The 461,373-nt window shown below is 69.7% G+C and carries 406 protein-coding genes, 1 tRNA gene and 2 pseudogenes (2 of these 409 cut by a window edge); 247 read left to right on the top strand and 162 right to left on the bottom strand.

Annotated features, from left to right (window positions below; translation table 11 throughout):
• On the top strand, positions 1-12,000 hold the 3' portion of the coding sequence (locus E7742_RS18220; protein WP_137800229.1) for a non-ribosomal peptide synthetase. Its footprint begins 864 nt before the window's first position; 12,000 of the gene's 12,864 nt are visible here — the last part of the coding sequence; its start codon lies beyond the left edge, outside the window; it ends in the stop codon at positions 11,998-12,000.
• 74 nt (positions 12,001-12,074) lie between these two features.
• Here E7742_RS18220 and E7742_RS18215 read toward each other — a convergent pair whose 3' ends face one another.
• From E7742_RS18215 to E7742_RS18195, 5 genes are all read right to left on the bottom strand, one after another.
• On the bottom strand, positions 12,075-12,995 hold the full coding sequence (locus E7742_RS18215; RefSeq protein WP_137800228.1) for an alpha/beta hydrolase: 921 nt from the start codon (positions 12,993-12,995) through the stop codon (positions 12,075-12,077).
• A gap of 113 nt (positions 12,996-13,108) precedes the next feature.
• On the bottom strand, positions 13,109-13,795 hold the full coding sequence (locus tag E7742_RS18210) for a DNA alkylation repair protein (protein ID WP_137800227.1): 687 nt from the start codon (positions 13,793-13,795) through the stop codon (positions 13,109-13,111).
• Between the two features lie 23 nt (positions 13,796-13,818).
• Entirely contained in the window at positions 13,819-16,185 is a 2,367-nt protein-coding gene (locus E7742_RS18205) for an ATP-binding cassette domain-containing protein (RefSeq protein ID WP_137800226.1), read from the bottom strand.
• Positions 16,186-16,241: 56 nt separating this feature from the next.
• On the bottom strand, positions 16,242-16,685 hold the full coding sequence (locus E7742_RS18200) for a helix-turn-helix transcriptional regulator (RefSeq protein ID WP_137800225.1): 444 nt from the start codon (positions 16,683-16,685) through the stop codon (positions 16,242-16,244).
• Between the two features lie 59 nt (positions 16,686-16,744).
• Entirely contained in the window at positions 16,745-17,089 is a 345-nt protein-coding gene (locus E7742_RS18195; RefSeq protein WP_137800224.1) for a TraR/DksA family transcriptional regulator, read from the bottom strand.
• 184 nt (positions 17,090-17,273) lie between these two features.
• On the opposite strand from E7742_RS18195, the gene E7742_RS18190 reads away from it, so the two are divergent.
• The 3 genes from E7742_RS18190 to E7742_RS18180 all read left to right on the top strand — a co-directional run bounded on the left by E7742_RS18190 (position 17,274) and on the right by E7742_RS18180 (position 20,856).
• A complete protein-coding gene (locus E7742_RS18190; protein WP_137800223.1) occupies positions 17,274-17,696 on the top strand; it encodes a YciI family protein in 423 nt (140 codons plus the stop codon).
• 4 nt (positions 17,697-17,700) lie between these two features.
• Positions 17,701-19,014: an RNA polymerase sigma factor gene (locus E7742_RS18185; protein WP_137800222.1), complete on the top strand. Its 1,314-nt coding sequence runs from the start codon at positions 17,701-17,703 to the stop codon at positions 19,012-19,014.
• A 96-nt stretch (positions 19,015-19,110) separates the two neighbouring features.
• A complete protein-coding gene (locus E7742_RS18180; RefSeq protein WP_137800221.1) occupies positions 19,111-20,856 on the top strand; it encodes a cutinase family protein in 1,746 nt (581 codons plus the stop codon).
• A gap of 33 nt (positions 20,857-20,889) precedes the next feature.
• Here the strand turns inward: E7742_RS18180 and E7742_RS18175 are convergent, their stop codons facing one another.
• Positions 20,890-23,238, bottom strand: a complete 2,349-nt coding sequence (locus tag E7742_RS18175) for a heavy metal translocating P-type ATPase (protein ID WP_137801292.1) — start codon at positions 23,236-23,238, stop codon at positions 20,890-20,892.
• Between the two features lie 17 nt (positions 23,239-23,255).
• Positions 23,256-24,728 (bottom strand): flavin-containing monooxygenase, encoded by a 1,473-nt coding sequence (locus tag E7742_RS18170; protein ID WP_137800220.1) that lies wholly within the window; start codon positions 24,726-24,728, stop codon positions 23,256-23,258.
• Positions 24,729-24,892: 164 nt separating this feature from the next.
• Here E7742_RS18170 and E7742_RS18165 point away from each other — a divergent pair, with 164 nt between their 5' ends.
• Positions 24,893-25,240 carry a UBP-type zinc finger domain-containing protein gene (locus E7742_RS18165; RefSeq protein ID WP_137800219.1) on the top strand — a complete coding sequence of 116 codons (348 nt, stop codon included), beginning with the start codon at positions 24,893-24,895 and terminating at the stop codon, positions 25,238-25,240.
• A 123-nt stretch (positions 25,241-25,363) separates the two neighbouring features.
• Here E7742_RS18165 and mihF read toward each other — a convergent pair whose 3' ends face one another.
• On the bottom strand, positions 25,364-25,675 hold the full coding sequence (mihF, locus tag E7742_RS18160) for an integration host factor, actinobacterial type (protein WP_137800218.1): 312 nt from the start codon (positions 25,673-25,675) through the stop codon (positions 25,364-25,366).
• Positions 25,676-25,784: 109 nt separating this feature from the next.
• The gene (locus E7742_RS18155) at positions 25,785-26,555 is read right to left on the bottom strand and encodes an enoyl-CoA hydratase (protein WP_441346928.1); all 771 of its coding nucleotides are present in this window, start codon (positions 26,553-26,555) and stop codon (positions 25,785-25,787) included.
• Positions 26,556-26,624: 69 nt separating this feature from the next.
• On the opposite strand from E7742_RS18155, the gene pepN reads away from it, so the two are divergent.
• A complete protein-coding gene (gene pepN / locus E7742_RS18150) occupies positions 26,625-29,114 on the top strand; it encodes an aminopeptidase N (RefSeq protein ID WP_137800216.1) in 2,490 nt (829 codons plus the stop codon).
• A gap of 175 nt (positions 29,115-29,289) precedes the next feature.
• Positions 29,290-29,421, top strand: coding sequence for a hypothetical protein (locus tag E7742_RS23670; RefSeq protein ID WP_302660081.1), 132 nt, complete (start codon positions 29,290-29,292; stop codon positions 29,419-29,421).
• A 74-nt stretch (positions 29,422-29,495) separates the two neighbouring features.
• Here E7742_RS23670 and E7742_RS18145 read toward each other — a convergent pair whose 3' ends face one another.
• Positions 29,496-29,903 carry a DNA-binding protein gene (locus E7742_RS18145; RefSeq protein ID WP_137800215.1) on the bottom strand — a complete coding sequence of 136 codons (408 nt, stop codon included), beginning with the start codon at positions 29,901-29,903 and terminating at the stop codon, positions 29,496-29,498.
• 272 nt (positions 29,904-30,175) lie between these two features.
• Here E7742_RS18145 and E7742_RS18140 point away from each other — a divergent pair, with 272 nt between their 5' ends.
• Both E7742_RS18140 and E7742_RS18135 read left to right on the top strand, forming a co-directional pair.
• Entirely contained in the window at positions 30,176-30,937 is a 762-nt protein-coding gene (locus E7742_RS18140; protein WP_137800214.1) for an ABC transporter permease, read from the top strand.
• A gap of 124 nt (positions 30,938-31,061) precedes the next feature.
• Positions 31,062-32,711 (top strand): alkaline phosphatase D family protein, encoded by a 1,650-nt coding sequence (locus E7742_RS18135; RefSeq protein WP_175420636.1) that lies wholly within the window; start codon positions 31,062-31,064, stop codon positions 32,709-32,711.
• A gap of 116 nt (positions 32,712-32,827) precedes the next feature.
• Here E7742_RS18135 and E7742_RS18130 read toward each other — a convergent pair whose 3' ends face one another.
• The 3 genes from E7742_RS18130 to E7742_RS18120 all read right to left on the bottom strand — a co-directional run bounded on the left by E7742_RS18130 (position 32,828) and on the right by E7742_RS18120 (position 36,198).
• Entirely contained in the window at positions 32,828-34,177 is a 1,350-nt protein-coding gene (locus E7742_RS18130; protein ID WP_137800212.1) for an HNH endonuclease signature motif containing protein, read from the bottom strand.
• A 192-nt stretch (positions 34,178-34,369) separates the two neighbouring features.
• On the bottom strand, positions 34,370-35,452 hold the full coding sequence (locus E7742_RS18125; protein WP_254699059.1) for an ISAs1 family transposase: 1,083 nt from the start codon (positions 35,450-35,452) through the stop codon (positions 34,370-34,372).
• A 236-nt stretch (positions 35,453-35,688) separates the two neighbouring features.
• On the bottom strand, positions 35,689-36,198 hold the full coding sequence (locus tag E7742_RS18120) for a DUF6301 family protein (RefSeq protein WP_137800211.1): 510 nt from the start codon (positions 36,196-36,198) through the stop codon (positions 35,689-35,691).
• A gap of 166 nt (positions 36,199-36,364) precedes the next feature.
• On the opposite strand from E7742_RS18120, the gene E7742_RS18115 reads away from it, so the two are divergent.
• Together E7742_RS18115 and helR are read left to right on the top strand one after the other, a co-directional pair.
• Positions 36,365-36,790, top strand: a complete 426-nt coding sequence (locus E7742_RS18115; RefSeq protein WP_254699058.1) for a DUF6301 family protein — start codon at positions 36,365-36,367, stop codon at positions 36,788-36,790.
• Positions 36,791-37,260: 470 nt separating this feature from the next.
• Positions 37,261-39,444 (top strand): RNA polymerase recycling motor ATPase HelR, encoded by a 2,184-nt coding sequence (gene helR / locus E7742_RS18110; RefSeq protein WP_175420524.1) that lies wholly within the window; start codon positions 37,261-37,263, stop codon positions 39,442-39,444.
• Positions 39,445-39,456: 12 nt separating this feature from the next.
• Here helR and E7742_RS18105 read toward each other — a convergent pair whose 3' ends face one another.
• Positions 39,457-40,077: a class I SAM-dependent methyltransferase gene (locus E7742_RS18105; RefSeq protein ID WP_137800210.1), complete on the bottom strand. Its 621-nt coding sequence runs from the start codon at positions 40,075-40,077 to the stop codon at positions 39,457-39,459.
• Between the two features lie 90 nt (positions 40,078-40,167).
• Between E7742_RS18105 and E7742_RS18100 the strand changes: the two genes are divergently transcribed.
• Positions 40,168-40,764, top strand: a complete 597-nt coding sequence (locus E7742_RS18100) for a CHAP domain-containing protein (RefSeq protein WP_137800209.1) — start codon at positions 40,168-40,170, stop codon at positions 40,762-40,764.
• A gap of 12 nt (positions 40,765-40,776) precedes the next feature.
• Here the strand turns inward: E7742_RS18100 and E7742_RS18095 are convergent, their stop codons facing one another.
• Positions 40,777-42,153, bottom strand: coding sequence for a glutamine synthetase family protein (locus E7742_RS18095; RefSeq protein ID WP_137800208.1), 1,377 nt, complete (start codon positions 42,151-42,153; stop codon positions 40,777-40,779).
• 102 nt (positions 42,154-42,255) lie between these two features.
• Between E7742_RS18095 and E7742_RS18090 the strand changes: the two genes are divergently transcribed.
• On the top strand, positions 42,256-43,392 hold the full coding sequence (locus E7742_RS18090; protein ID WP_175420523.1) for an amidohydrolase family protein: 1,137 nt from the start codon (positions 42,256-42,258) through the stop codon (positions 43,390-43,392).
• Positions 43,393-43,496: 104 nt separating this feature from the next.
• The gene (locus E7742_RS18085) at positions 43,497-45,119 is read left to right on the top strand and encodes a long-chain fatty acid--CoA ligase (RefSeq protein ID WP_137800206.1); all 1,623 of its coding nucleotides are present in this window, start codon (positions 43,497-43,499) and stop codon (positions 45,117-45,119) included.
• 48 nt (positions 45,120-45,167) lie between these two features.
• Here E7742_RS18085 and E7742_RS18080 read toward each other — a convergent pair whose 3' ends face one another.
• Entirely contained in the window at positions 45,168-45,767 is a 600-nt protein-coding gene (locus E7742_RS18080) for a TIGR00730 family Rossman fold protein (protein WP_137800205.1), read from the bottom strand.
• 60 nt (positions 45,768-45,827) lie between these two features.
• On the opposite strand from E7742_RS18080, the gene E7742_RS18075 reads away from it, so the two are divergent.
• Positions 45,828-46,421, top strand: coding sequence for a TetR/AcrR family transcriptional regulator (locus E7742_RS18075; protein ID WP_137800204.1), 594 nt, complete (start codon positions 45,828-45,830; stop codon positions 46,419-46,421).
• Here E7742_RS18075 and E7742_RS18070 read toward each other — a convergent pair.
• Positions 46,383-47,528, bottom strand: a complete 1,146-nt coding sequence (locus tag E7742_RS18070) for a YbfB/YjiJ family MFS transporter (RefSeq protein WP_368076926.1) — start codon at positions 47,526-47,528, stop codon at positions 46,383-46,385. The genes E7742_RS18075 and E7742_RS18070 overlap by 39 nt on opposite strands.
• 93 nt (positions 47,529-47,621) lie before the next feature.
• On the opposite strand from E7742_RS18070, the gene E7742_RS18065 reads away from it, so the two are divergent.
• A complete protein-coding gene (locus E7742_RS18065) occupies positions 47,622-48,488 on the top strand; it encodes a LysR family transcriptional regulator (protein WP_137800202.1) in 867 nt (288 codons plus the stop codon).
• Between the two features lie 10 nt (positions 48,489-48,498).
• Here the strand turns inward: E7742_RS18065 and E7742_RS18060 are convergent, their stop codons facing one another.
• From E7742_RS18060 to E7742_RS18045, 4 genes are all read right to left on the bottom strand, one after another.
• A complete protein-coding gene (locus E7742_RS18060; protein WP_137800201.1) occupies positions 48,499-49,233 on the bottom strand; it encodes a polyprenol monophosphomannose synthase in 735 nt (244 codons plus the stop codon).
• Positions 49,234-49,337: 104 nt separating this feature from the next.
• Entirely contained in the window at positions 49,338-49,736 is a 399-nt protein-coding gene (locus E7742_RS18055) for a VOC family protein (RefSeq protein ID WP_137800200.1), read from the bottom strand.
• Between the two features lie 202 nt (positions 49,737-49,938).
• Positions 49,939-51,099: a hypothetical protein gene (locus tag E7742_RS18050; protein ID WP_137800199.1), complete on the bottom strand. Its 1,161-nt coding sequence runs from the start codon at positions 51,097-51,099 to the stop codon at positions 49,939-49,941.
• Positions 51,099-52,286 carry a phosphotransferase family protein gene (locus E7742_RS18045; protein WP_137800198.1) on the bottom strand — a complete coding sequence of 396 codons (1,188 nt, stop codon included), beginning with the start codon at positions 52,284-52,286 and terminating at the stop codon, positions 51,099-51,101. The genes E7742_RS18050 and E7742_RS18045 overlap by 1 nt, the downstream gene beginning before the upstream one ends.
• Before the next feature lie 199 nt (positions 52,287-52,485).
• Between E7742_RS18045 and E7742_RS18040 the strand changes: the two genes are divergently transcribed.
• The 3 genes from E7742_RS18040 to E7742_RS18030 all read left to right on the top strand — a co-directional run bounded on the left by E7742_RS18040 (position 52,486) and on the right by E7742_RS18030 (position 55,147).
• Positions 52,486-53,139: a TetR/AcrR family transcriptional regulator gene (locus E7742_RS18040; RefSeq protein ID WP_137800197.1), complete on the top strand. Its 654-nt coding sequence runs from the start codon at positions 52,486-52,488 to the stop codon at positions 53,137-53,139.
• Positions 53,136-53,507, top strand: a complete 372-nt coding sequence (locus tag E7742_RS18035) for a limonene-1,2-epoxide hydrolase family protein (protein WP_137800196.1) — start codon at positions 53,136-53,138, stop codon at positions 53,505-53,507. Before E7742_RS18040 ends, E7742_RS18035 begins: the two co-directional genes overlap by 4 nt.
• 101 nt (positions 53,508-53,608) lie before the next feature.
• Positions 53,609-55,147 (top strand): acyl-CoA synthetase, encoded by a 1,539-nt coding sequence (locus E7742_RS18030; RefSeq protein WP_137800195.1) that lies wholly within the window; start codon positions 53,609-53,611, stop codon positions 55,145-55,147.
• 69 nt (positions 55,148-55,216) lie between these two features.
• Here the strand turns inward: E7742_RS18030 and E7742_RS23540 are convergent, their stop codons facing one another.
• Positions 55,217-56,080, bottom strand: coding sequence for a M23 family metallopeptidase (locus E7742_RS23540; protein WP_254699057.1), 864 nt, complete (start codon positions 56,078-56,080; stop codon positions 55,217-55,219).
• 423 nt (positions 56,081-56,503) lie between these two features.
• Positions 56,504-56,938 carry an Lrp/AsnC family transcriptional regulator gene (locus tag E7742_RS18020; protein WP_137800194.1) on the bottom strand — a complete coding sequence of 145 codons (435 nt, stop codon included), beginning with the start codon at positions 56,936-56,938 and terminating at the stop codon, positions 56,504-56,506.
• Positions 56,939-57,017: 79 nt separating this feature from the next.
• Here E7742_RS18020 and E7742_RS18015 point away from each other — a divergent pair, with 79 nt between their 5' ends.
• The 3 genes from E7742_RS18015 (at position 57,018) to E7742_RS18005 (ending at position 59,799) form a co-directional block, all read left to right on the top strand.
• Complete coding sequence (locus E7742_RS18015) at positions 57,018-57,752, top strand: AzlC family ABC transporter permease (protein ID WP_137800193.1); 735 nt, start codon at positions 57,018-57,020, stop codon at positions 57,750-57,752.
• Positions 57,745-58,071 (top strand): branched-chain amino acid transporter permease, encoded by a 327-nt coding sequence (locus E7742_RS18010; protein ID WP_137800192.1) that lies wholly within the window; start codon positions 57,745-57,747, stop codon positions 58,069-58,071. The genes E7742_RS18015 and E7742_RS18010 overlap by 8 nt, the downstream gene beginning before the upstream one ends.
• A gap of 165 nt (positions 58,072-58,236) precedes the next feature.
• Complete coding sequence (locus E7742_RS18005; protein WP_175420522.1) at positions 58,237-59,799, top strand: acetyl-CoA hydrolase/transferase family protein; 1,563 nt, start codon at positions 58,237-58,239, stop codon at positions 59,797-59,799.
• Positions 59,800-59,839: 40 nt separating this feature from the next.
• Here E7742_RS18005 and E7742_RS18000 read toward each other — a convergent pair whose 3' ends face one another.
• Positions 59,840-60,409 carry a TetR/AcrR family transcriptional regulator gene (locus E7742_RS18000; RefSeq protein WP_137800190.1) on the bottom strand — a complete coding sequence of 190 codons (570 nt, stop codon included), beginning with the start codon at positions 60,407-60,409 and terminating at the stop codon, positions 59,840-59,842.
• A 74-nt stretch (positions 60,410-60,483) separates the two neighbouring features.
• Between E7742_RS18000 and E7742_RS17995 the strand changes: the two genes are divergently transcribed.
• Positions 60,484-61,050, top strand: coding sequence for a dihydrofolate reductase family protein (locus tag E7742_RS17995; protein ID WP_137800189.1), 567 nt, complete (start codon positions 60,484-60,486; stop codon positions 61,048-61,050).
• Here the strand turns inward: E7742_RS17995 and E7742_RS17990 are convergent.
• The 5 genes from E7742_RS17990 to E7742_RS17970 form a co-directional block, all read right to left on the bottom strand.
• Positions 61,025-61,693, bottom strand: a complete 669-nt coding sequence (locus E7742_RS17990) for an ABC transporter ATP-binding protein (protein WP_137800188.1) — start codon at positions 61,691-61,693, stop codon at positions 61,025-61,027. The genes E7742_RS17995 and E7742_RS17990 overlap by 26 nt on opposite strands.
• Positions 61,690-62,619 carry an ABC transporter ATP-binding protein gene (locus E7742_RS17985; RefSeq protein ID WP_137800187.1) on the bottom strand — a complete coding sequence of 310 codons (930 nt, stop codon included), beginning with the start codon at positions 62,617-62,619 and terminating at the stop codon, positions 61,690-61,692. Before E7742_RS17985 ends, E7742_RS17990 begins: the two co-directional genes overlap by 4 nt.
• Positions 62,616-63,452: an ABC transporter permease gene (locus tag E7742_RS17980; protein WP_137800186.1), complete on the bottom strand. Its 837-nt coding sequence runs from the start codon at positions 63,450-63,452 to the stop codon at positions 62,616-62,618. Before E7742_RS17980 ends, E7742_RS17985 begins: the two co-directional genes overlap by 4 nt.
• Positions 63,445-64,398 carry an ABC transporter permease gene (locus E7742_RS17975; RefSeq protein WP_137801288.1) on the bottom strand — a complete coding sequence of 318 codons (954 nt, stop codon included), beginning with the start codon at positions 64,396-64,398 and terminating at the stop codon, positions 63,445-63,447. The genes E7742_RS17980 and E7742_RS17975 overlap by 8 nt, the downstream gene beginning before the upstream one ends.
• Positions 64,399-64,475: 77 nt before the next feature.
• The gene (locus E7742_RS17970) at positions 64,476-66,080 is read right to left on the bottom strand and encodes an ABC transporter substrate-binding protein (protein ID WP_137800185.1); all 1,605 of its coding nucleotides are present in this window, start codon (positions 66,078-66,080) and stop codon (positions 64,476-64,478) included.
• Positions 66,081-66,426: 346 nt separating this feature from the next.
• On the opposite strand from E7742_RS17970, the gene E7742_RS17965 reads away from it, so the two are divergent.
• The 6 genes from E7742_RS17965 (at position 66,427) to E7742_RS17940 (ending at position 72,027) form a co-directional block, all read left to right on the top strand.
• A complete protein-coding gene (locus E7742_RS17965; RefSeq protein ID WP_137800184.1) occupies positions 66,427-66,732 on the top strand; it encodes an urease subunit gamma in 306 nt (101 codons plus the stop codon).
• A 168-nt stretch (positions 66,733-66,900) separates the two neighbouring features.
• Positions 66,901-67,491 carry a sirohydrochlorin chelatase gene (locus E7742_RS17960; RefSeq protein ID WP_254699056.1) on the top strand — a complete coding sequence of 197 codons (591 nt, stop codon included), beginning with the start codon at positions 66,901-66,903 and terminating at the stop codon, positions 67,489-67,491.
• A gap of 114 nt (positions 67,492-67,605) precedes the next feature.
• Positions 67,606-69,777: an urease subunit alpha gene (ureC, locus tag E7742_RS17955; protein ID WP_137800182.1), complete on the top strand. Its 2,172-nt coding sequence runs from the start codon at positions 67,606-67,608 to the stop codon at positions 69,775-69,777.
• A 5-nt stretch (positions 69,778-69,782) separates the two neighbouring features.
• On the top strand, positions 69,783-70,472 hold the full coding sequence (locus tag E7742_RS17950; RefSeq protein WP_137801287.1) for an urease accessory protein UreF: 690 nt from the start codon (positions 69,783-69,785) through the stop codon (positions 70,470-70,472).
• Positions 70,473-70,492: 20 nt separating this feature from the next.
• Positions 70,493-71,107, top strand: coding sequence for an urease accessory protein UreG (gene ureG, locus E7742_RS17945; RefSeq protein WP_137800181.1), 615 nt, complete (start codon positions 70,493-70,495; stop codon positions 71,105-71,107).
• Positions 71,104-72,027: an urease accessory protein UreD gene (locus E7742_RS17940; RefSeq protein ID WP_137800180.1), complete on the top strand. Its 924-nt coding sequence runs from the start codon at positions 71,104-71,106 to the stop codon at positions 72,025-72,027. The genes ureG (E7742_RS17945) and E7742_RS17940 overlap by 4 nt, the downstream gene beginning before the upstream one ends.
• A 3-nt stretch (positions 72,028-72,030) precedes the next feature.
• Here E7742_RS17940 and E7742_RS17935 read toward each other — a convergent pair whose 3' ends face one another.
• A complete protein-coding gene (locus E7742_RS17935) occupies positions 72,031-73,683 on the bottom strand; it encodes an MFS transporter (protein ID WP_137800179.1) in 1,653 nt (550 codons plus the stop codon).
• A gap of 45 nt (positions 73,684-73,728) precedes the next feature.
• Positions 73,729-76,329: a helix-turn-helix transcriptional regulator gene (locus E7742_RS17930; protein WP_137800178.1), complete on the bottom strand. Its 2,601-nt coding sequence runs from the start codon at positions 76,327-76,329 to the stop codon at positions 73,729-73,731.
• Between the two features lie 183 nt (positions 76,330-76,512).
• On the opposite strand from E7742_RS17930, the gene E7742_RS17925 reads away from it, so the two are divergent.
• The 3 genes from E7742_RS17925 to E7742_RS17915 all read left to right on the top strand — a co-directional run bounded on the left by E7742_RS17925 (position 76,513) and on the right by E7742_RS17915 (position 79,633).
• The gene (locus E7742_RS17925) at positions 76,513-77,481 is read left to right on the top strand and encodes a DUF2889 domain-containing protein (protein WP_137800177.1); all 969 of its coding nucleotides are present in this window, start codon (positions 76,513-76,515) and stop codon (positions 77,479-77,481) included.
• Between the two features lie 201 nt (positions 77,482-77,682).
• The gene (locus E7742_RS17920; RefSeq protein ID WP_137800176.1) at positions 77,683-78,837 is read left to right on the top strand and encodes a Rieske 2Fe-2S domain-containing protein; all 1,155 of its coding nucleotides are present in this window, start codon (positions 77,683-77,685) and stop codon (positions 78,835-78,837) included.
• Positions 78,838-78,889: 52 nt separating this feature from the next.
• Entirely contained in the window at positions 78,890-79,633 is a 744-nt protein-coding gene (locus E7742_RS17915; protein WP_254699055.1) for an MgtC/SapB family protein, read from the top strand.
• A 7-nt stretch (positions 79,634-79,640) separates the two neighbouring features.
• Here the strand turns inward: E7742_RS17915 and E7742_RS17910 are convergent, their stop codons facing one another.
• The 5 genes from E7742_RS17910 to E7742_RS17890 all read right to left on the bottom strand — a co-directional run bounded on the left by E7742_RS17910 (position 79,641) and on the right by E7742_RS17890 (position 84,339).
• On the bottom strand, positions 79,641-80,978 hold the full coding sequence (locus E7742_RS17910) for an LCP family protein (RefSeq protein ID WP_137800174.1): 1,338 nt from the start codon (positions 80,976-80,978) through the stop codon (positions 79,641-79,643).
• A gap of 64 nt (positions 80,979-81,042) precedes the next feature.
• Positions 81,043-81,735: a type 1 glutamine amidotransferase domain-containing protein gene (locus E7742_RS17905; protein ID WP_137800173.1), complete on the bottom strand. Its 693-nt coding sequence runs from the start codon at positions 81,733-81,735 to the stop codon at positions 81,043-81,045.
• A gap of 116 nt (positions 81,736-81,851) precedes the next feature.
• On the bottom strand, positions 81,852-82,640 hold the full coding sequence (locus E7742_RS17900) for an SDR family NAD(P)-dependent oxidoreductase (protein WP_137800172.1): 789 nt from the start codon (positions 82,638-82,640) through the stop codon (positions 81,852-81,854).
• Between the two features lie 113 nt (positions 82,641-82,753).
• A complete protein-coding gene (locus E7742_RS17895) occupies positions 82,754-83,524 on the bottom strand; it encodes an SDR family NAD(P)-dependent oxidoreductase (RefSeq protein ID WP_137800171.1) in 771 nt (256 codons plus the stop codon).
• Positions 83,521-84,339: an enoyl-CoA hydratase/isomerase family protein gene (locus E7742_RS17890; protein ID WP_137800170.1), complete on the bottom strand. Its 819-nt coding sequence runs from the start codon at positions 84,337-84,339 to the stop codon at positions 83,521-83,523. Before E7742_RS17890 ends, E7742_RS17895 begins: the two co-directional genes overlap by 4 nt.
• A gap of 93 nt (positions 84,340-84,432) precedes the next feature.
• Between E7742_RS17890 and E7742_RS17885 the strand changes: the two genes are divergently transcribed.
• The 7 genes from E7742_RS17885 to E7742_RS17855 all read left to right on the top strand — a co-directional run bounded on the left by E7742_RS17885 (position 84,433) and on the right by E7742_RS17855 (position 89,835).
• Complete coding sequence (locus tag E7742_RS17885) at positions 84,433-85,032, top strand: TetR/AcrR family transcriptional regulator (RefSeq protein ID WP_254699054.1); 600 nt, start codon at positions 84,433-84,435, stop codon at positions 85,030-85,032.
• A 254-nt stretch (positions 85,033-85,286) separates the two neighbouring features.
• Positions 85,287-85,622: an RNHCP domain-containing protein gene (locus E7742_RS17880; RefSeq protein WP_137800169.1), complete on the top strand. Its 336-nt coding sequence runs from the start codon at positions 85,287-85,289 to the stop codon at positions 85,620-85,622.
• Positions 85,623-85,639: 17 nt separating this feature from the next.
• Positions 85,640-86,032 carry an RNHCP domain-containing protein gene (locus E7742_RS17875; RefSeq protein WP_137800168.1) on the top strand — a complete coding sequence of 131 codons (393 nt, stop codon included), beginning with the start codon at positions 85,640-85,642 and terminating at the stop codon, positions 86,030-86,032.
• A gap of 172 nt (positions 86,033-86,204) precedes the next feature.
• Positions 86,205-86,861 (top strand): ABC transporter permease, encoded by a 657-nt coding sequence (locus E7742_RS17870; RefSeq protein WP_137800167.1) that lies wholly within the window; start codon positions 86,205-86,207, stop codon positions 86,859-86,861.
• The gene (locus tag E7742_RS17865) at positions 86,854-88,089 is read left to right on the top strand and encodes an ABC transporter ATP-binding protein (RefSeq protein ID WP_137800166.1); all 1,236 of its coding nucleotides are present in this window, start codon (positions 86,854-86,856) and stop codon (positions 88,087-88,089) included. Before E7742_RS17870 ends, E7742_RS17865 begins: the two co-directional genes overlap by 8 nt.
• On the top strand, positions 88,086-88,847 hold the full coding sequence (locus E7742_RS17860) for an ABC transporter permease (RefSeq protein ID WP_137800165.1): 762 nt from the start codon (positions 88,086-88,088) through the stop codon (positions 88,845-88,847). The genes E7742_RS17865 and E7742_RS17860 overlap by 4 nt, the downstream gene beginning before the upstream one ends.
• Before the next feature lies 1 nt (position 88,848).
• Positions 88,849-89,835, top strand: coding sequence for a glycine betaine ABC transporter substrate-binding protein (locus E7742_RS17855; RefSeq protein WP_137800164.1), 987 nt, complete (start codon positions 88,849-88,851; stop codon positions 89,833-89,835).
• Between the two features lie 3 nt (positions 89,836-89,838).
• On the opposite strand, the gene E7742_RS17850 is transcribed toward E7742_RS17855, so the two are convergent.
• A complete protein-coding gene (locus tag E7742_RS17850; RefSeq protein WP_137800163.1) occupies positions 89,839-90,591 on the bottom strand; it encodes an IclR family transcriptional regulator in 753 nt (250 codons plus the stop codon).
• Positions 90,591-92,123, bottom strand: coding sequence for an APC family permease (locus tag E7742_RS17845; RefSeq protein ID WP_137800162.1), 1,533 nt, complete (start codon positions 92,121-92,123; stop codon positions 90,591-90,593). The genes E7742_RS17850 and E7742_RS17845 overlap by 1 nt, the downstream gene beginning before the upstream one ends.
• A gap of 217 nt (positions 92,124-92,340) precedes the next feature.
• Here E7742_RS17845 and E7742_RS17840 point away from each other — a divergent pair, with 217 nt between their 5' ends.
• The 8 genes from E7742_RS17840 (at position 92,341) to E7742_RS17805 (ending at position 98,839) form a co-directional block, all read left to right on the top strand.
• Positions 92,341-92,925, top strand: coding sequence for a MauE/DoxX family redox-associated membrane protein (locus tag E7742_RS17840; protein ID WP_137800161.1), 585 nt, complete (start codon positions 92,341-92,343; stop codon positions 92,923-92,925).
• A gap of 36 nt (positions 92,926-92,961) precedes the next feature.
• Positions 92,962-93,576, top strand: coding sequence for a redoxin domain-containing protein (locus tag E7742_RS17835; RefSeq protein WP_137800160.1), 615 nt, complete (start codon positions 92,962-92,964; stop codon positions 93,574-93,576).
• A 62-nt stretch (positions 93,577-93,638) separates the two neighbouring features.
• Positions 93,639-94,340 (top strand): methylamine dehydrogenase light chain, encoded by a 702-nt coding sequence (locus E7742_RS17830; RefSeq protein WP_137800159.1) that lies wholly within the window; start codon positions 93,639-93,641, stop codon positions 94,338-94,340.
• Positions 94,337-95,662: a hypothetical protein gene (locus E7742_RS17825; protein ID WP_137800158.1), complete on the top strand. Its 1,326-nt coding sequence runs from the start codon at positions 94,337-94,339 to the stop codon at positions 95,660-95,662. The genes E7742_RS17830 and E7742_RS17825 overlap by 4 nt, the downstream gene beginning before the upstream one ends.
• Positions 95,659-97,257, top strand: a complete 1,599-nt coding sequence (locus E7742_RS17820; RefSeq protein WP_137800157.1) for a multicopper oxidase family protein — start codon at positions 95,659-95,661, stop codon at positions 97,255-97,257. The genes E7742_RS17825 and E7742_RS17820 overlap by 4 nt, the downstream gene beginning before the upstream one ends.
• Before the next feature lie 11 nt (positions 97,258-97,268).
• The gene (locus E7742_RS17815; protein ID WP_137800156.1) at positions 97,269-97,625 is read left to right on the top strand and encodes a cupredoxin domain-containing protein; all 357 of its coding nucleotides are present in this window, start codon (positions 97,269-97,271) and stop codon (positions 97,623-97,625) included.
• Positions 97,622-97,948, top strand: coding sequence for a cupredoxin domain-containing protein (locus E7742_RS17810; protein ID WP_137800155.1), 327 nt, complete (start codon positions 97,622-97,624; stop codon positions 97,946-97,948). The genes E7742_RS17815 and E7742_RS17810 overlap by 4 nt, the downstream gene beginning before the upstream one ends.
• A gap of 39 nt (positions 97,949-97,987) precedes the next feature.
• Positions 97,988-98,839 carry a methylamine utilization protein gene (locus tag E7742_RS17805; protein ID WP_137800154.1) on the top strand — a complete coding sequence of 284 codons (852 nt, stop codon included), beginning with the start codon at positions 97,988-97,990 and terminating at the stop codon, positions 98,837-98,839.
• Between the two features lie 35 nt (positions 98,840-98,874).
• On the opposite strand, the gene E7742_RS17800 is transcribed toward E7742_RS17805, so the two are convergent.
• Entirely contained in the window at positions 98,875-99,729 is an 855-nt protein-coding gene (locus tag E7742_RS17800) for an LLM class flavin-dependent oxidoreductase (RefSeq protein WP_137800153.1), read from the bottom strand.
• A 201-nt stretch (positions 99,730-99,930) separates the two neighbouring features.
• On the opposite strand from E7742_RS17800, the gene E7742_RS17795 reads away from it, so the two are divergent.
• Positions 99,931-100,680 (top strand): Clp protease N-terminal domain-containing protein, encoded by a 750-nt coding sequence (locus E7742_RS17795; RefSeq protein ID WP_175420521.1) that lies wholly within the window; start codon positions 99,931-99,933, stop codon positions 100,678-100,680.
• Between the two features lie 22 nt (positions 100,681-100,702).
• Here the strand turns inward: E7742_RS17795 and E7742_RS17790 are convergent, their stop codons facing one another.
• Entirely contained in the window at positions 100,703-101,821 is a 1,119-nt protein-coding gene (locus tag E7742_RS17790) for a baeRF11 domain-containing protein (protein ID WP_137800152.1), read from the bottom strand.
• 294 nt (positions 101,822-102,115) lie between these two features.
• On the opposite strand from E7742_RS17790, the gene E7742_RS17785 reads away from it, so the two are divergent.
• Entirely contained in the window at positions 102,116-103,582 is a 1,467-nt protein-coding gene (locus tag E7742_RS17785) for a DUF4185 domain-containing protein (protein WP_137800151.1), read from the top strand.
• Here the strand turns inward: E7742_RS17785 and E7742_RS17780 are convergent.
• The gene (locus tag E7742_RS17780; protein ID WP_137800150.1) at positions 103,572-104,225 is read right to left on the bottom strand and encodes an alpha/beta hydrolase family protein; all 654 of its coding nucleotides are present in this window, start codon (positions 104,223-104,225) and stop codon (positions 103,572-103,574) included. The genes E7742_RS17785 and E7742_RS17780 overlap by 11 nt on opposite strands.
• Before the next feature lie 24 nt (positions 104,226-104,249).
• Between E7742_RS17780 and E7742_RS17775 the strand changes: the two genes are divergently transcribed.
• Positions 104,250-105,731 carry an SDR family oxidoreductase gene (locus tag E7742_RS17775; protein WP_137800149.1) on the top strand — a complete coding sequence of 494 codons (1,482 nt, stop codon included), beginning with the start codon at positions 104,250-104,252 and terminating at the stop codon, positions 105,729-105,731.
• Positions 105,732-105,734: 3 nt separating this feature from the next.
• Here E7742_RS17775 and E7742_RS17770 read toward each other — a convergent pair whose 3' ends face one another.
• The 5 genes from E7742_RS17770 to E7742_RS17750 form a co-directional block, all read right to left on the bottom strand.
• On the bottom strand, positions 105,735-106,355 hold the full coding sequence (locus E7742_RS17770; RefSeq protein ID WP_137800148.1) for a lipocalin family protein: 621 nt from the start codon (positions 106,353-106,355) through the stop codon (positions 105,735-105,737).
• Positions 106,356-106,442: 87 nt separating this feature from the next.
• Positions 106,443-106,916, bottom strand: coding sequence for an alpha-isopropylmalate synthase regulatory domain-containing protein (locus tag E7742_RS17765; RefSeq protein WP_137800147.1), 474 nt, complete (start codon positions 106,914-106,916; stop codon positions 106,443-106,445).
• Positions 106,917-107,081: 165 nt separating this feature from the next.
• Positions 107,082-108,332 (bottom strand): zinc metallochaperone AztD, encoded by a 1,251-nt coding sequence (aztD, locus tag E7742_RS17760; RefSeq protein WP_137800146.1) that lies wholly within the window; start codon positions 108,330-108,332, stop codon positions 107,082-107,084.
• A 62-nt stretch (positions 108,333-108,394) separates the two neighbouring features.
• Complete coding sequence (locus E7742_RS17755; protein ID WP_137800145.1) at positions 108,395-109,873, bottom strand: flavin-containing monooxygenase; 1,479 nt, start codon at positions 109,871-109,873, stop codon at positions 108,395-108,397.
• 88 nt (positions 109,874-109,961) lie between these two features.
• A complete protein-coding gene (locus E7742_RS17750) occupies positions 109,962-110,969 on the bottom strand; it encodes an NAD(P)H-dependent glycerol-3-phosphate dehydrogenase (protein ID WP_137800144.1) in 1,008 nt (335 codons plus the stop codon).
• A 173-nt stretch (positions 110,970-111,142) separates the two neighbouring features.
• On the opposite strand from E7742_RS17750, the gene E7742_RS17745 reads away from it, so the two are divergent.
• Both E7742_RS17745 and E7742_RS17740 read left to right on the top strand, forming a co-directional pair.
• Entirely contained in the window at positions 111,143-112,288 is a 1,146-nt protein-coding gene (locus tag E7742_RS17745) for an alkaline phosphatase family protein (protein ID WP_441346927.1), read from the top strand.
• 94 nt (positions 112,289-112,382) lie between these two features.
• On the top strand, positions 112,383-113,357 hold the full coding sequence (locus E7742_RS17740; RefSeq protein ID WP_137800142.1) for an alpha/beta hydrolase fold domain-containing protein: 975 nt from the start codon (positions 112,383-112,385) through the stop codon (positions 113,355-113,357).
• Between the two features lies 1 nt (position 113,358).
• Here the strand turns inward: E7742_RS17740 and E7742_RS17735 are convergent, their stop codons facing one another.
• The 4 genes from E7742_RS17735 to E7742_RS17720 all read right to left on the bottom strand — a co-directional run bounded on the left by E7742_RS17735 (position 113,359) and on the right by E7742_RS17720 (position 115,284).
• Entirely contained in the window at positions 113,359-113,805 is a 447-nt protein-coding gene (locus tag E7742_RS17735; RefSeq protein WP_137800141.1) for an SRPBCC family protein, read from the bottom strand.
• Positions 113,806-113,869: 64 nt separating this feature from the next.
• On the bottom strand, positions 113,870-114,514 hold the full coding sequence (locus E7742_RS17730; protein ID WP_137800140.1) for an LON peptidase substrate-binding domain-containing protein: 645 nt from the start codon (positions 114,512-114,514) through the stop codon (positions 113,870-113,872).
• Positions 114,515-114,531: 17 nt separating this feature from the next.
• Positions 114,532-115,005 carry a DUF309 domain-containing protein gene (locus E7742_RS17725; protein WP_137800139.1) on the bottom strand — a complete coding sequence of 158 codons (474 nt, stop codon included), beginning with the start codon at positions 115,003-115,005 and terminating at the stop codon, positions 114,532-114,534.
• A gap of 205 nt (positions 115,006-115,210) precedes the next feature.
• A tRNA-Met gene (locus E7742_RS17720) sits at positions 115,211-115,284 on the bottom strand.
• Between the two features lie 170 nt (positions 115,285-115,454).
• On the opposite strand from E7742_RS17720, the gene E7742_RS17715 reads away from it, so the two are divergent.
• Positions 115,455-116,267: a mycofactocin-coupled SDR family oxidoreductase gene (locus E7742_RS17715; RefSeq protein ID WP_137800138.1), complete on the top strand. Its 813-nt coding sequence runs from the start codon at positions 115,455-115,457 to the stop codon at positions 116,265-116,267.
• A gap of 67 nt (positions 116,268-116,334) precedes the next feature.
• Here E7742_RS17715 and hppD read toward each other — a convergent pair whose 3' ends face one another.
• Entirely contained in the window at positions 116,335-117,510 is a 1,176-nt protein-coding gene (gene hppD / locus E7742_RS17710; RefSeq protein ID WP_137800137.1) for a 4-hydroxyphenylpyruvate dioxygenase, read from the bottom strand.
• 339 nt (positions 117,511-117,849) lie between these two features.
• Between hppD and E7742_RS17705 the strand changes: the two genes are divergently transcribed.
• From E7742_RS17705 to E7742_RS17695, 3 genes are all read left to right on the top strand, one after another.
• Positions 117,850-119,313, top strand: coding sequence for a wax ester/triacylglycerol synthase domain-containing protein (locus tag E7742_RS17705; RefSeq protein WP_137800136.1), 1,464 nt, complete (start codon positions 117,850-117,852; stop codon positions 119,311-119,313).
• A gap of 99 nt (positions 119,314-119,412) precedes the next feature.
• Positions 119,413-120,264 (top strand): universal stress protein, encoded by an 852-nt coding sequence (locus E7742_RS17700; RefSeq protein WP_137800135.1) that lies wholly within the window; start codon positions 119,413-119,415, stop codon positions 120,262-120,264.
• 12 nt (positions 120,265-120,276) lie between these two features.
• Entirely contained in the window at positions 120,277-120,759 is a 483-nt protein-coding gene (locus tag E7742_RS17695; RefSeq protein WP_137800134.1) for an Lrp/AsnC family transcriptional regulator, read from the top strand.
• 13 nt (positions 120,760-120,772) lie between these two features.
• Here E7742_RS17695 and E7742_RS17690 read toward each other — a convergent pair whose 3' ends face one another.
• Positions 120,773-121,369: a ribulose 1,5-bisphosphate carboxylase large subunit gene (locus E7742_RS17690; protein ID WP_137800133.1), complete on the bottom strand. Its 597-nt coding sequence runs from the start codon at positions 121,367-121,369 to the stop codon at positions 120,773-120,775.
• A gap of 57 nt (positions 121,370-121,426) precedes the next feature.
• Here E7742_RS17690 and E7742_RS17685 point away from each other — a divergent pair, with 57 nt between their 5' ends.
• The 7 genes from E7742_RS17685 to E7742_RS17655 are packed head-to-tail and all read left to right on the top strand — an operon-like array spanning position 121,427 to position 125,616.
• Positions 121,427-121,930, top strand: a complete 504-nt coding sequence (locus E7742_RS17685) for a methylated-DNA--[protein]-cysteine S-methyltransferase (protein WP_137800132.1) — start codon at positions 121,427-121,429, stop codon at positions 121,928-121,930.
• Positions 121,931-121,976: 46 nt separating this feature from the next.
• Positions 121,977-122,483, top strand: a complete 507-nt coding sequence (locus E7742_RS17680) for an RNA polymerase sigma factor (RefSeq protein WP_254699052.1) — start codon at positions 121,977-121,979, stop codon at positions 122,481-122,483.
• Positions 122,480-123,067, top strand: coding sequence for a methylated-DNA--[protein]-cysteine S-methyltransferase (locus E7742_RS17675; protein ID WP_137800130.1), 588 nt, complete (start codon positions 122,480-122,482; stop codon positions 123,065-123,067). The genes E7742_RS17680 and E7742_RS17675 overlap by 4 nt, the downstream gene beginning before the upstream one ends.
• Positions 123,064-123,777 carry a 2OG-Fe(II) oxygenase gene (locus E7742_RS17670; protein ID WP_137800129.1) on the top strand — a complete coding sequence of 238 codons (714 nt, stop codon included), beginning with the start codon at positions 123,064-123,066 and terminating at the stop codon, positions 123,775-123,777. Before E7742_RS17675 ends, E7742_RS17670 begins: the two co-directional genes overlap by 4 nt.
• Positions 123,778-123,829: 52 nt before the next feature.
• Positions 123,830-124,087 (top strand): Ada metal-binding domain-containing protein, encoded by a 258-nt coding sequence (locus tag E7742_RS17665; protein WP_137801284.1) that lies wholly within the window; start codon positions 123,830-123,832, stop codon positions 124,085-124,087.
• Positions 124,088-124,753, top strand: a complete 666-nt coding sequence (locus tag E7742_RS17660; protein WP_137800128.1) for an alpha-ketoglutarate-dependent dioxygenase AlkB family protein — start codon at positions 124,088-124,090, stop codon at positions 124,751-124,753.
• A complete protein-coding gene (locus E7742_RS17655) occupies positions 124,750-125,616 on the top strand; it encodes a DNA-3-methyladenine glycosylase family protein (RefSeq protein ID WP_302660071.1) in 867 nt (288 codons plus the stop codon). Before E7742_RS17660 ends, E7742_RS17655 begins: the two co-directional genes overlap by 4 nt.
• A gap of 4 nt (positions 125,617-125,620) precedes the next feature.
• Here E7742_RS17655 and E7742_RS17650 read toward each other — a convergent pair whose 3' ends face one another.
• Complete coding sequence (locus tag E7742_RS17650; RefSeq protein ID WP_137800127.1) at positions 125,621-127,135, bottom strand: catalase; 1,515 nt, start codon at positions 127,133-127,135, stop codon at positions 125,621-125,623.
• A gap of 308 nt (positions 127,136-127,443) precedes the next feature.
• Here E7742_RS17650 and E7742_RS17645 point away from each other — a divergent pair, with 308 nt between their 5' ends.
• Positions 127,444-127,821 carry a hypothetical protein gene (locus E7742_RS17645; RefSeq protein ID WP_137800126.1) on the top strand — a complete coding sequence of 126 codons (378 nt, stop codon included), beginning with the start codon at positions 127,444-127,446 and terminating at the stop codon, positions 127,819-127,821.
• A 36-nt stretch (positions 127,822-127,857) separates the two neighbouring features.
• Here E7742_RS17645 and E7742_RS17640 read toward each other — a convergent pair whose 3' ends face one another.
• Both E7742_RS17640 and E7742_RS17635 read right to left on the bottom strand, forming a co-directional pair.
• Positions 127,858-130,131 (bottom strand): MMPL family transporter, encoded by a 2,274-nt coding sequence (locus E7742_RS17640; protein ID WP_137800125.1) that lies wholly within the window; start codon positions 130,129-130,131, stop codon positions 127,858-127,860.
• A 79-nt stretch (positions 130,132-130,210) separates the two neighbouring features.
• Positions 130,211-130,954, bottom strand: a complete 744-nt coding sequence (locus tag E7742_RS17635) for an SDR family NAD(P)-dependent oxidoreductase (RefSeq protein ID WP_137800124.1) — start codon at positions 130,952-130,954, stop codon at positions 130,211-130,213.
• Positions 130,955-131,108: 154 nt separating this feature from the next.
• Here E7742_RS17635 and E7742_RS17630 point away from each other — a divergent pair, with 154 nt between their 5' ends.
• From E7742_RS17630 to E7742_RS17595, 8 genes are all read left to right on the top strand, one after another.
• Positions 131,109-132,401: a hemolysin family protein gene (locus tag E7742_RS17630; protein WP_137801282.1), complete on the top strand. Its 1,293-nt coding sequence runs from the start codon at positions 131,109-131,111 to the stop codon at positions 132,399-132,401.
• Positions 132,402-132,521: 120 nt separating this feature from the next.
• Entirely contained in the window at positions 132,522-132,845 is a 324-nt protein-coding gene (locus E7742_RS17625; protein WP_137800123.1) for an urease subunit gamma, read from the top strand.
• A complete protein-coding gene (locus E7742_RS17620; RefSeq protein ID WP_137800122.1) occupies positions 132,845-133,390 on the top strand; it encodes an urease subunit beta in 546 nt (181 codons plus the stop codon). Before E7742_RS17625 ends, E7742_RS17620 begins: the two co-directional genes overlap by 1 nt.
• Before the next feature lie 46 nt (positions 133,391-133,436).
• Entirely contained in the window at positions 133,437-135,155 is a 1,719-nt protein-coding gene (locus tag E7742_RS17615) for an urease subunit alpha (RefSeq protein WP_137800121.1), read from the top strand.
• Positions 135,156-135,165: 10 nt separating this feature from the next.
• Complete coding sequence (ureE, locus tag E7742_RS17610; RefSeq protein WP_137800120.1) at positions 135,166-135,765, top strand: urease accessory protein UreE; 600 nt, start codon at positions 135,166-135,168, stop codon at positions 135,763-135,765.
• Positions 135,749-136,474, top strand: a complete 726-nt coding sequence (locus tag E7742_RS17605; protein WP_137800119.1) for an urease accessory protein UreF — start codon at positions 135,749-135,751, stop codon at positions 136,472-136,474. The genes ureE and E7742_RS17605 overlap by 17 nt, the downstream gene beginning before the upstream one ends.
• A gap of 10 nt (positions 136,475-136,484) precedes the next feature.
• Entirely contained in the window at positions 136,485-137,126 is a 642-nt protein-coding gene (ureG, locus tag E7742_RS17600) for an urease accessory protein UreG (RefSeq protein ID WP_137800118.1), read from the top strand.
• Entirely contained in the window at positions 137,123-138,037 is a 915-nt protein-coding gene (locus tag E7742_RS17595; protein ID WP_302660069.1) for an urease accessory protein UreD, read from the top strand. The genes ureG (E7742_RS17600) and E7742_RS17595 overlap by 4 nt, the downstream gene beginning before the upstream one ends.
• Before the next feature lie 9 nt (positions 138,038-138,046).
• Here E7742_RS17595 and E7742_RS17590 read toward each other — a convergent pair whose 3' ends face one another.
• A complete protein-coding gene (locus E7742_RS17590; RefSeq protein WP_175420520.1) occupies positions 138,047-139,582 on the bottom strand; it encodes a bifunctional 3'-5' exonuclease/DNA polymerase in 1,536 nt (511 codons plus the stop codon).
• 179 nt (positions 139,583-139,761) lie between these two features.
• Between E7742_RS17590 and E7742_RS17585 the strand changes: the two genes are divergently transcribed.
• Entirely contained in the window at positions 139,762-140,715 is a 954-nt protein-coding gene (locus E7742_RS17585; RefSeq protein WP_137800116.1) for a DUF808 domain-containing protein, read from the top strand.
• A 7-nt stretch (positions 140,716-140,722) separates the two neighbouring features.
• Here E7742_RS17585 and E7742_RS17580 read toward each other — a convergent pair whose 3' ends face one another.
• Both E7742_RS17580 and E7742_RS17575 read right to left on the bottom strand, forming a co-directional pair.
• Positions 140,723-141,568, bottom strand: coding sequence for an alpha/beta fold hydrolase (locus E7742_RS17580; RefSeq protein ID WP_137801280.1), 846 nt, complete (start codon positions 141,566-141,568; stop codon positions 140,723-140,725).
• A gap of 231 nt (positions 141,569-141,799) precedes the next feature.
• Positions 141,800-143,749: an acyl-CoA dehydrogenase family protein gene (locus E7742_RS17575; RefSeq protein ID WP_137800115.1), complete on the bottom strand. Its 1,950-nt coding sequence runs from the start codon at positions 143,747-143,749 to the stop codon at positions 141,800-141,802.
• Between the two features lie 113 nt (positions 143,750-143,862).
• Here E7742_RS17575 and E7742_RS17570 point away from each other — a divergent pair, with 113 nt between their 5' ends.
• The 3 genes from E7742_RS17570 to E7742_RS17560 all read left to right on the top strand — a co-directional run bounded on the left by E7742_RS17570 (position 143,863) and on the right by E7742_RS17560 (position 148,316).
• Positions 143,863-144,813, top strand: coding sequence for a LysR substrate-binding domain-containing protein (locus E7742_RS17570; RefSeq protein ID WP_137800114.1), 951 nt, complete (start codon positions 143,863-143,865; stop codon positions 144,811-144,813).
• A 254-nt stretch (positions 144,814-145,067) separates the two neighbouring features.
• Entirely contained in the window at positions 145,068-146,393 is a 1,326-nt protein-coding gene (locus E7742_RS17565; RefSeq protein WP_137800113.1) for an MFS transporter, read from the top strand.
• A gap of 3 nt (positions 146,394-146,396) precedes the next feature.
• Positions 146,397-148,316, top strand: coding sequence for an FAD-dependent monooxygenase (locus E7742_RS17560; protein ID WP_137800112.1), 1,920 nt, complete (start codon positions 146,397-146,399; stop codon positions 148,314-148,316).
• Positions 148,317-148,394: 78 nt separating this feature from the next.
• Here E7742_RS17560 and E7742_RS17555 read toward each other — a convergent pair whose 3' ends face one another.
• Both E7742_RS17555 and E7742_RS17550 read right to left on the bottom strand, forming a co-directional pair.
• Positions 148,395-148,874 (bottom strand): hypothetical protein, encoded by a 480-nt coding sequence (locus E7742_RS17555; protein ID WP_137800111.1) that lies wholly within the window; start codon positions 148,872-148,874, stop codon positions 148,395-148,397.
• 141 nt (positions 148,875-149,015) lie between these two features.
• Positions 149,016-149,681, bottom strand: coding sequence for an IclR family transcriptional regulator (locus E7742_RS17550; RefSeq protein WP_441346862.1), 666 nt, complete (start codon positions 149,679-149,681; stop codon positions 149,016-149,018).
• Positions 149,682-149,893: 212 nt separating this feature from the next.
• Here E7742_RS17550 and E7742_RS17545 point away from each other — a divergent pair, with 212 nt between their 5' ends.
• The 6 genes from E7742_RS17545 to E7742_RS17520 all read left to right on the top strand — a co-directional run bounded on the left by E7742_RS17545 (position 149,894) and on the right by E7742_RS17520 (position 155,450).
• On the top strand, positions 149,894-150,346 hold the full coding sequence (locus tag E7742_RS17545) for a nuclear transport factor 2 family protein (RefSeq protein WP_137800109.1): 453 nt from the start codon (positions 149,894-149,896) through the stop codon (positions 150,344-150,346).
• 70 nt (positions 150,347-150,416) lie between these two features.
• A complete protein-coding gene (locus E7742_RS17540) occupies positions 150,417-151,253 on the top strand; it encodes an SDR family NAD(P)-dependent oxidoreductase (RefSeq protein ID WP_137800108.1) in 837 nt (278 codons plus the stop codon).
• Positions 151,246-152,043 carry an SDR family NAD(P)-dependent oxidoreductase gene (locus E7742_RS17535; protein WP_137800107.1) on the top strand — a complete coding sequence of 266 codons (798 nt, stop codon included), beginning with the start codon at positions 151,246-151,248 and terminating at the stop codon, positions 152,041-152,043. Before E7742_RS17540 ends, E7742_RS17535 begins: the two co-directional genes overlap by 8 nt.
• The gene (locus E7742_RS17530; RefSeq protein WP_137800106.1) at positions 152,040-153,500 is read left to right on the top strand and encodes an FAD-dependent oxidoreductase; all 1,461 of its coding nucleotides are present in this window, start codon (positions 152,040-152,042) and stop codon (positions 153,498-153,500) included. The genes E7742_RS17535 and E7742_RS17530 overlap by 4 nt, the downstream gene beginning before the upstream one ends.
• Positions 153,501-153,537: 37 nt before the next feature.
• Positions 153,538-154,893 (top strand): MFS transporter, encoded by a 1,356-nt coding sequence (locus E7742_RS17525; RefSeq protein WP_175420519.1) that lies wholly within the window; start codon positions 153,538-153,540, stop codon positions 154,891-154,893.
• A 68-nt stretch (positions 154,894-154,961) separates the two neighbouring features.
• Entirely contained in the window at positions 154,962-155,450 is a 489-nt protein-coding gene (locus tag E7742_RS17520; protein WP_137800105.1) for a nuclear transport factor 2 family protein, read from the top strand.
• A gap of 73 nt (positions 155,451-155,523) precedes the next feature.
• Here the strand turns inward: E7742_RS17520 and E7742_RS17515 are convergent, their stop codons facing one another.
• From E7742_RS17515 to E7742_RS17500, 4 genes are all read right to left on the bottom strand, one after another.
• Positions 155,524-156,285: an alpha/beta fold hydrolase gene (locus E7742_RS17515; RefSeq protein WP_137800104.1), complete on the bottom strand. Its 762-nt coding sequence runs from the start codon at positions 156,283-156,285 to the stop codon at positions 155,524-155,526.
• Between the two features lie 71 nt (positions 156,286-156,356).
• Positions 156,357-157,706 (bottom strand): MFS transporter, encoded by a 1,350-nt coding sequence (locus tag E7742_RS17510; RefSeq protein WP_254699051.1) that lies wholly within the window; start codon positions 157,704-157,706, stop codon positions 156,357-156,359.
• 43 nt (positions 157,707-157,749) lie between these two features.
• Entirely contained in the window at positions 157,750-160,056 is a 2,307-nt protein-coding gene (locus tag E7742_RS17505) for a cytochrome P450/oxidoreductase (RefSeq protein WP_137800103.1), read from the bottom strand.
• Between the two features lie 246 nt (positions 160,057-160,302).
• Positions 160,303-160,986: an IclR family transcriptional regulator gene (locus E7742_RS17500; RefSeq protein WP_137800102.1), complete on the bottom strand. Its 684-nt coding sequence runs from the start codon at positions 160,984-160,986 to the stop codon at positions 160,303-160,305.
• A 206-nt stretch (positions 160,987-161,192) separates the two neighbouring features.
• On the opposite strand from E7742_RS17500, the gene E7742_RS17495 reads away from it, so the two are divergent.
• From E7742_RS17495 to E7742_RS17470, 6 genes are all read left to right on the top strand, one after another.
• On the top strand, positions 161,193-161,750 hold the full coding sequence (locus E7742_RS17495) for a MarR family winged helix-turn-helix transcriptional regulator (protein ID WP_137800101.1): 558 nt from the start codon (positions 161,193-161,195) through the stop codon (positions 161,748-161,750).
• 261 nt (positions 161,751-162,011) lie between these two features.
• Positions 162,012-163,238 carry a homogentisate 1,2-dioxygenase gene (locus E7742_RS17490; RefSeq protein WP_137800100.1) on the top strand — a complete coding sequence of 409 codons (1,227 nt, stop codon included), beginning with the start codon at positions 162,012-162,014 and terminating at the stop codon, positions 163,236-163,238.
• Positions 163,235-164,146 (top strand): hypothetical protein, encoded by a 912-nt coding sequence (locus E7742_RS17485; RefSeq protein WP_137800099.1) that lies wholly within the window; start codon positions 163,235-163,237, stop codon positions 164,144-164,146. Before E7742_RS17490 ends, E7742_RS17485 begins: the two co-directional genes overlap by 4 nt.
• The gene (gene fahA, locus E7742_RS17480; protein WP_137800098.1) at positions 164,143-165,327 is read left to right on the top strand and encodes a fumarylacetoacetase; all 1,185 of its coding nucleotides are present in this window, start codon (positions 164,143-164,145) and stop codon (positions 165,325-165,327) included. The genes E7742_RS17485 and fahA overlap by 4 nt, the downstream gene beginning before the upstream one ends.
• On the top strand, positions 165,324-166,070 hold the full coding sequence (locus E7742_RS17475; protein ID WP_137800097.1) for a CoA transferase subunit A: 747 nt from the start codon (positions 165,324-165,326) through the stop codon (positions 166,068-166,070). Before fahA ends, E7742_RS17475 begins: the two co-directional genes overlap by 4 nt.
• Entirely contained in the window at positions 166,067-166,717 is a 651-nt protein-coding gene (locus E7742_RS17470; protein ID WP_137800096.1) for a CoA transferase subunit B, read from the top strand. Before E7742_RS17475 ends, E7742_RS17470 begins: the two co-directional genes overlap by 4 nt.
• On the opposite strand, the gene E7742_RS17465 is transcribed toward E7742_RS17470, so the two are convergent.
• Both E7742_RS17465 and E7742_RS17460 read right to left on the bottom strand, forming a co-directional pair.
• Positions 166,714-167,388, bottom strand: coding sequence for a TetR/AcrR family transcriptional regulator (locus tag E7742_RS17465; RefSeq protein ID WP_137800095.1), 675 nt, complete (start codon positions 167,386-167,388; stop codon positions 166,714-166,716). The genes E7742_RS17470 and E7742_RS17465 overlap by 4 nt on opposite strands.
• 122 nt (positions 167,389-167,510) lie before the next feature.
• Complete coding sequence (locus E7742_RS17460; protein ID WP_137800094.1) at positions 167,511-168,122, bottom strand: TetR/AcrR family transcriptional regulator; 612 nt, start codon at positions 168,120-168,122, stop codon at positions 167,511-167,513.
• A gap of 275 nt (positions 168,123-168,397) precedes the next feature.
• Here E7742_RS17460 and E7742_RS17455 point away from each other — a divergent pair, with 275 nt between their 5' ends.
• The 6 genes from E7742_RS17455 to E7742_RS17430 all read left to right on the top strand — a co-directional run bounded on the left by E7742_RS17455 (position 168,398) and on the right by E7742_RS17430 (position 173,854).
• On the top strand, positions 168,398-168,913 hold the full coding sequence (locus tag E7742_RS17455) for a hypothetical protein (RefSeq protein WP_175420518.1): 516 nt from the start codon (positions 168,398-168,400) through the stop codon (positions 168,911-168,913).
• Entirely contained in the window at positions 168,910-169,659 is a 750-nt protein-coding gene (locus E7742_RS17450; RefSeq protein WP_137800093.1) for an enoyl-CoA hydratase-related protein, read from the top strand. The genes E7742_RS17455 and E7742_RS17450 overlap by 4 nt, the downstream gene beginning before the upstream one ends.
• 187 nt (positions 169,660-169,846) lie before the next feature.
• The gene (locus E7742_RS17445) at positions 169,847-171,196 is read left to right on the top strand and encodes a flavin-containing monooxygenase (RefSeq protein ID WP_137800092.1); all 1,350 of its coding nucleotides are present in this window, start codon (positions 169,847-169,849) and stop codon (positions 171,194-171,196) included.
• Positions 171,197-171,235: 39 nt separating this feature from the next.
• Positions 171,236-171,868 carry a TetR/AcrR family transcriptional regulator gene (locus E7742_RS17440; RefSeq protein ID WP_137800091.1) on the top strand — a complete coding sequence of 211 codons (633 nt, stop codon included), beginning with the start codon at positions 171,236-171,238 and terminating at the stop codon, positions 171,866-171,868.
• Positions 171,865-172,839 carry an alpha/beta hydrolase gene (locus tag E7742_RS17435; RefSeq protein ID WP_441346861.1) on the top strand — a complete coding sequence of 325 codons (975 nt, stop codon included), beginning with the start codon at positions 171,865-171,867 and terminating at the stop codon, positions 172,837-172,839. The genes E7742_RS17440 and E7742_RS17435 overlap by 4 nt, the downstream gene beginning before the upstream one ends.
• Positions 172,817-173,854: an NAD(P)-dependent alcohol dehydrogenase gene (locus E7742_RS17430; RefSeq protein ID WP_137800090.1), complete on the top strand. Its 1,038-nt coding sequence runs from the start codon at positions 172,817-172,819 to the stop codon at positions 173,852-173,854. Before E7742_RS17435 ends, E7742_RS17430 begins: the two co-directional genes overlap by 23 nt.
• 87 nt (positions 173,855-173,941) lie before the next feature.
• On the opposite strand, the gene E7742_RS17425 is transcribed toward E7742_RS17430, so the two are convergent.
• The 6 genes from E7742_RS17425 to E7742_RS17400 all read right to left on the bottom strand — a co-directional run bounded on the left by E7742_RS17425 (position 173,942) and on the right by E7742_RS17400 (position 179,069).
• Positions 173,942-175,090 (bottom strand): oxidoreductase, encoded by a 1,149-nt coding sequence (locus tag E7742_RS17425; protein ID WP_137800089.1) that lies wholly within the window; start codon positions 175,088-175,090, stop codon positions 173,942-173,944.
• Positions 175,087-175,611 (bottom strand): nuclear transport factor 2 family protein, encoded by a 525-nt coding sequence (locus E7742_RS17420; RefSeq protein WP_137800088.1) that lies wholly within the window; start codon positions 175,609-175,611, stop codon positions 175,087-175,089. Before E7742_RS17420 ends, E7742_RS17425 begins: the two co-directional genes overlap by 4 nt.
• A gap of 61 nt (positions 175,612-175,672) precedes the next feature.
• A complete protein-coding gene (locus E7742_RS17415) occupies positions 175,673-176,167 on the bottom strand; it encodes a nuclear transport factor 2 family protein (RefSeq protein WP_137800087.1) in 495 nt (164 codons plus the stop codon).
• Positions 176,168-176,405: 238 nt separating this feature from the next.
• On the bottom strand, positions 176,406-176,858 hold the full coding sequence (locus tag E7742_RS17410) for a nuclear transport factor 2 family protein (RefSeq protein WP_137800086.1): 453 nt from the start codon (positions 176,856-176,858) through the stop codon (positions 176,406-176,408).
• Between the two features lie 67 nt (positions 176,859-176,925).
• Entirely contained in the window at positions 176,926-178,362 is a 1,437-nt protein-coding gene (locus tag E7742_RS17405; RefSeq protein ID WP_137800085.1) for a coniferyl aldehyde dehydrogenase, read from the bottom strand.
• Between the two features lie 170 nt (positions 178,363-178,532).
• Entirely contained in the window at positions 178,533-179,069 is a 537-nt protein-coding gene (locus E7742_RS17400) for a hypothetical protein (protein ID WP_137800084.1), read from the bottom strand.
• Positions 179,070-179,163: 94 nt separating this feature from the next.
• Here E7742_RS17400 and E7742_RS17395 point away from each other — a divergent pair, with 94 nt between their 5' ends.
• Entirely contained in the window at positions 179,164-179,613 is a 450-nt protein-coding gene (locus E7742_RS17395; protein WP_137800083.1) for a hypothetical protein, read from the top strand.
• A gap of 58 nt (positions 179,614-179,671) precedes the next feature.
• Positions 179,672-180,433, top strand: coding sequence for a 3-oxoacyl-ACP reductase FabG (fabG, locus tag E7742_RS17390; protein WP_137800082.1), 762 nt, complete (start codon positions 179,672-179,674; stop codon positions 180,431-180,433).
• Here the strand turns inward: fabG and E7742_RS17385 are convergent.
• Positions 180,406-181,200, bottom strand: a complete 795-nt coding sequence (locus E7742_RS17385) for a helix-turn-helix transcriptional regulator (RefSeq protein WP_137800081.1) — start codon at positions 181,198-181,200, stop codon at positions 180,406-180,408. The genes fabG and E7742_RS17385 overlap by 28 nt on opposite strands.
• A 133-nt stretch (positions 181,201-181,333) precedes the next feature.
• Between E7742_RS17385 and E7742_RS17380 the strand changes: the two genes are divergently transcribed.
• From E7742_RS17380 to E7742_RS17370, 3 genes and pseudogenes are all read left to right on the top strand, one after another.
• On the top strand, positions 181,334-182,500 hold the full coding sequence (locus E7742_RS17380; RefSeq protein ID WP_137800080.1) for an LLM class flavin-dependent oxidoreductase: 1,167 nt from the start codon (positions 181,334-181,336) through the stop codon (positions 182,498-182,500).
• Positions 182,497-183,540 carry an alcohol dehydrogenase catalytic domain-containing protein gene (locus E7742_RS17375; protein WP_137800079.1) on the top strand — a complete coding sequence of 348 codons (1,044 nt, stop codon included), beginning with the start codon at positions 182,497-182,499 and terminating at the stop codon, positions 183,538-183,540. Before E7742_RS17380 ends, E7742_RS17375 begins: the two co-directional genes overlap by 4 nt.
• Positions 183,533-184,329 (top strand): annotated as a pseudogene (locus E7742_RS17370) (SDR family NAD(P)-dependent oxidoreductase). Before E7742_RS17375 ends, E7742_RS17370 begins: the two are co-directional and overlap by 8 nt.
• 10 nt (positions 184,330-184,339) lie before the next feature.
• Here E7742_RS17370 and E7742_RS17365 read toward each other — a convergent pair.
• On the bottom strand, positions 184,340-185,272 hold the full coding sequence (locus tag E7742_RS17365) for a DNA-3-methyladenine glycosylase family protein (protein ID WP_137800078.1): 933 nt from the start codon (positions 185,270-185,272) through the stop codon (positions 184,340-184,342).
• An 80-nt stretch (positions 185,273-185,352) separates the two neighbouring features.
• On the opposite strand from E7742_RS17365, the gene E7742_RS17360 reads away from it, so the two are divergent.
• Positions 185,353-185,892, top strand: a complete 540-nt coding sequence (locus E7742_RS17360; protein WP_137800077.1) for a ribonuclease H family protein — start codon at positions 185,353-185,355, stop codon at positions 185,890-185,892.
• A 15-nt stretch (positions 185,893-185,907) separates the two neighbouring features.
• On the opposite strand, the gene E7742_RS17355 is transcribed toward E7742_RS17360, so the two are convergent.
• Positions 185,908-187,047, bottom strand: coding sequence for an oxidoreductase (locus E7742_RS17355; RefSeq protein ID WP_137800076.1), 1,140 nt, complete (start codon positions 187,045-187,047; stop codon positions 185,908-185,910).
• Between the two features lie 211 nt (positions 187,048-187,258).
• On the opposite strand from E7742_RS17355, the gene E7742_RS17350 reads away from it, so the two are divergent.
• Complete coding sequence (locus tag E7742_RS17350) at positions 187,259-188,125, top strand: amidohydrolase family protein (protein ID WP_254699341.1); 867 nt, start codon at positions 187,259-187,261, stop codon at positions 188,123-188,125.
• A gap of 13 nt (positions 188,126-188,138) precedes the next feature.
• On the opposite strand, the gene E7742_RS17345 is transcribed toward E7742_RS17350, so the two are convergent.
• From E7742_RS17345 to E7742_RS17330, 4 genes are all read right to left on the bottom strand, one after another.
• Entirely contained in the window at positions 188,139-188,924 is a 786-nt protein-coding gene (locus E7742_RS17345; protein WP_137800074.1) for a VOC family protein, read from the bottom strand.
• A gap of 218 nt (positions 188,925-189,142) precedes the next feature.
• On the bottom strand, positions 189,143-190,798 hold the full coding sequence (locus tag E7742_RS17340) for a GMC oxidoreductase (protein ID WP_137800073.1): 1,656 nt from the start codon (positions 190,796-190,798) through the stop codon (positions 189,143-189,145).
• A 138-nt stretch (positions 190,799-190,936) separates the two neighbouring features.
• Entirely contained in the window at positions 190,937-191,689 is a 753-nt protein-coding gene (locus tag E7742_RS17335) for an SDR family NAD(P)-dependent oxidoreductase (RefSeq protein WP_137800072.1), read from the bottom strand.
• A 19-nt stretch (positions 191,690-191,708) separates the two neighbouring features.
• Entirely contained in the window at positions 191,709-192,647 is a 939-nt protein-coding gene (locus E7742_RS17330) for a 3-oxoacyl-ACP reductase (RefSeq protein ID WP_137800071.1), read from the bottom strand.
• Positions 192,648-192,931: 284 nt separating this feature from the next.
• Here E7742_RS17330 and E7742_RS17325 point away from each other — a divergent pair, with 284 nt between their 5' ends.
• A complete protein-coding gene (locus E7742_RS17325; protein WP_137800070.1) occupies positions 192,932-194,548 on the top strand; it encodes an acyl-CoA synthetase in 1,617 nt (538 codons plus the stop codon).
• Between the two features lie 63 nt (positions 194,549-194,611).
• On the opposite strand, the gene E7742_RS17320 is transcribed toward E7742_RS17325, so the two are convergent.
• Positions 194,612-195,097: a nuclear transport factor 2 family protein gene (locus E7742_RS17320; RefSeq protein ID WP_137800069.1), complete on the bottom strand. Its 486-nt coding sequence runs from the start codon at positions 195,095-195,097 to the stop codon at positions 194,612-194,614.
• A 69-nt stretch (positions 195,098-195,166) separates the two neighbouring features.
• A complete protein-coding gene (locus tag E7742_RS17315; protein ID WP_137800068.1) occupies positions 195,167-196,048 on the bottom strand; it encodes an LLM class F420-dependent oxidoreductase in 882 nt (293 codons plus the stop codon).
• Between the two features lie 285 nt (positions 196,049-196,333).
• On the opposite strand from E7742_RS17315, the gene E7742_RS17310 reads away from it, so the two are divergent.
• Positions 196,334-197,221 (top strand): IclR family transcriptional regulator, encoded by an 888-nt coding sequence (locus tag E7742_RS17310; RefSeq protein WP_137800067.1) that lies wholly within the window; start codon positions 196,334-196,336, stop codon positions 197,219-197,221.
• 98 nt (positions 197,222-197,319) lie between these two features.
• Here the strand turns inward: E7742_RS17310 and E7742_RS17305 are convergent, their stop codons facing one another.
• Positions 197,320-197,850, bottom strand: coding sequence for a flavin reductase family protein (locus E7742_RS17305; protein WP_137800066.1), 531 nt, complete (start codon positions 197,848-197,850; stop codon positions 197,320-197,322).
• 285 nt (positions 197,851-198,135) lie between these two features.
• Here E7742_RS17305 and E7742_RS17300 point away from each other — a divergent pair, with 285 nt between their 5' ends.
• The 4 genes from E7742_RS17300 to bphC all read left to right on the top strand — a co-directional run bounded on the left by E7742_RS17300 (position 198,136) and on the right by bphC (position 203,261).
• Complete coding sequence (locus E7742_RS17300; protein WP_137800065.1) at positions 198,136-199,005, top strand: alpha/beta fold hydrolase; 870 nt, start codon at positions 198,136-198,138, stop codon at positions 199,003-199,005.
• Between the two features lie 11 nt (positions 199,006-199,016).
• Positions 199,017-200,708, top strand: coding sequence for an FAD-binding protein (locus E7742_RS17295; RefSeq protein ID WP_137800064.1), 1,692 nt, complete (start codon positions 199,017-199,019; stop codon positions 200,706-200,708).
• Between the two features lie 434 nt (positions 200,709-201,142).
• Positions 201,143-202,315, top strand: coding sequence for a hydroxylase (locus E7742_RS17290; RefSeq protein ID WP_137800063.1), 1,173 nt, complete (start codon positions 201,143-201,145; stop codon positions 202,313-202,315).
• A 40-nt stretch (positions 202,316-202,355) separates the two neighbouring features.
• The gene (bphC, locus tag E7742_RS17285; protein ID WP_137800062.1) at positions 202,356-203,261 is read left to right on the top strand and encodes a biphenyl-2,3-diol 1,2-dioxygenase; all 906 of its coding nucleotides are present in this window, start codon (positions 202,356-202,358) and stop codon (positions 203,259-203,261) included.
• 71 nt (positions 203,262-203,332) lie between these two features.
• Here bphC and E7742_RS17280 read toward each other — a convergent pair whose 3' ends face one another.
• On the bottom strand, positions 203,333-204,508 hold the full coding sequence (locus E7742_RS17280) for an alpha/beta hydrolase (RefSeq protein ID WP_137800061.1): 1,176 nt from the start codon (positions 204,506-204,508) through the stop codon (positions 203,333-203,335).
• Between the two features lie 124 nt (positions 204,509-204,632).
• Between E7742_RS17280 and E7742_RS17275 the strand changes: the two genes are divergently transcribed.
• On the top strand, positions 204,633-205,460 hold the full coding sequence (locus E7742_RS17275; RefSeq protein WP_137800060.1) for a DUF72 domain-containing protein: 828 nt from the start codon (positions 204,633-204,635) through the stop codon (positions 205,458-205,460).
• Between the two features lie 63 nt (positions 205,461-205,523).
• On the opposite strand, the gene E7742_RS23785 is transcribed toward E7742_RS17275, so the two are convergent.
• The 4 genes from E7742_RS23785 to E7742_RS17255 all read right to left on the bottom strand — a co-directional run bounded on the left by E7742_RS23785 (position 205,524) and on the right by E7742_RS17255 (position 208,741).
• Positions 205,524-206,426, bottom strand: coding sequence for a nuclear transport factor 2 family protein (locus E7742_RS23785; RefSeq protein ID WP_137800059.1), 903 nt, complete (start codon positions 206,424-206,426; stop codon positions 205,524-205,526).
• 96 nt (positions 206,427-206,522) lie between these two features.
• Positions 206,523-207,314, bottom strand: a complete 792-nt coding sequence (locus E7742_RS17265) for an SDR family NAD(P)-dependent oxidoreductase (protein ID WP_137800058.1) — start codon at positions 207,312-207,314, stop codon at positions 206,523-206,525.
• 28 nt (positions 207,315-207,342) lie between these two features.
• Positions 207,343-207,606 carry a hypothetical protein gene (locus E7742_RS17260; RefSeq protein WP_137800057.1) on the bottom strand — a complete coding sequence of 88 codons (264 nt, stop codon included), beginning with the start codon at positions 207,604-207,606 and terminating at the stop codon, positions 207,343-207,345.
• On the bottom strand, positions 207,587-208,741 hold the full coding sequence (locus E7742_RS17255; RefSeq protein ID WP_137800056.1) for a Rieske 2Fe-2S domain-containing protein: 1,155 nt from the start codon (positions 208,739-208,741) through the stop codon (positions 207,587-207,589). The genes E7742_RS17260 and E7742_RS17255 overlap by 20 nt, the downstream gene beginning before the upstream one ends.
• A gap of 305 nt (positions 208,742-209,046) precedes the next feature.
• Between E7742_RS17255 and hsaA the strand changes: the two genes are divergently transcribed.
• The 10 genes from hsaA (at position 209,047) to E7742_RS17205 (ending at position 219,897) form a co-directional block, all read left to right on the top strand.
• Complete coding sequence (gene hsaA / locus E7742_RS17250) at positions 209,047-210,213, top strand: 3-hydroxy-9,10-secoandrosta-1,3,5(10)-triene-9,17-dione monooxygenase oxygenase subunit (RefSeq protein ID WP_137800055.1); 1,167 nt, start codon at positions 209,047-209,049, stop codon at positions 210,211-210,213.
• 253 nt (positions 210,214-210,466) lie between these two features.
• A complete protein-coding gene (locus tag E7742_RS17245; RefSeq protein WP_137800054.1) occupies positions 210,467-211,105 on the top strand; it encodes a TetR family transcriptional regulator in 639 nt (212 codons plus the stop codon).
• Between the two features lie 259 nt (positions 211,106-211,364).
• Positions 211,365-212,528 (top strand): steroid 3-ketoacyl-CoA thiolase, encoded by a 1,164-nt coding sequence (locus tag E7742_RS17240; protein WP_137800053.1) that lies wholly within the window; start codon positions 211,365-211,367, stop codon positions 212,526-212,528.
• Between the two features lie 106 nt (positions 212,529-212,634).
• A complete protein-coding gene (locus tag E7742_RS17235; protein WP_137800052.1) occupies positions 212,635-214,830 on the top strand; it encodes an acyl-CoA dehydrogenase in 2,196 nt (731 codons plus the stop codon).
• Positions 214,831-214,841: 11 nt separating this feature from the next.
• A complete protein-coding gene (locus E7742_RS17230; protein WP_137800051.1) occupies positions 214,842-216,059 on the top strand; it encodes a lipid-transfer protein in 1,218 nt (405 codons plus the stop codon).
• A complete protein-coding gene (locus E7742_RS17225) occupies positions 216,059-216,931 on the top strand; it encodes a MaoC/PaaZ C-terminal domain-containing protein (RefSeq protein ID WP_137800050.1) in 873 nt (290 codons plus the stop codon). The genes E7742_RS17230 and E7742_RS17225 overlap by 1 nt, the downstream gene beginning before the upstream one ends.
• Positions 216,928-217,578 carry a PaaI family thioesterase gene (locus E7742_RS17220; RefSeq protein ID WP_137800049.1) on the top strand — a complete coding sequence of 217 codons (651 nt, stop codon included), beginning with the start codon at positions 216,928-216,930 and terminating at the stop codon, positions 217,576-217,578. Before E7742_RS17225 ends, E7742_RS17220 begins: the two co-directional genes overlap by 4 nt.
• Positions 217,579-217,661: 83 nt before the next feature.
• A complete protein-coding gene (locus E7742_RS17215; RefSeq protein WP_137800048.1) occupies positions 217,662-218,450 on the top strand; it encodes an SDR family NAD(P)-dependent oxidoreductase in 789 nt (262 codons plus the stop codon).
• Positions 218,451-218,538: 88 nt separating this feature from the next.
• Positions 218,539-219,453: a mechanosensitive ion channel family protein gene (locus E7742_RS17210; protein ID WP_137800047.1), complete on the top strand. Its 915-nt coding sequence runs from the start codon at positions 218,539-218,541 to the stop codon at positions 219,451-219,453.
• Positions 219,454-219,507: 54 nt separating this feature from the next.
• Positions 219,508-219,897: a VOC family protein gene (locus E7742_RS17205; RefSeq protein WP_137800046.1), complete on the top strand. Its 390-nt coding sequence runs from the start codon at positions 219,508-219,510 to the stop codon at positions 219,895-219,897.
• Positions 219,898-219,920: 23 nt separating this feature from the next.
• Here E7742_RS17205 and E7742_RS17200 read toward each other — a convergent pair whose 3' ends face one another.
• From E7742_RS17200 to E7742_RS17190, 3 genes are all read right to left on the bottom strand, one after another.
• Entirely contained in the window at positions 219,921-220,844 is a 924-nt protein-coding gene (locus E7742_RS17200; RefSeq protein ID WP_137800045.1) for a TIGR03619 family F420-dependent LLM class oxidoreductase, read from the bottom strand.
• Positions 220,845-220,932: 88 nt separating this feature from the next.
• Complete coding sequence (locus E7742_RS17195) at positions 220,933-221,415, bottom strand: nuclear transport factor 2 family protein (protein ID WP_137800044.1); 483 nt, start codon at positions 221,413-221,415, stop codon at positions 220,933-220,935.
• A complete protein-coding gene (locus E7742_RS17190) occupies positions 221,415-223,079 on the bottom strand; it encodes a class I adenylate-forming enzyme family protein (protein WP_137800043.1) in 1,665 nt (554 codons plus the stop codon). Before E7742_RS17190 ends, E7742_RS17195 begins: the two co-directional genes overlap by 1 nt.
• A gap of 364 nt (positions 223,080-223,443) precedes the next feature.
• Between E7742_RS17190 and E7742_RS17185 the strand changes: the two genes are divergently transcribed.
• The 8 genes from E7742_RS17185 (at position 223,444) to E7742_RS17150 (ending at position 231,869) form a co-directional block, all read left to right on the top strand.
• Positions 223,444-225,084, top strand: coding sequence for an AMP-binding protein (locus E7742_RS17185; protein WP_217497559.1), 1,641 nt, complete (start codon positions 223,444-223,446; stop codon positions 225,082-225,084).
• Complete coding sequence (locus E7742_RS17180; RefSeq protein WP_137800041.1) at positions 225,085-225,930, top strand: SDR family NAD(P)-dependent oxidoreductase; 846 nt, start codon at positions 225,085-225,087, stop codon at positions 225,928-225,930.
• Between the two features lie 227 nt (positions 225,931-226,157).
• Entirely contained in the window at positions 226,158-227,324 is a 1,167-nt protein-coding gene (locus E7742_RS17175; protein WP_137800040.1) for an acyl-CoA dehydrogenase family protein, read from the top strand.
• Positions 227,321-228,295 (top strand): bifunctional MaoC family dehydratase N-terminal/OB-fold nucleic acid binding domain-containing protein, encoded by a 975-nt coding sequence (locus tag E7742_RS17170; RefSeq protein ID WP_137800039.1) that lies wholly within the window; start codon positions 227,321-227,323, stop codon positions 228,293-228,295. Before E7742_RS17175 ends, E7742_RS17170 begins: the two co-directional genes overlap by 4 nt.
• Positions 228,295-229,407, top strand: a complete 1,113-nt coding sequence (locus E7742_RS17165; RefSeq protein WP_137800038.1) for an acyl-CoA dehydrogenase family protein — start codon at positions 228,295-228,297, stop codon at positions 229,405-229,407. The genes E7742_RS17170 and E7742_RS17165 overlap by 1 nt, the downstream gene beginning before the upstream one ends.
• Entirely contained in the window at positions 229,404-229,850 is a 447-nt protein-coding gene (locus tag E7742_RS17160) for a MaoC family dehydratase (RefSeq protein ID WP_137800037.1), read from the top strand. The genes E7742_RS17165 and E7742_RS17160 overlap by 4 nt, the downstream gene beginning before the upstream one ends.
• Positions 229,850-231,028, top strand: coding sequence for a lipid-transfer protein (locus tag E7742_RS17155; RefSeq protein ID WP_137800036.1), 1,179 nt, complete (start codon positions 229,850-229,852; stop codon positions 231,026-231,028). Before E7742_RS17160 ends, E7742_RS17155 begins: the two co-directional genes overlap by 1 nt.
• A 25-nt stretch (positions 231,029-231,053) precedes the next feature.
• On the top strand, positions 231,054-231,869 hold the full coding sequence (locus E7742_RS17150) for a MaoC/PaaZ C-terminal domain-containing protein (RefSeq protein WP_137800035.1): 816 nt from the start codon (positions 231,054-231,056) through the stop codon (positions 231,867-231,869).
• Between the two features lie 70 nt (positions 231,870-231,939).
• On the opposite strand, the gene E7742_RS17145 is transcribed toward E7742_RS17150, so the two are convergent.
• A complete protein-coding gene (locus E7742_RS17145) occupies positions 231,940-232,716 on the bottom strand; it encodes an SDR family oxidoreductase (RefSeq protein WP_137800034.1) in 777 nt (258 codons plus the stop codon).
• Positions 232,717-232,898: 182 nt separating this feature from the next.
• On the opposite strand from E7742_RS17145, the gene E7742_RS17140 reads away from it, so the two are divergent.
• The 4 genes from E7742_RS17140 (at position 232,899) to E7742_RS17125 (ending at position 237,160) form a co-directional block, all read left to right on the top strand.
• Positions 232,899-233,660, top strand: coding sequence for an SDR family NAD(P)-dependent oxidoreductase (locus E7742_RS17140; RefSeq protein WP_137800033.1), 762 nt, complete (start codon positions 232,899-232,901; stop codon positions 233,658-233,660).
• A gap of 5 nt (positions 233,661-233,665) precedes the next feature.
• The gene (locus tag E7742_RS17135; protein WP_137800032.1) at positions 233,666-234,631 is read left to right on the top strand and encodes a 2-hydroxyacid dehydrogenase; all 966 of its coding nucleotides are present in this window, start codon (positions 233,666-233,668) and stop codon (positions 234,629-234,631) included.
• 112 nt (positions 234,632-234,743) lie between these two features.
• Positions 234,744-235,487, top strand: coding sequence for an IclR family transcriptional regulator (locus tag E7742_RS17130; RefSeq protein ID WP_137800031.1), 744 nt, complete (start codon positions 234,744-234,746; stop codon positions 235,485-235,487).
• Between the two features lie 185 nt (positions 235,488-235,672).
• Complete coding sequence (locus E7742_RS17125; protein WP_137800030.1) at positions 235,673-237,160, top strand: histidine-type phosphatase; 1,488 nt, start codon at positions 235,673-235,675, stop codon at positions 237,158-237,160.
• An 85-nt stretch (positions 237,161-237,245) separates the two neighbouring features.
• Here the strand turns inward: E7742_RS17125 and E7742_RS17120 are convergent, their stop codons facing one another.
• Positions 237,246-238,163 (bottom strand): AurF N-oxygenase family protein, encoded by a 918-nt coding sequence (locus E7742_RS17120; RefSeq protein WP_137800029.1) that lies wholly within the window; start codon positions 238,161-238,163, stop codon positions 237,246-237,248.
• Between the two features lie 129 nt (positions 238,164-238,292).
• Positions 238,293-239,027 carry an IclR family transcriptional regulator gene (locus E7742_RS17115; protein ID WP_137800028.1) on the bottom strand — a complete coding sequence of 245 codons (735 nt, stop codon included), beginning with the start codon at positions 239,025-239,027 and terminating at the stop codon, positions 238,293-238,295.
• Between the two features lie 96 nt (positions 239,028-239,123).
• Here E7742_RS17115 and E7742_RS17110 point away from each other — a divergent pair, with 96 nt between their 5' ends.
• The 13 genes from E7742_RS17110 (at position 239,124) to E7742_RS17050 (ending at position 253,528) form a co-directional block, all read left to right on the top strand.
• Positions 239,124-240,329, top strand: coding sequence for an amidohydrolase family protein (locus E7742_RS17110; protein WP_137800027.1), 1,206 nt, complete (start codon positions 239,124-239,126; stop codon positions 240,327-240,329).
• Between the two features lie 11 nt (positions 240,330-240,340).
• Positions 240,341-241,213, top strand: a complete 873-nt coding sequence (locus E7742_RS17105) for an alpha/beta fold hydrolase (protein WP_137800026.1) — start codon at positions 240,341-240,343, stop codon at positions 241,211-241,213.
• A gap of 48 nt (positions 241,214-241,261) precedes the next feature.
• Positions 241,262-242,017, top strand: coding sequence for a class II aldolase/adducin family protein (locus E7742_RS17100; protein WP_005517234.1), 756 nt, complete (start codon positions 241,262-241,264; stop codon positions 242,015-242,017).
• Complete coding sequence (locus E7742_RS17095) at positions 242,014-242,937, top strand: NAD(P)-dependent oxidoreductase (protein ID WP_254699050.1); 924 nt, start codon at positions 242,014-242,016, stop codon at positions 242,935-242,937. Before E7742_RS17100 ends, E7742_RS17095 begins: the two co-directional genes overlap by 4 nt.
• Positions 242,934-244,154 (top strand): alpha-hydroxy acid oxidase, encoded by a 1,221-nt coding sequence (locus tag E7742_RS17090; protein WP_137800025.1) that lies wholly within the window; start codon positions 242,934-242,936, stop codon positions 244,152-244,154. The genes E7742_RS17095 and E7742_RS17090 overlap by 4 nt, the downstream gene beginning before the upstream one ends.
• A gap of 78 nt (positions 244,155-244,232) precedes the next feature.
• The gene (locus tag E7742_RS17085; protein ID WP_137800024.1) at positions 244,233-245,381 is read left to right on the top strand and encodes a steroid 3-ketoacyl-CoA thiolase; all 1,149 of its coding nucleotides are present in this window, start codon (positions 244,233-244,235) and stop codon (positions 245,379-245,381) included.
• On the top strand, positions 245,381-246,205 hold the full coding sequence (locus E7742_RS17080; protein ID WP_137800023.1) for an SDR family NAD(P)-dependent oxidoreductase: 825 nt from the start codon (positions 245,381-245,383) through the stop codon (positions 246,203-246,205). Before E7742_RS17085 ends, E7742_RS17080 begins: the two co-directional genes overlap by 1 nt.
• Before the next feature lie 36 nt (positions 246,206-246,241).
• Positions 246,242-247,891, top strand: coding sequence for a class I adenylate-forming enzyme family protein (locus E7742_RS17075; protein ID WP_137800022.1), 1,650 nt, complete (start codon positions 246,242-246,244; stop codon positions 247,889-247,891).
• Positions 247,892-248,243: 352 nt separating this feature from the next.
• Positions 248,244-249,818, top strand: coding sequence for an ABC transporter substrate-binding protein (locus E7742_RS17070; protein ID WP_137800021.1), 1,575 nt, complete (start codon positions 248,244-248,246; stop codon positions 249,816-249,818).
• 39 nt (positions 249,819-249,857) lie between these two features.
• On the top strand, positions 249,858-250,799 hold the full coding sequence (locus tag E7742_RS17065; RefSeq protein WP_137800020.1) for an ABC transporter permease: 942 nt from the start codon (positions 249,858-249,860) through the stop codon (positions 250,797-250,799).
• The gene (locus E7742_RS17060) at positions 250,796-251,683 is read left to right on the top strand and encodes an ABC transporter permease (protein WP_254699049.1); all 888 of its coding nucleotides are present in this window, start codon (positions 250,796-250,798) and stop codon (positions 251,681-251,683) included. The genes E7742_RS17065 and E7742_RS17060 overlap by 4 nt, the downstream gene beginning before the upstream one ends.
• Complete coding sequence (locus E7742_RS17055) at positions 251,670-252,725, top strand: ABC transporter ATP-binding protein (RefSeq protein WP_137800019.1); 1,056 nt, start codon at positions 251,670-251,672, stop codon at positions 252,723-252,725. Before E7742_RS17060 ends, E7742_RS17055 begins: the two co-directional genes overlap by 14 nt.
• Positions 252,722-253,528: an ATP-binding cassette domain-containing protein gene (locus tag E7742_RS17050; RefSeq protein ID WP_137800018.1), complete on the top strand. Its 807-nt coding sequence runs from the start codon at positions 252,722-252,724 to the stop codon at positions 253,526-253,528. Before E7742_RS17055 ends, E7742_RS17050 begins: the two co-directional genes overlap by 4 nt.
• A gap of 5 nt (positions 253,529-253,533) precedes the next feature.
• On the opposite strand, the gene E7742_RS17045 is transcribed toward E7742_RS17050, so the two are convergent.
• Positions 253,534-255,099 carry an MFS transporter gene (locus tag E7742_RS17045; RefSeq protein WP_137800017.1) on the bottom strand — a complete coding sequence of 522 codons (1,566 nt, stop codon included), beginning with the start codon at positions 255,097-255,099 and terminating at the stop codon, positions 253,534-253,536.
• A gap of 71 nt (positions 255,100-255,170) precedes the next feature.
• On the opposite strand from E7742_RS17045, the gene E7742_RS17040 reads away from it, so the two are divergent.
• A complete protein-coding gene (locus tag E7742_RS17040) occupies positions 255,171-255,884 on the top strand; it encodes a TetR/AcrR family transcriptional regulator (protein WP_137800016.1) in 714 nt (237 codons plus the stop codon).
• A gap of 148 nt (positions 255,885-256,032) precedes the next feature.
• On the opposite strand, the gene E7742_RS17035 is transcribed toward E7742_RS17040, so the two are convergent.
• A complete protein-coding gene (locus E7742_RS17035; RefSeq protein WP_137800015.1) occupies positions 256,033-257,067 on the bottom strand; it encodes an adenylate/guanylate cyclase domain-containing protein in 1,035 nt (344 codons plus the stop codon).
• Between the two features lie 123 nt (positions 257,068-257,190).
• Here E7742_RS17035 and E7742_RS17030 point away from each other — a divergent pair, with 123 nt between their 5' ends.
• The 4 genes from E7742_RS17030 to E7742_RS17015 all read left to right on the top strand — a co-directional run bounded on the left by E7742_RS17030 (position 257,191) and on the right by E7742_RS17015 (position 262,055).
• On the top strand, positions 257,191-257,979 hold the full coding sequence (locus E7742_RS17030) for a DUF6319 family protein (RefSeq protein WP_137800014.1): 789 nt from the start codon (positions 257,191-257,193) through the stop codon (positions 257,977-257,979).
• Between the two features lie 186 nt (positions 257,980-258,165).
• Positions 258,166-258,822, top strand: a complete 657-nt coding sequence (locus tag E7742_RS17025) for a serine protease (protein ID WP_175420515.1) — start codon at positions 258,166-258,168, stop codon at positions 258,820-258,822.
• 238 nt (positions 258,823-259,060) lie between these two features.
• Positions 259,061-260,707, top strand: a complete 1,647-nt coding sequence (locus E7742_RS17020) for a class I adenylate-forming enzyme family protein (protein ID WP_137800013.1) — start codon at positions 259,061-259,063, stop codon at positions 260,705-260,707.
• Between the two features lie 100 nt (positions 260,708-260,807).
• Complete coding sequence (locus tag E7742_RS17015) at positions 260,808-262,055, top strand: MFS transporter (RefSeq protein WP_137801274.1); 1,248 nt, start codon at positions 260,808-260,810, stop codon at positions 262,053-262,055.
• 27 nt (positions 262,056-262,082) lie between these two features.
• Here the strand turns inward: E7742_RS17015 and ilvD are convergent, their stop codons facing one another.
• Both ilvD and E7742_RS17005 read right to left on the bottom strand, forming a co-directional pair.
• Positions 262,083-263,789, bottom strand: a complete 1,707-nt coding sequence (gene ilvD / locus E7742_RS17010; protein ID WP_254699048.1) for a dihydroxy-acid dehydratase — start codon at positions 263,787-263,789, stop codon at positions 262,083-262,085.
• Positions 263,790-263,899: 110 nt separating this feature from the next.
• A complete protein-coding gene (locus E7742_RS17005) occupies positions 263,900-265,522 on the bottom strand; it encodes a flavin-containing monooxygenase (protein ID WP_137800011.1) in 1,623 nt (540 codons plus the stop codon).
• 97 nt (positions 265,523-265,619) lie between these two features.
• Between E7742_RS17005 and E7742_RS17000 the strand changes: the two genes are divergently transcribed.
• The 3 genes from E7742_RS17000 to E7742_RS16990 all read left to right on the top strand — a co-directional run bounded on the left by E7742_RS17000 (position 265,620) and on the right by E7742_RS16990 (position 269,048).
• Complete coding sequence (locus E7742_RS17000) at positions 265,620-266,240, top strand: TetR/AcrR family transcriptional regulator (RefSeq protein ID WP_137800010.1); 621 nt, start codon at positions 265,620-265,622, stop codon at positions 266,238-266,240.
• A gap of 110 nt (positions 266,241-266,350) precedes the next feature.
• Entirely contained in the window at positions 266,351-267,328 is a 978-nt protein-coding gene (locus tag E7742_RS16995; RefSeq protein WP_137800009.1) for an alpha/beta hydrolase, read from the top strand.
• A complete protein-coding gene (locus tag E7742_RS16990) occupies positions 267,321-269,048 on the top strand; it encodes an N-acyl-D-amino-acid deacylase family protein (RefSeq protein ID WP_137800008.1) in 1,728 nt (575 codons plus the stop codon). Before E7742_RS16995 ends, E7742_RS16990 begins: the two co-directional genes overlap by 8 nt.
• A gap of 95 nt (positions 269,049-269,143) precedes the next feature.
• Here E7742_RS16990 and E7742_RS16985 read toward each other — a convergent pair whose 3' ends face one another.
• Positions 269,144-270,748 (bottom strand): ABC transporter substrate-binding protein, encoded by a 1,605-nt coding sequence (locus E7742_RS16985; protein ID WP_137800007.1) that lies wholly within the window; start codon positions 270,746-270,748, stop codon positions 269,144-269,146.
• A gap of 517 nt (positions 270,749-271,265) precedes the next feature.
• Between E7742_RS16985 and E7742_RS16980 the strand changes: the two genes are divergently transcribed.
• From E7742_RS16980 to E7742_RS16945, 8 genes are all read left to right on the top strand, one after another.
• Complete coding sequence (locus E7742_RS16980; protein ID WP_137800006.1) at positions 271,266-271,976, top strand: GntR family transcriptional regulator; 711 nt, start codon at positions 271,266-271,268, stop codon at positions 271,974-271,976.
• 147 nt (positions 271,977-272,123) lie between these two features.
• Positions 272,124-273,824 (top strand): amidohydrolase, encoded by a 1,701-nt coding sequence (locus E7742_RS16975; RefSeq protein WP_254699047.1) that lies wholly within the window; start codon positions 272,124-272,126, stop codon positions 273,822-273,824.
• Complete coding sequence (locus E7742_RS16970; protein WP_137800005.1) at positions 273,821-275,431, top strand: ABC transporter substrate-binding protein; 1,611 nt, start codon at positions 273,821-273,823, stop codon at positions 275,429-275,431. Before E7742_RS16975 ends, E7742_RS16970 begins: the two co-directional genes overlap by 4 nt.
• A 65-nt stretch (positions 275,432-275,496) precedes the next feature.
• A complete protein-coding gene (locus E7742_RS16965) occupies positions 275,497-276,450 on the top strand; it encodes an ABC transporter permease (RefSeq protein ID WP_137800004.1) in 954 nt (317 codons plus the stop codon).
• Complete coding sequence (locus E7742_RS16960) at positions 276,443-277,549, top strand: ABC transporter permease (RefSeq protein ID WP_137800003.1); 1,107 nt, start codon at positions 276,443-276,445, stop codon at positions 277,547-277,549. Before E7742_RS16965 ends, E7742_RS16960 begins: the two co-directional genes overlap by 8 nt.
• Positions 277,546-278,619: an ABC transporter ATP-binding protein gene (locus E7742_RS16955; protein ID WP_137800002.1), complete on the top strand. Its 1,074-nt coding sequence runs from the start codon at positions 277,546-277,548 to the stop codon at positions 278,617-278,619. Before E7742_RS16960 ends, E7742_RS16955 begins: the two co-directional genes overlap by 4 nt.
• On the top strand, positions 278,619-279,608 hold the full coding sequence (locus E7742_RS16950) for an ABC transporter ATP-binding protein (protein ID WP_137800001.1): 990 nt from the start codon (positions 278,619-278,621) through the stop codon (positions 279,606-279,608). The genes E7742_RS16955 and E7742_RS16950 overlap by 1 nt, the downstream gene beginning before the upstream one ends.
• Before the next feature lie 96 nt (positions 279,609-279,704).
• A complete protein-coding gene (locus E7742_RS16945; RefSeq protein ID WP_175420514.1) occupies positions 279,705-281,138 on the top strand; it encodes an amidase in 1,434 nt (477 codons plus the stop codon).
• A 9-nt stretch (positions 281,139-281,147) separates the two neighbouring features.
• On the opposite strand, the gene E7742_RS16940 is transcribed toward E7742_RS16945, so the two are convergent.
• Positions 281,148-282,611: an MFS transporter gene (locus E7742_RS16940; protein WP_137800000.1), complete on the bottom strand. Its 1,464-nt coding sequence runs from the start codon at positions 282,609-282,611 to the stop codon at positions 281,148-281,150.
• A 152-nt stretch (positions 282,612-282,763) separates the two neighbouring features.
• Here E7742_RS16940 and E7742_RS16935 point away from each other — a divergent pair, with 152 nt between their 5' ends.
• From E7742_RS16935 to E7742_RS23665, 4 genes are all read left to right on the top strand, one after another.
• The gene (locus E7742_RS16935) at positions 282,764-283,261 is read left to right on the top strand and encodes a hypothetical protein (protein WP_137799999.1); all 498 of its coding nucleotides are present in this window, start codon (positions 282,764-282,766) and stop codon (positions 283,259-283,261) included.
• A gap of 44 nt (positions 283,262-283,305) precedes the next feature.
• The gene (locus E7742_RS16930) at positions 283,306-284,115 is read left to right on the top strand and encodes an RsiV family protein (protein ID WP_137799998.1); all 810 of its coding nucleotides are present in this window, start codon (positions 283,306-283,308) and stop codon (positions 284,113-284,115) included.
• Positions 284,116-284,174: 59 nt separating this feature from the next.
• Positions 284,175-284,855, top strand: coding sequence for a hypothetical protein (locus E7742_RS16925; RefSeq protein ID WP_137799997.1), 681 nt, complete (start codon positions 284,175-284,177; stop codon positions 284,853-284,855).
• Between the two features lie 218 nt (positions 284,856-285,073).
• On the top strand, positions 285,074-285,202 hold the full coding sequence (locus E7742_RS23665) for a hypothetical protein (protein ID WP_302660024.1): 129 nt from the start codon (positions 285,074-285,076) through the stop codon (positions 285,200-285,202).
• Between the two features lie 63 nt (positions 285,203-285,265).
• Here the strand turns inward: E7742_RS23665 and E7742_RS16920 are convergent, their stop codons facing one another.
• The 4 genes from E7742_RS16920 to E7742_RS16910 form a co-directional block, all read right to left on the bottom strand.
• A complete protein-coding gene (locus tag E7742_RS16920) occupies positions 285,266-286,114 on the bottom strand; it encodes a 3-hydroxybutyryl-CoA dehydrogenase (protein ID WP_137799996.1) in 849 nt (282 codons plus the stop codon).
• 147 nt (positions 286,115-286,261) lie between these two features.
• Entirely contained in the window at positions 286,262-286,390 is a 129-nt protein-coding gene (locus E7742_RS23660; protein WP_302660023.1) for a hypothetical protein, read from the bottom strand.
• A gap of 172 nt (positions 286,391-286,562) precedes the next feature.
• Complete coding sequence (locus tag E7742_RS16915; protein ID WP_137799995.1) at positions 286,563-287,720, bottom strand: acyl-CoA dehydrogenase; 1,158 nt, start codon at positions 287,718-287,720, stop codon at positions 286,563-286,565.
• Between the two features lie 179 nt (positions 287,721-287,899).
• Complete coding sequence (locus tag E7742_RS16910; RefSeq protein ID WP_254699046.1) at positions 287,900-288,628, bottom strand: TetR family transcriptional regulator; 729 nt, start codon at positions 288,626-288,628, stop codon at positions 287,900-287,902.
• A 254-nt stretch (positions 288,629-288,882) separates the two neighbouring features.
• Between E7742_RS16910 and E7742_RS16905 the strand changes: the two genes are divergently transcribed.
• On the top strand, positions 288,883-313,329 hold the full coding sequence (locus E7742_RS16905) for a non-ribosomal peptide synthase/polyketide synthase (protein ID WP_137801271.1): 24,447 nt from the start codon (positions 288,883-288,885) through the stop codon (positions 313,327-313,329).
• An 18-nt stretch (positions 313,330-313,347) separates the two neighbouring features.
• Here the strand turns inward: E7742_RS16905 and E7742_RS16900 are convergent, their stop codons facing one another.
• Entirely contained in the window at positions 313,348-314,007 is a 660-nt protein-coding gene (locus tag E7742_RS16900; protein ID WP_137799993.1) for a TetR/AcrR family transcriptional regulator, read from the bottom strand.
• Positions 314,008-314,109: 102 nt separating this feature from the next.
• On the opposite strand from E7742_RS16900, the gene E7742_RS16895 reads away from it, so the two are divergent.
• From E7742_RS16895 to E7742_RS16875, 5 genes are read left to right on the top strand one after another with little or no spacing between them, the layout of a single operon-like run.
• Positions 314,110-315,300 (top strand): lipid-transfer protein, encoded by a 1,191-nt coding sequence (locus E7742_RS16895; protein ID WP_137799992.1) that lies wholly within the window; start codon positions 314,110-314,112, stop codon positions 315,298-315,300.
• Positions 315,301-315,331: 31 nt separating this feature from the next.
• The gene (locus E7742_RS16890; protein ID WP_137799991.1) at positions 315,332-315,763 is read left to right on the top strand and encodes a type II toxin-antitoxin system Rv0910 family toxin; all 432 of its coding nucleotides are present in this window, start codon (positions 315,332-315,334) and stop codon (positions 315,761-315,763) included.
• 3 nt (positions 315,764-315,766) lie between these two features.
• Positions 315,767-316,639, top strand: a complete 873-nt coding sequence (locus E7742_RS16885; protein WP_137799990.1) for a MaoC/PaaZ C-terminal domain-containing protein — start codon at positions 315,767-315,769, stop codon at positions 316,637-316,639.
• Between the two features lie 35 nt (positions 316,640-316,674).
• Positions 316,675-317,544, top strand: coding sequence for an SDR family oxidoreductase (locus tag E7742_RS16880; protein WP_137799989.1), 870 nt, complete (start codon positions 316,675-316,677; stop codon positions 317,542-317,544).
• Positions 317,545-317,556: 12 nt separating this feature from the next.
• A complete protein-coding gene (locus tag E7742_RS16875) occupies positions 317,557-319,758 on the top strand; it encodes an acyl-CoA dehydrogenase (RefSeq protein WP_137799988.1) in 2,202 nt (733 codons plus the stop codon).
• Positions 319,759-319,795: 37 nt separating this feature from the next.
• On the opposite strand, the gene E7742_RS16870 is transcribed toward E7742_RS16875, so the two are convergent.
• Positions 319,796-320,083 carry a helix-turn-helix domain-containing protein gene (locus tag E7742_RS16870; RefSeq protein WP_137799987.1) on the bottom strand — a complete coding sequence of 96 codons (288 nt, stop codon included), beginning with the start codon at positions 320,081-320,083 and terminating at the stop codon, positions 319,796-319,798.
• A 637-nt stretch (positions 320,084-320,720) separates the two neighbouring features.
• On the bottom strand, positions 320,721-322,325 hold the full coding sequence (locus tag E7742_RS16865; RefSeq protein ID WP_137799986.1) for an AMP-binding protein: 1,605 nt from the start codon (positions 322,323-322,325) through the stop codon (positions 320,721-320,723).
• Between the two features lie 151 nt (positions 322,326-322,476).
• Between E7742_RS16865 and E7742_RS16860 the strand changes: the two genes are divergently transcribed.
• The gene (locus E7742_RS16860; protein WP_137799985.1) at positions 322,477-323,328 is read left to right on the top strand and encodes a helix-turn-helix transcriptional regulator; all 852 of its coding nucleotides are present in this window, start codon (positions 322,477-322,479) and stop codon (positions 323,326-323,328) included.
• Positions 323,329-323,338: 10 nt separating this feature from the next.
• Here the strand turns inward: E7742_RS16860 and E7742_RS16855 are convergent, their stop codons facing one another.
• Positions 323,339-324,301, bottom strand: coding sequence for a LysR substrate-binding domain-containing protein (locus tag E7742_RS16855; RefSeq protein ID WP_137799984.1), 963 nt, complete (start codon positions 324,299-324,301; stop codon positions 323,339-323,341).
• Between the two features lie 93 nt (positions 324,302-324,394).
• On the opposite strand from E7742_RS16855, the gene pcaH reads away from it, so the two are divergent.
• Both pcaH and pcaG read left to right on the top strand, forming a co-directional pair.
• Positions 324,395-325,123 carry a protocatechuate 3,4-dioxygenase subunit beta gene (pcaH, locus tag E7742_RS16850; protein ID WP_137799983.1) on the top strand — a complete coding sequence of 243 codons (729 nt, stop codon included), beginning with the start codon at positions 324,395-324,397 and terminating at the stop codon, positions 325,121-325,123.
• Entirely contained in the window at positions 325,120-325,794 is a 675-nt protein-coding gene (pcaG, locus tag E7742_RS16845) for a protocatechuate 3,4-dioxygenase subunit alpha (protein ID WP_254699044.1), read from the top strand. The genes pcaH and pcaG overlap by 4 nt, the downstream gene beginning before the upstream one ends.
• 118 nt (positions 325,795-325,912) lie before the next feature.
• Here the strand turns inward: pcaG and E7742_RS16840 are convergent, their stop codons facing one another.
• Both E7742_RS16840 and E7742_RS16835 read right to left on the bottom strand, forming a co-directional pair.
• Entirely contained in the window at positions 325,913-327,271 is a 1,359-nt protein-coding gene (locus E7742_RS16840) for an HNH endonuclease signature motif containing protein (protein ID WP_137799982.1), read from the bottom strand.
• Between the two features lie 31 nt (positions 327,272-327,302).
• Complete coding sequence (locus tag E7742_RS16835) at positions 327,303-327,782, bottom strand: hypothetical protein (RefSeq protein WP_254699043.1); 480 nt, start codon at positions 327,780-327,782, stop codon at positions 327,303-327,305.
• 492 nt (positions 327,783-328,274) lie between these two features.
• Here E7742_RS16835 and E7742_RS16830 point away from each other — a divergent pair, with 492 nt between their 5' ends.
• From E7742_RS16830 to E7742_RS16790, 9 genes are all read left to right on the top strand, one after another.
• Positions 328,275-329,345, top strand: a complete 1,071-nt coding sequence (locus tag E7742_RS16830; protein WP_441346926.1) for a magnesium and cobalt transport protein CorA — start codon at positions 328,275-328,277, stop codon at positions 329,343-329,345.
• A 198-nt stretch (positions 329,346-329,543) separates the two neighbouring features.
• A complete protein-coding gene (locus tag E7742_RS16825) occupies positions 329,544-330,083 on the top strand; it encodes an OsmC family protein (protein ID WP_137799980.1) in 540 nt (179 codons plus the stop codon).
• A 48-nt stretch (positions 330,084-330,131) separates the two neighbouring features.
• Positions 330,132-331,205, top strand: a complete 1,074-nt coding sequence (locus E7742_RS16820; protein ID WP_137801269.1) for an ATP-dependent DNA ligase — start codon at positions 330,132-330,134, stop codon at positions 331,203-331,205.
• A 3-nt stretch (positions 331,206-331,208) separates the two neighbouring features.
• Positions 331,209-332,255 carry a DNA polymerase domain-containing protein gene (locus E7742_RS16815; RefSeq protein WP_137799979.1) on the top strand — a complete coding sequence of 349 codons (1,047 nt, stop codon included), beginning with the start codon at positions 331,209-331,211 and terminating at the stop codon, positions 332,253-332,255.
• Between the two features lie 229 nt (positions 332,256-332,484).
• Entirely contained in the window at positions 332,485-333,633 is a 1,149-nt protein-coding gene (locus tag E7742_RS16810; RefSeq protein ID WP_254699339.1) for a serine hydrolase domain-containing protein, read from the top strand.
• 13 nt (positions 333,634-333,646) lie between these two features.
• Positions 333,647-333,853 carry a dodecin gene (locus E7742_RS16805; RefSeq protein WP_137799977.1) on the top strand — a complete coding sequence of 69 codons (207 nt, stop codon included), beginning with the start codon at positions 333,647-333,649 and terminating at the stop codon, positions 333,851-333,853.
• A gap of 116 nt (positions 333,854-333,969) precedes the next feature.
• Positions 333,970-335,655 (top strand): FAD-dependent oxidoreductase, encoded by a 1,686-nt coding sequence (locus E7742_RS16800; protein WP_175420513.1) that lies wholly within the window; start codon positions 333,970-333,972, stop codon positions 335,653-335,655.
• A gap of 96 nt (positions 335,656-335,751) precedes the next feature.
• Positions 335,752-336,762, top strand: a complete 1,011-nt coding sequence (locus E7742_RS16795; RefSeq protein ID WP_137799976.1) for a L,D-transpeptidase — start codon at positions 335,752-335,754, stop codon at positions 336,760-336,762.
• Positions 336,763-336,833: 71 nt separating this feature from the next.
• Positions 336,834-337,160, top strand: a complete 327-nt coding sequence (locus E7742_RS16790; RefSeq protein WP_137799975.1) for a YnfA family protein — start codon at positions 336,834-336,836, stop codon at positions 337,158-337,160.
• 51 nt (positions 337,161-337,211) lie between these two features.
• On the opposite strand, the gene E7742_RS16785 is transcribed toward E7742_RS16790, so the two are convergent.
• The 8 genes from E7742_RS16785 to E7742_RS16750 form a co-directional block, all read right to left on the bottom strand.
• Positions 337,212-339,170: a M13 family metallopeptidase gene (locus E7742_RS16785; protein WP_137799974.1), complete on the bottom strand. Its 1,959-nt coding sequence runs from the start codon at positions 339,168-339,170 to the stop codon at positions 337,212-337,214.
• A gap of 89 nt (positions 339,171-339,259) precedes the next feature.
• A complete protein-coding gene (locus tag E7742_RS16780) occupies positions 339,260-340,306 on the bottom strand; it encodes a protocatechuate dioxygenase (RefSeq protein WP_137799973.1) in 1,047 nt (348 codons plus the stop codon).
• Positions 340,307-340,407: 101 nt separating this feature from the next.
• Entirely contained in the window at positions 340,408-341,286 is an 879-nt protein-coding gene (locus E7742_RS16775) for a protocatechuate dioxygenase (RefSeq protein ID WP_137799972.1), read from the bottom strand.
• A 12-nt stretch (positions 341,287-341,298) separates the two neighbouring features.
• Complete coding sequence (locus tag E7742_RS16770; RefSeq protein ID WP_137799971.1) at positions 341,299-342,231, bottom strand: PaaI family thioesterase; 933 nt, start codon at positions 342,229-342,231, stop codon at positions 341,299-341,301.
• Between the two features lie 39 nt (positions 342,232-342,270).
• The gene (locus E7742_RS16765) at positions 342,271-343,182 is read right to left on the bottom strand and encodes a PaaI family thioesterase (protein WP_254699042.1); all 912 of its coding nucleotides are present in this window, start codon (positions 343,180-343,182) and stop codon (positions 342,271-342,273) included.
• A 45-nt stretch (positions 343,183-343,227) separates the two neighbouring features.
• Positions 343,228-343,992, bottom strand: coding sequence for a pirin family protein (locus E7742_RS16760; protein WP_137799970.1), 765 nt, complete (start codon positions 343,990-343,992; stop codon positions 343,228-343,230).
• Positions 343,993-344,197: 205 nt separating this feature from the next.
• Complete coding sequence (locus tag E7742_RS16755; protein WP_137799969.1) at positions 344,198-345,163, bottom strand: pirin family protein; 966 nt, start codon at positions 345,161-345,163, stop codon at positions 344,198-344,200.
• Between the two features lie 96 nt (positions 345,164-345,259).
• A complete protein-coding gene (locus E7742_RS16750; protein ID WP_254699041.1) occupies positions 345,260-347,815 on the bottom strand; it encodes a LuxR C-terminal-related transcriptional regulator in 2,556 nt (851 codons plus the stop codon).
• Positions 347,816-348,157: 342 nt separating this feature from the next.
• On the opposite strand from E7742_RS16750, the gene E7742_RS16745 reads away from it, so the two are divergent.
• Genes E7742_RS16745 through E7742_RS16735 form a run of 3 tightly spaced genes read left to right on the top strand, consistent with a single transcriptional unit; the run spans position 348,158 to position 351,113 of the window.
• The gene (locus tag E7742_RS16745; protein ID WP_254699040.1) at positions 348,158-349,015 is read left to right on the top strand and encodes an alpha/beta fold hydrolase; all 858 of its coding nucleotides are present in this window, start codon (positions 348,158-348,160) and stop codon (positions 349,013-349,015) included.
• A gap of 37 nt (positions 349,016-349,052) precedes the next feature.
• Complete coding sequence (locus tag E7742_RS16740; protein WP_137799968.1) at positions 349,053-350,216, top strand: acyl-CoA dehydrogenase family protein; 1,164 nt, start codon at positions 349,053-349,055, stop codon at positions 350,214-350,216.
• A 15-nt stretch (positions 350,217-350,231) separates the two neighbouring features.
• On the top strand, positions 350,232-351,113 hold the full coding sequence (locus E7742_RS16735) for a VOC family protein (protein WP_137799967.1): 882 nt from the start codon (positions 350,232-350,234) through the stop codon (positions 351,111-351,113).
• A gap of 115 nt (positions 351,114-351,228) precedes the next feature.
• Here the strand turns inward: E7742_RS16735 and E7742_RS16730 are convergent, their stop codons facing one another.
• The gene (locus E7742_RS16730) at positions 351,229-352,611 is read right to left on the bottom strand and encodes an MFS transporter (protein WP_254699039.1); all 1,383 of its coding nucleotides are present in this window, start codon (positions 352,609-352,611) and stop codon (positions 351,229-351,231) included.
• A 243-nt stretch (positions 352,612-352,854) separates the two neighbouring features.
• Between E7742_RS16730 and E7742_RS16725 the strand changes: the two genes are divergently transcribed.
• The 4 genes from E7742_RS16725 to E7742_RS16710 all read left to right on the top strand — a co-directional run bounded on the left by E7742_RS16725 (position 352,855) and on the right by E7742_RS16710 (position 356,508).
• Positions 352,855-353,451 (top strand): HD domain-containing protein, encoded by a 597-nt coding sequence (locus tag E7742_RS16725; RefSeq protein ID WP_254699038.1) that lies wholly within the window; start codon positions 352,855-352,857, stop codon positions 353,449-353,451.
• Positions 353,452-353,603: 152 nt separating this feature from the next.
• Positions 353,604-354,194 (top strand): HD domain-containing protein, encoded by a 591-nt coding sequence (locus E7742_RS16720; RefSeq protein WP_254699037.1) that lies wholly within the window; start codon positions 353,604-353,606, stop codon positions 354,192-354,194.
• Positions 354,195-354,382: 188 nt separating this feature from the next.
• Entirely contained in the window at positions 354,383-355,177 is a 795-nt protein-coding gene (locus E7742_RS16715) for a class II aldolase/adducin family protein (RefSeq protein WP_137799966.1), read from the top strand.
• Between the two features lie 80 nt (positions 355,178-355,257).
• Positions 355,258-356,508, top strand: a complete 1,251-nt coding sequence (locus E7742_RS16710; RefSeq protein WP_137799965.1) for an amidohydrolase family protein — start codon at positions 355,258-355,260, stop codon at positions 356,506-356,508.
• A gap of 29 nt (positions 356,509-356,537) precedes the next feature.
• On the opposite strand, the gene E7742_RS16705 is transcribed toward E7742_RS16710, so the two are convergent.
• Complete coding sequence (locus E7742_RS16705) at positions 356,538-357,356, bottom strand: FadR/GntR family transcriptional regulator (RefSeq protein WP_137799964.1); 819 nt, start codon at positions 357,354-357,356, stop codon at positions 356,538-356,540.
• 137 nt (positions 357,357-357,493) lie between these two features.
• On the opposite strand from E7742_RS16705, the gene E7742_RS16700 reads away from it, so the two are divergent.
• On the top strand, positions 357,494-359,131 hold the full coding sequence (locus E7742_RS16700; protein WP_137799963.1) for a class I adenylate-forming enzyme family protein: 1,638 nt from the start codon (positions 357,494-357,496) through the stop codon (positions 359,129-359,131).
• A 13-nt stretch (positions 359,132-359,144) separates the two neighbouring features.
• On the opposite strand, the gene E7742_RS16695 is transcribed toward E7742_RS16700, so the two are convergent.
• Positions 359,145-359,390 (bottom strand): hypothetical protein, encoded by a 246-nt coding sequence (locus tag E7742_RS16695; protein WP_137799962.1) that lies wholly within the window; start codon positions 359,388-359,390, stop codon positions 359,145-359,147.
• A gap of 118 nt (positions 359,391-359,508) precedes the next feature.
• Here E7742_RS16695 and E7742_RS16690 point away from each other — a divergent pair, with 118 nt between their 5' ends.
• Both E7742_RS16690 and E7742_RS16685 read left to right on the top strand, forming a co-directional pair.
• Positions 359,509-360,234: an SDR family NAD(P)-dependent oxidoreductase gene (locus E7742_RS16690; protein ID WP_137799961.1), complete on the top strand. Its 726-nt coding sequence runs from the start codon at positions 359,509-359,511 to the stop codon at positions 360,232-360,234.
• 90 nt (positions 360,235-360,324) lie between these two features.
• The gene (locus E7742_RS16685) at positions 360,325-360,735 is read left to right on the top strand and encodes a VOC family protein (protein WP_137799960.1); all 411 of its coding nucleotides are present in this window, start codon (positions 360,325-360,327) and stop codon (positions 360,733-360,735) included.
• A 12-nt stretch (positions 360,736-360,747) separates the two neighbouring features.
• Here the strand turns inward: E7742_RS16685 and E7742_RS16680 are convergent, their stop codons facing one another.
• Positions 360,748-361,737, bottom strand: a complete 990-nt coding sequence (locus E7742_RS16680; RefSeq protein WP_137799959.1) for a sigma-70 family RNA polymerase sigma factor — start codon at positions 361,735-361,737, stop codon at positions 360,748-360,750.
• A 106-nt stretch (positions 361,738-361,843) separates the two neighbouring features.
• On the opposite strand from E7742_RS16680, the gene E7742_RS16675 reads away from it, so the two are divergent.
• From E7742_RS16675 to E7742_RS16655, 5 genes are all read left to right on the top strand, one after another.
• Positions 361,844-362,680: an alpha/beta hydrolase gene (locus tag E7742_RS16675; RefSeq protein ID WP_137799958.1), complete on the top strand. Its 837-nt coding sequence runs from the start codon at positions 361,844-361,846 to the stop codon at positions 362,678-362,680.
• 14 nt (positions 362,681-362,694) lie between these two features.
• Positions 362,695-363,672 carry an alpha/beta fold hydrolase gene (locus E7742_RS16670; protein ID WP_137799957.1) on the top strand — a complete coding sequence of 326 codons (978 nt, stop codon included), beginning with the start codon at positions 362,695-362,697 and terminating at the stop codon, positions 363,670-363,672.
• Between the two features lie 97 nt (positions 363,673-363,769).
• Positions 363,770-364,114, top strand: a complete 345-nt coding sequence (locus tag E7742_RS16665; RefSeq protein WP_137799956.1) for a YciI family protein — start codon at positions 363,770-363,772, stop codon at positions 364,112-364,114.
• A gap of 5 nt (positions 364,115-364,119) precedes the next feature.
• On the top strand, positions 364,120-365,379 hold the full coding sequence (locus tag E7742_RS16660; protein WP_137799955.1) for an RNA polymerase sigma factor: 1,260 nt from the start codon (positions 364,120-364,122) through the stop codon (positions 365,377-365,379).
• An 84-nt stretch (positions 365,380-365,463) separates the two neighbouring features.
• On the top strand, positions 365,464-366,684 hold the full coding sequence (locus E7742_RS16655) for a PucR family transcriptional regulator (RefSeq protein WP_137799954.1): 1,221 nt from the start codon (positions 365,464-365,466) through the stop codon (positions 366,682-366,684).
• Positions 366,685-366,701: 17 nt separating this feature from the next.
• Here E7742_RS16655 and E7742_RS16650 read toward each other — a convergent pair whose 3' ends face one another.
• Together E7742_RS16650 and E7742_RS16645 are read right to left on the bottom strand one after the other, a co-directional pair.
• Positions 366,702-367,097 carry a DUF5313 family protein gene (locus E7742_RS16650; protein ID WP_137799953.1) on the bottom strand — a complete coding sequence of 132 codons (396 nt, stop codon included), beginning with the start codon at positions 367,095-367,097 and terminating at the stop codon, positions 366,702-366,704.
• Between the two features lie 35 nt (positions 367,098-367,132).
• Positions 367,133-367,615 (bottom strand): MarR family winged helix-turn-helix transcriptional regulator, encoded by a 483-nt coding sequence (locus tag E7742_RS16645; RefSeq protein ID WP_137799952.1) that lies wholly within the window; start codon positions 367,613-367,615, stop codon positions 367,133-367,135.
• A 164-nt stretch (positions 367,616-367,779) separates the two neighbouring features.
• On the opposite strand from E7742_RS16645, the gene E7742_RS16640 reads away from it, so the two are divergent.
• Positions 367,780-369,027, top strand: a complete 1,248-nt coding sequence (locus E7742_RS16640; protein ID WP_137799951.1) for an acyl-CoA dehydrogenase family protein — start codon at positions 367,780-367,782, stop codon at positions 369,025-369,027.
• A gap of 43 nt (positions 369,028-369,070) precedes the next feature.
• Here the strand turns inward: E7742_RS16640 and E7742_RS16635 are convergent, their stop codons facing one another.
• The gene (locus tag E7742_RS16635) at positions 369,071-370,276 is read right to left on the bottom strand and encodes a M20 metallopeptidase family protein (protein ID WP_137799950.1); all 1,206 of its coding nucleotides are present in this window, start codon (positions 370,274-370,276) and stop codon (positions 369,071-369,073) included.
• Positions 370,277-370,370: 94 nt separating this feature from the next.
• Between E7742_RS16635 and E7742_RS16630 the strand changes: the two genes are divergently transcribed.
• A complete protein-coding gene (locus E7742_RS16630) occupies positions 370,371-371,450 on the top strand; it encodes an Lrp/AsnC family transcriptional regulator (protein WP_137799949.1) in 1,080 nt (359 codons plus the stop codon).
• 55 nt (positions 371,451-371,505) lie between these two features.
• Positions 371,506-372,222, top strand: a complete 717-nt coding sequence (locus E7742_RS16620; RefSeq protein ID WP_137799948.1) for a maleylpyruvate isomerase family mycothiol-dependent enzyme — start codon at positions 371,506-371,508, stop codon at positions 372,220-372,222.
• A gap of 113 nt (positions 372,223-372,335) precedes the next feature.
• Here the strand turns inward: E7742_RS16620 and E7742_RS16615 are convergent, their stop codons facing one another.
• From E7742_RS16615 to E7742_RS16600, 4 genes are all read right to left on the bottom strand, one after another.
• A complete protein-coding gene (locus E7742_RS16615; RefSeq protein ID WP_137799947.1) occupies positions 372,336-373,262 on the bottom strand; it encodes a patatin-like phospholipase family protein in 927 nt (308 codons plus the stop codon).
• A gap of 151 nt (positions 373,263-373,413) precedes the next feature.
• Positions 373,414-373,689, bottom strand: a complete 276-nt coding sequence (locus tag E7742_RS16610) for an Atu4866 domain-containing protein (RefSeq protein ID WP_137799946.1) — start codon at positions 373,687-373,689, stop codon at positions 373,414-373,416.
• 50 nt (positions 373,690-373,739) lie between these two features.
• Positions 373,740-375,140: an amidohydrolase family protein gene (locus E7742_RS16605; protein WP_137799945.1), complete on the bottom strand. Its 1,401-nt coding sequence runs from the start codon at positions 375,138-375,140 to the stop codon at positions 373,740-373,742.
• 25 nt (positions 375,141-375,165) lie between these two features.
• Positions 375,166-375,900 (bottom strand): Atu4866 domain-containing protein, encoded by a 735-nt coding sequence (locus tag E7742_RS16600; protein ID WP_137799944.1) that lies wholly within the window; start codon positions 375,898-375,900, stop codon positions 375,166-375,168.
• 145 nt (positions 375,901-376,045) lie between these two features.
• Between E7742_RS16600 and E7742_RS16595 the strand changes: the two genes are divergently transcribed.
• Complete coding sequence (locus E7742_RS16595) at positions 376,046-376,876, top strand: helix-turn-helix transcriptional regulator (RefSeq protein ID WP_137799943.1); 831 nt, start codon at positions 376,046-376,048, stop codon at positions 376,874-376,876.
• Between the two features lie 116 nt (positions 376,877-376,992).
• A pseudogene (locus tag E7742_RS16590) lies at positions 376,993-378,427 on the top strand (DUF222 domain-containing protein).
• A gap of 144 nt (positions 378,428-378,571) precedes the next feature.
• Here E7742_RS16590 and hutG read toward each other — a convergent pair.
• The 11 genes from hutG to hutU all read right to left on the bottom strand — a co-directional run bounded on the left by hutG (position 378,572) and on the right by hutU (position 392,615).
• Positions 378,572-379,537, bottom strand: coding sequence for a formimidoylglutamase (gene hutG / locus E7742_RS16585; protein WP_137799941.1), 966 nt, complete (start codon positions 379,535-379,537; stop codon positions 378,572-378,574).
• A 17-nt stretch (positions 379,538-379,554) separates the two neighbouring features.
• Positions 379,555-380,748 carry an imidazolonepropionase gene (gene hutI / locus E7742_RS16580; protein ID WP_137799940.1) on the bottom strand — a complete coding sequence of 398 codons (1,194 nt, stop codon included), beginning with the start codon at positions 380,746-380,748 and terminating at the stop codon, positions 379,555-379,557.
• Between the two features lie 53 nt (positions 380,749-380,801).
• Entirely contained in the window at positions 380,802-382,241 is a 1,440-nt protein-coding gene (locus E7742_RS16575; RefSeq protein ID WP_137799939.1) for a purine-cytosine permease family protein, read from the bottom strand.
• Positions 382,242-382,420: 179 nt separating this feature from the next.
• Complete coding sequence (locus E7742_RS16570; protein ID WP_137799938.1) at positions 382,421-383,785, bottom strand: FAD-binding oxidoreductase; 1,365 nt, start codon at positions 383,783-383,785, stop codon at positions 382,421-382,423.
• Between the two features lie 49 nt (positions 383,786-383,834).
• Positions 383,835-384,911, bottom strand: a complete 1,077-nt coding sequence (locus tag E7742_RS16565) for a histidinol-phosphate transaminase (RefSeq protein WP_137799937.1) — start codon at positions 384,909-384,911, stop codon at positions 383,835-383,837.
• On the bottom strand, positions 384,908-386,467 hold the full coding sequence (hutH, locus tag E7742_RS16560; RefSeq protein ID WP_137799936.1) for a histidine ammonia-lyase: 1,560 nt from the start codon (positions 386,465-386,467) through the stop codon (positions 384,908-384,910). Before hutH ends, E7742_RS16565 begins: the two co-directional genes overlap by 4 nt.
• A gap of 143 nt (positions 386,468-386,610) precedes the next feature.
• Entirely contained in the window at positions 386,611-387,399 is a 789-nt protein-coding gene (locus E7742_RS16555) for an IclR family transcriptional regulator (protein ID WP_137799935.1), read from the bottom strand.
• A 162-nt stretch (positions 387,400-387,561) separates the two neighbouring features.
• Complete coding sequence (locus tag E7742_RS16550; protein ID WP_137799934.1) at positions 387,562-388,227, bottom strand: IclR family transcriptional regulator; 666 nt, start codon at positions 388,225-388,227, stop codon at positions 387,562-387,564.
• Positions 388,228-388,277: 50 nt separating this feature from the next.
• On the bottom strand, positions 388,278-389,426 hold the full coding sequence (locus E7742_RS16545; protein WP_137801261.1) for a CaiB/BaiF CoA transferase family protein: 1,149 nt from the start codon (positions 389,424-389,426) through the stop codon (positions 388,278-388,280).
• A gap of 20 nt (positions 389,427-389,446) precedes the next feature.
• Positions 389,447-390,610, bottom strand: a complete 1,164-nt coding sequence (locus E7742_RS16540; RefSeq protein WP_137799933.1) for an acyl-CoA dehydrogenase family protein — start codon at positions 390,608-390,610, stop codon at positions 389,447-389,449.
• A 328-nt stretch (positions 390,611-390,938) separates the two neighbouring features.
• Positions 390,939-392,615 (bottom strand): urocanate hydratase, encoded by a 1,677-nt coding sequence (hutU, locus tag E7742_RS16535; RefSeq protein WP_137799932.1) that lies wholly within the window; start codon positions 392,613-392,615, stop codon positions 390,939-390,941.
• 295 nt (positions 392,616-392,910) lie between these two features.
• Here hutU and E7742_RS16530 point away from each other — a divergent pair, with 295 nt between their 5' ends.
• From E7742_RS16530 to hutC, 3 genes are all read left to right on the top strand, one after another.
• Complete coding sequence (locus tag E7742_RS16530) at positions 392,911-396,288, top strand: NAD-glutamate dehydrogenase domain-containing protein (protein ID WP_441346925.1); 3,378 nt, start codon at positions 392,911-392,913, stop codon at positions 396,286-396,288.
• Positions 396,289-396,329: 41 nt separating this feature from the next.
• Entirely contained in the window at positions 396,330-397,220 is an 891-nt protein-coding gene (locus tag E7742_RS16525; protein ID WP_137799930.1) for an HpcH/HpaI aldolase/citrate lyase family protein, read from the top strand.
• A 61-nt stretch (positions 397,221-397,281) separates the two neighbouring features.
• On the top strand, positions 397,282-398,037 hold the full coding sequence (gene hutC, locus E7742_RS16520) for a histidine utilization repressor (RefSeq protein WP_137799929.1): 756 nt from the start codon (positions 397,282-397,284) through the stop codon (positions 398,035-398,037).
• 14 nt (positions 398,038-398,051) lie between these two features.
• Here hutC and E7742_RS16515 read toward each other — a convergent pair whose 3' ends face one another.
• A complete protein-coding gene (locus E7742_RS16515) occupies positions 398,052-398,846 on the bottom strand; it encodes an alpha/beta fold hydrolase (RefSeq protein WP_137799928.1) in 795 nt (264 codons plus the stop codon).
• A gap of 80 nt (positions 398,847-398,926) precedes the next feature.
• On the opposite strand from E7742_RS16515, the gene E7742_RS16510 reads away from it, so the two are divergent.
• From E7742_RS16510 to E7742_RS16425, 19 genes are all read left to right on the top strand, one after another.
• Positions 398,927-399,280: an ArsR/SmtB family transcription factor gene (locus E7742_RS16510; protein ID WP_137799927.1), complete on the top strand. Its 354-nt coding sequence runs from the start codon at positions 398,927-398,929 to the stop codon at positions 399,278-399,280.
• 104 nt (positions 399,281-399,384) lie between these two features.
• Positions 399,385-399,714: a hydrogenase maturation nickel metallochaperone HypA/HybF gene (locus E7742_RS16505; RefSeq protein WP_137799926.1), complete on the top strand. Its 330-nt coding sequence runs from the start codon at positions 399,385-399,387 to the stop codon at positions 399,712-399,714.
• A 3-nt stretch (positions 399,715-399,717) separates the two neighbouring features.
• Positions 399,718-400,527 (top strand): hydrogenase nickel incorporation protein HypB, encoded by an 810-nt coding sequence (gene hypB, locus E7742_RS16500; RefSeq protein ID WP_137799925.1) that lies wholly within the window; start codon positions 399,718-399,720, stop codon positions 400,525-400,527.
• Between the two features lie 103 nt (positions 400,528-400,630).
• Positions 400,631-401,707, top strand: a complete 1,077-nt coding sequence (locus tag E7742_RS16495) for a hydrogenase expression protein HypE (RefSeq protein ID WP_137799924.1) — start codon at positions 400,631-400,633, stop codon at positions 401,705-401,707.
• 40 nt (positions 401,708-401,747) lie between these two features.
• Positions 401,748-403,541: a nickel-dependent hydrogenase large subunit gene (locus E7742_RS16490; protein ID WP_137799923.1), complete on the top strand. Its 1,794-nt coding sequence runs from the start codon at positions 401,748-401,750 to the stop codon at positions 403,539-403,541.
• Positions 403,542-403,697: 156 nt separating this feature from the next.
• Positions 403,698-404,522 carry a NifU family protein gene (locus E7742_RS16485; protein ID WP_254699338.1) on the top strand — a complete coding sequence of 275 codons (825 nt, stop codon included), beginning with the start codon at positions 403,698-403,700 and terminating at the stop codon, positions 404,520-404,522.
• Positions 404,519-405,220 (top strand): DUF5947 family protein, encoded by a 702-nt coding sequence (locus tag E7742_RS16480; RefSeq protein ID WP_254699035.1) that lies wholly within the window; start codon positions 404,519-404,521, stop codon positions 405,218-405,220. Before E7742_RS16485 ends, E7742_RS16480 begins: the two co-directional genes overlap by 4 nt.
• Positions 405,217-405,867 (top strand): DUF6084 family protein, encoded by a 651-nt coding sequence (locus E7742_RS16475; RefSeq protein WP_137799921.1) that lies wholly within the window; start codon positions 405,217-405,219, stop codon positions 405,865-405,867. The genes E7742_RS16480 and E7742_RS16475 overlap by 4 nt, the downstream gene beginning before the upstream one ends.
• Positions 405,864-407,279, top strand: coding sequence for a hypothetical protein (locus E7742_RS16470; protein WP_137799920.1), 1,416 nt, complete (start codon positions 405,864-405,866; stop codon positions 407,277-407,279). Before E7742_RS16475 ends, E7742_RS16470 begins: the two co-directional genes overlap by 4 nt.
• The gene (locus tag E7742_RS23890) at positions 407,276-407,395 is read left to right on the top strand and encodes a DUF6893 family small protein (protein ID WP_441346860.1); all 120 of its coding nucleotides are present in this window, start codon (positions 407,276-407,278) and stop codon (positions 407,393-407,395) included. The genes E7742_RS16470 and E7742_RS23890 overlap by 4 nt, the downstream gene beginning before the upstream one ends.
• A gap of 4 nt (positions 407,396-407,399) precedes the next feature.
• Positions 407,400-407,954, top strand: a complete 555-nt coding sequence (locus tag E7742_RS16465) for a hydrogenase maturation protease (RefSeq protein ID WP_137799919.1) — start codon at positions 407,400-407,402, stop codon at positions 407,952-407,954.
• A gap of 3 nt (positions 407,955-407,957) precedes the next feature.
• Complete coding sequence (locus E7742_RS16460) at positions 407,958-408,239, top strand: HypC/HybG/HupF family hydrogenase formation chaperone (RefSeq protein WP_137799918.1); 282 nt, start codon at positions 407,958-407,960, stop codon at positions 408,237-408,239.
• Positions 408,236-410,599 (top strand): carbamoyltransferase HypF, encoded by a 2,364-nt coding sequence (gene hypF, locus E7742_RS16455; protein WP_137799917.1) that lies wholly within the window; start codon positions 408,236-408,238, stop codon positions 410,597-410,599. Before E7742_RS16460 ends, hypF begins: the two co-directional genes overlap by 4 nt.
• Positions 410,596-411,333 (top strand): HypC/HybG/HupF family hydrogenase formation chaperone, encoded by a 738-nt coding sequence (locus E7742_RS16450; protein WP_137799916.1) that lies wholly within the window; start codon positions 410,596-410,598, stop codon positions 411,331-411,333. The genes hypF and E7742_RS16450 overlap by 4 nt, the downstream gene beginning before the upstream one ends.
• Positions 411,333-412,031, top strand: a complete 699-nt coding sequence (locus E7742_RS16445) for a D-sedoheptulose-7-phosphate isomerase (protein ID WP_137799915.1) — start codon at positions 411,333-411,335, stop codon at positions 412,029-412,031. The genes E7742_RS16450 and E7742_RS16445 overlap by 1 nt, the downstream gene beginning before the upstream one ends.
• Positions 412,032-412,034: 3 nt before the next feature.
• On the top strand, positions 412,035-413,126 hold the full coding sequence (gene hypE / locus E7742_RS16440) for a hydrogenase expression/formation protein HypE (protein ID WP_137799914.1): 1,092 nt from the start codon (positions 412,035-412,037) through the stop codon (positions 413,124-413,126).
• An 18-nt stretch (positions 413,127-413,144) separates the two neighbouring features.
• A complete protein-coding gene (locus E7742_RS16435; protein WP_137799913.1) occupies positions 413,145-413,417 on the top strand; it encodes a HypC/HybG/HupF family hydrogenase formation chaperone in 273 nt (90 codons plus the stop codon).
• A 25-nt stretch (positions 413,418-413,442) separates the two neighbouring features.
• Positions 413,443-414,573: a hydrogenase formation protein HypD gene (gene hypD / locus E7742_RS16430; protein ID WP_137799912.1), complete on the top strand. Its 1,131-nt coding sequence runs from the start codon at positions 413,443-413,445 to the stop codon at positions 414,571-414,573.
• Positions 414,570-415,370, top strand: coding sequence for a DUF6390 family protein (locus E7742_RS16425; protein WP_137799911.1), 801 nt, complete (start codon positions 414,570-414,572; stop codon positions 415,368-415,370). Before hypD ends, E7742_RS16425 begins: the two co-directional genes overlap by 4 nt.
• Here E7742_RS16425 and E7742_RS16420 read toward each other — a convergent pair.
• The 5 genes from E7742_RS16420 to E7742_RS16400 form a co-directional block, all read right to left on the bottom strand.
• The gene (locus E7742_RS16420) at positions 415,324-416,091 is read right to left on the bottom strand and encodes an energy-coupling factor ABC transporter ATP-binding protein (protein ID WP_137801260.1); all 768 of its coding nucleotides are present in this window, start codon (positions 416,089-416,091) and stop codon (positions 415,324-415,326) included. The genes E7742_RS16425 and E7742_RS16420 overlap by 47 nt on opposite strands.
• Positions 416,092-416,096: 5 nt before the next feature.
• A complete protein-coding gene (cbiQ, locus tag E7742_RS16415) occupies positions 416,097-416,855 on the bottom strand; it encodes a cobalt ECF transporter T component CbiQ (RefSeq protein ID WP_137799910.1) in 759 nt (252 codons plus the stop codon).
• 1 nt (position 416,856) lies between these two features.
• The gene (locus E7742_RS16410) at positions 416,857-417,204 is read right to left on the bottom strand and encodes a PDGLE domain-containing protein (RefSeq protein WP_137799909.1); all 348 of its coding nucleotides are present in this window, start codon (positions 417,202-417,204) and stop codon (positions 416,857-416,859) included.
• Positions 417,201-417,887, bottom strand: coding sequence for an energy-coupling factor ABC transporter permease (locus E7742_RS16405; RefSeq protein WP_175420632.1), 687 nt, complete (start codon positions 417,885-417,887; stop codon positions 417,201-417,203). Before E7742_RS16405 ends, E7742_RS16410 begins: the two co-directional genes overlap by 4 nt.
• 128 nt (positions 417,888-418,015) lie before the next feature.
• Complete coding sequence (locus tag E7742_RS16400) at positions 418,016-419,614, bottom strand: ABC-F family ATP-binding cassette domain-containing protein (protein WP_137799907.1); 1,599 nt, start codon at positions 419,612-419,614, stop codon at positions 418,016-418,018.
• Positions 419,615-419,873: 259 nt separating this feature from the next.
• On the opposite strand from E7742_RS16400, the gene E7742_RS16395 reads away from it, so the two are divergent.
• Positions 419,874-420,368: a beta-class carbonic anhydrase gene (locus E7742_RS16395; RefSeq protein WP_137799906.1), complete on the top strand. Its 495-nt coding sequence runs from the start codon at positions 419,874-419,876 to the stop codon at positions 420,366-420,368.
• Between the two features lie 56 nt (positions 420,369-420,424).
• Here the strand turns inward: E7742_RS16395 and E7742_RS16390 are convergent, their stop codons facing one another.
• Both E7742_RS16390 and E7742_RS16385 read right to left on the bottom strand, forming a co-directional pair.
• Complete coding sequence (locus tag E7742_RS16390) at positions 420,425-420,979, bottom strand: hypothetical protein (protein WP_137799905.1); 555 nt, start codon at positions 420,977-420,979, stop codon at positions 420,425-420,427.
• 126 nt (positions 420,980-421,105) lie between these two features.
• Positions 421,106-421,690, bottom strand: a complete 585-nt coding sequence (locus E7742_RS16385; protein ID WP_137799904.1) for a TetR/AcrR family transcriptional regulator — start codon at positions 421,688-421,690, stop codon at positions 421,106-421,108.
• A gap of 86 nt (positions 421,691-421,776) precedes the next feature.
• Here E7742_RS16385 and E7742_RS16380 point away from each other — a divergent pair, with 86 nt between their 5' ends.
• The 8 genes from E7742_RS16380 (at position 421,777) to E7742_RS16345 (ending at position 430,782) form a co-directional block, all read left to right on the top strand.
• Complete coding sequence (locus E7742_RS16380) at positions 421,777-422,805, top strand: beta-ketoacyl-ACP synthase III (RefSeq protein WP_137799903.1); 1,029 nt, start codon at positions 421,777-421,779, stop codon at positions 422,803-422,805.
• Between the two features lie 53 nt (positions 422,806-422,858).
• On the top strand, positions 422,859-424,607 hold the full coding sequence (locus E7742_RS16375; protein ID WP_137799902.1) for a penicillin-binding transpeptidase domain-containing protein: 1,749 nt from the start codon (positions 422,859-422,861) through the stop codon (positions 424,605-424,607).
• A 174-nt stretch (positions 424,608-424,781) separates the two neighbouring features.
• Complete coding sequence (locus E7742_RS16370) at positions 424,782-426,422, top strand: NTF2-like N-terminal transpeptidase domain-containing protein (protein ID WP_254699337.1); 1,641 nt, start codon at positions 424,782-424,784, stop codon at positions 426,420-426,422.
• 60 nt (positions 426,423-426,482) lie between these two features.
• A complete protein-coding gene (locus E7742_RS16365; RefSeq protein ID WP_137799900.1) occupies positions 426,483-427,094 on the top strand; it encodes a TetR/AcrR family transcriptional regulator in 612 nt (203 codons plus the stop codon).
• Between the two features lie 112 nt (positions 427,095-427,206).
• Complete coding sequence (locus E7742_RS16360) at positions 427,207-428,421, top strand: acyl-CoA dehydrogenase family protein (RefSeq protein WP_137799899.1); 1,215 nt, start codon at positions 427,207-427,209, stop codon at positions 428,419-428,421.
• On the top strand, positions 428,418-429,446 hold the full coding sequence (locus tag E7742_RS16355) for a phosphotransferase family protein (RefSeq protein WP_137799898.1): 1,029 nt from the start codon (positions 428,418-428,420) through the stop codon (positions 429,444-429,446). The genes E7742_RS16360 and E7742_RS16355 overlap by 4 nt, the downstream gene beginning before the upstream one ends.
• On the top strand, positions 429,443-430,180 hold the full coding sequence (locus E7742_RS16350) for an SDR family NAD(P)-dependent oxidoreductase (RefSeq protein WP_137799897.1): 738 nt from the start codon (positions 429,443-429,445) through the stop codon (positions 430,178-430,180). The genes E7742_RS16355 and E7742_RS16350 overlap by 4 nt, the downstream gene beginning before the upstream one ends.
• Positions 430,181-430,182: 2 nt before the next feature.
• Positions 430,183-430,782 carry a histidine phosphatase family protein gene (locus E7742_RS16345; protein WP_137799896.1) on the top strand — a complete coding sequence of 200 codons (600 nt, stop codon included), beginning with the start codon at positions 430,183-430,185 and terminating at the stop codon, positions 430,780-430,782.
• A gap of 43 nt (positions 430,783-430,825) precedes the next feature.
• Here the strand turns inward: E7742_RS16345 and E7742_RS16340 are convergent, their stop codons facing one another.
• The 5 genes from E7742_RS16340 to E7742_RS16320 all read right to left on the bottom strand — a co-directional run bounded on the left by E7742_RS16340 (position 430,826) and on the right by E7742_RS16320 (position 434,966).
• Complete coding sequence (locus E7742_RS16340; RefSeq protein ID WP_137799895.1) at positions 430,826-432,298, bottom strand: peptide MFS transporter; 1,473 nt, start codon at positions 432,296-432,298, stop codon at positions 430,826-430,828.
• Positions 432,299-432,340: 42 nt separating this feature from the next.
• Entirely contained in the window at positions 432,341-432,724 is a 384-nt protein-coding gene (locus E7742_RS16335) for a DUF3054 domain-containing protein (RefSeq protein ID WP_137799894.1), read from the bottom strand.
• A gap of 107 nt (positions 432,725-432,831) precedes the next feature.
• The gene (locus E7742_RS16330; protein WP_137799893.1) at positions 432,832-433,263 is read right to left on the bottom strand and encodes a DoxX family protein; all 432 of its coding nucleotides are present in this window, start codon (positions 433,261-433,263) and stop codon (positions 432,832-432,834) included.
• A gap of 105 nt (positions 433,264-433,368) precedes the next feature.
• Entirely contained in the window at positions 433,369-434,541 is a 1,173-nt protein-coding gene (locus tag E7742_RS16325) for an MFS transporter (RefSeq protein ID WP_137799892.1), read from the bottom strand.
• A 113-nt stretch (positions 434,542-434,654) separates the two neighbouring features.
• Positions 434,655-434,966 (bottom strand): ArsR/SmtB family transcription factor, encoded by a 312-nt coding sequence (locus E7742_RS16320; protein WP_137799891.1) that lies wholly within the window; start codon positions 434,964-434,966, stop codon positions 434,655-434,657.
• A 212-nt stretch (positions 434,967-435,178) separates the two neighbouring features.
• Between E7742_RS16320 and rox the strand changes: the two genes are divergently transcribed.
• On the top strand, positions 435,179-436,657 hold the full coding sequence (gene rox, locus E7742_RS16315) for a rifampin monooxygenase (RefSeq protein ID WP_137799890.1): 1,479 nt from the start codon (positions 435,179-435,181) through the stop codon (positions 436,655-436,657).
• Here rox and E7742_RS16310 read toward each other — a convergent pair.
• From E7742_RS16310 to E7742_RS16305, 3 genes are read right to left on the bottom strand one after another with little or no spacing between them, the layout of a single operon-like run.
• Positions 436,623-437,369 carry an alpha/beta fold hydrolase gene (locus E7742_RS16310; RefSeq protein WP_441346859.1) on the bottom strand — a complete coding sequence of 249 codons (747 nt, stop codon included), beginning with the start codon at positions 437,367-437,369 and terminating at the stop codon, positions 436,623-436,625. The genes rox and E7742_RS16310 overlap by 35 nt on opposite strands.
• Positions 437,336-437,512, bottom strand: a complete 177-nt coding sequence (locus tag E7742_RS23885; protein ID WP_441346858.1) for a hypothetical protein — start codon at positions 437,510-437,512, stop codon at positions 437,336-437,338. Before E7742_RS23885 ends, E7742_RS16310 begins: the two co-directional genes overlap by 34 nt.
• Positions 437,513-437,561: 49 nt before the next feature.
• On the bottom strand, positions 437,562-438,221 hold the full coding sequence (locus tag E7742_RS16305) for a TetR/AcrR family transcriptional regulator (RefSeq protein WP_254699034.1): 660 nt from the start codon (positions 438,219-438,221) through the stop codon (positions 437,562-437,564).
• A gap of 244 nt (positions 438,222-438,465) precedes the next feature.
• On the opposite strand from E7742_RS16305, the gene E7742_RS16300 reads away from it, so the two are divergent.
• Positions 438,466-439,383, top strand: a complete 918-nt coding sequence (locus tag E7742_RS16300) for an SGNH/GDSL hydrolase family protein (protein WP_175420512.1) — start codon at positions 438,466-438,468, stop codon at positions 439,381-439,383.
• Between the two features lie 72 nt (positions 439,384-439,455).
• On the opposite strand, the gene E7742_RS16295 is transcribed toward E7742_RS16300, so the two are convergent.
• Positions 439,456-440,013 carry a YceI family protein gene (locus tag E7742_RS16295; RefSeq protein WP_137799887.1) on the bottom strand — a complete coding sequence of 186 codons (558 nt, stop codon included), beginning with the start codon at positions 440,011-440,013 and terminating at the stop codon, positions 439,456-439,458.
• Between the two features lie 297 nt (positions 440,014-440,310).
• Between E7742_RS16295 and E7742_RS16290 the strand changes: the two genes are divergently transcribed.
• Entirely contained in the window at positions 440,311-440,916 is a 606-nt protein-coding gene (locus E7742_RS16290) for a hypothetical protein (protein WP_137799886.1), read from the top strand.
• A 78-nt stretch (positions 440,917-440,994) separates the two neighbouring features.
• On the opposite strand, the gene E7742_RS16285 is transcribed toward E7742_RS16290, so the two are convergent.
• Positions 440,995-442,692 (bottom strand): 2-isopropylmalate synthase, encoded by a 1,698-nt coding sequence (locus E7742_RS16285; RefSeq protein ID WP_137799885.1) that lies wholly within the window; start codon positions 442,690-442,692, stop codon positions 440,995-440,997.
• Between the two features lie 166 nt (positions 442,693-442,858).
• Here E7742_RS16285 and E7742_RS16280 point away from each other — a divergent pair, with 166 nt between their 5' ends.
• Both E7742_RS16280 and E7742_RS16275 read left to right on the top strand, forming a co-directional pair.
• Entirely contained in the window at positions 442,859-443,542 is a 684-nt protein-coding gene (locus E7742_RS16280) for a FadR/GntR family transcriptional regulator (protein WP_137799884.1), read from the top strand.
• 82 nt (positions 443,543-443,624) lie between these two features.
• Positions 443,625-444,437 carry an SGNH/GDSL hydrolase family protein gene (locus tag E7742_RS16275; protein ID WP_254699033.1) on the top strand — a complete coding sequence of 271 codons (813 nt, stop codon included), beginning with the start codon at positions 443,625-443,627 and terminating at the stop codon, positions 444,435-444,437.
• A gap of 60 nt (positions 444,438-444,497) precedes the next feature.
• Here E7742_RS16275 and E7742_RS16270 read toward each other — a convergent pair whose 3' ends face one another.
• Both E7742_RS16270 and E7742_RS16265 read right to left on the bottom strand, forming a co-directional pair.
• Positions 444,498-445,673, bottom strand: a complete 1,176-nt coding sequence (locus E7742_RS16270; protein WP_137799882.1) for a lysylphosphatidylglycerol synthase transmembrane domain-containing protein — start codon at positions 445,671-445,673, stop codon at positions 444,498-444,500.
• 28 nt (positions 445,674-445,701) lie between these two features.
• Positions 445,702-447,159: an adenylate/guanylate cyclase domain-containing protein gene (locus tag E7742_RS16265; RefSeq protein WP_137801259.1), complete on the bottom strand. Its 1,458-nt coding sequence runs from the start codon at positions 447,157-447,159 to the stop codon at positions 445,702-445,704.
• Positions 447,160-447,421: 262 nt separating this feature from the next.
• On the opposite strand from E7742_RS16265, the gene E7742_RS16260 reads away from it, so the two are divergent.
• Both E7742_RS16260 and E7742_RS16255 read left to right on the top strand, forming a co-directional pair.
• Positions 447,422-448,573 (top strand): AI-2E family transporter, encoded by a 1,152-nt coding sequence (locus tag E7742_RS16260; protein WP_137801258.1) that lies wholly within the window; start codon positions 447,422-447,424, stop codon positions 448,571-448,573.
• A gap of 17 nt (positions 448,574-448,590) precedes the next feature.
• Entirely contained in the window at positions 448,591-449,265 is a 675-nt protein-coding gene (locus tag E7742_RS16255; protein WP_137799881.1) for a DUF1707 SHOCT-like domain-containing protein, read from the top strand.
• 64 nt (positions 449,266-449,329) lie between these two features.
• Here the strand turns inward: E7742_RS16255 and E7742_RS16250 are convergent, their stop codons facing one another.
• The 3 genes from E7742_RS16250 to trmB are packed head-to-tail and all read right to left on the bottom strand — an operon-like array spanning position 449,330 to position 453,644.
• Entirely contained in the window at positions 449,330-452,149 is a 2,820-nt protein-coding gene (locus tag E7742_RS16250) for an MMPL family transporter (RefSeq protein WP_137799880.1), read from the bottom strand.
• Between the two features lie 11 nt (positions 452,150-452,160).
• Positions 452,161-452,850, bottom strand: coding sequence for an NYN domain-containing protein (locus E7742_RS16245; protein ID WP_137799879.1), 690 nt, complete (start codon positions 452,848-452,850; stop codon positions 452,161-452,163).
• Positions 452,847-453,644: a tRNA (guanosine(46)-N7)-methyltransferase TrmB gene (trmB, locus tag E7742_RS16240; RefSeq protein WP_137799878.1), complete on the bottom strand. Its 798-nt coding sequence runs from the start codon at positions 453,642-453,644 to the stop codon at positions 452,847-452,849. The genes E7742_RS16245 and trmB overlap by 4 nt, the downstream gene beginning before the upstream one ends.
• Before the next feature lie 169 nt (positions 453,645-453,813).
• Here trmB and E7742_RS16235 point away from each other — a divergent pair, with 169 nt between their 5' ends.
• From E7742_RS16235 to E7742_RS16200, 8 genes are all read left to right on the top strand, one after another.
• Positions 453,814-454,518, top strand: a complete 705-nt coding sequence (locus E7742_RS16235) for a hypothetical protein (RefSeq protein ID WP_137799877.1) — start codon at positions 453,814-453,816, stop codon at positions 454,516-454,518.
• Positions 454,512-455,924: a hypothetical protein gene (locus tag E7742_RS16230; RefSeq protein ID WP_137799876.1), complete on the top strand. Its 1,413-nt coding sequence runs from the start codon at positions 454,512-454,514 to the stop codon at positions 455,922-455,924. The genes E7742_RS16235 and E7742_RS16230 overlap by 7 nt, the downstream gene beginning before the upstream one ends.
• Before the next feature lie 28 nt (positions 455,925-455,952).
• On the top strand, positions 455,953-456,249 hold the full coding sequence (locus E7742_RS16225; RefSeq protein ID WP_137799875.1) for a DUF6802 family protein: 297 nt from the start codon (positions 455,953-455,955) through the stop codon (positions 456,247-456,249).
• A gap of 276 nt (positions 456,250-456,525) precedes the next feature.
• Positions 456,526-458,355 (top strand): phosphoenolpyruvate carboxykinase (GTP), encoded by a 1,830-nt coding sequence (locus tag E7742_RS16220; protein WP_137799874.1) that lies wholly within the window; start codon positions 456,526-456,528, stop codon positions 458,353-458,355.
• A gap of 248 nt (positions 458,356-458,603) precedes the next feature.
• Positions 458,604-459,536, top strand: a complete 933-nt coding sequence (cysK, locus tag E7742_RS16215; protein ID WP_137799873.1) for a cysteine synthase A — start codon at positions 458,604-458,606, stop codon at positions 459,534-459,536.
• A gap of 4 nt (positions 459,537-459,540) precedes the next feature.
• Entirely contained in the window at positions 459,541-460,119 is a 579-nt protein-coding gene (gene epsC / locus E7742_RS16210; protein WP_137799872.1) for a serine O-acetyltransferase EpsC, read from the top strand.
• Between the two features lie 153 nt (positions 460,120-460,272).
• Positions 460,273-461,127: an SDR family oxidoreductase gene (locus E7742_RS16205; RefSeq protein ID WP_137799871.1), complete on the top strand. Its 855-nt coding sequence runs from the start codon at positions 460,273-460,275 to the stop codon at positions 461,125-461,127.
• A gap of 133 nt (positions 461,128-461,260) precedes the next feature.
• A protein-coding gene (locus E7742_RS16200) for a hypothetical protein (RefSeq protein WP_137799870.1) crosses the window boundary here: on the top strand, positions 461,261-461,373 show its beginning. 499 nt of this gene lie beyond the right edge of the window; 113 of the gene's 612 nt are visible here — the first part of the coding sequence; it begins with the start codon at positions 461,261-461,263; the stop codon falls past the right edge of the window.

Here is a 461,373-nt window from a genome sequence, read left to right as displayed (position 1 = left end):
CTCGCGGAGCCGGTGAGTCTGTCCGACCGGGACGGCGGGGCCGTCGCCCGCGATCTGCTCGTGACCACGTCGCTCGACGAACGGACGGCCGGACGGCTCGAGGACTCCGAGGGCAGGGCGAGCAGCACGTCCGCTGCGATGATCATCGCTGCGTTCGCCTGCTACCTCTCGCGCATGACGGGCCGGCGAGACGTTCGTGTGGATGTCCCGGTGTCGGGGCGGACGACTGCGGTGCTGCGGCGGTCGGGTGGGATGTTCGTCAACGTCGTCCCGCTCGGGATCCGCGTCGGTCCCGACGACACCGTGGGCGATCTGGTCGAGCGGGTGGCTGTGGAGCTGATGGGCGCGTTGCGTCACCAGCGCGGCAATCTCGCCGAGATCGCACGCGAGGCGAGTGCGGGCGCCGAGGGGAGCGGGGCCGCCGCGCCGATCGTCAACGTGATGCTCTTCCGGCAGGAGCTCGACTTCGGTTCGGTGACCGGAGAATTCCATGTACTCACGTCGGGACCGATCGAAGACCTTCTCGTCAACGTTTACCAAAGGGGAACCCCGGCTGAAACATTCGTTGAATTTCGCGGAAATCCGCGCCGCTACCGCACCGACGAGCTGCGGCTTCATCAGCAGCGGTTCCTCGGGGTGATCGAGGGCTTTCTCGCAGCCCACCCCGAGACGTCGACAGCGACCATCCATCCTGAGAGCGCGAGAGAGGGGGAGCGTCGACGGGCGGCGGTGCGGTGCCTGGACTACTGGAAGCGCACCCTCGCGGAACTACCGGTGGGCGGCGGGCTGCCGACGGAGGCCCGGCGCCCGGTGCAGCGGTCCACGACGCCCGGCAGTCTGCAGATCGCTCTCGGCGCGGATCTGCACCGCGAGCTACGGCGGTGTGCTCGCGCGCACGCGTCGACGATGTTCATGGTGATGCACGCGGGCCTGGCGGCACTGCTGGCCCGGGTGAGCGGCTCCGACGACATCGCCGTGGCGGCGGCCGTTGCGCGAGGTGCCGGTGCCGAACCGGACGCGGCCCCCGACGCCGTGGTGTTGCGGACCCGGGTGGACCCCGGGTGCTCGTTCGCGGATCTGTTGGTGCAAGTTGCGCGGTGCCAGCTCGGCGCCTTCGCGCACACCGCGGTGCCGGTCGAACAGGTGCTCGAGGCTGTTGCCCCGGACCGCCCGCCGGACTGCCCGCTGCTGGCGCGGGTGATCCTCGGCCCCGATCGTTCCGAGGAGACCGCCGTCCCCGGCGTATCGGTCGAGCCACCCGAGTCGCGTTGCCCCGAGTTCTGTGATCTACAGGTGACCGTGGGGGAGCGCTTCGTCGACGGGCACCCGGCCGGCCTGTCGGTCCACCTCGTGTACGCCGCCGATCTGTTCGACGCGGTGACGATGCAGGCCTTCACGGATCGGCTGGTACGCATCCTCGAGTATGCGGCGGCCGATCCGTCGGCCCCGCTCGGCGACGTCGACGTGCTCACCCCGGAGGAGCGCGAGCAGCTGGCCCCGGTGTCGGGGGCCGCGTCGGTGTCTGCGGTGACGCTGCCGGTGTTGTTGGGGGCGTCGGTGGGTGTGGATCCGGGTGCGGTGGCGGTGGTGTGTGGTGATCGGTGTTGGACGTATGGGGAGTTGGATGCGCGTTCGAATCGGTTGGCGCGGTTGTTGATCGGTCGGGGTGTGGGGCCGGAGTCGTGTGTGGCGGTGGGGTTGCGGCGGTCGTTGGAGTCGGTTCTGGCGGTGTGGGCTGTGGCCAAGTCGGGTGCGGCGTTCGTGCCGTTGGATCCGGGGTATCCGTCTGCTCGGCTCGAGCACATGTTGGTGGATTCGGGTGCGGTGTTGGGGTTGTCGGTGGGGGTGTCGTCGGGGGAGTTGCCGCAGGCGGTGCCGTGGGTGGTGCTCGACGAGGTGTCGGTGGTGGCGGAGGTGGCGGGGTTGTCGGCCGGTCCGGTGACCGATGGTGAGCGGACGGCGGTGTTGCGGCCGGATCATCCGGTGTATGTGATCTACACGTCGGGGTCGACGGGGGTTCCGAAGGGTGTGGTGGTGACACATCGGGGACTGGCGAACATCGTGGCCGAACAACGCGACCGGTACGCGGCGGGGCCCGGCACCCGTGTCCTGCACTTCGCGTCCCCGAGTTTCGACGCGTCGGTGTTCGAGATGATGTGGGCGCTCGCGTCGGGCGGGAAACTGGTGGTCGCGCCACCGACGGTGTACGGCGGCGACGACCTGGCGGCGCTGCTCGATCACGGCCGCGTCACGCATGCCTGCCTCACACCGTCGACGTTGTCGTCGGTCGATCCCGCCGGACACCACTGCCTGCAGTACCTCGAGGTGGCCGGTGAGGCGTGTTCCCCGGAACTCGCGGAGCGGTGGGCGCCTGCGCGCTCGATGTTCGACGCCTACGGCCCGACCGAGACGACGATCTGGTCGAATGTCAGTGCGCCCCTGGTGCCGGGCGAGCGGGTGACGGTCGGTGGGCCGATCCGTGGGGTGGCGGAGTGTGTGCTGGACGGGCGGCTGCAGCCGGTGCCGGTCGGCGTGGCGGGGGAGCTGTATCTGACGGGTGCCGGCCTGGCACGTGGCTACCGAAACCTGTCCGGTCAGACGGCCACTCGGTTCGTCGCCGATCCGTTCGGGGCAGGCGGGCAGCGCCTCTACCGCACCGGAGACGTGGTGAGGTGGCTACGCGACGGGGAGGGAGACCTGAAGCTCGAGTACGTGGGCCGGGCGGACTTCCAGGTCAAGATCCGCGGGGTCCGCACGGAGCCCGGCGAGGTGGATGCCGCCCTGACCGCCCACCCGCACGTGAGATTCGCGGTGACACTGAGCCGTCCGGGACCGGCCGGCGACCCGGCGCTGGTGTCCTACGTGCTCCCCGCCGACGGGCACGTCCCCGACGCCGACGAGCTGACCGCCCAGGTCCGGGCGGCGGTGCCGAGCCACATGGTGCCGGCGGCCATCACGTTGCTCGACGAGATTCCGCTGACCCCGGTGGGCAAGCTCGACCGCGCCGCACTGCCGGCACCGGACTTCGGGTTGCGGCACAACGTGTCCCGTTCTCCGCGAACACCGATCGAGGAGGCCGTCGCCGTCGTCTTCGCCGGGGTGCTCGGTGTCGACCACCTCGGTGTCGACGCGAACTTCTTCGATCTCGGCGGCAACTCCCTCGTCGCCACCCGGGTGGTCGCACGGATCAACTCGGTGCTCGATCGAAGCATCGACATCCGCGACCTGTTCGCCGCCCCCACCGTCGCCGAGCTCGCGGCCCGGATCGTCGGCGTCGACGTGCGCTCGCCGGCCCGTCCGGCACTGACCCCCGGTACTCGGCCGGACGAGGTTCCGATCTCCCTCGCCCAGCAGCGGATGTGGGTGGTCAACCAATTGGACACGTCGTCGCCCGCCTACAACATTCCGATCGCGCTCCGCCTGTCCGGTGACCTGGACACCGACGCTCTGCGATCGGCGCTCGCGGACATCGCGGACCGGCATGCCACGCTCCGGACCGTCTACCCCGACTCCGCGGACGGTCCCCGCCAGGTGGTGGTGCCCACCGATCAGGTACGTCCCGACCTCACACCGGTGCCGGTGTTCGGCGACGCCGAACTGCAGGCGCATCTCGTCCGGTTCGCCGCCACCGGCTTCGACGTCACCGCAGAGGTACCCGTACGGATGGCACTGTTCCGCAGCGCACCGGATCAGCACGTGCTGGCGGTGGTGGTGCACCACATCGCGGCGGACGGCACGTCGATGGCGCCGCTGGCCAGGGACGTGACGGTCGCGTACACGGCACGCCGACACGGCCGGGCTCCGGACTGGGCACCGCCGGTGGTGCGCTACGCCGACTACAGCGTGTGGCAGCGGCGCCTGCTGGGCAGTGAATCCGAACCGGAGTCGGCCTTCGCGCGCGAGTTGGCCTATTGGCGATCCAGGCTCTCGGGTTTGCCGCCGTGCATCGAGTTGCCGACGGATCGACCACGTCCGGTGTGGCGCTCACCGAAAGGCGGCCGCGTTCACTTCCAGATCGGTGCACGCCTACATCGCCGACTGCAGGTCCTCGCGCGTGAACAGCATTCGACCATGTTCATGGTCGTGCACGCGATGCTCGCCCTGCTCCTGAGCAGGTTGAGCGGGAGCGCGGACGTGGCGGTCGGAACGCCGACCGCGGGGCGCGGCGAGGCCGCCCTCGACGATGTGGTGGGCATGTTCGTCAACACCGTCGTACTGCGGACGCAGGTCCAGCCCGGGCAGTCCTTCACCGACCTTCTCGAGGAGGTGGGCGCGCACGATCTCGACGCCCTCGTCCACGCCGAGGCGCCGTTCGAACGGGTGGTGGAAACCGTCGATCCCGAGAGGTCGACGTCCTATTCGCCGCTGTTCCAGGTGATGCTCGAGTTCCGGAACTTCGAGACGCCGGATCCGGCCCTGCCGGGGCTGGACGTCGAACCCGTCGACGTCGATCTCGACATCGCCCGCTACGACCTGCATCTGGGCCTCGCCGAGCAGTTCGATCCGGTCGACGACGCTCCTCTCGGGATGTCGGCCTCCTTCGGCTTCGCCACCGACATCTTCGATGCCGACACCGTGCGGCGCTTCGCCGATCGCTTCCTCCGCATCGCCGAGGCCGTCGTATCCACACCCGCGACGCCGATCGGGGAGATCGATCTGCTCTCCGCGGCCGAGCGGCGGGAGCTGGTACCGGTGTCGGCCGGGCCGGGAGCGGAGGGCCGGGTGTTGCCGGAGTTGCTGTCGGCCTGGGCATCACGAGATCCCGACGCCGTGGCGGTGGTGTGCGGTGCGCGACGGTGGACGTATCGGCAGCTCGACGAGGAGTCGAATCGTCTGGCGCGCCGGCTGATCGGTGCGGGGCTGGGGCCCGAGTCCGATGTCGCGGTGGCGATGCCGCGGTCTCCGGATGCCGTGTCGGCGATGTGGGCGGTCACGAAGTCGGGAGCCGCGATCGTTCCGGTGGACCCGCTGTACCCGGCCGACCGGATCGACCACATGGTGTCCGATTCGGCCGTGACGGTGGGTCTCACGACCGCGGAGTGGCGACATCGAATGCCGGATTCGGTGGAGTGGTTGGTGCTCGACGATCCGGCGGTGGAGGTGGAGCTCGGGGAGTTCTCGGCCGGACCGGTGCTCGACGCGGAGCGGGCGGGACGGCTGGAGGTCGACCACCCGGCGTACGTGATCTACACGTCGGGGTCGACGGGGACGCCGAAGGGTGTGTTGGTGACGCACCGGGGTTTGGCCAATCTGGTTTCGGAACAACGGAATCGGCTCGGTGTCGATCCGGATGCGCGGGTGTTGCACGTTGCCTCGCCGAGCTTCGACGCGGCGGTGTTCGAGCAGGTGATGGCCTTCGGGGCGGGTGCGCGGTCGGTGATCGCTCCGCCCACCCTGTACGGCGGCGCCGAGCTGGCGGAACTGCTCGCTGCCGAGAGGGTGACCCACGCGGTGCTCACACCGACGATGCTGGCCTCCATGGATCCACCTGTGCCGGACGACACCGACACGGAGACAACCGGATTGGCGTCGCTACGGAACTTGATGGTGGCCGGCGAGGCCTGCCCGCCGGATCTCGTGACGTGCTGGGCACGGCATCGGTCGATGTTCAACCTCTACGGACCGACCGAGACGACCATCTGGCTGAACGTCAGTGCGCGTTTGGTGCCGGGGGATCGGGTCACGGTGGGTGGTCCGGTTCGTGGGGTGGGGGAGTTGGTGCTCGATGGTTGGTTGCGGCCGGTTCCGGTGGGGGTGGCGGGGGAGTTGTATGTGGTGGGTGGGGGTGTGGCGCGAGGTTATCGGAATCGGGCGGGGTTGACGGCCACTCGGTTTGTGGCGGATCCGTTCGGTGGGCTCGGTGGGCGGATGTATCGGACGGGGGATGTGGTGCGGTGGGTGCGGGTGCGTGGTGGGGGGTTGGCGCTCGAGTATGTGGGTCGTTCGGATCTGCAGGTGAAGGTTCGTGGGTTTCGGGTGGAGTTGGGGGAGGTGGAGTCGGTGTTGTCGGCGTGTGCGGGGGTGGCGCGTGCGGTGGCGGCGGTGTGTGGGGACGGCGGTGGTCGGTTGGTGGGGTATGTGGTGCCGGAGCGTGGGGTGGAGGTGGATGTGCGGGGGGTGTTGGCGTTCGCGGGGGAGCGGTTGGCTCCGCATATGGTGCCGGCGGCGGTGGTGGTGGTGGACGGGGTGCCGGTGTCGCCGAATGGGAAGGTCGATCGTGGGGCGTTGCCGGCGCCGGATTTCTCGGCGGGCCGGAACGAATTCCGCGCGCCCGGTACCGAGACCGAGAAGGTGCTCGCCCGGCTGTTCGGGGAGGTGCTCGGTGTCGACCGGGTGGGTGTGGAGGATTCCTTCTTCGCGCTCGGTGGCGACAGCATCATGTCGATCCAGTTGGCGGCACGGGCGAAGGCATCGGGAGTGGTGTTCTCCCCGCGCGACGTGTTCGAGTGCAGGTCGGTGGCGAGGTTGGCGGCTGTTGCCGCTCTCGGGAACGGTGACTCGCACCGAGTGCTCGACGAACTCGCCGGTGGCGGTATCGGCGAGGTGCAGTTGACGCCGATCATGCGGTGGTTGCTCGAGCGGGCAGAGTCCGGGTTCGGCCGGTTCTCGCAGGCGCTGATGCTCACTCTTCCGACGGAAGCCGACGGGAAAACGTTGACGGCCACGGTACAGGCGGTGCTGGACAGGCACGACATGCTGCGGGCGCGGTTGCGGCCGGCCGCCGACGGGACCTGGACGTGGGAGGTATTGCCGCCCGGCACCATCCGAGCCGAGGACGTCATCCACCGCGTCACGACGACGCCGAGCGCGGCATCCCCTCGTCCGGCCGCGTTCCACGAACTGGCGGCGGCGGAACTGAACTCCGCCGCGGACCGGCTGGATCCGGCGGCCGGGGTCGTCGTTCGAATGGTGTGGTTCGATCCCGAGAACGAGGCGGAGCAGGGTCGGCTACTGGCCGTCGTTCACCATTCGGCGGTTGACGGCGTGTCCTGGCGGGTCCTGGTGGCCGATCTCGCCGCCGCGTGGTCCCGGATCTCGACCGGCGCACCGCCGGAACTGCCACCCGTGGGGACGTCGATGCGCAGGTGGGCGCACGGGCTCGTCGAGGCGGCGCACCGGCCGGAGCGGGTCGCGGAACTCGCGATGTGGCGGGCGATGTCCGCCGGGGACGACCCGGTCATCGGATCCCGTCCTCTCGACGCCGCGATCGACGTGCAGTCGACGGTCGAGAGCGTACGCGTCGAACTGCCCGGTGACGTCACCACTGCGCTGCTGACCACGGTGCCACGGGTTTTCCACGGCGCGGTGGGCGACGGACTGGTGGCCGCGTTGGCGATCGCGGTGGCGAGGTGGCGGCGGGGACGCGCCACTGCGCGCAAGTCCCCGGCCCGGGAAGTGTCGTTGGCGCTGGAAGGCCACGGCCGGGAGGAGAGCGTCGTCCCGGGAGCAGACCTGACGCGCACCGTCGGGTGGTTCACGACGAGCTATCCACTGCGCCTGCGGTTTCCCGACATCGACCTCGACGACGCGTACCCGGGCGGGCCGATCACGGGGGCGGTGGTGAAGTCCGTCAAGGAGCAACTACTCGCGGTACCCGATCACGGGATCGGCTACGGGCTGCTGCGCTATCTCAACGCGGACACCGGGCACGTGCTGCGGAACCTGCCGACACCGCAAATAGCGTTCAACTATCTCGGCCGGGTGGCCGCGGGCGGAGGCGAGGCCGGCTGGATGCCCGTCGCGGATGCCGGCGACCTCCCGGGTGCGCAGAACGCGGAGATGCCGGTAGCGGCGGTGCTCGATATCAATGCCCTGACGGTCGACGCCGCCGGTGAACCGCGGCTGCGCGCGACATGGGCGTTCCCGCGTGGCGTACTGACCGCGACCGAGGTCGCCGAGTTGGCGGAGATGTGGTGCGCGACGCTGACGGCGTTGACCGCCCACGCCCACGCCCCGGGAGCCGGTGGGCGGACCCCCTCGGACTTCGATCTGGTGACTCTCGGCCAGTCCGAGATCGAACGGTTGGAACACCGATATCCGGACATGACGGACGTGTGGCCACTTTCCCCGCTGCAGAAGGGGTTGCTGTTCCACGCCTCGATGTCCGAGCAGTCCGCGGACGCCTATGTGGTGCGAATGGTGCTCGAGCTGCACGGTGATGTCGACCCGGCGCGGTTGCGCCGCGCGGGACGGATACTGCTGGATCGCCATCCGAACCTGCGGACCGCCTTCGTCGCCGACACCGCCGCCGGGGCGGTACAGGTGGTCCGGCAGCACGTCGCGGCGCCCTGGACCGAGCACGACCTCTCCCGGCAGGACGAGAGTGTCCACCGGGCCGAGCTGGATCGAATACTCGATGACGACAGAGCGACCCGGTTCGATCCTGCTCGCGCTCCGCTGTTGCGCTGGATGCTGGTCACCACCGGCCCCGGCCGGCACCGGCTGGTCCTGACCAGCCATCACCTGCTGCTCGACGGTTGGTCGACACCGCTGTTGTTGCGTGAGCTGTTCGTGCTCTACGCCGCCGACGGGGACGCTGCGGTGTTGCCCGAGGCTTCCCCGTACCGCGACTACCTCGCCTGGATCGGGGAACAGGACGTCGACAGGTCACTCGAGGTGTGGGCTCGTGTCTTCGACGGCACCGACGAGCCGACGTTGGTGGCACCGACCGACCCCCGTCGCCGGTATTCCGATTCCCGGGAGGTGGGCGGCGCGCTGAGCGAGGACCGCACGGCCGCGCTCACCTCGCTCGCCCGTGCACGCGGGATCACCGTCAACACCGTGGTGCAGGCGGCGTGGGCGATGGTGCTGGGCGCGTGGACCTCCCGTGACGACGTCACGTTCGGTACGACCGTGTCCGGGCGCCCGCCGCAGATCGAGGGCGTCGAGTCGATGGTCGGTCTGTTCGTCAACACGCTGCCGGTGCGGGTCCGGCTCGACGGCGCGGAGAGCGTGGGACAGCTGCTCGACCGGATCCAGGTCGAGCAGGCCGCACTGCTCGACCACCACTACGTGAGCCTGACCGACATCCAGCGGGTTGCCGGCCCGGGAGCGGTGTTCGACACGATGTCGGTGTTCGAGTCGTATCCGGTCGATCGGAGCGCGATCGGCACGGACTCGGACGTGGCCGGGCTGCGGGTGGCCGGGGTGAGCGGAGCCGATGCCTCGCACTTCCCGGTCAGCCTCGTCGCGGACGTGGACAGCCGCCTGCGGCTGCGAGTCTCCTACCTGCCCGAGCTTCTCGACCACGACACCGCGGCCGGGGTCGTCGACCGGGTCCTGCGGGTGATCGATGCCGTCATCGACGATCCGGACGTGCCGCTGGCGCAGCTGCAACTGCTCTCCCCGGCCGAGTACCGGGAGTCGGTGCCGGTGTCGGGGGCCGCGTCGGTGTCTGCGGTGACGCTGCCGGTGTTGTTGGGGGCGTCGGTGGGTGTGGATCCGGGTGCGGTGGCGGTGGTGTGTGGTGATCGGTGTTGGACGTATGGGGAGTTGGATGCGCGTTCGAATCGGTTGGCGCGGTTGTTGATCGGTCGGGGTGTGGGGCCGGAGTCGTGTGTGGCGGTGGGGTTGCGGCGGTCGTTGGAGTCGGTTCTGGCGGTGTGGGCTGTGGCCAAGTCGGGTGCGGCGTTCGTGCCGTTGGATCCGGGGTATCCGTCTGCTCGGCTCGAGCACATGTTGGTGGATTCGGGTGCGGTGTTGGGGTTGTCGGTGGGGGTGTCGTCGGGGGAGTTGCCGCAGGCGGTGCCGTGGGTGGTGCTCGACGAGGTGTCGGTGGTGGCGGAGGTGGCGGGGTTGTCGGCCGGTCCGGTGACCGATGGTGAGCGGACGGCGGTGTTGCGGCCGGATCATCCGGTGTATGTGATCTACACGTCGGGGTCGACGGGGGTTCCGAAGGGTGTGGTGGTGACACATCGGGGACTGGCGAATCTTCTGGTGGAGCAAGGTGTTCGATTCCGGCTGGGCCAGGATGCGCGGGTGCTGCACGTGTCGTCGCCGAGCTTCGACGCCGCGGTGCTCGAACAGTTGTGGGCGTTCGGGTTCGGTGGGCGGCTGGTCGTGGTGCCGCCCACGGTGTTCGGCGGCGCGGAGATGGGGCGGATCCTGCGGCGGGAGCGGGTAACTCACCTTGTGTTGACGCCGGCACTGTTGGCAACCGTGGACCCGACGGGGCTCGACGATCTCCGGACCATCGTGGTCGGTGGCGAGCCGTGTCCTCCGGAGTTGGTGACTCGGTGGGCGTTCGGCAGACGGATGTTCAACACGTACGGTTCGGCGGAAGCGACGATCCAGACGAACGTCAGTGCGCGTTTGGTGCCGGGGGATCGGGTCACGGTGGGTGGTCCGGTTCGTGGGGTGGGGGAGTTGGTGCTCGATGGTTGGTTGCGGCCGGTTCCGGTGGGGGTGGCGGGGGAGTTGTATGTGGTGGGTGGGGGTGTGGCGCGAGGTTATCGGAATCGGGCGGGGTTGACGGCCACTCGGTTTGTGGCGGATCCGTTCGGTGGGCTCGGTGGGCGGATGTATCGGACGGGGGATGTGGTGCGGTGGGTGCGGGTGCGTGGTGGGGGGTTGGCGCTCGAGTATGTGGGTCGTTCGGATCTGCAGGTGAAGGTTCGTGGGTTTCGGGTGGAGTTGGGGGAGGTGGAGTCGGTGTTGTCGGCGTGTGCGGGGGTGGCGCGTGCGGTGGCGGCGGTGTGTGGGGACGGCGGTGGTCGGTTGGTGGGGTACGTGGTGCCGGAGCGTGGGGTGGAGGTGGATGTGCGGGGGGTGTTGGCGTTCGCGGGGGAGCGGTTGGCTCCGCATATGGTGCCGGCGGCGGTGGTGGTGGTGGACGGGGTGCCGGTGTCGCCGAATGGGAAGGTCGATCGTGGGGCGTTGCCGGCGCCGGATTTCTCGGCGGGCCGGAACGAGTTCCGAGCGCCGAAGGACGGCTGCGAATCCGTGGTGGCGGCGGCCTTCGCGGCCCAACTCGGTCTCGAGCGGGTCGGTGCGGACGACAACTTCTTCTCCCTCGGCGGTAATTCGTTGACGGCCACCGGTGTTGCCGCGCGGCTACGAGAATCGACCTCCACGGAGGTGCCGGTCGAATGGATCTTCGCGCACTCGACTCCCGCGGCGCTGGCACACCGGATCGAGATGCACGAGGCCGACGCCGTCGACGACGACGTCACCGGCTCTGCGGTCGCGGTGCTGCTGCCGCTGCGTGCCACGGGCAGCCGAGTTCCGTTGTTCTGCATACATCCTGCCATCGGCCTCGCGTGGTGCTTCAGTGGCTTGGTGCAGTTCGTCGACGACGACCGGCCGATCTACGGAATCAACTCGCCCGCCCTGACCGATCCGGACGTCCGGGTCGGATCGCTCGACGAGATCGCGCATCGCTACGTGCACGAGATTCGCTCGGTGCAGCCCCGTGGGCCCTATCACCTGCTCGGCTATTCGGTCGGCGGCCAGATCGCGCATGCGATGGCGGTCCAGCTCCGTCGAGAGGGTGACGACGTACGCACCCTCTCCCTGATGGACACCCGTCTGCCGTCCGATTCCGATGTCGATGACGAGATGCCCTCGGTCGCCGAGCTGCTCGGGGAGTTCGGTGGGGTGGAGGTGGTCGGAGACGGGAACTCGGACATCACGGCCGAGCAGGCGGCAGCGCTGCTGCGTGCGAAGGGCGGCCTCTTCGCATCCCTCACTCCTGATCACCTCGAGACCCTCTACCGGGAGTACCGCGATCTCGCGCATGCTGCTCGCGCACATCGGCCGTCGCTCCTCGAGGGCCCGGTGGTCACCTACTTCAGTGCGGCGGCGGATCCGGCCGGTGACGGCGGTGCGGACCGCGAGGCCGGGGTGGCGGGATGGAGAAGATACAACTCCGGTGACGTGCACGAGTACCCGGTCCCCGTCCGGCACGAGCACATGACCGGTCCCGAGGGACTCTCGGTGGTGGGGCCCCTGCTCGACAGACAACTGAATCTGGTCGACCGAGAACGTGAGGCGCCGCAGTAGTGCGCGGCGGACACGGGTGCACCACGAACCCCACGCGGCGAGAGTGTCGGGGACTGCTGCGGTGCCGCTGCGCCCTACGGTTGCTGCACGAGCCGACGTCGCAGCCACGAACCGATCCCGTCGCGGGCGGTCCGCGCGATGGCCGTGGGGTGCCCGGTGAAGCCGTGGGGCGACGCGGGGTAGATCCGGAGCTCGACGTCGTTGCCCGCCGCCGAGAGCCGCGCGGCCATCGCCAGGTTGTCCTCCAGCAGCACGTCCTCGCTCCCGACGACCAGCAGCGCCGGCGGCAGGCCGTGGAGGTCGGCGTAGATCGGGGAGATGTCCGGGTCGGTGCGGTCCTCCACGTGGCCGACGTACGCCTGGATGAAGTACTCGTCGGCGATCCGCCGTCCGGGTGGAGTCTGCGCACTCACGTCGTACGTGCCGAACTGCAGGACGGCACAGACGAAACCGTGCCCCATGTCGCGGTCTCGCAGCCGGAGCAGTGTGGCCGCCGCGAGCGTGGCTCCCGCCGACCGTCCCCCGATGGCCAGTCGGGACGTGCCGAAGCGGGTCTCGGCGTGGTCGAGCAACCAACGCGCGGCCGCCTCGCAGTCGTCGGGTGCGGCCGGCCACGGGTGCTCGGGTGCCAGCCGGTAGTCCGGGCTGACCACAACCAGCTCGAGATCCTCTGCGAGCGCACGATTGCGGACGTCGTCCGCCGCCGCGGTGCCCATGTAGAAGCCGCCACCGTGGATGTCCAGGTACACGCCTCGCACCCGGCCGCTGCTGGGCGTGAAGATCCGTAGCGGCACCGCGCTTCCCGTGCCGTCGGCCACCTCCTCGGTGGCTGGTGGCTCGGCGGGTGCGGGAGGGGGCGTCGCCGCCCGTGCCTCCATCAGCTCCTCGCGGCCGGCGGGACCGCGGCCCGACGGCCGCGACCGGTAGAACTGCCGGGTCTCGTCGATCTGCTCGGTAGGCACGGTGGCCGTCACATCCTCCAACGCGAACCGCACGCGTCCCCCTCCCCGTCGGAACTGTCGAGATCATCGGCGCTCCCGGACGCTACCCGTCGACCGGGCAGTCGCCCGTCCGCCGCTCCGAGGACGTCGGAGGGAGCCGAGACGGGCTACCGACTGGTTTGCCGCCGCACGATCTCGTCGATCCAGATGGGCGCGTAGGGCGAGGTGCAGTTGGGTGGGGTCGGGTAGTCCTTCAGAACCTCCAGGCGTTCCCCGATCTCGATCGCCCGGCTCCGGTACCGGGGATGGTGGATGCCGATGGTGGCGAGGCACGCGTTCATCGCCCACTGCAGCCGGTCCGGTGCGTCCTTCATGTCGGTCTCGATGACATCGAGGAGGCCGGACGGATCGAGCCCGTCGGGCGACTTCGCCACGCGGTCGCTGGTGAGCGCCCAGCCGGCGCTCGCGACGACGGGGTCGGGATCGTCGAACCACGCGGTGCGCAGGGCCTCGACGTGCGGGCTCTTCTTGACGACGTAACCGAGCAGCCAGTCGTGCACCTTCGGCACTCGCGCCTCGCGGAGCATGGTGTCCAACTCGGACTCGCTGTACGCCTTGGGTCGGCTGACGAGGATCGCGACGAGGCGGGATGCGGTGTCACCGGTCGCCCACAGCTGGCGGGCGAGCTCGGGCTGGGTCCGGAGCCGCTTGGCCAGCGCCCGCAGCTTGGTGAGGTTCACACCGTGGTCGTCGCCGTGCCGCTCGTTCACGGCGCGGATCTTGGGATCCTCGAGGGCCGTGAGTTCGGCCTGCACCTCACCGACGGTCGCCTCGGGTGTCGAACCAGTGGCCACGACGATCTCCTCTACGGGTTCGCTCAGGCGCCGACGTACTCGGCCAGGTGCTTGGCGGTGAGCGTGGAGCGTGCCTCGACGAGAGCCCGCGGTGTGCCCTCGAAGACGATCCGCCCGCCGTCGTGTCCGGCGCCCGGACCGAGGTCGATGATCCAGTCCGCGTGTGCCATCACGGCCTGGTGGTGTTCGATGACGATCACGGACTTGCCGGAGTCGACCAGTCGGTCGAGCAAACCGAGAAGGTTCTCGACGTCGGCCAGGTGTAGGCCGGTGGTGGGCTCGTCGAGGATGTAGACATCGCCCTTCTCGCCCATGTGCGTGGCCAGCTTGAGGCGTTGACGCTCACCGCCGGACAGCGTGGTGAGCGGCTGACCGATCTTCACGTAGCCCAGTCCGACGTCGGCGAGGCGGGTGAGGATCTTGTGTGCCGCGGGCAGTTTCGCGTCACCGGAGCCGAAGAACTCCTCGGCCTGAGCCACCGACATCGTCAGCACTTCGCTGATGTCCTTGCCGCCGAACGTGTAGTCGAGGACCTCGGCCTGGAAGCGCTTGCCCTCGCACACCTCGCAGGGCGCGGAGACGCCCGCCATCATCGCCAGGTCGGAGTACACGACGCCGGCGCCGTTGCAGTTGGGGCACGCCCCTTCCGAGTTGGCGCTGAACAGCCCGGGCTTGACGCCGTTGGCCTTTGCGAACGCCTTCCGGATCGGCTCGAGCAGCCCGGTGTAGGTGGCCGGGTTGCTGCGCCGCGAACCCTTGATCGCGCCCTGGTCGATCGACACCACACCGTCCCGACGGGCCACCGACCCGGCGATCAGCGAACTCTTGCCGGACCCGGCGACACCGGTCACCACGACCAGGACGCCCAGCGGGATGTCGACGTCGACATCGCGCAGGTTGTGGGTGGCGGCGCCGCGGATCTCCAAGGCGTTCGACGACTCTCGCACCGACGACTTGAGCGCGGCACGGTCGTCGAGGTGCTTGCCGGTGAGCGTCCCACTCGCACGCAATTCGTCCACGCTGCCCTCGAAGACGATCTCGCCGCCCTCGGTACCGGCGCGCGGCCCGAGGTCGACGACGTGGTCGGCGATCGCGATGGCCTCCGGCTTGTGCTCGACCACCAGCACGGTGTTGCCCTTGTCCCGCAGCTGCAACAGGAGATCGTTCATGCGCGCGATGTCGTGCGGGTGAAGGCCGATCGTCGGCTCGTCGAACACGTACGTGACATCCGTGAGCGACGACCCGAGGTGCCGGATCAGCTTGGTGCGCTGCGCCTCTCCGCCGGAGAGGGTACCTGCCGGGCGGTCGAGGCTGAGGTAGCCCAGGCCGATCTCGACGAACGAGTCGAGAGTCTCGCCCAGCGATTTCAGCAACGGGGCGGCGGACGGTTCGTCCAGTGCGCGTACCCAATCGGCGAGATCGCTGATCTGCATGGCGCAGACGTCGGCGATGCTGACGCCGTCGATCTTCGACGACCGTGCCTCGGCGCTCAGGCGTGTGCCCTCGCACTCGGGGCAGGTCTGGAACGTGATCGCGCGGTCGACGAACGCCCGGATGTGCGGCTGCATGGCCTCACGATCCTTGGACAGGAACGACTTCTGGATCTTCGGGATCAGGCCCTCGTAGGTGACGTTGACGCCGTCGACCTTGACCTTGGTGGGCTCCTTGTAGAGCAGATCGTTCAGCTGCTTCTTGGTGAACTCGGCGATCGGCTTGTCCGGGTCGAAGAACCCGCAGCCGCGGAAGATGCGGCCGTACCAGCCGTCCATGCTGTAGCCCGGGATCGTCAGTGCACCCTCGTTGAGGGACTTGCTGTCGTCGTAGAGCGCGGTCAGGTCGAAGTCGGAGACCTTGCCCATGCCCTCGCAGCGGGGACACATGCCACCGGTGACACTGAAACTGCGCCGTTCCTTGACCGTGCGGCCCGCCTTCTCGACGGTGACGCCGCCGGCACCGCTGATGGACGCGACGTTGAACGAGAACGCCTGCGGCGAACCGATGTGCGGCCTGCCGAGGCGACTGAACAGGATGCGCAGCATCGCGTTGGCGTCGGTCGCGGTACCCACCGTCGACCGCGGGTTGGCACCCATCCGCTCCTGGTCGACGATGATGGCCGTCGTCAGGCCTTCGAGGACGTCGACGTCCGGGCGTGCCAGCGTCGGCATGAAGCCCTGCACGAAGGCGCTGTAGGTCTCGTTGATCATCCGCTGTGATTCGGCGGCGATCGTGCTGAACACCAGCGAGCTCTTGCCCGACCCGGAGACACCCGTGAACACCGTGAGCCGCCGCTTGGGAATCTCGACGCTGACGTCCTTGAGATTGTTCTCGCGGGCGCCGTGCACGCGGATGAGGTCGTGGCTGTCGGCGGCGTGCAGGGTGTTCGAGCTCATGGTGTCTCCATCTGTCGAGCGGGGGCGTGTGTGCAGGTGAGCGCTGTGACCCCACGCTAGATGCGGCTCGAAGCCGACGCTTCTCTATTTCTGATCGGTCGGGTCACCTGCTTCGCCACGCACGACGGCATCCCGGCGGTCGCCCCCGTGGCCTCCTGCCGGTAGACGCTGGGCGGCACACCGACCAGTTCGGTGAACCTGGTGCTGAACGTGCCGAGGGACGAGCAGCCCACCTCGAAGCAGACCTCGGTGACACTCAGGTCGCCACGACGGAGCAGCGCCATCGCACGCTCGATCCGCCGGGTCATCAGATACGAATAGGGGGCCTCGCCGTACGCGAGCCGGAACTGGCGGCTGAGGTGCCCGGCCGACATGTGCACCCCGCGCGCGAGCGCCTCGACGTCCAGCGGCTGCGCGTACTCTCGGTCGATCCGGTCGCGGACGCGACGCAGGCGCGCGAGGTCGGCCAGGTTGGGCGTTGCCGCGGGTCTGCTGGTCACGGACGTGATCGTGCCACGTCACTCCGACGATGCCCAGTACCGAACGAGATCGTGATCGGTCAGCGGGACGAGCAGTCGATGCACGTGCGGGTCGCGGGCAGCGCGTCCAGTCGGGGCCCGGCGATGGCGCGTCCGCAGTGGATGCAGACGCCGTACGAGCCGGTCTCGAGTCGGCCCAGCGCAGCGTCCAGCTCCTCGATCTCGTGCCGCGCGGAGGCCAGCAGCGCCGAGACCTGTGCCCGTTCGAACGCGATGGTCGACCCTTCCGGATCGTGCTCGTCGTCGTCGGTGGTGAATTCCGACCCCTCGACGATCTCGCCGAACCGGCGGGTCAGGGCCGCGGCGCGACGCTCGGCGTCCGCGCGTTCCTCGGTGATCCGGGCTCGATGATCAACGTCGTCCATGCCTGGGACAACAGGGCGGGCGGCGCGGATCTTCCCCGCGGTGGCGCGGACCGAACCGATGTACCTCACCCCGGTCCGATCGAGTTCCGGAAAGAATTTTCTCCGACGTGTCGATCCGCCGTCTTCCCGTTCGACGTCGTCGATGAGAGGGTCGGTTGGCGACCCGGACGAAGGAGCGGAACCGATGAAGTACATGCTGATCATGCGCGTCACCGACGAGGCGATCGAGGCATCGAAGGACATCCCGTTCGAGCAGATCATCGAGGACATGGGCAAGTACAACGAGGCCATGATGAAGGCCGGCGTACTGCTCGCGGGTGAGGGGCTCTCGGATGCCGACGAGGGCTTCGTCGTCGACTTCTCCAGCGAGACACCGCTCGTCACCGACGGTCCTTACGGGGAGACCAAGGAACTGTTCAACGGCTTCTGGATCCTCGAGGTCGCGTCCAAGGAGGAGGCCGCCGAATGGGCCAAGCGCGCGCCGCTCGGGCCCGGCACGAAGCTCGAGGTGCGCCGGGTGACCGGCGTCGAGGACTTCCCGCAGGACAACGAGTGGATCCAGAAGGAAGAGGGCTGGCGCGACGAGCTCGAGGGTCGCAAGGCCTGAGCCGATGGCACGGACCCCGACGGAGCGCGGCCCGGACCGGTCGGAGTCGGTGCGGCGCTCCGTCGCGGCGGTGTGGCGGATCGAGTCGGCCCGCATCGTCGCGACCCTCACCCGGACGGTCGGCGATTTCGGTCGTGCCGAGGACCTCGCCCAGGAGGCCCTGGCGGACGCGTTGGCCCAGTGGCCGGAGACCGGGGTCCCGGCCAACCCGGGTGCGTGGCTGACGACGGTCGCCAAGCGCAAGGCGATCGACGGGTGGCGGCGGCAGGAGCGCTACGACGCCCGCCTCGCCGCGATCGCCCACGATCTCGGGACCGAGGCCGCCGACAGTGACGATGTGCCCTGGGATCCGGACCGCATCGACGACGACGTGCTCCGGCTGGTGTTCGTGTCGTGTCATCCGGTGCTGTCCCGGGAGGCGCGGGTGGCGTTGACGCTCAAGGTGGTCGGTGGCCTGTCCAGCGACGAGATCGCCCGCGCCTTCCTCGTGCCGACGTCGACGGTGCAGCAGCGCATAGTGCGCGCGAAGAAGACGCTGGCGGCGGCGAAGGTCCCGTTCGTGGTGCCCGAGCGTGCAGAGTTCGGCGAACGTCTCGCCGCCGTGCTCGGGGTGCTCTACCTCGTGTTCAACGAGGGGCATTCGGCCAGCGCCGGCGACGACTGGATGCGCCCGGAACTGAGCCGCGAGGCTCTGCGGCTGGCTCGTGTGCTGGCCGAGCTGGTTCCCCGCGAGCCGGAGGTGCACGGACTGGTGGCTCTGATGGAGCTCACCGCGGCCCGGTTCCCGGCTCGGCTCGATGCGAACGGCGACCCCGTGCTGCTCGCCGACCAGGACCGACGCCGCTGGGATCGAGGAGCGATCACCCGCGGACGGACCGCGCTGACGCGGGCGGACGCACTCGGCCGCGGCCGGGGCGCCTACGCGTTACAGGCGGCCATCGCGGAATGCCATGCCGTCGCGGCCTCGGTCGGCGACACCGACTGGGAGCGAATCGTGTTGCTGTACGAGGCGCTCGGCCGGCTGGCCCCGTCACCCGTCGTCGAGCTCAACCGTGCCGCGGCGGTGTCGATGGCGGTCGGGCCCGCGGCGGCCCTCGAGATCGTCGATTCGATCGTGGCCGACGGACGGTTGGCCGGCTACCGGTTCCTGCCGGCCACACGGGCCGAACTCCTCACCCGACTCGGCCGGACGGCGGAGGCGCGCGTGGAGTTCGCGGCCGCCGCACGCCTGACGGCCAACGAACGGGAGCGGCGCCTCCTGCTGGACCGCGTCGCGGCGATGTCCCCACCGGACGACGGCCGGGATCCCGCTCTGTAACGCCGCCCTCCCCGTTCCCGACGTCTCCCATGACGTGACGCGAGGTAGGGGGGGTCTGCCCACGCGTGTTCGGTGAGTCGGGTGTGGGGAGTGGACATGACAATTCGCGACGTTCTCGGGCGGCATCCGCTCGCGACCAGGGTGCTGACCCCGGTTGCGCTCGGCATGGCGCTGTTGGTGGTACTGACGTGGGCACTGTGGTCCGCCCCGCCCCGCACGGTCGACACCGAGCTGACGGCCTCGACCACCGACTGCCACGACATGGTGACGTTGTCGATCGCCGGGCGCGGTGACACCCCGCGACCGGGCACGACGAAGATGCTCGTGGACGCCGACGGCCGCGAGTTGCCCGCCGCGTCGGCCGACGACTACGTGAGCACGTGGATCGATCAGGCCTCCAGTGCGCCACTGAAGGCCGTCGCGCCGGGTTCGTATGCGGCGATGTACATCTCCTACCCGGCCGACATGTCGAGTTACGAGACGTCGGTGAGCACCGGCGTCGCGAACACCGAATCGGTGATCAAGGCGATCCGCGCGTCGTGCCCGGACACCAAGTTCGCGATCGTCGGGTACAGCGAGGGCGCCGACGTCGCCCGCCGGGTCGCCATGAACGTCGGTCATCAGGACGCGGACACGAACGGTGAGTACGGCATCGTGGATCCGGCGAACGTCGTCGGGGTCGTCATCCTCGCCGATGCCGGACGCGACGCGGGACAGGGCCCGTTCCCGGGGGCGAAGAATCCCTTCACCAACCCGGACGGGTTCGACGTGAAGTACCAGAACGGCAAGAACCCCGTCCCCGGTCAGGGCGCACTGCCCGACACGGGCGGCTCCGACTTCGGCGCGCTGGCCGGCCGGATCGCGTCGTTCTGTTCCGACGGCGATCTCACCTGCGCTGCGCCACAGAATATTTCGCTGCTACAACTGGTGGTGAACGTGGGCCGGCAGCTGAACGTCGACGCGCTCGAGCGGGAGCAGTTGACGGTCGCGACGGGTATCGACGTCGCCACGGTGCTCTCGCGCATCGCGCTCGACGCGTTCGCGGACATCCGGTCGCAGCCCGACTGGATGCAGAGCGACGAGACGTTCCTCGACGTGCTGCTGAAGGTGTCGGATCCGTCGTACACGCGTCCGACGACCACCCCGACGACGAGCCCGGTGGCCGCCGACCCGTCCGCTCCGTCCGACGTCTCCGCGCCCGCGGCCGACGACGAGGATTCGATCACCACCGAGAAGATGTCGCCGCTCGCCTACCTGCCGCAGAAACTGTTCAAGGAGATCGTCGGCCTGATCGTGACGAATCAGAACACCATCCCGGTGATCATGAGCGATCCGTACCAGCTGACGTTGGCGCGGGACATCGGACACCACTTCGACTACTGGCGCGACGCCGACCCGGCGACGGGCCGGCCGCTCACCTCGGCCGACTACGCGGCCGCCTGGCTGACGTACCTGGCGAAGCAGGCGCAGAGCGGCAAGCCGGTGAACTCGTCCGCGAAGCCGAGCGCGGCGGAGCTGTCGGCGGCGCTCGACGAGGTCGCGTCGTCGTCCGCGGCGGCGTCCTCCGCCGCTCCCACGTCGGCACCCGCCGCCGCACCGTCGACGCAACCGTCCACGCGGCCGGTCGCCGAGCCGGCCCAGCCGGTCGTCACCGAGGCGCCGGCGGCAGATTCCCAGGCGCCGGCCCCCGGCCCGGGCACGGACGTGGCCGGAACCGTCGCGACCGAGACACCGCTCCCGACGGAAACTGCGGCGCCGCAGGCGACGACCACGGCGGCCGTCCCGACCACCACCGCTGCACCGACGTCGACGCCCGCCACGGCGTCGACACCGCGAGGCTGACACGGGCGCACCGCGTCGACAGGCCCCGACCGCTCACTCGCGAGTGGTCGGGGCCTGCGTGTCCGGCTCGGGGGCGAGCGTGAAGTAGTTCTCCTCCTCCTGGACGAAGTGCAGCCGTAGCAGCGCGTGCAGTCCGTACAGGCCCGCGAGCAAGTCGTCGACCTGGTCGGCGGTGATGGTCCCGGCCGCGTCGGCCCGCGCCAGATGGGTCCGCAGCCGGCGTGCGAGGCGGTCGATCTCGGCGTGCATGCGACTCATCGTGGCGGTGGCCTCGGCGGTGCCCAGCGGGGTGGCGAGCGCCGGATACAGCTCGCGGTCCTCGGCCTCCTCGTGAGGCAGCAGGGTGTCGAACAGGAACGCGTCGACACGGCGGAGGCCGGTGTGGGCGGCGGCGAGATTCCCGGACGCGAGCAAATCCGCGGTGTCCCGCAGAATCGCCAGCTGATCGCGCAGGTCGTCGTGCTCGGCCGAGAAGCGGTGCAGCAGCGCCTCGGTGTCCTCCGGTAGCGGCACCGCGTCGCCGAGACCACCGCGCAGTGCCCGCAACGCGTTGAGGATGACGGCCACGTCGATGCCCTCCTGCAGCAGGGCGCCCGCGGCGGGCGGCAGCACACCGAACGCCGCGAAGCCCATGGCCACCAAGGACAATCCCATGCCGACCGTGGCACTCTGCACGGCGATGCGCCGGGACCGGCGCGCGATCGCCATCGCGTCCGCGAGGTGGTCGAGGCGGTCGGTGGTGAGCACGACGTCGGCCGCCTCCGACGTGGCCGTCGAGCCTCGGGCACCCATCGCCACGCCCACGGTCGCCGCCGCCAGCGCGGGCGCGTCGTTCACTCCGTCCCCGACCATCACCGTGACGGCCCGGTCGCGTTCGGCGCGGACCCCTGCCACCTTGTCGGCGGGCGTCTGTTCGGCGTGGACGCTGTCGAGGCCGAGGACCGCGCCGATCTCGGCCGCCGGTTCCGGCCGGTCCCCGGTGAGCATGACGAGCCGGTGCAGCCCCGCCGCGCGCAGCCGGCGCAGGGTGCGGGCGGCGTCGCGGCGCACCGGATCGACCAGCAGAATCGCCCCGGCGAGGGTGCCGTCGACGGTCACCCACACGGTCGCGGCACCGTCGAGTGCCGCCCGGCCGTGCGCCGAACGCGCCCACGGCGGTGCGTCCGCGGCCAGGGTCAGCGTCCCGACCGCGACACGGTGACCGTCGACGGTCGCGGTCACACCGGTCCCGGCCTCCTCGTCCACGTCCGTGGGCAGCGACAGGGGCAGGCCCCGGACCTTCGCCTCCTGCACGATGGCCTCGGCCAGCACGTGCGGCGAGAGCTGGTCGGCCGACGCGGCGAGCCGCAGTACCTCGGTGGCATCGCCGTCGGGTGCGGTGAGGACGTCGGTGCCGGTGGGGCGGCCGGCGGTGAGCGTGCCCGTCTTGTCCAACACCAACGTGGTTGCGTGCCCGAGGTTCTCGAGCGCGCCCCCGTTGCGGATCACCACGCCGCGGCGGGACGCCCGCGAGAGACCCGACACGATCGCCACCGGCGCGGCCAGCAGGAGCGGGCACGGAGTGGCGACGACCAACACGGCGACCGCGCGGGTGGCCGAACCGCTGAAGAGCCACGCAGCGCCGGCGACCGTGAGCGCCAACGGCAGGAACCAGGCTGCGATGCGGTCCGCGACCCGTACCACCGGCGCGCTCTCGGCGGCCGCGTCTCGGGCCAGACGGACGATACCGGCATACGTGCTCTGCTCGGCGGTCGTGCGGGCCTGCATCTCGAAGGGGGCTCCGGCGTTGACGGTTCCGCTGCGCAGCGCCTCCCCACGCCCGTGCGGCACGGCCAGCGGCTCGCCCGTGAGAACGGATTCGTCGAGCACCGCCGACTCTGACGTGACCCAGCCGTCGACCGGCACCACCTCACCGGGCCCCACCACCAGCGTGTCACCGGCGACCACGGTGTCGAGCGGCACGGTGTCGACGTTCCCGCCCACCCGGCGCCGCGCGGTGCGGGGCGCGTGATCGAGGAGGGAGCGCAGGTCCTTGGTGGCCCGGCGTTCCGCGGCCGCGTCGAGGGTCTGGCCGGTGGCCAGCATGACGCCGATCAACGCGCCCGCGAGGTACTCACCGACCGCCAGCGTGCCGACCAACGACAGGACCGCGATGAGATCGACCCCGACCCGGCGGCGGCGGAGCGCGTCGATCACCCACCACGCCGCGGGCACGACCGCGACGACCGTCCCGGCGATCCAGCACACGTCCGCGACGTCGCGGGCGCCGACGAGCCAGGCGACGGCGCCGGCGACCAGTGCCACCGTCGTGACCGCCAACAGCGCAGGTTCCCCCAGGCGGCGCAGTCGGGCGCGCTGCCGGGATCGCACGTCGGCCTCCACCGTGCCGCTCCCGGTCGTCACGCCGGGGTGAAGGTGAGGGAGCCGTCGTCGACCGGCGTCTCGCGCAGGACGGCCACGTCCTTGTGGTAGTCCATCTGCAGATTCCACGGATCCTCGGTGCCGGCCTGGGGCCACCGGTCGAGGGATCGCTGGATGTACCCGGCGGCGAAGTCGAGCAGCGGCCGGGTGCCCATTCCCGCGCGCTGCTCGGCCACCGCGACCTGCGCGCCCCGGCGGTCCATCGCCGTCAGCAGCCGGCACAGGTATTCGGCCACGAGATCGACCTTGAGCGTCCACGGCGCGTTCGTGTATCCGAAGACGAACGAGAAGTTGGGGACGTCGGAGAGCATCGTGCCCTTGAACACCAGTCGTTTCGTGATGTCGACCCGCTCGCCGTCGATGCACAGTTCCAGACCGCCGAGGGCGAGCAGGTCGAGGCCGGTCGCGGTGACGACGATGTCGGCGTCGAGGTGTCGCCCCGACGCGAGCGCGATGCCGGTCTCGTCGACGGTCTCGATCCGGTCGGTGACGACCGATGCCTTGCCCTTCCGGATCGTCGCGAACAGGTCGCCGCCCGGCACGACACACAGCCGCTGGTCCCACGGGTCGTACCGGGGATTGAAGTGTGTGTCGACGTCGAACCCGTCCGGGAGCATACGTTTGTTCAGCCAGCGGATCACCGCCCGCGCCCGACGGGGAAAGCGTTGGCAGAGCTTGTAGATCCAGACGTTCAGCGCGATGTTCTTCTTCCGGGCCAGCCGGTAACCGCGGTGGTCGCCCAGCACACGCCGGAACAGGTCGGACACCGTGTCCTCCGCCGGCAGCGGAATGATGTACGACGGCGACCTCTGCAGCATCGTGACGTGTTCGGTGGCGTCGGCCATGGCCGGAATCAGCGTCACCGCGGTGGCGCCGGACCCGATGACCACCACCCGCTTCCCCGCGTAATCCAGGTCCGCGGGCCACTGCTGCGGGTGCACGACGCGCCCGGTGAACCGTTCGATGCCGGGGATGTCCGGCGTGTACCCCCGGTCGTAGTTGTAGTACCCGGTGGCACAGAACAACCAGTCGGTGGTGAAGGTCGTGATGTCGCCGGTGTCGCCGTTGCGGGCGGTCACGGTCCATCGGGCGTCCGTGGAGGACCACTCGGCGCGAACCACCCTGTGGCGGTATCGAATGCAGTTCTCGACGTCGTACTCGCGGGCCGTCTCGCGGATGTAGTCGAGGATCTCGGCGGCCGGGGCGAGAGCCTTGCGTCCCTTCCACGGCTTGAAGTCGTAGCCGTAGGTCTGCACGTCCGAGTCGGAGCGGATGCCGGGATACCGGAAGAGGTCCCAGGTTCCGCCCGAGGCTGCGCGGGACTCGAGGATCGCCAGTGTCCGCTCGGGGTGTTCGCGCCGGAGCCGGGCGGCCACGCCGATCCCGGACAGCCCGGCGCCGACGACGAGGACATCGACATGGACAGGTGTGGGGGCGTCGGTCTCGCTCATCGGATCCTCCGGCTACGGGTGCTCGTGAACGACGTCTGCCCTGCACGTTATCCCCATCGACGCCGGTGGGGCGAGCATCCGACCCTCGGATCGACCGCGGGGGACGACAATGGGCGGGAGACGGACCGGGCGCCGGAGCCACGGCCACTCCCGAGGAGGCACGCGTGAACGAGATCCCCGACATCGATCCGAACGCCCGACCGAGCGGTACCGGCTGCGTCGAATGCGAGGCCGTCGACGGGTGGTGGGTCCATCTGCGTCGCTGCGCCGCGTGCGGGCACATCGGCTGCTGCGATTCGTCTCCGGGGCAGCACGCGAGCGCTCATGCCGCCGCATCCGGGCATCCGATCATCCGCAGCTACGAGCCGGGTGAGACGTGGTTCTGGGACTACCGCACGCAGCAGCTCGCCGACGGCCCGGAACTGGCTCCCCCACAACATCACCCCCTCGAACAGACGGCGCCGGGGCCCGCCGACCGTGTGCCCGTCGACTGGGCCGACCGAATCCACTGAGAGGCTTCCCGTGAGCTGATCCCGAGTTCGCGCCGGCCGTCGGCGTCGTGCACGCCTGACGGTGCCCCAGACGCGAGCGACCCCGCACCTTCCGGTGCGGGGTCGCTCGCGTCTCGGGTGGTGTCAGCCGAGCTTGGCGATCAGATCGGCGCGCTGGCGGGCGCCCAGACCGGACACGCGGCGGGTCTCGGCGATGCCGACCGACTCGGCGATGTCGCGGGCCTTGATCTTGCCGACCTTCGGCAGGGATTCGAGCAGGTACAGCACCTTGGTCTTGCCGACGAGTTCGTCGGTGTCTGCCTTGTCGAGAACCTCGACGAGGGTGAGCTTGCCCGACTTCAGGCCTTCCCTCAGCTCGGATCGCGCCTTGCGGGAGGCGGCGGCCTTCTCGAGCGCGGCGGCGCGCTGTTCGGGGGTCAAGGTGGGCAAAGCCATGGATGTGCCTCTCTGTCGCGGAACCCGGAATGGACCCCAGGCTAGAACGCAATGGGCTTCTGCGCGCGTCAAGTTGGCTCCGCGTGTCGAGTTCTCGCGTCCATTCGCGTCATTTGCCCGTCCAGTTCGGTTTACGTTTCGCGAGAAATGCGCTCATCCCTTCCTGCGCGTCGCAGGTGACGGCGTTCTCCGCCATTGTCTCGGTCATCAACGCGTACGCCTCGTCCTGCGGCAGATCGATCTGTCGATAGAACGCCTGCTTGCCGATCGCCAGAGTCAGAGGACTGGACTCGGCGATGCGTGCCGCCAGTTCTCTGACACTAGCGTCCAATTGGTCCGGCGGCACAACGACATTGACCAGGCCCCAGTCGGCGGCGGTGGCGGCGTCGACGGTCTCGCCGGTGAGCAACATCTGCATCGCACGTTTGCGTCCCACCGCCCGGCTGAGCGCGACCATGGGCGTGGAACAGAAGAGACCGATCCGTACGCCCGGCGTACCGAACACCGCGTCCGACGACGCCACCACCAGGTCGCACGACGCGGCCAACTGACACCCTGCCGCAATCGCGGGGCCCTGCACAGCTGCGATCACCGGCTGCGGAACGGCCTGCACGGTGTCCATCATCGCGGTGCACGCCTCGAAGACGATCCGCTCGTCGTCGAGGGTGCGGTCGACCATTTCGGAGAGATCGTGCCCGGCGGAGAACACCGGCCCCATCGCGGCGATCACGACCACCCGGACCGCGGGATCGCGCGCGAGCGTACGCAGGGCGGCGGTGATCTGCCGCATCACGCTGACGGACAGGGGGTTTCGCTGACTCGGCCGGTTGAGCACGATTCGCGCGATACCGGTGGCGTCGTCGGCGTCCGATTCGATCATGTCACCCATGCTTCCAGTCCTCCCTCGGACTGTACTCGCGCCGTACGCCCGACTGGCAGGATCGAAGACGTGAGTATCGCGAATCTGACCCGTGCCGAGACCGCTGCGCGATCCGCGGCGGTGACCGTCCGCTCGTATCGGGTGGAGTTGGACGTGACCGACGCCCCGGACGACAGCGAAGCCGGGTTCCTGACCACGACCACGGTGGAGTTCGACGCCACCACCACGGACACGTGGCTCGACTTCATCGGCCTCGAGATCCGCTCGGTGATCGTCAACGGTCAGTTCGTGGACGTCGAATACGACGGCGCCAGGATCGCCCTTCGCGGCCTGCGCAAGTCCAACACCGTCGTGGTGAGCGCGGTCGGCGAGTACAGCCGTACCGGTGAGGGGCTGCATCGGTTCCACGATCCGGTCGACGGTCACACCTACCTCTACACGCAGTACGAACCGTCGGACGCCCGTCGCGTCTTCGCGTGCTTCGAGCAACCGGACATGAAGGCGCCGTTCGTCTTCGAGGTCGTGGCACCGACCGGATGGGAAGTGACGTCCAACCGTCCCCCGGCGGTCGCCGAGGACGACGAGGACCGCGTCACCGTCGAGTTCTGCCCCACCCTCCCGATCTCGACCTACATCACGGCCATCGTGGCGGGTCCGTATCATCGCGTCGAATCGGTGTGGCGCCGAGGAGATCTCGAAGTTCCGTTGGGAGTGCTGTGCCGTGGGTCGCTCGCGCAGTACCTCGACGCCGACACGATATTCGAGGTCACGAAGCAGGGACTCGACTTCTTCGCCGAGCACTTCGACTACCCGTACCCGTGGGGGAAGTACGACCAGGTCTTCGTGCCCGAGTACAACCTCGGCGCGATGGAGAACCCGGGCTGCGTGACCTTCACCGAGGCCTACGTCTTCCGCGGCGCCGCCACGGCCGCCCAGTACGAGGCGCGGGCCAACACCATTCTGCACGAGATGGCCCACATGTGGTTCGGCGATCTGGTCACCATGGTCTGGTGGGATGATCTGTGGCTCAAGGAATCCTTCGCCGACTACATGGGTGCGCTGGCGTGCGCCGAGGCCACCGAATGGACCGACGCGTGGGTCGCGTTCGCGAACCGCCGCAAAGCGTGGGCGTACTCGCAGGACCAGCTACCCACGACACACCCGATCGTCGCCGACATCGTCGACCTCGAGGCCGCGAAGCTGAACTTCGACGGCATCACCTACGCGAAGGGTGCGAGCGTCCTCAAGCAACTGGCCGCCTACGTCGGCCGTGACGCGTTCTTCGAAGGGTCCCGACGGTACTTCCACCGTCACGCGTTCGGGAACACGACGCTCGCGGACCTGTTGACGGAACTGTCGGCGGCATCCGGACGTGATCTGGCGGTGTGGGCACGGGAATGGTTGCAGACCACCGGCGTCTCCACCGTGACCCTCGAGCGCGCCGCGGCGGGGTACGAGATCGTCCAGACCGATCCGCGTCCGCACCGGCTCGCCATCGGTCTCTACGACTTCGATGCTGCCGGCGACCTCGTGCGGCGGGAGCGGGTGGAGTTGGACGTCTCCGCCGCCCGCACCCCGGTGGACCTGCCCGATGCGCCGCTGCGGCTGCTCAACGACGGCGACCTCACGTATGCGAAGGTGCGCCTCGACGGTCCGTCCCTCGAGACGGTGGAGCGATCGCTCGATCGCGTCACCGACCCGCTGGCGCGCGGCCTGATCTGGTCGGCGCTGTGGAACGCCGCCCGCGACGGGGAACTCGACCCCGAGCGATACCTGTCGATGGCGTGTGCCTTCGCGCCGTCCGAGACGAACACCGCACTGTCGGCGGCCGTACTGGCGAATGCGTCGTTCACTATCGCGCACTACCTCACCGACGACGCCCGGGCCAGGTGGCGTCGGGACCGGCTCGAAACCTGCTGGGCGGCAACGCACCGGGCCGAGCCCGGGTCCGGCGCTCAACTGGCGTGGGCGCGGGCCCTCGCGGCGGCAGCGGTTGTGGACGACCGATACGCGTCCGACATCGGAGCGATGCTCGCCGGTGATCGTCCGGCCCCCGCGGGGCTGGCGTTGGACCCCGACCTGCGCTGGGCGCTGTGGACTGCGCTGTCGGCGACAGGGCATGCCACCCCGGCCGATCTGGACGTCGAGCTGACCCGCGACGACACCGCGTCCGGGCGGATCGCGCAACTGCGGGCGCTCGCCGCCCGGCCGGACGCGGAGGTCAAGGCACGGGCGTGGACGTCCGCGCTCGAGGACACCGGATTGAGCAACGACCAGCTGGACGCCGTCATCGGAGGCTTCCGCGCAGGTGAACGGCGCGATCTGATCGGCCGCTACGACGACGAGTACTTCGCCGCGCTGCGGCGGGTGTGGGCGCAGCGCAGCATCGAGATCGCTCGCCGGATCGTGCTCGGGTTGTTCCCGGCGGCGGACTCGCTCGACGGGGTGGACTCCTGGCTCGCCGTGAACGCGGACGCCCCGGCCGCGCTGCGTCGTCTGGTGGACGAACAACGCGATCACCTGGCCCGGGATCTGCGGGTGCGCGGTGCATGGCGTTAACGGGGTGTGACGCCTTCTTTACGCGCGGACGCGCGAGCGTTTCTTTTCTGTAATAGCTTGCGGATACGGGCATTGTCGGCTTGGAAACTGTTGCGGCGCTGGGCTACACATGCAGTGGCGCCGAGAACGGCGACTGACGCGAAGCACCTGCTTCACAGAAACAAAGGGGAACACGATGGGTTCTGAGGAGTTTGCCACGGCCCTGGGCTCGGTCGATTTCGACCAGGTTGTCGCGGGTGCGGAAGCGGTGGGGGCGTTTGCCGCACTGATCGCCGCGCTGGGGACGTTCGCCGCGTTGCTCATCTAGGTGTCGGCGACCACGGTCGAAGTGTGTGGGGTCCGAAGTCGCTCGTCGGCTTCGGGCCCCACACGCGTGCCGGCTCAGATGCGCTTGACCAGTCGCTCGTACCGCTGTCGTGCGGCCTGGGTGCTCCCCAGTCCGAGGCCGAAAGCGATTTCCTGCCAGGTCATTCCGTTTCGACGGGCAAGTTCCAGCACCAGTGCTTCGAGCTGATCCATCTCGGCCCGCGCCTTGGGGATGAGTCCGAGCGCGGCCGTGAGGTCGGCGGTGTCGACCTCGGGCTCTCCGGGGTCCGGCGGGTGGACGCCGCCCGCCACCGCGGCCACGATACGGACGGCACCCAGCGGATCGAGCATCTCGGGGTGAGACTGTCGAGCCCGCTGCTCCGGCGTGGCGCCGTGGCGTTCGGCGATCCGGAACAGGCCCGCGTACTCACGGTGCGCACGCTCGCGGCTGGGATCGGGCCGTGTGAACGGTTCGTCGGGCATGAACCCACCCTGCCGGAGTGAACAGAGTGTTGTCAACAAAGTGTTCCCCTCGACGTCCTCCCGGGCCGCCGGTCCGGATGGACCGCCCCCTTGTTTCCGGCGGTAGGCTCACAGCGTTCACGCTTCGGTGAACGGGAGTGGCGAGTCGTCGAGAGGCACCGGATGCCCGAGCTGTTTCCGGACAGCGAGGTCGCGGCTGCGATCGGTCCGACGACGGCAGCGCTGCGCCGCCCCTGCCGTCGACCGCGACTCGGTCCGGACGGGCCGGCGTCATGAGTGCCGCCCTGGCCGACCCCGGGCTCGCGCTGATTCTCCTGTGCGTCGTCATGGTGACGCTCACTGCTGTGGTGTATCGACTCGGTGGTCTGGGCAAGCCACTCACCGCACCGTGGGCCGCCGCCCGGGGCGCCCTCCAACTGGCCGCCGTCTCGCTGGTGCTCGCTGCGGCGTTGGCGCACCTGTGGTCCTCGTTCGCGGTTCTGGCGGTGATGTTCGGTGCCGCAGCCGTCACGGCGGGCCGCCGGGCCCGGGCCGGGCGATCGGCGGTGTGGCTCGCGTCGGCGCTGGCTTCCGGTGTCGGGGTGGTGCTCCCGCTCATGCTCGTGAGTGGGGTGGTGCCGATGACGGGCGTCGCGTTGGTGCCGATCGGGGGCATCGTGTTGGGCAACGCCATGACGGCGACAGCGCTCGCCGCCAAACGTGGACTCGACGCGATAGACCAACGCTGGGGTGAGGTCGAGGCGGGACTGAGCCTGGGGTTGACCGTCCGGGATGCCCGGATGGAGGTGGTGGGACCGGCGGCGTCCGACGCGTTGCTGCCGGGCCTCGACCAGACCCGGACCGTGGGGCTGGTCACGCTGCCCGGCGCCTTCGTCGGCGTGCTGCTCGCGACCGGCTCCGCCGTGCAGGCCGGAGCCGTGCAGATCCTCGTCCTGGTGGGGTTGCTGCTGGCGCAGACGTGTGCGGTGACGGTGGCGATCGAGCTGGTCGCCCGCGGCGTGGTCCATCGACCCCGGACGCAGTCGGTGTACTGAGGCCGCCACCGGGGGAACACCGGGTGAACATTCGGTGCGGAGCCCACGGCGAGTTGTACGTGCGTGCGAGTTGAGTTGTCATACAGGGGTGTACGAGAACTTCGAGACGATCACCCGCCGAGGGATGCTCCGCGGATCGATGGTGTTCGCCGGTGCCGGCCTCGCCGCGGCGGTGACCACCGGACGCGCCTCGGCCGAGACCCCGTCGCCCGCGGTCTTCGGCCACGGCGTGGCGTCGGGCGACCCGCTCCCCGACCGGGTGATCATCTGGACGCGCGTCACCCCGTCCGCCGAGGCCGTCCCCGGCTCGGGCCGTGGTCGACCGGTGTCGGTGTCCTGGCAGGTTGCGGCGGACGCCGATTTCGCCGACGTCGTGCGCAGCGGCAGCGTGATCGCGGGACCGGACGGCGACCACACCGTCAAGGTCGACGTCAGCGGATTGCGTCCCGGCGCCGGGTACTTCTACCGATTCGTGGCAGCCGGGCAGACGTCCCCGGTGGGCCGGACCCGGACCGCCCCGGCGAACGACGCGGAGATCGCGCGTCTGCGTTTCGGCGTCGTGTCCTGTTCCAACTGGGAGGCCGGCTGGTTCGCGTCGTACCGCCACCTCGCCGAGCGCGACGACCTCGACGCCGTCCTGCATCTGGGTGACTACATCTACGAGTACGGTCGCGGCGAGTACGGCGCACGCACCGGATCGGTCCGGTTGCACGAACCGGCACACGAAATCGTGTCCCTCGCGGACTACCGGATCCGTCACGCGCAGTACAAGACCGACCCGGACCTCATGGCGCTGCACGCGAAAGTCCCGTTCATCGCGACGTGGGACGACCACGAGTCCGCCGACAACTCCTACGAGGGTGGGGCGGAGAACCACGACCCGACGACCGAGGGTGACTGGGGTGCGCGCAAGGCTGCGTCGATGCAGGCCTATTTCGAATGGATGCCAGTGCGCGTCAACGGGAGCGGCGCCGGGACGCCGCTGTATCGCCGCTTCCGCTACGGGTCGCTGGCCGAGATCTCGATGCTCGACCTGCGAACGTATCGCGACGAGCAAGCGTCCGCGGGGGCGGGATGGCGCAAGGTGGACGCACCCGACCGTACGATCACCGGTCGCGCCCAGATGGACTGGCTCACGAGCGGTATCGCCACCGCGACGGCCCAGTGGAAACTGGTCGGCAACCCCGTGATGATCGCGCCCTGCGTGTTCCCGCCGTTGGACGGCCGCACCATGGGCGCCGTCACCGACACGATCGGTGTGCCCGCTGCCGGTATCCCGTTCAACACCGATCAGTGGGACGGCTACACCGCCGATCGGCGCAGACTGTTCGACACGATCACCGCGAACGGAGTGCGCAACACCGTCTTTCTGACCGGTGACATCCACACGTCGTGGGCGTGTGATCTGCCCGTGGACGCGGCGAACTACCCGGGCGCCGGAACGGTCGGGACCGAGTTCGTGGTGCCGTCGGTGACCTCGCCGAACATCGACGACATGCTGAAGGTGCCGCCACGCACCGCCACGGTCGCGGCCGAGGAGGCGTTCAAGGCGATCAACCACCATGTCCGGTACGTCGAGCTCGACTCCCACGGGTTCGGTGTGTTCGAGGTCGACAAGCACGCGGCGCAGATGGACTGGTTCTACGTGAACGATCCCACCGATCCGCGCGGCACCATCCGCCACGGGGTGAGCTATCGGGTTGCGGACGGTACACAGCAGGCCCACCCGGTCGCCGCCGCCCTCGACCCCGCCGGGTACCGCCCGGGCGCGTGAGCGCCGTCCGCGCGGTAAACAGGTCTCGCCCATTCCGCTGTAGCCGGCACCCACGTTCGGGTGTCGGCTGTAGCGGTGTTCGGATTGGCTTGTCCTACAGGGTTCAACAGCCTCGTTCAGGCAGCGTGTGGTCCGGCGCGATTGTGGGCGGGCATGGGTTTCTTGTACGGGTCCACCAGTGACGGTGGGGTGAACCAGGGATGGTGGTCGGCGCCGATCTGCACTTCCCAATGACTGTGATGCAGCAGCCGGTGGTGGTAGCGGCACAGGAGCACGAGGTTGTCGAGGTCGGTGGGTCCGCCGTCGGCCCAGTGGTGGATGTGGTGGCCTTCGCAGTGGGCGGGCGGTGCTCCGCAGCCGGGGAAGGCGCAGCCGTGGTCCCGGGCGATCAGCGCCCGGCGCTGCTTCTTCGACACGGTTCTGGTGGTGCGGCCCAGATTCAGCGGTACACCGTCGTCCATCACCACAGGGGTGAGGTGGCAGTCGCACGCGAGGCGGCGGGCGGTCGCGATGGTCAGCGGCCCGAGGTGTGGGACGCGCGCGACGTCCCTTTCGTGAAATTTTCTGCCGCCGAACAGATCCGGTGCGTCGGCGTCCGCGTCTCGAGCCGTCCACTGCTCGTGGTGGTCGTGGTCGTGGTCGTGGTCGTGGTCGGTGCGGGCGAGGTCGCGCGCGTTCACGTGCAGCGACAGGTGGGGCCGCTCGCCGCCTTCGATGGGTGCCTCCCCGGAGTCGAGGTAGCGGCGCAGGATTTCGGCGAATGCCTCCGCCCGCCGCTGCCCCGGGGTGCGGGTCGCGGCGGGGTCGTCGTTCGGGTTCCGCGGTTTCGTCAGCGCGGACAAAGCGGTCAGCAACATCTCGCCGGTGACAGCATCCAAGTCGCCCTTGACCGCGACGCGCCCGTTCAATGTCTTGGAGGCGTGGAACTCGTTTCGGTCGGCGTCCTCGCTGGGCGGGAGCTCGTCGGATTCGAAGATCCGCTCGAGCCGCGAGATGCAGGTGCGCACACTCATCGTGGTCGCCGCGGGATTCGCCGCGCAATCCAGGAGCACCTGCCGGCACGACGGAAGGGCCTCGAAGGGCATCCCGCGCGGCGGCTTTTCGCAGAACTTGGTGATCAGACCAGCATGCTCGGACGAGACCTGCCCTCTCTCGTGCGCCTCGGCGATCTCCGGTTCCCGCCGCAGCGCCTTCCCCAACGCCAGGATCCGCGCCGCCGCCGGCACCTCCAACAACGTGTTGGCCGCCAACCACTGCTTGACACTACGGAACCCCAGCGTGTCGAAAGATACTGCACGCTCGTTGATTTCGGCCACCGCCGTCACACGTAGAGCTTCGAGCTGCTCGATCAGACGAGAGAGATCAACCGTCGTGCGCACCAGATCCAACTCGGCCAGCCCCCGCACGTCACCGTGACTCAGTTCGATGAGTGCAGCAGCTGTGGTGTTGAGTCCCCCCGGATTCATGACTCGAGTATAATTCGAACTAGTGTTCGAGTCAAGGAACTTTTCGTGCGTCAGAGTTTCATTAGCATTCACACATGCACGTCGACATCGAAGGCGCCACACGCGTCGCCCACCGCGCCGCAGAGTTCGACTGGACCTGGGCCGTCGACGACCTCGAACCCCAGGGCCCCGGCAAAGTCGTATGACCGCACGTCAGGCGGCATGAAGTAGGTCGACCGGCCGGTGTGGGTTGCGGCTGTGGTGCCGTAACCCAGCAGCGATGCTGGTGTGGCCGGCCAGACGCAGAATACTGTCGGCGGTGTTGTGGATCGTGGCCATCACCCGTGGAGCGGTGCCGGTGCGGATCATGCACCGGTCTTCGTCGAACGTGACGTCGCGAACCCAGTGCAGGCGGTTCTCGATGGCCCAGTGCCCGCGGAAGGCCGCGACCTGCTCCGGAGCGGCAGAGGTCATCGGCATCGAGGTGATCAGGTAGACGACCTCAACGGTCTTGTGGCCGCTGCGGGTGACGGTGCGACGAACCTGCAACACCTGGCAGGCGTGCGGGAATCCGAGTCCGGCACCGACTTCGGTCGCCTTGATCGTGCGGCGTTCGAGTCGTCCGTGACCGCACCCGGTGATCGACGACGAGACCGGAATAGCGTTCCAGGGCAACGACTTCAACAAGTTCCGTAGGCATCGTTGATTGTTCTTCACGGTGAACACATAGTGCCCGCCGCGGCCGACGATGTATTCGGCGGTGGCCCGCTGACAGTGCAGGGCATCCGCGGTGACCACGACATCGGTGAGGTCGAGCGCATCGAGCAGATCGGTGACCAGCGGGATCTCGTTGGTTTTCGCGCCGACCTCGACCTGCCCGAGCACCACCCCATCTCCATGGTCGAGGGCGGCGGGTAGATGCGTCAGATGTCCGGCCGCGTTCTTCGCGCCCCGCAACGTCTTCCCGTCGACGGCGATCACCCGTCGGCCGTCAACCACTCGGGTTCGCAGCCACGCCCACACGCCGATGGCCTGGTCCAACACGGTCGCGTCGAGGCGGGCGAGGGTTCGCCGAATCGTCGATTCCGATGGTGGCCGGCCCTCGATCCCGAGCCGGTCCAGCACATCCACCGGCACGTCGCCGACCCATTCGGCGACCGCAGTGAACGAACGCGCGCCGGCACACACCGCCGCCAACGCCACCGACAGGATCACCGCCAGCCGGTGCCGGACCCCACGCCGGGCCCGCGGATCGGGCACCAGGTCGAGCACCTCGAGGATCCCGATATCCGACACCGGAGCATGCGTGGGAGAAGGTAGGGCTGCGGGCACGACTCGTTCCTCGGGGGATTGTGTGGGAACTTGAATCATCACCGAGACGGTCGTGCCCGCCCCAATCTGCACCCTCGATCGTGTGCCACTCCATCGTGAAACCGCAGCTCAGCAGGCATCACTCACGACTTTGCTGAGGCCCTGCTGGTGGGCGGTGCACATGTATGCGCGGACAGAGTGGCCGTCGCGATACCTGCGTGCTACACCTCCTCGTCGGACGAACTGCCGAAGTACTCGTCCCACTTGTCGATGTACTCGTCGATTTGGTCTTGCTCTGCTTCGTATTGAGGGCTTGCAATGCTCACGAAGTCCTTCCGCTCTCCCCGAAAGGCAGTGACCACCACGGTAGGCAGGTCCCACCGCATCCTGCCCTCCTCACGACGAGTAGGTAGCCCAAGCTCAGTCAACAATCGACTGCACAGTCCGGTGAACCACACTCCTAGCAGCCCGCTGGATTCAGCTTCCTGTTCACCCAAGCTATCCGTGACACCGAAGTCGATCTTCTTGACGCTGTTCACGTCGAGATTCGCGGTCCCTCCAGGACGTGCGATGTTGAGGCCTGTTGTTATCGACGCGCCTAGTTCCCGATATTCGGTGACGGTCCAGCCTGCGGCGGCACAGAATCGGTCGAGGTCATCTCGTGACCAGGTCCACTCGAATTCTGCTGCCAGGCGCACGATTTCGGCAGCACGGTCAAAGTCGGTACGCATGGTCGCATCGTACTGTGAAGGTGGCTCGGGGCACTCCTTGATGGCAGGGGTTGGCACGGGGTCTTTGATCGTCGGCTGACCACAGAGCCGTCGAGGCCGAAGTGATGGGCCAGAGGCAACCCACGCCGGCCGGTCGACCTACCGCCTGACGTGCGGTCATACGACTTTGCCGGGGCCCTGCCTCGAACCCTTCTGCGCACAAGCTGGATGGGAGCTCGTTGAATCGGATCAAAACGGCGCCTCAATACGAACGAACCTCCATGTCAGCCGGCCGGAGGCGGACATGTACAGGCGGAACCGTTCGATGCGCTACATCTCGATCTTCGTCTCGGACGTGGCGGATGCTACGCCCATGACAGTGGTGCGTCCTTTGCTGGACGACGGGTTCACGAACCTCGATGTGGGACTTACCGCGCTCCTGGGGACAGCCACGAGCGCCGAACCCGGACCAACGGCAGTTCTCGGGTGGGACCTGCCGAAAGCGGTCATTTCACTGCACCTGAGTGTTGGTGCGATCTTCCTCGATCTGACGAGTCCGGGGTATCAGGCATGGATGGATGAGCCCGAACAGGAGTACGAGGACGAGGACTAGCGATCGAGGTCGGTGAGATCGCATCCGTTGCGGGAACAGTTTTGCGCGCTCCTCACGCGAATTGGGCCGCTCATATCGAAGGGTGTCTAGTTGCTCGGTGGTTCGGGCGAGTGGGAGGGCAGAGAGGTCCTCATTCTCGACGCGGTCACTCCCCGCCGAGTTCTTGACGCAAGACAACGGACTGTTCCTTCACCGGCACCATCCACCAGCCCAGCACGGCCGGAATCCGAGGACTTGCCGGCGATCCGATTCGTCGAACAGCGGTGACCAGAGCGGCACGAACGGAAATGGTTCGAAAACACAATTCTCGCGCCGACCGAAGTGGAATGCGCCGGAAGTCCGGGCCGAGTGGAATGGAAAGGCGTTCTTTCCACCTCCAACATATAGCCGGCCCGGGGGCTTGCGGCAAGGCCCCGGTGATACCGCAGAATCGCTCACCTGTGTCGCGGGGACGGGGAAGGTGAGGGCAGATGCCGGCTCGAACATACGAAGACGAACTGCAGGCCGAACGGGAGTACGTGCGCGATCTCTACGAGCGGCTCGACGCGGAGCGGGCGCGGGTGAAGGCGCGGCACGGCAAGGCTTTGCTGGACCGCGGCGGAACGCTCGTGGATCGCGAGGTCGAGGTGGCGACGTCGGCGCGGGAGATGCAGCGGTTGGACGTCGCCGATCACGGGCTGTGTTTCGGTCGTATGGACGCGGTTTCGGGTGAACGGCGGTACATCGGTCGGATCGGGATCTTCGACGAGGCCGACGAGTTCCACCCGCTGCTCCTCGACTGGCGGGCACCGGCGTCTCGGCCGTTCTACGTGGCCACCGCGGCCCACCCGGAGAACATGCGCCGACGCCGCCAGTTCCTCAGCCGAGGCCGTCAGGTGGTCGAGTTCACCGACGAGGTCCTCGGTCGTCCCGACGGCGCCGACTCGGACGGCCGGAGTGACTCGGCGCTGCTGGCCGCCGTCGACGCCCCCCGCGGTGCGGGCATGCGCGACATCGTGGCGACCATCCAGGCCGAACAGGATGCGATCATCCGGCTCGACCACTCCGGGGTGCTGGTGATCGAGGGCGGACCCGGTACCGGCAAGACCGTGGTCGCGCTGCATCGCGTCGCCTACCTGCTGTACACGCAGCGCGAGCAGATGGAGCGTCACGGCGTACTCGTGGTCGGGCCCAATTCGGCGTTCCTGAGGCACATCGACCGCGTGCTGCCGTCGCTGGGCGAGACCAACGTCGTGTTCACGACCACCGCCGGTCTAATACCGGGCCTGCACGTCGAGGACGAGGATGTGCCGGAGGTGGCCCGACTGAAGGGTTCGCTGGCCATGCTCGACGTGCTCGCGGCCGCCGTCGCCGACCGGCAGCGTCTTCCGGAGCAGCCGTATCCGATCGAATTGTCCGGCGTGGCATTGCACATCGATGCCGGGATCGCGGAGTGGGCACGTGAGGAGGCGCGTGCGAGCGGTCGTCCGCACAACGAGGCACGGTCGGTGTTCCGGGAAATCGTCACGTACGTGCTCACCGAACGGGCGATCGGCCGCATCGGCAAGGGCTGGCTGTCGCGATCGGATCGGGCGGCATGGGAGCAGATGCGGGCCGAGTTGGTCGATGAGCTCGCTCAGGACCCGACATTCACGGCGGCTCTCGATGCTCTGTGGCCGATCCTGACGCCGAAAGAGCTGCTGGCACAGCTTTACAGCTCGCCCGAGCGATTGCGGGCAGCCGGGGCCGACGACGCCTTGTGGCGCGCGGAGGCAGATGCCTGGACGGTGTCGGACGTGCCGTTGCTGGACGAACTGATCGATCTGTTGGGGTCCGACAAGGGGCCCGACCCCAGCGCCGAGCTCGAGCGGAAGGCGCGCACCGAGTACGCCCAGAACGTGCTCGACGGCCTCGTCGACCGGGCCGATCACATGGAGGGTGACGATCTCCGGTTGTTCGCGAACGACGTGCTGGACGCCGAGATGCTCGCCGAACGGTTCGTCGACCGCGACACCCGCGACCTCGCGGAACGTGCTGCGGCGGACCGTGACTGGACCTACAGGCACATCGTCGTGGACGAGGCTCAGGAACTGTCCGAGATGGACTGGCGGGTGCTGATGCGACGCTGTCCGAGCAAGTCGTTCACCGTGGTCGGCGATCTCGCGCAGCGCCGGTCGGCGGCGGGCGCGCGGTCGTGGAACTCGATGCTCGACCCGTACGTACCGGGCCGCTGGCTGTACCGGTCGCTGTCGGTGAACTACCGCACCCCCTCCGAGATCATGACGGTCGCAGCGGCGGTGCTCGCCGAGTTCGCGCCCGACGTCCGCGCACCCGAGTCCGTCCGGTCGTGCGGTGTGCGGCCGTGGTCCCGCCGCGTCACCGACGACGAGCTTCTCGACGCCATGAAGAAATTCGAACGGGACGAATCCGGCCGCGCGGGCACCAGTGTGGTGATCGGGCCGCCTGGCACACCGGGTGCGGTGCCGGCGTCGGAGACGAAAGGCCTGGAGTTCGACGCCGTCCTGGTGGTCGATCCCGACCGCATCCTCGCCGCCGGCCCTCGCGGTGCGGCCGAGCTGTACGTTGCCCTCACCCGCGCCACCCAGCGTCTGGGGGTGCTTCACCGCGGACCGCTCCCGTCGTCGCTGCGCGGCCTCGCCGAGACCGCCCACTGACGAAGCGAGCGATCACCGCCGCCGAGCGACGATGTGCACCGCGGGGAATCGTTGCACCGCGTCCGGCCGGTTGACCGTCCGCCACACCTCGTCGAAGCCCGCGTCGGCCAACTCGTCGCCGAGCCGGTCGGGGTGCCAACGCCACGCCGGCGCCACCCGATGGTCGAACTCCTCGACCTCACCCGCGGCGTCGGTGCTCTGGCCGGCCACCGCCACGAATCCGCCGGGGGGCAGGCGCGTGGCCCAACTCGTCAACACGTGCGCCACCTCGGCCGGAGGCACGTGGATGAGACTGAAGCGCGCGAGAACCGCTCGGACGTCCGACCCGTCCAGGTTCGTGCGACCGAGGTGGGCGTCACCGTGGACGAACCGGAGCTCCGGATGGTGGCGGCGGGCGAGGCGCAGCATCTCGATGCTGGGGTCGATTCCCACCACGTCGAGTCCGCGGCCGGCGAGGTCGGCGGCCACGTGCCCCGCTCCGCAGCCGACGTCCAGCACGACACCGTCGAGCCCGTCGCCGAGGACCAGATCGGCGAACGCGGCGACCACGTGACGTTCGAGTGGGGTCGTGTAGGCCTCCGGGAACGTCTCGTCGTAGAGCTCGGCGAGGGCGTCGTATCCGGGTTGGTGCATGCGGCGCAGTGTCCCAGACGCGCTCCGTGCGGACACCGACCTCCGTGCGGACACGCGGTCGCCGTCGTCCTTCGGGCTACATTCGAGGACATGAGCGCAGAACCCGACGTCCGTCGTCGTCGCCTCGCCGTCTGGATCGCTGCTGTGATCGCGGTCCTGGTGGTGGCGGCGGGCGCCGTGCTGCTGTGGGTGCCGTCGCGGTACCTCCCGTGGGATACGGCCGCGTTCCCCGACATCGACCGCACCACGTTGTCACCCACGCAGGTGAAGGTGGTGGACCTTCTCGAGGCCGAACACGATCAGCAGCGGCCGGGCACCTTCTACTCCGACGGCGCGAAGGAGCCGTGGTGCGCCAACTTCGTCAGCTGGATCATGCGCGAGGCCGGGGAGCCGTTCGCGAACCCCAACTCCGGATCGTGGCGGATCCCCGGTGTCTACACGCTGCAGGAGTACTACGAATCCCAGGGCCGTTTCGAACCGGCCGGCAACGGCTACCGGCCGGAGATCGGTGACGTGGTGTTGTACGACAACGAGTTCCGGCTGGGCCAGCACACCAACTTCGTCGTCGCGATCGACGGTGGCACCGCCACGACCGTCGGCGGAAACGAGCTCGGCAAGATCCGCGTTCACGACCTCGACTGGCAGTCGGACGGGGCGGTCGTCGGGTTCGGGCGCCTCGACAGCTGATCCCGCGGGGCCTCACCACGCCCAGCGCAGCGCCGCGGTGATCTCCTCCTCCGTCGCGCCGTCGAACTTGGCGATCTCGGCCCGGCGCACGTCGACGAGCGTGGCCGACAGTTCCGCACCGAACGCGTCGGTGAGCACCGCATCGCTGTCGAACGCCGCGGTGGATTCGGCAAGGGTGGTCGGCAGCCGGTGGACACCGCGTCGTCGAAGCTGCTCCTCGTCGAGAGAATTCGGGTCGACGTCGAGCAGTTCCGGCAGCGACAGGCCCTCCCGGATCCCCACCGCTCCCGCGAACAGCAACCCCGCCATGCACAGGTACGGGTTGGCCGACAGGTCCGGCACCTTCACCTCGAGATTGGCGGCGCGGTCCTCCTCGCCCGCGCTCCCGGTGATCAGCCGGAGCGCGGCCTCCCGGTTCTCGGGCCCGCACGCCTGGAACGGCGCCGACCACTGGCCCGGCACCAACCGGAGGTAGCTCGCCACCGACGGTGCGCTCACCGCGGACAGCGCCGGGAGGTGATCGAGGACGCCCGCCGCGAACGCCTCCGCGGTGGCCGTCAGGCCGCAGGGGCCGTCACCGCCGCTGTGCAGATTGCGGCCGTCCCACCACAGCGACAGGTGGACGTGCCCACCGTTTCCCACGCCGCCGGCAACCACTTTGGGGGAGAACGACACCCGCATGCCGTGACGGATCGTGACGGCCCGGACGGTCTCGCGCACCAGAACGGACGTGTCGGCCGCCGCGAGCGGGTCCTCGGCGGCCACCGACAGCTCGAACTGGCCGGACGCGTACTCGGGGTGGATCTGCTCGACCCGGACGTCCTGCTGTCGTAGCGCCGACAGCAACGCCGTCAGGTAGTCGGACTTCTCCACCACACGGGTGAAACCGTAGGCGGGCCCACGGGTGGCGGGAACGAAGCCGTCCGAGGCGTCCTCGCCCACCACCCACTCGATCTCGAACGCGGCCCGGACCGTCAGCCCCTCGTCGGCGAGGCGAGCGACGGCGCGACGGAGGGCGTCCCGGGCATCCTGCGGGTGCGGCTCCCCGTCCTGCGTGCAGCGGTCCGCCGGCGCCCAGGCCCACCCCGGCTGGGCCGCGAGGACCGTGAGGCGGTCGAGATCCGGGAGCAGGCGCAGATCGCCGATCGGCCCGCCGGCGTAGCGTCCGGCGACGATGTCGTCGTCCGCGGTGTACGCATCGAACGACGGCGACGCGCCCACGCCCCACGTGGCGGCGTGCTCGAGGCGGTCCAGTGGGACGGCCTTGGTGCGTACCACGCCGCTGTTGTCCACCCACGGCAGCGCGACGGCGACGACACCGCGTCCGGCGAGGTCACGCGTCAGGCGTGCGGCCGCGAGTGCCCGATGGTCGCGCTCGGGGCGGTCCATCGCATCTCCCTTGCATCGGGGCCGGTCGGCGGCAGAATGGCAGGGGTGGTGTCGTTACCGGACGATACGCCGCGGAGCTCCGATCGCGGCTCGATTGCGGAGATGGTCGACGCGCTTCCGCTCGTCGACCATCACTGTCACGGTGTGGTGCCCGAGCCGCTGGACCGACGGGATTTCGAATCGCTGTTGTGCGAGGCGGCCGCGCCCGGCCCGTGGCACGGCAGCCTCTTCGACACCCAGGTCGGCTTCGCAGTCCGCCGACTGTGCGCACCGGTGCTCGGCCTGCCACCGCACGCGGCCGCCGACGCGTACCTCGCTCGGCGTACCGAACTCGGTGGCGACGAGGTCTCGCGCCGACTGTTGCGCGCGGCCGGGATCGAGGAGTTCCTCGTCGACACGGGTTTCCTCGCCGATCGGCTGACGCCGCCGGACCGGTTGGCGACCGACGCGGGTGGCCGGGCGCGGGAGGTGGTGCGGCTCGAACCCGTCGCCGAGGCCGTGATCGCGTCGGGAAGCGTGGGGGCGTTCGCCGACGCCTGCCGGACCACGCTGGCCACCGCCGCGGGCACCGCGGTCGCGTTCAAGTCGGTCGCCGCCTACCGGGTGGGGCTGTGGTTGGCTCCGGATCGGCCTTCCGACGCCGCGGTCTACACGGCAGCTGCGCGATGGGCGTCGGACATCGCCGCGGGTGCGCCGGTGCGGTTGGCCGACGAGACCCTGATCCGCTTCCTGATCTGGACCGCCGTGGATCTCGGTCTACCGTTGCAGTTCCACGTGGGGTACGGGGACGCCGACACCGATCTGCACCGGGCGGACCCGCTGCTGCTCATGCCGCTGCTGCGCGCGACGGCCGACCGGGGCGTCCCGGTCATGCTGCTGCACAACTACCCGTTCCACCGGCACGCCGGTTACCTGGCGCAGGTGTTCGACCACGTGTTCGTGGACGTCGGGTTGGCGGTGCAGAACGTCGGCGGGGGAGCGGTCCGCGTCCTCACGGAATTGCTCGAGCTGGCGCCGTTCGGGTCGGTGCTCTTCTCGTCGGACGGATTCGGGTTGCCCGAGTTGTTCCACATCGCCACCGCACGGTTCCGATCGGCGCTCGTGACGGTGTCGACAACCGAACTGGCGCAAGGCAACTGGTCCTTCGACGACGCGCGGCGGGTGGCACGCATGATCGCCGCCGACAACGCCCGGCGCGCCTATGGTCTCGGACCCGGCCCGGCCCCGTCGACCGGGTAGTCCGAAACGCCGGAGCCGGGGCCCTGTGATCCGGGTCTCTCCCATGGCATAGTTTCGGGCCACAGCGGCACGCCACCCGGCGTGCATCGAGCCAGGAGCAGTCGATGTTGAGTACGATGAATGATTTACCTCTTTCCATCGCGCAATTGCTGCGCCACGGAAGTACCGTCCATGCGGACGCCGAGGTGGTCACCTGGACCGAGTCGGGCGCGCGTCGCCGCACCTACGCGGAGGTCGGCCGCCGGTGCGCCGCGCTCGCGCACGCGTTGCGTGGTCTGGGCGTCGACGGCGACGACCGCGTGGCAACCTTCATGTGGAACAACGCCGAGCATCTCGAGGCCTACCTGGCGGTGCCGTCGATGGGTGCGGTGCTGCACACGCTCAACATCCGGCTGTTCCCGGAGCAGTTGATCCACGTGGCCAACCACGCCGAGGATCGGGTGATCATCGTCGACGCGACGCTGATCCCGCTGCTCGCCCCGCAACTGGCGCAGATGAAGACCGTCGAGCACGTGATCGTCACCGGTGATTCTACGGCCGGCCTCGAGGCGCCCGAGGGTGTGCAGGTGCACACGTACGAGGGCCTGATCGCGGACCGTCCCACCGAGTTCGACTGGCCCGAGCTCGACGAGCGGGCTGCTGCGGCAATGTGTTACACGTCGGGCACGACGGGTGACCCGAAGGGTGTCGTGTACTCGCACCGGTCGATCTACCTGCACTCGATGCAGGTGTGCATGACCGACGGGCCGAGCCTGGCGCAAGGTGACCGCGCGCTCGCGGTGGTGCCGCAGTTCCACGCGATGTCGTGGGGACTTCCCTACGCGGCGTTCATGATCGGCGCGTCGTTGATCATGCCGGACCGGTTCCTCCAGCCGGGTCCGCTCGCCGAACTGATCGCGGCCGAGCGACCGACGTTTGCGGCCGCCGTCCCGACGATCTGGCAGGGACTGCACCTGTACCTCGAGCATCACCCGCAGGACATCTCCTCGATGCGGGAGGTGCTCATCGGCGGTGCGGCGGTCCCGCCGTCGCTGATGCACGCCTTCCAGAACGACCACCAGGTGGCCGTGCTGCACGCGTGGGGCATGACCGAGACGTCGCCGCTGGGGTCGGTCGCGCGTCCGCCGGCCGACAGCACGGGGGAGGACCGCTGGAAGTACCGGTACACCCAGGGCCGGTTCCCGGCGTCCGTGGAGGCGCGGTTGATCGACGACGATGGCAACCGAGTTCCCCACGACGGCACCAGCATCGGCGAGCTCGAGGTGCGCGGTCCCTGGATCACGGCGTCGTACTACGGCGTCGACGCGCCGGAGAAGTTCCGGGACGGCTGGCTGCGCACCGGTGACGTCGGTTCCATCACGCCGGACGGGTACCTGACGTTGTCGGACCGCACCAAGGACATCATCAAGTCCGGTGGCGAGTGGATCTCGTCGGTGGACCTCGAGAACGCGGTGATGGGTCACCCGGCCGTCGCCGAGGCCGCGGTCATCGGCATCCCGGACGAGAAGTGGGACGAGCGGCCCCTGGTGGCGGTGGTGTTGCGCGAGGACAGCGACACCACGCTCGATCAGCTGCGGGACTTCCTGGCCGACAAGGTCGCCAAGTGGCAGCTGCCGGAGAACTGGGCGGTGATCCAGGAGGTGCCGAAGACCAGCGTCGGCAAGTTCGACAAGAAGCGCCTGCGCGCCGACTTCCACGACGGCAACCTCGACATCACCCGGCTCTGACCCTCCGGACCTGCCACGCCGGTTCGACTGCGTGGCAGGTCCGCGGGCTCACGCCCGTTCGAGGCCGACGTCGGGCGCCGTCGGCGCGCTCGTCCACTTGGGCGTCGGCGGCACCCAGGTCGACATCGCGGCGCGCACGGCGTCGAGATCGTCGACGATCCGCAGCGCGTCCCGCTGCTCTGCGGCCACGAAACCGGCGTCGACGAGGTGCTCGACGAGCGCGACGAGGGGTTGCCAGAAGCCGCCCGCGTCGAGCAGGAACACCGGCTTGTCGTGCAGCCCGAGCTGCTGCCAGGTCCAGATCTCGAAGAACTCGTCGAGCGTGCCGGCGCCGCCGGGCAGAACCACGAACGCGTCCGCGAGCTCGGCCATCCGCTGCTTGCGGGCGTGCATCGACTCGACCACCTCGAGGATCGTCAGTCCCGGGTGCGCGATCTCCTTGTCCGCGAGATGACGCGGAATGACGCCGACGGCCTCTCCGCCTCCCGCGACGACGGCGTCGGCCACCGCACCCATCAGGCCCACCCGGCCGCCGCCGTACACGAGGCCGATGCCCGCCGCGGCGAGGTCGCGGCCGAAGGTCGTCGCCGTCTGCAGGTGCACCGGGTCGTGGCCGGTGGCCGATCCCATGAACGCGGTGATCCTCATCCCACTCCTCAAATGCAACGCAACGTTGCGTTGCACTCTACCGCGTGGCAGGGTGAGCGCATGCCGGGATCCAGTGCCGACTCGCGACGAGTCGGGCCCCGCAAGCGCGATCTCGTGCTGCGTGCGGTCGTCGACGAACTCACCCGTACGCCGTACGCGCAGCTGACCGTCGAGCGCATCGCGGAGGCCAGCGGGGTGCACAAGACGACGCTGTACCGCTGGTGGTCCGGCAAGGCCGAGTTGGTCGCCGACGCACTCGCGACACTCATGGACACCGGCCCGGTACCGGACACCGGCAGCACGCGCGGCGACCTGGCCCAGTGGCTGGCCGGCACGGTGCGCAACTACGCGGGCTCGCCGCTCGGTGCCGCGATGCCGGCGCTCATCAGTGATCTGGCGTCCACGCCGGAGGGGCTCGCGGCGTTTCGTACGGCGTTTCTGGCGGAGCGGCGGAACAACTGCGCCGAGGTGGTCGAGCGGGGAGTGGCGCGGGGCGACCTCCCGGAGGAACTCGACGTGGACCTGTTCATGGACACACTCGCCGGCGCGGTGTTCTACCGTCAGGTCGTCACCGGCGGACGGGTGGACGCCGACACGGCCGCGCGGGTGGTCGACCTACTGGTACCGGCGGCGGCGAGTGGCGCCGGCCAGTAGCGCCGCGACCACCAGGACGACGGCGGCGCAGACGAAGGCCGCACGGAACCCGTCGCCCAGCATCGGCGCCACCACGAGCGGCCCGAGGATCTGGCCCAGCCCGTAGATCGCGGTGAGCGCCGCTGCCGCCCGCGGAATACCCAGTCCCAGTGCCGAATCCATCGCCAACAGCGTGATGCCCATGAACGTTCCACCGAACAGGACGGCGGCGAGCAGGGCGGCCACCGGACCGGCGACCAGTGCGGGCAGCAGCGCCGAGACGGCCTGCAACAGCAGTGCCGCGGTGAGCAGGCTCTCGGCGGATCGGCGCCGCAGGGCCCACGCCCACAACAGTGGGGACGGGACGGCCGCGAGCCCGACCACCACCCATGCCGCGGGGCCCGTCCACTCCGCGCCGCCCGCCGACACCGCCGCCACCAGGAACGTCCCCAGGACGATGTAGCCGACACCTTCCAGGAAGTAGGCCGCGCCCAGCGTCCACCACCGCGCCGACGGGGTCGCGCGCGGTCGCGGACCGCCGCCCGGCGACGGGGGCGCGGCGCCCGGGGGAAGTCCCCACGCGAACGCGGGGTAGCCGGCCGTGACGACGGCCGCGACGATCCACAGGGCGGTCCACGACACGATCGGTCCCAAGGCGACGACGAGCACACCCGACGTGGCGATACCGACGCCGACACCGGTGAACGTCACGCCGGCGGACGGGTGGCCCACCACCGCGGTGGCGCAGTAGACGAAGACCACAGCGCTGGCGATGCCCGCCACGACGCGCGCCACCGACCACAGAGCCACGTCGGTGCCCACGATCATCGCCACCTCGCTCGCGACGAGAGCGACGATCGACGCCCGGAAGAGAGCCCGCGAGCGCGCGCCCGACGGGCGGACGGCCAGTGCGACCGCGCCCACGAAGTAGCCGAGATAGTTGGCGGTCGCGACCAGCGCGGTATCGGAGTGCGAGACGCCGGTCTGCTCCTGCATCAGTGGCAACAACGGCGTGTAGACGAAGCGGCCGACACCCATGGCCGCCGCGAGGCCGGCGGCCGCGCGCAGCACCGTCACCCGGGTGGGCCGGCCGGATGACGCGGTCACGGTGCGCACCGGGGTGCTCACATGATCTCCTCTCGTGCGGTCGTTCGGTTCGACGCTATGTCGGCAGGCGGCCATGCAGAAATGCCGTTCCGGACGGATCTATGCTCGACGGTTATGAATGTGGAGTTGCGGCATCTGCGGGCGCTGGTCGCCGTGATCGACGCCGGAACCTTCACGGCCGCGGCCGAGCGGCTGAACATCACCCAGCCCGCGCTCACCCGCACGATCCAGCAACTCGAGGCGGCGCTGGGCACCCGGCTGCTGGAGCGCACGTCACGGTCGCTGGCCCCCACCGAGGCCGGACTGGCGTTCTCCGAGCGTGTCCGGGGCGTTCTCGGCGAACTGGATGCCGCGATCGCGTCCGCGCACAGCAGCCGGACCGTGCGCCTCGGGTTCAGTTGGCTGCTGCCCGACCCGTGGGCGCACGACACGATCACCGCGTGCGAGAGACGCTCCGGTGCGCGCGTGCTGCTGCACCGGTGCGACGATCCGCTGAGCGCCCTGCGCGACGGCGTGATCGACGCGGCCGTCATGCGCGGCGACGTCTCCGGCGCGGCGCTGGCGGTGCACCACCTTTTCTCGGAGCCGCGAGTGGCCGCGGTCAGCGCCCGCTCACCGCTCGCGGAGCGGGACCGGCTGACGTGGGCCGAACTGGGCACCCATCCGCTCGTCGTCAACACCCTGACCGGGACCACCCGCGCCGAGTCCTGGACCGAACCCGATCCGGGCCGGGCGATCGTGACCTGCACCAACTTCGACGAGTGGCTCGAACTCGTCGCGGCCGACCGTGGGGTCGGTGCGGTCCCGGTGGCCGCGCGTCGCCGCGTACACCACCACAACGTCCGGTTCGTCGACATCGCCGACGCGGCGCCGACCGCGGTGAGTCTGGTCTACGTCGCCGGGCGCGTCACGCCCCTGCTGCGGGTACTGCGCGACTGCGCGCTGGCCGAGGCCCGGCGGTTCCGGGCGGAAACGCGGTGACGGGAGGCGCTCAGCGCTTCTTACCGAACCGCAGCTTCCACGGCACCAGCGCCGACTCGAGCTGGACCCCGAAGCTCATCTTCGACACGCCCTCGATGCGCTCCTCGAACGTGATCGGCACCTCCGCGATCCGCATGCCGCGGCTGGTGGTGCGGTAGTTCATCTCCACCTGGAACGAGTAGCCGTTGCTGTTGATCGACGCGACGTCGATGGCGTTCAGGGTGCGCGCGTGCCACGCCTTGAACCCGGCGGTCGCGTCCTTGACCCCGAGTCGCAGGATCGCGTTGACGTAGAAGTTGGCCCACGCCGAGAGGGCCTTGCGGTGCCACGGCCAGTCGCTCGCGACGGCGCCGCCCGGCACGTACCGGGAGCCGAGGACGACCGCGGCGTCCGTCGTGGTGAGGGTGGAGATCATCGTCGGGATGACCTCGGCGGGGTGCGACAGGTCGGCGTCCATCTGGATGACGATGTCGGCACCGTCCTCGAGCGCGCGGGTCATGCCGGCCACGTACGCGCGGCCGAGGCCGTCCTTGACGGTGCGATGCAGAACCCGGATGGGGAGCGGGCCGTCGATCGCGAGCTTCTCGGCGACCTCCCCGGTGCCGTCGGGGGAGTTGTCGTCGACGACCAGCAGATGCAGGTTGGGGACCTCCAGCGCCGCCAGCCGCTCGACGAGCTTCGGCAGATTGTCGCGTTCGTTGTACGTGGGTACAACGACGGTCGTCTTCGGCGAGCTGCTGTCCATGATGCCTTCCTGGTGATCACACGCTGTCGTCCCGGCAGAAAACGAGTGTGGTCATGAATGCAGACGAAGGCAACTTACCTGGGGTTTTCCGGGGATTCGGGCACCTACCCCGTGATGTTCACCATCCACGTCACACCGAACCGGTCGGTGCACGACCCGAACGTGTCGCCCCACATCTGCTGCTCGAGGGGCACCTGCACGCTGCCCGACGCGGACAGCTTGTCCCAGTATTCACGCAGTTGGACGGCGTCGTCGCCGCTCAGACTCACGGCCATGTCGGTGCCCGCGCGATGTTCCATACCGGGCGGTGTGTCCGCGCCCATGATCGTGTAGCCACTGTCGGTCTCGAGCATCGCGTGCATGATCCCGTCGGCGTCCACGGGCGCCCCCATGTCGCCGAACGTGCTCATGTTCAGCGTGCCGCCGAACACGTCCTTGTAGAACTCCATCGCCTGTCGGGCGGTGCCGGCGAAGCTGATGTAGGGGTTGAGACGAGTGGCCACGGGGTGCTCCTGGGGTCGTCGCTGGTGTCGGGTCGGACGCGGGCACTGCTGTTCGCCAACCGACGGTACCGCCGGGCGGTGTGCGTGGGCGGCGGTTCCGCGGCATTGGAACGCCCGGGGTCCTGGTCGGGGTCAGGACCGCCCGGGCGGATTGTGAGCGGCCCTCGAGAGGAACGAGCCGCCCACAAGCTCTTCGTCGGCGTCAGGGCGCGACGTCGCCGACGCCGGTGAAGCCGTACCGGTCGCAGGGGCCGATGATGCCGACCTCGAAGAGGCCGGAACCGACGTGCTGCGCGCCGTTCTCGGTCAGTGTGAAGCGGCTGAGGTTGTCGACCGGACAGAACATCTTCTTCCACGGCTCGATGTCGGCGACCTTCTCGCGCAGTCCCTGGACGACGAGTTCGCCCTGCCACATACCGTGCCGCCAGTCCTGTTCCAGCCCGTAACCGGTTCCGACGCCGAGATAGTGGGGGAGCACCGGTTCGACGGTGACGGTGAGGATTTCGTCCGGCTTGCCGTAACCGCCGGGCCGATGGAACTCGAGGGTCGCGTGCGCGACCTCGCGGGTTCCGGAGACGAACGAGAGCTCGTGCTCGGGCCGGCCGAGCCATTCGGGCTCGCGGGTGCGATCGGTCCATACCCGCGTGGCATCCTCGATGATCCGGCGACCCTGACGGTCCTCCTGCATGATCGCCACGATCGAGAACTCGTCGAACTGCATGATCGTGTAGATCCAGAAGAAGTTCTGCTCTCCCGCGAGGGCAGGATCGCCGCGCCGACCCGGCGGCTCCGCCTCGCCCACCGGTCGCACACCCCACGACCGGTCCCGGTTGCCGCGCCACGTGTCCGGGGTGGCGGACAGCGTCTCGCCGTCCACGGTGAGTGTGCCGCTCCACCGTCCGGTCTGGACGAACCGCTGGGTGTCGAACGTGACGCGCTCGAGCTGACGGTGGAAGTGCCTGGCCTCCAACGACGCCGGGACGTCCGACTCGAAGGTCAGGTCGAACGACAGGTCCGGCGCCTCGGTCGTCGGTTCCAGCACCACACGCAGCCGGTGCAACCCCTCGACCACCTCGATCCGCAGCGGCCCCACTGCGACGTCCATGCGGTCCGAACCCAGTGCCTTCGAGGCGCGGGCGACGATGTGGTCGTCGCCGCGACGCAGCACCGCGAACCCGTCCGTCACCCCGAGATTCGGGTACTGGCCCAGGCCCACGATGAGGAACAGCGGTTCGCCGTCGTAGTCGATGCCCGGGTGGCAGTTGAAGTAGTAGCGGTCGTAGAAGTTCCGGTCCGACGTGCCGACGTGCCGGATCGGTTCGGCGATCTGGTGGACCGGGAAATCGTCCATGGGGGAGAGCATCACTCGACCTCCGTTCCGCCGACGCGGTCCCAATAGGTACCGGCCAGCATTTCCTCGACCGTCTTGCGGTGCAAGATCATGTCGTCCGGATCCGCCGGTGCGTCGGCCTGGCCGAACGCGACGGTGCGACTCTGCACGCGGAACATGATGATCGCGTGACGCAGAGCCGCGTACATCGTGTAGAAGTTCAGATCGGTGGCCGTGTGCCCGGTCATCTCGCGGTAGGTGTGGACGACGTCGCCGCGCCGGAGGAAGTCGGGCAGACCGGGCAGACCGGCCATGCCGGCGAGATCCTCGAAGAACCGGTGGATGAAGATCATCCACCCCAGATCCAACTCCCGGGGCCCGAGAGTGGCCATCTCCCAATCGAGTACGGCGACCGGTTCGAAGTCGCGGTAGATGATGTTCCCGATCCGCGAGTCGCCCCAGCACAACACGGCCGGGCCCGTGACGGTGGGCCGGTGTTCGTCGAGCCAGTCGAGGCCGCGCTCGATCAGCGGTGAGCGCGGACCGGTCTCGACCGCCCACTCGTAGTAGCGGCGCTGGGCGGCCACGTGCGTCCGCAACGCCGTATCGGCCGTCACCTCCTCGGCACCGGGATCCGGGGACAGGCTCGGAAACAGCTGTGCAGGAGCGGCTATCGCATGCAGGTCGGCGAGAATGCGCACCGACGAGTCCTGCAGGCGTCGGCGGTCCTCGGCCGTGGCCTCGGAGAGCCACGATCCGAAGTTGTACGGCATCACGTCCGGTGGGATCTGCCCGTCGAGTCGCTCCATCACGAAGAACTCTCCGCCGAGGGCCTCGGGCGACGACTCGGACCAGTAGACGTGCGGGACCGGGACGGGGGAATGTGCACCGACCGCCTTGATCACCTGATACTGCTGCTCCAGGTCGTAGGACGGGAAGATCGGCACCCCCGACGGCGCCGGGGCGATGCGGGCCACCAGCCGGTGATGTCGCCGCTGACCGTCCTCGTTCCACACGGCGTCGAAGAGGATGGTCTCGTTGGACATCCCGTTCGCGGCCGGCACCTCGACGTCGGTGACCTCGGGATCGGCGCCGGGGGGCAGCTTGGTGCCCAGCCACTGCTGCAGACGAGTACCGAGCTGCGCCGGGTCGGTGCGCGACTCCCCGGGACGGGCCAGCTCGGAGTAGTCCCGGTCGTCGGTCGTGTACTCGAAACTCATGGCGACCTCTCGGCGCTCGGTCGAGGCATGCACCTCGTGCGTGTGATTCGTTGCGGTACAGCGTGGACAGCGGGCACAGCGGCAGTCGAGGTCCGCGGTGAGGTGCGGACACGGAACGCGATAGCCGATACATGACGTATCGACTATGACGTGACACAATGTAACGGCCGTCACACTTCCATGCAAGGGGTTTCATCGAATGTCCAGGCAGCGGCGTGCTCAGCATCGACTAGGGCCGCAACGCAATCCCGCGATCGACGAGGCGGTGCTGCGGGCGACGAGGGAACTTCTGGTCGAGAGCGGCTATGCCGGCACGTCGATCGACGCGATCGCGGCGCGGGCGGGTGTCGGCCGCCCGGCGATCTATCGCCGGTGGGCCTCCAAGGCCCACATCGTGCACGATGCGGTCTACCCGGTGATGGAGTCGGAGAACGTCTCCGATCTGGAGATCGGCGCGGAGATCGCACGACTCACCCATGGCGCGGTGGCCCTCTTCGGGAGCCCCGCGGCCCGGGAAGCGGTACCCGGGCTGATGTCCGAGGGGCGCAGCAGCGCGACCCTCCGCCAGACGTTGGTGACCGACCAGCTCGAGGTGATCCGGGAGGAACTGGGGCGCCGGATCTCGCAGGCGATCGAGGCCGGCGAGCTGCGCGAGGGCGTGGACCCCGACGTCCTGCTCGACGTCGTCGCGGGCGCGGCGATCTTCGCGCAGTCCGCTCGCGACGTGCAGGACCAGGCGTCACTGGCCGCGTCCCTGGTCGACATCGTGCTCAACGGGGTGCTGCCGCGCCGCGCGGACGGCGCCTCTCCTGAACAGTTGGAACCGAACACCGGACGAGGAGTGAACACATGAGTGCAGCCGCCGACCTGATCACCGAGTTCTGTGGACGGTGGGCCGACCCCGATCCCGCCGTGATCGCGGACTATTTCACCGAAGACGCGGTGTACCACAACATTCCGATGGAGCCGGTGAAGGGACGTGCCGCGATCGAGGAGTTCCTCGGGGGCTTCCTGGCGGCGTTCGACGGTATCGACTTCCGGATCCATCGCCAGGTCGAGGCCGGTGGCATCGTGATGAACGAACGCACCGACGTCCTGCGCGGTCTCGGCAAGGAGACCGCGCTCCCGGTCATGGGGGTCTTCGAAGTGGTCGACGGCAAGATCGCCGCGTGGCGCGACTACTTCGACATGGGGGCGATCACGACGGCGTTCGGCGGCTGACCCAGGGGGCGGCCCGAGCCGTCGGGCGCGCGAACCTACACAGCCGCCTGCGGGAAAGAAAGGCCTTACGAGATAGTTGGACGCCCTATAACCTGCGTCACATGAGTGAGGATCCACGCACCGACACCGTCGACGGCATACTCCGACGGGCCGCCGCGAGGCAACCCGGCCGCACCGCGCTGACGTTCGGCGACCGCAGTTGGACGTACCGCGAACTCGACGACGCCGTCACCCGGGCCGCCGGAAGCCTGCTCGCACTGGGTCTCGGGTCCGGCGACCGCGTGGCCGGCTACGGCGTCAACTCCGACGCCTACGTGATCGGGTTCCTGGCGTGCGCGCGGGCCGGGCTGGTACACGTTCCGGTGAACTACGCCCTCACCGGCGACGAACTGCACTATCTGCTCGCGCAGTCCGGCGCGCGGGCGGTACTGGTGGACCCCGCGCTGCGCGCCGGCCTCGAGGCGGTCCGAGCGGACCTCGACGTCGAGCACGTCGTGCCGTTGCGCGACGAGGCAGGAGCGCTGGTCGACGCAGTTCGAACCGGCGTCCTGCCGGAACTCGGGGTCCGGGCGTCGGGCAGTGACCTGGCGCAACTGCTGTACACGTCCGGGACGACGTCGAAGCCCAAGGGCGCCATGATGTCCCATGGTGCGTTGGTGCACGAGTACGTGTCGGCGGTGATCGCGCTCGGATTGGACGCCGACGACAATCCGCTGGTCTGCATGCCGCTCTACCACTCGGCGGCGATGCACGTGTTCATGCTGCCCTATCTGTCCGTCGGGGCGACGGTGCACCTGATGCAGTCCCCCGACATTCCCGAGATCCTGCGGCGGATCGAGGTCGACCGGATCGGTTCGCTGTTCCTGGCGCCCACGGTGTGGGTGCCGCTCGCCGGGCATCCCGACCTCGACGCGCGGGATCTGTCGTCGCTGAAGAAGGCGCAGTACGGGGCGTCGATCATGCCCGTCACCGTGCTGGGACGACTACGGGAGCGGTATCCGGCGCTCGGCTTCTACAACTGCTTCGGACAGTCCGAGATCGGTCCGCTCGCAACGGTGCTCGGCCCCGGCGAGCACGAGGACCGGCCGTCCTCGTGCGGTCGCGCGGTCTACTTCGTCGAGGCGCGGGTGGTCGACCCCGACGGCAACGACGTTCCCGACGGCGAGCCCGGTGAGATCCTCTACCGCTCTCCGCAACTGTGCAACGGGTACTGGGACAATCCGGAGGCGACGGCAGAGGCGTTCCGCGACGGCTGGTTCCATTCGGGTGACATGGTGACCCGCGACGCCGGTGGTTACATCACGGTGGTCGATCGCATCAAGGACGTGATCAACACCGGCGGGATCCTGGTCGCGTCGCGGGAGGTGGAGGACGCCCTCTACACCCATCCCGGGGTCGCGGAGGTCGCGGTGATCGGGGTCCCCGACGAGAAGTGGATCGAGGCCGTCACGGCAGTCGTCGTCCTGCGTGAGGACGCCGATCCGGAGGAGGTCACCGCCGAGGTCCTCGTCCGGCACGTGCGCGAGAGAATTGCACCGTTCAAGGTGCCCAAGCGGATTCGCTTCGTCGAGGCGCTGCCACGGAACCAGAGTGGGAAGCTGCTCAAGCGCGCGTTGCGCGGCGATCTCGATCCGGTCTGACCGGTAGACGTACGCCTCGGCCCGGCATCCAGGGAACCGGTGCCGGGCCGAGGGACGTCGGGCCCGGGCCTACCAGGTGACGACGACTCCGCTGTCGCGCAGCCAGATCAGCGGATCGACCTGGGAACCGCCGGGCGCCCACGCTTCGAAGTGCAGGTGCGGTCCGGTCGACTGACCGCGGTTGCCGACGGTGGCGATCTGCTGTCCCGTGGCGACGCGCTCGCCGACGCTCACGAGGTACGTGTCGACGTGGCCGTAGACGGTGATGGTGCCGTCGTCGTGCTGGACGCGAACCCACTGTCCGAATCCCGAGGCTGCACCGGCGTTGATGACGACCCCGCCGGCCGCCGAGAAGATCGGGGTGCCGAGGTTGGCGCCGATGTCGATGCCGTTGTGGTGGGTGCCCCACCGGGGGCCGTAGCTCGATGTCAGGAAGCCTGCGACGGGCTGGACGACGGCCGGCGGGGGCGGGGGCAGGACCGGCACGGGCATGGGCGCCGGAACAGGTTCCGCGACCGGCGCCGGCGCGGGCACCGGGTCCGGAATCGGCGCGGGCACCGGGTCGGGCATGGGTGCGGGCACTGGGTCGGGCATGGGTGCGGCCTGCGGCTCCGGGGCGGGCGCGGGGGCGATCAGTTTGGGTGCGGCAATCCAGTTCGCGGCGGACGCGGGCGTCCACACGGAGAGGCTCGCATCGGCGGCCGCCGGGATGTCGATGCCGGGCAGGAACTGGCCGGCGGGCAGCTGCAGCGCGATGTTGCCGTCCTGGGACGGCCGGAGAACAGCAGCGGACGCCGTGGCGGCGCCCACCTGGACACTGCCGGCGACCAGGGCGCCGGTCGCAGCGGCGACGACCGCGAGTCGGAGGGAGGGGCGACGGAGAGCGGGCGCGATCGGGGCGACGACGCTCGGCGTGCTGTGGTTGTCGGCCACAGTGGATACCTCATTTGTGGTCTCGGGTCGGTCCGCGAGGACGACGACCGTGGAACGATCGCCGGAAAGGTAACAAACAGGTATCGACACGTCCACCGTGATCAAAAATTTATCGTGACGTGGTAAGAACCGACCGGTGTCGCCGGTATTGGCAGGTCAGGCGTGTTTTTCGCCCCGCCGAGGCTGCGCACCGTCCAGTCTCCGGACCGTCGTACCGGTCGGTTGCATGAGCGCCGGGGCGGAGTTATGGGAGGTCATACCGCCGAGTCGACGGCGGCGCGAACGAATTACGTCACTGTGACGCGGCACCTGCCGGCCGAGAAACCGAGCAGCCGGTCCACGACACACGCAACGGCAGGCCCCGGAGGCGGGGAACCGCGGAGATGTGACCGCAATCTCACCGGACGGGTGCGGGCGGAGCGCCTATCCCTTGAGCTTTTTCATCGTGAGGTGGGACTCGATCTTGGAGATGGCGGGCTGCTCCATGAGCTTGGTGCGCAGGAAGACTTCGAAGGCGTTGAGGTCGGCGACCGCGACCCGGATGAAGTAGTCGGGGAGTCCGATCATCCGGCGGAATTCGACCACCTCGTCGAAGGCGCCCACCTGGGACTCGAACTCCTCGACGGTCCTGCGGTCCTGCGAGGCGATCTCGGCGTTGACGATCACCTCGCAGCCGCGGCCCACGGCGTCCGGGTCGACGACGGCCTGGTACCCGACGATCACGCCGTCGGACTCGAGCCGGCGCACCCGGCGCAGGCACGGCGACGGCGTGAGACCGACGCGGTCAGCCAGCTCGGCGTTGGTGAGACGCCCGTTCCGCCGCAACTCACGCAATATTGCGCGATCGAGATCATCCACAGCAGAATATTGCGCGCTGACGCCGAAAGAGGCAATAACTCGCAATCAACTGCCAGGCTCAGCGCACTATTATTGCGGCGTGACCAGCGCGTTTACCGACCCGGAGCTCGACATCTCGGCCACCGCGCGACGGTCGGACCTGCGCGCCGCCGCCCGGGACACCGTGTCGGTCGGCTTCGGGCTCTTTCCTCTCGGCCTGGCGTTCGGCCTGTTGCTGGTGCAGTCCGGCTTCCCGTGGTGGTGGGCGCCGATTTTCTCGGTGACGATCTACGCCGGCTCTCTGGAGTTTCTCGCGATCGGATTGGTGCTGGCGGTCACCCCGCTGGCGTCGATCGCGATGACGACGCTGCTCGTGAACTTTCGGCACGTCTTCTACGCGCTGTCCTTCCCGCTGCATCGCGTCCGGGGAAAGGCTGCGCGCGTGTACAGCATGTACGCGCTCACGGACGAGGCGTACGCGGTGACGGCCGCCAAGGATCCGCAGACGCTGAGCAGCCGACGAGTTCTGTTCATCCAGGTGTTCTGTCAGCTCTACTGGGTGCTCGGCGGCGTCGTCGGCGCACTCGCCGGGAGCGCGCTACCGATGGAGCTCACCGGGCTCGACTTCGCGCTCACCGCGCTGTTCGTGGTGCTGGCGGTGGACGCTTTCCGGGTGCGGCGAGATGTTCCGACCCCGGTCCTGGCGCTGCTGAGCGCGCTGGCGGCGCTCGTGATCGCTCGCGACCAGATGCTCGTCGTCGCGATGAGCCTGTTTCTCGCCGCGCTCCTCGTCCGCTTCCTGTGGCTGCGTCGCCGAGGAGCCGTGGATGCCTGACGTCTCCTACATCCTCGTCGCCCTGGCCGTGATCATGGCCGTGACCTTCGCGCTGCGTGCCGTGCCGTTCGCGGTCATCGCACCGCTGCGCTCGTCGGCGCTCGTCCACTACCTCGGCGCGCACATGCCGGTGGGCATCATGCTCGTCCTCGCGATCTACACACTGCGAGACGTCTCGCTCGCCCCCGCGTCCTCGGCACCGGCGGGCGTCGCCCTCGCCGTGACGGTCGGTCTGCACCTGTGGCGATCGCACGCGCTGCTCAGTATCGTCGGCGGCACCGTGGCATTCATGGTTCTGCAGAACTGGGTGTTCGGCTGAACCGGAGTACGCAGCTCGTCGCGGTGACGCGCGCGCTCGTCGCACAGAAGCGCTCCGTCACCGATCCGTGGGGCACCTCCCCGCCCGAATTCGCACGTCACGGCCGTTTCGATGGGTTGTGTCCGCGATTTCAGCGGCGTGTCGAGCGTTAGCCTTGTCACTGTGATGTCGCACGTGGATCAGACCGGATCGCTGTCGAGCTCGGCCCCGAGTTCGACCAGGATTCGCAGCTCGGTGTTCCGGGAGAAGGTGACCTCCGCCGCGGCGGCCGTCGAGTTCATCCACCCGCACGACACAGTGGCGATCAGTGGCTTCGCGAGTGCCGGCACCCCCAAGGCGATCATCCCCGCGCTCGCCGACCGCATCCACGCCGTGCGGGGCACCGGCGCGAACTTCACCATCAACCTGCTGACGGGCGCCTCGGTGTCCACGGGCACCGAGCGGCTGCTGGCCGAGGTCGACGGCATCTCGCTGCGTATGCCGTACCAGTCGGAGCCGACGGCGCGCCGCAACATCAACAGCGGGCGGATGGACTACGTCGACATCCACCTCTCGCACGTCGCGCAGCAGGTGTGGGAGGGCTACTACGGCAACGTCGACGTCGCGGTGGTCGAGGTCGCCGGCGTCACCGAGTCCGGGGAGCTCATTCCGTCGGCGTCGATCGGCAACAACAAGACCTGGCTCGACGTCGCCGACCGGATCATTCTCGAGGTGAACTCGTGGGTGCCCGAGGCGATGTCCGGCATCCACGACATCTACTACGGCACCGCGCTGCCGCCCTACCGCAAACCGATTCAGCTCACCGCTGTCGAGGACCGTATCGGGCAGCCCACGCTGCGGGTGGACCCCGCCAAGGTGGTCGCGGTGGTCGAGACCGACGCCCGCGACAGCGCCAGCCCCCTGTCCGCGCCCGACGAAGTGAGTCGAGCCATCGCGGCGCACGTGCTCGATTTCTTCGATTACGAGGTGTCGAAGGGCAGACTGACCGCGGACGGCCTGCTGCCGCTGCAGTCCGGCATCGGCAACGTCGCCAACGCGGTGCTGCAGGGCCTCGACGCCGGCCCGCACAAGGGCCTGACGTGCTATTCCGAGGTGATCCAGGACGGGATGCTGCACCTCATCAAGCACGGCACCGTGCGGTACGCGTCGGCCACGTCGCTCGCCCTGTCCGAGGCGGGTATCGACGAGCTGCTGTCGAACATCGAGTTCTACCGCAAACACATCGTGCTGCGCCCGCAGGAGATCAGCAACCATCCCGAGATCGTCCGCCGCCTGGGCATCATCGCGATGAACGGGATGCTCGAGGCCGACATCTACGGCAACGTGAACTCGACGCACGTCATGGGCACCAAGATCATGAACGGCATCGGTGGTTCCGGTGACTTCGCCCGCAACGGCTACCTGTCGATGTTCCTGAGCCCGTCGACGGCCAAGGGCGGTGCCATCTCGTCGATCGTGCCGATGGTCCCCCACGTCGACCACACCGAACACGACGTGCAGGTGCTCGTCACCGAGCAGGGCCTGGCGGATCTGCGCGGTCTGTCGCCCCGCAAGCGCTCCCGCGTCGTGATCGACAAGTGTGCGCATCCGGACTACCGGGCACTGCTGCTCGACTACGTGGACCGGGCCGAGCGGTCGCCGTCGGCCGGACACACGCCGCACCTGCTCGGCGAGTCGCTCGCGTTCCACCAGCGGTTCGAAGCCACGGGGTCGATGCTGCGGAACTGACCGGGTCCGTGCCGGTTTCGGCCGGCACGAGGGCCGTCGCTCACGATCCGAGCAGCCCGGCGACCAGGTCGTCGACGATCTCGTCCGTCGGAGTGTCCGGCAGCAGCGGCGTGGTGAGGCGGTCCAGGAGCAGCCCGTCGACGGCGTAATGGAACAGGGCGATCTCGCGGGCGCCGCCGGGAAGCCCGGCCGCGGCATTGAAGGCGACGTCCGCCTCGAACCCGGATCGCCCCCAATCCGCCATCAGCGCCGCGACTTCCGGGTTGCGTGTGCTCTCGAGTCGCAGCTCGAACAGTGCGAGCGTCACCGCGCGGTTGGCGGTGAGGCGCCGGACGATGTCGCGCACGTAGTCCGCGAACAGCTCTCGGCTCGGCTCACGCTCGGCCAACGCGGCCAGGACGTCCGCGTCCGGGGTCAACCGCTCACCGATGCGCTCGACCAGTCCCGCGACGAGGGCGTCACGGCTGCGGAAGTAGTTCGACGTCGTGCCCGTCGGGACACCGGCCTCCCGATCGACCGCGCGGTGGGTGAGGCCCCGGGCGCCCTGTTCGGCCAGGACCGTCAAGCCCGCGTCGGCGAGCAGCTGCCGACGCTCGTCGTTGCGTGCCATGGCGAACATGCTAGCCGAATCACTACAGATGTTGTACATTTCGTTGCACAACATCTGTAGTGATTGGAGTCGCAATGCGTGAACTCGTGTACTACGTCGCCGCCAGCCTCGACGGCTACATCGCCGGACCCGACGGGCAGTTCGACGCGTTCGACCTCGAGGGCGACCACATGGCCGACCTCGCCCGGTTCGCCGACGCGCTGCCCACCGACGGCGCCGCGCACCTCGGTATCGAGCAGCCGTGCACGGGATTCGACACGGTGCTCATGGGCTGGAACACCTACGCCGCGGGACTGCCCGCCGTGACGAGCCCGTACCGCCACCTGCGGCAGATCGTGTTCTCGCGCAGCAACTCCGCCGCGGCCGAGAATCTGGTCGTGACGGCAGCCGACCCGCTGGAACTCGTGCGGGAGCTGAAGGGGCAGCCCGGCGCCGACATCTGGCTGTGCGGGGGCGGCGTACTCGCGTCGCTGCTCGTGGACGAGATCGACCGCCTGGTCGTCAAGCGCCATCCGGTGCTGTTCGGCAACGGCATCCCGATGTTCGCGCCCGGCACGTACCGCCCCGGTGCGTTCGACGCGGTCGACACCCGCTCGTTCGAATCCGGGGTGACGGTCACCGAGTACGCGCGTCGTCGCTGAGCGGAAGATCGACGACATCGTCGGCCCACGCGCGCAGCAGTGCGTGATCGTGGCTGACGGCGAGCACGCCGAGCCCCGCCGCCGTCTCCTCCCGCAATACCGCGACGAGGGATGCGGTGGTGGCGGGGTCGAGCATGGCGGTCATCTCGTCGCAGATCAGGTAGCGCGGTCGCTGCACCAGAGCTCGTGCGAGACAAGCACGTTGCAACTGGCCGTCGCTCACCTGATGGGGGCGCCGCGTCAGTAGGTCGGCGGTGAGTCCCACACGTTCGGCGGCCGCGTGGACGGTCGCTGCGCGTTCGCTCCGGGCGGCGCCGGAGAGCAGCAGCGGCTCGTCGACGATCCGCTCGAGCGTCAGCCGCGGTGATGTCGACAGGCGCGGCGACTGGAACAGCATCGCGACGGCGCGCCGGGTCTCCGGTGGCACGTCGGACCGGCGAACCACCGGGGTCCCGTCGACGCTCACCCGACCCGACCACGGCCGGTGCAGCAGCGCGCACACCCGGGCCAGGGTGGTCTTCCCGACGCCGGACGGGCCGGTCAACCCGATCGTCCGACCGCGCGGAATCTCGATGTCCACGCCGTCCAGGATTGGGACCGCCGGGTCGTGTCCGGCTCGGATGTTCACCGCGAGCAAACTCACGATCCACCGCCGATCCTGGTGCGCACGAGACGGTCCCCGGTACGTACGAGGTGCGTCGAACCGCCGGAGAACGCGGTGCCGGGCCGGCGCAGGTGATAGACGCACTCGTCGGGCAGATCGGTCAGCTCGGGAGGCGACCCCGGCATGGGGCGCAGCCCGTTGCGGGGCAGGGCGGCCAACAGGTCCTCGGTGTAGTCGTGCCACGGGTCGTCGAGAACGGCTGCGGCCGGGCCGGATTCGAGGAGTCGACCGGCATACATGACCGACACGGTGTCGGCGTGCCGCCGGGCGGCGGTGAGGTCGTGGGTGATCAGCAGGACGGCAGCACCGGCCGCCGTGCACGCGTCCAGCAGCATCAGGATCCGTTCGGTGAGCACGGGATCGAGACTGGACGTCGGTTCGTCGGCGACGATCACCTCCGGCTCGCCCGCCAACGCGAACGCGATCGCCACCCGCTGCGCCATTCCGCCGGAGAGTTCGTGCGGGTATCGGTCCCGGCAATCGGCGCCGAGTCCGACGCGGTCGAGAAGTTCCACCGCGGCGAACCGGCTGCCCAGGTGTCGCAGCGTTTCGTCCAACTGCGCTCCGACGGTGCGGACCGGCGTCAGGAAGGTGGCGGCGGACTGCGGGACGAGCGCAATCCGGCGCCCCCGCACGGTCCGCAGCACCCGCTCGGAGGCGCCCACGATCTCCACCGCGGCGTCGCCGCGGCCGGTCAGGCGGATCGAGCCCGACATCGTCGCGTGCGTGGGCAGCAGTCCGCAGACGGCGGACGCCACTATCGATTTACCGCAGCCCGATTCGCCGACGAGGGCATGCGTGCGGCCCGGCTCGAGCGTCAGTTCCACGTCGGTGGCGGCATGCACGACGCCGCCGGCGACCGGGATCCGGACGGTGAGCGAGTCGACGGTGAGTGCGGCGGTCATCGCGGCGTCCTCTCGGTGATCGGTGGGGTGATGCGGTCGCGCAGCGTCGCGCCGAGCCCGGCGACCGCGAGTGTGACGGCGATCAGCAGGAGCGACGGGAACGCCAGCGTCCACCAGCCGCCCAGCAGAAGCGTCGAACGGGCCTCCTGCAGAAGCGTTCCCAGCGACGGCTGGTGCGGGGGCAGGCCGAGTCCGAGAAACGACAGCGTCGTCTCGTGCCAGATGGCGTGTGGCAACAGCAGGACGACCGCGATCACGGCCTGACCCGCCGCGGCGGGGGCCAGGTGGTATCGCATCAGGTGCAGGCGTCCTGCGCCGGCGAGGCGGGCGGCGTCGACGTACTCGCGGCCGCGCACGCCGAGAACCTCGGCACGCGCGATACGCGCCACCTGCGTCCAGTGGGTGAGCGCGATCGAGGCGATGATCGCCGGGATGCTGCCTCGGAACAGTGCCACGATCACGATGCCCAGCAGCAGGTGGGGGAGCGCGTTCACCCCGTCGACCACGCGCATCACGACGCGGTCGGTCCGGCCGCCGAAAGATGCCGCGACAACGCCGATCCCGGTGCCCAGTACGGTGGACGCGACGGCACACACCGCGGCGATCAGCAACGACACCCGAAGGCCGGCCGCCACCCGGACGAACAGGTCACGTCCGGCATTGTCGGTGCCGAACCAGTGTTCGGCACCCGGGGCCAGGCGCGCGTCGGCGAAGTCGGTGAGCCGGTCGTCGACTCCGGCGAGCCAGGGCACCAGGATCGCGTACGCGGCGACGGCGGCCAGCACGACGGCGGAACCGAGCAGCCGCCGGTCGGGACGCGCGGATCTACCCATCGGAGCTCACCCGCGGATCGAGGAGCGTCAGGGCGACATCGGCGAGCAGGGATCCGAGCAGCACGATCAGGGTGGTGCCCACGGTGAGCGCCGCGAGCAGCGGGAAGTCGAGCTCGCGTGCGGACGTGACGACGGCACCGGCGATCCCGGGCCACGAGAACACCTCCTCGACGATCGCCGCACCGACGATGATCTCCGGCAGACGCAGGCCGATCACGGTCGCGAACGGTCCCAGCGCCACCGGGACCACGTGCCGGAGGAGGATCGTTCGTTCCGGAATCCCGCGGGCCCGGGCGCCGCGCACCGCGTCGGATCCGATCGCATCGCGCACCGACCGGCGTACCGACATCGCGAGCCAGGGCACCTGGGAGACTGCCAGCACGGTCACCGGCAGCACGAGGTGCTCGGCCACCTGGCCGAGCGTGGGATCGGCGCCGGCGTCGGTGAGACCGGCGACGGGCAGCCAGCCGAGCGAGAGCGCGAAGACCGCGACCGCGCCGAGGGACAGCACGAAGGGCGGGGTGGCCTGCACGACCGCGGCGAGCGGTGCCACCACTCGATCCGGCACGCTTCCCGGCCTCGCCCCGGACCACACGCCCGAGGCGAACGAGACCACGATCGCGATGCCCAGGCCGACGCAGGTGAGCAGCAACGTCCACGGCAGGCGTTCGGCGATCACCGTCGCGACCGGCTGCCCCAGGCTTCTGGAGGTGCCGAGGTCTCCGGACAGCAGGCCGCCCACCCAGTGCCCGTACGTGGTCCACCACGGGTCGTGCAGGCCCAGTTCGGCGGCCAGCCGGGCGCGGTCGGCGTCGCTGGTGGTCGTGTAGCGGTCGCCGAGATAGCCGGCGAGGGGATCGAACGGTGATCGCGACGCGAGCGCGAACAGCGCCGCCGACACCACCACGATCAGGGGCACCGCGAAGGCGACCCGGCGCACCGCCATCCGGGCGACGCGGCGGCGCCGCGTCCGGCGGCGGGGCGGCGCCGCGTCCGTCGCCGGAGCGCATGCGGACGTCGTCGTCACGGGCGGGTCCACTCCCGCAGATTCCACCAGGGTCCCCAGTCGACGCCGTGGCTGTGCGGCTCGAGGATCGGCGCCCGGCCGGTCCAGTCGCTGCTGCGCAGCATGTACGTGTGATCGAGGAACACCAGCATCACGTAGCCCGGGTCGGCGACGTACGCGGTCTGCACCGCGCGGTAGTCGGCGGCGCGGGCGGCGGGGTCGATGCTGCGCCGCGCGTCGTCGAGAGCCCGGTCGACGTCGGGGTTCACGTAGCCGGACGCGTTGTCGTACCCGCTGCCGACGCCCGGTTGCGCGTACGACGAGTGCAGTGTCGAGTACAGCTGGGTGTCCGGGTCGTACGGCAGATCACCGCCGCCGAGCAGCCCGGCCTTCGTGGCCAACTGGTCGGGGAACACCGCGCGGTCCACCGCCTCGACGTTCACCCGGACTCCGATCCGCGCCGCGTCGGACGCGAACGCCTGGGACAAGTCGCGGCGCAACGTGTCCTGGGGGAAGTACATGACGGTGAACTCGGCGCGGACGCCGTCCCTGACGCGGACGCCGTCGGGGCCGGGAGCCCAGCCGGCGTCGCCCAGCACCTGCTTGGCGCGCGCACGATCGAACGGGAAGGTGGCGGACGGCTCGTAGGCGTCGCCGTAGACCTCGGGCACCGGGGTGTACGCGGCCCGGCCGTGGCCGCCGAGGATGTTGGCGACCATCGCCTCGCGGTCGACCGCCAGGTTGAGAGCGGCCCGCACCGCCGGGTCGGCGGCGACCGGATCACCCGCCGGCAACGTCACGCCGCGCCAGTCCGCGGAGGTGTTGGCCACCACCTCGTACCCGTCGCGGGTGGCAAACGTGTTCGCCAGGAGCGGGGGGACGTTCGCACCGTCCAGTTCGCCCGCCGCCATCCGCTGCGCGCGCGCGTTGTCGTCGGGCACGTACACCACGGTGAGCTTCTTCACCTGCGGTGCGCCGTCCCAGTAGTCCTCGTTGGCCTCGTAGACGGCCTGGTCCGGGCGCAGCGCGACCAGGCGGTAGGGACCGGTGCCCACCGGTTCGCTGTTGAGGGAGGACTGTTCGGCGGGCCCGCCCGTCAACCGCTCGGACGGCGCGATGCCGAGCAGCAGCTTGGTGGGCCACGGCGCGTACGGGTACGCCAACCGGAACTCGACGGTGTGGGGACCGGTGGCCGCCACCGACTCGAGCATCGCGTAGGACGTGGCCAGCGGGGACGCCGACGCGGGATCGAGGATCGCCCGATACGTCGCGACCACGTCCTCGGGGCCGAACGTGGTGCCGTCGGCGAAACGGACTCCCTCGCGGAGCTCGACCGTCCACACCCGCGCGTCGGTGTCCGGCACCGGCAGCGTCGCCGCCAGCGCCGGCTCGAGTGCCGGGATGCCGGTGTCCTGGCCGCCGGAGAGCCGGACGAGTCCGTCGTAGACCTTGGCCTCGCCCGCCTCACCGAACCCGGCGACCGGGTTGTAGTTGCCCAGTTCGTACCCGTCGGCGAGGACCAGGGCGGTGCCGTCGCCGCCTCGCGGCGACGCCGGGGCGGTGCACGCGACCAGGGCAATCGGCACGAGTGTGAAAACGGCAAGAGCTGGAACGAGTTTCATGACCCTCCCGGAGGGTGGCTGTGGAAAGGCGACGAGCCCGACGACATCTGAGGGGCTGTTCAGATGAGAAGGTAGCAGTAGCGCGCAAGTCCGGCCCGACGAATTCGACTCGCTACGGCCATATTCCGAGCGCAACGCGATGGCGGACCCCCTCCCAGCAGCGTCTTCCCACGAGGTGGGCTGTCTTTGATAGCTCGCGAGAAATCTGTAAGATGTTGGGCGCCGCCAGATTCCAGGAACCGAAGCTGCTGCACGCGCTCGCGACCGGATCGTTTCCGCTCGCTTCTCCTGGCTCGCGGCACCCACCAACGAGGCATCCCCAGGGATGAGAACGGACAGTGCCCGCATGAACCTGAGTCCCCGCGAGATGGACAAGCTGCACATCCACGTCGTGGCCGACCTCGCACGGCGCCGGCGCGGCCGGGGATTGAGACTCAACTACGGCGAAGCCGTGGCACTGATCAGCGAGGCCGTCGTCGAGGGCGCCCGCGACGGCCGCACCGTGGCCGAGTGCATGCAGCTGGGCCGGCTGGTGCTGACCAGCGACGACGTGATGCCCGGCGTCCGGGACATGACCCGGTTGGTCCAGGTGGAGGCCACTTTCGTCGACGGCACCAAGCTGGTGTCGTGCCACGACCCGATCGGCGGGTGAGCCGTGGCCGCCGTGAACGTGATCCTCGCGTGTGGTCACGAGTGTCCCGACCCCGCGTACCTGCAAGCTGTCGATCCGTCCTGGACCGTCGTCGCCCGTGGGCGCGCGCTGACGGAGGTGATCACCGCCGTTCGAGGGTGGTCTCCGGACCCGCTCTGCGTAGTGCCCATGACGCTCGGTCGTGATCCGGCACTGATCGCGGACACCGCTCGAGCGCTGAGTTGGGCTCGCAGCGAACCGGATTCGTCGCCGCCGATTCTCGCTGCGCCGTTGGGGTCGGCGGACCACCTGATCGGATGGCTGCGTGGCCGCGCCGTGGCGACAGCGGCCGACGCGGTGCTGGTCACCGCGCCGGTGGCCGATCCCTTCGCGGACGCGGAGTTGTTCCGAATCGCCCGCCTGGTGCGGCAATTCGGGGCTGCGCACCTGGTGGAGGTGGGCCTGCTGGGCGGGGATCCCGACGTTGACACGGGTGTCGAGCGGTGTCGCCGACTGGGCGCGGACCGGATCACCGTCCTCCCGGCGTGGCTCGGCGCGAGTCCACGCGCGGAGGCGGACGACGTCGTCGACGGCGGACCCCTGCTGGGCGCCGCCGCGCTGCGCGGGGTCGTCGCGGCGCGGGTGGCCGAGGCCCTGCACGGGGCGGGGCACGGGCACGACGGCATCGACGCCGGGCTCGACGCCGAGCACGGGCACGGCTTCGCGCACAGCCACGGACCCGGCGTCGCGCACGGCCACGGCCACGGCCACGGCCCCTAGGCCGTCCGGCCACCGCATCCCGAACACCACACCGACTCCCGAGACGCTCGGGAGTCGGCTTCTCCATTCGTATGCAGCGGCGGATCGCACCGCCGGAGAGGACGCGAACAGCACATGACGGAGGGAGCGCAGTACCTGTACGCCGACGAGTCGGTGCCCCTCAACGCGGGCCGCCGCCGCGTCGTGGTGACCGTGGCGAACGTCGGTGACCGCGCCGTACAGGTGGGATCGCACTACCACTTCTTCGAGGTCAACCGAGTGCTGCGGTTCGACCGCGCCGCCGCCTACGGGATGCACCTCGACATCGCGTCGGGTACCGCGGTCCGCTTCGAACCCGGCGACACCCGCACCGTGACGCTGTGCGACTTCGGTGGCACGCGGGAACTGGCGGGGTTCGCCGGTCTGGTCCACGACGGCGGCGACGACGCCGTGGCGCTCGACAGTCCCGGCGTCCGCGACCGGGCCCTGGCCCGGGCGGCCGAGCGCGGATTCGTCTCCGCCGCGGTCCCGTCGGCACACGGGCGGGCGGGAGATCAACGCCGGCCCGAACCGGCCGTGTTGCCGCGCCGCACCTACGTCGATCTGTTCGGGCCGTCGGTGGGGGACCGCTTCACCCTCGCCGACACCGATCTCGTCGTCGAGGTGGAGCGGGACTGCAACGCCGGCGCCTTCGGTGACGAGGCCGTCTACGGTGGCGGCAAGGCGATCCGCGACGGCATGGCGCAGGATCCCACCGCGACGGCCGCGTCCGGTGCTCTCGACCTGGTGATCACCAACGTCGTCGTGCTCGACGGGGTGCTCGGAGTGGTCAAGGGGGACCTCGGGGTACGCGCCGGCCGCATCGTCGGGATCGGCAAGGCCGGCAACCCACGCACCCAGGACGGCGTGGACCCCGGCCTGGTGATCGGTCCGGGTACCGAGGTGATCTCGGGTGAACACCTGATCGCGACGGCCGGTGCCGTCGACACCCACGTCCACTTCCTGGCGCCGCAGCAGGTGGAGGAGGCGCTCACCAACGGTGTGACCACCATGATCGGTGGCGGGACGGGGCCCGCCGACGGCAGCAAGGGCACCACGTGCACGCCGGGGCCGTGGCACATCGGCCGGATGCTCCAGGCCGTCGAGGAACTGCCCGTGAACGTCGGACTGCTGGGCAAGGCCACGTCACTGCCGGAGGCGATCGTCGAGCAGGTGGCCGCCGGACTGTGCGGCCTCAAGATCCACGAGGACTGGGGAGCCACGCCCGCGACGATCGACGCCGCGCTGCGGGTGGCCGACGAGATGGACGTCCAGGTGGCGATCCACGCCGACACGCTCAACGAGTCCGGCTTCTACGAGGACACCCGCGCCGCGATCGCCGGCCGGACGATCCATACGTTCCACACCGAGGGCGCGGGCGGCGGGCACGCGCCCGACATCCTCCGCATCGCCGGCGAGCCGAACGTGCTTCCGGCGTCGACCAATCCGACGCTGCCGTACACGGTGAACTCGGTCGACGAACTGCTCGACATGGTGATGGTGTGCCACCATCTGCGCCACGACATCCCCGAGGACGTCTCGTTCGCGGACTCGCGGGTGCGGGCCGAGACCATCGCGGCCGAGACGGTGCTGCACGACGAGGGCGTCATCTCGATCTTCTCGTCCGACTCGCAGGCGATGGGCCGGGTGGGGGAGACGTGGACGCGGGCGATCCAGACCGCCCACCACTGCAAGGATCAGCGCGGGCCGCTGCCGGAGGACACCGCGCCCGACGGTACGTCGCGCAACGACAACAACCGGGTCCTGCGGTACGTCGCGAAGACCACGATCAATCCGGCGCTCGCAGCGGGTGTCGCCGACCACGTCGGATCGCTCGAACCGGGCAAGCTGGCGGACATCGTGCTGTGGCCGGTCCACTCGTTCGGGGCCAAGCCCAGTCTGGTGATCAAGGGCGGACTCATCTGCTGGTCACTGATGGGCGACCCCAACGGGTCGATCTCGACACCGCAACCGGTGCGGTACCGGCCGATGTACGGGGCGCTGGGCGCGGCCAGGACGGCGACTCGCCTGACGTTCGTCTCGCGGGCGGCGCTCGACGCGGGTGTACCGGAGGCGCTCGGCCTGCAGAGCCCGGTGGTCGCGGTCCGCGGGTGCCGCACCGTCGGGAAGAAGGACATGGTCCGCAACACCGCGACCCCGCACATCACCGTCGACCCGGACACCTATCACGTGCGCGCCGATGGGAAGACCGTGACGATCGCTCCGGCGCAACGTCTTCCCCTCACCCAGCTGTACTACGTGGTGTGAGCGAAATGACGGACGTCGCCACCCTGCTCGTGACGCTGCAGCTCACCGACTCGGCGTTCCCGGCGGGCTTCTACACGCTCTCGCACGGCCTCGAGGGATACGCGCAGAGTCGCGCTGTCACGCCCGACACCCTCCCGGAGCTCCTGGCCGATCTGTTGCGGCACTCGATCGGGCCCGCGGACGCGACGGCGGTGGCACTCGCGCACGCCGCGATCCGACGCGGAGACCACGAGCTGCTGCACCGGGTGGACCGGCGGCTGCACGCCACCAAGCTCAACCGGGAGCTGCGGCGGGCGTGCATCCGGACCGGGCACCAGTTGCTGTCGGTGGGGCGGCAGACGTTCGCGGGGGAGGGGATCGAGCGGTTCGCGGACGACGTGGCCGCCAAGCGGACGCCCGGCACCCAGCCGGTCACGACCGGGGTGATCGCGGCGTCGTGCGGCGTGGCCGCCGCGCAGGCCGTGGCCGGTGACCTGTTCGCGTTCTCGGCGAGCCTCGTGGGCGCCGCGCTGCGCCTGCGACTCACCGACCACATTCGGGCACAACGCATTCTCGCCGACGCCGGTCCGGTGATCGAGGAGGTCGCCGCGGCGGCGCTGCGGCGGGACCTGGACGACCTCGGCGGGTGCACACCCGTCGCCGATGTGATGTCGGCCGGACACGAGCGGGCCGACGCCCGCCTGTTCGTCAGCTGACAGCAGAGAAAGGAGATGACATGACCGATGTTCTCAGGGTCGGGATAGGTGGACCCGTCGGATCGGGGAAGACCGCGCTGATCGAGGCGCTGGTTCCGGTGCTGACCGAGCGGGGCCACCGCCCGGCGGTGATCACCAACGACATCTACACGCAGGAGGACGCCGAACACGTCCGCCGCACCCTCGACGGGATCCTCGATCCGGCGCGGGTCGTCGGTGTCGAGACGGGGGCCTGCCCGCACACCGCGGTCCGCGACGACCCGACGATGAACCTGGCGGCGGGAGCCGAACTGCTCGAGCAGTTCCCGGACGTGGACACGCTGCTCTACGAGTCGGGCGGCGACAACCTGACGCTCACGTTCAGCCCGGTGCTGGTCGATCTGTTCGTGTTCGTGCTCGACACCGCCGAGGGCGAGAAGATGCCCCGCAAGCGCGGCCCGGGCATCACCGAGTCGGATCTGCTGGTGATCAACAAGATCGACATCGCGCAGTACGTGCGCGCCGACGTCGCGGTCATGGAGTCCGACGCGTACCGGGTCCGTGACGGCGGCCCGGTCCAGCTGACCAACTGCCTGACGGGCCAGGGACTGCCGGAGATCGCGGATTTCCTCGACAGGTATCGGGGCCGATCATGACCGGGCCGGGAGCAGACGGCCACGACGTGCCGGACATCGTGGGCGGGTACGCCGGTACGCCGGAGACCCTGCCGGCCGGCAGTCCCGGCAAGGACGGCGTCCTCGAACTCGAGTTCGTTCGGGTGGGCGATCGGACCGAGATCGGGCACCGGCGGCAGCAACCGCCGCTGCAGATCATGCGGCCGCTGTACGTCGACCCGCAGCGGCCCGACCTGCCGGTCGTGTACCTGATGTCCACGGGCGGGGGACTGGTGCAGGGCGACCGGATGCGCTTCGAATTCGACTGCGGACCGCAGACATCGGTGCATCTCACGACCCAGGCGTCGACGAAGGTGCAGCGGATGGACACCGACTACGCGGCACAGACGGTGTCGCTGAATGCGGGTGCGGGGGCCTTCGTCGAGTACCTGCCCGAGCCGCTCATCCCGTTCGCGGGCGCGCGCCTGCACCAGCGGACCACGGTGACCGTCGACCCGACGGCCACCGTCGTCCTGGGGGAGACGGTGCTGGCCGGCCGGTTGGCACGCGACGAGCGGCACCGGTACGACGTGTTCGCGTCGGATCTCGAGATCGCCCGCCCGGACGGCAGCCTGCTCGCGGTCGACACCGTCCGGCTCCAGCCCGCCGAGTCGCCGGTGACCGGTCCGGCCGTGTTCGGGAACCACGACGTGATGGGCTCGCTGTACGTGATCTCTCCGCTGGCCTCCGCGAGTGCCCTCGCCGACGCGTTGCACGGTGCGCTCGAGGCGGTGGGCGGCGACGCCCGCGCCGGCGTCAGCGTGTTGCCCGACGACTGTGGAGCCTGGGTGCGGGTGCTCGGCGCGGACACCGAGTCGGTCGGCGAGGTGGTGCGCGCGGGGTGGGACGCGGCCCGGCGGCTGCTGATCGGGGTCCCGGCGCCGCACATCCGGCGGACCTGACGGTCAGCCGCCCGGCGCGTCGGCAGTGTCGTCCTTGCGGCCGTCGTCGCGCGCGCCCACGGGCCGCCGGGGTATGCGGCCGGTGAAGAACAACGCCGCCGCGGCCGACAGCGCGGCCACCGAGAGCGCGCTCTGCAGCGCCACCAGGCGGGCATCGGAATTGGCGGCCACGACAGCCTCCGCCGCGGCCGGTTCGACGTCCGCGTCGTCCAGCGCGGTACGCAGTTGGGTGTCACTGAGGAACGGGACACCGCTCGCCAGTTCCGTGGTGGCCTGTTCCCGGACGGTCTCGGGCACCCGGGGATCGTCCTGGAGGCCTGCGACGACGGACGTGGTCAGGGTGGCGATCAGCACGGAACCGATGAGCGCGGTGCCGAGCGATGCGCCCAGATTGGTCGCGGTGTTCTGCAGCCCGCCCACCTCGGCGCTGCGCGAGTCGGGAACGGCGGACACCGTGACCGCCCCCAACTGCGACGCGAGCGCACCCAGTCCCAGACCCATCAGCAGCATCGGTACCGCGACCACACCGGCGTTCGCGCCCGGATCCATCCCGCCGGCGAGGATGACGATGCCGATCGTCATGACGGCCAACCCCAGTCGCACGACGCGTCGCGGGTCGGCCCGCGGCCACACCCGGGGAATTCCGATCGCGGCCACCAGCAACGCCACCGACAGCGGCAGCAGTCGCACCCCCGTCTGGAGCGCGGACAGCTCGAGCACCACCGACAGGAACAGCGGCACCGTGAAGAAGACGCCCGCCTGGATGAGGAACTGCGCGAAGAACATCGTCAGGCCGCCGGAGAGTTGCCGATTGCGCAGCAGCCGGGTGTCGAGTAGCGGTTCCCGACCGCGGCGCGACAGGTGAGCTTCCCAGCGAGTGAAGGCGTAGACGACGAGCATCCCCCCGAGAATCAGCCAGAACACCGGCGACAACCCCAAGACGTCCGGGCCGCCGGTGCGGCTGCGCAGCCACCCCCACTCGCCGGACCGGAGCACGCCGTACACGACCAGCCCCAGCCCGACGACCGAGAGCACGGACCCGACCAGGTCGAGGCGGGCGCGGGACGGGGGCGGGTCCTCGATGCGGCGCAGTACCGGCAGGATCAGCAGGACGAGCACCACTTCGCCGGCGAAGACGTACCGCCAGGACGCGAAGGTGGTGACGGCGCCACCGATCAGGGGCCCGGCCGCCACGGCCACGGCCCCGGAGGCGGCGATCAACCCGTAGGCGCTCGACCGTTTCTCGGGTCCGAAGTTGGAGGCGACCAGTGCGACGATCGCGGGCATGATGAGCGCCGCTCCGACGCCCTCGAGCAGCGACCAGCCGACGAGGAGGACGCCGAGGTTCGGCGCCAGCGCGGTGGTGAGCGACCCGCAGCCGTAGACGACCAGACCGATCCCGAACGCGCGCCGTCGCCCCACGATGCTGCCGACCTTGCCGCCCGTGATCATCAACGTCGCCATGACGAGGGTGTACAGCGTGATCGCGGTCTGGATGCCGGTGATCGTGGTGCCCAGGTCCGACGCGACCATCGCCATCGACACGTTCATCACGGAACTGTCGAGGGTCATGAGGAACTGGCCCGCCGAGAGCGTCGCCAGGACGACGGTCGCGCTCGCGCGGCGGTGGCCGTGTGCCCCCGTTTCCGGTCGCATACCTGATTCAAGCAGGACCGGGGCGTGGGCCGGGCGGGATCGGCCCTAGTCGATCAGGCCGGTCCGGTAGGCGATCTCGAGTGCCTCGTCGCGGGAGTGCGCATCGATCTTGCGGTACAGCGAACGCAACTGGCTCTTGACCGTGTTGGTCGACACGAACAGCTTGCGGGCGATCTCGAGCGTCGACAGTCCCTGCGCCAGTTCGGCGAGTACCGCGTTCTCCCGCTCGGTCAGCTCCACGTGGTGCACCGCCGCCGGGTACGCCTCCCGGGTGCCGGACGCCAGGAACGTCGCGACGGTGGGGGACTGGAACGGGGCGGCACCGTCGAGCCCGGTCAGCAGTTCGCGCGGAACCGTCGCGAGACTGCTCAGCAGCCCCGTGCGATCGACGATCTCGACGGCGTGGGCCCACGCCCGGGCGGCGGCGGCCTTCTCCCCCAGCGTGCGGTGCGCGGCCGCCTCGATGAGCAGGGCCTCGAGCTGCGTTCGGGTGTAGGGGTAGCTGAACCAGTCGCACTTTCGGCACAGCGCCAGCGCCGTCGCCGGCGTGCCGGTGAGCAGGTGGGTCCGGGCGGCCGTGACGACGACGAGCGGTTCCTCGATCGTCTGGGCCTCGAGGATCGCCAGGGCGCGGTTGCCTTCACCGAGCGCCAGCCGCAGGTCGACCTCGAGCGCGGTCATCCAGCGGTCGATCGCCGAGCCCGGGTGCAGTACGCCGGCATGCGACGCGGTCGCCCGCTGCAGGACGGCCATCCCCGTGTACGCCTGGCCGGTCGCGAGCGCGTACCGGCAATGCGCGTAGGTGACGAACGGCCACAGCTCCTCTCGCTCGGACGCCTCGCCCACCTCGTCGAGGTACCGTCCGGCCGCCGCGAAGTCGAGGCGGTCGAGCGCGACGAGCGCGCGGGCGACCAGGCCGCCCACCTTCACCGTCGGTTCCAGCCACCCGTCGGGGTCGGGATGGGCGTCCTCGAGCTCGAGCCATTCCTCGGCGCGGCGGGGTTCGCCGATGACGGCCCAGTTCATCGCCGAATTGCCCGCGGCGTTGCGTGCGACGACGTCGGCCCGCTGGCCCAGCGCGCCACGGTGCGCCAGCCGCAACTCCACCGCCGACTCCGTGAAGGCACCCGCGAGTTGATAGGTGACGCCCCACTGCAGGCGCATGGCCGGCAATTGCGGTCCGACGTCGTCCGGCCGCGCTTCGAGTGCACCGCGCACGAGGTGCGAGAGCCGCCGCGTCAGGTCGGCGGCCCGGTCGTGTTCGCCCGCCAGCCGGAGCATGAGGGACTGGACGCAACCGATCTTCAGCGCGTCCGTGGCCTCGGCGGTGGCGCCGAGCGCCTCGAGCGCGACGGGATCGCTGGGAAGCGTGGTCCCCGGGATCACCTGTTGGGCGGCCAACAGCAGCACCAGATCCCGCCCCGCCTTGATGACGGGCCGGGACTCGAGCAGGTCCGCCGGCACTTCGCGCAGCGTCGCGCGGAGCAACCCGAAATGAGAGCCGACGAGGCGGACCCAGTGCTCCTGGACGAGTTCGGTGACGAGATCCCAGTCGCGCGCCTCGACGGCGTAGGACAGGGCGCCGGCCACCTCGCCACGCTTGGCGGCGTCACGGGCGAGGACGGTCAGACGGTGCGCGGGCGCACGACCGGTGCGTTCCTGCAGCGCGAGGAGTCGATCGCGGACCGCCGGGGCGAACTCCCAGGCGTCGCTCAGGGCGGTCTCGCAGTGGTTCACGATGCCGACGGACTCGAGGTGGGCCAGACGCTCGGCAGCGTCGGTCGCACCCGTGAGCAGCCGCGCGGTCTCCGGGGTGATCACCCGGGCGGGGGCCACCCCGATCACGAACTCGCGGTTGTCGCCGATCGCGTCGTGGCCGAGCACGGAGGATTCCACGAAGCGGTCGATCGCGCTGTCCAGGCGGTGAGCGAGCAGCTCGCGTCTGTCCGGGACGGCAGGCAGGCTCTTGGCCACCACCACCGCCAGGCGCATCAGTGCCGGGATCGAACCGACGCGCCCGTGGATGTACTCGAGTTCGCCGGGTCCGAGCGGAATCTCGGCGTGCGCGAACAGTTCTTCCGCGTCACTGAGCGTGTAGAGCAGGTCGCGCGCCAGGATGAGTTCGTGCGTCGGCTCCATCAGGACGGGATCGCCGAACAACGAGCGCCCGCACGCCGTCGCGACGATGTTGACGTTGTGGCAGCGGTCGAGGAGGTGCAGGATCTCTTCTTCGATCCCGTTGTCCTCCACCCGATCGATCCGCGCCAGCACCAGCAGGACCGGCGCCCCGCTGCGGGCCAGGCACTCGCGCACCGCCTCGGCGGACGAGACCGTCCGCGTGTCCGCAATCGGTTCCTCGACAGTGATTCTCGTGGAACGGATGCGTTCCATCACCGTCTGCCAGTACGTCTCCGAGTCCACACCGGCGTCGGGCGCCGGAATCCACAGGACCGCGCGAAAGGACGAGCGACCGGATTCGAGCCACGACGCGACCAGATCGACCTTGCCGTAGCCCTGCGGGGCGCGGATCACGGTGATCGGCGAGTTCCGGTCGAGGCGCGCGAGAAGCCGCTTGCGCGGGGGTGCCCACGTGGCGTTGCGGCTCGGGGCGGGGCCACGACCGCGGTCGTCTCGGCTCAGTCTCATCTCGAAGCACCCCCGGACTCGATACGGTTGAGCCCACCTTCAGTGCGGATTGCGGGCAGAACGGTCGCTCCATCAACCTATTGGTTTTCGATCATTGCAAACCGACATTCGGAATCTCGCCCGGGTTCCCGTCCGATGAGACCCGCGGTTGCCGGTCCCCCCGCGGTGCGGCACCGTCGGGGCATGAGCGAGCACGCACCGGACCCGGCGCTGCACGGGTCGGTGCGCCGTCCGCGGCCGGGGGCCCGTCCCGCCCGCCCCCACTCGTCCCGGCGTGTCTCGTGCCTGGACCTCGACCGTCCCGACGGCATGGACGGCGACCTCGAGGTACACGGTAGGGCCCGGGACTTCGCGGTGCGCGGCGACGGGACCGCGGCGGACGGCGAAATCGCCACTCTCCTAGCGACGGTCGACTACCACGGCGGACGCACGCTCACCCGGATCGCCACCACGCCGCACGTGCCCCGGTTGGCCACGCTCGTGGGAACCTCCGCAATTGCGGGGTTCCGGGGACGTGTGGGCGCGAGCGGCGCGGTGCCGCGCTCGGCACCGCTCGCACTGCTGCTCGACGACCTCCCCCTCGGCACCCTCATCTCCGGGCACGCGGTGTCCGCGGCACGCGAGCACGGGGACGGAACCGTAACCGCCGGTACCGGATACATCCCGATCGCCGACCAGTGCGCGGGGTACGCGGAGGACGGCGCGCTGATCACCACCATCGCGGTGCGGGGGCGTGGACCCGTCGCACAGGGGCCGGAGGCCCCGCCGCTCGACGACGCGTTCGGGTGGACCCCGGAACCGCTCGCCGTCCACTCGATGCGCCGCCGTCGGCGCATCGACCGCTGGATCGAGGACGACGCCGTGCACATCGCCGCGATGTTCCGCGACACGTACTGCGGGATCGACGGCGTCGAGACCGTGATCCACGAGTACGAACTCGACGTCGTCGCCGACGCGGACGGCGGCACGATTCGCACGGCCACCGCGACCCCGCGCGTCCTACCGTGGTCGGACTGTCCCGGGGCGGTGGCCAGCGCCGGCGATCTGGTGGGCATGACGCTGGCCGACGTCGAGTCCCGGGTGCGCCGCGAACTGCGCGGGGTGCGCACCTGCACGCACCTCAACGATCTGCTGCGCAGTATCGGGGACTGATCGGCGCCGCCCGCCTTCGCCGGGGCTCCGGTACGGACTTTGGTCACCGATCGAGGACAAACGGTCCGATTCGGTCCCGTTGAGTGAGATTCGTGCCACTCTGCACTGACACGTGTTTCAGTGTGAACCAGAACACATTGATCAAACGGGTGATCGATACAGCGTTCGGCATTTTCACTGAAAGGGACTCGGGGAGCGGTCATGACGACGATGGAGACGGAGAACGACGAAGTTCGGATGATCGAGACCGGCGCGGCGCCGACTCGATTCGCGCGCGGTTGGCACTGTGTCGGACTGACGCGCGATCTGCGTGACGGCAAGCCGCACTCGGTGCACGCGTTCGGGACCAAGCTGGTCGTGTTCGCCGACAGCAAGGGCGAGCTGCAGATCCTGGACGCGTACTGCCGCCACATGGGCGGGGATCTGAGCCAGGGCGAGGTCAAGGGCGACTCGGTGGCGTGCCCGTTCCACGACTGGCGGTGGAACGGCAAGGGCAAGTGCACCGACATTCCCTACGCCCGGCGCGTGCCGCCGTTGGCGCGGACCCGCGCGTGGACGACGATGGAGAAGGACGGTCTGCTGTTCGTCTGGCACGACCCCGAGGGCAACCCGCCGCCGGCCGAGGTCACGATCCCGGAGATGACCGCGCCCGGTGAGCAGTGGACCGACTGGGTGTGGAAGCAGATCACCATCGACACCAACTGCCGCGAGATCATCGACAACGTCGTCGACATGGCGCACTTCTTCTACGTGCACTACGGCTTCCCGATCAAGTTCAAGAACATCTTCGAGGGCCACATCGCGACGCAGTACTACGAGGGTGTCGGCCGTGAGGACATGGCACGGCCGAGCACGGACGGCCAGCCGGCGTCGACGGGTAACAGCTCCGTCGCGGCGTACTACGGTCCGTCCTTCATGATCGACGAACTGACCTACCACTACCCGGACTTCGACATCGACTCGATCCTGATCAACTGCCACTACCCCATCGCGCCCGACAAGTTCGTGCTGATGTACGGCATCAAGGTCAAGCAGACCGACGCCATCAGCGGGGAGAAGGCGCAGTCCCTCGCGACCGCGATGGCCGGTTACATCTCGATCGGCTTCGAGCAGGACGTCGCGATCTGGAAGAACAAGACCCGGATCGAGAACCCGCTGCTCTGCGAGGAGGACGGCCCGGTCTACCAGCTGCGCCGCTGGTACGAGCAGTTCTACGTCGACGTCGCCGACATCACCCCGGACATGACGACGCGGTTCGAGTTCGAGATGGACACCACCAAGCCGGTCGCCGCGTGGCGCCGCGAGGTGGCCGAGAACATGGAGCGCCGGGCCGCCGAGCTCACGTCGTCGACGTAAAGGGTTTGCGGAAGCGTCCCCGCCGCGGCGGGGCACTGCCACAATCGAGGTGGTGGACTCCATCTGGTGGGGGCAGGCGACCGGTCAGGGGTGGGCCCAGTTCGTCGCGCTCGGTTACGCACTGGTGCTGTGTTCCGCCATCGGTCTCGAACGCGAGTTTCGGCGCAAGAGTGCGGGCATTCGCACGCACGCGATCGTCGGCCTCGGTGCGGCGCTGTTCGTGCAGGTCAGCAAGTACGGGTTCGGGGACGTGCTCGACCCCGGGCGCGTCGAGCTCGATCCGTCCCGCGTCGCGGCACAGATCGTCTCGGGTATCGGATTCATCGGTGCAGGAATCATTTTCGTCCGGCGCGATGCGGTCCGTGGGCTGACGACCGCGGCCGCCGTCTGGATCAGCGCGGCGGTGGGTGCGGCGTGCGGCGGCGGCCTGCCCCTCACCGCCGCGGCGGTGACCGCCGCGTACTTCGTCGTCGTGTACCTGTATCCCCCACTGCTGCGCAGATTGCCCGGGAACCGGCTGCGTCGCGAACCGGTCCGGATCCGATACATCGACGGTCGCGGTCTGCTGCGACAGATCCTCCGCACGGCGACCGATCTGGACTACGCCGTCACGCACGTCGACACGAGCCGGTCCGGACGTGACGGGACGGTGCGCTTGACGATGGATCTCGAGGGGCGGGGCGAGCTGACCGGGCTGGTCGACCGCCTCGCGTCGATCGACGGGGTGGTGGAGGTGACCGCCGGCCGCCGGGACGAGGTGGACGAGACCGGCGGCATCGACGGTTTCGACGAGTGAGACGCCGTCAGTCGACGCACGGGATACCGCCCGTGTCGTCGGCGGCGACGGGGTCCTCCGGCGGGGGCGCCTCGAGCGGTTCACCGGTGTCCTCGGTGGTCTCCTCGATGGTCGTCTCCTCGGTGGTCGTGGTGGTGGGCGATCCCGAGCGGGTGGATCGCGCGGTGGACGGGGCCGGGGACCGGGACGTGGTGGTCTCGGGGGTCGTGGTGGTGGTTCGCGGCGCGGTGGCCGTGGTCGTCGGCAGCAGCCCCTCGCCGGCGAACACCCGCGACACCTCGGCGCGGAGGCGGTCCGGGTCCACGATGTTCACGGCCTCGCCGTCGACGGTCCGGTAACCCTCGATCGGCAGCGTGTAGAAGTCCAGTTCCCCTCGGGTGAGGTTGCGCGCCCGCATCGCGAACGCGACCGGGTCCAGCTCGTCGTCGACCACGACGTCCTGCGAGACCGTGTCGAACAGGTCGCGCATCTTGGACACGCTGCCGAAGACGCCCGTCGACCCGAGATTTCGGATGACCGCGGTGAGGAACGCCTGCTGGCGGCGGGTGCGGTCGAGGTCGCCGCCGGCGAGCCCGTGCCGCTGCCGCACGAAGGACAGTGCCTGGGACGGGTCGAGGGTCTGCCGTCCGGCCGGAAACTGCGCGCCCGAGTACGGATCGTCCACCGGGTTGTTCAGGCACACCTCGAGCGGGCCCAGCGCCTCGGCGATGTCGTAGAAGCCCACGAGGTTGACCTCCGCGAAATGGTCGATCGGGACGCGCAGCAGGTTCCGGACGGTCGCCAACGTCGAGCGGCGGCCGGCGTCGCGGGCACGCTGCTCGCGCTCGGCCGGATCGGTGACGCCCTGCGCCTCGAGTCGGTCGTCGGCGTCCGCCTTCGCCATCCCGTACGCCTCTTTGATCTTGTGCTCGCCGTAGCCGGGAACGTCCACGTAGTCGTCGCGGGGAATCGCCGCGGCCGTCGCACGGCTGCCGTCCCCCGGCACGTGCAGCAGGATCAGCGTGTTGGTGTTGTAACCACCGGCGTCGCTGTCGCCGGCGTGCAGTTCGTCGGTGACGAAATCGGCGGGCAGATCGTTGCCCTGCATGTCTTTTCGACTGTCGAGGCCGATCAGCAGAATGTTCGTGTCACCACGTTCCGACGTGCGTGCCCTGCCGGTCAGGACGTCCAGGGCCCCGGATCGGATGAATCCGGAGGTCAGTTCCTGGTGGGCCGCCCACCCCACGCCGGTCACGACCAGCACCCCGACCGCGATCGTGGCCGTCGCGATGCGCAGCGCCGTGCGGGTTCTGCTGCGGCGGCCCGGTCGCGGTGCGCCGGTCGTGTCGTCCCGTGCGGGGTCCACGGCCCCAACATAGCCGCGGGACGCCCGGCGGCGCCTGCGGAAGCGGATCACATGTGGGTGACGCTCACCCGAGCTGCCGCAGGACGGCCTCGGCCACAGGCCGGGCACTCGCCGGGTTCTGCCCGGTCACGAGCCGGCCGTCCTCGGCGACGTGTGGGGCGAAGGGTTCGGACGTGAACGAGTAGACGGCGCCCTGTTCCTCCAACTTCTCCTGCAGACTGAACGGCACCGCGTCGGCCCGTCGGGCGAATTCCTCCTCCGGCCAAGAGAATCCGGTGACGTCACGGCCCGCGATCAGGCGTGTGCCATCGGACAGGGTGGCGCCGAGCAGACCGGCCGGGCCGTGGCAGACGGCCGACACGACCTTCCCGGCCTCGTGGAACTCGCGCAGCAGCCGGGCCAGATTCGGGTCGTCCGGGAAATCGAACATCACGCCGTGGCCGCCGGTGAGATAGATGGCGTCGAAGTCATCGGCCGACATCTCCGACAGTGGGCGGGAGCGATCGAGCAGATTCATGAATTCCCGATCGGCGTAACGCGTTCCGGTACCGTGATCGGCCAGGACGTCCGCGGCCAGGCTCTCCGGGTCCAGAGGGACGGTCCCACCGGCCGGACTGGCGATCGTCATGGCGACGCCCGCCTCCTCCGCGACGTCCCAGAAATGGGTCAGCTCGCCCAGCCACAGCCCGGTGCGATACCCGGCCTTCTCGTACTCGCCGGCGCTGGTGACGACGACCAGAATCCTCTTGTCACTCACAGTGAACTCCTCGGGTGGTCGGCAGTGTGTCTGTCCGTCTCTGCCCTCCCACGTTACGAGCCACCGGCCGTCGTCACCAGGCGTCGGCGCCGGTTGTCCGGTGCCGCCGCCGTGCGTCAGGGGAGCAGCGCTGTGGGGGTGCCGGGCAGTCCGGGGTAGTAGGTGCCCGCCGACCAGCCGCCGTCCACGGCCAGCTCGGCGCCCGAGATGTAGGCGGCCTCGTCGCTCGCGACGAACAGCGTCGCCCGGGCGATGTCCTCCGATTCGCCGATCCGCTGCAGCGGGACGCCGACGTACTTGCTCTGCAGTTCGTCGCCGCGCAGCCCACCGGGGTTGCCGAGTGTGGTGTCGACGCCGCCGGGATGTACCGAGCACACCCGGATGCCGGCCGGACCGAGTTCGTACGCCAGCGCCTTGGTGAGACCACGCACCGCCCACTTGCTGGCCGTGTACGCGGCCAGGCCGTTGACTCCACGGAGACCGTCCACGGAGGAGATGTTGACGATGACCCCGCGACCGGCCGTCTTCATCGTCGGCACGACGGACTTCACGCCGAGCAGGTTGCCCAGGACGTTGATGTCCAGCAGGCGCTCGGTCTTCGCGACGTCGATGTCCTCGATGGGTGCCCAGTGCATCACGCCCGCGTTGTTGACGAGGATGTCGATGGCGTCGAACTCCTCGAGGGTTCGCGCGGTGAACGCCGCCCACGAGTCCTCGCTGCTGACGTCGAGCGGTGCGAAGAAGGCAGCGTCACCCAGCTCGTCGGCGAGCGCGCGGCCCCTGTCCTCGAGCACGTCGCCCAGGGCCACGCGTGCGCCCTCGGCGACGAACAGCCGGGCGGTCGCCGCCCCCATGCCCTGCGCCGCTCCGGTGACGATCGCGACCTTGCCGTCGAGCCGTGCCATGTGTCCTCCGAAATCCACTGCGGGCCGGACGGTCCGGCCTGCCCCGGACCCTGTCGCGAACCCGGCGGGAAGGAAAGGCCGCTTCTCGCTCAGTGGTACCCGTCACATCGGGATCAGTGCACCACCGACCCGCCGTCGGCGATGATCACCTGTCCGGTGATGTAGCTACCGGCGTCCGACGCGAGGAGCAGCGCCGGCCCGACCATCTCGTCCGGGTCCGCGATGCGCTGTTGCAACGACATCTGCCGCATCGCCTCGATCGCCTCCGGCGGGTTGTTGCGCACCATGTGGGTGTCGACCGAGCCCGGTGCGAGCGCGTTGACGCGGATGCCGTGGGAGGCGAACTCGGCGGCCATGGAGCGGGTGTACGACAGCAGGGCGTTCTTGCCGGCGGCGTACATCGCGACCTTGGGGGAGAACATGAAGGCGCCGACGGAGATCACGTTGATGACCGCGGCGTGCTCGCTCGCCTGGAGGTGGGGCAGCGCGGCCTGGGTGAGGAACACCGGACCCCGCAGATTGACGTCGTAGGACTTGCCCCACGCCTCCGGGGTGAACTTGCCCAGCGGCAGGGTGAGCGGGTTCGCGGCGGCGTTGACGAGAATGTCGATACCCCCGAATTCGTCCGCGGCACCATCGGCCAGTGCGCCGAGGTCGTCGAGATCGCCCATGTGCGTGGGGATTCCGACGGCGTTGCCGCCGAGGCTCCGCAGGTGTTCGGCGGCAGCGGAACACGCGTCCGGTTTGCGACTGGCCACCACCACGTCGGCGCCGGCGGCCACGAATCCCTCCGCGATCGCCAATCCGATTCCGCGGGTGCCGCCCGTGACGACTGCGGTCCGGCCGGTGAGGTCGAAGAGACGGCCGAGCTTCTCACGGTTCATGCGCGTTCTCCTGTCTGCGCCCACACAGGCGGTCTGCGTTCGGCGAAAGCGGCAGTGGCCTCGGCGAACTCGCCTCCGGTACCGGCCAGTATCTGGGTGCGGTTCTCGAGCGCGACGGCCGCGTCGATGCTGCTCGCGGCGGCGTTGGCGACGAGAACCTGCTTGGTCATCGCCAGCGCGAACGGGCTGTGACACAGCAGCGTCGCGGCCAGTTCGGTCGCGGCCGGCAACAGTGCGGAATCGGCGACGAGGCGGGTCACGAACCCGATCCGCTCGGCCTCGGAGGCGTCGAACTCGCGCGCAGTGGTGATCAGGTCGGTGGCCCGGCCTGCCCCGACCAGTCGCGGCAGCGTGTAGCTGATTCCGATGTCGCAGCCCGAGATTCCGATCTTGACGAACTGCACCCCGAACCGCGCGGACGCCGCCGCGATTCGGAAGTCGCACGCCGCCGCCAGGGCCAGCCCACCACCGAAAGCGGGACCGTTGATCGCGGCGATCACCGTCTGCGGCAGTCGTTGCAGACGCGGAGCCAGGGACGCGATGTACTCCTGGGTGCGCATGCCCGCCGCGGGGCCGGTGAGGCCGGCGGCGGTGGGCGCCGTGCGCACGGGATCCTGGAGATCGAGTCCGGAACAGAAGCCGCGGCCCGCACCGGTGAGGATCACCACCCGGCACGAGTTGTCGCGCTCGAGGTCGTCCAGCGCGGCGTGCAGCTCCTCGACGAGGGCGAAGCTGAGGGCGTTGAGCCGCTCGGGTCGGTTCAACGTCAGGGTGGTGACGTCCGGTGAGGGTCGTGCGACCTCGATCAAACTCATTCGGGCTCCGCTTCGTTCGACGCGTACGAGTACCAGGCATACACGATGTAAGGTAATTCGTCAGCGTTTTCGCACGGATCCGCGAGGAGGCACGTGGCAGTGGTGGGGAGCGTTTCCGGGCGGGGCCGGCCCCGTGACGCGGGACGGCATCGCGCGGTGCTCGACGCAACGGCCTCGTTGCTGGTCGAGGTCGGGTACGAGGCGCTCACGCTGACCGCGGTCGCGCGCCGCGCCGGGGTCGGCCGGCCGCTGCTGTACCAGTGGTGGGGTACCAAGGCTGCCCTCGTGCAGGAGACGCTGTTCCGGCGGGAACCGTTGTCCGCGCGTGCGATTCCCGACGATGCACCGTTCGTCGAGGTCTTCACCGCGATGGTCCGGGACATGGTGGCACTCCAGCTGCTGCCCGAGTACCGACGCGGCATGCCGGGACTGATCGCCGACATGGTCGCGGATCCGGACCTGCAGGATGCCGCCGAGCGCCGGTTCGTCGGGCCGGTGCGTGCGCGTTACGTCGAGGTGTTCGGTCGGGCGGTCGAGTCCGGAGAGATTCGTACCGGCGTGGACGGGGGCCTGGTCCTGGACACGCTGCGTGGTGCGCTCACCACGCTCACGCTCGCGCGAGCCGACTGGGACGAGGACGCCCTCGTCGACTACCTCGTGCGATTGGTGGTCGACGGGATCCGTTCTTCCTGACGCGACAAATCGATTGCATCCGGTCGCGGCGCCGCCCTATCGTGGCGACGATCCGGCTCGGACGCCGGCGCTCACGCATACGGAAGTGGTGAATTATGCCCCGGACAGCCGCCGAGTTCCTTCGCGATCCCGCGAACCACTCGGACCGGTGATCCGCTGCCCGCATCGGATCGCCCTTCCGATGTGAGTTTTCCGCGGGGTCGCGCGGCTCGGCAGATACTGCCGCCCAGTCGATCTCACAGAGGAGAACTCCCGTGTCCCACCGTGGCACGTCAATTTCACACCTGTCCACGTTCACCTGTATCCGCTGCGGACTCGTGGTGTCCGTGGCGGGTCCCGACGCGCACCCCCGGTCGCACTGCCCTACCTGTCTGGCCGGAAAGCACGTGAAGTGCGGTGCTCGAACGCATCCCATAGCGGTGGCCGTCCTGCGGGGCGGCGACTGGATGCTCGTGCACCGGTGCACGGTCTGTGGCCGCCTCGAAGCCACGCCCGTCTCGGAGGACGACAACCAACTGCTGTTGATCCGTATCGCGGTGAAACCGTTGGCGCAGCCGCCGTTCCCGCTCGAACATCTCGCGCAACTCTGAGCGGCGGAGGACGCGTCATGTCACGCAGGAACGGTAGGAGCGAGCGTCCGCAACGGGGCAAACCGATGCACCGGGACGCCCCCGCACGCCGGGGGACGTCCTTCCGCTGCCTGGGTTGCGGGCTGGACGTCTCGATGCGGGCGCCGGGAACCGCTCACCGGAATCACTGTCCGACGTGCCTGTGCAGTCGGCACGTCGACCGGGACGTTCCCGGTGACCGCGCGGCGGGGTGCGGGGGACGAATGGATCCGATCTCCATCTCGGTGCGCGGTGGCGGTGAATGGGTGATCATCCACCGCTGTAGCGCCTGCGGGGCGGTGGGGGCGAATCGGGTCGCCGGCGACGACAATCCGCTGTCCCTGGTCCGTCTCGCGGTGCGGCCCCTCTCCCATCTCGACCGGGTGCGCTAGCCCCGCGAACGGCCGGACCGACGGGTCGGCATCGGCGACAACCGTGCAGAATCCGGCGTTTCGGGGCACTGTGGAAGGTAAGCGCAGTGCCGCGCGGCCCGAGGAAGAGCCGTCCGCAACGAGTGGGCGGGTGCTTTCTCGGGCCTTGTCGCGGCTGAAGGGAGGTCTCGGATTGGATTTCCAGACCTTGTGGGATTTCGTGTCCGAGCGGCGGCAACAGCTGCTCACGGACTCGTATCTTCATGTCAGTGCCGTGGTGCAGTCGGTGGTCATCGCCGGGGTCATCGCGGTCGTGATCGGCATCGCCGTCTACCGGAGCCCGATCGGAGCGACGGTGGCCACCGGCCTCGCCAGCACGATCCTCACGCTGCCGTCGTTCGCGCTGTTGGGCCTGCTCATCCCCATACTGGGGCTGGGTGTGGCGCCGACGGTGACGGCGCTCGTGCTGTACGCGCTGCTGCCGATCATCCGCAACACGATCATCGGTCTGGCCTCGGTGGACCCGGCGACCACCGACGCCGCCCGGGGCGTCGGCATGAGTCGCTTGCACACGCTGTGGCGCATCGAACTGCCGCTGGCGTGGCCGTCGATCCTCGCCGGTGTCCGCGTCAGCACTCAGATGCTCATGGGCATCCTGGCGATCGCGGCCTACGCGAAGGGCCCCGGCCTGGGCAACCTGATCTTCTCGGGCCTGTCCCGGGTGGGCAGCCCCACCGCCGTTCCGCAGGCGCTCACCGGCACCGTTCTCATCGTCATTCTCGCGCTCGTCCTCGACGGACTGCTGGTTCTCGTCGGGCGCCTCACCACCTCCAGGGGGATCCGTGACTGATCTGCTTCCCGCCGAAGAACGCACCGGCCGTGGCGTCGAGATCGTGCTCGACAACGTGGTCAAGCAATACCCCGGCCAGCACGACCCGGCCGTCGACCACGTTTCGATGACCATTCCGGCCGGGGAGACCGTGGTGTTCGTCGGCCCCTCGGGCTGCGGCAAGACCACCACCATGCGCATGATCAACAGGCTCATCGAGCCGACCTCCGGCACGATCACCATCGCCGGCCGGGACACCCACTCGATCGACCCGGACCGGCTCCGTCGAGGCATCGGCTACTCGATCCAGCAGGCCGGTCTGTTCCCGCACCTGTCGGTGGCCAAGAACGTCGCCACGGTGCCGGGACTGGTGGGATGGGACAAGAAACGCACCGCCGAACGGGTCGACGAGATGCTCGACCTGGTCGGACTCGACCCCGACACCTACCGGGACCGGTACCCGCGCCAGCTCTCGGGCGGTCAGCAGCAGCGCGTGGGCGTGGCGCGTGCGCTGGCCGCTGATCCGCCGGTGCTGCTGATGGACGAGCCGTTCGGTGCGGTGGACCCGATCACCCGCGGGCTGCTGCAGGACGAGCTGATGCGGCTGCAGTCCGAACTCGGCAAGACCATCGTGTTCGTCACGCACGACTTCAACGAGGCCGTCAAACTCGGCGATCGGATCGCGGTCCTGGGCAGCCAGTCGCACATCATGCAGTACGACACCCCCGAGGCCATCCTCGCCAATCCGGCCAACGACATGGTGGCCGGGTTCATCGGCGCCGACGCCTCCCTCAAGCAGCTCACGCTCGCCCGGGTGCGCGACGTCCAGCTGACGCAGTGCCCCACCGGCTACCGCGACGGGTCCGTCGCCGACCTGCGCCGGGCCCTCGACGAGCACGACGCGCCGTGGGGTGTGGTCCTCGATCATCGGGACCGGCCGCTGCGCTGGGTCTCGTCCGAGCAGCTGAAGTCCGCGGGATCGCTCGAGGACGTCGGGGACCCGGTCGGCGAGAACGTCTCCGTCAGCTCGACGCTGCAGGACGCCCTCGAGGCCCTGCTCGTGCAGGCCAGTGCGTCCGCGGCGGTGACCGACCGGCGCGGCCGGTTCGTCGGACTGGTCACGATCGACTCGCTCGTGCAGGCTTTGCAGGAGGTGCGCGAGGTTCACGCCGACGACCACCTCGAGGACGATCCCACCGCGCCCACCGCGCCACCGTCCGAGCCGATCGCCGAGGAACCCTCGAAATGACGGCCCGCACCGAACGCGGCGCCGCCGCGCGGGCCGAGCGGCTGCGGCTGCTCGTCCAGCCGGTGCTCGTGCTGCTCCTCGCCGGTGGCGTGCTGGGTTGGGCCTTCACCCGGGACCTGTCGGCGACCCAGCAGGCCAGCATCAGCGTCGGCAACATCGCCACGCTCACGTGGCAGCACGTGCTCATCACCGTCGCGGTGGTGCTGATCGTGCTGGTGATCGCGGTGCCGCTGGGGACACTGCTGACCCGACCCGGATTCCGCAGGCTCGCACCCATCTTCGTCGGCATCGCCAACATCGGCGCCTCGGCGCCCGCAATCGGCCTGCTGGTGCTGTTCTACCTCGCGACGCGGACGACGGGATTCTGGATCGGGGTGCTGCCGATCGCGTTCTACTCGCTGCTGCCGGTGCTGCGGAACACCATCCTCGGCTACCAGGAGGTCGACCCGGCGTTGGTCGACGCCGGTCGCGGACAGGGCATGTCGGCGCTGACGGTGCTGCGCCGGGTGGAGTTCCCGCTCGCGGTGCCCTACATCCTGGCGGGCCTGCGCACGTCGCTGGTCCTCGCCGTCGGCACCGCAACGTTGTGCTTCCTGGTGAGCGCCGGCGGTCTGGGCATCCTCATCGACACCGGATACAAGCTGCGCGACAACGTCACCCTGGTTGTCGGCGCGGTCCTCGCGGTCGCCCTGGCGTTGCTCGTCGACTGGGTGGGGGCGCTGGCCGAGACGTTCCTCGGCCCGAAGGGACTGCGCTGACATGCGAACCAGACGAAAGATCCTTGCGGGCGGAGTGCTCGCCCTCGCCGCGACCCTGGTGGTCGGGTGTGGGCTCGAGTCCGGCGGCGCCGTGCCGTTGAAGGTGGGGCCCGGCAGCATCGAGCCGGTGTCCGAGCTCGAGGGCGCGCGGATCACGGTCGGCTCCAAGGACTTCACCGAGCAGGTGATCCTCGGGTACATGATCGAGTTCGCACTGTCCGCGGCCGGTGCCGACGTGCGCGATCTCACCAACATCCAGGGTTCCAACAGCACGCGGGACGCGCAGGTGGCCGGTCAGATCGACGTCACCTACGAGTACACGGGGACCGGCTGGATCAACTACCTCGGGCACGAGCAGCCGATCCCGGACTCGCGGGCCCAGTACGAGGCGGTCCGGGACGAGGACCTCGCGCGCAACGGGATGGTGTGGACCGATCCGGCGCCGATGAACAACACGTACGCGCTCGCGACCAGCCGCCGCACTGCCGAGGAGACCGGGGTGCGCACGCTGTCGGACTACGCCGCCCTGGTGCAGCGGGATCCGGCGGCCGCGGCGACGTGCGTCGAGACCGAGTTCAACGTCCGGCAGGACGGGTATCCCGGGATGGCGGCGGCGTACGGCTTCGACCCGGCGCGCGCCGACCGTCGAATCCTGCAGACCGGCATCATCTACCAGGCGACGGCCGACGGCAATCAGTGCAAGTTCGGTGAGGTCTTCACCACCGACGGCCGCATCGCCGCACTGGATCTCGTCGTCCTCGAGGACGATCGGCAGTTCTTCCCCAAGTACAACCCGGCCGTGATCATGCGCGAGGACTTCGCCGAGCGGTATCCCCAGATCGCCGAAGTGATGGCACCGGTGTCGGAGAAGTTGACCGACAAGGTGATCACCGAACTCAATCGGCAGGTGGACGTCGACGGCAAGGACCCCGCGGCCGTGGCCCGGCAGTGGCTGGTGGACGAGGGCTTCGTCACCGCGGAGGGCTGAGTCTCACAGCAGGCCGGTGAGCCGGGCCGCGCCGTCGACGAGGAAACGCACCAACGTCTCGTCCCGGCCGACCCGGCCGTCGGCGCCCTGCAGGAACAGACCGCCCACCACGAAGGCTGCCTCGTCGCGGATCGGGACGGCCAGCGCGGACCGCCCGAGGCGGCACTCCTGGGCCTCGTGCGCGTATCCGTCCACGACGACGGCGTGGAGTTCACGAGCGAGCCGTTCGGGGTCACAGATCGTGAACTCGGTGAGCCGCAACAGTTCCGGTGCGGCCGCGACGCCGGGGACGTGCGCGAGCATGACCTTGCCGACCGCATTGGCGTGTGGACACTTCGACAGCACGCTCACCGCTGCGAGTTCGTGGTCGGGGTCGCGGTCGACGATCCGCAACCGGCCGCCGGCGAACGACGCGACGTGGACCGCGAACCGGGTGCGGGTGCGTAGTTCCTCGACCGTGTCGTGGAGGCCGGGCGACGGGGCGGCTGCGGCCTGTGCGAGTTCCGCGGTGCGCCGGCCGAGCGCGAAGCCGGACAGATCCGGGACGCGGACCAGAAACCCCTCGGCCACCAGAAGGTTGAGCATGCGGTACGCGGTCGTCGGCGGCACTCCGGCGAACCGCGCGATCTCCTTCGCGGTGGTTCCGGGACCGAGGTGTGCGACGGCCTCGAGCATTCCCAGTGCCTTCCGGACCGCGCGCGGTTGCTGCCCGCTGAAGTGCGTGTCGTCGGCACGGGCGGGCGCGCGGGAAACCATCAGCGATCACCGTCCCGGGCCTGGCGGACGTCGTGCCCGGTGGTCGCCACGATGTGTCGGCGACCGTCCGCGCCCTCCACGAGCGTCCCGGCCCCCGGGAGCAGATCGTCGGTCTCGACCGAGTCGAACACGCCCACCGCGGTCAGCCGGTCCGGGTGCGCACGGCGGAGCGCCGCGTGCCACACCGCGCCCGACGACCCGACCACCGCGAGCGCGGCGGGCACCAGCCAGGCGCCGTGCAGGATGCCGTCGACAGCGAGGAACGCCAGCAGTCCGGTGCCCAGCGCGGTCACGAAGATCGCAGCGGCCCGGGTCGCCACGGTGTCCTCGCCGATGCGCCGCAGGAACAGCAGCGACGCGAGTGCGACGAGGGAGTACGCGGTGACCAGTCCCAGTTCGACGACGGCGCCGAAGGTGGCCGAGTCGCCGTCCGCGCACAGTGCGTACACCGCCGCACCGGCTGCGCTCACCGCCGTGAACAGCGCCACCGCCGTGTGCGGCGTCCGGAAGCGGCGGTGCACGCGGGACATCGCGACGGGGACCACACGTTCGACGCCCATCGAGAAGAGCAGTCGGGACCCGGCCTGGGCGCAGCCCATGGTGGACGCGAACCACGAACACGCCATACCGACCTTGACGGCGAGCACGACGCCCCACGACGCCCCGGACGCCGTGCCGTCGAAGTAGGCCCCCACGATCACCGTCCCGTGACCGAGCAGCGCGGCGACGGCGGCGAACACGAACAGCGCACCGACGACGGCCGGGGAGACGAGCACGGTCCGGGTCACGGTGGTCAGGGGGCGGGTGGTCTCCGGTCCGAAGAAGGCGCCGCTCTCGAAACCTGCCATGGACAGCACCGTCAGCATCGCCAGGAACGGCAGCAGACCCACCGGCGTCGCCGGGGTCCCCGCCGCGCCCGCACCGGTGTCGGCCGGCGTGGCGACCATGATCGTCACGATCAGTGCGAGCGACGAGATCTCGGCGGCGAGGATGGCTCGGGTCGCGAACCGCACGCCGCGTACGGTGATCGCACCGACCGTCACCGCCAGGACGAGGATGACGAGCGGCCACGCGGCGGGGCCGAACTGCAGGCCCAGCAGCCCGGCGATGTCCAGCAGGCTGTGTGCGGCCTGCGACGAGACCGAGATCGAGATGCCGAGATAGCCGACGAGCAGCGCCGCGCCGGTCACGAGCGCCGCGCGGGCACCCAGGCCCTGGGACACGAAGCTGTACAGCGACCCCGCGGCCGCGAGCCGGCGGGTGAACTGGCTGATGCACCAGGCCACCAGTCCCACGACCGCGGTGGTCAGGGCGATGACGAGGACCCCGCCGATCCCGGGATCGTGCGTCGACATCCACATCGCGATGAACACCATGCCCGTGGCGGGCGCGATGGTGGACAACGACTGCCCGATCAGATCGAGCAGCGACAGGCGCCGCCGCCCGAGCGCGCGCAGCGGCGAATAGAACTGTTCGCGTGGACCTTCCGCGTCGTGTGCGCGTGCGATCGCGGCCCTCAGTGCGGTTGTCACGACCCTTCCCCGTCCGTTCGCCCGGTGGTACACGACGGAAGTTAGACCCGCCGTGTTTCACCCCGGTTACCTTTGCGAACAATGTGCGATTCGCAAGTGGGAATCCACCTGTCGCCGCGTCCCACTCGCATCACCCATGAACGTTTCCCGCTCGTCGCGCAGCGGACTTCTCCGGTCGCAACGATGACTTCCACACCGACGCCGGAGGGAGTTATCGATGCTGTGGATGCTGAGCGCGGCGATCGTCGGAGGGGTGCTGCTGCTGGCGGGAGCACCCAAGATCCGCGATCGTGAGGGGCTCCTGCGGGCCGTCCGCGGCTACCGGTTGCTGCCGCCGCCGGCCGAACGGATGGTGGCCGCGGCGCTGCCGGCGGTCGAGATCGCCCTCGGTGTGGCGCTGATCGCCGGACTCATCCCCCGCGCCGCGGCCGCGAGCGCCGCGGTGCTGTTCACCGGGTTCTTCCTCGGGCTCGCCGTCAACCTGCTGCGGGGCAGGCGCGAACTCGACTGTGGCTGCTTCGCGTTCGGCCGACCCGACGACATCCCGCGGATCGGCTGGTTCCACGCAGTGCGGGCGGGGGCACTCGCCGTCGTGTCCGGTGCGCTCGCCGGGACGGCGCCCGCAGCACTCACCGTCGGCGAACACCTGCTCGCAGTGATTGCGGCCCTCGTGGTCCTCGCGGCCGTCGCCGCCGGCGTCCAACTGCGCTCGATCGTCCACCCGGGCCGCCGACCGGTGGACACGCACCTGTCCCGCGCATCCATCGAACTGCGTGTCGCATCGGCGATCTCGCGCTACTGACCCGACGTTCTCCCGACGACAAGGATCGATATGAACATGTCCACCGTCCTCCTCGTCGCCACCGTGATCCTGGCGGTCGCGGTCGCGATCCTGTTCCTCATGGTGCTCGCCCTCGCGCGGGAGATCGGCCGCGTGCAGGTGCGGCTCGGTCCGCTCGGTGCCCGCATGATGGACACCGGCCCCAAGATCGAGCAGGCGGGGCCCTCGTTCCGTGGCCTCACCGACCAGCTGGGCCGCACCGTCGGCGTCGGAGGCCACCGCGACAAGCCGCAGCTGCTGCTGTTCACCGCCCCCGGCTGCTCCACCTGCAAGAGCCTGCTGCCCGGAATCCGGGCGATGGCGAGGGCCGAGAAGGACCTCGAGATCGTCATCGTCTCCGACGGCACACCCGAGGAGCACGCACAGTTTCTCGCGGGGTCGGGCATCGGCAGCGAACTCAGTTATGTCGACGGCCGGGACGTGGGCATCGCCTACCAGGTGGGCACCACACCGTACGGCGTGATCCTCGACGAGCACGGCAAGATCCGCGCGAAGGGGCTGTGCAACCACATGGCACAGGTCGAAAGTCTGCTCAACGCACTAGAATCCGGCACCCCCTCCCTCCAGCACCTGCACGAACAGGCGAAGGTGCACCTCGCCGCGCGACCCTGACCCACCGACGACCCGCCCCGCTCCGCCGGGCAGCACCCCCTCAACGAGAACGGAGAGAACCCATGCACGACATACCGATGCACGACGGACCGGAGATGCACGAGAACCGGTATCCGGTGGACGAGGACACCGTCCGGGAACAGGCCGCGTGGATGGCCGGCGCCGGCGGGACGCTCGCCGGGCGGGCCGGGCGCCGGATGTCCGAACGGGTGTCCCGGCGTTCGATGATCAGCCGAATCGGGCGCTGGACGATGGGCGTTTCCGGGGTGGCACTGATCAGTTCCTTGCCGGTCACGCGCAGCGCCGTCGCGCAGGAGGCGCCCCCGGCGCCGCAGCCCGCCGGTGAGCCGCTCACCCCCGTCTACGACGGCAAGGATCCCGCCGAGTGCGAGTACTGGCGCTGGTGCAACATGGACGGCACGTCGTGCGCCGCCTGCAACGGTGGCGGCGTCACCACGTGCGCGCCCGGCAGCAAGCCCGGAGCGGAGTTCTGGGTGGGCTGCTGCACCAATCCCGACACCGGTAAGACGTACCTCATCGCGTACTACGACTGCTGCGGGGCGCCGTCGTGCTCCAACGCGTTCTGCGGTGAGCCGGACATGCAGGCGATCATGTACAACCCCGTCTCGGGAAGCTACGACCAGGAGATCATCTGGTGCGTCTCCGACGAATCCCAGTCGTACACCTGCACGATGGCGCCGATCATAGGGGAGGACTGCCAGGCCCGTCCGGCGGCACGCCCGAAGGTGGGTGCCGGATCATGACGGACCTGTCACGACGGCTCGTCCGCGGCGCCGCGGCCGCCGTCCCCGTCGCGCTGGTGCTCTCGCTGGCTGCGTGCTCGTCGGACGCCGAGGCGGGCGGCGACACCGAGACCGCCGCGGGCGAGGTGACGTACCCGAGTGTGCCGTTCACCGCTCCGGGCGAGGGCATCTCGCTGGGTCACGACGATCAGGCCATCGGGACGACCATCCCCGAGCCGCTGCACGTCGGCGAGATCGATCCCATCGGACCGAACGAACTCCTGGCCGTCGCAGGCGGATTCGGCAATCTCGAGCTGGGCGTCAACATCATCGACCCGGCGACCGGCGTGGCCGGGAGCCGGATCGTCGTGGGCCCCGGGATCTGGGACCCGGTGATCCACGGCTTCGTCGGCGAGAAGTCCACGGACCCTGCCGTTCTCGCCGCCGAGGTGTGGCGCCCGCGGGGGTCGCGCGGTGCCGCCGACTTCACCGTGAGCACGTACTCCGGAAACCTGCTCGAGCCGTCCGAGGTGCAGTTGCCCGACTACGCCCGCGTCCACTCGCGCCCCGGCTCGAGCGCGGTCACGTCGGACGGCAAGTACTTCGTGACGTGGGACGACGGCCTGTACGGCGTGCGGGTGGTCGACCTGGCCGCGAAGAAGGAGAGCGGCGCGCTGCAGATCGTCGGGTGCGGACCGTTCACGTGGCTCGACGGGCACGAGCTCTACAGCGTGTGCGAGGAGACGCGCGAGTTGATCCAGATCTCGATCGACGACTCCGGCGTCCCCACCGAGACGAAGCGCGCCGAGGTGTTGCCCGAGGACTTCGTCAGCACCCGCGAGGTCACGTGGGCAGCGGACGCGAAGAAGGCGCTGCTCGTCGGAGCGAACGGCGACGTGTACGTCCTCGACTTCGCGAACGGGCTGCCGGCGGCGGCGGTGGCCCCGATCGGCAACGCCGGGCAGGACGGCGGTCGGTTCGCCGGCAACGCCATCGACAACAGCGGCAACCGCATCGCCATCGAGTACACCGACACCGAGATCCATCCGCATTCCGCCCGCGGCGGGGACGTCGTCAAGATCGAACTGCGCGACGCTGCGACCTTCGCGTCGGTCAGGACACTCGACCTGGCCGTCCTCGGTCTGACGAGCATCGAGACCATGGCGTACTCGGTGGACGGCCGCACCCTGTACGTCCTGGGTGCCGGGCCGGAGGTGGACGGCGAGAGCAAGCAGCGGATCGTCGGCGTCGAGGCGGCGACGGGCAACCAGGTCAGCTCCGCCGAGGTGACCGGCACCGTCGAGGACGTCGGGACGCTGCTCACCCCCCAGGTGATCCGATGACTCGACGGGACCGCGGTCTCGTGCTCGACCGCCGCCGATTCCTGCGCCTGAGTTCGCTCGGAGCCGGCGCGGTCGGGCTCGGAGCACTCGGGCTGGCGTCCACGGGGTGCGGCACCGGGGCGTCGACGGCGCAGCCGACGGCGACCGACCTCGACTACATCCTGCCCACCGACCGAGAGGTGGCCGCGGCGGAGGCCGCTCGTGCCGCGAGCGGTGTCACGGCGTCGTTCGCGCTCGCCGCGGCCGCAGGAACGGTCGATCTCGGCGGCCGGCTGGTGAACACGTGGACGTACGGCGGCAACGCCGTGGCACCCGAACTGCGGGTGAGCCGGGGTGACCGGCTCCGGGTGGCGGTCGACAACGGTCTGCCCGCCGAAACGACGCTGCACTGGCACGGCATCCGCATTCGGAACGACATGGACGGGGCGGCGCCGGTGACGCAGCCGGCCATCGCAGCCGGCGGGGGCACGTTCGACTACGACTTCGTCGCCCCCGACCCCGGGACCTACTGGTACCACTCGCACAGCGGCCTGCAGGCCGACCGTGGGCTGTTCGGCGCCCTGATCGTCGAGGACCCCGACGACCGCACGGGCGCCGACGCGGACGCCGTGCTGGTGCTCGACGACTGGGTGGACGGACTCGGCACGACCCCGGACGCGGTGCTGATGGCACTGAACCCGGCGATCGCGGGCGGACACGCAGGACACGGTGGCGCCGCGGCGGCGCCGGCGGCGCACGCCGAGCCCGAGATGGAGCGGGCGCAGCAACTGGTGTCGCAGGGCCACGGGGATTCCGGGGCGCTGGGCGGCATGACGCAGCACATCGCGTACCCGATGCACCTGATCAACGGCCGCCCGCCGAACGATCCGGCGGTGATCGAGGCGCCGGCAGGACAGCGGTTGCGGCTGCGAATCGTCAACGCGGCGGCGGAGACTCCGTACCGCTTCGCGGTGGCCGGACACGAACTGACCATCGTGGCCGCCGACGGGTTCGACGTCCGGCCGGTCACCGCGGACACCGTGATCGTCGGCATGGCGCAACGGCTCGACGTGCTCGTCACCGTCCGCTCGGGGGCGTGGCCCGTGGTCGCCGGGGTGGAGGGTCGGGACGGGTACGCGTCGACGGTGCTGCGCACCCCGGACGCGGTCCCGCTCTCGAACCCCGATGTGGGAGGGCAGGTTCCGGAGCTGAACGGTCGCCTGGTCCCCGAGAGCGCATTGCGTCCCGTGGACGCGGTGCGGCTCGCGGACCGTCGACCCGACCGCGACTACCGCGTCGAGCTCATCCAGGCGGGCGACCGCTACGTGTGGGGCATGGCGGGGCCGGACGCCGGCAGGCTCGTCATGAAGCAGGGCGAGCGGGTGCGCATCACGATGGCGAACACGTCGTCGATGTGGCATCCCATGCACACGCACGGTCATACGTTCGCCGTTCCCGACTACGGGGGTCTGCGGCGGGACACGGTGATCGTGCTACCGGGCACGGAGCTGGCGATCGAGTTCGACGCCGACAATCCGGGGGAGTGGATGTTCCATTGCCACAACGCCTATCACTTCGAAGCCGGGATGACCGCGAACCTGCGGTACATCCGTTGAGAGGACCGATCATGAAGAAGCTCATCGCGCTCACCGCGGGCCTGATCGTGTCGGCCGCGCTGGCCACCGGGTGCAGCAGTGGCGACGCCGACGCGGGCGGCGGCGCCCCGGCCGCCGTCGTCGAGGTGAAGAACATGTCCTATTCACCGGCCCAGGTGACCATCGAGAAGGGACAGACCGTGCAGTGGCGGTTCGACGACTCCGGTCTGCCGCACGACGTGGTCGGCGAGGGCGCGGTCGCGGGTCAGCTGAAGAGCGACCTGCTCACCGAGGGCACCTACGAGTACACGTTCGACGAGGCCGGCACCTTCGACTACCACTGCACGCCGCACCCGATGATGGTCGGCACCGTCGTCGTGACGGAATGATCCGGCAGTGGTGCGCCGCGCCCGTCGCGCTGCTGTCCCTGGTCGCGGGGTGTGCGGATGCGCAGGCCACCGGCCCGGATGCCGTCGTGGTGGTCCGCAACGTCCACTTCGAGCCGATGGACGTCACCGTGCCTGTCGGGGGCACGGTGCAGTGGCGGTTCGAGGACGGTGGCCTGCTCCACCACGTCGGATCCGACGGCGAGTTCGACAGCGGCATCACGAGTGAAGGGAGCTACGAACACACCTTCGACGCCGTGGGCGTCTACGAGTACCACTGTTCGGTCCACCGGTACATGACCGGGACCGTCACCGTAACCGGCTGACACACAACACAGTCCGATCGAGAATCGAAGGAGGCTCCGATGACGGAGACACTCACGCGCGAGTCGCTCGCGCACGCCCCCATTGCGACCGACGTCCCGGCGATCCGGCCCACGCTGCGGAAGGCGGTCTCGATGCCCGCCCGCGCGGCGCTCCTGGCCGCCGGTGCCGTGGTCGGCGCCGGCGCCGGGGTCCTCGTCGCCCCCACGGCCGGGTCGGCGCTCACCGCGTCCGTCGTCGGTGCCGGCGTGCTCACCGCGCTGGCCGCGAACTGGTCGACGTGCGGGATGTCGGTGGCCGGTGTGGTCGCCGCACCGAAGCAGCCGGATCGGCGCGGCTCGTCGACCCCGGTGCGGCGGCTCGCCTGGCACGCGTTGGGCTCGATCGGCACGGGCGCGCCCACCGGTGCGCTGCTGGGCGCGCTCGGCGCGGTGGCAGCGGGAGCGCTCCCGGTCGGGTGGGCGCTGGGAATCTGGGCGGTGTTCGCGGTGGCGTACGGTCTGCACGAGATGGGGCTGGTCACGTTGCCCGCCCCCATGCGTCGACGTCAGCTCCCGCGTCACCTGCGCCGCTCCGCGCCGCCGTGGAAGGTCTCACTGCTGTTCGGAGCGATGATCGGCCCCGGGTTCGTGATCTTCATCCGATCCAGCGCCTACTACCTGCTGGTCCTCGGCGTCATCGCGGTCGGCTCACCGGCACTGGGGGCCGCGCTGTTCACGCTCGTGAGCCTGGGTCGCTGCATGCCGAGCCTGCTGGCCATCGTCCACACCCGACGCGGTGGATCCATGCCGGGCTTCCTGTCCGCGATGTGCGTCGTCGACCGCCGGGTCCAGGTGATCACCGGTGCCGGGCTGGTCGCGGTGGCCGCCTTCGCCGCCGTCGCACTGATGTGACGCCGGGGGACGCGGACCGTTCGGGGTCCGCGTCCCTACCGGGCGGCGTCGACGGCGTCGCGTACCGCGGGGAACACGTCCTGCGCCAGGTACGAGAGCTGCTCGTCGCTGGCCGGTCCACCCAGCACGAAGGTGTCGATGCCGTGGTCGAGGGCGAACGCGGTCAGTCGCTGCGCGAGCTCGTCGCGCGGGATGTCGTCGCCGACGTTCAGGATGCGGCGGATGCGGGCGGGATCCCGGCCCGCTGCGGTGGCCGCGTCGTCGATGGTCCGGGTGGCCGCGGCGATGCCGTCGTCGTCGATGTACCCGAGCGACGGGAGCCAGCCGTCGCCGAGCTCGCCGACCAGCCGCAGCATGCGCGGTTTGTAGCCGCCGATCCAGATACCGATGGGGTGAGCCGGAACGGGTCCGGGGTGGACGCCGTCCACCGCGTAGAAGTCGCCGTCGAACCGGATCGCCCGTTCACCGCTCCACATCAGTCGCATCACGGCCACGGCCTCCCGCAACGCCTGCACCGACTCACCCGGCGATCGCCGCGGACCGCCCATCGCGGCGATGGCGTCCCAGAAGGCGCCGGCGCCCAGCCCCAGCTCGACCCGCCCGCCGGTCAGCACGTCGAGGCTCGCGGCCGCCTTCGCCAGCACCGCGGGCGGGCGCAGCGGCAGGCTCGCGACATCGGGGAAGACCGTGAGGTTCTCGGTGCGGGATGCGATGGCGGACAACAGGGTCCACGCGTCGAGGAACCGGCGTTGGTAAGGGTGGTCCTGCACGCCGACGAGGTCGAACCCCACGCGATCGAGCACCGCCGCAGTGTCGAGGATGCCCTGCGCGGCGCTCGCGTCGGGGACGAGGAAGTAACCGAACCGGATGTCGTTGCCGTAGTCGGGCATTGCGGACTCCTTCGCCGGGTACCGGGCCACTTCTCACGATAGGTCTCCCGCCGCCCCACCATCTCCTGAACGGGAGTTCACGGCACGGTCGGGGCGGCGAAGCGTGCGCTGAACTCCCGTTCAGGACTCGGGGGGTATCGACTTGTACGGTGCCGACAACTCGGGGTTGACGATTCACGATCGTCAACCTACGGTTGTCGTATGACGAATCCGGTGCAGATGCCGAACCCCGTTCGGCTGGACGACCTCATCGATGCGATCAAGAAGGTGCACGACGACGCCCTCGAACAGCTGACCGACGCGGTACTGGCCGCCGAACACCTCGGCGAGGTGGCCGACCACCTGATCGGGCACTTCGTCGATCAGGCACGCCGCTCGGGCGCGTCGTGGACCGACATCGGCCACAGCATGGGGGTCACCAAGCAGGCCGCGCAGAAGCGTTTCGTGCCGAAGGGCCCGGGGGAGCCGTCCGACCTGGACGCCGACCAGGGGTTCAGCCGGTTCACGCCGCGGGCGCGCAACACCGTGATGGCCGCGCAGAACGAGGCCCGCGCGGCCGGCAACGACCAGATCCAGCCCGAACACCTGGTGCTGGGCCTGCTCGTGGACCCCGAAGCGATCGCCGTGCGGGTCCTGGCCGCGCAGGGCGCCGGCATCGACGCCGTCCGGGCGGCGGCCACCGCGGTGCTCCCGGCGCGCAGTGACTCCGTTCCCGACCTCATCCCCTTCGACGCGGCGGCACGCAAGGTGCTGGAACTGACGTTCCGGGAGGCGCTGCGACTGGGGCACAACTACGTCGGCACCGAGCACATTCTGCTCGCACTGCTCGAGCAGGAGGACGGCGCCGGAGTGCTCGCCGACCTCGGTGTCGAGAAGCCGGCGGTCGACACCCTCATCGGGGAGACCCTGTCCGTCTTCCTGGCCGCGCAGCAACAGGAGGAGGAGAAGTAACCTCCCCCAGCGTGTTCGGCCGCTATTCGGCGTAGCGCAGGATGGCGGCGGCCGGCACCTCGTCCGGGACCTCACCGGTGCGCACGGCCAGCACCTTCGCACCGGTCAGCAGCGCCCGCCGCGCGATCTCGTCGACCACGCCGTACTCGTGGTTGCCGTCGAGCTCGGCCAGCGTGACGGTGCCGCTGTCCGGGTCGATCGTGCCCGGGACGATGCCCTCGATGTCGACCAGCAGCGTCTCGATCCGGCCGAAGGTCGCCGACCGGGCGACGTCCGAAATCTCGATCTGGGCCCGGCCCTTGGAGCGGAGGTCGTCGAACTGTTGGCGGATGGCGGCGAGCTGCTGGGCGTAGTACCCGTCGAGAACCGCGCGCGTGGCGGCCGCGATCTGCTCGTCGCTCATTTCCTCCGGGTTGCCCTGGATGCCCTCGTCGAGCAGCTTGTGATAGTTGTTCACCGAGCGATACAGCGAGGCGGTCGGCTCGGCAGCGGCCAGGATGAGCGGAATATCGCGCCCGGTCAGCACCGCGCGGAGTTCGTGATCGATGGCGCGCACGTACTCGCGGACTCGCAGCTTGCGTCCCTCGTCACCCTGGACCCGGCCGCGCACCCGACCGGGCGGGGTGCGGCCGAGCGAGCGCACCCCCGCGTGGCTCGCGGCATCCTTCGGCAGGCCCGGCACGTCGACCGTGGTGGGCGGCTGGTCGGCCGTGACCTCGATCAACCGGACGGACCCCTCGGCCAGCGCCAGCACGTACGCCGTCTGCGGGAAGGTCACCGTCCGCAGCATGGGCTTGAGGTAGAAGCGATCGCTGACGATGACGCCCGCGCCGAGTCGATTGGGGAGCCGGTAGCGACGGAGCCGGTCCGGCGTGGCCAGCACGACGAGCGTGCGGGCCTGATACCGCCAGAACGCCTCGTCCTCGATCAGGTCGTCGAATGCTTGCTCGAACGCCACCCGTTCCTTGTGGTCGTCGACCTGTTCGAGTGCGGATTTCACCTGGTTCGTGAATTCGAGCCGGCTCTTGCCCGGGTCCTGGATGTCGTCCTCGGTGGGGGTGTAGATCGAGATGCAGGTTCGACCCTCCACCTCGGCGAGCCGGCGAATCTCGGCATGACTCGGAATATCGCTGTAGAGCATCCTCGACCTCCCGATAGTTGGTCGCCTTCAGCGTACCCAGGACCGTAACGTCCCGGCAGGGGTTTGTCCCCGGACGCGTCGGTGTACGACGGCCATCGGCGGGTGCCCGCACTGCGGAAAATGCCCTGGACCGCAGCGCCGTTCACTCGACGTCCGCGAGAGCCGGCAGGCGTCCGGACCGGACGCTCGGCACGCGCCCCTCGGTCGTGACGCTCCGCCGCTGATCTTGGTGTTATCTTCCCCTCGGACACAGGCGAGTTCGTCGGGCGACGCAACCGCCGGATCGGGGGACGCATGTCGACCAGGCTCACGGCGATGGCGGCGGTGGGGGTGCTGGGCACCGCGCTGGTGGCAGGTCACGCGCAGATCGCATCCGCCGATCCGCTTCCGAACGGCGCCGTGGGCAGTGGCCCGTGCGCGGCCGAGCTGTCGCACGAACTGCAGTCGATCATTCCGGAACGGCTCGAGATCCCGGTGCCGTACCCCGTGGTCACCCCGGTCCCCTTCCCGGCGCCGGAGGCGCCGCAGCCGCGGATCGCGTCCGAGCCGCTGCCGGCCGACCCGTGCACGGACCCGTGCCCGGACCTCACCACCGAGCCGCCCCCGCCGACATCGCTGTCGACGGAGCTGAACATTCCGCAGATCGGGCTGAAGCCGGCCCCGTTCCACTTCGGGATCCCGGTTCCCGGCCCGGACCCCGGCCCACTGCCCCCGCCGCCCGAGCCTGCCGTCCCGGGCGTCGAGCCCGCGCCGCGCACCCCGGCGCCGCCGACCCCGCGGATCGGGAAGGTGGACCGGGTCGCGAAACTGACCGGTGCGGGGTCGGTGAACCGCACCGACAAGCGCTGGCAGGTGCAGGGCACCGACCTCGGCATCATGTGGGAGAGTGCGCCCGGTCAGGTCGCGATCGCGTTCGGCGACACCATCGGCAAGGGCTTCCATCCGCCCGGTGGGCAGGGGGACGACTGGCGCAGCAACGTCCTGGCGTTCAGCACCGACCGGAACCTCTCGGACGGAATGAGTTTCGACTCGATGGTTCAGGACGGGCGGTGTCACGCCGCCGAGCTGCTGAGCAGCCGCAAACTCGACAACGTCGAGATCACCACCATCCCGACGTCCGGGTTCGCGGTGGGTGACCGTCAGTACATGAGTTACATGTCGATCCGTACCTGGAACTCCGTCCCCGGCACGTGGTGGACCAACCACGGTGGCATCGCCTACTCCGACGACGGCGGCTCCACCTGGACCAAGGATCCGTACGCGCAGTGGGACAACATCTTCGGCGTCACCGGCTTCCAGGTGGCGGCGATGGTGCCGGCCGGGGAGTACGTCTACATGTTCGGCACCCCCAATACGCGTCTGGGCGCGGTGGGACTGGCCCGGGTGCCGCGGGACCAGGTGCTCAACAAGTCGGCGTACCAGTACTGGAGCAACGGCAACTGGACGCCCGTGGGCGGCGCCGCGGCGGCCACGCCGATCGTGCACGGCCCGGCCGCCGAGCTGTCGGTGCGCTACGACGAGTCCACCGGCAGGTGGCAGATGTCGTACCTGGACACCGCCAAGACCGCCATCGTGCTGCGCGAAGCGAATTCGCCGCAGGGCGAGTGGTCCGACGGCGCCCCGACGGTGTCGGTGCTCGACTACCCGGAGCTGTACGGCGGCTTCATCCACCCGTGGTCGCGCGGCAACGACCTGTACTTCACGATCTCGACGTGGTCGGACTACAACGTCTTCCTGATGCGCGCCCGCGTCAACGAATAGCGAACAGTTCGGTCGCGGCGTCGACCGTCCGGGCCACGACGTCGGCGCGGTCGGGATCGAGCCCGTGCCGACCGCCCTCGATCACCAGCAGCGGGTGTGCGACCGGGATCAGTGCGAGTGCGGCCCGCATCTCGTCCGGGGTGCCGAAAGGATCCCGATCGCCGTGGACGAACAGCGACGGTGACCGCAGATCCGGAAGATGCTCGGTGCGCGGCTTCTCCGGTTTGCCCGGCGGGTGCAGCGGATACGACAGCAGCACAAGACCGTCCGCGACATCCGGACGTTCGGCGGCCAGCATCGTCGACTGGCGGCCCCCGTAGGAGTGGCCCGCGAGGATCATCGGGCCGTCGGCGCGTTCGCGGAGCGCGGCAGCGGCGGCCACGATGCCCTCCCGGTCCGCCTCGGCATGTGCGCGGTGGGGCGGGCCCGACGGACGACGTTGCCGGAACGGCAGGTTGTAGCGCAGCACCAGCAGTCCGCGCGCGGCGAACCCGGCGGCCATGGCCTGCAACAACTTCGCGTCGAAGTCGCCACCCGCACCGTGCGTCAGCGCGAGCGCGCCGACCGGGTCACCGGCCGGCCGGTGCAGGTAGCCCTGCACTCCGTCGGTGTCGATGTCGAACCGCTCGTCGTGCGCGCTCATGAGCATCGAGGTTACCGTGGGGTGATGCAGCGACTGCGGGTGCTGGTCACCGGGGCCACGGGGTACATCGGAGGGCGTCTGGCGCCGCGGCTTCTCGCCGCCGGCCACGACGTCCGGGTCCTGGTGCGGTCTCCCGACAAACTGCGTGACATCCCGTGGGCCCGTGACGTCGAGATCGTCCGCGGCGACCTCGGCGACCCCGAGTCGCTCCGCGCCGCGACGGCCGGCATCGACGTCGTCTACTACCTCGTGCACTCGATGGGCGGGTCGTCCGAGTTCGTCGAGACCGAGCGGGTGGAGGCGACCAACATGGCCGCCGCCGCCCGGGCCAACGGCGTCGGGCGGTTCGTGTACCTGGGCGGGTTGCATCCCGAGGACGTCGCTCTGTCGCCGCACATGCGGTCGCGGGCCCAGGTGGGGCAGATTCTCATGGACTCGGGCGTCCCCACGATCGTCCTGCAGGCCGGCGTGGTGATCGGGTCGGGCTCGGCGTCGTTCGAGATGATCCGGCACCTCACCAACCGGTTGCCGGTGATGACGACGCCCAAGTGGGTGAACAACCGGATCCAGCCGATCGCGGTGCGCGACGTGCTCTACTACCTCGTCCGGGCGGCCGACGCGCCGCTGCCCCACAGCCGCGCGTACGACATCGGTGGCCCCGACGTTCTCGCGTACGGGGACATGATGAAGGTGTACGCCGAGGTCGCGGGACTGCGCCGGCGTCGGGTGCTGGTGCTCCCGGTCCTCACGCCGCGGCTGGCGGGCCTGTGGATCGGGCTCGTGACACCTATCCCCGGCTCGCTCGGGCGAGCGCTCATCGAATCGCTGCACAACGACGCGGTGGCGTCCGACCACGACATCGACTCCGTCATCCCGCCGCCGGCCGAGGGCCTGACGACCTACCGGCAGGCGGTCCGGTTGGCGTTGCGGCGGATCCAGGAGGGCGACGTGGAAACCAACTGGGCGAGCGCGTCGCCGGTGGGTGCGCCCTCGGATCCGCTGCCGTCCGACCCCGACTGGGCGGGTGAGGCGGTGTACACGGACGAGCGCGAGGCCGGGTGCGACGCCGACGCCGAGACGCTGTGGCGGGTCCTCGAGAGCATCGGCGGCGAGAACGGTTGGTACTCGTTCCCGCTCGCGTGGGTGATCCGCGGCTGGCTCGACCGACTCGTCGGCGGGGTCGGTCTGACCCGCGGCCGGCGCGACGCCCGCCGGCTCAACACCGGTGACCCGCTGGACTTCTGGCGGGTGGAGGCGATCGAGCGTGGTTCGCTGCTGCGGTTGCGCGCGGAGATGCGCACACCCGGGGGCGCGTGGCTCGAGTGGCGGGTGATCCCGGACGGGCCGGATCGCTCGCGGCTGCACCAGCGCGCGATCTTCTTCCCCCGCGGGCTCGCCGGACGGCTCTACTGGTACGCGATCCTGCCGTTCCACGGCATCATCTTCAAGGGAATGCTCACCAACATCACCGGGGCCGCGGCGCGCGAGTACGCCGCGACCCCGTGACCGCTACACCGTGCAGAGCGGCGCGATGTCGGTGCGTCCGCCGGTCGCCGGCGACGTGAGCAGCAGGCACGAGTTGTAGCCGCGCGATTCGACGACGCTGCGGATCTCCCGCCAGCCGTCCTCGCTCACTGCGGGCGTGCGCGAGAGCACGAAGCCGGAGAATCGGGCCGGATCCCCCACCAGTGCCCACGAGTAGTCGTCGGCGAGGTAGGTGACGACGTAGTTGGTCGGACCGTCCGGCCCGTTCTGGAACGGCACCGACGGGAAGCTCACGTGCAGCTGGGCGTTCGTCACCGGGTCGTTGACGCGGGCATTGCCGGTGATGTCGTTGGTTCCGCCCGACCAGGTGGTGCACGTGTTGTTCACGCTGATGTTCGACGCGTCGATCACGCCGTACGTCGCGCGGGTGTCGCGGGCACAGTCCAGATTGAAGGGTTGTGGCACCGCGGCCAGCTGGTACCACGTGCCGACGTACCGGGCGACGTCCAGTGAGGGGACCGGGGCGAGTGGCTGCCACAGGTCGGCCGAGCCGGTGGGCTGAGCCGCGGCGGGAGCGGCGGTGGCGACGGCGGTCGCGGCCACGGCGGCGAAGAGTCCGGCGGTGAGCTTCCTCGTGACGGTCATGGTGGTCGTCCTTCCGGGGAGACGGGAGCGGTCATGCGGTATTCGCCGCCGCTCCCGTCGGTGGATGGGTCCGGAAGATCAACTATCTCAGCGGTGCAGCAGATTCGCACCCGCGATGATCGCCGACAGCGAGGACGAGATGCAGTCCTCGCCGATGGCCATCGCCCAGCGGCGCTCGCCGTCGTGTTCGGCCAGGATGAACGTCGCGGTGCCCGCCGACGTGCGCTGCTGGTGGAACGAGAGGATCTCGAGCTGGAAACCGGCGTCGTAGAGCATCGACGTCAGCGCCGCGATCGGGCCGGTGGCCGTCGCGGACGCCGACGTGATGGTGTCGCCGATCGCGAGCGTCGCGGTGTAGGTGCTGCGGCCGGCGCGAAGACCGGTGCAGTCCCAGCTGCCCAGCCGGACGGGACCGCCGGTGGGGCCGAAACGCTGGGCGAATTCGGTCCAGCTCAGGCCCTGGGCCTGAGCGCGCAGGTCACGCGGCAGATTGGTGCCGAAACGCTGGAAGAACGGATCGTTCGAGAACGTGATGGTGGCGAGAGCCTGGGAAGTGCGCATTTTCGGGGGTCTTCCTGAAGTGAAGGAAGGACCGACAAGTAGACAGCTCAGACGACCCGCAGCGAGGGGTCGGTCCGAATCAGACCCCGCTACGGCGGTGAACTACTACCTGGATGCGCTGCATGACCGAGGAGTCTAAGCGCGACCGCGCGACACACGCAACCCTCAGCCTCGGACGCCGGTGATCTCGTCGGGCGTGTGCGGAAGCTCCGCGGTGGTGGTGACCTGCCCCTTCTCGATGTCGACGGCATGGATGCGGTCCGTGGACGGATCGGTGACGTAGGCGGTGAAGCCCTGCACGAACAGCGCCGGCCGGGGCGTCTGCCATTCGTCGGGCTCGGTCCACGGGTCCACCACGGGCACCGTCCGAAGGGTCGCGCCGGTCGACGGGTCGAGGACGTGCAGCGCACCGTCGGTGCCCAGCACCAGGGCCTCCCCGAAGGGGCCGCGGCCGAGGGAGCGGAACGTGTAGCTCGTGCCGAGGTCGACCAGGCGCAGCTCGCCCGTGACGGTGTCGGTCAGCGACACCCGTTGCGGACGCTCGAGTTCGGCGTCCGGGTCGCTCTTGTAGTCGCCCAGGACCACCGCGGAGTCCTCGGAGCCCGCCTGGTTGCCGATCCGCCCGTACGGGTCGGGACTGGTGACCTTGGTGATGGCGCCGTCCCGGTAGATCAGCAGGCCGTCCTCGCAACCGAAGACGAGGGCCTCGTCCGCGGCGACGGCCTCGCCGTGCACGCCCGGGCACTGCTCGTTTCGGGTGATCTCGGTGCGGGCGGCGTCGTAGACGACGATGCCGTTGCGGGTCTGCGCGTCGCCGAGCGTCGTGACGAGTCCGCCGTCGGCAAGCTCCACCGCGACGCCGTGGTGTGCGGCGGGCGTGGTGAACGACGACGTCTGCGGCGTGCCGTCCGCGAGCGCGGCGGGGTCGAACGACTCGATGCGGCCGCTGCCGTCGTCGAACAGCACGGTGCGCCCCGCGTGGCGGACGACGTGCCCGGGCTCGTCGGCGTCGAAGGTGATGTCGGTGAGTGCGGGCGCGGCGGTCCAGTGGTGGGCGTGGTCGCCGTGGGTCTGCGACCAGGTACCGGTGTCGAGCACGCGGAAGCCGCCCTCGGTGGAGACGATGACGTGGCGCTCGTCACCGGCGGGATTGATGCGGTTGAAGCCCGGGAGGTCGGAATCGCCGACCACGGCGAGGGATTCGGCGTCGAGGACGAGGACGCCTCCGTCGTACGTGACGGCCAGCCGGGGTGTCGCGGAGCGGGTCTGCGCGGGCTCGGCGGCCGGGCTTCCGGTGCCGGCGGCGACGGTGGTGGTGCCGTCGTCGGCGCTCGAGCACGCCGCGAGCAGTGCCGCGCAGGTGAGGGCGGCGGCCACCGCGGGGAGGGGACGGGAAACGTGTCGGATGCGGGTCATGCCGCAAGGTCTATATGGTAATGAAAACCATTGTCAAAGGAGGTGATGCGCATTCGTGCATGTCAGTGGTGCGTCAGGAGTGCGTAATCGGCCGGATGCACGCTGCGGGTGCGCCTGCGGTACGCCCACGACGACCCGGGCCACAGCGCGTGATTGGCCCCGCGTGCGTCCAGGTACCAACTGGCGCAGCCGCCGACACTCCAGACCCCGCGCGAGAGCCGTTTCCGCAGAGACGAATCGAAGTCGTCCTGAGCTTCGGTGCGGACCTCGACCGCGGCCGCGCCGGTTTCCTCGGCCAGGCGCATCGCGTCCAGTGCGTGCGCAATCTGCGCCTCGATCATCACGATCACCGAGTTGTGGCCCAGGCCGGTGTTGGGGCCGGACAGGAAGAAGGCGTTGGGCATTCCGGCGACCGTGACGCCGAGATGCGTGCGGACGCCGTCGTGCTGCCAGCGTTCGAGCAGGCTCACGCCGCCGCGGCCGACCAGGTGCATGCGGTTCGTCGCGCCGGCGACCCGGAACCCGGTTGCGTACACGACGACGTCGACCTCGTGGCGGGTGCCGTCGGCGGTCTCGATCCCGCTCGGGTGGATCGCGGTGATCGGGTCGGTGACGAGCGTGGTGTTCGCGCGGGTGAGCGTGGGATAGAAGTCGTCGGAGCGCAGGATCCGCTTGCAGCCGATGCGGTAGTCCGGGGTGAGCGCGTCACGCAGGGTCACATCAGGCACCTGACGTCGCAGGTGGGCGAGGGCGCGGTTCTGGGTGCGCTCGAGCAGTCGAGGCCGGCGGAGCCCGATGCCGAGCAATTCGGCGCCCCAGTAGACGGCCCCGCGGAAAAGCCTGCGGACCAGCGCACTCCGTCGGCTCACCGCGACGGCCGCGCGGAACCTCCGGCGTGGCAGGACCCAGGCGGGGGTGCGCTGGAAGACGTGCAGGCTCGCCGCCTCCCGGGCGAGGTGCGGGACGATCTGCACCGCGCTGGCGCCGGTGCCGACGACGGCCACCCGCTTGCCGGTGAGGTCGACGTCGTCGCGCCATTGCGCCGAGTGCATGCTCGCGCCCGCGAACGTCTCGGCGCCGGGGATGCGCGGGAGGCGCGGCACGTTGAGCGCGCCCGACGCCAGCACCAGGTACCGCGCCACGAACTCGCGCCCGGCCTTGTCGAAAACGTGCCAGCGGCAATCGGTCTCGTTCCACTGTGCCCCGGCCACCTCGGAGCCGAACTCGATGTGGTCACCCAATGCGTGGCGCTCGGTGAGTTCGGTGAGGTAGTCGAGGATCTCCGGCTGCGCGGCGTGCGAGGAGGACCAATCCGCCTTGGGGGCGAACGAGTACGAGTACAGCACGGACGGGATGTCGCACTCGCAGCCCGGATACGTGTTCTGTCGCCAGGTGCCGCCCACGGCGTCGGCCTTCTCGAGCACCAGGAAGTCGCGCTCGCCGCGGCCGGCGAGTTGCAGGGCCATGCCGAGTCCGGCGAAGCCGGCACCCACGATCAGTACCCGTACCTGACGAACCGCTTCCGACACACTGCTTCCCATCCGCCGACCTTCGCGCCGCGCCTCCCTCGCCGCCTGTCGTCAGCAGTGTGCAACTTGAACGGTGTTCAAGACAAATCGGGCGACCCGTTCATGCGACCTCTTCCTCGTCGCCGGGCTGAACCTTGCGCAGGCCGCGATACGCCTCGGCGGGGGTGCGGCGACCGGCGACGACGGCCTCCACCTCGGCGGCGATCGGCATCTCGACCCCGTAGTCGCGGGCCAGCTCCATCACCGTCGGCGCGGTCTTGACGCCCTCGGCGACCTGCCCCAGTTCCTCGACGGCCTGCTCGACGGTCAGTCCGCGGGCGATCGCCTCGCCGACGCGCCGGTTGCGCGAGGCCGGGCTCATGCACGTGGCGATGAGGTCGCCGACACCCGTGAGCCCCGCGAACGTGCGCGGGTTCGCGCCCATCGTCTCGCCCAGCCGGGTCATCTCGGCGAGCCCGCGTGCGAGCACCATCGCCCGGGTGTTGTCGCCGACCCCCAGACCGTCGGCCATTCCCGACGCGATCGCCACGATGTTCTTGAGTACCCCGCCCAGTTCGCAGCCGAGCACGTCCGTGTTGCGGTACACCCGAAAGACCTTGGACGCGAACAACGGTTGCAGAGCTGCCGCGACGTCGCCGTCCTGCGTCGCGACCACCGAGGCGGCGGCCAGGCCGTCAGCGATCTCGCGCGCGATGTTGGGGCCGGCCAGCAGGCCCACGGGGTGGCCGGGCAGACACTCGGAGATCACCTCGGTGGGCCGCTGCCGGGTGCCGGGCTCGAGCCCCTTCGCTAGCGAGAGCACCGGCACCCACGCGCGCACGTCGTTCGCGATCCGGTTCAGGGTGCTGCGCACCGCGTGCGACGGGACGCCCACCACCAGCACGTCGGCCTCGTTCGCGGCCTCCACGATGTCGGGGGTCGCGCGCAGGCTCTCGGGCAGCTCGTGTTCGCCCAGATAGCGGGAATTGCGGTGCTCGGTGTTGATCTCGTCGGCGGTGTCGGGGTTGCGCGACCACAGCAGGGTGGGGGTGTTGTGCGCCGCGAGTGTGGCCACGGTCGTTCCCCACGACCCCGACCCGAGAACGACGACGCGGACCGGGCGGGCCATCAGTGCTCACCTCGTGTACGGACGTGTGTGGGACTCATGGGTTCAGGTTGGCACTCCGCGGTCTCGTGTGGTGCCGATTCGCCGCCGATTGTCGAATGCAGACCAGTTCGGTGCGGCGCCCCTACAGTTGGGAGCGACGCCACCGTGCCGAGCGACGATTGCGAGTGCTTCCTGTGACGGACGACCTTCCCGTGCGCGACGTGTACGCCGAGCCGACGCTCGCCGACGTGCTGCCGTCGGTGCTCGCGTCGCTGGGGTTGCCGGGTGAAACCGATCGGCTGGGCCTGCCGGCCGCCCACCGGACGGTGGTGCTGGTGATCGACGGCCTGGGGTGGAATCTGCTGCGCCGCAACGTCGACGCCGCACCGTTCCTCAACGGTGTGGACGGGCAGGCGATCCGGGCGGGCTTTCCCACCACCACCGCGACGAGCCTCGCGTCGTTCGGTACGGGGTTGCCGTCGGGCCGGCACGGGGTCACCGGCTACGTGTCCGACGTCGCGGAGGCAGGCGGGCCGTTCAACTGGTTGCGCTGGCAGCGTGTCGGGGACAAGCGGGACGCGCTGACGAAGGTGGTGCCGGAGCGGATCCAGCCATCCCCGACGGCATTCGAGCGGGCAAGGGCGGGCGGTGTGGTCGCGTCGACCGTGCTGCCCCGCGAGTTCGCCGGCAGCGGACTCACCCGTGCGGCGTTGCGGGGCGCCCGGTTCGTCGGGACCGTCGCCTACGGCGACCTGCTGCACTCCACGGCGCACGCGGCAACGGTCGCCGAACGGACCCTGGTCTACTGCTATCTGAGCCAGATCGACACGCTCGGGCACGTGTACGGCCCCGGCAGCGACCCGTGGGTGGCGCAGCTGACGATCGTCGACCGGCTCGTCGAGGACCTCGTCGCGCATCTCGGTCCGGACGTGCGGGTGCTGGTGACCGCCGACCACGGCATGGTGTCCGTCGATCCGCCGCACCGCGTGGACTTCGACGCCGAGCCCGCGCTGTCGGACGGGGTCGCGGCGCTCACCGGGGAGGCGCGCTGCCGGTACGTCCATGTCGAGCCTGGGCAGACGGCCGACGTCCTGCGCCGCTGGCGGGCGGTGCTGGGCCGGCGGGCGTGGGTGGGGACCCGCGACGATGCCGTGGCGGCGGGGCTGTTCGGACCGGACCCGACGCCCGCCGCGCTGCGCCGCATCGGCGACGTCGTGATGATCGCCCGCGGTGCGACCGCGGTGGTGCGCACCGAGGCCGAGCCGCGGATGTCGCTGCTGGCCGGCCAGCACGGGGCACTCACCGACGACGAACTACTCGTCCCCCTCCTGCAGGTGTGACACGCGAGTCCCTGCGAGGCGGCCCGTCGGACTCTAGGGTGGCGGACGGACGGACGGGCGGACCGGACGGGTGCGGAAGACGACTGGGGGCAGAATGCGTACGCGCGAGACGACGATCATCCGGCACTGGAAGGTGAGCTGGCGGGCGTGGCTGGTGTTCTGGTTCGCCCGGATCTTCGTGAAGCCGCTGTTCGCGGCGTGGCCGGCGACGGACCGCGGACTGGCGGCGCTCGCGCACCTCGAGAAGGTGGTCGATCGACTGCCGAAGCCGCGGGGTGTGTCCATCGAATCGCGGACGCTCGGCGGGGTTCCCAGTGAACTGATCACGCACCACCGCAAGGCGTCGGACGCGCTCGCCGGCGCCACGGTGCTGTACTTCCACGGCGGCGGATTCGTGTTCTGCGGCCTGGCCACGCACCGCAGCCTGTGCGCGGTGCTCGCGGCGCGGTCGGGGATCCCGGTGGTGTCGGTCGAGTACCGGCAGCTGCCGTACGGCGGCATCGGCACGTCGATCCACGACGCGATGGCGGCGTACACCGATCTGCTCGGGGAGGCCGAGGACCCCACCAAGATCATCCTGGCCGGTGATTCGGCCGGCGGTTACCTCGCGATGAAGGTGGCCGAGCTGGCCGCGTCGCGGGGCATGGTGACTCCGGCCGCGGTGATCGGGTACTCCCCGCTGCTGAACCTGGCGCTCGAAAAGCACGACCCCGACTACATGCGCCGCGACGCCTACCTCCCGATGGGTCAGGTCGAGGCGCTCAAGGACCGTTGGGCCGGCGGCCCGGAACCGATCGCCGGTGCCGACTCGCCCATCGAGGCCGACCCGCGGCTGTTCCCGCCGGTGTTCTTCAGTGTCGCGCAGTACGAGCTGATGCGTCCCGACGTCGAGGCGATGACGGGGATGCTCGAGGACGTGGGGCAGGCCGTCGAGACGCATGTGTGGAGCGGCCAGATCCACGCCTATCCGGTGCTCGGCACGATCCTGAACGAGGCGACGCTGACGATCGCGTTCAGTCTCGACTTCGCCCGCCGCGCCCTGGGTTACCGCGGCCGACACTCCGCGTGAGCTACCGGCCCGCGGCCTCGATCTGTCCGCGCAGGTTCGCCTCGGTCTGCTTGATCGCCGTGACGACGAACGGCTCGACGAGTTTGCCGAGCGCCCGTCCCGCGAGTCCGCCCGGCAGTTCGTAACCGAAATCGACGGACAATTCGGTGTGGTCGTCGCCGACCGGGGTGAACATCCACGTGGACCGGTTGCCGAATCCGGCGACCGACGACAGCGTGATGAGCCGGTCCTGCTCCCATTCGGTGATCTCGACCGTCGACTTCAGCGCCTTGGGACCGATCTGCATCGTGGTGTCGTAGCGCGCGCCCAGACCCCGGTCCGGATCGCCCAGCGGGTCGAACCGGGTGATCCCGAACATCCAGTCGGGCACGTTCCGATAGTCGTCGATGTGCGCGAACGCCAGGTCGACGGGAACGACCGCTACCGCCGTGTGCCGAACGTGGATCATGTGTTGCTCCCTCCCCAGAGCCTCCCGGGGCTCGGACGTTAGTACATGTCGACAGTGTCCCCGGTCACCGACGCTCCGAAAGGCGGAACTCGGCGATTTCCCGGGCGTTGTCGATCGCGTCCGCCACCGCGCGGTGCCGCTCGTCCGTGGTCTCGGCCACCAGGACCGCGAACTTGTCCGCCGCGCCCATCGGCACCCAGGACGCGAGCGCGTACAGGTGATCACCGGGCTGCTCGAGCACGTCGAACATGCGCGGCGGGGCCGGTGGCGGGTCGTCGCGCAGCTCGCGGACCCGAGTGAGCACGATGTACAGCTCGGTGATCTTGTCGGTGAGATGTCGGAGCTGATCGTCGGAGACCCGGCCGGTTGCCGGCACCGGCCACGGCTGCACCTCCGCGCGCGGATACGGGTCGTCGCCGAGCCAGTGCCGAATCCGGATCCGTTCCTCCCCGACGCAGTCCAGTGCCCACCGGCCGTCGCCGATCCCGACGTGAGAGACGATGCGCACCGCGGTGCCGACGTCGTGCCGGGTGTCGCCACCGCCCACCTCGTGCCCCCGCGCGATGAGGACGGTGCCGAACACCGGTCCCTCGGTCGCGTTGAGGCAGTCGCGCACGAGTGCCTGGTAGCGGGGTTCGAACACGTGCAGCGGCAGCCGTTCCCCAGGCAGCAGCGCACCACCGAGGGGGAACATCGGCAGAACGGTCATTCGGTCAGGATCCCTCATCAGGGCACCCGGAGGCGGGGAACCGGCACCGTGTCGGGCGGGGCGTCACGATCCAGTTCGACGATCAGATGGTCCGCCCAGGCGACCAGGCCGCTGATGTCGAGGGCGTGTGGCGGATCGTCCGCGAACGCCGCGATGCGATGTCGGCCCTGCCGCAACAGCGACACCGCGCCCGCCGGATTGCCGCGCATCTGATGGGTGACCGCGACCGCCAACTGGGCCAGGCCCTGCCACAGACCGCGCTCGGTGGAAGGGGCCTTCTTCCACGCGGATTCGAGCACCTCGTGCGCGTGGAACGGCAGGTCGTGATCGAGCAGACGCTGCGCCTCGGTGACCGCCTCGTCGGGTTCGAGGTCCAGGTCGTCGGGCATCGTGGGAAAGCCCTCCTCGCCCCACGCGAGCGGGCGCCCCAGACGGTCCCGGGGCCGGGCGTTGCGCGGCTTACCGAGGGTGTCCCGATCGCGGTCGGCCATAGAAGCAATCTAGCCGCCGACCGGTCGACAGGGGAGGGGTGCGGCGTCGTCGGCCGGTGCCGTCGCAGGGCGAGTGCCACCGGCGCAGGCGTTGTCGGTACGGATTCTCCCTGCGGCAGTGCCACAAACCGTGCGACAACTGGAAGTCTCCGGCCGCGAGAAAGCGAAAGCCCGGTCAACTGTTCGTTGACCGGGCTTCCATTTGTAGCGGGGACAGGATTTGAACCTGCGACCTCTGGGTTATGAGCCCAGCGAGCTACCGAGCTGCTCCACCCCGCGTCGGTAATTTCAGCCTACACGACATTTCGGGGCGCAATGACCATCCGGGCGATCGGGCGCTGTGTTCCCGGTCACCGGAACGTCGTCCCGGGGGGTTGAGCCGCCGCCTTAATCTGCGAAGACACTGCACGACGAAAACATTGCACGACGAGGGATCCGGAGGGATTCGCATGGCACTGCTCGAGAACAAGGTCGCCTTCATCACGGGTGCGGCGCGCGGACAGGGGCGCAACCACGCGGTGCGCTTCGCTCGGGAGGGCGCGGACATCATCGCGCTCGACGTCTGCGCGTCGGTGTCCGACGACGTCGGCTACCCGGCGGCCACGCCGGAGGATCTCGAGGAGACCGCCCGTCTGGTCCGGGCCGAGGGCCGCGAAATCGTCACGTCCGTCGGTGACGTCCGGGACCAGGCGGCGCTGCAGGCGGCCGTCGACGCGGGTCTGGAGCGGTTCGGTCGCCTCGACGTCGTGGTCGCCAACGCCGGCATCTCGACGTGGAACCGCTTCTGGGAGATGCCCGAGGAGCAGTGGACCACGATGATCGACATCAACCTCAACGGCGTCTGGCGCACGCTCAAGGCGGCCGTGCCCGCGATGATCGACGGCGGCCGTGGCGGCTCGATCATCGTCGTCAGCTCGGCGGCCGGCCTCAAGGCCAGCCCCGGGACGTCGAACTACACCTCCGCCAAGCACGGACTGGTGGGCCTGACGAAGACCGCGGCGATCGAGCTGGGCGAGTTCGGTATCCGGGTCAATTCGATTCACCCGGGTGCCGTGGACACCCCGATGGGCCAGGACGCCAACGTCGGCAAGATCCTGGCGCAGTACCCGCGCTACCTCGACAACTTCAAGTGGCCCCTCGCCGGGCTCACCAAGTGCAGCGTCGACGACGTCTCCGAGGCCGTGCTCTACCTGGCCAGCGACCTCTCGCGCACCGTCACCGGGTCGCAGATGTCGCTGGATCTGGGTCTGACGTCCATCTAGGGGGCTGCGCCGCCCGTGTGCCTTCCGGTAGGCCCCGCTACCGAAAAGGCGCACGGGCGCGAAGCGCCTACAGATTGCCGCGCCGCTCCTGCTCCCGCTCGATCGCGAGGAACAGGGCCCGGAAATTGCCCTTGCCGAACCCGAGCGAACCGTGCCGCTCGATGAGTTCGAAGAACACCGTGGGCCGGTCGCCGATCGGCTTGGTGAAGATCTGCAGCAGGTAGCCGTCCTCGTCCCGGTCGACGAGCACGCCGCGACGCGCGAGTTCCCCGATCGGGACGCGCACCTCCCCGATCCGCGACCGCAACTCCGGGTCCTCGTAGTACGACGCCGGCGTCGGCAGGAACTCGACGCCCGCCTCGGCGAGCCGGTCCACGGCGCCCAGGATGTCCGACGTCGCGAGCGCCAGGTGCTGCGATCCCGGGCCGCGATAGAACTCGAGGAACTCGTCGATCTGGGACCGCTTCCGGCCCACGGCGGGCTCGTTGAGCGGAATCTTGATGCGGTGGTTGCCGTTTGCGACCACCTTGCTCATCAGCGCCGAGTATTCGGTGGCGATGTCGTCGCCCACGAACTCGGCGAGATCGGTGAACCCCATGACGCGGTGGTAGAAGTCCACCCACTCGTTCATCCTGCCCAGTTCGACGTTGCCGACCACGTGGTCGAGCGCCTGGATCACCTGCGGCGCAGTGCTCGGGGCGCCGGTGCGGGCGACGAACCCCGGCAGGTACGGACCCGGGTAGCGGGACCGGTCGACGAGGGTGTGCCGGGTCTCGCCGTACGCGGCGATGCTCGCGGTGCGGACGGTGCCGTGCTCGTCGGTGACGTCGTGCGGTTCGACGAGAACGCGCGCCCCCTGACGGCGGGCGTGCGCGACGCAGCGGTCGACGTCGGTCACCTCGAGTGCGACGTCGTACACGCCGTCACCGTGCCGGCGGTGGTGGTCGAGCAGTGGACTGGCCGGGTCGACACCGCCGCTGAGCACGAATCTGACCGCGCCGCTGCGTAATACGAAGGCCCGGTGATCGCGGTTGCCGGTCTCGGGGCCCGAGTACGCCTCGAGTCTCATCCCGAACACCGTGCGGTAGTAGGCGGCCGCCTGCGTCGCGTTGCCCACCACCCACACGATCGCGTCCCACCCGACCACCGGGAACGGGTCGGTGGACGGATCGTGTTCGACGAGTCCGAGCAGTTGGCGCAGGTCGGCATCGTCGAGGCGGCCGAGTGCCTGGTCGACGGTCATGAGCAGTCCTCCCGTCACGTCGTGTCGATTGCACCGCGCGGCGCTCGCGCTCGGCAACACCCACCGCTGCTGCTGCTCACACTGGACAATCTGTCTCGGCCGGAGGGTGTTCGACTGTGCGTTCTGTACAGCGGCCCGCACCGTGTTCGGGGCCGGCCCGCCGGGTGCAGACGGGAGCGTGCCGGGGATGTTTCGGTCAAAATCCCCCCGTGGGGGCCCGGCTGCGCTAGTTTCGGTAGCCGATACGTCGTGGACGGGAGCTACCGGGCACGGTCTGCGAAAAGTACTGTCGTCGCGGGCTTTCGGCGGCGGACGGGGGAGTTGCGGGGAGAGGTGTACATGGGGTTGGCCGACCGGCTCGCGGCGGGCACGCGCACGATCGCGGCCCGGGACGCCGAGTTCGTCTACGGGGAGACCGACGGCAATATGGCGCATTTCGTCGTCGTGTACGTCTTCGACACCACGCACCATCCGGACGCGGAGCTCACACCGGAGCGCGCGGTCGAGTGGGTGCGGGCACGCCTCGGCCACCACCACCTTTTCACGCACCGCATCCGGCGGGTGCCGCTGGGCCTGGACCATCCGCACTGGATTCCCGCGCCCGATTTCGAGCTGGAAGACCACGTGCGGGTCACCGAGATCACCGAGCCCGGCTGGGCTCCCCTCGAGGAACCGTTGGCCCGGTTGGTGAGTTCACGCATGGATCTCACCCGGCCACCGTGGGAGTTGCACTTCTTCACCGGCGTCACCGGGATCGTCGACGGACCCGGCCGGCTCACCGCGGTGGCGCTCAAGGCGCACCACAGTGTCGGAGACGGGCTGGGGGTGCTGCAGCTGGTGGAGGAGATGTTCTCGGACCGGACGAGCACCGCCACCGCGGCCCACCCACCGCGGTGCCCCCGGGCGCGAATGTTCGCCGCGTCGGTGGCCGGTCTTCCGCGCCGGCTGCGCCGCTTCGCACGGGACGTTCCCGGCAACCGGGCCGCCGCCCGAGCGGTGGGGGAGCTCGAGCGGTCCGGTGCCTGGTCGACGCCGGGCGCGCGGCCGGGCATCCGGTTCAACGGCCCGGTCAGCGGCTCGGTGGCCATGGTGCCGATCACGCTGTCCGTGGCCGCACTGCGACGCATCAAGCAGGCCGTTCCCGGGGCCACCGTGAACGACGCCCTCCTCGCCGTCGTGGCGAACGCGCTCGCCGGTTACCTCGCCGAGAAGGGCGAACCCTACGGCGATTCGCTCGTCGCAATGGTGCCGCGGTCCATGCGCAAGATCGAGGACTGGGAGTCCGCGAACCAGCTGGCGATCATGAACGTCGACACGCACACCGACGTCGCGGATCGGCTCGAGCAGGTGGCGCGAATCGCCGAATCGTCGAAGTCCGAGAAGGAGCGCACCTCGCACGTCGCGGTCCGCCGGGCCGCGGCGGTGACGGAGAACGTGCCGGCGCCGCTCATGCGGCTGCTGACGTACGCGCACCGGAAGGCCACCACCTACGACCCGGGCCGTCCCCGCTACCGGCACACCATGATCAGCAACGTGGCGTTCGGGGTGGAGAGCCTCACGCTCGAGGGCGCGCCCGCCGCGGCGGTGTTCGGTGGTCAACCACCGGTGGATGGGGACGGTCTGCGCCATTTCCTGGCGGCTGCGGCGGGGGGCGATCTGACACTGACCGTGTTCGCCGATCGCGCGATGATGCCCGATCCGCACCGATACATCGACCTGATCCGGGCGAGCCTCGCAGAGTTGGAGCAGGTGGCCACCGTCGACGGACCTGTCCAGGGTCCGTCGGACGGGATCGCTTCCTGAGCGGATCCACCCGCGCCGGTCCGAGTGCCCGTCCCCGTCGGGATTCGTCGTTAGTCTGATACCGAACGTGCGCACCACGCGACCCGATCGGAGTGGACGATGGCAGCAGCGAACGAGACTCGGCCGGTGCTCGTGGGCGTCGACGGATCCGACGCGGCCCTCCATGCCGTCAGATGGGCGGCCGTGGAGGCACACGCACGCAAAGTGCCGCTGAAACTCGTGCACGTCATCGACACCGAGAACGACTTCCCGTTCGTCGCGGACGATCTCGAGCAGGAAGAGTCCGCCGGACGCGAGGCGCTCGCGGCCGCGCGCGATGCGGCCACCATCGAGGACTACACCATCGACATCGAGGTGGAACTGCTTCGCGGACGGGTGAATCGGGCATTCGTCGACCTGTCCGAGAAGGCCGGTCTCCTCGTGGTCGGTTCGGTGGGTGCGGGATTCTTCGAACGGATGGTGCTCGGATCGACGGCGTTGTCCCTCGCCCATCACGCCAAGTGCACGGTCGCGGTGGTGCGTGGCGCCGACGGCAGTTCGGCCCCACCCGTCGCCGGCCCCGTCGTCGCCGGCGTCGATCACTCCGACAGTGCGGACATCGTCGTCGGCACCGCGATGCAGGAGGCGGCCATTCGGCACGCCGAGATGACGGCGGTGCACGCGCGTCGCCGGCGCGGAAGCAAGGAGGCCGACGAGGAGGCCCGGGCGCGGATCGACCGGTTGATCGCGACATGGGGAGCGAAGTTCCCGTCGGTGAGCGTCGAGACGGTCCTCGCGGACACCGGGCCCACCAAGCACCTCGTCGCGCTCAGCGCCGGCGCCCGGTCGATCGTCGTCGGCAATCGAGGTCGCGGCGGATTCGAGAGTGCACTGCTCGGCTCGACCAGCCAGTCGCTGCTCTATCACGCACAGTGCCCGGTGATCGTCGCCCGCTCACGTGTCACCCCCTGAGACGGGACCGTCGTGGACCGGGCCGGGCACCGCCTCGACAGGCTCGACGTCGAACTGATCACCAGACTGCGGGACGAACCACGCATCGGGATCCTCGAGCTGTCCCGCCGGGCGACGGTCGCGCGTGCAACGGTGCAGGCCCGGCTGCGCCGGCTCGAGGAGGCCGGGATCATCATCGGATACGGACCCGAGATCGACTTGCGCACAGCGGGATACCCGGTGCAGGCGTTCGTGACGCTCGAGATCGCGCAAGGATCGTTGGGACAGCTGACGAGTGAACTCGAGGAGTATCCCGAAGTGGTCCAGGCGTGGGCCACCACCGGCGTCGGTGACGTCCTGTGCCGGGTCGCGGCCGCGTCACACGACGACCTGCAGTCGCTTCTGATCGCACTGCATCACTCGTCGACGGTGGCCCGGTCGATGTCGGTGGTGGTGCTGTCGGAGATCGTGCCGTTCCGGGCGCTGCCGCTACTGGCGAAAGCGGTCGAGCGGTAGAACGGGCCCCGATCTAGTCGCCCTCGCCCAACTTGTCCTCGCCGCGCCGACGGAAGAAGGCGAACCCGGGAACGCCGATGATGGCCTGGCGGACGTCCTTGACCACCTCGAGCAGTTCGTGGACCTCGGGGGAGACCGTGTCGAGGGTGGTCAGGATCGGCATCAGTGCCGTCATCCGGTCGGCCAGTTCGGGCAGTTGATCGAACAGCTTGATCGCCGCGTGGACCTCGTCCTCGCTGATCTCGTTCACGAAGCGCGACGCCAGCGGGGCGGCGTCGAGCGCGAGGGGCCGATAGAGTTTCAGCATTTCGTCGGCCACGGCGGCCGAGTGTGCAGCGGAGCCGACCACCACCTCGGTCTCGCTCGCCACCACCGCGGTCCGGTCGGCGATCTCCGCGCACGCGCTGATCACGGCGTCGGCCGCCGCCACCGCGCGGGCTGCACCGTCGACGACCACGGACACCTGCCGCACCAACCCCTCGGCGTCGTCGAGCAGCGCGGACACCCGCGCGGGCAGACCGGCGACGAAGGTGGCGGTCTCCAGGGACCACCGCGCCGCCCTCTGGACCGTCGGAAGCAGCCGGAGCGGGTTGACGAAAAGTGACGGCATTCTGCAATCCTGCACGAACTTGCCGGGTTGTCGGGGGTTGCTGGGAGGATCGGAGCCGTGGATGTGGAACACGCAGTCGTCGATTCGCCCGTCGGGCCGTTGACTCTCGTCCGCAACCCCGACGGCCTGTGCGGTCTGTACATGCACCTGCAGCGCCATCTCCCCGCCGGCGAGCGCTTCGGCCCGCGTGTCGACACCGGTTTCGGGCAGGTCACCGCGCAGTTGGACGAATACTTCGCCGGTGAGCGCACGGCGTTCACGGTGCCGCTCGCGCCGCGGGGCACCCCGTTCCAGCAACGGGTGTGGGCCGCGCTGCAGACCATCCCGTACGGACGGACCTGGACGTACCTGCAGCTCGCGGAGCACCTCGGCAACGTCGCCGCGATCCGGGCCGTCGCCGCGGCCAACGGCCGGAACCCGATCGGCATCATCGTGCCGTGCCACCGCGTGGTCGGCAGCAACGGCTCGCTCACCGGCTACGCCGGCGGCCTCGAGCGCAAGCGGTTCCTGCTGGATCTGGAGACCCCGGCCTCCGTGGGAGTCCAGGATGGGCTGTTCTGACGCGGACGGCACCTCACGTTCCGGCGCGCCGGAACGTCTACCCGGTGTGGGACTGAAACCGTTCGAGAAGATCGTCGCCGAGCACGGGCCGGTGGTGCTGCGGGTGTGCCGCGCACTGCTCGGTCCCGTCGACGCCGACGACGCGTGGTCCGAGACCTTCCTGGCGGCGCTGCGGGCATATCCCGACCTGGCGCCCACGGCCAACGTCGAGGCGTGGCTGGTGACCATCGCGCACCGCAAGGCCGTCGACGTACACCGGGCCCGCCGGCGCACCCCCGTTCCCACCGACGAGTTGCCCGAGCACGCGTCGGCCCGGGACGTTCCCGGCACCTGGAACCACGAACTGTGGGACGCGCTGGCCGAGCTGCCGTTCACCCAGCGGGCGGCCGTCGTCCACCACCACCTGGCCGGGCTCCCCTACGCGGAGGTCGCCGCGATCCTCGGCAACAGCACCGCCGCGGCCCGCCGCGCCGCCGCCGACGGCATCGCGCGGCTGCGCCGCACCTACCCGGCCGACACCGAATCATTCGCACAGGAAGGAGCCGTCCGATGAGCGTCCTGCCCAACCCGGCCGTGGATCCCGCGGATTTGAGCCGTCTGCACGCCCGCCTGGTCGCCGCCGCCGACCGGGACGGGGTGCTCGACCTCGGTTACCGCTCCGTCGACACTCCCGTCGGGCGGCTGCTGCTGGTCGCCAGCGAGGTCGGTCTCGTCCGGGTCGCCTACCCGCGCGAGGACCACGACGCGGTGTTGGCGATGCTGGCCCGACAGGTGAGCCCGCGCATCCTCGAGGCCCCGACCCGGCTCGATGCCGCGGCCCGACAACTCGACGAGTACTTCGTCCACCGGCGCACCCGCTTCGACGTCCCGCTCGATCTGCGGTTGGCGAGCGGCTTCCGACGCACCGTCCTCACCCGGCTGCCCGACATCGCGTACGGCAGCACCGCCAGTTACGCGCAGGTGGCCGAGGCCGCCGGCAGCCCCCGCGCCGTGCGCGCCGTCGGTACGGCGTGTGCCACCAATCCGCTGCCGCTGTTCGTCCCGTGCCACCGGGTGGTGCGCAGCGACGGCGGGATGGGGCAATACGCCGGTGGCGTCGACACCAAGCGCGCATTGCTGACACTGGAGGCGGCGTGAGCACGCTCACCGGCCGCGTCGATGCCCTCGACTGGACGCCGCTGCTCGACGAGCTCGATCGGTTCGGCGGCGCTCAGAGCGCGCGGCCTCTCCTCGAGCCCGACGAATGCCGGGAACTTGCAGAGCTTTTCGACGACGGCGCGCTGTTCCGGTCCACGATCGACATGGCCAGGCACCGCTACGGCGCCGGCCGGTACCGGTACTTCGACTACCCGCTGCCGCCGTCGATCGCCGAGTTGCGGGCCCGGTTCTACGAGAAGCTGGTGCCGGTGGCGCGCGAGTGGGCGGGGCGGCTGGGTCGGCCGGCGCCGTGGCCGGACACGCTCGACGAGTGGCTCGCGACGTGTCACGCGGCGGGCCAGACGCGTCCGACGCCGTTGATCCTCCGCTACGGTCCGGGCGACTGGAACGCGCTGCACCGAGACCTGTACGGCGAGTTGGTGTTTCCGCTGCAGGTGGTGATCGGACTCGACGAGCCCGGCGTGGACCACGACGGCGGGGAGTTCCTGCTGGTCGAGCAGCGGGCCCGCGCTCAGTCCCGTGGCACCGCGACCGTGCTGCGGCAGGGGCACGCGTTCGTCTTCACCACCAGCGATCGTCCGGTGCAGTCGGCCCGGGGATGGTCGGCGGCCCCGATGCGGCACGGGGTCAGCACCGTTCGCGGTGGGGCCCGGCGCACGCTCGGACTGGTACTGCATGATGCGGAGTGAATCGAGAAAAGTACAAAATGCTCAGTTTTGTACAGAACGGACCGCCGTGTACATGTTGATCGGCCGGGACGGGAAGCCCTACGAGAGCGCCACTCCCGGCACTCTCGGCGGTCACCGCAAGGACCGCATCTACGGCACACTCGACTGCCCGGGCGCCGCCCGCGCCCTCGCCCGGGGTGGTTACGTGACGCAGCGCGTCTTCTTCGCCGACGAGGACACCGCGATCGCCGCCGGCTACCGGCCCTGCGCGGTGTGCATGCGTGCCGCGTACGAGGCGTGGAAATCTCTGGGCAGCAAGGAGAACGGGTAGATGTCGGCGCTCATCCCCCGGCCTCGTCGCACCGTCGCGCCCGGCGCGGTGCTGGTGCCGGACTGGCTGGATCTCGCTGAGCAACGCCGACTGGTGGAAGCGTGCCGCGAGTGGGCGCGCGGGCCGGTGCGGATGCGGGCCGCGCGGCTGCCCACCGGGCACGCGATGTCGGTGCAGACCGTGTGCCTCGGGTGGCACTGGCAGCCGTATCGCTACAGCCGCGTCGCCGCCGACGCCGGTGGCGGCCGGGTGCTTCCGGTGCCGGACTGGTTGGTGCAGTTGGGCCGACGTGCCGTCGCCGACGCGTACGACGACCCGCCGGCGGCCGCGTCCTACGATCCCGACGCCGCACTCGTCAACTTCTACGACGACACCGCCCGCATGGGGATGCACCGCGACCAGGAGGAGCGGGCGGACGCCCCGGTGGTGTCGCTGAGCATCGGGGACACGTGCACGTTCCGCTTCGGCAACTCCGAGACCCGGAACAAGCCGTACACGGACGTGGAACTGCAGTCGGGCGATCTCTTCGTCTTCGGCGGCCCGTCCCGCTTCGCGTATCACGGTGTACCCAAGGTGTTCCCGGGCACTTCCGACCCGGACTGCGGACTCACGTCGGGCCGGCTCAACATCACGCTGCGTGTGACGGGACTGGAGGACGAGCGGTGACCGACGCCATCACCCTCCCGTTCCGGCCGCCGTTCACCACCACCCCCATGCTCGGCGCGCTGGCCGCGCACGCCGTGGCCGGACTCGAGAGCCACGACCGCGACACCGCCACCCACACCCGGGTCGTCCCCGCACCGCACGGGCCGGCCGTGGCGAGCGTCCGGTTGGACGGGGCCGGCGGCCACGTCGCGGCGACGATCCGCACGTCGCATCCCGATGACGCTGCGCACGTCGAATCACTGGTCCGTCGCTGGCTCGATCTCGACGCCGATCCCGACGTCGTCGACGCGGCACTCGCGCGGCACGCACTGCTCGCGCCGCTCGTGGCGGCGCGGCCCGGCCTGCGGGTGCTCGGCTCGGTCGACGGCTTCGAGACCGCCGTGCTGACGGTGCTGGGCCAGCAGGTCTCGTTGTCGGCGGCGCGGACATTCGGGTCGCGTCTGGTCGCGTCGTTCGGCGAGCCGACCGGTTTCGACGGTTTCGTGAGTTTTCCTGCACCGCAGACTCTGGCCGAGCTCGACCCGGCGATCATCCGGAAGGCGGTGGGGCTCACCGGTGCGCGTGCCCGCACGGTGCAGGCACTCGCCGCGGCCGCGGCGGGCGGGCTGCGGCTGGCGCCCGACGCCGACCCGGGCGAGTTCCGGTCCCGTCTGCTGGCGCTCCCCGGCATCGGTCCGTGGACCGCCGACTACCTCGCGGTGCGGGTACTCGGTGATCGCGACGCCTACCCCTCCGGCGACCTGGTGTTGCGGCGGGCGCTGGGGGTGAAGACGCCACGCGAGGCCACCACGGCATCCGAGCCGTGGCGGCCGTGGCGGGCCTACGCCCTGTTCCACCTGTGGACGAGTCAGGCGTTCGTGTGAGCCGTCAGGCCTTGGCCTCCGCTGCCGGACTGGCCGGGTTCCGATCGCTCGATCCCGATCCGTTCGAGCCGCTCTGCTCGGCTCGGACGCCCTTCTCGATCCGCTCTCCGACGTCCTTGTCGATGTTGCGCCAGTACTCGAACGCACGCACCAGGACGGGTTCGCTCACGCGGTTGAGCAGGTGTCCCACGACGTTCGACACCAACCGTTCGCGGGCCGCGTCGTCGAGCACCTCCCGCACCAACGTGCCGGCCTGGCCCCAGTCGTCGTCGTCCTTGCGGAGCGTGTACGCCTGATGGACCATCTCGCCGTCGCTGTACCAGCTGGGAGACTCGCCCGCGACCGACGTGTCGGCGTGCGGACCGCCCTTCGAATTGGGCACGTACACGGGATCGCCGGGATTGTGGTGCCGCAGTTGCCCGTCCTTGGTGTACGAGTTCCGCGGTCCCGCGTGCGGCGAATTGACCGGTAGCTCCTTGTAATTGGAGCCGATACGGTAGCGATGCGCGTCCGGGTACGAGAACCACCGACCGAGCAGCATCTTGTCCGGGCTCGGCCCGGTGCCCGGTACCGAGCTGCTCGGCTCGAACGCGGCCTGCTCGATCTCGCAGTGGTAGTCGTCCGGATTCCGGTCCAGTTTCATGGTGCCCACGTCGATGAGCGGGTAATCGCCGTGCGGCCACACCTTCGTCAGGTCGAACGGATTGAACCGATAGGTCTTTGCCTCCTCGTACGGCATGATCTGCATCTTCAGCGTCCAGGTCGGGAAGTCGCCGCCCTCGATGTGCTCCCACAGGTCCCGCTGGTGGTAGTCCGTGTCGATGGACGCCATCCGGTCGCCCTCTTCCTGCGTGAGGAACTCGACGCCCTGGTCGGTCTTGAAGTGGTACTTCACCCAGAACCGTTCGCCCTTCGCATTCACCCACATGTAGGTGTGGCTCGAATAGCCGTTCATGTGACGCCACGTGCGGGGGATGCCACGATCGCCCATCAGCCACGTCACCTGGTGCGCGGACTCGGGTGAGAGCGTCCAGAAGTCCCACTGCATGTCGTGATCGCGCAAGTTGTTGTCGGCCCGCCGTTTCTGCGACCGGATGAAGTCCTGGAACTTCATCGGGTCCCGCACGAAGAAGACCGGCGTGTTGTTGGCGACCATGTCGAAATTGCCCTGCTCGGTGTAGAACTTCAGGGCGAAACCGCGCGGATCGCGCCACGTGTCCGGGCTGCCGCGCTCACCGGCGACCGTGGAGAACCTGGCGAGCATCTCCGTCTTCTTGCCCGGTTGGAAGAGGTCCGCCTTGGTGTAGGCGCTCACGTCGTTCGTGACCTCGAACGTGCCGAATGCCCCGGCGCCCTTGGCATGTGGTTGCCGCTCCGGTACCCGCTCCCGATTGAACTGGGCCATCTTCTCGATCAGGTAGTAGTCCTGGAGCAGGATCGGCCCGTCGGGCCCCACGGTCAACGAGTGCTCGTCGCTGGTCACGGGGATGCCGGAGTCGTCGGTGGTGTAGTTCGCCATCTCATTCCTTCCCTACGAGTCACGGAGACGTGCAGGCGAGGCTGCACTCGGGACGACGGCGTGAAAACGATTGGGCTGCACGACATCGTCGGTGGAGTGGCTCCCGGCGGGCGGAGCGCGTGCGCTCCCGGTGCGGCGGCGGGGCTCCTCCACCGCACTGCGACGCGGCGCGTACCGAGCGCGCCATCCATCAGTACCACCCGACCACTTCCCGGACGATCCGTCAACCACCCGTCCGGATCTGTCGCTCTCGGCACCGAAGTGGCATTCTGGACGAGAGGGAGGGTTGGATCCTTCGAGGTAAGCACATGGATCGGCGGACAAGTCGGCGGGTCGAACGGTGGATGGCCTGGCTCGCCGTCGCGGCACTGACGGCGGCACTGGTCGGCGTGGTGGGCCGGGCGGTCGCCGTCGGGGACCCGAACGTCGGGTCGACCCCGCAAGTGCCCACGACCGAGCAGACGACCAGCACGCGCAACACCGGGCTGCAACAGACCGACACGTTCGGCTACATCCCCCGTCGCGAGACCACGACCCTGCAGACCGGACTCATGGGCCCCGGGGGAGGGGGCATGCAGGGCGGCGGCGGGCTGTTCGACAACGTGGATCCGCCGCTTCCCAACGGGGGACCGCAGATCGCCGCGGTACCGGCGAGTTCGCCGAGCCTCCCGTCGCCGGCGGGGTGAGGACGGAACCGCTCGCGATCCGGACGGTTCGGCGGCTCAGACGGTTCGGTCGGTTCGGTCCGTTGGGTCGGTTCGATCCGTTCGGTCCTGGGCCCGCGCCAGCTTGGACGGCCACCAGATCGGCTTGCCGATGTCGTGCGAGAGCGCCGGGACCAGGACGCTGCGCACGACGATGGTGTCGAGCAGGACGCCGAACGCGACCGCGAAACCGACCTCGGCCAGGAACACCAGTGGCAGCACCCCGAGCACCGCGAACGTGCCGGCCAACACGACCCCCGCCGACGTGATGACACCACCGGTGACGGCGAGGCCGCGCAGCACCCCCGGCCGGGTCCCGCGGGTGAGCGTCTCCTCCCGGACCCTGGTCATGAGGAAGATGTTGTAGTCGATCCCGAGGGCCACCAGGAACACGAACGCGAACAGCGGGAACGACTGGTCGGCCCCGGCGAAGTGGAAGACGTGGGTGAAGAAGAACCCGCACACGCCCAGGGTCGCCGCGAAGCTCAGAACCACGGTCCCGATGAGGATCAGCGGTGTCAGCAGTGCCCGGAGCAGGATCGCCAGCACGACGAAGATCACGACCAGCACGATCGGGATGATCAGGTTGCGGTCGTGCACCGAGGCGGTCTGGACGTCCAGCGTCGCGGCCGAACTCCCGCCGACGAGCGCGTCCGCGCCCGGCACCGCGTGCAGCGTGTCGCGCAGACGCTCGACCGTCCGCAGCGCTTGGGGCGAATCGTACGAATCGACCAGCGCCACATTGACGATCGTGCGCCCGTCGATGGGGGCGACGTTCAGCAGTGCGGGCGGGCACCCGGGCGGCAACTGCTGAGCCGCATTGCCGCCGGAGTTCTGCAACAGCGACTTGACCTTCTCGATGTCCACCTGCACGCACACCGAACCCGGCCCCTGCCGCACCCCCTCGACACCGCTCGCAGCCGCGATCACGGCGTCGACACTCGACGCGTTCGTGGTGACGACAGCCGGGGCACCCGCGCCCTGATCGAAGTTCGCGTCGTACAGCGCCTGCCCACGCACCGCGTCCGGCTCGTTGGTGAAGTTCTCGGTGGCCGTGAGGCCGTCGGTCTGCAGACTGCCGATTCCGACGGCGAACAACACGGCCAGCAGGGCCGCCGCCCCGATCCACGCGGGCCGGTCGCGGCGTCCGACCGTGTCGGCGATGCGTGCCCACAGGCCGTGGGTCGCAACGTCGGTCGCGCCGTCCACCCGGGGTTTGCGCGGCCAGAACACCCAGCGGCCGGTCGCTGCCAGCGCGACCGGGAGGAACGTCATCATCACGATGTAGGTGCACGCGATGCCGATGGCCGCGACCGGTCCGAGGCTCTTGTTCGAATTGAGCTGCGAGAAGCTCAGGCACAGCAGGCCGAGAATGACGGTGACCGCCGACGCCGTGATCGCGGGCGCGGACTCCCGCCAAGCCTTGGTCATGGCGTCGAAGCGGTTGTCGTGGAAGTGCAGTTCCTCCCGGTACCGCGCGATCAACAACAGCGCGTAATCCGTGCCGGCGCCGATCACCAGGACGAACAGGATGCCCTGGCTCTGGCCGGTGAGGGTGAGGATCTCGTGGTCGGCGAGCAGATAGATCACCATCGACGACAGTCCGAGCGCGAGCAGCGCCGAGAACAGCGGGAAGAACCACAGCACGGGCGAGCGGTAGACCACCAGCAGGATGAGGATCACCACCAGCAGCGCCACTGCGAGCAGCGTGCTGTCGAGACCCTCGAAGGCGTCGATGAAGGCCACGAGCAGACCGCCCGGCCCGGCGGGCAACACCTCCACCTCGGTGGACACGGCGTTCTGTGCCGCCTCCAGGACCTCCTGCTCGGCGCCGGCGAGTTGTTCGCCGTTGAGCGTGGTGCCGTTCTCCTTGGCGATCAACGGCACGAGCACCGCCGCCGTGGTGCCGTCGGTCGAGTACTGGGTGGGGGTGACGCTGTCGCCATCCACCCCCTCGACGGATGCCATCGAGATCCGGGCGCGGTCGATGGCCGCCTTGTCCTCGTCGGTGAGGCCGCCGTCGCGATGGAACACCACCGCACCGGGGACGGTCTCGACCTTCAGAAACTTCGCGGACTCGTTCGCCACGACGGTCGACTCCGCCGAACCGGGCAGGTAGGACGCGTTGTCGTTCTTCTGGACCTCGGCGAGCTTGCCCTGGAACGAGCCCCCGAGCCCCCCGAGTAAGAACGCGACTATCGCGATCGCGACGATCGTGAACACGGGCCAGCCGCGACGAGCGCGGGAAGCCGTGCCGGGTGGGGTACCGCCGGTGGACTCCACTCTCGTCATCGGTGGCTCCTCGTACGATTCGCAGCCGGACAACCAATGCAGACCAGTACAACACGCGCCGCGCAGCGTACGAGGGGTCTCAGCGAAGTTTGATGCTGCCGCCGTCCACCATGATCGTCTGCCCGGTGATGTAGGAGGCATCGGCGCTGGCGAGGAACACCGCGACCCGTCCGACGTCCGACTCGGGATCGCCGAAGCGGTGCAGCGGGGTGCGTGCCAGCAGTGCCTCCTCCACTCCCGGGTTGGCCGCGATGTACGCCTCTATGCCCTCGGTGAGTGCCAGGGGGGAGATGAGATTGACGTTGATGTCGTCGGCCGCCCACTCGTTGGCGGCCACGCGGCTGATCGCGCGGATCGCCTCCTTCGCGGCGGCGTAGGACGCCTGGTTGGGTTGACCGTCGATGCCCGCGCCGGAAGCGAAGTTGATCACCGAGCCGCGCGCCGCCTTCAACTGCTCGTAGCACGCCTTCATGAGCCAGAACGTGGGGTAGAAGCCGGTCCCGAACGACAGGTCCATCATCTCCTGCGTGGTCTCGAGCAGCGGGGCCTGCCGGGACGCGTGCGCGTTGTTGACCAGCACACTCACCGATCCGAAGGCGTCGACCGCAGCTGCGCGGATGTCCCCGGCGCTGGACTCCTGCGAAATGTCGGCGTGGAGGTAGCGCACCGCGTCACCCAGCTCGGACTCGATCGCCCGGCCGGCCTCGTCGTTGATGTCGACGACCAGCACCTTGGCGCCCTCCTTCGTGAACGCGCGCACGATGCCCCGGCCGATGCCGCCCGCCCCGCCGGTGACAATCGCGACCTTTCCGTCAAGTCTCATGATCAACCTCCGATATCGTTGTGGCCGTAGCGGATACGGTGTCGCTTCCCGACGATAGTCTCGGGTGGTGCGTGCGTCTGCGTTCGCGAGGTGAAGGAAACATGGCCCGCCACCGACGAACTGGCCCGCGGTGGTCGCCGTGACGGTCGGCGAGATGCTCGTCAACATTGTCCTGGTCGTCGTGTTCGTCCTCGTGGGCGGACTCTTCGCGGCCACCGAGATCGCGCTGGTCTCGCTGCAGGAGGGGCAGATCCGAGCGCTCGAGCAGCGCAGCCGGCGCGGCGCGCGGGCCGCGGCGCTGGCCCGTGACCCCAACCGGTTCCTCTCGTCGGTGCAGATCGGAGTCACCGTCGCGGGATTCTTCTCCGCGGCGTACGGGGCGTCCGAACTCGCGCCGAGCGTGGTGCCGGTGCTGCAGGGATGGGGGTTGTCGACGTCGGCCGCCCACGCGGTGGCGCTGATCGTCACCACGTTGGTGATCTCGTACCTGTCGCTGGTGCTGGGCGAACTGGTGCCCAAGCGCATCGCGTTGCAGAACGCGACCGGTGTCGCGTGGGTGACCGCCCCGCCGCTGGACCGCTTCGCGACGATCGTCCGCCCGGTGATCTGGCTGCTGTCGGTGTCCACCGATGCGCTGGTGCGGGTTCTGGGCGGCGATCCCGGGCGCAGGAGCGAGGAGATGACACCGGCCGAACTGCGGGACCAGGTGCTGGGGCACGGCGGTATCGCCGACGAGCAGCGCCGCGTTCTCGCCGAAGTGTTCGACGCCGGCCGGCGCAGCCTCACGGAGGTGATGCGGCCGCGGACCGAGGTGGACTTCCTCGCCGCCGACACTCCGCTGCGGCATGCGCGCGCCGAGACGCTCGCGTCGGGCCACAGTCGCTATCCGGTGGTGGGGTCCTCGCTCGACGACGTCGTCGGCTTCGTGCACGTCCGCGACCTCCAGCTCGCCGATCCCGATCTCACGGGCACCGTCGGGGACATGTGCCGGCCGATCCTCGCGCTTCCCGGGTCCAAGCCGGCGCTCGCCGCGCTCGCGCTCATGCGCCGGGACAACGCGCAGATACTGCTCGTCGTCGACGAGTACGGCGGCACCGCGGGCATCGCGACCGTCGAGGACATCGTGGAGGAGGTCGTGGGCGAGATCGGCGACGAGTTCGATCCGCCTCCGGCGGCGCCCACGACGCCCGAGGGAACGCGGGAGCGGCGGATCGACGGCACCCTGCTGGTCGAGGACTTCGAGCGGCAGACCGGCGCCGTCCTGCCCGACGGTCCGTACGAGACGATCGCCGGGTACGTTCTGCATCGCCTCCAACGGATGCCGCGCGTTCACGACCGCGTCGATGTGGACGGGTGGCGGCTGCTCGTCGAGGAACTGGACGGCCGCCGCATCGCGGCGCTGACACTGGTGTCGACCCGCGCCGGCCCGCACGGACCGTCCCGATGACGATGGGTGCCGACGGGAGCGCCGAGAAGTCCTCGTCTCGTTATGTCCTCGAGCCCTGCAACGCCTGAGAACGGCACCAGTTCTGACGTAGCGTGGTCCTGTCACGCACAGGAGGCCGGCATGCATTTGACGCCGCGTGAACTCGACAAACTGACCCTTCTCATGCTTGCCGAGGTCGCACTCAGACGTAAGGCCAAGGGCCTCAAGCTCAATCATCCCGAGTCCGTCGCCGTGATCTCGGCAGCGGCCCTCGAGGGCGCGCGGGAAGGCAAGACCCTCGAGGAGGTGATGGCCGACGCGTCGCACGTCCTCACGGCTGACGACGTCATGGAGGGCGTGCCGGAACTGATCCCGCGAGTGCAGGTCGAGGCGGTGTTCCTCGACGGGAGCCGGCTGGTCACGGTGCATTCGCCGATCCACGAACGAGCGGACGGGCCGCAGTGATGAGCAAGGGGAAATCGAACAAGGGGAAATCGAGCAAGGCGAGCAGAGAACGCAGGCCGGACGGAGCGGGCACGGGTAAGTCCGCCAAGGCGGGCCGAGACGCCGCGGCGGACCGGCCGGCCGCCTCGCCCTCGGCGGAAGTGGCTGCTGCCGAGAGGTCTTCGGTTCCGGTCGGCGGTTACGTGCTGCGGGACGAACCCGTCGAACTGAACGTCGGACGCCCGCGACAGAAGGTGACCGTCCGCAACACCGGTGACCGGCCGATCCAGGTCGGCTCGCACTTCCACTTCATGGAGGTGAACCGGGCATTGGCCTTCGACCGCGAAGCCACCTTCGGATGGCGACTGGACATCGCCGCCGGGACGGCCGTGCGGTTCGAGCCCGGTGACGAGAAGGAAGTGACGCTGGTGCCGTTCGGCGGGAAGCAACGGGTCCACGGCTTCAACGGATTCGTCGACGGCTGGGGACCCACGCACGCCTCGTACCGCCCCCGGCTGGCCAGAGCGGTGGCGCTGGCGAAGGAATACGGCTTCGAAACCGGTTGACGACCGACGGGCCACGGCGGTCCCCGACGCGCGAAGGGTACGGCGCATGACCAAGATCTCGCGGCTCGAGTACTCGGGTCTGTTCGGGCCCTCGAAGGGCGACAAGATCCGGCTCGGCAACACCGATCTGTTCGTCGAGGTGGAGGAGGATCTGCGGACGATCGGTGACGAGGCGCTGTACGGCGGCGGCAAGACGCTGCGGGACGGCATGGGCCAGGATGCCACCTCCTGCAGCGCGGACGGTGCCCTCGATCTGGTCATCACCAACGTGGTGGTGATCGATGCCGTGCTCGGTGTGGTGAAGGCCGACGTGGGCATCAAGGACGGCCGGATCGCCGGCATCGGGAAGGCCGGTAACTCCGGCACGATGGACGGCGTCACACCGGGACTCACGACGGGACCGGCCACGGACGCGATCTCCGGCGAGCAGCTGATCCTCACCGCCGCGGGCATCGATTCACACGTGCATCTCGTTGCGCCGCAACAGGCATACGCGGCACTGAGCAACGGGGTGACGACCTTGTTCGGTGGTGGGTTCGGGCCCACCGACGGCACCAACGGCACCACCATCACCTCTGGGACGTGGAACATCGAGATGATGCTCCGGGCCAACGAGGGGCTTCCGGTCAACATCGGGATGCTGGGCAAGGGGAACTCCTCCGGAGAGCCGTCGTTGGTCGAGCAGATCGAGGCCGGCGCTGCGGGTTTCAAGGTCCACGAGGACTGGGGGGCGACGCCGGCGGCGGTACGCGCCGCGCTGCGTGTCGCAGACGACATGGATGTCCAGGTGGCGATCCACACGGACACCCTCAACGAGTCCGGCTACGTGGAGGACACCATCGCGGCGTTCGAGGGTCGCACCATCCACACGTATCACAGCGAGGGGGCAGGTGGCGGTCACGCTCCGGACATTCTACGCGTGACCGGCGAGGACAACGTGCTGCCGGCGTCGACCGACCCCACGCTGCCCTACGGCATCAACACCCAGGCCGAACTCTTCGACATGATCATGGTGTGCCACAACCTCAATCCGAAGGTGCCCTCGGACGTCTCGTTCGCCGAGAGCCGCGTACGCGCCGAGACGATCGGTGCCGAGAACGTCCTGCAGGACATGGGCGTCATCTCGATGGTCTCGAGCGACTCGCAGGCGATGGGGCGGATCGGTGAAACCTGGCTGCGAACGGTGCAACTCGCGGACTGTATGAAGCGGGCCCGGGGAAAGCTGCCGGAGGATGCCGAGGGCAACGACAACTTCCGGGTCCTCCGCTACGTCGCGAAGATGACGATCAATCCCGCACTGACCTTCGGCGTCTCGCACGTGCTCGGTTCCGTGGCCGCCGGCAAGATGGCGGACCTCGTGTTGTGGGAGCCCGGCTTCTTCGGAGCCAAACCGAAGATGGTGATCAAGGGCGGGATGATCAACTGGTATGCGATGGGTGACGCCAACGCCTCGCTCCCCACGCCGCAGCCCGTCGTCTACCGGCCGATGTACGGCGCCTACGGCAAGGCTCTCGCCGAGTGCTCGGTGTCGTTCGTCTCCCGCGCCGCGCTCGACGGCGGCATCCGCGATCGCCTCGGGCTCGAGCGAAAAGTGACCGCGGTGGAGGGGACCCGTACGGTCACCAAGCGAGATCTGCTCCGCAACACCGCCACACCGCGCATCGAGGTGGATCCGGAGACGTTCGCGGTGAAGGCCGACGGTGAACACGTGTACGTCGAACCTGCGGAATCCGTTCGGCTCAACCAGCTCTACTTCTTCAGTTAGGGGCCGTCCGGTGTCCGATGCGAACCTCTCCCGCAGCACCCGTCCGGTTCGGGTGGACGCGTTGCTGGGCAACCTCGACGACCCCCGGTGGCACGCTCGGAGCGAGACCGCACCGGTCGATCTGCTGGTCCTGGACCAGTGGGAGGCGCAGAAGAGCCGGTTGCGGCGCACGACGCAGGGGGGACGGGACATCGCCCTCTCGCTGGAGCGGGGCGTCCAGCTCCGGGACGGCGACATCCTGGCCCGCGACACGGACGACGACACCCTCGTGGTCGCACGGATCGAGCTCGCCGACGTGATGGCGATCGACCTGTCCGGCCTGCGTGACGCGCCGCCGGAGACCGGACTGCGCACCTGCCTGGAATTGGGGCACGCGATCGGGAACCAGCACTGGCCGGCCGTGGTGAAGGACACCACGGTGTACGTGCCGTTGACCGTGGACAAGACCGTGATGGGTTCGGTGATGCGCACGCACGCGTTCGAGGGCATCGAGTACGAGTTCCGGCCCGGCGCCCAGGTGATTCCGTACCTGGCGCCGCACGAGGCGCGCCGACTGTTCGCTGCGGCCGCGCGTGAGGGCGAAGGGCACACCCATGCCCCGCCGGGATGACGCTGCCCGCCGGGCGGCACCGGACCCGATCACGCGGATGCTGCGGTTGACGCAGTTCGCGGATTCGATGTTTCCCGTCGGGGCGTTCTCCTTCTCCAACGGTCTCGAGGCGGCGGTGTCCCAATCCGTCGTGACGGACGCGGAGTCGCTGCGCGAGTACGTGTTCACGACGGTGCACCAGGCCGCCACGTGCGACGGCATCGCCGTGCTGGCCGCCCACCGGGGTGCGAGCGACTTTGACTTCGACCGCGTCGTCGCCGCGGACCGAGCCGTGCTGCAACGGAAGCTGAACGAGGAAGGCCGGGCCATGTCGACCCGGATGGGCAGGAAGCTCACCGAACTGGGCGAGGTCCTGGTCGGCGGGGCCACGCTCGGGACGTGGCTCGCGGCGATCGGCGAGGGGAAGACCCCCGGGACGTATCCGGCAGCGTTGGGAGTCACCTTCGCGGCGATGCACTGCCCCGAGGAGGATGCGTTCGCCGCGCACCAGTACGGGGCCGCGACGACCGTACTGGGCGCCGCGCTACGGCTACTGCGGGTGGATCACGTGACCACCCAGCGCATTCTGTTCGAAGTCGATGCGACCACCGCGCGGGACTACGCGGCCGTGGCCGGCCACTGTCTGGACGACATGGCGACGTTCGGCCCCACCGCCGACGTGCTGGCCGCGATTCACGTCCGTTCACACGTCCGGATGTTCATGAACTAGGAGGGCGGACATGAAGAAGACCACGCGTATCGGAGTCGGCGGACCCGTCGGCTCGGGCAAGACGGCCCTCATCGAGGCGATCACGCCCCAGTTCGTCGCCCGCGGGACGAAAGTGCTGGTGATCACCAACGACGTCGTCACCACCGAGGACGCCAAGCACGTGCGCCGGGCCCTCGCGGGTGTCCTCGTCGAGCAGCGGATCGTCGGCGTCGAGACCGGGGCCTGCCCGCACACCGCGGTCCGTGAGGATCCCAGCATGAATCTCGCCGCCGTGGAGGAGATGGAACGCGCGTTCCCCGACACCGACGTGGTGTTCATCGAGAGCGGCGGCGACAACCTGACCCTGACCTTCAGCCCCGCACTGGTGGACTACTTCGTCTACGTCATCGACGTGGCGGCGGGCGACAAGATTCCCCGCAAGAACGGTCCCGGTATCTCGCAATCGGACATCCTGGTGATCAACAAGACCGATCTCGCACCGTACGTGCACGCGGATCTCGACGTGATGGCCCGCGATTCGGCCCTCATGCGCGGCGACAAGCCGTTCGTCTTCACCAACTGCATGACCGGAGCCGGGATCCCCGACGTGGTGGAGCGGATCGTCCAGGGGGTCCTGTTCGACAGCCCGGGCGCGGCCGAGGCGGCGCGGTGAGGCCGCGACCGGTCCCGACGGTCCCGGAGCTGGCTCCCTACCAGGACGAGCCGCGGCAGGCCCCGGCCGGCCGGGCCGCGAAGACCGGCATGCTCGACCTGCGCTTCGAGGACCGGGGGACGCGGTCGGTCCTGTCGCACGTGTACCGCGAGGCGCCGCTGCTGGTGCAGCAGGCGCTCTACTGGGACGAGGCGGTGCCCGGCCTGCCGTGCGTGTACATCGTCTCCACGTCCGGGTGCGTGCTGCAGGGCGACCGGCTCCACGTGGACATCGAGATGGGGCCGGGTGCGATGGCGCACGTGACCACCCAGTCGGCCACGAAGGTGCACGCGATGGATGCCAACTTCGCGGCCCAGCTGCAGACGGTGTCGCTCGCCGGGAACTCCTACCTGGAGCTGATGCCGGCGATGACGATCCCGCACCGGCGATCGCGCTTCTACGTCCGAACCGACATCACGATCGCTCCCTCGGCGACACTGCTGTTCTCGGAGATCGTGATGCCGGGACGCAAGCACCACGGCGGTGAGATGTTCGAGTACGACCTGTACTCGGCCACCGTCACCGCTGCTCGGCCGGGCGGCGGCGCATTGTTCACGGAGAAACTCCTTGTCGAGCCGCCACGTCGGTCCGTGCGCTCGACGGGCGTCATGCGCGGTTTCGACGTCCTGGCCAACGTGGTGCTGTTGACCCCACGGAAGCACTGGGAGTCCGTCCTCGACCGGATCGCATCGGGACGGAGCGGGCGATCCGTGGTCGCCGGCGCGAGCCGGCTTCCGCACGACGCCGGGCTCGTCTACAAGGTGCTGGGGCCGGAGAGTGCACCCGTCCGCGCGCACGTCCGCGACTTCTGGTCGGTGGTACGCGATGTGGTGCTGGGCAAGCCCGTTCCCCCGATGCCGCTGTGGGGATGACGCCCGCGCCTACTCCTCGGGGTCGGCGTAACACTCCCGAACCTGCACGTCCATGGGGAAGCGGACGGCGGTGTCGCCGAACAACAGTCGGGTCGCAGACTCCGCCGCCGCGAGGACGTGCGGGACCGCCGCACCGGGCCGGCGCGTGTGCACCACCACTTCGTCGTGCTGGAAGAACACCAGCTCCCCGTCCTCCGGGGACGCGGCCAACCGGCGCCGCAGATCCGCGAGCAGACACAGCGCCCACTCGGCAGCAGTGGCCTGCACCACGAAGTTGCGCGTGAACCGGCCGCGGGCGTGCGTGTCCCCGTTCGACCACCACGCATCGGGCGGCGGGGGGCACGCGCGGCCGAGCCACGAATGCACCACCTCACCGCGCTCACCGGCCCGGGCGGCGTCCTCGACCAGCTGCACTGCCACCGGAAAACGTTTGCGCAGCAACGCCAGAAGTGATCGCGCCGCGCCCGCGGTGGCACCGTAGAGAACGCCGAGGATCGCGACCTTCGCCTTGGCGCGGTCACCGCCGAACGCCTCCGCGGCGACGAGGGCGTACAGGTCGTCGGCCCCGGCGGCAGCCGTCATCCGGGGGTCGGCGGACATCGCCGCGAGGATGCGCGGCTCGAGTTGCCCGGCATCGGCGATCACGAACGTGTGACCGGGATCGGCGAGCACGCTCGAGCGCAACGCCTTCGGAATCTGGAGCGCACCGCCGCCGCGGCTCGCCCATCGACCCGACACCACCCCACCCGGCACGTACACGGGCCGGAACCGGTTGCCGCGCACCCACATGTCGAGCCAGGTCCAGCCGTTGGCGGCGTGCAGCTTCGCCAGATCGCGATAGCGCAGCAGCGGTTCCACCGCCGGATGATCGATCTCGCGCAACAGGTACTTGCGGGTGGAATTCAGCTCGATGCCCTGCCGCGCGAACGCCGCCACCACCTCGGGCTGGGACGCCGGATTGACCTGGCGCCCGAAGGCCGCGGAGACCTCGTCGGCGACCTCGTGCAGGCGCACGGGCAGCATGTGGTCCGGGGTGCGCGGACCGAGGGCCCGCCCGAGCAGCGCCAGGTGCGCGTCGGTGGAGAACGGCAGCCCGTCATGACTCATCTCGGCCGCCGCGAGACCGCCCGCGGACTCGGCGGCCACCAGCAGACGCAGACGCGGATCGTGTGCCACGGCCGCCACCTGGCGCCGGTGCCGCTCGACGACGGCCTCCGGGGCGGGGGCCGGTACCGCGTCGAACAAGCCCGGCCGCTCGTCGACCGGAACGTCGGGAACGGAGGCGGCCCGGCCGGCCCGCACGTCGAGCAACGCGCCGGTGAGCCGCAGATCGTGGGACCGTGCCACCCGCACGCCCGCCGCCAGCAGCGGCGGACACACCCGGGCGGAGTCCTCGAACACCCAGCGCGGCCGGTCCGTCGCCTCGAGGTCGCGGACGGTTGCGGCCACGTCGCGGGTGCGCTGCGGCGGCCCCACCGGCTCGCCGGACTCGTCGGTCCGGATCACCGTGGCACCGTCGCCGTGGGGTACCAGCACCGTTCTCACAGCGACCAGTGTGCGCGACGGCACCGACACGGTGAAGTCGGCGGTCGAGCGGAGACGATCCCGACACAGCCGGTGTGGCTGCTGCTCCCCGCGCGGCGATAGGCTGGCTAGCCCCGAGCACGTGTCGCTCGACCGGCTCAGCACATCCGGCTGGACACATTCGAAAGTGGGAGGTTCCCGTGGCTGGTGGTCTCGTCGCCCTGCTGGACGACGTCGCAGCGATCGCGAAAGCGGCCGCGGCATCCATCGACGACGTCGGCGCCGCGGCCGGCAAGGCAAGCATCAAGGCGGCCGGGGTGGTCGTGGACGACACCGCCGTCACGCCCCGCTACGTGCACGGGTTCTCGCCCAAGCGGGAGCTGCCGATCATCCGCAAGATCGCGATCGGGTCGATCCGCAACAAGCTGCTGATCATCCTGCCGGTCGCGATGATCCTCAGCCAGTTCCTGCCGCAGGCGCTGCCCTACCTGTTGATCGCCGGTGGTCTGTTCCTCTCCTACGAGGGCGCCGAGAAGGTCTACGAGGCGCTCACCGGCGGCCACCACGAGGACGAGACCGAGACGGCGCTGCAGGACGGACCCGAGCGCGAGAAGGCGATGGTCGGCAGCGCGATCCGCACCGATCTGATCCTGTCGGCCGAGATCATGGTGATCTCGCTGTCGTCGGTCGAGGACGAACCGTTCCTCACCCGGCTACTGGTGCTCGTCGTGGTCGGAATCCTCATCACCGTCCTGGTGTACGGCGTCGTGGCCGTGATCGTGAAGATGGACGACGTAGGCCTCGCACTGGCGCAGCGCAAGTCGACCGTCAGCCAGCGGATCGGCCGCGGTCTGGTGGCCGCGATGCCGAAGGTGATGGCAGTCCTCACGGTCGTCGGCATCGCCGCGATGCTGTGGGTCGGCGGCCACATCCTGCTCGTCAACGTCGGTGAGGCCGGCTTCCACTGGCCGGCCGACCGTCTGCACGGCCTCGAGCACTGGTTCGGCGAACTTGTGCACGGTGGCTTCGGCGGCGTCCTGTCGTGGACCGCGGGAACGGTGGCGTCCGCGATCGTCGGACTGATCCTGGGCGCGATCGTCGTGCTGATCGCGCACCTGCTTCCGAAGCGGAAGAAGGACACGACGGCGCACTGAGGCGGTATCACCGCCCCAGGGAGAGCATCGCGGCCGCCACCTCATCGGTAGCCGCCGCGGGAATCGCGGTCGCTGCGTTTTCGAGCACGAGTAGCCGGGCGCCGGGGATCTCTCGTGCGCACGCCTCGCCGTTGCCGGCGGGAAAGAACCGATCGTGCCTGCCGTGCACCACCAGTGCGGGGATAGTGAGCTCGGGTAGGCGTTCGCGCCAGCGCGGTGCGCAGTCGAGCTTGGAGAACACCATTCCCAGATGGTTCGCCATCTGGATCGCGGGCTCGGTGCTCTGCGCGCGGTCCCAGATGCGTTCGGCGCTCACGCGCGCCGCGGCGGGGTCGTCGCCGAGGATCTCGGCGCCGGCGGCGGCGAATTCCGCCACGGCGGCGCGGTCGGACCAGTCCGGCATCGGATGTGAGAACAGCCGGCCCATGGTTGCGTCGTCATGGTCGGGCAGATCGTCGTCGACCGGACCCGGAGCGACGGGCCGCGTTCCGACGAGCGTGAGTGCGCCGAAAGCGTTCGCATGATCGAGCGCCGCGACCTGGGCCACCATTCCGCCGACACCGATGCCCGCCAGATGCGCCGGCCTCGAGTCGAGCTCGTGGGCGAGCGCCGCCGCGTCCGAGGCCAGGTCGCGGAGGGTGTAGGCCGGCTTCTCGGGATCGACAGTGGTCGACGCCCCACAATCGCGCAGGTCGTACCGCACGACGTGGTGCCCACCGCCGGCGAGAGCGGCGCACAGGGCGTCAGGCCACGAGAGCATGGTGGTTCCGCCCACGAGCAGAATCAGCGGTGCCCTCGCGTCCCCGAAGTGCTCCACCCCGAGTGTGACGCCGTTGGCGTCGATCGTTTCCATCACCTGTGTCACAGGAGCTCCCCCTCGTCATCGTCGGTACCACCCGGTCGGTGCCCTGTCCGCAGACGCGGCCCTGCACAGAGAGACCCCGCACGGAGCGGAAAATCATCGGGCTCGGGCTCACCGGAGCGAACAGGTCGACGGCGCTCGGTTGTGTCCACGGAGACCGCGCACACTCTCGGAATACCTGCGAGAAGCGCTCTCGCAGGTCCGGGCGGCGCCGAACGCGCGCTAGGTGGTGGCTTCCTCGGCGGTCGTGGTCGGAACCCGCCGCGCCACGTTCTCCTCCGTGGACGGACCGGGCGTCCAGGACGCGATCCACGGGCCGGTGCCCTCGGACGGATCGAGCACCCCGTCCTCGAGCCACGTGTACTCACCGCCTAGGACACCGGCCGCGACCCGCCGGTCGGTCTCGTCGGTGTTCTCCCACAGCGCGGCGAACAACCGCTCGATCCGCAGCCGGGACTGCCGGCAGAACGTGTCGGCGAGATCGACGGCACCACCGCCGCGCACGGGGTCGTCGGTGCGTTCCATGTCGGCGCGCACACAGGCCGCGGACATCGCGAACAACTCGGCACCGATGTCGACGACCCGGCCCAGGAACGATTGGTGTTTCTCCATCGCGGCCTGCCAGCGTGCCATCCCGTAGAACGTCGACCGCGCCAGCTTCCGGGAACTGCGCTCGACGAAGCGCAGATGCGTTGCCAGCGTCCCGAACTCGCTGTACGAGGTGGGGAGCTGCCCCTTGCCGGACACGAGGTGCGGCAACCACCTGGCGTAGAAGCCGCTGGCACCCAGGGCCGCCCTGGCCTTGTGCGGCAGGTCGGCGCCGGGATCGGCCAGATCGCCCGCCGCCGCCAGGTGCGCGTCGACGGCCTCGCGGGCGATGAGCAATCGCATGATCTCGCTCGAGCCCTCGAATATCCGGTTGATCCGCAGGTCGCGGAGCAACTGTTCGGCGGGCACCGCGCGCTCTCCGCGCGCGGCGAGCGACGCGGCCGTCTCGTAGCCGCGACCGCCGCGGATCTGGACGAGGTCGTCGGCGATGCGCCACGCCATCTCGCTCGACCACAGCTTGGCCAGCGCCGCCTCGATCCGGATGTCGTTGCGCCCCTCGTCGGCCAACCGCCCGGCCAGTTCCAGCACAGCGTCGAGCGCGAAGGTGGTGGCCGCCATGGACGAGATCTGCGCGGCGACCGCGCCGTGCTCGCCGACGGGTTTGCCCCACTGCACACGCTCGGCCGCCCATTCACGCGCGATCTTCAGCGACCATTTGCCCGCCGCGGCGCACATCGCCGGGATCGCCAGCCGGCCGGCGTTGAGTGTGGTCAAGGCGATCTTGAGGCCGTCGCCCTCGCGGCCGATCAGGTTCTCGGCCGGGACGCGCACCCGGTTCAGGCGGGTGACGCCGTTCTCGATTCCGCGCAACCCCATGAACGCGTTGCGGCGTTCGACGGTGATGCCGGGGGAGTCGGCCTCCACCACGAACGCGCTGATGCCGCCGCGCCCGCCCTCGCGGCGCGGCACGCGCGCCATCACCACCAGCAGTTCGGCCACGACGCCGTTGGTGGTCCACAGCTTTACGCCGTCGAGCAGGTACGCGGAGCCGTCCTCGGTCGGGACCGCGGTGGACGCCAGCCGGGCCGGGTCGGACCCTACGTCCGGTTCGGTCAGCAGGAAGGCCGAGATGGCCCCTTTCGCGCAGCGCGGCAGGAACTTTCGCTTCTGCTCCTCGGTACCGGCGAGCTTCAGCGGTTCCGGCACGCCGATGGACTGGTGCGCCGACAGCAACGCGCCCAGGCTCGGGTGCACCGACGACACCACCATGAGCGCCCGGTTGTAGGCGACCTGGGACAGACCCAGCCCGCCGTACTCGACCGGAACCTTGAGGCCGAAGCACCCGAGTTCGGCGAGACCGGTGACGTAGTCGTCGGGGATGCGGGCGTCGCGCTCGATCACCGAACCGTCGAGTCCGCGGCAGTACTGCTCGAGGTCGGAGACGAACTCGCTGGTGCGCGTCGCCTCGGTCGTGTCCGGTCTGGGGAAGGGGTGGACGAGGTCGAGCCGGAAGCGGCCCAGGAACAGCTCCTTGGCGAAGGAGGGTTTGTCCCAGCCACTCTCGCGGGCTTCCTCGGCGACTTCTCGCGCCTGTTCTTCCGTCACCTCGGTCGGTGCGACCATGTCCGCCTCCTCGAAGAGAGCGCTCGGAGAACCTAGCGAACAAGCTACTGGCGAGTATTCCCCTCGAACGTGGTTTGGGGAACCCGTGCGAGAATCGATGCCCGGAGGTAACCATGGTCAGCTCGGCAAGGCCGCCGGCGTACACGATGCGTCAGCTGTTCGTTTTCGTCGCCGTCGCCGAGACCGGCACCATCCGGGCCGCGGCCGATCGGCTGCACGTCTCGCAATCCGCGGTCTCGCTCGCGATCACCGAACTCGAACGCGGACTCAAGTCGCAGCTGTGCGTGCGCCGCCGGGCGCACGGAGTGCAGCTCACTCCGACGGGCGAACGGGTGCTGGTCCGGGCCAAGGCGCTGCTCGAGCAGGCCGGCGACCTGGCCGCCGAGGCATCCGGCGCCGAGGGCGTGCTCACCGGTCCGCTGGCGATCGGCTGCTACTCGTCGCTCGGACCGACGCTGCTGCCGCGGCTGCTGTACGACTTCAACCAGCTGCATCCGCGGGTCACGGTCGACTTCGTCGAGGACACCCAGGACCGGCTCGAGGGGCGACTCGTGTCGGGCGAACTGGACCTCGCGATCGTCTACGACCTGGACCTGTCCCCGGCACTGCGGCGTGCCCGGATGGACACCCGGCAGCCCGCCATCCTGCTCCCCGCCGACCATCGTCTGGCCGACGCACCGGTCGTCGAGCTCGCCGAACTGGCCGACGAGCCGATGGTGTTGCTCGATGCTCCGCCCAGCTCGTTCCACGCGCTGCAGATGTGCAGCCGCGCCGGTTTCACACCGCACGTGCGTTTCCGTCCCAAGAACTTCGAGACCGCCCGCGCGCTCGTCGGCCGCGGCTTCGGCTGGACCCTGCTGATCCAGCGGCCGCAGCTCGATGTCACCTACGAGGGGCTCGGCGTGGTCGTCCGCCCGGAGGTGGAACCGCCGGTGCCGGAGGTCGACATCCTGCTCGTGTGGTCACAGGACGCGCTCCTCAGCCGAACCGCGCGCGCGTTCGTCGACTTCGCCGTCGACGGGGACGCCGCGGACGACATCGCAGGGGATGTCGCAGCCCACTGAAAGGCCATCGGTGTCGCCACTGTCACACGGGACAATCGGTCCGGAACGGGGCAGGATTCGGGGCGGCGGGTCCGCTACCCGGGCGTGCGTGTCTTCCGACCGCCAAACCTCGGAATTTCTGCAGATTCATCCCGCTTTCTTGCGCTTTTCACGCGATGTGATCCAGGTCAAGATGTGCTGCAGGCCGCTTCGTCGGCACGTGTGCAGGTGGGTTTCGTCCCTGCACACCTCCAGAGTTGAAAGGCACCCGAACCATGACGGCAACCATGGCTGCGGCTCCGCCGCAGGAGTTGCACCGCAAGGCCCGCAAGGCCGCGCTGGGCAGCTTCGTCGGTACCGCGATCGAGTGGTACGACTTCTTCATCTACGGCACGGCTGCCGCGCTGGTACTCGGTCACCAGTTCTTCCCGAACTCCTCCGATCTGGCCGGCACGCTGGCGTCCTTCGCGACGCTCGCGGTCGGCTTCATCGCCCGTCCCATCGGCGGCGTCGTCATGGGCCACTTCGGTGACCGGGTGGGCCGCAAGTCGATGCTCGTCATTTCGTTGCTGCTCATGGGTGTCGCCACGGTCGGCATCGGTGTGCTCCCCAACTACGACGCGATCGGCGTCTTCGCCCCCATCCTCCTGGTGACGCTGCGCTTCGTGCAGGGCCTCGGCGTCGGCGGCGAGTGGGGCGGCGCGGTACTGGTCGCCACCGAGAACGCCCCCGCAGGCCGCAAGGGCCTGTACGGGGCGGCGCCGCAGATCGGCGTGCCGGCCGGTGTCCTCGTCGCGAACCTCGTCTACCTGCCGCTGACGGCGTTCATGAGTGACGAGACGTTCAAGGCGTGGGGCTGGCGTATTCCGTTCCTGCTCAGCGCAGTCCTGGTGCTGGTCGCGATGTGGATCCGACTCGGACTCGAGGAGAGCAGCGAGTTCCAGGAGTCCAAGGACCACCAGCAGCCGGACAAGCTGCCGATCATGGAGGTCCTCACCAAGCACTGGAAGACCGTCCTGCTGGCCGGCGGCACGTTCATCGCCACCAACGGCATCGCGTACGCGTACATGGTCTATGTCCTCAAGTACGGCGAGACGGAGCTCGGCTTCAGCAAGACCACGATGCTGTTCCTGCTGATCGGATCGTGCCCGTTCTGGATGGCCGGAATGGCCTTCAGCGCCTGGAAGTCCGACACCCTGGGCCGCCGCACCGTCTACGTGCGCAGCTCGATCGCGCTGGTGATCGCCGCGGCCGTGTTCTTCCCGCTCATGGACACCGCCGTGCTGCCCGTCATGCTCGTCGCGATGATCGGGCTCGGCTTCACGCTCGGATGCTGCGCGGGCCCGCAGTCGGCGCTGTTCGCGGAGCTGTTCCCGCCCGCGATCCGTTACTCGGGCGCCTCGCTCGGCTACCAGATCGGGGCCATCCTCGGCGGCGGCCTCGCGCCGATCATCGCCACCGCGCTGTACGCAAGCTTCGACACGTCGTTCGCGATCACCGGCTACTTCGTGCTGATCGCGCTGATCAGCCTGGCCAGCATCCTCTTGCTGAAGGTTCCCGGTACCCAGTCCTCCCGTCCGTCCCTGCAGGAAGCCGTGTAAATCATGTCGACCTACTACCAGCCCAAGAAGTACCCGGCGTCGGCGTTCGAATCGATGACGCCCGCCGACGAGACCCTCCCGGTCGTCATCGTCGGCGCCGGTCCCGTCGGCATGGCCGTCGCCCTCGGTCTCGCGCAGCGCGGCATCCCCGTCACGATCCTCGAGGCTGCCGACCAGGTGTCGTTCGGTAGCCGCGCGATCTGCATCTCCCGCCACAGCCTCGAGGCGGCCGCCCGCCTCGGCTTCGGCGCCGAGCTCGAGAAGATCGTGCTGCCGTGGGTCGGCGGTCGCAGCTTCTACCGCGACCAGCAGGTGCTGCACTTCCAGATGCGCAACGCCGAGCACGACGTCCGCCCGCCCATGATCAACGTCTCGCAGTCGGAGTTCGAGCAGATCATGGTCGACGCCATCGAGGCGAATCCCCTCATCACGCTGCACTGGTCCGCGAGCATCGCCGGCGTGCTGCGCGCCGACGACGAGGTCACCCTCGAGGTCGACTGCGCCGCCGGCAAGCGGCACCTGCGTGCCCGCTGGGTGGTGGCCGCAGACGGTGGCCGCAGTCGCATGCGCGAGCTGGCCGGTCTTCGCCTGCAGGGCAACAACTACGACGGCCGCTACGTCATCGCCGACATCCACTGGGAGTCGGAACTGCCCGCCGAGCGCATGGTCTGGTTCGACCCGCCGAGCAATCCCGGCTCGACGATCATCATGCACAAGCAGCCCAAGAACATCTGGCGCATCGACTACCAGCTCGACCCGTCCGAGGACGCCGAGATCGAGACGCAGGAAGACCGCATCCGCGATCGCATCACCAAGCACCTCGAGTGGTTGCAGAACGATCTGCCGTGGACGCTCGAGTGGCACGGCTTCTACAGTGCCCGCGCGCTCGCGCTGCCCGACTTCACGCACGGCCGTCTGCTGTTCGCGGGCGATGCCGCCCACCTGGTGCCGATCTTCGGTGTCCGCGGCCTGAACTCGGGCATGGAGGACGCCGAGACCCTCGCGTGGCAGCTGGCCGCGGTCATCCACGGCAACGCCGACGAGAAGATCCTGCAGGCGTACTCGGTGGAACGTCACGACGCGTGGCGCCAGAACGTCGCGAACGCCGGCAAGAGCACGCTCATCATGTCGCCCGGCAGCCACGGCTATCTGACCACTCGGGACGCGATCCTCGCGCTGTCGGTCACCCGCCCGGAGTTCAGCCACCTCATCAACCCGCGCCAGTCGAGCGCCACCAACGCGCGGATCTCCCCGCTCACGTGGCCCACCCCGGCCGACGCGTCGGGAGTCGCGGCGGGCGATCCCGTCGAGGACCGTCGCGTGGTCACCGCCGACGGCGTCGAGACGTCACTGAACCTGCTGCGCGGCACCGGTTTCGCGGTACTGGGTGTGAACGTCGACGCCACCGCGCTGGCCGCCGCGGCCGCCGCGCTCGGTGGCGCGCTGGCACCGGAGTCGGTGCGCGCGATCCTGATCGGCAGCGACACGTCCGACATGTCGGACGCGGCCGTCGCGGTCGTCCCCGACACCGACGGTCAGCTCGTGGCCGCGTTCGGCGCGCGGGACGGTGAGGTGTTCGTGGTCCGCCCCGACGGCCTGCTGCTGTGTCGCATCGACGGCGTCGGCCGCATCGACGACGTGGTCCGTCACCTGTCGCTGGGCGACGCGCCCACCGGCGCGAGCGCCGCGGTCGACAGCGGCCCGGCCGTCGACCCGGCCGAGCTGCGTCGTGAGAACGTGTGGATGGGCCTGTCGGACGCACTCGATCAGGTGACGGAGGACGACCGCGAGGGCTTCCTGGCCCGGCTCGCCCTGGTGCTCGGATCCCAGGTGGGGCAGCGTGAGTTCGAGGAGGCCATCGCGGCCGCCGCGGACCCCTCGCTCACCGTCCCGGCGGACGAGAACGCGACCACCATCGGCTGAACCCAACCGCGGTCGGGGCCGGGCGGCACACGCCGCCTGCCCCGGCCGTGTCGGCGAGGGTCGTCGGGTACGGACGAGTCACGCCTCGGGCGTCGGTGTGTCCGGGTTCCGGGGGCCGTCGCCCCGCGCCTCGATCGCCTCGACGGTCTTCTTGAACTGCCTTCCCAGGAAACGACTTCCGATGACCCCCAGCGCGGTCGCGAGCATTCGTCCCTTGAAGTTCTTGCCGTCGCGGACCACCACCGCGTCCACGTCGGTTCCACCCGTGGCGTTCTGCGTGAGGGTGTACGTGTGCCCCGATGCGCCGCCCCACAGGTTGGAGTCGGTGGTCGTCAGCACCACCTGGTGCGGGTCGGTCCAGTCGTAGTGCAGGCGTTCCCAGATGCCACTCGAGCCCTCCGTGACATCGGCGTCGTGCGGACCCTGGTGATGGACCTGCAGGTAGCTGTCCGCGCTGTTGCCGAACAACTCCTGCCGTCCCGGGCCGAAATCGGTGAGGCCGGCGACGAACTGCTCGGGCGTCGCGGTGGTCGTCTGATGGAGATGAATGGTGGTCATGACACCTTCCTTGCCAACCGGGGCGTCACGCCGGGCCGGTGCTCGCAGGCGGGCAGCGTTCCGGCGCACTCTCTCGTCATCTCCATCGTGCATCTCTCCGGCAGCGATGGCCACAGCTCGACGGGTGGCCGCACGGGAGTCTCAGCGCAGTAGCAGCGCACCCAACCTGCGGGCGGCCGCCATGACGGCCTCGCCCAGCTTCTGCTCGTCCGACGAGTCGAACACCGAGACGCCGATGCTGACGAGGTCCGTAGGCCGGCGGTTCGGCAGGGCGGCGGAGATGCCCGTCACCGAATGAGTCACCTCCCCGGACGTCACCGCGAAGCCGCGCTCGCGGGCGCGCGTGACCTCCGGGCGTTCGCCCTCGCGGGGCGGCAGGGCGGCGAGCATCGCCAGACCGGCCGATCCCCGGTTGATCGGATCCACCTGACCGGCGTTGAACCCCACGTGGGCGCGCGAGTTCCGCGGCTCGATGACCATGAGTGCGCGAACCGCGTCCTCGCCCTCACGCACCGCGAGGTGGGCGGTCGCCTCCACCGTGTCGGCCAGGTCCTCGAGGATGGGGCGGGCCAGCTCCCGCAGATCCTGCTCCACCGACCCCGCGAGCGTGACCAGTCCCGCGCCCAGCAGGATGCGCTTGTTCTCGGTGCGCCGGCACAGGCGGTGCGCCTCGAGGGTGCGCACGAGGCGGTCCGCGACCGTGCGGTGCACGCCGATGCCCTCGCCGATCTCGGTGATCGTCAGACCGTACTTGTGCTGCGTCAGCAACTCGAGGATCTCGAGGCCGTTGTGCAGCGTTTTCGACATCCGGGAATCCAGCTGGATACCGCCCGTTGTCCCAGGACTTTCGTTCATCCGTTCATCGGAACCGACCGATGCCATGGATCCCTCCCTTGACGCGTGTGAGGCGAGACACCTACTCTTCTTCTTAATCGCACTACGCGTTCGATTATCGCACACTCTGAAGGTGGCGGCAATCCGACCGGAAGGCGTCGGAGAGTGATCTAGGAGTTCGTTTCATGGGAACCGGCATCGCAGGCAGCGCCCGTCCGGACGCAACCGTGTTCGTGGAGATCCATCAGCTCTACGGCCGGCAGAGCCACCTCATCGACGAGGGGCACGCGGACGAGTGGGCGGCCACGTTCACCGCCGACGGCGAGTTCCACTCGCCGAGTTACCCGGCGCCGGTCGTGGGAACGGCGGCCCTCACCGAGTTCGCGCGTGGGTTCTTCGCGAACGCGGCCGTCGCGGGCGAGGCGCACCGGCACGTGCTCACCAACATCGCCGTCGACCGTGTCGGCGACGACGTACTCGAGGTCCATGCCTACCTGCAGATCGTCGCGACCCGGATCGGTCGGGAATCCCGCCTCGTGCGATTCACCACCGTCACCGACCGCGTGGTGCGAGAGGACGGGCAGTGGCGCATCGTGCACCGCACCGTCCGCCGGGACGATCAGGCCCCGCAGTCCTGACACCTCGGGACTCGACAGACGATCACCCCGATTCTTTTGCAGAGCATTGCTTTTGGAGGAACACCCGATCATGACCGAAACCGCTGACACCCAGAACCCGGGCCGCACCGACGCGTCGCAGATGACGGCCCTGTACCCGGAGATGGCGGGCAAGGTCGCCGTCGTCACCGGCGCCGCCCGGGGCATGGGCGCGGCCTTCGCCGCCGGTCTCGCCAGCCGCGGCGTCAACGTCGTCGGCGCCGACATCAACGAAGAGCAGATGACGGCCACCGCGGACGAGATCAACACCGCCCTGGCGGCGAGTTCGCTGGCCGAGACCCCCGGCCGCGTCGTCGGTGCCCGCATCGACGTCACCCAGGCCGCCGAGCACGAGGCCGTCGCTCAGGTCGCGCTGAAGGAGTTCGGCCACATCGACTTCTGGATCAACAACGCGGGCATCTTCCCGTTCGCGCTGGTGGACGAGATCTCCCCCGAGCAGATCGCCGCGGTGCTCGACGTCAACGTCGAAGGTGTGCTGTTCGGTGCACAGGCCGCCTCCCGCCACATGGCGCCGGGCGGCGCGATCGTCAACATGTCGTCGGTGTCGGCACTGCGCATCCGCCGAGGCCGCGGCGCGTACTGCACGTCCAAGGCGGCCGTCGCGCACCTCACCGAGTCGCTCGCGGTGGAGCTGGGCGACAAGGGTATTCGCGTCAACGCGATCGCTCCCGGCTACATCGACACCGAGATGACCCGCTGGGTTCGCGAGGATCCCGCCGCGCTCGAGCACGCACTGAACGTGGTGCCGCTGCACCGCCTCGGGTCGCCGGAGGAGGTCTTCGGGCCGCTGCTGTTCCTGCTCTCGGACAGCGCCCGCTACGTCACCGGCCACTCCATCGCCGTCGACGGTGGTTCGCGCCATGTCTGAGTCGACGTCCGAAGTGATCGGCTACCCGAACGTCGTCCTGGTCACCGGAGCCGCCGGCGGCATGGGCGCGGGCCATGCGAAGGCGCTGGCCACACGGGGCGTGCACGTGTGCGTCGCCGACGTCGCGGACACTTCCGCGGTCATGGCCGAGATCGAGGCCGCCGGGGGCAGCGCGTCGGCGCACGACCTGGACGTCGCCGACTCCGCCGCCTGGGCGCGCGTGATCGACGAGATCCGCTCCGAGAAGGGCGAACTCGGCGGTCTGGTCAACAACGCCGGCATCAGCCGCCGCCGCGAGTTCATGGACACCCCGGACGACGTCTGGGAACTGACCATGCGGATCAACCTGTTCGGACCGTTCTACGGGATGAAGGCCGCCGCACCACTGATGCGGGAGAGCGGCGGCGGATCGATCGTGAACATCTCGTCGATCTCCGGCCAGGTCGGCTACTTCTCGCCGGCCTACGCATCGAGCAAGTGGGGGCTGACCGGGCTGTCGAAGTCGGCGGCCGGACAGTTCGCGCAGTGGGGCATCCGGGTGAACTCCGTCCATCCCGGGCTGGTGGGCACCGCTCTGGTCGGGGGAGCGGACGCCTTCGTCGAGGCCTCACTCCGCAGCATCCCGGCCGGACGCATGGGCACCGTCGACGAGATCACGAACGCGGTGTTGTTCCTGCTGTCCGGCCGGTCCACGTACATGAACGGCAGTGAGGTGACGGTCGACGGCGGCCTGGTGTCCAACGGGCTGTACCACCGCATCCTCGCCGAGACGGGAGGAGTCCTCTCATGAGTGAAGACAACTGGGACGTCGTCGTCATCGGTGGCGGCGGGGCGGGGCTCGCGGCGGCGGTCTCCGCAGCCGAGCAGGGCGCGTCGGTGCTGCTGTTCGAGTCGCAGACCGAACTGGGCGGGTCGACGCAGCTGTCGGCCGGCCTGTTCACCGCGGCCGGCACCAGCGTCCAGCGCGGGCTCGGCATCGAGGACACCGCCGAGAAGTTCTTCCAGCACTACATGGACCTCAACCACTGGATGCTCAAGCCGGGTCTGGTCCGGGCGTTCTGCGAGAACGCCGGCCCGACGCTGGAATGGCTCATCGGTCTGGGCGTGGAGATCCCCGCACGCGAGTCCGCGAACGCGCACATGCCGGGCCTGGCCCAGGCCGGTGTCGAGGACGTCTGGCGCGGACACGTGCCCAAGGATCAGGGCTACGGGCTGGTCCAGGTGCTCGACAAGGCTCGCCGCGATCGGGGCGTCGAGGTGGTCCTGAACACCCGCGTGCAGTCGCTGCTCGTCGAGGACGGCCGAGTCGTGGGCGTGGTGGCCGACGACATCGACGTCCGGGCGGCCGCGGTCGTGATCGCCAGCGGCGGGTTCGCGCAGAACAAGGAGCTGGTCGACCGGCTGTACCCGTTCGCGAACCGGGGCGGAGATTCCCTCTTCGTCGTGGCCGCGCCCGGCAGCCAGGGCGATCACCTGGCGTTCGGCGAGCAGGTCGGCGCGGCCGTCACCGGCGAGGGCTGGGGGCTGATGCTCCCGACGGTGTACTTCCAACGGTTCCACCACTGGCAGTCCGGCTTCCCGCCCAAGTCGCGGATCTACGTCAACGGCGACGGCCGGCGGTTCATGGACGAGGACGCGTCGTACGCGGTCTCCACCGGGATCATCGACGCCCAGCCGGGCGGCGCCTGGGTGGTGTTCGACGAAAGGGCCCGAGCGAATCTTCCTGTGGGATACACTGATTGGGCTCCGGAGCGGGTACTCGACGAAGCCGAGTCCGGACGCACGCTCCGAGCGGACTCGCTCGCCCACCTGGCCGACGCGATGGGCGTGCCCGGCGAGGCGCTCGAGGCGGCCGTCGGGCGGTGGAACGACCAGCTCCCGAACGGGGTCGACGACGACTTCCTGCGCCATCGCACCCTCGCGAACAAGGGCTCCACCGCGCACCCGGACCCGATCGACAAGGGACCGTTCTACGCCGCGCGGTTGCTGCCCGCCGAACTCGTCTGCACCCACGCCGGTGTCGAGATCGACGGCCATGCATCCGTCCTGGACCGGACCGGTCGTCCCGTCGCCGGGTTGTTCGCGGCCGGCGAGGCCGGAGCCGGCATCCTCGGACTCCGGTACGTGGGCGGCGGCAACGCCGTGGCGAACGCCCTCACGATGGGCCGGATCGCCGGAACCAATGCCGCGCGCACCGCACGCGGCGAGTCGACCACATCGACGGCACTGACAACCGCAGGAATCTGACACCTGGTGCGTGCCAGATATTTACAAAGGACCATCCATGCCAACGAACGACATTGCGGCGCCCGCGGTTCGTAACCCCGAGCCCACCCGAGGACCGGATCCCGTGCAGACACAGACCCCGCCGAAGCAGTCCACCGTCAAGGTGGTGCGCGCGGCCATCGTGGGCACCGTCGTCGAGTACTACGACTTCGGCATCTACGGCTACATGGCGACCATCATCGCGTCGCTGTTCTTCGTGTCCGGCGACGACACCGCCGCGTTGCTCGGCACGTTCGCGACGTTCGCGGTCGCGTTCTTCCTCCGGGTGCCCGGCGGCATCTTCTTCGGTCACATCGGCGACAAGTACGGCCGCAAGAACGCCCTGTCCTGGACGATTCTGCTGATGGTCGTCGCGACCGCGGCGATGGGCCTGATGCCGACGTACGTCACGCTCGGCCTCTGGGCGACGGCGATCCTGGTGCTGGCCCGCTGCCTGCAGGGCTTCGCGGCCGGCGGCGAACTGGGCGGCGCCAACGCGTTCGTCTCGGAGTCCGCGCCGGCCGAGTGGCGCGCATTCCAGACCTCGATGGTCAACTCGGGCACCTACCTCGGTTCGCTCGTCGCATCGCTGGTGGCGCTCGGTCTGACCTCGGTGTTCACGGAGGACCAGATCCTGTCGTGGGCGTGGCGCATCCCGTTCCTGCTCAGCGTCGTCATCGGTGTGGTCGGCATCTGGATCCGTAACCACATGGAGGACACCCCGCAGTTCAAGGAGCTCGAGGACAAGGGGGAGACCGCGAAGGTCCCGGTCAAGGAACTGCTCCGCAGCTCGGGCGGGTCGCTGGTGAAGATCATCTTCCTGGGCGCACTCATCACGGGCGGCTACTACATCGCCTCGGTGTACGCCGCGACCTACCTGCAGAAGGCCGGCGGGCAGTCGTCCACCGTCGCCTTCCTGTCCACGTCGCTGGCCCTGGTCCTGGGTGTCATCACGCTCCCGATCGCCGGTTACCTGGCCGACCGCTACGGCCGCAAGCCCGTGCTGTTCAGCGGCACCGTCGCCGCCGTCGTGCTGGGTGTCCCGATGTTCATGCTCATGGCGGGTGGCAGCATCTGGCAGGCGGTCGTCGGGCAGTCGGTGCTGTTCATCGCGGTGTCGGTGGTCAACGGTGCGTCCTACGTGACGTATGTCGAGATGCTCAAGGCGTCGGTCCGCTACAGCGGTCTCGCGCTCGGCAACAACATCACCAACATGGCGCTCGGTGGTACCGCTCCGTTCATCGCCACGTGGCTGATCGACGTCACCGGCGACAACCTCGCGCCGTCGTACTACTTCGTCTTCTGCGCGCTGCTCACCCTCGGGGCGATCTTCTTCGTCAAGGAGACCAAGGGCATCGAGCTCCGCGTCGACTGATCCGTCCCGTCGGGCCCTGCCGGTGTCGCCACCGGCAGGGCCCCGTTCGTACGAGAAGAGAGATGCACATGTCGCTCGACGACAAGCAGGAGATCACCGAGGTCCTCTACCGCTACGCACGCGCGGTGGACCGCAAGGACTTCCGACGGGTCGCGGACTGCTACTTCCCCGACGCGATCGACAACCACGGCGGCTACGTCGGCACCGTGGACGGCCTGATCGAGGACATGAAGTCCCGGCACGCCACGATCGACTCGTCGCTGCACTTCATCACCAACGTGTTGATCGACCTCGACGGCGACACGGCGAACGTCGAGTCGTACTGCCTGTGCTACCTGCGGCAGGCGCCCGCGGTCCCGGGCGGTCCGCAGTCGCGCGCCACCGTCAAGTGCCGTTACGTCGACCGCTTCGAGCGCCGCGACGGGCAGTGGCGGATCGCGGACCGCATCGTCGTGTTCGACGAGTCCGTGACCGACGAGATCGTGGACACCCTGTCCCCCTCCTGGGTGCGATCGCGGCGGTCCCCCGAGGACCCCGTGTTCACCGGAAAGCCCTGACCGAAGGCCACTTCCGGGTCCACGAACGACGAGAGCGCCGACATCGGAGGATGCCGGCGCTCTCGTCGTTCGGTCACTGCAGCCGGGACAGCACCCGGTCGAGGCTGGTGGCGAGCGCGACCGGCGCCTCGAACATCGCGTAATGCCCGGCGTTCGCGAGGACGTCGAGCTCGCATTGTGGCAACTGTTCGAGCCACGTGGCCTTCATCGTCTCCGCGCCCAGCGCCGGATCGTGCTCGCCGACGATCGTGGCGATCGGGATGGTGGTCTGTGGCAGATCCGCGGCGAAATCCGCCCCGGCCCACGCCCGCAGGTACCCACCGACCGCCGGCCGGATCGACTCGTTCACCGAGAACTGCGTCATCCGGCGGAGCCAGTACGGCGACTGGCGGCTGCCGGTCGTGAAGTCGAGGATCGCGTACCGGTTGTCGTCCTCGTCCTCGGCTCCGGAGAACAGCGCCTCGCTGTCCGCGTCGAACGGCACCCCGGACGCCGGTACGGGGCTGACACCGATCAGTGCGGTCACGCGATGGGCGGCGTCCGTCAGCACGCGCAGCGCGGCGGCACCGCCCATCGAGTGGCCGACGAGCGCGAAACGGTCCCAGCCGAGCTCGTCGGCGAGGGTGAGCGTGTCGGCCGAGATCTCTGCGAGCGTGAACTCGCCCGGCTCGTCCTTGCGGGCGCCGTAGCCGCGGTAGTCGAGCAGCGCGTAGGTGTAGACGTCGGGGTCGATCAGCTCGGGCAGCATGCCCCAGCCCTCCGCGGTTCCGAACCAGCCGTGCAGCGCGATCACCCTGACGGGACCGTGCCCGACGACCTTGTGCGCGATTGCCATTCGAGTGCTCCTCACCTGGTCGGCTGAAGGGTCCCTGCACGCGCTGACCGCGCATGAAGGGACCCTTCGGCTCATGCGACGTCGTCGAGCTCGACGCCCTTGGTCTCCCGGCTGAAGGCGAGGGCGATCACCGTGATCGCCATCGTGATCACCAGGTAGCCGACCACCATACCGACACCGAAGTTCTCGATGAGCCACACGGCGATGAAGGGGGCCGGGGCGCCGGCGATGATCGACGATCCCTGGAAGACCAGCGACGATCCGGCGTAGCGGTACCGCGTCGGGAACAGCTCGGTGATCCACGCGGCCTCCGGGCCGGCGAGCATGCCGTGGAAGAACGCGCCCACGCACACACCGATCCACAGCATCGGCAGGCTCTCGAGCTGTACCAGCCAGAAGAACACCGGCGCCCACACCACCAGGACGATCGCGGGCACCAGCATCGCGGTCTTGCGGCCTACGCGGTCGGACCACGCGCCGCCGCCGATCATGCCGACGAACTGGAACAGCGACGCGAAGGTCACGGCCATGATGATGTCGCCGCGGTGGAAGTCGAAGTACGTGGTCGCGTAGGCGATGACGAAGACCGTGTACACGTAGAACGCGATGTTCTCACCGAGGCGCATGCCCAGGCCGGTGAGGACGGCACGCGGCCGCGAGAGTGCCTGGAGGATCGACGACCGCTCCTCTGCCACCGGGGCGGCCGCGGCCTTCTCCTGCGCGGCCTTGAAGACCGGGGACTCCTCGACGCCGCGGCGCACCCAGAAACCGATGATCAGCAGCGGGATCGCGAACAGGAAGGCGGCGCGCCAACCCCACTGGTCGAACGCCTCGTCGGAGAGGAACAGGCCGATCACCGACACCACGACGGTGGCCAGGACGGTGCCCATGGGTGCACCGGCCTGCGGCCAGGACGCCCAGAAGCCACGCTTCTTCGGCTCGCCGTACTCGCTGACCAGCAGCACCGCGGCGCCGAACTCGCCACCCAGTGCGAAGCCCTGGATCATGCGCAGCACCACCAGCAGCACCGTCGCCCAGATGCCGATCTGGTCGTACGTCGGCAGCAGGCCGATCGCCGCGGTCGCGGTGCCCAGCATGAGGAACGTGGCGACCAGCATCGGCTTGCGGCCGAACTTGTCACCGAGGTGCCCGAAGACGATGCCGCCGAGCGGGCGGGCGACGAAGCCGAGGCCCTGAGTGGCCAGGGCCAGCAGCAGCTTGGCGACACCGTCGTCGCCGGGGAAGAACAGCGGACCGAGAACGGTCGCGGCAAGGATGCCGTAGATGGCGAAGTCGTACCACTCGAGCACGGCCCCGGCCATGCTGCCGGTGAGGACACGCTTGAAGCTGGACTTGGGTGGCTGATCGGTCACGCTCTGGCCCGGCGGCACGTCGGCCCCGGTGACGGTCGGTGATCCCATGACGGATCCTTTCGGGTGCTGGAGAAGGGGGAGGGGAGAGGGGTCAGAGCGCGAGGGTGATCTTCTTGCCGCACGCACGCGAGCAGCAGGTCATCATCGTCTTGTTCTGAGCCCGTTCGGTTTTGGTGAGCACCATGTCGCGGTGATCGACCTCGCCGTCGAGGACGGGGGCTTCGCACGATCCGCACAGCCCCTCCTCGCAGTCGCTCTGGATGTCGATGTTCGACGCGCGCAGGGCGTCGAGCACCGTCTGGTCGGCGGCCACCTCGATGGTCAGCCCGGAGTCGCGCAGCTCCACCTCGAACGCGTGCTCGTCGGCCGGGTCGAGCGTGGCCAGGTTGGACGTGAAGTGCTCGACGTGCAGGGATTCCTCGGGCCAGTGCGCGGTCGCGTCCTCGAGCGCGGTGAGCAGACGCTCCGGACCGCACGAGTAGATCTGGGTGCCGGGAGTCGGCGTCGCGAGCAGGGCCGCGATGTCGAGGCGGTCGCCCGCCGCGGCCGCGTGCACCGTGAGCTTGTCGCCGTGGTCGGCGGTGAGGCGGTCGAGCAGTGCCATCGTCGTGACATCGCGTCCGCAGTAATGGATCTCGTAGTCCTTGCCGGTGGCCTTGGCGTGATCGGCCATCGCGACGATCGGCGTGACGCCGATGCCGCCCGCCACGAAGATGTAGCGCCGAGCCTCCGCGTCGAGCTTGAAGTGGTTGCGCGGTCCGCGCATCTTCAGCGTGTGCCCGACCTGCAGCGTGCGGTGCACGTAGCGGGAACCGCCGCGGCTCTCGGGCTCCTCGAGCACCGCGATCTCGTAGTGCGACAAGTCGTTCGGGTCACTGCACAGCGAGTACTGCCGCGACAGGTCACCCAGTTCGACGTCGATGTGCGAGCCGGGAGTCCACCGTGGCAGCGCCTTGCCCGACGGATCGGCCAGTCGCACGCGCAGGACACCGTCGGCGGCGGTGGTGAGCGCGTCCACCGTCACGGTCCGCGAGATGTTGGTCTTCGACGGCTCCCCGATCTTCACCGGCCGGCGATCGTCGAGGATCGACGGGTCGGAGCGCTCGGGGTTCTTCTCCGGATCCCACTGCACCCACACGTGATCCGGACCTCGGAACGACGTGTTGGGCAGGTAGGTGAACTCTTGATCGGGGACCAGTTCCATGTGCGGGAGCCGCTTGGTGAACTCCTCGAGGAAGATCTGCATCTCCATGCGGGCGAGGTTCTTGCCCATGCACTGGTGGCTGCCGTACCCGAACGTCAGGTGGTCGCTGGAGTTCTCGCGGCGGATGTCGAAGTCGTCGGCGCCCTCGAAGTGGCGCTCGTCGTGGTTCGCGGACGACGTGACGATCAACAGCTTGGAGCCCTCGGGGATGTCGATGCCGCCGATCGTGGTGTCGGCGGTGACGAGGCGGCGCCACGCGGCCACCGAGCCCGAGTGGCGCAGGCACTCCTCGACGGCGTTCGGGATCAGGCTCGGATCGGCGCAGATCTCCTCCCACACGCTGCGGTTCTCCAGCAGCAGACGGAAGGCGTTGGCCGACGCATTGGCGGTGGTCTCGTGTGCCGCAACGATTCCCGCCATCATTATCGAGTGCAGGTACGAGTCGGTGACGACGTCTGGATGTTCCTGCTGGACCCGGATGCCGTACGGCATCCAGCCGTGCCCGGACGGGTCCTTGCGCATCTTGTCGAGCACCTGACCGGCGTACTGCCAGAACTTGCCGACCGCCTCGGCGACCGCGACCTGCTCCTCGACCGCGGGCCGTCCCCACGTGTTGACGGTGTGCGCGATCGAGTAGCTGCGCAGCTCGTCCATGTCCTCCTCCGGCACGCCGAGGAAGTGCAGCGCGACGGTGAGGGGGACCTCCCACAACATCTCGTCGACCAGGTCGGCCTTGCCGGACTCGACGAAGCGGTCGACGTACTCGCGGGTGAGGCGGCGAACCATCGGCTCGTGGTGGACCAGTTCCTTGGGCGTGAACGGGTCCATCAGCGCCCGACGCCGGGGCATGTGCGCGGGCTCGTCCTCGTTCACGAGGGTGCGCGACATCGCGTAGTCGTACTTCGCCAGCGTCGCGGTCGCCTCGTCCGAGACCGGGGTGATCTTCTCGAGTGCGATCGAGGGCGAGAACAGGATGTTGTCCCGGAAGACGGCCTTGACGTCCTCGTACCGGGTCACCACCCAGTAGCCGATCTCGGGGCTGAAGAACACCGGCTCCTCGTCGCGCGACCAGCGCAGCGACGCCGCCGGGTCCACCTGGTAGGGGCCGGTGAACGGATCGAAGGCGGCGGCATTCGCGGAAACCGGGCAGCCCGTGGACTGCAGGGCCGAGTGGTCGATAGGGCATGCGCTCATGACTGGCATCTCCGTTTGTCGATCTACGCTGAGCTGCGAAGTTACTAATAACGCACACCGTGTAGCGGTGAGCGAACTCGTGACAGAGTAAGGGCGGTCACATTCACGGTCAAGTGCGGATCGGATAACGAGACCTCCGGTCGGTCCGGAGGTAGGGGTACAGGGCGGATCGCCGAGCCCGGCACCGCGATTCGCGCCCTTCCCGCGCGGGTTCGCGCGACACGTGCGCGGACGCCCGGGGGAGCGTCAGACGCTGATGAGGTGTTCGATCTCGCGCGCGGTGCGCTTGACGGCGTCCGCGGCGCGCTCGGTGTCGAGGCCGTCGATCGCGACCACACCGACACTGCGTTCGAGACCCGCGCTCGAGCCGAAGCCCTGCGGGAGCGCGATGCCCGACGCGATGCCCACCGCGCCGTGTTCGAGCTGTCCGCGGGTGAGGCTGTAGCCGTCGGCGCGGGCCTGGCGAACGACGTCGGAGTCGGACGGCGACTCGGGGCGCAGCGCCAGGATCGCGATGCCGGCCGCGCCGCGGTCGATCGGATGGCTGCTGCCGACCCGGTAACCCACGCGCAGCAGCGTGCCCTCCGGCTCGGCTACCATGATCACGACGCAGTTCTGGCCCTGAGCTGCGGAGACGAACGCCGTCGCGCGCGTCTCGTCGGCGAGGGCGTGGAGCACCGGCTGGACGTCACCGGCGAACTGGGGCTCGAAGCGGGACGCGAGCACCGCGGCCGCCACGCCCAGCCGGATCCGGCCGTCGGCGGTGCGCGCCACCAGCGAGTGGTCCTCGAGTGTCGCGACGATGCGGTAACAGATGGCGCGGTGGACATCGAGCTCCCGGGCCAGATCGGCCACCGAGATGCCGGACGGCGACTGCGCCACGATGTCGAGCGCACGCAGCCCGCGGTCCAGGGTCTGCAGTGTGCTCATGGGTGTCCTTCGCGGGTCCGGGGTTTCAATCCTTTGTACAGACTCTCCCCGCGCGAGGGCCAACGCCCGGCGACCCAGCGGACATCGGCTCCCGGGGGCGGCGAGGGGGCAGCGGGAAGATAGTTCACAGATATACTATTTGCGTGAGTTATCCAGGACCGTCGGGCCGGCGCCCGGGTGCCGTGAGCCGCGATAGTGTGGGGCGCATGGACGACGGGCACGGTGCGGTGGAGGAGTCGGTGACGCCCGGCTCGCTCGACTTCTGGTCGTTCATCGATCTCGCCAGCAGGCGGCTGAGTACCGAGTTCGGCTCCACTCATCAGCTGGCCACCCAGGTGTTGCTCACGCTCAACCGGGCGGCCAACGTCGTCACCTACGACCTGGAGTCGTCGGTGCACCGGCCCCGGGGGCTGTCGTGGTCGGCATTCCGGCTGATGTTCGTGACGTGGCTGGCCGGCCCGATCGAACCCAAGAGCGCCGCCAAGCTCACCGGCATGAGCCGGGCCGCGGTCTCGAATCTGACGAAGACGCTGGAGGCCGCCGGGCTGCTCGAGCGCACTCCCGACGCCCACGACGGGCGCTCGGTACAGCTGTCGCTCACCGAGAAGGGCCGCGCCGAGATGGCCGCGACCTACCGTGAGCACAACGAGCGTGAGTACGCATGGGCGAGTGTGCTCACCGAAGCTGAACAGCACATCCTCGTCATGCTGCTCGACAAGCTCATCACCAATCGCAGCCAGTTCGACGTCCGCGGCCGCAACTGACCTCGCCGGGACCCGTTTCCGCGCGACGAGTGCGCACGACGCAGGGTGGGCGGGCGGCTCGACGCGACAAGTGCGCACCACCCGGGGGACGGGCGTGACGAATCCCGCCCGTGTGGTTGCGCTCACGCGCCCGAACTAGTTAATCTGTTTACTAACCGCGGAGAGGGACCGGCGGCCGTGACGATCACGCCGCGCTGCTGTTCCGCCGACGGTGACAACCACAGCCCGTGAACGGGCGCGAGCACACCAGGAGGCCCGGCCATGGCGTTCTACCGTCAGCTCGGCAACATCCCGCCGAAGCGTCACACCCAGCATCGGGACTCCGACGGCCGGCTCTATTTCGAGGAGCTGATGGGCGAGGAGGGCTTCTCCTCCGACTCGTCGCTGCTGTACCACCGCCACATCCCGTCGGCCATCGTCGACGCGACCGTGTGGGAGCTGCGCGACCAGACGACCACGCCGAACCATCCGCTCAAGCCGCGACACCTGAAGCTGCACGACCTCTTCCCCGAAGAGATCTGGGCCGAGACCGACGTGGTCACCGGACGCCGGCTGATCCTCGGCAACGCCGACGTGCGGATCTCGTACGTCGTCTCCGCCAAGGAATCGCCGCTGTACCGCAACTCGCTCGGTGACGAGATGGTGTACGTCGAGTCCGGCGAGGCGATCGTCGAGACCGTGTTCGGTGCGCTCCGCGCCCGCCAGGGCGACTACGTCCTGATCCCGATGTCGACCACCCACCGCTGGGTGCCACAGGGTTCGGAACCGTTGCGCGCGTATGCGATCGAGGCGAACAGCCACATCGTGCCGCCCAAGCGCTACCTGTCGAAGTTCGGGCAGTTCCTCGAGCACGCGCCGTTCTGTGAACGCGACCTGCACGGCCCCGCGGAGCCGCTCCTCGCGGAGGGCACCGACGTCGAGGTGCTCGTCAAGCACCGTGCCGGCGGCGCGATCGTCGGCACCCGCATGGTGTACCCGAACCACCCGTTCGACGTCGTCGGGTGGGACGGCTGCCTGTACCCGTACACCTTCAACATCTCCGACTACGAGCCCATCACCGGTCGCGTGCACCAGCCGCCACCGGCGCACCAGGCGTTCGAGGGCAACAACTTCGTCATCTGCAACTTCGTGCCGCGCAAGGTCGACTACCACCCGCTGTCGATTCCGGTGCCGTACTACCACTCCAACGTGGACTCCGACGAGATCATGTTCTACTGCGGCGGCGACTACGAGGCCCGCAAGGGCTCGGGCATCGGGCAGGGCTCGATCTCGATCCATCCCGGCGGCCACGCCCACGGTCCGCAGCCGGGCGCGTACGAGCGCAGCATCGGTGTCGAGTTCTTCGACGAGCTGGCGGTCATGGTCGACACCTTCCGTCCGCTCGAGCTCGGTGAGGGCGCGCTGGCGTGCGAGGACGAGGGCTACGCGTGGTCCTGGTCCGGGCGTGGGCCGGCTTCGACGCAGTCCGGGCGGGGGCCGAGCAAGTGACCATCTCTCCGTTGCTGACCGGTCTGTGCGACGACGCGGCGCTGTTCCCTCCGGGCAACGCACCGATGGACACCGCGGTCCCGGCGCACCTCGCGCACGAGCGCAGCGCGCACGCCGCACTGGTGGGTCCGTTCGTGTTCCCGGCGCCGCGCCTGGGTGAACTGCCCGCCATCGTCGCGGAGCAGGACGGTGAGCTCGACCTGAGCCTCACCGTGCCTGCCGGCACCGACGCGGTGCCTGCGGCGCTCGCGCAGCTGCGTTCGATCGACGGCGTGAAGCTCGTGGCGATGGAGATCGCCGTCGCCGAGGGGCAGACGCCGGATGCCCTGCTCGCGGCTCTCGACGAGATCGCCTCGGCTGCACCGGGAGTGGACATCTTCGTCGAGGTCCCGCGCGACGAGCGCCGTCCCGAGATCCTCGCCCGGCTCGCCGGGACGGCGTACGCCGCGAAGTTCCGGACCGGCGGCGTCGTCGCCACCGCGTACCCGGACGAGGCCGAGCTCGCCGCCGCCATCCACGCCGTCGTCGGCGCGGGCGTGCGGTTCAAGGCGACGGCCGGCCTGCACCACGCGGTGCGGAACACGGACCCGGACACCGGATTCGAACAGCACGGCTTCCTCAACGTCATGCTGGCGGCCCACCGGGCCGCCGGCGGCGCGGGTGTCGACGAGATCGCGTCGACACTGGCGGACCGGGACGGGAAGCGCCTGGCAGACCGATTGAACGGGCTGTCGGCCGAGGAAGTGGAGGCGCTGCGCGCGAACTTCATGTCCTTCGGCACCTGCAGCATCAGTGACCCGCTGACCGAACTGGTCGGCCTCGGACTGGTGCCCTCAGCATCCACCGAGCCCTCCGCGCCTACGGGTTCGGTGGATTCCAACTCGATCGACGAAGGAAGCCGCGCATGACCGTCATCTCGATTCCTGCCGATTCCCTGTTCGGTACCGACAACCTGCCGTACGGCGTGTTCTCGACCGCCGATGCGGGCCCGCGGGTCGGCGTGCGCGTCGGCGACAGCGTCGTCGATCTCGCGAAGGTGCTCGGCGACGACATCTTCGCCCAGCCGACGCTCAACGCGTTCATGGCCCAGGGCCGGGACCGCTGGGTCGAGGTCCGTGCCCGGCTCACGGAGCTGGTGACCGGCGAACTCGCCGACGATGCGGTCTTCGCGGTCGACGAGGTCACGATGCACCTGCCGATCACGGTCGCGGACTACGTCGACTTCTACGCGTCGGAGAACCACGCCACCAACCTCGGTCGGCTCTTCCGTCCGGATTCGGCTGCGCTGATGCCCAACTGGAAGCACCTGCCGGTCGGCTACCACGGCCGCTCCAGCACCGTCGTGGTCTCGGGTGTCGACATCGTGCGCCCGTGCGGCCAGCGCAAGGCGCCGGCCGACGCAGCCCCCACGTTCGGTCCGTCGGTCCGCCTGGACATCGAGGCCGAGATGGGCTTCATCGTCGGCGTCGGATCGCCGATGGGCAGCTCGATCACCCCGGACCAGTTCGCCGAGCACTGCTTCGGCGCCGTGATCCTCAACGACTGGTCGGCGCGCGACATCCAGGCATGGGAGTACGTCCCGCTGGGGCCCAACCTGGGCAAGAGCTTCGCGACGTCCATCTCCCCATGGGTCGTGCCGCTGCTCGCGCTCGAGGCTGCCCGCGTCGACACCCCGGTGCAGGATCCGACCCCGCTGCCGTACCTGCAGGGGCAGGAGAAGTGGGGTCTGGACATCGATCTCGCGGTGGAGTGGAACGGCGACGTCGTCTCCCGCCCGCCCTACGCCCAGATGTACTGGTCGCCAGCACAGATGCTGGCGCACACCACCGTCAACGGTGCCGCGGCGAGCACCGGGGACCTGTTCGGTTCCGGCACCATCTCGGGTCCCGAGAAGGCGCAACGAGGCGCCTTCATCGAGTTGACCTGGGGCGGCGCCGAGCCTGTCGAGGTGGCCGGGGAGCAGCGCACGTTCATCGAGGACGGCGACGAGATCTCCATCTCGGCGACCGCGCCCGGTACGAACGGCGGCCGCATCGGCTTCGGTGAGGTCCGCGCCCGCATCCTGCCCGCCACCGGTGGTGCCCGATGAGCAAGGTCGTCGCAACCGCCGCCGAGGCCGTCGCCGACATCGCGGACGGATCGTCGCTCGCGGTGGGTGGTTTCGGGCTGTGCGGCATCCCGAACGAACTCATCGCGGGTCTCGCGGATCGGGGTGTGACGGGACTCGAGGTGTTCTCGAACAACTGCGGTGTGGACGACTGGGGTCTGGGAACGCTGTTGTCGGCCGGACAGATCCGTCGGGTGACCGCGTCGTACGTGGGGGAGAACAAGGAGTTCGCGCGGCAGTACCTGTCGGGTGAGCTGGAGGTGGAGCTGACCCCGCAGGGCACCCTCGCCGAGCGGATGCGTGCGGGTGGCGCGGGTATCCCGGCGTTCTACACGCCGGCCGGTGTCGGCACTCCGGTGTCCGAGGGCGGTCTGCCGTGGCGCTACCACGCCGACGGCTCGGTCGCGGTCGCGTCGCCGCCCAAGGAGACCCGCGAGTTCGGCGGCAGGACGTACGTGCTCGAGGAGTCGATCGTCGCGGACTTCGCACTGGTGCACGCCGAGATCGGCGACACCGAAGGCAACCTCGTGTTCGCCAAGACCGCCATGAATTTCAATCCGTTGGCGGCGATGGCGGGCCGGACCACCATCGTGCAGGTCGAGAAGCTGGTGGAGCCGGGTGAGCTCGATCCCGCACAGGTGCACCTGCCCGGCGTGTTCGTGCAGCGGGTGGTGCACACCGGCATCCAGGACAAGCGGATCGAGAAGCGGACGGTGTCGGCATGAGCTGGTCACGTGAGCAGATGGCCGCGCGCGCCGCGGCCGAGATGATCGACGGCGAGTACGTCAATCTGGGGATCGGGTTGCCGACCCTGATCCCGAACTACCTGCCCGCAGGGGTGAAGGTGGTTCTGCATTCGGAGAACGGCATCCTGGGTACCGGCCCCTACCCGACGGAGGACGAGGTCGATCCCGACCTCATCAACGCCGGTAAGGAGACCGTGACGGTCAACCCCGGTGCCGCGTTCTTCGATTCGGCGTTGTCGTTCGGCATGATTCGCGGTGGCCACATCGACACCGCGGTCCTGGGTGGCATGCAGGTCTCGCGACACGGCGACCTGGCCAACTGGATGGTGCCGGGCAAGATGGTCAAGGGTATGGGCGGCGCCATGGATCTGGTGCACGGTGCCCGGCGCGTCATCGTGGTCATGGAACACACCGACCGCGATGGCGGCGCCAAGATCGTCGAGCAGTGCACGCTGCCGCTGACGGGTAAGGCGGTGGTGCAGCGCATCATCACCAACCTCGGCGTGATCGACGTACGGGACGACGCCCTGGTGCTGCGGGAACTCGCGCCCGGCGTCACCGTGGAACAGATCACGTCCGCGACCGGCACCGAGCTGGCCGTAGAGCTGGACGGCGACGCCGCCTAGCTCCCCGATCGCCCGTCCGGCCCGAACCTCCCCCCCATCGGGCCGGACGGGTTTCCCGTCTCCGGGGGCGCGACCGCTTCCGCGATGAACCGGGCGGCGCGCTCGAACTCGACGTTCATGTCGCGGACGGTGTCCTGGCGCCAGTACCGGATCGTCGTGACGTACACCGCGGTCACCATCTGCGAGAGGAATCGCAACGAGTAGTCCCGGCGCACCTCCCCGCGCGGGATGCCGGCCTCGAGGATCCGTCCGAACGCGACGATGAAGCGCTCCGTGCGGGCGGCGCTCTGCGCCGGTGTCGCGAGATCGCGATCGAGTTCGCGCGTGGTGGCACGGAAGTACCGCTCGAGGGTGACGGCGGCCTCGACGACGTCGTCGAAGAGCGAGTGGATCCGCTCGGCGGTGGTGAGATCCCGGGCCAGCAGGTCGTCGATGATGCCCGGCAGCTTGTCCATGTGCGTCCGGTGCAGCGCAGCGAGGACGGCGTCCTTGTTCTCGAAGTAGTTGAAGAACGTCCCGCGGGACACGCGGGCCGCGGTGACGATGTCGTCGATGGTGGTCTGGTCGAAGCCGTTCTCGGCGAACAGCGCGCGGCTCGCGTCGAGCAGACGTTCGCGCGTCATGCGCTTGCGTTCCTCGCGCCGCGTGCTGATCTCGCGACCGTCCGTCATGTCCGCCCCCGCGTGTGTTTCCCCGGTGCTTCCGAACCGGTGGTTCCGACGAGAAAAAGATACCCGGAGTTATGTTGGTCCGCGGGGGAAGTTCGCAAAACCGACATCCGCGCTGTCCGGCGTCACGGCCGGGGCGCGAGCGACTCCGCCGCGTATCGAGCCGCCTTGCCGAAGCCGTCGGCGAGGTCGTAGTCCGGGTCCTGGCGCCAGTAGCGGATCGTCGAGACGTAGACGGCCGCAACCATCTGAGCCAGAAAACGGGGCGGGTAGTCGGTTCGTACCTCGCCGGCCGCGATCCCGGGTTCGAGAATGCGCAGGAGCTCGTCGTTGAAGCGTTCGGTGCGCTCGACGCTGATCTCGGGGGAGGCGAGGTCGCGCTCGAGTTCGCCCGTCACCGCCCTCAGGTATCCGGGCAGTTGTTCGGTCGAGCGGACGAAATCGGCGAACAGGGCGCCGATCCGGTCCGTCGTCGTCAGCTCCCGCACGAGGAGCTGGTCGATCACGCGGGCCATCGAATCCATGTGGCTCGCGTGCAGCGCCGAGAGCAGCTCGTCCTTGCTGGGGAAATAGTTGAAGAACGTCGCGCGGGAGACCCCTGCCCGGTCCGCGATGTCCTCGACCGTGGTGCTGACGACGCCGCGTGCGGCGAACAGTTCGCGCGCCGCGTCGAGCAGTCTCCCGCGGGTCTGCTGCTTGTTGCGTTCGCGGCGGCTGAGTGTCGTGGGCTCGTTCATGTCCTCCGAACTTCCCCGTCGACGGCGCCCTCGAGCCGGGCGTCGAGCCGATGCAGTGTTCCTGTCAGGGCAAATGGCACCCGACAGTCTTCGCCGAGGGGCGTGTCCCTGTCCAATCCGACACCGCCGGGCCGTCCACGTGGGCCCGCCGGAAAGTGTGGCAGAACGTGTTCCCAAAAACTAGACTTGCGTCTATCTTTAGCCTCCAGTCGAAAAAGTGCGGCAAGCGCGGCTTTCGCCGCCGGATCCGTGCACGATTCGGGACGGAGGCGATCATGGGCGGATCCGTCGGGCCCCTCGTGGCTGCGGACGAGTACTTCACCCACCGGATCGTGGAGACGTTCGCGTCGGTGTCGCAGACCGACCACTCCTGGACCGAGAAGGTGTGCCTGATGGCGGCGGCGAGGGACGGGTCGCTCCAGATCGGTTTCGGATTCGGCAAGTACGTCAACCGCAACGTCGTCGACGGGTACGCCGGTGTGGCGCGCGGGACCGAGCAGTGGACGGTGCGCACGAGTCGGGAGTTGGCCGCCGACCCGGACTCCGTGGACGTCGGCCCGATCCGGTACGAGATCCTCGAACCACTGCGCCTGATCCGAGTGGTGCTCGAACTCAACGACGTTCAGCCGGTCGCCTTCGATCTCGTTCTCCAGTGCACCGTTCCGTGCGTCACCGAGGAACGGGAGGACCGCCGTAACCTCACCCGCTACCGGCGCACCGTCGACCGGATCCGGTACCACCAGGCGGGGGTCGTGGCGGGTCCCGGGGTCGAGACGGAGGCGACGCGATGACAGTGCGGTACGAGCGCCGCGACCGGATCCTCGTGATCCACATCGAACGCGAGGAACGGCGCAACGCGATCGATCGCAGGACGGCCGAGGGGCTGGAGGAGGCGTTCGACCTCCTCGACGACGACCCGGACCTGTGGGCGGGCATCGTGACCGGCACGCCGCGCATCTTCTCCGCCGGCACCGACATCCGGGAACGAGCCGATCTGCGGATGCCCCGCGGCGGCGAGTACGGCATCATCCGCCGCAAGCGCGCCACACCGCTGATCGCCGCTGTCGAGGGGTACGCGCTCGGTGGCGGATTCGAGATCGCGCTGGCCTGTGACCTCGTCGTCGCGGCCCGCACCGCCGAATTCGGCCTGCCCGAAACCCGCCGGGGTCTCGTCGCGTCGTCCGGCGCGTTGTTCCGGGCGCCGCGCGCACTACCGGTCAACGTCGCGCGCGAGCTGATGATCACCGGACGCACACTGTCGGCCGAGCGGGCCCACACCCTCGGGGTCGTCAACGAGGTGACCGAAGACGGGGCCGCACTGGCCGGGGCGCTGCGGATGGCGCACGAGATCTGCCAGGCGTCGCCCGTAGCGGTTCGCGAGAGCCTCCGCGCGTTAGATGCGCAGTTCGCCGCCGCGGACGAGCGCGGCTGGGACGCCACCGCCGACGCGCTGCGGACGGTCCTGGAATCGGACGACTTCCGGGCCGGTATCGAAGCGTTCGAGCAACGCAGTCTGCCGATGTGGACCGGGCATTAGAAGATCTGTGCCACAACCGAATACGAGTTTTCCCGAACCGGGCCACACCGTGGCCCGGCCCGTCGTCGTGCATGCTGTCGGCCGCGAATCCGAGTTCCGCTGCGGTGCGCCGATCTCGCACTATTGACGCGTGTCAATTTTGTACCTACGGTGTGAGGCACGTCACGACCACCTCGAACGGAGCACGATGGCGAAACCCACCACCTGCATCATCGGAGCCGGAATCAGCGGTCTCACGGCCGGCAAGATGCTCACCGACTACGACATCCCCTACGAGTGCTTCGAGAGCTCCGACCGGATCGGGGGTAACTGGGCGTTCGGGAACCCCAACGGTCATTCGAGCGCCTACCGGTCGCTCCACATCGACACCTCGAAGCACAGGTTGTCCTTCAAGGACTTCCCGATGCCCGAGGAGCTTCCCGACTTCCCGCATCACACCGACATCAAGCGGTACCTGGACGACTACGCCGCCGCGTTCTCGCTGCTGGACCGGATCCGGTTCGAGAACGGCGTGGAACACGCCGAGCGTCTTCCCGGCGGCGGCTGGCGGATCCGGACCCAGGACGGGGAGACCCGCCGGTTCGACTTCCTGGTCGTCGCCAACGGGCATCACTGGGATCCCCGGTTCCCGAACTTCCCCGGCGAATTCACCGGCGAGTCGATCCACTCGCACGCCTACATCGATCCCGAGACGCCGCTGCATCTGCGCGACAAGCGGATTCTCGTCGTCGGGCTGGGCAACAGCGCGGCCGACATCGCCGTCGAACTGTCCCAGCGCTCACAACGCAACAAGGTGACCATCTCCACCCGCTCGGGGGCGTGGATCGTTCCCAAGTACGCGTTCGGGGTCCCGGCCGACACGCTGATCCAGACGATCCCGCAGATCCCACTGTCGTGGCAACGTCGACTGGGCCGGCGCGGACCGATCTTCCTGTCGGGTCGGCCGGAGAGCTTCGGGCTCCCGACGCCGGACCACCACTTCGGGGAGGCCCATCCCACGCAATCCCAGGAACTGCTGGTGCGCTTCGGTTCCGGCGACGTGGACGCGAAGCCGAACATCGAACGCCTCGACGGTGAGACCGTGCACTTCGTGGACGGGACCAGCGCGGGCTTCGACGTCATCATCTACGCGACGGGATACAACATCACCTTCCCGTTCTTCGACGAGGATTTCCTGAGCGCGCCCGGCAACCAGTTCCCGCTCTACAAGCGGATGTTCAAGCCCGGCGTCGACGACCTCGCGTTCATCGGGTTCGCGCAGTCGGCACCCACGCTGTTCCCGTTCGTCGAGTGCCAGTCGCGCACGCTCGCCGCCTACCTCGCCGGCACGTATCGGCCGCCGGCGGAGGCCGAGATGCACCGCGTCATCAAGGCGGACGAGGAGCGCTTCGTCGGGCACTTCAACAACCGTCCGCGCCACACCCAGCAGGTGGACTACTACATCTACGAACACGAGATGCGGACCAGGGAGCTACCGGCCGGACTGGCCCGGGTACGCAAGGAGGGAGCCGTCCGGTTCGCGGGTGTCCCGGCATGATGGGAACCCGTACGCCGTAACCGACCGGAGAGCCGACACATGAGCACCCGCCCCGCCGCCGACGAACCGCGCACCCGGAGAGCGCACAAGGGCGAGGAGCGCCGGGCGGCGATCCTCGAAGCCGTCGAGACGTTGCTCGAGGACCACACGCTGGACGAGATCAGCATCAACGACATCTCGCGCGCGGCGGGGGTCACCCGGTCGGGCTTCTACTTCTACTTCGACAACAAGGCCAAGGCCGTCGCGGCACTGTCGCGGACGGTGTACCGGGAGATGCAGGACGGTGCGCGTGCCTACCTCGACCGGGTGGGCAGCCCGCGGCAGATGATCGAGGGCTTGATCTCCGAGGTGATCGCGACCTGGGAGCGGCACCCCAATCTGTATCGGGCACTGCGCGACGCGCGCGACCGCGACCCGTCGGTGCGTCAGATGTGGGACGACGACCGGTCCAGCTACGTCGACCCGGTGGCGGCGGTGATCGATGCCGAACGGGAGTCCGGTCGGGCGGTCGCCGGCCCGGACAGTCGGGCACTCGCCGTGGTTCTACTCGACATGAACGACCGCGCCGTCGAGAGTCTCTCGCGCGGCGGACCGGGGGCGCTCGCGCCCGATGCGGCCCGCGAGGCTCTGGTTGCGGTGTGGCTCAACACAATCTATGGGAGCAAACAGTGACACGTACCGATGTGGACATCGCCGTTGGTGGGACCACCTGCGCGGCCTGGCACTACCGCGGGGAGGGTGACGCGTTCCGAACCGCGGCGGGCCGGCCGTGCGTCGTGATGGCGCACGGCTTCGGGGGAACCGTCGATTCCGGGCTCGAGGGGTTCGCCGAGGGCCTCGCCGCGGCCGGACTGGACGTGCTGGCGTTCGACTACCGCGGGTTCGGCCGCAGCGGCGGGGCGGTGCGCCAGACCATTTCGATCGCCGATCAGTTGGAGGACTACGCCGCGGCCGTCGCCACCGCGCGCGGCCTGGACGGGGTCGACGCCGACCGCATCGTGGCCTGGGGGGTGTCGCTGTCGGGTGGGCACGTCCTGAGCCTGGGGGCCGCCGACGACCGTCTGGCCGCTCTGATCGCGCTCACCCCGGCGACCGACGCACGTGCCGCGTCGGCGGCGTCGATGCGGCACTACAGCCCCGGACACCTGGCGAAGAGTTCGTGGGCGGCTCTGCGCGACAGGGTGGCCGCCGCGCGCGGCGCACACGGCGTCACGATCCCGCTCGCCGGCCGCCCCGGGGAGGTCGCCGCGCTCGCACTGCCGGGCATCTACGAGGACTACCGGTCGATCGCGGGGCCGAGCTGGCGCAACGAGGTGTCCGCGCGCTCCTTCCTCGAGATCGGTTCGTACCGGCCCGTCACGGTGGCGAAGAACGTGACGGCGCCGCTGCTGGTGCAGATCGGCGACCTGGACCGCAGCGCCCCGCCGCACGCCGCGGCCAAGGCCGCCGAACGCGCCCGGGCCGAGGTGCGGCACTACCCGTGCGACCACTTCGACGTCTACCCGGGCAAGGAGTGGTTCGAGCGGGTGCTCGAGCACCAGATCCTGTTCCTGCGCCGGCATCTCGCGGCCGCACCCGAAGCCGCTGGCGTCCCCGCCGTCGTCGCCGGGGAGGTGGACGATGCGCGCGTTGCAGCTGGTTGAGCACGGACGCATCGCCGTCGTGGACACCGACGTTCCCGCGATCGGTCCGGGTGAGGTGCTGATCGAGGTGGCGGGCGCCGGACTGTGCCACTCCGACATCCACGTCCGGCACGCACCGGCGTCGATGATGCCGCCGCCCATGACGCTGGGACACGAGACCGCCGGCCGCATCGCTGCACTCGGCGACGGGGTGGACACGTTCGCGGTGGGGGACGCGGTTCTCGTCTTCCTGGTGTGGAGTTGCGGAACGTGCCGAGCGTGCGTGCAGGGGCGGGAGAACTCGTGCGAGCGATCGCCGGGACGGCAGGGTCTGCCGCTGTGCCCCGGTCTGGCCGCGCACGGCGGTATGGCCGACTACATGAAGGTGGACGCGCGTTTCGTCGAACCCCTCGGCGACGTGGACCCGGTGACGGCGGGCCCGCTCGCCGACGCCGGTCTGACGACGTACCACGCGATCGACGGCGCCCGCGACCGGCTCGGCCCGGGCTCGACCGCGCTGGTGCTGGGCATCGGCGGCCTCGGCCACACCGCGGTGCAGATCCTCGCGGCCACGACGGCGGCCCGGATCGTCGCGGTGGACTCGGCGGAGCAGAAGCTGGAACTGGCGACCACGTTGGGCGCCGACCACGCATTCGCCTCCGACGCGTCGTGCGTCGAGAAGATCCTCGAGCTCACCGACGGGCTCGGCGTCGACGCCGTCTTCGACTGCGTGGGGGTCCAGGCCACCGTCGACATCGCCACCCGGGTGATCGGGCGGGACGGTGCGCTGCGCATCCTCGGTCTCGGCGGCGGTGGTTTCGACTGGACGGGGTTCGCGTTGCCGTGGGGCGCGAGCGTGCGGACGAGCTACGCCGGGACGCGTGCGGACCAGCGTGCGGTGATCGACCTCGCGCGGCGGGGGCTCGTGACGATCGAGGCCGAGACGTTCCCGCTCGACGACGCGGTCACGGCGTTCGACGCCCTCGAGGCCGGCAGGATCAAGGGCCGAGCGATCCTGGTCCCGGGCGGCCGCTGAGGCCCTCCGCAAGCGCCGAACGGGAGTTCACGGCACGCTCTCACCGGAAAGGCGTGCCGTGAACTCCCGTTCAGGGGTGGAGGCTCGTCAGTAGATCCGGGCCTGGTGGGCCTTGCGGTCGAACTCCGGCATCGGATCGCCGTCGCGCAGTCGCTGCGCGATGGCCGGATCCGCGAGATGCAGGCGCCCGATGGCGACCAGGTCGAACTCGCCCTCGTTCATCCGGCGCAGCAGGTCGGGCAGATTGTCCGACATCTGCGGCAGGCCGACGATGACCTGCTCGTTGAGCGCGCTGTCGAGGCCCACGCTGCCGACGGCCATGACGGTGGCACCGGTCAGCTTCTTGGCCCATCCCGCCAGCGACAGGTCGCTGCCCTCGAACGCCGGTGCGTAGAAGCGGCGGATGCTCGCATCGAGGATGTCGACGCCGGCGTCGACGAGCGCGTTGAGCACGACGCCGAGTTCCTCGGGCGTGTGCGCGATCTTCGACGCGAAGTCCTGCTGCTTGTGCTGCGAGAAGCGGAAGATGATCGGGTACTCGTCGCCGATCTCACGGCGGATGGCCTTGACGACCTCGGCCGGGAACCGGGTGCGCCGCTGCAGGTCTCCGCCCCACTGGTCGTCACGCTGGTTGGTCGCCTCCCACAGGAACGCGTCGAGCAGGTAACCGTGACCCCCGTGCAGCGCGATGCCGTCGAACCCGACGTCGATCGCGTTGCGCGCAGCCGCGGCGTAGGCGGCGATGACGTCGGCGATGTCGCCCTCGGTCATCGCGGCCGTCACCGGACGCATCTGCTCGACGTACTCGTCGGAGTACATCGTGTTGCCGACCGTGCCCCAGTGCCCGGACGGGCGCATGGGGGTGACGTCGCCGACCGGGCCCATCGCGCCGAACAGCGGGCCGACGTGCCACAGTTGCGGAACGATCCGTCCGCCCGCCGCGTGGACGGCGTCGACCACCCTGCGCCAACCCGCCAGTGCCGCTTCGCCGTACATGACCGGAACGGTGTCGGCGTCGACCGCCGACGGATGCTCGATCGCGACGCCCTCGGTGACGATCAGCCCCGTCCCGCCCTCCGCACGCCGCCGGTAGTACGCGACCACCTCGTCGGTGGGGACGCCGCCCGGTGAGCCGTGCCGTGTCATGGGCGACATCGCGATGCGGTTCCGCAGTTCGAGACCGCGGACCGTCAGGGGTGCGAAGAGGGCGGACGTGTCCAAGGCAGGGGTGGTCACAGGGCTCCCATGTAGTCGAAGAAGTTGGGCGTGTGCGTCTCGCGCAGGCGGGTGAGCTTGCGGTAGCTGATGAGCCACTTGCCCTCCACCTTGCGGTATTCCTCGTGGTAGTGGCCGTAGCCGTGGAGGTGTTCCTCGACGTCGCCGTTGGTCCACCACAGTTCGTCCTCCATGGCCCAGATGCCGGTGGCCGTGGTGTCGGAGGTGAGCGTGATCTCCGGGGTGTGCCCGTGATGCGCGGTGGTCACGTGGGTCGAGGACCCGAGCATGCCGCGGATCGAATTCGTCAGATGCTCGCGTCCGGACGCGCGGTTGGACTGCCCGTCCGATGCCGGCTGCTTGTCGCCCGGCAAGCCGGCCCACGTCTCGGTGACGACGTCCTCGGTGTGCAGGGGGCCGTACCGGTCCCACTGCTTGGTGTCCATGACGCGCAGGCGCGAGGAGAACACCTTCTTGATCTCCTCGATCGCGAGCAACTGCTCCTGTGCGGTCAGGGTCAGTGCGCCGGCGGGCTCACCCATGGCTGGACCTCTCTGTCGGACGGGTACGGGACGGTGATCGATCGGGGTGGCGCCGATCCGGTCAGCTCGTCGGTGCGGCGGCGTGGCGATACGAGCGGAATCCCGGCGTGTGCGTCTCGCGAAGGCGGGTGAGCTTGCGGTAGCTGATGAGCCACTTGCCCTCCACCTTGCGGTATTCCTCGTGGTAGTGACCGTAGCCGTGAAGGTGTTCCTCGACGTCCCCGTTGGTCCACCACAGCATGTCCTCCATGGCCCAGATGCCGGTGGCCGTGGTGTCGGAGGTGAGGGTGATCTCCGGGGTGTGCCCGTGGTGCACCGACGTGACGAAGGCGTCGCCGTCGAGCGTGTTCCGGATCGCGGCGGTGAGGGCCTCCGGCCCCACGACGCGACTGCCGGCTCCCCACGACTCGCTCACGACGTCCTCGGTGTGGCAGCTGCCGTACCGGTCCCACTGCTTGGTGTCCATGATCCGCAGGCGCGCGGCAAACAGCTTCTCGATCTCCCCGATCGCCAGCAGCTGCTCTGCGGGGGAGAGGGTCACTTCTTCACGTTCCATGGATCCGGCTGCGCCGCTCACGAGTTCGACCTCCGTAGACGTTGACCAAGCACTTGATCGGGACCGAGCATATCCGGGATCCGCGTCGCCGCGACCCGGTTTGCGGTGTCGTGCGGCGGGCCGGCGCGCGGCGACCGCTCCCGAACACCGGTCGGACGGACTGTAGGTCGGGGTGCGGCGCCGCGAGAAGAGCTTTCCCGCTCAGCAACACACGATCTCGCCCGCGCCCCTCCCGGGATCAGCCGAGCAGCGCGATCTCGCGGTCGTCGGTGAAGTCCACGACCAGTTCCCGCTGCGCGATCCGCCACGCGTCCTCGTCCCGGCGGTACTCGTCCAGGTAGCGGATCGACACGATGTAGTCGCGGTGTCCCGACTCGGTCGCGTACACGTGGTGGGCGTCGCAGTAGACCTCGCCGCGGGCGGTGTCGCCCGTGACGTCCACCAGCTGTTGGCTCACCACGTGGCGGGTCGAGTGCAGGTGCGCCACCGCGCCCAGCACACCCTCGACGACGGCGGTGGCGCCGTCCAGCACCGGGTCCTTGCCGCGGCGGACCAGTCCGGTGGGCTGCACCAGGCGCGCGTCGGGGGTGAAGAGAGCGGACAGGGCGAGTTCGTCTCGACGGTCGACGGCGATCGCGTACTGCGCGACGAGGTCGGTGAGCGCGAGACGGTCAGCGAGTTCACGGGTCATACCGGCATTCTGCCCGCCGACGCGGACGCCGGCGGGCGGACTTCTCACTGATCGGCAGCGGGCGCGGCTACGGGGTGACCTGCGCCTCCATGGCGGCCAGGTACCCCTCGCCGTACGGCGGCAGGGTGCCCCACTCGCCGCGCGGATCGTGTTCCGATGCCTCGAAAACGGTTCGTGCATGACTGAATTCGAGGAAGCCCTCGCGACCGTGGTAATGGCCCATCCCGGACGCGCCGACGCCTCCGAACGGCGCGTCGTTCATACCCGGGTGCATCATGACGTCGTTGACGGTCACCCCGCCCGAGAACGTGCGGGTGAGCACCGCCTGCTGTTCCACCGGATCGGTTCCGAAGTAGTACAGCGCCAACGGCTTCGGTCTGCTGTTGATGTCGGCGATGACCTCTTCGGTCTGGTCGTACGGCAGCAGGATGATTGCCGGACCGAAGATCTCCTCCTGCATGATCTTCGAGTCGGCCGGGGGCGAGACCACCAGGCGCAGTGGGCGCTTGCGGTCGCCGTCGACGGCCGCGGTCTCGTCCACCGGGGTCGCGACGATGAGGGCGCCGCGCTCACGGGCGTCGGCGACCAGGGCCTCGACGCGCGCGAGGTGCCGGTCGCTCACCACCGCGACCACGTCCGGGTTGTCCGTGATCGTCGGCAGCAGCGCCGCGTAGGACTTCTCGAGCGCGCCCACGAACGTGTCGAGCTCCTCGCGGGGCACGTACACGACGTCGGGAGAGACGCAGATCTGGCCGGAATTGGTGGCCTTGGCGATCGCGATCTTGGTGGCCGCGTCGTCGAGGTCGGCGCTGCGGCCGATGATGGTGGGGGATTTGCCGCCGAGTTCCAGCGTGACCGGCACGAGGTTCTTCGCCGCGTTGGCCATCACCAGCTTGCCCACCTCGGTGCTGCCGGTGAAGACGAGGTGGTCGAACGGCAGTGACGTGAACGCGTCCGCGACCTCCGGCCCGCCGGTGACCACCGCCACCACGGACGGGTCGAACATCTCGGCGACGGCGTCGGCGAGGACCTGCGCGGTCTGCGGCACCACCTCCGACGGCTTGAGGATCACGCGGTTGCCGGCGCCGAGCGCGCAGGCCAGCGGGCTCAGCAGCGTGAACAGTGGCGCGTTCCACGTGCCGATGACGCCGACCGAACCCTTGGGCTGGTACTGGATGTAGGCCTTCGCGCCCAGCTGGTCGTACGGCGGGTACGGCGGCCGCTCCTCGTCCGCCATCCACGACTCGAGCGAGTCGCGCGTGTGCTTGAGCGACGTGATGGCACCGAGGATGTCGTTCATGATCGAGAACGCCACCAGGCGGCCGCCGAAGTCGGCGTCGATGGCCTCGGTCAGCGGCTTGTGGTAGCGCACCAGCAGGTCGATCATCGTCTGCAGTCGCGCGCGCCGCTCCTCGGCCGACGGGGTCCCGTGTTCGGACGCAGCGCTTTTCTGGGCCTCGAGAATCTGCGGGAGGCGGGCGATCGTCGCGCTGTCCGTGCTCATGGGGTAACTCCTGTCGTTGCCGATGTCACGACGCTAACGAGCTGTGTCGGCGGTAACAGTGATTCGTCTCGCCCACCGGGAGTGTTCTCCGCCGCCGGGCCAAGAAAGGGTCGACCGGCGCGGCCGGTCCCGGTAGGAGGTACCGGGCGGAGGGCGTTCGCGGTCCCCGGCTAGTCGGGACCTCGGTCCCCCGAACGGGACTCGTCGTCGGAGTCCTTCTCGGTGTCCCTATCGAGCACCGCGCCGCTGCGGGTGAGCACCAGCGCCGTGCCGCCGAGTCCGATGAGGACGAGCCCGATCGCGACGCTGGGCCAGCCCTCGGTGTGCCAGTAGACGTCCCGCAGGGTGATGAGCAGCGCGGCCTCGTCGACGATGAGGGCGAGCGCGATGCCGAGCGCGAGTCCCATCCACGTGCGGGCCCGCGGGCTGCGATCGACCATGCCGAAGATCGCCACACCGGCGAGCAGGAGGATGCCCCACAGGTAGTGGTGCAGATGGGTGCCGCCGGCGGAGATGTCGCCGACGTCGCGGGTGTCGATCTGGATCAGCCATGTCACGAGGCGGGCGCCGCCGAAGGTGACGGTGAACGCGAGCCACGCCAGGACGATGCCGCGTCGGGTCTCGTCGATCTGACTCCATCGGCGCGGGAACCGCACGCGGCGGGGGTTCTCGGCGGATTTCCGGTCGTCGTGGTGAGGTCGTCCCATGAATTCTGTCTACTCGTCTGCCGCGTTCGGCGCCGGGCACGGGCGGACTGCCACATTTCGGGACAACTGGAACGTGTTCTAGCTACGATGCGGCATGCGCATCGCCAAGACCTCGACCCTGTCCCTTCTCGCCGCGGCGGCCGTGGCCGTCGCCGTACCCGCCGCCGCGTCGGCCGCCCCGGATCCGACGGACTCGCCCAACGAGGCGATGGCCCGCGCCTACATCGACGCGCTCGTCAGCCACGACGCGAGTGCCGTCGTCTTCACCCCGGACGCGACGCGGGTCGAGGCCGGCCTGCAGACGGGGTTCAACGGCCCGCAGCTGGCGAACGATCTGAACCACGGCATCCAGTACCGCGTCGTCCAGGGCGTGCGCGATCTGGCCATGAGCGAGAGCGGCGACACCGTCCCCACCCGCTACCTGCTCGACGCGGGCATCGGCGACCGGCGTCTGATGACGGTCGAGATCGTGGAGACGTTCGAACTCGAGAACGGCGCGATCGACCGAATCGTCGCCACCATCTCGCCGGTCTCCCTGTCGTGACGGCTTCGCCCGCGTAGCCTCACCGGCGGACGGCAGACGGCAGCGGGAGGAGCGGGGCATGACGGACGGCAACCAGCGGGTGGCGGTGGTCTCGGGAGCGGCGCGCGGAATCGGCGCGGCGATCGCGAAGCGGCTCGCCTCGGACGGTCTCGCCGTCGCGGTCCTCGACCTCGACGAGGCGGCGTGCGCCGACACGGTCTCCGCGATCCGCGACGCCGGCGGACGCGCCCTCGCGGTGGGGGCCGACGTTTCCGACGAGGCGTCGGTCGCGGCCGCCGTCACCCGCGTCGCCGAGGAACTGGGCGCCCCGACCGTCGTGGTGAACAACGCCGGCATCACCCGCGACAACCTGCTGTTCAAGATGACCGTCGACGACTGGGACGCGGTGATGAACGTGCATCTGCGCGGGGCGTTCCTGCTCACCCGGGCCGTCCAGAAGTACATGGTGGAACAGAAGTGGGGGCGGATCGTGAACCTGTCGAGCATCTCGGCGCTCGGTAACCGCGGTCAGGTCAACTATTCGGCGGCCAAGGCCGGGATGCAGGGGCTGACGAAGACACTGGCCCTCGAACTCGGTCCGTTCGGTGTCACCGCCAACGCCATCGCCCCGGGGTTCATCGCGACCGAGATGACCGCCGCGACCGCGGAACGGCTCGGGGTCTCGTTCGAGGACTTCATGGCCGCCGCGGCCGCCGAGACGCCGGTCCGGCGCGTCGGGTTGCCCGAGGACATCGCGCACACCGCGTCGTTCCTCGTCGGCGAGGGTGCCGGATTCGTGTCGGGCCAGGTGATCTACGTGGCAGGCGGTCCCAAGGCCTGACGCCGCCCCGACCGGCGCTGGACGTCGACGGCGAGCTGGGTGCGGGACGCGTACCCGGTAGCCGCGAGGATGCGGCTGACGTACTTCTTCACGGTGTCCTCGGTGAGGACGAGTCGGCGCGCGATCGCCGCGTTGCCGAGCCCGTCGGCGACCAGTTCCGCCACCTCGCGCTGTCGTTCGGTGAGCGGGGCCAGTACGTCGTGCCGGGGCTCGGTGTCGAGGCTGCGCGCGAGCACCGTCAACTGCCGGGCGAGCAGCTGCAACGCCCCGAAATCCTCGGGACGCAAAGCGTTTTCGTCCCGATCGAACAAACCAACGAGGGCGTGCGCGCGGCCCGGCAGGTCGACGTGCATCGCGTTGACCGAGCGGATGCCCCACGCGCCGAGGTAGTCGTCCACGTACGCAGTGCACTCGGTCGGCAGCTCGCGCAGGTCGCGCAGGGAGGCCACCCGCGTCGTCTCGAGTCGGCGCCGGGCCTCGGGTGAGGCGAACACGTCGTACCGCGCCCACTGCGTGCGGTAGACCGCCCGCTTGGCCTCCCACCCGCCGGATCCCGACGCGTTGGCCTCAGGGTCGGCGAACTGACTCTCGAACGAGCGACCGACGAAGCACGCGGCGGTGCGGACGGGGAAGACCTCGGTCATCGCGTCGACGATCCGGGTGCGGAACTCCGACACCGTCCGGACGTCCTCGCAGCGGTCCAGGACCGCGAACACCCGCTGGTAGTCGGAGGTACGCAACGAGACCTCGGCCAAATCAGTCACCACCAGTTCGAGTCGAAACGACGTGTGCCGTAGACGGGTTCACGGGAACTGTCCACCAAAGTGCACTGTCGCCGGAGCAGAACGAATTCTAGCGTCGGTTGGACTGCGTATCAGCGAAATTCCGAGGAGTACACGCATGGGCAGGCTTCGCTTCGGCGCCTTCATCGCACCGCACCACGCCATCGGCGAAAACCCGACCGTCGCGTTGCAGCGCGACCTCGAGTTGGTCGAGCACCTGGACCGCCTCGACTTCGACGAGGTGTGGATCGGTGAGCACCACTCCGCGGGCAGCGAGATCATCGGCAGCCCCGAGATCTTCATCGCCGCGGCCGCCGAACGCACCCGGCGCATCAAGCTCGGCACCGGCGTCACGTCCCTGAGCTATCACAACCCGCTGTGGGTGGCCGACCGGATGGTGCTGCTCGACCACCTCACCCGCGGCCGCGTGATGCTGGGCGTCGGGCCCGGTTCGCTGCCGACCGACTCGGCGATGATCGGACTGAACCCCACCGAGTGCCGGGAGCTGCTCGACGAGAACCTCGACATCGTCGTGCGGTTGCTGCGTGGGGAGTCGGTGACCGCCACCACCCGGACGCACACGCTGGTCGACGCGCAACTGCAGCTGCGCCCCTACTCGCACCCCTGCTTCGACGTCGTGGTCGCCGGGGTGGCGTCGCCCACCGGGCCGCGGCTGGCGGGCCGGCACGGACTCGGGCTGCTGTCGATCGGGGCCACGCTCAGCCCCGAGGGCTACGACGCGCTGGGCCACCACTTCGGAATCATGCAGGAACGCGCCACCGAGTACGGCACCACCGTCGACCGCAGCCAGTGGCGGCTGGTGTGCCCCATGCACATCGCCGAGACCGAGGAACAGGCTCGGCAGGACGTCCGGTTCGGACTGGGCGAGTGGATCGACTACTTCGGCAAGGTCGCGGCATTCCCGCATTTCGGCTCCGGCGGAGCCGCCATGGAGGACATGATCGCGTACATGAACCAGTCCGGCATGGGCATCATCGGCACCCCCGCACAGGCCCGGGAGCTGATCGACAAGCTGGTGGCGCAGTCCGGGGGCTTCGGGTCGATGCTCGTCATGGGCACCGACTGGGCCAACCCCGCCGCCACGCGGCGCTCGTTCGAGCTCATCGCCCAGCAGGTGGCGCCGCACTTCCAGGGCCAGGCACAGCCCCTGCTCGACGCGGCCGCGCGCGCCGGACAGAAACGCGACGGCCACAACCAGGCCCAGCACGACGCGATCGCGGCCATGACCGCGAAGTACGAGGCCGAACTGGCGGCCAAGTCATGAGGGCCGCGGTGCTGTACGGCATCGACGACCTGCGGGTCGAGGACGCCCCGGAGCCGGACCTGCGCGACGGCCACGTCCTGATCGACGTCGCCTACAACGGCATCTGCGGTTCCGACCTCGGGATGATCCACGCGTTCGGAATCTCCGCCGACCCGCACCCTTTGACCGGGGCGTGCGGCCCACAGATCCTCGGCCACGAGTTCTCCGGGGTGGTGCGTGCCGTCGGCGGCGGCGTCGACGACATCGCCGTCGGCGACCGGGTCGTGGTGCAGCCCAACTACCACTGCGGCCGTTGCGCCCGCTGCCGTGACGGACACGAACATCTTTGTGCCGTCGGCGCATTCCACGGCATCAACGCTCCCGGCGGCGGGCTGGCCGAACGCACCGTCGTCCCCGCCGCCAACGTGCACGTACTGCCCGACGCGGTGTCGCTCGCGCAGGCCGCGGTGGTCGAGCCTCTCGCGGTGGCGTTGCACGCGATCGAGCTGTCGGGAGTGCGGCCGGGCCAGTTCGCGCTGGTGCTGGGTGCCGGGCCGATCGGTGTCGCGACCGCGCTCAACCTCCGCGCCGGGGGCGTGGACCGAATCCTGCTGAGCGAGCCGTCCGAGACGCGCCGCAGCGTCGCGGCCGCACTGGGGTTCGACGTGATCGATCCGGCCGCGATCGACCCCGTCGCCGCGGTGCATGAGCGCACGGCCGGGGTGGGCGCGGCGGCCGTGTTCGAGTGCGCGGGCGTCGCGGCCACCGTGCAGACCGCACTGGCCGCCGTCCGGGCGCGGGGCACGGTGGTCCTGCTCGCCACCTACAAGGAACAGGTACCGCTGAACACGTATGCGCTCATGTTCGGCGAGATGCGGCTGATGTCGTCGCTCGCCTACTCGCGCAAGGAGTTCCGCGCCGTCATCGATCGGATGGCGGCGGGAGCCTATCCGCTGGACGGATGGGTGGACCGCGTCGCGCTCGCCGACGTGGCCGACGGTGTCCGCGCGGCGTCCGACGGGCGTCGCATGAAGGTTCTCGTGGAGGTGTCCCATGTCTGACAACACGTTCGACGGTTCGCGATTCGCCGGCCGGGTCGCGGTCGTCACCGGTGCGGCATCGGGAATCGGTGCCGCCGTGGCGAAACGGTTGGTCGGTGAGGGCGCGTCTGTCGTCGGGATCGACCTCGCCGCCGACGCCCTCACCGTGCTGGAGAAGGATCTGGGTGAGCGGTTCGCCGGTGTCACCGCGGACGTCACCGTCGAGGAGGAGGTCGCGGCGGCCGTCGCCGTCGCGACCGAACGGTTCGGGTCGCTGGATCTGGCGTTCAACGTCGCCGGCGCCGCCCGGGGCGGCAAGATCCTCGACCTCGCGGAGTCCGACTGGGACTTCACCGTCGACCTCGTGCAGAAGGGGTCTTCCTGTGCACCAAGCACGAGGCGCGGCACATGGTGGACGGTGCGCGGGGCGGGGCGATCGTCAACGTCGCGTCGCTCAACGCGCACGTCCCGATGGTGGGCGGCAGCCCGTACGTGACCGGCAAGGCGGGGGTCGAGATGTTCGGCAAGAACGCCGCGCTCGAACTCGCCCCGCACGGGATCCGGGTCAACACCGTCCTGCCGGGGCTCGTCGACACCCCGCTGGTCGCCGCCGTGACGGGCTGGCAGCCGCTGCTCGACGGCTTCCTCGAACGCATCCCGATGGGCCGCCCGGCCGGCCCGGACGAGATCGCCGCGCCGTGCCTGTACCTCGCTAGCGACGACGCCACCTACATCACCGGCGCGAGTCTCATGGTCGACGGCGGCTGGGAGATCTCCAACTACCCGGACGTGACCAAGTTGGTCGGTTAGCCGACCGCGCTCAGTGCCAGGTGTGGTCGACGAGCGGCGTCCGCGGACCGAACTTGGGCTTGCGGGCCTGCCCGCTCACCTGCAGCAACCGGATCGCGCGATAGCGGTGCGGGCGCAGGTCGGCGAGGTATTCGACCATCGCGTCGTCGTCGAGGGGGCGGCCGAGCAGCGTCCAGCCGACGATCGACGCGAGGTGGAAGTCGCCGACGGACAACGCGTCGGCGTCGCCGAGCGCTCGTTGCGCCACCTCCGCCGCGGTCCACGCGCCGATGCCCGGCACCGCGCGCAGCCGGCGGTGTGCCGCGGTGCGGTCCAGGTCGACGATCTCCTCGAGCCGGTCCGCGACGCGAGCGCACGCCACGACCGTCTGCGCGCGCCGGGGGTCGACATTGGCGCGGTGGTACTCCCACGACGGGATCCGCCGCCACACCTCCGCGCTCGGCGGCACCCGCATCCCGTCGGGGGCCGGCCCCGGCGCGGGCGTGCCGAACTTCGTGACGAGCCGGCGCCACGACGTGTGCGCGGCGACGGTGTGCACCCGCTGCTCGAGAATCGCCGGTACCAGTGCCTCGAACACCCGGGCAGTGCGCACGATCCGCAGATGCGGGTGCCGGCGGTGCGCGTCGACGAGCTTGGGGTGCGCGGGCGCGAACGTCGCGCCGCCGTCCGCGTCGAGCTCACCGAGCAGTCCGGGCAGGAAGCGGTCGAACTCGTCGGCGCCGGGACCCCACGCGCGGACCTGGACCGCGGACGGGCCCGACTGGCGTAATCGGTACGTCACCGGTCCGGACGGCAGCAGCGATGTGCGCCACACCGTGCCGTCGGGCTCGCGACGGTGGCACGGGTCGAAACGCCCCCGGCGCAGCGGGGACAGGGACGCCGCGAGGTCCACGGGACGCGCCGTGACCACCTCGAGCTGCACTGTCGGAGCCGTACCGGTCATCCCGGGCAGCCTATCGCTCCGCCGTGGGGACCTCACCGCCGCGGGCGGCGGGCGGCGGGCGGCACGTATTGTCCGAACCCATGATCATCGTGAGTACCGACGGTTCGTGCCTGAAGAACCCCGGTGGCGCCATCGGCTGGGCATGGGTCGATCACGAGGGTCCGAGCCGATCGGGCGGCGCCGTCTCGGGCACCAACCAGATCGCGGAGCTGTGGGCGCTGGTCGAGGCGATCGTCGCGCATCCGGGGCCCGATCCGCTGCTCATCGAGTCCGACTCGCAGTACGCCATCAAGTGCGCGTCGGAGTGGCTGCCCGGGTGGAAGCGTAAGGGCTGGAAGACCGCGTCCGGCGCCCCGGTGAAGAACCTCGAGCTGGTGCAGGACATCGACCGGGCGATCACCGAACGGACCGGCCCGGTGCGTTTCCGCTGGGTGCGCGGGCACGTGGGCAACCACTACAACGAGCTCGCGGACAAGCTGGCCGGTGAGGCCGCGCGGGCCGTCGCCAACACCCCGGAGAAGTCGCGGCCGTGGCGCGGACTCACGCCCGCTCCCGCCCCCGCGGCCCGTCCGGTCGCGGCGCCCCTGCGCGACCCGGAGCCGGAGCTCACGCTCTTCTAGGGGCGCCGCAGGCTCCTACGTCAGCGAGCCCTCGTGCACGGCGCGGACGAACTCGGGCAGCGGCTCGCCGGCACGCAGCCGCGACGCCAGCGCGGGGTCGGCCAGGTGCAGACGGCCGATCGCGATGAGGTCGAACTCGCCGCCGCCGATGCGCTTCTCGAGCTCGGGGATGTTGTCGACGACGGGCGCCGAGCCGTCGAGGCGGCTGTCGCGCAGCGACTTCCCGATGCCGACGCTGCCGACCGCCATGGTGATCGCGCCCGTGACCTGCTTCGCCCAGCCGGCCAGCGACAGCTCGCTGCCCTCGAATGCCGGGATGTCGAAGCGGCGGATGCTGGCGTCGAAGACGTCCACACCGGCGTTCGCGAGCGCGCCCAGGATCACCTTCAGCTCGTCCGGGGTCTCCGCGATCCGTGCCGTGTAGTTCTGCTGCTTGTGCTGCGAGAAGCGGTAGAAGATCGGGTAGTCCTCGCCGATCTCGGCGCGGATCGCCTGCACGACGGCGACGGGGAAGCGGGTGCGCCGCTCGAGGTCGCCGCCCCACTCGTCGTCACGCTTGTTGGTGCCCGCCCACAGGAACGAATCCAGCAGGTACCCGTGGCCGCCGTGGAGGGCGATGCCGTCGAACCCGACGTCGATCGCGTTGCGGGCCGCACGGGCGAACGCCGCGATGACGTCCTGGATGTCCTGCTCGGTCATCGCTTCGGTGGGCTCCTGGACCCACGAGGTGTACGAGTCCGGGTACGACGTGGTGCCCAGCGGGCCCCACTCGCCGGACGGCCGCATCGGCTTGAGCTCCGGATCGACCTTGCTCATCGCGCCCCACAACGGCCCGACGTGCCACAGCTGCGGAATGATCTTGCCGCCGGCCTCGTGCACGCCGTCGACGACCTTGCGCCAGCCGGCGAGCGCCTCCTCGCCGAACAGGCGGGGCACCCGCGAGTTGTCGACCGCGGTGGGGTGGTCGATCGCGACGCCCTCGGTGACGATCAGCCCCGTGCCGCCCTCGGCGCGCCGCCGGTAGTAGCCCGCGACGTCGTCGCCCGGAATGCCGTCGGCCGAGTAGGAGCGCGTCATCGGCGACATGACGATGCGATTCGCGAGTTCGAGCGAACGCACCTGCAACGGCTGGAACAGGGGAGATGAGGTGGTCATGTCGTCTGTGCCTTTTCGGGATCGTCGGAAACCAAGCAAGTGCTAGGTAGCTTTTCAGGGTGCTTCCGGACGCGTCAAACCGGGGTCTCACTGAGCGCACACCGTCTTGGCTAGGGTCGACGGGTGCGCTCGGGGCCGCCCGGGGCGGGCGAGAAGGAGGGGTGCTGCCGTGTGTGAGCCGTTGGAGACGGAACCCGATCGCGAGTCCGAGGTGGCCGGCGTGGTCGCGTTCCGCGAGCGGCTGGGCCTGCCCACCCTCATCGACGTGCACACCCACTTCATGCCCAAGAACGTGATGGACAAGGTGTGGGCGTACTTCGACTCGGCCGGACCGCTGACGGGACGGCACTGGCCCATCCGGTACCGCAGCGAGGAGCAGACCCGCGTCGAGCAGTTGCGCGCGTTCGGGGTCGGCCGTTTCACCTCGATGCTCTACCCGCACAAGCCGGACATGGCGGCCTGGCTCAATCAATGGGCCGCCGACTTCGCCGCGCGCACCCCGGACTGCCTGCACACGGCCACGTTCTATCCGGAGGAGTCCGCGCCCGGCTATGTGGCCGAGGCCGTCGCCGCCGGTGCCCGGGTGTTCAAGTCCCACATCCAGGTCGGCGACTACGACCCGAACGATCTGCTCCTGGACCCCGTGTGGGGCCTACTCGCCGACAATGGCGTCCCCACCGTGATCCACTGCGGCTCCGGCCCCGCGCCCGGCCGGTTCACCGGCCCGGACCGCATCGCGGCGCTGCTGGCGCGGCACCCACGGCTGCCGTTGATCATCGCGCACATGGGGCTGCCCGAGTACGTGGAGTTCCTCGACCTGGCCGACCGGTACCCGCGGGTCCGGCTGGACACCACGATGGCGTTCACCGACTTCACCGAGTCGGCGACACCGTTCCCGCGTGCTGCGGTGCCGCGACTGCGGGATCTGGAAGACCGCATCCTGTTCGGCAGCGATTTCCCGAACATCCCGTACTCGTACCTCGACGCGCTCGAGGCCCTGGAACGATTCGACCTGGGCGACGACTGGGTGCGCGCTGTGGTGTACGACAACGCCGCGGCCCTGTTCGACGTCTCCTGAGCGGGCGGCCCGCTCAGGGTTCCGGCTCGGGCGCGATGACGCTGAACACTGCGTCCTGCGGATCCGACAGCACGGCCATGCGCCCGACCGTGCGCAGTTCGAAGGGATCGGCCATCAACGCCCCACCGCGGTCGACGGCCCGCGCGACGGTGGCGTCGGTGTCCTCGACCGCGAAGTAGACGTGCCAGTGGTTGGGGACCTCGGGCCGCGGCGGACGGACGCACCCGCCCACGCCGTCGCCGCCCACCTGCAGCACGGTGTAGTCGTCGCTGTCCGGGATGGGCATGGTGGTCGACCCGAGACCGACCACCGACCGGTAGAAGTCCAGCGCCCGCTCGGGGTCGTCGGTGACCAGCTCGTTCCAGGCCAGCGTGCCGGTCTCGTTCACGAGCGTCGCGCCGATGTGCGTGCGGGCCTGCCACAGACCCACCTCGGCGCCGGTGGGGTCGGTGATCAGGGCCATCCGGCCCGTGTCCCCGACGTCGAACGCGGGCAGCACCAGATCGCCGCCCGCCGGTTCCACCGCGGCGGCGGACGCGTCCACGTCGTCGACGGCCAGGAAGGTGTTCCACAGTGCGGGGGTGTCGGCGGGTGACGTACCGACGGGCTGCGGGGCGATGCCCGCGACCCGCGCGCCGCGCAGCGTGGCCAGGGAGTAGATCGCATCCTCGAGCATCGGTCGGTCCTCGTACGACCAACCGAAGAGGGACGAGTAGAAATCCTTGGCCGCGGGTTGGTTCGGTGTTTGCAGTTCCACCCAGTTGGGGGTGCCCTCCACGTAACTCGAGCGTTCGGACATCGCGACGTCCTCTCCCTTCACCGTCGAAGCACTCGCGGTCGGCTCGCGCCGCTTGTCGCCGGTGGGGAGGTGAGGAGTGGACGGCATCCGCCCGGAGGTCGCTGCGACCCGCGGTCGAGCACGGAAAAAGGCTATCGCAGAACCGCGCTGTCCGCGCCCCGCGTGTTCCCGCCGCCGGAGGCGACGACGGCGGGAACACGGCTGGAAACGCCGCCCGGTCAGGCCAGATCGGTGGAGACGATCTTCGCCATGTTGCGTTCGGCCAAGGCGGTGATCGTCACGAACGGATTGACACCGACGTTGCCGGGGACGAGGGAGCCGTCCACGACGTACAGGCCCGGGTACCCGGGGAGCCGACCGTAATTGTCGGTCGCCTTGTTCAGGAGGCAGCCACCCAGCGGGTGGTACGTGAAGTCGTCACCCCACGTCTTGTACACGCCGAACAGGTCCGTCCGGTAGATCGTGCCCTCCTTCTTGTTGATCTTGTCGAAGACCTTCTTGGCCATGTCGATGCCCGGCTGGTTCTGCGACTGCGCCCACGAGAGGTCGACCTTGCCGGTGCCCGAATTGAACTGGAAGCGGGCACGTTCCGGATTCTTGGTGATGGCCAGGTACAGGCTGACGTAGGTTTCCAGGCCGGCCGGCAGCGGGGCGATCTCGGCGAAGATCGGCGCCGTCGGATCGGCCCAGTTGTCGATTCCCATCGTCGGGATGGTGGCCTGCTGGGACCCGGTCGCGTCCCACATGTGGTTGGCGCGGCCCACCATGATGTTGCCGTTGTTGCCCCAGCCCTCACCGACCTGGGACGGCAGGTTGGGCAGGTGCCCCTGCGCCTTCATGGCGACCAGCAGTTTGCTGGTGCCGACGCTGCCGGCAGCGAAGAACACCCGGTCCGCGGTGACCACCTTGGTGGCGACGACGTTGCCCTGCTCGTCGATCTGTTCCATCGTGACGCGGTAGCCACTGCCCGCGGCCGGCGCCACCGTCGTGACGCGGTGGAGGGTGGTGATCGTCAGCTTTCCGGTGGCCGCGGCCTGGGCCAGGTAGGTCTTGTCGAGCGACTTCTTGCCGGCGTTGTTGCCGTAGATGACCTCGCCGCCGAGTCCCGACTTGGTGGCGGTCCCGGCCGCCTCCTTCTTCATGTACTCGAAGTCGTACACGTTGGGCACGAAAGACGTTGCGAATCCCGACCGCTGGGCCGTCTTGCGGCCGGTGCGCGCGAACTGGTACCACGGCGTCGATTCGAACCACGCCTGGTCGATGTCGTTGACACCCAGTCCGGCGTTGGCTCGGGGGAAGAAGGTGCCGTACATCTCGTTCGAGTCGACCGACGGCAAAATTTCCTCGAAGTAGTCGCGCTTGGGTGTCACGGCCATGCCGCCGTTGACGAGCGAGCCGCCGCCGACACCCCGGCCCTGGTACACCTTGATGCCGGAGAAGCGCTCGGAGTCGAGCACGCCGACGTAGCGGTCGATGCTCTTGTTGATGCCGAAGCCCATGAAGTTGCTGACGGGCTGATCCGTCTTGTCGGACAACCACATCGAACGCTTGTCGGGATTGAGCATCCCGCAGAAGATCTTGCCGTCGGAGCCGGGGGTGTCCCAGCTGCGGCCCATCTCGACGATCTGGGTGGGGATTCCGGCCCGGGTCAGCCGCAGCGCGGCCACGGCGCCGCCGTAGCCGCTGCCGATGACCAGCGCGGGTATCCGGTCGCCGTCGGCGAGGGCGCGGCGGGGGGATGCGATGGCCGAGGTAGACATCGCCGAGAGCGCAACGGCTCCCGCGGTCAAGCCTGCGGCCTCGAGAAAGCGGCGTCGTGAGACAGGTGCAACCCCCCGAGTTGCAGCAGTCGTGTTCGCCCGGCTATCGGTCATGGATCTCCTCTGTCGGCGGTTTGTTCGGACAGCGCACCCGCACGGGGCGAGCTGCCAGGGTTATACCGCCGACAGAGGAGGCTACGAGGCAGTACCGGAAAATTGGTACAGCTCGGACAGGGTTTCGATCGACCGGGGTCAGCGCAGCTTGAGGCTGCCGCCGTCCGCCATGAGGGTCTGGCCCGTCATGTACTTCGAATCGTCGCTCGCCAGGAACAGGGCCACCGGGGCGATGTCCGTCTCCGGGTCACCGATCCGCTGCAGCGGGACCTTGGCGATCGACGCGGCCGCGCGCTCGGGGAACGCCTTCTGCCACGCCACGACGCCCTCGGTGGCGGCGAACGGGCACAGGACGTTGACCCGGATGCCGTCGGCCGCCCACTCGTTCGCGGCCACCCGGCTCACCCCGCGAATGGCCTCCTTGGCCGCCGCGTACGAGGCCTGCGTCGGCATGCCCTCGAGGCCCGAGCTGGAGGCGAAGTTGACGATCGACCCCTGCGACTCCTTCAGCTGCGGGTAGCAGGCCTGCATCAGGTGCACCGTGGGGTAGAAGCCCGTGCCGAACGAGATGTCGAACATCTCCTGCGTGTGCTCGAGCAGCGGCGCCTGCCGGGAGGCGTGCGCGTTGTTCACCAGCACGTCGATTCGGCCGAACGCGGCGACCGCCGCGTCCCGGATGGCCTCCGCCGCTTCCTGCTTCGAGATGTCCGCGTTCAGGAACTTCGCGGTGCCGCCGGCGTCGGCGATCTCACGCTCGAGGGCGTGCCCGTTCTCGTCGCTGATGTCGACGAACAGCACCTTCGCGCCTTCTCGCGTGAACACCCGGGTGATCGCGCGGCCGATGCCGCCCGCACCACCGGTGACGATCGCAACCTTGCCTTCCAACCTCATCCGCTGTCCCCGTTCCCGATCAGACTTCGGCGGGGGTCTCGGTGGCCAGCGCGATCTTCTCGAGGCCCGCGACGCTGTACGCGGCGTAGGTCTCGTACGGGCCGCGGCCCGAGAAGTACGGCGTCAGCTGACCGGCGAGCTCCTCGACGGAGAACTCGGAACCTGCTGCGTCGAAACGGTTCTCCACCTTCGGCGCCGCCATGAGCGCGACCATCTTGCCGTAGACGACGAACACCTGACCGTTGATCTCGTCGGAGGCCGGCGAGGCCAGGTAGCTCACCAGGGTGGCGACGCGCTCGGGCGCGAGCGGATCGAGGCCGGTGGTGGCGGTGTTGTCGTCACCGAAGGCCTCGGCGGTCATCGCCGTCCGGGCGCGGGGGCAGATCGCGTTGGCGCGCACGCCGTAGCGGGACAGGCCCGCAGCGGTCGACAGGGTCAGCGCGGTGATGCCGGCCTTGGCGGCCGAGTAGTTCGGCTGGCCGGCCGAACCGAAGAGGAACGCCTCGGAGGACGTGTTGACGACGCGACCGTAGATCGGTCCGCCGGCGTCCTTGCTCGCCTGGCGCCAGTGGACGGCGGCGGCGTGCGAGGTGGCGGCGTGACCCTTGAGGTGCACGCGGATGACGTCGTCCCAGTCCGACTCGGTCAGGTTGAAGATCATCTTGTCGCGCAGGATGCCCGCGTTGTTGACCAGGATGTCCATCGAGCCGAAGTTGGAGACGGCCTCCTGGATCATCCGCTCGCCGAGCGACCAGTCCGAGACGTCGCCGGTGACGGCCAGGGCCTGTCCGCCGGCGGCCTTGATCTCGTCGACGACGTCGTGCGCCGCCGCGCCCATGTCGTTGACGACGACGGCCGCGCCGGCGGCCGCGAGGCCGAGCGCCTCGGCGCGCCCGAGGCCCGCTCCCGCGCCGGTGACGATGGCCGTCTTACCGGCCAAGCTCAGAGAATCCACCATGTCAGGCTCCTTTACCTTCCGTGCAATGCACCCAAACTAGTATTCATTCTAGTTTCGGCACAAGGGTCCTGCTCGACCCTGTCCGATCCGAGTGGGCCGGGCACACCGCAGATGATGCCGCATTCTCGCCGCGCGTCCGCCCGAACGGGCGAGATTCTTCGCTTCGCTATTGATCCCGTAATCGAAATATGTTCTACTCCGGTGATTGTGATGTCAGGCACACGGGGGCGTGGTTTGTGGTAGAACGCACTCTGCTCGCTGTGCGATTCACCGAAGGGCCAGGAATGTCTCTCAATCTCGCTGATCTGACCGAAGCCGTCATCGACGCGATCCCGGACAAGCTCGCGCTCGTGTGCGGCGACCAGTCCCGGACGTTCGCCGAGTTCGACGCCGGCGCCAACCGCATCGCGCACCACCTCGCGGCACAGGGCGTGCAGCCGGGCGACCACGTCGGGCTGCACGCGCGCAACAGCATCGAGTTCGTCGAATCGTTGCTGGGCTGCCTCAAGGTGCGGGCGGTCCCGGTCAACGTCAACTTCCGCTACGTCGACGCCGAGCTCACCTATCTCTACAACGACGCCGACCTGAAGGCGGTCATCGCCGACGGCGAGTTCTCGGACGTCATCGCCGACGTCCTGCCCAAGTGCCCGGGCGTACAACACATCGTGCTGATCGGCGAGCCCGCCGGCCCGGGGCTGTCGGACGCGGCTGCGGCCGCGGAGGTGTCGGTCGCGGACTTCCACGAGGCCACCGCCGCGCAGTCGCCCGAACGGGACTTCCCCGAGCGCAGCGACGACGACCTGTACATCATCTACACCGGTGGCACCACCGGCATGCCCAAGGGCGTGATGTGGCGGCACGAGGACTTCTACCACGCCGCCCTCGCCGGTGGCGCCATCATGGGCGGCGACCCGATCCTCTCGCCCGAGGCACTCGGCGCGGCGGCGGCCGCCAGCCAGCTCGAGATCACCTACCTCGTCACGGCACCCCTCATGCACGGTGCGGCGTCGTACTCGCTGTTCACGTGCATGTTCATGGGGTCGCCGCAGGTCCTCATGCGTAAGTACGACCCCGTCGAGGCGCTCGCGCTCGTCGAGAAGCACAAGGTCAACTCGATCATGGTGGTGGGCGACGCGATCGCGCGCCCGCTCGCCGACGCGATCGAGACGCACGGCGACCGATTCGACCTCAGCTCGATCTTCCTCATCGGTTCCGGTGGCGCCCTGTGGTCGGCCAGTGTCCGGGAGCAGCTGCAGAAGCTGCTGCCCAACGTCTACCTGCGCGACGCCTTCGGCTCGTCGGAGTCCGGCAACGACGGTGAACTGAAGAAGGACGAGAACGGGCAGCTGCGAATGCCCCCGTCGCCCCGCACCCGGGTCGTCGACAGCGACTTCTCGACCGTGCAGCCGGGTTCGGACACCGTCGGGTACCTCGCCCGGTCCGGCCACGTCCCGCTCGGGTACTACAACGACCCCGTGAAGACCGCGGCGACGTTCCCGGTGGTGGACGGCGTGCGGCTGTCGGTCCTCGGTGACCTCGCGCGAGTCGAGCCGGACGGCTCCATCGTGGTGCTGGGCCGCGGCTCGTCGTGCATCAACACCGGCGGCGAGAAGGTCTACGCGGAGGAGGTGGAGGAGGCCATCAAGAGTCATCCCGACATCGAGGACGCGCTGGTCGCCGGGATCCCCGATCCCACCTACGGGCAGCGGGTGTCGGCGGTCGTCCAACCGCGGGGCGGCGCGTCGTCGCTCGACCACGACGAGCTGATCGCCCACTGCCGGACCCGGATCGCCGGGTACAAGGTGCCCCGCACCGTGGTGGTCGTGCCCGAGATCCGCCGCTCGCCCGCCGGCAAGGCCGATTACCGTTGGGCCAAGGCGACTCTCGAAGCCGCCGACTGATCGCCGCCGACGACGAACGGCCTGCCCCGAGCGGGGGCGGGCCGTTCGTCGTGATGGAGGGGATCAGCTGCCGGCGCGGCCCAGCAGTTCCGGGGCCTCGGGGCGGCCGTCGAGCACGCGCGAGGTGCGACGCTGGATCTGCCACACCCCGTCGATCTTGCGCAGGTCGAAGCGGTTGGCGGTGACCCGCCAGACCCGGAACGAATCCTCGTCCGCGTTGCGCAGCAGCAGCTGCGAGTGGCACGTCGCGACCGCCGTGTCCCCGTCGACGACGATGTTGATCGGGTCCAGCAGGTGTCCACAGCCGTTCTTGATGTAGTCCTGGTGGGGGCTGGTGCGGACCATCTGCATGATCTCGGCGCGACCGTTCATGTTGCGGATGTCGATGTCGTACACCGCGTCCTCGGCCCAGAGCGCGCCGACCTTCTCCGCGTTGCCGGCATCGACGGCAGGGCCGTACGCGGTGATGAGCTCCTGGATGGCGAGCTTGTCCTCGAGCAGTTCGACGCGCGCGAGGAGCGACTGGACGAGCGCGGCAGTATCGGTCATCGGATCTCCTTGGGTGTTGGTGCGAAACATGGAAAAGTCTGGGTACGAACGTCTTTCGTGACGGACCGGTCAGCCGGCTGTCGGCTCGAACTCGATGCCGAGCTCGGTTCCCAGGCGGTGCAGAGCCTCGAGCTGCTCGCAGAAGTGCCCGGGGCCGGTCGCGGCGATCGCGACGCTGGCGATGGTCGCCCCCGCCTCGCGTCGCCGGTCGAGCGCGCGGGCGGCGCGGTCGCGGTCGCCGAGCGGGTCCAGCGGTGCGCCCGTGCTGAGCACCACCTCGAAGCCCTCGGGGATCTCGACCTTTCCGAGCATCGCGTGCAACTCGTCGCCCCGCAGCCCGAACGGCACCCACCCGTCCCCGTGTTCGACGGCCCGGCGCAGCGACCGCATGGTGCGCCCGCCGATCCACAGCGGCACCCGGTCCTGCACGGCGTGCGGCTCGACGAGCAGGTCTCGGAATTCGTAATAGTTTCCGCTGTACTCCGGCTCGCTCCGGGAGAGCGCGGCGCGCAGCGCGCCCAGTGCGTCGTCCGCGCGGGCCCCGCGGTCCTCGAAGGGGGCGTTCAGCAGGTCGAACTCCTCGCGCAGCGTCCCGACGCCCAGGCCCAGGACCAGTCGGCCCCCGCTGACGACGTCGAGCGTGCCGTAGCGCTTGGCGATCTCGAGCGGGTGGTGGTAGCCCAGCACGAGCACCTGGGTGGCCAGGCGGATGCGGGTGGTGCGCGCGGCCAGGTAGCCGAACGTGGCGAGCGGGTCCCAGTAGGTCCCGCCGCGGGTGCGGGCCACCTCCAGCGGCACGGCCACGTGTTCGCTGCAGGTCAGGTGGTGGAACCCGAGACGATCCGCGGTCTCGGCGACGGACGCGAGGTCGTCGATCGATCCGGTGCGTTCCCACGCGGAGTGGGCGTCGGGGTGGAGCACGACGATGGGGGAGACGATTCCGATGTGCATCCCTACAGCTCCGTTGCTGAGTCGATCGGCATCGCTTCGTTGTACTCCGCCGCCCCGGTGCTCGCCGCGGGCTTTCCGGTGACCGGGAGGATCGCGCCGACTTTTCCCAGCGGGTGCGAAGTGCCGCGGCGCACGTCATGATGTGCGGTGTCCGTTTTCGAGCAAACAATCGTTGGGATCAGTCCCGCCCAGCGGGACACACCTGCTAGCCTGTCAGAATTGATTTCAGTTTTGCCCGCCTCCGCCACTCTGGCCAGGGGCGCGGAAGTTTGTTTGGAGGTGTCGATGACAGTCGTCGATTCCGGTGAGGCCGTCGCTGCCCCGCGCCGCGAGCTGCCCCCGTCCATGGTCGAGCGCATGACGCTGATCCTCGATGCATTCGACGGCCGCGCGTCGCGCCTGACGCTCGAGGAGGTGGCGTGCCGGACCCAGCTGCCCCGCTCGACGGTGCACCGCATCCTCGACCAGCTGGTGCGTCTGAGCTGGGTGGAGCACGCGTCGTTCGGGTACTGCCTGGGCCGGCGTGCGCTCGGACTCGGTGGCGGCGACGGTGGCCACAGCGAGATCCGCGCCGCCGCAGCACCGTTGCTGCACGAGCTGCACATGCAGACCGGCATGGTGGTGCACCTGGCCGTGCTCGACGGCGCCGAAAGCGTCTACCTCGACAAGGTCGGCGGCCGGTTCGCGTCGACGCTGCCGTCGCGCGTGGGCGGCCGCGGTCCGGCGTACTCGACGGCCGGCGGCAAGTCGATGCTGGCGTGGCTCGATCCCGAGCGGGTCGACAGTCTGTACGACGAGCGCCTGAGCCGGTGCACGGACCGCACCATCACCGACATCTCGACGCTGCACCAGGAGCTCAACCGCATCCGGCAGCGGCGCGGACTGGCGTTCGAGCGCGGCGAGTCGGTGCGGGGCGTCGCGTGCGTCGGTGTCGCCGTGCGCGGTCACGACGGCCCGGTCGCCGGCATCTCGCTGTGCGGCGACGCCCGGACGGCGCAGCTCGAACGCGTGGCACCGCTCGTGGTCGACGCGGCGCGGGAGGTTTCGCGGACGCTGTACCCCGAGCTGGGTCAGCCGCGTCGCGGTCGCCGCGCGCCGGCGGTGCCCACCGACACGTGGTCCGCCGACGCGATGGACCGTCTGCTCTCCATCCAGAGCGGGCAGTGGATCTGACCGGAATCCGGTAACGCAACGACGAACGGGAACCGAAGGCACGCTCCGCAGGCGGATCCGTGCTCTCGGTTCCCGTTCGTCGTGCGCCGGGGTGCGGCTCAGCAGCTCAGGTCCGAGGCCTCGATCCCGAACTTCCCGCGGAAGAACACCATGGGGCGCTCCTCGCACACGGTGTCGAGCTCGAGCACCCGGCCGATGATGATGTCGTGGTCGCCGGCGACGTGGACGTCGTGCACCTCGGCGTGCACCCGCATCAGCACGCCCGGCAGCGACGGGGTGTTCCAGCGCGAGAGCTCCCAGTCCAACTCCTCGTACTTGCGGCCCCTGCTGGAACCGAAGCGCGAGCACAGGTCGGACTGCTCCTCGTGCAGTACGTTGACGCAGAAGCGGCCGGTCTCCCGGATCCGCGGCCACGCGCGGCCGCGGTGATCGGCGCAGATGAGGATCAGCGGCGGCTCGAGCGACACCGACGCGAACGACTGACACGCGAAGCCGACCGGGCCGTCGGCGTCCAGGCCGGTCACGACGGTCACGCCGGTCGCGAACTGACCCATGACGCGGCGCATCTCGTCCGGAGTCGGGGCGCCGGTCTGCACACCGGCGGGCGGTGCAATCGTCTCAGCGGTCATGGGGCCACCTCCTGCTCGTGGAACGGGTGATCGACAGTCCTGGGATCGACGACCGGCGGGTGGCCGATGCCACCCGGTGACGTCGATGTCTGCGAGCGTATGACCGCCGGTTCCCGGCCCTGAACTGCTGTCTCGATCAGCGGAAGTGCCCTTCCCCGGGGCACCCGGAGGGGGTCCCGGTCTCGCTGATCGGGATGCCCTGTGGCCGCGGCGCGAGTCGGCTGGCACCCTTCGCCCGGATGGGCTGTGACCCGGATGACATTTGCCGACAAAGCAGAGGCGACGATGACTACTACTGAGCTGAGTTACGAGGACACGAAGCGGGAACTGCACACCGACCAGGGCGTGCTCCGCTACCACGAGGCCGGTGACGGTCCGCCGCTGCTGTTGCTGCACGGTTCCGGCCCGGGTGTCACCGGCTGGCGCAACTACCGCGGCGTCCTCGCGGACTTCGCGGAGCACTTCCACTGCTACGTGCTCGAGTTCCCGGGCTTCGGCGTGTCCGATCCGTGCGACGGCCACCCGATGGTCGAGGCCGTGGGCGCGGTGCCGCGGTTCCTCGACGGGCTGGGTCTGGGCGCGGTCGACATCATCGGCAACTCGATGGGTGGCGTCGTCGGCGCCCGCATCGCGATCGCGCAGCCCGAGCGGGTCAACAAGTTCGTCTCCATCGGCGGCATGGGCAAGAACGTCCTCTCGTCCTCCCCGGGCGAGGGCATCAAGCTCCTCATGGAGTTCACCGACAACCCGACCCGCGAGAACCTGGTGCGCTGGCTGCACTCGATGGTCTACAACCCGGCCATCGTCACCGAGCAGCTCATCGAGGAGCGCTGGGCGCTCGCCACCGAGCCCAAGACGCTCGAGATCGCGCGCCGCATGTACAGCAGCAAGGCGTTCGCCGCGATGGCGGCCGCCAACGCCCAGTCCGACGGCACGCCGTACTGGGCGCAGTTCGGCAAGATCAAGGCGCCGACGCTGCTGACCTGGGGTCGCGACGACCGCGTGAGCCCCGTCGACCTCGGCCTGCTGCCGATGCGTGACATCCCCAACGCCGAGTTCCATGTCTTCCCCAATTGCGGCCACTGGACCATGATCGAGGCGCGCGACGCCTGGGTCTCGGCCGTCCTGACGTTCCTTCTGCGCGACCGTAAGTGAGTAACCCCAACATGGCTGAGAACAACAACTTCGACACCGTCGTCGACTTCCTCATCGTCGGCAGCGGCGGTGGCGGCATGGTCGCCGGCATCACCGCCGCCGACCGAGGGATGTCGGCGCTGATCGTCGATAAGGGCAAGACCTTCGGTGGATCGACCGCCATCTCCGGTGGTGGCATCTGGATTCCGAACGCGCCGGTGCTGCAGCGCAAGGGCGCCCCGCGGGACTCGCGGGAGTCGATTCGCCGCTACCTCGACATCGTCACCGAGGGCAAGGTGTCGGCCGACCGCCTCGACGCCTACGTCGACAACGGCCCCAAGATGATGGAGCTGCTCGAGCGCAGCCCGCACATCGAGTTCTACTGGGTCAAGGGCTACTCCGACTACCACCCGGAGTACGACGGCGGACGCCCCCTCGGCCGCACGGTCGAGTGCACGCCGTTCGACACCCGCAAGCTCGGTGAGGACGAGAAGTTCCAGCGTCCCAACAGCATGAAGGGCCCGCTGGGCCTGTGGGTGACGAGCAAGGACTACCACGACCTCGCGATGGTCAAGCGCACGTGGGCCGGTCGCCGGGCGTCGCTCGTCGCGGCGTGGCGCGTGTCGTCCAACATGATCCGTCGCCGCCACATGTCCACCGGTGGCCGCGCGCTGGTCGCCCGCATGCGCATGGCGCTCAAGGACGCCGGCGTCCCGCTGTGGCTGAAGACGTCGATGACCGAGCTGATCACCGACGACAACGGCGCGGTCGTCGGCGCTCTCGTCGAGAAGGACGGCAAGACCGTGCGCATCGGCGCCCGCAAGGGTGTCCTGCTGGCCACCGGCGGTTTCGAGCACAACGAGGCCATGCGCGCCCAGTACCTGCCCGAGCGCGGTGTCGAGAACATCAGCATGGGTGCCCGCGAGAACGTCGGTGACGGCATCGTCGCCGGTCAGAAGCTCGGCGCGGCCGTCGACCTGATGGACGACGCGTGGTGGATGCCGTCGGTCAAGCACCCGATGGGTGCGGTCATCCCGCTGGTGTCCGAGCGCTCGATCCCGCCCTCGGTGATCGTGAACAAGGACGGCAAGCGCTTCACCAACGAGTCGGCGCCGTACGTCAACTTCGTCCACGACCAGCTCGAGGGCGGCCACGTGCCGGCCTACTTCATCATGGACAGCAAGGCGCGCGCCCGGTACCCGTTCGCGCAGGTGCTGCCCGGTGCGCCGTTCCCGCAGGGCTTCTACGACGAGGGCATCGTGCACAAGGCGGATTCGCTGAGCGAACTCGCCGGCAAGATCGGTGTCCCGGCGCAGAACCTGCTCGAGACCGTCGACCGGTTCAACGGCTACGCCCGCACCGGCAAGGACGAGGAGTTCGGCCGCGGCGACAGCGCCTACGACCAGTACTACGGCGACCCGACGATGAAGAACCCGGCGATGGACGAGATCGTCAAGGGCCCGTTCTACGCGGTCCGCATCGAAGCCGGCGACCTCGGCACCAAGGGCGGTCTCATGACAGACGCCAAGGCGCACGTGCTGCGCGAGGACGGCTCCGTCATCGACGGTCTGTACGCGGTCGGCAACACCGCCGCCTCGGTCATGGCCAACGAGTACGCCGGTGCCGGCGCCACCATCGGCCCGTCGATGGTCTTCGGCTACGTGGCCGCGAACGACATCGCGGACGCCGCCCCGGACCGCCTGTCGACGTCCGGCACGAAGTAGTTCCCGCCGGTCTCGAGTGATCACTCAGCGGGACTGGGAAACCGGCTCTGACGTGGCCGAATCCCAGTCCCGCTGAGCGGGAGATGTTTTGTTTTCGGGCCCACGCACCTGGGACCGTTCGAGACACCCGATCAGCGCACTCGATTGGCGCGCTGACTGCCGACCGCACCAGGAGGGCGCCGTGTTCACTGGCACCACCCGATGCTCCGGTGCGGGCACGACGGGCACCCCGGTCGGCGGTGTCCACCCCAGCTTCCTCGAGCATGCCGCGCGCATGCCAAGCGTCACGGCGCATCCGAACCGCGATTCCCGTCGAGTCCGGTCGCCCGAGCTTGTCGGAGGACAGGAAGACCGATTGCTCTAGCGCGCAGCCGGTCTGGCCGCTAAGAATTGACCCGCGTCGCCGTGGGATCGCAGAGAGAGAGCTGATAGCTATGGGCCAGGTTTTGGACAACATCATGCAGTTCGCGGACGAGATCCGCGAGGGTGGCATCGAGGGCGAGAAGCTCATGCGCCTGTCGGACGGCAACGCCAAGCGCGTTCGCGATGCCGGCGTCATCCGCATGCTGCAGCCGAAGGAGTACGGCGGCCTCGAGGCGCACCCGCGCGAGTTCGCCGAGACCGCGATGGCCCTCGGCGCCGTCGACGGCTCCACCGGATGGGTCTCCGGCATCGTCGGTGTCCACCCGTGGGAGATGGCCTTCTTCGATCCCAAGGTGCAGGAGGAGGTCTGGGGCGAGGACGTCGACACCTGGATCGCGTCGCCGTACGCCCCGATGGGTGTCGCGGTGCCGGTCGACGGTGGCTACATCCTCAACGGCCGCTGGTCGTTCTCCACCGGCAACGACCACTGCAAGTGGGTCATGATCGGTGCGCACGTCGGTGACCAGAAGGGTGTTCCGACCGGCAAGATCATGCACGTGCTGGTCCCCAAGGCGGACTACACCGTCGACCACGAGAGCTGGAACGTCGTCGGCCTGCGTGGCACGGGCTCCAAGGACTTCACCGTCAAGGACGCCTTCGTCCCCGAGTACCGCACCATCGATGCGGAGATCGTCCTCAGCGGCAACGGTGCCAAGCACGCCGGCCGTGACGAGACGCTGTACAAGTTCCCGTTCTCGTGCATCTTCCCGCTCGGCATCTCCTCGTCGCTGATCGGCATGTGCCAGGGCGGTCTCGCGCTGTACATCGCCGCGCAAAAGGAGCGCGTCGCGGTCACCGGCGTCCCGATCAAGGAGGACCCGTACGTCCTCTACGCCATCGGCCAGGCCGCCGACGAGATCAACGCCTCGCGCGTCGCGATCCTCGAGACCGTCGATCGTTTCTGGGACAAGACGGAGAAGGGCCAGGAGGTCACCTTCGAGGAGCGCGCCGTCGGCCGCCGTACCCAGACCAACGCCGCGTGGCGCGCGGTGAGCGCCCTCGACGAGATCTTCGCCCGCGCCGGTGGCGGTGCCATGAAGGTCACGCTGCCGCTGCAGCGCTTCTGGCGTGACGCGCACGTCGGCCTCACCCACGCCATCCACGTGCCCGGCTCGATCAACCACGCGTCGGCGCTGACGCAGCTCGGTGGGGAGCCGCAGGGCATCCACCGCTCGATGATCTAGTTCGAACCCACCTGTATCACCCACTCAGGGACGGATTGATATGACGGATATTCGGGGTCTCGGTTACCTCAGAATTCAGACCCAGGACATCGCCCGCTGGCGGGAACTCGTCGTCGACGGCCTCGGCATGGCGGTCGGTACGGGCCCCGAGCCGGACGGCCTCTACCTGCGTCTGGACGAGCGGCGTGCGCGCCTGATCGTCCTGCCGGGCGATTCCGACAAGGCTCAGGCGGTCGGCTGGGAGGTGCGCGACCACTTCGCACTGCAGCGTGTTCGCGAGGCAGTCGAGAAGGCCGGCATCGCCGTCGAGGAGCTCTCCCTCGAAGAGGCCGACTACCGCGACGCCGAGAAGGTCATCGCGTTCGACGACCCGGCCGGCACCCGCGTCGAGGTGTTCTTCGGACCGGTGCTCGACCACAGCCCGGTCGTCACGCCGTTCGGCGGCCGCTGGGTCACCGGCTCGCAGGGCCTCGGCCACGTGGTGCTGCCGACGCCCACGTTCGCGGAGTCGTACGCCTTCTACACCGAGGTGCTCGGCTTCCTCCCGCGCGGCGCCATCCGGCTGCAGGACGGCGTCTCGCGCGTCCGCTTCCTCGGCGTCAACGAGCGCCACCACAGCCTCGCGCTGTGCCCGGCGCCGCTGACGGAGGAGCCCGGCCTGGTGCACCTGATGACGGAGGTCGACACCCTCGACGCCGTCGGCCAGGCCCTGGACCGTGTCGCCAAGCTCGGCTTCACGATCTCCTCGACCCTGGGTCGCCACACGAACGACAAGATGATCTCGTTCTACGTGCGTGCACCCGGAGGCTGGGACCTCGAGTTCGGCACCGAGGGCATGCTGGTCGACGAGGCGTTCTACACCGCCGAGGAGATCACGGCGGACAGCTACTGGGGCCACGACTGGTCGGCCTCGGAGCCGCTGAAGGCGTTCATCCCCAAGGCGTGATCGTCCGGTAGTGCTCGACGAGAAGGGCCCCACACGAATCCGTACGTGTGGGGCCCTTTCTCGTGTCCGGGTCAGGCGGGCAGATCGAGCGAACGCGCGAGCGTCGGCCACGCCTTCGGCAGCTGGTCCACCCAGTACGACCACGCGTGCACGCCGAGCGGCTCGTAGTCGAACGTGGCGGGGATCCGCAGCTTCCGGAGCGCGGCGTCGAGGCGGTGGGTGCACCCGTTCGCCAGGAACTCGATGGGCCCGCCGATGAACACCCGATCGGACCAGTCGGACGCGTCCGGGTCCTCGTACCGGCCGGGGAGGCCGGAGGCGACCGAGACGTAGATGTCCTTGCCGCGCAGCGCCTCGGCGTTGCGGACCGAATCGTGCGCCACCCACTCGGGTCCGCCGATCTCACCCCACAGGTTCGCCGGGTCCCCACCGCGCGAGGACACCGTGGACTGGACGCTGATCCGGCCAAGGTCGTCCACCGTCGAGTAGCAGCCGCTGAAGGCCGCGATGCCGCGGAACATCTCCGGGTGCCGGTGCGCGAGCATCATCGCGCCCTGTGCGCCCATCGACGCGCCGAGCAGCGACTTGACGCCGTTGGTGCGCAGTCGGGTGTCGAGCAGCGGCGGCAGTTCCTCGGTGACGAACGTTTCCCACTTGTGCAGGCCCACACCGGGGTCGACCCGGTCCCAGTCGGTGTACAGGCCGGAGACCCCACCGTTGATCATGACGACGTTGACGTCCTTGTCCGCGAAGAACTCCGGGACGCCGCCGATCGTGACCCAGCCGCTGGTCTCCTCTCGGGCGTCGACGCCCTCGAGCGCGTAGATCGACGGCCGGGGAACCGAGTTGTCTCTCGGCAGCGCCACTTCCACGCCCACCTCGCGGCGCAGCGCCGGGGACGCGATCGTGAACCGGACCAGCTGCTCGGTCTTGCGTTCCTCGCCGACGATGGCGGCGGTGGTGATGTCGTCCCGCAGCTCCGGCAACGGCGGGTGATCGTTCTGGAGCGGGCCGGGGATCACCGATCCCGCGGTGACGCTGCCCCCGTCGGAACTGCCGGCGCTGCCGGCCCAACTCCCGGATCCCACGGAGCCGCCGAGGCTTTCGAGGCTTCCGGAGCTGCTGCCCGCCGGCGCGGCGGCCGCCTCGCCGGCCAACGGCAGGGCCACGAGCGCGGCCAGCGAGATACCGAGTGCGGTCCGCCGGAGTCGGCGCGGCGCCGGGCGCACCGGATCGAATGTCGACATTGCTGAAAAACCCCCAAAGATTCCTGGACAAGCGTCCTGAAAGGTACCGCGTCGAGCGGGCGTCGGTGCCGCGGCCCCGCGTCCGACCCGCGGACCCGGCGCGTCGCGGCTACACTCCGGCGACATGGTGGACGTCCGCGTGGGGATCTCCGGATGGGTGTATCCGGGCTGGCGGGGCGGTTTCTATCCGTCGGGTCTCGTGCACCGGTCGGAATTGCGGTATGCCGCCGAACGTCTGACGTCGATCGAGATCAACGGCTCGTTCTACGCGCTGCAGAAGCCGTCGAGCTACGCCAAGTGGCGGGACGAGACGCCGAACGACTTCGTCTTCGCCGTCAAGGGGGGCCGGTACATCACGCACATCCGCCGCCTGCGGGACGTCGAGGTGCCGCTCGCGAACTTCTTCGCCGCAGGGGTTCTCGCGCTGGGCGGCAAACTCGGACCGATCCTGTGGCAACTGCCGCCGAACATGGGGTTCGACGCCGACCTGCTGGACGAGTTCCTGGGCCGGCTTCCGCGCACCACGACCGAGGCGGCCGCGCTGGCCGCGCGCCACGACGGCAAACTCGCCGACGACCGGGTGTTCCTCACTCCCGACGCCGATCGACCCGTCCGGCACGCACTCGAGGTGCGCCACCCGAGTTTCGCTGCCCCCGAAGTGGTCCCGATCGCCCGCCGGCACGGGGTCGCGCTGGTGCTGGCCGACACCGCCGGCCGCTTCCCGTGGATCGACGAGTCGACCACGGACTTCCGGTACGCCCGCCTGCACGGCGACGCGAAGCTGTACGAGAGCGGATACACCGATGCGGCGCTGGACGTCTGGGCCGACCGTGTCGAACGCTGGACCGCGGACGGGCAGGACGCGTTCGTCTACTTCGACAACGACATCAAGGGCTACGCGCCGTTCGATGCGATGGGGCTGCTGAAGCGGTTGGGAGTTGGCGGCGGCTGACCGATCCTGGAGGCCTCCCTCCCGGCCGGCGGAAGTTCTCCAGGACCGTGCGCGCGGCCGGGGTCAGGCCGTGTCGGTCCGCAGCCGGCTCAGCCGCATCGCGCTGATCCGCCAGTCGTCACCGTCTTTGCGGTACTCCTCGTGGTAGTGCCCGTAGCCGTGGAGGCTGCGCAGGCCGGGCCGGTCCGCGCCGTCGGGCCACCACAGCATGTCCTCCATGGCCCACGTGCCCGACGCGGTGGTGGCCGAGGTGAGCGTGATCTCGGGCGTGTGGCCGTGGTGCACCGTCGCGACGTCCTCGATGCTCGCCCGCAGGAACGGCAGGTATTCGGCCACGGTGTGGGTGACTCCGCCGCCGGTCTCCGTCATGTCGATCGTGACGTCGTCGGTGAACACCGCGGCCAGGCCGTCCCAGTCCTTGGTGTCCATGAGCCGGAAGTAACGCGCCTTGAGCGCCTTGACGGCCTCGATGTCGGCCGCGGCGGTGCGCGGGTTCACGGGGGAGGTGCCGCCGTCCCAGTGCGCCGGTCCCGATCCCAGCACCTCGATCTCGCCCTGCATGCCGTGCATGCGCTTGGTGCGGTGGCTCATGCGCCACGTGCCGTCGGTCAGGCGCCATTCGTCGTGGTAGTCGCCCAGGGTGGAGAAGCTCAGGCCCCGCCGGTCGCCGACACCGAGGTGCAGATCGGACACGTACGTGCGGCTGCTGGCGGTCCCGGCGTCGAGGTCGACGTCGACGAGCATGTTGCCCAGCAGGTGCTGGGTGGGACCGCAGTCGTCGAGGAAGGTGCGGATGGCGGCCTCGACCTCGGCCGGCCCGTGCAGGGTTCCCGTGCCCAGCTCCGCGGTGGCGTCCGGCAGCATGATCCGGTGCAGCACCGGCCAGTCCCGCTCGTCCATCGCGCGCGCGAACCGGGTGACGGCGCGGGCGATCTCACGTTCGGCCAGCAGCATCTCGAGACTCATCGGTGTTCCTTCCGTGGGGCGTAGACGGAGAGTGCCGTGAATACAGCTGTGGCTGCGACCTTTCGGTCGCAGCCACACACTGATCGATCTGAAGTTCTAGCCGCGGTTGAGGAGCTTGCGCATCGCCTCGGCCGCACCCTTGACCATCTTGTCGCGGGGGAAGCCGCTGCGCTTCTGCGCGGCCTCGTAGTTGCCGCCGGCGACCCACACCGGGCCGTCGGTCAGATGCTCGAGTCCCTCGCGGGCCGCATCCTCGGGTTCCTGCACGATCATGCCGGGGATGTCGAAGTTGAGTCCGGCACGGACCATCGCGGGCGTGCGGGTGACGCCCAGGATCAGCTCGACGACGTGCACGTTGTGCGGCGCCAGCTCGAGCCACAGGCTCTCGGCGAACACGCGGCTGAACGCCTTCGACGACGCGTAGATGCTCTGGTGCTCGGAGCCCATGTAGCCGGCCAGCGAACCCAGCAGCATGATGCCGCCGCGGCCGCGGTCCTTCATCTTGCCGCCGAAGTGGTGCGACAGCTCGAGCTGCTTGGTGATGTTGAGGTTGATGACCCCGTTGAAGCCGGCGAGGTCACCGGTCACGAACTCGTGCCCGTAGCTGTTGGCGCCGGCGTTGAAGATGAGCAGGCCCACCTCGACGTCGTCGGTGACCTTGCGAATCCGGTCGAGCGCGTCGTCGGCCAGCAGGTCCAGCGACAGCGTGCGCACCTCGACGCCGTTCGCGCGAACCTTCTCCGCGGTCTCCTCGAGCGGACCCGGCTTGCGGGCGATCAGCACGAGGTTGAGGCCGGCACGGCTGAGCTCGTCGGCGAAGGCGGCGCCGACACCCTCGGAGCCACCCGCGATGACGGCCCACGGGCCGTACTGGTTCTTGTCGATCATGAAAGGTCCTTCTCGTCTGCGGTGCGACTCAGTGGTCCGCGACCTGCGGGGTGGGAACGGGCTCCTCGTTGGTGATCGGGAGGCGGCCGTCGAGCGCGGCGACCTGGATCGCCGCACTCAACGACTCGCACCGCATCACCGGGGCGCCGGGGCGACCCTCACGGCCCACCCACTCGTGGATCTCGAGGCACGCCTCCTGAGCGGCCTCGTTCCACTGGACGGCGGTGTGCTCCCAGCTGTGCTTCTGGACCAGCACACACGCCCCGCAGCGGTCACACTCCAGCGGCTGCATTCTCACGCGCCTTCTTCTCGAGGTTGTCCTCGACGACCCGGCGCCACGACGCGACGGCCTTGGTGGTGTCCATCTCGTGCTCGAAGCGGTCGGTCATGTCCGCCGAGACGTCCGCGCGGTCGACGTAGAACTGGTCGTACCAGCGGCGCAGCTGGTAGACGGGGCCGTCCTCCTCGCACAGCAGCGGGTTCTCGATCCGGGTCTTGTTCTTCCAGATCTGGATGTCCTGCTCGAAGCCCTTGGCGATGAACTCGCCGAACTTCTGCGCGGTCTCGAGCGCCTTGTCGCCGAGGACCGGCGACTTCTTGACGATCATGCCGTACATCAGCACGAACTTGTCCGGGCTGACCGGGTAGTGGCAGTTGATGAGGATCGACTCGACGTCGTAGCCCTCGTACTCGTAGGCCAGGTCGTCGATCATGAACGACGGGCCGAAGTAGGACGCGTCGGAGCGGCTGCCGAGCATCTTCGGAACGCCGGTCGCGTGCGGGCGCATGTCGGTCCGGGCCTCGCCGCGCATGAACTGGCTGGCGACCTGTCCCTCGAAGACGTTCTTGAAGAACGTCGGGAACGAGTAGTGCACGTAGAAGAAGTGCGCCATGTCGACGATGTTGTCGACGATCTCGCGGCAGTTGGTGTCGACCTCGGTGGTGTACCAGACCCAGTCGGTCCACTCGTCGCTCGTCGCACCCTCGATGCGCGGGATGTACATGTCCTCGTCCGTCGGGGCCTTGCCCTCGGGGTCGTGCCAGACGAACAGCATGCCGTCCTGGTCGAGGGTCGGCCACGCGCGGGTCTTGGCGATCGGCGGCACCCGGCGGGCGTAGGGGATGTCGGTGCAGCGGCCCTTGCCGTTCCAGCGCCAGTCGTGGAACGGGCACGCGACCGAGTCGCCCTTGATCTCGCCCTGGCTCAGGTCGCCACCCATGTGCCGGCAGTACGCGTCGAGGATCTGCAGCTCGCCCTTGCTGTCGGCGAACACGACCAGCTTGGTGCCGAACGCGTGCACCGAGTGCGGCTTGCCGTCCCGGAACGACTCGGACAGGCCCAGGCAGTGCCAGCCACGGGCGAAGCGGGTGGGGGCGGCGCCGGAGACGATCTCGCGGACTTCGGGTTCTTCGGACTTGATGCTCACTTCGTCCGTCCTTTCGGGGAAAGCGATGTCGTTTCGGACGCGTTCGCGGCAGCGGCGCCCGCCACCGGTGGGGGTCCCATGTGCAGGATGCACACCCGTGGCAATGACGGCCACGCTAGGTGACTCCTGTCACCCGTTTCGCCGAAATCCCACTGGCCGGGACCGGGCGTGCGGGGCCGGGCTCGGGAACCCCCGTGAACGGACGAAGGGGACGCCCGCGGGAAGCCCCGGGTGAATTCCGCCCTACCATGCGCATATCCCCCAATCCCGACATCGACCCGCCCCGGGGTCGAGGAGGAGGCCACATGGCCAGCGAGGTTCTGCGGTCGGTCCGCGAGTTACTGCCCGCCATCGCCGAACGTGCCCAGACCGTCGACGACTCCCGGCGCGTGTCCGATCAGTCGATCCAGGACCTCAGCGCCGCGGGCGTCTTCCGCATGCTCCAACCCGCCCGGTACGGGGGCCTCGAGACCAGCCCGGTGGACTTCTACGAGGTGGTCCGCGCGATCTCCGGCGCCTGCGGATCGACCGGGTGGGTGACCGCGGTGCTCGGCGTGCACCCGTGGCACCTGGGCCTGTTCGACGTCCGCGTGCAGGACGAGGTGTGGGGGCAGGACACCTCGGTACTGGTGTCGTCGGCGTACGCGCCGGTCGGCGAGCTCGTGCCGGTGGACGGCGGCTACGAGCTGACCGGCACGTGGCGGTTCTCGTCCGGGTGCGACCACGCGACGTGGGCGCTGCTCGGCGCGCTCGTCGTCGGTGCGGAGGGCCGCCCGGTCGACTTCATGACCGTCGCCGTGCCGCGCACCGACTACCGGATCAAGGACGTGTGGGACGTCGTCGGGTTGCGGGGCACGGCGAGCAACGAGATCACCGTCAACAAGGTGTTCGTCCCGGAGTACCGGACGATCCGCAACTACGAGGCGGCGCAGCTGCGAGCTCCCGGGCAGCGCGTGAACACCGCGCCGCTGTTCAAGCTGCCGTTCGCCGCGATCTTCACGACCACCGTGGCCGCGCCGGTGGTGGGCACGGTCGCCGGGTGCTACGAGCAGTACCTGTCGGCGATGCGGGACCGGGTGCGGCTCAGCCTCGGCGGTGGCCGCTTCGCCGAGGACCAGTTCGCACAGGTGGCGGTCGCGCGGGCGTCGTCGGAGATCGATGCGGCGATCCTGCAGATGGACCGCAACATCCGGGAGTTGCTCGAGCTGGCCGAGGCCGGCGAGCCGCTGCCGATGAGCATGCGGCTGCGGGTGCGGCGCGACCAGGTCCGCGCCACCGAACGCGCCCTCGAAGCGATCGATCTGCTGTTCAAGACCGCGGGCGGCAACTCCCTCGATCGGGGCAACCCCATCGAGCGCGCGTGGCGGGACGCGCATGCCGGCAGCGTGCACGTGGCCAACGACGCCGAGCGTGCCCTGTCGATGTACGGGCGCGGCGCGTTCGGTCTGCCCGTCGAGGACAACCTGGTCTGACGAGCGAGCCCCGGCCGCCCGCTCCGGGGGCCGGCGTGGTTGTGTCCTCCTGCGATTTCGGGTTCGATGTGGAGCGCAATCGCAGGTGTTCGCCCCGGGTGGCCCGGGCGCCCGTCGACCGGAAATGGCGCGGGTGCCCCGGAATGCGCCCGAGTGCATCGACCGAACGGTCGCCGGGTGAGAGCATTCCAGTGTGCGGCGCGTCCCCGCGGTGCACGGATGGATTCAGAGTGCAGAAAGTAGGGGATCGACGGTGCCGAGAGTCGCGGAGGCGCGGGACGCAGCCGAACCGAGTTCGGCCGAGCAGCGGGCACGGTTCGCGCGCATGCTCGACGCGGCGGCGCAGTTGGGCGCCGAGAAGGAACTCGAGCGCGTCCAGATGCACGAGGTCGCCAAGCTGGCCGGGGTCGCGATCGGCACCCTGTACCGCTACTTCCCGTCGAAGACGCATCTGTTCGTCGCGGTGATGGTCGACCAGATCGACCAGATGAGCGAGGGCTTCGCGCGGCGGTCGCAGCCGGCCATGACGCCGCAGGACGAGATCTTCGAGACGCTGCTGCGGGCCACCCGGGCGCTGCTGCGCCGACCGCTGCTGGCGAACGCGATGATCCAGTCCACGAGTACCGCGAAGGTCACCGCGATTCCCGACGTGGCGCGGGTGGACCGCCAGTTCCGCGACGTGCTGTTCGAGGCGGGCGGCCTCGAACAGGTCACCGAGAACGACTCGGTGCTGGTGCGTTTACTGGTATCGGCGTGGTTCGGGATCATCCAGTCGTGCCTCAACGGGCGGATCTCGGTTCCGGATGCGGAGGAGGACCTGCGCACCGCGTGCCGGTTGCTTCTCGCGGACCTCTCGAATGCCCAGCTCCCGCCGGCTGCCGAGACGGCATAACTGAAATGAATTTCAATTCCGGCCCCGCGACTCAGTCGCGGGGCCGGTTTCGTCCTGGCTGGGGCGTGGACGCGGCGTCCGCCGGAAACAGCTGACTGTTTCGCGCGCGTAGGAGAGGTCCGGCCCCGTGGGGCGCCTCGCACCCCTCCATTGCTCTCGTCGCGAAAGTAGAATACATTCCAAAAATGAACGAGTTGCAGCCCGCGAGGCCGCGGCTCTCCTTTCGCACGTACTCGCAGTTCTTCACAAGGAGCACTCCATGACCAACGTCGTCATCGTCGAGGCCGCCCGCACGCCGATCGGCCGCCGCCGCGGCGCCCTCGCGGGTCTTCATCCGGCCACCCTGCTGGGCTTCGCGCAGCGGGCCGTGATCGAGCGCGCCGGAATCGCTCCCGAGGAGATCGGCCAGATCGTCGGCGGCGTCGTCACGCAGGCGGGTGAGCAGTCCAACAACGTCGCGCGCAACGCGTGGCTGCACGCGGGCCTGCCGTACACCACCGCCGCCACGACCATCGACTGCGCGTGCGGATCGTCGCAGCAGGCCGTGCACATGATCGCCGGCCTCATCGCGTCCGGCCAGATCGACGCCGGCATCGGCTGCGGTGTCGAGTCCATGAGCCGGGTGTTCCTCGGCCAGGCGCTCGCCCCGGGCACCGGCATCCCGTTCCCCGAGGACTGGACCGTGGACATGGGCGACCAGTTCACCTCCGCCGAGCGCATCGCGGCCAACCGCGGCATCAAGCGCGGCGACACCGACGCGTTCGGCCTCGAGTCCCAGCGCCGGGCCGCGCAGGCGTGGGCCGAGAGCCGCTTCGACCGCGAGATCGTGCCCGTCGAGGCCCCCGTCGTGACCAAGGAAGGCGAGCTCACCGGCGAGATCGCGACCGTCACCCGCGACGGCGGCCTGCGTGAGACCACCGCCGAGGGCCTGGCCGCCCTCAAGCCCGTCATGGACGGCGGCATCCACACCGCCGGATCGTCGTCGCAGATCAGTGACGGCGCCGCCGCGGTGCTGCTGATGAGCGAGGACAAGGCCAAGGCGCTGGGCCTGCGCCCGCGCGCCCGCATCGTCTCCTCCGGCATGGTCGGCGCCGACCCGTACTTCCACCTGGACGGTCCCATCGACTCCACCCGCCACGTGCTGGCCAAGGCCGGGATGTCGCTCGACGACATCGACATCGTCGAGATCAACGAGGCCTTCGCCGCGGTCGTGCTGTCGTGGGCGCAGGTGCTCGAGGCAGACCTGAACAAGGTCAACGTCAACGGCGGCGCGATCGCACTCGGCCACCCCGTCGGCTCCACCGGCTCGCGTCTGATCACCACCGCGCTGCACGAGCTCGAGCGTTCGGACCGTTCCACCGCGCTGGTCACGATGTGCGCGGGCGGCGCGCTCTCCACCGCCACGATCATCGAGCGCATCTAGGCGGCTCCGCCACCCGTGCGCCTTTTCGGCGGTGGGACCCACCGCCGAAAAGGCGCCCAGGCGCGGATGCGCCCGTCGTATTTCATCTACTTCCGAGGAACTTTCGATGACCATTGGTTTGAGTGACGAAGACCGCGAACTCCGCGATTCCGTGCGTGGCTGGGCTGCCCGCCACGCGACCCCCACCGTGATCCGGGAGGCGGTCGAGGCCAAGTCCGAGACCCGCCCCACCTACTGGGGTTCGCTCGCCGAGCTCGGCATGCTGGGCCTGCACCTGCCCGAGGAGTTCGGCGGCGCCGGTTACGGTCTGGTCGAGCTCGCCATCGTCACCGAGGAACTGGGCCGCTCGCTCGTCCCCGGACCCTTCCTGCCCACCGCCGTCGTCTCGGCGGTGCTGAACGCGGCCGGCCGCACGGCCGAACTCGAGGGCCTGGCCGACGGCACGCTGTTCGGCGCCGTCGCGCTGCAGCCGGGCGGACTGAAGGTGGTCCGCGACGGCGGCACGGTCACGCTGTCGGGCACGTCCAGCTACGTCCTCGGCGGCCAGGTGGGTGACGTGTTCCTGCTCGCTGCCACCGACGAGGCCGCCGACGACGACCTCGCGTTCGTCGTGGTCTCGCGTGAGCGCCTCGAGGTCACCGAGCTGCCGAGCCACGACGTGGTCCGCCGCAATGCCGAGGTGACCGTCGACGGCCTCGAGCTCGCGGACGGCGATGTGCTGACGCTGGATTCGCAGCGCGTCCTCGACATCGCGATCACGCTGTTCGCGGCCGAGGCGGCCGGTCTGGCCGACTGGGCCACCACCACCGCCGCGGACTACGCGCGGGTGCGTCAGCAGTTCGGCCGCGTCATCGGCCAGTTCCAGGGCGTCAAGCACAAGGCCGCCCGCATGTTCAGCCTCACCGAGCAGGCGCGCGTCACCGCGTGGGACGCCGCTCGCGCGCTCGGTGACGACGTCAGCGCCGCCGAGGCGTCGCTCGCCGCGGCGGTCGCCGGGGCGGTGGCGCTCGAGTCGGCGTTCCAGGTCACCAAGGACTGCATCCAGGTCCTCGGCGGCATCGGCTTCACGTGGGAGCACGACGCCCACCTGTACATGCGCCGCGCGCAGTCGTTGCGGATCCTGTCGGGCTCGACCGCGTCGTGGAAGCGTCGGGTCGCGCAGCTGACCCTCGACGGTGCCCGCCGCGTCCTCAGCATCGACCTGCCGCCGGAGGCGGAGCAGATCCGCGCCGACGTGCGCGCCGAGCTCGAGCCCGCGACCGCGCTCGAGGGCGCCGAGCAGAAGGCTTACCTGGCCGAGAAGGGTTACACCTCACCGCATCTGCCCGCGCCGTGGGGCAAGAGCGCCGACGCCGTCACGCAGCTCGTCATCGCCGAGGAGCTCCGCGGCGCGAAGCTCACCCCGCACGACATGATCATCGGCAACTGGGTGGTCCCGACGCTGATCGCGCACGGCAACCCCGAGCAGGTCGAGCGGTTCGTCCCGCAGTCGCTGCGCGGCGACTTCGTGTGGTGCCAGCTGTTCTCCGAGCCCGGCGCGGGCTCCGACCTGGCCGGCCTGTCCACCAAGGCCACCAAGGTCGACGGCGGCTGGAAGCTCAACGGCCAGAAGGTGTGGACGTCGATGGCCCGCGAGGCCGACTGGGGCATCTGCCTCGCCCGCACCGACGCCGACGTCCCCAAGCACAAGGGCCTGTCGTACTTCCTGATCGACATCAAGAACAGCGGACTCGACATCCGCCCGCTGCGGGAGATCACCGGCGAGGCCCTGTTCAACGAGGTGTTCCTCGACGACGTCTTCGTCCCCGACGAGTGCCTGGTCGGCGAGCCCGGTGACGGCTGGAAGCTGGCCCGCACCACGCTCGCCAACGAGCGCGTCTCGCTGTCGCACGACTCGTCGCTCGGTTCGGGTGGCGAGGCGCTGCTCGACCTGGCCGCCGAGATCCCCGGCGGGCTCGACGCCGAACAGATGACCGTTCTGGGCAAGGTGCTGTGCGACGCGCAGTCCGGCGGCCTGATGGGCCTGCGCACGACGCTGCGCTCGCTCACCGGCGCGCAGCCCGGCGCCGAGTCGTCGATCGCGAAACTGCTGGGCGTCGAACACATCCAGCAGGTGTGGGAGGTTGCGATGGAGTGGGCCGGCCCGACGTCGCTGCGCGGTGAGCAGCACCGCCGCTCGGCCACGCAGATGTTCCTGAACTCGCAGTGCATGTCGATCGCGGGTGGTACCACCAATGTGCAGCTCAACATCATCGGCGAGCGGATCCTGGGTCTGCCGCGCGATCCCGAACCCGGAAAGTGAGTTCGACAGGCATGAGTAGTCGCACGTTCGTCGTCGGTGTCGGTATGACCAAGTTCGAGAAGATCGAGTCTCGGGACTGGGAGTACCCGGACATGGTCACCGAGGCCGTCGGCACCGCCCTCGCCGACGCCGGTATCTCGTACGGGCAGGTGCAGCGCGCCGCCGTCGGGTACGTGTTCCAGCCGTCGACGGCGGGGCAGCGTGCGCTGTACGAGACGGGGATGACCGGGATCCCGATCGTGAACGTGAACAACAACTGCGCGACGGGGTCGTCGGCGTTGATGATGGCCCGCGAGTGGGTGCAGGCCGGGATCGTCGACGTCGCGCTCGCGGTGGGCTTCGAGAAGATGACCAAGAAGTCCCTGGTCGGGGACGGCACGATGCCCGCCGTCACCACGCTCGACGAACATCTGAAGGTGATGACCGCCGCGCACGAGTGGGGCAACGGCCCCATGACGGCGCAGCTGTTCGGCAATGCCGCGGTCGAGCACATGGACCGCTACGGGACCACGGCCGAGCAGATCGCGGCGGTGGCGGTGAAGAACCACCGGCACTCGGTGAACAACCCCTACGCGCAGTTCCGGGACGAGTACACCCTCGAGCAGGTGCTGGGCGACAAGATGATCCACGCGCCGCTGACGCGGTCGCAGTGCTCGCCGACGTCGGACGGCGCGGGCGCGGCGGTGGTCGTCAGCGAGCGGTTCGTGCGCGAGCACGGCCTCGAGGACCAGGCGATCGAGATCGTCGCGCAGGCCCTCACGACCGATACCGCCGAGTCTTTCGCCGAGCGGTCGATGATCGATGTGGTCGGTGCGCCGATGACGAAGGCCGCGGCCGCGCAGGTGTTCGCCGAGTCGGGGCTGTCGATCGACGACGTCGACGTGATCGAGTTGCACGACTGCTTCGCGATCAACGAGATCATCACCTACGAGGGCCTGGGACTGTGCGAGCCGGGGGAGGGTGGCAAGCTCGTCGAGTCCGGCGCCACCACCTACGGCGGCACGGTCGTGGTCAATCCGTCCGGTGGCCTGATCTCGAAGGGGCACCCGCTCGGTGCGACGGGGCTGGCGCAGTGCGCCGAGCTGACGTGGCAGCTGCGGGGTCAGGCCGGGGCCCGGCAGGTCGACGGTGCCCGGGTGGGTCTGCAGCACAACCTCGGCCTCGGTGGCGCGTGCGTGATCGCGTTGTACCGGGCCGGAACCATTTCGAAGTCTTCTACGGAGTCGTAATGTCAATTGACGTGAAGGCCGCGCTGTCGGCCGAACCTACTGTGCGCGAGGCCCACTGGACCGAGCGTGATGTCCTGCTGTACCACCTCGGCCTGGGCGCCGGCGTGAACTCGCTCGACCCCGCCGAACTCGGCTGGGTGTACGAGAAGGGCCTGCGGGTCCTGCCGACCTTCGCGATGGTCGCGGGCCAGGGCGTCTCGGCCGGCACGCTGAAGCCGGTCGGGATGAACATGCCCGGCATCGACATCGACCTGCGCAAGATCCTGCACGGCGGACAGGCGCTGACCCTGCACGCCCCGATCCCGGCCACGGGTTCGGCGCGGATCTCCTCGCGCGTCGCCGACGTGTGGGACAAGGGCAAGGCCGCGGTCATCGTGCTCGAGCAGTCCGCGACCGACCTCGACGGAAATCCGTTGTGGACCACGGGCATGCAGATCTGGGCGCGCGGCGAGGGCGGCTTCGGCGGCGACGCCGGACCGGACGTCACCAACGCGGTGCCCGAGCGGCCGGCCGACAAGGTCCTGTCCTCGCCCACCAGCACGCAGCAGGCGCTCGTGTACCGCCTCAGCGGCGACATGAACCCGCTGCACGCCGACCCGGCGTTCGCGCAGATGGCCGGTTTCGACCGCCCGATCCTGCACGGGCTCGCGTCGTACGGCGTGGTCTGCAAGGCCGTCGTCGACGGTCTCCTCGGCGGCGATCCCACCCGCGTCGAGAACTATTCGGTGCGCTTCGCCGGCTCGATCTACCCGGGCGAGACGATCGAGACGTCGGTGTGGCAGGACGGCAGCACGCTCACGCTGCTCGCGACGTGCCCCGAGCGCGACGGTCAGGCCGTGCTGACCCACGCGACGATGGAGGTCCGTTCGTGAAGACCGGTGACCACCCCACCGTCCAGACCCACCCGCACCGCACCGTGCTGACGTCGGCGCCGCAGGACGCGCCGGTCGACCGCGCGACCGCGGCGGCTCGTCGCGTGATCGACGCGATGCTGCGCACCGATCGCGGCAACGCGAACCTGGACCGGGTCGCGGAGGAACTGAACAGCATCGCCGATCACCTCGAGGAGCACGCTCCCGAGGTGGCCGAGCGGATGATCGACATGTGGAGCGGCGAGGGCGTCACCCGGCACGACCCGATCACCGGGCCCGAGAACGCGATCGCGCCGCCGCTCGTCCTCGAGGGACTGGACGACGGTTCGGTGCAGGGGGTCGTGACGCTGACGCTGCCGTACCAGGGCCCGCCCGGGTGCGTGCACGGCGGCGTGTCGTCGCTGCTCCTCGACCACGTGCTCGGTGTCGCGAACGCGTGGGGCGGCAAGGCCGGTATGACCGCGCAGCTCAACGTGCGCTACCACAGGCCGACGCCGTTGTTCGAGCCGCTGACCATCACCGGGAAGCAGGTCTCGGTGGAGGGTCGCAAGATTCACACCGTCGGCGACATCAAGAACGCCGCCGGTGAGGTGTGCGTGTCGGTGGAGGGTCTGTTCATCGACGCATCGGTGCCGCGCCCGCGGTAACCGGCTGTCGAGCTGAAGGGTCCCTTCGTGCGCTGTCCGCGCGTGAAGGGACCCTTCAGCTCTTCCGGAGAGAGGGGAGCGTTGTGGGAAAGCTCGACGAGAGGGTGGCGATCGTCACCGGTGCCGGGATGGGCATCGGGCGGGGAATCGCGGGGGCCTTCGCGCGGGAGGGCGCCAACGTGCTGGTGGCCGAGATCGACGCGGCCGCCGGTGAGGCGACCGCGCAGTGGCTGCGCGACGAGTGGGGCGTCAAGGCCGAGTTCCAGCAGACCGACATCACCGACAAGGACCAGGTGCACGCCATGGTCGACGGGGCGGTGGACCAGTTCGGCCGCCTCGACATCCTGGTCAACAACGCGTGGCGCAGTTCGGGCTTCGCGCGGTTCGAGAACATGACCGACGAGCAGCTGCGCGGCGGTTTCGACATGGCCGTGATGGCGGCGTTCTGGGGCATGCAGCGCGCGTTGCCCGAGCTCGAGAAGCGCGGGACCGGCCGCGTCATCAACCTGTGCTCGCTCAACGGCGTGAACGCGCACATGTACTCGGTGCACTACAACGCCGCCAAGGAAGCGCTGCGCACGCTCACCCGCACGGCTGCCCGGGAGTGGGCTCCCAAGCAGGTGTGCTGCAACGTGATCTGCCCCGGCGCCCAGAGCGAGGCGTACCGCCGCGTCAAGGAGGCCAACCCGCAGATGGCCGCCTCGATGGCCGAGGCCAACCCGATGCACCGGATCGGTGATCCACTCGACGACATCGGTCCCGTCGCGGTGTTCCTGGCGAGCGACGACTCGCGCTACGTCACCGGAAACACGCTGTTCGTCGACGGTGGCGGCCACATCAACGGCGTCCAGTGGGCGCCGCAGGTGGACTGAATCCCGGGGCCGTCCGGCCTCGGGGGAGGGGCCGGCGGCACGTGCGGTACCCAGCCGAGTGTGCCGACCTTCCGTAGGGTCGGCGGGGATGACGTACGAACCGACTGCAATCGAACTGTCCGACAGTGCACGAACGTGGTTGATCGAGCGGCCCATCGAGATCGCGGTGTACATCGTGGTCGCGCTCGTCCTGCGCTTCGTGCTGCACCGCATCGTCGACCGGGCCACGCGCGACAGACCCGGCGGCGAGCCGCGGCTGCTGCGGCCGCTCAAGGACCGGCTGCCCGCCGGCGTGCGGGACTCCGTCGCCGCGCAGCGGCGGGCGCAGCGCGCCCGCACCATCGGGTCGGTCCTCAAGTCCGCGATCTCGATCGTGACGCTCACGTGGTGCGTCCTGCAGATCCTCACGGTCTTCAGCGTCAACGTCGCACCGCTCGTCGCGTCCGCCGGTGTGGTCGGTGTGGCGCTCGGTTTCGGTGCGCAGAACCTGGTGCGGGACTTCCTGACCGGGATGTTCATGCTGCTCGAGGATCAGTACGGGGTGGGCGACATCATCGACGTCGGGGAGGCGGTCGGCACCGTCGAGACGGTGGGGCTGCGCGTCACCACGGTCCGGGACATGAACGGCACGCTGTGGTACTGCCGCAACGGGGAGATCGCGCGCGTGGGCAACATGAGCCAGGGCCACGCCGTCGCGGTGATCGACCTGCCCATCGCGCACAGCGCCGCGGTGCCCCGCGCCTCCGAGATCGCGCTCACCGCCGCGATCGAGGCCTCGGAGGACGACGTGATCGCCGATGCGGTGCTCGAGCGGCCGCAGATGCTCGGGGTCAACAGTGTGACCGCGGAGGCCGTGATGCTGCGCCTGACGGTGCGGGCCAAGCCCGGCCAGCAGTGGGCGGTGCAGCGCCACATCACCCAGGCGGTACTGACGGCGTTCGACGAGCACGACATCGCGGCACCGCTCGCGATGCTGTCGTCGGTGCGGTCCGCCCAGAACTGACCCGGGCCGAAAGATGCCATCGCCGGGCGGCCCGTGGCGGCTAGCGTGGCCACCATGACTCCCCAGTTGAACGCTCTCGGCCTGGTCACCACGGATCTCGCGGCGTCCCTTCGCTTCTATCGGCTCCTCGGCCTCGATCTCCCGGAGGACGCCGAGGCGCAGCCTCACGTGGAGGTGGTCGCCGGCGGGATCCGGCTCATGTGGGACACCGTCGAGGTCGTGGAGTCGTTCGGAGGGCCGTACACCCCGCCGACGGGCGACGCGCGCGTCTCACTCGCCTTCGAGTGCGACGGCCCCGAGGACGTCGACGCGGTGTGGGCGCGGCTCGCGGCGGCCGGCCACGGGGCGGTCGAGCCGTTCGACGCGCCGTGGGGACAGCGCTACGCGACGGTGACCGATCCCGACGGCAACGGCGTGGACCTCTTCGCGCCGCTGCCCTCCTAGACACGGCCCGCCGAACGGCGGTGTCAGCCCCGCGCCGCCGCGGTGTCCGCGCCCGCGGTCTTCAGACCCACGGCCCACTCGATCAACTCGGGAACCTCCTCGCCCGCGGCGCAGAACGTCGCCGGCCGGAACACCGCGACGGTCGCGCCGGCCGCGTGCCAGGCCCGCGTCTTGTCCGCGGTGGCATCGAGGTCGACGGTGCCGTCGTCGCGCCGCTCGGGTCCCACCGACACCTGCACGACGGCCGAGTGGGGATCGCGCCCGTGCGCCTCGAAGGTCTCGCGCAGCAGGGTGACGCTCTCCGAGAACGTCCGCATGTCCGCGGGGTTGACCGTCCAGCCGTCGGCGACGCGGGCGATACGGTCGAAGTTGCGCTGACTGGGGCCGAAGCCGAAGATCACCGGCACCCGGTCCTGCACCGGGAACGGACGGGCGTGGAAGTTCTCGAACGAGTACTCACGGCCCTGGAAAGAGGCCGGCGCCCGGGTCCACAGCTCGCGGCACGCGCGGACGGTGTCCTCCATCCGGCCGAACCGGGCATCGAACGGCATGTTCGTGGCCGTGTACTCGGCCTCCTGCCAGCCGACACCCATGCCGATCGCGGCGCGGCCGCCGGAGATCCGGTCGAGCGTGGCGATCTGCTTGGCCAGCAGCACCGGCGGCCGCACCGTCGCGATGAGGACGGACACATTGAGCAGCGCCCGGTCGGTGACCGCGGCGACCGACGACAGCAGTGACAGTGGCTCGTACCAGTCGTGGTCGAGTGGGAACGGGAAGTTGTGGGTGCGCACCCGTTCCGCGTGCGCGGCCGCGTCGAAGCCGAGATGATCACCGGTGGAGATCATGTCGATTCCCGCGCGGTCCGCCGCCGCGGCCAGGTCGAGCACCGGACGAATCTGTCCGGCGTAGAGATTCTCGGCTCCGAGGATGTTCAGACCGACCTGCATGGCGCTCCTGTTCCGCGGCCACACGTTCGGCAGCCGGCTCTCGAATGCGGATTCTTCCTCATCGAGAGATGCAGCGCAGCAACGATTCTCAGAGCGCGCGACGGGCGTGCTCGCCGAGATCGCCCACCAGGTCGATGCAGGTGAGCCGCTGCGTGAACACCCATTCCCCGTCGCGGACGGCGAACGCGTCGAAGTAGCGGCCCGACAGGATCGGCTGCAGCGGCAGGTCTTCCGTCGCCTGCAGCACCGTGAAGTACGACAGGGAGGTGGCGCTGCGGTAGTCGTCGGCGACGTCGACCCGGAGGTTGGTGACCACGTGCTTGGTCCGCGGCCGCGGCGGCGTGCCGTGCATCTGCACGAAGCTGCGGCACGCCGCCAGCACCCCCTCGGGGTCGCGGTCACGAACCGGACCCAGCGGCGTCCCGGTGTCGTCGCACTGCCCGTACACGGCGTGCGCGAAGAGATCCGCGACCTCCTCCAACCGCGCCTCGTCGATGAGGTGCGTGTAGAGGTGAGCGAGGTCGCGGATCGCCTCGACGGCGCCCAGACGTTCCAGCGTCCAGGCGGTCATCACACGTGGATCTCGCGGCGGACCATCTTGCCGGTCGCGTTGCGCGGCAACAGGTCCGTGGTGATGCGCCACTTCGTCGGCACCTTGTAGTACGACAGCCGGTCGGCCGTGAACTTCCGCAGCTCCTCCTCGGTCACCGTCGCGCCGGGCGTCACCACGACCACGGCCGAGACCTCCTGGCCCAGGTCGGGATGCGGACTGCCGACCACCGCGCACTCCTGCACGGCCGGGTGCTCGTCGAGGGTCTGCTCGATCTCGGTGGGGTAGACGTTCTCGCCGCCGCGCAGGATCAGGTCCGAACGGCGCCCGGTCAGGCGCAGCCGGCCGTTCTCGACGACACCGAAGTCGCCGGTGCGCAGCCACCGGTCCGCGGTGATCGAATTCGCGGTCGCCTCAGGGTCGTTCCAGTACCCGAGCATGACGAACGGGCTGCGCACGCACACCTCGCCCTCCATGCCGTCGGGCAGCCACTCGCCGAACGGATCGCGGATCTCCATGCTCACCGTGATGATCGGCCGGCCCAGCGTGCCCGGGTACTCCTCGAGTTCGGCCGAGGTGGCGACCGCGATCGCGGTGCTGCACTCGGTGAGCCCGTAGCTGTCGACGAGCGCGTTGCGCGCGAACGGCACCTGCTCGCGCAGCCGGTCCTTGAACGCGATCGACGACGGCGCCGACGCGAGCGAGAACGACGTCAGCGACGACAGGTCGTACTTGTCGAGGTTGCCGTGCTCGAGCAGTCGCGAGGCCATGGTGGGGACCGCGCCCCAGTTGGTGACCCGCTCACGCTCGATGAGCGAGAGGATCCGGTCGACGTCGAACGAACCCTGGTTCATGACCAGGGCGCCGCCCATCGCCAGGCGCGGGACGGCCAGGTTGTGCAGGCTCGCGATGTGGAACAGCGGCGAGGTGAGCAGGTCGCGCATGTCGGTCGGCACGTCGGGGTCGCTCGGCTTGCCGGTGAACGCCGCCATGAGCGCGCCGTTGTAGCGGTGGTAGTCCACCACTGCGAGCAGGTTGCGGTGCGAGTGCAGCGCGCCCTTGGGGCGCCCGCTGGTGCCGGAGGTGAACAGGATGACCGACGGATCGTCCTCCTCGACGTGGACCACGGGGCGGTCCGCGCCGGCGAACTCGGCGAAGAGGGCCGGCAGGTCCTCTTCCATCGTCAGCACCGCGATGCCGGTGGTGTCGACGCCGGCGAGGGCGGCGCCGCGCTTGGCGTCGACGACCACGACCTTGGGGGTGCTCTGCTGCAGGCCGTACTCGATCTCGCGCGGCACCCACCAGCCGTTGAGGCCGACGGTGATCGCGCCGAGCGCCTGTGTCGCCCAGAACGTGGTGACCCACTCTGGCGTGTTGGCGGCGAGGATCGCGACCCGGTCGCCCTTCTGCACGCCGTAACGGTCCCGCAGGGCCGCTGCCAGCGCGTACGCGTCCTGCGCGTGCTGGGCGAAGGAGACGCGGCGGTCCTCGGTGACGAGGTAGTCGCGGTCGCCCCACTTGACGGACTGGGCCAGCAGATCACCGACGGCCTTGTCGCGGTTCTTCATGACCGGCATGCGGGTGCCGAGGACCTCTTCCTCGACGATCTCGAACGGCCCGCCGGGGCCGGTGAGCCGGGACATGACCTGATCCAGGTGAAGTTGCGGATCTGCGGGGGCAGTCATGGGTGACCTTTCATCAGTGTCACAGTGTCGTTCCAGTCACCATCAGGTCGTGAACGCCCAGGTCCCAGCCGCGGGAAGTGGGATGTGACGGGTTTCTCACCGCAATTTCTCACGTCGGGGAGCCCGCGCGGGGTGAGTTACCACTCAGCGAGACTAACGGTGATCCGCGCGACAGCCCAGGGCTACTTTTCGCGAAGAACGCTGCCCGAGGGGTGGGACCGACCGCGCCGTACAACCGTGTGGTCGATCCTGCGAGTAGACCTCGGAACCGGTCACCACGCCGGAACTTCGGGCAGTCATTGGGACCGCGCCCACCGGCGCCTCGACAGGAGAGAATGAGTTGGAACGCACCACGATTGCCGAGATGCTGCTCGATCGGGTCGGCGACGAGCACCTCGGTCTCCGCACCCGCGACCAGGATTGGACGTGGGACGAGGTCGTCCGGGAGAGCGCCGCGTGCGGTGAGCTCGCGCGGTCGCTGCGGGCCGAGGGACCGTTCCACATCGGCATCCTGCTCGAGAACGTGCCCGAGTTCCTCTTCTGGCTCGGTGGTGCCGCGCTCGCCGGCGCGACCGTCGTGGGCATCAACCCGACCCGTGGTGCCACGGAACTCGAGGCCGAGATCAAGTACGTCGACTGCCAGCTCATCGTCACCGACGCCGCGGGCATGGAGAAGCTGAGGGGCCTGGACCTCGGACTCGCCGAGGACCGTTTCGTCCTGGTCGACGCCCCCGACTACCGCGAGCGCATCGACGCGCACCGGGTGGAGCCGGCGATGGCCGAGGGCATCGACGAGTTCAGCCTGTACCTGCTGCTGTTCACCTCCGGCACCACCGGCATGTCGAAGGGCGTCAAGTGCAGCCAGGGCCGGCTGTCCCGGCTGGCGTACGCCAACACCGCGAAGTACGGCCACAAGCGCGACGACGTCGACTACTGCCCGATGCCGCTGTTCCACGGCAATGCGCTCATGGCCCTGTGGGCGCCGGCGCTCGCCAACGGTGCCACGGTGTGCCTGCCGCAGGCGCGCAAGTTCTCCGCGTCCGGCTTCCTGCCCGACGTCAAGTTCTACGGCGCGACGTTCTTCACCTACGTCGGCAAGGCGTTGGCGTACCTGATGGCCACGCCGGAGCAGCCCGACGACAAGGACAACCAGCTCGAGCGCGGTTTCGGCACGGAGGCCTCGCCCGAGGACAAGGTCGAGTTCGTGCGCCGCTTCGGCGCCGAGCTGTTCGAGGGCTACGGCTCCTCGGAGGGCGCCGGTTCGGTGAAGCTGGACCCGGAGGCGCCCGAGGGCGCGCTCGGCCGTCCCGCGCACGACGGCATCGCGGTCGTGAACCCGGAGACCCGGGAGGAGTGCGCCCGCGCGATCCTCGACGAGCACGGACGGGTGCTGAACCCCGACGAGGCCATCGGCGAGATGATCAACAAGGAGGGTGCGCGCGCGTTCGAGGGCTACTACAAGAACGACGCCGCCGACGCCGATCGCATCAAGCACGGCTGGTACTGGACCGGTGACCTCGGCTACGTCGACGAGGCGGGCTTCATCTACTTCGCCGGCCGCAAGGGCGACTGGATCCGCGTGGACGGCGAGAACACGTCGGCGCTGATGATCGAGCGCGTGCTGCGTCGTCACCCCGAGGTCATCGCGACGGGTGTGTACGCGATCCCCGACTCGCGGTCCGGCGACCAGGTGATGGCCGCGATCGAGGTGGAGTCGCTCGACTCGTTCGACGTCGACAAGTTCGCCGAGTACCTCGCCGGTCAGGACGATCTCGGCAGCAAGGCGACGCCGCGGTTCCTGCGGGTGTCGACGAACCTGCCGATCACCGGGTCCAACAAGGTCCTCAAGCGGGAACTGCAGGCCGAGCTGTGGCGCACGGACGAGCCGGTCTACCGCTGGGAGGGCCGGGGCGAGCCGGTCTACAAGCAGATGACCGACGACGACAAGGCCGCGCTCGAGGCGGAGTTCGTGTCGTTCGGCCGCCAGCGCTTCCTGGGCGTCTGAGTGTCGGCCCGCAAGGTCGCCCTCGTCACCGGCGCGAGCCGCGGGATCGGCCGGGAGATCGCGCTGGCGTTCGCCCGCGAGGGCTTCGACGTGGCGATCACCGCACGCACCGTCCGCGAGGGTCAGGGCGCCGTGACGCCCCGCACCCGCGCCGAGGGGGGGTCGCTCATCGCGGTCCCGGGCAGCCTCGAGACGACGGCCGCCGAGATCGAGGCGTGCGGTGTGCGGGCATTGCCGATCCGGATGGATCTGCTCGACCGGGACTCGGTCGTCGGTGCCGCCGACGACGTCCTGCAGGCCTGGGGCCGGGTCGATGTCCTCGTCAACAACGCCTACGCGCAGACGGCCGGGCACATGGAGCGGGTCCTCGACCTGCGGCTCGACGACGCCGAGGTGATGGTCCGCGGCAACTACCTGCACCAGTTGGCGCTCATCCAGCGGGTGCTGCCGTCGATGGCCGAGCGCGGTGACGGCGTGATCGTCGACCTGGTGTCCGGGTCGGCCACGACGGACCCGCCGGCCGCGCCCGGCGAGGGCGGTTGGGGCGTCGCGTACGCGGCGTCGAAGGCGGCGTTCGGGCGGCTGGCCGGTGCGGTCAACGCCGAGTACCGCGGTCGCGGCATCCGCGCGTTCAATCTCAGCCCCGGCTTCGTGGTGACCGAGTCCGGCAAGGCGCGGGGCGGCACCGACAAGATCGAGGATGCCGGGTTCGATTCCGTGCCGGCGACGGTCCCGGCCGCGGCCGCCGTCTGGCTGGCGACGGCCCCCGAGGCCGAGCGATTCCTCGGCAAGGTGGTGTGGGCGCCGAAACTGGTGAATGATCTCACTGATTCCACCACGTCCTGACGGGGCGGAAGGCAGGATCGTCGGCGGTCGCGAACGAGGTGACGGCGGGTGGCCCGGACGGCTCGCGCGCGCATGAGTGCAGGTCGGTCGCCGTTCCCGCTGTGCGAGACGCGCGACGCGACGATCCGGCCCGGTCGCTACCGTCCGGGACAACGCAGGCAGACAGTCGCCGAACGGCGACTGTCTGCCTTTGGTAAACGACGTCGTTCGGTATTAGAGGAGTAACGATGGATTTGAGGGAATCCCCCGAACAGCTCGCGCTCCGCAAGGAGCTGCGCGCGTACTTCGCGGCGCTGCTGCCGGAGGAGAAGCGCCGTAAGGCCGGCGAAGAGGGTGTGGGCGGCCAGTACTTCCGCGAGGTCGTCAAGCTGCTCGGCCAGGACGGCTGGCTCGGCATCGGCTGGCCGAAGGAGTACGGCGGACAGGGCCGCTCCATCGAGGAGCAGTTCGTCTTCTTCGACGAGGTGCAGCGCGCCGGCCTGCCGTTCCCGTTCGTCACGGTCAACACCGTCGGCCCGACGCTGATGAAGTACGGCACCGAGGAGCAGAAGGAACGCTTCCTGCCGGGCATCCTCGCCGGCGACATCGTCTTCGCGATCGGCTACACCGAGCCCGAGGCCGGCACCGACCTGGCGTCGCTCAAGACCCGCGCGGTCGCCGACGGCGAGGACTTCGTGGTCGACGGCAACAAGATCTTCACCTCCGGCGCCAACACCGCCGACTACGTGTGGCTCGCGGCCCGCACCGATCCGGAGGCCCCCAAGCACAAGGGCATCTCGATCCTGGTGGTCCCCACCGACGACCCGGGATTCTCGTGGTCGCCGATCCCGACCGTCGGCGGCCTCATGGTCACCTCGACGTACTACAGCGGCATCCGCGTCCCGCAGAAGGACGTCATCGGTGAGATCAACGGTGGCTGGCAGCTGATCGCCGCACAGCTCAACCACGAGCGCATCGGCCTGGCCGCGATCGGTGGCCGCACGTACGGTCTGTGGCATCAGGTCCTGGACTGGGCCAAGGAGAACGGCGCCATCGAGATCCCGTGGGTGCAGCAGGAGTTCGCGCGCACCCACGCCAAGCTCGAGGCCATGCGCCTGCTGAACTGGAAGATGACCGCCGCGGTCGCCGCGGACACGCTCTCCGGCGCCGACGCCGGCGCCACCAAGGCGTACGGCACCGAGACCCACATCGACGTGTACCGCACGCTGCTGGGCATCCTCGGCGCCGCGGGTCGCATCCGCCCCGAGTCGCCGGGCGCGCTGCTGGCCGGTCAGATCGAGCAGATCTCCCGTCAGGGCATGGTCAACACGTTCGGCGGCGGCGTCAACGAGGTCCTGCGCGACATGGTCGGCACCATGGGCCTCGGTCTGGCACGTGAGAAGAGGGTCAAGTGAGCGAATTCCTCACCAAGATCAAGGCATTCGAGGGTCAGATCCTGACCCCCACGGTGTGGGGTCCGGACGAGGTCAACACCCCGATGATCCGGCACTGGGTCGAGACGATGGGCGACACCAGCCCCATCTACCTCGACGACGACGCGGCCCGGGCCACCGGCCGGGACGGCGCCGTCGCGCCCGCGCTCATGGCGCAGGTGTGGACGATGCGTACGTTCAACGACAAGATGGCGAACAACGATCCGTCCCAGGTGTGGACCGATCTGATCGCCACGCTCGACGGCGAGGGATTCACGTCCGTCGTCGCGACCGACTCGGACTTCGAGTTCTTCACGGAACTGCGTCCCGGCGACCGGGTCTCGCTGACCGAGGTCATCGAGGACATCTCCGAGGAGAAGAAGACCGGCCTGGGTGTCGGGCACTTCGTCACGACGCTCAAGACGTACCGGAACGACCGGGACGAGGTCGTCGCGACCCAGCGCTGGCGCACGCTGCGCTTCAAGCCGAAGGGCAGCGAGAAGGCGACCGAGAAGCCGGCGGAGAAGTCGGGCGGCCCCATCCCGGGTCTGCGCCCGCGTCCGGCGCTCAACGCCGACAACGCCTTCTGGTTTGCGGCCGCCAAGGAACACCGTCTGGTGATCCAGCGCTGCACCAACTGCGGCGTGCTGCGCCATCCCACCGGCCCGATGTGCGGGGCGTGCCAGTCGCTCGACTGGGACACCGTCGATGCCTCGGGTCGTGGCACCGTCTACAGCTTCGTCGTCAATCACCACCCGCAGATCCCCGGCTTCGAGTACCCGCTCATCGTGGCGACGATCGAACTCGAGGAGGGCACCCGCCTGATCGCGAACATGACCGGTATCGCGCCGGACGAGGTCGAGATCGGCATGCCGGTGGAACTGGACTGGATCGACGCCGACCCGGATCTGACGCTGCCCGCGTTCCGGCCGGCCGCACGGGAGGATTCCTGATGGACTTCAACTTCAGCGAAGAACAAGAGGCGATTCGCAATCTCGCCGTCGACGTCTTCACCAGCAAGGCCGACATCGACCGCATCAAGCAGGTCGAGCTGAGCGACGAGCGCATCGACCGCGACCTGTGGCGCGAACTCGCCAACACGGGCCTGCTCGGCATCGCGCTGCCCGAGGATCTCGGCGGCGGTGGCCTGGGCCTGGCCGAGCTGTACGTGCTGCTCGAGCAGCAGGGTCGACATGTCGCACCCGTGCCGATCTGGCAGTCCACGCTCGCGGCCCTGGCGGTCGCCGAGTTCGGCACCGACGCCCAGCGCACCGCGCTGGTCCCGGGGGTCGCCGAGGGCAGCACCTTCCTGACGATCGGGCTCGAGGAGTTCGGCCCGTACGTGGAGGGCGCCCCGCAGACCACGGCCACCGAGGCGGACGGCCGGTGGACGCTGACCGGCGCCAAGGCCGTCGTCCCGATCACGCACGTCGCGGACCGCGCGATCGTCTCGGCCGCCACCCCGACCGGCGCGGCGCTCTTCGTCGTCGACCTCGCGGGCGCGGGTGTCTCGGTGGAGCAGACGCAGTCCACCAACTGGGAGATCTGCGGCAACGTCACGTTCGACGCCGCTCCGGCGGAGCTGCTCGGCGCTGCCGACGGCACCACCGTGGCGTGGCTGCTGGACCGCGTCGAGCTCGCGCTCGCTGCTGTCCAGCTCGGTGTCGGTTCCGGCGCCGTGGCGCAGGCCGTCACGTACCTCAACGGCCGCCACCAGTTCGGGCGTCCGCTCGCGACCTTCCAGGCCGTCAACCACCAGCTGGCCGACTGCTACATCGACCTGCAGGCGATGGGCGTGACCCTCTGGCAGGCCGCCCAGAACCTCGTCGACGGCGCGGATCCCGGCACCTCGGTCCTGGTCGCCAAGTGGTGGGCCACCGACGGCGGCCAGCGCATCGTGCACCGCACCACGCACCTCCACGGTGGCATGGGTGTCGACACCGACTACCCGGTGCACCGGCACCTGCTGTGGGGCAAGCAGATCGGCGCGACCCTCGGCGGTTCCGCGTCCGACCTGGCCCGCCTGGGTGCGCAGCTCGCCGCGGGTGTCGAGGTGGTCGGATGACCGCCACCGCCGCCGTCACGGGCCGCAGCTACGACGACATCGCCGTCGGCGAGGTGCTGCCGGAGCTCGCGATCCCGTTGACCCGCACGCTGATCGTGTCGACCGCGATCGCCACGCGCGACTTCCAGGACGTGCACCACGATCCGGAGTTGGCGCGTGAGCGCGGCTCGAAGGACGTGTTCATGAACATCCTCACCAGCAACGGGCTGGCCGGCCGGTTCGTGACGGACTGGGCCGGGCCGTTCGCCACGGTCCGCCGCGTGAAGATCCGGCTCGGTGCCCCGAACTACCCGGGCGACACCATGACGATGACCGGTGAGGTCGTCTCGAAGGAGAACGGTCTCGTCGAGGTGAAGGTCGTGGGCGCGAACAGCCTCGGCAACCACCTGTCGGGCACCGTCACGGTCGCGTACCCGGCCGCTAGCGAAGGGAAGGACGCCTGATGGCTGTCAGCCCGCTCTCGGGTGCCGCCGCGATCGTCGGCATCGGTGCCACCGAGTTCTCCAAGAAGTCCGGCCGTTCCGAGCTGCAGCTCGCGTGCGAGGCGGTCACCGCCGCGCTGGACGACGCCGGTATCGCGCCGTCCGAGGTCGACGGCCTGACGACGTTCACGATGGAGACCAACGGCGAGATCCTCGTCGCCCGCAACTGCGGGCTCGGGGAGCTGAAGTTCTTCTCTCGCATCGGTTACGGCGGCGGCGCGGCGTGCGCGTCGGTGCAGCAGGCCGCGATGGCCGTCGCGACCGGCGTCGCCGACGTCGTCGTGGTCTACCGCGCATTCAACGAACGCTCCGGCATGCGCTTCGGTGCGGGCCAGCACGATCGTCCGATGGACTCGACCGCGGACCGTGCGGCGTACGCGTGGCTCACGCCGCAGGGCCTGGCGACTCCCGCCCAGTGGGTCGCGATGTTCGCTCGCCGGTACATGTACCAGTACGGTGCCACGAGTGAGGATTTCGGTCGGGTTGCAGTCGTGGACCGCAAGCACGCCGCGAACAACCCGAAGGCGTGGTTCTACGGCAAGCCGATCACGCTCGAGGACCACCAGAACTCCCGGTGGATCGCCGAGCCGCTGCACCTGCTCGACTGCTGCCAGGAGACGGACGGCGGTCAGGCCCTCGTCATCGTCTCGGCCGAACGTGCCAAGGACCTGCGCCAGAAGCCCGCGATCATCAAGGGTGCCGCGCAGGGTTCGGGCAAGGACCAGCACATGATGGCGAGCTACTACCGGCCCGACATCACCGGCATCCCGGAGATGGGTCTGGTCGGTCGTCAGCTCTACGCCCAGGCCGGGCTGACGCCGGACGACATGGATGCAGCGATCCTCTACGACCACTTCACCCCCCTGGTGCTCCCGCAGCTCGAGGAACTCGGATTCTGCCGTCCCGGCGAGGCCAAGGACTTCATCCGCGAGGGCAACCTGGAGATCGGTGGACGGCTGCCGAGCAACACGCACGGCGGCCAGCTCGGTGAGGCGTACCTGCACGGCGTCAACGGCATCGCCGAGGCGGTCCGGGTGCTGCGGGGCACGTCCACCAACCAGCCCGAGAACGTCGAGAACATGATCGTCACGGCGGGGACCGCGGTCCCCACGTCCGGTCTGATTCTCGGCGTCGCCTGACCGAATCACCTGGAAGGACCGAAGAATGACGGCAGTGGAGCAGAAGCCGGCCGGCGCGTGGCGTGGGGTCGACCTCGGCACCCGCACGGTGAGCTACGACGAGCGCGACGCGATCCTGTACGCGCTCGCCGTCGGCGCCGCGGCCACCGACCTGGACCTCGTGATGGAGGACCGGCTGCGCGTGCTGCCGACGTTCGCGCTGACCCTGGCCCAGTGGGCCCCCGACGAGCTGGGGCAGCGCGGTGCCTTCGACACGAAGACCGCGCTGCACGGCTCGCAGGAGCTGAAGGTGCTCGCACCGCTGCCGCGCAGCGGTGAGCTGTCGCTGAAGGCGACGGTCGGCGAGGTCTGGGACAAGGGCGCCGCGGCGGTGTTCGAGGTACGCGTCGAGTGCGAGTACTTCGTGGCCACCTGGTCGCTGTTCGCCCCGGGCGCAGGCGGATTCGGCGGCGAGCGCGGTCCGTCCAAGCCGCCGGCGCCGGAGGGCGAGCCGAACCTGACCACGGAGCTGGTCACCGCCGCGAACCAGACGGCGCTGTACCGGCTGCTCGGCGACATGCACCACATCCACATCGATCCGGAAGCGGCCGCGCACATCGGTCAGCCGCGTCCGATCATGCACGGGCTGTGCACGCTCGCGGCGTCGACGCTGCCGCTCGCGCGGGAGCTCGGCGTGCATCCGGCCGATCTCACCGAGCTGCAGGGCCGCTTCGCCGCGCCGATGTTCCCCGGTGACACCGCGGAACTGAAGGCGTGGGGTGACGCGTCGGGCGTGTCGTTCGAACTGGTCCGCGAGGGCAAGGCGGCCATCTCCGGCGGTTACGCGGTCTTCGCCGAGTAACCCGTCAGGACTTCAGCTGCGGGAGCGTTCGACTTCGGTCACGCTCCCGCAGCTGTTTTCACGTCCGGGCTCAGTTGCCCTGCGTCGCCATGTAGCGGGCCGGGTACTCGCCGCCGCCGTGCACGGCCAGGTCGGCACCGTTGACGTACGACGACAGATCGCTGCCCAGGAACATGCACGCCTTGGCGATGTCCGACGGCACCGCCATGCGCTCCATCGGCAGCGTGCGGGTGACCGCCGCGCCGCCGTCCTCGCCGTACACCGATGCCGCGGCCTCGGTGCGGATGAGGCCGGTCGTGATGTGGTTGACGCGGACCTTGGGTGCCCACTCCAGCGCGAGCGCCTTGGTCAGTCCGAGCAGTCCGGCCTTGGCCGCGGTGTACGCGGCGGTACCGGGCTGCGGCTGGTGCGCGGACACGCTGCCGATGTTGACGATGGCGCCGCCGGTCTCCTGCTCGCGCATGACGAGGTTGGCGGCCTGCGCCATGTAGTACGGCGCCAACAGGTTCAGCGCGACGATCTTCTCCACGAAGCGCGGCGACACGGTGGCCGCGTCGGCGTCGGGGGAGCCGCCGGCATTGTTGACCAGCACGTCCAGCCGCCCGAACCGCGAGACGCAGTCCTCGATCAGCGCGGTCGCGTCGGCGGGGTCGCGGACGTCCACGGCGCGGAACGCGGCGGTGCGGCCGTCCACCGAGGGCAGGGATTCGGGCTCGTTGCGCGCACACACCAGCACGTCGGCGCCCGCCTGCAGGAAGTGCTCGGTGATGACGTAGCCGATGCCCTTGGTGCCACCGGTGACGACAACTGCGCGGCCGGAGAAGTCGATCGGGTTGGGGTAGCTCACTCGAACTGCCTTTCGTGGTCGTGTCGCAGCGCCGCCCGTCGCGAGGCTGTGGGTGCCCGGAGGTGTCCTGCGGCAATATCGCGAAAACGCTGCGGTCAAGCAAATGCTTGGTCGAGAATAGTCGACCGGAGGTCTGTCACACCAGATCTTCCCAGTTCACGAGACTTCGAGAGCGAGTACACATGGGCAAGCTTGACGGCAAGATCGCGCTCATCACGGGTGCCGGGCAGGGGATCGGGCAGGGCATCGCGCACGCCCTCGCCAAGGAGGGGGCCTCGATCGCGGTCTCCGGCCGGACCGAGTCGAAGCTCGTCACCACCGTGGAGCAGATCGAGGCGTACGGCGGCAAGGCCCTGGCCGTCCCGTGCGACGTCAGCAAGGCCGAGGACATCGACGCGGCGGTGGAACGCACCGTCGAGTTCTTCGGCGGCGTGGACATCCTGGTGAACAACGCGAACGACTGCAAGCCCGGGCCACTGCTGGGGGTCACCGACGACGAGTTCGAGCGCTCGTTCGCGACCGGTCCGCTCGCGACGCTGCGTCTGATGCGGGCGTGCTACCCGTCGATGAAGGAGCGCGGCGGCGGGTCGATCATCAACCTGGTGTCCTCGGCGGCGGTCCGCTGGGATGCCGGCAACTACGGTGCGTACGCCGCCATCAAGGAAGGGATGCGGTCGCTCACCCGTGCCGCCGCGTGCGAGTGGGGCGTCGACGGAATTCGCGTCAACAACATTGCGCCGCATGCCATGTCGCCCGCACTGGAGTGGTGGATCAACGAGTACCCCGAAGAGGCCGAGGAGTTCAAGGCCGGTATCCCGCTGCGTCGGATCGGTGATCCGGAGAGCGACATCGGGCGCGCCGTCGCGTTCGTGGTGAGCAGCGACGCCGCCTACCTCAGTGGCGCCACGATCCCGCTCGACGGAGGCCAGTCCCGCTGGGGCTGACGACGATGCGCACGCCCCGCCCCGACCGGATCCTGATGCTCACCACGGATCCGGCGATCGAGGCGGCGGTGCGCGACGCCGTCGGCGAGGCCGGCGCCGTCGTCCGACCGGGTTCCCGCACCATCACGGCCGTGCGGGAACTGCTGCCCACCGTCGATGTCGTCGTGGCGGACTGGAGCGGGCAGCTGCCGCTCGGCGCGGCCGAGGCGGCGCTCGGCGCACATCTGCGCCTGATCCAGCAACCCGGCGTCGGCATCGCGTACATCGATGTCGCCGCGTGGTCGCGAGCCGGGGTCCCGGTGGCGAACACGCCGGGCGGCAATGCCGCGTCGGTCGCCGAGTGGGCGGTCGCGGCCACCGCGAACCTGTGTCGGTCGATCGGCTGGGCGGACACCGAGATGCGGCGCGGCCGGTGGCCGCAGACGGCCGTACGGCAGCGGGACTGCCGAGATCTGGGGGAGCGCCGGATCGGGCTGGTGGGGTTCGGCGCCATCAATCGGCGCTGCGCGGAACTGTTCGGCGCGTTCGGGTGCGAGGTCGCCTACCACGCCCGCCGCCCGCATGCGGACTCCCTCGTCCCGCACCGCCCGCTCGACGATCTGCTCGCAGAGTCCGACGTGCTGGTGGTCGCCGTCCCGCTGACCGCCGAGACTCGCGGCCTGATCTCGGCGCGCGAGCTCGCGCTGCTGCCCCGGGAGGCCCTGGTGGTGAACGTCGCGCGGGGGCCGGTGGTGGACGAAGCGGCCCTCGCCGCCGCGATCCGGGCCGGCTCCGTCGCGGGAGCGGCGCTGGACGTGTTCGCCCGCGAACCGGTCGAGACCGACAGCCCGCTGTTCGACCTTCCCAACGTGCTCCTCAGTCCGCACATCGCGGGCGGCAGTTCGACGGCCCTCACCCGGATGTTCGCGATGACGGCGGAGAACGTCGCCCGGGCGTGTCGTGGCGAGGCGCCGCTGTGGACGGTCGGGTGACGTTCTTCGGTCCTTCCGGGCACCGCTGATGCCGCAACCGGGCCTTCGATCGGCGCTCGGTAAGCTCTGCGCATCGATCCCACTGAACGGGACGCGGCGTAGGAGGGCACCTGTGGGGACGTCGGTGCTGGGGAAGGTGCGCCTGTTGCTCGGGTCGTTCGATCCCGACTCGAGCTCCCTGTCCCTCTCGGAACTGACGCGCCGCAGCGGCGTCGCGAAGGCGACCGTCCATCGACTCGCGGCCGAGATGGTCGATCTGGGTCTGCTCGAGCGCGCAGGCACCGACTACCGGCTCGGTCTGCGCCTGTTCGAACTGGGGCAACTCGTTCCCACGCAACGGATCCTGCGCGACGCCGCGCTCCCGTTCCTGCAGGACTTGCACGCGGCCACGAGCGGAACGGTGCACTTGGCGATCCGCGCGGACCTGGACGTGCTGTACGTCGACAAGATCCCCGGCCCCGGTTCACCGGACCTGTTGTCCCGGGTCGCCGGCCGGTTGCCGCTCGAGGTGACCGCCACCGGCAAGGTGCTGCTCGCCTTCTCGCCGACAGCCGTGTTCGACGAGGTGGTCGAGCGCGGCATCGCCAAGTTCACGCCGCGGACGGTGGCATCGGCCGCACTGCTGCGGGGGCAACTCGAGCGCGCGCGGCGTGACGCGATGTCGATCGAGGCAGAAGAGGTACGGCTCGGTACCGCCAGCGCGGCGGTACCGCTCTTCGCCGGAGCCGGCGTCATCGGGGCCATCGGTGTCTCGACCACCACCGCGCGGATGAACGTCGCGCGAATCGCCGGGCCCCTCCAGAGCGCGGGGCGAGCCGTCAGTCGTGCGCTCTACGAGAGCGCGCGGTCGGCCTGACGCTCGCCTCGAGCGCGCACAGCGCGAGGACCGGGGGCTCGGCCATCGCGGCGGGCGGGCGGGGGGCGCCGCGGGACCCAGCGTTCACCTCGTGTGCACCCGGGAGGACGGGCGTGGTTGCCGAACGGACATTCACCTGCCGTTTCCTCTCGAGCGTGACATCCACGACGGAAAGGGCACTCTCGGTGCGAATCAGACGTGTCGGAGCGGTTGCGGCGGCGGGTGCCGCCGGTATGACGATGATCTTGTCTGCGGCGCTGTCTCCGGCGGCGCACGCGACGTCGGCCGGCAGCATCCTCCAGGAAGCGGTCGGCCTGTTCGGCTCGTCGGGAACTGGTTCGCTGGGCGACCCGACGCCACCGGACGTCGAACCCGGTGGGGTTGCAGGCGGATTCACCAGTAAGACGCCGTATGCGCCCGGTCAGCGGGCCGAAGATCTGCAGCAGGTTCCGGACGGGTACGCACCCGTCTACACCGAGTCGGTGGCTCGGCACGGTTCGCGCGCGCTGTCGAGCCTGAAGTACGACGACCTGACGCTGCAGTTGTGGGAGCTGGCCGAGGCGGAGCGCGCCCTGACGCCGCTGGGCGCGAAGCTCGGTCCTGCGGTCCGAGACCTCATGGCTGCCAACCGAGAGGTCGGCTACGGCAATCTCAGTGGGCTCGGCGTGACCGAGCATCGTCGGATGGGTGCGCGGGTGGCCGAACGGGTTCCGTCGCTCTTCGACTCGATCGCCCGTGACGGCGGGAGCATCACGGTGACGTCGTCCGGTGTCGATCGGGCGGTCGACAGCGCGGTCAATTTTGCCGAGGGACTGGTCGCGGTGCGTCCGGACGTCGCGGACACGGTGGCTCCGGTGGGAGTCGATGTCGCCCTGCTCTACTTCCACGACTCGGATACCGCATACCTCGACTACGAGGAGAACGATCCACGGCTGCACGCAGCGGTCCAGCAGATTCACGATCTTCCGCGCACCCGGGAGGTGGCGCGACACATGATGCTGGCGCTCTACACCGAGTCCTTCGTGAACAGGCTTGCGGCGGGGGAGTTCTCGTTGGTGGATCGCGGCAAGGGGAAAGAGCGCGTCGAGAACGAGGTCGATGCTGCCGACATGCTGTACAACACCTACATCATCACCCCGGGCATGGCTCAGGAAGGCGATTGGGATTTCGCTCGGTTCATCTCGGAGGACGACCTCCAGTGGATGGCGTATCTCAACGACGCGGAGGACTTCTACGCCAAGGGGCCGGGGTTCTCCGGTGAGAACGTGACGTACGAGATGGCCACGGTGCTCCGCGACGAGTTCCTCCGGGGCCTCGCCGCCCACACGACCGTCGGCGCGAGTGCGGGGGCCGACTTCCGGTTCGCGCATGCCGAGACCGTGATCCCCTTCGCGGCGCTACTCGAACTTCCCGGCAGTACCGAGCAGCAGCCGACGGACACGCTGTACACGTACGCGAACAATCCGTGGCGGGGCGCACTGGTGAGCCCGATGGCCGCGAACATCCAGTGGGACGTGTTCACCGACGCGGCAGGAAAGTCGATCGTGCGGATGCTCTACAACGAGCGGGAGACGGCGTTCGCTGCCCCGTGTACGCCGATGACGGCCGGCAGCTTCTTCTACGACGCAGCGGAGCTGCAGCGTTGTGTCCCGCTGATCTCGCTGGTCGGCTGACCGTCCTGATCCGGATACGCGAAATGCGCGGTGCGCGGGACCTCCCCCTCCTCGCGCACCGCGCACTCGCGCCGTGACCCTGCTGTCAGAGCAGGTGGACCTTCTTGTACAGCACCTTCGACGGGCCACCGACCAGTCCGACGCTGTCGAGGAAGCTCATGAGCTTCGAGCCGGAGGTGCGGATCTTGTCGTGGTGATGCTTGTTGGTGCGGGCGACCTCGAGCGCGCGCTCCTTGTCCAGACCCGCGTTGGCGTACACGTCGGGATGGATCATGCTCTTCATGACGAAGTAGACGGTGACGGCGGTGCTCACCCGCTCGAACGCTCGCCGCTTGCGGGACGCGCCCGCGAGACGCCGCGCGACCTCCTCGCGCGCGAAGCGGATGTGGCGGGCCTCCTCGAGAACGTGAATCTTGCTGACTGTGCGCGTGATCGGCTGGACCCGCTCGTCCTTCATGAAGTCACGCTGCATCATGTCGAGGATCTCCTCGGCCGCCATGACGCTGGCGTACGCGTTGGCGCCCTTGAAGAGGCCGCCCCACAGGCGTCCGGCCCGGTGGATGAAGCGGATGGGACCGTAGTCCGGCATCCCGAAGCGTTCGCCGGCGCGGGCGAACATCACCGAGTGGCGGCACTCGTCGGCCACCTCGGTGAGCGCGAACTGCACGTGGCGCGAGTGCTTGTCGCGGTCGTAGACGTCGCGCAGCAGCATCTGCATGAGCAGGATCTCGAACCACAGGCCGACGCTCGACACGCTGGCGGCCTCGTGCTTGGTGAGTTCGATCTTCTGCTCGTCGGTCATCTCGTCCCACAGCGCCGTGCCGTAGAGCGAGCTCCACTCGGGCGTGAGTCCGAACTTGTCGTCGGCGACCGGTGCTTCCCAGTCGACCTCGACCATCGGGTCGTAGGATTTGCGCGCCGACGAGGCCAGCAGCCGCCGCGCGGTCTCTTCGCGGTCCGAAACCGGCGGAGCTGTGCGAGTCGACGGAGTTGCAGTGGTCATGACTACCCCTCGTTCTGTCACGGCCGCGGTCGCGGCGGGCCATCTGTGTGTGACGGCTGGTTACTGTTAGCTGAACCATACAACGCTCATTGTCACGATGGCAACGGGGAAGTTCGCGGGACGGAGTTCTCAGTGCCGGCGCAGGTCCCCCAGTTCGGCCGCCGTGTCGCGGACCAGCGCCCCGACCTCGGCGTATCGGTCCGGGGTCAGTCGAGTGTCGGGACCGCTCACGATCACGGCGGCGACGGGAAGTCCGTGCGCGTCCAGGATCGCGGAGGCGATGCTCGTGGAACCGGGCTGGACGGCTCCCTCGCACAGGGACCAGCCGCGCCGGCGGATCTCGGCGTACTCGGCGTCGGGGAGGAGCGCTCCGGAGTCGACCGCGAGGCTCTCCCGGTCGGCGGGGGGCAGCTGCGCGCAGATGGCGCGCCCGGCCGCGCTGGTCCCGGGCGGATGGACCTGCCCGACCTGAAGCGTGGTGCGCACGATCTGCTTGCCCTCCGCGACGTCCACCACGGCGATCGTCGACTCGTCGAGGAGTGCCAGATGTGCGGTCTCCCCGGTCGCATCCCGCAGCGAGCCCAGCAGCGGTCGCGCCCGCATCGGGAGTGGTGACGACGTCAACGCGCGTCCGGCCACGACCAGGGGTTTGACGGAGACCTCCCAGCGGGGCGGCGAATCCGGCAGGGGGCGAATCCATCCTGCGTCGTGCAGGGTCGCGAGCGTACGTTGCAGCGCGCTCTTGTCCTCGTCAAGCACGCGCGAGAGGTCGGTCAACCCGATCGGCTGGTGGGCGGCGATCGCCTCGACGACGCGCAGACCGCGCGCGAGAGTGCCCAATGTCTTGACTGAGATCTGAATCACTCCTACGGTGTATCTGCAAGTGATACTCACTATCACATAGTGATACATGCTCGCGCAACCATCGCCGGTTGCCCGTGATCTCCGAAGGAGCCCGCCGTGACGGCTGTCAATCAGGAACTCGACCCCGAGCTGTTCAACCCCGAGCCCGAACCGGCCGAGGTCAAGTACACGGTCATCTCCGTCGACGACCACGTGGTCGAGCCGGCACACCTGTTCGACACGTGGATGCCCGCCTCCTTGAAGGATCGCGGCCCGAAGATCCTCGAAGGTGAGGACGGCTCGCAGGTCTGGGAGTTCGACGGCAACATCTACTCCCAGGTGGGTATGAACGCCGTCGCGGGACGCCGCAAGGAGTCCGTGAAGTACGAGCCCTTCCGTTTCGATCAGATGCGTCCGGGTTGTTACGACATCCATGCGCGCGTGAAGGACATGAACAAGGGTGGCATCTGGGCGATGCTCAACTTCCCGTCCCAGATCACCGGCTTCTGTGGCCGGGTGTTCGCGCACGCCTCCGACAAGGAGGTGGGCATCGCCGCGGTGCGTGCGTGGAACGACTGGCTCTACAACGAGTGGCACCTCGAGTACCCGACCCGCGTGATTCCCGGCGGCATCACCTACCTCACCGATCCGGTCGAGGCCGTCAAGGAGATCGAGCGCAACGCCGCGCGGGGATTCACGTCGGTGACCTTCCCCGAGCGTCCGCACGCGATCGGCCTGCCGTCCCTGTGGGATCGCGATCACTGGGATCCGATCATCCAGGCGTGTGTCGACACCGACACCGTGATCTCGCTGCACGTCGGCAGCTCGGGCATGTACCAGTACCCGAAGGGTGCGCCGGGACTGCAGTTGGGCGCCACCATGTTCGGCCAGCTGTCGCTCGGCGCATGCAGTGAGTGGCTGTGGTCGGGCTACCCCAAGGATCACCCGACGCTGAAGATCGCGATGAGCGAGGGCGGCATCGGCTGGGTGCCGATGCTGATCGACCGGCTGGACAACATCATCGACCGTTCCGGGTACGGCCTGGGCTGGGACGAGCGTCCGGCGGACATCCTGCGCCGCAACTTCTGGTTCTGCACGCTCGACGACCCGTCCACGATCGCGCTGCGCCACGTCATCGGTGTCGAGAACATCATGCTCGAGACGGACTACCCGCACGGCGACGGCACGTGGCCGCACACCCAGAGCGTCCTCGAGAAGTACTGGGGCGACATCCCCGCCGACGAGATGCGGAAGATGTGCAGCGAGAACGCCGCCAAGCTGTACCGCCACCCGCTGCCCGAGATCGTGCTGCCCCGAGGCTGAGGGGAAACGGCTTGCTCGTTGACGTGGGTGGAGTAGAGATCGCCACGCGGGTGGCCGGTTCGGGTCCACCGCTACTGCTCCTGCACGGGTACCCGCAGACCGGTCGCGTCTGGCGGCGGGTCGCGGACGCCCTGGCGGATCGGTTCACGGTCGTGACCACGGATCTGCGCGGGTACGGCGACAGCAGCAGGCCGGTGGGCGACGACGCGCACACGACGTACTCCAAGCGCGCGATGGCCGGCGACCAGGTGGAAGTCATGCGCACCCTGGGCTTCGGCCGATTCGCGGTCGCCGGTCACGATCGGGGTGCCCGGGTGGTGCACCGCATGTGCCTCGATCACCCGGACCGGGTGGTGCAGGCCGCGCTGCTCGACATCCTGCCGACCTCGGAGGTCTACGCCACCACCGATCGGCAGCTGGCGACCATGTACTTCCACTGGTTCTTCCTGATCCGGCCGCACGCCCTGGCCGAGCAACTGATCGACGGGAATCCGGAGGCGTGGATGGACAACGTCCTCGGTCTCGCGGGCGGGGCGGACAGCTCGATGTCGGCGGACGACGTCGAGCACTACAAGTCCTACTTCCGGGATCCGGCGGTGGTGCATGCGACGTGCGAGGACTACCGGGCCGGTGCGTCCGTCGACCTCGAACACGACGCACTCGACGCGGGGCGCCGGATCGCCTGCCCGGTGCTGGTGTTGTGGGGCGATCGCGGCCCGCTCACCCGCCGGGAACATCCGCTGAATGTCTGGAAACGGTTTGCACACAACGCCACCGGTCACGCCGTGCCGGGAGGCCACTTCTTCATCGACGACTCGCCCGACGACGTCGTGCACGCACTCGCCGAGTTCTTCGAACCGTGGCGGTGCGGCGGACTCGACTGAGCGTCACCCGAGGCGATCACGCCTCGCATCACGAGAGGAGATACTTCGTTGGAATTCACACCCACCGCAGATCGTCTGATTCCGGAACTCGATGCCCGGGAGGAGATGGTCATGCTCGGCCGCACCCTCTGGAACGAGGGGTACCGCGACCATCTGGCCGGTCACATCACCTACAACCTCGGCGACGGCACCCTGCTGTGCAACCCGTGGCTGCTGACGTGGGAAGAGGTCTGTCCGGACGATCTGCTGCGGATCGATCTGCAGGGCAACCTGATCGAGGGCGACTGGCCGGTGCCGCTCGGCATCCCGCTGCATCTCGCGCTGCACAACGCCCGACCCGAGGTGGTGTGGGCGCTGCACAACCACTCCGAGTACGGCACGGTGTGGGGTGACATCAAGGAGGTGCCGCCGGCGTACGACCAGAGTTCGAGCCTGGGCGGCGGCGAGGTGGTCCTGGTCGACGAGTACGACGGCGCCGTCAACAGCATGGAGGCCGCGGAGAAGGCGGTCCGCGCCATCGGCGACGCCGACCGCGCGCTGCTGGGCGGGCACGGCGTCTTCGTCATCGCCGACACCGCGAAGGCGGTCTTTCTCCGCGCGGTCGCGCTCGAGCAGCGGTGCAAGAATGCGTGGATGGTGCGCGTCGCGGGCGGGCCGGACAAGACGTCGCTGCCGGACTGGTGGCTCGACCGGCAGTTGAAGAACGACGGCAACGGCTTCCACGGGTTCTGGGAGGCCGCGGTGCGCAAGGAGATGCGGGCCGATCCGGTGCTCGCGCAGAAGATCCTGTCGCGGCCGCGATGACCCGGGCGTACTCGGCCGATACACCGATGGTGGTGCTCGTCCCCGACGAACGTGGGCTGTCCGCGGTCGCGGGAGAGACACGCGTGCGCGCGGTCGTCTACGACCCGGAGCGCCCACAGCTGCCGGACGGCGCGAGCGAGGCCGAGGTCCTCGTCGCGCACCGCCTCGACCCCGCGGAGTCGGCACCGCTGTTCGCGCAGTTGCCGCGGCTGCGCATGCTGCAGTTGTTCAGCTCGGGCGTCGAGCGGTGGACGCCCGTCGTGCCCGACGGCGTCGCCGTGTCCAATGCGGACCACGCCCACGGCGGCGCGGTCGCGGAGTGGGTCGTCGCGCAGCTGCTCGCCCACGTCCGCGATCTCTCCGGCTACCGGATCAAGCAGCAAAACCGGCAGTGGGAGGCGCACCGCACCGGAACCCTTTCCGGCAGCACCGCACTGGTGTTCGGGGCCGGTGACATCGGTGCGAACATCCGTCGCCGGCTCGAGCCGTTCGGTTGCACGGTCACCCTCGTCGGACGCACAGCGCGACCGGGCGTCGTGGAGTTCGCGGAGGGCCGAGCCGCGCTCGGTGACCGGGACGTCGTGATCCTGGCTCTGCCGCTGGACGATTCGACGATGCACCTGGTGGACGGGGCGTTCCTCGGGGCCATGAAGGACGGCGCGGTGCTGATCAATGCCGGACGGGGTGAACTCGTGGACACGGAGGCTCTGCTCGGGCAGTGCGGGCGGGTGACCGCGATCCTCGACGTCACCGACCCCGAACCGCTGCCCACCGAGCATCCGCTCTGGAGCGCGCCCGGCGTCGTGCTGACGCCACATGCTGCAGGCATCACCGGTGACGTGCTCGACCGGTGCTGGTCCGCGGCTGCGCGCAAGATCGCCGCGTATGCCGCTGCATCCCGGGTGGCGATGTCCGAGTGAGGGCTTTCGGATTCGACTGGCAGTGGCGGTCGTCCGGAGAGCCCCTCAGCATCGACGACTACCGCCGCGCCGCGAGTCGCACGGTGCCGCGGATGGTCTGGTCGTACATCGAGGGCGGCGCCGACGACCTGCGCACCGTGGCGGGCAACCGAACGGCGTTCGACGACTGGTGGCTGGTGCCGAGCGTCCTGGCCGGCCACGACACCCACGACCTGTCCACCCGGGTGGCGGGGCTTCCGGTGTCGATGCCGGTGCTCACCGCGCCGACCGGATTCAACGGACTCACCCGGTGGAGCGGCGACCTCGATGCGATCCGGGCAGCGGAGCGGGTGGGCACCCGGTGCGTCGTGAGCACCGCGGCGACGTGGTCGCTGGAGGAGATTGCGGACGCGGCCGGTGAGCAGCACGCCTTCCAGCTGTACCCGGGTTCCGAAGGCGTGGCCGCGGTGCTCATGCGCCGGGCGTGGGCGGCGGGGTTCCGGTCCCTGTTCGTCACGGTCGACGTTCCCACGGTCGGAAACCGGGAGGGCGAGCGCCGGGAAGGCATGGGCGTCCCGCCGGTGCTCACCCCGCGCCGGTTGCTCGACGTCGCCCGGCATCCACGGTGGGCCTACGACGTGGTCCGGCACCGGCGGATCGGGGGCCGCAACCTCGCGTCCGGAAACGGCGTGACGGCCGCGCTCGCCTCGATCGAGGTCCAGGAGCGGCATCTCGTGCAGTCCCGCCTGAACTGGGACGACGTGGCCTGGATGCGCGACAACTGGCACGGATCTCTCTATCTCAAGGGTGTGCTGCGGCCCGACGACGCGGTCCGCGCCGTCGATCTCGGCGTGGACGGCGTGGTCGTGTCCAACCACGGCGGCCGTCAGCTCGACGGCGCGATACCGTCCCTCACGGCGTTGCCCGCGGTGGCGGACGCCGTGGCGGGGCGCGCGCAGGTCCTGCTCGACGGCGGAATCCGGCGGGGGACAGACGTGATCAAGGCGCTCGCGCTCGGCGCGGACGCGGTACTCGTCGGGCGGCCGTGTCTCTACGGAACGGCGGTCGCGGGCGACCGCGGCGTCGAACACGTGCTGACGATTCTGCGCCAGGAGATCGAGCGCGGGCTGACCCTGCTGGGGGTGCGGGACGTCCGGGATCTCGACCGCACCCACGTGCGTCCGGCCGGCACCCGCGACCAGAACGAGATTTCGATCGCTGCGATTACCACCCAGTGAGACTCACGCCACACGGGTGCCGAAAACGTCGGTATCAAGAATCGCGTTCCAGATGTGTGCTGCTCGAGGAGGACTGCAATGGGTAACCCGGTGATCGTGGACGCGGCGAGGTCGCCGATCGGTCGACGCGGCGGCTGGCTGTCCGGCCTGCACGCGGCCGAACTGCTCGGCGCCGTGCAGGCGGGCATTCTCGAGCGTCTGGACCTCGACCCGAAGGCGATCGAGCAGGTCATCGGCGGTTGCGTCACCCAGGCCGGGGAACAGGCGTCCAACGTCAGCCGTAATGCGTGGCTGCACGCCGGCCTGCCGGAGCGGACGGGTGTGACGACCATCGACGCGCAGTGCGGGTCCGGGCAGCAGTCGGTGCACCTGATCGCCGCCCAGATCGCCGCCGGTGTCATCGACGCGGGTATGGCATGCGGTGTGGAGGCCATGTCCCGGGTGCCGCTGCTGTCGAACATCAAGGGCGACGTCGGCAGCCCCAAGCCTGCGGACTGGACCGTCGACATCCCCGCGCAGTTCGAGGGTGCCGACCGAATCGCGCGTCGCCGCGGATTCACCCGTGAGGATCTCGACGCGTTCGGGCTGCGGTCGCAGCAGCGTGCCGCCGCCGCGTGGGCGGACGGCCGGTTCGAGCGGGCGATCATTCCCGTCAAGGCACCCGGCGCCGACGGCGCGGCCACGGCCGAGGTCGCCCGCGACCAGGGTCTACGCGAGACGTCGATGGAGGCACTCGCGCGGCTGAACCCCGTCCTCGACGGCGGCCTGCACACCGCGGGGACGTCGTCGCAGATCTCCGACGGTGCCGCCGCGGCGGTGCTCATGGACGAGGCGCGGGCCCGTGACCTCGGACTGCGCCCGCGAGCCCGTATCGTCGCGCAGTGCCTCATCGGCGCCGAGACGCACTTTCTGCTCGACGGGCCCGTCCAGGCCACCGAGTACCTCCTCGAACGGACCGGCCTCGCGGTCGGGGACATCGACCTCTTCGAGGTCAACGAGGCGTTCGCCGCGGTCCCGATGTCTATGGCCCGCGTGCACGGCGTGGACGAGGACCGGCTCAACGTCAACGGTGGGGCCATCGCGCTCGGCCACCCGGTGGGTTCGTCGGGCGTGCGGCTGATCGGTGCGGTGATCGACGAGCTCGAGCGCCGCGACGGCGAGCGCGCGCTGGTCGCGGTCTGCGCAGGCGGAGCCATGGCGACCGGGGCGATCGTCGAGCGCATCTGATGTCGGCACAGCTCACGGGATTCGATGGCAAGGTCGCGGTGGTCACCGGGGCCGGTCGGATGCGTTCGATCGGCCGCGAGATCGCGGTGGAACTGGCGCGGGCCGGGTGCGACGTCGTCGTGACCGGCACCGGCCGGAGCCCCGACCGTTACACCGACGAGGAGAAGGCCGCCGGGTGGCGCGACATCGAATCGGTCGCCGACGAGATCCGTGGGCTCGGCCGGCGGGCGGCCGCGATCGTGACGGACGTGTCCGACGAGCAGTCGGTGGACACGCTGCTGACCCGCGTCCGCGACGACTTCGGCGGCGCGGACATCCTCGTCAACAACGCCGCCGCCGCGCGCGCCGGTGATCGGGTGCCGGTCACCGAACTCGACGTCGAGGTCTGGGACCGGGTGCTGCGCGTGAACCTGCGTGGCACCTTCCTCACGAGCCGGGCCTTCGCCCGCGCACTGCAGGCGCGCGGCACGGGCGGGTGCATCGTCAACATCTCGTCCATCGGCGGGAAGCTCGGTGGCGCCAACACCGCGGCCTATGCCGCGTCCAAGGCGGCGGTGCAGTCGTTGACGTCGTCGATGGCCAAGGAACTGGGGCCGTCCGGCATCCGGGTGAACGCGTTGTGCCCGGGCGTGACCTCCACCAGCCGCCTCGACGACTGGCCCGCCGACGTCTGGCAGCGGTACGTCGAAGCCAACATCCCGTTGCGGCGTGCCGGAGATCCCCGCGAAGTCGCTTGGGCCGCCGTCTTTCTGGCGAGTGACCAGGCGGCCTGGGTCAGCGGCCAGTCCTGGAACGTCGACGGCGGCCAGTTGACCGTTCGGTGATCGGCCCGCTCGATCCCTCCTCGGAAAGGTGTAGTGATGTCCGACCTTCGTCGCGCTTCCGATGCGCGCGCTGATGCCATCGCGCGACTGACCGCGCCGGGCGCGCCGTTCGAGATCGTCGAGGAACAGGTCCGCGGGTCGGCCATGCCGGTGTTCCGCAACAGGCACCCGTCCCTGCACCGCATTCTGGTCGACTCGGCCCGGTACGGCGACGCCGAGTACCTGGTGTGCGACGACCTGCGGTTGACGTTCACCGAACACCTCGACCGGGTCGCGTCGCTCGCCTCCGAGTTGCGGACGCGGTACGGCATCGCCGAAGGCGATCGGGTCGCAATCCTGTCGGCCAACAATGCCGAATGGATCATGACGTTCTGGGCCGCCACCGCGCTCGGTGCCGTCACGGTCGGGATGAACTCGCTGTGGTCGGCCCGCGAGGTCGAGTACGGAGTGGAACTGTCCGAACCCGCCCTGATCGTCGCGGACGCCCCCCGCCGCGCGCTGCTGGGGGCCGTGGACGTCCCGGTCCTGTCCACCGAGGAGGACATCCCTGCGCTCTCCACGTCGCGGCCGGGCGTCGACCTGCCGCGACCGAACGTCGGCGAGGACGATCCGGCGGTCATCCTCTTCACCAGCGGGACCACCGGTCGCCCCAAGGGCGCGACGCATTCACAGCGGAACATGGTGGCGGCGGTCGACTTCCACCGATTCAACGACGCGTTGGCTGCCGAGTTCGGACGTGCACCGAGCGGCCGCCGGTTCCTGCTGGCCACCCCGCTCTTCCACATCGCGGCGCTGCACAATCTCGCGGTGCCCCGGCTCGCGTTCGGCGACACCGCGGTGATCACCACGGGCCGTTTCGACATCGACCGCGTCCTGCGCCTGATCGAGCGGGAACGGCTCACCAACTGGGGGGCGGTGCCCACCATGATCAGCCGACTCGTCGAGCACGACGACCTGTCCTCCTACGACCTGTCGTCGCTGCAGACGATCTCGGTCAGCTCGGCGCCGTCGTCCGCCGCCCTCAAGGAGCGGTTGCGGCAGACGTTGCCGGTGGCCGGTCGTTCCCTGGGCACCACGTACGGTCTCACCGAGTCCTCCTCGGCGGCAACGCTGGCCACGGCCGCGGACCTGGCCGAGCGCCCGGACACCGTCGGCCGGGCGGTGCCGACGATGCGGGTCGAGGTCAGGGACGAGGACGGAAGACCGGCACCGGACGGCGTCGAGGGTGAGATCTACCTGCGCGGACCGCTCGTCATGCTGGGCTACTGGAACAACCCCGAGGCGACCGCGGCGGCGATCGACGACGCCGGTTGGATGCGGACCGGCGATCTCGGCACCATGGAGGACGGATACCTCCGAATCAGCAGTCGCCGATCGGATCTGATCCTCCGCGGTGGCGAGAACGTCTATCCCGCCGAGGTCGAGGACGTGCTCATGGAACATCCCTCCGTGCGGGAGTGCATCGTGCTGGGCGCCGAGCACGGCGACCTGGGCGAGGAGGTCTGCGCGGTCGTCGTCGTCCCGGAGCCCGATGCGGTGTCCGTCGAGGAACTCCGGTCGTTCGTCGCCGAACGCCTTGCGCGGTACAAGGTCCCGACGCGATGGACACTGACCACGGACGAGCTCCCGCGCAATGCGACCGGAAAGGTGAAGCGGCAAGAGGTGGTGCTCTCGGCTCCGGACTAGTCCGCCGACCGTTACGTCACGGGGAGGGCGCTGCCGACGCAGCGCCCTCCCCGTCGTGCGTTCCACCGGGCCCGCCGTTTACGAAAACGGCTATACGACAGTGAAGTACGCCACACATTGTCGGCAATGAGCTGATATGGTCGGTCTCGCCGGCGACACGAGATCGCTGCGCCGATCCGCGCCGGCCACTTGATCGCCACAGTGTGTTCGGGCAGACGTGCCCGAGGTCTGTACCGGCCCCGGTGCGCCGTCCTTCTCGATGCGGGCGGCGTGATCCGCGGGTCACGAGCACTCACCGTCGACGCCCCGATCGGCACCGTCCGGTCCGTCATGGATATGCAGGAGGACATCAATGCGGGACAAGTGGATTCGAGGTTCGAGGAACCTCGCCGTACTCGCGGCGGCCGCAACCGTACTGGCGGCGTGTGGCGGTGGGGCGTCCTCGACGCCGACGTCGGGAGGCGGTGCGGGTGAACTCGATTCGGCGGCGGTGCTGCGCGTCACGGCGAGCGCGCCCACTCGCAATCTCGACCCCTACCTGCAGACGAGCTACGGCGGATGGGGTTACCTCACTCCGGTTTTCGATCGTCTGACGGTGGTGGATGCGGACGGGAAGCTGCAGCCGGGCCTGGCCGAGTCGTGGGAGTTCGCTCCGGACGGTTCGTACCTCGAGTTGAAGCTGCGCGAGGGCGTGACCTTCCACGACGGTGCGCCGTTCGATGCTGCGGCGGTGGCAGCGAACATTCAGCGTGGCAAGACGATGGAGGGCAGCACCGTCGTCGCGGCCCTGAAGAACGTCACGAACGTCGAGACCGTCGACGACCACACCGTGCGCCTGCAGCTCGCCCCCGGAACCGGGGTGGAACTGCCGGGTGTCTTCAGTTCCAACGTGGGAATGATGGTCAGCCCCAAGGCCATCGCCGCGGGTGCCGACCTGCGCAACGATCCGGGGCAGGCCGGCTCCGGCGCGTACGTCGTCACGGCCTACGTCCCCGAGGAGTCCGTCACGCTCGCGCGGGCCGAAGGAACCAACTGGGACCCGGAGGCCGGCAAACTCGCCGGTATCGAGTTCACCGCGGTCGCCGACGCCAGCACCCGCCTCAACGGCTTGAAGACCGGTGCGACGGACCTGAGTTGGGTGAGCTCGGCCAACGAGGTCGTCGAGGCGCAGACGCTGGCGAAGAGCGGCGCGCTCTCGGTCGACGAGGACTCCTTCCGCAACGTCCTCGGGGTGTACATGCGTCCGCAGGGAGACCTGGCCAAGCCGGAGGTGCGGCAGGCGGTGGCGTCGGCGATCGATCCGGAAGCGATCAGCGCGCTGTTCTCGGGCACCTGCACGCCCAACCGTCAGCTCTACCCCGCAGGCGACTGGTCGGCGGACGCGTCCTACCAGTACCCGTACACGTTCGATCTGGACAAGGCGAAGAGCCTGGTGCAGTCCGCCGGGGGCGCCAAGGTCACGCTGACGTTCGCCGCGGGCACCAACACGGAGAAGTCCGCCAACGTCATCCAGTCGGCGCTGTCGCAGGCCGGGATCGACGCGGAACTGAACCCCGTGCCGAACACGCAGAACGAACCGCGCTACATCGCGGGCGATTTCCAGTCGATGGTCGCCAACAGCTTCAGCCCCAAGGTCGATCCGGCCGAGACGGTGAGCTACTTCTTGACAGGGGCGTACGGACTGGCGGGCGACAACGCGCAGATCAAGGAGCTGGCGACGAAGGCCGCGAATCCGACGCTGTCGCAGGACGAGCGGGCCCCGCTGTACAACCAGATCTGGGATCTGACGTTGAAGGAAGCGATGTTCGTGCCGATCTGCAACCAGACCAACGCCACGGTCTCGACTGCGAAGGTGACCGGCACCGAGGACATGCCGTGGGTCAACCTGGGCATCTTCGACGTGCGGCACGTGGGCATGACCAAGTAACAGTCACGTTCGGTCACCGACACCTGTTGAGGGGCAACCATGTTGCGTTATGCCGGTAGGCGGTTGCTGGCGGCGATTCCGCTGCTGCTGATCGTGCCGTTGGGGATATTCCTGTTGATCGATCTGGCGCCGGGTGATCCGGCGGTCATCCTGGCGGGCGAGGACCCGACACCGGAGCGGCTCGCCCAGCTGCGCGCCACCCTGAATCTGGATCAGAACGTGTTCGTGCGGTACCTGGACTGGGTCGGGGGCGTGCTGCGGGGCGATCTCGGAGTGTCGCTGCTGTCGGACCAGTCGGTGGCCGAACTGCTGCTGCGCCGGATGGCGACGACGCTGTCGCTGGTCGGGTTCGCGATGGTCGTGGCCGTAGTCGTCGGTGTGGTCCTCGGTGTGCTGGGGTCGTTGCGCCCCGGCGGCGTGGTGGACCGGGCGATCAACGTCATCGCGTCGGTCGCGATCGCCATTCCGGCGTTCTGGTTCGGTCTGGTCCTGGTGTCGCTGTTCGCGGTGTCGAACCAGATCTTCCCGGCCTTCGGATACGTCCCGCTCTCGGACGGGGTGGTGCCGTGGTTCCAGCACCTGGTGCTGCCGGGCGTGGCGCTGGCACTGCTGCCGGCCGCGGAGGTGACACTGCAGTTGCGGTCGGCCCTGGGCCAGGTGATGGGCAGTGACTACATCCTCAACGCGAAGGCGCGGGGGCTGGGGCAGGCCAGTGTGGTCCTCAAGCACGGACTCAAGAACGCGTGCATCCCGGTGGTGACGGTGCTCGGATTCCGGGTCGCCGAGGTGCTCGGCGGGGCGGTGACGATCGAGATCATCTACAGCATGCCGGGGATGGGCAGCCTCGCGGTCAACAGCGTGCAGAACCACGACGTGCCGGTGCTGCTCGGGTTCGTGCTGTTCACCACCTGCGTGGTGGTGATCGTGAATCTGCTGGTCGACATCTCGTACGGCTACTTCAACCCGAAGGTGCGCGCATGACGAACACTCTGCCTTCCGACACCGCGCCGGAGCGCGTGCCCGGGACCGCCGGGCGAGTGTGGGGCTTCGCGCGGCGGCGACCGGTGACGGTGATCGCCGGGGCGTTCGTGCTGCTGCTGGTGGTGACGGCGATCTTCGCGCCGGTGATCGCGCCCTACGACCCGTACGCGCAGGACGTGGTGAACCGGCTGCAGGCGCCGTCATCGGCGCACTGGCTCGGGACCGACGACTACGGCCGGGACGTGTTGAGCCGGTTGATCTACGGGTCGCGGATCTCGTTGCAGGCGTCGCTGCAGGCGGTCGCGCTCGCGTTGGTGCTGGGTCTGCCACTGGGCGTGATCGCCGGCTATCGCGGCGGCTGGGTGGACACGATCCTGACCCGGATCATGGACGCGTTGATGAGCGCGCCGGCCCTGGTGCTGGCGATCACGATCGTGGCGGTGCTCGGCTCGGGCATCACCAATGCGATGCTGGCCGTGGGTCTGGTGATGGCGCCGCGGTTCTACCGGGTGGCGCGGGCGTCGACGATGGACGTGCGCGGGGACACCTACATCGAGGCCTCGGTGGCCTTGGGGTGCACCACGTCCCGCACGATCGTGCGGCACATCCTGCCCAACGTGATGCCGCCCATCGTGCTGGTCATCTCGGTGTCGCTGGGCACGGCGGTCGCGGCGGAGGCGAGCCTGAGCTTCCTGGGGCTGGGCGCCAAGGCGCCGGCCGCGAGCTGGGGTTCGATGCTCTCGACCGCGGCGTCCAACATGCAGCTGGCGCCGTATCTGGTGTGGCCGCCCGGTGTGATGATCTTCCTGACCGTGCTGGCGTTCACGTATCTCGGCGACGGGATTCGCCGATCCTTGACGAGGAGTCGCAATGGCAGCAACTGACACGCTCGTCCGCCCCGACGGCACCGGTGCCCGGCCGGGCGAACCGCTGCTGCGAGTGCGGGATCTGACGGTGCAGTTCCCGGCCGGGCGCAAGGACTGGGTGACCGCCGTCGACGGCGTCTCGTTCGACGTGGCGGCCGGCGAATCGGTCGCGCTGGTGGGCGAATCCGGCTCCGGAAAGACGGTGTCGTCGCTGGCGGTGATGGGCCTGACGCCCGACACCGGTGGTCGGATCGCCCGCGGCAGCGTCGAATTCGACGGGCGGAACCTCACACAGCTGCCGGCCAAGCAGTGGCGGGACCTGCGCGGCACCGGAATGGGAATGATCTTCCAGCAGCCCATCCGTAGCCTCAACCCGGCCTACACGGTCGGCGACCAGATCGCCGAATCCGTGCGCCGACACCTCGGCCTCGACCGCAAGGCCGCGATGGCGCGAGCGGTGGAGATGCTCGAACTGGTGCAGATCCCGCGGGCCGCGGACCGGGTGCGCGAGTACCCACACGCATTCAGCGGCGGCATGTGCCAGCGAGTGATGATCGCGATGGTGATGGCGTGCAACCCGCGGTTGCTGATCGCCGACGAGCCGACCACCGCGCTCGACGTCACGGTGCAGGAGACGATCCTGCAGCTGTTGCGGGACCTGCAGGAGCAGACAGGCATCTCGCTGCTGTTCGTCACCCACGACCTCGGGGTGGTCGCCGAACTGTGCGAGCGGGTGGTGGTCATGTACGCCGGGGAAGTCATCGAGGACGGCCGCGCCGACGAGGTCTTCTTCTCGCCCGGGCACCCGTACACGTCCGGGTTGCTCGCCTCGATCCCGCGGCCGGGCCTGTCCGCCGACCGGCGGTTGACCGCGATCCCGGGACGCATTCCTGCGGCCGGTGAGTGGCCCGCCGGGTGCCACTTCCACGACCGCTGCACTCACGCCCGCGCCGGGCTCTGTGACGTCGACCATCCCGTCCTGGCCGAGACGAGTACCGGCCGCAGCGTGCGGTGTCTGCGTGCGGCCGATCTGCATCTGGAAGGAGTGAGCGCGTCATGAGCCTGCTCGAGGCCGCGAATCTGACGAAGTCGTTCTCCACCCGCCGAGACCTGCTGGGCCGCCGCACCGGCTGGACGCACGCGGTCCGGGACGTCTCGTTCACTCTCGATGCCGGCGAATGCCTCGCGGTGGTCGGCGAGTCCGGGGCCGGGAAGTCGACGGTCGGGCGAATGGTGTTACGGCTGATCGAACCCGACACGGGCACGATCGGTTTCGACGGTGAGGACGTGCGGGCCGCGAAGCCCGCCGGGCTGCGGCAGATGCGTCGACGAATGCAGATGATCTTCCAGGATCCGCACTCGTCGCTCGATCCGCGCATGACCGTGGTCGACGCCGTCATCGAGCCCCTGATCGTGCACACCGATCTCGATCGGGCCGCCCGTCGCGCCCGCGCACGGGAACTGCTGGACAAGGTCGGTATCGGCACGCGATACCTCGGCCGGTACCCGGCCGAACTGTCCGGCGGTCAGCTGCAGCGCGTCGCGATCGCCCGCGCCCTCACCCTCGAGCCGAAGATGATCGTGTGCGACGAACCCGTGGCCGCGCTGGACGTCTCGGTTCGGGCGCAGGTGCTCAACCTGCTGCGGGACCTGCAGGAGGAGCTCGGGCTGGCGTATCTGTTCGTGTGCCACGACCTCGCGCTCATCGAGGTCATCGCCGACCGGGTGATGGTCATGAAGTCCGGTGAGGTCGTGGAGACCGGCACCGTCGACCAGATCTACAACTCCCCCCGCGAGGACTACACCCGTCAACTCCTCGATGCGGTCCCCGTGCCCGTTCCGCGGGCGGCCCGGCACCGCTGACCGGCTCAGTCCACGTCGGCCAACGTGGGCGGCGCGGGCTCCTCGGCGATCGCGGCGATCCCGCGCCCGCCGGGGGCCCAGAATCCGAGCACGACGGCGGTGACGAGCATGATCCCGGCCAGGACTGTCGATGCCTCCTGCATGCCGTGCAGAAACGCGTCCTTGGCGAAGTCGGCGAGCTGACCGCCCTGCGGGCCGGCCGCCTTCGACACCTCGAGCGCTGCGGCGAGGGAGTCGCTCACCGGCTGCTTCGCCGCGTCCGGAACCGCGTCGACCGCGGGCTGGATGTTCCGCCCGTAGCCGGCGGCCAGCACGCTGCCGGCGAGGGCGACGCCGATCGCCGCCCCGATCTCGCGGGTGGCGTCGTTGACGGCCGACGCCACACCCTGTTTCGCGGTCGGCGTGTTCTGCACGATGGCGGTGGTCGCCGGCGCGGTGCACAGACCGAGCCCGATCGACGCGATCACCAGTGGGACGGCGACATCGCGGTACGAGCTGCCCGCGTCGAGCTGCCCGATCATCGCCAACGCGACGCCGAGGACGGCGAGGCCGACGCACGTCAGGATGCGCAGCCCGATGCGCGGGATGAGCCACGGCGCCGCGACGGACAGACCGATCACCACCACCGCGATCGGTGCCAGCGCGAGCGCGGACTGGAGCGGCGAGTAGCCGAGCACCAGCTGCAGGTGCTGCACGATCAGGAAGAACAGCCCGAACGTCGCGAGGAACTGCAGCAGCAGCGACGTCGCCCCGACCCCGAACGTGCGGTTGCGGAACAGGCGTACGTCCAGGAGGGGATGCGCGGTGCGCGCTTCCACCACCGCGAACACCGCGCCCGCGGCGAGACCGCCGACGATCGCGGCCAGCACCCACGGGTCGAGCCAACCCCGCTGTGGCGCTTCGATGATGCCCAGTACGAACACGCCGATCGCGGTGGCGCTCAGCACGGCGCCCCGGACGTCGAACGGCGAGGGGGTGTCGTCGCGCGACGACGGGATCGTGAAGGTCAGCACGAACAACACGGCGGACACCCCGGCCAGGCCGATGAAGATCGCGTGCCACGTCCACTGCTCGAGCAGGAGACCCGATCCCAGGAGGCCGGCGATGCCACCCGAACCGGCCACCCCGGACCAGATCCCGACCGCGCGGGCACGCTGGCGGGCCGGGAAGCTCGCGGTGAGGATCGACAGGGTCGCCGGCATCACGAACGCCGCACCCACGCCGGTGACGGCGCGGGCCCCGATGATCTGCGTCGGAGCGTCGAAGAGGATCGGCGACGCCGATGCCAGGCCGAACAGCAGCAGCCCGATCACGAGCAGTCCCCGGCGGCCGTACCGGTCGCCGAGCGCGCCGGACGGCAGCAGCAGGCACGCGAGGGTGAGCGTGTACCCGTCGACGATCCACGTCAGCTGCGACTGCGTGGCCCCGGTGTCACGGGCGAGGTCGGCCAGCGCGGTGTTCAGGGCCGCCATCGCCGCCACGACCAACGCGACGGCCGCGCAGGCGACGGTGAGCGTCCAGATCTGGCCCCAGGTCATCCGGTCGGCTGTTCGGGTGTACTTTCCAGCCATGTGACCTCCCCGTAGGAAACAAGACTGTCAGTATCGTAGGTGAACCTACAGTCCACAAGAGGTGATCACGGATGGGTACTGACGCGGTCGGCGCCACCGAACCGGAGCAGGATCCCCGAAAGGCGCGCTCACGTGCGCGGTTGCTCGACGCGGCCGCGACTCTGCTCGCCAAGGGCGGCACCGAGGCTGTCACGATCGATGCCGTCACGAAACTCGCCAAGGTCGCCCGCGCGACGTTGTACCGGCACTTCGACAGCGGTACCGAACTGGTCGCCGCAGCGTTCGGGCGCCTGGTCCCACCGGCCCCCGAGGTGTCGGCGGCGGGCGATCTGCGCGAGCAGCTGATCGAATTGCTGACCGGTCAGGCGCGGATGATCGAGGAAGCGCCCATGCACATCACCGCACTGTGCTGGATGGGAATGGGTCCGTCGCTCGACGGTTATTCCAGCGCCTCCGAGCTCGAGACCGCCGGTGCGCCCGGCCCGGACAAGCCGGAGTTGCGTTCGCTGCGCGAGCACGTCGTCGTGCAGTACCGCGCGGCGTTCGACCACGTCCTGGGATCGGAGGCGGCCCGCGCTCAGCTCGGCGACTTCGATTACGACCTCGCGTTGGCGCAGCTGATGGGCCCGCTCGTCTTCACCCGGCTGGCCACGCTGGCCCCGCTGGGCCCGGAGGCGTGCGTGCGGATCGTCGACGACTTCCTGGCCGCCCGGGCGGCGGACTCGGGAGGCGAGGATTCCGGGGAGGATCGGACAGCCGCGGCGGTCGACGGTACGGTGGCCTGAGTCGGGGCGGATCGAACGTCTTCAGGAAGGGCACCGATGATCACGAATGCACTCAACTGGATCCTTGCGCTGGTCGGTTCCGGCTCCGCCGGCAGCAGCGGCTACCAGATCCCTCCGGGCAGCCTGCCGAACGGCAGCTGACTCACACTCACGACGACGCAGGCCGGCGCCGTGCGCGCAGCGCGAACGCGCGCAGACGAGAGTAGCCGCGGACCCGTAGCGGGCGCAGCGATCTGAGCGCGAGCTCGTCGTCGTCGTCGAGACTCGCGGCCAGTTCGGTCCCCACCAGAATCGTTCCGGCGCGCGCGGCGCTCGTCAGGCGGGCGGCGATGTTGACGGGTTCGCCGAACAGATCGCCGAACCGAACCAGGACGGGGCCGAACGCCATTCCCACTCGCAGGTCGGGCCCCTCGCGGTGGGCCGACTGCAGTGCCAGGGCGATTCGCGCCGCGTCCGAGGGTTGTTCGGCCGCGAACATCACCTCGTCGCCCACGTTCTTGATCACCCAGCCGCCGCCCTGCGTGATGACGGCGGTGGTGCGGGACTCGAACTCCTCGAGCAGTGCGCTGAGCTCGTCCACCCGGATCCGACGGGTCAGGCTCGTGTAGCCGACCATGTCGGCGAAACCCACGACGAGTGTCCGGTGCGTGGTCTCCTCCCCGACACTGCCGGCGCGGCGCGCGGTGGCCGCCGCGAGGTGCCGCCGCCACACGTACGACTGGAGGGCCTCGACGACGGGGAGCATGTCCGCCGTCAGAGTGTCCACCGCCGTCCGCAGGGCGTCCTCGTCGAGAGTGCCCGCGTGATCGCGAGCGGCGGCCAGTTGGTCGGCGAGCCGGGAATTGAGTACTGCGACCTGCCATTCCGCGAGCCTCGACATGGACTGGCCGAGCGCGCGGGTGGCGGCCACCACGGCATCCGGTTCCAGAGCCCCGCCGTCGACGAAGCGGACGAGAGCGCGCAGGGCGGCGGCGTCGCCGTCCGTGAACATCACCGCGCCGGGATTCGCGTCGATCGCGAAACCCATCGACACCCACAGCCTCTGGGCCCGTTCGAGTGGCACTCCCGCGACCTCGGCGACCTGTTCGCGGGTGTACCGGCGCGGACCGCCGAGCAGTTGTCGCTCGACCTCGCTCTGGATGACGCCGAGCGCGGACGGCTCGAGATGTTCGGACAGTTCCACGGCACTTCTTCCCTTCGTGAGGTTCCGCGCACCGCCTCGACGCCTGCGACCGCTGTCGGTGCACTGTGGAAAAGTAGCGTGCACGCAAGCTGTGTTCAGTAGGTATTCAGGAGGAACCTCATCATGCCGCCCCGCAGACGTTCCGGCGCCGGCTCGTCACCGGAACACCTCACCGCGGAGAACCTCGAGACGCTGGCCGCGGCCGTCGCCGAGGGCAAGCGCGCCACCGTGTACCTGCGCGAGGCCACCCCGAGTCTCGGCATCGAAGCCGGGTGCTCCGCGAAAGTGGTTTCTGTGGAAGGGAATACGGTCATCATTCGTCCCAAGGGTGTGAACGACGAACTTCCCTTCGAGGCCGAGGAACTGCGCATGACGCGCAAGGCTCCCGAGCCGGTCGCCCCATCCAAGACGCCGGCCCGTACGGCCGCGCCGGCCAGACCCAAGGCCGCTGCGCCGGCCGCGACGCGATCGGTCGCACCCGCCCCGGCGCCGGCCACCGCGCCTGCGCCGCCCAAGCCGGTCGCACCGGCGCCCTCTGCCGCTCGTCCGGCCCCGGCGAAGACCGCGGCACCGGCACCGGCGCCCGCTTCGGCTGCCTCGGCCCCCGCCCCGGCCCCGCGTCGTCCCGCCAAGAAGCCGCAGGGCGGGGTGAGCGTGACCATCCATGCCGGCGCCGACAACGAGTGGACCGTCACGGTGGCGCTCGGTGCGAAGCGCCCGAGCAAGGCGGTTCCGGTCAGTCCCGACGCAGTGGACCGAGCGGTACGCGAGCTGGGGGACCCGGCGGCCCTCGACGCCGTCACCTCGGTGATCTCCGCTGCTCGCGAGGCTGCGGAAGAGCGTGTGGCGGCGTTGAGCAAGGAGCTCGAGGATGCTCGGCGGATGCTCGAGGCGCTGGGCTCGACCACCTAGGTCGGCGATTCGGTGACGATCGGATGAAGGCCCTCCGGTGGGCGCGCGAGAGGTGGGAAGGTTGCCGATAGAGTGTCCCGCCGCCTCGGGAGCGTGAACGTCGAGGACGTGCAGGCCTGGTGGTTGCGCAGGCATGTGGCGGTGATCGACCGAAGGCACATTCGAAGCGCCGACCGGGAGGGCAACATGCTCCGACGACTTTCCTTGATCTTCGCAGCTTTGGTGGTCATCGCCGCCACTCTCGGGGTCGGCACCGCCACCGCGGCGCCGCCTCGGGCGGTACTGGGCGGCGGCTCGGGCATCGTCCTCGACGACATGTACGAGTGCACGCTCACCACGATCGGGCACGACAACGGCGGCCGGCTCGTCGGCATCACGGCCGGACACTGCGGAGACGCGGGATGGTCCGTCGCGCCCGAGGCCGACCCCGACGCGGGGGTGGTCGGTCGGGTCGCGGTGTCCAACAGCGACTACGACTACGGCATCATCGAGTTCGATCCCGCGAAGGTGACACCGGTCGACACGATCGGACAGGTCACGATCACCGACATCGGCATGCCGGCGCAGTTCCCGGCAGTGGCGTGCAAGCAGGGCCGCACCACCGGACACACGTGCGGCGTGGTGTACGGCGATGTGCTGCAGACGCAGGAGACGTGGACGCAGATGTGCGTCGTCGAGGGTGACTCCGGCTCTCCCGTCGTCGTCGGCACCACGCTGGTGGCGATGGTGAACGCGTACGTCGGGGTGGCGTGCCTCGGTCCCGAGCTCGGAACCAACATGCTGCCCATCATCGAGAACATCAACGCGACCGGAGGAGTCGGAGCGGGCTTCAGACCGATCTGACGCTCTTGCGCGCTTTCCACGTGCCGGACCCGCCCGTCGGGTCCGGCACGTTTCGTCTGCGCAGAGAGGCCGCGCGGCGCGGCCGGCGAGGGGCTCCGCCGGCCCCACTTGACATGCGGTGTGTGACACGCAACACTTCCTGGCAATCTACCGACCGATCGATCGGTCGGGTGTTTGGTCGTCATCGTTCGATCCGGCGGAGCCGGGCGCGGTGCACCGCTGGAAGGGAGCTGGTCTCATGTCCCACCCGTGGATTCGTCTCTATCCCGAGGGCGTGGATCCGGAACCGCGATTGCCGTCCGGTTCCCTCGTCGACGCCTGGCGGGCGCGGGTGGCGGCGCATCCCGACGGCGTCGCGCTGCGGTACTTCGACGGCGTCCTCACCGCGGCGGACGTCGACGAGGAGTCGGACGCTCTCGCGGTCGCTCTGCTCGCCAAGGGAGTCCGGCGCGGCGACCGGGTCGGGATCTACCTCCAGAACATCCCGCAGTACGCGATCTCCATGCTGGCTCTGTGGAAGATCGGCGCCGCCGCGCTGCTGCTCAATCCGATGTACCGGGGGCGGGAGTTACGGCATCTCGTGGAGGACGCCGGCGCCGTGGGGATGATCTGCGCCGACACCACCGCGCCCGAGACCGCCGAGACGCTGCGCGGCACCGCGGTGGGTTGGCTCATCACGACCAGCGATCTGCACTACCAGAGCCGCAACGATCCGCGGGTGTTCGCAGAGACCGAGCGGGCGGCCGTCCGGGTGGGTGACGACTTCACGGACCTGGTGGCGCGGCATCGCGGCGCCCGGCCGCCGCAGTTCGCGCCCGGCGCCGAGGACCTCGCGATCGTCGCGTACACGTCGGGTACCACCGGCGCACCGAAGGGAAGCCGCAACTCTCACGCGAACGTGCTGGCGGTGGCCCGCACCTATGGCGACTTCGTCGGGATCGCCGACGGCGACGTCGTGTTCGCGGTGGCGCCCCTCTTCCACATCACCGGCGCGGTGATCAACGCGACCGTGGCACTGATCCGGGACTGTGCGCTCGTGTTCGGCAACCGGTTCCATCCCGAGGTCACGCTCGAGGCCTTCGTCGAGCACGGGGTGACCTTCACGATCGGATCGATCACCGTCTTCAACGCGCTCTACCGGGTGGCGACGGCGTCCGCCGAGCACTTCGCCTCGGTCAAGACGCTCTACTCGGGTGGCGCGCCGATCCCTCCGGCGACCGTGCGCAAGTTCGAGGACCGGTTCGGCCACTACATACACAATGCCTTCGGCATGACCGAGACGTCCTCGGGTGTGGTCGCGGTGCCCCCGGGGGTCCGGGCGCCGGTGGACGCCGAGAGCGGGTCGCTGGCGATCGGGATTCCGCTGCCACTCGTGGAGGCACGCGTGGTGGACGAGAGTGGCGACGAGCTCCCGTACGGAACTCCTGGTGAACTGGAACTCGCCGGACCGCAGATCATCTCGGGCTACCTCGGGCGTCCCGACGACACCGCGAAGACCTTCCCGGGCGGCCGACTGCGGACGGGTGACGTCGCGATCATGGACGAGGACGGTTGGATTCATCTCGTCGACCGGCTCAAGGACCAGATCAACGTCTCGGGGTACAAGGTGTGGCCGCGTGAGGTGGAGAGCGCCCTGCACGAACATCCAGGCGTCTACGAGGCGGGCGTGACCGGGGAACCGGACGACTACCAGGGCGAGCGGGTGGTCGCGTACGTCGCCCTCACCGCCGGCGCCCGGGTCACCGAGCAGGAACTCGTCGCTTTCGTCGGAGACCGGCTGGCGGCCTACAAGCGGCCCCGCCGCGTCCACATCGTCGACGCCATCCCCAAGACGCTCACCGGCAAGATTCGGCGGACCGAGCTCCGGACACCGTCGCAGGCATGAAACCCCTTACTTGACAAGAACATCCATCAGACAGGCTGGAGAAACCGTGGCATCAGAGGTTGTCGAGCGGGAACGGCTCGGGTCGAGCTCCGGATCGACCATGCGATCGAAGAAGAAGTCGCTCGTCGCGAGCGCGGTCGGCAACGTGCTGGAGTGGTACGAGTGGAGCGCGTACGCGGTCTTCGCTCCGTTCATCGCTGCCGTCGTGTTCGACAGCTCCAACCCCGTCTCCGCGCTCCTGTCGACCCTGGCGGTCTTCGCGGTCGGGTTCCTGATGCGTCCGCTCGGCGGCATCGTGTTCGGCCGGATCGCGGACCGCCGGGGCCGCAAGTTCGTACTCATCACCACGATGCTGATGATGGCGGGCGGCAGCCTCGTCATCGGCGTCATGCCGACGTACGACACCGTCGGTATCTGGGCGTCGGTGATTCTGCTGACCGCGCGCATGGTGCAGGGCTTCGCGCACGGCGGCGAGTCGGCGACGGCCTACTCGTACGTCAGCGAGATCGCGCCGCCCCATCGTCGCGGCATGTGGGGCAGCGTCGCCTTCATCGCCATCTTCGGTGGTTCCGTGCTGGCCTACTCGGTGGGTGGCGGTGTGACGTCGGTGCTGTCGGAGGGGGCGGTGGCCGACTGGGGCTGGCGCATTCCGTTCCTCATCGGTGCCGTGCTCGCGCTGGTCGCGCTGTACCTGCGCCGCAGCATGGAGGAGAGCGAGGTCTTCGACGCCCAGGCCGCCGACGACGGCGTCCGCATCCCGCGCCGGACCGTCGTGCGCGCGGTGCTGCTGATGATCGGTATGACGTCCGGCATCACCGCCGCGCACTACACGTGGACCTCGTACGTCTCGACGTACGCGATCACCCAGAAGGGCATGAACCCGGACACCGCGTACTGGATGCTGGTGGTCGCGCAGCTGATCGCGCTGGTGTCGCTGCCGTTCTGGGGGCTGCTGTCGGACCGGATCGGGCGGCGGCCGATGCTGTTCGCGTTCGCAGGGCTGATGTTCGTGCTGCAGTTCCCCCTCACGGCGATGATCTCGTCCGCGGGCTGGACCCTGCTGGTCGCGACGACCGCGGCGCTGCTCGTGGTCTCGATCCCGGCCTCGGTGCTCTCGGCGACCCTCTCCGAGAGCTTTCCCACGAAGCTGCGGACGCAGGCCATCGGCTTCGCGTACTCGGTCTCCGTCGCGGTGTTCGGCGGCTCGTCGCCCTACCTCAACCAGCTCCTGGTGGGGTGGGACATCGGCTGGGCCTTCAGCGTCTACATCATGGTGCTGTGCGCGCTCACCGGCGTCGCATGCCTGTTCATGAAGGAGACCAAGGGAATTCGGCTCCAGGACGCGTGACCGGCGGGCGCCGGATGCGGCCGGAGGTCAGCCGCACACGGCGCCGCCGGAGGCGGAACCGACCAGCTTGGTGTATTTGGCCAGCACCCCGCGCGTGTAGCGCGGCGGCAGGGGCTCCCACCCGCTCCGGCGGGTGGCGAGCTCCTCGTCGTCGACCACGAGGTCGAGGACGCCGTTCGCGACGTCCAGCCGGATGCGGTCGCCGTCGCGCACGAACGCGATGGGTCCGGCGTCGACGGCCTCGGGGGCGACGTGGCCCACGCACAGTCCGGTGGTGCCACCCGAGAACCGGCCGTCGGTCAGGAGCAGGACGTCCTTGCCCAGGCCCGCGCCCTTGATCGCGGCGGTGATCGCCAGCATCTCCCGCATGCCCGGTCCGCCCTTGGGGCCTTCGTAGCGGATCACCACGACGTCGCCGGCCGTGATGGTGCCGTCCTCGAGCGCGTCCATCGCGGCGCGTTCGCGGTCGAACACCCGCGCGGTGCCCTCGAACACCGACGAGTCGAAGCCCGCGGACTTCACGACCGCCCCACCCGGCGCCAGCGATCCCTTCAGGATCGTGATGCCGCCGGTCGGGTGGATCGGAGAGGTGAGCGCCCGCAACACCTTGCCGTCCGGGTCGGGCGGAGCGATCTCGGCGAGATTCTCGGCGAGGGTGCGGCCGGTGACCGTGAGGCAGTCGCCGTGCAGCAGACCGGCATCGAGCAACGACTTCATGATCACCGGGACACCGCCGATGCGGTCCACATCGATCATGACGTGGCGGCCGAAGGGTTTGACGTCCGCGAGATGCGGGACGCGGGCACCGACGCGGGCGAAGTCGTCGAGCGTCAGCGGAACCTCGGCCTCGTGGGCGATCGCGAGCAGGTGCAGCACCGCGTTGGTGGATCCGCCGAACGCCATGACCACCGCGATCGCGTTCTCGAACGCCTCCTTGGTGAGGATGTCGGCGGTGGTGATGCCGCGGCGCAACAGTTCCACCACGGCCTGCCCGCTGCGTCGGGCAAAGCCGTCGCGACGGCGGTCGGTGGCCGGGGGAGCGGCGCTGCCGGGCAGCGACATGCCGAGCGCCTCGGCCGCGCACGCCATCGTGTTCGCGGTGTACATGCCGCCACACGCGCCCTCCCCAGGGCAGATGGCGCGCTCGATCGCGTCGACGTCCTCGCGGCTCATCAGCCCACGCGAGCACGCCCCCACCGCCTCGAACGCATCGATGATCGTGACTTCCTTCTCGGTGCCGTCCGACAGTTTCGCGACACCGGGCAGGATCGAACCGGCATACAGGAAGACGCTCGCCAGATTCAGCCGGGCGGCGGCCATCAGCATCCCGGGCAGCGACTTGTCGCAGCCGGCCAGCAGGACCGAGCCGTCGAGGCGTTCGGCCTGCATCACCGTCTCGACGCTGTCGGCGATCACCTCCCGGGACACGAGCGAGAAGTGCATGCCCTCGTGCCCCATCGAGATGCCGTCCGAGACGGAGATGGTGCCGAACTCGAGCGGGTAGCCGCCGGCCGCGAACACGCCGTCCTTGCAGGCGCCCGCGAGCCGATCGAGGGACAGGTTGCACGGGGTGATCTCGTTCCACGACGAGCCGATCCCGATCTGCGGCTTGTCCCAGTCGTCGTCGCCCATCCCGACGGCGCGCAGCATGCCGCGGGCGGCGGTCTTCTCGAGGCCGTCGGTGACGTCCCGACTGCGCGGCTTGATGTCCGGGGTGTCCTGCGGCGTGGTCACGGCGCTGCTCCCAACGATCGGTCGTCACGGATGCGTGTTCCGGTCCATGTAACCATCGCCGGCCGGGTGACGGCATGCCTCCGGCGAACGACGGACGCCCTGTCGGCGGGTCAGGCGAGGTCGGCGGACGTGGTGAACCCGCGATAGCCGTCGGCCGCGATCTGCGTACAGAGCGCGCGGAAGTTGCCCACGCCCCCGAGGTACGGCATGAAGATCCGCGGCTTGCCCGGCACGTTGGCGCCGAGATACCACGAGTCGGCCCGCAGGTAGAGGCTCCCGTCCGCGACCGTCGTGAGGTGTTCGGTCCACGCGTCCTGCGCCTGCGTCGTGGCCTCGGCGAACCGGGCACCGTTCGCGCGCATGTGGTCGAGGTAGTCGACGACCCACTCGACGTGCTGTTCGATCGAGACCACGACGTTCGAGAGCACCGAGGGGCTGCCCGGACCGGTGATGACGAACAGGTTGGGGAACCCGGCCACCGCGACACCCAGGTACGTGCGCGGGCCGTCGTGCCAGGACTCGCGCAGCGTCACCCCGCCGCGCCCGCGGATGTCGACGGCGCCGAGGGCCCCGGTGAGGGCATCGAATCCGGTGGCGAACACCAGCGCGTCGAGTTCGTGCACACCCGACTCGGTGCGCACACCCTCGGGCACGATCTCCCGGATCGGGTCGGAGCGCAGGTCGACGAGTCCGACGTTGTCGCGGTTGTAGGTCTCGTAGTAGTCGGTGCCGATGCAGACGCGCTTGGCGCCGAACGGATATCCCGTGGGGCACAGCGCTTCCGCCGTCGCCGGGTCGGACACGGTCTCGCGGATCTTCGATCGGACGAACTCCGCGGCGGTCTCGTTCGCCGCGAGATTCGTCATGACGTCCCCGAACGTGGTCTGGAACGCCAGACCACCTGCAGCCCAACGGCTCTCGTACTCCTTGGTGCGGACCTCGGGGGCGGTCTCGAGAGCGGCTCCCACGGGAGGCGGCAGGATCCATCCACCGTGCGATTCGCGCTGCAACCGGCGCCGGGCGGGATAGTCGGCCTTGATCGCGGCCAGTTCGTCGGTCCGGAGCGGACGGTTGCGGGCCGGGATCACGAACCCCGGTGTCCGCTGGAATACCGTGAGCCGATCCGCCTGCTGGGCGATGAGCGGGATCGCCTGGACACCCGACGAGCCGGTGCCGATCACGCCCACCCGTCGGCCGCGCAGATCGACACCGCCGGTGGGCCACTGCGCCGTGTGCAGGATCCGTCCACCGAACGACTGCAGGCCGGCGGTGTCAGGGAGACGGGCCGCCGAGAGCGCACCCGTCGCCATGATCGTCCAGCGGGCGGTGACGGCCGCGTTCGCCGCCGTGCCGATCGTCCACAGCCCGTCGGCCTCGTCGAAGTGCGCCGACACCACACGGGTGCCGAACGTGATGTCCTCCCGCAACCCGAACCGGTCGGTGACGTGCTCGAGGTAGCGCAGGATCTCCGGCTGTGTCGGATAGCGTTCGGTCCACACCCATTCCTGCTGCAGGTCGTCGTCGAAGGAGTACGAGTAGTCGGCGCTGTCGACGTCGCACCGCGCGCCGGGGTACCGATTCCAGAACCACGTCCCACCCACGCCGTCACCCGCCTCGAACAGGCGCACGCTCAGCCCGCGCCGGCGCAGGCTGTGCAGGGCGTAGAGGCCGGCGAATCCGGCCCCTACCACGACGACGTCGTAATCGGGATCGGGTGGCGTGGTGTTCGACATGGTGACGGACCTCGTCTCTCGGTGGGGGAATCGGGGGTCAGTAGCATTCGGGGGAGCCGTCCCGCCGGACGGCGGCTGCGAGGGGAGACTGACGAGCGTGGGTGCAGGCGAGCAATCGGACCGGCCGGTGCTGCCCGACCCGGCAGCGTTGCCGAAGGGGCAGCGGGAGCGGCGCCGTCGCATCATCGATGCGGCGAGCGAGCTGCTGGTGGCCCACGACTTCGAGCGCATCCAGATTCGCGACGTCGCCGAACGGTCCGGAGTCGCGCTCGGAACCGTCTACCGGTACTTCGGGTCCAAGGAGCACCTCTACGCGGCGGTGCTGCTCGACTGGTCCGAGAGCGACCCGATCAAGCACGGCGCGGCTCCCGACCCGGGGCTGCCGCCGGCCGAGCGGATGCGGATCCGTCTGCACCATTCGGTCGAGCGCTTCGAGCAGTACCCGACCTTCCTGCGACTGCAGAACGTGCTGCGCCAGTCCACCGACCCGATCGTGCGCGCGCTTTTCGCCGAGTTCTCGGCGCGGGTGCTCGCGTCCTTCCGCGACCATCTCCCGGACCTGCCGGCCGACGACGCGGCCGACATCGTCGCAATCGTCACCGCGGTGCTCGCCCACGAACTGATCCTGTTCGGGCTCGGGCGGCAGGACGTCGCCGAGGTGCATCGCCTGCTCGACCGGACCGTCGACCTGGTCTTCGCGCAGCGCGTGCAGGCCTGAACCGCGGCCCGCGCGGTCACGAGAAACCAACCGTCGCAGCCACATCGAGGCGGAATCGCTCCACATTGTGACCGTTGTCATACCAGCAGACTAGAGTTAGATTCTAATTCATGACAAGTGGCGAACACGTTCGAACCGATCTGGACCCCGCACTGCACGCGGTGGCGGCCGCGGTCGCGAACTCGGGGCTCGCGCCCATGGTGGAACTCGGCCCGGAGGACGCCCGCGCGCGGGTCCGCGGCTCGGCGCAGTCCTGCGCCCCCGGCCCAGAGGTCGCGGAGGTCTCGACGCATCGGATCGGTGCCGGAGTGGGGGTGCGGCTGTACCGGCCGTCGGCGTCGACCGCGGCGGGGACGATCGTCCACTTCCACGGAGGCGGGTGGGTGACGGGTGATCTGGACTACGCGGACGCGACGTGCCGGATGCTCGCCGACGAAGCTGGCGTGGCCGTCGTGAGTGTGGACTACCGACTCGCCCCGGAGCATCCGTTCCCGGCGGCGATCGACGACGCGGAATCCGTGATGGACTGGGTGGCAGCGGGTTCCGAGAGCCTGACCGGTCCCGTCGTCGTGTCCGGCGACAGTGCGGGAGGCAACCTGGCGGCCGTGTGTGCGGCCCGGTCCCGAACCGGGGCCGGTCCGGACGTGATCGGCCAGGTACTGATCTACCCGGTCGTGGACACGGACCTGGGGCGCGAGTCGTACGCCGCGAACTCCGGCGTCTTCCTGGGTACCCGGGAGATGGCGTGGTTCCTCGATCACTACTGCCCGGACGCGGCCGACCGCTCGTCACCGCTCGTATCCCCGCTGCGGGACACCGATCTGTCCGGGCTGCCGCCCACCGTCGTGGTCGTCGGCGGGCACGACCCCCTCCGCGACGAGGGGGTCGAGTACGCCGAGCGACTGACGGCTCGCGGCGTCGCGGTGGAGCTGCTCGAGTTCCCGTCGCTGCCGCACGGGTTCCTGCAGTTCACCGGCGTGTCGGCCGCGGCCGCCGATGCGGCCGCCAGGATCGTCCGGGCTGCCGCGGCACTGTTCGATCACCGAGGCGCACAGGAGCGCGCGACCCAGGGAGGCGTCCATGCATGATCTGGTGATCCGCGGCGGGCTGGTGGTCGACGGGACGGGGACCGCGCCGCGGGCCGCGGACGTCGCCGTCGACGCCGGCCGCGTGAGCGCGGTGGGCGAGGTGCCCGAGCCCGGACGCCGGGAGATCGACGCGTCGGGCAAGCTCGTCACCCCCGGATTCGTCGACATCCACACCCACTACGACGGACAGGTGACGTGGGACCCGCTGCTGACACCGTCGTCGCTGCACGGAGTGACCACGGTCGTCATGGGCAACTGCGGCGTGGGTTTCGCGCCGGTGAAGCCGGAGCAGCGGGACTGGCTCATCAGCCTCATGGAAGGCGTCGAGGACATTCCCGGAAGTGTTCTGGCCGAGGGGATGACGTGGAACTGGGAGTCGTTCCCCGACTACCTGGACGCGATCGACACCCCGCACGCGATCGACTTCGCGGCGCAGTTGCCGCACGGAGCGCTGCGCACGTACGTCATGGGCCGGCGCGGCGGCGACCACAGCGCCCGGCCCACCGAGGCAGAGATGGACCGCATGCGCGATCTCGTGGCCGAGGCGGTCGAGGCGGGTGCGCTGGGATGGTCCACGTCCCGCTCGGCCGTGCACAAGAGCTCCACCGGCGAGCCGACCCCGAGCCTCACCGCGTCCCGCGAGGAGCTCACCGGTATGGCTCTGGGCCTGGCGAAGGCCGGTGCCGGCGTCATCGACTTCATCTCCGACTTCATGGACGAGCCGGAGGAGATGGAATTCGTGAGCGCCGTCGTGGAGGCCGCGCAGCGCCCCGTCTCGGTGTCGATCGTGCAGAGCGACCGGGTGCCCGACAAGTGGCGCAGCCTCCTCGACGGTTTGGCGGATATCGCTGCGCGACAGGGGGTTCCGATCATCGGACAGGTTGCGCCGCGTGCCGTCGGTGTCATGCTCGGGTGGGAGCTGAGCTGGCACCCGTTCATGACGTGCCCCAGCTACCGGCCGCTCGCGGATCTCCCGCGCGATGAACGGGTGGAACAGTTGCGTCGGCCGGAGATCCGCGCGGCGATCCTGGCGGAGGGGCCCGAGACCGACAGCGAGTTCGTCACCCGGCTGTCCACTCGGTTCGACCAGGTGTACCTGCTGGGAGATCCACCGAACTACGAACCGGGACCCGAAGATTCGGTTGCCGCGCTGGCGCAACGTACCGGCGTGCGCCCCGCCGAGGTCGCATACGACGCGATGATGGCGCAGGACGGTCGCGGTCTACTCTACTTCCCGATGCTCAACTACGCGGCCGGAAACCTCGACGCGGTCCGGGAGATGCTGGCCCGCACCGACACCGTGCCGGCGCTCGGGGACGGCGGCGCGCACTGCGGGGCCATCTGCGACGCCAGCTTCCCGACGACGTTGCTGACGCACTGGGGGCGGGATCGACAGGGCGGGGGTCGGTTTCCCGTCGAGTGGCTCGTCAAGCGGCACACCGTGGACACCGCCGCGGTGGTCGGCCTCCTCGATCGCGGCCGGCTCGACGTCGGCTACCGCGCCGACATCAACGTGATCGACTTCGAACGACTGCAGGCCGACCGTCCGGAGGTGCTGTACGACCTGCCGACCGGTGGCCGCCGACTGATGCAGACCGCGACGGGTTACGTGGCGACGATCGTCGCCGGTGAGGTGGTCTTCGAGGACGGCCGGCACACCGGGGCGCTGCCCGGCCGGTTGGTCCGCGGCGCGCAGCCGACCCCCACCGCCACGACCTGACCGGACGGGACCGAACGGGGAAGGCCCCGCCACTGCTGCAGTGGCGGGGCCTTCCCACGTGTCCGGCGTCGGGGCGTCCCGGACCGGGAAATACGTCAGTTCTTCTTGAACGCCTTGTCGAACAGGATGATTCCGTCGACGGTCGGGTTCGCGCGGTACACCTTGTCCGACCATGCGATGTAGTTCACGCCGGCGCCCCACGAGAGGAAGGGCTGGTCGTTGTTCACGAGCTTCTGGATCTCGACGATCGCATCACGCTTGGCCGTCTCGTCCGGAGCCGAGAGCACCTTCGCGAGGAGGGCGTCCATCTCCGGGCTCTTGTAGCCGAGGATGTTGTTGGTCGAGGTGCTCGACAGCGAGCTGAAGAGCCGGATCTCGGGCGCGACGTCCGCGATGCTGTAGGCGCCGTAGCTCATGTCGTAGTTGCGGTCGATGTAGAGCCGCTTGACCATGTCGGTGATGCTGCTCGTGGTCTCGAGCGAGACGTCGAAGCCGATCGAGTTGAGCTGCGCCTGGACGGCGAGCGCGAGCTGCTGTGCATCGGGGTCGTTGACACCGACGTACGTGAGCTTGCCGTTGTAGCCGTCGGCCTTGGCCTGGTCGAGCAGTTCCTTGGCCTTGGCGGCGTCGGGCGAGATGCCCTCGGTGCCGCCGAACCACTCGGACCACGGCTGGAACATGTCGGAGCCCGGCATGCCCTCACCGGCGCGCACGCGCTGGTTGAGGACCTCGGGGTCGACGGCGAACGCGATCGCCTGGCGCACACGCGGATCGGCGGCGGGACGGCCGGGCGCACCGTTGAGCTGGCCGACCATCGACATGCTGGTCGTCTCGATGTAGCCGGGGAACTCGGCCTTCGCGGCGTTCACGGTCTCCGCGTTGCGGAGGTAGATCGCGTCGATGCCGTTGGTCTTGAGGGCGTCGATCTTGGGCTGCTCGCCGGCGATCGCGACGAACTTCAGGCCCTCGAGGTTGGGGGCGCCGCCCCAGTAGTCCGGTCGCGCCTTCAACTGCAGCTCCTGCTGCGGCTGCAGGTTGACGACCGTGTAGGGGCCCGCACCGATCGGGGTGAACTTGTCACCCTGCTGCGAGGACGGCGCGACGATCATGCCGTGCCCGTAGGCGAGCATCGCCGGGAACGTGCGCCACGGCTGGTTGAGGGTGAAGACCACCGTCGAGGCGTCCCGCGCCTCGGTGCTCTTGACCATCTGCGTGTACACCTGCGAGTTGGCGCCACGACGCTGGTTGTAGCGGTTGATGCTCGCGACGACGGCGTTCGCGTCGAGCGGCGATCCGTCGCTGAACGTCACGCCGTCACGAAGCTTGAGCGTCCACGTCAGGAAGTCGGGGCTCTCCTCGAACGACTTCGCCAGCTGCGGCTCGAAGGTGCGCGAACCGGTGTCGTAGCGCATCAGCACGTCGTACACCGCGGCCATCTCGGTGCCGCCCGTGGCGCCGGCCGGCTGGGTCACGGTCGGATCCAGGCTCGTGACGGGAGCGTACGACGCGAAGCTCAGGGTCCCGCCCGACACCGGAGTGCCGCCGTCACCCTGGTCGCCCAGGATGCCGTACGCCGTCGTGGTGGCGCCGGACGAGTCGTCCTGGCTGTCACCTTCGGCGTTGGCGCAGCCGGTGAGAGCGACGGCGCCGATCGCGACCATCGCCAGCATCCGGCTGACCCTTCTCGAATACTTGCTCATGAAGCAACCTCCACGGTTCGGGGTGACACCCGCCTGCCGGTACGGGCTGAAACAGCGCGTCCGCCTGATCGAGTTGACATCTCGGGCCCCGACAGGGCAGAGCGCCCGGTCGCCGAGTGCTGACGGCGCCGACGTCCACCGCCGGTCGGTCCGTTGCGACACGGACTCTAACCGGCGCAACAGCGGTGCACAAGGAAATGGACGATTCGGTGATCCGCACTGTCCCAGACATATTCGGACGGCGTCCGCGCCGTGTCCGAGCCGGCACGCACACTGTCGAACAGTTGACGGGCAGCCGATCCACGCCGAACTCTTGCGGAAGTGAGAAATGCGTCCTAGATTGTCGGGACGCAGTTTTGTATAGACAAAGATCCCGTCCCGTTCTCGCAGGTCGTCGGCCATTTCGTGGTCGGCGGAGCGGTTTCGGTGACCGGCACCGAGGTGGGAGGGTTCGCTCGATGTACCGGAATGTGCATGCGTTACCCCTCGCCGTGCGGATACGGAGAGCCCCTGGGACGTGACGGACCCACAGCACGTGATCCTCGCTCAGGAACTGATCGCGCGGATCAAGGCGGGCGAGTTCCGGGTGGGCGACAAGCTGCCCACCGAGCTCGAGTTGTGCGAGAGTCGTTCGCTCGCCCGGGGCACCGTGCGGCAGGCGCTGAAACACCTCGAGGACGCCGGTCTCATCAGCAGACGTAGAGGGGCCGGTACCACCGTCGCAGCGCCGGCACCGGCCGACGGGTACGAGGCGTTCGTCTCCACCCGGGCCGAGATGCTCGCGTTCGTGCAGCGGACGAGGATTCGCGACCCGATTACCAATATTGTTGCGGCAGACGATCATTTGGCTCGGCGCATCGGAGTGCCCCCGGACTCGGAGTGGTACTGCGTGTCGGGCGTCCGCGAGCTGCTGGGCTCCCCGATCGAGCCGTTCTGTTGGAGCGAGCTGTATCTGCGGGCGGATCTGCCCTATCGGCGGATGTTGCTCACGGGTCGGTTCGACATGGCCAACCTGGTGCGTCAGCGGATTTCCCAGGAGGTGGTCGCGGACACCGTCTCGGCTGCGGTGTCGTCGGCCCTCGGTGTCGAAAAGGGAAGTGCTGCACTGGTTGTGGTGCACCGTTACTTCAGTTCCGGTGACGCCATGGATGCGGTGGCGATCCACACTCACCCCGCGGGTCGATATCGCGTCGCCACGTCCGTGGGGTCGTCCGGCGACCGGCTCTGACGCACCCCGGGGGGTCACGTCTCGCGGCCGGCCTCCGCCGGCCCGAAAGCTACTCGGCAGTACTTTGGCCCCGAATACTGACATGAATTCTATTGTGAGCTAGCCTCTTCGGAGCAGCGTGTGATCCACATCTCAGGAGGAGGTCGAGTGGTCGACTGTTCGGCAGCACGTCCGCTCGCGGACGGGCGTCATCCCGACCGGATCTACCTGGGCGCCGTCGTGCGAACGATGACGGAAGTCGAAGGCGTCACGGCCTTCGCGGTCCGTGACGGACGCTTCGTCGCGGTGGGATCCGATGCGGAGATCAGGGCGCTGGCGGGCCCCGACACCACGGTGGTGGACCTCGACGGCCGGGCGGTGTTGCCCGGCTTCGTCGAAACCCATGTCCACCCGCACATGTCGGGCGCGAGCGGCATCGATGTGGATGCCGGCGTCGATGCGTGCCCGGACATCGAATCGCTCATCGCGGCACTGGCCGTTCGCGCGTCACAGTGCGCCCCCGGGGAGCCCGTGCAGGCCTCCGGATTCGACGACAGCCTCGTGGCGGACGACCGCGGACTGACCGCGGCGGATCTCGACCGGGCCGACGCCGGCCGGCCGATCGTCGTCCGGCACCTGTCCGGGCACGGTCTGTACGTCAATTCCTTCGTGCTGCAGGCGCGCGGAGTGGACCGGGACACCCCGGACCCGGAGGGCGGAGTGATCGTTCGCGACGCGGGCGGCAACCCCACCGGCGAGTTCCGGGAGATTCCGGCCATGCGGCTGGTCGTCGACCCGAGTGACTCCGTCCCGGCGGCCGCCGACCTCGACGACGCGCTGCGCCGAGCGCTCGCGCGGATGGCGTCGGTGGGGGTCACGAGCTTCCACGACATGTTCGTCACCCCCGCCATGGTGGAGTCGTACCGGCGGTTGCGAGCGGCGGGCGAGCTGCCGCTGCGCGGCAGGCTGTACATGGGGTTCGGGACGATCGACGGCTTCGGCGTCGGGAACGCCGTGCTCCCGGACCCCGACGACCACCTGGGTGTCGGTGGGGTGAAGCTCATCTCGGACGGGTCGATCCAGCTGCACACCGGTGCGCTCTCGGAGCCGTATCACGATCTCGGAGGCTGTCACTGCGGCGACATGGCGATTCCCCCCGGTGATCTCGACCGGATGGTCGCCAGTTGCCACGCGGCGGGCGTGCAGGTCGCCATCCACACCAACGGTGACCGCGCCATCGATCTCGCGCTGGACGCGATCGAGAAGGCGACGGCGTCGGCGGGCGGCCCCGACCGGGCGCCGGGTCTGCAGCACCGGCTCGAACACGTACAGACGCTGCGCGAGGACCAGATCGAGCGCATGCGCGAGCTCGGCGTCGCGGCATCGGTGTTCGTCAACCACGTCTACTACTGGGGCGACCGGCACCGGGACCGCTTCCTCGGCCCGGACCGCGGCAGCCGGATCAGCCCGCTGGCGTCGATCACGCGGGCGGATCTGCGGTTCGCCCTGCACTGCGACAGCCCCGTCACCCCGGTCGATCCGTTGTTCACCGTCCACACGGCCGTCAACCGGGTGACCCGGGGCGGCGCGGTGCTCGGCGCGGACCAGCGGATCGACGCGTTGACGGCGGTCTCCGGCTACACCTCGTCGGCCGCCCGCCTCGGCGCCGAGGAGCGCGCGAAGGGCACGATCGCGCCGGGTCTGTTCGCCGATTTCGTCGTGCTCGACGCGGACCCCGTCACGTGCGACGCCACCCACATCAAGGACATCACGGTGCTCGCCACGGTCGTCGGAGACCGAGTCGTCCACGCCGCCGATCAGTCGATCGACGCGGCGTTCGCTGGAGCTCGGGAAGGAAGGTTCGCATGAAGCGATCGTCATGGGCTCGGGTCGGAACGCTGGTGACCGCACTGGCCGCGTCGACGGTGCTGCTGGCCGGGTGCGCCGGCGGCTCCGGCTCGGCGACCGATGCGTCGGAGGTGACCACGGGGCTGGTCGGTGAGCAGCCGGACGGTGGGGAGCCGGTGTCGGGTGGCTCGTTGTCGTATGCGACGTACAACGGGGTGAGCAGCCTGGATCCGGCGGATCGGCAGGACGGTGGCGCCACGGGCGGTAGCGAGATGGCGGCGATCTACGACCTGTTGATGCGCTACGATCCCGAGACCCGGGAGTACCGCCCGCAGTTGGCGCAGTCGCTCACCGCGAACGACGACGACACCGTGTGGACGTTGCGGTTGCGCGAGGGTGCCACGTTCAGTGACGGCACGGTGGTGGACTCGGCGGCGGTGCGGTGGAGCATCGATCACTATCTGGAGAAGAAGGGCACCCACACGCAGGTGTGGAAGGCGAGTGTCGCGGACGTCGCCGCCCCGGATGCGTCGACGGTGGTGTTCACGCTGAAGCAGCCGTGGAACGAGTTCCCGATCCTGTTGACCACGGGGCCGGGCATGGTGGTGGCGCCGTCGTCGACGGCGGGTGGGAAGTTCACCCCGGTCGGTGCCGGCCCGTTCACGGTGGAGAAGTTCGCATCGCAGGACGAGTTGGTGCTGACGGCGAGCCCGACGTACTGGAACGGCAAGCCGCACCTGGACAAGCTGCGGTTCCCGGCGATCGTCAGTGAGCAGGCGAAGCTCGACGCCTTGCACACCGGCGGGATCCAGGCGGCGTATCTGCGGGGTGCCGAGGTGGTCCACAACGCCCTCGAGGCGGGAGACGTGGGCTACGTCTACACCGTGAACATGGGCGGAGTCGGCAACATCAACCAGCGCGAAGGGCGCGCGGCCTCCGACGAGCGGGTCCGCAAGGCCATCGTCGCGGCGTTCAACCCCGAGACCTTCAACCAGCGGGTCGAGGCCGGCTACGGGACGCCGGGCTCGGACATGTTCCAGGACTGGTCGCAGTGGCACGGCGACGTGGCCGGTACCGGCTACGACCCGGAGGCGGCGAAGAAGCTGCTCGCCGAGGCGAAGGCCGACGGCTACGACGGCAAGCTCACGTACGTCGGCCTCAACGATCCGGCGACACAGCAGAGTGCGCTGGCCTTCCAATCCATGCTGCAGGCAGTCGGTTTCACCGTCGACATCGTCTACACCACCAGCATCAACGATCTGGTCAAGACCATGTACGTCCAGCACGACTACGACATCGGCTACGCCGGCTTCAACATCCTCGAGGAGTCCCCGTTCGTGCGGATGTACGGCAACTTCTACAGCGAGTCGACGTCCAACGTGCTCGGCTACGAGAATCCCGAGATGGACGCGCTGCTGGGCAAGCTGCAGACCGCGCCCACCGAGGACGAGCGCCGCGCGGTGCTCGAGAACATCCAGACCGTCGTGAACGAGACCGCCCCGGTGGTCGTGGTCAACGCCGGTAAGTACTTCATCCCGTGGAGCAAGAACGCGCACGGCATCACACCCAGCGCGGACGGGATCATGCTGTTCGGAAATGCCTGGATCACTTCCGATTCCGCGTCCTAGACACAGCTCCATGACAACACACCGATTGGGACGCCCCATGAATACAGGAAGGAGGCGATGACGCGATGGCGCGAACAGTGATCGACAAGGTGATCGAACTGGTCGTGGTGCTCTTCATCGTCAGTCTCGGCACGTTCGCTCTCGTATCGTTCATCCCCGGCGATCCGTCGGTCGCGATACTCGGCGAGGGCCACGCACCCGAGGACTACGCGCGGGTGCGCGCCGAGATGGGCCTCGACGACCCCTTCCTGACGCGGTACTGGCACTGGCTCTCCGGGGCGCTGCAGGGCGACCTCGGCAATTCGATGGTCCCGCCGCAGGGGCCGGTCACCGACAGCATCAGCGCGGCGATGCCGGTCAGCCTCCAGCTGGCGGTGATGGGTCTGTTCATCGCGATCGTCGTCGCGGTGCCACTGGCCATGTACTCGGCTCGCCACCAGGGCAGCTGGATCGACCGCGCGATCGGCGCGGGCACGTTCGGCGTGCTGTCGATCCCGAGCTTCCTGTCCGGTCTGCTGCTGATCATGGTGATGGTGAACTACCTGGGATGGTTCCCGCGGTCGCAGTGGGTCCGCATGTCGGAAGGACTGGGGCAGAACCTCTACCACGCCATCCTGCCGGCGATCGCGATCAGCCTGCTGGAGATGGCGATGTTCACCCGCATCCTGCGCAGCGACCTGGTCATGACGCTCAAGGAGAACTTCATCCTCGTCGCCAAGGCGAAGGGCATGTCGAACGCGCGGCTGCTCTTCAGTGACGCCCTGCGCCCGTCGTCGTTCTCCCTGATCACCATGCTCGGCATCGTGCTGGGCTCGATGATCGGCAGCACCGTCATCGTCGAGACGCTCTTCTCGCTGCCGGGCATGGGCTCGCTCGTCGTCCGCGCGGCGCAACAGGGTGACATGCCGATGGTGCAGGGCGCGGTGCTGGTCATCGCCGTCATCTACGTGGTGGCCAACGGCGTCATCGACATCGCCTACGGATACCTCGACCCAAGGAGCCGACGAGCCCATGTCTGAGACGACAACCGACGACATCGAGATGCCGGCCATCACGGGCCGGGTGCTCGACGACGCGAACGCGGAGGAACTGGCCAACGCGTCGGATCTCGCCGAACGCCGCAACCTGTACCGCATCGGGACGATCCTCACCGTGGTGGGCGTCGTCGCGGCCGGGATCGGCCTGGCGCCGCTGCTGGTCTTCGGCGCCCGGGTCGTGATCTTCCTGGTCGGTCTGACCGCGCTGTACATGGGTGTGCGCCGCCTCGGGCTGGCGCGGTTCGGTTCGGATTTCGACCTCACCTTCATCCTGTCCTGTGTGTGGCTGGTGGCGCTCGTCGCGGCGGCGGTGCTGGCCCCGCTGCTGCCGCTGGCCGAGCACGAGGACACCACCAAGACGCTCAGCGCCAAGAGCTATGCCGAGCCGAGCCTGTTCTCGGCACATCCGCTGGGCACCAACAACTTCGGCCTCGACATGCTGGCCCGCTCGATCTACGGTGCCCGCTCGTCGCTCATCGTCGCGGTGGCCGCGGTGCTGATCGGCATGATCGTCGGCGGTGCGATCGGTATCGTGGCCGGTTACTTCGGCGGCAAGGTCGACCGCGTCATCGGCGTACTGACCAACTCGCTGCTCGCGGTCCCCGCGCTGATCCTGCTGATCGCGCTCGCGTCGGTGCTCGAGCCGAACCTGCGCAACATCTCACTCGCGCTGGCGATCCTGGCGATTCCCAGCATGGTGCGCATCGCGAGAGCGAACACACTCGTGTTCTCCCAACGCGAGTTCGTCCTCGCCGCCAGGGCCATGGGCGCGACGAAGCTGCGGGTGATGGTCCGGGAGATCGCGCCCAACGTCGCGCTGCCGCTGGCCTCGCTCGGCATGGTGATGATCTCCGTGATGATCGTCGCCGAGGCGTCGCTGAGCTTCCTCGGACTCGGCATCCAACCGCCGTCGCCGACGTGGGGCAACATGATCTCCGAAGGCCAGGGCAACGTCTTCGAGCAGCATCCGTACATCGTGCTGGTGCCCGGCCTGTTCCTGTTCCTGACGGTGTTCTCGTTCAACATGGTCGGCGAGAAGGCCCAGAAGAAGACCGGTGGTACCCGGGAGGTGAAACTGTGAGCAGCAACGAACCGATCCTGACGGTGGACACTGTGTCCACCAGGTTCCGCACCAAGCGGGGGCAACTCCGCGCCGTCGAGCAGGTCTCGCTCGAGCTCGACGCCGGTGAGACCCTCGGCCTGGTCGGCGAGTCCGGCTCCGGCAAATCCGTTCTGGGGCAGACCATCATGGGGCTCGTGTCGAACGGTGGCGGCACCACCGTCACCGGCAAGGTGCAGTTCATGGGCCGGGACATGCAGGCGCTCACGCGCAAGGAGCAGCAGCAGCTGTGGGGCAACGACATCGCGATGGTGTTCCAGGATCCGATGTCGGCGCTCAACCCGTTCAAACGGATCGGTACCCACATCACCGAGTCCCTGCGTGCGCATCTCGGCATGGACAAGGCCCAGGCCCGCGAGCGCGCGATCGAGCTGCTGCGCAAGGTGCGCATCCCCGAGCCCACCCGGCGCATCGACCAGTACCCGCACGAGCTGTCGGGTGGTATGCGTCAGCGCGTGGTCATCGCGATGGCCCTCGCGTGCGACCCGAAACTGACGATCGCCGACGAGCCGACCACTGCGCTGGACGTCACGGTCCAGAAGCAGATCCTCGAGCTGCTCGATTCGCTGCGCACCGAGCTGGGCATGGCCGGCATCCTGGTCAGCCACGACCTCGGTGTCGTTGCCGGCCAGACGGACCGGGTCGCGGTGATGTACGCGGGTCGGATCGTCGAGACGGCACCCACGCGGCAGCTGTTCGCCAATCCGCGGCATCCGTACACCGAGGCCCTGCTGGCGGCGGTGCCCCGGCTCGAGCAGGAACCGCACACCCGCCTCGAGTCCATCGACGGCGGCCTGCCCGACATGACCAAGCCGCCCACGGGATGCGCCTTCGCGTCCCGGTGCAAGTACGCGCAGCAGACGTGTCTCGAGGTGGTGCCGGTCCTGACCGCCGCCCCCGACACCGTCGGCGCCCGTCACCCGCACGAAGTGGCCTGCCACTTCCCGCTGGACGGCGCCGGCGTGACCGACCTCGGCGTGCCGGGGACCGTCGGTGCCAACGATCGTGAGCTCGAAGTGGAGACCATCTGATGGCCGGTAGTGGAGTTGCGCACCTGCGCAAGGACGACAATCCTGTGCTCGCGGTCGAGAACCTGGTGGTGGAGTTCCCCACCGGCCGTGGGCAGACGGTGCACGCCGTCTCGAACATCAGCTTCGATCTGCTCCCGGGCGAGACGCTCGGCATCGTCGGCGAATCGGGCTGCGGCAAGTCCACCGCGGGCCGCGCCGTCCTGCAGTTGCCGGCGCCGAAGTCCGGCAGCGTCGAGATCGACGGCATCGAACTGACGACGCTGAGCCCGTCGGCGCTGCGCAAGATCCGGGCACAGATGCAGATGATCATGCAGGACCCGATCTCGTCGCTGAACCCGCGCCGCAAGGTCAAGCATCTGGTGACCGAGGGCCCCCGCATGTGGGGCCAGCGCAACAAGGAACGGCTCGATCAGCTCGGCCGGGACCTGCTGCAGGCCGTGGGGCTGGATCCGGACATGGTGTGGGAACGGCTGCCGGGCGAGTTGTCGGGCGGCCAGTGCCAGCGCGTGTGCATCGCCCGCGCGATGATGCTCAAGCCCAAGGTCCTCATCTGCGACGAGCCGGTGTCCAGCCTGGACGTCTCGGTGCAGGCCCAGATCCTCAACCTGCTCGAGAAGACCAAGACCGAGTTCGAGCTCACGATGATCTTCATCGCCCACAACATGGCGGTGGTGAAGAACATCAGTGACCGGGTGATGGTGATGTACCTGGGCAAGGTGTGCGAGATCGCGCCGAGCCGCGAGATGGAACATCGTGCCCTGCATCCGTACTCGCGGCTGCTGCTGGCGTCCATCCCGGACCCGGACGTCCTGCGCGGCGAATCCGACACCACCCCGCAGATCGAGGGCGACCTGCCGTCGCCGCTCGATCCGCCGTCCGGGTGTCGGTTCCGCACACGGTGCCCCCTGGCGACGGAGCGCTGCGCGGCGGAGGAACCGCTGCTGCGCGAGGTCGCCGACGGCCACTACGTGGCCTGCCACAACGTCTGACACACATTCCACCTCTCGCGTTTTGCGCACTTGTCGCGAGAAATCGGGGTCTCGAAGAGCGATAAGTGCGCACAACGCGGAAGTGGAGGAGCAGGTATGTCAGGCAAGTCGGTGGAGAGCGTGTTCGACGGTCAGGACATGACCGGACTGGCGGCGTCGATCCGTGACGGTGAGGTCTCCGCCCGGGAAGTGGTGGAGTTCGCCCTCGGCCGGCTCGCCGAACGCAACCCCGCGATCAACGCGGTGGTGAGCGAGCGCGCCGAGCAGGCCCTTGCCGAGGTGGACGCCGGACTGCCCGACGGGCCCCTGCGCGGCGTCCCGTTCCTGATCAAGGATCTGCACGCCGACGTCGCCGGGCTGCCCACGTCCAACGGCTCGCGGCTGTTCGCCGACCGGGTCGCCGAGCAGGACACCGAACTGGTGGCGCGCTACCGCCGGGCGGGCCTGGTGATCATCGGCAAGACCAACACCCCGGAGTTCGGGCAGAACGCGAGCACCGAACCGGTGCTGTTCGGTCCCACCCGCAACCCGCGCCGTCTCACGCACGGCGTCGGCGGGTCGTCCGGTGGCTCGGCCGCCGCCGTCGCCGCCGGTATCGCACCGGCCGCCCATGCCAGCGACGGCGGTGGGTCCATCCGAATTCCCGCGTCCGCCAACGGGCTCGTCGGCCTCAAGCCGTCCCGCGGACGGATGCCGTCCGGTTCACCGCTCGCCGGTCCGATGTCGGTGGAGCACGCCGTGACCCGCAGTGTGCGCGACACCGCGCTGCTCCTCGACCTCACCGCCGGTCCGGCGGTGGGGGCCCCGTTCGGCATCGCCCCGCCGGCCCGCCCGTACGTCGACGAGGTGGGTGCGGACCCGGGCACGCTGCGGATCGGCATCACCACGACGATGCCGGGTGGCGAGCCCGTGCACCCGGACTGCGCCGCGGTCGCGTCCGAGGTGGGGGTTCTGCTCGAGAAGCTGGGACACCACGTCGAGACGGCGGCCCCGGTCTTCCACCCGGAGGCGCTGGGGGCAGCGATGCAGTACCTGATGTCGGCGCCCATGGCCGTCGAGATCGATCACCGGCTGGCCGAGCTCGGTCGTGAACTGGCCGACGACGACCTCGAGACGATGGCGCGCGTGCAGTACGAGCGGTGCAAGAGCGCCTCGGTGACCGATCTGTCGGCCGCCTACTCGGCGCTCGAGCTCACCGCGCGGGAGATCGGCCGGTACTTCACCGAGTACGACCTGCTGCTCACGCCCACACTCGGTGCGCCGACGCCGGAGCTCGGTCTGCTCGACGCGATGAACCTCGAGGCGATGTGGCAGCACGCCGGCACGTACGGCGCGCTGACGTCCCCGTTCAACAGCGGCGGGCAGCCGGCCATCTCGCTTCCGTTGGGCAAGGATTCGATCGGTCTGCCGCTGGGCGCCCAGCTGGTCGCCGCACACGGGCGCGAGGATCTGCTGATCCGGATCGCCTCGCAGCTCGAGGCCGCGTACCCGTGGAGCACCGCCGCCGCGTGGCCCGCGGTCGCGGGCTGAGCCACCGGATCAACGCTCGGGAGGCTGGACGGCGGGCGCGGTGACGTCGCAGTGCGGTCTGCACGCGACCCACTCGCCCGCCGTCTCCTCGGCGGGTGCCTCGGGTGCGGCCTTCCGGGGAATCATCACCGCGGAGAGCGCCGCGCCGATCACGAGCAGGCCGGTGCAGATGAGCATCGCGACCCGGAATCCGGCCGCGAAGGCGTCCGGATCGGCGAGGGCGTCCGCGCCGATCCCCGCCAGCCCGGGCAGCGCGGCGACCGCGAGCAGTTGGCTGGTGCGGGCGACCGCGTTGTTCACACCGGACGCGATGCCGGCCTGATCCGACGACACCGAGCCGAGGACGGCCGCGGTGAGCGGGGCGACGAGCGCCGACAACCCCAGCCCGAACACGAGGACCGCGGGGAGGACCTGCGTCGGATACGACGCTCCGGGACCGATCCGCAGCATCAGCAGCAGGCCCCCGGCGCCGAGCAGCGGACCGACCGTCATGGGAATGCGGGGCCCGTGCACCTGCGCCCAACGCCCGGCCCGCGACGACAGCAGCAACATCAGAATCGTGATCGGCAGCGACGCGAGCCCCGCGGCCAACGGCGAATAACCCGACACGATCTGCAGCTGCAACAGCAGCAGGAAGAAGACACCACCGAGCGCCGCGTACACCGCGAGGGTCACCAGGTTGGCGGCCACGAACACGCGGGACGCGAACAGCGAGCCCGGGACCAGCGCGTACCGGGACCGCCGCTCGACCACGCCGAACGCCACCATGAGAACGACCCCGGCGATCACCGCCCACGCGGTCGTCTCGATCAGCCCGTACGTGAGCGGACCCAACGCGAGGGCGGCGAGGACGGCTCCGGCGACGTCGAGGCGCTCCGGCGGGTGCGGGTCCCGGGTCTCGGGCACGTGCCGCGCCGACACCCACACCACCGCGACCGCCAACGGCAGGTTGATCAGGAACACCGACCGCCAGCCCGCGACCTCGACGAGCCACCCGCCCAGGAGCGGTCCCACCGCCGCGGCCACCCCGCCGAGCCCGGACCACAGGCCGATCGCCGCGCCCTGGTCGTCGTCGTCGAACGAGGCCGAGATGATCGCCAGGCTGCCCGGGGTCAGCAGCGCCGCGCCGATACCCTGCAGCAGGCGCGCGGCGACCAGCACGGAGACGTCGGGCGCGAGCGCGCACAGGGCCGACGCGACCGCGAACCACACCGTGCCCCAGACGAAGACGCGGCGGCGGCCCACCCGGTCGCCCAGCGCGCCACCCAGCAGGATCAGGGCGGCCAGCGTGAGGGTGTAGCCGCTGAGCACCCACTGCAGGCCCGAGACCTCGGCACCGAGGTCCGTGCCGATCCGGGGCAGCGCGACGTTGACCACGGTGCCGTCGAGCATCGCGAGGGACGAACCGAGCACGGTCGCGGACACCACCCAGCGGCCCCGTGAGGATTTCAGGTGCAGCGCCGGAGCCGTCATGTCTTCGATGGTCCGCGCCCGGGGTCGGCGGCGGAAGCGAAATCGTGAGGAGACAGTAAGAGTCGCGCGGCGCGCGCCCAGATCGGGCGCCTCCGTCCACCGGGGCCTCTACCGTTGCGCATCCGGCAGTGAACTCGGGCGAGGGGAGTGGCATGTACGCGAGGGGGGAACGACGTCTGCGGGCCGGTGCGGTCGCGGTCGTGTGCGGTGCGGTGCTGGTGACGGCAGCCTGTTCCGGCGGGACGGACGACCCCGACCCGCCCCCGCCGGTGCCCCCGACGACCGTGAGTCCACCGACGATCCCGGCGCCGACGGCGGCCGAACTGAATGCCGATCTGGCGCGGGCCTTCGACGAGACCGTCCCCGCCGCCGAGAAGGTCGTGCTGGTCCAGGGCGCGCAGAACGACCCGCAGCTCGTCGATCAGGTGGTGGCGGCGGCCCAGGCCAACAAGGTCTCCGCGCAGGTCACCGAGGTGACCGACCTGGGCGACGGCACAGTTGCGGCCAACACCGTCGTGACGCTCGACGGTCAGCCCGGACCCGAGAGCATCTTCACCTTCGTCGCCGAGGACGGCGTGTGGAAACTGACGCAGGACAACGCGTGCAACATCGTCGCGCTGGCGGGTCTGCACTCGCCCGCGTGCGCGTGAGGTCTCGCCGCGCCGCCGGCGGCGCCCGCGGCGATGATAGGGCGATGACGAGAACCTCGATCCTCGGCCGCGCCGTCGCGGTGGCGGCGGCCGGGTGCCTGTGCGCGCTGGCCGCGTGCTCGGGCGCCGCCGAGAACGCACCGGACGCGACGACGACACCGTCGCCGCCGGCGGCCGCGTCGGGGCCGGCGTCGTCGCCCCCGCCGGCGTCGTCGAGTGCCACGGTGCCCGCCGCCGCCGCGGCCGGCTACACCGCCACCACCGTGCGAGTCGTCGGCGACAACGGCCGCGCGCGGTACGACGTGACGGTGCCGCAGGTCGAGGGCGGTGACCCCGCGGTCGCCGCGGAATTCGACGAGTCGATGCGCGCCGCGCTGCAGGACCAGATCGACGGTTGGCAGGAGAGCCGCTTCACGCTCAGCTCGACGGATCGGTCCGCCGTGGTGCACATCGGTTCCCGCGTCCTCTCGGGACTGCTCGTCACGTCGTGGAACGCCGATCCGCCGGGCGCGCACCCCACCCCGCTGGTCGCCACCGTGGTGATCGGCGACGATGCCCAGCCGATCACCCTCGACCGACTCTTCCCGGACCTGCAGGCCGGCCTCGTGCGACTGTCGGAGGAATCCGCGCGCCTGCTGCCGGCCACGGCTGCCGGCCCCGAGTTCCAGCGGGACGGCATCGAGCCGACCCGGGACAACTTCGCGAACTGGGTGGCCACGCCGGCCGGGATGGAGATCCACTTCGACGATTACCAGGTGGGCCCGCACGCGATCGGCCTGATCGTCGTCACCGTCCCGTGGGATCGCCTCGCCGACGTCGTGGCACCGGAACTCCTCGGCGTCGTGTCGAGCTGATCGAGCCGGCCGATCGTGTCCACCTACGATCTGGGAATCGGTGCTGTGCGGAGGTGGCAATGATCAAGGTGAACCAGGTGGTCTCTCGTCTCGAGGCGGAGAAGCTGCGCGGGGTGGACATCGTGGACATCGTGGGCATCGGTCTGGGCGACCCCGCGGCGACCGACAGACGCGTCGTCGACGCCGCGACGTTCACCGACCTGCAGGAGACGGTGGAACGGCCGACGTCGTTGTACGTCGACGCCTCGGCGGGGTACACGCCGGACGAGGTCGTCGACGCCGTCGAGTCGTTGCGGCCCGCCTACTTCGAGTTCACTGCGGTCGACGCCCCCAAGGAGGCGGCGGTCGACGAACAACTGGAGCTGCTGTCGCGCCTTGCGGTGCCGAAGATCGCCAACGGCCTGTTCGTACTGAAGGACGACGTGCACCTGCTGGACGAACGGAAGCACCTGGATCGGCTCGTCGGCGCCGGCGTCGAGTACTTCCAGGTGGAGTTGCAGTCGCTGGTCGATCCCGGATTCCGCATCTCGCGGTCGGACGTGGAGCGGCTCACCGCGCTGTTCGCGGAGTATCCGTGCATCGTCTGCGACACGAGCGCGGCCGCGCCGCTGCCCACGATCGGTCAGGCCGGCGTCTACTTCAACCTGGGAAACGGGCGCGTTCCCAACTACGACTACTCGGACAGGCAGTTTCCACTGTCGGCGGTGGTCCGGACGCTGCGCTCGCTGCGGGTCGACTGACCCGATTCGACGGCAGCTGTTCGTCTCTTCGACACCGGATCGTTCCGGAACCGTTGCCGGGTCACGTGAATATTACTCACGGAGATTCGAGCAGGTCGGAAGTGAAATCGTCTGTCTCCCAGAATCTCTGCGCGGAGTTCTTGCGTACCGTCGTGAGCGCCGTGCAGCACATCGGACGTGCAACCGTACGTACACCATCACTGTGAGGAGTTTTCGACATGGGTTCTTCCGACGCTGATCTCGCCCTGATCAAGCAGATCCAGCCGGTCGTCAGCGGCATCGGCACCGTCATCGGTGGTTTCGGCGCCATTCTGAGCCTGGTGGGCGCGCTCGCCGCCTTCAGCTGAGCTGCGTCCGCGAACGCACGACAGCCCCGTCGCCGGTCGGCGACGGGGCTGCTGCGTGTGGAACTACTTGTAGCTGTAGAAGCCCTGGCCGGTCTTGCGGCCGAGGTGCCCGGCGTCCACCTTGCGGCGGAGCAGTGCCGGGGGTGCGTAGTTGGGCTGTGCGAACTCCGCGTACAGCGACTCGGCTGCCGCCAGTGCGACGTCGAGGCCCACGGTGTCGAGCAGCGTCAACGGGCCCATCGGGTAGCCGCAGCCACCCTTCATGGCCTCGTCGATGTCCTCGGCCGACGCGTAGCCCGACTCGAGCATCCGCACCGCGTCGCACAGGTACGGGATCAGCAGCGCGTTGACGATGAATCCGGCACGGTCGCCCGCCCGAACGGCCTTCTTGCCCAGCGTGTTGCGGGCGAACTCCGTCACCGCGTCCACCGTCTCCTCGGACGTGACCAGGCTGACCACGATCTCCACGAGCGGCATCACCGGCACGGGATTGAAGAAGTGCACACCGACTACCTGCGACGGACGCTCGGTCGCGTTGGCGATCTTGATGACCGGGATCGACGAGGTGTTGGTGGCGAGGATGCCGGACGGCTTGACGATCTTGTCGAGCTTGCCGAAGATCTCGAACTTCAGCGCTTCGATCTCCGGCGCGGCCTCGATCACGAGGTCCCGGTCGGCGAACTCCTCGATGTCGAGCGTGACCCGGACCCGGGCGATGGCGGCGTCCGCCTCCTCCTGGGAGATCTTCCCCCGGGAGACACCCTTGCCGATCGAGTTCGCGATACGAGCCTGGGCGGCGTCGGCGAACTCCTGCTTGGTCTCGAGGACCAGCACATCGCTGCCGGCCTTGGCACACACCTCGGCGATGCCGGCACCCATCGTGCCACCACCGATCACACCCACTAGCTCCACAGTCGAATCTCCACTGTCGTCTCTTCACGGTGTCGCCGGGACACCGTGCTGTCGAAGGTCATTCTGCTACCCGGGGCCGCTCGCACGTCACCCCGGCGTCGGATTACGACGTCGGGGTGACGAGTACCGCGAACGGGTCGAAACCGGTCAACTGCCGAGGCTGCCTCCACCGAGACCGCCCGGAAAGCCACCGCCTCCGTTGCCCTGGCCGCCCATGAGGCCCATCAACTGGCCCAGGACGCTCACCAGATTCCCGAGAATGTCGGTCGAACCCATGTGCACTCAACTCCTCCTGCGTCGGTCACGGCACCGGCCCCCGACCGTGCTGCCCGAAGAGCAGTGTCCGGTTCGAACCGTGCTGTCACCTACCGCGGCACCGCGCGGTACCGCACCCCCATTGAACGCGCGTTCGCGCGCACGGAGGAACCCGTCGCAGCGGAAATGTGCGTCACTTGAGCAGTGCGCGTGACATCACGAGTCGCTGAATCTGGTTGGTGCCCTCGTAGATCTGCGTGATCTTGGCGTCGCGCATCATGCGCTCGACCGGGAAGTCGGTGGTGTAGCCGGCGCCGCCGAACAGCTGCACGGCATTGGTGGTGACCTCCATCGCGACGTCCGAGGCCAGACACTTGGCGGCGGCGGAGATGAAACCGAGGTTCTTCTCACCGCGCTCGGCGCGGGCCGCGGCGGTATACACCATGAGCCGGGCCGACTCGATCTTCATGGCCATGTCGGCCAGCATGAACTGCGTGTTCTGGAAGTCGGCGATCGCCTTGCCGAACTGCTTGCGATCCTTGGTGTACGCGACGGCCGCGTCGAACGCGCCCTGCGCGAGCCCGAGGGCCTGCGCGCCGATCGTGGGACGCGTGTGGTCGAGCGTCTCGAGCGCGGTCTTGAAGCCCGTACCCGGCTCGCCGATGATGCGGTCACCCGGAATGCGGCAGTTCTCGAAGTACAACTCGGCGGTGGGCGAGCCCTTGATGCCGAGCTTGTGCTCGAGCGGACCGACGACGAAGCCCTCGTCGTCCTTGTGGACCATGAACGCGGAGATGCCGTTGGCGCCCTTGTCGGGATCGGTCACCGCCATCACGGTGTACCAGGTGGACCGGCCACCGTTGGTGATCCAGCACTTGGAGCCGTTGAGGATCCAGTCGTCGCCGTCCGCCTTGGCGCGGGTGCGCATGCTCGCGGCGTCGGACCCGGCCTCACGCTCGGACAGCGCGTACGACGCCATCGCACCCTCGGCGATCTGGGGCAGCACCTGCTTCTTGAGCTCGTCGGAGCCCTTGAGGATCAGGCCCATGGTGCCGAGCTTGTTGACGGCGGGGATGAGGGACGACGAGCCGCACACGCGGGCGACTTCCTCGATCACGATGCACGCGGCGACCGAGTCGGCACCCTGGCCGTCGTACGCCTCGGGGACGTGGATGGCGTTGAAACCGGAGTTGACCAGCGCGGTGAGCGCTTCCTCGGGGAAGCGGGCGTTCTCGTCGACCTCCTTGGCGTAGGGCGCGATCTCCTTCTCGGAGAGAGCGCGGATCGCTGCCCGCAGCTCGTCGTGCTCCTCGTTCAGCTGGAAGAGAGGGAAGTCGGGATTGCCGGCCATGGGGACGCTCCTCGGGTGTGCGGGACGGTCGGTGTCGCTGGCGTTCTGCCGCTGCCGAGTGTCTGGGCACTCAGTGCCACGGCGGTTCGTCGTACTGTGGCGTACTCGTCGGCTTGTTTGCGCCGATTGTGCACGGTGGTCCACTAATGCTTCCAGTGAAGCATGGCACTAAGTGCCAGTCAAGGCTCGCGGACGTCCGGCGACTCCAGCTGCCGCCGCACCCGCCGGGCGACCTCGTCGGGGGCCATTCCGGCCGGGTACGTGACCACGGTCACCGACGTGTCGGCGCCGCGATCCGGGCGGGCGGCCGGCTCGTCGTCGGTCGCCACCCCGAACTTGCGACGGATCTCGACCAGGGTGCGCTGCAGCTTCGCGGCGGTGGCGCTCTCGTCGCCGCGGATCATCGCGCGCAGCAGATAGTTGTGGCACGCCGTCACGGTCGCAGCGAACCCCACGACGTCCAGCGGCTCCGCGGTGGGCACGGCCCGACGCAGATAGTCCGTGAACAGTCGCTCGTAGCGGTAACCGGTGACGAGCTCGCGGTCCCGCAGCGCCGGTACCCGCTGCACCACCTGGTAGCGCCGTACCGACAGTTCCCGATTCTCGCGGAACCGGCCGAACACCAGGTGCGCCGCCTCGCACACCGCGCCCCACGGATCGTCGGTGTCCCCGGCGAGGTACTCCGACGCCTGCTCGAGCAGCGACTCGTGGTCGGCGAAGATCACGTCCTCCTTCGACCGGAACTGCCGGAAGAACGTGCGGCGCGAGACGCCCGCCGCCGCCGCGATCTGGTCGACGGTCGTCGCTTCGTATCCGTGCCGGGCGAACAGCCGGATGGCCTGGGTCGCCACGTGGACCCGGAAATCGTCGGTTTCGCCGTTGTTGTCGGCCTCGCCGCGCTCACTCATGCGTGCCAGTATCCACGCCGCGTCGCGGTGGCCGGATCGTCCACGCGGCGGCTGCCCCGCCTCGTCCGACTTGCCTGACCTGCCGATCTGGACCGTATTGCGCGTCGGGCGGATACTGCACATAGGCGCTGCCAGTCGGGGACGGCTTCCGCCCGAGGAAGTGATCGTCAGGCGACGGCAGCGCGAGCTGTCGCACTGGACAGTCCGACGAACCAACCCTCTGGGGGCGATACGTGGACTCCTCCGATCCCAGCCTGTCCGAGCCCCGCCTGTCCGAGCCCGACGACGCGTCGCATTCGGCCGGGGCGCCGTTCCCGCTGTCGGAGGCCCAGCGTGCGCTGTGGTTCGCGCAGCAGCTGGTGCCGGACGTCCCGTTCTTCATCGCGCAGTACGTGGACATCGAGGGTGCGCTCGACATCGATCTGCTTCGTGCCGCGAATGTCCGGGCCGCCCGGGAGTTCGAATCGCCGTTCCTGCGCGTCCTCACCGTCGACGGCGAGCCGATGCAGTACGTGGACCCCGGCCGGGACACGTCGATCGCGCTGGTGGACCTCCGGGACGACGCCGACCCGGTGGCCGCCGCGCACGTGTGGATGCAACGCGAGGTCGCCACTCCGGCCGACCTGTCGGTGGACCGCGCCGTCCAGACCGTCATTCTCCGAGTCGGGGATCGACACTTCCTGTGGTACAGCAGAAGCCATCACATCGCACTCGACGGCTACGGTGCGGCGACCATGCTCTACCGCATCGCCCACATCTACACCGCCGCGGTGGAGGGACGCGAACCGGATCCGCCTGCCGCGACCGATCTGAGATCGCTCCACGACATCGACGAGCGCTATCAGGCGTCGGATCGACACGACACGGACCGGGCGTACTGGGCGCACCGACTGGACGGTGTCCGCGGCGTGACGCTCGTCGGTACCGGTGCGCCCGCGGTGGCCGAAAGTCGGCTCGTGACTTCGGCGTTGTCGGACCGGGCGATGCGTCGACTCGAACGGTCGGAGGACGGGCAGGGATCGGGCGCCTCGGCCGCGGCGCGCATCATCGCCGCCTTCACCTGCTTCCTGAGTCGCACGACGGGCAGCCGCGACGTGGTCGTGGACATCCCCGTCTCGGCGCGCACCACGGCCGTGCTGCGGCGGTCGGGCGGGATGACCGCGAACCTGGTGCCGATTCGGGTCGAGATGCGCGACGACGACACCGTCGGCACCCTCGTCGGCCGGGTCCAGGTCGAACTGGTTGCCGCGCTACGACATCAACGGTGCAGTCGCGCCGACATCCAGCGCGATCTCGGAACGGATCTCACGGCGCCGATCGTCAACGTGATGTTCTTCCATCCCGAGATCGTGATGGATTCCCTGGAGACCGAGTTCCACATCATCACCTCGGGTCCGGTGGACGACCTGCTGGTCAACGTCTACCAATCCGGCACGCCGGTAAGGACGTTCGTCGACTTCCGGGCCAACCCGAACCGGTACACGGAGGAGATAGAGGCCTCCCACCACCGGCGCTTCCTGGACTTCCTGGAACGATTCGTCGCCGCGGATCCGCAGCGGGCGCTCGCGGAGGTGCACCTGGACGCCGCCCCGACCGCGGCACCGGCCTCGCGGGGGCCACTCGCCGTCCGGCCGGAGCCGCCCGTGCCGTCGGAGCAGCGCGAATCGGACGTGGACGGCGTCACCGAACAGATGATCGTCGACGTCTTCGCGGAGGTTCTGCACGCGAACCGGGCGGTTCGGCCGGACGACAGCTTCTTCGATCTCGGCGGCGACTCGCTGGTGGCCACCAAGGTCGTGGCGCGGCTGAACGAGGCCCTCGGGGTGACGCTGACGGTGCGGGATCTGTTCGAGGCACCTACCGCGCACCGCCTCGCGGGGCACGTCGGCGCGTCGAGGGAGACGGCAGGGGTGACGGACGCACCGGTGCCGATCCTGCCACTCGCACGCCGGGATCGACCGGCGCGACTGCCGCTCTCGCCGGCGCAGCAGCGGATGTGGCTCGTCAACCAGCTCGACACGGGTTCGCCGGTGTACAACATCGCGTTCGCGGTGACCTTGACCGGACAGCTCGACGTCGCGGCGCTGCGCGCCGCGATCGGTGACGTCGTCGAGCGTCACGAGGCGCTGCGCACGGTGTTCCCCGCGGACACGGAAGGCCCCCACCAGGTGATCGTTCCCGCCGAGTCGGGCGTGCCGGACGTGACACCGACGGTCGCGGAACGGGACGAGGCATGGGAGCAGATACGCCGCCTATCGGTGACGGGATTCGATGTACGAGAAGAACTTCCACTGCGCGTACAACTGTTCCGGCTCGGACCGGAGGAACACGTGCTGGCGGTGGTCGTGCACCACATCGCGGCGGACGGCCAGTCCGTCTCGCCGCTGTCGCGCGACCTCATGGTCGCGTACGACGCTCGGCGGGCGGCCGGCCCACCCCGTTGGACCCCGCTGCCGCTCCAGTACGCCGATTACGCGCTGTGGCAACGCGAGATGCTCGGCGACGAGCGCGACGGCCGGTCGGTCGCCGCCCGACAGCTGCAGTACTGGACGGCCCGACTGGCGGACCTGCCCCCCGCCATCGCGCTGCCGCACGATCGCCCACGCTCCGCGACGATGACGACCCGTGGGGCAACGGTCACGCTCGACGTCGGCGCGGACACGCACCGGCGACTGCTCGACCTGGGGCGCGAGTGCGACTGCACGCTGTTCATGGTGCTCCATGCCGCGTTCGCGGCACTGCTGGCACGACTCGGAGCGGGGCGCGACGTCGCGATCGGTACCCCGGTGGCGGGGCGGACGGTCCCGGAACTCGACGAGTCGGTGGGCATGTTCGTCAATACGCTGGTGCTGCGCACCGACGTCGATCCGGCGTCCACGTTCGTCGAACTGCTGGCGGGTGTCCGCGACATCGACCTGGCGGCACTCGCGCACGCGGACTTGCCGTTCGAGCGTCTCGTAGAGGAACTGGCGGCCGACCGCTCACCTGCGCAGGCCCCGCTCGTCCAGGTGCTGTTGGAACTGCAGACGGCCGTGACCACCGCGGTGGAGTTGCCGGGCGTGGTCGCCGACGTGCGCGAGATCGACACCGGTGTCGCGAAGTTCGAGCTGCAGTTGAGTGTGCGGGAACAGGTCGACCCGGACGGGCGTCCTCAGGGTCTGTCGCTGGCACTGCATTTCGCACGCGATCTGTTCGAGCACGCGACGATCACGGGCGCCGCCCGGCGTCTGCACCGCATACTCGACGCGATCGCCGCGGACGACGACGTCGTGGTCGGAGATCTCGAGATCACCGACGCGGCCGAACGTGCACTGTCGACGCTGCCGCCGGACACACTCGGCGCACCGGCGACACTGCCCGACCTGCTGGCCCGGGCGGTTGCGGCGGACCCGGCGGCGGTGGCCGTCGTCGCGGGCGCGTCCCGGCTGACGTATCAGGAGCTGACCGGACGCGCGAACCGCCTGTCCCGCTGGCTGATCGAGCGCGGAATCGGGCCGGAGGCGCGGGTGGCCGTGGCGATGACGAGATCGGTGGACCTGCCGGTCGTCCTCGCCGCGGTCGTCGGCGCGGGCGCCGCCTACGTGCCGGTGGACATCGAGTACCCGGACGAGCGCGTCGCCTTCCTGCTCTCCGATGCTCGACCGGCGTGCGTCCTCGTCGATGCCGCCGGTGCGCACCGGTTGTCGTCGGTACGCGCCGCCGTCCCGCTCGTCGATCTCGACGCCGACGCTGTTCGCGGTGCGGTCGCCGAGATGCCCTCGAACCCGGTCACCGACGACGACCGGACGGTGCGGTTGCGCCCGGACTCGACCGCGTACGTCATCTACACGTCCGGCTCCACGGGGCGACCCAAGGGGGTCGCGGTGGCGCACCGTAGCGTGGTCACCCTGTTCGAGCGCACGCGGCCGCTCTTCCGGTTCGACGCGTCCGACGTGTGGACGATGTTCCACTCGTACGCATTCGATTTCGCGGTGTGGGAAATGTGGGGCGCGCTGCTGCACGGCGCGACCGTCGTGGTGGTCGACCGCGACACGGCCCGATCGCCGCGCGACTTCCTCACCCTGTTGCGCGACGAGGGCGTGACCGTCCTGAGTCAGACCCCGGGCGCGTTCGGGCAACTGGTCGATGCGGTGACGAGGAGGGACGCCGGGGAACCCGGACTGCGGCTGCGGCACGTGATCTTCGGCGGTGAGGCGCTGGATCCGGGGCAGCTGTCGGGGTGGTTCGAGCGTCGCGGTGACACCCATCCGCTGCTGACGAACATGTACGGAATCACCGAGACGTGTGTGCACGTCACCCACTGCCCGGTGAGCGCGGCGTCCGCGTCGCACGCGATCGCGGGTGCCGTCGGGAACCCGCTGCCGGGCATGGCGGTCCGCGTACTCGACGTGCGGCTGCATCCCACACCGCCCGGCGTGGTGGGTGAACTGTACGTCGCCGGAGCACAGCTGGCGCGCGGCTACCTGGACCGGCCGGGCCTGACCGCAGGCCGGTTCGTGGCGGATCCGTTCGGCGCCGGCACTCGGATGTACCGGACGGGGGACCTGGGCGCGTGGACGGCCGACGGCACGCTGCGGTTCGCGGGACGCGCCGACGCGCAGGTCCAGGTCCGCGGTTACCGCGTGGAACTCGGGGAGGTGGAGTCGGTCCTCGCCGCGGTGCCCGGGGTGGGCTCGGCCGTCGCGGTCGCCTCCGACGCCGCATCCGGCGTCCGGATCCTCGGATACGTGGTGGCGTCCGACGGGACGCGGGTGGATCCGGGCGCGGTGCGCGAGGCCGCGGCACGCACGCTACCGGCCTACATGGTGCCGTCGGTGGTCACGGTCCTCGAACGTTTGCCGATCACGGCCCACGGCAAGCTCGACCGCGCGGCGCTGCCCGCTCCCGAGGACACCGATCGGGTGCTCGTGGCGCCCCGTGATCCCGTCGAGGAATCCGTGGCGGCGGTGGTCCGCGATCTGCTCGGGCTCGAGCAGGTCGGTGTCGACGACGACTTCTTCGTCCTCGGCGGGAACTCTTTGGTGGCAGCACGATTGGCGGCCCGGATCGGTGACGCGACGGGTGTCGACATCGGGATCCGGGACGTGTTCGACACACCCACCGTCGCGGGGCTGGCGCGCCGGGTCTCCGGGACGGACGCGGGCCCGCGGGCTCGTCCGCCCCTCGTCGCGCGACCCCGGCCCCCACGGATCCCACTCTCGCCCGCACAGCAACGGATCTGGTTCGTCAACCAGTTCGACACGGACTCGGCGGCGTACAACATCTCCCTTTCCCTGAGACTGTCGGGACCGCTCGATCGGGACGCGCTCGACGGGGCGATCGGTGACGTGGTGGCGCGGCACGAGTCGCTGCGTACGGTCTACCCGCTCGACGACGCCGGTCCCCGGCAGGAGGTGCTGCCGGTCGACCGGACCGGCCTCGGAATCGATCGCGCGGACGCGCTCGACGAGGCCGATCTGCAGCGGCGGATGCGGGCCGTGATGTCGCAGGGCTTCGACGTCTCGGCGCAGGTGCCGCTACGCGCCGGTCTCTTCCGGCTCGGCGACACCGAGCACGTGCTGACAGTGGTCCTGCATCACATCCTGGCCGACGGCTTCTCGCTGGGCGTGCTGGCGCGCGACCTCGTGACGGCCTACGCGACGCGGATCGCTTCGGGCGCACCGTCGCGGACTCCCCGCCCCGTGCAGTACGCGGATTACGCCCTGTGGCAGTCGGACTGGCTGGGAGATGCCGCCGACCCGGCCTCGCTGCTCGCTCGCCAGCTGGACTACTGGACGACGACCCTGGCAGACCTGCCCGCGGTACTGGACCTGCCGTGCGATCGTCCCCGCCCCGACGTGCGCTCGCAGCGGGGCGACCGCGTCGAGTTCGAACTTTCCGCGCAGCTGCACGCACGCATCGTCGAACTCGCGCGCGTGCACGACGCGAGCGTCTTCATGGTGATGCACGCGGCGCTCGCCCTCCTGCTGGCCCGCCTCGGCGGCACCGAGGACGTCACCGTGGGCACCCCGATCGCGGGCCGGGGCGCGGCCGCGCTCGACGACATGGTGGGCATGTTCGTCAACACGCTGGTGCTGCGGTGCACAGTCGACGGCAGCTGTTCGTTCGCGGAGCTGTTGCAACGGGTGCGGGAGGCCGACCTGGGTGCGTTCATGCACGCCGACGCGCCGTTCGAGCGGGTGGTCGACGCGGTGGATCCACCCCGGTCCACCGCGCACTCACCGCTGTTCCAGGTGCTGCTCGAGTTCCGCACGATCGCGCGCCCGGACCTGCAACTTCCAGGTGTCCGGGTGCACACCGCCGAGTCCGACCACGACATCGCCAACTTCGACCTCCAGGTGAGCGTGGCGGAGGAGTTAGACACCGACGGCGCCGCCGCGGGCATGACGGCGGGGATCGTGTTCGCGACCGACATCTTCGACGCCCGGACGGTGCGCGGGTTCGCGGACCGCTTGCTACGGATCCTGCAGGCAGTGACGGTGTCCACCGATACCGCCGTCGGGGACATCGACCTGCTCGTACCCACCGAACATGCTGTGCTGGCACCGGTCCGGGGCCGGCCGGCGATCGAGCCGCGCACCCTGGCGGACCTGCTGTCGGCCGCCGCCGAAAGGGATCCGAGGCGGTCCGCGCTCCGGTTCGAGGGCGCCGACGTCTCCTACGCCGAGCTCGACCGGATATCCGACCAACTGGCCCGCACGCTGATCGACGACGGGATCGGTCCCGGCGCCGTGGTGGCCCTGGGCATGCCGCGGTCCCTCGCCTACCTCGTCGGCGTATGGGCGGTCGCGAAGTCCGGCGCAGCGTTCCTGCCGGTGGACCCGGCGCATCCACCGGACCGCATCGAGCTGATGTTGCGCGACTCGGGTGCGGCGCTCGGACTCACCACGGCGGAGCTGAGGGACTCGTTCGTCGACCTCGTCCCGTGGCGGATGGTCGACGAGAATTACACCGCGGCAACCGATCCGGCCGGTCCGATAGGGGACGACGAGCGCACGGCGCCGCTGCGGGTCGACGACGTCGCCTACCTGATCTACACCTCGGGCTCCACCGGCGTCCCCAAGGGCGTCGCCGTCACGCACCGGGGACTGGCGAACTTCGCCGCCGACCTCCACGAGCGGTGTGGGACCGCACCGGACTCGCGGATCCTGCAGCTCACCTCACCCAGTTTCGACGTGTCGGTCCTCGAACTGCTGCTCGCGATCGGCGTCGGAGCCACGCTGGTGATCGCGCCGCCCACCGTCTACGGCGGTGAGGAGCTGCGTCGGCTGCTGGCAACCGAGCAGGTGACGCACTGCATCATGACACCGACCGCGCTGGCGATGACGCCGACGGTCACCGATTCCGACGGTGCGGCCGATCTCGCCCGTCTGACGTGTGTGCTCGCGGCCGGTGAAGCGCTGCCGCCCGACGTCGCCGCCCGCTGGGCCCGCGGCCGCACGATGATCGACGCCTACGGCCCTACCGAGACCACCGTGATCGGGACGGCGAGCGCGGGACTGGAACCGGGCGATGCGGTGACGATCGGCGGACCCATCCGAGGCTTCCACGCCCTCGTCCTCGACGATCGGCTCCGGACCGTCCCGGTCGGCACACCCGGCGAGCTGTACCTGGCCGGACCCGGGCTGGCCCGTGGGTACCATCGCCGGCCCGCGCTGACGTCGGTGCGCTTCGTGGCCGACCCGAGCGGAGAACCCGGCGAGCGGATGTACCGCACCGGGGACCGGGTTCGATGGACCGCCGTCGGCGTACTGGAGTACTTCGGCCGCGGCGACCGGCAGATCAAGCTGCACGGTCACCGGATCGAACTCGGCGAGATCGAGGCGGTGCTGACACAGCATCCGGCCGTGGCACACGCCGTCGCCGACGTCCGCGGCGTGGGTCGTCTCGGGGACCGGTTGGTGGCGTACGTGGTCCCGGCGGCGGGCGCCGACGTCGACACCGCACGGTTGCACGACATCGTGGCTGCCCGATTGCCGTCGTACCTGGTGCCGCGCCACATCACGGTACTGGCACGGATCCCGATGACCGTGCACGGCAAGCTCGACCGCGCGGCGTTGCCGGAGCCGGCGGTCGGCGCCGAGGTGTCGGCGACCCGTCCGCCCGCGACCCCCGCCGAGACGACCCTCGCGCAGGTGTTCGCGGATGTGCTGGGCTTGGAGACGGTCGGGGTCGAGGACTCCTTCTTCGATCTCGGTGGCGACAGCATCATGTCGATCCAGCTCGTGGCACGGGCGAAGACGGCCGGGCTGTCCGTGACACCGCGGGACGTGTTCGATCGCCGAACAGTCGCGGCCCTCGCGGCGGTTGCGATGTCCGACGGCGCAGCGGGCGAGTCCCTTGCCGAGCTCGACGGGGGCGGCGTCGGCGACGTACCGCTCACTCCGATCCTGGCGTGGCTGGTGCGGCGCGCCGGTCGCCGGATCGGCCGCTTCGCGCAATCGGTGCTGCTGAACCTCCCGGGCGGGGTGCGGGAGTCTGACCTGCTCGCGGCCGCGCAGGCGGTCCTGGACCGCCACGACATGCTTCGCGCCCGCCTCGACCACGACGAGTCCGGTTGGCGGACCGAGGTTCTCCCGACCGGTGCCGTCGATGCCCGGGACGTCGTCTCCCGACACCCGGTGCGGGACTTCGAGGACGGGTTCGCGCGTCTCGCGGAGAGGGAACTGCAGGCGTCCGCCGATCGACTGGATCCCGCGTCGGGCAGCATGATCCGGCTCGTCTGGTTCGACGGACCGGACGGAAGCGGTCGCCTGCTCGTCGTCGTTCACCACACCGTGGTCGACGGGGTGTCGTGGCGGGTGATCGTGCCCGATCTCGCTGCGGCGTGGGCCCAGTCGGTCGACGGGCGCCGACCCGAACTGGAACCGGTCGGCACGTCGATGCGCAGGTGGGCGTACGCCCTTCACGACACCGTCCCCGACCGGATGAACGAACTATCCCTGTGGGAGGACGTCGTCGGCGGTGCCGATCCACCGATCGGCCGGCGCGACCCGGACCCGGATCGGGACGTGCACGCGACGACCGACACGGTGCTCGTCGACGCCCCGGTCTCCGACACCGCGACACTGCTGACGAGTCTGCCCGCCGCGATCCACGGCTCCGCCCAGGACGTGCTGCTCGCCGCGCTCGCACTGGCCGTCGCACGGTGGACGACGCTGCGCGGTCCGGGCGACGACGCGGTGCTGCTCGGCGTCGAGGGGCACGGTCGCGAGGAGGACGCGGTACCCGGCGCCGACCTGAGCCGGACGGTGGGCTGGTTCACCACCATTCGCCCGGTGCGGCCGGATTTTTCGCGGATCGATCTCGACGACGCGTGGGCCGGTGGGCCTGCCGCGGGGGCCGCCGTCAAGCTCGTCAAGGAACACCTGCGGTCCGCTCCCCACCACGGCATCGGCTACGGGATGCTCACCGAACTCGACGGCGACGCGGGCCGTCGACTGCGGACGTCGCCGCAGATCGTGCTGAACTATCTGGGCCGGCTCACCGTCGCGGACGGCCCCGCCTCCGCTCCGGGCCCGTGGATGCCGGTGCAGGCCAGCGGTCTCGGCCTCACCCAGGACCCCGACATGCCGGTGTCCGCGGCCCTCGACATCTCCGCCGGGGTGCGCGCAGGACCCGACGGCGGTGCGCTGCAGGCGTCGTGGACGTATCCGACGGGAGTGCTCGACCGGGCAGACGTCCAGCAGCTCGCCGAGCTGTGGCTGGAGGCGTTGCACGGGCTGGCCGGGTACGCCCGCACCCCCGGCGCCGGGGGACTGACGCCGTCGGATCTGGGTCTCGTGGAGCTCGACCAGAGTGGGATCGACGCGTTGGAGGCGACACGGCCCCGGCTGGCCGACGTGTGGCCGGTGACGCCGCTGCAGGCGGGGCTGCTGTTCCACGCACACCTGGCGGAGGACGCGCCCGACACGGACGCGTACCTGATCCAACTGGTGATCGAGCTGCGGGGCGAGCCGGCGCGTGAGCGACTCCGGGATGCGGCGCGCAGCCTGCTCGACCGCTACCCCAACCTGCGCGCCGGTTTCGTCGACGATGTCGGCGGCGAGACGATCCAGGTGATCGAATCCGACGTCGCGGTGCCGTGGCGCGAAGTCGACCTGTCGGGCGAGGCGCCCGCGGAGGTCGAGTCTCGGTGGCAGGCACTGTCGGCCGAGGACCGCGCCACACCGTTCGCGATGGACCGTCCGCCGCTGCTGCGCTTCACACTGGCGCGCGTCGGGCACGCGTCGTACCGTTTGCTGCTGACGCACCACCACATCCTCCTCGACGGCTGGTCGACGCCGCTTCTGCTGCAACGGTTGCTGATGCAGTACGCGGCGGAACCCGACGTGACCGCGCCGCCCCCGGCCGGCGACTACCGCGACTACCTCGTGTGGCTCGCGACGCGCGACCGCGAGGCGTCGGTCGCGGCCTGGTGCCGAGCACTCGACGGCGTCCCGGACCCGACGCTGCTCGCCGCGCCGGAAACGCCGGAGACCGCCGGTGCGTCACACGATCTCGACCTGGTCCTGAGCGATGCCGACACCGCCGCTCTGACCCGCGTGGCCCGCGATCACGGTGTCACCCCCAACACCGTCGTCCAGGTCGCGTGGGCGCTCGTGCTCGGAGTCCTCACCGGGCGAACGGACGTCGTCTTCGGTGCGACGGTGTCCGGTAGGCATGCGGACGTTGCCGGGATCGAGTCGATGATCGGTCTGCTCGTCAACACGGTTCCGGTTCGGGTGCGCACGGATCCACGTGAAACCGTGGGGGAGTTGCTCCGTCGTGTGCAACGCGAGCAGGCGGCGCTGATGGAACACCACGACGTCGCACTCGCGGACCTGCAGCAGGCGGTAGGACCGGGCGCCGTGTTCGACACCCTCACGGTGTTCGAGTCGTATCCGATCGACCGCTCCGGGCTCGAGCGCGGCGCCGACATCGCCGGCCTGAGCGTCACCGCGGTGCACGGGATCGACGCCACCCACTACCCCGTGACGTTGCGCGCCGCGCTCACCGATCGGTTGCACCTGACGGTGAAGTATCGGTCCGGCGCGGTCGACCGGGCGGACGCCGAACTCCTGCGCGCTCGTGTGCAGACGGCGCTCGATCTGGTGACCCACCACCACGACCGGACGATCGCCCGGGTCGATCTGTCGACACCGGCCGAGCGGAAGGAAGTGCTGCCGAGCGGCGGTTCGGCGGCGGCGCCTGCGCTGCTCCCGCAGATCCTCGCGTCCGGGGCCGCCGCGAACCCGGACGGGCTCGCGGTGACCGCCGCCGACGGCTCCCTCACGTACCGGGAGCTCGACGAGCGTTCGAACTGTCTCGCGCGATCGCTGATCCGCGCGGGTGCGGGTCCCGGCGCGGTCGTGGCGTGCGCGTTGCCGCGCTCGGCCGTGTCGGTGCAGGCGACGTGGGCCGTCGCCAAGTCGGGAGCCGCATTCCTCCCGGTCGACCCCGCGTATCCGCGCGAACGTATCGAGAACATGCTCGCGGATGCCGACGTGGGCGTCGGAGTGACGTCGGCGGCGGATCGGCGCAACCTCCCGGACACCGTCCGCTGGATGCTGCTCGACGACCCGGTGACCGTGGGGGCACGCGAGCCGACGGACGCCGTCACCGACCGGGACCGGACCGCCCCGATCCACGCTGACGACGTCGCCTACCTGATCTACACGTCCGGGTCGACCGGACGGCCCAAGGGGGTTGCGGTCACTCACCGCGGCCTGACGAGTCTGGTCGACGAGATGCACTCGCGCTACCCGATCTCGCAGGCCGCGCGGTGCCTGCACGTCTGTTCACCGAGCTTCGACTTCGCGGTGCTGGAACTGCTGCAGGCGGGTGCGGTGGGCGCCGCACTCGTGGTCGCGCCGCCCGACGTGTACGGCGGATCCGCGCTCGCCGATCTCCTCGTCGCGCAGCAGATCACCCACGTCTGCATCACACCGGCGGCGCTCGCGACGGTCGAACCCGGCCGATTCGACGACCTGGCCGCCCTCGTGGTCGGCGGCGACGCCGTCGGAACGGAGCTCGTCGCCGGCTGGGCGACCGGGCGCAAGATGATCGACGGCTACGGACCGGCGGAGTCGACCATCGTCACCACGTTCAGCGCACCCCTGGTTCCCGGCGCCGACGTGCCGATCGGGACGCCCGTCCGCGGGACCCGTGTGCTGGTGCTCGACGAGTACCTGCGGCCCGTCCCGCCCGGGGTGCCCGGCGAACTGTACGTCGTCGGTGCCGGTCTCGCCCGCGGCTATCACCGGCGACCGGGATTGACCGCCGCCCGATTCGTGGCCTGCCCCCGGGCGGCGGCCGGAGCACGCATGTACCGCACGGGTGACATCGTGCGTCGCCGCCCCGACGGCGCGTTCGACTATCTGGGGCGCAGCGACTTCCAGGTGAAGGTGCGCGGACTCAGGATCGAACTCGGCGAGATCGAGGCGGTCCTGGTGGCCCACCCCGCGGTGGCCCACTCGGTGACGGTGGCGCGCCGTCGCGGCGCCGGCGATTCACTTCTCGCGTCGTACGTCGTGCCGGCGACCGACGACGGAGTCGACGTGGCGGAACTGGCGGAGTTCGCGGCGCGCCGACTGCCGCGGCACATGCTGCCGAACGCGATCGTGGTTCTCGGTGAGCTGCCCGTCACCCCCGTCGGCAAGCTCGACCGCGACGCGCTGCCCGAACCCGACTTCGGCCGCCCGACCGCGCCCTACCGGGCGCCGCGCACTCCCGCGGAGGAGCAGGTGGTGGCGGTCTTCGCCGAGATCACCGGTGCCGATCGGGTGGGCTTGGACGACAACTTCTTCGGGCTCGGTGGCAACTCGCTCGGCGCGACGCGCGTGGTCGCCCGCATCAACCGGGCACTCGGCTCCGGGCTCGACGTACGCGACCTCTTCGAGTGCGGCACCGCGGGACGGCTCGTGGAGCGCGCGGCGCAGCGCGCTCGTGTTGACTCGCCCGCCGGCCTGCGCGGCGGGGTACGCCCGGAGCGTCCGCCGCTGTCGTGGGCGCAGGAGCGGATGTGGTTCGTCGATCAGTTCGATCCCACGTCGGCTGCCTACAACGTGCCGATGGTGCTGCGGCTCACAGGCACGCTCGACACCCGGGCCCTGCGCGCCGCACTGACCGATGTCGTGGAACGGCAGGAGTCGTTGCGCACGGTCTTCCCGTCGGGCCCGTCGGGGCCTTCGCAGGTGACCGTCGCGGCCACGGACGTCGTCGGAGATCTCGAAGCCGAGCCGGTGCGGCACCAGGATCTCGACGCCCGCATCGGGGACCTGCTGCGGGCGGGATTCGATGTGGCGACCGAGGTTCCGGTCCGGGCCCGCATTCTCCGCCTCGACCCGGAGGTGCACGTTCTGGTCCTCGTGCTGCACCACATCGTCGCGGACGGCTTCTCGATCGCGCCTCTGGCCCGAGATGTCGCGGTGGCCTATGCGGCGCGGGTCGCCGGCCGACCACCCGGCTGGGAGCCGTTGACCGTGCAGTACGCGGACTTCGCGCTGTGGCAGCGCCGCGTCCTCGGCGATCCCGACGACCCGTCGTCGATGCTCGCCCGCGAGGAGGCGTACTGGCTCGACCGGCTCGCGGGCGCACCCCCGGTGACGACGCTGCCGTTGGATCGCCCGCGGGGCGCCCGCCGATCGACGCGCGGCGGACGTGTCGAGTTCTCGGTGGGGCCGGACGTGCATCGTGCGCTGGCCGACATCGCAGAGCACCACGATTCGACGATGTTCATGGTGGTGCACACCGCGTTGGCGGTGCTGCTCGCGCGGATCGGCCAGGACCGCGACGTGGTGATCGGGACCCCCGTGGCCGGACGTGGTGAGGCCGAACTGGACGATGTCGTCGGCATGTTCGTCAACACGCTGGCGTTGCGCACCGAGATCGACCCGGCGGCCGCGTTCGGGGCCGTCCTCGCCCGGGTGCGCGACGGCGACGTCGAGGCCTTCGCCCATGCGGACCTGCCGTTCGAGCGGCTCGTCGTGCGGTCCGGTGCGGAACGGACCACGTCGTACGCCCCGCTGTTCCAGGTGCTGCTCGAGTTCCGGAACGTCGAGGCGCCCCGTCTCGAGTTGCCGGGGCTGACGGTGGAGGCCGTCGGCATCGAGGCGCGCGAAGCGAAGTTCGACCTGCAGTTCGGGATCGGCGAGCAACACGACCAGCGGGGCGCGCCGGCCGGCCTGCGCGGCGAGATCGTCTACGCGACCGACATTTTCGACGAGTCCACGGCGGCCGGTCTGGCCGGCATGCTGTCCCGGTTGCTCGCGGCGGTCGCGGTGGACCCGGCCATCGCCGTCGGTGACGTCGGACTGATCGACGCACCCGCACCGGCCGCCGTGCCCGTGACGGCGGAGGGCACCCTGGCGGATCTGTTCGGCGCGGCCGCCGCCGCGGGCCCGGACGCCGTGGCCGTGGTGTGCGGGGACGAGCGGATCACCTATCGCGACCTCGATGCGTATTCGAACCGGCTCGCCCGCTGGCTGATCGAACGGGGCATCGGCCCCGAGTCTGTGGTCGCGGTGGCGATGGAACGGACGGTGGACCTCGTCGCAGCACTCGCGGGTATCGTCCGGGCGGGGGCGGCGTATCTTCCGGTGGACCCGGGCTACCCGCCCGAGCGCATCGGATTCGTGGTCCGGGACGCGGGAGCGCGGACGCTGCTCACCGACGCCGGATCGGCGGCCGGGCTCGCGGACGTCACGTTGCCGGAGCACACCGAGATCGTCGGTCTGGATGCCGAGGACGTCCGGGAGCGGATCGACGGCCGGCCGTCGGGGCCCGTCGCCGACCACGAGCGTGTTCGTCGGCTGCACCCGGACTCACCCGCCTACGTCATCTACACGTCCGGCTCGACCGGACGCCCCAAGGGCGTCGTCGTCACCCATCGCAACGTGGTGACGCTGCTGTCCGGGGCGCGTGACGTCATCGGTTTCGACGCGTCCGACGTGTGGACGCTGTTCCACTCCTATGCCTTCGACTTCGCGGTGTGGGAACTGTGGGGTGCCCTCGGGTTCGGCGGTCGCGTCGTCGTCGTGGACCGGCACACCGCGCGATCGCCGGACGACTTCCTCGCGGTGCTGGCGGCGGAATCGGTGACACTGCTCAGCCAGACCCCCTCGGCCTTCGGCCAACTCGCCCGTGCAGAAGCCGACTCGGATCGTCCGCTCGCCCTCCGCCGGGTGGTGTTCGGTGGCGAGGCGCTCGACGCCACACAACTCGCGGACTGGGTGGCGCGCCGCGGTGCCGACCGCCCCGCGCTGATCAACATGTACGGGATCACCGAGACGTGCGTGCACGTCACGTGGCACCCTGTCGATGCCGCCGAGGTCGATTCCTTCCGCCCCGTCGGATCGGTGATCGGCGTCGGACTACCGGGAATCGGCGTGCGCGTCCTCGACGACCGGCTGCACCCGGTACCGGTCGGTGTGGTGGGCGAGCTGTACGTGGCGGGCCCTCAGGTGGCGCGGGGCTACCTGCACCGCCCGGACCTCACGGCGTCGCGTTTCGTCGCGGATCCGTGCGCGCCGTCGCAGCGGATGTACCGCTCCGGTGACCGGGTGCGGTGGACCCGGTCGGGCGACCTCGAGTACATCGGGCGCGCGGACTTCCAGGTGCAGGTGCGGGGGTTCCGGGTGGAGCCGGGTGAGGTGGAGGCCGCACTGACCGCGGTGCCCGGTGTCGCGTCGGCGGTGGTCCTGGCCCGCGCCGAGTCCGCGGGCGCCGATCGTCTGCTCGGGTACGTCGTCCCGGAACCGGGGGAGACCGTGACTGCCGAGACGGTGACCGGCGCAGTGGCGCAACGATTGCCGTCGTACATGGTGCCGTCCACGGTGACGGTGCTCGGCGAGTTCCCGCTCACCTCGAACGGCAAGATCGACCGCGCGGCGCTTCCGGACCCGCGGCCGGTGGGCGGCGAGGGCCGCCCGCCCGCCACCGATGTCGAGCGGATCCTGACCGAGCTGTACGCGGACGTCCTCGGGGCCGAGTCGGTGGGCGTCGACGACTCCTTCTTCGGGCTCGGCGGCGACTCGATCATGTCCATCCAGTTGGTGTCCCGCGCCAAGGCGGCCGGGGTGACGATCACCCCGCGCGACGTGTTCGAGTGCCGCACCGTCGCCCGTCTCGCGGACGTCGCCGCGCAGCTCGACCGGCCCTGCGTCGAACTACTACCCGAACTACCCGGCGGCGGTGTCGGCGACGTCGCCACCACACCCGTCGTGCACTGGCTGGCGGAGCGCTCCGGTGACTTCCACCGGTACGCACAGTCATTGGTGCTCGACGTACCGGTCGACCTCGACCCGGACGCGCTGGCCACCGCCGTGGACGCGGTGCTCGACCGGCACGACATGTTGCGCGCGCAGTTGCGGCACGACGATCGCTCGCGCACGGGTCGGCGCCTGACGGTGCGTCCGCCGGGAGCGGTCGACGGACGCTCGGCGATGCGCGCCGTGGCCGTCCCGACGGTGCGGGGCGCCGCGTTCACCGAGGCGGCGCGGGCGGCGCTGAAGGAGGCCGCCGATCGGCTGGACCCGTTCTCCGGGAGCATCCTCCAGATCGTGCGCCTCACCGCACCCGACGGTGTTCGGCTCCTCGTCGTCGTGCATCATCTCGCGGTCGACGGGGTGTCGTGGCGGATCCTGATCCCGGATCTGGTGGCCGCGTACACCGGGGCCGTCGCGGGCCGGGACCCCGACCTCGCGCCGGTCGGCACGTCGATGCGGACGTGGGCGGACGGACTCGTGACGGCCGCGCAGGACCGCGTCGACGAGCTCGGGCTGTGGCGGTCGATGACCGAACCGGTGGGGCCGAGTCTCGCGGCCCGACAACTGGATCCGAGCGTCGACGTCGGTGCCACCACCGATCGGGTCGAGATCGCACTGTCGGCCGAGGTCACCCGCGCACTCACGACGACCGTGCCGCGCGTGTTCCGCGGCTCCGTCGACGACGGCCTGGTCAGCGCGTTGGCGCTCGCGGTGGCGCAGTGGCGGCGGGAACGTGGCGTCGACGTCGACGCCGTGGCCGTCACCCTCGAGGGACACGGCCGCGAGGATCACGTGGTGCCCGGCGCCGACCTCGCCCGCACGGTCGGCTGGTTCACCACGCTCCATCCCGTGCGATTCGATCTGTCGGACACCGACCTCGATGCGGCGACGACGGGCGGCCCGGCGTCCGACACCGTCGTCAAGGCCGTGAAGGAAACGATGCGCTCGATTCCCGACCACGGCATCGGTTTCGGTCTGCTCCGGTACCTCAACGACGAGACCCGGCCGGTGTTGTCCGCCCGCCCGGTACCGGAGATCAGCTTCAACTACCTCGGCAGATTCGACACCGGTGCGGGCGGTGCGTGGCTACCGGTCGAGGACGCCGAGCTGCGGGGAGTGGCCACACCCGAGCTGTCGGCGCCCGCGGTGGTCGACGTCAACGCCGCCGCGGTGTCGGGACCGGACGGCCCCCGGATCACCGCGACGTGGGACTTTCCGCGCGGGCTCCTCAACCGCGGTGAGGTGGAGCGGCTGGCGCAGTGGTGGGCACGCGCGGCCGAGGCGATCGCGCGGCGCGCGGGCACACCGGGCGCCGGTGGATTCACCCCCACCGACCTGGACCTGGTCGCGTTGGATCAGGGGGCGATCGAAGTCCTCGAGGACCGCTACCCGGAACTGTCCGATGTGTGGCCGCTGTCCCCGATGCAGCGCGGCATGATGTTCCACTCGGAACTGTCGGCCGACGCCGCCGACGCCTACCTGGTGCAGCTGGTCCTCGAACTCGACGGCGCCGTGGAGGTTCCGCGGCTGCAGCGTGCCGCGCACGCGCTGCTCGGGCGGTACGCGAACCTGCGGACGGCGTTCGTCCGCACGCCGGGTGGCGACGCCGTACAGGTGGTGCAGGGTGCGGTGGACGTGCCGTGGAGCGAGATCGACCTTCGCGAACACAGCGAGCCGCAGGCCACCGCGCGAATGCGTGAGCTGCTCGACACGGACCGCGCGACGGCATTCGATCTCTCGCACGCACCGTTGCTGCGAATCACACTGGTGCACATGCCCGGCGGCGCCGAACGCCTGGTCGTCACCAACCACCACATCCTGTTCGACGGTTGGTCGACGCCGCTGCTGCTCGAGGACCTGTTCGCGCTCTACGCGGCGGACGGCGACCCGGCCGGGCTCTCCACACCGACCTCGTACCGCCGCTACCTGCACTGGCTCACCACCCGTGACGATTCGGTGACGTTGCGGGCGTGGACCGACGCGATCGCCGGCGCCGCCGAACCGACGCTGCTCGCCGACCGATCGGCGGCCACCGACCGGTACGTCGAGTCCCGCGATCTACCCTTCCGGCTCGATGCCGACCTGACCGCTCGGCTGCGCGTTCGCGCCCAGGACCGGGGGATCACCCTCAGCACCGTCGTGCAGACCGCGTGGGGAATCGTGCTGGGGCTCCTGACCGGTCGCGACGACGTCGTCTTCGGCGCGACCGTCTCCGGTCGGCCGCCGGACCTCGCGGGCGTCGAGACGGCCGTCGGCCTGTTCATCAACACCGTCCCGGTCCGGGTTCGGCTGGACCCGTACGAGAGTCTCGGTGATCTCCTCGCGCGGATCCAGACCGAGCAGACGGCGATGCTCGATCACCACCACGCCGGACTCGACGCCGTGCAGCGGGCTGCCGGTCCCGGCGCGGTCTTCGACACGCTGACGGTCTTCGAGTCGTATCCCCTGCGTGACGCCGACGGTTCGGGCACGGAGATCGCCGGTCTACGGGTCGTCGGTATCGACGCACGCGACTCGGCGCACTATCCGCTGAGCGTGGTCGCGGCGGTGCGCGACGGACTCAACGTGACCATGAAGTTCCGACCCGACGTGCTCCCGGAGTCGGAGGTCGCTGCCATTGCCCAGCGCCTACTGCGGGTGCTGCGTTTCCTCGCCGACGAGCCGGACCGCCGCGTCGCCGCGCTCGACTTCCTCTCGGAGGCCGAGCATCGTGCTCTCGTTCCGATGTGTACGGGACCCGGCGCCGCGCCGCGCACGCTCGCCGCGATATTCGACGCCGCCGCAGCCCGCGACGGCGAGGCGCTCGCGCTCGTCGGCGACGGCCGGGAGGTGACGTACGGAGACCTCGACCGGCGCTCCAACCGGCTGGCCCGCCACCTGTCCCATCTCGGGATCGGCCCGGAATCGATGGTGGTGCTGGGGATTGCACGATCGTTCGAGTCGGTACTCGCGGTGTGGGCGGTGGCGCGGTCGGGGGCCGCCTTCGTGCCGATCGACCCCGACTATCCGCCGGAGCGGGTGGCGACCATGCTTGCCGATTCCGGCGCGACGGTCGGTGTCACGACCCGGGAACACCGGTCCCGGTTGCCGGACACGATGCAGTGGCTGGTGCTCGACGATCCGGGTTTCGTGCGCGCGTACGAGACGTGGCCGGCCGACGCCGTCACCGACGCCGATCGCACCGCACCCCTGCTACTCGACAACGTCGCCTACCTGATCTACACGTCCGGCTCGACGGGACGCCCGAAAGCCGTCTCGGTCACGCACCGGGGTCTCGGCAACTACGCCGATGTACAACGCGATCGCTGCGGCCTGTCCCCGGACGCGCGAACCTTGCACTTCTCGTCACCGAGTTTCGACGTGTCGGTGGTCGAGTACCTGCTGTGCTTCGCGGTGGGCGCGACGATGGTGATCGTCCCCCGAACCGTGTACGGAGGTAGCGAACTGACGGCGGTGCTGCGGAAGCGGCGCGTCACGCACGCGTTCATCACCCCGGCCGCGCTCGCGTCGGTGGATCCTTCCGGGCTCGACGACCTCGAGTGCGTCCTGGTCGGCGGCGAGTCCTGGTCGCCGGAACTGGTGGAGGACTGGCTGCCGCAATGTCGGATCCTGAATGCGTACGGCCCCACCGAGACCACCATGGTCGTCAACCTCGAGGAGTCCGCCGCGGACCGGCCGGCCGAGCATTCCCTCGGCCCGCCCATCCCCGGGGTCGCCGAGGCCGTGCTCGACTCCTGCCTGCGTCCGGTGCCCGCGGGGATCGCCGGCGACGTCTACATCGCCGGGCCCGGACTGGCCCGTGGCTACCACCGACGGCCCGGACTGACCGCGGCCCGGTTCGTCGCCGACCCGTACGGCGCTCCGGGCGACCGCATGTACCGGACCGGAGACGTCGGCGCGTGGCGGCCCGACGGAAAACTGGAGTATCGCGGGCGCAGCGACTTCCAGGTGAAGGTCCGTGGCTTCCGGATCGAACTGGGCGAGATCGACGCCGTCCTCACCGGGCATCCCGACGTCCGGTTCGCCGCCACCCTCGGCCGCCGCGGGCCGGCGGGCGACACCATGCTGGTGAGCTACGTCGTTCCGCGCGACGGCCGTCACGTACACGTCGACGATCTGAGACGACACCTCGCCGAGCGGGTGCCGGAGTACATGGTCCCGACCGCGACAGTCGTGCTCGACGACATCCCCCTCACCGCGGTCGGCAAGCTCGATCGGCGGGCGCTGCCCGAACCGGAGTTCGGTCTCGCCGCAACGACCTTCCAGGCTCCGACCGATCCCGTGGAGGAAGCGATCACGGGGGCCTTCGCGGAGGTTCTCGGACTGGGGCGCGTGGGAACCGGCGACAACTTCTTCGACCTCGGCGGCAACTCGCTGTCCGCGACCCGCGCGGTGGCACGACTCGACGCGTCACTGGGCGTCGACCTCGGCGTGCGGGCGCTGTTCGAGGCCCCCACCGCGGAGGCGCTCGCCGAGCGGATCGAGCACGCCGACACCGGGCCGTCGGGCCGTCCCGTGCTCGAGGTGATGCCGCGCCCCGCGGAAATCCCGTTGTCGGCGGCGCAGCAGCGGATGTGGTTCATCAACCAGTTCGACCCGTCCTCGCCCGCGTACAACGTGCCGATGGCGGTGCGTCTGACCGGGGCTCTCGACTCGTCGGCATTGCGGGTGGCGGTCGGCGATGTCCTCACCCGGCACGAGGCGCTGCGCACGCGTTTTCCGGTGGGCGCCGCCGGCCCGAGCCAGGACGTCCGCCCGGCCGCCGAGGTCGCGATCGACCTCGACCCGGTGGCGGTCTCGGGCGACGACGAGCTGACGGTCCGCACGCGCGCGATCATCGCGACGGGATTCGACGTGACGGAGCGAGTTCCGGTCGACGGCGGACTGTTCGAGTTGGGTCCGGACCTGCATGTCCTGGTTCTCGTCGCGCACCACATCGTGATCGACGGGCTGTCGTTGGGGCCGCTGTCGCGCGATCTGATGCAGGCGTACGTCGCACGGACCGCCGGTCGGCCTCCGGACTGGGATCCGCTGCCCGTCCAGTACGTCGACTACACACTGTGGCAGCGGGCGCTCCTGGGCGACGCGAACGATCCGGGCTCCCTCCGGTCCCGCCAGCTCGCCTACTGGACCGAGACGCTGTCGGGCGCGCCGGACCTGTTGGGGTTGCCGAGCGATCGTCCTCGGCCGATGCAGCAATCCTTCCGCGGCGACCGGGTCGAGTTCACGCTCGATCCCGGGTTGCACCGCCGGCTCCTGACGTTCGCACGCGATCACGGCTCGAGCCTGTTCATGACGATTCACGCGGCCCTGGCGGTGCTGCTCGCCCGGTTGGGGGACACCGACGACATCGTGGTCGGCACCCCCGTCGCGGGCCGCGGCGAGCGGGCCCTCGACGATCTCGTCGGAATGTTCGTCGGGACCCTCGCGCTCCGCACGAGAGTCGATGCGCGGCGATCGTTCTCGGAGCTTCTCGAGTCGGTGCGCGACGTCGATCTCGGTGCCTTCGCGCACGCCGACGTGCCGTTCGAGCGTGTCGTGGAGGAACTCGACCCCGCCCGTTCGACTGCGTATTCGCCGTTGTTCCAGGTCGCCCTGGAGTTCCAGAACGACGAGAGCGCTGGCGTGGAGCTGTCCGGGTTGCGGCTCGAGGGCGTGTCGATCGGCGCCGGAATGGTCAAGGAGGACCTCGAGTTCGTGCTCGGCGAGCGGTTCGACGGTGTCGGAGAGCCCGCAGGGATCTCCGGTGTCGTGGCGTTCGCGACCGACCTGTTCGATCGGGAGACCGTGCAGGGCTTCGCCGATCGTTTCGTGCGCATCGTCGAGGCCGCCTCGTCCGATCCGGAACGGCCCGTCGGTGATCTCGGGATTCTGCACCCGCACGAACTGGCCGGGTTGGCGCCCGCGCTCGGCGCCCCGGACGCGCCGCCCCTGCTCCTGACCGATCTGCTCGTCTCGGCCGCGCGCAACCCCGATGCCCTCGCAGTGGTGTGCGACGGCCGCGAGCTGACGTACCGGCAGCTCGACGAGGGGGCGAATCGGTTGGCACGCCACCTGATCGCGATGGGAGCCGGGCCGGAAGGGTACGTCGCGCTGGGCCTGTCTCGATCGGTGTCGTCGGTGCTCGCGGTGTGGGCGGTGGCCAGGACGGGTGCGGCCTTCGTTCCGGTGGACCCGAACTATCCCGCGGAGCGCATAGCGCGGATGCTCGCCGATTGCGGTGCCACAGTGGGTGTCACGGTGCGATCGTGCCGGGAGCGAGTACCCGGCTCGTTCGACTGGGTGGTGCTGGACGACCCGGGCGTCGCGGAGGCTGTCGCGGCCGAGGCGGCCACCCCGATCTCCGACGCCGACCGGAGGCGTCCCCTGCGTGCCGACCACCCCGCCTACCTGATCTACACGTCCGGTTCGACCGGCACGCCGAAGGGCGTCGTGCTGACCCATCGGGGTCTGGCCGACCTGGCTGCCGAGGAACGGGATCGGCTCCTGGTGACGCCGACGGCGCGGACACTGCACTTCGCTTCGCCGAGCTTCGACGCGTCGGTGTTCGAGACGGTGATGGCACTCAGTGCGGGAGCGACGATGGTCGTCGTGCCTCCGGACATCTACGGCGGCACCGAGTTCGCCGAGATCCTCGCCACCGGCGGGGTGACGCACGGGTTCGTCACGCCGACCACGTTGGCCTCACTGGATCCGGTGGGCCTCGAGAGCCTGCGGACGCTCGTGGTGGCGGGGGAGCCGTGTCCGCCGGAGTTGGTGCGGCGCTGGGCGCCGGGGCGCACCATGCTCAACGCGTACGGCCCGACGGAGACGACGATCATGGCGAACATCAGCGCGCCGATGAGCCCGCACCGGCCGGTGACGCTGGGCGGCCCGATCCGGGGTGTGCGCGAGGTCGTGCTCGACTCCCGCCTGCACCCGGTGCCCCGCGGGGTGGTCGGGGAACTCTACGTCGCCGGATCGGCGCTCGCGCGCGGCTACCATCGCCGCCCGGGGACCACGGCCGCCCGGTTCGTCGCGGACCCGTTCGGCGCTGCCGGAGACCGGCTCTACCGGACCGGTGACCTGGTGCGCTGGCGGACCGACGACACACTCGAGTACGTGGGCCGCAGCGACTTCCAGGTGAAGGTGCGTGGCTTCCGGATCGAGCCGGGGGAGATCGACACCGTCCTGGCGGCGCAGCCGGGCGTGGGATTCGCGGTCACGCTGGCGCGGCGGGGGCCGGCCGGCAACATGCTGCTGTGCTCGTACGTGTGTCCCACCGTCGACGCGCACGTGGACCCGGACGAGATGCGCCGCGCCGTCGCCCGCCACCTGCCGGCGCACATGGTGCCGTCGGCCGTCACGGTTCTCGATCGCGTTCCGCTCACGCCGACCGGCAAGCTCGATCGCGATGCCCTGCCGCCGCCGGCCTTCCTGACGGCGCCCGCGGTGTACCGGGAGCCGCAGGGCCCGGTCGAGACGGTTGTGGTCGACGCGTTCGCAGACGTCCTCGGTGTCGAGCGAATCGGCATGGACGACAGCTTCTTCGACCTCGGCGGGACCTCGTTGCTCGCTACCGGACTCGTCGCGGATCTGAGTGCGCGGATGGGCACCCGAGTGTCGCTGCAGGCGCTGTTCCTGAACCCGACTCCCGCGGGTCTGGCCCGCCGCCTCGAGACCTCGGCGCCGGACGACGTCGGAGCCGCCCTCGCACCGGTGATCACACTCCGGGCGGAGGGGGACGGCCGGCCACTGTTCTGCGTGCACCCGGGAATCGGATTGTCCTGGGGCTATGCGGGTCTCGTGGGATTCCTGCCGCCGGAACGGCCCGTGTTCGGTCTGCAGCTCCCGGGCATCTCCGGGGGACCGCAGTACGCGTCCGTGGAGGCACTCGCCGCGAGCTACGTCGACGAGATGGAGGCCATCGCGCCGGACGCCGCGTGCGATCTGCTCGGCTGGTCGTTGGGCGGTGTGCTGGCGCACGCGATGGCCGTCGAGCTGCAGCGGCGCGGGCGGCCCGTCGGTGCTCTGGTCGTGATGGACAGCTACCCCGACGACGGAGCCGCTCCGCTGCTCGGGCGTCTCGACCTCGCCGACCTGCTGCGCGGACTGGGACTCGAAGTCACCGCGTCGGATCTCACCTACGACGACGCCGCGCGAATGATCGACGCGCACTTCGGAACCTCCGGCGGCATCACCGGGGCGCACCTCGAGCGGATCGACGACGGCTACGCGAACTCGCGACTACTGGTGCACCGCTACGTGCCGCAGGTGTACGACGGCGATCTGCTGGTGTTCCCGGCCCACGGCGACGGCGACGGGGACCGGCGATCTGCGCAGGAATGGCGGCCGCTGGTCACCGGCGACATCGACGAGCACCCCGTGGACTGCGGGCACAACGACATGGTCGAGGGCGAGTCGCTCGCGGTGATCGGGCCGGCGCTGGCCGCATACCTGGATCGGCGGAGCTGAGCTCCCGGCCGCGTCGACCTACAGCTGGGCCACCGGGGTGGACGGTTCGATGTCGACCCCCAGCGCGCGGAGGTTGCTGTCGAGCACTCCCCAGATCGACGTCTGCAGGAACCGGGCGAGGCTCTCGCTGGGCACCGGGTGCTCGGGCTGGCTCAGCCACCGGTTGACAGTCGCGTCCACCAGCCCGACGAGCGCGAACGCCATCGGCTCCGCGAGCTCCGACGTGACGCCGCGGCGGTCGAGGATGCCGGCGAGCAGGGCGCCCAGTTGGACCCCGATCGCGGTCTTGGTGCCGGTGACGGCGCGCGAGCCCACCGACGTCCGGCTCGGCGCACCCTTGCCGAGGAAGGCGTGCAGACGGGGGTGCTCGACGATCCACCGCAGGTAGGTGTCCACGGCCAGCTCGATCGCCTCCCGCACCGTGCCGTGCGGGGTCAGGACCGGCCCGAGGTCGGACATCAGCACCTCGATGATCCGCAGGCGGATCTGTTCGTCGAGGTCACCGCGGTCGGCGAAGACCCGGTAGACCACCGATCGCGGCACCTCGGCGCGTTCGGCGATCTGCTGCACCCCGATGTCCGTGCCGCCGTCCTCCACCGCCGCGAGCGCGGCCTCGAGGATCCGGTCGCGCCGCCGCATCTTGTGGTCGTCCCACCGAGTCGCGCGCCCGTCCGTCATTCGGCGAACAGTACCCGCCCGGGCATTGACTGGACACGGTGTCTCACTTATTTTTGGCGGGACAGCGTGTCACAGACAACTGGAGCCGAATCGGGAGTTGGTATGGGCAGCAGGGTGTTCGTCGTCGGGGTCGGGATGACGAAGTTCGAGAAGCCGGGAGCCCGGGACTGGGACTACCCGGAGATGGCCCGGGAAGCGGGAACCAAGGCGCTCGAGGATGCCGGGATCGACTACCGGCAGGTGGAGCAGGCCTACGTCGGCTACGTGTACGGGGAGTCGACGTCCGGCCAGCGCGTGGTCTACGAGCTGGGGCTGACGGGCATCCCGATCGTCAACGTCAACAACAACTGTTCGACCGGGTCGACCGCGCTGTACCTCGCGACGCAGGCGGTTCGCAGCGGGCAGGCGGACTGCGCACTCGCGCTGGGCTTCGAGAAGATGCAGACCGGCTCGCTCGGCACCACGTACGACGACCGCGAACAACCGATGATGCGGCACCTGTTGGCGCTCGCGGAACTCCAGGAGTTCGCGATGCCGCCCGCGCCGTACATGTTCGGCGCCGCCGGCAAGGAGCACATGGAGCGGTACGGCACCACCGCCGAGCAGTTCGCGAAGATCGGCGTCAAGAACCACCGGCACTCCGTCGCCAATCCGTATGCCCAGTTCCAGGACGAGTACACGCTCGACGACATCCTCGCGGCCAAGCCGATCTACGGACCGCTCACCAAGCTGCAGTGCTCGCCGACGTCCGACGGCTCCGGCGCGGTCGTCGTCGTGAGCGAGGCCTTCGTCGACCGCCACGATCTCGCCGACCGGGCCGTCGAGATCGTCGGCCAGTCGATGGTGACGGACCTGCCGAGTACGTTCGAGGACCGCAGCGCCATCAGCCTCGTGGGCGCCGACATGACCCGCACCGCCGCGCGCCGCGTGTACGAGCAGGCAGGCATCTCCCCGGAGGACGTCGACGTCATCGAGTTGCACGACTGCTTCTCCACCAACGAACTCATCACGTACGAGGCCCTCGGGCTGTGCGCCGAGGGCGAGGGCGGCAAGCTCGTCGACGCGGGCGACACCACGTACGGCGGACGCTGGGTCGTCAATCCCTCCGGCGGTCTCATCTCCAAGGGGCACCCACTCGGGGCCACGGGGCTGGCCCAGTGCAGCGAGCTGACGTGGCAACTGCGCGGCACCGCCGACGCACGTCAGGTCGACGATGCCCGTATCGCCCTGCAACACAACATCGGGCTCGGTGGCGCGGTCGTCGTCACCGCCTACCGCCCGGCACAGCGCTGAATTCGAACACACGTCGACAAGGAGTTTCGTCATGGCTTCCGTTTCCGTCTCCGCTTCCCTGCCCACCACCCCCGACAAGGCGTGGGATGCGCTCTCCGACCTGAGCCGCTGGGAGGAGTGGCTCACCATCCACCAGGGTTGGAAGAGCGAGCTGCCCACCGAGGTCCGCCTGGGCGCCACGTTCACCGAGGTGGTCTCGGTGATGGGGATGGCCAACAAGATCGAGTGGACCGTCACCGAGGTGGAGGTCCCGAAGATGGTCAAGATCTCGGGTACCGGAATGGCGGGTGTCAAGGTCGAGTTCACCCTCCGCGTGGCACCCGACGGTTCCGGCAGCACCGCGAGCGTCGACGCCTCGTTCACCGGCACCATGATCGTCGGACCGATCGGCAAGGCCGTCGCCAAGAACGCCGCGGTCGACCTCGAGGCATCGCTCGCGAAGTTCGCCGAGCTGGTCGGCTGAGGAATGACCACCCCCACAGTCGAGTTCGACACTTCCGGACTCGGGGTCTGGACCGAGGAACAGCGGTTCGACGTCACCGCCGAGCGCATCGCCGAGTACGCGGCCGCGACCAACGATCCCATCGCGCGCCATCTAGCCGGTGAGGTGGCCCCGCCCGTGTTCGCGGTGGTGCCGGCGTTCACGTCCATGGCGCCGGCGGCGCTGGCCGTGGCGCCGGTGGAACTGCTGATGAAGCTCGTGCACGGCGAGCAGGACTTCCACTTCCACCGCCCGATCCGCCCCGGTGACGCGCTCGTGACCCGGGCCAAGCCGATCGGATTCGAAGGACGCGAGAACGGGTCGACGGTCGTCGTCTACGTCGAGACCCGCACGGACGACGGCGAACTGGTCAACGAGCAGTGGATGACCGCGTTCTTCCGGAAGGTCGACGCCGGCCCGGGGGAAGGGGAACGCTCGCCCGGGCACCGATTCGACGAGCGGCTGCGTGAGACGGAGCCGGCGGCCCGCGTGCGCCAGCACATCGACAAGGATCAGACGTTCCGGTATTCGCCGGCGTCGGGAGATCCCATGCCGATCCATCTCGACGACGAGATCGCACGCATGTCCGGGTTGCCGGGCATCATCAACCACGGCCTGTGCACGATGGCGTTCACGTCGTGGGCAGTGCTCACCGAACTGGCGGACGGCGACGTCGAGCGCCTGCGCCGCCTCGCCGTCCGCTTCGCCAAACCTGTTCTGCCGGAACAGGACATCGAGACCCGATTCTGGAAGTCGGGGTCGGGTTCCGGTGACACCACCTATGCGTACGAGACCACCGTGGGCGACGAGCTGGTCATCAAGGACGGTCTCGCCGTCGTTGCCGACCGGCGGCCGTGACCCCCACCGAGTGCTGGACTGAGGAGAGAAACACCATGGGAACTCTGGACGGACGCGTCGCGATCGTCACCGGCGCGGGACGCGGTATCGGCCGCGAACACGCCCTGCTGTTCGCCCGCGAGGGCGCTGCCGTGGTCGTCAACGATCTCGGTGGCGCCAACGACGGCACCGGATCCGACGTCGGCCCGGCGCAACAGGTGGTCGACGAGATCGTGGCGGCCGGCGGCAAGGCCGTCGCCAACACCGACAGCGTCGCGGACTGGCCGGGGGCCGAGGCGCTGGTGCAGCAGGCGGTGCAGGAGTTCGGCCGGCTCGACGTCGTCGTCAACAACGCGGGCATCCTGCGGGACGCGTTCATCGCCGGCATGGAGGAGAGCCAGTGGGACGCGGTCATCGCCGTCCACCTCAAGGGACACGCGGCGGTGCTGCACCACGCGGCGGCCTACTGGAAGGCGCAGACCAAGGCCGGTGAACCGGTGCAGGCGTCGGTGATCAACACCGCGTCCGCGTCGGGCACGTTCATGCCGAACGCAGGCCAGAGCAACTACGGCGCGGCGAAGGCCGGAATCGCCGCGATGACGCTCGTGGCCGCCGACGAGTTGGAACGGTACGGGGTCCGGGTCAACGCGATCGCCCCCATCGCCCGAACTCGGCTGACACTCGCGACACCCGGCATGGGGGCGTTGTTCGCGGCCGAGGTCCCCGAGGGCGAGTTCGACGCGTTCGCGCCGTCGAACATCTCACCACTCGTCGCGCGGCTCGCGGCGGCCGACTGCAAGCTCACCGGCAAGGTGTACGCGGTGCAGGGCGGTGCGATCACCGAACTCGTCAACTGGCAGGGCGGGACCACCATCGAGAGCGACGGGCCCTGGGCGGTCGACGATCTCGCCGAGCGGTTGGGCTGAGGGGAGCCGGTCATGGCGCGCAACACGTACGAGCTGGGGCTGGGACTGAGCGAGGAACACGTGGCGCTGGCCGATTCGGTCCGCGCGTTCGCGGAGCGGACGGTCACACGGGAGCGGACCCGTGCCGGGCTCGAGTCCGATGCGACCGCCGAGGCGGCGCAGCTGTGGTCGGCGGTGGCCGAGCAGGGGCTGCTGGGACTGGCCGTGCCGGAGGAGCAGGGTGGGCACGGCGCCGGTCTGCTGGGTCTGGCCGTGGCGCTCGAGGCGCTGGGGCGGTCCGTGGTCCCCGGGCCGTTCACGCCGACCGCGGCTGCGGTGGCCGTGCTGGCCGCGACCGACTCGAAGGCCGGTATCGAGCTGCTGCCCGAGCTGATCGACGGCTCCCGCACGGCCGCAATCACGCTCGGTCCGCCGCTGCACGCCGAGCGGACGGGCAGCGGGTACCGGCTCGCGGGTGCGGTGGACGCCGTCGCCGGCGGCGGCGCCGCGGATGTGCTGGTGCTGCCGGCGACGCTCGGTGACACCGTCCGGTGGGTAGTGGTCGATCGCGCCGACGTCACCGTCACCGTGCAGGACGCGATCGACCCACTGCGGGGTGCGGCGCGGGTGGAGGCCGCGGAGACGGTGGTCGACGCGGACCGCGTTCTCGACGGCCTGGACGAACGCCGGGTACGTTCGATCGTCACGGTGATCTTCGGTGCCGAAGCAGTCGGTGTCATGTCGTGGTGTGTGTCCACCGCCGCCGAGTACGCGAAGACCCGGGTGCAGTTCGGTCGCCCCATCGGGCAGTTCCAGGCCGTCAAGCACAAGTGCGCGCACATGGGCATCGAGCTCGAAAAGGCCCGCGCGGTGGTGTGGGATGCGGCCTCGGCACTCGACGAAGAACACGAGACAGCCGATTTCGCGGCCGAGGTGGCGGCGGTCCTGGTTCCGGATGCGGCCGTCCGGGTGGCGCAGGACTGCATTCAGGTCCACGGCGGAATCGGTTTCACGTGGGAGCACGACGCGCACCTGTACTACCGCCGTGCGCTCGCCGTCCGAGGAGTGCTCGGCACCCGCGAGGAGCGGGTCGATCGCGTCGCGGGGCACGCGCTCGCCGGGGTGGTCCGCCGGTCCGAGCTCGAGCTGCCCGCCGAGGCGGCGGAGATCCGCGCGATCGTGCGCGCGGACCTCGCTCCCGTCGCGGCGATCGCGGACGAGGACGAGCAGCTGATCGCGCTCGGTGACGGCGGCTGGGTACAGCCGCACCTGCCGAAGCCGTACGGCCGCGGGGCCGGTCCGCTCGAGCAGATCGTGATCGCACAGGAGATCAAGGCCGCGGGGATCGCGATGCCGCAGCTGCTCATGGGCGGCTGGGCGGTGCAGGCCGTCGTCGCGCACGGAACCGACCGGCAGAAGCAGGAACTCGCGGTCCCCACCCTGCGTGGTGATCTGGTGTGGTGCCAGCTGTTCTCCGAACCGGGCGCCGGCTCCGATCTCGCAGCACTGACCACCCGGGCCGAGAAGGTCGACGGGGGATGGCGGATCAGCGGCCAGAAGATCTGGACCACGGTGGCGCAGTTCGCGGACTGGGCGATGCTCATCGCGCGTACCGACCCGTCGGCGCCCAAGCACGAGGGCATCACCTACTTCGTGCTGGACATGGCGACGCCGGGGATCACCGTCCGGCCGTTGCGGGAGATGACCGGGTCGGCCCTGTTCAACGAGGTGTTCCTCGACGGTGTGTTCGTTCCCGACGAGAACGTCGTGGGGGCGGTGAACGACGGTTGGCACGTCGCCCGCACCACGCTGGCCGGGGAGCGGGTGGCGCTCAGTCAGAAGCTCGAGGCGTACGCGAGCGACGACGACCTGTTCGCGTTCGTGCGCGGTCGCGAACTCGGCCCGGTGAGCCGCTACCGGTTCGGCGAGCTGGTGGTCGAGAGCCAGGCCATCGATCTGATCGGTGCACGCCTGGTCCTGAAGCAGCTCTCCGGCGCCGATGTCAGCACCACGGCCTCCGTCGGGAAGCTGCTGGGCATGGGTCTGGGACAGTCGATCTCGGAGTTCGTGGTGGCCGAGCTGGGTCCCGCCGGCGTCGTGGCGGTGCCGGGTCAACCGAGCGACAAGGCCATGGAGCAGCTCATCGCCGGGCGCGCGACCACCATCTACGGTGGCACCACCGAGGTGCAGCTCAACGTGATCGCCGAGCGGATGCTGGGGCTGCCCCGGGACTGAGCACGGGCCGGACCTGCAGGGAGACGACCGCGCGGGTTCAGTCGGGGGTGTCGGGCTCGGGGGCCGGGTGTTGCTGTGCCTGCCGGAGTTCGGCATTGATGCGCAGCGCGTCGCGGAGCTGGTCCTCGAGGATGATGATCCGGCAGGCAGCATCCACCGGGGTGCCCTGGTCGATCAGTTCGCGGGCGCGGGCGGCGATGCGCAGCTGATAGCGGGAGTAGCGGCGGTGACCGCCCTCGGAGCGCAACGGGGTGACCAGTTTCGCGCTGTCGAGGCTGCGGAGGAAGGCCTGTGTGACACCGAGCAGTTCGGCAGCCCGGCCCATGCTGTACGCCGGGTAGTCCTCGTCGTCGAATCTGTCTCCTGGCCCGCTCGGGCTCGGTGTGTCCGGAATGCGCGTAATCCTCTCGGCACGGGACGACGCCCCGGCGCCTGAATCGGCGCCGGGGCGTGAGGGGTTTATCTGGACAGGCCGGCCGCCAGAGGCCGGCTCACTTATCTGTTCCCGCGGGGCGGGGATACGCGATCGAGTAACGGCTAACCGTGCACCACCTCCTGGTCGGGGATCTTCCTGTGTTCCGCGCCGGTCGGCTCGCTACCGGCCCGGACGCGACGCCGGGCGGCGTCGCAGGTCCTGCCACTTCCATTTCCCTGCGCTACCGAGCGGGTCCAGCTGCCCGGTAGGGGCGGGACGCATCGAGCCTTCCTGAACACATCAACACTCATCTCGACGCGTCCCGCCGTACTCTCCAGATTCCTCCATGCAGGTCTTCCCTGAACCTGCCTCTTCGGCCCTCTGTTTCGTCTACGACGAAAAGATTACAACGGCCGACAGGGAATGTCTACAGCGGCCGCGATAGATTTTCTTGTGACGGTCGTCACTCTTCGGCCGGCCGGCCCCGCCTCCTGCGCAAGGGGGCGGGGCCGGCGGTGCGGTACGAAACGCTGTGGGCGAGGAGGATTCAGCTGTGTGCGTTGCGCAGTTCGAACTTGAGCACCTTGCCGGTCGGGGTGCGCGGCAGTTCGAGCGGGAAAACGATCTCGTCGGGCACCTTGTAGCCGGCCAGGAGCGAGCGGGTGTGGGCGGTGACCTCCTCGGCAGTGACCGAGTGCCCCGGCTTGACGATGACGAACGCCTTGGGGCGCTCACCCCACTTCTCGTGCGGCACACCGACGACCGCGACGTCGAGCACCGCCGGATGCGACATGATCGCCTGTTCCACCTCGACGGTCGAGATGTTCTCGCCACCGGAGATGACGATGTCCTTGGCCCGGTCCTTGAGCTGGATGTAGCCGTCGGCGTGCATCACGCCCAGGTCGCCGGTGTGGAACCAACCGCCGGCGAACGCCTCCGCCGTGGCCTGCGGATCGCGGTAGTACCCGAGCATGACGTTGTTGCCGCGCAGCACGATCTCGCCCATCGTCTGCCCGTCCGCCGGCACGTCCTCCAGGTTCTCGTCGACGACGCGCGCGTTCTCCGCCTGCACCATGCCGACGCCCTGCCGGGAGATCAGCGCGGCCCGCTCCTCGGCGGTGCGGGCGTTCCACGACTCCTGGTACTCGCAGATCGTGTACGGCCCGTACACCTCCGTGAGCCCGTAGACGTGCACGACGGTGATGCCGAGCGCCTCGAGCTGGCCGATGACGGTCGGCGACGGGGGAGCACCCGCCGTCGTGATGCGCAGGGCGTCGACGGGATGCGCCCGCTCGGCGCCGGCGATGGTGGTGCACACCGCGGGCGCGCCGCACAGGTTCGTGATGCCGAGGTCGTCGATCGCGTCCCAGACCGCGTCGGCACGCACCGCCCGCAGGCACACGTGCGTGCCCGCCGCCGCCGTGACCGCCCACGGCGTACACCAGCCGTTGCAATGGAACATCGGCAGCGTCCACAGATACCTGGTGGAGCCGTCGAACCCGTTGTGGAACGTCTCGCCCAGCGAGTTGAGATACGCGCCGCGGTGGGAGTACATGACGCCCTTGGGCTTGCCGGTGGTGCCGGAGGTGTAGTTGATCGCGATCACCTGCTGCTCGTCGTCGACACCCCAGTGCAGGGGCGCGTCGGCCACGCCGTCGCGACTGTGCAGGAATTCGTCGTACCGTGCCGTCACCACACCGGCGGGAACGTCGGGGTACGGGATCGTCGAGTCCGGTATCTCGACGATCTCGGTGACGCTGCCGACGTGCTGCCGCACGGTGCGCACCGAGCCCACCAGCTCGGAGTCCACGAACAGGATCTTCACGCCCGCGTGGTCGAGAATGTACTCGAGCTCCGGGCCGGCCAGGCGCGAGTTCAGCGCTACCAGCACGCCACCGGCCAGCGGCACCGCAAAATGTGCCATCAGCATCTCGGGAGTGTTGGGGCACAGGTACGCGATCCGGTCCCCGGGTTCGATGTGGGCGCGCAGCACCCGGGCCAGGCGTGCCACCTCGTCGGCGAACTCGCGGTACGTGTAGCGGCGGTCCCCGTGGACGATCGCAGTCTTGTCGGGGAAGACCGACGCCGAGCGGTCCAGGAAGCGCAGCGGACTGAGCGGGGTGTGGTTCGCCGAGGCGGACAGTGGGGACACGAGTACCTCCGGGGTGAGTGCACGTGACGGGCGTTACAGTCCGTCGCCGCCGACGCTATGGGCCACGGCCCGGCCCCCGCTACCCTCTGAAGTGGGTATCCCGAGACGGGCGCCCGAGCCCGTCAGACACACCGATCCACCGAACGAACAGATGACCGAGACCCTGAGACCGAGCGACGAGGACGCCATCCGCGCCGAGCTGCGTCATCTGCGGACGAGCACCTCGCTGCCGGTGCTGTTCGGCGGTATGGCCGACGGGCCCAGCATGCGGTTGTCCGGTTTCGTGGGGACCCGCGGGACGCTGCTGTGCGACCTCGTCATCGACTCCGCGTGCGGGCTGGGCGGCCGGGTGATGGCAGAGCAACGTCCCGGCGCGGTGCAGGACTACGCGCACTCGCGGCACATCACGCACGACTACGACCACGAGGTGGCGAGCGAGGGCATCGAGTCCCTGTTGGCCGCCCCGGTCGTCGTGCGTGGGAAGACCCGAGCCGCGGTGTACGGCGGGCTGCGGGCCAACCTGCCGATCGGGGACGTCGTCGCCGAGACGGTGATGCGATCCGTGCGCAGACTCGCGCACGAGATCGAGGTGCGTGACGAAGTGGACCGCCGCATCGTGATGATCGACAACGCCCGCGCCGAACCGGCGACCGGCCGGGACCCGCGGGTGTCGGAAGGGATCGTCGAGAGCTACCTGGCGCTGCGCTCGATCGTCGACCGACTCGACGACGCGGATCTCAGCGCCGAGGTCGCGGCAGTGGAGCAGAAGCTGCGGGGATTGACGACCGGGGCCTCGGCGCAGGCGAAGGTCTCCCTGTCGGCTCGCGAATTCGAGGTGCTCGTGCACGTGTCCCTCGGCTGCCGCAACGCCGAGATCGCCGAACGTCTGGGGCTGCGGGTCGACACGATCAAGAGCTACATGCGCAACATCATGGGCAAGCTCGAGGTCGGCAGCCGGCACGAGGCGGTCGTCGAGGCGCGCCGTCAGGGCCTCATGCCCTGACGGGCCGCCGTCAGTAGTCGGCGGCGTCCCGCAGAATGCTGACGAATTCCTCGACGGCGGTGGAAGATTCACCGGTCGTCCGCTTGAACAGTCCGACGGGCTCCGCGGTACCCGGTGTCGGCTGCGGCAACCGGACGAGCGTGCCGTCGTCGAGATCCGTCTGCGGTACCCGCTCGGGGGTGAACCACACCGCGTCGCCGCGGCGGGTGAGGGTGCGGGCCAACGTGACGTCCAGCGTCTCGACGCAGCCGGGTGGGAGGCGGAGGCCGTGGCGTCGGAACAGCGTCTCGGTGTGGTGCCGGGGGACCGTTCCCGCGGTGGCGACGACGAGCGGGTAGTCGAGTACGGCCGGCACGGGCGCCGGGGCGCCGGCCGCGGCCAGCGGGTGGCCCGGCCGCACGATGAGCGCGAGCGATTCGGTGTAGAGCAGTTCGAACGCCAACTCCTGGAGCGTGTCGGGTTCGGCCATCCGTCCGAGCGCGAGGTCCAGTTCGCCGGCGCGCACCGCGGCGACCAGCACGTCGTTGGAACCGGTGACGACCCGGACGTCGACGCCGGGGTGGGCCACCCGCAGTCGGGTGATCGCCTCGGGCAGCAACACGCTCGCCACCGTCGGCAACGCGCCCACCCGAACCGGGGCGCTGGGCGTATCCGCGCCTGCCAGAGCCGACGCCGCCGAGCCCATCGCGTCGGTGACCGCGACCGCGTGCCGCAGGAAGTGCTCCCCGGCCGGGGTGAGGTGCGCGCCCCGTCGGCCACGGTTGACGAGTCGTATCCCGGCCAGAGCCTCGAGTTCGTTGAGTGTCTTCGTCACGGCCGGTTGGGTCAGATGCAGCCGCTCGGCCGCCCGGCCGAGATTGCGTTCCTGCGCCACTGCGACGAAGCACGACAGGTGCCGCAGCCGCAGCCGTTGCAGGAGGCGCGCCGCGCCCGCACCGTCGGCGGCGGGTGGGAAAACAAAACCATCCGGCATTTCCTCAGGTTATGGAAACCTGGTCAAAGGGTCAATTTACATGACCAATCCGAAGAAATAGCCTGATCGGAGATCCGCTCGACAGGAGAAACCATGACCATCGGCGAATTCGTCGAACGCGATGCCACGGCGCATCCCCCGGCGCTCACCCCGGCCTACAAGACCAGCGTGCTGCGCTCGCCGCGCAACGCTCTCATCTCGCCGCGGAACACTCTCTCCGAGATCACCGGGCCCGTGTTCGGCGCCGACGAGCTGGGGGAGAAGGACAACGATCTCATCCTCAACTTCGCCAAGGACGGACTCCCGATCGGCGAACGCCTCGTCGTCCACGGCTACGTGCGCGACGAGTTCGGCAATCCGGTCTCCGGTGCGCTGGTGGAGGTGTGGCAGGCCAACGCGGGTGGACGCTACCGGCACAAGAAGGATCAGTACCTCGCGCCGATCGACCCCAACTTCGGCGGCTGCGGCCGCATGCTCACCGACAGCAACGGCTACTACGTCTTCCGCACCATCAAGCCGGGCCCGTACCCGTGGGCCAACGACACCAACGCGTGGCGGCCCGCGCACATCCACATGTCGCTCAGTGCCGACGGATGGGCGCAGCGGCTGATCACGCAGCTGTACTTCGAGGGCGACCCGCTGATCGAGCGGTGCCCGATCGCACGGACCATCCCCACCGTCGACCAGGTGCGCAGCCTGATCGCCCAGGAGGACCCGGCCAACAACATGCCGTTCGACGCCCGTACCTATCGGTTCGACGTCACGCTGCGCGGGCGCCGCGCCACCTTCTTCGAGAACGCTCTGCCCGGAGGCGCGCGATGACTACGACCGGCCGACAGTCCACCCGTTTCACGCCGCACCCGATGGTGACGCGGTTCCCCGAGACCCCGTCGCAGACCGGCGGCCCCTACGTCCACATCGGACTCGCGCCGCACCAGGCCGGTTTCGACGTGTTCGAGAACAACTTCGGCAACGATCTCGTCTCCGGCGACACCGTCGGCGAGCGCATCACGATCGAGGGGCGGGTGTTCGACGGCAGCGGCACGCTCGTGCGCGATGCGCTGCTCGAGATCTGGCAGGCCAACGCCGCCGGCAAGTACGCGCACCGGCTCGATCCCCAGGACAAGGCCGTCGACCCTGCCTTCCGCGGCTGGGGGCGCACCGGCGCCGACTTCGACTCCGGTGTCTTCGAGTTCCACACCGTCAAACCGGGACCGGTCGCGGCGGACGGTGGGCGGGTCCAGGCCCCGCACATCTGTGTCGCGATCTTCGCGCGGGGTATCAACGTAGGACTGCACACCCGCATCTACTTCGACGACGAAGCCTACCGCAACGCGGCCGATCCGATCCTGTCGGCCATCGAATGGGAAACCCGTCGCCGGACGCTCATCGCGAAGCGATCCGAGCGCGACGGAAAGGTGGTCTACACCTTCGACATCCGCCTCCAGGACACCCCGGACGGCGGCGCGGAGACGGTGTTCTTCGACATCTGACGCGAAGCTCCATCCCGCCGGGCGCAGGCGGGCTCTGGGCGCAATCCGGTGTAGCCGGCACCCGTACTGCGGGTGTCGGCTACACCGGTATTCGGCTGTTTTCCGGATGTCGCGTGGTTCAAGCAGCGTGTGGTCCGGCGCGGTTGTTCGCGGGCATGGGTTTCTTGTACGGGTCCACCAGTGACGGTGGGGTGAATGAGGGGTGGTGGTCGGCGCCGATCTGTACTTCCCAGTGGCTGTGGTGCAGGAGGCGGTGGTGGTAGCGGCAGAGTAGGACGAGGTTGTCGAGGTCGGTGGGTCCGCCGTCGGCCCAGTGGTGGATGTGGTGGCCTTCGCAGTGGGCGGGCGGTGCGCCGCAGCCGGGGAAGGCGCAGCCGTGGTCGCGGGCGATCAGCGCCCGGCGCTGCTTCTTGGAGACGGTTCGGGTGGTGCGGCCCAGGTTCAGCGGTACACCGTCGTCCATCACCACCGGGGTGAGGTGGCAGTCGCAGGCAAGGCGGCGGGCGGTGGCGATGGTCAGCGGCCCGAGGTGCGGCAGGGGGGAAACATCCTTACCGTGAAATTCGCTGCTGCCGAACAGGTTCTGTGTGTCGGCGTCCCTGTCTCGGCTTAACCACGCATCGTGGTCGTGGTCGTGGTCGTGGTTGTGGTCGTGGTCGTGGTCGGTGCGGGCGAGGTCACGGGCGTGCACGTGCAGCGACAGGTGCGGGCGCTCGCCGCCCTCGATGGGGGCGTCGCCGGAGTCGAGGTAGCGGCGCAGGATTTCGGCGAACGCCTCCGCCCGCCGCTGCCCCGGGGTGCGGGTCGCGGCGGGGTCGTCGTTCGGGTTCCGCGGCTTGGTCAGCGCGGACAGCGCCGTCAGCAGCATCTCCCCGGTGACTGCGTCGAGATCGCCTTTGACCGCGACGCGCCCGTTCAGGGTTTTCGAGGCGTGGAATTCGTTGCGGTCGCTGTCCTCACTGGGCGGGAGTTCGTCGGATTCGAAGATCCGCTCGAGCCGCGAGATGCAGGTGCGCACACTCATCGTGGTCGCCGCGGGGTTCGCCGCGCAGTCCAGTAGCAGGCGCCGGCAGTCGGGCAGTGCTTCGGTCGGCATGCCGTGGGGTGGTTGCCCGCAGAACTTGGTGATCAGAGCAGCATGCTCGCCGGAGATGGCCCCTGCGTTGAAGGCGTCAGCCACATCCGGTTCACGTCGCAATGCTCTGCCCAGCGCCAGGATTCGCGCCGCGGCCGGCACCTCCAGCAGCGTGTTGGCCGCCAGCCACTGCTTCACGCTACGAAACCCCAGCGTGTCGAACGAGACCGCGCGCTCGTCGATTTCGGCCACCGCGGCCACCCGCACGGCTTCGAGCCGATCGATCAGACGCGAGAGATCAACCGTCGTACGCACCAGGTCCAACTCGGCCAGCCCGCGCACGTCATCGTGACTGAGCGCCACGAGTGCGGCTGCTGTGGTGTCGAGTCCCCCCGGATTCATGACACCACTTTAGTTCGAACTGGTGTTCGAGTCAAGGGTTGGTTGCGTCGTGCGACGCCCTTCTCGTGCAGGGTGATTCGGGCACGGCGTTACGTGTCCGCGGCAGCGCGGCTTCTCGGTATTCCTTGACGCGGGGGAGTTCGCTGCAACGCGGCCGCGATCGATCCGACGACTGCCAGGGGAACGGCGAAGAGGAGGGATCCCAGAAGGAGGACCAGTTCGCCAGCCCGGCGATCGAGAGCCCTACAAGTGCGGCGACGGCCGACCAGGAAGTCCATCGTCGCATTGCCGACGCCGCCACCGCGGGCGGAGTCGCGAGCAGCAATCCCAGGCCGACCAGCGGCCGGATCCCCAGCACGTGGACGATGCGGTCATCGCAGCGGAACGAGGATTGGGACTCACCGATCTTCGCGCACGACAACGACACTTCAGCCACGGTCCACGTGATCCCGGCCCACGCGGTGAATGTCATCGCAGCCACGACTGACGCCCACCACAGCGCTCTCGACACGTCGGAAGCCTAGCTCGCCGGATGCTCGGTCATCGGGATGTCGACGACGGTCGGCGCTCGGTGCGAATCCGGCCTCCCTCGGGGCAGCCGCTCACGCGCCCTCCCCTTCGGCCGGCACGTGGCGTGACGGCTGTGATCCGGCCGACATGTCCGCAGCCGTACCGGGCGCGCGGTTGTCGCCCGTGACGGTCGCAGAGTAGGGTGTCGTAGTTCGTGTCGAACCTTTTGCCTGCGCGCAGTCGCGGGATTCGAGGAAGAGGAGGTGGGGCTAGCGATGAGTAGCCAACCTCCGAGTACCAGCTGAAACAGGACATTCCACGCCACCGCACATGCGAGGGTGGCGTTCGACTGGTGTCCGCGGGCTGCACTGCGGCCGGAGCGCGGACCTTCCCGAAAGCCGTAGTCGTTATGCGTGAAAAGCGTCCCAACCGTTCGATCCTGCCCCGGCGTGCCGCCGGGACCGCCGACGATACCGTCTCGCCCGAGCATTCGATGGCGCCGCGCCACCCGGGGCAGACGCCTGTGCCGCAGCATCGGCCGGTGGAGTCGAGCGTCGTCAACAGCGCGGTGTACCGCGACGGGCGACGCATCGGCTCGCCTGCCACTCTCGCCGAGGCGCTCGCGAGTCTGCCCGACGAGTCGTCGATGGCGTGGATCGGCCTGTACCGACCCGACGACGCCCAACTGTACGCCGCGGCAAAACAATTCGATCTGCACGAACTCGCCGTCGAGGATGCGATCGTCGCCCACCAGCGCCCCAAGCTGGAACGCTACGGCGAGACGCTGTTCGTAGTGCTGCGCGCTGCCCGCTACCTCGACGAGTCGGAGAGCGTCGATTTCGGCGAGCTGCACGTCTTCTGCGGCCCGACATTCGTGCTCACCGTCCGGCACAGCGAGTCGCCGGATCTGTCGAACGTTCGGAAGCGGATGGAGAGCGATCCGGATCTGTTGCGCCTCGGTCCCGAGGCCGTCCTGTACGCGATCCTCGACGCCGTCGTCGACGGCTACGCGCCGGTCGTCGCGGGCCTGCAGAACGACATCGACGAGATCGAGACCGAGATCTTCAGTGGTGACCCGATGGTGTCGCGGCGCATCTACGAGCTCTCCCGCGAGGTCATCGAGTTCCAGCGTGCGACCAAGCCGCTGCTGGGCATGCTCAGCGCGTTGTCGGCCGGCTTCGACAAGTACAAGACGGACGAGGAGCTGCAGCGGTACCTGCGCGACGTCACCGACCACGCGACCACCGTCGTCGAGCGGGTGGACGGCTTCCGAGATCTGCTCGCCAACATGCTCACGGTCAACGCGACGCTCGTCTCCCAGGCGCAGAACGAGGAGATGCGCAACCTGACGGCGGCCAGCTATGCGCAGAACGAGGAGATCAAGAAGATCTCGTCGTGGGCGGCAATCCTGTTCGCGCCCACACTGATCGGCACCGTGTACGGCATGAACTTCGATACCATGCCCGAATTGCACTGGCCCGGAGGATATCCCTTCGCGTTGATGCTGATGTTCCTCACGTGTTTCAGCCTCTACACGGTCTTCAAGCGGCGCGGCTGGCTGTGACCCGGGCGGCGGCGCTACAGTCCGGACTGTGACCGGACCGCGCGCGCTCGACCTCGGGATGCTGCTGACGCGGCGTCGCCATGTCGATTTCGCGCTGGTCTGCACGTGCAGTTGTCGTCGGCCCTGATCGGCCCCGACGACCATTCGCCGGGCGTTCTCTGCTGCCCGGACATCCGCATCTGCACGAGAGGTCCCCTCATGACCACAGCTTCCGTCTCCCGTCTGTCCGCCATCGTCGCTGCCACCGCCGACGCGGTCGCCGACGACGCCACCAAGGCGCACGTCGTGTTCCGGGCCGCGGCTCGGGCGCACGACGCCGTCGCCAGCACCGTCTCGCTGGGCAAGTACTCGGTCGAGGTCGACGAGCCACCCGCTCTGGGTGGTGACAACGCGGCGCCCAACCCGGTGGAGTACTACCTGGCGTCGCTGCTGTCGTGCCACGTCGTCACCTACCGCTTCTGGGCCGAGCGCCTGGGAATCCGGGTCGACGACATCGAGGCGCGTGCCGAGGGCGATCTCGACGTCCGCGGCTTCTTCGGCTTCGACGAGGCCGTCCGTCCGGGGTTCGGTGAGGTCCGCGTCGTCGTGACGGTCACCGGCCCGGAAACGCGTGAGCGCTACCTGGAGCTGCACTCGGCTGCCGAAGCGCACTGCCCGGTGCTGGACCTGACCCGCAACCCGACACCGGTGGTCTCGGTCCTCGAGACCCCCGCGTCGGCTGTCGGCGACGGACACTGACGGCAAACCACAGCGCGGAGAGGGCCGCGGGGTGCCACTATGGACCCCGTGGACCTGCCGATCGCGCCGCCCCTGCAACCGATGCTGGCCACGGCCGCGTCCGGAGTGCCCGAGCAACCCGCCGGTGAACCCGTGTGGTCGTACGAACCGAAGTGGGACGGTTTCCGTGCCATCGTGTTCCGCGACGGCGACGACGTCGTCTTCGGCTCCCGCGGCGGCAAGGACCTCGCACGCTACTTCCCCGAAATGGTGGAGGCGGTACGCGCCGAGTTGCCGCCCCGCTGCGTCGTCGACGGCGAGCTGGTGGTGCCCCGGGAGATCGAGGGACGCACGCGGTTGGACTGGGGTTCGCTGTCCGAACGGATCCACCCCGCCGAGAGCCGCGTCAACCTCCTCGCCGCCGAGACCCCCGCCCAGTTCATCGGCTTCGACCTGCTGGCGCTCGGCGACGAGGACCTCACGAAGCACTCGTTCACGGAACGGCGCGAGGCGCTGCTCGGGGCGGTCGGCGGTGGTCCGCGCTGCCACGTCACCGCCGCGACCCGTGACGCCGCGGTCGCCGAACGCTGGTTCGAGACGTTCGAGGGTGCCGGGCTCGACGGCGTCGTCGCCAAGCGACTCGACGGCCATTATCTACCGAACAAGCGGGAGATGGTGAAGGTCAAGCACTCTCGAACGGCGGACGTCGTGGCTATCGGGTACAGGCCGCACAAGAGTCAGCCGGGCATCGGGTCGATCCTGCTGGGTCTGTTCGACGGCGACGAGCTCCACATGGTCGGGGGTGCGTCGGCCTTCACGGCGAAACGCCGGGTGGAACTGCTCGCCGAACTCGAACCGCTGCGGGTGGGTGCCGACGTCGTCGCCGAGGGCGAGGCCACGCGGTGGCGGTCGAGCGCGGACCGCAGTTGGGTGCCGCTGCGCCCCGAGCGGGTGCTCGAGGTCGCATACGACCAGATGGAGGGCGGTCTGGGCGAGTGCGGCAGCCAGGCCGGAGTCCGGTTCCGGCACGCGGCGCGCTTCCTGCGGTGGCGGCCGGATCGAGACCCGCAGTCGTGCACGTTCGAGCAACTCGAGGTTCCATTGCGCTACGACCTCGCCGACGTCCTGACGGGAGAAAGCTGAAACATGGCCAGCACCAAAGGCTCTCCGGCGGAGGAACTCGACGTCGACGGCGTCGCCGTCCGGCTGTCGAATCCCGACAAGATCTACTATCCGCGCCTCGGCCCGGAGGGCGGCACCAAGCGGCACCTCGTGGAGTACTACCGGAAGATGGCGACCGGTGGCGAACTACTGCGGGCGCTGCGGGATCGGCCCACCCACCTTCAGCGATACCCGGACGGCGTGGAGGGCGAAGAAGTCTTCCAGAAGCGGGTGCCCGTCAAACGCCCCGAACACGTCGCGTCGTGCGAGGTGACGTTCCCGTCCAAACGCACCGCCGACGTGCTGCGCGTGCGCAGCGCCGCCGACATCGTGTGGGCCGCGAACCTCGGCACCGTCACGTTCCACCCGTGGGCGGTGCGGTGCCCGGACGTCGACCACCCGGACGAACTGCGCATCGACTTCGACCCGCAGCCCGGCACCGACTTCGACGACGCCCGCCGGGTCGCGCTGGACATCATGCAGCCGTTGCTCGATGAACTGGGACTGATCGGGTTCCCCAAGACGTCGGGAGGGCGTGGCCTGCACGTCTACATCCGGATCGAACCGCGGTGGGACTTCGTCGAGGTTCGCCGCGCCGGCATCGCGTTGTGCCGGGAGATCGAGCGGCGCAGCGGCGACCGCGCCACCACTGCGTGGTGGAAGGAGGAGCGGGGCGCCCGCATCTTCCTCGATTTCAACCAGAACGCGCGGGACAAGACCATCGCCTCCGCGTACTCGGCGCGCAACACGCCGATCGGCACCGTCTCGACCCCGGTGACGTGGGAGGAACTGGTGTCCGCCGAACCCGACGACTTCACGATCGCGACCGTGCCGGCCCTGCTCGCCGGCCGCCCCGACCCGATGGCGGCGCTCGACGACGTCGCGCACTCGCTCGACGTCCTGCTCGAGATGGCCGAGCGGGACGCGGCCGCCGGGCTGGGGGACCTGCCGTATCCGCCGAATCATCCCAAGATGCCGGGGGAGCCCAAGCGTGTGCAGCCCAGCCGCGACCGCGACCGCAAGGGGAAGTAGACCCGACCACCCGGTTTCACCGTCCCGATGTTCGGGTATGTCTGTTCTGCTCCGGCGGAAACCCTTCCGGCCGTAGGCTGCGCCAATCACAATGGTGTGAGGAGCGGGATCGGAGGTCACGATGACGATCCAGGTGGAACGCGACGCCGCGTCGCGCACGAAGGTGGTCGAGTCCCCGACCGTGCCGCCGTCCCCGGCGCCGCCCCCGGCGGTGCATGCCCGGACCGAGATGCTGGTGGATCCTCGGTTCCTCCCGCTCGCGGACCGCTTCTTCTCCATGTACCGGCAGCCACGCAACGGCGGCGGTGCGCTGGTCGCCTACGTGCACGGGGAGAAGGTCCTCGACATCTGGGCCGGGTACGCCGACCGGGACCGCCGCTGGAACCGCGACACGGTCGCGCTGTCGTTCTCGACCGGCAAGGGCGTCGCCAGCACGATCGTCCACCGTCTCGCCGAGCGCGGCATCGTCGACTACGACACCCCGGTGGCCGCCTACTGGCCGGAGTTCGGAGCCGCCGGCAAGGAGTCCATCACGCTCCGCGACGTCCTCACGCACCGCGCGGGCCTGCACCGGGTGCGAGGCCTGGTGCCGGGCCGGCTGGGTCTGCTGGACTACGACACCGTGATCGCCGCGCTCGCCGCGAGCGCCCCCGACCCGCGACGCCGCCGCGGGCCCGGCTACCACGCCGTCACGTACGGATGGCTCGTCGCGGAGACGGTGTCGCGAGCCGCGGGCAAGCCGTTCACGCAGATCGTCCGTGAGGAGATCGCGGAGCCGCTGGGCGCGGACGAGTTCTGGTACCACGTGCCCGCCGACCAGAAGCCGCGCATCGCGAAGCTGTTCCCGCACATCAACCCCGGGGGCCTCGACTGGCGACTGACGTCGTCGGTGCTCTCCGTCGCGGGCCCGCTGCGGGGCCTCGCGGAGGCGGCCATGCCCGACGGCTTCGACGAACTGGTCCGCAACCCCGCCGTCCACGACGCCGTCATGCCGGGATGGAACGGCGTCTTCGGCGCGCGGTCGTTGGCGCGGATGTACGCCGCCATCGCGAACGGCGGTGTCATCGACGGCACCCGCTTCCTGCAGCCCGAGACCCTCGAGCAGATGGGGACGGTCCAGACGCGCGACCGCGACTACGTGCTGGGCGTCAAGCTCGGCTGGCGTCTCGGTTACCACCCGCCGCTGCTGGCCAGCCGCACCCAGCCGTCGCGCGGGCTCGGCCATTACGGAGTGGGCGGATCGGGCGCGTACGCGGACCCGGAGACCGGTCTGGCGCTCGCGTTCGTGACCAACCGGCTGGGCAACGCCGTCACCGCGCTCGGGGACCTGCGACTGGCCCGGCTGGGCGCCGAGGCCCAGGCGATCGTGCGGCAGTGAGGGAGGTCCACCGATGAGCAACCACGTCTATCGAGTGATCAAGGTCGTGGGGTCGTCACCCGACGGCGTCGATGCGGCGATCGCCAACGCGATCGCCCGCGCGAGCGAGACGATGCGCAACCTCGACTGGTTCGAAGTGGTCGAGACGCGCGGGCACATCGAGGACGGGTCCGTCGCCCACACCCAGGTGACGCTCGAGGTGGGGTTCCGGCTCGAGTGACGAACCGACACGGCCGAACGTCCTCGGTCGCACGGAGCCTCGACCAAAACTGGAACACGTTATAGTCTGTCCGAGAACGACAGTCTCGGTCGGGAACTCACAGGTAGGGAAGAACTGTGGCTTATGTGATTACGCAGGCGTGCTGCAACGATGCCTCGTGTGTGGACGTGTGTCCCGTCAACTGCATTCATCCGACCCCGGACGAGCCCGAGTTCGCGACCACGGAGATGCTCTACATCGATCCGCAGACGTGCATCGACTGCGGTGCGTGCGTCGACGAGTGCCCGGTCGACGCGATCTTCGGTGAGAACGAGCTCAGCGAAGCCCACTCGATGTATCCCGAGATCAACGCCGCGTACTTCGACAAGCACCCGATCGGCCCGGACTGGCCGGAGCTGCCGGAACCGCGCCCGCTCAGCCCCGACCTCGGCACGCTGCGGGTCGCGATCGTGGGATCGGGCCCGGCCGCGTGTTACGCCGCGATCGAGCTCACCTCCCGGCCGCGCGTCGAGGTCGACATGTTCGACCGTCTACCCACGCCGTACGGCCTCGTCCGGGCCGGTGTCGCGCCCGATCACCCCGGCACCAAAGCGGTCTCCGACGTCTTCCGGTCGGCGCTGAGCAAGCGCTCCGTGCAGTGCCACTTCAACGTCGAGGTCGGCCGGCACATCAGTCACGACGAGCTGCTGCAGCACCACCATGCGGTGATCTACGCGGTCGGTGCCGCCAGCGACCGGCATCTCGGGGTGCCCGGTGAGGACCTGCCCGGCTCGCACGCCGCCACCGAGTTCGTGGCCTGGTACAACGGCCATCCCGATTACGCCGACCACACGTTCGACCTCTCGGGAGAGCGCGCGGTCATCATCGGTAACGGCAACGTCGCCCTGGACGTGGCCCGCGTGCTGGTCACCGATCCGGACGAACTCGCCAAGACCGACATGGCCGATCACGCGGTGGAGGCATTGCGTCGCAGCAACATCCGCGAGGTCGTCATCGTCGGCCGCCGCGGACCGGCGCAGGCCGCCTACACCAACCCGGAGTTGATCGCGCTCGGGCGTATGGCCGACGTCGACATCGTCGTCGACCCCGACGAGGTGATCCTCGATGCGGCCAGCCGGGCGTGGGTGGACGGCCCCGATTCGGAGCCGTCCGAGAAGCTCAAGGTCCGCCAGGTGGAGGAGTTCGCCAAGCGCACGGCGACCGACGGGCGCAAGCGGATCGTGTTGCGCTACCTGGCCTCGCCGCAGGAGATCCTCGGCGGTGACCGCGTCGAGGGAATCCGGTTGGTGCGCAACGAGTTGGTCGCCGACGACGCCGGCGCGCTCACTGCCCGCCCGACCGATCGGACCGAGACACTCGAGACCGGACTGGTGTTGCGGTCCATCGGATACAAGGGGCTGCCGATCGCCGACGTGCCGTTCGACGAGCGTCGTGGGGTGGTCCCCAACGAGAACGGCCGCGTCATCGATCCCGAGACGGGCTCCCCGGTCCCCGGCGTCTACGTCGCAGGGTGGATCAAGCGTGGGCCGACCGGCGTCATCGGCACCAACAAGTACTGCTCGACCGCGACCGTCGATCTGCTGCTCTCCGACTTCGCGGGCGGCGGGCTGGTCCAGCCGGACCACGACGGCGAGCAGTTGGCGCAACTGGTCGCCGAGCGGCAGCCGGAGGCCATCGACTTCCAGGGGTGGCAGCGCATCGACAAGAAGGAGCGGGTACTGGGTTCCGAGAGCGGTCGCGCCCGGGCCAAGATCGTCGATCTGCGGGCGATGCTGGACGCGGCGCGCGGCGAAGCGAGCTGACCCCGCGGGTCGGGTTGTCGAACGCGCGTCCGGTCTGTCTACATTGGAGGCGCCGGACGCAGTCCGTGTCCGGTTCTCGAGCAAAGGGGTACGGACATGACCGCGACGGCGAAGACTCGGCAGGCCCGATCCCGGCGGTGGGGTGCCAGGGCCGCGGCGGTTGCCGTGAGCGCCGCGACGGCCGGCGCGGTGCTCGCCGTACCCGCGCAGGCGGCCCCGCTCTTCCCGGGTGGCCCCGAGATCCCCGGTTTCGAGCTCCCGGCGTTCGAGTTTCCGCAGGTCCAGCTGCCCCAGATCCCGACGCCGCCGCTGGTGCTGCCGCCGGGCTTCGAACTGCCGCGGGAGGTGCAGGCGATGCTGCCGCCCGGGTCGGTCATGCCGGCCACCCCGCCGCTGGGCCCCGCGAACTTCTCCGCGCCGTCGATCAATCCGGCACCCGGCGAGGTGGTGGGCGTCGCGCAGCCCGTCGTCGTGAACTTCGACGAACCGGTCGGCGACCGCGCCACCGCTGAGCGCGCTATCCGGGTCACCGCCGAACCGCCCGTCGCCGGCGGCTTCTACTGGATCAACGACAAGCAGGTCCGCTGGAAGCCCACCGAGTTCTGGCCGGCCCACACCCGGGTGACCGTCGATGCCGGTGATGCACACTCGACGTTCTCCATCGGCGACGCACTGGTCACGTTCGCCGACGACAACACCAAGCAGATCACCGTCACCCGCAACGGTGAGGTCGTCAAGACCATGCCGACGTCGTTCGGCAAGCCGGGGTACGAGACCCCCAACGGCACCTACATCGTGGGCGAGAAATTCCGCGAGATGTACATGGATTCGTCCACGTACGGTGTGCCGATCGACTCCCCGGAGGGCTACCGGACGTACGTCGAGTACGCGACACGCATCTCCTACAGCGGCATCTTCGTGCACGCCGCGCCGTGGTCGGTGCAGCAGCAGGGGCACACCAATGTGAGCCACGGCTGCCTCAACGTCAGCACCGAGGACGGCCGGTGGTTCTACGAGAACGCCACCAAGGGCGACCCGGTGATCGTGCAGAACACCGCCGGCGGAGTCCTCAGCGGCGCCGACGGCCTGGGCGACTGGAACCGGTAGGCGCTTCGCGCCCGTGCGCCTTTCCGGTAACCGGCGCTACCGGAAAGGCACGCGACTGAGATATTGATGCCATGACGGTGACGCGTTCGATCCTGCTGTTCCTCCTGGCCGCACTGTTCGAGATCGGCGGCGCCTGGCTGGTGTGGCAGGGCGTGCGCGAACACCGCGGCTGGCTGTGGGTGGGTGCCGGCATGATCGCCCTCGGCGTCTACGGCCTGGTCGCCACGCTGCAACCCGACGCCGACTTCGGGCGCATCCTCGCCGCCTACGGCGGTGTGTTCGTCGCAGGTTCGCTGTTGTGGGCGGTGGTGATGGACGGCTTCCGGCCCGACCGCTACGACATCATCGGCGCGCTGATCTGCCTGTGTGGCGTCGGCGTGATCATGTACGCGCGGTAGGCGCTGCGCCTGGGCGCCAGCGCAACGGAGCGTCGCGCCGGCGCGGAGCGCCTACCAGATCTTGACGCGCTGGTCCGGATCCAGATAGAGGGCGTCGCCGGGTTGCACGTCGAACGCGTCGTGGAAGCTGTCGAGGTTGCGGATCACGCCGTTGCACCGGAACTCCGGCGGCGAGTGCGGGTCGACAGCCAGGCGCCGCAGCGCCTCTTCCTTGCGTGCCTTCGTCCGCCACACCTGCGCCCAGCCGAAGAATACGCGCTGCAGTCCGGTCAGCTGGTCCAGCACGGGAGCCTCGCCGCCCTCGGTGGCGATCCGGTACGCCTCCAGCGCGATCGACAGCCCGCCCAGGTCGCCGATGTTCTCGCCGATCGTGAACTCGCCGTTGACGTGATGACCCGGCAGATCCTTGGGCTCGAAGTCGTTGTACTGCTCGATGAGTGCCTTGGTGCGCTTGCCGAACTCGGTGCGGTCGTCGTCGGTCCACCAGTCGACCATGTTGCCGTCGCCGTCGTACTTGGCGCCCTGGTCGTCGAAGCCGTGACCGATCTCGTGGCCGATCACCGCGCCGATACCGCCGTAGTTGGCGGCGTCGTCGGCGTCGGGATCGAAGAACGGCGGCTGCAGAATCGCTGCGGGGAAGACGATCTCGTTCATTCCCGGGTTGTAGTACGCGTTGACGGTCTGCGGCGTCATGAACCACTCGTCGCGGTCCACCGGCCCGCCCAGCTTCGCGATGTCGCGATCGTGCTCGGCCGCGTAGCCGCTGCGGTAGTTGCCGACCAGGTCGGACGGGTCGATCTGCACGGCCGAGTAGTCCCGCCACTTGTCGGGGTAGCCGATCTTCGGGGTGAACTTCTCGAGCTTCGCGAGCGCCGCCTCCCGGGTCTGCGGGCTCATCCACTCGAGGTCGGAGATGTTGCGGCGGTACGCCTCCTGCAGGTTCGCGACCAGCTCCTGCATCCGGGCCTTGGACTCGGGCGGGAAGTGCCGCTCGACGTACAGCTTGCCGACGGCCTCACCGAGCAGGTCCTGCACCAGCGAGACGCCGCGCTTCCACCGCTCCCGGTTCTCCTCCGTGCCGCTGAGGGTCTTGCCGTAGAACGCGAAGTCCTCTGCGACGACGGCCTCGTTCAGGAACGCGGCCCGCGAGTGCAGGATCCGCCACGTGGCCCACGCCTTCCAGTCCTCGATGGGGCGGGACGTCCACAGTTCGGTGAACGACTCGACGAAGCTCGGCTGCCGCACCACGATCTCGGCGAGCTGCTCGGGTGTGGCCTGCAGCCCCGAGATCCATGCGGCCCAGTCGAACCCGCCGTGCCGCGACTGCAGGTCGTCCAGCGTCACCAGGTTGTAGCTCAGCTCGGCGTCGCGGCGCTTGACGACGTCCCAGTGGCCGGCCGCGATCGCGGTCTCGAGCTCGAACACGCGTTGCGCGTCGTACTCGATACCGGCCAGCTCGAACATCTTCCGGATGTGCGCGAGGTACGCGTCGCGGATCTCGGCGTAGTTCTCCTCCCGGAAGTACGACTCGTCCGGCAGCCCGATGCCGGACTGCGTGAAGTGCACCAGGTATCGCGCCGAGTTCTTGGCATCGGTGTCGACGTACTGGCCCACCGCCCCGCCGACACCGGTGCGCTGCAGCCGTCCGACGATCGCGGCCAGCTCGCTCAGGTCGGCGGCGTTCGCGACGGCCGACAGCTCCTCGGCGATCGGCTCCAGTCCGGCGGCCTCGACGGCCTCGGCGTCCATGAAGCTCGAGTACAGGTCGCCGATCTTCTGGGCGTCGGTGCCGTGCGCCGCGCCGGACGCCGACGCCTCCTGGATGAGCGTCTTCACGTCCTCCTCGGCCTTGTCGTAGAGGGTGCGGAACGCGCCGTCCACCGCGCGGTCGGCCGGAATCTCGTACTCGTCCAGCCACTTGCCGTTGACGTGCACGAACAGGTCGTCCTGCGGGCGGGTACCCGCGTCGAGGTGGGTCAGGTCGATGCCGGAATGCTGCGCAGTCGTCATCGCTCCATCTTTACACCGCGTCGACCGCCGAGGCCGATCCCGAAGGATTCCGCGCGGCAGGCGGCGGCAATCCTCCGGGACCGCGGGCCTCAGACGTCGACGCCGAGGTTGATCGCCGCGAGCATGCGGTCGGACTGCCGCGACGTCACCATCAGACCGGCCTCGTCGAAGATCCCGTCGGTGTCGTTGCGGGTGTCGCGGCCGGTGTGGTCCGTGTACGGCGAGACGGTCGAGAAGATCTCGTCGTTGAGAGCGTCGTCGAAGAACAGCTGCGTGGTGAGCACCGTCTTCTTGTCGATGTGCACCTTGAGGTGGATGTGCACGGTCCGGCCGGTGTACCAGCCCGGGAAAATGGTCGTGAACCGCACGATGCCGTCGGCGTCGGTGGTCTGCGCGCCCCGCAGGTAGGTGCCGTCGTCGGTGGTGGTGGCCTCCTGGTCACCGACGCTGTACGACCCGTCGGACGTCTCCCCGGAGCCGCCCATCGCACCCGGACCACCCGGACCACCCATCGCACCCGGACCACCCGGACCACCCATCGCACCCGGACCACCCGGACCACCCGGACCGCCTTCCGGCATCCCCTCGGGCGGTGTGCCACCGGGTGGGGGACCGCCCATACCGCCTTGCGGGGGCTGACCCATACCGCCACCACCGGGTCCGCCGCCCTGGTTCGCGGCGACCGACCCGGACTCGAAGCCGGAGTAGACGCCGCCGGCGTCGCAGTGCCAGATCTCGACGACGGCATTGGCGACGGCGGCCGCGCTGCCGTCGGCGCTGCAGTTCGTCAGGTCCTGCACCCGCATCGCCAGGTTCAACTCGAGCCCGGGGCGGTCGTCACGGACGTCGCTGCGGATCGAATCGACGTCGAACCAGTACGGGCCCTGCGTCTCCTCGACCGCCATGACACAACGCGGCGCCTGATCGAGCAACGCGCGCAGCTGATCGTCCACGGTGCCGGTGGCCGCGGCAGCGGTGCCCGCCGCGGGGGTCGACGTCGCCGCCGCGGGCGTGGTCGACGACGCGCCGCCACCGGTGCACGCCGCGATCAGTCCGGTCAGGCTCACGGTGCCGCCGAGCGCGAGCGCCCGCCGTCGGCTGATCCGCAGCCGGCTCAGTTCCACGTCCTTGTTCACGCGACGTCCTTCCTTGCAGCGAATGGTTCGTCGACCAGCGTGGCCGCCGGGGCTGGCGCGGGGCTGGACGTCCGCTGTGAGTTGCCTGTGAACGGGTCGGGTCAGACGCCGAGCCCCAGATTGATCGCCGCCAGGATCCGGTCCGGATCGCGCACGGCGGCCACGAGCCCGGTGTCGTGGAAGACGACGTCGGTGTCGTTGCGGGTGTCGCGGCCGGGGTGGCCCGGGTACGGGGCGACGGTCGCGAAGACGTCGTCACTCAGTGCGTCGTCGACGTACAGCTGGGAGGTCAGCACCGTCCTGCGGTCGATGTGGACCTTGACGTGGATGTGCACGGTCCGGCCGGTGTACCAGCCGGGGAAGATGGTCGTGAACTGCGCGATACCGTTCGCGTCGGTGGTCTGCGCGCCGCGCAGGTAGGTGCCGTCGTCGGTGGGCGGGAACTGGCCGTCGTCGAGGCTGTACGAGCCGTCGGACATCGTGACGACGGACGGGACGCCGCCGGCCGGTGCACCGCCGGCCGGCGCGGTGGTGTCGCCGCTCGCGGCGCGGGACGCGGCCTCGTAGCCGGAGTAGACGCCGCCCGCGTCGCAGTGCCAGATCTCGACGACCGCGTTCGCGACCGCGGGTGCACCGCCGTCGGGAGCGCACGCACGGGCGTGCTGGACCCGCAATGCCAGGTCGAGCTGCAGACCGGGGCGGTCCTCGCGGATGTCGCGGCGGATGGAGTCGACGTCGAACCAGTACGGGCCCTGGGTCTCCTCGACCGCCATGACGCAGTGCGGGGCCTCGTCGAGCAACGCGAGCAGCCGGGGATCGATGTCGCTGGGGACGGCGGTCGTGGTCCCGGTGGCGGTCGGCGCGGTGCCCGGGTCACCGCCGCACGCGGCCAGCAGCCCGCCGAGGCTCACGGCGCCGCCCAGGGCCAGTGCGCGGCGACGGCTGATCCGCAGCCGGCTCAGTTCGACGTCCCGGTCCATCCGACGGCTCCCTCAGAGCAACTGCGCGCTCGCGGCCGCCCGGACCAGGACCTGGCCGGCGTCGTCGAGCAGCCGGGACTCGATGAGCGCGAGTCGGCGGCCCGCCCGCACCACCTCGGCCTCGGCGCGGATGGCGGGGCCGTCGGTGGCGGGGGAGCGGACGAAGTCGACCCGCAGGTCCAGCACGCGGTACTGCTGGTCGACGGCGGTGAGCGTCTGCGCGACGAGCCCGTTGACCAGGTCGGCGGCAGTGATCAGGATTCCGCCCTGGATCGATCCGAGGGGGTTGCTCATCCAGTCCTGCGGCGCGAACGTGGCGGTCACCGAGCCGCGTTCGACGTCCGTCAGGTGCACGTCGAGCAGGCCGGCGAGGGGGCCGCGAGCGATCCGCTCCGAGGCGATGCCGTCGACCACGTCGAGCCCGCCCCGTCCGGCGAGCTCGTCGGCCGCGGCGCACGGCTCCGGCGCCGGCACCGGGAGCCGTTCCCCGCTCAGGACCGTGTCGGCGTTGGCGCGCGGACGGGTGACGAGCACTCCGCGGGACTGCAGGATCGCGACGACGGTGCCGTCACCGTCGTGCATCGTGCCGGCGGCGAGGCCCATGCCGGCGTCGGTGTCGAGGTGGGCGGCGTCGCCGGTGGAGACGACGGTGCCACGCGTCGGCATGGGCGCGGCCAGGGTGGCCGACATCTGGGACAGCACCATTCCCACGCCGGCAGGGATGGAGCTGCCGAGCGCACCGCCCGGGCACGCGTCCGCGAGGACGCCGACGGATCCGAGGATCGTGACGCCGCGGTGGTCGTGGAAGCGCGGGCCCACTTCCTGCGCCAGCACCAGGTGTCCGCGGCGCACCTCGCGCGCCTCCACCCCCATCAGCAGGTTGAGCCGATCGAGCCGTTCGGGTGCGGTGTGGGCAGCTCGGGCGTCGGTGGCTGTCGCGGTCATCGGTCCTGTGTACCACCCACGCCCGCGGACACCGAACCGCTATCCCAGCTGCGCGTCGGCGCGCGCGGACACCAGCAGCCTGCCGTCGGCGCCGGTGAGGCGGGTTTCGATCAGCGCGAGGCGACGGCCGGCGCGGACGACGGTGGACTCCACCCGAATCGGGGGACCGTCGACGGCGGGCGACCGGACGAGGTCGAGATGGGCGTCGAGCGTGCGGAATTCGCCGCCGGGTTCGGTGAGGGTCTGCGCCGCGAGCCCGGCGGCGAGGTCGGCGACCGTCAGCAGCACACCGCCCTGCACGGTGCCGATCTCGTTGCTCATCCACGCCTGCGGTGTCATGTGCGCGGTGACGGCGCCGCGCGCGGCCGTCTCGACCGTGAGGTCGACGAGCCCCGCCAGCGCACCACGGTGCACCTCCCCGGACGCGATGGCCCGGACGACGGCCAGCCCGGGCATCACCGCGAGATCCGCCGGGGGTGCGGCCGCCTCGGGAGCGGGGACGGCGAGATCTGCTGCGGGACCGTAGTGCAGCTCGGCCCGGGACGGCCGGGAGACGACGAAACTGCGGGCGCGCAGCAGCGCGCTGACGCGGCCGCCGTCGTCCCGGATGTCGCCGGAGGTGATGCCCGTTCCGGCATCGGGATCCAGGTACGTCGTCGACGCCGATGCGGTCACCCGGCCGGTCGCCGGCAGCGGCGCCGCGGCGGTGACGACGAGTTGCGAGACGACGGTGCGGCTCCCGGTCGGCACCGACGCGTAGAAGGCTCCGGCAACCGCGTCGTCGGCCACGACGCCCACCGATCCGAGCGTTGCCAGCCCGCGGTGGTCGTGGAACCGCGGGCCGACGGACTGCTCGAAGCTCGCGCCGGTGGCGTTCATCGCCAGGGTCCGCACTCCCATGACGGTGTTGAGCGGGTCGATGCCGCGGGGCGCGACCGATACCGATGTCATACCGTCCTGGCTAGCAGGCCGCCGCGCCGCGGTGCGCGACGGATCTCAGCCGCCGAGACGCGCGTGCATCTCCCAGACGAGGATCTCGGCCCCGGTCTCCGAGGTGATCGTCTGCCCGCCCGACGCGGTCAGCCGGACCGCGTCGCCCTCGTACAGGGTGCCGACGTCCTCCATCTCGGCGCTGCCCTGGGCGACGAACACGTGCACGAACGGTGCCGCGGGCAGGCGCACCGGCTTTCCGGGCTGGAGCCGGGCCGCGTGCAGCGACGCATACTTGTTCTTGATCCGGATCGCGGCGTGATCGCGGTGCTTCGGCATGCCCGACGCGACGGGAACGAGCCCGCCCGCCAGCAGTTCGGCATCGATCTCGAGCTGCTCGTATCCGGGGGTGATGCCCGGCTCGTCGGGGACGACCCACATCTGCACGAAGTGGACGGGTTCCTCGTGCTCGTCACCCTGCATGCGCCACGAGTCGTTCTTCTCGGAGTGCAGGATGCCGGTGCCCGCGCTCATCCGCTGGGCCAGGCCCGGGTAGATGACGCCGGAGTGCCCGATCGAGTCCTGGTGGACCAGCGACCCGCGCAGCACCCAGGTGACGATCTCCATGTCCTTGTGCGGGTGGGTGTCGAAGCCCTGGCCCGGCTGGACGATGTCGTCGTTGTTGACCAGCAGCAGCCCGTGGTGGGTGTTGTCGGGGTCGTAGTGGTGACCGAACGAGAACGAGTGCTTCGAGTCCAGCCACGGGATCCGGGTCTTCAGGCGATCGCCGGCGCGATGGACGTCGATGTGGGGTGTGGTGAGAGCTGGCATGCGGTCCTCCTCGGTGACAGTCACGGGCGGGGCATTCGAGGCATTCGCGCTGTCGAGTCACCAGGGTACGAAGTGGGACTGGTCGGCGCCGAATCAGTGGTGTCGGTCGGGTCTCGGAGTGTTCACGGGAGCGTGACGGCGACGGTCGCATCGGCCGGTCGGTCGACCGACCGATGTGATCGCTTGTCCGGCAACGTCGTCGATGTCAGCCGAGGGTCTCGTGGGCGGCCGGGATCGAGCCCAGCCGGCCCGCCTGGAAGTCCTCGAACGCCTGCATGACCTCGGCCTTCGTGTTCATGACGAACGGGCCGGCCATGGCGACGGGCTCGCGGATCGGCCGTCCGCCCAGGACGAACACCTCGAGTGCATCGGTGCGGGAGTCCTGCACGTCGGCCGCCGAGAAGGTGATCGAGTCGCCGCGGCCGAAGACCGCAGTCTGTCCGCTCGAGATCGGTCGCCGGTCGGCGCCGACGAAGCCGTCGCCGGCCAGGACGTAGACGAGGGCGTTGAAGTCACGGTTCCACGGCAGCGTCACGCTGGCACCCGGTGCGACCGTGGTGTGCGACAACGCGATCGGCGTGTACGTCGACCCGGGGCCCTGGTGGCCGCCGATCTCGCCCGCGATGACCCGGACCAGCGCGCCGCCGTCAGGGCTCGAGACCAGCGCGACCTTGCTGCCGGTGATGTCCTGGTAGCGCGGCGCCGCCATCTTGTCGCTCTTGGGCAGGTTCACCCACAGCTGGACGCCGTGGAACAGGCCGCCGCTCGTCACGAGGTGTTCGGGCGGTGTCTCGATGTGCAGGATGCCGCCTCCCGCGGTCATCCACTGGGTGTCGCCACCGCCGATGGTGCCGCCACCGCCGTTCGAGTCCTGGTGCTCCATGATCCCGTCGATCATGTAAGTGACGGTCTCGAAGCCGCGGTGCGGGTGCCACGGGGTGCCCTTGGGCTCTCCGGGGGCGTAGTTGACCTCGCCCATCTGGTCCATGTGGATGAAGGGATCGAGGTGGGCCATATCGATCCCGGCGAACGCGCGGCGCACCGGGAACCCTTCGCCTTCGTACCCGACCGGAGCGGTGACGATGCCGAGGACGGGGCGATCGACGGCGGTCGGGTCGGTGGCCTCGAGGCGCGGCAGTGTGAGGATGTTGTCGACGGTCACGGCGGGCATGGTGTTCTCCTGACGGTCCCACTAGTTGAGGATTCAACTAGTTCACCGTACTCAACGCACCGCCGTCCCACCTATTCCCGTCCGCGTCCGCGCGTGTCAGGCGTCGGCGCCGGGGTCGATCAGACCCAGGCGGGCCGCGGCCAGCAGCGCATCCGCGCGGCTGTGCACGTCCAACTTGCGGTACAGGCTGCGGAGCTGGGTCTTGACGGTGTTCTGCGAGACGAACAACCGGGCCGCGAGCTCGGCGATCGACGACGTGGACACCAGGGCGTTGAGCACCGCCGCCTCGCGATCGCTCAAGCCGACGAGCTGGACGCGGTCCGGGAACGCCGCGCTCGCCGCGTCCGGTGCCACCGCCAGCCACGCCGCCGGAAGCGGCACGTCCAGGCCGGTCAGTCGCGCGACCCGCGCCGCGGGCAGCGCAGCGAACGGGCTCACGACACCGGTCTGTTCGAACAGCGCCACCGCCCGTCGCAACATCGCCTCTGCCTGGACGTCGTCGTCGAGATCGAGGTGTGCCGCCGCCTGGAGCAGTGCGGACTCCATCCGCACGCGCGGGTAAGGGCAGTCCGAGAGCGTGGGACGCGCGCAGTCCGCGAGGGCCTCGGCGGGATGGCCGCTCGACAGTTCCAGCCGGGCATGGGCGATCGCGGACCACGGCCCGCGGGCGTGTGCACTCGCCAGCGTGCTCCACGCCTCGTTGCCGTGCCCGAGAGCGAGGTGCAGGTCGGCCTCCGCCGCGACCAGCAGTCGGGCCGCGATCGAACCGGGAGTGAACCAGCGTTCGTAGACGGCGACCGCCCGGTGCAACCGGTCGAGCCCCACCTCGGCCTGACGCGTGAACAGCGCCAGTCGGCAGTGGGCGTACACCGCGAACGCCCACAGCTCCTCGTTGTCGTGCAGGTCCCCGAGTTGCGCCAGTGCCTTCGCAGCGACGTCCAGCTCCATCCGGTCGATTCCCACGAGGGCGGACGCCACGAGGCCGCCGACCCGAACCATGCGGGTGACCCACACCGATTCGTCGTCGTAGCGCCGTTCCTTGTCCAACCACGCCTCGGCATGACCGAGTTCACCGGACAACGCGTAGGCGAGGGCCAGATTGCCCGCCGCGTGCCGGGCCACGAAGTGCGGTCCAGTGGTGCGGCAGCCGGTGTAGGACCGGCGGAACTCTGCGCTCGCCCGACCCAGCTCGCCGTGCAGCAGGTGCGAGATCCCCCATTGCAGGCGCAGCATCGGCAGGAACGCCGCCGCGCGGGTGGGTTGCATCGTCGTCAGTCGGTCGCCGAGCACCGACATCCGGACGCTCGTCTCGGAGGCCTGCGCGAAGTGGCCGCTGACCCGCAGGATCAACGACTGCACGCTGCCGACCGTCAACGCGTCGCCCGCCTCCTCCGGATCGGTGGACCGCATGCCGGCGGGTTCGATCGGCGGCGGCGTCTCGGCATCGGGTGTGGCGGAGGTGAAGCGGACGAAGAGCTCGCGGCCCGCGCGGATGGTGAGATTGCCGTCGGCGACCGCGGCCGGGATCGCCACCAGGGTGTCCCGGACGAGCCGGAACTCGCGGGAGACCAGCTCGACCCAGTCGGCCTCGAGAATCTCGATCGCCAGCGGCCAGTTGCGGGCCTCCACCGCGTACTCGAGAGCGGCGACGCAGTCGCCCCGGCCGCGGTGCCACGTCGCCAGCGTCGTCGACGCCTGCAACGGGCCGGCGGGCGCCTCGAGTCGCACGTCGCGCATGAGCGATTCGCGGATCGGTGGCACGAACCGCCACTCGTCGTCCTTGGGCCATGCCGACCGGACCAGCACGCCCGCGGCCTCGAGGGCGTGCAGGCGGGCGGCGGCGTCGGCGACGGAGGACAGCATCTCGGCGACCGCCTCCGTGACCACCCGTGCCGCCGCGATCGTGAGCATGAAGTCCCGGTGGTCGACGAGGTCGGCGGCACCGAGGATCTCGCGCTCGACGTACCGGTCGATGGCGCGCTCGAGCGCATGCCGGGCGAGTTCGCGGCTGTGGTCGTAGTCGGTCCCGAAGGGCCGTGCGACCGCCACCGCGGCCTGTACCAGCGGCGGGAACCCGCCGGTGAGTTCCTGCACCAGCTCCATGAGGTGCCGGGGCAACTCGATTCCGCGCTGGGCGAGGGCCGACCGCGACTCGTCGAGCGTGAACATCAGTTCGGGTGCCGAGACCGTGAGGTGGTCGACGTCGAGCAGCGTCGAGTCCCCGAAGATGCTGGTGTCCCGGGTCGTGAGGACCACGTGTACGCGGGGATCCCGGTCCAGCAGACGCAGCACGCGGGCCTCGGTCGCGGTGTCGCTCAGGCGTTCGACGTCGTCGAGGACGACCGTCACCGGATCCGTCCACGTCGCGAGGGCCTCGTCGAGTCGCCGTGTCAGCTCGGCCCAGTACCGGTCCGGCTCGCCGGGGCCGGCGGGGGTGGGCATCGCGATCACCGGGCCGCGCGGGGCGTGCGCGGACTCGGTCCAGGCCGTCAGCAGGCACGTCTTGCCGGCGCCCCGCGGTCCGCGGACGACGGTGAGCGCGGGTGGATCCGACAGCAACCCGAACAACCGCGGGCGGGGAAACAGTGTCCGCCGCGCGTGGCGCGGTCGTGGGCGGTCTCGGATCGTCTCGTTCTCGAATTCCACAACCACGCTCCCCACTCCGCCCAGGACGGTCGGTACAAGCGGTGGCGCCCCCACGACACCTCACGTGTACGCCATCTCGGGAGATCACGTACGCGGAGAGCACAGTCTGTCACACCGCAGCGGCCGGGGCCGAGAATTCGCAGACCTCGCAGAAGGGTCGCGGGCGCCGGTCGGAAAACGCACCGCTGAGTGGGACAAATCATACATTGCTAACTTTTGTAAGTTAGGGTTCTCGGTGTGCCGGACCCGGTCTCCGAGAGTGGGCGCGCCGCGGGGGCGGAGGCTCGGGCGCGACTCGAAAAGAACTGTGGAAAAGCCGCTTTCGCTGCGCCGAGCACCCCCTCGACGATGGGAACCACGACGACGATGACGAACACCGATCTCTACGCCGACACCTCCCGGGGACCGTCCGCGACTGATGGACTGCACTACCACGAGGCCGGTACCGGCCATCCCCTCGTGCTGTTGCACGGTTCCGGACCGGGGGTGTCCGGATGGTCCAACTTCTCGCACAACCTGCCGGTCTTCGCGCAGTCGTTCCGCACGATCGTGGTCGACATGCCGGGGTTCGGCGCGAGCCCGGACCGTGAGTACGACCGCCCGTATCCGGAGATTGCCGCGGAGGCGATCGTGACGCTCCTCGACGACCTGGGGATCGACAAGGCGCACCTGCTGGGCAATTCGATGGGCGGCTGGGTCGCTCTCGAGACGGCCGCGCACGCCCCGGACCGCGTGGAGCGGATGGCGTTGATGGGACCCGGCGGCCTCTACGCGCCCCTGCTCGGACCGATGATGAGCGAGGGTGCGCGCCGACTCAACGCCTTCCTCGTCGATCCCACCCGCGCGGCCCTGGAAGCGTGGGTGGACTCGATGGTCTACGACCCTGCGACGATCACGCCGCAACTGCTCGACGAGCGCTGGGCCAACGCGACGGCCCCGCGCGCGATCGAGCGCATGCGTGCGGTGATGGCATCGCTCGCGCTTCCGGGCAAGGCGCCGCTGTGGGCGCGCACCGACGAGATTCCGCACCGGACGCTGGTCACGTGGGGCCGCGACGACCGGATGCTGCCCCCGGACGGCGCGCTCTTCGCGTTGCGGCGGATGCCCAAAGCGGACCTGCACATCCTCGGCGAGTGCGGGCACTGGGCGCAGGTCGAACGCAAGCACGACTTCGAGCGGCTGGTCACCGAGTTCCTCACCCGCTAGGACCGGCGCGCCGCGCCGACGAAAGGAGCTTTGTCCCATGAAGTTTCAGCACGACGCCATCGACGCTGTCCTCGACGCGGGTGATCGGCTGCGCGCGCTCGAGGCGGAGTGCGTCGAGCAGCGCCGCCTCGCCGACGACACCGCCAAAATCCTGCGTGACGCCGGCATCATGCGGATCCTCCAGCCCGCGCGCTACGGCGGCTTCGAGTCCGATCCCGGCGTCTTCAACACCGCGATGCACGAGATCTCCCGACTGTCGAGCTCGGCAGGCTGGGTGACCGGTGTGGTCGGCGTCCACTCGTGGCACCTGGGGCTGTATCCGGATCGGGCACAGCACGACGTGTGGGGCCAGGACCCCGACGCGTGGATCAGCTCGTCGTACAGCCCGGCCGGAACGGCCAGGATCGTCCCGGGCGGGTACGAGCTCACCGGGCGCTGGGGATTCTCGTCGGGCAGCAACCACTGCGACTGGGTGTTCGTCGGTGCCATGGTCACCGACGAGACCGGACAGCGCACCGGCGGGCAGGTGCATCTGCTGCTGCCGCGCAGCGACTACGCGATCGACGACGTCTGGTTCACGTCCGGGCTGGCCGGCACCGGCAGCAACGACATCGTCGTCGAGAACGCCTTCGTCCCCTCGCACCGAGTACTCGACGTCGTCGACCTCTACACCGAACGCTATCCCGGCAACGAGGTGAATCCCGGGGCCCTGTTCCGGCTGCCGTGGTACACGCTGTTCGTCAACGCGGTCGTGGTCCCGCTGGTGGGGATGGCGCGTCGAGTGCTCGACGAAGCGGTGGCGATCCACCGGTCCCGGTTGGCGACCGACGCGAGCAAGCTGCCCCATCCGGCGACGCTGGCCCGCCTCACCGAGGCGGACTTCGAGGTCGACACGGCGTTCCGGATCCTGCAGGCCGACCTGGCCGACGCCTTCGCGACCGCCGGCCGCGGCGAGAAGGTCTCGATGGCGCTCCGGCAACGCACCAAGCGCGACCACATCGCGGCGGTCGGACTCGCCGTGTCGGCAGCCGACAAGTCGTACCAGGTGGGTGGCCCCCGGTCGATTTCGACGTCGAGCCCGCTGCAGGCGGTGTGGCGCGACGTCCATGCCGGACAACATCACGCGATCAACCTGCCCGACAAGGTCGAACACGAGTACGGGGAGTACCTGCTCACCGGGAACCCGGGAACTCTCTACTGAGCCGAGGAGTACGCAATGCCTGTTCTGTCACTGGGATACGTCCGTCTGCACGTCGAATCGGTGGAGCAGTGGAAGCCGTTCGTGGGGGACTTCCTGGGCTTGATGCCCGTCGAGGGGCCGCTGCCGGGCTCCCTGCACTACCGCATGGACGACTACCCGCCGCGGCTCGTGATCACGGAGTCGACCGAGCCGGGTCTGGAGGCCGTCGGGTTCGAGGTGCTCAACCGCACCGACCTTCGTGAACTCGTCTCGCGTGTCGAAGCCGCCGGCATCGAGACGCACGCCGGCACGGCCGAGGAATGCGCGCAGCGCCAGGTCTCCGGCTTCGCTGCGTTCGACGACCCGTCGGGCAACCGGGTGGAGTTGTTCTACGGCCCGGTCCTCAGCCATCGGCCCGTCGAACTGCCCCACGTCTCCGGGTTCGTCACCGGGGACCAGGGGATGGGGCACGTGATCCTCAACGCCGTCGACACCGAGGCCGCTTACGAGTTCTATGTGGGCGTACTGGGTTTCGTCGAACGCAACTCGCTCGAGCTGCCGGGCGGCACCAGTTGGTTCCTGGGCTGCAACGCCCGTCAGCACACGCTCGGGCTCAACCCGGCCGAAGGTCCGGCGCTGCTGCACCTCATGGTGGAGACCGCCGCACTCGACGACGTCGGCAAGGCACTCGACCGCGCGCACGACCTCGGCGTCCCGATGATGCAGTCGCTGGGCAAGCACACCAACGACCGGATGCTGTCGTTCTACACGTACTCCCCGGAGGGCCACGCCACCGAGATCGGCTGGGGCGGCGAGCGAATCGAGGTGCCCGCGCCGACATACCGGATCACCGAGGGCGCGGTGTGGGGGCACCGCTACACGCCGCCGCCGGTGGGGGCGAAGGGACTGCCACGATGACGTGACCGTCGGCCGTCACGCACCACGCGCCGTACGGGGACCATCTCCCCGTACGGCGCGCTCCGTTCCGGCCGCGGAGGCCGTCGTCAGCGTGCCGTCTGCGACGGCACTGTCGTCAGCCTGCCGTCTGCGACGGCACCGCGGTGGTCTCCGTGGGTGCTGCCAGTGCCATCCCCTTCGTCTCGCGCGTGAGGAGGGCCGCCACCGCGACCGACAGCGCGAGCACGACGACGTACCAGGTGAACAGCTCCGACTGGCCCCGCGAGGTGAGCCACGAGTTCAGGTACGGCGCCGTGCCGCCGAAGATCGCGGCGGCGAGGGAGACCGCGATGCCGGTGCCGGCCGCGCGGGACTTGGTGGCGAACAGTTCGGCGAACCACGCGACCTGTGTGCTGGCGGCGAACGACTGCAGGATCAGCGCGAGCGACATCGCAGCCGCGAGGGTGACGGCCGAGCCGTCGAGCATGGACGACAGCGGGAAGGCCAGCAGTGCGACGCCGACACCCCACACCATGTTGTTGATGCGCCGGCCGATCCGGTCGGCGAGCATCGCGGCGATCGGCAGCGCGGCGATGAAGACGAGGTTCGCGACCACGCCCGCCCACATCGCCAGCCGGTCGTCGACGCCGTGGAAGCTGATGGCGTAGGCGGGGGCGTTCACCGACCAGGTGTAGGAGAACACCGACGTGCCGCCGACGAGGACGACCACGCGGAGGATGGACGCGCGCTGAGCCCAGATGTCGCGCAGAGCGGTGCGGGCCGACGACTGGTCGCCGTTCGCGGCTGCGGCCGTGGCCTTTTCGGTGAACGCTTCGGATTCTTCGAGTCCGCGGCGCAGGTACAGCGCGAAGAAGCCGAGCAGTCCTCCGACGAGGAACGGGATGCGCCAGCCCCAGTCGGACATGGTGGAGGAATCGACCGCGCTGCGCATCACGGCGCCCAGCAGCGTCGCCAGTACCGTGCCACCGACGGTCGACATGATCACCGTGCTGCCCCACAGTGCCCGGTTGTCCGGGCGCGCGACCTCGGCGATGTAGGTGTAGGAACCGCCCTGCTCACCGCCGTGCGCAACACCCTGCAGGCACCGCACCAGCAGCAGCCACAGAGAGGCGAACGCACCGATCTGCTCGTAGGTCGGTGCGACCGCGATGAGGACGCTCGAGCCCGCGACGAGACTCATCGTCAGCACCATCACGAACTTGCGGCCCCGGCGGTCGGCGACGAGGCCGAAGAGCAGGCCACCCAACGGGCGCATGACGAATCCGACCGCGAACACGGCCATGGTCGACAGGAGGTTCGACACCTCGTTCGCCGAGTGGAAGAACTTGTTGGAGAAGTACACGGCGAAAATGGCGAACACGGTCCAGTCGAACCACTCCAGTGCGTTGCCCATGTTGACCGCCAGAATCATTCGCGCCTTTCGCCGCACCGCTGCGGTGTGCGAACGCGGCCGCGGCGGTGTGGCGGAGGGACGCGGCGAGTGTGGTGACGAGGTCATGAGGGTCCTCCTTCTGCTTCGCCCGGCGCCGGCGCGCGGGGTGAGAAAGCGGGTCGAAGAGCTGGATGGCGGCTGTCATTGGGGGATCGGGTTTTTCGGGATCGCGAAATGCGCGATCTCGCCGAGAACTCCGGACGAGACATGCTCAATCAGTCGTTGGGGAATCGCCAATCGATTGATTGAGCAAACCACCCGCGCGACGTAGTGTCACGTACGACACACCGACGAGCGTGGGGAGCTGACATGACAGATGCGCCGAGGACCGTGGAATTCACCAGGATGGACGACGCGACCGTCGCCGAGATGGAGTTGATCCGTGACGAGGCGGCGGCTCACCGTCGCGACCACTGGCTCGAAACCGTTGTGCGGCTGCTCCGCTCGATGAGGGGTTACACGTTCGGGTACCGAGTCGATCGCTACGAGCACTCGTTGCAATCGGCGACGCGGGCGCACCGGGAGGGGGCGCGGGTCGATCTGGTCGTGGCCGCGCTGCTCCACGACATCGGCGACGACCTGTGCCCGGACAACCACAGTGAGGTGGCCGCGGCGATCCTGCGGCCGGTGCTGGACGACGAGGCGGTGTGGGTCGTCAAGCACCATGGCGTCTTCCAGACCCATCATTACGGCGCCAAGCTGGGTATCCCGACCGACACGCGGGAGCGGTACCGCGATTCCCCGTACTTCGACACGTGTGCGCACTTCTGCGCGGCGTGGGATCAGGAGTCGTTCGATCCGGACTACGACTCGGAGCCACTCGAGTTCTTCATGCCGATGCTCGCGGAGGTGTTCGCGCGTCCGCCCAGAGTGTGGGGCGACCCTGCACTCGGTGAGCGCGACTAGCGCAGGGGCGAGGCAGACCAGGGCCGGAAGGGTGTCGCGGCGGGTGTGCCGCGGGATGGGAAGCGCTCTTGCCCAATACCGCCCACTGTCTATATAAAGATAGGAAGATCAGAGCGAGTCCTTCGTGACTCGCGCGTGGAAGGGGTGCGGCAGTGACAGGGAGCTGTGAGTCGAGCGCGCGACAGGTGAGCTTCACCCGGATGGACGAGTCGACGGTCGAGGAGATCGAGCTGATCGTCGCCGAGTCGAAGGTCTTCCTCAACGATCGCCTTCCGGACACGATGCTCGACATGCTCGAGGCGCTCAAGGGTCCGACGCTCGGGTATCGAGTGGATCGATACGAGCATTCGCTGCAGACGGCGTCGCGCGCGCTGCGGGAGGGAGCGCGCACGGATCTGGTGGTCGCGGCACTGATGCACGACGTCGGCGATGCCATCGCGCCGGCCAACCACTCCGAACTGGCGGCCGCCATCGTCGCCCCCTACCTGGACGCCGAGGCGACATGGGTCGTCAAGCATCACGGCGTCTTCCAGGGCTACCACTATTGGGACCGGCTGGGACTGGACGTCGACGCGCGGGAGCGGTACCGCGACAGTCCGTACTTCGACACCTGTGCGCACTTCTGTGCGGAATGGGATCAGGTGTCCTTCGACCCCGACTACGACACGCTGCCGATCGACACCTTCGTGCCACTGGTGCGCGAGGTGTTCACTCGCCCGGCCAGCGGGTTCGGCGCCGACTGATCGTTTCGCTCGCCGAAAGCCGTTCCACTGCAAGCGCTCGCCTCCTTCGACGGGGCGAGCGCTTGGTCGTTCGCGGGGCGCGCGGCGAACCGGCACCGCCCAGTGGGACGGTGCTTACATATCTATCTTTTGTAAGATAGAGTTTCGACAGTTGCCGATGTGGTTCACCTTCGACGCGAGGAGGCGCTGTGACCGCAATCGAGGAGTCGACGAAATCCATAGGCCGAGAGCCGGACCCGACGGGCGGGTGGCAGCCGAGGATCACCCCGCCGATCGGCGTGGACCTCACCGCCGAACAGAAGCTGGCATGTGCATTCCGCACCCTGGCCCACGACGGCTTCAGTGAGAACATGGCCGGCCACATCACGTGGGCCGACCGCGGCGACGACAGCCTGCTGATCAATCCGTGGGGGCTCTGGTGGGAAGAGGTCTCGGCGTCGGACGTGTGCCGGGTGGACGCGAACGGCGTTGTGATCGAGGGCAAATGGGATGTCACGCCCGCTTATCACATCCACACCGAATTGCACCGGCGTCGCCCCGACGCTCGGGTGGTCATCCACAACCACCCCTACTACGTGACGTTGCTGGCGGCGGTGGGCGTGCTGCCGTCGATCGCGCACCAGACCGGCAGCCTCTACGACGACGACCTCTCGCTGGTGCACGAGTACGGCGGCGAGGTCGACGATGCCGAACTGGGCCGCGACCTCGCCGAGAGGATCGGCGACCGCAACAACGTCATCCTGGCGAGCCACGGCATCATCACGACCGCCGACACGATCGAACTCGCCGTCTATCGTGCTGCGTCCATCGATCGCTTCTGCCGGCTGGCCTACGACATCCTGCTGCTCGGCAAGGACCCGTTGCCGATCGAGAAGAGTATTCGGGTCGCGATGCAGAAGGCGCTCGTCGAGCGTGCCGCCGGCGTCTACTGGGCCGGGGCGGTGCGGAAGCTGATCCGCACGAAACCCGAAGTTCTGGAGTAACCCCTTACTGACGAGATATTGCCGGTCCGTTTGTGGCGGAGCCGGTTCCACCGTGTACGAGCACCCGAGGAGTGTGCGCAATGGCCAGTCTCGACGACCTGATCCACAACACCGACTTCACCACCAACGTCAAGGGCAAGGTGACGTTCCTGCCCGAGCCGGAGAAGGCGCACCGGCCCTTCCCGTTCATCTCGGTGGACGACCACATCGTCGAACCCAAGGACACGTTCGAGGGGCGTCTGCCGGCGAAGTTCGCCGACCGCGCGCCGCGGGTGATCCACCGCGACGGCGCGGACATCTGGGTGTACGACGGCAAGGAGATCCCGAACGTCGGCTTCAATGCGGTCGTCGGTCGGCCCGTCGACGAGTGGGGTTTCGATCCCCAGCGGTTCGAGGACATGCGCCGAGGATCGTGGGACATCCACCACCGCGTGGCCGACATGAACCTCTCGGGGGTGTACGCGTCGGTGAACTTCCCCTCGTTCCTTCCCGGCTTCGCCGGCCAACGGTTGCAACTGAGCACCTCGGACCAGGAACTGGCGCTGGCGGCCACCCGTGCCTACAACGACTGGCACCTCGAGGAATGGGCGGGCCCGTACCCGGATCGCATCATTCCGTGCCAGATCCCGTATTTCCTCGACCCGGAGATCGGGGCGCAGGAGATCTACCGCAACGCCGAACGGGGGTTCAAGGCCGTCACCTTCTCCGAGGGCCCGCACGCCCTGGGTCTGCCGTCGGTGCACTCCGGTCACTGGGACCCGATCATGCGGGCCTGCGAGGAGACCGAGACGGTGATCAACCTCCACATCGGCTCGTCGAGCACGTCTCCGAGCACCTCCGAGGACGCGCCGCCGGACGTCGCGGGGACGCTGTTCTTCGGCTATGCGATGTTCGCGACCGTCGACTGGCTGTTCTCGAAGATCCCCGTCCGGTTCCCGAACATCAAGATCGTGATGTCCGAGGGTGGAATCGGTTGGGTGCCTGCTCTTCTCGATCGACTCGATCACATGACGACGTACTCCTCGATGTACGGCACGTGGGACGGGATCGACATCTCGCCGGCGGACGTGCTGCAACGCAACTTCTGGTTCTGCGCGGTCGAAGATCCCTCGACGATGGTGCTGCGTGACCGGATCGGCATCGACCACATCCTCCTCGAGGAGGACTACCCGCACAGCGACAGCCTCTGGCCGCGCACGATGGAGGTGGTGAGCGAATCCATGAAGGGCCTCGCGCCCGACGAGCTGCGGAAGATCACGTGGGAGAACGCGTCCCGGCTCTACCGGCATCCGGTGCCGCAGAGCGTGATCGACGATCCCGACAGCTTCTGACGCCCGGCGGCGACGGCCGGCGTCGTCGGTCAGCCGAAGAACAACCGGTCGCGGGCGACCGCGGGATCGAGGGCCACGTGCGGCCGGTCGGGATCGTGCGGGTACCACTGGACGTCGCGCAGATGCCGGGCGGCGATCACCCGCGCGGAGGCCGCGTCCCCGTCCTCGATGCACTGCAGGATCTGGCCGTGCACGGCGAGGGCCTGGGCGCGTTCGGACGGGGGGATCGCCTCGGGATCGGCGCGCTCGCTGGCCCACCCGGTGACGTGGCTCGACCACAGGGACTCGAGGGCGCCGGCCAGCACGATCAGGGACCGGTTGCCGCACAGTTGGACGACGGACTCGTGGAAGCGCCGCGACAGCGTGGTGGCGGCGACGAGATCGTCGACCTTCGACAGCGACTCCTCGTGGAGGGCCCGCAGCACCGGAACCACCTCGGTGGCACGGTCCTCCCGCTCGGCGCACAACGCTGCGCACATGGGCTCGACCTCGTCGAGGGCCCGGCCGACGTCGTCGATGTCCGTACCGGACATCGCCAGCACCATCGACAAGCTGTACGCGACGTTGCCCGGCGTGGGGCGGTGCACCACGGCGCCCCCGCGGTTGCCGCGGCGCACCCGCACCAGGCCCTCGGCCTCGAGGATGCGCAGCGCCTCGCGCAGCGACTGCACGTTCACCGGGTACTGCTCGCGCAGTTCGGCCTCCTTCGGCAGGAGGTCACCCTCGGCGAGATCGCCTCGAAGGATGCGTTCGCGGATCTGATCGGCGACCATCTCGGCCAGCCTCCGCCAGCGGAGGTTGGCCGGATCGGCCGTACGGGCCCTCCGGTCCGGTTCCTGCTCGGACACCGCGTCACTTCCTTCCGGTCGCCGACGGCCCCCACCGGGGTCCGCCGCGTCAAGTTCGGAATCTTAGCGAAGTTGGAATGGGAGGCACTCGGCCGACGCCCGTGGGCGGTCGGCGCGCTTCCGGGAGGAGGAGACAGATGACCGTGGTCGATGCCGCGACCGCCGCGCAGTACGTGGAGTCCGGTTGGTGGGGCACCGAGTCGTTGCACCAACTGGTCCACCGGCGGGCGACGCAGACTCCGCACCGGGACGCCTTCGTCACTCCGGACGGTCGGACCGATTGGGCTACTTACGATTCGGTGGCCGACGACATCGCGGCGGCACTCGTGGCGCTGGGGGTGGACGCAGGTGATCGCGTGGCGGTCCAGCTGCCCGACACCTTCCTCGTGCATGCCGCACTGGTGGCGGCCGCGCGGGCGGGCGTCGTGGCGGTGGGTATCGGGGCGCGAGCCGGAGACCGCGAGCTCGCGCACCTGATCCGGAAGACCGGTGCCCGCACCCTCGTCACGGCCGGCGGCTCGGGCGGGCGACCGTCGGACGCGCTGGTGGCGACCCTGCGCGAGCAGGGCGTCGTCCTCGACTTCCATGTCGTGCTGTCCGGTGCCGGTGTGGAGCGGATCTGCGACGTACGCGGCCGTGCGCCCGTCTCGATCGAACCCGGCCGGGCCGACCGGTCGGCCGTCGCGGCCCGCAGCCTGGGCCCCAACGAGCTGTGCATGCTGAATTCGACGTCGGGCACCACGGGGCTCCCGAAGTGCGTGACGCAGTTCGACAATCGGTGGATGGCGTTCAGCCGCCTGGCGATCGACGCGGGCGGGCTGGGGGACGACGAGGTGTTCTTCGGCGCCGTGCCCGCACCCTTCGGATTCGGGCTGTGGACGTCCCACTACGCGCCCGCCGTGCTCGGCGCCCCCACGATCGTTCTCCCGAAGTTCGACGTGGGAGCGATGATCCGAATGATCGAGCGGGAGAAGGTGACGGTGCTGTGCTGTGTCAGCACCCAGTTCCGGATGCTGCTGAACTCGCCGCTGGCCCACGCCGCGGACCTGTCGTCGCTGCGCGTGATGTTCACCGGCGGCGAGGCCGTCCCCGCCGACCGGGCCGCCGAGTTCGAGTCGCGCACAGGCGCGTCCGTTCTCCAGTTCTTCGGATCGAACGAGAGCGGCGCGTTCAGTGTCACGCGCGTCGACGATCCACGCGAGCGGCGGCTCGGGACGTCCGGCCGACTCATCCCGGAGATGCAGGTACGGCTGTTCGACGCCGCGGGCAACGACGTGACCGACAGCGGTGGGCCGGGGCAGCCGGGCGGCAAGGGCCCGTTGACGTGCGGCGGCTACTACGACGACGAGGCCGCGAACGGCCAGCTGTACACGAAGGACGGGTGGCTGCTGATGGGCGACCTCGTCACGATCGAGGACGGCTACCTCACGCCGGTGGGACGGACGTCGGACATCATCATCCGCGGCGGCAAGAACATCTCGGCGCCGCAGGTCGAGCAGGAGGTGGAGACGCATCCGGCCGTCGACCTCGCCGCGGTGGTCGCCGTCCCCGACCCGGTGTTCGGCGAACGCGTGTGCGCGGTCGTCAGTCTGCGCGCGGACCGCGACCTCACCCTCGACGCGCTCGTCCGGCACCTCGCCGAGCGCGGGGTGTCGAAGGAGCTCTACCCCGAGCATCTCGTCGTCGTCGACGAACTGCCGCGCTCGTCCGGCGGCAAGATCGCCAAGGGGGACATCCGTGCCCTCGCCGCCGACGCGGCAGCCGGCGCCCGATGACGCCCGAGCACCGTCAGGTCGACTGCCGGTCCGCCCAGTCCTTCTCGATCTCGGGGTAGCCCGACGCGATCTCGTCGACGCGCGCAGGCGTCGCGGTCTCGAGTTCGGCGCGATGCCGTTGAGCCTCGGCCAGCGAGCCGGTGAACCCCTCGGCGGTGGGCACCGGTGACGACTCGTCCGTTGTAGGCGCGTTCAGTTCGAGCGTGTGGATGAGTCCGTCGAGTCGATCGGCGACGAAGTGCCGCTTGTCCTCGTTCATGAATCCATGACACCACCACACGGTGCGCGTGCATACCCCGATCGACCGTCGGGTTTCACGGTCGACGGACCGGGGAATCCGGAGCCGGGAGCGGCGGCGGGAGTGAAGGAGACGGCGCATGAACGACAGCGAAAAGAACGGGTCACGGGAGCTCGCCCTGGTGACCGGAGCATCGACGGGGATCGGATACCAGTTGGCACGCGGGCTCGCGGCCCGCCGGTACGACCTCGTGCTGGTGGCGGAGGACCCGGCGATCCATCCGGTCGCCACCGAATTCGCTCCACAGGGCATCACGGCGCACGCGATCGAGGCGGATCTGGCGACCAACGCCGGGCTGGCCGAGGTCCGGCGGTCGCTCGACGCCCTCGAGCGCCCCATCGAGGTGGCGGCGCTGAACGCCGGTGTCGGCGCGTACGGGCGATTCGACCGACTGCCCATCGAGGACGATCTCCGGGTCCTGGCAGTCAACGTGACGGCCACGGTCCGGCTCGCGAAGTACGTCCTGCCCCCGATGATCGACCGCGGGCACGGGCGAGTGCTGTTCACGTCGTCGTCCACGGCGACGTCACCGGGCCCCATGTTCGCGACCTACGCGGCATCGAAGGCGTTCGTGCAGTCCTTCGCCGAGGCCGTGCGGGCCGAACTCGACGGCACCGGCGTCTCGATCACGACGCTGATGCCCGGCGCCACCGACACCAACTTCTTCGACCGCGCCGGCATGCAGGACACCGAGCTCGCCCGGGGGCCGAAGGCCGACCCGGAGGACGTGGCGCAGCGGGCACTGGAGGCGCTGTTCGACGGGCAGGCACGGGTGGAGCCGAGGACGCCGGCCGAGACGCGATGAGTTTTTCGCGCCGGCGTGGTCTGTACGGGTGAGAGGTCCCCCGGGCGCCCGCCCACGACCTCCGTCCACCACCTCGAGTCAGGAGCCCCCATGTCCCGTCTGATCTTCGTGAACCTGCCCGTCGAGAACGTCGCCGCCACCCGCGAGTTCTTCGCCGGTCTGGGCTTCGAGTTCAACGAGCAGTTCTGCGACGCGAACACCGCCTGCATGGCGATCAACGATTCGGCCTGGATCATGCTGCTCGAGAAGGCCCGGTTCCGGGACTTCATCAAGGACGACGTCTGCGACACCACGACCAGCCGCGAGGTCCTCACCTGCATCTCGGCGGACAGCCGCGAGGGTGTCGACTCACTCGTCGACGCGGCCATCGCGGCCGGCGGCTCCAAGTGGATGGATCCGCAGGATCACGGGTTCATGTACGGCCGGTCCTTCCGCGACCTCGACAACCACGTGTGGGAAGTGATGTGGATGGATCCGGCCGCGGCCGGGCAGGCCGAGTAGTCGGCCGTCCCGTCAGAGGTGCTCGGGGAGGCCGAATCTGGTGAACAGGTCGGTGTCGAAGAAGCAGGTGACGTGGGAGACCCCGCGCGCGGTGACATCGAGGACGTGCAGCTGGAACGGGCGGTGCACACCGTCCGGTCCACGCATGTACAACCCCAGTGCGGGCTGGCCGTTGGACGACGTCGGGAGCAGGCGCATGTCTCCCGGCCCCTCGGACGGGCACTTCTCCTTGACGAGCCGGGCAATGTCCGCACCGCCGACGTACCACCCGACGAACGGCGGCATCTCCCAGATCGCGTCCCGCGTGAACAGTTCGACCAGCCCGTCGATGTCGTACCGTTCGAACCCGTCGACGTACTGCTGCAGCAGGGCACGCGCGTCGTCCGACTCGGGCTCGACGAGGGCATCCGGTGACGGCGTTGCCGCGGCCAGCTGGGCGCGGGCGCGCTGGAGCAGGCTGTTGACGGCAGCAGTGGTGGTGTCGAGGGCCGCCGCCACCTCGGCGGCCTTCCACTGCAGCACGTCGCGTAGCACCAGCACCGCACGTTGGCGGGCCGACAGGTGCTGCAGGGCTGCGACGAAGGCCAGCCGCACCGTCTCGCGGGAGGCGACCACCGTCGCGGGATCGTCCGCGCCCCAGCCGGTGTCGCCCCACACCATGGTGTCGGGAATCGGCTCGAGCCACGGCACCTCCCGGCGCTCGATCAGCTCGTCGGACGGATCGGAGCTCGGCGCTCCCAGTCCGGTGGGCAGCGGGCGGCGGGCCCGGCCCTCGAGTGCCGTCAGGCACGTGTTGGTGGCGATGCGGTGCAGCCAGGTCCGGACCGAGGAACGCCCGTCGAACTTCGCGTAGCCGCGCCACGCGCGCACCATGGTGTCCTGGAGCAGGTCCTCGGCGTCGTGAATCGAGCCTGTCATGCGATAGCAGTGCGCGAGTAGTTCGCGGCGGTAAGGATCTGCTGCCGTGAGGAATTCGTCGTCGAGGCTCTGCTCTACGGTCATCTTCCGAACACTAGCGAGCAACACCGACAAGCGGAACAGTGTGCGCGGGGTAGGCGCTGCCGACAAGCGCCCCCACGGTATCCGGAATCCACCTACACTCACGAACGTGCAGCATGCAGAGGCGGAATTCACCGGGGTGCACGGCACCCGCATCGTGTACGACGTGTGGCGCCCGGACGGTGCGCCGACGGGAATCCTGCTGCTCGCGCACGGGCTCGGTGAGCACGCGCGCCGCTACGATCACGTCGTCGAACGGCTGGTCGGGCTCGGTCTCGTCGTGTACGCGCCCGATCATCGCGGCCACGGCCGGTCCGGGGGAAAGCGCATCGAGCTGCGCGACTGGTCGGAATTCCTCGAGGACCTGCATCGGCTGTCGGCCATCGCGGCCGCGGAGAACCCCGGTCTGCGCCGGTTCCTGCTGGGGCACAGTATGGGCGGCGCGATCGCGCTGTCGTACGCCCTCGACCATCCGGACGAACTGTCCGGGCTGATCCTCTCGGCACCCGCGGTCGACGTCGTGACCGGCAAGCCGCGGATCGTCGTCGAGATCGGCAAGATCATCGGCCGGTTCGCGCCCGGAGTGCCGGTCGAGACCCTCGACGCCGGGTCGGTGTCCCGCGACCCCGCCGTGGTCGCCGCATACGAGTCCGACCCGCTGGTCCACCACGGCAAGGTGAAGGCCGGCATCGCGCGCGGGATGATCACCGCGGCCGAGAGCTTCCCGTCGCGTCTGCCGTCGCTCACCATGCCGCTACTGCTCCTGCACGGCACCGACGACCGCCTGGCCGACGTGTCCGGCAGTCGCATGATCGCGGCGCGCGCCGGGTCCGAGGACCTGACGTTGAAGACCTACGACGGCCTGTTCCACGAGGTGTTCAACGAGCCCGAGCAGGAGAAGGTGCTCGACGACCTCACGGATTGGCTCCGCCCGCGCCTGACGTGACGTAATCTTCCGGAATGGGCGATCCTGCAACCACACTCACGCACCGGACGGTGAGCGTCGGCGACGTCGATCTGCACGTGGCCGAGCAGGGCACCGGGGATCCGATCGTGCTGTGCCACGGCTTCCCCGGTCTCTGGTACAGCTGGCGGCACCAGCTGTCGGCGCTGTCCGCCGCCGGTTACCGCGTGATCGCTCCCGACATGCGCGGCTACGGGCGCAGCGACGTACCGCCCGACCCGCGCGCGTACGACCGCCGGCACACCGTCGACGACATGGTCGGCCTGCTCGATGCGCTCGGGATCGACCAGGCAGTGTTCGCGGGACACGACTTCGGCGCCCAACTCGTGTGGGACCTGCCGAACTGGGCGCCGGGCCGGGTGCGGGCGCTGATGCAGCTCAGTGTGCCCCGGATGCCGCGACAACAGGTCCGGCCCACCGACGGCTTCCGGTACCTGGCGTCGCAGCATTTCGTGCACCTGCACTACTTCCAGGAGTACGGCCCGGCCGACCGCGAACTGGGTGAGCATCCCGAGGAGTTCCTGGCGAAGATCTTCCACGCACTCAGCGGCGCCAACCGCTACCTCGACTGCTGGGACTTCCCGTCCGAGGGCAACGGCTACCTCGACGTGCTGCCCGCGCCGCCGGCATTGCCGTGGTCGTGGCTGAGTGAGGACGAGTTTCGCTACTACGTGAACGAGTTCACTCGCACCGGATTCACCGGCGGGCTCAACTGGTACCGCGCCGACGACTACGTGTGGGAGCAGAACGAGGAACTGCACGACCGTCCGATCACGGTCCCCACGACGTTCATCGCGGGAGCGAAGGACCCGGTGCTCGAGATGATGGGCGAGAACCCGTTCGAGACGATGGCCGCGATGGTGCCGGGCCTGCGTTCCACCTGTGTGATCCCGGATGTCGGGCACTTCGTGCAGATGGAGGCGGCCGAGCAGGTCAACTCCGCCATGCTCGAGTTCCTGCGCGGTCTCGACTGACTCGGAGAAAGTTCGCCGGCCCTGTCCATCGGCGCCCTCCCCGTTCGTCGTGACGGTGTCACCGGAACAACGAGAACCTCTCGAGGAGGAACCGATCATGAAGTATCTGCTGCTGATCAACGCCGAATCCGCCGATGCCGCGAGCGACTGCACGCCCGAGGACTGGATGGTCTACGACAAGGAGGTCAAGGACGCCGGGATCTTCGTCTCGGGAGAGTCGCTGGCCGACCTGGTGACCGCCACCAGCGTGCAGGTGGGTCCCGGCGGCGAGCGCACGATCACCACCGACGGACCGTTCGCCGAGACCCGGGAGGTACTGGGCGGGTTCTACGTGATCGACGTGCCCGATCTCGACATCGCGCTCGACTGGGCGGCGCGGTGCCCGGGAGCACGCGGCGGGGGACGGATCGTCGTGCGCCCGATCGCCGACTTCGGAATCTGAGACGGATGGGTCCGGAGAGCGGTGGCCGCGCCGCGGAGGACGCCGTCGCGGCGGTCTTCCGGGAGGAGCGCGGCCGCCTGCTCGCCGCCCTCGTGGGCCGATTCGGAGACCTCGACCTCGCCGAGGAGGCGGCGTCGGAGGCGATCGAGTCGGCCCTGCGGCACTGGCCCCGGGACGGGGTTCCCGGCAATCCCGGTGCCTGGCTGGTGACCACGGCGCGGCGACGGGCCGTGGACCGGTTGCGCCGCGACCGGGTTCTGGCGGCGAGGATCGCGGTGCTGCAGGTGGAGGCGGAGCGTGCCGATCCCGCGCCGGCCGCGGACGTGGACGGTGAATTGCCCGACGAGCGGCTGCAGCTGTTCTTCACGTGCGCGCATCCCGCCCTGCCTGCCGAGGATCGCGTGGCGCTGACGCTGCGCTGCCTTGCCGGCCTCACCACGCCTGAGGTGGCACGGGCCTTCCTGGTACCCACCGCGACCATGGCGAAGCGAATCACTCGGGCGAAGAGGAGGATCGAGGCCAACCGCATCCCGTTCCGAGTGCCCGGCTCCGACGAGTGGCCGCGGCGGCTGCCCGGTGTGCTGCAGGTGTTGTACTCGATTTTCACCGAGGGCTACACCGCCAGCGCGGGGCTGAGTCTGCAGCGGGTCGACGTCGCCGAGGAGGCCATTCGGCTGGCGCGAATTCTGCACCGGTTGCTACCCCGCGAACGTGAAGTGGCGGGGCTGCTGGCACTGATGCTGCTCGTCCACGCCCGTCGCGGCGCCCGCACCGGCCCCACCGGTGAGGCCCTGATGCTCGACGAGCAGGATCGGACCGCCTGGGACCGCTCGATGATCGAGGAGGGCGAGGGGTTGGTGTTGGTCGCCCTCACCGGCGGTCCGCCCGGCGTCTACGGCGTGCAGGCGGCGATCGCGGCGCTGCACGACGAGGCCTCCGGCCTCGCGAGTACCGACTGGCCGCAGATCGTCGCCCTCTACGACATCCTGCTCGGGATCGCGCCGTCGCCGGTGGTCGCGATGAACCGTGCCGTGGCGGTCGCGATGCGGGACGGTCCGGAGGCGGGGTTGATGCTCCTCGACGACCTCGCCGGCGAACCCCGGTTGCGCTCGTACCACCCGTTCGCGGCAGCGCGTGCGGAGTTGCTGCTGCGGCTCGGTCGAGGCGGGGACGCCGCCGAACTGTACCGGCGTGCCCTCGAACTGGCGGGCACCGAACCCGAGCGCGCCTATCTGCGCCGCCGGTCGAAGCTGGCGGAGAGCTAGGGGGTTCTCGGTTCCGTGCCGATGGCGCAACGCCCCGCTCGAATGCGCCGCGGGCGGGCGACGAGACAGCGTAGGGTTCGGGTCATGCCGTCGGAAGACAACCGGCGCAGGTCGGTGCCGAGTGCCGCGGTCGGGGCAATCCTGGACCGTTTCGATGCAAGGATCGATCCCGTCGCGCGCGGTCGCGTGGTGGACGGGCGCAGCGCTGCCTCGGGTTCCGCGCCGGAATCGTTGCGGCAGAACACGCATCGCTTCATGCGCATCGCCTCTCGGGCGATCCGGGAAAATCGGACGTTCACGGCGGCCGAACTGCGTCCGATTCGTGAGGGCGCGGTGCATGCGGCCGAGGACGGAATTCCGCTCGCCGCGCTGCTTCGCAGTTGGTTTCGCTTCGGCCGCGCGATGTTCGACGAGTGTCGCGTAGCCGCGGCGGGAGAACGGTCCGCCGGTCTGGTCGAGATCGGGACGGCGGTCCTGCGTTTGCAGGAGGTGCTCACCCGCGCGGTGGTGGACGCGTACGAGAGCGAGCGCGCCGCGTTGGACGGCGACGAGAAGCCGTCGAAGGAACTGTTGGCGCGAATACTGTTGGCGGGGCAGGACGCCGAGTCCGCAGCCGGGTGGTGCGGGATCGAGCTGGCCGACGAGTACTCGGTGGTTGCGCTGGCCAGGGGCGGGACGCAGCGGGATCCCACCGTCCGGTGGGCTGCCGACTCGCGGATCGCTCGCAGGTTCGATCGGGGATCTCCTCCGGTACTGGCGATCCTCGAGGCCGACGGTGCGACGTTGCTCGTGCCCGGCAAGATCGACGGCGGCGCCGGTTGGTACGAGCGTGTCGTGGAACTCGTCGACTCGATCGAGGCGGTGGTCGGGGACTTCGTCACTGCGGCCGTCGCGGACCCGGTCGGACGGGCCTGGCTTCCGGACTCGAGCGCGCTGGCAGCGGAGTTGCTGTTACTGGCTCGCCGACTCGGCCGGCCTCCGGGGCTGTACCGGCTCGAAGACCTGGCGTTGCCGTTCCAGTTGTCGCGGCCGACGGCCGGCCAGCAGTACCTGGCGGACCGGCTGCGCCCACTCGACCCCTACCCGGAACTGGTCGAGACGCTCGACGCGTTCCTGCACCACGACCTCGATCGCAGCCGGACGGCGCGGGTCCTCGAAGTGCATCCCAACACCGTGAACAATCGGCTCGGCCGGATCCGGGAGCTGGTGGGTGTGGACCCGAGTTGTTACGAGGGCATCATGGCGCTGGGCTCCGCGCTCGACGCCCGGCGGGCGCAGGGGTGGCGGCCCGGGGGCGCGCCGTAGCTCGTGATGGCCGGACGTCAGAACGAGTGGGGATGCGCCTTCTCGTACGCCGCCTTCTCGGCGTTGAACCGAGCGACCTTCTTGGGATTCTCGAGATCGGGTGACAGCCCGTGCTTTTCGAGCCGGCGGCGCCGATTCTGCTCCATGTAGGCCGCGGAGTAGAACAATGCGAGGAACAGGCCGAGGAGCACCATCGATCCGCGCAGCCACACCGGGCCGGGGAACAGGAAGAAGACCACGAAAATCGGAATGAACGGCACCATGCTGCGCAGCATGTGGCGGGGTACCGCCCAGTCGCCGACGAGGTCGTTGCGGACCCAGTCCTGCATCGAATCGGGAAGCTTGCGCCCGCACGCGTACCCGATCCACTGCAGGGGATTGGGGCGACGGCGGACCTTCTTCTGGCTGGTCATGTCCTGAATACCTGTTCCTGTCCGAAAGGGGCGGGTCACTCGCCGAGTGCGCCGGCACGCAGGGCGGCCGCGTTGACGCGGGCGAGGACGGAGTGCAGTTCTTCCAGTTCGTCGAGACCCACACCGAGGCGTTGCACGACGGCGGCCGGGATGCGTTCCGCCTGCGCGCGCAGGGCGGCCCCGGCGTCGGTGAGTTCGACGATCAGTTGACGCTCGTCGACGGCGCTGCGGGTGCGAGTGATCAGCCCGCTCGTCTCGAGGCGCTTGAGGAGCGGTGAGAGCGTGGGCGAGTCGAGTTGGAGGGCCCGTCCGATCTCCTTGACGGACATCGGAGCATCACCCCACAGCGCGAGCATGACGAGGTACTGCGGGTGCGTCAGCCCCATGGGCTCGAGCAGGGGGCGGTAGACCGCGAGAACCGCACGATTGGCGACGGCGAGCGCGAAGCACACCTGACGGTCGAGGGCCAGGGGATCGACATCTCCCCAATCGACGTCCTGCTCGGCGACGGTGCTCATGGAAATGAAGCTTACACGAATGAGTCGTGCACTAACTAAAAGTGGCGGACGCCTCCGGGGTGGACAAACGAGAACCCGTTCTATATGTGTGGATGTGGTGGTCGCCACGAGGCGGCCCGGCCTGTTGCGCGGGCCACACTGAGCGCAGCGACTGGAGTCAGTACATGTACGAGTGGTCCGATACCGATCTCATGTTCCGCGACGCCGTGCGCGGTTTCATCGACAAGGAGATCAAGCCGCACGTCGACAAGCTCGAGACCGGGGAGCTGCCGCCGTACGACATCATCCGCAAGATGTACGCCACCTTCGGCATGGACGAGATGGCGCGCGAGGCACTCGAGAAGTCGTTCGCCAAGGAAGAGGCGAAGGAGCGTGGCGAGACGCTGCCGGAGTCGGGCGACAAGTCCGGCGGCCTCGGCGGCGCCGGGAGCATGGGCGTCATCCTCAACAGCGAGATCGCCGGGGTGAGCCTGGGCCTGGTCGCGTCCATGGGGGTGAGCGTCGGTCTCACCGCCGGCACGCTGCGGAGCCGCGGCACGCTCGCGCAGAAGAAGCGCTGGCTGCCCGAGCTCGTCACGATGGAGAAGGTGGGCGCGTGGGCGATCACCGAGCCCGACTCCGGCTCCGACGCGTTCGGCGGCATGAAGTCGTACGTCCGCCGCGACGGTGACGACTACATCCTCAACGGTCAGAAGACGTTCATCACCAACGGGCCCTATGCAGACGTCACCATCGTCTATGCCAAGCTCGCGGAAGGCGCTGCGGGTGATTCGAATCCGCGTGACCGCAAGGTCCTCGGGTTCGTGCTCGAGAAGGGCATGGAGGGCTTCACGCAGAGCGCCCCGTTCAAGAAGATGGGCATGAACTCCTCGCCCACCGGCGAACTGTTCTTCGACAACGTCCGCATCTCCAAGGATCGGCTTCTCGGTGAGACGGAGAATCCCGCCAAGGGCGACGGCAAGGAGAGCGCGAAGGAGTCGTTCGCGGCCGAGCGCATCGGCATCGCGTCGCTCGCGCTCGGCATCATCAACGAATGCCAGCGGTTGTCGATCGACTACGCCAAGAACCGCAAGCTGTGGGGCAAGGAGATCGCGCAGTTCCAGCTCATCCAGCTCAAGCTGGCCGAGATGGAGGTCGCGCGCCTCAACGTGCAGAACATGCTGTTCAACGCGATCGAGCGGGCGAACGCCGGCGCGCCGCTGAGCCTCGCCGAGGCGTCGGCGATGAAGCTGTACTCGTCCCGCGCCGCCACCGAGGTCGCGATGGAGGCCGTCCAGCTGTTCGGTGGCAACGGCTACATGGCCGAGTACAAGGTGGAGCAGCTCGCGCGTGACGCGAAGTCGCTCATGATCTACGCGGGCTCCAACGAAATCCAGGTGACCCACATCGCGAAGGGCCTGCTGAACAGGTGATTCCGGGCCCTGTCCGCGCATCTGCGCGCGGACAGGGACCCGGTCAGGCCACTGCGTCGACGCGAGCCAGACGGCGTAGCGCCAGCTCGCTGTACAGGGCGGCGCCGTCGGCGAGCACGGCGTCGTCGAACTCGGCGAGCGGCGAGTGGTTGTACGCCGCCGTCGCCGGGTCCCGGTCGGTGGGGCACGCGCCGAGGAACACGAACGCGCCCGGAATCTCGTCCAGCACGCGGGAGAAGTCCTCGGAACCCGTGGCCGGTTGCGGCGCCCACGCGAACCGCTCCGGCCCGTGGACCTCGGCGACCACGTCGGCCACGAACTCGGCCTCGGTGTCGTCGTTCACGGTCACCGGGTACTGCTCGTGGTAGTCGACGTCCACGTCCAGGCCGTGGGCCGCCGCGATGCCCCGGCACACGCGGATGATGCCGACCCGCACCTTCTCCCGGCTCTCCGGTGAGAAGGATCGAACCGTGACGTCGAAGTGGGCGTCGTCCGGGATGACGTTGGCTGCGGTTCCGGCGTGGAACGCGCCCACGGTCACCACCACCGGATCGAACGGCGCGAACGAGCGGGCCGCGAGCGTCTGCAGGGCGGTGACCATTTCGCACGCCGCCGGAATGGGGTCGAGCGTCGCGTGCGGCGCGGAGCCGTGCCCACCGCGACCGAGGACCGCCACCCGGACGACGTCACTGGCCGCCATCAGCGGCCCGCGCCGCGTGAGGAACACCCCGTGCGGCGGCATCGACGCGCTCACGTGCAGCCCGTACGCCGCGACCGGCCGCGTCCCCGAGGCGTCCAGCACGCCCTCCTTCAGCATCAGCCCCGCCCCGTCGAATCCCTCCTCGCCCGGCTGGAACATGAAGACGACGTCGCCGGCGAAATGCTCGCGCCGGGCCGACAGCAGGTGGGCGGCGCCGGAGAGCATCGAGGTGTGCAGGTCGTGGCCGCAGGCGTGCATCTGTCCGGGGGTCCGCGACGCGTAGTCCACCGTCGCGCGCTCGCCGACGGGGAGGGCGTCCATGTCGCCGCGCAGCAGTACCGTCGGACCGGGGCGGCCCCCACGCAGGACCGCCGTGACGGATGTGAGATCCGCGCCGGTGGCGATCTCGAGCGGGAGGCCGTCCAGTGATTCGAGCACGCGCTCCTGCGTCCGCGGAAGATGCAGTCCCACTTCGGGTTCCGCGTGCAGCGTGCGGCGCAGGTGGACCAGGTCGTCGTGCAGTGCGTGAGCATCCTCGGTGAGCGACACGAGGTCTCCTCTCGGTGCTGGGGCCGCGGTGCGGCGGGTTGAGGCATGATGCACACGACGTGCACCACCGGCCACCGAATTGCAGGATTTTGTCGTGAACGAGTCGACCACTCAGGAATGTGGCGATGTGGACGAGCTCGATCTGAGCCTCGTCAACGTGCTCCAGCTCGAGCCGCGGGCGTCGTGGTCCAAGGTCGGCGCCGCGCTCGGTGTCGACCCGGTGACCGCGTCCCGCCGGTGGGCGCGGCTGACGGAATCCGGGTCGGCCTGGGTCACCGCGCATCCCGCGGGCCCGCAGACCGCCGCGCTCGTCGAGATCGAATGCGTCGCGGGCCAGGCGCGTGCCACCGCCGAGGCACTCGGCCGTCGGCCGCACGTCCTCACCGTCGAACACGCCAGCGGGCCGCGCGATCTCCTGCTGACGGTCAGCGTGACCGGGCTGGGCGCGCTGTCCCGACTGCTGCTGCACATCGAGGAGCTACCCGGAATAGTTTCCACCCGAGCGCACCTGGTGATCCGTCCGTACGCTCTCGGTGGCGACTGGCAGTTGCAGACGCTCGACGCCGATCAGCGCGGGCACCTCGAGGCGCACGGCCAGCGCGGGCCGATGTCGCTGCGGCCGCTCGACGCCACGGACCGCGGCGTGATCGCCACGTTGTTCCGGAACGGCAGGGCGTCGCTCACCGAGATCGCCGCGGAACTCGGCTGCAGCGTCGGCACCGCGCGAAGACGGCTCCACGCGCTGCTGGACCGGAGTGCGCTGCTGCTGCGCTGCGATGTCGCGCAGCCGTTGTCGGGGTGGCCGGTGTCGGTGTCGATGTGGGCGCACGTCCCGGTCGACGAGTGCGACGGCGTCGCGCAGCGGCTCGTGGCCTTGCCGGAGACGCGCGCGTGCCTGGTCCTCACCGGCGCACCTGCCAACTTCTACTTCTCGGTGTGGGTGCGTTCGCTCGTGGACGTGCACCGCATCGAGCTGCTACTGCGCCGGATCGTGCCGTCCCTCGACATCCTGGACCGCACCGTGACGCTGCGGTTCTTCAAGCGAATGGGACGGATCCTCGACGAGCACGGACGAAGCCGCGAGAGCGTGCCGATGGACATCTGGTCGGAGCCGGAACCCGTCGTGTCGGCCGATCGGCTCGCCACGCCGGCGACGGGGATACCGTCGAAGTGAGCATCGAGGGACTCGGCTCGGTGCGCAACAAGACCGTCGTCGAGCAGGAGTGTTCGTGGCCTTCAACGATCTGGACCTGACCCAGCGGCTGGACCTCGCACGGGAGGGCACCGCGTACTTCGCGCAGCGGCTCGCTGCGCTGTCGGACCGGGAACTCGACGCGCCCTGTCTGCTCGAAGGGTGGACGCGGCGGCACCTCGTCGCGCACGTCGGTTACAACGCCGCGGCGTTGTGCCGGATCCTGGACTGGGCGGCGACCGGGATCGAGACACCGATGTACGCGTCGATGGAGCAGCGCGGCCGGGAAATCGACGAAGGCGCGACGCTCAGTGCGGGAACTTTGCGGAATCTGTTCACCCACACCGCAGCCCGACTCGACGAGAAGTGGCGTCACCTTCCGGATACGGCGTGGAGCGCCGAGGTGCGAACCGCGCAGGGGCGTCTCGTGCCGGCGGCGGAGACGGCGTGGATGCGCAGCCGGGAGGTGTGGATCCACGCGGTCGACCTCGGGGGCGGCGGTGGATTCGAGGACTTCCCTGACGTGGTTCTCGACTCGCTGCTCGACGACATCGTGGGGATGTGGCGGCGCAAGGGCGAGGGTGCGGGACTCGCGCTCGAGGTGGGCGGGCAGAGGCTGGTCGTCGTGCAGGACGACGCGCCGCCGACCGCAGTCGTCGCCGGACCCCTTGCGTCCGTGGTGCGCTGGGCATCCGGGCGTGGGGCAGTGGGGCTCACGGCCGGAGCGGATCGACTGCCACCGCGCTGGTTGTAGGACGACGGTCGAGCTTCGGTACGGCCGACGGGTTTACGAGGACGCCCGACGGGCGCACCGCCGATCGCGCGTGAGGATGATCGCGCGATCGGCGGCGCCGCGTGGTGCAGGCATCAGCTCCAGAACTCGGTCAGTTGCTCGGCCAGGGCTCTGCCTTGTTCACAACCGGCACGCGCGGCGGACGGGCGCAGCGACAGATCCATGGCGTCGGCCCCGAACAGGTGCTCGGAGTCGCTGCCCGGGAAGATCGTCTCGACCCTGCTGCCGTGTGCGCGCAGATCGTCGACCTGGGTCGCCAGGTCCAGGCCCCACTCCGCGGGCGTCCGTGTCCGGCCACCGAACGGGGAGAGCACCAGTACCCGCTCGTATCCGGTTGCCAGGTCGGCATTCTCGGCGTTGGAACGATAACCGCCGTCGATGTATCGGCGACCGCCGATCTGGTACGCGAAGCCGCTGGAACAGCTCGCGGCGACCGCATCCACCAGATCCACCCCGCTGCGGTGGTCGAACACCGCCGGTTCTCCCGTCTCGGCATCGACCGCCGTGATGAGCAACGGGCGCCGGGGCCACCGATCCCCGGGCAGCCGCGCGGCAACGGTCGCGCGCCACTGCGCTTGCCGAGAATCGTCCGACGCCGCGGGCAGGGCAAGTGCGGCCGCACTCATTCTGCGGCGCATATCGGCCGGATCCGTCGCGGAAGCGATGATCTCGGCTGTCCTCGCCAGGTGGTCCGATACCGACCGGGTCGGACCGCGCCCTCGCCCGGAACCCACCGGGCCGGTGGGGCGCGGCGGAGCGGAGGCCAGGATGGCGGCGAGGAGTTCGGTCGGCGTCGCGCCGGCCAGCTGGGCGGCGGCTGTCGAGCCGGCCGAGGTCCCGACCGTCAGGTCGGCCGTGGTCACGTCCAGGCCGGCATCGAACAGTCCGGCCACGACGCCGAGGAGCCACGCGTTGCCCGTCGATCCGCCGCCACCGAGGACCAGCGCTCGCTCGGATGAAGCCGTCGAAGTATGCGGAGTTGCAGAAGATGTTGTGTTCACGGGAGTCGCCTTTCGCGAATTGCCTTGTCCGGCGCTCCCGGTGGCGACTAGGTCAGTCGCGCGATCGTGGACTGCGGGGGAGCACCCAGTGCGGATACTGCGTTCACGGGTCTCACCTCCTGTCTACGGGCCACGACGTCGAGAACGGACGTTAGCACCCGGGGGTGCGGCTGTGCACGTCATTTTCGGGGTCGAGTTCTCGGTACATGACCATGCCCGCGTGGTACAGGATGTCGCCGCGAAACTCGCCGTCGGCCGAGAAGCCCGTGTCGTCGCGGTAATGGATCACGGCGCCTTCGATCCGATACGCGCCGGTATATGCGGCCTCGCGGTTGCCGCGGGCCTCGACGTAGCGGCCTTCGGGTAGGAGGTGTTGGCGGATGTTCCCCTCGGCCGTAACCCAGAGCCCGACGAACGAATGCTGCATTGCTGTAACTCTTTCCGTGTCTTCCGTGTCTTCCGTGTCTCCGATATCCCTCACAGTGCCGCCACCCGCCGGGTGATGTCGTCGCGCGAGCGGACGACGTCGGCACGAAGTGCGTCGATGTCTTCACCGACCAGCGAACCCGCCCACTTGCGAGGGTTGCCGGCAATCAGAACGGTGTCGATGTTGCGGGCATCCGAGCCGAGTACCAGGGTGCCGATGGCGTCGTTGAGGGGCATGTTGTTGATGTCGTCGGCGCGGACGATGAGGAGGTCTGCGTCTTTACCCGGGGTCAGCGAGCCGGTGACGTCTCCGAGTGCGTTGGCGCGGGCGCCTTGAAGGGTTGCGAAGTCGAGGACGTCCCGTGTGGTGATCTTGCTGCGCGACTCGTCGGTGCCGTAGGTGGCGTTGGTGGCGCGCATCCGCTGGATGGCGTGGAGGGCCCGCATCTGGGTGAACATGTCGCTGGCGAGTGCCACTTCGATGTCGATGCTCAAGCCCGGGCGGATCCCGACGGAGAGGGCTTCATCGACGGCGGGGACCGCGGTTTCGAGACCGATCTGCGCGTCGGATGTCGGCGCGAGTGACACCGTGACCCCGGCATCTCCCATCGCCGACCAGGCAGCGGGAGTGAGCCCGGTCGAGTGGATCAGCGTGAGGGTCGGGTCGAGGATCCCCATCCGAGCCCACTGCAGAATCGCCTCCGACGAGGGCACTCCAAAGATGGCGTCGATGCTGGTCCAGACCCCCAGGTCACGGGCCACGGCCGCGAGTTCGGGGCCGTAAGCGATGGCCGGGCCGGCGATCTCGTCGGTGGACAGCGCAGCGAGTCGCACGGTCACGAGGCCGCTCGCGGCGCCGTGGAACTTGCCCACCAGTCGGCCCATGTCGGCGGGCCACTGACGGTCCCACTCACCGAAGTGCGGACCCATCGAGGCGTGTACGCCCCGGATTCCGGAGTCGACGAGCGCATTGAGCGCCGCATCGGAGTGGGCGGTGCTCCGCGAGTTGTGGGAGAAGTCGAGCATGGTCGTGATGCCCGAGTCGAGCGCGGTCAACGCGGCGAGGCGGGTGCCGATGTACATGTCGTCGGGGGTGTAGTTCGGTGCGATGGCGGAGAGCGTCGACATGACGTATTCGCCGAGGTCGCTGACGTCAGGGATGCTGCGGCGCAGTTGCGCTTCCCAGGCGTGGCGATGGGTGTCGACGAAGCCGGGGCTGATGATGGCACCGCGGGTGTCGACGACGAGCGCTGATGCGGCAGCAGCGCCGTGGTCGGGGTCAGATCGGAGGTCGAGTCCAACGGCAGCGATGCGCGAGCCGGCGAGCAGGACGTCGCCGGAGTCGAGATCCGGAATATCCGGGTCCATGGTGACCACGGCGCCTCCGGACAGCAGGATCGGGCGGCGGCTGGCGCGGGCGGCGGTGAAGTCGGCGAGGGAGGTCTTCGTCATGGTTCTTTTCGTTTCGGGTCGAAGATCAGGAACGGTGGAAGGTGTAGCCGGCGTGGTGCAGGGTGCCGTCGACGAATGCGCCGAAGGCCCAGAATCCGAGGTCGTCGAGGTAGTCGATACGGTCCCCGGTGATCCAGAAGGAGCCTTGGAAGGCATGCGGGCGGCCGCCGCGGGTCTCGTCGTAGCGGCCGTCGGCGGTCAAGTGCTGGTGCACAAAGTCGTTCTCGTCGATCCAGGTGCCGAGGTAGCGATCCGACGGTGCGTCTGCGGCAGCGGGGGAGTTCGCGGCATCACCGGTACGGACACTCTGCCCGTCCCAGAGCGCAACGGTGCCGCCGACGACGACCACCTGCACAGAGTCGGGCTCGTCGAGCTGACGTTGCACCGCGGCGACATTTGATTCTCCGGACAGGGTCGGCACAATCGCGAAGTCAGCCGGATTGCCGGGTGCGATCGCGCTCGGGGACCGGAACGACGTCGGTCGGAGTCCGCGTAGCTGAGCGGTGTCGATGCCCACGGGCACGATGACGTAGCCGTCGCAGTCGATGACCAGGGCGCCGTCATCGTCGGCCGCAGTCAACAGTCCGGGACCGACGCCGACCACGCGGGAGCCGCCCAACAGAACATCACCGCGGTCGAAGTCGCCGATCAGGGAGTCGCCGGTGACAATGCGGGCGTTGGCGAACAGAAGCGGGCGGTGCCCGGTCGTGCGGTCGGCGTTGATCAGCTCGAGCAGTTCAGGGCTGAAAGGGCTGTTCATAAGTGCTCCAGAAAGAGAGTCGAGGGACGCCGGGTGACTCCGGCGAAATCCACTATCAGGCTGGATGGATGGCTGGACCAGGCCGGTGTGTGCCTGGGTGCGCTACGGCCTGCCTGCTCGAGAGCCGGGCGGCTAGCGTCGTGTCATGAGCTCCACCGAACTGGGATCCTTTCTCAAGGCGCGCCGCGGCCATGTACAGCCGACGGACGTCGGCCTCTCTGCGCAGCCCGGCCGCCGTGTCTCCGGTCTTCGTCGCGAGGAAGTCGCGATGCTCGCCGGGGTGAGCGTCGACTACTACACCCGGCTCGAACAGGGGCGCGAGCGGAATCCCTCTCCGGCGGTACTCGGCGCGCTCGCCGGTGCGCTCGACCTCGACGCCGATCTGCGGGAACACCTGTTCCGCCTTGCCGGCCTGGCGCCGACACCGCGCGCGCCGGTGCAGGATACGGTCGACGACTCTCTTCACCGACTTCTCGCCTCGTGGTCGCACACTCCAGCGCTGATCATCAACCGCCAGTTGGATGTTCTGGCGTACAACGGTCTGGCGGGCGCCCTCTACAACGGGTTCGAGCGGATCGACAACATTGCGCGCATGACGTTCCTCGACCCGTTCGGCCGCCGCTTCTTCACCGATCGGGAACGCGCAACCACCTCGTGCGTCGCGAACCTTCGGCTCGCTCTCGGACACGCCGGCTCCGCAGACGACGTCCGGGCTCTCGTTCTCGAAATGCACTCTGCCAGCGAAGAGTTTCGCGACCTCTGGAGCCGGCACGACGTCCGGGGGAAAACTCACGAGGTTAAAGCGTTTCGACATCCCGACGTCGGCGAACTACTGCTCGAGTACAACGCTTTCGACGTCCGCAGCGTGCCGGGGCATCAACTAATCGTGTACCAAGCGCCGGCCGCCTCCGCGAGCGCCGACAAGTTGCAGCTGTTGGGATCGCTCGCAGCGACGGTCGACCTCGGCCATCCGTGAGGCTAGGACCGCCACGGCCGGAATGCGTCGACGAATGGTCGGCTTCGGGGATCCGCCCGGATCTCACCACCTGACTGTTGACTCGAACATCAGTTCGAACTAAACTCATGTCATGAATCCGGGGGGGACTCGACACCACAGGTGCTGCACTCGTGACGCTCACTCACGATGATGTGCGCGGGCTGGCCGAGTTGGACCTGGTGCGCACCACGGTTGATCTTTCGCGTCTGATCGAGCAACTGGAAGCCCTGCGGGTGACGGCGGTGGCCGAGATCGACGAGCGCGCAGTTTCCTTCGACACCTTGGGGTTTCGTAGCGTGAAGCAGTGGCTGGCGGCCAACACGCTGTTGGAAGTGCCGGCCGCGGCGCGGATCCTGGCGTTGGGGAGGGCGCTGCGGCGGGAACCCGATGTCGCCGAAGCGCACGAGATCGGGCAGATCTCGGCCGAGCATGCCGCTCTGATCACCAAGTTCTGCGAACAACCGCCGCGCGGGATGCCCCTTGAGGCCCTTCCGTCGTGCCGGCAGGTGCTCCTCGACTGCGCCGCCAATCCGGCAGCCACCCCGATGAGTGTGCGGACCTGCATCTCGCGGCTCGAGCGGATCTTCGAATCCGACGAGTTGCCGCCGAGTGAGGACTGCGACCGCAACGAGTTTCACGCCTCGAAGACGTTGAACGGGCGCGTGGCGGTGAAGGGTGACTTGGATGCCGTCACCGGGGAGATGCTGCTGACCGCATTGTCCGCGCTGACGAAACCGCGGAACCCAAACGACGACCCCGCCGCGCCCCGCACCCCGGGGCAGCGGCGCGCGGACGCGTTCGTCGAAATCCTGCGCCGCTACCTCGACTCCGGTGAGGCACCCATCGAGGGTGGCGAGCGGCCGCACCTGTCACTGCACGTGCACGCGCGTGACCTCGCCCGCGCCCAGGCCGACCATGCAGCAGCGCGGCAGAATTGGCAGTCGAAGCTGTTCGACGGCAACGACATTCACGGCGACTTGGTTCGAGAAACCCTTGCCGACGAGAACGCGGGCCGCGAGACCCCGGTTGGCGAGTCCCGGACCGGGCACCGTGTGACGGCCGACCAGGACGTTGCCCGCCTCCCACACCTCGGGCCGCTGACGATCGCCACCGCCCGCCGCCTCGCGTGCGACTGTCATCTCACCCCGGTGGTGATGGACGACGGTGTGCCGCTGAACCTGGGCCGCACCACCAGGACCGTCTCCAAGAAGCAGCGCCGCGCGCTGATCGCCCGCGACCACGGCTGCGCGTTTCCCGGCTGCGGCGCCCCGCCCGCCCACTGCGAAGGCCACCACATCCATCACTGGGCCGACGGCGGACCCACCGACCTCGACAACCTCGTCCTACTCTGCCGCTACCACCACCGGCTGCTCCACCACAGCCACTGGGAAGTGCAGATCGGCGCCGACCACCACCCGCCCCCAAGCACTCCGTGCAGGGGGGACCCCCAGGTTCACCCCACCATCACTGGTGGACCCGTACAAGAAACCCATGCCCGCTAACAACCGCGCGGGACCCCACGCGGCGTAGCCGAGAGAACACGACCACACCACTGCACTGAAACCGCTGTAGCCGACACCCGAGAGTGGGTGCCGGCTACAGCGGGGTAGGGGAGTCGCGGTGGCGCGGCGCCGGGTCAGGCCACCCGCGCCGGGTCAGGCCAGCCGCGCCGGGTCAGGCCGTCGGCGGAACGTGCCCGGCGACGATGCGGTGGATGAGGCGTGCCGCGGTCCGGGCCGTGCGGTTGTCGACATCGAGCGACGGATTGAGCTCGGCGACGTCGACGACAGCCAGCTTGCCGCTCGCGGTCACCCGATCGCACACGCGCTGAATCGTCTCGAGCGGTACGCCGTAGGCCGCGGGCGCGCTCACGCCGGGAGCAACACCGGCGGGCAGCACGTCCAGATCGATCGTCAGGTAGACGATGTCGACGTCGTCGAGGAAGTCGGTGACGAACTCGTCGACCCGCGCCCGATCGGCGACGCCGCAGTGATCGTCGAACAGGTACCGAACACCCAGGCTGCGTGCGGTGTCGAACAGCACGTTGGTGTTGCTGGGCTGGCTGATACCGATCACGTCGTAGCGATGGCTGGTGCCGGCCGCCTGCTCGGCCTCGGCGATCTGCCGGAACGGGGTGCCGGAGCTCGGCACCGGGTCGTTGCGGAGGTCGAAGTGGGCATCCAGGTTGAGGACGCCGAGGCGGGGGAGCCGGCGTCGCAACTGGGAGGCGGCGACACCCTGGTAGGTCCCGTACGCGACCTCGTGACCGCCGCCGAGGACGACGGGGAACCTGCCGGAGTCGAGAGCGGTGGCCACGGCGCGACCGAGCGCCTCCTGGCCCGCCTCGAGCCCGTCACCCGTCACGGCGACCGTGCCGGCGTCGGACAGGGTCGTCGGGTTCTCGAGGGCCATCGAGGAGAGTGCGCCGCGGAGAGCGTCGGGGCCGGCTGCGGCGCCCTGACGCCCCTTGTTGCGGCGCACGCCCTCGTCGCTCGCGAAGCCGATCAGGACGGCCCCGGTACCCGGGCCCGGGCGGTACGGCGTGACGGCCTGGTGCCAGCGGAGGTGCTCCGGGCCGGTGCCGTCCGTGCGGCCTGCCCACGGACGGGGTGCGATGTCGACGGTGATGTGGTTGGTCATCTCGGATCCCCAGTCGCTCAGTTGGTGGCCGCGGCGAGGACGCCGTTCTTGAACACTTCGCGGACCAGCGGCACACCGGGACGGTAGGCGAGGTGCAGGTACGACGGCGCGTCGAGCGCGATCGCGTCGGCGCGGGCGCCGATCCGCAGGCTGCCGACATCGTCGCGGCGCAGTGCCTTCGCGCCACCGGCGGTGGCCGCCCACACGGCCTCGGCCGGCGTCATGTGCATGTCGCGGACAGCGATCGCGATGCAGAACGGCAGGCTCGTGGTGTAGCAGGTGCCGGGGTTGCAGTCCGCGCCCAGGGCGACGGTGACGCCGGCGTCGAGCAGGGCGCGGGCGCCGGGGTACTGGTTGCGGGTGGAGAAGTCGGCGCCGGGAAGCAGCGTGGCCACCGTCGAGCTACCCGCGAGGGCGTCGATGTCGGCGGCGGTGACGTAGGTGACGTGGTCGACCGAGGCCGCACCCATCTCCACGGCCAGCTGCACGCCCGGACCCTCGCCCAGCTGGTTGCCGTGCACGCGGGGAACGAGCCCGTGCGCGACGCCGGCGCTCAGCACTGCCCGCGACTGCTCGAGGGTGAACGCACCGCGCTCACAGAACACGTCGATCCACTTCGCGTGCGGGGCACACGCCGGGATCATCTCGTCGACCGCCATCGCGACGTACTCGTCGCCGCGGCCGGCGTACTCGGGCGGGGGGACGTGCGCGGCCAGCAGCGTGACCTCGTCGGTGAACCGGCCCGCGACCTGCACGCTGCGCAGCTCGTCCCGGGTGCTCTGGCCGTAACCGCTCTTGATCTCGACGGTGGTGCTTCCCGAGCGCAGCGACTCGTCGAGCAGGCGGCGCACGTTCGCGGCGAGCTGGTCGTCGCTCGCGGCCCGCGTCGCCTCGATCGTGGTGCGGATGCCGCCGGCCGCGTACTTCTCGCCGGACATGCGGGCCGCGAACTCCTCGGCCCGTTCACCGGCGAACACCAGGTGCGAGTGGCTCTCGACGAAACCGGGCAGCACGGCCCGCCCGCCGAGATCGTGGCCGGTGTCGGCGGCCGGGGCGTCCGCGGAGTCACCGACCCACGCGACCACGCCGTCCTCGAACACCACCGCCGCGTCGTGCCGGACACCCAGCGCCCCGTCGCCCAGTGAGGGGTCGTTGGTGACGAGGGTGCCGATGTTCGTCAGTGCGGTGGTCCGGGGACCGGTCGTGGTCACGTGAGGCTCCTAGGTGACTGTTTTTCGAGGGGGAATCGAGCGGACGACCGGGATCAGACCCGGCTGTCGACCATCTCGGTGTGAGCGGGGTAGATCATCTCGGCCGGCGGATTGTTGGTCCGCTTGGCGACCGGGTAGTAGATCGCGCCGGTGAGCACGATGCCGACGAGCCACGAGATGTCGGCGCCGCCGAGCATGTCGGTGATCGGGCCCGTGTACATCTTCTGCGCGAGGAACGGGATCTGGGCGAGCACGCCGACGGCGTAGACGATCAGGGCCGGGACGTTCCAGGCTCCGTAGCGTCCCTTCGGGTCGTACAGCGCCGGGATGTCGATCCGTTCCTTGGAGATCAGGTAGTAGTCGATCAGGTTGATCGCGCTCCACGGCGTGAACACCATGAGCAGCACCAGGACGAAGTTCTTGAAGTTGTCCAGGAAGTCGGCGCTCGCGGCGATCGCGATGAACATCGAGATGACCGTGAAGCCGAGGATGTAGAACGAGCGGGCCTTCGTCGAGATCTGCGACCGGCCGTCGAACGCGGTCACGGTGGTGAGGATCGACATGAAGCCGCCGTACGCGTTGAGCACGTTGACCGTCAGCTTGCCGGTCACGATCACCAGGTAGATCAGGAACGCGATGATCGCGGGGCCGGCGAGGTCGCCCATGAAGCCGACCTGGTTGCCGAGGAAGGCGTCGCCCGCGACGGCCGCGACGAGGGCACCGAAGGTCATGGACCACTGCGAGCCGATGACGCTGCCGAGGAAGGTCGACCAGAACGTGGTGCGCTCGCTGGTCTTGCGGGGCAGGTAGCGGGAGTAGTCGGCCACGTACGGGCCGAAGGTCAGCTGCCAGCCGGCGCCGAGGGAGATCGCCAGCAGGAACGTCACGAAGTCGAAGTCGACGATGCCGACGTAGTCGAGGACGTCGTACTCGAGGAACAGTCGGATGGCCAGGTACGTGAATCCGACGATGCCGACGACGGTCGCGATCTTGCCGACGATGTGGATCAGCTTGTAGCCGGTGACGGCGACGAACGCGGTGAGCAGTCCGAAGATCACGATGCCGATCCAGGCGGTGTCGATGCCGAGGACCTTGTTGACGGCCTGGCCGGCCAGGACGGTACCGGTGGCGGCGAAGCCGAGGTACATCAGGATCACGAGCACCAGCGGGATGACCGCGCCCTTGACGCCGAACTGGGCGCGGCTCGAGATCATCTGCGGCAGGCCCATGCGGGGGCCCTGCGCCGAGTGGAGGGCCATCACGGCGCCACCGAAGACGTTGCCGATCAGCAGGCCGATGATGGCCCACAGCGCGTCGGCGCCGAAGACGACGGCCAGGGCGCCGTCGACGATCGCGGTGATCTGCATGTTGGCGCCGAACCACAGCGTGAACTGGCTGCGGGGGGTGCCGTGGCGCTCGTCATCGGGGACGACGTCGATGGTCCGTCGTTCCGGAGCGAGGAGCACCTCGGAGGTGCTGCCGTCGTGTGTCATTGGGCCTGCTCTTTCTGCGGCGACCGCACCGGGGGGCGGGGTCGATTTCCGGGGGTGATGCCCACCTTCTTCGTGCTTGTGCGCTGGGTCACGCCATGCCAGTGGAAAATGTATAGGCCTGTATATACAGGTCTGTCAACATCCGGCTTTGATTCCGGATTGTTTGTCCTGGTCGCCGGTCAGAATCCCTTTCCGGGATTCATCAGTCCGAGCGGATCGAACGCGGCCTTCACCGCGCGATGGATGTCCATACCAGCCTCTCCCACTTCGAGCGCCATCCAGCGTCGCTTCAACACTCCGACGCCGTGCTCGCCCGTAAGGGTGCCACCCAGCTCGAGTGCTCGACGAAACACCTCGTCCGCCGCGGCCCACACGGCGTCCGGCACCGATCCGTCGGCGAGCCGGTCGAACACGAATGTCGGGTGCACGTTGCCGTCACCGGCGTGCGCAACCGTCATCACGGTCACCCCGTGTCGGCGCGAGATCTCCTCGATCGACTCGACCATTTCGGGCAGCCGCGAACGCGGCACCCCGACGTCCTCGACCAGGCACTGGCCGAGGCGTTCGGCGGCCGGGTACGCCAGCCGGCGAATCTCGAGCAACTGGGCCGACTCGGCGGGGTCCTGCGACAGTGCGACGAAGTCGGCACCCGCCTCGGAGAACAACCGCTCGATCGCGGCTGCGGCCGCGTCGGCGTCGGGACCGTCGGCCTGCGCGATGAGCATGGCCTCGGTGCCGGACTCGAGGCCGATGCGCTTCCACTCGTCGATGGCCACCAGCGTGGCGCGGTCGATCAGCTCCAGCAGGCTGGGTCCGATGCCCGCCCGCACCACGGCGGCGACGGCGTCCGCCGCGGCGCGCAGGGAACCGAAGCTGCCGACGATCGTCGCCGGCTCCCGCTGTGGAAGCGGACGCAGCCGCACGGTCGCGCCCGTGACGATGCCGAGCGTCCCCTCGGACCCGACCATCAGTCCCGTGAGGTCGTAGCCTGCGACCCCCTTCACGGTGCGGTGCCCGGTGCGCAGGATCCGGCCGTCGGCGAGCACCACCTCGAGGCCCAGCACCGAATCCCGGGTCACGCCGTACTTGACGCACCGCAGGCCGCCGGCATTGGTGGCGATGTTCCCGCCGATGGTGGAGATCTGGTAGCTGCTCGGGTCCGGGGCGTACATCAGGCCGTGCTCGGCGGCCGCTCGGTCGAGGTCGGCGTTCACCACGCCGGCCTGCACCACAGCCAGCTGATCCGCCGCGTTCAGCTCGACGATGGTGCGCATGGTCGCCGTCGAGACCACGAGGCAACCCTCGATCGCGGTGGCGCCGCCCGCCAGGCCGCTGCCGGCGCCGCGCGGCACCACCGGAACCTTGTGCGCGGTGGCCCATTTCAGAGCCGCGGCAACGTCCTCGGTGGAATCCGCGATGAGCACGGCCAACGGCCGGCCGGGTATCGCCAGGTGGGCCTCGTCCCGGGTGTACGCGTCCATGACGTCCGGGTCGGTGACGAGTCGGCTCGAGCCGAGAGCGTCGGCGAGGGCGTTGAGAGACATCGAATTTCCTCGTATCAGTCGATCGTGGTGCTCAGGCGGACCGGGGTGCTCAGTCGGAGTGCTGTGCGATGAAGTCGTCGGCCGCGGCGAGCACCGCGTCCTCGGCGTCCCGGTCACCGACCGTCACGCGCACACCCTCACCGGCGAACGTCCGGACGGAGACCCCGTGCGCGACGCACGCCGCGTCGAGGTCCGCCGCCCGTGTGCCCGCCGGTATCCACACGAAGTTCGCTCCGCTGGTGGGTGTTTCGATCCCACGCTCGGCCAGTCCGGAGCGCAGGTGCCGGCGCCCGGTCAGGACCGACTCCACGATCCGGTCGGTGTGCTTCGCGTCGGCGAGGGCCGCGCACGCGGCGGCCTCGGCGACCGCGCTCAGACCGAACGGCGGCGCGGCGGCATGCAGCGGGGCGGCGACGGCGGAGTCGGCCACCGCGTACCCCACTCGCAGGCCCGCCAGGCCGTACGCCTTCGAGAACGTCCGCAACACCACGACGTTGGGGTACTCGCGCAGCAGCGCCACACCGTCGACGCGTTCGGTGGCGAACTCGCGGTACGCCTCGTCGAGGATCACCAGGACGTGGGACGGGACGCCGTCCAGCAGCCGCCGCACCTCGCTCTCGGTGAGTTCGGTGCCCGTCGGATTGTTCGGGTTGCAGACCAGCACCGCGCGGGTGCGCGGCGTCACGGCCGCGAGCATCGCGTCGACGTCGTGGCGGTGCTGCACGTCGAGCGGCACGGGAACCGCTGTGGCGCCCGCAATTCCGATGAGGATCGGATACGCCTCGTAGCTGCGCCACGCATGGACCACCTCGGTTCCCGGTCCCGTGTAGGCCGTGAGGACCTGCTGCAGCAGCGACAGGGACCCGGCGCCGGTGAGCACGGCGTCGGCGGGCACCGACAGGTGTTCGGCCAGCGCGGCGACGAGGTCGTCGGCGAACAGTGTCGGGTACAGGTGCCCGCGGGCGCCGGCGCGGGCGATCGCCTCCACGACGGCGGGCGACGGAGCAATGGTGGATTCGTTGCTCGACGCGCGCCAGCGGACCGTCGCAGCCCCGGATGCCTTGGAATATGCCGGCAGCGCGTCGATCTCGGGCCGGGCCCGCGGCAGGGTGAGTGGACGGGTCACTGCAGGGCCCCGATCTCGTGCTCGGCGGCCGCGACCAGTGCGCCCGACGCCGCCAACGTGACCAGCTCGTCGATCTCCGGAGCCAGGAACCGATCCGTGCCCGGTCCCGCCACCCGTTCGCGGACCGCGCGGATCACCGCACCGGTGCCGGGCGCCGGCTGCAGCGGGGCACGCAGATCGATTCCTCTTGCCGCGGTAAGGATTTCGATGGCCAGGACGCGGGTGAGGGCATCCACGGCACGGCGCAGCTTCCGGGCGCCGGACCAGCCCATCGACACGTGGTCCTCCTGCATCGCCGACGACGGGATGGAGTCGACGCTGGCCGGTGCCGCCATCCGCTTGAGCTCGGAGACCAGCGCGGCCTGCGTGTACTGCGCGATCATCAGGCCGCTGTCGACGCCGGGGTCGTCGGCTAGGAACGGCGGCAGGCCGTGGTTGCGCGCGACGTCGAGGAACCGGTCGGTGCGGCGCTCGCTGATGCTCGCGACGTCGGCCGCGACGATCGCCAGGAAGTCCAGGACGTAGGCCAGGGGGGCGCCGTGGAAGTTGCCGTTGGACTCCACCCGTCCGTCCAGGGTGACGACGGGATTGTCGACGGCCGCGGCGAGTTCGCGCTGCGCCACGGTGCGGGCGTGCTCGACGGTGTCCCGCGCACCGCCGGCGACCTGCGGGGCGCAGCGCAGCGAGTACGCGTCCTGCACGCGGGTGTCCTCCGGTCCGGCGTGGCTCGCGACGATGGGCGATCCGGCCAGCAGTCGCGCCATGTTCGCGGCGGCCGCGGCCTGCCCCGGGTGCGGGCGCAGGGCCTGCAGGTCGGCGGCGAACACCCGGTCGGTGCCGAGCAGTCCCTCGACGCTCATCGCCGCGGCGACGTCGGCGAGCTTGAGCAGATGGTCGAGGTCGGTGACAGCGAGTGCGAGCTGACCGAGCATGCCGTCGGTGCCGTTGATGAGCGCCAGGCCCTCCTTCTCGGCGAGGACGACCGGCGTGAGGCCGTGCTCGGCGAGTGCGTCGGCCGCGTCCAGCAGGCGACCGTCCGCGGTGCGGACCGTGCCCTCGCCGGTGACCGCGAGTGCGACATGGGCGAGCGGGGCGAGGTCGCCGGAGCAGCCGAGGCTGCCGAACTCGTGGACCACGGGGGTGATCCCGGCGGTGAGCAGGTCGGCGTAGGCCTGGGCCACCTCCGGGCGCACCCCCGTGCGGCCGGTGGCGAGCGTCGACAGGCGCAGCAGCATCAGTGCGCGCACCACCTCGCGCTCCACCTCGGGGCCGGAACCGGCGGCGTGCGAGCGGACCAGGCTACGCTGCAACTGCGTCCGCATCTCCTGCGGGATGTGGCGGGTGGCCAGCGCGCCGAAGCCGGTCGAGACGCCGTAGACGGGGCGCGGGTCGGCGGCGAGGTCCTCGATGCGCCGGCGCGAACGGGCGATCTCGGCGAGCGCGTCATCGGTGAGGCGGACGCCGTGGCCGCGGCGCGCGACGTCGACGACGTCCTGGATGGAGACGGGTCCGAGTCCGACCTCGACGACGTCGGTGGACTGGGCGGTGAGGGTCATGGGGACTCCGAAGGCAGGGGACGGCCCGGGGTCGCGAGGGATCCGGGCGATGACGATGTGTCTCGTATACGAGACCATAGTCTCGTATGTAAGACAAGAGGGGGGCGGGTGGGTAGGTGCGGTGGCTCGGGGGTGTCTCGGGTTCAGGGTTCCGTGGACGCCTCGACCATGCGGTCGCTGAGACTGTCCGAGAAGTGCTCGGCGGCCGCGGTGACCAGGTGCGCGAGCTCGGTGGTCTCGGCGTCGGTGTGCGCCCCGGTCAGGTACGCCAGGCCCAGCGCCGCCACCGGGCGGCCGTCGCGGGTGACGACCGGACCGGCGATGCAGGTGACGCCGTTGGTGGTCGAGTCCCGCTCCACCGCGTAGCCCAGCTCGCGATCGTCCTGCAGCAGCGAGCGCAGTTCGTCGAGCGAGGCCGGGCCCTCCCCGGTGCGCGTGGGCCACGTGTAGCCGGCGTACAACGCGCTGAGCTGTTCGGGATCGAGGCGGGCCAGGATCGTGCGTCCGACGGCCGTCAGGTGCGCCGGCAGCCGGGTGCCGACCTCCGTCACCAGCCGGACGCCCGGCTTGATCGGCTCACGCTTGTCGAGGTAGATGACGTCGGTGCCCTGCAGGACGGCCAGGTGCGAGGTCTCGTCCGCGGCCTGGGTGAGCGCGACCATGTGCCGCTGTCCCTCCCGGTGCAGGGGACCGGACCGCATGTACGACGCGCCGACCTCGAACGCCGAGACGCCCAGTGTCCACGCGCGCTGATCCGGCCAGTACGAGACGAAACGTCGGTCCCGCATCACGTTGAGCAGGTGGTGCGTCGTGCTCTTCGGCAGATCGAGAGCACCTGCGATCTCGGTCGCGGCCAGGGGTACGCCCCGGCGAGCCAGCAGGTCGAGCACGTCGAGTACCCGCTCCGCGGATTTGACCCGGCTCGTCGACATCGAACGTCCCCTTCCGATTCCGGCCCGTCCCGACCGGCGTGCCGCGTCATTGTCTCGAATACGAGACCGCGGCACCAAACTTCTCAGACCAGACCTGCCGTGGGGTGGCCGAATGTGACATTCGTTCAGTTCAACTGAACCGATGTGACATCCGGCCAGGGCCTACGACGAGACCGTCCGCCCCAGCTCGGTCGAGAGCCGCGTGCAGTGCTCGACGAGGACCTGTCCGTGCTGCGCGCAGACGGCGTCGTCGAGCCGGAACGTGGGCCCGACGACGCTCAGCGCGCCCACGATGCGGCCGATGGCGTCGTAGATCGGGGCGGCCACACCGGTGGAATGGTCCTCGATGGTGTCGTGGGCGATGGCGTAGCCGTCCGCGCCCACCTCGCCGAGCAGCGCGGCGCCCACCGCGGTCCCGCGCAGCGGCACGGTCTGTCCCACCCAGCCCATGTGGCGGATCGCGTGCGTGCCCTCGATCTGCCCCATGTACAGCGCGGTGCCGCGGGGCCCGGGAGCCGACAGGTACGTCGACTCCCGGGTGACCTCGGCGATCTCGGTCATGGCCGGCTGTGCCCGTAGGAGCAGCTGGTTGTCGGCGATGGCTCTGGCGCCGATCTGCAGCAGTCGGGGGCCCACGCGGTAGACGTTGTCCTCACCGCGCAGGACGAACTCGGTCTGCTCGAGACTGCGGATCAGCCGCAGCGCCGTGCTGGTCGCCAGGTCGGTCGTCTTCGCGGCGTCGGCGAGTGTGAGTCCGCCGTGCTCGATGATTGCGCCGAGCAGTTCGAAGGTGCGACTGACACTGCGTGTCACGTCACCGGGGGCCATGCGTGTCTCCCATGCCGAGGTCGTCGACCGATCGGCCGACGTCGGAGAATCTATCGCGAGCCGCCCTCACCGAGAATTTCGTCGTGGTGCTCGTCGAGCAGCGGGCTGCGCCGCACCTCGGGCCAGGTGCTGTCGCCGAACACGACCGGCTGCCGGACGTACGACACCGTGCCGGCCGTCGGATGCTCGAACGTCTCGACGACGCCGCGGTGGCGGGCCTGGTCCGAGCCGAGCGCCTGCTCCACGGTCCACACCTCCGAGCCGGCCAGTCCGGCAGCGTCCAGCACGGTCAGGACCTCGGCGACCGTGCGGCCGGCGGCCCACGCCTCGATCTCCTTGCGGATGGCGGGCTCGTTCTCGGTGCGCAGCGCGTCCGTGGTGAATCGGGGGTCGGTGATCAACTCCTCGCGGCCCATGGTCGTCGCCAGCGTCCGGAAGCCCTTCTCGCTGGCGATCGCGAGCACGAACAGGCCGTCGTCGGCGCGGTAGGTGTCGAACGGTGTGGAGACCGGATGCCGGTTGCCGACACGCTTGGGTGTCTCGCCGGACGCCTGCAGCTGGCTGTGCGCGGTGGGCAGCATCGCGAGCATGCTGTCGAACATCGCGACGTCCAGATGCTGGCCGTGGCCGGTGCTGCGGGCGTACAGCAGTGCGGTGCTGATGCCCCACGCGGCGAACAGGCCCGCGACGGTGTCGCCGAACGATTCGCCCAGCCGCGTCGGGCCGGACTCCTCGGTGCCGGTGATGCTCATGATGCCGGACAGGGCCTGGACCACCAGGTCGTAGGCTGCGGCACCCGCCATCGGGCCCTGCTGCCCGAAGCCCGAGATCGACGCGTAGACGATCTTCGGGTTGCGGGCACGCGCCGCCTCGTAGTCGATACCGAGCCGGGTGGTGACGCCGGGCCGGAAGTTCTCGACGACGACGTCGGCGTCGGCGATCAACTGCAGCAACGCCTCTCGGTCCTCGGGATCCTTGAGGTCGAGCGCGATCGAACGCTTGCCACGGTTGAGGATGTTGAAGTACAGGCTCTCGCCGTCCCGGAAGGGTCCGAGGTGCCGGGAGTCCTCGCCGGCCTTCGACTCGACCTTGACCACGTCGGCGCCGGCGTCGGCGAGCAGCGCCGTGCAGAACGGGCCGGCGAGCACGCGGGAGAGGTCGACGACGCGGATGCCGTCGAGCGGGGGGAGTGCGGGGATGGCCATGATCGCCTCGTCTCTCAGTACTCGGTGGAACGGATCGACGGGGCGTTGCCGGCGATGGTCAGCAGCTGGATCTGCGACGTGCCCTCGAAGATGCGCAGGATCCGGCAGTCGCGGTACAGGCGCTCGATCTCGGACTCGCGCATGAAGCCGGCGCCGCCGTGGATCTGCACCACCTGATCGACGATCGCGAAGCACGCCTCGGTCGCCACGTACTTCGAGATCGACGCGGCACGGCGCAGGTCCTGACCGGCGTCCTTGACGTCGGACGCCCAGTCGGCCGTCACGCGGGAGGCGACGAGCTTGGCGTCGCACTCGCCCAGCAACAGCTGGATGGCCTGGAACTCGAAGATGGGGTGCCCGAACTGCTTGCGCTCGGCGGCATACTCGCGGCCGAGTTCCCAGGCGCGCAACGCGATTCCGTTGGCCATCGCGGCGACGTCGATGCGGGCGCGGTTGAGCGCGGTGAGCGCGATGTTGCCGCCGCGGCCCTCGGTGCCGATGACGGCGTCGTGCGGCAACACCACGTCGTCGAGGTAGACGGTGTAGGTGGGCGCCGAGCGGATGCCCATCTTGTCCTGCGGCTCGGAGTAGCTGATGCCGGGCGTGCCCTTCGGCACCGCGAAGGCGGTGATGCCGCGGAAGCCGGCGGACGGATCGGTCTTGGCGAACAGCACCACCAGGTCGGCTTCGCGGGCGTTGGAGATGAAGGTCTTGGAGCCGGACAGGTGCCAGCCGTCGTCCTCGCGGCGGGCGACGGTGCGCATGGAGGCGATGTCCGAGCCCGCGTCGGGCTCGGTGAGCGCGAAGCCCGCCAGGACCTCACCGGAGGCCAGCCCGGGCAGCCAGCGCTTCTTCTGCTCCTCGGTACCGCCCACCAGGATCGGCTCGAGGCCCAGGTAGTGGGCGGTGTAGATCGAGGCCAGGGCGGCGTCCGCGCGGGCGACCTCCTCGACGGCGACCAGCTGGGCGCGGGTGGACAGGCCGAGGCCGCCGAACTCCTCCGGAACGGAGATGCCCATGAGGTCCTGCTCGGCGAGACGCCGCATCAGGTGCGCCGGGAATTCCTTGCTCTCGTCGCGCTCGGCGGCGCCCGGCAGGATCTCGGCGTTCGCGAAAGCGCGCACGGTGCTGCGGAATTCGGACAGGTCTAGGGCGTCGTCGTGCGTCTGAGCGGTCACGGGGAACTCCTGGAGAACTGAGGGGGAATCGCTAGATTTTCATCTAGTGGAAGTCGTATGCCATCTAGTGGCATACGTGACTATCGCATCCGACCCTGTCGTTTGTCCAGAGGCTTCCGAGCCGGCGATCCGGGCCCGGAAACGACGACGAGCGGCAACGCGCAGGGGGGATCGTCCTGCGCGTTGCCGCTCGTTGGGGGTCGACGTCGGCGCCGCTCGTCGCGGGGCCGGCGTCGGTGCCACCGGTGGGCTCACGCTGGTCGTCGTGAACCCACCGGTGGGTGGATCAGTGGTGCCGGATCACTCGTTCCCGGTCAGTTGTTCCCGGTCAGTTGTTCTCGGACATCGGGATCCGGACGCCGCGCTCGCGCGCGGTGTCGATCGCGTGCTCGTAGCCGGCGTCGACGTGCCGGATGACGCCCATGCCCGGGTCGTTGGTGAGCACGGCTTCGATCTTCTTCGCGGCCAGCTCGGAGCCGTCGGCGATGCACACCTGACCGGCGTGGATCGAGCGGCCCATGCCGACGCCGCCGCCGTGGTGGATCGAGACCCACGACGCACCCGACGCGGTGTTGACGAGCGCGTTGAGCAGCGGCCAGTCGGCGATGGCGTCCGAACCGTCCTTCATGGCCTCGGTCTCGCGGTACGGCGACGCGACCGAACCGGAGTCGAGGTGGTCACGGCCGATGGCGATCGGCGCCGACAGCTCACCGCTGGCGACCATCTCGTTGAACTTCAGGCCGGCCTTGTGGCGCTCGCCGTAGCCGAGCCAGCAGATGCGGGCGGGCAGGCCCTCGAACGCGACCTTCTCGCCGGCCATCTCGATCCAGCGCTTGAGGTGCTCGTTCTCGGGGAAGAGCTCGAGGATCGCCTTGTCGGTGGCGGCGATGTCCTTGGGGTCACCCGACAGCGCTGCCCAGCGGAACGGGCCGAGGCCCTCCTCGAAGAGCGGGCGGATGTAGGCCGGGACGAAGCCGGGGAACTCGAAGGCGCGGTCGTAGCCGGCCTTGCGGGCCTCGTCGCGGATGGAGTTGCCGTAGTCGAAGACCTCGGCGCCCTTGTCCATGAAGCCGACCATGGCCTCGACGTGCGCGGCCATCGCCTTGCGGGAATCCTCGGTGAACTTCTCCGGATCCTTCGCGGCCAGTTCCTTCATGTCGGCGATGTCGACGCCGATCGGAAGGTAGGACAGCGGATCGTGCGCCGACGTCTGGTCGGTGACGATGTCGATGGGGGCGTCCATCGCCAGCAGTGCCGGGAAGATCTCGGCGGCGTTGCCGACGAGGCCGATCGACAGCGGCTTGCGGGCGTCGCGGGCCTCGGTGGCCAGCTGCAGCGCGTGCTCGATGCTGTCGGCCTTGGTGTCGAGGTACTTGTGCGCGATGCGGCGGTCGATGCGGGTGACGTCGCAGTCGACGCAGATCGCGACGCCCTCGTTCATGGTCACGGCCAGCGGCTGCGCGCCGCCCATGCCGCCCATGCCGGCGGTCAGCGTGATGGTGCCGGCCAGGGTGCCGTCGAAACGCTTGCGGGCGATCGCGCCGAAGGTCTCGTAGGTGCCCTGCAGGATGCCCTGCGTGCCGATGTAGATCCAGGACCCGGCGGTCATCTGGCCGTACATCATCAGGCCCTCGGCCTCGAGCTTGCGGAACTGCTCCCAGTTGGCCCAGTCGCCGACGAGGTTGGAGTTCGCGAGCAGGACGCGCGGCGCCCACTCGTTGGTGCGGAAGACGCCGACCGGCTTGCCGGACTGCACCAGCATGGTCTCGTCGTTCTTCAGGGTCTTCAGCGTGGCGACCATGGCGTCGAACGCGGCCCAGCTGCGGGCGGCGCGGCCGGTGCCGCCGTAGACGACCAGATTGTCGGGGTGCTCGGCAACCTCGGGATCGAGGTTGTTCATGAGCATGCGCAGCGCGCCCTCCTGCTGCCACCCGAGGGTGTTCAGCTCGGAGCCGCGGGGTGCGCTGACCGGGCGGGCCTCGTGGCCGGGTGAGGTGATGTCCATCGGGTGACTCCTAGTGATCGAGCGGTGAGCGCGCTGCCGGCGGAACGGGGTGCGGGCGACGCCGTTGTCGTCCGCCTCCGGGTCCGTGTCCGTGGCTGTTGTGCGGTGGCTCACGTTCTGCAACTATGACTTGTATATTCCTGTCTATACAAGCTCGTGTCAAGGGGCAGCCGCAGAACCGCTCCTCGGCACGACGAGTTCGACCCGATGAAACGGACACGACGACCAGCCGGGTGCAGCGTGGCACCCAGGCGAAAGGTTCCCGATGAACACCGCCCCCACCGACACCGATTCGATGCCGAACACCCGCGAGATCGACGATGCTCTCGCCCGAGTCTTCCGCAGCTGGGACGAGCGCCTGCTCGCCGACGCGGACCCCGCGACGCGTGAGCGACTCGCGCGGCTGTTGCCCGGCATTCCCGCCGGCTACAAGCAGGACGTGAGCCCGGAGCGGGCCCGCGTCGATCTCGACATCCTGGACGAGCTGCCCGACGGTGACGTCGGGGTGCGGCTCGTCCCGGACGCGACCGCGCGCGGCACGCACCGGCTGACGCTCTACGTCGGTGGCCGCCCCGCCTCGCTCGGGGACCTGATGCCGCTGCTGCAGAGCCTGGGTGCGGAGGTGCTCGACGAGCGGCCCTACGCGCTGGTGTCCGCGGCCGGCGTGGCGTGCTGGGTCTACCAGTTCACCGTCCGCTACCCGATCGCCCCGGTCGAGGGCTTCGACGAGTTCGCGACGCGGTTCGGCGCCGCCGTCCAGGCGCTGTGGCGGGGTGCCTCGGAAGCCGATCGGCTGGGGGAGCTGGTGGCGCGGGCCGGGCTGCACTGGCGCGAGGTCACGGTGCTGCGCGCGTACGCGGAGTTCCTGCGTCAGGGCGGTCTGCCCTACAGCAGCGCATACGTCGCGGACGTGCTGTGCCGGTACCCGGCGATCGCCGCCGGACTCGTCCGGTGCTTCGCGGCGCGGTTCGACCCTGATGAGGCGGCAAACGACGGCGGTGCGGCGGCCGCGGAAGAGGTGGCCGCGTCGATCGAGCAGGTGTCCGGCCTGGACGAGGACCGGATCTTCCGGGCGCTGTTGGGATGTGTCCGGAACACCGTGCGTACCAATCACTTCGCGACGCCGGCGCGCGAGACCGTGGCGCTCAAACTGGATTCGCGGGCCATCGCGGAACTGCCCGAGCCGCGGCCCCGGCACGAGATCTTCGTGTACTCGCCGGCCGTCGCGGGCGTGCACATGCGATTCGGGGCCGTCGCGCGCGGCGGCCTGCGCTGGTCGGACCGCCGCGAGGACTTCCGCACCGAGGTCCTCGGCCTGGTCAAGGCGCAGGCGGTGAAGAACGCCGTCATCGTCCCCGTGGGCGCCAAGGGCGGCTTCGTGCTGCGCCGGCCGCCGGCGCCCACCGGCGACGCCGAGGCCGATCGCGCGGCCCTGCGGGAGGCCGGGATCGCCGGTTACCGCCTGTTCATCCGCAGCCTGCTCGACCTCACCGACAACATCGACCGGGCGACCGGGGCCGTGGTGCCGGCGCCGGGCGTCGTGCGCCACGACGGCGACGACACCTACCTCGTGGTGGCCGCGGACAAGGGGACGGCGTCGTTCTCCGACATCGCGAACGCGGTCGCGGCCGAGTACGGCTTCTGGCTCGGCGACGCGTTCGCGTCCGGCGGTTCGGTGGGCTACGACCACAAGGCGATGGGCATCACCGCGCGCGGCGCGTGGGAGAGCGTCAAGCGCCGTTTCCGGGAGCTCGGTGTCGATTGCCAGCGCGAGGACTTCACCGTCGTCGGTATCGGCGACATGAGCGGTGACGTGTTCGGCAACGGCATGTTGTGCAGCAAGCACATTCGGCTGGTGGCGGCGTTCGATCATCGGCACGTGTTCGTCGATCCGGACCCGGATCCGGAGCGGTCGTATGCCGAGCGGCAGCGGTTGTTCGCGCTTCCGCGGTCGTCGTGGGCCGACTACGACCGCTCGCTGATCGCCCCGGGCGGCGGCGTGTGGGAGCGCGGGGCCAAGTCCGTCCCGGTCGGCGCCGCGGTCCGTCGGGCGCTCGGGCTCGACGAGGGGGTCACGGAGCTGACGCCGCCCGAGCTGATCCGGGCCATCCTCCGGGCGCCGGTCGACCTGCTGTGGAACGGCGGCATCGGCACCTACGTCAAGGCCTCCACCGAGTCGCACGCCGACGCCGGGGACAAGGCCAACGACGTTGTGCGCGTGGACGGCTGCGAGCTGCGTGCGCGGGTGGTCGGCGAGGGCGGCAACCTGGGGCTGACGCAGGCCGGGCGGATCGAGTTCGCCCACACGGGCGGACGCGTGGGCACCGACGCGCTCGACAACTCGGCCGGGGTGGACTGCTCCGACCACGAGGTCAACATCAAGATCCTGCTCGACGACCTGGTGGGTGCCGGCGGCCTGGACGTGGCGGAGCGCCCGCAGCTGCTGGCGGCGATGACCGACGAGGTGGCCGCACTGGTATTGGCGGACAACGTCTCCCAGAACCAGCTGATGGGCACCGCGCTCGCGGATGCGCCGGAGATGCTCGGCGTGCACGGCCGGCAGATCAAGGCCCTCGAGGCGGCGGGCGCGCTCGATCGCGCGCTCGAGGTGCTGCCCGACGCCAAGGCGATCACCGCGCGGCAGCGGGCGGGCGAGGGCCTGACGGCGCCGGAGCTGGCGACGCTCATGGCACACGTGAAGCTCGGCGTGAAGAGCTCGCTGCTGGCGGGCGAGCTGGTCGACCACGACGTGTACCTGCCGATCCTGCGCGAGTACTTCCCGACGCCGCTGCGCCGTGACCACGCCGACGCGATCGACCGGCACCGGCTGCGCCGCGAGATCGTCGCGACCGCGCTGACCAACCGGGTCGTCGACCACGGCGGCATCACGTACGTCTTCCGGCTCGCCGAGGAGACCGGCGCGACGGCGGACGACGCGGTCCGGGCGTTCAGCGTCGTCAGCGAGGTGTTCGAGCTGCCCGGCCTGTGGTCGCGGATCGCGGCCGCCGACGTGCCGAGCGCGGTCAGCGACGAACTGGTTCTCGTCACCCGGCGGCTGCTGGATCGGGCGTCGCGCTGGATGCTGCACCGCCGGCCCCAGCCGCTCGCGGTGGGTGCGGAGATCGGACGGTTCCGCGATCGCATCGAGCAGGCCTCGGCCCACCTCGAGGAGTGGCTGGTGGGCGCCGACCGCACCAACCTGCGCGACCGCACCCGCGCGATCGCCGAGCGCGGTGCCCCCGAGGACCTGGTTCGCGACGTGGAGCTGGCCCTCGATCGGTTCGGTCTGCTCGACGTGGTCGAGATCGCCGACCTGGCCGAGCGCGACGTCGCCGTCACCGGTGCGCTGTACTTCCGGCTGTGCGAGCGCGTCGGGCTGGTCCCGCTCCTCAACGCGGTCTCGGCGCTGGGCAAGGAGAGCCGGTGGGACGCGCTCGCCCGGCTGTCGCTGCGCGACGAGCTGTACGACAGCGTGCGGGCGCTGACGCTCGACGTCCTCGCGCACGCCACCCCCGAGGACGACACCGACCAGATGATCGCCGACTGGGAGCAGCGCAACGAGTCCCGGCTGCGCCGAGCCCGAGGCGCGCTCGCCGAGATCTCCGCGTCCGGTCAGCGGGACCTGGCCGCACTGTCCGTCGCATCGCGTCAGCTGCGGCGGATGGTCGGCTGAGCCGTACGTTCCCACCCACCCGAGGAAAGGTCGTCACCACCGTGAACCCCCGCACTGCCGGTCGTGCCCTCGACGCGGTCTCCCCCGGAGACGCGCGTTCGTGGCTGCTGGTGCCCGGAACCCGCACCCGCGAACTCGAGGACCGGGGATCCGGCGCCGACGCCGTGGTTCTCGATCTCGAGGACGGCGTCGCGCCCGCCGAGCGCGCCCGCGCCCGCGACGAGATCCACGACTGGGCGGTGCGCGGCGGGCGGGCGTGGATCCGCGTGAACGCTGCCACCACCGCGGATTGGGGCGTCGACCTCGATTTCGCGGCGCGGTGCCCGGGGATTCTCGGCGTCGTGCTCGCGAAGACCGAGTCGGCCGAGCAGGTGGACGCGACGGTGGCTCGGCTCGGCGGGTTCGACGGGGGCCTGATCGGCCTCGTCGAATCCGCCACCGGGGTGCTCGAGGCCGTCTCGATCGCCCGCGCGAAGTCGTTGACCCGGTTGGCCTTCGGCAGCGGCGACTTCCGGCACGACACCGCGGCGACGGACGATTCGGCGACGGTCATGGGCGCGCGGGCCCACCTGGTGCTGGCCAGCCGGTCGGCCGGTCTCCCGGCCCCGATCGACGGACCGTCCCTCGCGTCCGACGTCGACGGGCTGCGCGCCTACTGCCGACGATCCCTGGCGACCGGGATGGGCGGCATGCTCTGCGTGAAACCGGACCACGTTCCGGTGATCGACACCGAGTTCGCGCCCAGCCCCGACGACGTGCAGCGCGCCCGGGAGCTCCTGGCGCGACCCGCCGACAGCATCGACGGCAGTTACCTTCCCCGGCTGCGCGCCGCGGAGGCGATTCTCGTCCGCGCGCGGACCTATCGGATCGACGTCGTCGAACCGGACCCGGCGCGGTCGCTCGTCGTGGGAGCCGAAGGTGCCGATCGGTAGACTTCGTGGGCCGAGTCGGCGTACGGAGCGGTAGGACTTCTCGAGGGAACGGGTGCAGCGGATGGCAGTGGTTGACGTCGACGCGGAACTTGCCGCGCTGTTCGGCGAGGCCGGCGGTGAGTCCGTGCCGGCGTACGAACGGGTCAAGAAGCTCGTCGCCGAGCAGATTCGTTCGGGCCGTTGGTCGGAGGGCGATCAGCTGCCCTCCGAGAACCAGTTCGTGGGCGCGCTGGGACTGTCCCGCATGACGATCAACCGGGCGCTGCGCGAGTTGACCGGTGAGGGCCTGATCGTCCGGATGATGGGCATCGGCACGTTCGTCGCCAGCACCAAGACGCCGTCCCCTCTGTTCGAGGTCAAGAACATCGCCGACGAGATCCAGGAACGCGGGCACCGCCACCGCACCGAGGTCGTCTTCGTCCGGGAGGAGGAGACCGACCACTCGCAGGCCTTCCTGCGGGACGCGGTCGGCGCCAAGGTGTTCCACTCGGTGCTGGTCCACTTCGAGGACGACAAGCCGATCCAGGTTGAGGACCGTCTGGTGAACCCCTCCGAGGCGCCCGACTACCTCGACCAGGACTTCACCACCATCACGCCCAACGACTACCTCAGCCGCGTCGCGCCGCTCGTGCGCGGCGAGCACGTCGTCGAGGCCGTCCTCGCCAGCCCCGAGGAGTGCCGACTGCTGCAGATCGACCGCGGCGAACCGTGTCTGCTGATCCGCCGCCGGACCTGGTCCGAGCACGGGCTGGTGAGTGCGGCGCGCCTGATCCACCCGGGCTCGCGCAACCGCCTCGAGGGCGCGTTCAACCGCTGAGCCGCCCGCGCGGGTCAGTGCGCCTCGAGGAACGGCCGCACCACCGCGAGTACCTCGGGCGCGGCCGCGACGGTGGTGGCGTGGTCGAAGCCGTCGATCACCGCGAGCCGGGAGTCGGGGATCAGCGCCCCGAGCCGCTCGGTGTCCGACAGGCGCGGTCGGTCCTCGGCGCCGACGAACAGCTGGGTCGGCACCGTCAGGGACCCCAGCGCGTCGTCCGGGATGCCCGGTTCCTGTTCCGACCGGCGCAGGTACGCGACCAGCGCACGGGTGTCGTTCGCGGCGAACGCGGCCCGTGTCGCCGGGTCCAGCGGCCAGGGGCGGTGGGCGTTCCACCGGTCGAGGAACGCCGTCATGCCCTCGTGGTCGAGGACGTCGATGCAGCCCGGGAAGAACAGTTTGTCGAACGAACCGGCCTGGGGGCGGCTGCTACCGCCGCCCGCGGTGAGGGTGCGCAGCCGGTGCGGCGCCGCGACGGCGAGTGACAGCCCGACGCGCGCGCCGAACGAATAGCCCAGATAGTGGGCGCGCTCGTGGCCCACCTCGTCCAGCACCGCGAGGATGTCGCCCACCACCAGGTCCATCGCATACGACGCCGGCTCGTGCGGTTTGTCGCTGCGCCCGTGGCCGCGCATGTCCGGCAGGATCAGCGTGAACTGCTCCCGCAGCGCCGCGACGTACCCGAATGCCCGCCAGATCGCGCTCGACAACGCGGTCCCGTGCGCCAGCACGAGCGGCGGCCCGTCCCCGAGCACCCGGTATGCGATGCCGACACCGTCGGCGGGGTTGACTGCCTTCTGCGTGACCACCCCTACACGGTAGGTGTCCCGATTCGCCGGTTCCCGCGGATGTCCGCCCTAGACTGGGCACACTCGAGAGGGAGGACGCCGTGACTTCGACGCCGGCCATCGATCCGGATCACGTCCGCCGCGCCGCGCAGGCGCTCGTCACCCCGGACATCGCCGGGTGGGCCAACCGCTTCGAACTGCTGTCCGACCCCAACCGGCTGCGGTTGCTGCTGTGCCTGCACCACGCCCCCGACATCTGCGTGACCGACCTCGCGGCGGCGCTCGGGATGACCGGGACGGCGGTGTCGCACGCGTTGCGGCTGCTGCGGCAGCAGGGCTGGGTCGCGGCCGAACGATCGGGACGCACGGTGCGCTACCGGCTGGTCGACGACACCGTGCACGAACTGCTGCACACCATCGGCGCCACCCACTTCCGCGGGCACGACGCGGGTTGAGCGCACTTCGCGCGAACCCCTGGCCCACGCCTGCGGTCCGTCCTATCGTGTGATCCGACAGCCTCACACCGAGCGGAGCATTCCTACGTCCGAACGGACCGGCGATGCACGAGATGGCGATCACGCAGAGCGTCGTGGACGCGGTGTGCGAGCGTGCCGACGGACGTACCGTGCACCGCATCCGCCTCCAGGTGGGCCGACTGTGCGCCGTGGTGCCCGACGCGATGCAGTTCTGCTTCGAACTGGTCACCGAGGGGACGATCGCGCAGGGCGCCCGGCTCGACATCGAGGAGCCACCCGGCCTGGCGCACTGCCGGGGGTGTGACACGGACTTCGCGCTGCACGACCTGGTGCTGCTCTGCCCGTGTGGCAGCGCGGACGTCGAAGTGCTCTCGGGACGGGAGCTGCGGATCATGTCGATGGAAGTGGGTTGAGCCATGTGTGCCACGTGTGGATGCGGCAAGGTCGACGAGCCGGCGGGGGCGCGGATCACCGTGCCGCACGATCACGATCACCATCACGACCATCCTCACGACCACTCCCACGGCCATCCGAACGATCACGATCACGGCCATCCGCGCACCGAAACCGTGACGCTCGAGCAGCGGATCCTCGCCAAGAACGATCGGCTGGCCGAGGAGAACCGCGCGTGGCTCACCGAACGCGGGATCGCGGCGCTCAACATCATGAGTTCGCCCGGATCGGGCAAGACCACCCTGCTCGAGCGGACCGTGCGGGAATTGCAGGAGACCGTCCCGGTGTCGGTGATCGAGGGAGACCAGGAGACACTGCTCGACGCCGACCGGATCAGGGCGACGGGTTGCCCTGTGGTGCAAGTCAATACGGGATCCGGATGCCATCTCGACGCCGAGATGATGCGCGGCGCGCTCGACGCACTGAGTCCCGCGAACGATTCGATCGTGTTGGTGGAGAACGTCGGAAACCTCGTGTGCCCCGCGCTGTTCGACCTCGGCGAGCAAGGCAAGGTTGTCCTTATCTCCGTGACGGAGGGTGCCGACAAGCCGCTCAAGTACCCGCATATCTTCGCGGTCGCCGACATGGTCGTGATCAACAAAACCGACCTGCTTCCCTACGTCGACTTCGATCTGGGCGAGTGTGAACGGAACGCGCGATCGGTCAATCCTGCTGTGCGCGTGCTGGATCTGTCTGCGACGGGCGGGCAGGGGCTCGACCGGTGGTACGAGTGGATCGCCGCCCAGCGGGCGGGCATGATCACCCGGCGTTGACAGATCAGCTTCCGCCGCGCCTTAATTGTGGTGGGCGTCACGCAAGTGGGCCGAGGGTCGACTCCGGTGACGCAGGGGCGTGGAGCCCCGGGGAGTGGCCGACATGTCGACACCGACCAAAGCTGCGAACAAACCGGAAGACACCGAAACCGAACAGGGCGTCATCCACGTCCTGTGGATCAACGCGGGACTGAGCTGCGACGGGGACTCGGTGTCCCTCACCGCTGCGAGCCAGCCGAGCGTCGAGGAGATCGCACTCGGTGCGCTCCCCGGGCTGCCGAAGGTCGCCGTCCACTGGCCGCTGATCGACTTCGAGTGCGGGCCGGCGGGCGGCGCGGACGATTTCCTGGAGTGGTTCTGGCGGGCCGATCGCGGAGAACTGGAACCGTTCGTGCTCGTCGTCGAGGGCTCGATCCCCAACGAGAACCTGCACGACGAGGGGTACTGGTGCGGGTTCGGCAACAACCCGGACACGGGCCAGCCGGTGACGACAAGCGAGTGGCTGGACCGACTGGCGCCCAAGGCAACCGCGATCGTCGCGGCGGGTACGTGTGCGACATACGGCGGAATCCACGCGATGGCGGGCAATCCGACCGGTGCGATGGGTGTGCCCGACTATCTGGGCTGGGACTGGAAGTCGAAGGCGGGGCTGCCGGTGGTGTGCGTTCCTGGCTGTCCCATCCAGCCCGACAATCTCTCCGAGACCCTGACATACCTGCTGTATCAGGTCACCGACCAGGCCCCGATGATCCCGCTCGACGACATGCTGCGCCCCAAGTGGTTGTTCGGGCAGACCGTGCACGAGGGGTGCGACCGGGCCGGCTACTACGAGCAGGGTGACTTCGCCACCGAGTACGGCTCTCCCAAGTGCATCGTCAAGCTCGGGTGCTGGGGGCCGGTGGTGAAATGCAATGTCCCCAAGCGGGGTTGGATGGCCGGCATCGGCGGGTGCCCCAACGTGGGTGGCATCTGCATCGGCTGCACCATGCCCGGCTTCCCGGACAAGTTCATGCCGTTCATGGACGAGCCGCCCGGCGGCATCCTGTCGAGTTCGGTGTCGGAGGTGTACGGCTCGGTCATCCGCACGCTCCGCCACGTCACGGGGCGCACCCTGGACAAGGAACCTCACTGGCGCGTGCCGGGGCGCCTTCTGAGAACGGGGGCCGTGCGTTCCTGGTAGTGCGAGAACGGCCGACCGCCGAGCAGAGAGAGGCTTCTCGATGACTTCCACAGTGCCCGAACCGACCCGGGGCGCGACCGACGACAAGGGCCTGGTCGAGATGGCCTGGGATCCGATCACCCGGATCGTCGGCAGCCTGGGCATCTACACCAAGGTCGACTTCAAGAACAAGAAGGTCGCGGAGTGTCACAGCACGTCGTCGATCTTTCGCGGTTACGCGATCTTCATGAAGGGGAAGGATCCGCGCGACGCCCACTTCATCACGAGCCGGATCTGCGGAATCTGCGGGGACAACCACGCCACGTGCTCGTGCTACGCACAGAACATGGCGTACGGGGTCCGGCCGCCGCACCTGGGTGAATGGATCGCCAACCTCGGCGAGGCCGCCGAATACATGTTCGACCACAACATCTTCCAGGAGAACCTGGTCGCGGTCGACTACTGCGAGAAGATGGTGTCGGAGACCAATCCCGGTGTCCTCGTACAGGCCGAGAAGACCGCGGCGCCGCACGCGGACGCGCACGGCTATCGCACCATCGCCGACATCATGCGGGCGCTCAATCCGTTCACGGGCGAGTTCTACCGGGAAGCACTGCAGGTCAGTCGCCTCACCCGCGAGATGTTCTGCCTCATGGAGGGCCGGCACGTCCATCCGTCGACGCTGTATCCCGGCGGTGTCGGCACCGTCGCGACGGTCCAGTTGATCACCGACTACACGACGCGCCTGATGCGGTACGTCGAGTTCATGAAGAAGGTCGTCCCCATGCACGACGACCTGTTCGACTTCTTCTACGAGGCGCTGCCCGGGTACGAGCACGTCGGTGAGCGCCGGGTGATGCTGGGCTGCTGGGGCGCCTTCCAGGACCCGGAGGTCTGCAACTTCGAGTACAAGGACATGACCGACTGGGGCCGGAAGATGTTCGTCACGCCGGGCGTCGTCGTCGACAACAAGCTGGTGACGACCGACCTGGTGGACATCAATCTCGGCATCCGGATCGAGCTCGGTTCCTCGTACTACGACGACTGGTCCGACCAGGAGATGTTCGTGACCAGGGATCCGCTGGGCAACCCGGTCGATCGGCGGCATCCGTGGAATCAGCACACCAACCCCAAGCCGCAGAAGCGCGATCTCGAGGACAAGTACAGCTGGGTGATGTCTCCGCGGTGGTTCGACGGCAAGAGCAACCTCGCACTCGACACCGGCGGCGGAGCCCTGGCCCGGATGTGGTCCACCGCGCTCGCTGGGCTGGTCGAGACCGACGAGGTGAAGTCCACCGGACACAGTGTCCAGATCGACTTTCCGAAGACGGCGCTGAAGGGCCCGGTCCAGCTGGAGTGGAAGATTCCGCAGTGGAGCAACACGCTCGAGCGCAACCGCGCGCGGACGTACTTCCAGGCGTACGCCGCGGCGATGGCGCTGCACTTCGCCCGCAAGGCGCTGGTCGAGATCAATGCCGGCCGGACCAAGACGTGGGAGACGTTCGAGGTGCCCGACGAGGGCATCGGGTGCGGGTTCACCGAGGCGGTACGCGGAGTGCTCTCGCACCACATGGTGATCCGGGACGGCAAGATCGCGAACTACCACCCGTACCCGCCGACCCCGTGGAACGCGAGTCCCCGTGATGCCGAGGGGATTCCGGGCCCGTACGAGGATGCGGTCACCGACCTCGACATCCACGAGGAGAACGATCGGGACCACTTCAAGGGCATCGACATCATGCGTACCGTGCGCAGCTTCGATCCGTGTCTGCCGTGCGGTGTCCACATGTACCTCGGCGACGGCAGGACGATCGAGAAGGTGCACTCGCCCACACAGTCCATGACCGGGGAGTGACGGATGGCGTCGGTACACGACGAGGCCCTGCGCGGGGAGACTCGGCACGCGGAGGCCCGGCACGAGGATGCCGGGCAAGCGGTGGCCGCCGAGCACTGGCGCGGCGCCGGGGACCGGATCGAGGCGCTGCTCGACGCCGCGGCGGCCGGCGGTCCGGTGGCGCGCGAGCGTGCCGAGCAACTGGTCCGGGAGGTGGTCGACCTCTACGGTGAGGCCCTCGACCGGGTCGTGACGATCGCGCGGCGCAGTCCCGGACTCGTCGACGCCCTGGCCGCCGACGAGCTGGTCTCGAGTGTGCTGCTGGTGAGTGGGCTCCACCCCCACGACGTCACGACGCGAGTGCGGACCGCGCTCGACCACGTCCGCCCGTACCTGGGCTCGCACGGCGGCGACGTCGAGCTGGTGGAGGTCACCGCGGACGGCGTCGTGCGGTTGCGGTTGCTCGGTAGCTGCCACGGCTGCCCGTCGTCGGCGGTGACGCTGCAACTCGCGGTCGAGGGCGCGGTCCAGGCGGCGGCCCCGGAGACGAACGCGATCGAGGTCGACACCGGTCCCGCCGAGACGCCGGCCACCCCCGGGGTGTTCAGCGTGGACTCGCTGCTGTCGCACGTGCGCGACGAGCAGCCCCACGGCGGAACCTGGCTGGCGGTGCCCGAATTCGAGGAGCTCGGCCCGGGGGAGGTGGGCGGGTTCACCATCGGCGGGCTCACGATGCTCGTGTGCCGGATCGCCGACGAGGTGTTCGCGTACCGGGACCGCTGCCCTGCATGCGGGAACTCGCTCGCCGGAACGGTGCTCCAGCGCCGCGCCGGTGGTCCGGTGGGCGACGCAGTGGTGCGGTGCCCCACGTGCCGCGCGCACTACGACGTCCGGCGGGCCGGGGCCGCGGTCGAGGCGCCCGGCGATCACCTCGACCCGCTGCCGGTGCTGGTGCGCGACGGTGTCCTGTCGGTTGCGATACCGACGGCGGTGACGGGATGACCGGGTACCCGGACCGCGGCACCCCCACCGGCGCGCTGGGGGTGCTTCGGCGTATCGCCGCGACCCGCCCGCGACCGATCGACGGGGAGCGCTGCGAGATGTGCGCGGTGGCGATCGCCGACGAGCATCCGCACGTCGTGAATCTGGCGGGCCGCCAACTCATGTGCGTGTGCCGGCCGTGCTATCTGCTGTTCACCGAACCCGACGCCGCCCTCCGGTACCGGGCCGTCCCCGACCGGTACCTGGCGTTCCCGCAGTTCCGCCTGGGCCCCGGGCAGTGGGACGACCTCGAGATTCCGGTGGGACTGGCCTTCTTCTTCCACAACTCCGACCAGGGCCGCACCGTCGCGTTCTACCCCGGCCCGGCCGGGGCCACCGAATCCGAACTGCCGATCGAGGCGTGGACGGCGGTGGTCGAGGCCAATCCGGCTCTCGCTACCGCCGCACCGGACGTCGAGGCACTGCTCATCCGGGTGCCGCGCAGCGGGCCCGGGCAGGCCGAGTGTCATCTACTGCCGATCGACGCGTGCTACGAACTTGTCGGACGGCTGCGGCGGTGTTGGCGCGGTTTCGACGGCGGCCAGGATGCGCGGCGCGAGATCGACGCGTTCTTCGACCGGGTGATGCGGCGCAGCGTCGCGGCGAATCCGGAGACCGCCGGGACCGGGAGAGCCGGCCCGCCCGGGGGTGCACCGTGACCGCGCTCGACTTCTCCGTCCTGTCGGTCGGACCCGAACCCTTCGCGGTCACTCCGAATTTGGTGGCCCGCGTGCGGATCGCCGAGACGACCGGTGCGCTCGTGCACGCACTCGCACTGCGTTGCCAGATCCGGGTGGAGCCCCGGCGCCGCCGCTACTCGGAGACCGAGGAGGCCGGTCTGCTCGATCTGTTCGGACCGCGGGAGCGGTGGGGATCGACGCTGGCGACGTTCCCGTGGTTGCACACGACCGCGATGGTCCCGGGGTTCAGCGGCGAATGCGTCACCGAACTGGTGATGCCGTGTACCTACGACTTCGAGGTGACGGCGTCGAAGTACCTGCACGCCCTGGATGCCGAGACGGGTGGGGCCGTCCCGCTCGACTTCCTGTTCAGCGGCACCGTCTTCACCAAGGGCGCCAACGGCTTCGGTGTCGAACAGGTGCCGTGGGACCGGGAGGCGCAGTTCGCGATGCCCGTGGACGTGTGGCGGGACGTCGTGCGCTCGAACTTTCCCTCCACGGGGTGGCTGCGGCTCGACCACGACACCATCGCCGCGCTGATGCGCTACAAGGCCGCGCGGGGTCTGCTGGGCGCGGATCAGGCCGTGGCCGAACTCCTGGCCCACGCCGGGGAGGTGTCGACGTGACCGGCATCGACGACCTCGCACGGGTACGGACGGTGGCCGACGCCGTCCTGTACGAGGGCTACCTGCTCTACCCGTACCGGTCGACGTCGTCCAAGAACCGGTCCCGGTGGCAGTTCGGCGTACTGGGACCCGACGGTGCGGCCGATCGCGGTGTGGGCGAGGAGACCGCGATGCACGTCGAGTGCCTCCTGGACGGCGACGACGGCGTGGTCGAACCGGTGCTGCGTTTCCTGCAGTTGCAGGTGCGGACGGCCGAGGCGCGGGACGCCGACGGTTTTCACGCGGTGCCCGAGCTGGTGGTCGCGGACCGGTCCTGGCTGAGCTGGGACGAGGCCGTCGAGGTGGAGGTGCCGCTCGGCGCGTTCGCGATCGCCGACCTGGCGGCGGGGATGTCCCGGACGGTTCCGGTTCCGGGCGGGGCCGACGTCGAGGAGCTGGGACCGACCGGACGTCTGGTGCGGACGCGGTTCCCGCTGCGCGCCCGGGTCGATCTGCGGGCGACGCGGGTGGGGGACGCGATCCGAATCGCGATCGAGGTCCGCAACACCACCCGCCTGGACGAGGTGGGCGAGCCCGAAGTGCCCGCACGGGAGTCCGCGATCCGCCACTCACTCGTCGGGGCGCACCTGCTGCTGGTGGCGCGGGGCACCCGGTTCGTGTCACTGCTGGAGACGCCCGAGCGCTTCACTGCGGCGACGGCCGGGTGCCGGCAGCACCGCTGCTACCCCGTCCTGGCCGGCGACCGCGGAACGTCGGGGACGAGTGACGTGGTGCTCGCGTCGCCGATCATCCTGTACGACCACCCGGAGGTCGCGGCGGAGAGCAGTGGGGACCTGTTCGACGCCACCGAGATCGACGAGATCCTGACGCTGCGGGTGATGACACTGACCGATGACGAGAAGGCGCAGGCCCGCGCGACCGATCCGCTGGCCGCGGAACTGATCGACCGCTGCGACAGCATGGGCCCGTCCGACATGCAGCGGCTGCACGGCGCGCTGCGCGACCCGCGCGCGTACGGGCCCGGCGCCGACGAACCGCCCACGTTCGTCACGCCGGGCGGGCTGGTGCCGGAGGTGCCCGGCGACGTCCCGTGGTGGGATCCCGCCGCCGACACCAGCGTCCGGCCGCACGTCGACGGCGTGCTGGTGGACGGTGTCCGCGTCGCGAAGGGCACCCTGGTGCGGCTGCGGCCGTCCCGGCGTGCCGACGCGCAGGACCTGTTCTTCGCCGGGCAGATCGCGCGGGTCGCGACCGTGCACGCCGACGTCGACGGCGGCACTCACGTCGGGGTGGTGCTGGTCGACGATCCGGCGGCCGAACTGCACGACTGGTACGGCCGCTACCTGTACTTCGCGCCCGACGAGGTGGAGCCACTCGGTCCGGTGGACGAGCGAGAGGAGAATCGGTCATGAGGGCAGTGGGAATGGTGTCCACGGTGCTGTTCGCGGCGATCGCCGCCGCCGGGGTGTGGATCGGGGTGCGGTCGATCCCCGACATGCAGCGGTACCTGCGAATGCGCCGGATGTGAGATCGTGCCGCCCGAGACCTCGCCCGACACGGAGACGCCGTCGCCCCGGATCCTCGTCGCCGGTATCGGCAACATCTTTCTGGGCGACGACGGTTTCGGACCGGAAGTGCTGCGCCACACCGGATCCGGTGATCTACCGCGCGGTGTCCGAGCGGTGGACTACGGCATCCGCGGCATGCACCTGGCGTACGACCTCTTGGGCGACTGGGACGCGATGATCCTCGTCGACGCGGTACCCGACCGGGGGCAGCCGGGTGAGGTGCGGGTGTTCGAGGTCGATCCCGACGGACCCGGCACGAGCCCGCGGCTCGACGCCCACAGCATGGATCCGGGCGCCGTGTTCGCGAGCCTGTCCGCCCTCGGAGGACGGTTGCCGCGCACCGTCGTCGTGGGGTGTCAGGTGGCGCGGACGGACGACGGGATCGGGTTGTCCGCTCCCGTCGCGGCTGCCGTGCCGATCGCCGTGGACCGGGTGCGGTCGCTGCTCACGCGGTTCGGTGCGGTGGCCCCGGTGGGCGGGGCGCGTTCCGGCGGGACGCGTGAGCAGGGGGAGGGCTGAACGATGTGTCTGGGAATTCCGGGGCGGGTGGTCCGCCTGCTCGACGGCTACGGCGGTCAACTCGCGCTCGTGGACGTCGAGGGTCGGGAACGCAAGGTCAACATCGGGATGCTCGAGGATCCGGGCGGCGGGAACGCCGCCCTCGCTCCCGGCGACTGGGTGGTGATCCACATGGGGTTCGCGGTCGAACGGGTGGACCGCGAGGGCGCCGAGCGCGCGCTGGCCGGGCTGGAGCTGATGGGACGTCCGCGCACCGCGCCGACCGACGGCGGTGACCTACCGTGACGGCCGAGACGGTCGTCGGCCGCGTCGCGGCAGCGCGGCACCGCATCACGGTCCGCGGCGTGGTCCAGGGGGTCGGTTTCCGTCCGTTCGTGGCCCGGCTGGCACACGAGCTGGGCCTCGTCGGGTTCTGCGGCAACGACGAGGTGTCGGTGTTCGTGGAGGTCGAGGGGGCGCCGGCCGCGTTGGCCGAGTTCGCGCGCCGCCTCCGGGCCGATGCGCCGCCCCTCGCGGTGGTCGTGGACGTCACCGTCGCGCCCGCGGCCCCGCGTGGCGACGACGAGTTCCGCATCGTCGACAGCCTGCACCGCCCGGGCGCGCGCACGCTGGTGCCGCCGGACGTCGGGATCTGCACCGACTGTGCGCGGGAATTGGCCGATCCGGCCGATCGCCGCTACCGGCACCCGTTCGTCAACTGCACCAACTGCGGTCCCCGGTACACCGTGATCACGGATCTGCCGTACGACCGCCCGTCCACCACGATGGCGCGGTTCCCCATGTGCGCGCGGTGCGCGCGCGAATACGCCGACCCTGGAAACCGGCGCTACCACGCGCAACCGATCTGCTGTCCCGACTGCGGTCCGCGCATCTTCGCCGAGGCCGACGGCCGGCGGATCGGCGGGGACGACGCGGTGCTCGAGCGGGTGCAGCGCGAGATCACCGATGGCGGCATCGTCGCGGTGAAGGGTATCGGCGGCTTCCACCTCGTCTGCGACGCAACCGATCCCGGCGCCGTGTCCCGGCTGCGCGCCCGCAAGCAACGCCCGGCCAAGCCGTTCGCGGTGATGGCGGCCGACCTGGGTGCCGCCCGGACGATCTGCGAGATCGATGCCGCCGAGACCGACGCGCTCACCTCACCCGCGCGACCGATCGTGTTGCTGCGCAGTCGAAGCGGCTCCGGTGTGGCCACCGGCATCGCCCCCGGGCTCGACGAACTCGGCGTGCTGCTGCCGTATGCGCCGCTGCACCACCTGTTGTTCGCGCCGGTCCCCGGCAGCGCCGTCCGGCCGCCGCGGCTGTTGGTGATGACGTCGGGAAATCTCGGCGGCGAGCCGCTGTGCTTCGACAACGACGAGGCGCGCGAGCGGCTGGCGGGGATCGCGGACGTGTTCCTGCTGCACGACCGTGACATCGCGGTGCCGTGCGAGGATTCGGTTCTCACCGTGGTCGACGGCACGGCCGCGCCAATCCGGCGATCGCGGGGATACGCGCCACTGCCGGTGCTGCTGGACCGGCCGGGCCCGACGGTCCTCGCCGTCGGCGCGGAGGTCAAGAACACCTTCTGCCTCACCCGGCAGGACTTCGCTTTCTGCTCGGCGCACCTCGGCGACATGGGCAGTCTCGAGAGCCGACTCGCCTTCGACCGCTCCGTGTCCCGGCTGTCCGCGCTGCAGGACGTCCGCCCCGACCTGGTGGTCGCCGACGACCATCCCGGGTACTCGACGCGCAGCTGGGCCGAGGACTTCGGCGAACGCACGGACACCGAGCTGATCACCGTCCAGCACCATCACGCACACGTCGCGGCACTGGCCGCCGAACACCGGCTGGTCGGTACCCCGCTGTTGGGGATCGCGTTCGACGGCACCGGGTACGGCTGCGACCGCACCGTGTGGGGTGGGGAGTTCCTGACGATCGGTGAGGAACTGCTCGACGCGCGCCGGGCGGGCCACCTGCAACCGTTCGCGCTGCCCGGCGGCGACGTCGCGGTCCGCAATCCGGCGCGGGTCGCCCTCGCGCTGCTGCGTGCGGCCGGCATCGACACCGCCACGGACCTGCCGTGCGTGCGGGCGTTGCCCGCGAACGAACGGGGGCTGGTGACAGCACAGCTCGACACCGGACTCGGTTGCGTCCGGACGACGAGCGTCGGCCGGCTGTTCGACGGGGTCGCATCGATACTCGGGGTGCGGCACCGGGTGAGCTACGAGGCGCAGGCCGCGGTCGAACTCGAGGCGCTCGCGCGCACCGCTGCTGCCCCCGCGGAGCTGCCGATGCCGGTCGCGGACGGCGAGATACGGCTCGCGGAGCTGATGGGCGGACTCGTCGACGGTGTGCGGGCGGGCACCGCGCCGGCCGAGCTGGCGTTCGGCTTCCACTGCGCGCTCGCGGCCGCGACCGCGGCGCTCGCGACCGACATCGCCGACCGCGCGGGAGTGGGCGTCGTCGGACTCACCGGTGGGGTGTTCCAGAACCGGCTCCTCACCGCGCTCGTCCGCGTCCGGCTCGAGGACGCCGGACTGCGCGTCCTCACCCACCATGTCGTGCCGCCCAACGACGGTGGGCTGTCGTTGGGACAGGCGGCGCTGGGGCTCGCGACGCTCGCGCGCCGCGCCCGTACCGATCCGATCTCCGAGGTGCCACGATGACCACGACCGATACGACCGTGCTGATCGACCACGAACTGTCGGCGGACCTGGCGGCAGCGGCGCTGTCGCTGGCGCGCCGTTTCCAGGCCGGGGCCACCCTCTGGGTGGTCTCGCCGCAGTGGGAACCGCACGCCCATCACGTCGCGGTGGAGTTCGTCCACCCGGTGATCATGGGTAAACGTGCGCTGCCGTCGGTGTCGCTGGTCGAAGCCGATCCGGTGGCGCAGTGCCGCGTCGCGACCCGTCCCGGTGACGTGGTGCTGGCGGTGGCGTCCGCGGACCAGCCGCAGGTGCGCGACATCATGCGGCGGGCGCCGGCGTGGGGCGCCGACACCGTGTGGATCGGGTCGGGACCGCGCCCCGAACACGGTGCGGCCACCCACATCCTGTGGGTCGACTCCGCCGATCCCATGATTCCCGCGACGGGGCGCTTCGTGCTGATGTACCACCTGCTGTGGGAACTCACCCACGTGTGCTTCGAGCATCCGGGGTTGCTGAAACCGACGGCCGACACGTGCACCGACGACGGGTGCGTCACGTGCGGTGACGAGGGCCGGCTCGCGGAAGTGGTGGCGGCGCCGTCGGATCCGTTCGAGGGGGTGCTGGTGCGAACCGCGAGCGGGGAGGAACGCGTCGACGCCACGCTGGTCGGTGACGTCGCGGTACACGATCTGCTGGTGGTCCACGGCGGCGCGGCGATCACCCGCATCGGAGCGGACGAGGAGGTGTGGTGATGACCGGATCGAGTGCGGACGGCGGGGACGCCGCGGACTTCCTCTACCCGTTCATCGACGCGCAGGAGGACGACGCGCAGGCTCTGCTCGACGACCTCGCCGCGTCGGCGCGCGGGAAGGCGGCCGAAAGCGCACGGCTGCAACAGGACTCGATCGCCGAATGGGAGGCGGGCATCGAGGAGGCCGGACGCCGGATGGCGGAGCGGTTTGCGCAGGGCGGCCGGTTGTACACGTTCGGCAACGGCGGCAGCTCCACCGATGCGGCCACTCTGGCGACGCTGTTCAGCCGTCCGGCCCGGGGCCGGCCCGTCGCGGCGTGGTCGCTGGCCGCGGATCAGGCCGTGGTGACCGCGCTCGGCAACGACGTCGGCTTCGACCTCATCTTCTCGCGTCAGATCATCGCGCACGCCGGCCCGCACGACATCGCGATCGCGTTGTCGACGTCCGGGAACTCGGACGACCTGATGATCGCGCTCACCGAGGCGCGGCGGCGGGGGCTGCTGACGATCGGGTTCGCGGGCCACGACGGCGGCCGCATGGCCGTCGCCGACGACCTGGACCACTGCTTCACGATTCGTTCGCAGAGCATTCACCGTATCCAGGAGAGTCATGCGCTCGTCGGCTACCGGCTGTGGGCGGCGGCGCAGGACCACCTGACGGGCCGACGGTCGGTGGCGGCCTCGGGACAGGAGGGCTGACGCATGGAACCGACGACGGCCGCCGAACGTGAGGACCGGGTCCTCGACCGGATCGCGTCCTTCCGCAAGCGCCGCCCCCGCCTGCTCGAGGACGTCGTCACTCTCGCGCACGGCGCGGGTGGGAAGTCCTCGGCCGCACTGGTGGACGCGGTGTTCGTGGACGCGCTGCGCAACCCGCAGCTCGAACAGTTGGGGGACGCGGCGGCGCTGACCCTGCCGGCGGGGGAGCGGTTGGCGTTCTCCACCGACTCCTTCGTGGTGCGGCCGCTGCAGTTCCCGGGCGGCTCGATCGGCAACCTCGCGGTCCACGGCACGGTGAACGATCTCGCGGTGACGGGGGCGCGGCCGCTGTGGCTGTCGGCCGCCTTCGTCATCGAGGAGGGATTCGAGATCGCGCTGCTGCGCGAGATCGTCCGGGACATGGCGGATTCCGCCGCGCAGGCCGGTGTGCACGTCGTCACCGGCGACACCAAGGTCGTGGGCAGGGGCGCCGCCGACGGCGTGTACATCTGCACCGCCGGGGTGGGGGCGCTGCCGGCGACGCGCACCCTGGGGCCGGAGTACGTGCGACCCGGCGACCGGGTCCTGTTGTCCGGCACGATCGGCGAGCACGGGATGGCGGTGATGCTCGCGCGCGGAGAACTCGCGATCGAGGCCGACATCCGCTCCGACACCGCCCCGGTCAACGGCTTGGTGCACGCGCTGCTGGACGCGGCCCCGTCCACCCGGTGGATGCGGGACGCGACCCGGGGCGGCGTCGGCACGGTGTGCAACGAACTGGCACAGTCCACGGGCTTCGCCGTCGTGCTCGACGAGGAGTCCGTCCCGGTACTGCCGCAAGTGTCGGGCGCGTGCGACCTGCTGGGCATCGACCCGCTGTACGTCGCGAACGAGGGCAGGTTCGTCGCGGTGGTGCCGGCCGAGGAGACGGACGCGGCGCTGGCGGCGCTGCGGGCGTGCCCGGGCGGCGAACGGGCCGCCGTGGTGGGCGAGATTCTGTCCGAGCCGGAGGGCATCGTGGCGCTGCGCACCGCCTTCGGCGGCAGCCGCATCGTCGACATGCTGGTGGGCGACCCGCTACCGCGAATCTGTTGAGCGAGAGGAGGAAACGGCATGTGTCTGGGCATTCCGGGGCAGGTGGTGCAGATGGTCGACACCGAGCAGTACCTGGCGAAGGTGGACGTGAGCGGCGTGCAGCGCACGATCAGCGTGCGCCTGCTCGCCGACGAGGGCCTGACCGTGGGGGATTGGGTGCTGGTCCACGTGGGGTTCGCGATGGCGCGGATCGACGAGGCCGAGGCCGCACTCACGCTCGACCAGGTCCAGCGGATGGGCGCCGACTACGAGAACGAGATGGACGCGTTCCATTCCTCGCGTATCAACTGAGATCGCGGCCCGAGGAGGTTGCAGCATGAAGTTCGTGGACGAATTCCGCGACCCGGCGGCCGCTCGCGCGCTGGTGCGGTCGATCACCGACCTCGCCGGCGACGACGAGTTCAAGTTCATGGAGGTGTGCGGCGGGCACACGCACACCATCTACCGGCACGGGATCGAACACCTGCTGCCCCGATCGGTGGAACTGGTGCACGGCCCCGGTTGCCCGGTGTGCGTGATTCCGATGGGCCGGGTCGACGACGCGATGTACCTGGCCGAACAGCCCGATGTCATTTTCACGACGTTCGGCGACATGATGCGGGTGCCGGGATCGCACGGGAACCTCATCGACGCCAAGGCCCGCGGCGCCGACGTCCGGTTCGTGTACTCCCCGCTGGACGCCCTCAAGATTGCGGTCGACAACCCCGACCGGCAGGTGGTGTTCTTCGCGGTCGGCTTCGAGACCACGGCGCCGTCGACCGCGGTGACGTTGGTGCGGGCCAGGCAGATGGGGGTGGAGAACTTCACGATCTTCTGCAACCACGTCACCATCGTGCCGCCGATCAAGGCGATCCTCGAGTCGCCGGACCTGCGGCTCGACGGTTTCCTCGGGCCCGGCCACGTCTCGACGGTGGTGGGGCTGCGGCCGTACCGCTTCGTCCCCGAGGTGTACGGCAAGCCGATGGTCGTCGCAGGTTTCGAACCCCTCGACATCCTCGCGTCGGTGCACATGCTGCTGCAGCAGATCCGGGAGGGCCGGTGCGAGGTGGAGAACCAGTACATTCGCGTGGTCCGTCCCGAGGGCAACACTCAGGCGCTGAAGCTGATGAGCGAAACCTTCGCGCTGCGACCGCATTTCGAATGGCGTGGTCTCGGTTTCATCTCCCAGAGCGCGTTGCGCGTGCACCCCGACTACGCCGAGTTCGATGCGGAGCAGCGGTTCTCGATGCCGGGGGTGCGGGTGGCCGACCCCAAGGCGTGCCAGTGCGGTGAGGTCCTCAAGGGCGTGATCAAGCCGTGGGAGTGCAAGGTGTTCGGTACCGCGTGTACCCCGGAGACGCCCATCGGGACGTGCATGGTCTCACCGGAGGGCGCGTGCGCGGCCTACTACAACTTCGGTCGGTTGCACCGCGAGACGGCGCTGCTGGTGGGGCGGAGACCCGAGTGAGCGGCCGGGCCGGGCGGACGCTGTTCGCGCGCTACGCGTACGCCCCCAACGCGCTCGGCTACTGCGGGCCCGCCGCCGCGGCGGGCCTCGAAGCGGTGGCGAGTGGTGGCGCGGGCGCCCAGGTGGGTGGTGTCGACGCGGCGGCACGGCAGTTCAGCGGCGCCTGGCCCTACCAGGAGCTCCTGGCCCGGATGACCGGGTCGGACGATCCCCTCGACGAGCGGGTCGTTCGCGCCTACTGGACCGGCAACGAGGTGACCGCGACGGTGGACCGGCAGCGGTTCGGCCGGGCGCTGCTCGCCCGGCTGGGCGGCCGGGCCGGGCACTACTGGAAGTACCTGTCCGACGACCTCCTGCCGGAAGTCGCCCCGACCCACGCGTTCCACGTCTTCGGTGTCTACCCGTGGACCCGGCTGCTCCGCACCGGGATGCCGCAACCGCTGTTCGTGCTCGACTCGTGCCGCATCCGCAACGGTGTGGTGGTCGAGCTTCGTCCGGACACGGCCGTGGTCCGTTCGCGGGGGCTGCAGTTCGACGGTGTCCGGCTCACCCTGGGGCCGCTCGAGGACCGGCCCGCCCGCCGCCGCACCGCTGCCGGACCGTTCGTCGACGACCTGCGCGTGGGCGACCGGGTGGCGGTGCACTGGGACCTGGTGTGCGACCGGCTCGACGCCGACCAGGCCGGCAGTCTCGAGTACTGGACGGACTGGCAGCTGACCCGGACCAATCCGCGGCTGGCCGCCGAGCTCCTCACCGCGGCGGACGATCCGGATGCGGCACCGGTTGCGGAAGCGTGAATCCCCACGGCAGTTCCAGCCGGTGCGCCGCCAGCAGCGCCGCGTCCGAGAGCACGGTTTCGGTGCGGCCGTCGGCGACCACCAGGCCATCCGCGAGGATCACCGCCCGGCGACACAACTGGGCGGCGTACGGCAGGTCGTGGGTGACCAGCACGAGTGTCGTGTCGAGTGACTGCAGCACCTCCGCGAGCTCGCGCCGTGCGACCGGATCGAGGTTGCTCGACGGCTCGTCGAGTACGAGGACGTCGGGGCGGCACGCGAGCACGGTCGCGAGCGCGACGCGGCGACGTTGCCCGGTCGAGAGGCGTCCCGCACTGCGGTGGGCGTGCTCGGTCATCCCGACCTGCTCGAGGGCGTCGGCCACGCGGCGATCCAGGTCGGCGCCGCGGACCCCGAAGTTGACGGGCCCGAAGGCGACGTCCTCGGCGACCGTGGGCATGAACAGCTGGTCGTCGGGGTCCTGGAACACGACCCCGACGCGGCGACGGATCTCCCGGAGGTTGGCGCGTGAGACCTCGAGGCCGCCGATCCGGACCGTGCCGGCCGTCGCGGTGAGCACGGCGTTCACGTGCAGGATCAGCGTGGTCTTGCCGGCGCCGTTGGGGCCGAGGACCGCGACGCGTTCACCCGGCGCGATCGTGAGGTCGATGCCGTCGAGGGCACGGCGGCCGTCGGGATAGTCGAAGACGAGACCGGCGGTGTGGATCGCGGGCGGCGGCATCGCACTCACACCCACCAGGCCGCGACGGCGACCGCGACCGCGCCGCCGGCCGGGAGCAGCGCCAGCGTCCAGTCGCGCGGTCGCGCGGGGGCCGTCGCGAGCGGAACCGTCCCGGTGAAACCGCGGGAGAGCATCGCCAGGTGAACGCGCTCACCGCGCTCGTACGAGCGCAGGAACACGCCTCCGACACCCCGCGCCGCCGCACCGATCTGATGGAGGGCACGCGGGTCGTCGCCGCGGGCGATGCGGGCGATGCGCATCCGGTCCAGCTCTGCGACAAGCAGATCGACGTACCGCAGCATGAGGGTGATCACCGTGACCACGATGCCGGGAAGGTGCAGCCGGGACAGCCCGCCGGGCAGCGCCCGCACCGGTGTGGTGGCGGCGAGCGTCAACGACACCAGCACGCCCAGCGTGCCCTTGACCAGGATGTTCCATGCCGCCAGCAGTCCGGGCACCGACAGCGACAGCCCCCAGACCGTCACCCGCTCGCCGCCCTCCGCGAACGGCAGCAGGACCGCGAGCACCACGAACGGCAGTTCGATGAGCATGCGCGGCGCGAGCCGGCGGGCGGAGATGCCGGCGATCCGCCACACCACGACGAGGATCGCGAGGTATGCCGCGAACGCCCAGATCGCCTCGCGTGGGGTCGCGACGATCGCGAACACCGCCACGAAGGCCGCCACGATCTTCACCTCGGGCGGCAGCGCGTGTACCGGGGACGTGCCGGCCAGGTGGAGCGGACGGGCGGGCGAGCTCGGCACGTCACGGACCCCCGCGGCGACGCGCCAGCACCCGGAACAGCAGCGCGGACACGGCCAGCACCGCGAGTACCCCGACCACGCCGGCCACGCCGGTGAAGGTGGAGTCGCCGCGGACCGCGTAACCGGCGAGCGGGGACGACGACAGGTGATGGTCGGTGGCGCCCTGCGCGATGCAGGTGCCCTCGAGTTGCTCGCCGCCGTCGGTCTCGACCGCCTCGCAGCCGCGCTGCGTGGTGGCATCGAGCCCGTCGGGGCTCGAGCTGGCGAAGTACGACAGCACCCCCGCGACCAGCAACGCGACGACGGCGAAGCCCACCAGGAACCGGGACCCTCTCCGTGGAGCGGTCACGGCGCGGCCGCCCCCGCCCGGTGGGCGGCCGCGGCCCGCGCCCGCAGGAGGTACACCAGGTCGGGTCGCGCCCGCGCGACCGCGACCACGGTGAAGGCGGTGATGATGCCCTCCCCGACGCCGATGAGCGCGTGCGTACCGAACAGGTAGGCGGCGACGGTGGACAGCGACGTGACGGCGGCCCCGCCGACCGCATACTCCACCACGAACATCGACGCCGCCAGAACCGTTGCACACCAAGCCGAGACGAAGGACAGCACCCCGATGCCGCCGTCGCCGCGGCGGACGAGCAACGGTCGCAACGCGACGGCGACCGCGTAACCGGCGGCCGTGCCGACGAGCGCCATGTTGGTGATGTTCGCGCCCAGCGCGGTGAGGCCGCCGTCCGCGAACAACAACGACTGGACGGTCAGCACGATCGCGATGCACAGCGCCCCGGTGTACGGACCGACGAGGATCGCGGCCAGACCCCCGCCGAGGAGGTGGCCGCTGACGCCCGGCAGGACCGGGAAGTTGATCATCTGCACCGCGAAGACGAAGGCCGCCACCAGCCCGGCCATCGGTGCGGTGCGTTCGTCGAGCTCGGTGCGTGCGCGCCAGATCGCGACCGCGACACCCACGACGGCGACGACCCAGAACAGCGCCGACGTGGGGGCGTCGATGATGCCGTCGCTCATGTGCATTGCGACGACGTCGGTCTCGTTGATCTCGACAGCCACACTGGCCTCCCGGGGCCGGGGGAATCGTGGAGGCCAGTCTATCGGGATATGTGAACAGCTGAACAGCCTTTCCGGATCGGTCCGGGTCGGCGTCAGTCGTCGCCGTCGCGCAGGCCCTTCTCGTCGACGACCAGTCGTCGGGTGACCCCGATGTCGTCGAGGAAACGTTCGTCGTGACTGACGACGATCAATGCACCACGAAATCCTCGCAGCGCCTGCACCAGATGATCGAGGCTCGGCAGGTCGAGATTGTTGGTGGGCTCGTCGAGCATGAGCAGCCTCGGTGGCGGGTCGGCGGCCAGGAGCATGGCCAGCGCCGCGCGCAGTCGCTCGCCGCCCGACAATTCCGACACCGGAGCGTCCGCCTCGCTGCCGCGGAACAGGAAGCGTGCCAACCCGGCTCGAATCTGTTCGGCAGACGCGTGCGGCGCCGCCGCCGCGACGTTCGCTGCCACCGATGTCGTGTCGTCGAAGATGTCGAGTCGCTGCGGTAGCAGTGCGAACGGGACCTTCGCGCCGCGGCGGACGATCTCGTCGAGCAGGGTCGTCTTGCCGATGCCGTTGCGCCCGATCAGCGCGATCCGTTCCGGCCCGGTCGCGGTGAGCTCGACCGTCTGGCCGCTGCGCAACCGGGTCTCGGGCAGCACGATCACCTGCTGGCCCGGGAACACCGCGGTGTCGGGGAGGTCGACGCGGATCTCGCGGTCGTCGCGCACCGACTCCTGCGCCTGCGACAGCGTCTGCTTCGCGTCGTCGAGCTTTTCGATGTGGTTGCCGCGCAGCTTGCCCGCCGACTCCTCGGCGGCGCGCTTGCGCATGCCCATGACGATCTTGGGTTCGCGCTTGTTCTCCTGCATCTTTCGGCCGTACCGGGCCCGGCGGTCGAGCTTGATCCGCGCCTCGACGAGCTCGCGGCTCTGCTTGCGGATGTCGCTGCGGGCGTCGCGGACGGCGGCCCGCGCGGCCTCCTGTTCGGCCTCGATCGCGTTGCGGTAGGTGGTGAAGGTGCCGGTGAACGTCCGCAGGCGACCGTCGCGCAGCTCGGCGATCGCATCCATCGACTCGAGCAGGTCGCGGTCGTGGCTGACGACCACGACCGTGCCGGCGAACTGCCGGATCGCGGCCGCGAGCAGTGCCCTGCTGTCGCTGTCGAGGTTGTTCGTCGGCTCGTCGAGCAGCAGGACGTCCGGGTCGCGCAGCAACTGCGCCGTGAGGCCCAGCAGAGTTGTTTCGCCACCGGACAATTCGCCCACCGAGCGGTCGAGGTCGGCCGCCCCGGAGACGATGCGCCGCAGGCCCAGTCGGTGGAGCGTCGAGACCGCACGCTCCTCGATGTCCCACGCGGCGCCGACCGTGTCGAAATCGGCGTCCGTCCCGGTGCCGGACTCGATGCGGGCGAGCGCGCGGCGGATGTGGGCGATCCCGAGGACGGTGTCGACGCGGACACTCGAATCGAGCGTGAGGTCTTGGGGCAGATACGCGACCACGCCGCGGGCGGTGACGGAACCGCTCGTGGGCTGCAGTTCGCCCGCGACCAACTTCAGAAGGGTGGATTTGCCGGTGCCGTTGAGTCCGACCAGACCGGTGCGGCCGACGCCGATCACGGCGTCGAGTTCGGCGACGACCGGTGAACCGTCCGGCCAGACGAAGGTGACGTCGGACAGCGAGACGGACGTGGGGGATTGGGCCATGGGTAACTCCCGGAGATGAGATGCGTCGCGCAGACGGGCGCACAATGCACTCGTCGCGCAGGGGCGCGGATTCACCTCGACAGGAGCAACGGCCTCTCCGATCCTCGGGGACAACGGACGTCGAACACGGTACGACCGGTTCCACACCGCACGCAACCGGAATTCCGCTCCGCTCGAGCGGAAGGGTTCCGCGTCCGGACGCGTCCGACGATCATGGGGCGTACATGTGGGTACTGGCCACTCGAACCGGGAGACGCCGATGACGGTCACCGACGAATACCTCGAGAACAACAAGCGCTACGCCGAATCCTTCTCCGGCCCGTTGCCACTGCCGCCGAGCAAGCACGTCGCCGTGGTCGCGTGCATGGACGCACGGTTGGACGTCTATCGGATCCTCGGCCTCGCGGAGGGGGAGGCGCACGTCATCCGCAACGCGGGCGGCGTCGTCACCGACGACGAGATCCGGTCCCTCGCGATCAGCCAGCGCCTGCTCGGCACCCGCGAGATCATCCTCATCCACCACACCGACTGCGGGATGCTCACGTTCACCGACGACGAGTTCAAGCGCGCCATCCAGGACGAGACCGGTATCAAACCGGCGTGGTCCGCCGAGGCCTTCCCCGACGTCGACGACGACGTCCGGCAGTCGCTGCGCCGGGTCGCGGCGAGCCCGTTCGTCACGCTCACGGAATCGTTGCGCGGCTTCGTGTTCGACGTGGCCACCGGCAAGCTGAACGAGGTCACGCTCGAGTGAGCGGGCGGTTGCTGCGGTCGCCACTCGGCCGATGCCGCAGCAACCGCCCGGAGGCGTTACAGGCGGGGGCCCTCCGTCCGGAGGTCGTCGACCTTGCGCATCGCCTCGCGCAGTTCGGCGAGCCACTCCTCGGCATGTTGCCCGGCGAGTTTCACCGTCCACGCGAGGGCATCGGCGCGCGACCGGGCCACCCCGGCGTCGACGAGGGTGTCGAGTACCTTGCGCTCGGGTTGGCGTAGGCGCGTCATCACCGGAACTGCCAAATGCGTGAACAGGATTCGTCGGTCACCGATCCGGACCGCCCACGCGACCTTTCGGCCGTATCGGGCCTCGGCCTCGTCGGCGATCTGCATGCGCTCGGCCCGCGTGGATTCGCGGAACCGGGCGACGCGGCCGGCCGCGGCCGCCTCGGAACTCTCGCCCTCGCCGGCCTCGACGGACGGCAGTTCGCCTGTCACGACGATCTCCTCGCGGTCCACCTCGACGGTCGCGGGACCGGTGAACCAGTCGTCGGGGAGTCTGCCGGCGAACCAGTCCGCCGCGTCCGAGGCGTCCGGGGCGTCGGCCTGCTGCCATCCGCCGGGGCGTCCGAAACCATGTGCTCTTCTCATGATCGTCCTCCTCGGGTCGATCTCTTGCACTGATTACATGATTACTCCGTCGGCGGCCGGGCACCACCGCGGTGCCGGTCGGTTCGGTTGCGGGGCGGGGCCCTCAGCTTGGAGTGGAAGGGGCGGTCAGCGCCGGGCGAGATGGTGCTCGAGCAGGATCCGGAGCTGGTCGTGCGCGTCGGCGAACGGCCGGCTCGACTCGAGGGCGCGGCTCTGCACGATGGCGCCCTCCACCACCGACAGCAGGACCCCGGCGGTCGAGCGCGCGGCGCCGGGCTCGATGCCGGCCGCCGCCAGCCCCGCCGCGAGTCGGGTGGTCCACTCCTCGAACGCCTGGCCGGCGGCGGCCTGCAGCGCCGGATCGGCCTCGTCCAGCGCAGCCGCCATCATGAACGAGCCGAGGCGGTACTCGCTGGACTCGAGCGGGTCGAGCCAGAAGGCGAACAGCTCGTCCAGCCACTGCGACACCGACGGCGTGCCCTCGAGTTTGTCCGCCACCGCCGCGATGTGCGAGTGCACCACGCGGGCGACGATGCGCGCCGCCGTCTCGACGAGTTGCCCCTTGCCCTCCGGGAAGTGTTGATAGAGCGAATTGCGCGACGCGTTGCTGCGTTTGAGCAACTCGGTGAGTCCGGCGGCGTGCACCCCGTACTCCTGTACGGCGGCGATCGTGCTCGTGAGCAGCCGAGCTCGCGGTCGTGGCGCGGTCATCGGACTCCTCCCGGGCTTGTCTGAACCGATCGGTTCATGTTAGATCGAGGGTATGTGAACCGATCGGTACACATGGAGAGGATGCCGTGCCAGCCACCATTGCCACTGCCAGTCCCGTCGCCCACGCCGCCCTGCTGGGTCTCGGCGTGTACCGGCCCCGACGGGTCGTGCCGAACGCGGAGATCGTCGACCGGATCGACTCGTCCGACGAGTGGATCCGCACCCGGTCCGGGATCACGTCCCGCGGTTGGGCCGAGGCGGACGAGACCATCGTCGGGATGAGTGTCGCGGCGTCCCGTGACGCGCTCACCGCCGCCGGCGTCGCGGCGGACCAGATCGACGCCGTCGTGCTGGCCACGTCCTCGCAGATGGTGCTGGGGCCGTCCGCCGGCGCCGTGGTGGCCACCGAACTGGGCATGCACGACACTGCCGCCTACGACATCTCCGCCGGCTGCGCGGGCTTCTGCTACGCGCTCGGCAACGCCGCGAGCCTCGTCCGTGCCGGACAGGCGCGGCACGTGCTGGTGATCGGCGTCGAGCGGCTGTCCGATCTCCTCGACACGTCCGATCGGACCTGCGCGTTCATCTTCGCCGACGGTGCCGGCGCGGTTGTGGTGGGACCCGCCGAGGCGGAGGGCATCGGCCCGGTCGCGTGGGGTTCGGACGGCAGCCAGACCGCGGCGATCAAGCAGGACAAGGACTTCGCCCAGTACTTCGCCGAGGTGGCGGAGAAGGGCGCGGAGGCGGAGCGGCCGTACATCCGGATGAACGGGCAGGCCGTGTTCCGCTGGGCCGTGACGTTCCTGGAGAAGGCGTGCCGGGATGCGCTGGGCAAGGCCGGCGTCACCGCCGACGACCTCGACGCCTTCGTGCCGCACCAGGCCAACAGCCGCATCACCGACGCGCTGGTCCGGACCCTCGGGCTGCCCGACACCGTCGCGGTGGCCCGCGACATCGTCGAGACCGGCAACACCAGCGCGGCGTCGATCCCCATGGCGATGGAACAGCTGCTGCGGTCGGGCGGCGCCCGGCCCGGCGACACCGCACTGCTGCTCGGCTTCGGTGCCGGCCTGGCCTACGCGGGACAGGTCGTCCGGCTTCCGGCGATCAGCTGATCGCCGGGCGCGGCGCCGCCGGTCGACCGGCGGCGGTCGGGCATCATCGGGGCATGGCTGCCCCGCGTGTCCTCGCCCGATCGCCGCTGACCGCCGTCGTCGCCGCCTCGGCCCTCGTGCTGGCCGGGTGCGGCGGCGACGACCCGTCCCCGGAGCAGCGCTTCGCCGACGCCCTCGCGAGCGGCGACGTCGCTGCGGCCGCGGAGCTGACGACGGATCCGGCCGCGGCGTCCGCCGCGATCGGGGCACTGTTCGACGGGGTGGACGCGCAGCAGCACGACTTCACCGTCGCGCGGGGCGGTGACTCCTTCACGCTCTCGGCCGACTGGGACCTCGGGGACGGCAAGCGGTGGCAGTACTCCACCGAGGGCACGGTCGTCTCGGCGGACGGTGCGGGGCGGGTGTCGTGGGATCCGGCGATCCTGGCGCCGGGCCTCGACGCGGACTCGACCGTCCGGTACACGCCGACGGCGCCCCGGCCGGCGCAGGTGCGGGCGGCCGACGGACAGCCGCTGCTGACCCGGCAGGTCGTGACGCTGGTGAATCTGCAACCGACCGCCGATCCGGCGGCGGTGGCGCCGCTGCTCGCCCCCGTGGTCCCGACGATCTCCGCCGACTCCCTGCGCAGTGACCTCGCGAAGTCCGACGGCACACCGGTCACGGCCGTCACCCTGCGCGATTCCGACGTCGCGCCCGTCCGATCGGCGCTTGCGGCGATTCCGGGAGTGGACCTGGTGGACCAGACCCGGCTGCTGACGGTGGACAAGGCGCTGTCGTCGCCGGTGTTCGCGGATCTGGCGACCGTGTGGCAGCAGGGCGAGGACGCGTCGGCGGGCTGGGCGGTGCAACTCGTGCGCCCCGGCGGCGCCACCGCGCGACTCGCGGGCCAGGACGGTACCCCGGCGCCGGACATCGACACCACGCTGGACCTGCGGTTGCAGACCGCGGCCGAGGGGGCGCTCGGGAGCCTCCCGCAGCCCGCGGCGATCGTCGCGCTGCGACCTTCGACCGGGGCGGTGCTCGCCGTCGCCCAGAACGCGCCGGCCGATGCGCAGGGCGCGGTCGCCCTCACCGGCCTGTACCCGCCCGGGTCGACGTTCAAGACCGTCACCACGTCGGCGGCGTTGCAGGCGGGCACCGTCACCCCCGACACCGTGCTGCCGTGCCCGGGGACCGAGAACGTGGAGGGCCGGCAGATCCCCAACGACGACAACTTCGACCTGGGGCAGGTACCGCTGCACACCGCGTTCGCCCGATCGTGCAACACCACGATGGCGCGGCTGGCCGTCTCGCTGCCGGCCGACGCGTTGCAGCAGGCCGCGCTCCAGTTCGGTCTGGGTCTCGACTACGTGACCCCCGGCCTCACGACCGTGACCGGATCGGTACCGTCCGCGGACTCGCCCGCTCAGCGCGTCGAGTCGGCCATCGGGCAGGGGGAGGTGACCGCGTCCCCGTTCGGAATGGCGCTGGTAGCGGCGTCCATCGCGCACGGATCGACGCCGGCTCCGATGATGATCGCCGGCCGACCCGCCACCTCCGACCGCGCCGTCGATGCCGTGCCGGCGACCGTCGACGCCGACCTCCGCGCCATGATGCGGGAGACGGTAACGGGCGGTACCGCGCGGATTCTCGCCGATCTGCCCAACCTCGAAGGCAAGACCGGTACCGCGGAGTACGGTGTGGGGACCGGCTCACACGGGTGGTTCGTGGGCATCGACGGCGACCTCGCTTTCGCGGTTTTCGTTGCGGGAGCGGATAGTTCGGGTCCGGCGTTGGATGCTGCCGGTCGCTTTCTGCGGTAGCTCCGCGCCACCGCAGGCGGGGGTGTCGCGCGTCACGGGGAGGCTTCGAGACGAGCGTCAGTGGCATAATCGTGACATCTTCGTAGGCGATCCGTGCTTGTTACGCAAGTGGCAATCGGGAGGATTGTGACTATGGGTTTCCGAGCCTCGCCCCGCGTCCGGCGTAGCAGTGCGATGGCCCTGCCGATCGGCCTCGTGGCCGTGCTGGCAGGTGCCTTGGTGTCCTGCGTGGGGGAGGACGCCGACCAGAGCGCGCAATCGGTCGTGGCCGGGTTCGTCCAGGCCCTCAACGACCGGGACGCCGAGGCCGCCGCCGACCTGACGTCGTACCCGAACGCCGCCGAGGAGTCCATCCAGCAGATGTTCGACGGCCTGGACGCCGGGGACTCGCAGTGGACCGTCGCCCAGTTCATGGAACTGAACGGCGATTCCGGTTTCTTCACCGTCGACGCCGCCTGGAACTTCGGCGAGGGCAAGGACTGGAGCTACTACGTCGACGGCGGCGTCCGGAAGCTCTCCATGGGATGGCGCGTCTCGTGGGATCCGACGCTGCTGGCGCCGGCCCTCGGCCACGGCCGCACGATTCGGTACGACCGTACCGACGCGGCGCCCCCGATGGTCTTCGACGGCGCCGGTGACCCGCTGATGGCGGAGCAGACGATCAACGCCGTCACTCTCGATCCGGCCACGATGCCGGATCCGGTGGCCACGACCGACCGGGTCGCCGAGGCGCTCGAGCCCGTCGCCCCGCTCGTGACCGGCGAGTCGATGCGACAGGAACTCGCCGCGAAGCCCGGCGAGAAGGTGGTCGCGGTGCTGTTGCGGGACCAGGACTACCAGTACCTCGAACAGGATCTGGCCGGCATCCCCGGCGTCTTCGTCGACAAGCAGCCCAAGCTCATCACCACCGACCGCCGGATCGTGACCCCGCTCCTCGATCCGCTGCGGACCGTGTGGCAGATGAACCGGGACGCGACCGCCGGGTGGGCCGTGAACATCGTCGAGCCCGACGGCACCGTCCAGCAGCAGGTGGGCCACCAGGGCCCGCCCGGCCCGGACATCAAGGCCACCCTCGACTCCCGCTTGCAGCTGGCCGCCGAGAACGCCGTCGTGAACGCCGGGACGCCCGCCACCATCGTGGCGATCCGGCCGTCCACCGGTGCGGTGGTCGCTGCCGCGCAGAACAACCAGGCGATCGAGCAGGGACCCATCGCGTTCACCGGCATGTACCCCGCGGGCGACACGGTCGACGTGATCCGCCGGGCGGCGGCGATGCAGGCGGGTGTCGAACCCGGGAAGGTCAGCGACGGCGACCTCGAGCGGGCGGGGCGGCAGCTGGGCGTCGGATTGGACTACGAGATGCCGGGGCTGGACCCGCAGACCGCGGTCCTCACCTCGTCGCAGTCCGGAGTCGACCAGGTGATGAAGTCGAAGAACGGGTTCGAGGCGCAGATCAGCCCGTTCGGCCTGGCGATGCTCGCGGCGTCCGTGCAGCGCGGCAGCGCGCCGATGCCGATGATCGTCGAGGGGCAGCAGGCGACCGCGGAGGACGTCGAGGGAGCGCTGCCGGTCGCCGTGACCGAGCAGCTGCGGAACGCGATGCGCGACAACGTCCAGAAGGGGTCGGCGTCGTTCCTGAAGCAGTACCCGGATCTGATCGGTACCGCTGCCGGCAACGACTCGGACCGGTGGTTCTTCGGTTCGCGCGGCGACCTCGCCTTCGCGGTCTTCGTGGCCGACGCCGACGGCGGGGACCGGGCGGTCAAGATGACCGACGTCTTCATGAAGGAGATGGCCAAGCCGATGGAGAAGTGAGGTCCGGCGCGGCCGGATCGCTCGTCGGTCTCCCGTGAACCGTCTCGTACGGTGTGGGGTATGACATCTGACACGGCCGCCGGATCGTGGCGCCACTACGGGGACTCGACGCTGCCCGGCCCGCTGGCCGCGGCGCTCGAACTCTTCGCCGAACGCGGGTACGAGGGCGCGTCGATCCGGGAGATCGCCGGCCGGGCGGGGCTGTCGGTGCCGGGGCTGTACCACCACTACCCGTCCAAGCAGGCGTTGCTCGTCGGGCTCACCCGCGTGGTCATGGCCGAGTTGCTCGACCGCAGCCGGCGGGCGCTCGCCGAGGCGGGACCCGGGCCGCGCGAGCAGTTCGACGCCGTCGTCGAATCGCTGCTGCGGTTCCACATGTTCCGCCGGGAACAGGCATTCGTGGCCTCCACGGAGCTGCGCAGCATGGAGGACCCGGCGCGCGCGGAGTACGTCGGTATGCGCGACGAACAGCAGCGCATGCTCGACACCATCGTCGAGGACGGCGTCCGCGGCGGCGAGTTCCACACCCCGTATCCGCTCGACGCGAGCCGGGCCGTCACGACGATGTGTGTCGCGGTCGCCACCTGGTACCGCCCGGACGGCACCCTCGATCCCGACGAGCTGGTCGCGCGCAATCTCGTCATCGCGCGCGGTGCGGTCGGTGCCGGCTGACGGACTGATTCGGCCGCACTTCTCGGTTGGTCACCCTTGACCCGGGGCCGGTCCTGTGCGACGGTAACCCCGACCGAGCGATCGCTCGGTCGGGAGTCGTCGGAGGTGTGCCGTGGCCGTGGATCTGTCGTATACGCCCGAGGTGGAAGACCTCGTCGAGCGAACGCGTGCCTTCGTGCGGGACGTGATCCTGCCGATCGAGGACGCGCACGGGGGTGACATCACCGCCGCCGGCGGGGACGGTCTGCGGGTGGAGTTGCAGGCGGAGGCGAAGGGGCGGGGGTTGCTGGCGCCGCACGCGCCCGTCGAGTTCGGCGGGCTGGGGCTGGACATGAGCGAGCGGTCCCCGGTGTTCGAGGCCGCCGGATACTCGCTGTTCGGTCCGATCGCCCTGAGCATCGCGGCGCCCGACGAGGGCAACGTGCACCTGCTCGCGCACGTCGCGAGTCCGGCGCAGAAGGATGAGTTCCTGGCGCCGCTCGCCCGCGGTGAGGTCCGGTCGGCGTTCGCGATGACCGAGCCCGCGCCGGGCGCCGGGTCCGACCCGTCGGCGCTCACCACCCGAGCCGAGAAGGCGCCGGGCGGCTGGAAGATCAACGGTCACAAGTGGTTCATCACCGGCGCCGACGGTGCCGGCTTCTTCATCGTCATGGCCCGCACGTCCGGGGCGCCGGGGGACCGCGGTGGGGCGACGATGTTCCTCGCGCCCGCGTCGGCGCCCGGCATCCGCGTCGAGCGGCACATCGAGACCCTCGACCGGGCGATGATCGGCGGCCACTGCGAGGTGTTCTTCGACGACCTGTTCGTCCCCGACGAAGCCGTCCTCGGCGCGGTCGACGAGGGGTTCGCGTACGCGCAGGTACGCCTCGGGCCCGCCCGCATGACGCACGTGATGCGCTGGCTGGGCGCGGCCCGGCGTGGGCACGACGTCGCCGTCGACTACGTCGCCCGGCGGTACGGCTTCGGATCCCGCCTGGGCGACCTCGGCATGGTCCAGAAGATGGTGGCCGACAACGAGATCGACATCGCGGCCACCCGTGCGTTGCTGACCCGCGCGTGCTGGGAGCTCGACCGGGGCGAGGCCGCGTCGGACTCGACGTCCATCGCGAAGACGTTCGGGTCGGAGGCGATCTTCCGGATCGTCGACCGGTCGATCCAGATGTGCGGTGGCATGGGTGTTTCCGGTGATCTGCCGTTGGCGCGGCTGTCCCGCGAGGTGCGTCCGTTCCGGGTGTACGACGGTCCGTCCGAGGTGCACCGGTGGGCGCTCGCCAAGCGGGTCGTCGGCAAGGCCAAGCGGGCCGCACGCGAGGAGGGGCAGGCATGACCACGACCCACCTCGATGGACTGGATCTCGTCGCGCTGCAACGGTTCTTCGAAGACCGCGGCGTTTCGACCGCCGGCGAACTGCGGGCCCGGCTGATCTCCGGCGGCAAGTCCAACCTCACGTTCGAGGTGTTCGACGACGTCTCGCGCTGGGTGCTGCGCCGGCCACCGACCGCGGGACTGACACCGTCCGCGCACGACGTCGCACGCGAGTACCGGGTGTGCGCGGCGCTGCAGGGCTCCGCCGTCCCCGTCGCGCCCACCGTCGCGCTGTGCGAGGACGAGTCGGTGATGGGCGCCCCGTTCGCGGTCACCGGGTTCGTCGAGGGGCGGGTGATCCGCACCGTCGACGATCTCGATCGGCTCTCGGATGCCGAGATCGACGCGTCCGTCGAAGAATTGGTCCGGGTGCTGGCGGCCCTGCACGCCGTGGACCATCGCGCGGTGGGCCTCGAAGCGTTCGGCCGGCCCGACGGCTACCTGTCCCGTCAGGTCGCGTTGTGGGCGCGGCAGTGGGAACGCGTCAAGACCCGGGACCTTCCGGACCTCGAGCGGCTGCACGCCCGACTGCAGGACGCCGTGCCCACCGCCTCGCAGGTCGCGATCGTGCACGGCGACTACCGCATCGACAACACGCTCGTCGCCGACGACGATCCCGGCCGCGTGGTCGCCGTGGTGGACTGGGAACTGTCGACACTGGGGGACCCGCTGGCCGATCTGGCCCAGATGTGCGTGTACCGGCACCCCGCCCTCGACGTCATCCTCGGGGAACCGGCGGCGTGGACCAGCGAGCGGTTGCCGTCGGCCGAGGCGATCGCCCAGCAGTACTCCACCGTGACCGGACGCAACCTGGGCCACTGGGGCTTCTATCTGGGCCTCGCCAACTTCAAGCTCGCGGTGATCGCCGAGGGCATCACCCACCGCCACCGCGCCGGCGCCACGACCGGCGAGGGATTCGCGCACGCGTGCGAGGCCGTGCCGCCGCTGGTCGCGGCCGGACTGGCCGCGACGGAAGGAGACCGATGACGAACAGCGCGTTGATCACCGGAGCATCCCGCGGTATCGGCCTGGGAATCGCGCGCCGCCTCGCCGAACAGGGCTACGGGCTGACGATCACCGCCCGGGACGGGGCCCGGCTGGACGCGGTCGCCGCGGACCTGCGGGCGGCCGGTGCGCCCGACGTCGTCGCCGTCGCCGCCGACAGCGCGGACCCCGACACCGCGGCCGCGCTCACCGAGGCCCACGCGACCCGGTTCGGCGCGATGCGGGCGCTGGTGCTCAATGCCGGGGTGGGCACCGCCGGACCCATCGCCGAGTTCCCTATGCGCCGCTTCGACAAGACCGTCGCGGTGAACCTCGCCGCACCGTTCGCGTTGCTGCAGCGCGCGCTGCCGCTGCTGCGTGCGGGCGCTGCGGCGAACCCCGACCACGGCGCGAAGGTGGTGGCGGTGTCGTCCATCACCGGGGTGTACGCCGAGGCGAACCTCGCGGTGTACGGGGCGACGAAGGCGGCGTTGATGTCGCTGGTGCAGACCCTCAACGCGGAGGAGTCCGGCAACGGCGTCGCCGGCACGGCGATTGCGCCCGCGTACGTCGACACCGACATGTCCGAGTGGACCAAGGACCGCATCCCGGCCGCGACCATGCTCACGGTCGGGGACGTGGTCGAGCTCGTCGACGCGGTGTTGCGGTTGTCGAACCGGGCGGTGCTGTCGTCGATGGTGCTCAGCCGGGCGGGCGCCTCCGGGTACGGTGCCTGACCGTGCAGTTGGTTCTCGTCCGGCACGCGCTGCCGGAACACGTCGCCGTCACGGAAGGCCGTGCGGACCCGGCGCTGACCGAGCTGGGCCGCCGGCAGGCGCAGCGACTGCCGGCCGCGCTCGACGGCGTTCCGGTCGCGCGCGTGGTCTCTAGCCCGCAGCGGCGGGCCGTCGAGACGGCGGCACCGTTCGCCCGGTCACGTTCCCTCGTCCCGGAGACGGACGCGCGGCTGGCCGAGTACGACTCCGACCAGCGCTACTACGTCCCGATCCACGAGGCGCGGGAGCGGATGCCCGAGGCCTACGCGCGCATTCGCAGCGGCCTGCTGCCGGAGTTCGTCGACGAGGACGCCTTCCGCCGGCGCGTGCTGACCGCCACGGATGCCGTCGTCGCGCAGTCGAGCCACGAGGACACCGTGGTGATCGTCGCGCACGGCGGAGTGATCAACATCGTGCTGCAGGAGCTCCTCGGCCTGGCGCGGCCCCTGACGTTCCCGCTGGACTACGTGTCGTTCAGCCGGGTGCTCGTCTCCCGCAACGGGGCCCGGCGGGTGGCCTCGGTGAACGAGACCGCCCACGTGCGGGACCTGCTCGTCCGCTGACCTGCCCCGCGAGGGGGACTCGGGGACTCGGGGGCTCGAGGACTCAGTGCACCCCGCGCATGAGGCGCCGGATCCACGGCGAGATCGCGGCGACGAGAGCCCCGATACCGAGGGCGGCGATGCCGACGGTGGCGAAGTACGGCACCTCGTGGTCCTGGGCGTAGAACCCCGACAGGGTGCCGGCCAGGCTCGACCCGAGCGCCACCGACAGGAAGAACAGCGCCACCATCTGGGTGTGGAAGACGGCCGGGGCGAGCTTGGTCGCCAGTGACAGCCCGACGGGGGAGAGCAACAGTTCGGCGAACGTGAACAGCAGCAGGATGCCCGCGAGTCCCAGCAGCGGTGCGCTGTTGGGGCCGCCACCGCTCATCGGGATGAAGCACAGGAACGCGATGCCCATGATCGCGGTGGCCAGCGCGAACTTGATCGGCGACGACGGCTGCCGTGGGCCGAGCTTGGTCCACAGCGCCGCGAACACGCCCGCGAAGACGACCACGAACACCGGCTGGATCGATTGCACCCACGTGGGCGGGAAGTCCCAGCCGAACAGGTCGCGGTTCAGCCGCTCGTCGGCGTAGATCGCGACCGTCGTGAACTGCTGCTGGAACAGCGACCAGAACGCGGCGCTGGCAACGAACATCGGGATGAACGCGACCACCCGGCTGCGTTCGGTGCCGGTGATGCGCCGGCTCGAGAGGATCACCGCGAAGTAGGCGACGGCGGCGGCGATGGTGAGCCCGACGACGATCTCGGACAGATTGCCCGCCGTGATCAGCCCGGCCAGCGCCAGCACCGCCACGACGACGACGGCGCCGATCGTGAGCGCCAGCACGCGCGCCCGGGCCGCGGCCGGCAGCGGGTTGGGGGCACTCGCACCGATTCCCTGCAGGCGCCGGCGCCCCACCGTGTACTGGACGAGTCCGAGCGCCATACCGAACGCGGCCAGCGCGAAGCCGACGTGGAAGCCCCATTCCTTCTGCGCGAACCCGGTGAGCAGCGGCCCGATGAGCGCGCCCAGGTTGATGCCCATGTAGAAGATGGAGAAACCGGCGTCGCGGCGTTCGTCGTCGGGCGCGTACAGATCTCCGACGAGGGAGGTGGCGTTGGCCTTGAGCCCGCCGCTGCCGAACGCGATGAGGACCAGGCCGACACCGACGCCCGGCAGCGCCGGGATCGCGGCCAGGCTGATGTGACCGACCATGATCAGGCACGCGCTGTAGAAGAGTGTGCGCTCGGAGCCCAGCACCCGGTCGGCGAGCCACGCGCCCACGATGGTCGAGAGGTAGACCGTACCGCCGTAGGCGCCGACGATGCTGGTGGCCGTGGCCTTGTCGAGTGCCAGGCCGCCGTCGGTGGCCGAGTAGTACAGGTAGTACAGCAGGATGCCCTGCATGCCGTAGAAGGAGAAGCGTTCCCACATCTCGACGCCGAACAGGTTCGCGAGTGCGAACGGCTGTCCGAAGAAGCCGTGATCGGAGCGGGATCGTTCGGGCGTTTGTTCGGTTGTCGAGCTCATCAAGTTCTCCGGGTATAGCTGTGCGGGGGCGTCGGCCGCCGATTACGTCTGGCGTGCGGGTCGGCGCTTGCGCACTGCCTGTGCGATCGCTCGCCACCCGATGAGGAACAGGGCGAGGAACGTCGCCGCGACCAGCATGAAGGAGAACGCGGTGCCTTGACCACTGGCCGCCCGCAACACCATGCCGAGCACGAGTGTCGACAGCCAGGCGATCACGCCGGTCGGGACCACCAGCCGTGGGTCGAACTTGTCACGGTAGAGGCCGACCGTGACGAGCCACCCCGCCGCGAGACCGGCCAGGAACGGCCACGCCGTGGTGGCGAAGCCCGCGACATCGAGCGCTTCCTCGTGGCTCCGCCGACCGAGCGCGGCGAAGATCAACACGAACAGGATGTCGACGACCGCGGCGGGCAGGTACTTCTTCACGCCGACCAGCGTAGGCCGAGGCCCGCGGGGACCCGGCCGCGACCCGGTACGCGACGACGCCCCGCGCCGGCCCGGACAGGGGCGGCGCGGGGCGTTCGAGGCTTCGGTCAGCGCCGCACGAGCGGCATGATCGCGCGGACGCGGGCGTCCCGCAGGTACAGCCCGCCCCACACGAAGATGCCGACGTACACGGGGGACAGGATCGTCGACAGCAGCGGCTGCTCGGTGAGGATGTTGCACGCGACGGCGCCGCCCAGATATCCCGTGAGCAGCACCGCGCCGAGGATCGAGGTGACCGGCACCAGGTACAGCGCCAGGCACACCAGCATCACCACGCCCATGACGTAGGGCGCGTACTCGGGGAAGCCGTACTCGGTCATCGAGTCGCGGACCGGCTGGATGTTCGCCAGGTGGATCCCGGCGTCGAAGAGGAGGAATGCCGTCACCAGCACGGTGACGACGAGCCCGGCGACGCGCGCCCGGGACGAGACGGGGTCGACGGGCGCGGCGGTGCGGGTGTGCGGGAAGGCAGCAGTCATCACGGGGCTCCGATTCGGTGGTCGCTCCACGCCCGGGTGGGTGGAGCCGTTGCCCGTACAGACCGGGGCCGCGCACGAAACTCATCACCCGACCCGGGGGACGGGCTACGACCGAGCCGCCCCGACGGCACCGGTGGTTCGCTCCAGCGACAGGCGCGCGGTGATCGCCAGCAGCGCGAGGACGGCGAAGAGTGCACCCACCCAGACTGTTCGGTGTGTTCCCAGGTGGTCGAGGGACCAGCCGCCGACGACGGTCCCGATCGTGATGCCCAGGTTCGAGAACGAGATGAACAAGCTGTTGCCGAATTCCGGTGCGTCGGCCGCCTCTCTGCCCATCCAACTCTGCGAGACGACGAGTCCGCCCGAGTGCACCACGCCCCAGATCGACACGGCGACGACCATCGGAACGAAGTACGGTCCGGCGACGTAGACCATCGCGTACACCAGGAGGTAGAGCAGCGGGAACGCGACGACCGTTCGCACCACGCTCCGCCCCAGCAGGGCGCCGAAGAGAAAGTTTCCGGCGATCATCACGATGCCGAAGGACAGGAGCATGGCACTGACCCACGATCCGCTCATTCCCGTCACGTCTCCGAGGTACTCGGCGACATAGCCGTACCCGGAGAACATGGCGGCGAAGAGCGCCGTCACCGACAGGATCGTCAGCCACACCCGGGGCCGGCAGAGGATCCGGACCTGCGCGCCGTACGACATCCGTTGCGTCACCGGCGACGAGGGGAGCAGTGTCAGGATGCCGGCGAAGGCGACCAGGTTGACCAGGGCGCCGAAGGCGAACGCCGTCGAGACGGAGAGGTTCTCGGCCAGATACGAGGTCAAGGGCACCCCGAAGGCGAATCCGATTGTGACACCGGCGAACACCTTCGTCGTGGCCGCGGTGGCGGCCTCCGGCGGCACCAGGCGGACGGCGGTCGCGAGCGCCACCGCGAAGAAGACGGGGTGCACGACGGCGGGGATGATCCGGAAGGCGAACAGCACCGCGAAACTCGACGTCGTGGCGTAGACCAGATTGGACACCGCGAACACCGCAATCGCTACCAGCAGAACGGTTTTCCTGTCGATACCCGACGTGAAGAGCGTGGTGAACGGCCCGGTCACAGCGACGACGAGCGCGAAGACGCCGACCAGCCAGCCCGCGGTGGACGGGCCGACGCCGAACTTCTCGGAGATCTGGGGCAGGACCCCGATCACCCCCATCTCGGTCGTGATGATCCCGAACACGCCCAGCGCCAGGACGGGTATCGACAATTTCGAGTTCACGAATTCCTCCGATCGTGCCGCTCGGGCACTTGGAACTTGGTATCTAGATCCTTATATATCTAGATATATCGATGTATATGGGTGCGACGGCGGAGCGGTGGTGGAGCGATGGATCAGAGCTCGTCGCGCGTGAACGCTCGGAACTCGTCGATCACGGTCTCGTTCCGCCGGTAGTACGTCCCCTTTCCGATGCGCTCGGACTCGAGCAGACCGGCCTCTTTCATTCCTTGGAGATACGCCGAGATCACCGACTGTGCGAGGCCGGATCGACGCCTGATGTCACCCACGCAGACGCCGACGCCGAACCCGAGACCCTGCTGGGTGTACGAGTTCTCGTCGAAGTACTTCGCGGGGTGCTTGAGCCACTCCATGATCTGCAGGCGGGTCGGGTTGGACAGCGCCTTGAAGATCGCCAAAGCATCCATCTGCCGCACCTCGCCCACCGTCCACCGGAACGGATCTACTTTCTTCGATACGTCCGGCGAAGTCAAATCCCGCAGGGTCGAGGTGGGGGCGGGGAACCGAGGACGAGAACCTCTTCCACTTTCAACATATAGCGCAGTGGGGGGCTTGCGGCAAGACCCCCCCTTCCAGCGCAGAATCGTCCGCTCCCGACGAAAACCGAAGGAGGCGATCGATGTTCGACGTGATCATCGCGGGGGCCGGCCCGACCGGGTCGATGCTCGCCGCCGAGTTGCGACTGCACGGCGTCCGCACGCTGGTGGTGGACAAGCAGGAGCAACCGGCGCCCTACGTCCGCGCGCTCGGCCTCCACGTGCGCAGTATCGAGATCCTGGACCAGCGCGGGCTCCTGGAGCGGTTCCTCGCCCGCGGGCAAAAGTTCACCGTCGGCGGCTTCTTCGCCGGCCTCGGCGCCCACTGGCCCGAGGACCTGGACACCACCCAGTCCTACGTTCTCGGCATTCCGCAGACCGTCACCGACCGTCTGCTGGCCGACCGCGCCCTGGAACTCGGTGCCGAGATCCGGCGCGGCTCCGAGCTGGTGGGGATCGACCAGGACGACGACGGCGTGACCGCCGAGCTGGCCGACGGGACGCGTCTGCGCTCGCGCTACCTGGTCGGCTGCGACGGTGGCCGCAGCACGGTCCGCCGACTGCTCGGGATCGACTTCCCCGGCGAGCCCAGCAGGGTCGAGACCCTGCTGGGGGAGATGGCGGTGGGGGTGGATCCCGAGACGCTGGCCGCCGCGACGGCCGAAGTGCGCAAGACCCACACCCGGTTCGGGTTCATGCCGCTCGGCGACGGAATGTACCGCGTCGTCGTACCGGCCGCGGGGGTCGCCGAGGACCGCTCGGCCGCGCCGACGCTCGCGGACTTCGCGCGGCAGCTGCGCGCTGTCGCCGGCACCGACTTCGGCGTGCACTCGCCCCGCTGGCTGTCGCGGTTCGGGGACGCCACCCGCCTGGCCGACCGGTACCGCAGCGGCCGAGTGTTGCTGGCCGGCGACGCCGCGCACATCCATCCGCCGACCGGAGGACAGGGCCTGAACCTCGGCATCCAGGACGCATTCAACCTCGGCTGGAAGCTCGCCGCGGCGGTAGACGGCTGGGCGCCCGAGGGGCTGCTCGACAGTTACCAGGACGAGCGGCGGCCGGTGGCCGTCGACGTGCTGGCGGGCACCCGGGCCCAGATGGAACTGATGTCCACCGAACCGGGTGCGCAGGCGGTCCGGCGACTGCTGTCGGAGCTGGTCGAGTTCGAGGACGTGAACCGCTACCTGATCGAGAAGATCACCGCGATCGGTGTCCGCTACGACCTCGGCGACGGGCCCGAGCTGCTCGGCCGGCGGTTGCGGGACGTGCGCCTGGACGGGGGCGGGCGCCTCTACGAGAAAATGCGGTCCGGCCGTGGGCTGTTGCTGGACCGGACCGGCCGGCTGTCGGTGGCCGGCCGGGCGGACCGGGTCGAGCACGTCGTCGCCTCCAGTGCGGAACTGGACGTGGCCGGAGTGCTCGTGCGCCCGGACGGGCACGTCGCGTGGGTCGGTACCGATCAGCACGAGCTCGAAACGCAGCTGTCGCGGTGGTTCGGTGCGGCCGACGACCGGTCGCCCCACCTCGTCACCCCACCGGACGCTGCACCAGTTCGTCGATGAAGGAAGTGACCTCGTCCGGCTTCTCCTCCGCCATGAAGTGGCCGGCGTCGATCGGTCGGTAGGTGGCGGCCGGGGCCCACTGCTGCCACAGGGACAGGGCGTCGAACCCCAGCGCCGATCCCCAGTCCTGGGACAGCACACCCACCGGGAGGGCGAGCTGAACGCCGGCCGCGCGATCGGCACGGTCCATTTCGAGGTCGATCCCCGCCGTGGCCCGGTAGTCGGCGACGATCGAGGGCACGGCCCGCGACGAGCTGTCGAGATAGTGGCGGCGGATCTCGGGCGGGAAGGTCGTGCCGTCGGTGTCCCACGCATCGAGGAAGGAGGCGAAGAAGTCGTCGGCGACGGCCTCGATCATCCTCTCCGGCAAGCCCTTCGGTTGCGCCATCAGATAGAGGTGCCACGCGACCGCGGCGTCGACGCCGTGGAGGACGTCCCACGTGTCCATGGTCGGCAGGACGTCCAGGATGCCCAGGTGGGTGATCGTCTCCGGGTGGTCCAGCGCGGCCCGGACGCCGACGAGGGCGCCTCGATCATGGCCGATCAGGCTGAACCGGTCCCCGCCGACCGCCCGCGCGACGCCGACGACGTCGCGGGCCATCGTTCGCTTCGAGTAGACCTCCGGCCCGGTCTCCTCGGGCTTGTCGCTGGCGCCGTAGCCGCGCAGGTCGGGCACGATCACGAGATGCCGATCGGCCAGCCGCCGGGCCACGTGCCGCCACATGAGGTGGGTCTGCGGAAAACCGTGCAGGAGTACCACGGGTCGCCGCTGCCGCCGACGGCGACGTTCAGCTCGACGCCGTCCTCACCGGGAATCCGGTGGTAGTCGAAGCCGTCGATGGTCAGGTCCGTCATGCGCGCACCCTTTCGGGGAGAGGTGGGAGGGGAGAGGACGTCCGCCGGGTCACGAGAAGATGGCGCGCGTCGGCGGCTCGTCGCCGGCCGCGCTCGCCCGGAGCGCGGGGACGAGGATGTGATCGACCAGGTGGGCGAGGTACTCGGGGTCGGTCGGGAGCCCGTTCAGCCGGCGCAGGAGCAATACCGATCCGGTGATCTCCTCGTACGGGAAAGACCGTGCGCCGTGCGGTAATTCGCCCCGAGCGACGGCCGCGGCGAGCACCGGGGCCGGAAGTTTCGCGCCCGTCGGGCCGGTCGCCTCCTCGATATGGCTGCACAGCTCGGGGTCCTCGAGGCCGGCCTGCAGCAGCATCAGGCTCATCGATCCGTCGGACGAGCGCATCGTCTCGGCGAGCCGTCCGCACAACGCCAACAGGTCCCCGCGCAGCGTGCCGGTGTCGATCACGGCTCCGGGACCGGCGGAGGCGGGGCCCGCCTTGACCGCCGCGACCACCATCTCCTGCTTGGTGCCCCAGCGCCGGTACAGCGTGGCCTTCGACGACCGCGCACGCCGGGCGACGGCCTCGAACGTCACTGCGTCGTAGCCCACCTCGGCGAGGAGCTCGAGCACGCAGGCGAGAATCTCGCCCTCGCGCACACTGTCCCGCGGGCGACCGGGGCGCACCTCCGCCGCGGCGTCGTCGGCACTACTATTTCGATACGACACGTTTCGTACCGTATCAGGCCGCCGTGGTGGTCCCAACCCGGCCCGGGCCGCGTCGCTCCCACCTCGGGAGTCGCGCCGCCCGTTCGGGCGTTCCTCTCTTTCCGGACTCGGCCGGACGCCGTCCTTTTGCCCTGTTACGGTTTTCTGTGCCGACCGCGAGGAAGGTCGACGTCGTGGGAAATATCCCATGCCACAGAACAGTTCGGGTCCCCCCACCCGATCGGTTCGCGTTGAGGGGGTCGACATGCGTGCGAAGTTTCTGCGATCCGTGGTGGTCGCCGCGGCGGTAGCGATCGGTGGCGTGGGACTGCCGGGCGTCTCGACGGCGGATCCCGGCGGAGGAGCCACCTACTATCTGGCCCTGGGCGATTCGCTGGCGGCCGGATACCAGCCGAACACCGGACAGGACGAGCCGGTCTCCTACGTCGACGACATCTACAGCACGCTGAAGGCGTCGGATCCGACTCTGGAACTCGTCAACCTCGGATGCGACGGTGAGACGACGGTGTCGATGCTCGACGGTGGCAAATGCACCTATCCGGGTGCGACGTCGCAGCTGGACGCCGCCGCGAAGTTCCTCGAGGCGCACCCGGGCAGGGTCGCGTACGTGACCGAGAGCATCGGTGCGAACGACGTGTACCACTGCCTGTCGGGCGGATCCGGTTCGCTCGGGTCGTCCGGGGTGCCGGACGTGGGTTGCATCGGGCAATCGCTCGCCACCGTGGGGCGGAACCTCGCCGCGATCAACAGCCGGCTGCGGACGGCCGGCGGCGACGAGCCGCGATACGTCGGGATGAACTACTACGACCCGGCATTGGCGGGTTGGCTCCAGGGCGGGGTCTCCCGTGTGGTGGCGTCGGCGACAGCCGCGTTGAACAACCTTTTCAGCACCACCATCACGACGGCCAATTCGTCGGCGGGATGGCAGACGGCGGACGTGTTGACGGCGTTCTCCAACAACGACTTCACCCCGGTCGACGTTCCCGGACTCGGCTCGGTGCCGACGAACGTGGCGCGGGTCTGCGCGTGGACGTGGATGTGCACGCAGTACCGGGACATCCACGCGAACCCGATTGGCCACCAGGTCATCGCCGACACCTTCCTGCCCGTGTTGGAAGATGCCGGGCAGGGTTCCGCCGGCTCGACCGGGTCGGGGTCGTAGCCGGGCAGACGTGGAAACGCACCCGCTGCGATCGGGGGAGGGAGCCGCAGCGGGTGCGTGGTCAGGGGAGGATCAGGCCTGCAGGCCGGCCTCGATCTCGAGGTTGAGCGTGATCTTGTCGCCGACGACGGCGCCGCCGCCTTCGAGCGGCATCTCGATGCTGATGCCGAAGTCCTTGCGGTTGATGGTGGTGGTGGCCTCGAAGCCGGCGACCGGGCCGTTGCCCATGCCCGGGTTGACGCCGAGGAACTCGAGCGCCAGCTCCACCGGCTTGGTCACGCCGTGGAGCGTGAAGTCGCCCTCGACGACGAAGTTGGAGCCGGCCGGGCGGACAGCGGTGGAGACGAACGTGGCGGTGGGGAACTGCTCGACGTCGAAGAAGTCGGCGGACTTGATGTGGCCGTCACGCTGCTCGTTGTTGGTGTCGATGGAGGCCACCTGGATCTCGGCCTGCACGGACGGGGTCCCGTCCTCGGCGACGGTGATCGCACCGGTGAAATCGTTGAAGGTGCCCCGGACCTTGCTCACGACGAGGTGCCGGACGACGAAGCCGACGGTCGAGTGGGTGGGGTCGATGGCCCAGGTTCCGGGGGTCAGGTTCGGAAGGGTGGTGGTGGCGGCGGTGGTCATGTGCGCTCCCGATAAGTAGTTGAAACTTCAAAGACTGTGGTTACAACGGTGGCACCACCGCCGCCATTCCGCAACCGGCTGTGTCGTGCGTCACTGCGCAGCGGCGAGCCCCGCCGCATTCTCGGCGGTCGGATTTTTACTACTTTTAAGTAAGTTCCCGTGGTACCTTCACCCTGCCTTTCCGCTCCACCCCACCGAACATTTGGTGGGACGTCTCGAATCTGGTTCTGCCGCCCGTGATCTGGGCCGCGTCGGACCGTGTTGACCAGTGGTTACCGTTGAAGCAAGGAGAAGCAGTTGTCCAAGAAGTCGACCATCGCACGCTGGGCGGGAGCCGCTGCGGCCGCGGCCGGTGCAGTCACCCTCGCTCTCCCGGGCATCGCGTCCGCCGAGGCCACTGCCCCGGTGCCCGCCCCGAAGATTTCGGCCCACGTCAACGGTGATGCCATCGACATGACGGTCACGCAGACGGCCGGCTCGGACGTCTTCTGTATGCCGATCATCCTCGGGGCGGAAGACGCGCTGCCTCTCGCGGCGACGCCGATCGACCAGTGGCCGGGTCTCGGCGATCTCGTCGACAAGGTCTACTACCTCGGAAACGCGACGACGGAGGCTGGATCGACGGTGGAAAGCACCACCGGCGCCGCGGACGGTGAAATCAACACCGGTCTGGTCAAGCCGCTCACTCCCGGCGCATACGCCGTGGTCGGCGCGTGCTTCGGAGGTGACAAGGTCGTGTCCTACAACTACCAGGTCGTCTTCTTCCCGGGCGGCTTCGGCAGCCTCGGGCAGGCGCTGAACCTGGGCAGCGCCACGATCGGCATGGAGGGCGGCAGCGCCGTCATCGCCGACCTGCTGAAGAGCGGCGCCGGCAGCAGCATGCTGTCCGCCAACATGAGCTGATTCGGCACCGCCGACCGAAACGCACCCACGCCGACCGAAACGCAGCTCGACGGAGCGCGTTTCGGTCGGCGCGGGTCCCTACTCGGCCGCGATCCGCGTGGCGGCGGCGAGCACGGCGTGCAGGGCCGATGCCGTCACGGACTGGTCGAAACCCACACCCCAGTGCTCGGCGCCCCCGCTGCGGCACAGTGCGAACGTCGCTGCCCGTCCGGCGCTGCCCAGGCCCACCGACTGCTGCACCAGCGTCAACACTTCGACGGGCCGGCCATGATCGGCCAGGATCTTGGTGAGTGCCTCCACCGGGCCACCCGCGAACGCCGCACCGCTGATCGGTGTGCCGTCGAACTCGGCCTGGATCCGCAGGTGGTCGCCGCCCTCCCGGTGCTCGACGGACCACGGACCGAGGCGGCCGCCGAACCCGTACTCGGCGAACAGCAGCTCCCACAGCTGCTGCGCGGTGATCTCGGCACCGCTGGCGTCGGTGGCGCGCTGCACGCGTCCGGCGAACTGGATCTGCAGTGGCCGGGGCAGGTCCACGCCGTATCCCTCGTGCAGCAGGTACGCGATGCCGCCCTTGCCTGACTGGCTGTTCACGCGAATGACGGCCTCGTAGTCCCGCCCGACGTCGGCCGGGTCGATCGGCAGATACGGCACGTCCCACGGCGCCTGCGCCGGACCCACACCGGCCGCGTCGGCCGCCGCGTGGTGATGGGCGAAACCCTTCTTGATCGCGTCCTGATGGGTCCCGGAGAACGCGGTGTACACCAGGTCGCCGCCGTACGGGTGCCGGGCGTGCACGTCGATCCGGTTGCAGTGCTCGACGATTCGCTTGATCCCGTCGATGTCGGAGAAATCGATCATCGGATCCACGCCCTGAGCGTGCAGGTTCAGGGCGAGGGTCACCAGGTCCACGTTGCCGGTCCGCTCGCCGTTGCCGAACAGACAGCCCTCGACGCGCTGCGCGCCGGCCAGCACCGCCAGTTCGGCGCACGCCACACCCGTGCCCCGATCGTTGTGGGGATGCACCGACAGGATCACCGATTCGCGCCGCGCCAGGTTGCGGTGCATGTACTCGATCTGGTCGGCGTACACGTTGGGAGTCGAGACCTCCACGGTCGCAGGCAGGTTGTGGATCACCGGGCGATCCGGCGAGGCGTCCCACAGTGCGGTGAGACTGTCGCAGACCTGCAGCACGTAGTCGGGCTCGGTCAGGTTGAACACTTCGGGGGAGAATTCGAACCGCACACCCGGCTGGGCGTCGCCGCCGCGTGCGACGTCCTGGGCGGCGTCGAGGATCAGGCCGTGCAGCGCATCCCGGTCCCGATCGAGAACGACGTCGCGCCACGTGGGCGCCGTCGCGGTGTACATGTGCAGCACCACGTTCGGCAGTCCCCGTACCGACTCGAACGTGCGCTCGATGAGATCGGTTCGGGCGGCGGTGAACACGACGATCGTGACGTCGTCGGGGACGAGGTCGTGCTCGGCCAGGTCGCGGACGAAGTCGAAGTCGGTCTGGCTGGCGGACGGGTATCCGACCTCGATCTCCTTGTACCCCATGCCGATCAGCAGTTCGAAGAACCGCCGCTTCCGGGCGGGATCCATCGGTTCGGCGAGGGCCTGGTTGCCGTCGCGCAGATCCACGGGCACCCACAGGGGGGCGACGGTGGTGTGCGCGGCGGGCCACGCGCGTTCGGTCGGGGCGACCGGCACTCGGTCGAAGTACGGGCGGTAGCGGTGGCTGGGCATGGACGACGGGCGCTGACGATTCCAGTTCATGGCGAAGAACTCCTGTGCGGATCGAACGGTCGACCGGCACAGCGGAACCCCGCGGCGGGGTGCCGGTCCGGTCAGACCCCGCCGCGGCGACCGAGAAGCAGTCCGCGGAACGTCATGACGTCTAAACTAGGCGATGACAACTTGTCAGACAACCTGAGGAGATGACGTGACTGCCGCGCTCAGCCGGAACCTGCTGGCCGACCAGGCCGCCGACGAGCTGCGCCGTCGGCTCACCGCGGGCGAGTGGGCGGTCGGGACGAAGCTGCCGGGGGAGACCACCCTCGCGGCCGAACTGGGTGTGGGCCGGTCGACGGTCCGCGAGGCGTTGCGGATGCTCGCCGGTCAGGGGATGCTGCGCGCGCGCCAGGGCTCGGGCGTGTTCGTCGAACGCACCGAACCGGTGGCCGACGGCTGGGAGGCGGTGCTCCAGCGCGAGGCCATCGCATCGATCGTCGAGGTCCGGGCCGCGATCGAGATCGAGGCCGCGCGCCTGGCGGCGGTGCGCGCGACCGGCGCGGACGTCGCCGCGATGCGCCGCGCCCTCGACGTGCGGGCGGCGGCCGCGGACGCGTCGGATCGCGAGTTCGTCGACGCGGACACCGCGGTGCACCGGGCGGTCGTCACGGCCGCCCACAACCCGGTGCTGTCCGAACTGTTCGAGACCCTCGTTCCGCGCGTGGCCGCCGCGATGGTCGAAATGATCGGGCTGCTGGGGCTGCGCGGCCGCGAGGGCGCGCCGGACGCCGACGAACACGCCGCGCTGGTGGAGGCGATCGCCGCCGGGGACGCGGACGCGGCCACCCGGATCAGCCGGGCGCACCTCGATGGGCTGGCGGCCGACCTCGGGTGACCACTCCCGGGCCGCGTGTCGGTCGACGGTGCCCCGAGTTCTAGGCTCGTCGGATCGGAGCAGCCGAGGTGAAGGGGAGCGCGTGTTCAGTCGATTCGTGGCGATCGGTGACAGTCAGAGTGAGGGACTGAACGACGGCGACGATCAGCGAGGCTACCGAGGCTGGGCGGACCGGCTCGCCGAACGGCTGGCGGTGATCAACCCCGACCTGCGCTACGCCAACCTGGCGATCCGCGGCCGTCTGGCCCGTCAGGTGCGGGAGGAACAGTTGGCGCCGGCGCTGGCGTTGCAGCCCGACCTGGCGTCCGTCGTCGCGGGCGTGAACGATCTGCTGCGGCCGAAGTTCGATCCGGTCGCGATCGCGGCCGAACTCGAGATCGCCTTCGAGGCGCTGACCGCGTCGGGTGCGCGGGTGATGACGATGGCGTTCCCCACGCTCGGCGCCGGTATGCCGGGCGGCCGCACGATCATGGCGCGAATCTCGGCGCTCAACACCGAGATCCGTGCGGCGGCGGGCCGGCACGGCGTCGCGGTGATCGACCTCGAGCTGTACCCGGTCGCCACGGACCCGCGGCTGTGGAGCTGGGATCGGCTGCACCTCAATGCCGACGGGCACGACCGACTGGCCGCGGCCGCCGCGACCGTGCTGGAGCTTCCCGGCACCGACCTGCGCTGGCAGGAGGATCTGGGACCGCTCCCGCCCGTCACCGTGCTGGGCCGCGTGCGCGCGGACACCGAGTGGGCGGTGCGGTTCCTCGGGCCGTGGCTCGGCCGTCGCGTCCGCCGGACGTCGTCGGGCACCGGGCGCGTCGCGAAGCGCCCGGACCTCATGCCGGTCCTGCGCAGAGACGACCAGCGGGATGCGTCCGCCGGCGGGTGCCTCGGCGTCGAGTGACGGCGCCGGCGGGACCGCGCTACCGCTGCGAGGTCCGCGTCCACGGGCGCCGAGCCGGCGTCATTCGGGGCGATCGAGCGGCCGGAGCGGGTCGTGCACCGGGGCGGGCTCGGGCCGGACGGTCAGCGGATCGGCGACGACCGTGCGCTCCGGCAACGCGGGTGCCTCGGCCTGCTCGAGGACGGAATCGAGTTCCGGCTCGTCCTGCCGGTGTCCCCGGAACAGGAACGCGAACACGATCCAGCCGACGACGGCGACGAGGATGAAGCTGACGCCGCGGTAGACGAACGCCGCGGCCACCGCCTGGGACGCACTGATGCTCGCGGCCGTCGTCAGCGTCGCGATGAGCGTCGCGTCGACGTAGACGAGACCGCCGGGCGCACCCGGGATGGTGGCGACGGCCTTGCCCGCCGCGAACGCGATCAGCAGGCCCGCCCCCACCGGGTCGGCGCCGATCGCCAGGCACGCCGCGCCCAGGCAGGCCACGTCGGCCACCCGGTGCACCGTCGCCCAGCCGACGGTCGAGGCGGCGTCCCGCCGGCCCAGTTGCACCGAGTCGAGCTGCTCGATCGTGGCGCGCACCGCGTCCATCCCGGTGTCGGCAGGCTTGGACAGCATCCGGTTGACGCGGCCGAGGATCCAGCGCGCCGCCCGTTCGATCGCGTCCGGGTGCGCGGCGACGTAGCGTCCGGCGTACATCAACGCGATCAGCCCGGCCACCGAGAACACCAGCGTGAAGGGACTCACCGGCCCGCCCACCAGGAGCGCGCCGGCCATCCCGATCGCCGCCAGACCGGCGGCCGCGACGACCCCGGAGATGGCCAGCTGCCACGACGCCACCACTGGCGTCGCACCCCAGCGGCGGGTCTCGCGGTACGTGAACGCCGTCGAGAACACCTGCCCGGCCGGGAGCGTCAACGCCATCGCCGTCGACCCGTAGATCACCGCGAGCGACTTGCGCTGGCTCACCACGACCCCGCCGGCGCGCAACAGCTGCCTCTGGAGGCGGGCGTAGCCGCTGAGCGACACCGCCTGCGCCGCGACGCACAACGCGACCCAACCCCAGTGGATCTCGGTCAGCGCCTGCCACGACTCGTGCAGCCGCGGCCACAGGTAGACGCCCTCGCCGACCAACAGCGCCACGAGCAGGGCGCCGAGGACCCACTTGAGCCACCGGAATCGGCTGCGCGGCCGATCGGTGTTGCCGACGCGGGGGTCGGGCTCCGGCTGTGCCACGAGCCCAGGGTATCCAAGATCGCCCACGTCACTCCGGATACAGGACCGGCCACGCCAGATGCGTGTTGCGGCGCCTGCCGCGCAACTGCACCTGATCACCCAGTTCCCAGTGCGCCTGCTCCTCGTCGTCGGCGAAGTACAGCGCGCTGGTGGAGGCCAGGACGCGGCTCGGCCGCAGCTTCGCGAGTTCCGTCAGCCGCGACGCCTCGTTCACCGGATCGCCGATCACGGTGTACTCGAAGCGCTCCGCCGCGCCGATGTTGCCGGCGACCGCGAGGCCCGCCGACACGCCGATGCCGATGTCGAGGCCGGTGATCTCGTTGAGCGCGAAGCGCAGCTCCCGCGCCGCCGCCAGCGCGGCGGTCGGTGCGTCGGGGCGATCCAGCGGGGCACCGAAGATCGCCAACGCCGCGTCGCCCATGAATTTGTTGACGAAGCCGTGGTGCCGGTCGACCACGTCGACGACCACCCGGAAGAACTCGTTGAGCAGCTCGACGACCTCACTCGGGGGCCGCTCGGCCGCCGCGCCCGTCGAACCGACCATGTCGACGAACAGCACCGCGACGAATCGGGTCTCGCCGCCCAGCTCGGTGCCGAACTGCAGCGCCCGGCGCGCGACGTCCTCGCCGACGTGCTGACCGAACAGCTCCCGCAGCACCCGCCGTTCGGCGGCCTCGCTCATCATGCGGTTGAAGCCCACCTGCAGGCGGCCGATCTCGGAGCCGTCGAACACCTCGACCCGCACGTCGGTCTCCCCGCGCTGCGCGCGCTCGATCGCGCGCCGCAGTTGCCGGATGGGATCGGAGATCTGGCTGGCGGTCAGCATCGACAGCGCGAACGCCTGCCCGATCGCCATGATCGACAGCAGCAGGATCGCCCACGCGAGGGCGCTGGGGTCGAACTCGAGATCCGTGGTGAGCTGGGTGACGCACAGCAGGATGATGCCGATGACCGGCATCAGCGTGCCCAGACCCCACGTCATCGCCATGCGGGTGCCGACGCCGGGAGCCATCGTCCGGTCGAACTGGCCCTCGCTCAGCGCCTGCGCCGCGACCGGACGCAGGATCCGCTCGCCGAGCATGTAGGTGAACCCGAAGGTCGTGGTGGCGGCCATACAGACGGTCACCACCACCGCGACCGCGAGTTCCGGCATCTCCTCGACCGTGAGGAACACGAAGATCACGCCGCCCAGGAACCAGAGCACCAGGTGGACGATCGCCTGCCGCAGCGGCGCGTGCAGGGCCGCCATCTGTTCCTTGCGGGTCGGCGGCCCGCCCCGCAACTGCCACCGGATGACGGTGCGCAGCATGACCGCCGCCGCCGCCAGGCTCACGACGCCCGCGAACAACAGGTAGACGCCGAAGATCGCGACGTTCCGGACCCGGTCGTTGATGATGTCCGCCGACTCCGGGATGGGAATGCCGTACCGGACGAACGCGAAGACCAGCACCGCGCCGATGAAGTTCGCCCCGGCCATCGAGAGCATGTAGAGGGGCCACCGACTGCGAATCGTCAGCGCCACTGCTCGGTACGATGCCCACACGACCTCATAATTTAGCCGGACATACTTCCCAGTGCGCCAGCGCACACGGTTGGCGCCCGGCGCTCGTCGTTCCCACGCACGACGGTCGGTGTCCCGATACGCTCGCGCGGTGAGCGACAAGGAACCGGGGGAGGCTCCCGCACAGGCGGAATCGTCCGCATCCTCCGCCCCGACTCCGGTCTCGGAGCAGGCCGTCTCCGGGACGGTGCATCCCCTCGTTCGCGTCGGGGCCGCCTGGACGTGGCGGCTGTTGGTGCTGTTCGCCGGACTGCTCGCGGTGGGCTACGTCGTGTCCAAGCTCGAGACCGTCGTCATCCCCGTCGCGCTGGCACTGCTGCTGGCCGCGTTCCTCATGCCGAGCGTCGACTGGATGCACCGGCGCGGGGTACCGCGATCGGCAGCGGTGATCATCGCCGTCGTCGGCACGATCGGCATCGTCGGGGCCGTCCTGTCGTTCGTGGTGGAACAGTTCGTCGCGGGCCTGCCCGGGCTCAGCGACCAGTTCACCACCAGCGTCACCAAGGCCCAGGAGTGGCTCACCGACGGCCCGCTCCACTTCAGTCAAGACCAGATCCGGAACGCCGGCGACAACGTCGTCAAGGCCGTCCAGTCCAACCAGGAGACGCTCACCAGCGGGGCACTGACCACCGCGACGGTCGTCGGCGAGATCTTCGCGGGCGCGTTCCTCACCCTCTTCACGCTGGTGTTCTTCCTCTACGGCGGCGACCAGGTGTGGGAGTTCGTCACCCGGATCATCCCGAAGAACTCCCGCGGCCGAGTGCGGCTGGCCGGGCGGCAGGGCTTCCACTCGCTCGTCGGCTACACCCGGGCGACGGTCGCGGTCGCCGCAGCCGACGCGGTGGGCATCGGCGCGGGACTGGCGATCCTCGGGGTGCCGCTGGCGCTGCCGCTCGCGTCGCTGGTGTTCATCGGTGCGTTCATCCCGATCGTCGGCGCGTTCGTCACGGGTTTCCTGGCGGTGCTCGTCGCGTTCGTGACGAAGGGACTGCTCACCGCGCTGATCGTGCTCGGGATCATCGTCGCCGTCATGCAACTCGAGGGGCACGTCCTGCAGCCGCTGCTGCTCGGGCGTGCGGTGCGCCTGCACCCGCTGGCGGTGGTCCTCGCCATCACCACCGGCATCGTCCTGGCCGGCATCGTCGGTGGTCTGTTGGCCGTGCCGATCGTGGCGTTCCTCAACACGGCCCTCCGGTCGCTCACCTCGCAGGACCCGGAGGCGACCTACGAGTCCCTCGCCCGGGTGGATCCGTCGATCCCGATGTTCCCCGCCATCCCCGACGAACCGGACGAATCCGAGAATCCGGGCAGCGGCGGGACTGCGGGTTCCCGGGACTGACCTCTATCCTCGAGCGCATGGAGGCGAGAGATCTACGGGTGTCCGATGCCGAGCGCGACCACGTCGGCGAACTGCTCCAACGTGCAGTGGGGCAGGGCATGCTGTCGCTGGGGGAGTTCACCGAACGAATGGACACCGTGCTCGCCGCGAAGACCCGCGGTGAACTGAACGCGGTGCTGGTGGACCTGCCGGGCATGCAGATCGACCCGGCGTACGTCACCGGCGTGCATCCGCCCGTGCCCCACCCGCCCGCGCCGCACGCCGCCGGGGTGCCCGCCGCGCCCGGTCCCGCGATGCCGCCGGCCATGGGCGGATATCCCGCGCAGCAGCCGCTCGTCATCCGCGGCCGGATGTCCACGGTCACCCGCAAGGGGCGGTGGCACGTGCCGCCGGCGCTGACGCTCGACACCCGGATGGGGAGCACCACCCTCGACTTCACCGAGGCCGTCATGCAGACGCAGGTGGTTCACCTCACCGTCGACGACGCCTGCGGGTCGGTGACGCTGGTCCTGCCCGAGGAGGCGACCGCCGACCTCAACGACATCGACACGGTCGGTGGTTCGGTCTCGAACAAGGTTCGCACCGGCCCGCCCTACGGCCCGCTGCACCTGGTCGTCCGCGGACGGGTTCGCTTCGGCTCGATCACCGCGCGATACCCGTTCGGCACGGCGCTGCGCCGAATGCTCGGCTGACACCGGGCCGGTCGAATGCTCGACTGACGCCGGGCCGGCCGAATGCTCCGCTGACGCCGGTGGCTCAGTCGTCGTCCTTGTGGCGGGCGAGAAGCTCGCGCACGCTCACGGTGGCGCCGTCCCCGCCGCGATGACGGCCCGGGTTCTCCGGTTCGGGCTCGGGCCGGGTCACCGGCGCCGGCTCGGCCGCCGGAGCGGTCTCGCGCTCGGTCTCGGGCTTGCGCTCGGGCTCGGGCTTCGGTGCGGGAGCCGGCTCGGATGCCGGGCTCGGTTCCGTCTTCGGCCGTAGTGCCGGGATGGCACCGGTGTGGGGGGCGTGCAGCGCTGCGAGCCACGGCACCTCGTCGCCCTCCATCCGCCGCGCGGCCTGCGGGCGCTCGACCTTCGGCGTCGGAATGCTCGCGGTCGGCTCGGCGGGCTGAGACGGGGCCGGACGGGTCTGCGGTGCCTGTGTCGTCTGCGGTGCCTGCGTTGTCTGCGGTGCCTGCGGGGTTCGCGGCGGCCGTCCGTTCGGGGTGGTGCGGGGGGTCGCCGAGCGGGCCCGCGGAGCCGCCGAGATGCGGGGGAGCGGCTGGGTCAACGGGTCCGGTTCCCGCGCCGGCGCGGGCGCGGGCGCAGGAGCCGACGTCGCTGCCGGCGCAGGCGCCGCGGCCGCCGAAGTGGAAGACGTCTGCGGACCGCCGGTCGCCGGGGCGCCGACCGCGGCGAGGTCGGGGACGTCCACCGCGCTCAGTTCGCTGTCGAGGATGGGCTCGCCCAGGCCGATCTTCTGCTGGATGCGCTTCATCCACGCCGGTGCCCACCAGCAATCGTCACCGAGGAGCTTCATGACGGCCGGGACCAGGAACATGCGGATCAGCGTCGCGTCGATGACGAGCGCCGCGATCATTCCGTAGGCGATGTACTTCATCATCACCAGTTCGGAGAAGCCGAACGCGCCGGTGACGACGATGAGGATCAGCGCCGCCGCGGTGATGATGCGACCGGTGTGGGCGGTGCCGATCCGGATGGCCTCGGTGGTGCTCGCGCCCTGGCTGCGCGCCTCGACCATGCGCGAGAGCAGGAACACCTCGTAGTCGATCGAGAGGCCGTAGATGATCGCGACGATCAACACCAGCACCGGCGAGGTGATCGGACCCGGTGTGAAGTTGAGCAGCCCGGAACCGTGACCGTCGACGAAGATCCAGGTGAGGATGCCGAGCGTGGACCCGAGCCCCAGCGCGCTCATCAGCACGGCCTTGATCGGCAGCACGATCGAGCCGAACGCCAGGAACATCAGCAGCGTGGTCACGAGCAGCACGGACACGACCATGAGCGGCAGGTTGTCGAGCAACGCGTTGATGCTGTCCTGCTCGATCGCGGGCGTGCCACCGACGAGGACCTGCACCCCGTCCGGGATGGGCATCGCACGCAGGTAATCGATGGTGTCGGCGGAGTCGTTCCGGTCGACGAGACCGGCCTTGAGGACCTGGACGCCGTCCTTGGCGGGGCCGGTGATCGAGAACTTCTCGACCAGCCCGGGCGCCCCGCTCGCGGTCTTGAGGATTTGGCCCACCTCGGTGCCGTCGGCGCCCTGGATCACCAGTTTCACCGGCTCGGTGCGCTGTCCGGGAAACAGCTCGTCGAACTGTTCCTGCGCGACGCGCGCGGTGTTGTCGGTGGGGAGGTAGTCCTCGTTGATGCCACCGAACTTGATGCCCGTCATCGGGATGATGAGCAGCAGCAGTCCGACGACGATGGGGATCGTCACCTTGAGCGGATGGCGCATCACCCAGCGGGTGAGGCGGCCCCACAGGCTGGCCTCGATCTCCTCGGTCGACTTGATCTGGCCGAAGCGCTTGAGGCCGAACTTGTCGATCCGCCGGCCCAGGATGCTGAGGATCGCCGGCAGCACGGTGACGGAGGTGAACGCGGCCAGCAGCACCGTCGCGATCGCGCCGTACGCGACCGACTTCAGGAAGCCCTGCGGGAACAGGATCAGCCCGCCGAGGCTCACCGCGATCATGGTCGAGGAGAACAACACGGTCCGGCCCGCCGTCATGACGCTGCGCCGCACCGCCGTGCGGGTGTCGTAACCGTCGCCCAGTTCCTCGCGGAACCGGCTCACGATGAAGAGGCCGTAGTCGATCGCCAGGCCCAGGCCGATCAGTGACACCACCGACGCCACGAACGCGTTGACCTCGGTGAAGTGCGTGAACACCCGGACGATGCCGTTGGCGCCGAGGATCGTCAGGCCGCCCACGATGAGTGGCAGCGCGGCTGCGACGACGCCACCGAACACGAAGAACAGCAGCACCGCCACCGCCGGGATCGCGAGGATCTCCATTCGGTGGATGTCGTTCGCCATCGTGTCGTTGATCGCGCTCGCGACCGGCTGCATGCCGGCGAGCTGAACCTCGACCCCGTCGATCTGGAACGAGTCCTTGATTGCGCGGAAGTTGTTGGTGATCGCGGTGTCGTTCTCGCCCGCGAGCGCGATGCTGGCGATCGCGTGGGACTTGTCCGTGGTGGCCAGTGCGGGCAACCGCGTCGTGTTCGGCAGCGGGAAGTAGCTGCCGTTGATCTTGGTGACCTCGTCGGGATGGTCGGCGAGCAGACGTTGCAGGCTGTCGGTGACCTTCGCGGTGAACGCGGGATCGTCGACGGTCTTGCCCTCTGGTGCCGTGTACATCGCGACGACGTCGCCGGCGGTGTCCCGGCCGAAGGTGCCGTCCGCGAGCTTCGCGGCCGCCACCGATTCGGAGCCGGGGTCGTCCCAGCCGCTCTGACTGAGGTGATCACCGAGCCCGGACCCGTAGGCGCCCAGCGCCAACAGCCCGGCCACCATCACCGCGATGACGGTGAAACGGGCCCGGTAGACGAGATCTCCCCAGCGAGCGAACACGTATCGACTCCTCAGCGCCCGACGAGCAGGGCGGACAGCGGACGGAACGGCTGCAGCCACGCACCCTCGTCGGGCAGGGACTCCAGGCTCACCCGCGGCAGTGGCTCACGGAAGACGCCCGGGATGTCCTCGAGGTCGACGAATTCCAGGATGTCGGACGAGACCGCCCAACTGGCGTGCTCGCGGAACCCGAGTACCTGCACCGGCACGCCGGCTGCTGCGATGTCCTCCAACGGCTCCCGGAACGCCTGCCCGTCGGCGGAGGCGACCATGACCCCGGCCAGGCCCTCACCACGGCGAACCTCGATGTGGTGGAGCATGTCGGAGTCGACGTCGCTGTCCTCCTCCACCTTGGGCTTGGCGAACACCGCGAAACCCACGTTACGCAACGCCTCCACCCAGGGGCGGACGACATCGGCGCTACCAGGGGCGATGTTGGTGAAGACGGTCGCCTCGGGCTCGAGGGTCGCGGTCTCGGTTGCGGACAGCTCGGCGGTCCGTCCCAGCAGCCACCGGCCGAGGGCGTCGAAACGCGGGCGGTACGCGGCCGTGGGGCGCCCGCCGAGAATGGCGCCGAGCCCCATGTCGAGGTTGGGGGCATCCCAGACCAACAGCACCCGCTTGTGCCGGTTGTTGTCGTTGCCGGTGCCCGTGGAGCCGCCGTTCAGCTCGCTGCCCGGTGTGCCTTCGCTGAGACTCATGGCTTGATCTTCCCCCAGATGAGTTCGGTGATGGTGCTTCCGACCTTGTGCGCCTTGTCTTCGAACTTCGTCACCGGCCGCTCGTGCGTCATCGGGGACTCCCAGTCCAGCTCCGTGAGCAGCGGCTCGGCGTCACCGGCCTCGCGGATCGCTTCGGCGTACTCGGCGTGGTCGGTGGCGACGTGCAGCACACCGCCGGGCTTCAGACGGCTCGCGATCAGCGCGAACGTCGGGCCCTGCAGCAGCCGCCGCTTGTGGTGGCGCGCCTTGGGCCACGGATCCGGGAAGAACACCCGGACGCCGGTCAGGGACTCCGGGGCCACCATGTGCTCGAGCACCTCGACGGCGTCCCCGCGCAGCACCCGGACGTTGGGGATGTCGTTCCGTTCGACCAGCTGCAGCAGCTGTGCCAGACCCGGCCGGTAGACCTCGACGGCGATGAGGTTCACGTGCGGCTCGGCCTTCGCCATCGCGGCGGTCGCGGTGCCCGTACCCGAACCGATCTCGACGATCAGCGGGGCCTCGCGGCCGAACCAAGCCGTGGTGTCGAGCAGCTCGTCGCCCACGTCGCGGCCGATCTTCGGCCACTGCCGGTCCCACGCGCCCTGCTGCGGTTCGGTCAGCGAACCACGGCGGGACCGGAAGCTCGTCACCCGCGGGTAGAGGCGTGAACCCTTCCCGGCGCCGTCCGACTTCTCGGCCTCTCCGTCGGCGGAAGAGCGGTCGACGGCGTCGTCGTGCGGGGTCTCGAGTGCGTCCTGCTCGGCGTGGTTCACCGCACCATTGTCACGTATGTCCGTGAGTGGGGGCCGTCACGGTCGCCAGATAATATGGACACTTTGGTCGGGTTGTGTCGCGCCGACCCGCCGTTCTCGCCCATCTTCGCTGGTAGCGGCACTCTTGCTCCGGGTCCGGGGCACTGTCAGAATCGGCCTGCGCCGGTCACGGCAAAGGGGGGACAGCGTGGGGAACGCAGTGGTGAGCGGGTGCGAACTGCTCCGCAGCATCGCCGCCGACACCGGCGGTACCGCCGCGCGGGCACTGGGGGCGCTGACCGCGCCGATCCGAATCCAAATCGTCGGACGGGCGGGTGTCGGGCGGACCACCGTCGCGCGGCTGCTCGCCGCCGCCGGGCTCGGCGACGTCACCGAGTCCGGGGCCGTGGACGCGCCCGGATCTGCCGACCCCGAACTCGACGGTGACGTCGTCGTCCACGTGCTGTCGGGGCCCGCCCGTACCCCCGACCTCGAGACGCTGCGCCGCGCCCCGCGGGAAGTCACGGTCGCGCTCGTGAACAAGGCGGATCTGCAGCCGTCGTGGGCGACGGCGCTGGTGGTCGCCGCGGAGTGCGAAGCGGAGACCGATGTCGTCACGCTGCCGATCGTGGGCGCGGACGACGTCGGCCCGGAGCCCGACGGCCGCGCCGACGCACTCGCGGCCGTCGCCGCCGCCGTGGAGGTCGCCCGGGCCCGCCGCAGCTGCGCGGCCCTGGCCGCGATCGCTCAGGGCGCTGCCCGCGGTCCGGAACGTGAGGTCCTCGAGCAGTACCTGCGCAGCGACGAGGCGGTGCGGCTGGCGGTGCGGGCGGCGGACGCCGCGGGCACCGGCGCCGGAGGGCGGCGTCGCCGGACGCTCGCGGCGCGGCGAGCGCAGGTGCGTGCGTGGTGACCCCGGAGTTGCCGGAGTTTCCGCCGGACGCGCAGCGGATCGTCGAGCGGTGGGACCCGGACGGTCTGCGGGCCTGGCGGTCCCGCACCGCCACGCCGGGCACGGTCCGTGTGGTCGCCGTCCGCGGAATCGACCGGGCGCCGGTACTCGACGCGCTGGCCGAGTTCGGGCCGGCGTTCGGGCCGGGGCCGGCGGCGGTGGCCGTCGTGGTGTTCGACGGCGCCTCGGTCCTCGGCCGGGACGAACTGGCCGCACTGGACGCGGCGGCGGCGGACGTCGAGCACGTGGTCCTCGTGCTGTCCGGTGGCGGCGAACCGGGCCGGTCGGCGGTGCGGGAACGGGACCTGGCGCTGCTGCGGGCCCACGCCCCGCGGTTCGCGGGCCGGCCGCTCGTCGACCCGGCGGGTGCGGCGCCGCCGGTGCGCGCGCTGCTCGCCGAGGACCCCGTCGCGCTCGCCGCACGCAACGACCGGCGCGCGGCGCACTCCCTCGTCGAACGGACGTGCCGCCGGATCACCGCGACCGCGCGGACGCTGCGGGACGGCCCCGACACCGACACGCTGCGGACGCGCCGGGCCCGGCTCGCCGCGCAACGTGACGGCGGCCGAGCGGAACGGCTGGCGCAGCTGCGGGCCGACGTGCAACGCGCCCGGGTGGATCTGGTGCACGACGCCGGCAACCGGATCCGCGCGACGGCGGTGGCCGCGCGCTCCGAGATCGACCGGGCCGGCCGCCGCGACCTGGCGGCGATCCCTGCCCGGGTGACCGCGCTCGCCGAGCAGGCGGCGGCCGACCTCGACGAGGGTCTCGCGCGCCGGGTCGCGGAGATCGCCGCGCGGGCGGGCGTGCCCGGGCCGGCCACCCCGTCGGCGGCGCCGGCCCCGCGACCGGACGCGCCGGACGCCCGGCACCGCGGCGTCGAGGACCGGCTGATGGTGCTGGTGGGGGCGTCGGCGGGCGTCGGGCTGGGACGGCTCGCCGTTGCGCCGATCTCGATGCTGCCGGCGCTCGACATCGCGTCCATCCCCATCACGCTCACGCTCGGCGCCGGCGCCGCGTGGTGGATCGCGCGGGCGCGCCGGCTGGTCGCCGACCGCGCCCACCTGCGGCAGTGGGCGTCGGACACCGCCGCTCACCTGCGTGCCCAGCTCGAGCAGCGGGTGCTCGGCCGGATCCTCGAGGTGGAGGGCGACGTGAGTGCGCAGGTCATCGCGGACTGCCGGGCCGCGAGCCTCGAGATCGACGAGCAGCTGGCGGCCCTCGACGGCGAGGCGCGGCGAGCGGCGACCGAACGGGGCGGCCGTCTCGCGGCGTGCGACCGGGACCGCGCCGCGCTGACCGCGGTGCTGGACGCGCTCGCCAACGCGATGGAACCGAGCCCGGCGGGTGCGCGTCCAACCGGGTGACAGGCGCATACCGAGCAGGGGAGGACCCATGATCACCACCGAGGACGTGACCGCCGATCCGCACCCGGACGAATTCGGTGCCGACGCGGGCGCGCTGCACGCGGGCGGGCTGGCGTACGACGTCGACGGCGACGGGGTGCTCGACACCCAGGTGTTCGAGACGGAGGACGCGACGATCGTCGTGGCCGACACCGACGGCGACGGCGAGTCCGACCACCTGACGATCGTGGGCACGGACGGCGAGTACGCGGCGTGGGAGTTCCACCGCGACCCGGACGGCGCCGAACGGTGGGAACGCGTCGACGCGGGCGACCTCGGGGAGTAGGCGAAACTGCGGGTGCGGGTCTGAATCGTTCCTGTGACCTAACCGACGACACCCGGTTCCCCCTCGATCGACGCACGGCGTTAACCTCTATATCTAGGACACCCGGCACCCGTGTCCTTCGTTCGTTGTCCGCGGTGACGTACGGGGACGGCAGGCGGAGTGGGCGGGTGGCAACCCCGCCGAGAGGGGGAAATCGGTTCAGGCTTCGTCTCAGCCCCGCGACGTGCGGGGCTGTTGTGGTCGATCCGGTTCCCGGCCCCACCCCAGGAGAGTTTGATGACCTCAGCGACCATTCCCGGTCTGAACGGAACTGACGGCACGCCCCCTACCGAGCACTCCGAGCTGCTCGCCTGGGTTCGCGAGGTTGCCGAGCTGACCCAGCCCGACCGGGTCGTCTTCGCCGACGGCTCCGACGAGGAGTGGGAGCGTCTGACCGATCAGCTCGTCGAGGCCGGGACGTTCACCCGTCTCAACGACGAGAAGAAGCCGAACTCGTTCCTCGGCAACTCCGATCCGTCCGACGTCGCGCGCGTCGAGTCCCGCACCTACATCTGCTCGGAGAAGCAGATCGATGCCGGCCCCACCAACAACTGGATGGACCCGGCCGAGATGCGGGAGCTGATGACGGGCCTGTACCGCGGCAGCATGCGCGGTCGCACCATGTACGTGGTGCCGTTCTGCATGGGCCCGCTCGGTGCCGACGACCCGAAGCTGGGTGTCGAGATCACCGACTCCGAGTACGTCGTCGTGTCGATGCGCATCATGACCCGCATGGGCAAGGCCGCGCTCGAGAAGCTGGGCACGGATCGTCCGTTCGTGAAGGCCCTGCACTCCGTGGGTGCTCCGCTCGCCGAGGGCCAGGCCGATGTGCCGTGGCCGTGCAACGACACGAAGTACATCACCCACTTCCCCGAGACCCGTGAGATCTGGAGCTTCGGTTCCGGCTACGGCGGCAACGCGCTGCTCGGCAAGAAGTGCTACTCGCTGCGCATCGCGTCGGCGATGGCGCACGACGAGGGCTGGCTGGCCGAGCACATGCTCATCCTCAAGCTGATCTCGCCGGAGAACAAGAACTACTACGTCGCGGCCGCGTTCCCGTCGGCGTGCGGTAAGACCAACCTCGCGATGATCCAGCCGACCATTCCGGGCTGGCGCGCCGAGACCCTCGGCGACGACATCGCGTGGATGCGTTTCGGTGAGGACGGCCGCCTGTACGCGGTCAACCCGGAGTTCGGTTTCTTCGGCGTCGCGCCGGGCACCAACTACGGCTCCAACCCCAACGCCATGAAGACCGTCGAGGCCGGCAACACGCTGTACACCAACGTGGCGCTCACCGACGACGGCGACGTGTGGTGGGAGGGCCTCGAGGGCGACCCGCAGCACCTGATCGACTGGAAGGGCAACGACTGGACCCCCGAGTCCGGCACCAACGCCGCCCATCCCAACTCGCGCTACTGCACCCCGATGTCGCAGTGCCCGATCCTGGCCCCCGAGTGGGACGACCCGCAGGGTGTGCCGATCTCGGCGATCCTGTTCGGTGGCCGCCGCAAGACGACGGTGCCGCTGGTCAGCGAGTCCTTCGACTGGCAGCACGGCACCTTCCTCGGTGCGACGCTGTCGTCCGAGCAGACCGCTGCCGCCGAGGGCAAGGTCGGCTCGGTCCGCCGCGACCCGATGGCGATGCTGCCGTTCCTCGGCTACAACGCCGGTGACTACCTCAACCACTGGATCAACCTCGGCAAGAACGCCGACGCGGAGAAGCTCCCCAAGATCTTCTACGTGAACTGGTTCCGTCGGGGCGAGGACGGCCGCTTCCTGTGGCCCGGTTTCGGCGAGAACTCCCGCGTGCTCAAGTGGATCATCGACCGCATCGAGCACAAGGCCGACGCCGTCAGCACCCCGATCGGTTACGTGCCGACCGCGTCCGACCTCTCCCTCGACGGTCTCGATGTCGAGGCCGCGGACGTCGACGAGGCGCTGGCCGTGAACGTCGACGAGTGGAAGGCGGAGATTCCGCTCATCGAGGAGTGGCTCGAGTTCCTCGGCGAGAAGGTGCCGTCGGGTGTGCGGGACGAGTTCGAGGCCCTGAAGCAGCGCCTGGGCTGATCCCGCTCCGCGTTTCGACCGAATGTCACATCGGTTCAGTTGGACTGAACCGATGTGACATTCGTCGTTTCAGGGGTGATCGTGGAAGACGGCGCCGCCTGCGATTTTGTCGACGTGCGTATACGTTCGTACGTCCGTGGACCCGGTGCTGTGCCGTTCACGGCATGATGGTGCAATAGCACCACCCTGACAGCAGCACACCCCGACATCGACCCGGCTGCCCGACGTAGCCACGAGGAGGATCCGGCATGGGGATCTACAACAACGTCACCGAACTGGTCGGACGCACCCCGCTGGTGCGCCTGAACCGTCTCACCGAGGGCCTCGACGCCCAGGTGGTCGCGAAACTCGAGTTCTACAACCCTGCCAACAGCGTCAAGGACCGGATCGGCGTCGCGATCATCGACGCCGCCGAGCAGTCCGGTGAGCTGAAGCCGGGCGGCACCATCGTCGAGGGCACCTCCGGCAACACGGGCATCGCGCTCGCGATGGTCGGTGCGGCCCGCGGCTACAAGGTCATCCTCACGATGCCGGAGACGATGTCGACCGAGCGGCGCGTCATGCTGCGCGCGTTCGGCGCCGAGATCGTGCTCACCCCGGGCGCCGAGGGCATGGCCGGAGCAGTCAAGAAGGCCGAGGAGATCGTCGCGGAGAACGAGAACGCGGTGCTGGCGCGCCAGTTCGCGAACGTCGCGAACCCCGAGATCCACGCCCGCACCACCGGTGAGGAGATCTGGGCGGACACCGACGGCAACGTCGACATCTTCGTCGCCGGCATCGGCACCGGCGGCACCATCACCGGTGCCGGCCGCACGCTGCGCAAGTACAACCCGGACGTCAAGATCGTCGGCGTCGAGCCGGCCGACTCGCCGATCCTCAACGGCGGCGAGCCCGGCCCGCACAAGATCCAGGGCATCGGCGCCAACTTCGTGCCCGACGTTCTCGATCGCGAGATCTACGACGAGATCGTCGACGTCGAGTTCGACGACGCGATCCGCGTCGCGCGCGACCTCGGGACGCAGGAGGGCATTCTCGGCGGTATCTCGTCGGGCGCCATCGTGTGGGCCGCGCTCGAACTGGCGAAGCGTCCGGAGAACGCCGGCAAGCTGATCGTCGCGGTGGTGTGCGACTTCGGTGAGCGCTACATCTCGACCCCGCTCTTCGAGCACATCCGGGGCTGATCGCGTGACTGTGCTGCGCACGATCCGGGAGGATCTGCAGGCGGCAAGAGGCCAGGACCCGGCCGCGCGCAGCGACGCCGAGAACGCCGTCGTGTACTCGGGCCTGCACGCGATCTGGTCGCACCGGATCGCGCACCGCATGTGGGCGGTTCCCGCGCTGCGCGGGCCGGCCCGGGTACTCGCACAGTTCACGCGGTTCCTCACCGGCGTCGAGATCCACCCCGGCGCCACCATCGGGAAGCGGTTCTTCATCGATCACGGCATGGGTGTCGTGATCGGGGAGACCGCCGAGATCGGCGACGACGTGATGATCTATCACGGCGTCACGCTCGGCGGCCGCTCGCTCGCGAAGGCCAAGCGGCACCCGACGATCGGCAACCGCGTCACCATCGGTGCGGGCGCGAAGGTCCTCGGACCGCTGATGATCGGCGACGACGTCGCGATCGGCGCGAACGCCGTCGTCACCCGCGACATCCCGGCCGACCACATCGCGACCGGCATCCCGGCCACGGTGCGCCCGCGCAAGCAGCACGAGCAGCTGGTCGACCCCACGTGCTACATCGACCCGGCGATGTACATCTGACGCCCCGGGTTCTCCAGCTGAAGGGTCCCTTCGTGCGCTGACAGCGCACGAAGGGACCCTTCAGCTTTCGGGGGGAGCGGCGTAGCGTGTCGACCTTGGCGACGGGCGCTGCCGGGGACGGTCCTCGGGCCGGCCGTCGTGGGGAGGGTGTACATGGGCGTCTATGCGGTCACCGGCTCGGCCTCGGGGATGGGGCGCGCGGTCGTGGACAAATTGACGGCGGCAGGGCACACCGTGGTGGGCGTCGACCTCGCGGACGCGGACGTCGTCGCCGACCTGTCCACCGACGACGGGCGACGCCGCGCGGTGCGGGAGGTGCTGTCGCGCACCGACGGCCGGCTCGACGGCGCGGTGCTGGCCGCCGGCGTGGGGCCGGTGCCGGGCACGGAGCGGCTGCCGCTGATCGGTGCGGTGAACTACCTCGGTGTCGTCGAACTGCTGGAGGGGTGGCGGACCGCGCTGGCCGCGACCGGAAGCGCCAAAGTGGTTGTGTTCGGGAGCAACTCGACCACCACGACCCCTGCGGTGCCGCGCCGCGCGGTGCGGGCACTGCTCGCGGGCGACGTCACCCGGGCGGCGCGAGCGGTCCGCCTGTTCGGGAAGAACTCGCCGCCGATGATGTACGCCGGCTCGAAGATCGCGGTCACGCGCTGGGTCCGGCGCCACGCCACCACCGCGGACTGGGCCGGGGCGGGCATCCGACTCAATGTGCTGGCGCCCGGCGCGATCCTGACGCCGCTGCTCGAGAAGCAGTTGGCGACCCCCGCCGAGGCCAAGGTGATCCGGCGGTTCCCGGTGCCCGTCGGCGGTTTCGGGGACGCCGGACGGCTCGGCGACTGGGTCGTCTTCATGCTCTCGGACGCTGCGGACTTCCTCTGCGGGAGTGTCGTTTTCGTCGACGGCGGCTCCGACGCCTACTTCCGTCCCGACGCCTGGCCCCGGTCGGTGCCGGTGTCACGCATCCTGCCCTACGCCTGGCGGTTCCTGCGGTATCGCGGCAACCGCTGAGCTCGAATGGGGCCGACCGCGCAAATATCCCGATTCCGGCCCGCGCCGGCTCTTTCGGTGTCAGGATGGGGCACCGTTTGCGCGCGGGGACGCGAGGGCGGCCGGACGGCACAGCGGGCTCGGGAGGGAAAACATGCGCGGAAAATGGCGGGCGGCTGCGGGAGCGGTCGCCGCGGCGGCGATGGTGACGGGGCTCGCGTGGACCGGAGCGGGGACGGCCGTGGCGGCCGACCGTTACGAGGGTCC

This window comes from Rhodococcus sp. SGAir0479 (assembly GCF_005484805.1).
Taxonomy (GTDB): Bacteria; Actinomycetota; Actinomycetes; order Mycobacteriales; family Mycobacteriaceae; genus Prescottella.
The sequence above is the reverse complement of the archived record's forward strand: the minus strand, read 5'-3'. Positions and strand labels throughout refer to the sequence as shown.

Excerpts from the sequence above, each read along its gene's own strand:
- E7742_RS17750 (WP_137800144.1), bottom strand. The coding sequence starts at position 110,969 with ATGGCCCGCCCGGTCCGCGTCGTCGTTCTCGGGTCGGGGTCGTGGGGA.
- E7742_RS16725 (WP_254699038.1), top strand. The coding sequence starts at position 352,855 with ATGACAGATGCGCCGAGGACCGTGGAATTCACCAGGATGGACGACGCG.
- hutU (WP_137799932.1), bottom strand. The coding sequence starts at position 392,615 with ATGGACATCACCTCACCCGGCCACGAGGCCCGCCCGGTCAGCGCACCC.
- E7742_RS17575 (WP_137800115.1), bottom strand. The coding sequence starts at position 143,749 with ATGGTCGCACCGACCGAGGTGACGGAAGAACAGGCGCGAGAAGTCGCC.
- E7742_RS17225 (WP_137800050.1), top strand. The coding sequence starts at position 216,059 with ATGTCAATTGACGTGAAGGCCGCGCTGTCGGCCGAACCTACTGTGCGC.
- E7742_RS17850 (WP_137800163.1), bottom strand. The coding sequence starts at position 90,591 with ATGGTTTCCCGCGCGCCCGCCCGTGCCGACGACACGCACTTCAGCGGG.
- E7742_RS17040 (WP_137800016.1), top strand. The coding sequence starts at position 255,171 with ATGGGTACTGACGCGGTCGGCGCCACCGAACCGGAGCAGGATCCCCGA.
- E7742_RS16610 (WP_137799946.1), bottom strand. The coding sequence starts at position 373,689 with ATGCAGCATTCGTTCGTCGGGCTCTGGGTTACGGCCGAGGGGAACATC.
- E7742_RS18195 (WP_137800224.1), bottom strand. The coding sequence starts at position 17,089 with ATGGACGACGTTGATCATCGAGCCCGGATCACCGAGGAACGCGCGGAC.
- E7742_RS17410 (WP_137800086.1), bottom strand. The coding sequence starts at position 176,858 with ATGACCCGTGAACTCGCTGACCGTCTCGCGCTCACCGACCTCGTCGCG.
- hutG (WP_137799941.1), bottom strand. The coding sequence starts at position 379,537 with ATGACCAACCACATCACCGTCGACATCGCACCCCGTCCGTGGGCAGGC.
- E7742_RS17525 (WP_175420519.1), top strand. The coding sequence starts at position 153,538 with ATGCCAACGAACGACATTGCGGCGCCCGCGGTTCGTAACCCCGAGCCC.
- E7742_RS17690 (WP_137800133.1), bottom strand. The coding sequence starts at position 121,369 with ATGCCGTCACTTTTCGTCAACCCGCTCCGGCTGCTTCCGACGGTCCAG.
- E7742_RS16875 (WP_137799988.1), top strand. The coding sequence starts at position 317,557 with ATGGCGCGCAACACGTACGAGCTGGGGCTGGGACTGAGCGAGGAACAC.
- E7742_RS16205 (WP_137799871.1), top strand. The coding sequence starts at position 460,273 with ATGGGCGTCTATGCGGTCACCGGCTCGGCCTCGGGGATGGGGCGCGCG.
- E7742_RS16300 (WP_175420512.1), top strand. The coding sequence starts at position 438,466 with ATGCGTGCGAAGTTTCTGCGATCCGTGGTGGTCGCCGCGGCGGTAGCG.
- E7742_RS17510 (WP_254699051.1), bottom strand. The coding sequence starts at position 157,706 with ATGGGATCACCGACCGTCACCGGGGCCGACGTGCCGCCGGGCCAGAGC.
- E7742_RS17660 (WP_137800128.1), top strand. The coding sequence starts at position 124,088 with ATGTCGGCGCTCATCCCCCGGCCTCGTCGCACCGTCGCGCCCGGCGCG.
- E7742_RS17705 (WP_137800136.1), top strand. The coding sequence starts at position 117,850 with ATGGGGTTGGCCGACCGGCTCGCGGCGGGCACGCGCACGATCGCGGCC.
- E7742_RS17060 (WP_254699049.1), top strand. The coding sequence starts at position 250,796 with ATGACGAACACTCTGCCTTCCGACACCGCGCCGGAGCGCGTGCCCGGG.
- E7742_RS17855 (WP_137800164.1), top strand. The coding sequence starts at position 88,849 with ATGCGAACCAGACGAAAGATCCTTGCGGGCGGAGTGCTCGCCCTCGCC.
- E7742_RS17065 (WP_137800020.1), top strand. The coding sequence starts at position 249,858 with ATGTTGCGTTATGCCGGTAGGCGGTTGCTGGCGGCGATTCCGCTGCTG.
- E7742_RS16445 (WP_137799915.1), top strand. The coding sequence starts at position 411,333 with ATGACCGGATCGAGTGCGGACGGCGGGGACGCCGCGGACTTCCTCTAC.
- E7742_RS16225 (WP_137799875.1), top strand. The coding sequence starts at position 455,953 with ATGATCACCACCGAGGACGTGACCGCCGATCCGCACCCGGACGAATTC.
- E7742_RS17765 (WP_137800147.1), bottom strand. The coding sequence starts at position 106,916 with ATGCGCACTTCCCAGGCTCTCGCCACCATCACGTTCTCGAACGATCCG.
- E7742_RS17190 (WP_137800043.1), bottom strand. The coding sequence starts at position 223,079 with ATGACTGCCCCCGCAGATCCGCAACTTCACCTGGATCAGGTCATGTCC.
- E7742_RS17320 (WP_137800069.1), bottom strand. The coding sequence starts at position 195,097 with ATGACCGATACTGCCGCGCTCGTCCAGTCGCTCCTCGCGCGCGTCGAA.
- E7742_RS17895 (WP_137800171.1), bottom strand. The coding sequence starts at position 83,524 with ATGAACCGTGAGAAGCTCGGCCGTCTCTTCGACCTCACCGGCCGGACC.
- ureG (WP_137800118.1), top strand. The coding sequence starts at position 136,485 with ATGAAGAAGACCACGCGTATCGGAGTCGGCGGACCCGTCGGCTCGGGC.
- E7742_RS18030 (WP_137800195.1), top strand. The coding sequence starts at position 53,609 with ATGAGTGAGGATCCACGCACCGACACCGTCGACGGCATACTCCGACGG.
- E7742_RS17635 (WP_137800124.1), bottom strand. The coding sequence starts at position 130,954 with ATGAGACTTGACGGAAAGGTCGCGATTGTCACCGGCGGGGCGGGCGGC.
- E7742_RS17160 (WP_137800037.1), top strand. The coding sequence starts at position 229,404 with ATGACCGCCACCGCCGCCGTCACGGGCCGCAGCTACGACGACATCGCC.
- E7742_RS17960 (WP_254699056.1), top strand. The coding sequence starts at position 66,901 with ATGACGCTCGGTCGTGATCCGGCACTGATCGCGGACACCGCTCGAGCG.
- E7742_RS16450 (WP_137799916.1), top strand. The coding sequence starts at position 410,596 with ATGACCACGACCGATACGACCGTGCTGATCGACCACGAACTGTCGGCG.
- E7742_RS17715 (WP_137800138.1), top strand. The coding sequence starts at position 115,455 with ATGGCACTGCTCGAGAACAAGGTCGCCTTCATCACGGGTGCGGCGCGC.
- E7742_RS17315 (WP_137800068.1), bottom strand. The coding sequence starts at position 196,048 with ATGCACATCGGAATCGTCTCCCCCATCGTCGTGCTCCACCCCGACGCC.
- pcaH (WP_137799983.1), top strand. The coding sequence starts at position 324,395 with ATGACCATCGGCGAATTCGTCGAACGCGATGCCACGGCGCATCCCCCG.
- E7742_RS17730 (WP_137800140.1), bottom strand. The coding sequence starts at position 114,514 with ATGACCGTTCTGCCGATGTTCCCCCTCGGTGGTGCGCTGCTGCCTGGG.
- E7742_RS17740 (WP_137800142.1), top strand. The coding sequence starts at position 112,383 with ATGCGTACGCGCGAGACGACGATCATCCGGCACTGGAAGGTGAGCTGG.
- E7742_RS17495 (WP_137800101.1), top strand. The coding sequence starts at position 161,193 with ATGGACGACGGGCACGGTGCGGTGGAGGAGTCGGTGACGCCCGGCTCG.
- E7742_RS17005 (WP_137800011.1), bottom strand. The coding sequence starts at position 265,522 with ATGTCGAACACCACGCCACCCGATCCCGATTACGACGTCGTCGTGGTA.
- E7742_RS18120 (WP_137800211.1), bottom strand. The coding sequence starts at position 36,198 with ATGCGTACCGACTTTGACCGTGCTGCCGAAATCGTGCGCCTGGCAGCA.
- E7742_RS17095 (WP_254699050.1), top strand. The coding sequence starts at position 242,014 with ATGACCCGGGCGTACTCGGCCGATACACCGATGGTGGTGCTCGTCCCC.
- E7742_RS17735 (WP_137800141.1), bottom strand. The coding sequence starts at position 113,805 with ATGATCCACGTTCGGCACACGGCGGTAGCGGTCGTTCCCGTCGACCTG.
- E7742_RS18035 (WP_137800196.1), top strand. The coding sequence starts at position 53,136 with ATGAGTGCAGCCGCCGACCTGATCACCGAGTTCTGTGGACGGTGGGCC.
- E7742_RS16735 (WP_137799967.1), top strand. The coding sequence starts at position 350,232 with ATGCCTGTTCTGTCACTGGGATACGTCCGTCTGCACGTCGAATCGGTG.
- E7742_RS17615 (WP_137800121.1), top strand. The coding sequence starts at position 133,437 with ATGACCAAGATCTCGCGGCTCGAGTACTCGGGTCTGTTCGGGCCCTCG.
- E7742_RS17020 (WP_137800013.1), top strand. The coding sequence starts at position 259,061 with ATGTCCCACCCGTGGATTCGTCTCTATCCCGAGGGCGTGGATCCGGAA.
- ureC (WP_137800182.1), top strand. The coding sequence starts at position 67,606 with ATGACGGAGGGAGCGCAGTACCTGTACGCCGACGAGTCGGTGCCCCTC.
- E7742_RS17815 (WP_137800156.1), top strand. The coding sequence starts at position 97,269 with ATGAAGAAGCTCATCGCGCTCACCGCGGGCCTGATCGTGTCGGCCGCG.
- hutC (WP_137799929.1), top strand. The coding sequence starts at position 397,282 with ATGGCAGTGGTTGACGTCGACGCGGAACTTGCCGCGCTGTTCGGCGAG.
- E7742_RS17260 (WP_137800057.1), bottom strand. The coding sequence starts at position 207,606 with ATGCAGCCGCTGGAGTGTGACCGCTGCGGGGCGTGTGTGCTGGTCCAG.
- E7742_RS18170 (WP_137800220.1), bottom strand. The coding sequence starts at position 24,728 with ATGAGCGAGACCGACGCCCCCACACCTGTCCATGTCGATGTCCTCGTC.
- E7742_RS18105 (WP_137800210.1), bottom strand. The coding sequence starts at position 40,077 with ATGCACCAACCCGGATACGACGCCCTCGCCGAGCTCTACGACGAGACG.
- E7742_RS17965 (WP_137800184.1), top strand. The coding sequence starts at position 66,427 with ATGAACCTGAGTCCCCGCGAGATGGACAAGCTGCACATCCACGTCGTG.
- E7742_RS18040 (WP_137800197.1), top strand. The coding sequence starts at position 52,486 with ATGTCCAGGCAGCGGCGTGCTCAGCATCGACTAGGGCCGCAACGCAAT.
- E7742_RS16915 (WP_137799995.1), bottom strand. The coding sequence starts at position 287,720 with ATGGCCGGCAATCCCGACTTCCCTCTCTTCCAGCTGAACGAGGAGCAC.
- E7742_RS17565 (WP_137800113.1), top strand. The coding sequence starts at position 145,068 with ATGACGGCAACCATGGCTGCGGCTCCGCCGCAGGAGTTGCACCGCAAG.
- E7742_RS17805 (WP_137800154.1), top strand. The coding sequence starts at position 97,988 with ATGACGGAGACACTCACGCGCGAGTCGCTCGCGCACGCCCCCATTGCG.
- E7742_RS16960 (WP_137800003.1), top strand. The coding sequence starts at position 276,443 with ATGTCTGAGACGACAACCGACGACATCGAGATGCCGGCCATCACGGGC.
- E7742_RS16355 (WP_137799898.1), top strand. The coding sequence starts at position 428,418 with ATGACCACGACCCACCTCGATGGACTGGATCTCGTCGCGCTGCAACGG.
- E7742_RS16990 (WP_137800008.1), top strand. The coding sequence starts at position 267,321 with ATGCATGATCTGGTGATCCGCGGCGGGCTGGTGGTCGACGGGACGGGG.
- E7742_RS16395 (WP_137799906.1), top strand. The coding sequence starts at position 419,874 with ATGACGGTCACCGACGAATACCTCGAGAACAACAAGCGCTACGCCGAA.
- E7742_RS16880 (WP_137799989.1), top strand. The coding sequence starts at position 316,675 with ATGGGAACTCTGGACGGACGCGTCGCGATCGTCACCGGCGCGGGACGC.
- E7742_RS17980 (WP_137800186.1), bottom strand. The coding sequence starts at position 63,452 with ATGGGTAGATCCGCGCGTCCCGACCGGCGGCTGCTCGGTTCCGCCGTC.
- E7742_RS17840 (WP_137800161.1), top strand. The coding sequence starts at position 92,341 with ATGCTGTGGATGCTGAGCGCGGCGATCGTCGGAGGGGTGCTGCTGCTG.
- E7742_RS16220 (WP_137799874.1), top strand. The coding sequence starts at position 456,526 with ATGACCTCAGCGACCATTCCCGGTCTGAACGGAACTGACGGCACGCCC.
- E7742_RS17235 (WP_137800052.1), top strand. The coding sequence starts at position 212,635 with ATGACCATTGGTTTGAGTGACGAAGACCGCGAACTCCGCGATTCCGTG.
- E7742_RS17725 (WP_137800139.1), bottom strand. The coding sequence starts at position 115,005 with ATGGCCGACCGCGATCGGGACACCCTCGGTAAGCCGCGCAACGCCCGG.
- E7742_RS17340 (WP_137800073.1), bottom strand. The coding sequence starts at position 190,798 with ATGACCGATAGCCGGGCGAACACGACTGCTGCAACTCGGGGGGTTGCA.
- E7742_RS17055 (WP_137800019.1), top strand. The coding sequence starts at position 251,670 with ATGGCAGCAACTGACACGCTCGTCCGCCCCGACGGCACCGGTGCCCGG.
- E7742_RS16825 (WP_137799980.1), top strand. The coding sequence starts at position 329,544 with ATGACCACAGCTTCCGTCTCCCGTCTGTCCGCCATCGTCGCTGCCACC.
- E7742_RS17475 (WP_137800097.1), top strand. The coding sequence starts at position 165,324 with ATGAGCAAGGTCGTCGCAACCGCCGCCGAGGCCGTCGCCGACATCGCG.
- E7742_RS17675 (WP_137800130.1), top strand. The coding sequence starts at position 122,480 with ATGAGCGTCCTGCCCAACCCGGCCGTGGATCCCGCGGATTTGAGCCGT.
- E7742_RS17620 (WP_137800122.1), top strand. The coding sequence starts at position 132,845 with ATGAGCAAGGGGAAATCGAACAAGGGGAAATCGAGCAAGGCGAGCAGA.
- E7742_RS17275 (WP_137800060.1), top strand. The coding sequence starts at position 204,633 with ATGGTGGACGTCCGCGTGGGGATCTCCGGATGGGTGTATCCGGGCTGG.
- E7742_RS16405 (WP_175420632.1), bottom strand. The coding sequence starts at position 417,887 with ATGCACATGAGCGACGGCATCATCGACGCCCCCACGTCGGCGCTGTTC.
- E7742_RS16650 (WP_137799953.1), bottom strand. The coding sequence starts at position 367,097 with ATGACCAGCCAGAAGAAGGTCCGCCGTCGCCCCAATCCCCTGCAGTGG.
- rox (WP_137799890.1), top strand. The coding sequence starts at position 435,179 with ATGTTCGACGTGATCATCGCGGGGGCCGGCCCGACCGGGTCGATGCTC.
- E7742_RS16745 (WP_254699040.1), top strand. The coding sequence starts at position 348,158 with ATGGGAACCACGACGACGATGACGAACACCGATCTCTACGCCGACACC.
- E7742_RS17490 (WP_137800100.1), top strand. The coding sequence starts at position 162,012 with ATGGCGTTCTACCGTCAGCTCGGCAACATCCCGCCGAAGCGTCACACC.
- E7742_RS17240 (WP_137800053.1), top strand. The coding sequence starts at position 211,365 with ATGACCAACGTCGTCATCGTCGAGGCCGCCCGCACGCCGATCGGCCGC.
- E7742_RS17175 (WP_137800040.1), top strand. The coding sequence starts at position 226,158 with ATGGATTTGAGGGAATCCCCCGAACAGCTCGCGCTCCGCAAGGAGCTG.
- E7742_RS17970 (WP_137800185.1), bottom strand. The coding sequence starts at position 66,080 with ATGAAACTCGTTCCAGCTCTTGCCGTTTTCACACTCGTGCCGATTGCC.
- E7742_RS17505 (WP_137800103.1), bottom strand. The coding sequence starts at position 160,056 with ATGAGCGCATGCCCTATCGACCACTCGGCCCTGCAGTCCACGGGCTGC.
- E7742_RS17625 (WP_137800123.1), top strand. The coding sequence starts at position 132,522 with ATGCATTTGACGCCGCGTGAACTCGACAAACTGACCCTTCTCATGCTT.
- E7742_RS17515 (WP_137800104.1), bottom strand. The coding sequence starts at position 156,285 with ATGGCAATCGCGCACAAGGTCGTCGGGCACGGTCCCGTCAGGGTGATC.
- E7742_RS16770 (WP_137799971.1), bottom strand. The coding sequence starts at position 342,231 with ATGACCGCGACAGCCACCGACGCCCGAGCTGCCCACACCGCACCCGAA.
- E7742_RS23785 (WP_137800059.1), bottom strand. The coding sequence starts at position 206,426 with ATGAGTCTCGAGATGCTGCTGGCCGAACGTGAGATCGCCCGCGCCGTC.
- E7742_RS17935 (WP_137800179.1), bottom strand. The coding sequence starts at position 73,683 with ATGCGACCGGAAACGGGGGCACACGGCCACCGCCGCGCGAGCGCGACC.
- E7742_RS17500 (WP_137800102.1), bottom strand. The coding sequence starts at position 160,986 with ATGAGCACACTGCAGACCCTGGACCGCGGGCTGCGTGCGCTCGACATC.
- E7742_RS16460 (WP_137799918.1), top strand. The coding sequence starts at position 407,958 with ATGTGTCTGGGAATTCCGGGGCGGGTGGTCCGCCTGCTCGACGGCTAC.
- E7742_RS17415 (WP_137800087.1), bottom strand. The coding sequence starts at position 176,167 with ATGGAACGTGAAGAAGTGACCCTCTCCCCCGCAGAGCAGCTGCTGGCG.
- E7742_RS16370 (WP_254699337.1), top strand. The coding sequence starts at position 424,782 with ATGGCCCTGCCGATCGGCCTCGTGGCCGTGCTGGCAGGTGCCTTGGTG.
- E7742_RS17265 (WP_137800058.1), bottom strand. The coding sequence starts at position 207,314 with ATGATCGACAAGAACCAGTACGGCCCGTGGGCCGTCATCGCGGGTGGC.
- E7742_RS17800 (WP_137800153.1), bottom strand. The coding sequence starts at position 99,729 with ATGCCCGACTACGGCAACGACATCCGGTTCGGTTACTTCCTCGTCCCC.
- E7742_RS16340 (WP_137799895.1), bottom strand. The coding sequence starts at position 432,298 with ATGAGCTCGACAACCGAACAAACGCCCGAACGATCCCGCTCCGATCAC.
- E7742_RS18045 (WP_137800198.1), bottom strand. The coding sequence starts at position 52,286 with ATGAGTTTCGAGTACACGACCGACGACCGGGACTACTCCGAGCTGGCC.
- aztD (WP_137800146.1), bottom strand. The coding sequence starts at position 108,332 with ATGACCCGCATCCGACACGTTTCCCGTCCCCTCCCCGCGGTGGCCGCC.
- E7742_RS17120 (WP_137800029.1), bottom strand. The coding sequence starts at position 238,163 with ATGACCACTGCAACTCCGTCGACTCGCACAGCTCCGCCGGTTTCGGAC.
- E7742_RS17860 (WP_137800165.1), top strand. The coding sequence starts at position 88,086 with ATGACGGCCCGCACCGAACGCGGCGCCGCCGCGCGGGCCGAGCGGCTG.
- E7742_RS16490 (WP_137799923.1), top strand. The coding sequence starts at position 401,748 with ATGACTTCCACAGTGCCCGAACCGACCCGGGGCGCGACCGACGACAAG.
- E7742_RS17355 (WP_137800076.1), bottom strand. The coding sequence starts at position 187,047 with ATGACCACCTCATCTCCCCTGTTCCAGCCGTTGCAGGTGCGTTCGCTC.
- E7742_RS17650 (WP_137800127.1), bottom strand. The coding sequence starts at position 127,135 with ATGGCGAACTACACCACCGACGACTCCGGCATCCCCGTGACCAGCGAC.
- E7742_RS16640 (WP_137799951.1), top strand. The coding sequence starts at position 367,780 with ATGTACGAGTGGTCCGATACCGATCTCATGTTCCGCGACGCCGTGCGC.
- E7742_RS17645 (WP_137800126.1), top strand. The coding sequence starts at position 127,444 with ATGGATCGGCGGACAAGTCGGCGGGTCGAACGGTGGATGGCCTGGCTC.
- E7742_RS17360 (WP_137800077.1), top strand. The coding sequence starts at position 185,353 with ATGATCATCGTGAGTACCGACGGTTCGTGCCTGAAGAACCCCGGTGGC.
- E7742_RS18075 (WP_137800204.1), top strand. The coding sequence starts at position 45,828 with ATGCCGGGATCCAGTGCCGACTCGCGACGAGTCGGGCCCCGCAAGCGC.
- E7742_RS16435 (WP_137799913.1), top strand. The coding sequence starts at position 413,145 with ATGTGTCTGGGCATTCCGGGGCAGGTGGTGCAGATGGTCGACACCGAG.
- E7742_RS18090 (WP_175420523.1), top strand. The coding sequence starts at position 42,256 with ATGGTCGACGCGCTTCCGCTCGTCGACCATCACTGTCACGGTGTGGTG.
- E7742_RS16295 (WP_137799887.1), bottom strand. The coding sequence starts at position 440,013 with ATGACCACCGCCGCCACCACCACCCTTCCGAACCTGACCCCCGGAACC.
- E7742_RS23885 (WP_441346858.1), bottom strand. The coding sequence starts at position 437,512 with ATGACGGACCTGACCATCGACGGCTTCGACTACCACCGGATTCCCGGT.
- E7742_RS17790 (WP_137800152.1), bottom strand. The coding sequence starts at position 101,821 with ATGCTCTACAGCGATATTCCGAGTCATGCCGAGATTCGCCGGCTCGCC.
- E7742_RS17395 (WP_137800083.1), top strand. The coding sequence starts at position 179,164 with ATGCGCATCGCCAAGACCTCGACCCTGTCCCTTCTCGCCGCGGCGGCC.
- E7742_RS17530 (WP_137800106.1), top strand. The coding sequence starts at position 152,040 with ATGAGTGAAGACAACTGGGACGTCGTCGTCATCGGTGGCGGCGGGGCG.
- E7742_RS16605 (WP_137799945.1), bottom strand. The coding sequence starts at position 375,140 with ATGACGAAGACCTCCCTCGCCGACTTCACCGCCGCCCGCGCCAGCCGC.
- E7742_RS16420 (WP_137801260.1), bottom strand. The coding sequence starts at position 416,091 with ATGCCGCCGCCCGCGATCCACACCGCCGGTCTCGTCTTCGACTATCCC.
- E7742_RS17940 (WP_137800180.1), top strand. The coding sequence starts at position 71,104 with ATGACCGGGCCGGGAGCAGACGGCCACGACGTGCCGGACATCGTGGGC.
- E7742_RS18130 (WP_137800212.1), bottom strand. The coding sequence starts at position 34,177 with ATGAATCCGGGGGGACTCAACACCACAGCTGCTGCACTCATCGAACTG.
- E7742_RS17030 (WP_137800014.1), top strand. The coding sequence starts at position 257,191 with ATGCCGCCCCGCAGACGTTCCGGCGCCGGCTCGTCACCGGAACACCTC.
- E7742_RS16575 (WP_137799939.1), bottom strand. The coding sequence starts at position 382,241 with ATGACACACGACGGCAGCACCTCCGAGGTGCTCCTCGCTCCGGAACGA.
- E7742_RS18145 (WP_137800215.1), bottom strand. The coding sequence starts at position 29,903 with ATGCCCGACGAACCGTTCACACGGCCCGATCCCAGCCGCGAGCGTGCG.
- E7742_RS17560 (WP_137800112.1), top strand. The coding sequence starts at position 146,397 with ATGTCGACCTACTACCAGCCCAAGAAGTACCCGGCGTCGGCGTTCGAA.
- E7742_RS16985 (WP_137800007.1), bottom strand. The coding sequence starts at position 270,748 with ATGAGCAAGTATTCGAGAAGGGTCAGCCGGATGCTGGCGATGGTCGCG.
- hypD (WP_137799912.1), top strand. The coding sequence starts at position 413,443 with ATGAAGTTCGTGGACGAATTCCGCGACCCGGCGGCCGCTCGCGCGCTG.
- E7742_RS16375 (WP_137799902.1), top strand. The coding sequence starts at position 422,859 with ATGGCTGCCCCGCGTGTCCTCGCCCGATCGCCGCTGACCGCCGTCGTC.
- E7742_RS16895 (WP_137799992.1), top strand. The coding sequence starts at position 314,110 with ATGGGCAGCAGGGTGTTCGTCGTCGGGGTCGGGATGACGAAGTTCGAG.
- E7742_RS17785 (WP_137800151.1), top strand. The coding sequence starts at position 102,116 with ATGTCGACCAGGCTCACGGCGATGGCGGCGGTGGGGGTGCTGGGCACC.
- E7742_RS16245 (WP_137799879.1), bottom strand. The coding sequence starts at position 452,850 with ATGAGTCTCAGCGAAGGCACACCGGGCAGCGAGCTGAACGGCGGCTCC.
- E7742_RS17450 (WP_137800093.1), top strand. The coding sequence starts at position 168,910 with ATGACAGTGCGGTACGAGCGCCGCGACCGGATCCTCGTGATCCACATC.
- E7742_RS16600 (WP_137799944.1), bottom strand. The coding sequence starts at position 375,900 with ATGAACAGCCCTTTCAGCCCTGAACTGCTCGAGCTGATCAACGCCGAC.
- E7742_RS17830 (WP_137800159.1), top strand. The coding sequence starts at position 93,639 with ATGCACGACATACCGATGCACGACGGACCGGAGATGCACGAGAACCGG.
- E7742_RS17755 (WP_137800145.1), bottom strand. The coding sequence starts at position 109,873 with ATGGGAAGCAGTGTGTCGGAAGCGGTTCGTCAGGTACGGGTACTGATC.
- E7742_RS17025 (WP_175420515.1), top strand. The coding sequence starts at position 258,166 with ATGCTCCGACGACTTTCCTTGATCTTCGCAGCTTTGGTGGTCATCGCC.
- E7742_RS17050 (WP_137800018.1), top strand. The coding sequence starts at position 252,722 with ATGAGCCTGCTCGAGGCCGCGAATCTGACGAAGTCGTTCTCCACCCGC.
- E7742_RS18000 (WP_137800190.1), bottom strand. The coding sequence starts at position 60,409 with ATGGCACGCAACGACGAGCGTCGGCAGCTGCTCGCCGACGCGGGCTTG.
- E7742_RS23660 (WP_302660023.1), bottom strand. The coding sequence starts at position 286,390 with ATGGGTTCGACCGACATTCTCGGGAATCTGGTGAGCGTCCTGGGCCAG.
- E7742_RS17300 (WP_137800065.1), top strand. The coding sequence starts at position 198,136 with ATGACTACTACTGAGCTGAGTTACGAGGACACGAAGCGGGAACTGCAC.
- E7742_RS17820 (WP_137800157.1), top strand. The coding sequence starts at position 95,659 with ATGACTCGACGGGACCGCGGTCTCGTGCTCGACCGCCGCCGATTCCTG.
- E7742_RS16660 (WP_137799955.1), top strand. The coding sequence starts at position 364,120 with ATGGGTCCGGAGAGCGGTGGCCGCGCCGCGGAGGACGCCGTCGCGGCG.
- E7742_RS17975 (WP_137801288.1), bottom strand. The coding sequence starts at position 64,398 with ATGGCGGTGCGCCGGGTCGCCTTCGCGGTGCCCCTGATCGTGGTGGTG.
- E7742_RS17520 (WP_137800105.1), top strand. The coding sequence starts at position 154,962 with ATGTCGCTCGACGACAAGCAGGAGATCACCGAGGTCCTCTACCGCTAC.
- E7742_RS17540 (WP_137800108.1), top strand. The coding sequence starts at position 150,417 with ATGACCGAAACCGCTGACACCCAGAACCCGGGCCGCACCGACGCGTCG.
- E7742_RS18100 (WP_137800209.1), top strand. The coding sequence starts at position 40,168 with ATGAGCGCAGAACCCGACGTCCGTCGTCGTCGCCTCGCCGTCTGGATC.
- E7742_RS17085 (WP_137800024.1), top strand. The coding sequence starts at position 244,233 with ATGGGTAACCCGGTGATCGTGGACGCGGCGAGGTCGCCGATCGGTCGA.
- E7742_RS16930 (WP_137799998.1), top strand. The coding sequence starts at position 283,306 with ATGACGAGAACCTCGATCCTCGGCCGCGCCGTCGCGGTGGCGGCGGCC.
- E7742_RS16685 (WP_137799960.1), top strand. The coding sequence starts at position 360,325 with ATGTCCCGTCTGATCTTCGTGAACCTGCCCGTCGAGAACGTCGCCGCC.
- E7742_RS16265 (WP_137801259.1), bottom strand. The coding sequence starts at position 447,159 with ATGCTCTCGATGGCCGGGGCGAACTTCATCGGCGCGGTGCTGGTCTTC.
- E7742_RS17430 (WP_137800090.1), top strand. The coding sequence starts at position 172,817 with ATGCGCGCGTTGCAGCTGGTTGAGCACGGACGCATCGCCGTCGTGGAC.
- E7742_RS16655 (WP_137799954.1), top strand. The coding sequence starts at position 365,464 with ATGCCGTCGGAAGACAACCGGCGCAGGTCGGTGCCGAGTGCCGCGGTC.
- E7742_RS16385 (WP_137799904.1), bottom strand. The coding sequence starts at position 421,690 with ATGACCGCGCCACGACCGCGAGCTCGGCTGCTCACGAGCACGATCGCC.
- E7742_RS17195 (WP_137800044.1), bottom strand. The coding sequence starts at position 221,415 with ATGACCGCCTGGACGCTGGAACGTCTGGGCGCCGTCGAGGCGATCCGC.
- E7742_RS16940 (WP_137800000.1), bottom strand. The coding sequence starts at position 282,611 with ATGACGGCTCCGGCGCTGCACCTGAAATCCTCACGGGGCCGCTGGGTG.
- E7742_RS17325 (WP_137800070.1), top strand. The coding sequence starts at position 192,932 with ATGTCTCTCAATCTCGCTGATCTGACCGAAGCCGTCATCGACGCGATC.
- E7742_RS17570 (WP_137800114.1), top strand. The coding sequence starts at position 143,863 with ATGGTCAGCTCGGCAAGGCCGCCGGCGTACACGATGCGTCAGCTGTTC.
- E7742_RS17700 (WP_137800135.1), top strand. The coding sequence starts at position 119,413 with ATGGCAGCAGCGAACGAGACTCGGCCGGTGCTCGTGGGCGTCGACGGA.
- E7742_RS16945 (WP_175420514.1), top strand. The coding sequence starts at position 279,705 with ATGTCAGGCAAGTCGGTGGAGAGCGTGTTCGACGGTCAGGACATGACC.
- E7742_RS18005 (WP_175420522.1), top strand. The coding sequence starts at position 58,237 with ATGTCGCACGTGGATCAGACCGGATCGCTGTCGAGCTCGGCCCCGAGT.
- E7742_RS17795 (WP_175420521.1), top strand. The coding sequence starts at position 99,931 with ATGACGAATCCGGTGCAGATGCCGAACCCCGTTCGGCTGGACGACCTC.
- E7742_RS18080 (WP_137800205.1), bottom strand. The coding sequence starts at position 45,767 with ATGAGGATCACCGCGTTCATGGGATCGGCCACCGGCCACGACCCGGTG.
- E7742_RS17810 (WP_137800155.1), top strand. The coding sequence starts at position 97,622 with ATGATCCGGCAGTGGTGCGCCGCGCCCGTCGCGCTGCTGTCCCTGGTC.
- E7742_RS16365 (WP_137799900.1), top strand. The coding sequence starts at position 426,483 with ATGACATCTGACACGGCCGCCGGATCGTGGCGCCACTACGGGGACTCG.
- E7742_RS17890 (WP_137800170.1), bottom strand. The coding sequence starts at position 84,339 with ATGAGTTTGATCGAGGTCGCACGACCCTCACCGGACGTCACCACCCTG.
- hutH (WP_137799936.1), bottom strand. The coding sequence starts at position 386,467 with ATGACCCTCACCGCCCAGTCCACCGACGTCGTCGAGGTCGGACTCGGA.
- E7742_RS16785 (WP_137799974.1), bottom strand. The coding sequence starts at position 339,170 with ATGACGACTGCGCAGCATTCCGGCATCGACCTGACCCACCTCGACGCG.
- E7742_RS17630 (WP_137801282.1), top strand. The coding sequence starts at position 131,109 with ATGCTCGTCAACATTGTCCTGGTCGTCGTGTTCGTCCTCGTGGGCGGA.
- E7742_RS23665 (WP_302660024.1), top strand. The coding sequence starts at position 285,074 with ATGGGTTCTTCCGACGCTGATCTCGCCCTGATCAAGCAGATCCAGCCG.
- E7742_RS17900 (WP_137800172.1), bottom strand. The coding sequence starts at position 82,640 with ATGGCACGGCTCGACGGCAAGGTCGCGATCGTCACCGGAGCGGCGCAG.
- E7742_RS18205 (WP_137800226.1), bottom strand. The coding sequence starts at position 16,185 with ATGAGCTCGAACACCCTGCACGCCGCCGACAGCCACGACCTCATCCGC.
- E7742_RS17875 (WP_137800168.1), top strand. The coding sequence starts at position 85,640 with ATGTCACGCAGGAACGGTAGGAGCGAGCGTCCGCAACGGGGCAAACCG.
- E7742_RS17930 (WP_137800178.1), bottom strand. The coding sequence starts at position 76,329 with ATGAGACTGAGCCGAGACGACCGCGGTCGTGGCCCCGCCCCGAGCCGC.
- E7742_RS17310 (WP_137800067.1), top strand. The coding sequence starts at position 196,334 with ATGACAGTCGTCGATTCCGGTGAGGCCGTCGCTGCCCCGCGCCGCGAG.
- E7742_RS18140 (WP_137800214.1), top strand. The coding sequence starts at position 30,176 with ATGAGTGCCGCCCTGGCCGACCCCGGGCTCGCGCTGATTCTCCTGTGC.
- E7742_RS17185 (WP_217497559.1), top strand. The coding sequence starts at position 223,444 with ATGCTGCTCGATCGGGTCGGCGACGAGCACCTCGGTCTCCGCACCCGC.
- fabG (WP_137800082.1), top strand. The coding sequence starts at position 179,672 with ATGACGGACGGCAACCAGCGGGTGGCGGTGGTCTCGGGAGCGGCGCGC.
- E7742_RS16760 (WP_137799970.1), bottom strand. The coding sequence starts at position 343,992 with ATGCCAGCTCTCACCACACCCCACATCGACGTCCATCGCGCCGGCGAT.
- E7742_RS18050 (WP_137800199.1), bottom strand. The coding sequence starts at position 51,099 with ATGCTCTCCCCCATGGACGATTTCCCGGTCCACCAGATCGCCGAACCG.
- E7742_RS18065 (WP_137800202.1), top strand. The coding sequence starts at position 47,622 with ATGAATGTGGAGTTGCGGCATCTGCGGGCGCTGGTCGCCGTGATCGAC.
- E7742_RS16645 (WP_137799952.1), bottom strand. The coding sequence starts at position 367,615 with ATGAGCACCGTCGCCGAGCAGGACGTCGATTGGGGAGATGTCGATCCC.
- E7742_RS16730 (WP_254699039.1), bottom strand. The coding sequence starts at position 352,611 with ATGACCTCGTCACCACACTCGCCGCGTCCCTCCGCCACACCGCCGCGG.
- E7742_RS17070 (WP_137800021.1), top strand. The coding sequence starts at position 248,244 with ATGCGGGACAAGTGGATTCGAGGTTCGAGGAACCTCGCCGTACTCGCG.
- E7742_RS16870 (WP_137799987.1), bottom strand. The coding sequence starts at position 320,083 with ATGGGCCGGGCTGCCGAACTGCTCGGTGTCACACAGGCCTTCCTCCGC.
- E7742_RS17305 (WP_137800066.1), bottom strand. The coding sequence starts at position 197,850 with ATGACCGCTGAGACGATTGCACCGCCCGCCGGTGTGCAGACCGGCGCC.
- E7742_RS16790 (WP_137799975.1), top strand. The coding sequence starts at position 336,834 with ATGACGGTGACGCGTTCGATCCTGCTGTTCCTCCTGGCCGCACTGTTC.
- E7742_RS17140 (WP_137800033.1), top strand. The coding sequence starts at position 232,899 with ATGGGCAAGCTTGACGGCAAGATCGCGCTCATCACGGGTGCCGGGCAG.
- E7742_RS17465 (WP_137800095.1), bottom strand. The coding sequence starts at position 167,388 with ATGACGGACGGTCGCGAGATCAGCACGCGGCGCGAGGAACGCAAGCGC.
- E7742_RS17460 (WP_137800094.1), bottom strand. The coding sequence starts at position 168,122 with ATGAACGAGCCCACGACACTCAGCCGCCGCGAACGCAACAAGCAGCAG.
- hypB (WP_137799925.1), top strand. The coding sequence starts at position 399,718 with ATGTGTGCCACGTGTGGATGCGGCAAGGTCGACGAGCCGGCGGGGGCG.
- E7742_RS18135 (WP_175420636.1), top strand. The coding sequence starts at position 31,062 with ATGCTCCGCGGATCGATGGTGTTCGCCGGTGCCGGCCTCGCCGCGGCG.
- E7742_RS17400 (WP_137800084.1), bottom strand. The coding sequence starts at position 179,069 with ATGGGACGACCTCACCACGACGACCGGAAATCCGCCGAGAACCCCCGC.
- E7742_RS17920 (WP_137800176.1), top strand. The coding sequence starts at position 77,683 with ATGACGACGATGGAGACGGAGAACGACGAAGTTCGGATGATCGAGACC.
- E7742_RS16390 (WP_137799905.1), bottom strand. The coding sequence starts at position 420,979 with ATGAGAAGAGCACATGGTTTCGGACGCCCCGGCGGATGGCAGCAGGCC.
- bphC (WP_137800062.1), top strand. The coding sequence starts at position 202,356 with ATGACGGATATTCGGGGTCTCGGTTACCTCAGAATTCAGACCCAGGAC.
- E7742_RS17200 (WP_137800045.1), bottom strand. The coding sequence starts at position 220,844 with ATGCAGGTCGGTCTGAACATCCTCGGAGCCGAGAATCTCTACGCCGGA.
- E7742_RS16400 (WP_137799907.1), bottom strand. The coding sequence starts at position 419,614 with ATGGCCCAATCCCCCACGTCCGTCTCGCTGTCCGACGTCACCTTCGTC.
- E7742_RS16860 (WP_137799985.1), top strand. The coding sequence starts at position 322,477 with ATGACCGAGACCCTGAGACCGAGCGACGAGGACGCCATCCGCGCCGAG.
- hypE (WP_137799914.1), top strand. The coding sequence starts at position 412,035 with ATGGAACCGACGACGGCCGCCGAACGTGAGGACCGGGTCCTCGACCGG.
- E7742_RS16570 (WP_137799938.1), bottom strand. The coding sequence starts at position 383,785 with ATGTCTCTCAACGCCCTCGCCGACGCTCTCGGCTCGAGCCGACTCGTC.
- E7742_RS16665 (WP_137799956.1), top strand. The coding sequence starts at position 363,770 with ATGAAGTATCTGCTGCTGATCAACGCCGAATCCGCCGATGCCGCGAGC.
- E7742_RS17155 (WP_137800036.1), top strand. The coding sequence starts at position 229,850 with ATGGCTGTCAGCCCGCTCTCGGGTGCCGCCGCGATCGTCGGCATCGGT.
- E7742_RS17135 (WP_137800032.1), top strand. The coding sequence starts at position 233,666 with ATGCGCACGCCCCGCCCCGACCGGATCCTGATGCTCACCACGGATCCG.
- E7742_RS16530 (WP_441346925.1), top strand. The coding sequence starts at position 392,911 with ATGCCGAACACCCGCGAGATCGACGATGCTCTCGCCCGAGTCTTCCGC.
- E7742_RS17015 (WP_137801274.1), top strand. The coding sequence starts at position 260,808 with ATGCGATCGAAGAAGAAGTCGCTCGTCGCGAGCGCGGTCGGCAACGTG.
- E7742_RS17770 (WP_137800148.1), bottom strand. The coding sequence starts at position 106,355 with ATGACCGTCACGAGGAAGCTCACCGCCGGACTCTTCGCCGCCGTGGCC.
- mihF (WP_137800218.1), bottom strand. The coding sequence starts at position 25,675 with ATGGCTTTGCCCACCTTGACCCCCGAACAGCGCGCCGCCGCGCTCGAG.
- E7742_RS17640 (WP_137800125.1), bottom strand. The coding sequence starts at position 130,131 with ATGACGAGAGTGGAGTCCACCGGCGGTACCCCACCCGGCACGGCTTCC.
- E7742_RS17150 (WP_137800035.1), top strand. The coding sequence starts at position 231,054 with ATGACGGCAGTGGAGCAGAAGCCGGCCGGCGCGTGGCGTGGGGTCGAC.
- E7742_RS16970 (WP_137800005.1), top strand. The coding sequence starts at position 273,821 with ATGAAGCGATCGTCATGGGCTCGGGTCGGAACGCTGGTGACCGCACTG.
- E7742_RS16710 (WP_137799965.1), top strand. The coding sequence starts at position 355,258 with ATGGCCAGTCTCGACGACCTGATCCACAACACCGACTTCACCACCAAC.
- E7742_RS17405 (WP_137800085.1), bottom strand. The coding sequence starts at position 178,362 with ATGAGCACGGACAGCGCGACGATCGCCCGCCTCCCGCAGATTCTCGAG.
- E7742_RS23890 (WP_441346860.1), top strand. The coding sequence starts at position 407,276 with ATGAGGGCAGTGGGAATGGTGTCCACGGTGCTGTTCGCGGCGATCGCC.
- E7742_RS17445 (WP_137800092.1), top strand. The coding sequence starts at position 169,847 with ATGGCGAAACCCACCACCTGCATCATCGGAGCCGGAATCAGCGGTCTC.
- E7742_RS17950 (WP_137801287.1), top strand. The coding sequence starts at position 69,783 with ATGACGGACGTCGCCACCCTGCTCGTGACGCTGCAGCTCACCGACTCG.
- E7742_RS16965 (WP_137800004.1), top strand. The coding sequence starts at position 275,497 with ATGGCGCGAACAGTGATCGACAAGGTGATCGAACTGGTCGTGGTGCTC.
- E7742_RS17985 (WP_137800187.1), bottom strand. The coding sequence starts at position 62,619 with ATGACCGCCGCACTCACCGTCGACTCGCTCACCGTCCGGATCCCGGTC.
- E7742_RS17995 (WP_137800189.1), top strand. The coding sequence starts at position 60,484 with ATGCGTGAACTCGTGTACTACGTCGCCGCCAGCCTCGACGGCTACATC.
- E7742_RS16910 (WP_254699046.1), bottom strand. The coding sequence starts at position 288,628 with ATGAGTGAGCGCGGCGAGGCCGACAACAACGGCGAAACCGACGATTTC.
- E7742_RS18095 (WP_137800208.1), bottom strand. The coding sequence starts at position 42,153 with ATGGACCGCCCCGAGCGCGACCATCGGGCACTCGCGGCCGCACGCCTG.
- E7742_RS16695 (WP_137799962.1), bottom strand. The coding sequence starts at position 359,390 with ATGAACGAGGACAAGCGGCACTTCGTCGCCGATCGACTCGACGGACTC.
- E7742_RS17045 (WP_137800017.1), bottom strand. The coding sequence starts at position 255,099 with ATGGCTGGAAAGTACACCCGAACAGCCGACCGGATGACCTGGGGCCAG.
- E7742_RS17470 (WP_137800096.1), top strand. The coding sequence starts at position 166,067 with ATGAGCTGGTCACGTGAGCAGATGGCCGCGCGCGCCGCGGCCGAGATG.
- E7742_RS16765 (WP_254699042.1), bottom strand. The coding sequence starts at position 343,182 with ATGACATCGGTATCGGTCGCGCCCCGCGGCATCGACCCGCTCAACACC.
- E7742_RS16495 (WP_137799924.1), top strand. The coding sequence starts at position 400,631 with ATGTCGACACCGACCAAAGCTGCGAACAAACCGGAAGACACCGAAACC.
- E7742_RS16320 (WP_137799891.1), bottom strand. The coding sequence starts at position 434,966 with ATGGATGCTTTGGCGATCTTCAAGGCGCTGTCCAACCCGACCCGCCTG.
- E7742_RS16755 (WP_137799969.1), bottom strand. The coding sequence starts at position 345,163 with ATGCCCGCCGTGACCGTCGACAACATCCTCACACTGCCGCGCCTCGAG.
- E7742_RS16330 (WP_137799893.1), bottom strand. The coding sequence starts at position 433,263 with ATGACTGCTGCCTTCCCGCACACCCGCACCGCCGCGCCCGTCGACCCC.
- E7742_RS17925 (WP_137800177.1), top strand. The coding sequence starts at position 76,513 with ATGAGCGAGCACGCACCGGACCCGGCGCTGCACGGGTCGGTGCGCCGT.
- E7742_RS16840 (WP_137799982.1), bottom strand. The coding sequence starts at position 327,271 with ATGAATCCGGGGGGACTCGACACCACAGCAGCCGCACTCGTGGCGCTC.
- E7742_RS16885 (WP_137799990.1), top strand. The coding sequence starts at position 315,767 with ATGACCACCCCCACAGTCGAGTTCGACACTTCCGGACTCGGGGTCTGG.
- E7742_RS17365 (WP_137800078.1), bottom strand. The coding sequence starts at position 185,272 with ATGACCGGTACGGCTCCGACAGTGCAGCTCGAGGTGGTCACGGCGCGT.
- E7742_RS17345 (WP_137800074.1), bottom strand. The coding sequence starts at position 188,924 with ATGTCCGAACGCTCGAGTTACGTGGAGGGCACCCCCAACTGGGTGGAA.
- E7742_RS16740 (WP_137799968.1), top strand. The coding sequence starts at position 349,053 with ATGAAGTTTCAGCACGACGCCATCGACGCTGTCCTCGACGCGGGTGAT.
- E7742_RS18010 (WP_137800192.1), top strand. The coding sequence starts at position 57,745 with ATGCCTGACGTCTCCTACATCCTCGTCGCCCTGGCCGTGATCATGGCC.
- E7742_RS17330 (WP_137800071.1), bottom strand. The coding sequence starts at position 192,647 with ATGGTGGATTCTCTGAGCTTGGCCGGTAAGACGGCCATCGTCACCGGC.
- E7742_RS18155 (WP_441346928.1), bottom strand. The coding sequence starts at position 26,555 with ATGATCGAATCGGACGCCGACGACGCCACCGGTATCGCGCGAATCGTG.
- E7742_RS17230 (WP_137800051.1), top strand. The coding sequence starts at position 214,842 with ATGAGTAGTCGCACGTTCGTCGTCGGTGTCGGTATGACCAAGTTCGAG.
- E7742_RS17375 (WP_137800079.1), top strand. The coding sequence starts at position 182,497 with ATGAGGGCCGCGGTGCTGTACGGCATCGACGACCTGCGGGTCGAGGAC.
- E7742_RS17665 (WP_137801284.1), top strand. The coding sequence starts at position 123,830 with ATGTTGATCGGCCGGGACGGGAAGCCCTACGAGAGCGCCACTCCCGGC.
- E7742_RS16890 (WP_137799991.1), top strand. The coding sequence starts at position 315,332 with ATGGCTTCCGTTTCCGTCTCCGCTTCCCTGCCCACCACCCCCGACAAG.
- E7742_RS17555 (WP_137800111.1), bottom strand. The coding sequence starts at position 148,874 with ATGACCACCATTCATCTCCATCAGACGACCACCGCGACGCCCGAGCAG.
- E7742_RS17780 (WP_137800150.1), bottom strand. The coding sequence starts at position 104,225 with ATGAGCGCGCACGACGAGCGGTTCGACATCGACACCGACGGAGTGCAG.
- E7742_RS16855 (WP_137799984.1), bottom strand. The coding sequence starts at position 324,301 with ATGCCGGATGGTTTTGTTTTCCCACCCGCCGCCGACGGTGCGGGCGCG.
- E7742_RS16350 (WP_137799897.1), top strand. The coding sequence starts at position 429,443 with ATGACGAACAGCGCGTTGATCACCGGAGCATCCCGCGGTATCGGCCTG.
- E7742_RS16805 (WP_137799977.1), top strand. The coding sequence starts at position 333,647 with ATGAGCAACCACGTCTATCGAGTGATCAAGGTCGTGGGGTCGTCACCC.
- E7742_RS16255 (WP_137799881.1), top strand. The coding sequence starts at position 448,591 with ATGGAGGCGAGAGATCTACGGGTGTCCGATGCCGAGCGCGACCACGTC.
- E7742_RS18185 (WP_137800222.1), top strand. The coding sequence starts at position 17,701 with ATGGCACGGACCCCGACGGAGCGCGGCCCGGACCGGTCGGAGTCGGTG.
- pcaG (WP_254699044.1), top strand. The coding sequence starts at position 325,120 with ATGACTACGACCGGCCGACAGTCCACCCGTTTCACGCCGCACCCGATG.
- E7742_RS16935 (WP_137799999.1), top strand. The coding sequence starts at position 282,764 with ATGTACGCGAGGGGGGAACGACGTCTGCGGGCCGGTGCGGTCGCGGTC.
- E7742_RS17775 (WP_137800149.1), top strand. The coding sequence starts at position 104,250 with ATGCAGCGACTGCGGGTGCTGGTCACCGGGGCCACGGGGTACATCGGA.
- E7742_RS16925 (WP_137799997.1), top strand. The coding sequence starts at position 284,175 with ATGATCAAGGTGAACCAGGTGGTCTCTCGTCTCGAGGCGGAGAAGCTG.
- E7742_RS16505 (WP_137799926.1), top strand. The coding sequence starts at position 399,385 with ATGCACGAGATGGCGATCACGCAGAGCGTCGTGGACGCGGTGTGCGAG.
- E7742_RS16680 (WP_137799959.1), bottom strand. The coding sequence starts at position 361,737 with ATGACCGTAGAGCAGAGCCTCGACGACGAATTCCTCACGGCAGCAGAT.
- E7742_RS17290 (WP_137800063.1), top strand. The coding sequence starts at position 201,143 with ATGGGCCAGGTTTTGGACAACATCATGCAGTTCGCGGACGAGATCCGC.
- hsaA (WP_137800055.1), top strand. The coding sequence starts at position 209,047 with ATGGCCAGCGAGGTTCTGCGGTCGGTCCGCGAGTTACTGCCCGCCATC.
- E7742_RS16950 (WP_137800001.1), top strand. The coding sequence starts at position 278,619 with ATGGCCGGTAGTGGAGTTGCGCACCTGCGCAAGGACGACAATCCTGTG.
- fahA (WP_137800098.1), top strand. The coding sequence starts at position 164,143 with ATGACCGTCATCTCGATTCCTGCCGATTCCCTGTTCGGTACCGACAAC.
- helR (WP_175420524.1), top strand. The coding sequence starts at position 37,261 with ATGCCGGCTCGAACATACGAAGACGAACTGCAGGCCGAACGGGAGTAC.
- E7742_RS16795 (WP_137799976.1), top strand. The coding sequence starts at position 335,752 with ATGACCGCGACGGCGAAGACTCGGCAGGCCCGATCCCGGCGGTGGGGT.
- E7742_RS18060 (WP_137800201.1), bottom strand. The coding sequence starts at position 49,233 with ATGGACAGCAGCTCGCCGAAGACGACCGTCGTTGTACCCACGTACAAC.
- E7742_RS16700 (WP_137799963.1), top strand. The coding sequence starts at position 357,494 with ATGACCGTGGTCGATGCCGCGACCGCCGCGCAGTACGTGGAGTCCGGT.
- E7742_RS17580 (WP_137801280.1), bottom strand. The coding sequence starts at position 141,568 with ATGGAAACGATCGACGCCAACGGCGTCACACTCGGGGTGGAGCACTTC.
- E7742_RS17835 (WP_137800160.1), top strand. The coding sequence starts at position 92,962 with ATGTCCACCGTCCTCCTCGTCGCCACCGTGATCCTGGCGGTCGCGGTC.
- E7742_RS16900 (WP_137799993.1), bottom strand. The coding sequence starts at position 314,007 with ATGACGGACGGGCGCGCGACTCGGTGGGACGACCACAAGATGCGGCGG.
- E7742_RS16810 (WP_254699339.1), top strand. The coding sequence starts at position 332,485 with ATGCTGGTGGATCCTCGGTTCCTCCCGCTCGCGGACCGCTTCTTCTCC.
- E7742_RS16830 (WP_441346926.1), top strand. The coding sequence starts at position 328,275 with ATGGCGCCGCGCCACCCGGGGCAGACGCCTGTGCCGCAGCATCGGCCG.
- E7742_RS17205 (WP_137800046.1), top strand. The coding sequence starts at position 219,508 with ATGACTCCCCAGTTGAACGCTCTCGGCCTGGTCACCACGGATCTCGCG.
- E7742_RS16690 (WP_137799961.1), top strand. The coding sequence starts at position 359,509 with ATGAACGACAGCGAAAAGAACGGGTCACGGGAGCTCGCCCTGGTGACC.
- E7742_RS18190 (WP_137800223.1), top strand. The coding sequence starts at position 17,274 with ATGAAGTACATGCTGATCATGCGCGTCACCGACGAGGCGATCGAGGCA.
- E7742_RS16555 (WP_137799935.1), bottom strand. The coding sequence starts at position 387,399 with ATGTCGACGAGCCGGGTCAAATCCGCGGAGCGGGTACTCGACGTGCTC.
- E7742_RS17550 (WP_441346862.1), bottom strand. The coding sequence starts at position 149,681 with ATGTCGAAAACGCTGCACAACGGCCTCGAGATCCTCGAGTTGCTGACG.
- E7742_RS17295 (WP_137800064.1), top strand. The coding sequence starts at position 199,017 with ATGGCTGAGAACAACAACTTCGACACCGTCGTCGACTTCCTCATCGTC.
- E7742_RS16775 (WP_137799972.1), bottom strand. The coding sequence starts at position 341,286 with ATGGACCGGGACGTCGAACTGAGCCGGCTGCGGATCAGCCGTCGCCGC.
- E7742_RS17080 (WP_137800023.1), top strand. The coding sequence starts at position 245,381 with ATGTCGGCACAGCTCACGGGATTCGATGGCAAGGTCGCGGTGGTCACC.
- E7742_RS17280 (WP_137800061.1), bottom strand. The coding sequence starts at position 204,508 with ATGTCGACATTCGATCCGGTGCGCCCGGCGCCGCGCCGACTCCGGCGG.
- E7742_RS17535 (WP_137800107.1), top strand. The coding sequence starts at position 151,246 with ATGTCTGAGTCGACGTCCGAAGTGATCGGCTACCCGAACGTCGTCCTG.
- E7742_RS17825 (WP_137800158.1), top strand. The coding sequence starts at position 94,337 with ATGACGGACCTGTCACGACGGCTCGTCCGCGGCGCCGCGGCCGCCGTC.
- E7742_RS17075 (WP_137800022.1), top strand. The coding sequence starts at position 246,242 with ATGTCCGACCTTCGTCGCGCTTCCGATGCGCGCGCTGATGCCATCGCG.
- E7742_RS17210 (WP_137800047.1), top strand. The coding sequence starts at position 218,539 with ATGACGTACGAACCGACTGCAATCGAACTGTCCGACAGTGCACGAACG.
- E7742_RS23670 (WP_302660081.1), top strand. The coding sequence starts at position 29,290 with ATGGGTTCTGAGGAGTTTGCCACGGCCCTGGGCTCGGTCGATTTCGAC.
- E7742_RS16995 (WP_137800009.1), top strand. The coding sequence starts at position 266,351 with ATGACAAGTGGCGAACACGTTCGAACCGATCTGGACCCCGCACTGCAC.
- E7742_RS17440 (WP_137800091.1), top strand. The coding sequence starts at position 171,236 with ATGAGCACCCGCCCCGCCGCCGACGAACCGCGCACCCGGAGAGCGCAC.
- E7742_RS18085 (WP_137800206.1), top strand. The coding sequence starts at position 43,497 with ATGTTGAGTACGATGAATGATTTACCTCTTTCCATCGCGCAATTGCTG.
- E7742_RS17420 (WP_137800088.1), bottom strand. The coding sequence starts at position 175,611 with ATGGGTGAGCCCGCCGGCGCACTGACCCTGACCGCACAGGAGCAGTTG.
- ureG (WP_137800181.1), top strand. The coding sequence starts at position 70,493 with ATGACCGATGTTCTCAGGGTCGGGATAGGTGGACCCGTCGGATCGGGG.
- E7742_RS17545 (WP_137800109.1), top strand. The coding sequence starts at position 149,894 with ATGGGAACCGGCATCGCAGGCAGCGCCCGTCCGGACGCAACCGTGTTC.
- hppD (WP_137800137.1), bottom strand. The coding sequence starts at position 117,510 with ATGACCGTCGACCAGGCACTCGGCCGCCTCGACGATGCCGACCTGCGC.
- E7742_RS17455 (WP_175420518.1), top strand. The coding sequence starts at position 168,398 with ATGGGCGGATCCGTCGGGCCCCTCGTGGCTGCGGACGAGTACTTCACC.
- E7742_RS16815 (WP_137799979.1), top strand. The coding sequence starts at position 331,209 with ATGGCCAGCACCAAAGGCTCTCCGGCGGAGGAACTCGACGTCGACGGC.
- E7742_RS16480 (WP_254699035.1), top strand. The coding sequence starts at position 404,519 with ATGACCGGGTACCCGGACCGCGGCACCCCCACCGGCGCGCTGGGGGTG.
- cysK (WP_137799873.1), top strand. The coding sequence starts at position 458,604 with ATGGGGATCTACAACAACGTCACCGAACTGGTCGGACGCACCCCGCTG.
- E7742_RS18180 (WP_137800221.1), top strand. The coding sequence starts at position 19,111 with ATGACAATTCGCGACGTTCTCGGGCGGCATCCGCTCGCGACCAGGGTG.
- E7742_RS16550 (WP_137799934.1), bottom strand. The coding sequence starts at position 388,227 with ATGGCCCCCGGTGACGTGACACGCAGTGTCAGTCGCACCTTCGAACTG.
- E7742_RS17335 (WP_137800072.1), bottom strand. The coding sequence starts at position 191,689 with ATGAGGTTGGAAGGCAAGGTTGCGATCGTCACCGGTGGTGCGGGCGGC.
- E7742_RS17165 (WP_137800038.1), top strand. The coding sequence starts at position 228,295 with ATGGACTTCAACTTCAGCGAAGAACAAGAGGCGATTCGCAATCTCGCC.
- E7742_RS16670 (WP_137799957.1), top strand. The coding sequence starts at position 362,695 with ATGGGCGATCCTGCAACCACACTCACGCACCGGACGGTGAGCGTCGGC.
- E7742_RS16595 (WP_137799943.1), top strand. The coding sequence starts at position 376,046 with ATGAGCTCCACCGAACTGGGATCCTTTCTCAAGGCGCGCCGCGGCCAT.
- E7742_RS17605 (WP_137800119.1), top strand. The coding sequence starts at position 135,749 with ATGCCCCGCCGGGATGACGCTGCCCGCCGGGCGGCACCGGACCCGATC.
- E7742_RS16285 (WP_137799885.1), bottom strand. The coding sequence starts at position 442,692 with ATGAACTGGAATCGTCAGCGCCCGTCGTCCATGCCCAGCCACCGCTAC.
- E7742_RS17380 (WP_137800080.1), top strand. The coding sequence starts at position 181,334 with ATGGGCAGGCTTCGCTTCGGCGCCTTCATCGCACCGCACCACGCCATC.